The sequence below is a fragment of the Paenibacillus sp. JNUCC 34 genome, from assembly GCF_058269055.1.
This window is the reverse complement of the sequence record NZ_CM177770.1, coordinates 3,162,109-3,623,481: the sequence shown is the minus strand read 5'-3', so window position 1 is coordinate 3,623,481 and position 461,373 is coordinate 3,162,109. Positions and strand designations below refer to the sequence as shown.

Sequence of the window (461,373 nt, the reverse complement as noted above, 5' to 3'; positions counted from 1 at the left end):
ATAAATGTTCAGCAAAATCAAAACAAAAAGGACTATGCACCGGTTATCACTATCACAAGAAGAAAAAATAATGCCAAAGATAGCGTACTTTCGAAGATAAAACCCAGCTGAAGATAATTCTAGGCTGGGTTTGTCATTTTAGAGTGAATGGAGAAGGGAGTGGCTTACCGTGATATTAGAAGTTGCCATGCTACAAATTAAGACAGGGTTAACTGGAACATTTGAAACTGCTTTTAAAGAGGCGTCATCTATCATTTCCAGCATGAAGGGATATATCAATCACGAGTTACAAAAATGTATAGAAGATGATCATAAATATATATTGCTTGTAAGGTGGGAGCATTTAGAGGATCATACTATCGGTTTCAGAGGTTCCCCGGAATATCAGGAGTGGAAGAAGCTGCTTCATCATTTTTACGATCCTTTTCCAACAGTAGAGCACTATACCGTCATTTGAATTGGGGAGTTAATTTGTACATTTACCTTTGGATTATGCTCCGTTTGGTACATGCAACTCGTTATTTAAAGAGCTCGGAATGGAGCGTCTGGTGCAACTCTCATCACATCAAGAAGGAAGAAGTATTCCTGGTATAGGTGAACTAACGACGCCTATCTCATTTGGGACGTTTGTAGATAAAGTAAAAACGGTGCTTGATGAAGATGTAAAGTCGTGGGAAAATTCAGATCGGCTAATTAAGCGGGTAGGAATCGTGACGGGGGCAGGGAATAGCACGGACCAGATTCGAGATGCGTTTAACGGGGAATGCGATGTGTATATTACCGGAGAAAAAACCTTATACACGGTACAATATGCACAGTATGTGAAGATAAATTTAATTGTGGGTAGCCACACCTTCACCGAAATTTTTGGAGTAAGATCGTTAGCGGAAAAGATAGCAGAACATCATCCATATATCGAAATCGTACAGTTAGTTGAGGAGCATATCGAATAAGCAAACATAAGGAGAAGGAACAGAAATGATGTATAACTTTAAACCGATGACCAAACAGATGGCTGAGACAATAATGACATGGGAGTATCCAGCGCCCTATGACTTTTATAACTTTGATTCAAGTGATGAGTCCATGGAAGAATTAATGAATGGTGAGTATTATGCTGCTCTTGATCATCAGAACCAGTTAGCTGGATTTTTTTGCTGCGGTAATAGTGCAAGACTACCTGGGGGATATGATGCTGGAATATATGTGGAAGAGAACCGCCTAGATATTGGCCTTGGTATGAAACCATCGTTGACCGGGAATGGGCAGGGAAGTTCGTTCGTGGCGGAAGGGCTGCAATTTATGAAAGAACGTTATAAACAAGACCAATTCAGGCTGGCTGTTGCCACTTTTAACACAAGAGCTATAAATGTATATAAAAAGAATGGGTTCGTAGAGCGGGACACTTTACTTAGTAAAGTTCATGGAACAGATGTACAGTTCCAATGCATGGAAACATAGAAATAGATTTTAGATAAAAAATATAGAGGCTGATTATCGGGGGACTTCGGGGAGCAAAAAATTTGCAGATAAGTCATCCAATTAGTAGGCGGCGACTCCCATAATATTTGAGATATATTGCCAGAGTGAAAATGGTAACTTGGATGAAAACATCACGCTTGAGAGCTTAAATGGGAATGACTTCGAGTTTAACTACAATGTGAAATATGCGATAGATGCTTTAAAGACGATAAAAACAGAGTATACAGCCATTTATTACAGCCTTAATCAAAGAATGATCATATTCAAACCCCATGAACAAGAGAACAGTTTACATTTGATTATGGGTGCGATGAAGTAAAACCTAATGAGAGGTAAAAGTAGAGAAGAGAAATATAGCTACTTATCTCAATAAGGAGTGTCGTTTATAGCTATGAAAAAACTTCTTGTCATGTTGTGTATGGCTCTGTCACTTGTGATAGGCTGTGGAAATGATACCAAGGGAACACGAACTAACAGCATTGAAAGTACGGTAGATACAGCAGCATTTGCTCCTTCAGAATCCGGGAAATCAAGTGCATTAACAGATGATTTTTCGGACATCTCATCTTCGGAATGGGGCGAATACATCAGGGTGGTTAGAGAGTATTTATATCTTCGAACGAAAGCAGTCCTTGAGAAAGATATAAACGTTCTATGGAAGCAGTTCCCCCAGTTAGCACATCATATGGATCGTAAAACCGGCATTAATATCGAACAAGACGAGCTGGATCGCTTAAAATCATTTAACCTATTGGATGCTAATTATAACGAAGAGAGTAATGACCGAATTCAAGTTAAAAAGCTTGGCAGCAATAAAGCCGTTGTACTTGTTCACACGGAGATTACTTACTTATTGGATAATTATGATATTTCTGGAGGAGAGCTTCTCATTAGTCTATACGTTCAACGAAACCATGAAACAGACTCGTGGACCGTTGTTAAAACCGATGAATATACACTCCCGGAGTATAAAGAATGGGTGAAAAATAAACAATCGAAATCCTGATTAGGCTGTCAGTTGTTATTACTATATAAATTGGGGTTAATCTTATAATCAGTTCTTGACGGAGCCGTCAACATTTTGACGGCTTTTTTCCGTAATATAGACAATTATATCATTTAATTTGGTATATAATTTGCATAGATTTCAATAAAGTTGTTATAATCAATGGAAAAGTGTGAATATTGGGACAGACTGGAAGTGATGTACGATGCAATCCAAAAATAAACCGTTATACATGGTAATTCTGGAAGATCTGAAATCAAAGATTCTAAATGGTGATTTTAAAGCAGATCAGCAGCTTCCGACAGAAGTAGAGTTGGCGGAGCAATCAGGCGTCAGCCGGATTACATCAAAGCGTGCATTGATAGAATTGGAACGGGAAGGTCTTATTTATCGGAAACGCGGCAGCGGCAGCTATGTGAAAAAACAAAGATACGGTAATTTGCTGCCTGACACCGGCGTGACTAATTCCAGCCCTAATCCGATCATTTCGATGATACTGCCTTATTTGGTAACGAATGAACTTGATTACATTCAAGGAGCTTCCGACTACTTGGACTCCAAGGGTTATTATTTGAGCATCCATAGTAGTAACTGGGATAAAAACAAAGAGAAAGAGCTGCTACTTCGTGTTCCGAAGATCGGCTCGAGGGGAATTATTTTATATCCTATGAGTACCATCAGCAATATCGATGTGCTTAACGCTCTTTACTGGAATGAATATCCGTTCGTAACGATTGATCAATATATCGAAAGCTTGCCAGTTACCAGCGTTGTCTCCGATAATTCGGAAGGCGGTTACCTGGCGGCCAAAAAGCTGATTGATCTCGGGCATGAGCGGATTGCGTTTGTGTCCAGCATCAGCATTGAGTATCGGAGTTCGGTCAGAGACCGTTACCAAGGGTACTGCAAAGCTCTGAGAGAACACCAGCTGCCGGTTGATCCGGAACTGGTAATTACCGACTTTTACCGTGAGGTGGATGAACGCAATAGCAGTACATTTTATAAAACAATGGTTGAACGTTTGCTGGAGTTAGGTGTTACAGCGGTTCAGGCAGAACATGATCATTTAGCGGTAGAATTTCTGCGTAGCGCGATTGACATGGGGGTAAAGATTCCAGAGCAGCTGTCTATTATCGGATTTGATGATCATATGATATCCCGACTGGTGGAAGTTCCGGTTACGACAATTGCTCAAGACTCTAGTGAGATTGGCCGCAGAGCGGCTGAACTCATCGTCCAGCAAATCGAAAACACGGAGAAAAAGGCACAGCAGTCTGTTGTACCTGTCCGTTTTATTGAGAGAGAGTCAACCGCGGCTCCAGCTGTTCCACCAAAAGAGAAATAGCATAGCAAATCCCGAAGCTGATCTTATGGATCAGCTTTTTTAGTTGTCACAAGTACCTAAACAACGAAAAGTTATAATTAATCATATGAAATGATAATTAGATATATTCAGTATTTACAAAAAAGTATGAGGCAACTATAATAACTCCTAAGAGTGGTGTATAAGATATACCTAATACATAACAGTCAGCCGATATACCGACTTTATTTCGAATGAATTGTAAGCGCATTCTTTTTGGAGTTTGCAGGACAATCCATTTTAAAGGAGGGGATCGGTTTTTTGGTGTCCACTGTTTCGTGGGATTCGGAATTCAGTTCTTATTAAGAATCAATCATTTCCAAAGAAAATGGGGGTTTTACACGTGAAGAAATTCAAATTGCTTCCAATCATGCTCATCGCTATGCTGCTGATCTTTGTAATTTCCGGTTGCTCAGGAGGAAATACCACAACAGGCGGTGATAACAATAAGACCGCACAGGAAGAACCAGCGAAAGAGACTCCGAAAGAAGAAACAGCAGCAAAAGATCCGGAACCGGCTGTAGCAGAAGACAATAAAATCGATCTGAAGGGTGAAACGATCAAAATCGGAACATGGTATGATGCTGATCCGAGATTGAGTGAAGAGAAGAGCCCAGCTGCCGAAGAACAGATCAAGTTAATTGAGGCTACTGAGAAAAAATACAACGCTAAAATCGAATTTGTAAAGTTTGGTGATTACAATAAGTACGTTGAAAACTTCACGACAACTTCCCTTTCCGGAACTCCATTTGCAGATATCGTGCTGCTTGAGCTGTTCTGGGCCTTCCCTCAACTGGTCAATAAAGATTTTATACAGCCAGTTGACGATTTCCTCGATTTGCAAGATCCCAAATACATTGATTGGATGAAAAACGGTGGTTCTTTTGATGGCAAACAATATGGTATGACGGATGGTTCCCCATCTCCTTACGGTTTTTTCTATAACAAAACGCTCGTTCAGAAGCTTGGTCTGGAAGATCCGTATGAGCTGCAGCAGAAAGGTGAATGGACATGGGATAACTTCCGTGATTTTGCCAAGAAAGCTACGAAAGATACGAATGGCGATGGAAAAACAGATGTTTATGGTGTTGCTGGTGCTTATGGTAAGATCAATTTCTTTACTGAACAGTTGATCTACACGAATAAAGGATCCGTAGACAAGGATGCCGACGGAAACATAAAATTCTCGCTCGACAGTGAGAATGCTGTTCAGGGGCTACAGCTGGTCTCTGATATGTACAACAAGGACAAATCGATCATGCAGCCTATTCCTGATGATGCAAGTAAGGAATTCATCGCAGGCAAAGGCGTTTTGTATGGCGGATTTAGCTGGGAACTTGGCGGGTTGCTAGAGAACATGAAAAATCAGGAGATCGGCTATGTTTTCTTCCCGAAAGGTCCAAAGGCTGATAAACATGTGTCCTATACGCCATTCGGTAACATGTTTATGGTTTCAAAGTACTCCAAACATCCAGAAGCAGCTGTGAAAATTTATGATGAAATCAGCCTGCACGATACAGGAAGAAAGCTTTCCAAACAGTCTTGGGAGTCGGCATATCCGAATAAAGAGTCATTGGACACGCGCAGTCAGATGGCCGAGAGTATTGATTATATTTCTTATTATGCCATTCCGGACGGAGAGAAGTTGTTCCAAGGCGTAGTTGAGGACATTACAACCGGTAAGATCTCACCGGCAACGGCTGTTGATAAAGTAAAACCGCAATTCGAAGCGAATATCAACAAGCTGCTTCAGGACAGCAAATAACATCAGCATAGTAACTCTGGATGCGTACCCCTGATCCCTTATCCGATTAGGGGTACTGCTAAAAGAGAAGGGGTGGGTCCATGCAGAAACCGATCAAGAAGGCAGCATTGCTACTGCTTCTGGTGATAATAGCGGCAGTCCTGATTTTTTCTTCTAGAGGAGAGGCAACCCGTGAAGCTGCAGATGCTATATCTCAAATGCCGTTGGAACTTGACCTAACTGGCATAGGAGGGACGCTTAAGGCGGGCGGGTATGAGGAATATTTAAGCAAGATCACAAACGCGAACTATAACGTAAAGAATATTGTCATTGAAGGAGAAGAATACAGCAAGGTTAACGGGATGAGTGCCGGAATAATGGAGAATTATGAGGGCAGGAAGGGGAAATCGGTTCTTACAGAGGAGACTGGATCCATCGAATGGGAATTTCAGGTTGAAGAGGCAGGGCTATATAACCTCTCGATGATTTATTACAGCGGGGCGGGCAAATCCTCAGACATTGAGCGTGAATTAGAAATCGATGGTAAGGTACCTTTCTCTGAAGCCAGAAGCTTCATATTCAATCGCATTTGGCGAAACGAAAAAAATACGTTTGATCGTGATGATCGTGGAAATGATCTTGCTCCGAATCAGTTGGAAACAGAAATGTGGAGGAAAGAAGCCTTTAGAGACGCTGCAGGTTTTAATGAAGAGCCGTTCTTATTCTACTTGTCGGAAGGCAAGCACACCTTGACCTTAACATCTGTAAGAGAGCCGCTTGTCATCGACCAATTGATATTATCACAACGGGAAACAACGCCTTCGTACGACGAAGTGGCGAGTGTTTATAAACAGGACGGAATTCAATCTTCCAAAGATGTTTTCATTAAGGTGCAGGCTGAGGAGACCTTGTACAAATCAACGCCAAGCCTGCTTCCGTATAATGACCGTTCCAATCCGGCAGTTGAGCCGTTTCACGTCTCCAAACTGCGGAATAACGCTATGGGTGGATGGGCGTGGAGACTACCGGGACAGTGGATTGAATGGGAATTTGAAGTGCCAGAGGATGGTTTGTATCAGATTTCACTGAAGAATCGGCAAAATTATTTGCGGGGAATGTCAGCACTTCGGACGATTTATATCGATGGCAAGCTTCCATTTAAGGAGCTTCAATCTGTCCCGTTTCCTTACAGCACAGATTGGCAAATGAAAGTGCTTGGTTCGAGTGATGCGGAGCCCTATTTATTTGATCTCGCTAAAGGAAAGCACACCATACGAATGGAGGTAACCTTAGGTGATCTGGCACCAGTCCTCAGGACTGTCGAATCTACCATCTTGGAGCTGAACACCATGTACCGTCAAATCATCAGTTATACCGGAACGGTTCCTGATCCATTTCGTGATTATAATCTGGAGCAGCGCCTTCCGGAGATGACAGAGGTGTTCCGCGACACAAGCGAGAGATTGTATAGCATCGCCAAGGTCATGCAAGGTCCTTCCGGTAAAAGCGATGATCGAACGTCCATTATTACGACTGTCGCTTATCAGCTGAAGGATATGGCGGACAAACCGGAAACGGTTCCGTCAAGAGTCGAAGCTTATAAAGCTAACGTTGGCGCCCTCAGTTCGTGGATGCTGACCATTAATGAACAGCCGCTTGCTCTGGATTACCTGATCGTGAGCTCGCCTGATGCCAAACTTCCTAAGCCGATGTCTGGATCTTGGGATAAGTTGGTCTCGGATACTGAAGCCTTCTTCGCATCTTTTTATGAGAATTATGATGATTTCTCTACAGATGAAGCCGATAAACAGAGCGTTTCAGTATGGGTTACATCTGCGCGTGACCAAGCCCAGGTCATAAAAAAATTGGTCGACGATCAATTTACCGCAAGGACAGGCATACACGTCAATCTCAAGCTCGTTGCTGCCGATGTGATTCTTCCATCTACGGTTGCGGGGAAAGGGCCGGATGTTGCACTCCAAATCGGTAATGATCTTCCGGTCAATTACGCCAGTCGAAATGCGCTTCAGGATTTGTCGGAGTTTGAGGACTTCGAAACTGTAAAAGAGCTGTTTAATGAGAGCGCTTTAGTGCCTTATGAGTATAACGGTAAATATTACGCATTGCCTGAAACCCAGACCTTCCCGATGCTCTTTTACAGAAAGGACATTTTGGAAGATGAGCTGAAGTTAAAAGTTCCACAGACTTGGGACGATGTGTATGAAATGCTGCCCGTGCTCCAAAAAAACAATCTGCAATTCGGGCTTCCACAAAAACCGCTCGATGCGGTAGGGAACGAAGCGACCACGACCAATATTGCAACGATGCCAGTCAGTCCGGCTCTAGCGATGTTTTTGTATCAAAACGACGGACAATTTTACAAAGACAACGGGATGTCGAGCGCATTGGATTCCGAAAACGCGATCCAGCAGTTCAAGCGGTGGACTGATTTTTTCGTGAATTATAAAATTCCGATCGTGGCGGATTTCGCCAACCGGTTCCGGACAGGGGAGATGCCGATTGGCATCGTGGATTATACGATGTACAACAAGCTGAACGCATTTGCACCCGAGATAAAAGGATTATGGTCATTTGCTCCGGTACCAGGAACGATGTCGCCGGATGGGACGCTGCACAGGGAGGTAGGCAGCAGTGGATCAGCGGCGGTGATGTTTGAGCATGCATCCGATAAAGAAGCGGCCTGGTCATTCTTAAAGTGGTGGACCGGAAAAGATACACAGGTTGCGTTCGGCCGTCAAATGGAAATCCGTATGGGGACTGCTGCCAGATATCCAACGGCTAATAAAGAAGCATTATCACAGCTTCCTTGGCCGACAAAGGACTTCCGCAAGCTTGAAGAACAGATGCAATGGGCAAAGGGTATACCGGAAGTTCCAGGCGGATATTTGACTGGCCGAAATATTGATAATGCTTTCCGCAGGGTGGTCGTTCAAGGGGAAGACCCGCGTGAAACACTTGAAAATTATGTACGAATAATGAATGAGGAAATTACATTGAAACGTAAAGAATTTAATCTTCCCTATGAGAAATGAGGGACCATCTAAATGAAACAGCAGATCGCAGAGAAACCTGTCACTCCACGGATTCATACATCTGACAAGCGCAGACCCAGTCAGATGCTACGGAAAAAATGGCAGCGTAACATTGGGTTAATGAAACAAAACAAACATGCATACGTACTCTTGGCACCATATTTTATCCTGTTCTGTACATTTACCGTTACTCCGGTCTTGTTATCCCTCGTGCTTAGCTTTACAAACTTCAACCTGTTGGAGACACCGAATTGGGTCGGTTGGCAGAACTATGCGAGGATGTTCGTGCAGGACGATGTGTTTATCATCGCATTAAAAAATACGTTACTGTTCGCTGCAATTACTGGGCCAATTAGCTATGTTGCCTGCTTTTTGTTCGCTTGGCTGATCAATGAGCTGCCACCGAAACTTCGAGCACTTCTGACGTTGGTGTTGTATGCACCATCGATTGCGGGAAATACATATTTAGTCTGGCAGCTGTTATTTGCGAGTGATTCGTACGGTTATGCGAATTCTTTTCTCATCAATTGGGGTTTTATCATGGAGCCGATCCAGTGGCTGCAGGATACACGCTATGTGCTTATCATTTTGATTATGGTTCAGTTATGGCTGAGCCTAGGCACAGCGTTTCTGGCGTTTATCGCCGGCCTGCAAAATGTGGACCGTACGTTGTATGAAGCGGGAAGCATCGATGGAATTCGAAACCGCTGGCAGGAGCTGTGGTTTATCACGCTTCCGGCCATGAGGCCTCAGCTGATGTTCGGGGCCGTAATACAGATCGCATCCGCATTTTCCGTAGCCGAGATTTCCATTTATCTGATTGGATTTCCGAGTGTGGACTACGCAGCGCATACCATTGTTACTCATTTGGTTGATTACGGTACGATCCGGTTTGAGATGGGATACGCTTCAGCTATAGCTACCGTGCTGTTCAGTATCATGCTTCTGACGAATCTAATGACACAGAAGCTTCTCGGAAAAGTGGGTGAGTAGATCATGAAACTCGTACTGAAAATGCCGAAAAGACTGAACCGGTCGTGGGGCGTGGACTTGCTGTTGTTCCTGCTGCTTGGCGGTGTTGCCTTCTTCATGTCGCTACCGCTCGTATTCACAATCAGTAATGCGTTTAAGCCGCTGGATGAAATCTTCACTTTCCCGCCTAAGTTATTTGTCCGAAACCCAACGTTTAAAAACTTTACAGACCTGGTCGGGATTTTTAGCGATTCGTGGGTTCCGTTCTCCAGATATGTGTTTAATACGTTTTTTATTGCGATTATCGGCACTATAGGCCATGTCCTTCTTGCATCGGCAGCGGCCTATCCACTTGCGAAAATTAATTTCCCAGGAAGAAAAATACTGTTCAGCATCGTTGTGTTATCCCTTATGTTTACAGCTTATGTTACACAGGTTCCCAATTATATGATCATCTCGTACCTTGGACTGATTAATACGTATTGGGCAATTCTCCTACCGGCTTTTAGTATGACACTGGGTCTTTATCTTATGAAGCAGTTCATGGAGCAAATACCGGATGCACTTCTGGAAGCGGGGAAGATTGACGGGGCGAGCGAATATCGGATCTACTGGCAGATCGTCATGCCGATTGTAAGACCGGCTTGGTTAACGCTCATTATTTTTTCTCTACAAAATCTTTGGACTAACGGTTCCGTTACGAGCCATAAGTACATTTACAGTGAGCAGCTCAAAACCGTTGATTATGTATTCGGTCAGATCGCAAACGGCGGCTTGGTAAGAACGGGGCCGGTGGCTGCGGTCACATTCCTGATGATGCTTGTACCGATTACGGTGTTTATTGTAACACAGAGCAGCATAATACAGACCATGTCCACATCGGGCCTGAAGGAATAACAGGGGGGCTTACAGATGACTAGATTTATCACCGCAATCCTGATCGTGATGCTCCTGGTTGGTGTGATACTCCCTGGCCAGGCTTCTGCAGATGATAGCTACAGCTATTCATACTGGGGAGATCCGGTACCATCGCCCAATCCCTATACCTTGCAAAAGGTAATATATGGTGATGACTGGAATATTGGTCCGTTGTCATCACCACAGGATCTATACGCAGATCAAGACGGGCGATTGTATATTGCGGATACCGGAAACAACAGGATCGTCATATTAAACAAACAGATGAAGGTAGATAAGGTTATACAAGAGTTTGAACGGGAGGGAAAGAAGGAAGAATTTAATCAACCTGAAGGCGTGTTCGCAGATGTAAAGGGGCACATCTTTATAGCGGATACGGAAAACCATAGAATTGTGGAATTGGATGGAACAGGTGAGTATATCCAAGTGATTGATGCTCCGGAATCAAGCATGCTTCGGCAAGGGTTTCAGTATATACCTATCAAGGTGGCCGTTGATAAAGCTGAACGGATGTATGTCATCAGTCGGGGCTCCTATGAAGGCATCATGGAATTTGATGCAGGTGGGGCGTTTACTGGTTTTATCGGAACGAACAGGGTGAAGTTCAGCCCGATGGATCTGTTCTGGAAGCGGATATCGACCAAAGCGCAGCGTCAGCAGATGCAGCAGTTTATCCCTCTTGAATTCAACAATATCGATCTTGATGACGACGGTTTTATGTATACCTCGACGTCTGAGGAGAAATCCGATAAACCACTTAAGCGGTTGAATCCTTCCGGTGTTGATATATTGCGCAGTAAAGGTTATTTTCCGACGATAGGAGATACCGGTAATCTGGAGACAGGCCATCCTCCCGGCAGTTCGATTTTTATAGATATTATATCCGATCAGGGAGGCATGTTCAGCGCATTGGATTCCAAACGAGGCCGGATATTTACGTACGACAAGGACGGGAATCTATTGTACACCTTTGGCGGATTGGGCAGTCAGCAGAGTAATTTCCGCACACCGTCAGCCATTGAAGTTGTTGATGATCGTGTATTGGTACTGGACAAAGATAACAACCGGCTTTCAGTATTCAAGCCTACGCGTTACGGAAGTAAGATCCGAGAGGCTGTCATTGCTTTGAATCACGGAGATAGCGAAAGGGCAACGGCTGCATGGCAGCAGGTGTTGCAGATGAACGCTAACTATGATGTTGCTTATATAGGAATAGGTAAATCATTCCTTAAAGAAGGCAGCAACCGTGAAGCAATGGGGTACTTTAAGCTGGGCAATAGCCGGGAGTATTATTCGGAAGCTTATAAAAGATATCGGAAAGAAATTGTAATGAATAACTTCGGTTCCATTGTACTGGCTATCGTACTGTTTCTGGCGGCTATCGTGACTGTCTTCAAGTTAAGCAGAAGAAAAGCGCAAGGGCAATTCTATCAGGAATTCGGCATTATACGTAATCCATTCTATACGATGGTTCATCCTTTTAATGGATTCTGGGAGATGAAGTATGAGAACAAAGGAAGAATAAAAGTAGCCCTGGGCATTCTTTTTCTGTTAGTGCTCGGAACAATTATGAAACGACAGTACAACGGTTTTGTCATTAACTTTAATCATCCTGATCAGCTGAATACACTGAATGAACTAAGTTATATTGTGCTGCCATTCCTTCTATGGTGTGTGGCTAACTGGTCTTTGACTACGCTTATGGACGGAGAGGGAAAATTTAAAGAAATCGTTATAGCTACGGCATATGCGCTACTTCCCTTGGCCATTGTCTATATTCCGCAGATGCTATACAGCAATTTCATCACTTTAGATGAAAGCTCGTTCTACTACATGTTGGAGGCAATCGCTCTGTTATGGTCTTTATGGCTCCTGTTTACAGGAACGATGACCGTCCACCAATATACTGCCGGAAAAACGGTAGCCACCATGCTGCTTACCTTGGTAGTCATGGGCATCATTATTTTCCTTGGCGTACTATTTTTTAGCATGCTGCAGCAAATGATCAGCTTTGTGGGCTCTATATATAGGGAAATTTCATTCAGGCTGTAGCCGGCAAAAAAGGAGGGATGAGCGGTGGCCGCAAAACACAAAAAGGTTGTTGGCATCTTATGCTTGCTGCTTATAACAGGTGTTGTTGCAGGAGCAGTATGGAATGGAACGGTGAAAGTTGACAGCGCAGCGGCGCAGATCGACTCTAGTAATGCCAATACCACTCAAGAAGTTAGAGCAGTTTCTGAGGACGCAGTTACCGAGGAAACAGGGCAAGTGAATACAGCTGCGAAGATCAATGATGTAAAGAAGGTAAGCCCCAATAGTCCGCAAGAGCTGCAAGCTTTAAGCGAGATGGAGATGGCTGCGGAGAATGAATTTCTTCAATTATATGTTAACCGGCAGACTGCGGAGATTGCTGTAAAAGACAAGCGAGACAACTTTGCCTGGTTTTCCAATCCGGTGAACCGGCATGAGGATCCGCTCGCTTCGCCATTATATCAATCGGAGCTGTCTGCTCAAGTGGTACTCAATTATTACAACGACAAGGGACAGATTAATACATTTAACAGCTATGATGACAGTGTCGTGAAGAACCAGTTCGAAGTTGAGCTGAAAGAAGACAAAGTTAGAGTTGTATATCAGATCGGAAATGTGACCAAGAGCTTTGGGAATATTCCTAAGATTATCAGTCAAGAGCGGTTTCAGACGGTAATTCTGGATCAAATTCAAGACGAGGCTGTTCGGGAAGATGTAGCTTATAAATTCCGGCTTGACGAGGAGAGACAGGTCTACGAGATCCGTAAACTTCAGGATTACATCGCGGAGGAACTGTCCGCGCTGCTCGAAGAAGCAGGTTACACGGCAGAGGATACCGCCTTGGATCATAAGGAGAATGGACTGACTGAAGAAGCAGTGGAAGCTAATGCTGAATTTACGGTTCCAGTGGAATATGGATTGAATGGCGAGCACTTGATTGTAACGGTTCCAGGCGAGGAATTGAAATACAGTGCCGCGTATCCGCTCGCTTCCATTCAGCTGCTTAAATTTTTCGGGGCAGCGGATACGACCAGAGACGGATACATCTTTGTTCCAGATGGATCAGGCGCACTGATCCATCTGAACAGCAGCAAACCAGGTGCAGAACCGTATAATCTTCCGGTTTACGGAAATGACGGTACGTTTGATGTGAAGGATAAAATCCAAAGGAATCAGATTACTCGCCTGCCAGTATTCGGGTTGAAAAAAGATGATCACGCGTTTGTTGGAATCATTGAGGGCGGCGAAGCTATGGCTTCCATAAATGCGGATGTGAGCGGGCGCAATGATTCATACAACACGGTCAACAGTAAATTTCAAGTGACGTCCATGGATTTCTATACTTTAACCTCAGGAACGAAGAGCAGCTCTGTTCCTATGTTCCAGAAGAGAAATTATGAAGGGAGCCTGCAACTGAGGTATGCGTTTCTCTCAGGTGATTCGGCGGACTATATTGGCATGGCTGCCCATTACAGGAGCTATTTAACGGGAAAGTACAATCTTCAGCCGTTAAAGAAGTCAGATCAATCCCCATTTATATTGGAAGTAGCGGGTGCTTTTCGAAAGAGTGAATCATTTCTTGGCATTCCCTATCAATCCACGGAATCATTAACCACATTTAGCGAAACGGTTTCGCTCCTTGAACAGTTGAAGAAAGTTGGGATTCATAATATCGACCTGCGTTTGGTGGGTTGGTTCAATGATGGAATTCGTCATTCTTCACCGGACGACATTCAAGTGGCGGGTGTTCTTGGAGGCAAGAAAGGCTTCAGGAAGTTGGTGGAGTATACGAAACAAAATGATATCGGCATGTATCCGGATGCGGCGTTTCTTCAGAAATATAAAGGAGATTCCGGAGCAGCTAAATTTCTGGACCGTGGGATAGCTAAAAAATATGATTACAACCCGGTGACGTACGTTAAGGATTTGTCTAACTTCTCGCATTATATTTTATCACCGGTTCAACTTCCTAAGCAGGTTAATGGATTTATAAAGGATTACTCCAAGCTCGCAGACACCGGCTTGTCCTTGCGGGATATGGGCAATGAGGTAAACTCTGATTTCGATCCGGATCATACGGTGACCCGTCAAGAAGCTGTTTCTGTCATTCAGGGTGAAATGGAGAAGCTGGGACAGGCAGCTGGTTCACTACTTGTTAATGGGGGAAACGCGTACAGTTTGCCTTATACGAGCCTCATTGTGAATACACCAACCCGAAGCAGCCGGATGAATTTGACGGATGAAGACATTCCTTTTTACCAGATTGCACTGCATGGATATTTCGATCTGGCGGGAGCGCCGTATAACATGGATGAGGTTCACAACCCGCGTCTGTCGATGCTGAAATCCCTTGAAACAGGTTCTAACGTTTATTATCAATGGTTTTACAGCTCATCGTCCACGGTGAAGGAAACCGATTACGATTACTTGTATGCGCTTAACTACAAAGATTGGATTGATGAAGCCGTCTCGCTGTACATCGAGACAGATGAGGTACTAAAAAACGTTCGTTCAGAGGTGATCATTGGTCATGAACGTCTCTTCCCTGGTGTTATCCGGACGACTTTCAAGAATGGAACGCGAATTACTATTAATTACAACGATGAGGCTGTATCTGTTGATGGTGTAACTATAGAGCCCCAAAGCTATCAGGTAGGTGAAGGCGGTGAATAAAATGCTCAGAAAACCTATCACGCTCGCGCAAAAAAAGGCATGGTGCGGTGTGCTATTCGTTACGCCGCTCATTATCGGCTTAATCCTTCTGTTTATTTTGCCGCTAATTCAGTCATTTCGTTTCAGCCTGAGCTCCATCCGTCTGGTAGAAGGGGGCTTTGCGGTCGACTATCAAGGGACGGTCAACTACACTAGCCTATTCACGACCAATCCCGAATTTCCAAGGAAATTAACCGAATCGGTGACGAACATGGTCGTGAACGTGCCAATTATCATTATTTTCAGTTTGTTTGCGGCCGTGCTGTTGAATCAGAAATTCAAGGGACGGGTTTTAGCGAGAGCAATCTTTTTCTTGCCGGTTATTCTGGCGTCTGCAGCAATTGCGAATCTCGATATCAGTAGTTTTGTGGGCAGCTCCACACCCGTCGGAGGCGGCGGTGAAGCAGAGAACGGGCTAATGCAGAGCTTCGAGCTGGAAAAAATGCTGATCGAATCGGGGCTTGCTCCGGTGCTCGTTGATTATATCACCGGTGCAGTCGACCGGATCTACGAAATTATCAGTTCATCCGGCGTACAGATTCTGATCTTTCTGGCAGGGCTTCAGTCCATCTCTCCAACATTGTATGAGTCCTCCCGGATTGAGGGAGCAACAGGTTACGAAATCTTTTGGAAAGTGACATTCCCGATGATGACACCGCTGATTCTAACGAACACCGTCTATTCGATCATTGATTCATTCAGTCACAACACGATAAATAAATTGATTTCCGAAACGGCTTTCAAATCATTTGAGTTCGGTCAAAGTGCTGCCATGTCCTGGATTTATTTCTTGGTGGTCGCTCTGATCCTGGGCATATCGACAGCCATTATATCCAGAAAAGTGTTCTATTACGACTGATGAGGAGGTAGTGCCATGAAATCGCCAGCCGCTTATGCGAATTTCATCTCGTACAAATTCAATCCTCTGGAGAAGTCAAAATATTGGCTGTGGATTGTGGTGCGGACAGTACTTGTGACCGGATTTTGCTTCATTATATTGTTTCCGTTATTTCTTCGTTTTTCTGTAGCTTTCCGCAGTAGAGCAGATATCTATGATCCGACCGTACTGTGGATTCCGAAAAACTTTACGTTTGAAAATATTAAAATCGCTGTGGAAGCCACAGATTATTTTTCATCTCTATTAAATACATTTCTGATCTCAGCGGGAACGACGATGATCCAGTTAGCATCCTGCGCCTTGGCAGCTTATGCATTTGCCCGTCTTCGATTTAAGGGAAGTGGTCTGCTGTTCGGGCTTGTTATCTTTACGATCGTGGTGCCACCGCAGACGATTATGATTCCGCTGTACCTAACATACCGTTATTTCGATCTGTTTGGTGTTGTTAAGGTGCTGACAGGAAAGAGCAGTCTGAATCTAATTGATACCTTCTGGCCATTTCTGATTTCTTCAGCCACAGCGATGGGTCTCAAAAATGGGCTGTATATTTATATTTTTAGACAATTTTTCCGAGGGATCCCGAAAGAAATTGAAGAGGCTTCCTTAGTGGATGGTGCGGGGGTGTTCAAAACCTTTTACCGGATTATGCTTCCGAATGCCGTTCCTGCAATTGTTACCGTTGTGTTGTTCTCGTTCGTATGGCAGTGGAATGACAGTTATTATGTATCTTTATTTCTCAGCAAGGTGAAAGTACTCTCAACCCAGCTGATGGATATGGGAATGGCACTTGGAGATGAGCCGGACCTGGTGTTCCAGTCCATGCTGCTTAACACGGGTGTACTGCTGCTGATGGGGCCACTAATTATTTTATACCTGTTCGTACAACGATATTTTGTTGAAAGTGTGGAGCGAACAGGGATCGTAGGATAACAGTATGATCACGGGAGGTTTAAAGGATGCACAAAGAATGGGCATTGCGTGGCTTTCATATGAGATTTAGTGATCATCATGATCTGGACAATTTGAAAAGAGTGATAACAGACGGTCTCGTTCCACTGGGTGTAAATGTCCTCATTTTGGAATGCAATACGGGCTTTCAGTTCAGCTCCCATCCCGAGGTGTCGGGAGGAACACTGACCCGAGAGGACGCAAGAGATCTATCTACTTTATGCAAAGCCCATGGCATTAGGCTGATTCCGCTGCTGGAATGCCTCGGCCATCAGGGGTGGGGAGGCGCTAGAAATTCCTTGCTGCTCGCTTATCCGCAGTTCGATGAGACACCACATGTGCCGGAGGATGCCAAATGGCCGGACTTTTATTGCCCGAGTTGGTGTCCGTCTCATCCGGACGTGAATCCGATGGTGTTCGACCTGATGGATGAGCTGATCGAAGCCTTTGAAGCGGATGCGCTTCATGTCGGCATGGACGAAGTGTTTGCCATTGCGGATGATCATTGCCCGAGGTGCGCAGGCCGTAACAAAGCAGAATTGTTCGCGAAGGCCGCGAATGAATATTACGAGCATTTGGCTGTACGTCGTAATGTGCAAATGCTGATGTGGGCTGACCGGTTAATTGATGCAAAAGGAATGGGATACACGCAGTGGGACGGGGATGTGTATGGCATATGGCCGGCTGTGGATCTTATTCCAAAGGATATTATCCTGTGTGATTGGCACTACGATAAGCTGGATGCTTATCCATCGGTTGGTCATCTTCTGGACAAAGGATTTACGGTTTGGCCATCCTGCTGGAACATACCTGAGGCGTCGCTTGATTTCTTCGAGCAATCGGTTAAGCAGGCCGAAGAGCGGAATGCGCTAGATCGGATGCCGGGTATGCTTGTGACTGGTTGGAATGCAACCGGAGCTAATCTGCTGGCGGCTCTATTTGATGAAGGTGATCTCGGAGAGGATAAAGGAAATATTAAAGGGATTGCCGTAACTTTAAGAGCGGTTATGGAACGGCTGAATCAGACTGCATTGAAGCATGAGTTGAAGTAGGCTGTCTATTGAGGATTGCCTGATCTTTAATTTAAATGTAACTCGCCAAATGGCTGGTTAGGAAGGACGTTTGCTCCCAGCCTGTTGTTTGGCTTTTTTATTTTTATTGCAGAAATGGACAAGGAGACGATTGATGAATTTTCTTCTATTTTATGGAACTAGTGGTATGATGAATACATTGGGAAGCTTGGAATAGGCGTGGATATTTTGTTTGGCTAGCCAACAATAGTAGTGGATGTGGTGTTCTAATGATATAAGGTGCTCTAAATCAAGATGATCACCGGAAAGGACGATCATTGAAGTAAAGGAGTTGAGAAACATAGAACGCATTTTTAAGGTGAAGTATCCTTCAGGAGTTTTGATGATGATATTTATGGTAATATTAATTGGCTCAAATTCCCGACTATACCTTATTGAAAGAACCTATAGAAATAATTTTGCTGTTTTTATGAATTATTTTGGAATATTCTTGATCATTTGTTACTTTGCTATTTTGATATTTTCCATTATAAGAATGTTTATAAAGCCGTTTACTATGCAAATTAATCCAGAATCGTTAAAAGTAAAAAGTAGGGAGCTTAAGCCTTCGGACATCAAGGAGATCAGAGTAGAAGGGTACTTCAGTCCGCTTATCGGTATTATACCTGTAGGTAAGAGAATTACCCCTATGGATTTCTGTTTTCGATTTATAGAGCAGGAGGATGCAGCCATCAAGGAGTTAAGGGAATGGGCTAGCAGACACAACATTAAAGTCGTAACACATAAACGTGTAGTGAGATGGCTCTAATAATTACGTTTTGATAGAAGCTTTTTATCATGATGGTCACCTGAACGGTCAGAACATCGGAGCATAGGAGTTGATGAATATAGAACGTATTTTTAAAGCGAAGAACCCATCAGGAGTTGGAATGTTCATAAGCATGTTCTTATTAATGGCAATTCAATTTTATTTGTTGTTTATGAGAAAAATCGATAGAGACGATCCGTTAGATGTTTTTTTTTCTGGACAAATGTAGTTATAATCAGCATCTACCTTCTTCTTATAATCCTCATTATTCGAAGAATGTTAATGGAGCCTTTTACCACGCATATAAGTCCAGAATTATTGACTGTTAGGGGCAAGGAACTCAAGGCTTCAGATATCAAGGAAATTAGAGTACAGGGGTACTTCAAACCGATTATCGGCATTGTACCTGCGGGTAAGAGAAGCAATCCTGTTGATCTTTGTTTTCGATTTATAGAGCAGGAGGATGCAGCTATCAAAGCTTTAACCGATTGGGCCAGAACTTATAACATTAAAATAGTGCTTAATAAAAGTGTCAGGAAATTGCTCTAAATTATTGAGCGCGGGCAGCTTCCAGAAGCGCAGTGCGGCGATGCGAGCCGGTGCCGGTGGTTGACCACATGCGTACTTAACCCATTGCGGACTGACGTTCCACTATTTACTGATTTTTGCCTCATTCAAGAAAGAGAGAGGACAGGAGATCCATTATTTGCTTATAATCGTGTTCATTTGTACATGATTTGACCCGATAGCGGAATCTGTGTCCTCGGGCTGCATCAATAGCCACTTATTGTCATAAATAGCGGATCTATAGTCCGAAACGGGCGGATAGCTTGAGTGGTTGGCCGTACTTCTTTTACAAAAGGAATCAATACTTCACAGTTTCACATTTAAGTACCGTAGATTTTGGCAAGTGCAGTAATTATTTATTTTTCGACAGATAATCAATGGTTTTGAACATGAATCTAATGGCCTTTTGTGTCGTTCTAAATTGATTGAGTGTGCCTATGAGATACAGATCCATATCCGGCTGATAGAATAAAAGTGATCCCGTAGATCCAAAGTTTCCCCAGATGTTATATTTAGGTGGCATAAGGAGGGGGATCGTCCGGAATTTGACCAGTCCGTATCCGTAGTCTATCCCCATCGCAAACTTGGACCATACCTTCATCTGTTCAAAAGATTCAGCACTAATGATCTCGTTACGGACTAGCGCTTTCATAAATTTCAACAGGTCATCGGAAGTAGAAATAATACCGCCGCCTGCAAATTCTATGCTAAGACTTCGGTAATTATTTAATATCACCTTGCCAACGTAGATATCGGCAACGGGGTACTCGCTCTGAACTAATGGCTCAGAATAATGAACCATATGTGAATGATTCATCCCTAAAGGTTTGAAGAAATATTCTTCATATATTTGATGGAGTGGTTTTCCTGTTATATTTTCGGCAATAAGTCCTAAAAGATGGTATCCGGTGTCCGAATAGTGAAAGCCCTGTCCCGGCGGGAAGTATGATTTTAAATTGTTTTTGGACCAGATAATGACCTCCTGAGGAGTCCATAATCGGGAGGGGTCTCCAGTGATTAATTCCATCATGGATTTTCCTTGCTTCGGTTTGTCTTCGAAAAAATCATGCAATCCGGATGTGTGGCCTAGTAAATGGCTGATACGAATATCTTGAGAGTAATCTTTGCCTTTGTATACATGGAGTTTGTTCAAGAGGTCTTGTTCGAGATATAAATGGATGGAGTCGTCATAAGATAGCTTCTGCTGTTCTACGAATAGAGCGAATAATACGGAGGTGAAAAGTTTACTTATGCTGGCGATGAAATAACGTTGCTGACCATTTGCAGGCATGCTGCCGGTAAATCCTTCAGCCAGGTTCAGGTGAATCCCAAGTTTTTCTGAATGGGCCAGAAAATAGGCATTGTGAATTCGCGGATCTTTATGTACGATTTTCTTAAACAGGTTCTCGATCTTTGCCTTTGCCGACACCTTGTTCATTCCAGTCCCCTTTACAACATGTAATGGAATCACTTCGCTCGTCTGCACAATGTTCTGGTTGATTTGTTCAGAAAGTTAAGCGTATTCATAACATATTCAGAAATATGACATAATCAAGTTATGATCACCGATCGTTAAATATGTCGGTATCATATCGGGTGTTATATGCTGCGGATCTGTGCCAATAGCTGCGCTATGATAGATATGATTATGCATTTCGTGAAGCACAGCATTTGGATGAATCAAATATATACTCCTAATAAATGTATTTTAAACCCTATCAACTATTGTATACGACAATTGTCATTATGTATCTACATTTTTCGAGATCTGACCCACAGAAATATTCATAGAACAAGACTTAAGTCCAGTTTCAATACTGTCCTACGGTCGGTTTTGGAAGTGATGTGTCCCGAATAAAATAATGATATGGTATTTAATTGAGTTGGGGGATTGAAAATGATTCATCAAGATAATATATATGTTCTATTGACCGATACCGGTACGATGTTCACGAGTATGATCAAGAGATATACTTCAGCGCCTTATAATCATGCTTCGTTGGCTCTAGACAAGGGTCTTCGAGAGGTATACAGCTTTGGGCGAAAGTGTGCTACTAATCCTTGGTCTGCAGGGTTTGTGGAAGAAGATATCTATGAAGGGGTATACCGCTATTTCCCAGAGACTCGATGCGTAGTGCTGCGGTTAAATGTATCTGCTAAGCAACGTATAGAATTGAAGCGGTTAATTCAATACTTTAAACGAAATAAAGAAGCGTATAAATACAATCTTATAGGATTACTCTTCCTCACTATGAAAATCAACTTCGCGCCTAAAAACGCTTACTTTTGTTCACAGTTCGTGGCGGAAGCATTAAGAGGGATCGAACTTGACTTATGGAACAGGCCTTCTGCCTTGATCACACCTAATGATTTCCTCATACATCCGGCATTTGAAACTGTCTATGAAGGGATGTTGTATGATTACCCACAGTTGGGTTCTTCCATGGAGGAGAAGGAATTTAAGATAGAGTGTGAAGATTTACGGGGACAGGCAATATCATACTGATTACATACCTGAACTGTTTCTTCAATGAGAAAAGTTCAGTATACGAGGAGATTTTTTATGGTTCGTTATGATTCGTTCTCTGATGAAGGAAAAAGACGGTTTCTATGGGAGATCACCCAAAGAAACCGTCTTTTGTTTTTGGATTGTATGAATCTAAGCCCAAGGGGACATTTCCATATTGTTAATAATTTTATTTCACGCTGGTGAAGGGTCCTTCTTATGAATATTTTCTACCGATTCAATGATTCGTGCTCGGGTATCTTTATCAACAGGGTGTCCATATGCAAGTTCCATAGCCCATAATACAGCACCGGTTGCAGGCGGGACCTGCAAAAGAATATAGTTGCATTGATGCTCAGTTAATGTGGCCACATAGCTTTTGTACTTCTTGAGCAGCAGAGGGCTTTCCGCTTTAACCCAAACGGAGCCGGCCAGCACGATATCAACGTCTCTATCGAAATCCAGATTGTGCATACAACCTACTGTCGAATGCGCCAGCTGTCTGGCGGTATGATCGATGATATCAAGCGCAGCCTGATCTCCATGATCTGCCGCTGAGAACATGATTTGCATCAGCTTGGTATTCGGCAGGGTCCGCTTCAAGACTCCATCCATGGCGTACTCAATAAAGTATTCTTTACCCGGTATTTGAAGCAGGCTCATGACAGGTTCAGTCATTGAGGTCTTCGGTCCCATGCGGTAAAAGGAATCGTATACCGTACGAAGCACCTTTCTTGCTAAGAAATATCCTCCAGCTTCATCACCCGACAACTCACTGCCAACGCCTCCGACCTGCAGGCGGTTGCCGCTTGGAGAAATACCACCGGTAACTGTGCCTGAGCCATTGATGGAGCATATGCCGAAGCCTTTTTCACTGCCGGCTTTTACGCCTAGAAAAGAGTCATTGTCCATGGCATAATGAGTGAATCCGATTTGTTCTATTACTTTATTTAAATTGTCCTTCTGTGTGGGAACGTCTGCCCCGGCCAAACCAAATGCGCCTGCTGCAATGTGATCCATGGATAAATGATTCCGATTCAGCAGTTGCTGAATATTCTCATTCATGATCCGGAACGAACTAATATAAGCGTCAGGGAACTGTTCATGACTGCATGTTCCAGTGTTGACATGATCCACAAAGTTTCCTTGAAGATCAAACAAAAAGTAGTCCGTCTTGCTGTTTCCGCCATCAACGCCAATAATGTATTTTTTGTTCATTACGACATCTTTTCTTTCGTATAAAATTGCGGGAGATATTCCTTATGCGCTTCTTTCAGTTCTTGAAAACAGTTAAATGCAGCGTCATAATCACCAACGAGTGGATTCATCAGCAGTGCGCGCATAGCGGCATCTTCGCTACCGCTCACCGCTGCAGCAACAGTCTCACGCTCATAAGCTTTTACCATTCTCATATAGTCGATAATATGTTCATTGCTGAAATCAGGCACAGGGATCGGTTTCGCGCCATCTTTGCCAATAACCGCACACATTTCAACAGCATCGGAGTCTTTCATGAAATCCAAAGCGCCGTTATTTAGCAGGTTTACGACATGAACCTCTTGCTTATCGTTATAGATGGCATCCACTAAGCTGATCGCTACTTCGGAATAGTTCGCACCTCCACGTGAGGATAGAAGTTCTGGTTTACTATGCAATTCGGAATCGGAATAAATGCCCAGCAGCTCTTCCTCAATCTGCATACATTTTTCGCCTCGTGTAATTTCGCTCTCTTTAAGAAGTTTATATTTCTTCTCCTTGAAGTAGTAATACTCCAGATAGGAAGAAGGGATGGCCCCAACCATCTGGACAAGCTCTTTGCTGAATCCGCTGGAAGGTATGTTTTTCATCGCTTCACTGTTTAGACCCATATCAAGTGCGGATTTCAAATAGTCTGTTCCATCTTGTTCTATGGCTGTAATCCAGCTTAGATGATTAAGTCCTACATAAGTAAAATTTGGCTGGTTCAGCTTTAATGTTTCGCGGATACTCTTAAACATGTTGAATGGCACATTGCAGAGTCCCAGCATTTTTACCTCGGAGTGATTGAGCAGAGCTTCTGTAATAATTCCGGCTGGGTTAGAGAAATTGATTAGCCACGCATCAGGGCACAGCTCTTTCATCCGTTCTGTAATATGAAGCATGACTGGTATCGTGCGCATCGCTTTGAAAAATCCGCCAATACCGCATGTTTCCTGTCCGATCAATCCATATTTCAGAGGAATGGTCTCATCCAGCACTCTGGCCGGCAGTTTGCCAACACGGATCTGTCCAAGCACAAAGTCTGCATCCAGCAGTGCCTCATCCAAGTCCTGTGTCATGATGACCCGGCAAGGAATCTGCTCCGCCTGAATCATTCGTTCACAAAGCTTGCCTACCGTTTCCAGTTTCCTTGCATCAATATCCATAAGTACGAGTTCATCTATCGGTAATACATCTTTACGCTTAATCATACCTTCAATCAGTTCCGGGGTGTACGTGCTGCCTGATCCGATTATTGCAATTTTCAATTTTTTACTCATTTTCTTATTCCACCCTTCGATACATTGTGATTTTGTAAATATGCACTCATTTTTGCTGCTATTATAGCATTGCTTTTGAAAGCGCTGCAATATAAAATAGAATTAAATTTTCAGAATGATATATTTTTTATGAAATAAAATTTCGAAATTGGGAATTGATAGTTCTATCATGAAGCTGTTATATTGATCTTGTATTTTGTTGTAATTGAGCTTATGATGATATTGATTTTTGATTTGTAAGAGAGTAAAATCAGGTTTTTGTTTTACAGACTATAGGATGAGTAGGGAAATCATATGTCAATCAACGATAATATTTTGATTAAGATTCGGGATATGAAAGACAGCTTGACACCTGTGGAGAAAATGCTTGCGGAGTATATATTGGAGAATTTGGAGGAAATCCCTCATCTTTCAATTAAGAGCCTTGCCCAACTAACGAAGACAAGTGATGCATCGGTACTGCGGTTTTGTAAAACCATGGGGTACACGGGATATCGCAGCTTTATCGTGAGCATTTCGGCATCGCTAGGTTCAATGGATGAGGAACAGCGGCATCAGTATACCGATATTCAGCCAGGCGATGATCTGACCACAATTATTTCGAATATTTCGCGGAACAACATCAAATCCATTGAAGATACGATGAGTGTTATTAATAAAGACGCGATAGATCGTGCGGTAAAAGTGCTTCGTCAATGTAAGCGTATTGTATTTTTTGGTATCGGCGCTTCTGGTCTGGTCGGAATAGACGCAGAACAGAAGTTTTCCCGTATTAACAAAATGTGCCATGCCTATACGGATGGGCATAGTCAACTTACAGCGGCAACACTGCTTGAAAAAAATGATGTTGCTATCTTTATATCTAATTCCGGGGATACCGTGGATATTCTTGATTCGCTTGATATCGCCAAGAAAACAGGAGCCACAATTATTGCCATAACGAAGTACAATAAGAGTGAGTTAGCCGAGAAGGCTAATATTGTACTGAGTATTTCTACTCCTGAGCTAACGATACGGAGCGGTGCCATGGGATCACGGATCGCTATGCTTACCGTTATTGATATTTTATTCGCCGGTGTAGCAAGTGCCGAATACAGAAACGTAAAGAAATATTTAACCAAGACGCACAATATTATATCGAGTAAGCATCGAAAATAGTCATAAAAGGCACTGGTGATTTCAGCATAAAAGCCGGTGTCTTTTTATATTAAATATCAAAATAAAAAACCAATGTTATATTTTATTATAAAATTTTATTTCAGAAACTATTGACCAAAATGGAATTTATCGTTAAGATGCAATTAAGAAATTCAAATAACTGGGATAGGGGGATGGCCATGGATGAGTATCTGGCGGGATTGACGACAGAAGAGATCAATGAGAAGACTCAGATGATCGATGAATGTACAACGGAACAAATGCTGCGTCTAATGAATGAGCAGGATTCCAAGGTTCCGGACGCCGTAGCAGCAGAAATACCGCAAATTATGAAAGCGGTTGATATTTTACACCGTGTGCTTAAAAATGGCGGTAGAATGTTTTACATAGGGGCTGGAACTTCCGGGAGATTAGGTGTGCTTGATGCTTCGGAATGTCCTCCTACTTTTGGTACTGACCCGTTGCTGGTGCAGGGACATATTGCCGGAGGCGATGTGGCACTGAGGCTAGCAGTTGAAGGTTATGAAGACAATGCAGAGGAGGGGATCGCATTAATTGAACGATGCGGCGTAACGGACAGGGATGTTGTCATCGGGATCACAGCAAGTGGAAGTGCACAATTTGTCATTGCCGGTTTGAAGAAGGCAGGAGAGATTGGAGCGGCCACAATCGGTGTAGTTAATAACAAGAATTCAAGGGTTGAGCCCGTATGCGACGTATGTATCGCGCCGGTTGTTGGACCCGAAGTCATCATGGGATCTACCCGATTGAAGGCAGGCACGGCAACAAAGCTGGTTCTCAACATGCTCACAACCTGTACGATGGTAAAGCTTGGCAAGACATACAACAACCTTATGGTCGACCTTAAAGCAAGCAATATCAAATTGTATGACCGCTCAGTTCGTATCATTCAGGCAGCTACGGGGGTAGACGATAAGACAGCTATTAGTTATTTGGAAAGCGCTTCCATGAGCTGCAAATTGGCCATTATGATGATCAAAACCGGTTTAGATGCAGAGAAGGCAGAACAAGCGCTGGATGAAAGCGAAGGCAGTCTGAAAAAAGCATTCGCACTATTACAAAAGTGATGTGAAAAAGATTGTATATTCTTAAGGGAGGTTTGTGAGTAAATGAAAAAGAAGATGCGTATATTAGCACCGGTTCTCGCTTTAACCTTAGCATTATCAGCTTGTGGCGGTGGAAGTGGAAGTGGAACTGACAACAAAGATGCACAAAATCCAGGAACGACGGATGGAGGCACAAAAACCGAAGCTAAAGATACAATCACAGCCCTTATCCCACCAGTATCTGGTAATTTTCAGGATAGATTCACACAATTGGAAAAAGACTTTACTGCCATGTATCCAAACCTGACTTTGAAAATCGAGCCTGCCAGTTGGGAAGATATGACTCAGAAGCTCGATACTCAGGTTAACGCAGGCAGCCCACCGGATATCGCATTCATCCCTTCTGGCGGTCTTTCCAAATACGTTGAGCAAGGCATGCTGATGGACATCACGGATACAGCAACCAAGGAAATGATTGAAGACTTTGATGCGGCTCCATTGGAATATATGAAAATGGGCAGCAGTCTTTATGGATTCCCGGCTTACATGGAAGTTCACGCCATTGGCGGTAACAAACAGTTCCTGGAGGATGCCGGTATCGACTATAAAAAAGTACAAAAAGAAGGATGGACTTACGAAGAATTCCGTGAGCAGATCAAAAAGGGTGTTGTAAAAGAAGGGGATAAGACATCCCGTTACGGCTTCGTATTTGCAACCGCTGGTGTTGCTTCCAGAGACTATCTGACCATTCTGATTAAAAATGCGGGCATACCGCACGCCTTTGATAAAGATCTGAAGTATGCTTACACGAGCAAGAACTTCCTGGAAGTGCTGAAAGGTATCCGCCAAATGATCGACGACGGTTCCATGCCGAAAGAGCTTAGCTCTGTAGATGCTGGTAAACGTTGGAACATGTTCTTGACAGGTCAAACGATGATTACGGGTAAAGGTCTTGCCACTTTTGAAAATAACGCCAACCAAAACAATGAGAAAATTAAAGCAAATGATGGTAGTGCTGTGTCAGGAAGTATCCCTGTGGAGTATATCGTTCTGCCTGTTCCAACCTTTGCGGGTCAAGAACAATCATCAAGCGTTGCGGTTGACGGTTATGTAGCTTTCCGCGGTAAGAATGAGCCTACGCCTGAGCATAAAGCCAATGTCGTAAAAGCGGCTTACTTCCTCGCTAGTGGTGAAGTATCAGCTAATACGAACAACGACATATTTGCAGCACATATCACCAAGAGCGGTAGAGAAGCTGCGAAGGATATGAAAATCGATAGAAACCCGGATAACGTAGCAGCTGTTGAAACATTGCTTTCTCATGCTACACCTGCACGTACTGATATTCCAACCGATCTGGGTGCAAAAGGAATCAAATTGGAAGATGAGGTCATTATTCCGAAACTGCAAGCATTAATTGCTGGAGAAATTACGCCTGAACAAATGTACGATGCTGTGAAAGAAGCAGCCGTTAAAACCTTTGGTGAAGACGGAATTGTAAAAGACTAATAGGTTAAATCGGATAGCCGCTTGTCTAAGTCATGCGGCTATCCGGTATATGCTTGAACCGAGCAGTGAAAGGAGCTTCGCATGATGACACAACTCGCTAAACCAATCAAAAGACGTCGGATCAAAGGAGACAGCGGCTACGGTTATGCCTTTATCGCTGTTGCACTCGTTGTATTTGCGATGTTTACTGCGTATCCCGTCGTAAGTGCGTTTATTATCAGTTTTCAAAAATACAAACCGCTTGGTTCAGAATACATCGGCTTCGAGAATTATATAGCCACATTCTCTGACAGTCTGTTCTGGAAATCAATTTACAACACGGTTAAATATACGGTGCTTACGGTGCCGGTCGGTTTGTTCATATCCTTTTCCGTGGCTATTTTGATTCTTCCGTTAAGAAAAAAAACGCAGAGCATTTTCAAGGCTATTTATTATCTTCCGGCCGTAGCGTCCGGTGTAGCTCTTTCCGTTGTATGGCTTTGGATTTTTGATCCGATGCCGTCAGGTATTTTCAACCAGCTGCTCAGTGTGTTCGGGATAAGCAACAGCAACTGGCTGGGATCTAGCTCTACTGCTATGTTCTCTCTCGTATTAATGTCATGGCTGTCCAGTCATGGAACGAGTATTATCATTTATTTGGCTGCTTTACTCGGCATTGATGAAAGTTATTATGAAGCCGCAGAACTGGATGGAGCTTCTTTTCTGAAAAAACTGTGGTACATCGTTATTCCGTGTCTGAAACCAACTACTTTATTTTTGCTAGTAACGGGTGTCATCGGTTCCTTCCAGGTATTCCAGAACGCGTATCTGATGACGGGCGGTGGTCCGGATAATGCGACTACGATGGTAGGCTTGCTCATTTTCAATAACGCTTTCAAATATTTTGAATTCGGCAAGGCAGCAGCGCAATCTCTCGTTCTGGCCTTCATTATTGCTTCGATTTCATTCGTTCAATTTAAATTTCTGGGCAAAGAAGTGGAATATTAAGGAGAGGAGGGCACCGATATGGCGTTATACAACAGTCACACAGGTAAACCTGTGCGTAGGAAGACCCGTAATGCGGTGATCATGACAATTCTAGTGCTTTTTGCTTTAGCTACGCTGTTTCCAATTTATTTTATGTTTATTTCTTCTTTCGGGGATCCGGTGGAAGCCGGGGCAATGAACTACTCCCTCTTCCCAACTAAAATATCGCTTGATTCCTATAAATTCTTTTTCGATTTTAGTGAACATTCGGTGCGTTGGATGATCAACTCATTGATTGTAGCAACGACAATAATGGTTTCCAACGTGTTTTTTGCGAGTCTTGCAGGATATGCATTTTCCAAAATCCGGTTTAAGGGCAGAGCTGTTCTGTTCTCCGTCCTGCTGGTTTCGATGATGATTCCTTATCAAGTAACACAGGTGCCTCTTTACATCCTGATTGTAAACACGTTTCAAATTCAGAATACGTATACCGCAATGATCGTTCCCGGACTAGTTACGGTGTATAACATATTTCTGGCTAAGCAGTTTATGGGAAGTATTCCTTCAGAGGTATTGGAGTGTGCAAAAATTGAAGGATGCAACCAATTTCAGATCTATTTCAAAATCGTTTTGCCATTGTCTAAAACGGTGTTGGCCGTTATGGCCATTCTCACATTCATGGACAACTGGAATACATTCTTCTGGCCTTTCCTGGTAACGAACACCATGGATATGCAGACGATTCAGGTAGGACTTAAAAACTTTAGATTCGCGAATACAACGTATTTCGCGCCGATGATGGCGGGTGCCACCATTTCCGCACTTCCTATGTTTATTCTCTTCTTTAGCTTGCAAAAGTACTTCCTGGAGGGTGTAACGGTAGGAGCGGTAAAAGGCTAATTCGGAATACACGAATCTAATTTGTCATGACAACTACAACGATGAATACTTGGAGGGCCATTGCTCAAAAGGGCAGAATAGACGCCAATCTTCTTCGTAGTTGCAGCAAGAGGCATACAGTTTCTTGCCTATGCCGAAATCTTCGGCACAACCATTGGCTCATCTTATATAGATTTGCATTCTTTTATGCTTGCCGATGATTCGACATCTGATCTGCCAATCAACGCTCGTATTGACTTAGGAGCCCAGACGGCTCTAATCTTGCGGAAATAATCTGCCAGATGGTGAGGTGTACATCAACATGTTGGAGTCTTGGAAACATGAATATACTCATGCCGTTATTGATTTATGGAATGTAGAAGCTGTGAAAGATGGTTACAAGGAGCTGACGGAACAAAGCTTCGATCATATTTTTCTGTCTAGTCCATATTTTGACCCTAAGAATACGTTTGTGTGGCTGGTATCCGATCAGGTCAAAGGATTTGCCTGTGGATGCACTGGAGACGACCTGCCGCTTGGAAATATTGCAGGTTATATCACATGTATCGTGCTGTCGGATGATGTTAAAACAGATGATCATTATAAGCAGATGTTGGGCGCTGTGGAGAACCGGTTTAGACAATGTGGCAAGAAGCAGTCGGATGTTCTGTTCTTCAACCCGATGATGCTGCCATGGTACATACCGAATACACCGCAGCATGAGCACAATAACGCTCCGGGTGTACCGGTTGATAGTTCGTTGTATGCGTTTCTCGTGCGTCAGGGGTACATAGAGCGTGCCAGAGAATGTGCTATGTATTTGAATTTGGCTGAGTTCATCTTTCCAGAACAAAGTAAGTCCAAGGATGATAAGGCGGCTGAACACGGATATTATGTTGAATTGTTTGATCCGAATAAACATCACGGGGTGGCTGAAATGCTGCAAGGATTTGATAATCCTTTATGGCAAAAGGAGATCGCACAGTCTACCTCGGACGGGGTGCCTGTAGTCATTGCTGCGCATCACGGCAAGGTTGTTGGATTTGCGGGACCTGTCATCCGCCAGGATAACGGGCGCGGTTATTTCTCAGGTATCGGCGTTCATCGTGATCATGAAGGACATGGCTTGGGAAGTATTCTGTTCTTTAAGTTGTGCGAGGCATTCAAAAATATCGGGACCGATTATATGTCTCTTTATACCGGAAGTACAAATCCAGCTATCCGGATTTACGAGAAGGCAGGTTTTCAAACCGTCAAACAATTCTCAGTCATGCGAAGGGAGTTTTAACGATGAGTGATCAGAAGATAACGGTGCTCGCCATCGGCGGACATGTCGGTGATGCGGAGCTTACAGCGGGTGGCGTATTGGCACATCATTCCCTAAAGGGAGATCATATCGTAACCCTAGCTTTGACGGCCGGGGAGCGCGGCGTTCCTGCTGGTCAGGATATGGCGGAATACCGGGAGCAGAAAGTACGGGAAGCGAATGCTTTTGCTGAAATGCTGGGTGGAGAAGCTATCGTATTCGATACGCCTGACGGTGAGCTGAAGGACGATGATGAGAATCGTTGGGCTGTGTGTGACGTCATCCGCAGAGTACGTCCGAACGTCATTATTACCCATTGGAAGAACAGCATGCATAAAGATCATATGACTACGCACCGGATCGTCAATGACGCTCGATTTTATGCCGGACTTCCTTCATTCGAGCGTGAGCTTCCTGCATTTTTTGCATCCAGATTGTATTATGCGGAGAACTGGGAGGATGCGGTTGACTACAAACCGTATGTGTATGTGGACTTCCCCAAGGAAGCTTTTGATCTGTGGGTAAAAGCTGTGTCCCAGCACTGGTTCGTTACAGGCAGTAAGTCGTTCCCTTATCTGGAATACTACAAGCATTTGGCACGGGTGCGCGGGATTGAAGCAAGACAAGAATACGCGGAAACGTTCATGATTCCGGAAGAAAACAAGCGTGTTCTTAAAAACGAACTCTAGCCATAGCAAAATGACTGTAACAAGGAACTTGTTATGGTCATTTTTTGCAAACAACACATGAGTGGGGGAAGAACTATGATCCGAAACGGTATAGATCGTATTCAAGAGGAAGCCCATCTGTTTACAGGGAAGAGGCTGGGCCTGATCACATCACCTACTGGCATTAATCAAAACTTTGTATCCACGATACAAATACTGCATGAGAATTATGATCTCGTAGCCATGTTCTCGCCCGAACACGGTGTACGCGGTGATCAGACCGCAGGGGCCATGGTTGATACATACCTTGATCCGCTTACAGGCGTACCGGTACACAGCTTATATCGAAAAGACTCCAAACGGTTGACACAAGAGATGCTGGATGAAGTAGATATGGTCGTGTATGATATCCAGGATGTTGGTACACGGTATTATACCTTTATTTATACGATGCTGTATGCGCTGGAGGATTGCGCGAAAGCAGGTAAGGAAATTGTCGTCTTGGACCGGATCAACCCGCTGGATGGTGTGACCGTAGAAGGGAATATTTTAAAAGACGGCTATCAATCATTTGTAGGTAATTATCCACTCGCGGTCCGTTATGGCTTGACAGCAGGCGAGATCGCAGTGATGGCGAACGAACAGATGAACTGGAATGGCAAGCTGCATGTAGTGAAGTGTGATGGATGGGATCGGAATATGCTGTTCCCAGAAACAGGGCGTCCGTGGATCATGCCGTCCATGGGAATTCCCCGGTTCGACTCGGCATTGCTCTATCCGGGTACATGCTTATTCGAAGGAACCAACCTGTCGGAAGGAAGAGGAACCACTGCTCCATTTGAAATGATCGGGGCTCCGTTCATAAACGCAGAAAAGCTGGCAGATGAGATGAACGGAAAGCAGCTGCCGGGTGTTATGTTTCGGCCGGTGTATTTCAAACCTACGTTTTCCAAATTTCAGGGGGAGCTGTGTCATGGCGTACAACTTCACATCACGGACAACCGGAGTCTTAAACCATTGGATTCAGGCGTCCAACTGATGTATACGATTAAGGATAACTTCGAAGACTTCTCATTCTTGCCGCCGCTCAAGGAAGGATCCAGACCTTTTATTGATCTCCTGGGCGGAGACAACATGTATCGCGATGAGTCCGTAGATGTCCCGGCTCTGCTGGAGAAATTCCGTGAGGAAAGCCGCGAATTTGAGCAATTGAAGCGAGAGTATCATTTGTATTAAGAGGATCTTCGAATTTGCTTTGATTGTTTCACTACTTATTTACTGTTACTGCCATTAATACCTATTACTAGCTATTACTAACTACTGCTTTCCCTATGATAAAGATACGACCTTTTAAAGGCTCGTGTCTTTTTTTCATGATGATGAAAAGTGATTGGTGGGACGTGATAGCTGAAATGTGAAGCTTGATTGTGATTACTGAAACTCTCGTGAGTAGATAGAGCCAACGTGAGTGGCTCTACTCAAAGCATAGGGTTTGACCAATTGTAGCAGTTCTAATGATTTAAGACATATCAGTATTTAAAAAAGCTTCTTACACATGTATAGGATGTGACTATTCATATTTAACCAACAGATTTTAGCAGTAAATGTTGTACAAAGTACAACAGTATCTCGTGATGTAGCTGCTAAGGACGGATTGTTGTATATAGTACAAGAATAGGGATAGGGAATCACTTATTTACCTCTTTTCAGGAGGGATTGTTGTAGAATCTACAACAATATCAGTAGGTTCAGGCATTCTGCTCGTCCAGTGTTGTATAACATACAACAATACTTATCATGTCACGTTAGATCATTGCAACAGCCCCTTCAGACGCTAGACATATCAGTATTTTATCAAGAGCGATTGCAACCCATTCCATTTAATCGTCGTCAGGTACTAACATTTGTGAAATTAACCACATGTGATCAACCGCGCTATGAAACGCCTTACCGCGCGCTGGAAGCTGTGCGCCGTGATATAAATTTTTGTGGATTTTATCATGAGAACATGCTAATTTTATGGAAATATAATTATTTTTCAACAATGGAGTTTCATAAAACATAATGTCTTTACTATTTTTATGAAAAGAGGGGAAAATACGATGTTAAAACGGCCTTCTCATGAGGATTATCCAGAATATTATCGAGGTTACGTAGGACTTGTACCAGAAGGAGATCTTATACATATTATTGAAGAGCAGCAGAAGGTCTTGAAAGAGCTGATTACTTCGCTTACTGACAAACAGGCCAACCATCGCTATGCCCCAGGTAAATGGAGCCTGAAAGAAGTATTCGGCCATATGATCGATACAGAACGGATTATGAGCTATCGGCTGCTCCGTATCGCGCGAGGAGACCAAACTCCACTTGCCGGATTTAACGAAGATTTTTTTGTGGAGAATGCAGATTTCTATAAGCGGAGCATGACAGATTTACTTGAAGAATATATGATCGTGAGGCAATCTACCCTTGCTTTGGTAAGAGGATTACCGGAGGAGTCTTGGGACAGAAGAGGAATTGCGAACGAGAAAGTCACATCTGCAAGCGCTTTGGCTTATATCATAGCAGGACATGAACTGCATCATCTAAACATTATGAGGGATAGGTATTTGGAGTAGTGGCAAATAGACAAGGTCAATAAATGGTCAATAAAAAAGACACTAACGTTGCGTGTTGCGCTAGTGTCTTTTTTTGATTCTGACAAACGCTTCCTCAGTTGATTTTCTTCTCTTGTTGATCATTAATCTGCTCAAGATGAGTTAAGTGGTTATTCCCCCATTGCTGCAGCGAATCCAGAATCGGTATGAAACTCCGTCCATATTCCGTAAGAGAGTATTCCACTCTTGGTGGTACTTCTGGATATATTTCTCGAAGGATTATATCGTGATTTTCAAGCTCTCTTAAGTGAGATGTCAACATTTTTTGAGTTATTTCAGGGATAAATCGTTTCAACTCATTAAAGCGCACGGATTCGGATTGCGCCAATCGATACAATATCCTCGGCTTCCACTTTCCAGTTACGATATCTATCGTAGAGTAAGCCCCCGTACAAGTGCCATTATTTTCGTCCATTCCGGCTTAACCTCCTTTAACGGTATCCTTCTGGATACTATACCACATTATTGTGCGTACTTCTCAGGATTGAAAGTATCAATCATAATAATCCCTGTAAGCAACAGAAATAATTAAAAAAATGAACCTGAGGAGAGATAAACATGTCTAATGTAAAACTTGCAGTAATCTATTACAGTTCAGGAGGAACCAATTATCAATTGGCACAATGGGCGTCCGAAGGTGCACTCGAAGCTGGCGCGGATACAAAATTACTAAAGGTTCCGGAGCTTGCGCCGGCATCTATCATTGAAAAAAATCCTGCTTGGAAAGCCCATGTGGATGCAACTGAGCATGTCCCTGAAGTGTCTTTGGATGATATTGAATGGGCAGATGCAATTATCTTTAGCGTGCCGGCTAGGTTTGGAAATATGCCATCGCAAATGAAACAGTTCCTCGATACAACAGGCGGTCTCTGGTTCCAAGGCAAAACAGCGAATAAAGTGGTAAGTGCAATGTCCTCTGCGCAGAATCCTCATGGCGGACAAGAAGCTACGATCTTGTCTCTATATACGTCGATGTATCATTGGGGAGCGATCGTAGCTGCGCCCGGTTATTCTGATCCATCCGTATTTGCAGCAGGCGGTAACCCGTATGGTACGAGTGTAACCGTTGATAAGGACGGAAATATGGTAGAGGATGTGAAGGAAGCTGTGAAGTTTCAAGCACGTCGTACGATTGAAGTAGCGAAATGGGTGAAACAAGGTAGTAACGGATAATATTCATGAGAAGAAGGCCCCGCGGCAAACTGGTCGTGGGGTTGTTCCACAAAAAAAATGAAGCTGGGTGACGAGGGGACTGTAGAATCTGTTCATGCGGCCATTTATATTTAAGTTGCCGTCGGCATATCAAATCATGGTTTAGGAGTGGTCTTTCGTGCCTGTGAAATCAAAAATTCCAGCATACGCTGCTGCATGTATAAATGCTCTTATTATTGGATTATCTTTTCTGTTTGTTAAAATTGCTCTCCAATCGGCAGATCCTATCGATGCGTTGGCACATCGATTTACGATATCGTTTATAGTCATCTTAATTCCCGTACTGTTCGGCTGGTTGAAGCTTAATATTCGCCTCAAAGACGCTGTCAGCATTTTACCTCTTGCGATATTTTATCCGGCGCTGTTTTTCGGCCTTCAAGTGTTCGGTCTTGTGAACAGCTCTTCTTCTGAAGCCGGTATTATTCTAGCATTATCGCCGATTTTTACAGTGCTGTTAGCAGGGATTTTTCTAAAGGAACATACGTCGGCTTGGCAAAAATACTCCGTTTTACTTTCCGTCGCCGGAGTGATTTACATTTTCGTGATGAAAGGTACTTCGTTTGATCTTACCAATTTTAAAGGTTTAGCGCTTCTAGTTTTGTCTGCTCTATCCATGGCTGTTTACAGTGTATTGGCACGTCCGCTGACGAAAAAATTCAAACCGATCGAACTGACGTTTGTTATGCTGATGATCGGATTTATCTTCTTTAATGGGATGTCCGTTTTCAAGCATGTTTGGAACGGCAGTATGCATGAGTATTTTCAGCCGTTTACATCTTCATCATTTGTACTGACCACCGTATATCTTGGGGTACTGTCTTCCCTAGTTACGTCAATGCTGTCCAATTTCGCTTTATCCCGGATCGAGGCGTCCAAAATGAGTGTTTTCAGCAATCTGTCTACCTTGATCTCGATGTTGGCTGGTGTCCTGTTTTTACATGAGGAACTTGGTTACTATTACATTATCGGAGCGGTCATGATTTTAGCAGGGGTGCTGGGGGTTAATTTTTTGGACCCAACGCGCCGGAAGCAGACTGGGGCAACCAAAGTGATACCCAAAGAAAATTAATCGGAACAGCGAGAGATCATTACAAATCAATAATACAGCTTTAATCCCTACTTAGGTAGGGATTTTTTTTACTACAAAGTTCAGGGATATAACGGCCAGTGTAATGCAGTCGAACAATACTTAAGGTTTTCGTAAGAATCGGTTAAGAGAAAAGAAAACTCTGTTATGTACAATTATTAACAGAGAAGACAATATTCGCTTCGAGGAGTGTGAGTGATTTGAGTTCTAAATTACGCAAAACCACAGTGCAATCCGTTTGGATGATGTGGGAAAAAACGTTTGCGTTACTTTCATATTTTCGTGTATCGCATAAGTCGCGTTTTGGCATATGCACCGTGATGCTTAAAAAGCACCGGGGACAGTCCATTGTATGCCAGGACTCCACTGTCATTAACCATGGAGAGTGGGTGGGAGAACTCCACCTCGACAATGGGACTATCCTGAAGTTGATCCAGTCAGAAGGCTCGGATCGTGCCGCACTCCAAACGGCGCGTATGCTGCGTAAATCAATGCAGCAAATCAATGAAGCCTTCGAATCGCAGTCCGAGTTCAGAGAGGTCAAGGCTTTACTGGGTATTACATTGCTCCACCGGGGATTAACACACGGACTTGGCTTTGAACAACAGAGTATAAAGTCTGGCGTCTTTGAACGCATTACCACGATCTATCTTCGTTTGCTGCTATCTGCCATGCATCCGGAAGGGAGACAAAGAATCAATCGGCGAACCGAACAACTGGTGCCAATGTTACTAATTCATTCTCGGGCTTCATTAAAGAATCGATTCTCGCCTGGACGGAAATTCTCTGCATAAGGTACACGTTTATGTAAGTAAGATGTATGGCATTCTCCATAGAAGCAATACACATATATTTACTTCACTATCATTATTCTTGTTTTTTTAGAGGAGGAATCATGCTCATTTACCTAGTAGGAGGGATACTATGCATCACCACGTTTTACATGTTTATTCCGAGTTTGATTACGCGAATAACTGGCATGGGTGTCTTTCGCAAAGGAACGGTAAAAAAACAGGTGGCCTTTACTTTTGATGATGGGCCGCATCCGCAATATACTCCGAAATTGCTGGATTTATTGAAGCTGCATCAAGTGAAGGCTACCTTTTTCGTGCTTGGATCTCAAGCGGAGAAGTATCCCGAGCTTATCCGAAGAATGGATCGGGAAGGCCATCAGATTGGCATCCACAATTATTATCATACGTCCAACTGGCTTATGCTGCCCAGCACCATTCGGCGAGAACATCTGGACCGATCAGCCGATATTATAGAGTCTATTGTCGGAACAAGACCCAACTATTACCGTCCACCATGGGGATTAATCAATATATTTGATTTTTTTCGGCGCAAGCAGTATCGAATTGTTCTTTGGTCAGTTATGGGGGGAGACTGGAGAAGTCGGTTCTGTCAAACTCGGCTGCAGTCTACACTGTTAGGTGGAATCACCGATGGCTCCGTCGTATTACTTCACGACAGCGGTGAGACTATTGGCGCGGACAGACATGCTCCTTATTTTATGCTGCAAGCTTTAGAAGAAGTGCTAGACCAACTTCAGACAAGAAACCTCCAATTCGTTCGCCTTGATGAAATGTCTTGACGGAAAATACACCCGCTAGTTACATACGCTCTTACAAAACGAATATAAAAGGCATCCCTCAGATTCATAGACTGGAGGGATGCCTCTTTTTCTTAAAAATTCATATAAATAAATTGGCTGGTTTCACCAGAGAAAAATAAAATGCCCAATACAACTGCCATAATCGCCAATGCACCCGCAACTGTAATTGCACCAAGAAGCATTACGCGGGCAATACGCTTACCAAGCGAAATAATTTCGGGTTGCTCCTGTTCCTTACTGCGTGTTTGTAATTCCAAAGGTCTTCAGCCTTTCATATAGGATTTCGCCGAACATTTTGCTTCCTGTATCAATAAGATGTGACGGATCATGATAGTACTCGTGCGGAATAAGCTGGGTCTCTTCTTTATTAAATTCGATGAACGGATAGCCACGGGATTCGATTAATTCTTGATAGGCTCCCATAACGGTGTCATATTCAGACCAATTCAACATTTCATGTTCCGCTATGAGCTGGTTATCTAACGGAGCTGTGAAGAAGAGTGCTTTTTTATTATGTTTATCAAGCAGATCGAGTGTTTTTCCCATCATGAAAAGTCCGAAGCTGTTGTTTCTGTCGAAGGGCTTATCCCATTTATAAAGGCCTGTATAGTGTTTAACGATACCTTCTTGTTGATGTGTTTTCAGTTTATCATAAGGGCTGAACAAAGGGGTGTAAGTAGGTTTAATTCCCTTTTTCTCGTCCTGTACCTTCTGAATCTCTCGGCGTATTTTCTCCGTGGATGTCCGTGTCTTGAAAAAATGATAGCTGAGAACATCCCGATCGTGATATAGCGTCCAATTATTCAATACGCCAGTTGTCATCGAGTCATGAATAGAGCTTGGTACGGTTTCTTTGTTTTTTCTCGAAAATCCATCCAGCCAACCCCTTGGGATATTTTGATCCAGTTTGCTCAAGAGTGCGGGATATACCGTAACTCCCGGATCGTTATCTGTGACGGATAATATGCCGTAATTTATTTCATATATTACATAATCTATTTCATCCACCATGGATGCGATAATAGCGTACGTTTCTACAAGACGTCCACCAGACAATCCGAGATTAAGAACGCGCTTGTCATTGAGGTGAATCTGTAAAATACCGGAGGGAGTGTTCCAGCCATCTTTTACAGTCGTTCCAAAAACGGTGGAAGAACCGAACATACCAATTTCCGGTTTGCCGTTGTCCGGCTGCTTCTTCAAATATTCAATCCATATCGGTGTATACACAATGGAGTCAAAAGCAGGTACCCGAAGGTTCTTCTCTGCATGTGCAGCAACATCTTGCTGTACTTTTTCGACGACTGTATCAGCCCACATCGTAACTCCGATCAACCCCATTACAGCTAATAACACCATGAATACAATCAGTTTTTTTATTGGAAGCTTGTGCATCATCTTTCATTCCTCACTCTCTGAGCCTCATCTCAGACCAAACAGTCTTAACATTAGATTCCAACCATCTGCAACTGGAAGCACAAAGAATACCCGACTCAGAGTAACTCCGAAAAAAGTAATTCCTATGGCGAGCAGGGTTGTACCGGGCTTGAGCCAATTTGGTACAGGTTTCAACTTGGTCTTTACTTGCTTCAAATAAAACCGATGAATACATAGCATTAGGCCATGGAACATGCCCCATACGACAAAATTCCACGCGGCACCATGCCACAAGCCCGACACAGCCATCGTACACATCAGGTTTACATATACACGCGGCGCCGGTACACGACTGCCACCTAACGGGAAATATATATACCGGGTCAGCCAGGAACCAAGCGAGATATGCCAACGGTTCCAGAACTCTGCGATACTGCGTGCCAGATAAGGAAATCGAAAGTTCTCAGGCACGACAATGCCGAACAGACGTGCAGTACCTATTGCGACGTCCGAGTAGCCGGAAAAATCAAAATAGATGACAAAAGTGTAGGCTACAAGTGAAATCCAAAGAGTTTCTATATCTGCGCCGGCAATACCTGCCTGAGAGTAGACAGGCTGTGCTAACAGATCAATTGTCCCTGCAAGTACCAGCTTCTTAAAGAGGCCGATCCCAATGCGTGTAACCCCTACGAGAAGATGTTCAAGTTGAAAACGTGCCGTCAATTGGGGATAGAAGACTTGGAATTGTTTGATCGGACCTGCTACCATCGTCGGAAAGAAAAAGAGAAACGAGAAAAAACTCACTGGCTTGTGCTCAGGAAGGTTTCCACGTTTTTTTTCAACTAGATAGTGAATTAACTCAAAGGTAAAATAGGATATACCAAGCGGCAGAACAATTTGTTCTGCTTTTGGTAAGAAGGGTTTGTGTAAGAATCCTAATAAATCATTGAGGGTCATCACAAGCATATTGCTGTACTTAAAGTATCCGAGAACAAGAATGACTCCGATAACAGCAGCCGGATAAATCCAGCGCTTGGTTCGTTTAATGGCTATTTGGATAAGCACGAAGGAAATAATAGCTTCCAAAAGCAGCAAAATAACATAAGAACCAGCATAATAATAGTAGAACGTGATACCGGCCGCAACAAGCACTAAGGGCCTGAAACGGTGTGGGATTACGTGATACGTGGCAACAACCACAAAAACAAATAGCCAATAAAACCAATCTGTGTACATCATAATATAACTTCCACCATCCGAACCTAGTACTCTATAATTTCTGGAAAGAAATTAATAATATCATGAAATGAAAAAAAGGAATATATATGAAATCATTGTAGGGTCCCAAAATCCAACAATGGAGATCCGAACTTACTCTACTTGAAAGATTATACATCCAACTGAAAAATAGTGCCAACCTAGAACATAGATACATTATATGGAAACGGGTATTGTATAACGACTTTACATACTGAAGATTGATGTTAATAGAAAAGGGACCACCTCGAGTAATCCGTAAGCGGTCCCTAGCACTCTATTTAATTCGCTTACCAAGTAGTATAAGCAGCCAGATGAATCCGGCACCCAGAATGGCATGACCCAGTCCAGCGATGTGTGACAAATAGCTGATGTCTTGTCCATTGATTTGCAGCATCCCCCGGGTAGTCATGGCCCCGAGGGTTATAAGCAACCCGATGTTATACACGATATACCAGGCACCGAAAGATTTCGCTTCATGAATTTGAAACAGCTTGCCAAGGATCAGAACAATCAAAAAGAAAAAGAATCCTAACATTAAAATATGGGTATGTAGTGCAACTAATACCGTAGGGCCCGAGAAATCACTAGACTTCGTGATCTCACGATAAAAAATTCCAGCAATTAAACCAAGTACAGCGTAGAAAAAGGAAGTGTAGTATAGCTTCTTCATAATCATACTCCTTCAACAATAATCGTATTTAATGAAAGTGTATCATGCTAATAAGAACGCAATATGAACGAAATGTTACAAAAGTGAATAATTTCACGAAATCCTTCTCCATATGAAGACAAAAAATCCCATATCAAATATATGGAGTTGTTCTTTTGCTTCACTATTTGTCATATCTATATAAATCACATCCAATTTAAAGTGAAAAAGGAGAATGCTTGTGTCTAAATGGAATTATCCGTTACCTAGCAAACTGCTACATCGAACCGTCTGTTTATCGCTTGGGGCTGTTTTACTTGCCATGCCAGTAACAGTCACTGCAGCAGAAAGCAAAAGTATAGCCGCAAGTGATCAGAAAGCTTCAAGTAGTAGGGATATTCCATCTATTGAAAGGAGTTATGAGGGGAGTACACTCGCTGTTGGGGAAAATCGTTATCTTACTCTCAAGGAAATTGAGAGTGAATGGGACGGGATTGATCCTGACTATGAGCCAGACCAAGCCGTAGATGCTGTCAAAGCATTGTTACCTCAGAAGGAATACGAAGATTTGTTTCCGAATAGGCTAGGCTCTCCAGAGTGGCATAAAGTAGCCAAAGGTAAGGAGTATTTTAAAGAAGACCAGTTGGATTACTTTTCTTATGCCAATCTGATTGCTGCCGTAACTGAAGTATCGAATATTAAATTGAAGATCAGTACCCGAAAAGGTACCACTAGTGCTCAGGAAATTCATAGATTTGATAAGGATGCAAGAATTGAAACGTTAATATCCCGTTCGTCCGATTTTAATTCGGTAGAAAATAGGTCGAAGGAGATTGAAATCGTTATCATCGATTTTGGTACTTTCTTAAAGGAAGGTTTCAAGAAGGACCGTAAGAGTGAACTTGCCGCATTTCTGGCGAATCTTGCACACGAAACTGGTGGAGGCTGGGCAACCGCACCTGGAGGAGAATTGAAGTGGGGGTTGTTCTGGAATGAAAATATTGCAGGCCGGACAGGTGATAATATGGACCCGTTCGTTGATCCGGCAAGCAGTGAGCTATATCCAGGTGTGAAAGATAAGCGTTATTATGGGCGCGGACCCATTATGCTTAGCTGGAACTTCAACTATGGATTATTTAGTTCCATCATTTATGGGGACAAAAACGTGCTCCTGAGCAAGCCGGAAATTGTAGCAGCAGACGGGAAGGTCGGCTTTATGACCGCTATTTTATTCTGGATGACGCCACAAGCACCAAAACCATCGGCCCACGACGTAATAATAAACAAATGGAAGCCCTCGAAAGTAGATATTGCCAAAGGCCTTGGACAACCGGGTTTTGGTATTACCGTTATGGTATTAAATGGCCTGGAAGCTAATTTGGGTGAAGTAGAAGGCAGTCCAGTCAAACGACGTGCGGGGCACTATCGCGACATTACAAGCCGAATGGGTATAGATATAACCGACGAGAAAATAGACACTTTAGGCATGAAGCCTTTTTAAAATGAATAATTATTTATCATTTACCAGATGATATTACAGTTAAAGAGTGATTTTGATTGTGTTTACAATATCATAATACACTATGACTACGTCGCAGATTCTAAGATCTGTTTACATTGAATTAGAGGAGTGAAAGCATGTCAGTTGATGTTTATTTGAACTTTAATGGAAACTGCCGTGAAGCAGCCGAGTTTTATGCACAAGCGTTTAATACGGAGAAACCAAACATGATGACCTTTGGAGAGGCGCCACCTAACCCGGAGTATCCCTTGCCAGAGGAAGCCAAAGATTTAATTATGCACACACGGCTTAACATTAGTGGAAGCAACGTCATGTTTTCAGATGTTTTTCCTGGAATGCCATATGTAGAAGGGAACAATGTAACTCTTGCTGTAGTAACCAATAACAAGGAAGAGATTGATTCTGCATTTCATATACTGAAAGAAGGCGGCACGATAGAAATGGAACTCCAAGAAACTTTTTGGAGTAAATACTACGGTAGTCTGAAAGATAAATTCGGGATCCATTGGCAATTCAATTTAGCGCTTGAAGATTGTGGATAAATAATACAATAACTTTTGGAATGATGGAAGATTCAAAAACCTTGCTGCTTAACGCTTAATGCTGCAAGGTTTTTTTGTGGTTAGAATTAAGACTCTTTAAAGCTATGATGAATTCCTTAAGTAACAACTTTTTAGGCGCGTTTCCGCAATCTTCTACGCAAGTAATGGTTAGGTCTCCAGTAACTGCTCTGACAAGCGAATTAGCATCTTCATCCCGGTGCTTAACTTTTGTTCATTGGTATACGAATAGCTCAAGCGAATCCATGATGTTGCTTCTTTGGATGGATCGCAGATGGTGCCGGGAACAAATGATATGGACTGTTCGAGGCTTTTGGCAAGGAGCATATCCATAGCAATAGAATCGGGCAATTGGACCCATAAATTCAGTCCCCCCGTTGGGCTGTCCCATTTCCAGTTAGTACGGGAGAGTTCTTTCTCCATAATCGATTTGCGAATGTATAACGCGGTTTGGAGCTTCATAATATGCTGTTGGAGGCGCTTCGACTTGAAGTAGTGCAGGAACATTTTCTGATTGAGCAGAGGGGTGCCATTGTCTGCCAGTGACTTGACTGTAAAGAGATGTTTCATCAATGAAGGTCGACAGCAGACAGCGGCAATCCGAAGTCCGGGTGCAACGTATTTACTAAAACTTCGAATATAGACGACATAGCCTTCTGTACTATACGCAAATAGAGGCGGAGGAGGCTCCTGATCAAAATATATTTCTCGAAATGGGTCATCCTCTATGAGAAAACAGTGATACCGCTCGGCAAGCTCCACCAGTTGCTTCCGCTGTTCTGTCGGTACGACATAGCCCGTCGGATTGTGAAAGGTTGGATTGAGATAGAACAAACGCGGCTTGTACTGCTTCATATACAATTCGACCTGTTCCAAGTCATAGCCATATGGATGTATATCGACAGGAATAATTTGTGCACCTTGTTGACGGAAAATATCGATCGCGGCGCTATAGGTTGGTCGTTCCAGCAGAACGCTATCCATAGGCTGCACCAGCATCCGTGCCAATAAATCGATAGCTTGTTGGGAACCAGAAGTGATCAAAATGTCATCTTGAGATAGATGGAGTCGATGCTTATTGGTGAAAAAAAGGGCAAGAGATTCTCGGAGCTCCTCATCTCCCTGGATCGTCGAGTACGTACTGAGCACCGTAGGATACAGATCAAAGATTTCTTTCACGTATTCGGAGAAGTAGCGATTTGGCATGAGATAGGGGTCTATCAACGCGTAGGAAAATTGATAGGCTGCAGGCACTCGATGTATTTCCGACAGGTGACTTTTCTGCACGTAGGAGGACACGATTGGATAATCCAAGTCATCGAAGGGCATAGATATGCCTGGATGAACATAGTAACCGGATTTATCTTTTACATAGATTTTCTTCTCATCCTTAAGTTGTTGATAGGCTTTGAATATAGTCAAGCGGTTGACATTCAGCTCTTCTGCTAGCACGCGTACAGAGGGGAGCTTATCATGTTCTGTCCACTCTGCGCGCTGAATTCGATTCCAGATGTAATCGTACACTTGCTTGAACAGCGGCTTGCCATGTGAGCGGGATAATCCATCATAACCCATAGCCGGATGCCTCCTTTATTAACCATTCATATCTGTTCTATTCCGAACAAACTGTTCTATTGTTGTCTCATTATAATGGTGACAAGGAGGCATCACAATGATTCTATTTAATTATGTAATAATGTGCATCGTGTTTGGAACGACTTTTTTGGCGATTAAGGTAGGGATTGATGCGGGGGCACCTCCTTTTTTCTCGGCAGGAGTTCGATTTGTTCTTGCAGGTCTGCTGATTTTGATGTGGATGATCTGGAAGAAAAGAGTGAGCTTTTCTTTGCTGCTGCATAAAGAGATGTGGCTCACTGGGCTTGGTCTCACATTCGGTACGTTTTCAATGTTGTACTGGGCGGAGCAATACGTAAGCTCAGGGACAGCCGCGATTCTTTCGGCTACCGCACCGATCATCATTATTATGTTGCAGGCGGTCGTCTATCACGAGCGGGTAGCGGGCAAAAAGATACTTGGCTGCTTGATCGGCTTGGCAGGTGTGATTGTATTAGTGTTGCCGCAGCTCTCCATAAAGTCTGGTTTGTTTTGGTTGCTTGGGTGTATGGCAATTCTGATCGGACAATTATTTTATTCGGGCGGAGCTTTGTATTCTAAACAAGTCATACGCCGTTTTGCTAATACTTCACCCATTGCTTTAAATGCGGCCCAGATGTTATGCGGAGGCGTCATGCTGCTTATACTGTCTTTATTTACGGAGCGTGTTCACGTAGAGTCGATGCTCGCGCCTGAAGCTGCCTTTTCTCTACTGTACTTAATCGTGATAGGTTCGATGGTGGGTCATACTATTTTTTATTGGCTTGTAGCCAAAACGAATCCACTGTTCCCCTCTACTTGGCTCTATATCTCTCCAGTGATTGCGATGGTAATAGGAAACATTCTGTATAACGAATCCGTATCTTGGTTCATGGCAGTCGGAGCTTTGACTACGATTATAGGGATTATTTTCGTAAATACGGGATCACTCGGCTCAAAGGTGAAAGTTGTGAAAATAAATGATGATCTGGCACATCTGGGAGGAAAGCAAGGAATGAGTGCGGATTAACCGGTGGGTAAATATGTTAGTAATTATGAAATGAGTCATTGTTGATCTAAAGAACAAGCGATATAATAACAACGTAAAGGTCGTGAAGAACACGCCGCTTCTATACAAACACATCCTGATCCGGTAAACAGGGTGAATTGTATGGAAGCGGTTTTTATTTTGTTGTTGGCGCTAAGACAATACCTAAGTTGAATTTAATAGGAAGGGGAGAACAAGTACAATGACACGATTTGAGCAGCACTATGAGGAGTGGTTACAGGAGAATCTTGATAAAAAGAGAAAAATCCCAGAAGACGAGAACTACTTACGAAAGGACTGGGTCATGGAACTGTTGAGTTCCTTCGGTCCGTTTGGTTTCCAGCGGTCGGTAATTTGAATCATCTGCTTCCCGAATGGGAGGTTCGTGACTTCAGCAATGGCTATCGTTATCTGGATCTAGCCTATATGCCTGCAGGTGCAAAAGGCGGTATCGAGATTCAGGGGTATGGACCGCATGCCAGAGATCTTGATGTAAGACGATTTAAAGATTTATGCTGTCGGCATTGCTTGTTATCACTGGATGGATGGACATTCCTTCCAATTGCGTATCCTTCTATTGTCGATGAACCAAAACAGTGTCAACAGTTAGTCCTCTCTTTTATCGGGAAGTTCATCGCCTCCGACGTACCTTCCTCCTTAACTTGGTTAGAAGCCGAAACCGTTCGGTTTGCACGCCGACTGTTGCGTCCAATAACACCATTGGAACTCGCTAATCATCTTAGGGTGAGCGATCGGCATACTAGGCGAATATTGCATGAACTGGTTAATCTACAAATACTGGACATCGCAAGCGGTCAACAGCGAGCTCGCACCTATAAACTTCGATTGTAACCTCCGCATGTGGTCGACCGCCGGCATGGAGCGTTACAGCGTTGTGCTGGCATGAGACCCCACCGGTGCGCTGAAAGCTACGCATGGTGCGAGCAAATTACTATGCGAACAAAAATTGGTATAAGGCAGAGGCAGCGAAAATGCAGGCACGACACAAACTGCACACAGAGCACACAGCACGCAAACTGCACATAGCACACATAAACTGCATGTACACTCAACCTACACGCATATTACACACACATGCTGGCGGGACAGAGAATCCGTTATTTGTGAGAATCAGCTGTTTATTGTGATATTCGCGGACAGAGGTTCCGTTAATTGCTCGTGAAACCCCTGAATTCCTTTAGTTGACGGATAATAGCGAATCTCCTGTCCGCGTACGCACCCAAAAAGGAAAATATGTAGAAATAGTGGAACGTCAGTCCTCTAGTATCTGCAATATAGTGTGTTATGGTGGCGGCAGGCACTGACCGCTAAAATGTTGGAACCACACCCTTACACCGTGTGCCAGTAAGAGCAATACGGTGTAAGGTTTATAAACTTAGAAACCCAACGTGGGATTGAATCCCGTTAGGTCATTCACAAAAATAAAAACGCAACCCTATTCAGGTTGCGTGTCAAATGCTATTTTGTTGGAGCGAGTAACCCAAAAATCCGGTGTTCCTAGGAATATTTCCCCCAATCATGATACGCCACTTACGATTTCTGAATACCGTTTAAACTAGCACCTTCTGCAAAAAAACGTTCGATGTTATTTTCAACGGTTGGATCAGGTATTAATGGTGGCGCTTGATGTGGCTTCTTACGGGCGTCGATAATTACATTATCGCAGCCCCAATGCTTGTTCTGGGTGTAACTATTCACACCGTGAATATCATGGGAAGGGTTGCTGCGAGTGAAGGTAGCCCAGAGAAAATTGTTGATCGTCTCACTCATAAAGTCGCTATCATCACATAGGATGATCATCGGACAAGTGGAGAGAGGACCCTTTTCTCTAATCGTTTCACTCAGATCGTTTATTTCCTGCTGCGCCTCGGCGTAACTCTTAAATGCAGGTCCTTGGATGGCGACAATGCCTGGCATCACCATTTTGGCAGGATCAAACCCACGCAGATCCTTCAGGGTGTCAGGCACCTCTGTACACAAGTCTCTTTTTTTATCCCCAACAGCGGCGAATACAACTTTGCTGCCGGTGTTCAATCCGGTTCCTGAATAATCGAGGGTGTCGATCGTCGTGTTGGTCTGAAAATGAATGTCCCGGTGCAGATCGATACGTTCCAAAATATATGCCAAAAAATCCTCAATATGATGTGTACTGATGGCCTGTTTCTCTTCAGCCGTAATGAATAAATACTTGGCTAGACTCAATTGACCCGTCCCTAATATCCGATTGGCAATGGTTAGAAGCTCAGCCGGCTGTTTCACTTGTTGATAGGGGGTATAACGTTCGCTTCCGATGGCAAAGAGCAATGGATGTACCCCCGCTGCATCGACGGCATGAACTTCTTTTACTCCAGGAATCTCTTGTTTAATCGCTCCACCTGTCAGCTCATGAATTAATTCACCGAAGGAAGTATCCTCTTGCGGCGGCCGGCCAACAACAGTAAACGGATAGATCGCATTTTGTCTGGCATACACTTTATGCACCCTCATGACTGGAAAAGGATGAATAAGGCTGTAATAGCCCAAATGATCACCGAATGGACCCTCAGGTTTGGTCTCACCAGGGTGGATTTCTCCTGTTATAACAAAATCCGCATCATGACTAATACAATAATCATCGACGTAACTGTATCGGAAATGACGCCCTGAAAGTAAGCCCGCGAAGGTAAGTTCACTCATGCCTTCAGGCAAGGGCATAATAGCTGATATCGTATGAGCAGGGGGACCACCTATAAAACAACTCACTTTAAGAGGCTGACCCAGCTTATTCGCTTTGTCCTGATGGACGCCAATGCCCCGGTGTATTTGGTAATGGATTCCCACTTCTTTGTTCATTTCATATTCGTTGCCACTGAGCTGTACGCGGTACATCCCTAGATTGGAATTCATAATTCCCGGTTTTTCTGGATCTTCCGAATACACCTGAGGCAAGGTGACAAAAGCACCGCCATCTTCTTTCCAGTGCTTGATAAGCGGGAGATCGGATATTTGGATTTCCTGGAAATCAGAAGGTAAGCCGCTACTTTTTTTGATAGGTAAAGCAGTTCTTGCTGCTAAACCCGTCCCGACATATTTAAACGGATTTTTGAGCGCTTTAACAGGATCGTTGCGCAAAGCGATTACATTTTGTGTCGAATCAAACGTATCCCGAAAAATAAATTTGCTGCGCTCGATTGTTCCGAAAAGGTTGGATACCGCACGAAACTTCGAACCTTTTACATTTTCAAATAACAATGCGGGTCCGCCTGCCTCATACACTTTCAAATGTATAGCAGCCATTTCAAGATTAGGGTCAACCTCTTCATGTATACGAACCAAATGCCCATGCTTTTCTAGATCGATGATGCATTGTTCTAAATTCTGATATTTCATTATATTGCTCCAATCTCTTGAAGATAGTGAACTCAATTTCACACGCTGAGCCACTTCCGAAATCATTACTTTGAACCATTATCGAAATATGGAATATCCCTTATATTATCGACAATATCGCATCTTAGGTCAATGATGCCGAACCTTGCCTTGCATAATAAAAATCGCCTAGCCCCTTTGAAAGGGACAAGGCGATAAAATAGGTACCGAATCTCCACTAAGAAAAGTTTCATTAATCAATTTGTAATTCATAATAATCATCTTGTCGAATCGGAACAAACCCACATGACTGATACAAATGCAACGCTCCAGCGTTTGTAGATGCGACTTAAAGAACTTGCTTTTCCTTTTGCAAAATTGTTCTTGCGTAGGTGATGGAATCGTTCAAAATCTTACGTCCGTAACCCTTCCCTCGTAATTCTTTTGAAACGACAAATCCATAAAAGAAAATCTCTGTCTCATTTTCTCTCAAAAGTATTTTTCCTACTGGTTTCTCCTCAATCTCTGCCATAAGAATAGTTACTTTCTCTGTCGCTAATGCTTTTTTTTCATACTGCTCTGCATCCTCAGGCGAGGAAGAGAAGCCTTCTTGATCGAATCGAACTAACTCAGCCAAATCATCTATCGTAGCCAGGCGGAGTCCTAACTGAAATGTGGATGGTTGTTTATCCTCATTTTCATGCTGTCTCTCCATATAATATTCGGAGATTTTAAACCTAGCGGATAAAGCTTCGCTGAATGCCTTACCAGATTCAGAAGATCCTGGATTAATGATCAAGATGCTGTCCAATTGTTTTCGTACAGCTTCTTCCTTCGCTAGCCTAAACATTTCCCGGAAAATTCCCTGTCTTCGGTACTCTGGATGTACCATGCCGCTTAACTCGATTTCTTTTGCCTCGATCATATATAGTCCAAGAAAGCCTACGAGCTTCCCATCTACATATGCTAACAAGTCAGTAATCTCGGTACCCTCTCTATTTTTTAGCATATTCCAGTTCAATTTCAGTAAGATCTGATCATGCGAGTTGCATACTTCCTCTAGTGATTTGACTTGTTCCAGCTCCAGTGGTGAAAGGATGCTTCGTTTGACGATTTCATAGGTTAGTTTCATCGGGGGGTTCCTTTCCTTATACGAAAAATTATATTCAAAATTATAGGATGTTAAAAAAGAAGCATCTCTTATCGCGATTATTCCATCGCCACCTTAGAGATACTTCCTTTCCATTTAAAAGTACTAATGTATCATACTATTTTTGAACCAACTCAACCTTGTAGCCTTTTTCTTTCAATAGGTCGACAACCATGCCTTCCACCACATAGTGTGCCGCGCCTACGACAACAAAGGAGGTATTTTCTCCTTTTTTCTCTAACAATTCTGCTAGCTTGAGTGCCATATTTTTGTCCCGCTCACCGATCAGACGCTGATTTGCTTCATTTTCAGTAAATTGTCCATCTGCTGTCAGGGTTTTTCTCAGGCCTTCCACATCGCCTTCAATCCAATCAAGCTGCATTTGTTTTAAATGTTTAGCAACTTCATCTGTCCCGGATTCGGATAAGAATGTATCAAGCATGGCAATTAATTCTTTCTCTTGCTGCTTATCAGGTACATCTGCAAACAGGTCCGCCTGCAATTTGATGCCTTCCAGCTCGTGAATCGGCTTGCCCATCAGCATCGCACTAGTGAGGAAGTGGCGATCGATACCGGTAGCATTGGCAATCCCGATCTCGGCTGGGTTATCGAAGTAAGCGAACGTCGAGAGACTGCTCGAAACGGCAAATGGCTTGTAACCATCGAAAGCATTTGCTGGTACTTCTAGCTTTGTAAGCACTTTTTGCAGCTTCTCGTAAGTCGCAGCGGCTACATGGTCCTTCAATGTAGTGCCGTCACTGTATACCATTTTTTCTTGAAAATAACTCATATCCCCGCCTACAAGATCAAGTTCGACCCACAGATCGTCCGACGCTTTAAATGCATCTCGGATACTTTTTTGCATCGGGTACATATCGGTGATGCCCAGGTGAATCGATCCTAGCAAATACAATGTGTTTTTGTCGTTAGTTACTTTCCACATGAGACCTTTGGCTCCGCCATCGGTTATATCGTATGAATACTCAACCATTCTGCTTGCCATTACAGCTGCTTGTTCAACCGTAGAAGGTTGATCCAATTGAAGACCAGCTTTAGTTCCTTTAACGATGCCTTTTTGCTGCATATAGTCAATTGGTTCAACCCCAGTTATCCCGAAAGATTCCGGCAGTTCGTAATTGGCTAGCAGCTTGTGTAACGAGGTAATTACAGTTTCTCTTGTGATCACTTCACCTGTCGTAAAGGACAAGGAAACCTCTTTTTTCTTGAGTCCGAGCAGATCCAGCTTCTTCGCAGTTGCATCCATCAAGGAATTGAACTTATTGGCAGTAATGGGCTTTTTGAAAGTTCCGTCGTAATACCATTCCATCGGATAAATTCCGTACTTCTCGCCTTCGTTCAGCGTAGAGATGGACCAACGACTGATGTCAGGAACTGCAGCAGGTGTGTCGGCATGAATTGGGAATACGTGACCTAACAGGATTGTTAAGCTCAGCGCCCCAGCTCCAGCCCAACGCCTAAATTTGCTCCAATGTTTATTGTCTTGCATGAAAAATCTTTCCCCTCTCGATTCTATGATGTGTGGAATTTTGTATACTACCACATTAGTAGATTATACCATATAAGAGAACTTTGCTCTTGGATTTATTTGTATATCTATGAAAGCGCGTAGTTAATCGAACTCTTTCCAACTCTTTGAGAAGGGGGGGAGATATGATTAAATAGTAGGGGGAAGTTTTATGAAGAAAGGAAGGATACATATGATAAAAATAGTCGAAGGAAGTTTATTGGATGCAGCGGAAGATATTATGGCTCATCAAGTGAATTGCCAAGGTGTTATGGGATCAGGGATTGCAAAGTCATTAAGAGCCGCATACTCCGATCTTTATCCTTCTTATAAGCAATTTTGCAATAATGTTGCACCTCATGAATTACTAGGGAAGTGTCATATGGTTAAAACAGGGCCTAAATACGTGGCAAACTTATTTGGTCAACTAAATTACGGAAGGCAGAAGCTCAGATATACAGATTATGAGGCATTACAAAAAGCTTTGGTATCATTAAAAAATGAAGCACAGGAAAAGGGGCTTAGTGTTGCACTACCCTATAACATTGGATGCGGTCTTGCCAACGGAGATTGGGATATTGTTTATAAAATAATAGAGGATGTATTTAGTGATTATGATGTGACTATATACAAAATTTAATAACCTGGAAAGGATGAAAGATATGAGTGAGAGATCTGACGCCGTGCACGGCGCGGAACAGGCAAAGGAGAGAGGAGGACGTCTGCAGGGGCGGACGATCATGCTTCAGGGAACCGCCTCGGATGTCGGCAAGAGCGTCGTGACAACGGCGCTGTGTCGGATATTCAAGCAGGACGGATACCGGGTAGCCCCTTTCAAGTCGCAAAATATGGCGCTTAATTCTTATGTGACGCCGGATGGCAAGGAGATTGGGCGCGCACAGGGCGTGCAGGCGGAAGCTTGCGGCATTGCGGCGACGACGGATATGAATCCGGTGCTGCTCAAGCCGATGCAAGAAATGAACTCGCAGGTCGTCGTGCATGGCAAGCCTTATAAAAATCTAAGCGCCCGCAATTACCGTTCTGGCTTCCTGCCTGAAGCGAAGCAGATCGTGGTGGAGGCGGTGAACCGACTGCGCGACTCCTACGATATCGTTGTCATGGAGGGAGCAGGCAGTCCTGCCGAAATTAATCTTAAGCAGAACGATATCGTCAATATGAACATGGCGGCCTGGGCGGAGGCTCCCGTCCTGCTCGTCGCTGACATCGACCGCGGCGGGGTATTCGCTTTTATTGTCGGCACCTTGGAACTGCTGGAGCCGCATGAACGGGAGCGGGTTAAAGGATTCATCATTAACAAATTCCGCGGGGACGTCACGCTGCTTCAGCCCGGGTTGGACTGGCTCGAAGAGCGCACCGGCATTCCGGTGCTTGGCGTGCTACCGTATGCCGAGGATCTGGACATTGAAGCGGAGGATTCTGTAGCTCTGGAGCAATGGAAGGGGAAGGTGCTTCCGGAGAACGACCTGGATATTGCGGTCGTGGCCTTGCCCCACATCTCGAACTTTACCGATATTGATCCGCTGGCGGCGGAGCGCGATGTGCGTATTCGCTATGTTCGCCGACCGCAAGAGCTTGGAACGCCGGATGCAATCATTATTCCGGGGACGAAGAGCACGATGGCCGATTTGCACTGGATGCAGGAGAATGGGTTAGCTGACACCTTGGTATCTTATGCGAAGGATGGGGCAGTGACTGGCATTTGCGGAGGATATCAAATGTTGGGCGAACGTCTGCGTGATCCTTACGGAGCGGAGGCTGAGGCTGGTGCGGTCATGGACGGCCTGGGCCTGCTGCCGATGGAGACGGTGTTTGCGGCTGACAAGCGGACGGAACGGGTACGGGGGACAGTGATCGCCTCCAGTCTGCGCAGCACTCCACTCTATGATTGTTCCGTGGAAGGCTATGAGATTCATATGGGCCGTTCTCTGCCGACGGCGGTGGATGTCGCAGCCGAACCGCTGATGGAGCTAAAAGCTATGGACAAGGATAGAGCGGATTTCGCCGGATTTGACGGCCTTCTGCATCCGAATGGACGCATCATGGGCACCTATTTGCATGGCTTGTTTCATAACGACGCTTTCCGCAGAGGCTGGTTGAACGGGCTTCGCGAGGCTAAGGGGCTGGCGGCTCTGCCTTGCGAATTGAACTTTGCAGCCCAGCGGGAGGCTGCCTTTGACCGGTTGGCGGATCAGGCTCGCAGACATTTAGATATGGAGCGAATCTACGGAATATTACGGAATACGGGACAGCAGTCCTAAAATAGTTAGAGGTTAGCATAACGAAACAGTCCGGCGCTTGTGGTTGCAGGTGCCGGGCTTTTTTTTGTCCGAAAAAAGGGGATCTTGATGGACTCCCAGTTATAGGTGCAATTTGAAATAATCCATTGACATTATATGGATTACCAATATAATGATGTTAGACCGACCGTCAGTCTATGGAATGGAGGCAACGATCTTGAGGATATTCAAGGAACCTGAAGAACGCAGAAATGAAATTTTAGATACGGCTGAAATTCTCTTTTTTACTAAAGGTTATGTCAAAACGACAGTGAATGATATGTTGCAGGCTATCGGTATCGCCAAAGGCACCTTCTACTATTACTTTAAATCAAAGGAAGAGGTCATGGATGCGGTTGTCATGCGATTCATCGACGAAGGGGTAGAAGCAGCGAAGCAGATTGCCTTGAGCACTGAGCTTACTGTTCATGAAAAGCTGTTTCATATTATTATGGCGCAAAAACCGGATACGGACAGAAAAGATCATCTGATTGAACAGTTCCACCAACCAGAGAATGCACAAATTCACCAAAGAAGCTTGGCTCAGACCATTCTAAAGCTCACGCCTGTTTTGACAGAGGTAATCGAACAGGGAGTAAAAGAGAAGCTGTTCCAAACTCCTTATCCGAAAGAGTCAATGGAAATTCTACTGGTCGCCTCTCAGTTTCTGTTCGATGAAGGGATATTCAGCTGGCAGCCTGAAGAAATCATCCAGAAAATACAGGCTTTTATTTATAACATGGAGATTATACTCGGAGCAGAAAAAGGCAGCTTCTCTTATGTGGCCCAATTGATTCAGCAACTGCCACAGGTAGAGCTTGAAAGTGAGAGGATGGAAGAGAATGGAGAGATTAAACAATAGATCCTTTGGCAACTTTTTAGTGTTATGGACTGGGGAATGGGTATCGAGCATTGGAAGTGGCTTGACGGCTTTTGTATTGGGTATTTATGTTTACCAAATGACACAGACTGCCACCAGTGTTGCACTGCTGACCCTTTGTGCCTTTCTTCCATCTATTGTGCTTAGTCCCATCGGTGGGGTGTTGGCAGACCGTTTTGACCGGCGGCTGATGATGATTGTGGGCGATCTGTTTTCTGCCTTAGGCCTTATCTTTATTCTAATGGCGATGCTGTCTGGCGATCCTGCTCTTTGGCAAATATACCTCGGTGTTACGTTCAGCTCGGTATTTGTTTCTCTGTTGGAACCGGCCTACAAAGCTACCATAACGGATTTATTGACAGAAGAACAGTTTGCTAAGGCCAGTGGTCTGGTACAGCTTGCCGCCTCCTCCAAATATCTTCTCTCCCCGGTCATAGCCGGGATTTTACTTCGCCTCATGGATATCAAAAGCATTTTAATCATAGACATCTCCACTTTTCTGGTAACGATGCTTGCGGTTTTAGCTGTGAAAAGGAACTTGCAGGCTAAACATAAAGCTAAAGTGCATCAGCCTTTTGTAAAGGACTTGAAGGAGGGCTGGAATGTCCTTGCTTCTGCGAAGGGGGTGTTACAGCTTACAGTCATTCTTTCTGTCATTACTTTTTATGTGGGCTTTCTCCAAACTTTGTTTACTCCTATGCTTCTACCCCTCACGGATTCAAAAACGCTTGGCACGGCATTGTCTGTAAGTGCAACAGGAATGCTGATTGGTAGTCTGATGATCGGTATTTTCAGCATCAATAACAAATATGCTCATGTGCTGGCTATCGGCTTAGGCTTTGCCGGATTGTTCTTTTCCCTGATAGGTCTAACCACGAATATATACTTTATTACAGCAATGGGATTTCTGTTCTTCGCGGCGCTGCCGTTTATTAACACGAGTGCTGACGTCATGATTCGTAGAAAAATCCCCAATGAAACTCAAGGCAGGGCATGGGGCATCATTGGCATCTTATCGCAGCTCGGTTATGTAGTTGCGTATGCTATGGCTGGTTTTTTGGCGGATCATGTGTTTAACCCCCTTTTACGAGAGGGAGGTATGCTTGCTTCCACAATGGGTGAGGTGATCGGTACTGGCGAGGGACGGGGTATTGGCTTATTATTCATCGTCTCCGGCATTCTTATCGTAATGTTGGCGTTTGTGATTCCGCGAATAAAATCCATCCGAACTTTGGAAAATCAATAGCTGCTTTCAGCTAAGGATAGAGGGAGAGGCACCAGATGCTGTTACAAATCGTAAAAAGAGATTTTCAACGAAACAAAATCATTACGATCATATTATTTATTTTTATTATGCTATCGGCGTTGCTTGTTGCCAGTGCTTCCCATGTCATTATGGAATTGTCTGGTTCATTAAACAACCTGTTAACGAAATCAAAGGCCCCGCATTTTGTTCAGATGCACGCCGGGCCCATAGACGACACCGCCATTGAGAAATTTGTATCGTCTAATCCTCTTGTGAAGGATCAGCAGACGGTAGAGATGCTCGGTATCGATGGCTCGAATGTTTTCTTGGGTAATAGTCAAAAGGCGGAAGAGAACAGTGTGATGGATATTGGCTTCGTAAAGCAGAATCAATCATTTGATTTTTTGCTGAATTTAGACAATCAGGTGATTCAAATTTCCAAAGGCGAAGTTGCTGTACCGATCTATTATATGCAGAAGAACAATCTGAACATTGGCGATCCAATCAGTATTTCCAATAGGCAATTTATTAGAACTTTCACAATAGTTGATTTTGTGCGTGATATTCAAATGAACCCGTCCATTGTCAGCTCCAAGCGGTTTGTCGTCAATGATGATGATTTTACAACTCTTAAGAACAATCTTGGTGAAATAGAATACCTGATCGAATTTCAGCTCACCGATATAAGTAAACTTACCGAATTCCATAATGACTATCAAACCTCAAACTTGCCGAATAAAGGGCCAGCGATTGACTACTCATTATTCAAGACCCTTAATGCCCTGACAGACGGAATGATTGCAGCTGTCATCATACTGGTAAGCATTCTGCTCATCATTATCGCCATCCTATGTCTAAGATTCACTATTATTGCAACGATAGAGGAGGATTACAGAGAAATTGGCGTCATGAAAGCGATCGGGATACCACAGCGAGATATCAAAAAAATCTATTTGGCAAAATACATCGTAATGGCTGCTATCGCATCGGGTTTCGGGTATTTGGCGTCTTTAGGTGTGATGCGGTTGTTTACAGAGAATATCAGTCTGTATTTGGGCGCTGCTCCGAAAAACTTGCTTCAACATATTGTTCCGATCCTGGCGGTTAGCCTGAACTTTGGAGTTGTTGTCTTTTGTTGCCGGTTCATTCTTAGAAGGTTCAAACGCATATCAGCGGTAGATGCTTTACGGTCAGGTTCAGTGGGAGAGGGGCGTACAAATACAAGCTGGTTAGTTCTGAGCAAGCGAAAATATATGAACGTTAATGCTTTTCTCGGCCTAAAGGATGTTTATGGGCGCTTTAAAATGTTTGGATTATTGCTCTTCGTGTATGTGATCTGTGTGTTCATCATCATCGTGCCGGTCAATCTGTTAAATACGCTTCAATCACCCGGTTTTATTTCTTATATGGGCGTAGGCCAAAGCGATATCAGAATTGATATGCAGCAATCAGACAATATCGATCAAAGATATAGACAAATGATTACAACGATTGAAAATGATCCGGACATTGAAAAATTCTCACCGCTGATCACCTCTCGGTTCAAGGTACTGGGCAGTGATGGGGTGTGGGAGAGTATAAATATTGAAACCGGAGATTTCTCCATCTTCCCATTAACGTATATAAACGGATCAGCCCCGGAAAGTGACAATGAGATAGTCCTCTCTGCCCTGAATGCCAAAGACCTGGATAAAAAGGTTGGCGACAATATTATTTTGCTAGTGGGTGGGAAGGAACAGAAAATGAAGGTCAGTGGGATCTATCAGGATATAACGAATGGAGGTCGAACAGCAAAAGCGCGACTGTCCTATGATCCGGAGAGTGTGCTGTGGTATGTCGTTGCTTTGGATGTGAACCCGGATATTACTGTCCGCGACAAAATGGATCAGTATGCAAAGGAATTTTATCCGGCAAAAGTTACTCATCTGGAAAGCTATTTATCTCAAACCTTAGGAAATACAATTGAGCAGCTAAGACTGGTCACCATCTTGGCTATTATGATTTCGATATCATTCGCGGTATTGATTACATCCTTGTTCTTGAAAATGCTGATGGCAAAGGATTCTCCGCAACTCGCTATTATGAGAAGTATTGGTTTCACTATAAAAGATGTTCGAATGCAATATTTAGTGAAGTCGTTGCTAATATCAGGTGTGGGTATTATCCTTGGAGCTTTGGCTGTCGGCACAATCGGACAAAGTCTGGTTCGAATCCTCGGTTCTTTTATGGGAGCATCCAAAATTCAGCTTGTGGCGAGCCCGGTGGTAGCTTATGTTATTCTCCCATTAGTATTAGTGCTGACTGTGGCGATCACAACTTTAGTAAGCACTGTATCTATGAAAAAATCCAGTATCACAGAACGGATTGTTGAATAAGGGGGGATAGAAGAATGCATATATTGGAAGCAAAGGGATTAAGTAAAGATTATTTGACAGGTCAAGGAAGCCGTCAATCCGTATTAAAAGATATCCACTTGCAGATATGGCAGGGTGAATTCGTTGCAGTGATGGGGCCTTCTGGCTCCGGCAAATCAACATTGCTCTATACAATCAGCGGCATGGACAGCATGACAGCGGGAAATGTCGTCTTTGACGGACAGGAAATCACCAGTCTTTCCGAGAATGAATTAGCGGCATTGCGACTGAAAAAGATGGGATTTATTTTTCAGCAGATGCATCTGTTAAAAAACCTGAATATTCGGGATAACATCATTCTGTCCGCTTATCGGGCGAAAAACAGCAGCCGCAGAACCATCAATAATAGAGCCGCTGAATTAATGAAGAGAACAGGAATTGCAACACTTGCTGACCGTGATATAACTCAGGTGTCGGGAGGCCAATTGCAAAGAACAGCGATCTGCAGGGCACTCATCAATGAGCCTGATATTCTTTTTGGCGATGAGCCGACAGGGGCGCTGAACTCCAAAGCTGCAGGTGAAATCATGGAGATATTAACAGACATCAATCGATCAGGAACAACGATTCTGCTCGTAACTCACGATACGAAAATCGCTGCCCAAGCAGAGCGCGTGCTTTATATGCTGGATGGCAGCATCGCTGCTGAGCAATGGCTTGGTAAATACAATAGAGAGAATGGGGATCTAAAGGGTCGAGAAGAAAAACTTTCTGCTTGGTTGTTTGGAATGGGGTACTAACGAAATTTCTATGACAATATTCAGCATTATTATGATTTTATAGGTGATAAGTTAAAATTTGTGTGTGTAATCACACTTGGAGGTTTGGAGCTCTGTTACGCTGAAATAACGATTGATTATCTTATATATGGAGGATAACGATATGTTTTGTTACCAGTGTGAACAGACTCCGAGTGGCGGATGTACCGTGGTTGGGGTGTGTGGCAAGAATGAAACCATAGCCAGTTTGCAGGATACGATGATCTTTGCATTAAAAGGTATTGCAGCCTATGCGACACATGCCAGACAGCTTGGATATAGCGATCCTGAGGTGGACCGTATCACCCACGAAGCCTTGTACATGACCTTGACCAATTCTAACTTTAATACGCAGGAGCATCTGGAGATGGCGATGAAGGTCGGAGATGCAGCGGTGCGGATTATGGACGTACTGGATCGCGCGCATACGGAACGCTTTGGTATTCCGCAGCCGATCACAGTCAGCCAGAATAAAATTGAAGGCCAGTGCATTGTGGTGACAGGACATAATTTGTATGCACTGGAGGAACTGCTGCGGCAGACAGAGGGGAAGGGTATCAACATCTACACTCACTCGGAAATGCTGCCTGCCCACGGTTATCCGGCATTGAAGAAGTATTGTCATCTGAAAGGTAACATCGGTAAAGCCTGGTACGATCAGCGCAGATTGTTCGAGCGTTTCCCCGGTGCGATTCTCGCTACTACGAACTGTGTAATGCCGATTAAAGGCACGTATGCAGATCGCTTTTTCTCTTATGAGGTTGCAGGGCTGGAAGGTGTCGCGAAGATCATAGATGATGATTTCTCGCCACTAATTGAGCGTGCTTTGTCGCTGCCAGCAGCAGATGTAAAATCAGAGCAGGTGCTCACGACCGGATACCATCATGAAACCGTGATCGGACTCGCTCCCGAAATCATTCAGGCCGTCAAAGACGGACATATCCGCCGCTTTTTCGTTATTGCAGGCTGTGACGCACCGGGAAAGGGTGGTAATTATTACCGCGAGTTAGCGACTTCATTGCCGAACGATACGGTCATTTTAACCACTTCTTGCGGAAAATTCCGCTTTAATGACGTAGACTACGGCACTGTTGGAGACACGGGCATTCCGCGTTATATTGACCTTGGACAATGTAATAATTCCGGTTCTACTGTGAAAATTGCCATGGCCTTAGCTGAAGCTTTTGACTGTACCGTGAACGAGCTGCCTGTCAGCATCGTGCTGTCCTGGTTCGAGCAAAAAGCGGTCGCCATCCTTCTGGGCTTGTTCAGCCTCGGCATTCAGGACATTCGCATCGGACCGAAGCCGCCTGAGTTCATCTCGTCCGGCGTGCTGGATGTGCTGGTAGAGCTTTTTGGATTGAAGCTGATTACCACCGCAGAAGAGGATATGAATGCGATGTTGGCGCTGTCGTAGGTACAGAAAAGGTAACATTCTACCCGAAATAACCCGCGGTTAATACTGCTAAAGACACTAACCCCACGTTAGTGTCTTTTTGTCTTGGCAAAACCCCAAGCTCCTTTGTTCATAAAAATACGGTAAAATACAGATTAAAAGCAATAAATGAAGCACTAAGAAGCGTTATTTTATTATTGTTCTTGAAAAAAACAAAAAAGCAGATTTAAAGGAACTAAGAGTAAAACTGAATTGCAGACCACTCAGTTTTGCTTCGGAAGAATCGTTGCATGAATATTTGGGATTGAGTAAAGGAGCAGTAACGCCATTTGGAGTATTAAATGATACAGACTGTAAAGTGGAAGTCGTTTTTGACAAAGAAGTTTTGACATTTAAGAGAATAGGGATACATCCAAACGATAATACTGCTACAGTGTGGATTAGTCCAGAAGATTTAATATCTTTCATTGGAAAACAAGGCAATTCGGTTCAATCTATTGAAATTTAAAATCTTGAAAGAAGACTAAGGGACTATAAAAGGATGAGTAATTGTGGAATGTGTAATTTTAATTGGGATTCAAGCATCCGGAAAATCAAGTTTTTATAAAGAAAAGTTCTTCAAGACTCATATGCGAATTAATCTTGATATGCTTAGGACTAGAAGCCGTGAGGCTATATATTTGACGGCTTCGATTGAGGCGAAGCAGCCATTTGTTGTTGACAATACGAATCCAACAATTGACGACAGGAAAAAGTATATTGATATTGCAAGAAAGAATAAGTTCAGGGTAGTTGGTTATTACTTCGAACCCGATTACGAATTGTCTCAAGCGAGAAATGAAAAGAGACAAGGGAAAGAAAAAATTCGTGAGGTTGGAATAAAAAGCACTTTAAACAAATTACAGATTCCGATGTACGCCGAAGGTTTTGACGAGCTTTATATAGTAAGATCAGCCGATGGTGAATTTGTGGTTGAGAAAATATTGTGAGGTTAGTGTCCGCCAAATCTTAAATAAACGCTTAAGTTGAAAAATACCGTCCTGTTTTCTTTTTATACTCCGAATACTCATCCCCAAATACTCTAGTTAGGAATTTTTCCTCCTCCAAAATCTGAAGATGAAGAACAACCACTGCAATGAAAGAAATGAATACTAGAATGACATTGGCAAAAGCCATAGCGATGCCTATATATAACAAATCAAAGCCCAAGAACGCTGGATTACGGCTATACCGATAGATCCCCGTAGTAACAATGCTTGTGTTCTGAGTTTCATCAACTCCTGCACGCCAACTGCTTTTCATGGTTCCCATTGCAATGATGAATACGATTGTCCCTGCCAAAGCGATGCCGATCCCTGCAAATCGAACAGCAGAATTAGAGTATACATAGGTATCCAATACGATGCTGATCAATTGTGCAGCAGCTAACAAATAAGTAATTGTCTTTAAAATAACTTCTATTAAAAACGTTCTCTTGTCCTTTTGCCCCTTACCCATTCGATCTGTGGATATGCCCTTCTTTTTTTGCATCAACATTTTCAAGAAATAGCTTCCATAAAAAAGACACCAAATGATCATTCCCGCTGCAATAAACATATTGTGTTCCTCCTCATTAATAATCTGCTCCAATAAAATATAGCAATGATTTCACATTTTTCAATAAAACATGTAACTTCAAACCAAAAATAAATGACATATTGACGTATGTGTCAACAGTGTATATATTGTATATATACGGTAGTTGATCGATCAACACAAGTGAGGTGATTCAACATGAAAATAATAATATCCAACGCATCGAGCGACCCAATTTACATACAGATCATGAACCAGATTAGGCAGAGTATCCTGAGCGGTGAATTGAATGCAGGAGACAGCCTGCCTTCCATTAGACAGCTTGCCAAGGATCTGCAAGTTAGTGTTATCACGACTAAGCGTGCCTATGAAGAGTTAGAGAAAGAGGAGCTAATCGACTCTGTTGTAGGTAAAGGTTGTTTCGTATCCGGAGCAAACAAAGATTTCATTCGGGAGCAGCGAATGAAACGACTAGAGGAGAAAATGTTAGAAATCATTCGAGAAAGCAAGGAATTAAGCATGAGTCAGCAAGATTTAATCGATCATCTGGCTTTATTATTCGAGGAGGAAGAGACACCATGAATGCGATTGAATTACGAAATTTAACCAAGGTTTACCCAGAATTTACAGTCGATCATGTATCTTTGGATGTGAAACAAGGCTACATAACCGGACTCATAGGTCCGAATGGCGTTGGTAAAAGCACCTTGATCAAGATGATGCTCGGCCTGATCCGTCCCGACTCCGGGAGTGTCAAAATACTAGGCTGCGATATGCCGAGACAAGAGATTGACATTAAGCAGCGCATCGGTATTGTATCGGATGATTGCTTCTATTATGAGCATCTTACGATTCGCGACACGGGAAAGATGATCGCACCTTTTTATAAGAAATGGAACGATAAGAAGTTTAAAAGCTATCTTGAACAATTCGAGTTGTCTCCCAAGAAGAAGGTTAAGGATTTATCTAAGGGGATGAAAGTCAAGTTATCCCTTGCTGTTGCGTTATCGCATGAGGCTGAGCTCCTAATCATGGATGAACCTACTTCTGGACTTGATCCAGTGTTTAGAAGGGAATTACTCGACCTGCTTGCGGATATGATGCAAGACGAGAGAAATTCGATTATTTTCTCGTCCCATATTACAACAGATTTAGATCGTATTGCTGACTACATTGCTTTAATCAATCGTGGAAAACTCATTTTCAATGAAACAAAAGATGAAGTGCTGGAGAGATACGCCATCGTAAAAGGTGACTCACAACTGCTCGATTCAGATATTCGAAACAAATTTATAGGGATTCGTGAGACTCCTGTTGGTTTTGAAGGTTTAGTAGACAAAAGGCAGGAGGTCGCACAGTTGTTTGGAAATTATGCCGTGTTCGAAAAACCCTCTTTAGAAGAAATCATATATTTCACCACCAAGGGAGGACGCATTCATGCTTAACTTACTTCGTAAAGACTTCATCGCTTTGAAGAGCTCACTTGGAATGCTTATCTTATGTCTGGCTCTATTCAGTATTTTTTTTATACCAAAACATGATATGTCTATTTTTACTGTGGGTATCATTGTAGCTCTCACCGCAGTTAATATGAGTACGATGATAGATGTCAGAAATCATAACCATAATTTCCTAATTACACTGCCGATTAGCCGAAAGCATATTGTTCTTGCTAAATACATAACAACCATTATTGGTTCGCTTTTTGGAGTCCTTGCTTCCTATGGGATTCACTTGCTCGTTGAACTAGCATTCCCACAGCTAAACAAACCAGACTTTTCGATCATGGGCCTGCTTGTTCCAATAGGAATGATATTTGTTCTACTTTCTATTTATTTGCCGCTTTTTTATACATTTAGTAAAAAAGGAACTGAAATTATCAATGTTGTGTTTTTGATAAGCGTGATTGTTCTGATGAATCCTGGAGCTATGTTGATGATGATGAGCGAGGAAAGCTCTATCAGTGGTCAAATTTTATTTCTTATTTCAATCGGGATTGTACTGTTGCTCATTGCTTCCTATTACTTAACTGTATATCTATTCACTAGAAAGGACTTATAGGAGGGCTATTCAAATGACAGACACACAAAAAAAACAAATAAAAAGTTGGATGATTACCCTTGGCGCTTTTCTCCTTATGCATATATACTTTATCGCCGCTGATGGCACATCATGGGTACCGAAGATGAATGATTCGGGCAACTTAATGAACAGGATTTTTCAATCGCTTTTACAAATGGAGATCTTTACGAAATGGATTACTCCTTATAGCTACCCATTTTTTAACTTGGTCACCGTGGTTAGCACCGTTGCTGTACTTATAGCAGCAGTATCATACATTTTTTCTAGGATCTTTTCCAAAAAATGAATAAGGAGGGTTCATCTATGAACCAAAATACAAGAAAATTCAATCATCGTTTTCAAAAAATCATATTAGCATCCGTCCTTGTTTTGAGCAGTTCTGCAGCTATGTTGGCTTCTGCCGATACGGCATTCGCTGAAACGACGAAGACAGAGAATACGCACTCTGCGAATTCGGCAGCGAATCAAGCTGCATCCGCTCGTACGTCTGATGAGACAATAAGCGACTGGAAGGCATGGGTGCGAGACCATGCTTACGGCATCAAATCTATAGAACCGGAGAAAACTGTCGATGGCGTTATTGCTTCAGATCGTTTTGCTGATTTGAACATGCTTAAGCCTTTACTTCATGACAAACGTTTTGTTTTCTTGGGGGAAAGCTCGCATGGCGCTGCCGAATACAACTTGGCAAAAACACGATTAATTCAATTTCTTCATCAGGAAATGGGGTACAATGTATTAGCTTTTGAGAGCGGTCTAAGCAATTCGGCAATTGCAAACGGTAAATTGAAGGAGCAATCAGCGGAACAGACGATGAAAGATTCGATTTTACACGTTTGGTGGACAAAGGAAACGCTGCCCCTGTTTGATTATATGAAAGAAACACAAAAGGCGAAACAGCCGCTAAAGCTGGCAGGTTTCGACATACAGACAGACCTCCCATTCATAAATGGAGATTGGCTGAAGGATAAGGAACTGACCAAACGCTTGGCTGAGACGGAGGAAGCGCTCTTCAAATGGCAGATGAGCAAGGATATTGAAGGTTACCGCAAGGCAAAGCCGAGTATTGTGAAAGTCTATGAACAGGTCAAGGCGCAGCTGAAAACGCACGAACAAGAGTTGACAAAGGCTTATCCGAATGAACCGCAAATAGTAAAGCTGTTGGATCGCGCCTTATCCAATCGTATTCGCTTAGCTGAAGAGTATGTGGAAATCACTATCCAAGCATTTGATGGGGCTGAGAAAGGCGACTTGACCATGTTCATGAAGTTGAGTGAATGGCGGGATCAAGCCATGGTTGATAACCTTATTTGGCTTGCGACGGAGGCTTATCCAACAGAGAAGTTTATCGTCTGGGGGCATAACGGTCATCTTCGCAAAGCAAATTCCGAAGTGATGGGGACAAGTTTCCCAATGAAGACTTTGGGTGAAATGTTGCCAGATCAGTACAAGCAAACTAGCTACGTAATTGGCTTGTATGCGACTGAAGGAGAGACGGCTGGCAATGACCGCATGCCAATAAAGGTTCTAACGCCGGAACCAGGGTCAGTGGAAGATATTTTATCGGCAGCGAACCAGCGGTTTACGTTCATGGACCTTCGTTACCGCCTGAACGAGCGAGGCAACTCGTGGATGTTCGAACCACGCTTTGCCTATGACTGGGGATTTAGACTAGAGAGCCTTGTACCGAGTGCACAGTATGATGGCATTCTATTAATTGACAAAGTACGTGTACCGCAATATATCAATCTAGAAAAATCGCAAAGCAAATGAAGAACTTGCGGACTCAGCATATTTTCTCAGGCCTCACATTTGTATGGCCAAAGTGATAAATAAAAAAGGAGAGCCAGTCAAATGATAGAGACACACAAAAAAGGTCGTCCTGTTCGAATAAAAGGTTGGATGTTGACTCTTGCCGGATTGCTTCTTATGCAATTATTCTTTATCGTCTGTGATATGTATTCGTGGTCACCATACAGAGAATTCAAACCCGGAACATTAATTGGTAAAATTGTTCATTCGACGCTTTTTACAGAATGGTTCACTCCATATAATACACCGGAATTTAATGTATTTACGGGATTTTTTGCGGTTACATTACTCCCATCTGCACTAATTGGTGCAATTAAAGACATCTTTTCTAAAAAATGAATCAACTAATACTATAAATGAAAGGACTGCGCTTATAAAGAGGCAGTCTTTTTTTGTATCACATAACTAGCATATATTATTGAAGATTCATGGGAAAAAAGCAGGAACATGACCGAGTACGAATTAAGAGGTGAGAGTGCCATTCACCTTAACCATAATGTAATGATCAATTGGATGGAGAAGATTCTATATTAAAAGAGGGGGGGCACATGATTACCCTTATTAACTCGGGTGTTATGAAAAAATAATATTTACATGTGCTGCCAGGTACTGGCATACTATATTCAATCGGATATTTCCGAGTGCTTTCCATTGCAAGAAATTTTGGGTACATAAGGAGGAACATATGATGATGAATCGTTTCAAATGGGGACTTGCCGCCATGCTGTCCTTGCTTCTGGTGGTGCTTGCAGGGTGCCAAGCCGTTGGTGGCGTGGATGTCAGCAAAGCGGCTCTGAGCACGCTGGATGTCAAATCATCGATATCTAAGCAGACATTGTCCCTGCAGCTAGTTCCGGCAGATGGCAAGCTGAGTGCAGAAGACAAGAAGTTAATCGATCTTTTCAATTCCTTATCCGTCACGATCGACCAAGCCATTATGCAGGACATGAATCATGTATCGTTGGAAGGGGCGGTTCAGATTCAAGGCAAGAAGCTTCCTTTCCATCTGGCAATGGACAAGAAGGCGCTGAATCTGTCCGTTGAAGGGATGACGCAGCCGATTTCCGTACCGCTTGATATGGAAGAATTGAATGCTGCTCTTGCAGTTCAGCAAATGAACAACGAAAGCTTGATTCAAATGTACAAAAACGTGCTGGGCTTCATGCTGAAGCATACGCCGAATCCGTCTAATATTTCGGTCACGCCTGTAACCGATAAAGTCAACGGAGAGTCGTTGTCTCTGCAAAAGCTGCATATCGAGATTCGCGGGGATGAACTGGCCGGCCTTGCCAAAGGTTTCCTGATAAGCTTATCCAAGGATGAGGAAGGTCTGAAGGAACTTATTAGTAGTTTGTACGACACTTATTATCCGCTCATTGCAGCCTATGCCGGAGTTCCGCAAGAAGATGCCGTTCAGCCAACCGCTGCAGAGAGAGAAAAGAATATCAATGCGACTGTGGAAGAACTGATGGTCGTGGTGAACGAGCTGCTGCCTGAGTTCGACAAAAACGTAAACGGGCTGTTTGAGGCAGCACCTGAGCTTCGCACCATTTTGGGCAAAGACACCGTGCTTTCGCTCAACTTCCTACTCGACAGCAAGCTGAATATCCGTAAGCAAAACATGGATCTGACCATACAGCTTCCAGCAAATGAAGAAATCCCTGTGAAGCAGGTTAAGGTACATTCCGAGTCGGAAACATGGAAAGTGAATGAGCCTGTGACGATCCATGCGGTGGACAGCTCCAAAGGCTTCTGGAATGTTGTTACTGGCGAAGGTACGCCAGGTGATGTGCTGCGTCATATGGACAGCAAGTCTGACCTGTACCAATTTGTGAAGGATGACATAGAAATTACCCGCAAATCAATTATTATGCATACCGGGGAAGACCCGACCGACCTGTATGGTGCAGGGTACAAGCCTGTGATCGTCAACAATACGCTGATGGTACCGCTAAAATATGTTGCGGATCAGCTTGATGCGAAGCTGTCCTGGGACAATGCCACTAAGAAAATCACCCTCACGGAAGACCTGACAGGCGCCAAAATCGTCCTGAAAATGGGTTCTAAGCACGCTTCGATCAACGGCGAAGCAGAAGTGCTTGCTGAGCCGGTGCAAAATTTTGAGGGCTATGCATATGTACCGATGCGTTTCATAACCAAAGCGCTTGGAGCGCAAGGGGAATGGGATGCGAAAGAGAAGATTTTAACGATGAAGAGAGACTAAAGGATCAAACATCCAAGAACGATTTCCCATGAGCAATAGATCATATCTGTTTAGTTCATCTAATGTGGTAATGGGAAGTCAGAAACGAAGTTTGAGCTATCCATGCTTAAGAGAGCAAAATGTTCCGAAAGAATCGAAGACGGTTGAAAAACCGTCTTTTTTTGCATGATTAAGCACTTTTATTATGGCAGTCAGCCGAATCCGAGTTTGCATCAGAAGAGGTACCTATGGAATCCAATATTGAATCGATTCGGCTTATGTAATAAGCTGGGATTGAGCTTTACGGTTGATAACCGACCAGAAATATGAAGTTGAACGAGATTTTTCGTTACTAGTCTAGTCAGCCTTTGGAGGGATACGCGGTGGAGTTTCAAAGCGAACGTTTGATATTTAGGGAATATAAAGAAGAAGATTTCCAATTGTTTTATTCTATTTTTTCGAATGAACAAATCATGAAATACGCCTATATGGATAAGGTCGGCAAAGAGGAGGAACTGCTGCCCTATTTTAATCGAATTCTCCAGAATAACCATACATCTGAGGGTCGCCCTTCTTATGAATTTGGTGTTTTTTTATCTTCTAGCGAGCAATTTATCGGTTTTGCTGATGTGGAAATGGTGAAACGGAATCGGGATGGCGGTAATGGGGAGATCGGTTATTTTTTGCTGCCGGACTTTTGGGGGCAGGGGTATGCGACGGAAATCGTAAATAAATTGCTTAAGATTTGTTTTGAGGAAATGAATTTACATAGGGTTTTCGCAAGATGCAATGCAAACAACCTGAACTCGGAGAAAGTCATGATCAAAGCCGGCATGGCAAAAGAGGGCCGTTTCCGGAAGGTAAGATACAAAAATGGTAGCTGGGATGACGAGCTTCAGTACAGCATTCTGATTGAAGAGTATAAACCTCTGTAAGGAAGAGGGCATGAAATACGATTGTACACCGGAAGATTCGCTTGAATGCATATGCTTCATCATACAAACATTTAATACTATATTTTTGGAGATAATACGTATTAAACATCATGGAACAACTATAACTATTTTGTACTCATGGAAAGAGAGCTGATATTGTGATGAATAACCTTACGAAGATGAACATATTAAAGCCAGCGAAAGAAGTATTCGAAGCCTTCGTAGATCCTACGAAAATTAGGAATTTCTGGTTTTCGCACAGTTCTGATAGGTGGGAGCATGGAAAGACGGTTACATTGAGATATGATGAATACGATGCTCAATTGGATATAAAGGTATTGGAAGTGGATATTAATAAGAAAATCGTATTCAAGTGGGGGGCAAATGGGGAAGGTCATATTGTTACGATAACACTTAAAGAATTGGAAAAATCGAGTACAATGATTGAAGTTAACGAAGAAGGTTTTAATGAAAATGATGATGATCTCATCAGTCAATTGATCGATAATAAAGAAGGCTGGGTTTATATGTTGACCTGTTTAAAGGCTTATTTGGAGTTTGGTGTTAATAAGTTGAGAGTAGGATTAGTTAAATAATCCTAGAGCCTGTTGGCTCTTTTTTAATTAGTTTAGGGTCTGTATTATTGATTACAATAATATAGTGTTTGTTGCATAGGAGGAGGAGAAATGTTCACTTATCAAACTTTCAAGATGCAATTGAAAAACAACTACTTCATAATCAAAATAAGAGTCTTTTTTATGAGTTGCCCACTGGTCGATTAGTATTAAACCCTTCCAAAGAGACTACGGATTTATTTAAACAAAGGGCCAAAGACATCGCAAATTTTATACAATTTTCATATTTAGATGGTACATATCAGCAACTGATAAAGTATATTTGTGACAAAACAGTAAAACTATTTATGGAAGTTAATCAGTATTTAGATTTTTCCCGTAAAGATTATCGTAAGCTTCAAAAAATTTATAGAGGTTTATTTGACCAGGTTTGTCTTGTAGGTAATAAAGAAGAAAATTCTGAAAGAGAAATTTCTTCTTTGTTTACTTCACATTATAAAAATTTGCAGATTTTCTTATTAGAATCAAATGGTACTAAAATATTTAAAAAGTATAGAGAAAATCCTGATTTATTCGAGATAAAATGCGCAGAATATAGTCCTGAATTTCAAATGAAATTATTAAATATCAATTTAGAAACAATTAAACAGCCGATTTTAGATGTAGGTTGCGGACCACAAGCCAGCTTAGTTCATTTTTTTAGAGAGAATGGAATTGAAGCATTTGGAGTGGATAGGAATGTAAATATAATGAATTACTTATATAAGACGAATTGGACAGAGTGTACTTTTACATCAAACACTTGGGGAACTGTAATTTCCCACATGGCTTTTTCAAATCATTTTACTCATCATCATTTAAAGACTGATGGGGAGTTCGAAATCTACGCTACGAAATACATGGAAATATTACATTCATTAAAGATCGGTGGAAGCTTTATTTATACACCGAGTCTTTCTTTTATAGAAGAATTGTTAATATTATCGAACAAATCATTTGTCGTAGAAACTAGAGAACATTCTACCGAAGTAAAACGAATAAAATAAATTTAACCTAACTTACATTTACTGCTGCTGCGTTCGATTTGCACATTTTGATTTTTATTAAGATCAATAAGAAAGCAAGCAGTGCAAACAAAATTCCACTCCAAATAAGTTGATGTATCCCCAAGTGAGAAATAGACCAGCCACCGATAGATGCCCCTACAGTAATTCCAAGATTGGAAAATGAGACAAACAAGCTGTTGCCGAATTCGGGAGCTTCTTTCGTCTCGGTTGTTAACCATGCTTGACTGATAATAAGTCCGCCGGAATGCACTGCTCCCCAAATGAATACGATAACTACCATCGGAATGAGATATGATCCCAGATAATAAGCGAATAAGTAAATTACCGCATATAACAGAGGAAACATGATGACGGTCTTTGTCATGTTTTTATGCAAAAGGCTTCCAAATAAAAAATTCCCAAAAATCATGATTATACCAAAGACCATCAACATGATGCTAATCCATGAGCCGTTCATATGTGTTACTTGTCCAAGATATTCTGCAAAGTAGCTGTATACAGAAAACATAGCTGCAAAGATAAAAATAACTGTTACGATATTTAACCATAATTGAGGTTTGCGTAATATACCAAGCTGCTTGCCATAAGACATTTTTTCCTTAACAGGCATCGAAGGAAGCCAAACTAGGATACCTACAAAGGCAATTATACTTACAACAGCTCCAAACAGGAAAGCGACTTCTAACGAAATTTTGTCCGCGAGATAAGAAGTTAAAGGCACGCCAAAAGCAAACCCGACCGTTATTCCGGCGAAAACCTTTGTGACCGCTTTACTGCTCTTTTCCGGAGGAACAAGTGTGGCTGCGGTCACAAGAGCAACTGAAAAAAAGACGGGATGAAAAATTGCAGGGATAATACGGAAAATCAGCATCACATCGAACATGGTAGTATAGGCATAAACAATATTTGAAATTGCAAAAATAAGCACAGCGGTTAATAGAATGACTTTACGATTAATACCGGAAACGAGTAATGTCAGGAATGGACCTGAAATGGCAACCACTAAAGAAAATATACTTACGAGCCATCCGGCTTGTGAAGTTGTTATATTAAATTTTTGAGTGACCTGGGGGAGAACACCTATTATCCCCATCTCTGTTGTGATAATGCCGAATACGCCTAAAGCTAGAATAATGATGAGCAAAGAGTTAACCTTTTTCATTGTAAATGCAAGCCTCCATTAATACTTAAATATATAGAAATGTAGATATGTGATACGAAAAAAAAGACCTCCCTTCCGTTTATAGTTTCTTTTGGATGTACTCGGAAAATTCCTGTATTGTCTTTTCGTTCCGACGATAGTACGTCCACTTCCCAATTCGCTCAGATTCCAACAAACCAGCTTTTTGCATAGTTAACAAATAACTCGAAATAACAGACTGTGCAAGTCCCGCTTTAGCCTGAATATCTCCTACGCATACACCAATTCGGAAATTGAGGCCTTGTTGTAAATAAGGCTTTTCATCAAAGAATTCCTCTGGATTCTTTAACCATTGCATAATTTGACTACGAGTCTCGTTAGACAAAGCTTTATAAATCAATAAAGGTTCCATACAAATTATTATATCTACTTTTATAGATTTGTAAATATAAAATGTGCTGCGCTGTTGAATCTATTTATAGCGTCATCTTCTTAACGGCGAACGATTTGGAAGTGGATGTTGTAACGGGGTTTGAACTGGGTGCCGATGACTATATCACCAAACCTTTCAGCTTAATGATTCTACGTGCACGAGTATCTGCGATACTTCGCCAAAGTTAATTCATGCGTTAGTGAAAACTTCTCGCTTGGAAGCGGGGATCATCTCGGTCACACCGAAAAAAGAGTCTATTGCAGATCTGCTCGTTTCGGTATGTGAAGAAGTGAAACAACAGGTAGAAGCGAAAGAAATTCAGATTCAACTCAGCTGTGTTAGGCCAAGAGTTCTTAAAAAGAACTCTTGGCCTAATTTTTAACAAAGTAACAATTGTAAATTTCCCTGTATGGAAGGCATATACTAATTTAATAATATTCCTAGTATTTTCTTTCATTAGGAGTGTATTTCTGTAATTATAGTGACAGCTTCTTTAGCGATTATTAATTTATCACAATTCAGAATATTGTATACATTAAGAGAGTCAACTACGGCGGTTTCTACACCAGGTATGTTATTGGCACTTTTAAAAACAAAATTATCTATCGAAGGTGTAACAATTAATGCCTTTTTATCTACACTAAGAGCTTTAAGCATCGCTACTATAGACTTTGTCCTGTAATTTTCTAACTTGATTTCGTCAACGACAATGAATTCTTTGTTCTGTACTTTGCTAGATAATGCAGATTTCATAGCAAGCCGCTTAACCTTTTTATTAAGTTTATAGCTGTAGTCGCGAGGTTTAGGAGCAAAGACAACTCCTCCGCCACGCCAATGTGGCATACGAATCGAACCGGCTCTAGATTTATCGATTTTATTCTGCTTATACGGTTTTCTGCCACCACCTCTAACTTCACCACGTGTTAATGCAGATTGTGTTCCACTGCGTTTATTTGCCAGATAATTCACAACTGCATCATGCATAACAGATTCATTGGGAATAATACCGAAAACGGACTCATCAAGTTCCATATCACCAACACTATTACCTTCCATATTAAAAATAGTGACATTCAACATTATTCTTTCCTCCATTTTCAAAACTTTCACGATATTATAAAAATATCATCGATTTCGGAGCGTATTACATTTTTTAATTGGGACCCTATATTTAAAGTAAAACTTCATTGTATAAGAGAAATTGTTGAATTAAATCGTGTATTATATCTACAATAACATCCATTATTTAAACCTCCGTTTACCTGCTACATTTAGAAGAACTCATAGTTATAAGGGTAACTGATAGAAATCACTTTAACTATATACAAAATGGTTCTGTATTATTTGGTATAACCATAAAAACAAAACAGGGCGCTAATCTATTGCTCGTTATTTTTGTGCTGCTTGCTGCCAATGCAAAAAACACCTTCAAATTTGTCTCCCTGATTCTACGATAGAGACATTTTTTGAAGGTGTTTGATTTTGATTAATGCTGCGGGGGCAGCCCCGTAAAGTTATCGAGACTGCGTTTTTATTTGTAATAAATTATTTTTCTTATTGCATAAACAGAAAGGCAATAAGATTCTGCAAGTTCTTGAATCGAAGTACCAGAAGTATAGGCTTTTATTATTTCACTATTTCGCTTATCAATCTCTTCCCGAAAGCCGGATAATTCTCCCCAATTTTTATGATGATCTTTTATTGCGGGAATGTAGATGTATTCACCTTGTACAAAATCTTGCAATTTTTCAACCAATTCTTTTGGGAGAATTTCATTAGCGTTGTTATATCTCATGTAGACTCACTCCTTGAATAGATATTAATTATATCTCAAGTAGCAAAGCCAGCATGATTGGTGATGATGTTATTCCATGCAAATATCACCAAATATCTGTCTTTGCATGGAATTGAACATGGGTTACTGTAAAGTTCTTATGAGACATATTCATTCTCCTATTTGGTCTGAATTTTTATATTTTACTTGTTGTGTCCGTATAGTTGACCGCATGCTGCATCAATGTCCGTTCCGAATTGAGTTCGCACAGTGACTTTGATTCCCTCTGACTTTAAGATACTGACAAACCTTTGAACCCGATCTTTGTCCGATTGATGGAAGCATTCAGGCGTTACGTCGGTTGAATTGTAGGGAATCAAATTGACGTGATATAAATGTTCCCAAGGACCTCTGTCCTTTAATAAAGCAGCAATGGCTTCCGCATGCTCATTTGAATCGTTTTCTCCTCGAAGTAAAATATATGCAATATACACTTTTCTACCTGAATCACGAATATGCTGATCCAACTTGTTCAACACATCATTAAGCGGAAATCGATTGTTAATAGGCATTAGCTCGGTTCGCTGTTCGTCGAACGGAGAGTGCAGTGAAAAGGTAAGGTTAACCTGTGGAAATTCCTTTGTCAGACGATCGATTCCTGGCAAAATTCCGATGGTGGAAACTGTAATTCTTCGATGCCCCAGGCCAAAGGTTCGTGGATCTGTTAAAATCTTAAGCGTGTCGAAGATATAAGGATTGGCTAGCGCCTCCCCCATGCCCATAAACGAGACACTATCCAAGGGTTGACCATTTAAATGAAAGTATAACAATTGATCAGTAATTTCATCAGCAGTTAGATTTCGTTTCAGTCCGATTGTGCCTGTAGCACAGAAACTACAACCATATCCGCATCCGCACTGACTGGAAATACAGTATGATTTCCAGCCACGTTCATAGCGTAGTTGAACTGCTTCTACACGTTCACCGCCCTCAATGGCAAAAAGCACTTTGTTCACTTGTTTGGATGTCTTTTGCATGACAGGGGTTAAGTTCAAAATGTGTTCGCCAAGGTTCTTAATTAATTCGTTTCTTATACCCTTGGGTATTATGGTCATTCTGTCATATTCACCAATTCTTTGCTTGAAGATCGCGTCCGCAATTTGTTGGAACCGATATGCGGGTTGTTTCAAATCTGTCAATATATGTTGAATCATTTCGTATTTCGAAGTTGATTTCATGCTTTTTCTCCTCTTGAGCCGGAGAGAATGTCATTAGCACTCTTTGTTGGTGCTTTGACATGTGCATTAACCAACTAGATAAAATTCACGAAGTTTGTTGCTAGAGTCGCTACGTGCATCTATCAATAGATGGAAAATGCTCCGGCATCCGTTTAGTTTGATCGTGAGCCGTGCCAACGGACAATGAACGGTTCACATGAACATTTACAACTTCAAACATTTATTTCAACCTCCTAAGATAAAATAAGCGTAATGTTACATTATATCTTTTTCAAATTGTATGCGCGGAAAATCGACTTTCCTTAAAATCGCTTTGAACAAGCTCTCGTCACATTGATTAAAGACATTAACAATATCCTCCATAAAAATAAAGAGCTACAAGAAAGTTACCTTTCTTGTAGCTCAAATAAACAATACTAAAATCTAAACCAATTAATGGGATAGAGTATGTTATTTTATTTGAGTGAAGAGAATAAGTAACTTTCTTGCTTAACAAAGAATAAAACAGCTTTTGTTTTATCTTTCGTAATATAAGCAAGAAATATTACATTATTCTCCTCATCTCCCGTCGCTTAATTGATTGCATTCTAGCACAATTAAATTAGAATTTCAACTTTGCACCAAAAACTTCACTGGTAAAGATGCTCAGATAATCTGTACGGGAAGAAGACACTTATTGAAGATACATATCTAGAGATTGATTTCTTCCTGCAGCTTCTCTATGGACTCTGCTGTCACAATTACGCAGGTGCGACAATCGTGTTGTCTCTCATCTTGAGCACATCGTTTTCTGCTTTTATTGTTACCTTCCCGATCTTGTTCTTGTTGTTTGTAGTCGTCCCCTACTTAGCTTACCGAAATATCCGTCGGCAAACGATCGTGGAGAGGTTAAGAATAGCAGAGTAACACGGAGTAATATGCTTTAAGAATGACTCGACAGGCCTGGCAGCACTTTAATATGGCTGAAATCTCTGATATTATGCAATTACAGCAAACAGGTGAACTACGTGCGTTTATTTGCGGGAAAATAAGCTGAATATTTGAAAGTGCATAAAAGGAAGGGAACACATGCAGAAATCGATGACGATTCAAGAAGTAGCCCAGTTGGCTGGTGTTTCTGTAGCCACTGTATCTAGAGTTTTGAACGAAAGTCCTTTAGTTAAAGAGGCTACCCGGCAAAAAGTATTAAGTGTTATTCATAAATTTGATTATCAACCGAACCTGTTGGGGCGGGATTTAAGAAGATCGGAAACGATGAAGGTGCTTGTGTTAACCCCTAGCCTGGATAGACCTATATTCGCCGAAATTGTTAAAGGTATAGAAGAACGTGCCAATGAAGCGGGTTATTATGTGTTGGTGTGCCCAACTTCGAATCATTTGGAGCGGGAAAAAGAACTGCTTCAAATGTTAAAAAACAGGCTCGTTGACGGTGTTATTACCTTTAGTACAACGCTTAGCAAAGAAGAACTAAGCGCACTGGGTCAAAAGCATAGCATCGTTCAATGCTGTGAGTTCGAAAATGCATCTTATACATGTTGCGTATCCATCGACGATGAACAGGCAGCTTTTGACGCTGTAAGTCATTTCATTGAATTAGGACATCAACGTATCGCAATGATCGGTGCTTCTACGCTGTTGTACTCCACACGTCTTAGAGAGCAAGGATATCGCAGAGCGCTTGCACAACATCATATACCTTGTCGGGAAGAATGGATCAAATACGGAGGCTTCTTCCATCATGAGGGTGAAGCGCTGACGAACGAGCTGCTGCAATTGCCAATTCCTCCGACTGCTATATTTTGCATGAATGATAGTCTTGCTATAGGTAGTGTCAATGCGATTAAAAAGAAAGGGTGGTCCGTACCGGGCGATATCGGTGTAATCGGATTCGACAACACCCATGAAGCAACGATGTCTACACCTGTACTTACAACTGTTCATCAGCCGAAATATGATCTCGGTTACACTGCTATGAATTTACTGATTCATAATATGGTTCATACAGAAAAGAAGTATGAGAATGTGATACTGCAACATCAGTTGATTGAACGAGAGTCAACACTTCTATCATAAATAGCAATATCTTATATCGGTTCAGGAGGAGCGCCGCTCTTACTGTTGCCGATTTTTTTTTGAGTTAAGAAAGTATGAACTACCGATTAAAGTGCATCCTTATCTCGTTAGAAAAACTACCGCTAAGTGGAGTCTGTCTTCTTGAAGGTACGTCGATAGGTGTTTTTTATAATTGACGAATTGAAAGGGTTGGAGTAAGATGAACCCAACACAAATGTAATCCGTTACATTTAATAAATAGTGTTAATTAAGGCGTTTAATTTATTTTATGTAATCTGTTACATTGCTGTTCAAGCGCCGTCCTATTACATTTGTGAATCTATTTTTCGGGAGGACTATTTATGAGTTTGGAATTTGGATTGCAGTTGTATTCGGTACGAGATGAATTAATGAAGGATTTTAAAGGAACATTGGAAAAAGTCGCTTCAATCGGATATGAAAATGTGGAATTGTTCTTCCATGACGCAGACAATATGGGGGCGACTATTGGCAATCTGACAGCGGATGAACTGAAACAGGAATTGGATCGCCTTGGATTGAAAGCTGTATCCGCCCATATCGACTTGGCATTTTTGGATGAGGACAAAGCGGAGAAAATTATAGCCTATGCCAAAGAAGTCGGCTTTACTTCACTTGCCATTGCAATCGCTTTCTTCAGCGATAAGCAAGAAGTTCTTGATCTGTGCGCTAAATTAAATACAGCCGGAAAGATGTTTAAGGATAACGGTCTTCAGTTGTATTATCATAACCATTTTGAAGAGTTTCAGAAGTTTGATAATCAGTATGTGCTGGACATTATTCTGGAAAATACGGATGAACAGCTTCTTAAAGTCGAATTTGATACTTATTGGGCACTAAGAGGCGGAATTGATCCGATTGAATATTTGCACAAGCTGGGAGATCGCTGCGATCTTATTCATCAGAAAGACTTGCCTGCTGATGCGATACCGGTGAATTTATTTGAAGTTATCGGTGACGACGCCCTCATCGATATGGAATTGATGATTAAGCTGCATAAGATCGAATATTTCACAGAAGCCGGTCAAGGCATTATGGACATACCTGCGATTGTGGAAGCGTTTAGAAGCAAGCCGGGAGCAAGATATTTGTTTATCGAGCAAGATTGGACGAACAAGAACCAGTTAGAAAGTGTTGAAATCAGCTATAACTATATTTCAAAACTATTTCAATCTTAGATGGTGAAAAGTTGGAGGATGAATATGAGCAAATTAAAAATAGGAATTATAGGCTGTGGCGGAATCGCCCATGCCAAACATTTGCCAGCGTTGGCCAAATTATCAGATTTAGTTGAAATAACAGCGTTTTGCGACATCATCGAGGACCGCGCTGACACGGCTGCCAAGCAATATGGTGCTGTTGGTGCAAAGACATATACGGATTATAAGCAGCTCTTACAGGATGAAGCGATTGATGCGATTCATGTGCTAACTCCGAATATTTCTCATTCCACCATTACAGTTGATGCGCTAGAGGCGGGAAAGCATGTTATGTGTGAGAAACCGATGGCAATTGATTCACAGGAAGCCCGAAATATGCTCGATGCCGCCAAAAGAACCGGAAAGAAGCTTACGATCGGTTATCAAAACCGGTTTAGAGAAGAAGCTTTAATGCTGAAAGAAGCTTGCAGTGATGGATACTTGGGCGATATTTATTTGGCCAAGGCACATGCCGTCCGCCGTCGTGCAGTACCGACATGGGGTGTATTCATGGATAAAGAGAAGCAAGGAGGGGGCCCGTTAATTGATATCGGAACACACGCTCTCGATCTAACGCTATGGTATATGAACAACTATAAAGTGAAGTCCGTATCTGGTTCCGTGTTCCATAAGCTAAAAGATCAGAACAGGGCGAACATGTTCGGACAATGGAATCCCGACGAATTTGAAGTAGAAGATTCCGCTGTTGGTTTTATTAAAATGGAGAACGGTGCAACGATATTTCTCGAGTCTTCATGGGCTCTGAATACGCTTGACGTTCGCGAAGCGATGACGACACTTTGCGGAACGAAGGGCGGGGCGGAGATGCGGCGTCATCCCGTCAGCGGGAAACCGGACTTGCATTTAAATGCCGAAATGTTTGGAAAACTTGTGGAGATCAAGCCTGAAATGAACCCTTCGATTCCGTACTATGGCTCTCGCGTGGAAGATGAAGGCGATCGCGAAGCCCGACAATGGATCGAGGCTATTATGGAAGATAAAGAACCGCTGGTGAAGCCTGAAGAGGCCTACGCGGTGACAACGATTCTTGAAGCGATTTATGAATCTGCGAGAACAGGTAAAGAAGTTATACTACCATCATTATAAATAGTCTCGTCCTCTGCTAGTGGTAGCGGAGGACGAGTTCGGTTTCATGGCAGAGATTCTTGTAAGGATAAATGTAAGGGGTTACACGTAGTGGGTTAATAGGGGGATCTCTTATGGATAATCAGGTTTCATGGAAAGAACGAATTAGTTATGGTCTTGGAGATACGGCTTCCAACTTAGTCTTTCAGATGATTACGATGTATCTGATGTTCTTCTATACGGATGTATACGGATTGAATGTGGCGGCAGTCGGTACTTTGTTCCTGGTGGCGCGGGTAATCGATGCTTTTGATAGTCCGATCATTGGGGTGATTATCGATCGCACTCATACGAAGTGGGGTAAATCAAGGCCATTCTTTCTGTGGCTTGCAATCCCATTCGGTATCGTTGCGGTGCTGACATTCATGACACCGGACTTCGGCAATACGGGCAAACTTGTATACGCTTACTTCACGTATATTGTACTCGGTATTTTGTATGCGGCGATTAATCTGCCGTTAACATCGCTTCTTACGAGCATGACTAGTAATTCGCAGGAACGCACGGTTGTCAATTCGGTCCGAATGATTTTTGGTCAACTAGGTGGTTTGGTCGTCAGCATCGGAGTACTTCCACTCGTAGCGGTTTTTGGCAAAGGCAATCAACAGCAGGGCTTTCTGTGGACGATGGTTTTGTTCGCATCGATTGCTGTCGTACTCTTCTTCATAACGTTTGCAAATACGCGCGAGCGAGTTCAGATGGGCGATAAAAATCAAGTTGTATCGTTCAAAGATGGCGTAAAGGCGTTAAAGGGCAACCTGCCTTGGTGGATTTTGCTCTTCATGAACGTGTTCTTCTGGGTAGGCATGACGAGCAAAGGGCAGTCCGCGGTATTTTACTTGAAATACAATCTTGACCGCGAAGATCTTGTTCCGCTTGTTAATGGTTTAAATGTGATTCTACTCGTTGGCATCGCATTGATGCCGATGTTGGCAAAAAGAATCGGCAAGCGTAATACGGCGTTGCTTGGTATAGCCATCGGCGCAGCGAGTCAGCTATTTGTGTATGTGGCGGCAGTAATGAGCTCTATTCCGATTCTGATCGGAGCCGTAGCGATTGGCAATGTCGGTATCGGATTTACAGTAGGCCTGATGTACGCGATGTTGGCGGATACTGTTGATTACGGTGAATGGAGATCCGGGATCAGAGCTCAAGGCTTGTTGACAGCATCGAGTTCCTTCGGTGTTAAATTCGGTATGGGCATCGGCGGAGCAGTGGCCGCGTGGGTGCTTGCTATTGGCAACTACTTGCCGAACCAGGAACAGGCTGCTTCGGGGCTTGCGGCTATCCAATTCAACTTCGTATGGATACCGTTCATTTGCTTTTTCATATGCGCTCTACTGCTTCTATTCTATAACCTAGAGTTCAATCAGAAAATGATTGGAGAACTGGAAATACAGCGTCAAAGCGGCACAGCTTCGATACAAGCTTAGTATATTGTGAATGCGTAATATTCTAAAGAACCGTTAGGATGATTGATATGATCCCTGATGGTTCTTTCTTTTTTCAGGTACGATAAAATCCATCCGAAAATGGAAAATGAGGGGATTCAGATGTGGCTTTGGAAACGAAAGAAAAAAGAAAGATCGAATCTTCCCTGTTCAATATTTGACTCTTATCGTACAGTCATAGCGTATACACCATTTATACATTTTTTGAATATGAAAGAAAGCCTGTGTTATAATTCACAACTAGGTGGAGTAAATATATGGAAGTGTATAGATTCCTCCTGATTTCAACAATCTCTTTGAGGGTGATTCAAAATGAGCTTTATGGATGCTTTGGAGCAATTAATAGCGGAGCAGGAGCGAGAACGTGACCGGCTTCGAGTCAATCAAATCACTGTACGGGTCGACTATAAGAAAAAGAGCAAAAGCAACGTTTATCAAAAGGAAAAAGTCATCGAATATGGTTTTGTAGAACGTGATTTGGATGATGAGAATTTATATGGGAGGTTTGAACTCTACTTCGCCGATCGCGACACTCTTCTCCAGCAAAATCGGTTTGGAGATGAAATTGCTTTTGGTGAGCTTACAGATGAACATGCAGTTGCAACGGCAATCTTCTCCTATTTAGCGGAGTATTATTCTCATTTTTTGGAGGAAACTCCCTTCGCTATTAGCTATAACCCTATTGCAGAAGCTTGGATTATCGAAGGAACTCTTCCTCCGGGAAGTCTAGGCGGGGTCATTTATATTGCTCTTGCAAAAGAAAATGGAAAACTTCTCATGATATTTGGAACGAGATAAATCACAAAAGAAATGAACAGATTTTAGGCAATAGGTTCTATATAAGCTTCTGATGCAACAAAAATATAATGAAACGGACTAATTATTTCATAAAATGCAGGTGGATGAGTAATGAAGTATTGTTATGTTTGTGGAACGGAATTACATTCCAAAGAATGTGAAGGTGAAGGATTGATCCCGTATTGTGATTCATGTCAGGTGTTTCGCTTTCCTATCTTTAGTACGGCGATAAGCACAGCAGTGCTGAACAAAGAACGGAACAAGGTGCTGTTGATCCGGCAATATAATATGAAAGATTACATTTTGCTGGCTGGTTATGTCAATCGGGGGGAATCAGCGGAAGAGACGTTAATCCGTGAGGTGGAGGAAGAGGTAGGACTGCATGTGGATGAGTACAAGTACATGCGAAGCCTGTATTTTGAACGCTCCAATACACTGATGTTAAATTTCGTTTCTGTAGCACATGATGAGACACTTATGCAAATTAATGAGGAAGTTGAGCATGCTGAGTGGTTTGCTTTTGATGAAGCCAGAAAGGTTATTATGAAAGGAAGTTTGGCGGAGTCTTTTTTGCTGACTATACTTGAACGAATTGAGGCAGATGACTTAGGGCGGCTAAACGGACTTGATTAAAGAAAAGCAGAACTGTGTAGTTGGAGAAAAATGCTTTGACCGAAATCGAATTGCAGATAAAGCAGTTGACCTGATCCCGGTCGAAGATGAAGGGCACTACCGATTCATAAATGCCCTGGAGGAGTTCGCGGAGAAACACATAGGGTGTGTGGGATAGATAATGATCTCTAGAAAAGTAATCCTTGATGAAAGCAGGTGATGGTGTGGGAACAGCTTATAAACTAAATTGCAAGCACTGTACATACAGTCGTGATGTGTTTCTGGGTATTGGATTCAGCCATATGTATCTAAGTTCAATCTTACCGGTAATTAAGAATACAGAGGCTCGTCAGCGGGTTGCGGCATTCATTCCTGATGAGAGTGCTGAGCACGACAGTTATGAAGCACTATTCGTTTGTGGTAAATGCAACAATGTGCACAATGAGCTGTTCTTGCAGATTCAGTCCAATTCTGATCGTTATGAAATAAGTTATATTTGCTCCCGATGCTCAGAGCCACTGCCGTCCGAACCGCTGGAAGAACTCTCCCCAACTACAATTGTGCTGACATGTCCTGATTGCGGGAAACAGAAACTTGATATCACATCTTTCATGGATTGGGACTAACATCAACATCTGTATACAAAAGTAAAAATAAGTATATCGAAGCTAGGAAAGCAACTACGTATAATAAATTTACAAAATGAAAACTACAGACGGATATTTTTGAAAGCGCTTTACTCGAAAGGAGGTATAGAGGACAAAACATTTAAAAACGAAGTGAATTCATATCATAAGGAGGACAGGGATGAACAATAAAAAAGCTTTTGTGATGTTATTTTTTGTTATCGCTTTCATGATCGGCATCGTTGAATCGGATAAAGTAGTTGCTTCATCAAACAATCTAGCATTAGGTCAGCCTACCTTTGCATCAGGAAATGAAGTGGATTGGCTAGTACCCGAAAATGCGGTAGACGGTGATCCAAAAACAAGATGGTCCTCATTAGCAGAGGATGATCAATGGTTTTATGTGGATATGGGTGAGATCAAAAAAATATCCCGCGTGGTCATTAACTGGCAAACTCCAGCGAATACTTACAAGATTTTAGTATCAAGTGATAGTGAAAATTGGACCAATGTTATGCTGGATGATGGAATTTTGACAGCGAAAGGTCCAGGAAATGAGGCTATCGAGTTCGAGGAAACAGATGCTAGATATGTGAAATTTCAAGGTGTGGAGAGAAGACCCGTCGAAGGTGTGCTGTATGGGTATTCATTTTTTGAATTTGAAGTGTATGAGGACAGAGATGTATTACCTGAGATTATGCAAGAGGTAAAGGAAGCTATCTCTATTGAGAAAGGCCAAGAGAACCTAGTACTTCCTGTTATTCGTGAAGGGTATAAATTATCACTATTAGGCACCGATAGCTTGCCTGTCATTGACAAGGAAGGAAATATTCATACGCCTTTGGTAGATGTCGATGTTCATCTGTTGTTGCAAATTGAAAGTGAGAGCGATCCTGAATATAAAATAACGGATAATACGCTTGTTACGGTTCCGGGTCAATATGAGCAATCTGGGGATTTGAATGCAGCACCAAGGGTTATTCCTTCTTTACGTGAGTGGCTTGGGCGTACAGGGGATTTTGTGTTAACGGAAGGCTCAAGAATTGTCGTCAATCCAGCGGATCAGGCTGCCTTACAACATGCGGCTGAGACTACGAAGCAAGATCTTGAGGAGCTAACTAAATTTACTCTTGATATCGAATATGGAGCACCGCGTTCAGGGGATATTTATCTATCGATGGATGCAGCTCTATCGAATCTCGGCGAAGAAGGTTATGTATTAGATATTCATGAATATGCCTCCATCACATCTACAGATATAACAGGTGTATTTTATGGAACGAGATCGATTCTACAAATCTTAAGTCATGATGCTGAACATATTCGCATGCCAATGGGGATGACTCGTGACTATCCCAAGTATGAAGATCGCGGTTTTATGCTTGATGTAGCTCGTAAGTTTTATACCATTGATTTTTTGCAAGATTATGTGAAGCTGATGTCCTATTACAAAATGAATCGGTTCCAAATTCATCTTAATGATGATGTAGGAACGCCATTTGCCAACGGTAAGAAGGCGGCATTTCGTCTGGAAAGTGAGCGATATCCTGGACTGACAAGTCAGGATGGCTTCTATACGAAGGATGAATTCAGGGAGCTGCAGCGGCTCGGCATGGCATACGGCGTTAATGTAGTACCAGAGATCGATACGCCTGGGCATTCTGGTGTCTTCATCGATTATGATCCATCTTTAGGAGAAGGTAAGCAGTTGGACATAACCAGACCCGAAACGATCGCATTTATCAAAGTCTTGTTAGATGAATATGTCGATGGTGACAATCCTACCTTTATAGGTCCTGATGTTCATATTGGTATGGATGAATATTTTGGAAGTGATAAGGAAGCATTCCGACAATATATGGACGCATTAATCAATCATATTAATGGAAAAGGAAAGCATGCGCGGGTATGGGGCGGACTGGCTCAATATGATGGCAACACGCCAATTAGTAATGATGCGACAATGGACATTTGGTATGAGCCATATGGTAGTGCGAAGCAAGCGGCTGAGCTTGGCTATGACATTATCAATGTCAACACCAATCTGCTATATATCGTACCGCAATTATATCGGAATTATTTGAACTTTGATTATATTTATAATAAGTGGGAGCCTGTGGATTGGATTGAAAATGTACTTCCATTTGGACATCCTAATGTGAAGGGCGGTATGTTTGCTCTATGGAATGACGTTTCCGTTGAAAAGGGTGTGTCCATGGCAGATTCCCATCAGCGAATCTTGCCTTCTATGCATGTGCTCTCTGAAAAAATGTGGGCTGGAACAAGATCGGATAAGAATTTTCAATTATTCCAATCGGAGGCTGCTCAATATGGAGACCCGCCTAATGTGAATTTAGCTCATAAGGTAGAAGTGAAAAATCAGGAAAATAAGGTAATTGAGTATTCGTTTGAAGATGGCTTTAGCGATTCTTCCGGTAATGGCTATGACGCTACTGACCATAATGTGAAGCTGACAGAAGGGATATTTGGGGAAGGGGTTAAGCTTAACGGGGGAGCTAGCTATATTCAAACGCCACTTCGCTCACTTGGTTTTGGCTGGACACTCTCAATGTGGATTAAGCCGGATGCTGACAATCCAAGCGACGCTGTATTGCTTGAGTCACCTGAAGGACAATTAAAATTCAACATGGGGAATAGCGGGAGAATTGGCTTTACGAAAGAAAATTATACTAGCGTATTCGACTATCAAGTCCCTACGGACAAATGGACGCATATCGTGCTGACAGGAGATACCAGTGGTACCTCGATCTTTATTAACGGCAGCGAATATTCCACGACGTTGAAGGATGGATCCAAGCTTGAAACCTTTGTATTACCGATGGAGAGAATAGGTAGTGCCACCAATGCTTTCAAAGGTGTGATCGACCAAGTCGTAGTACTGAATACAAACCTTGATTTGCATGGCAATCTAGCCCTAAATAAGCTGGCGGAGTCTTCTAAGCCTGAATCTGATTCTTATACACCGGATAAGGCAGTGGATGGAAAAGGAGATACGAGATGGTCTAGTGAATGGGTAGATAATGTCTGGTTCCTCGTAGACCTTGGTGAATCGATGGAAGTGGATAAGGTGGCTATTTCGTGGCAGACAGCTTACGGTACTAAGTATAAAATATTAGTGTCTGAGGACAAAGAAAATTGGACGAATGTCACACTTACGAATAATGGTATTATTAACGGCAAAGGCGGTCATGAGGTAATTACCTTTAACAATACTAAAGCCAGATACGTTAAATTTGAAGGTGTTGAAAGGGCGACGATCTTCGGATATTCCTTTGAGGAATTTGAAGTGTTTAGCGATAAAAACAAAATCGGAGACAAACGAGCGTTAGTTGATCTGATAACAGGTATCCATGATGAGAAGCTAAAGCGGGAAAAGTATTCCGCACAAGGCTGGCAAGATCTGCAGCAAGCTTTGGAGACAGCGGCAGCTACAATAAATCAATTATCCGCATCGAAGCCGGCAGTTGAGACTGTATTATCCGCATTGAACAAAGCTCGTGACATGCTCACGATTGAGGATGAACTTGCATTGTTAAAGCTGAAGGATGGCGATAGTATTATCTCAAACATACTGCTTCCTACGAAGGGGACGTATGATACTACAATTTCATGGAGCAGCTCAAATCCAGCTTATTTGAATGCTGACGGTCAGCTTTTGAAACGTCCAGCAAAAGGACAATCCGATTTATCGCTTGTTTTAACGGCTACGTTCACTAAGGGAGAAGCGTCTTTAAGCAAAGATTTCCGTGTTAAGATTAAAGCAGAAACAGGCTCCCCATGGTATCCAAGTGACCCGGGTCCGGGATCCGTTACACCTCCTGTGACTGTGCCTGATGCTAATGGAGGTAAGGATATTAAGGGTGGTAAAGATGATAAGGATGGTAAATCTACAGGCACAGAGCAAAAAGGGGGCGACCATGAAAGCTCCACTACTGTGCTGCGAGATATCGCTGGTCATTGGGCGGAAGGTTATATTAACCAAGCTGTCCAGCTTGGTTTTGTTAATGGTTACAATGGCGGGGTATTCCGGCCAGATAAACCGATAAGCAGAGAAGAATTTGTAGTGATGCTCGTTAGAGCTTTGAAGCTTGAAGGTGAAGGAAGTCCATTATCCTTCAAGGATGCAAAGGATATTCAGAGTTGGGCACGTCCTGCGATAGCACAAGCCTTGCAAGCAGGTCTTGTCAGTGGTTATGAGGATCAAACTTTTCGTCCGAAAGCACAAATTAACCGTTCAGAAATGGCAGCGATTATTGTTCGAGCCATGGGTATATCATTATCTGAAGTGAAGGAGCTTCCATTTAAGGATGCTGCTCAAATTCCGAAATGGGCACAGCCATATGTTGCAGCAGGTTATGAAGCAGGAGTAATCACTGGTCGCAGCGAGCATATATTTGCGCCAGAAAAGCTGGCAACGCGTGCTGAGGCGATTGTGATGATTTTGCGTATGTTAGGTATTAAGTAAGCAAACAGAGAATTGACCTCTATAGTTAAGAACTATTTCTTTAGATGATAGCCTTTGCCCAATGGGCAAGGGCTGTTTTTTAATGAATAATTTTAAGTAAACTCAATGCGTATAGTATAATCATGGAAAAATTGGGAGGGATTTATTTGTTGAAAATATTGTTTGCTCTAATTGCATCTATTTTAGCCATTTATGCTTTAATAACTGAAAAAGCTGTAGTAATGCCTTTTATGATTTTCTTCTTAGGAGTACTTCCCAAATTACAACGCTATCCCGCTGCTGTACGCTGATACCCTCGAACGATACCCCGAGCTCAGGCTGGTGTTGGAACAGCTCGAAGGCAGGATTGGCAATGACGACATGCGGGAGCTAAACTATCGCGTCGATGTGCTGCATGAAAAACCCGAAGAGGTAGCCAAAGATTATCTACTATCGAAAGGTTTTTTTACGGAATGAGCATAGAGTTCGTGTCGTCTTGAATAATCGTGACATAAAGAAGGCTATCGAGACTTTCTCGATAACCTGACGCTAACGCACGTTAGTGTCTTTTTTTCGTTGAAAAGGGGACAAGGAACATGAATATGAATTTGAGATGGGAGATTATTCCTGGTAATGAGTGGTGTCACCATATAAATCAACGTTCAGGACGTCATTATGAATCGTAACTTTGCATAGAGCAGTTGGGTGAATGTCGGGCATGCTCCCGATTTCATGCAGCTGTTTATTCATAAAATAGCTCATTATCGCTTTTAACGTGATCCGGTGCGTTACAATAAGCACTTGTTGGCCCTTATGATTGGTCATGATATCTTGGATCGCAGGAAGCGCTCTTTTCATCAATCCACTATAGCTCTCCCCCTGACCCATGGGTTGGTATAAATGAGGTTCATTGAAAAATTGATAAAATGGAGTAGGAGAATCTTGCGTAATTTGTTCGATTTGCTGGCCTTCCCATAGTCCCATGTTGATTTCTTTTAGGGAATCAAGTTTCACGATCTCCGAGAACCGATGACCTGATATTATACCTGCCGTAGTTATTGCGCGGGGACTGGAACTGCAATAAATTGCATCGAACGGAACGGTGGACAAGCGCTCACCCAACCATTGGGCTTGTTGAACCCCAAGTTGAGTAAGAGGGGAATCCATATGTCCCTGCATCTTTCTCACCAGATTCCATTCGGTTTGTCCGTGACGGGTCATATATAACGTTGTTTCCATCCTGTAATCCTCCTCATTGAAATGTAAGTCTAGTATAATGTGTGGACATATAAACGAATAATATATAATATCGAATACGTATAACTTTTATATATAGGTGGAGATGCTATTGAACCTTCATGCGTTGAGATTGTTTTATTATGTGGCGTTAACTGGCAGTGTAACGAAAGCTTCAGAAAAATTACATATTAGCCAACCAGCTATTTCGGCACAAATTCGTAAATTTGAAAAAGAGAACGATATAAAGTTATTCAACATTCAGGGCAGAGGCCTGGTTCTTACTCCTTTAGGGAATAAGCTGATTAAGCCATTGGAGAAGATGTTCTCAATCGAGGAGCAGGTACAGAATTTGATCGAAGATCATCATAACTATCCTGAAGGAAAATTACGGATTGCCGGAAATTATCTAGCTACGAGTGTACTCATTCCGAAGTGGGCCTCCTTATTTAAACAAAGATATTCTGCCGTTGAAGTGCAGATTACGACAGTCAACTCGCACGAAGCGATAGAAAAATTAATCAACTTTGAGGTCGATGTAGCGATCTACAGCGACATGGGTGTGCCTTTCGCAGATCCAGATGAATTTGAATGTACAGAACTGTACAGGGATGAATATTTGTTCGTCGTAGCACCCGGACATAAATATGCATTGCACAAGGTTACATTTAAAGAAATTGCATCAGAACCGTTTATTATGAGAGAAGAGGGAAGTGCTGCGAGAGAAAGATTATTTCAGCTATGCAGAGAACAGCAGATCCGTCCTCCCCAAATTGAATTGCAATTTAATGGGCTGCATGAGACTATTCTTGCTGTAATGGCTGGTTATGGAGTAAGTTTTGTCTCTTCTCTGGTAGCGGAACCTTTATTGAAGCAGTGTGTCCTTGCCAGAGTGGACGTGCCGGGGATTTCTTCAATGAATTCTATTTTGCTGGGCACGAGAAGGAGGGAACATCAGGAGATGTTTGTTCATGACTTCATTACTTTAGTTAACCATCATTTGGACACGAAGGTCTAAAAAACCTCAGATGGGTAGACAAATTCTGAGGACTTGTCATTGAAGGAGGAGAAATAAAGTCATATGAATCTATTTGTCGTTGGTGATGTACATGGCTGTCTTCATACGTTTAAAGGACTTCTTGACCGCCATTGGAATCCTGATAAGGAGCGACTCGTCCAACTAGGGGATTTAATCGACCGTGGGAATGATACGCCGGGCACACTCCTTTTGGCTAAGGAACTGAGAAAGCGTTATGGCGCGAACGCTATTTTTCTCAAGGGCAATCATGAATACGAGTTTTCAATGCATATTGAGAATGGTCCAAACGAATTTTGGCTTCCGCAATGCGGCTTTGAAACGCTGAATCAGCTCAGGTCCGCTAACATGGAACTGCAGGAGGTATCTGAATGGATTCAAGAGCTTCCGCTCGTTTGGGAGAACGAGCATATATTGATAAGCCATGCTGGTATTGCAGATCAGGTCGAATCCCCATTTGATGAAGGAAATGAGTTAGGCGTGCTTTGGAATCGAACACCGTTGAGAAATATCGGTAGACTTCAAATTATCGGCCACACGCCTTGCAAGTCTGGGTCTCCTGAATATGATGAGGCGTCTCACTCGTGGAATATTGATACTGGAGCTTACAGGAAAGTTGCATTGAGTGCCATCCGAGTCACCTCGCTAGGTGAAGTGCATGAGATTGTTCAGTTTCCAGTTGATCCAAGAGATGTGAGTGAAGAAGCGGGTATGGTTCTATAAAAAAGTCACATTAGTAGACGGATGGACGTTAGCAACGTTTATCCGTTTTTTTGTTTTGTAAGAATTTGACATTGACTTTTCTGGTAATTAGAAGTTACTATAGCAGTGAAATAACACTTAAACGTTTAAGTAATCAAAAAGGGGGAGCATCCATGTCAAAACGTTTGTTGATTTCCACCATTATTTTAACGTTATTTAGCTTTTCATTGCTTACTGCATGTGGAACGGATAATCAATCATCAAGCCAGCCATCGCAAGGGAATGAAGCAGCAGGAAACGAACAACAAGAGGGAATGAAGCCAGAGGTCGGGGCTGAATTACTTGTATGGGAATCAAAAGGTCCTGAATTCGATTATATGAAAGCGGTCGCACAAGACTTTGAAAAGGAATATGGCATAAAAGTAAAGGTAGAGCCTGTTCCTGCGATAGATGCCGTCAAGAAACTTACCACGGATGGACCCGCTGGACTTGGGGCTGATGTCTTCTCTTCGCCTCATGATCAATTGGGGAATGCGGTTATGGCAGGACTCGTATTGCAAAATGATGTGTATACCGATTCTGAAAAAAATGATTTTATGTCTTCTGCGATAGATGGTGTTAGCTATGACGGGGTTCTGTATGGATTTCCAACAGCCATTGACACGTATGCGCTTTTTTACAATAAGAAGTTGATGGAACAAGCACCGAAGACTTACGAGGAGATCATTAAATTCGCCGAAACTTATAACGATCCGGAAAGCAAAAAGTATGGTTTTATGTGGGATGTAGGTCAGTTGTACTTATCTTATTCATTCCTTGGTGGTTACGGTGGATATGTATTTGGCAATCATGGAACGGATGTAAATGATATCGGTCTTAACAATGAGAAGTCGATAGAAGGAGCAGAATTCCTACAGTCCTTTAAAAAAGTGCTGCCCTTAAATATAAACGACCTCAATGATAATATTATCACTGGATTTTTCCAAGAAGGTAAAACAGCTGCCATTATTAATGGACCGTGGTTCGCTTCAAGTTTGGTGAATACGAAAATAGATTATGGCGTGGCTCCATTACCTCTATTGCCTAATGGGGAACACCCAGTAAGTTTTTCAGGCATTAGAGGTTTGTATGTGAACTCGTACACGAAGTATCCGGTTGCTGCAAAATTGTTTGCGAGTTATGCGACAAGTAAACAAAATTTAACGAAGCGTTTTGAAATGACAACTCAATTGCCTCCGAGGAAAGACCTGATGGACGATCCGATTCTTACGAAAGACCCGAATACCATGGCTTTCTTAGAGCAAGCCCAATATTCAACTCCTATGCCGTCTATTCCGGAAATGGGTAATGTTTGGGTTCCTTCAAGTGCTGCACTCTCATCCATTTGGAATGACAATCAAGATCCGGGTACAGTCTTGAATAAAGCTGTAAGTCAAATCAAAACAGCAATAAAAACTACAAAGTAGGATGATTCTCCAAATCCCAATAAGGCGGTCTCAGCAGTATGTATATGAAAAAGAGTTCTCGTCAGCATCAGACAAAAGCCACGATTTTCTCTGCGGTTTTTATAGGATTAGGCCAGCTGTATAACAAGCAATATCTGAAGGGCCTGATTTATATAATTCTAGCTCAATTGTTCTTTTGGAACTATTATCCTATTGCCTATAAAGCCATCGTGGGATTTATAACGTTAGGAGATGTGCCTACAAAGGTTATTAATGGGAAAGTCGTGCAGGGTGACCATTCTATTTTTCTATTAATCAATGGTCTAATCACACTCGTAGTCATTCTTCTGTACTTGGGTTTTTATTTCATGAATATTAATGATGCCAGAAAAAATGGAGCGCTTAGAGACGAAGGAAAATATGCTCCGAAATTTGCAGATTCAATTCAAACCATGAAATTTCGTAAATTGCCTTACCTTTTGTTATTGCCCGCAGCTTTTTTTGTCCTGTTTGTTACCGTTATTCCGCTACTATTTAATGTGTTGATTGCATTTACCAACTATTCGGCTCCTGGACATATTCCGGATCGCGCATTAGTTGATTGGATCGGATTTAGCGTGTTCTATGATTTATTTGCACAAGAATCATGGAGATCTACTTTCTTCGGTATATCCGTCTGGAATTTGATATGGGCTACAGTTTCGACCAGCACCGTTTTTCTGAGCGGACTTTTATTAGCGATGATGGTGAATCATCCTCAGATTAGACTCAAAAAATTTTGGAGGACCATCTTTATTCTGCCTTGGGCGGTTCCACAATTCATATCGATCTTGGTTTTTAGGGTATTATTGAACGGCTCATTCGGTCCTATTAACGATTTAGTAACGAAGCTTGGTTTCTCACCAGTGCCTTGGCTCTCAGATCCGACAATGGCGAAAGTATCCATCCTTATTGTTAATTTATGGTTCTCAACTCCGTTTCTCATGGCGTTGATGTCAGGGATCTTAACGACAATGCCACGTGACATTTACGAAGCTGCAGAGGTAGACGGTGCCTCAAAACTACAAAACTTTTTTAAGATCACGCTTCCTCTTGTCTTATTGGCTACTGCACCTATTTTTATTATGCAATTCGCTTTTAACTTTAATAATTTCAATCTGATTTATTTACTTACGGATGGGCAACCGAATAATCCTGACTATTATTACGCGGGAAGCACCGATATTCTGATCTCATGGATTTTTAAAATGACACTGAACCAGAGTCAATTTAATATGGCTTCTGCAGTGTCTGTCATTATGTTCATTTTCATTGCGATTTTTTCTTTATGGAATTACAGGCGGATGAAGTCAAATCAAGAAGAGGATTTGGTCTAAATGTCGAAAATAAAAAACAACTTGCTGGTCATTGGCATTTACATGATTTTTATCGTGCTAACGATTACCACAGTTTATCCAATTATTTGGGTAATTGGAACGTCACTTCATCCTGGTAACACCTTGTTGGTAAGTCAGATGTTCCCTGATAATCCCACGATTGCTCATTATGTTGATCTGATGAAGAACACGGACTTTGGATTGTGGTACAAGAATACGATAAAGATCGCCATTTCGAACGCGTTGATATCCACTACACTAGTAGCGGCGACCGCTTATGCCTTTTCTAGATTTCGATTTAAAGGTAGACAACAAGGGTTAATGACGTTATTAATCTTACAAATGTTTCCCGGCTTCTTATCGGTTATGGCATTATTTGTTCTACTGTTGCAAACGAGATTGCTAGATACACATCTAGGGTTAATTCTGATTTATGCTGGCGGGTCCATTTCAATGGGGACATGGGTGATGAAAGGTCATTTTGACACGATTCCCAAAAGTCTAGAAGAAGCTGCTTTTATTGATGGCGCTAGTAATAAGGATTCCTTTTTAAAAATTATTTTACCTTTATCGTTACCGGCCATTACATTCGTTGCACTGAATAGTTTTATTACGCCCTTCATGGATTTTATTTTGCCGCAAATTGTTCTAAGATCATCGGAAAAAATGACGTTAGCGCAAGGGTTATATAATATGGTGGCGAATGAGACGAATTCCAGCTTTACCTTATTTGCTGCGGGTGCTGTGCTCGTTGCATTGCCGATTACGATCTTGTATATGTACTTCCAGAAATATTTAATTAACGGGATCGCAGCAGGTGCGGATAAAGGGTAAGGGATTACAAACCACATATGTCAAAGGAGTGTACCATGTTATTAGAAGCAATCTATCACAGACCTAGGAATTCCTATTGCTATGCCTACGATGATAATCTCATTCATATCAGAATTCGGACCCAAAAAGATGACCTCGAAGGGGTTCAAGCCATCTACGGCGATAAATATGATTGGGACAATACCGTATGTGAAAAGGATCTTCATAAAATAGCAAGCGACGAATTTTTCGATTATTGGCAAGTAGAAATCGCACCTCCACATTTACGACTTAGATATGCATTCCACTTGGTATCCGGGGATCAAGCGTATTGGTACACGGAGAAAGGTTTTTGTAAAGAAAAACCGAATAATCCTCTAACCTTTTTCGATTTTCCGTTTATTTGGTCGCATGAGGTGTTAAAGCCGCCAGCGTGGGTAAAAGAGGCCGTATTTTATCAGATTTTTCCGGAGAGGTTTGCTAACGGTGATTTGAGCAATGACCCGGCAGACGTGCGCTCTTGGGAAGACACCCATCCGGGTCCGCAAGATTATTATGGAGGTGATTTGCAGGGTGTGTTAGATCGGCTAGATTACATCCATTCTTTAGGTGTCAACGCCATTTACTTCACCCCTATATTCGAAGCCAAAACAAATCATAAATACGATACGACAGATTATTTAAAAGTGGACCCCCATTTTGGAGATGTTAAGTTATTGAAAGAACTGGTACATGCGTGTCATGAGCGCGGCATTCGTGTCATCCTTGATGCGGTGTTTAATCACAGTGGTTATGACTTTGCACCCTTTCAGGATGTGATCGAGAACGGAGAGGCATCTAAATACCGAGATTGGTTCCATATTAAGCAATTTCCGATTACGCGTGAGCCAAGAGCATCGTATCATTGCTTTGCCTTTGAATCACATATGCCCAAGCTGAATACGGCTAACCCCGAAGTGCGAAAATACTTGCTGGACGTTGCTAAGTATTGGGTTACCGCATGCGATATTGATGGTTGGAGACTGGATGTGGCCAATGAGGTGGACCACGATTTTTGGAGAGAGTTCCGAAAAACATTAAAAGCACTGAAGCCTGATTTTTATATTTTGGGAGAGATTTGGCATGATGCTATGCCGTGGCTGGAAGGAGACCAATTTGACGCGGTCATGAACTATCCTGCAACGGATGCCATTATCGAGTTTTTTGCGAAGGATACCCTGGATGCGGAACAGTTCTCCTATCAAATCAATTGGCTCTTGGCTAATTATCCGCAGCAAGTAAACGAAGCAACCTTTAACGTTCTGGGAAGCCACGATACGCCGAGACTGCTCACAGTCGCACAGGACGAGAATAAATTAAAGCTGGCTGTACTGTTTCAATTCATGTTCCTTGGAACGCCCTGCATTTACTATGGAGATGAAGTAGGGATGACAGGGGGGGCAGACCCGGATTGCAGGAAACCAATGATTTGGGAAAAAGACAAACAAAACCACGAGCTTTTTGATTTCTATCAGGATATGATTTCCATTCGAAAGAAACATCGTGTATTTCAAGAAGGCTCATTCCATTTTATGTATGCCAAAAATAATCAGCTTGTCGTGCAACGAAAGATGGACAATGAACGAATCTACATTTGTTTCAATAACAGCAACCAATGGGAACAAGTTGATTTCAAAATTCATCAGGCCTCTTCATTCGAACAATTGATAGGCAACGGATCATACGAAATGGAAGGTGAGACGATTACCGTAAGTTTACCTGCATTCGGATGGATCGTATTAAAGACTTCTAATGGATTGGTTTGACAAAAGAATGGGGATATGGTTAAATCGACTTAAAAACTTAAACGTTTAAGTAGGGGCGGATTATCCCATGAAAAAAACAACAATAAAAGATATAGCAAAAGAAGCAAATGTATCGATCGCGACGGTTTCTTACATTTTAAACAATGTGAAGACACAATCCATTTCGGATGAAACGCGTGTTAAAGTTCTTAAAATTGCTCAACAGTTGAAATACGTGACAAACCGAACAGCCCAATCTTTAAAAATCAAGAAAACCGGATTAATTGGCATAATCTTGTTCAAAGAGGAAAAGCAGCATGTATGGTCTGATTTGAAATATGCGAAAACCATTTTCAAGCTTGAGCAGTTATGTAGCGAGTTAGGTTACCATGTCCTCTTTATGCAAATCGACAGCATGACGCCATCCAACAAGATTATTATGGAAAGAAATCTGGATGGTGCGTTCTTAATAAATGTGGATCAAGACAGATTCTCGACGATATCCAATTACTTTGGATTTGGGGTTCCCGTATTTGTAATGGATAGTTATATTGATAACTCATTGTTTCATAAAGTCCTCCCAGATTTTGAGCAAAGCTTTCATTTATCCCAGCGTTTACTTGGTGAATCCCCCCAATTTCTGGTTATGGATTCTTATAATAATGTGGAATTCGTGGAATTTATTCAGCAAAAATCAAATTTATCAGAAGACCAGATTTATGTCTCAGATAACACGGCTAGCAGCATGAATACGTTCTTGTCTCAATTTCCAGACAGCCCTGGAATAGTCGTGAACGAATTTTTGGCTAATGAAGTATACAATACGCATAAAAATATCACCGCCATATGCACATGCAATTGTTCGGAAATCCTGAGAGACGGCATGAATAAAATCATGTTCGATTTGAATGATTTTAAAGAAATTGTACGCATGATGGATCGCTACATTCAGGATGTGGATTACGTAAACAATGAGAAATTCTTCTTCTTGTCGGCCCACTCCTAATTATATTCGTTGAGGGAGAATGCCTTGTGAATTTATCGCGGTTAATTGCCATCAAGAACTTTTATTCCAGTATTCTTAATAATGAGAGAGATATGTTTATTTACTTACCTGATAGTTATGAAAAGAATGAAGAAAAACGATATCCTGTTCTCTATATGCATGACGGTCAACATATGTTTTTTACAGATCAAAAAGGCGAGTCTTGGGATATTCATACGACAGTGGATACACTGGTTTCTCAGGGGAAAATGAAAGAAATTATCGTTGTTGCCATCTCTCATGTGGAAGACACAAGAATATCAGAATATATGCATGCCAATCCAGAGGGACACAATATTTTTAATACGACCAATCAAGGCGAACTTTATGAGGAATTCCTCACCCAGGAAGTTAAACCTTACATCGATAAAGAATTTCGGTCGTTACCTGATAAATTTAACACGGCGTTAATGGGATCCTCCGCGGGTGGGCTCGTGTCTTACAATATAGGATTCCGTCAATCAGAGACCTTTGGTATGGTAGGTGCGCTATGCCCATTTTTTGTCAGTGTCGATCCGAGCACGATGGAAGATCGATGGTTAAGCCGTGTCTACACAGAAAAAAAGGATCTAAAAATATGGATGGATGTAGGAGATGCTGAGGGTTTTACCGTGATGGAGAAGCATGTGAGGCATGTGGCAGATAAACTTATTAGAAGCGGCTACCAGCCCGGAAATGATCTGATGTATTACCTTGCTGTCAATTCCGGCCACTCTCAAAAGGATTGGGCGGATCGGGTTCATGCGCCTTTAATCTATTTTTTTGGCGAAATAGGTACGCCGGTCCGTGTTGATTTGCATGGTCCTAAAGTTGTTGGCATAGAGGGGCTCAAACAAACATTAAATGCGGTGGTTCACTTTGATAGCGGATTTGTGATGACGGATTTAAATGCTACCTATGAAGTGGATGATCCCGATATATTGGAGGTAACACGGGACGGAAGATTAATCCCCAAAAAAGCTGGGAACACTCTCGTCACTTATAGAAATAATAACCTGAAAGCCCAATTAGAAATCACAGCTGTGCCTCATATTTCCGATACGGTCACCGTGAATCTTTTCGTTAAAGTGCCGGCATTTACGCCAGATACAGATATATTATATGCCGGTATAGAGTTGCCGAAGATTCAAGAAGGACGATATGGCGGCACGTTTGAGGTTCCCAGAGGCATTTCGTTTGAATTCCGTATTTCTCGTGGATTAGGCATGCATGAAACAGATATTCAAGGCAGAGAAATTCCATATCGAAAGTTTACAACGGATGATGGATTAATCCTGAATTACGAAGTAGATCAATGGGTAGATCTCATACCCGAGAATTGCAGAAGGTGATGAAAATGACATACAAGTCTAGTATTTTGAGGATTGAGAGTTTTTACTCGACGCATTTGGATAATGAGCGAGATATTTTTGTCTATCTGCCTCCTAGTTATGTGTACGACAAGAAGAAGCGATACCCCGTATTATACATGCATGACGGGCAAAATATTTTCCATCCCGCCTTTAATGGGTATTCATGGCATGTAGATTCAACCGTCGATCGATTGATTCATGAGCATAAAATGGAAGAAATTATCGTTGTAGGTATTCCTAACATGGGATTAGAGAGAGCCAACGAATATACTCATGATTTAGAAGGGGTGCTGTATCCACTAGATAAAGTTTCGATTGAGCCCAAAGGTCATCTATATGAAAAGTTTATCATTGAAGAAGTGAAGTCTTACGTGGATTCGGTTTTTCGAACGAAATCAGATCCTGAACACACAGCGTTGATGGGTTCATCCAGAGGCGGGCAAGTTACCTATCATATCGGGTTTCGTAAACCAGATATATTCGGTAAACTAGCTATCGTTTCCCCTTATTTTTACTGTGTAGACCCCATTTCACTCGAAGAAATCAGGCTTTATCATACTTTTACATCGAAGCAACCCCTATCCCAAATATGGATTGATTTGGGGAGCACGGAAGGTACTTTAGTCATGGAGAAGCATACCCGTACAGTGACTGAGGAACTCGTAGATTTAGGGTACGAAGCCGACACCCAATTGATCTATTTCAATGATCCTGGAGCTGCTCATGTGGAGAAAGATTGGGCAGCAAGATTATCATCTCCACTCATTCATTTTTTTGGAAGGAAAGGTGAAGCACGCTCATTATCGTTAATTGGTTGTGAAGAGGTTGGTATTGTAGGTCCTACAAGCCGACTGAACGCGATTCTAGAATTTGGGGATGCCTTTAAAATGTCCTTATTACGAGCGGCTTATAATGTGCAAGATCAAGAGATCGCGGAAGTATTAGCGAACGGAACCATCGTGCCTAAGAAAACAGGGGTCACCTCGGTAACCGTTAAATACAAGAACTTGGAAGCTATTACAGAGATTCGTGTTGTTGATGAGAAAAAAGAGTTTGTGACCTTGGACATGGTTGTTCATGTTCCGCCAAATACACCCGTCGATATGAAAATGTATGCTTGGTTTCCTCTGATTCATGATGCTAGCAAGGGTACGTACTACAATCAACTGCAAGTGCCTTTACATGCAGAATTTATCTACCAAATCAGTAGACAGGATGGAATCGTTGAGGTGGATTCGAGCGGCGAACCCGTTCAACATAAATTTAAAGCTTTAGAGGACACCACGATTGAAATTAACGTCGAACATTGGATGAGGAATGAAGCATGAAAAAATTAGGTATAGGATTTATTTGCGGTGCTATTTTCTTCACAGGGATTTCCGCAGCTGCATCGAACTTAACAGCGGATAACAAAAACTATAAACTATTTATTAATGACAAAGAGCAAGTCTTGAGTGAAAAGCCGGTTTCAATAAATGGTATGGTCTATCTTCCAGTTCGAGAAGTTGCAGAAGCTGTTGGATACGAGGTTGCTTTCGAAAATGGAAACATCAAATTGAACTCAAACAGGAATGATCAAAAGAAAGAGGGTTCCACTTCTAGCGACAGGAATATGAAATTGCAGAAAATTCCTATTACCAAAAAAATGAAAGATGTTGAAGTTACTGTACATGCCATTAGGCTTACAGAAAGTACGACTGACTTTGAAGTCACGATCAAAAACAATACAGACAATGAGAACATCACACTTGATTTGCCCAGAACACTCGTAGAGGCGAACGATAATGTCGCGGGTAAACAGTCTGAAACCGCGGGAATATCTCCTGTAAATCCTGATTTTGGCACGGTTACAATTAAACCCAAGAAAGAAATACATGGTTGGGTAAATGCTAAAGGTTTGGTGGAGAAAAAAATAGACAACGTAACCTTGCAACTTTCGCTTCATGGAAAAAGTAAAAAAAGAACATTTACCTTCCATATCGATTGTAAGGATATGAAGTTTCGCACGCTTTAAAAGAGGATGGATCGCTAAATGATCGGATCTAAGCAAGAGACACTAGACACTACCGTACAGTATGAGGTAGTGTCTTTGTGTACTTGAATGAAATAATGCCAAAAAATACCGATAAATAGCGTATACGTATAATACAGTCAACTGGTATGAGTTAAATGAAAAAACGTTGATAGAGCGAGACGAGAGAATGAGACAAAGGAAGGAGCGAATAAGTAATGGAAAGGAAAGGCGATGAAAATGCTTCTAATAAAAGGGAGTCTCAGCTCATTGAGGAACTGTCAGGATCACAATTATCGGCTCTAGAATATGTTTCGAATTACGCGCAAGGCCGAAAAAATGAAGCGACTCGAGCCATCCATGAAATTCTTCAAATGTCTAATATAGAACGGGAAGCTTTTGAAGATGCGGTTGCCAAAATAAAGTCGCATGCGAGGATTGCGCTTCATTTCCATCCAGACAGACTAGACCCGGCAAAGAAAAGTGTTGCAGAGGCATTATTAGAGCAGGGAGTGTACAAGAGCCAATTTGAAACATTACTATCGAATGGCAGCGTATCAGCTTACCCCGGCGGTGAACGAGATTTGTGGGAGAAGGACCTTTTTGGAGGGGCATATCAAAAAGAAGGCTCGACGAACAGCCAACGTCCCAAATATGGCGCGCTTGATCTGATGCTGCATCCAGATGGGCCGGCTCCGCGTTTTGGCTCATGCTATTTCCTTTTATCTCCGAAAGTTTCTTATGGCCAATCGTAATCTCAATCACTACATTGAAGCCCAAGTTCATGGGGACATTAGTCTGAAGGAAGATGTGGAAATCCTAGTAGCCGATCCTTCATTCAAGGGTACTCCTATAGGACGAATCTTAGAGCAAATATGCTTACAGTATTCCATCCAACTCTATTGGCACATGGGGTTCGCGATGGGGGTAGATGAAGTTCCAGTAGATTTTCGAGGTCCATCGATGCCTTCCTTGGCGAAACGCATTTCACAAAACGATTATATAGATGTTGGCATGATTGGGTCTGCCGCAATGGACGTGAAGCGCAACCCGCCTGCTTGGAGTGACCGAGGAACCGATAAAGAAATACTTCAGGAATTAAAACTCTTATGGCATGTTTTGGTGAGGTATGGAAAACCGCTCCGAAATTTTAAATTGTGAGATGTTCATCAATTATTTAGAAGCTTCTGCGATAGGATGCAGGAGTTTTTTTGTTTGGCAACATAGGAAGGCGCATAAGAAAATATGGATCGTTCACTCTCCATTCATACAGGAATTTGCAAAAAAATGGGTCATTCACCGTCTATTCCTTATTTTGTTCATACCCATGGGACATGGTATAAAATATTTTAATTGTCACGATTTCGTGACAATGGTATTATTTCCTTAACGGAGTACCATTACTTGGAACATAGATGGAGGAATATATGGAGCATCTATTGTGTTTTCAGGTCATTTTATCGAATGGGGAAAGACTGTGGCCCGCATCTATTTTTCCTGCTCGGGACGAGATCATGCCGTTAAAGGATTTACAAATGGTTCGTAAACTCCTCGATCGCGATGAAAAAGTAAACATTTCTGTTATTTCTTATGATGTTCAAGGGGAGAGGTTGCAAGACCATAGACAGGTATTTGCGAAAGATGAGCTCTCTATGATTCAAGGTCCCATTCCATCTTTTCCTCCGTATGGCATCAGCGTTAATGAAGTATTCGGTTTATCCGAAGCGGCTCGACTGTGGGGAATCGAAGGCGGGGGAGCGACCATTCGTAAAGCTCTAGAGCGTGGTGAGTTTAGTCCAAGTGAGATTCGTAAATCGGATGGGATATTGCTTGTTACTTTTTCTGGAATGCAACGTAGATATAATGCAGTGATGAAAAACCAGTGGATGGAGATACACACTTATTTCGTTCAAGAAGGAGCAATCCTAGAAGAATCTGAGAACCCTCATGGTTCACATAACAGCTCATTGTCGACCATTGCACGACGTCATCGCAAGGCATCTGAAATCTAATATACCCTCGTTCATTTTAACTTGTCCTGAATATTTGCAGAGGAGGATTGAATGTTGTCTAGTACAAATGTGATCAAACTAATAGGTCTTATGCTTATCGTAGCTGTAGTTAACATCCTCGTACTCTCACCTGGGTTCATAGGTGTGCAGATCGGAACAAGCGCCCTCTCAACAGCAACGGGTGTTACATTATTATTTGCCAGCGCATGGGTACTTGTATACGGAATCTATCATTTACTGTTTAAGAAACCCGTCATGATTCCTGTGAAAGAAATCAAAACGTACGAAGAATATGTCGAAAATCTATCTCAATATCGGCATGTAAAAGGAATTGAAAGTGATATAAGTTTGGCCTTAGAACAAATGGAGCGAATGCAGAAGAGGAAGAGTACCTTGATCCATGTTCTGAAGCAGCAATTTGAAGAAACGGAGCTGAGTTTTAAGAAGTTCGCATCCGTATCCCAAGAAGTTGAGAATCTATTCTACCTGAATATTAGGAGTATATTGAACATCCTTCGTATCTTTGACGAATCCGAGTTCAATCGTATTATTCAACGCAAGTCATCTGGTTTTTCCACAGAACTTCTCCAGAAAAAAGCAAAGGTATATGACGATTACCTCTCATCCATGAAAAGCTCAATTTCCAATAATGAGGAAATTCTATTAAAGCTCGATCGACTTCTATTAGAAATATCAAGCTTAGACAATATTGAACCAGGAGACATTGAACAACTGTCTTGCATGCAGGAGTTAGACGCTTTAATCAAGCAAACAAAATACTATAAATAGTGTGAGGTGCAGCGAATGACTGGAAAGCGTAAATTTCTAGTATCTATCTTGATTGTGGTTGTCGTATTTATCCTTGTCTATCTTGGAGTGAACTTTACCTCGAACCTGGGGAAAACGAAATCGCAGGTTACTTCTGAAGACGCAGGGAAGCAGCTTAACAAGCTTTACTCCAATATTTCCGTGACGACCGAAACACCTGTGAAAGGTCAAATCGATATTAATCCAGCAGATGTTGGCGAGACACTGCCGGATATTTCGAAGTTCCCCATCACAGTAAATAACACGACCAATAATTTTGTGGAGATATTCTCTTCAACCGAGAAGTCGGGAACAGGAATTGATGGATGGCTAGTGGATGTCGCAACAGAATTTAATAATGCGAATATCCAAGTGAATGGGAAGCCTGCTTCTGTCAAGATTCGTAATATTGCCTCCGGTACGGCGGCTGACTATATTAAATCCGGCAAATATATACCTGATGCGTTTACCCCTTCGAATGAGTTATGGGGAGAAATGGTTAAGGCGAGCGGGGTTAAAACACAGCTTGTATCCAAGCGGCTCGTAGGAAACGTTCCTGGTATTGTTATTTCAAAAGCCAAACATGATGCTCTTGTAGCATCTTATGGATCTGTGAATGTCAAAACAGTTACGGAAGCGATCGCAAATAATGAATTCAGCATGGGCTATACAGATCCTTTTGCAAGCTCAACAGGTTTAAACTTTCTTGTAACAGCGCTCAATACGTTTGACAGCTCGAATATCCTTAGTGATAAAGCCGTCCAAGGATTTGAGAAATTCCAAGCGAACGTTCCGTTTCTTGCTTCGACAACCATTCAAATGCGCGACGCTGCGAAATCGGGTATGCTGGATGGCTTTGTGCTGGAATATCAAACCTATCTCAACACAGATGATTTAAAAAGCGGGTACGTATTTACACCTTTTGGCATAAGACACGACAGTCCACTGTACGCGCTTGGTGATCTCCCGAAGGACAAATTAGATGTGATTAAGAAATTTGCTGAATTTGTGACACAAGATAAATATCAAAAAATGGCTCAAGAAAAAGGATTTAATGAGTTAAACGATTATAAATCAGAACTCGCTGTCGTAGAAGGTGGCCTACTTTCATCCGCACAAAAAATATGGAAAGAAAAGAAAAATGGAAGTAAACCGATTGCAGCTGTTTTTGTAACAGATGTATCAGGCAGTATGGCCGGTGAACCCATTAATCGATTAAAGGAATCGCTTCTAAAAGGACAAAAATATTTGGGGAAAGACAATAGCATCGGTCTTGTTTCTTACTCCAATGATGTAACCATTAATTTGCCGATTCAAAAGTACGACACGACACAGCAATCCATGTTCGTTGGTGCGGTGAATAGCCTACAAGCGGACGGAGGTACAGCTACATTTGATGGAATTATTGTTGCATTAAAAATGCTCGAAGATGAGAAAGCCGTCAATCCATCGATTAAGCCGATGATATTCGTGCTAAGTGATGGCGAGACCAATCGAGGACACTCCCTCAAAGATATCAAGGATCTCGTTGCAACCTACAAAGTTCCGATCTACACCATCGGCTATAATGCAGATATTCAAGCGTTGCAGAACATCTCGAGTATTAATGAAGCAGCAAGTATTAATGCAGATACAGATGATGTTGTCTATAAAATTGCGAACCTGTTTAACGTTCAAATGTAACTCTAATCTAAAGGAGGATCCCTATGTCATTTTCGATGGAAGTTGTGAGTCCGGAAGAAATTCAAGCAGCTATTGAGCAAGAGGTTAAACCCGTTCCCGAAGAGGTGGCTAAACTTCAAGCGTTAGCTGAATCCAATGTCGCCTCAATCATGAATCTAGATCTAGATTCGCTGGAGAAGCGGAAAGAAATCCTGCAATCGATTGACAGTTTCGGCATGAATACCATGAGAACTTCCTCAGGTAAAAACAATTTACTGCAGGTTTCAGTAGGTAACCTTTCCAAAACCGGAGATGAGGGCGGTCAAGTAGCGAAGGGCTTAACTGAATTGCATATACAATTAAAGGATCTGGACCCTAGCATCATCGATTTTACGAAAACAGGATTATTAGGTAAATTATTCAATCCATTACGCGCTTATTTCTTGAAATATCAGAAAGCTGACGCGCTGATTGCGGATATCGTCGTCTCCCTAGATAAAGGGAAAACAACCCTGAAGAATGACAATACGACGCTCGAGATTGAACAACAAGCGCTACGCGATTTGACCAAAAAACTACAAAAGGAAATCGAGCTTGGTACATTGATGGACACATCCATTGAATCGCAGATCGAAGCTGCAAAGGCTCGCAATGAAGATCCAGACAAAATTCGCTTCATTACCGAAGAGGTCCTATTCCCACTTCGTCAACGGGTGATGGATATGCAGCAAATGATGATCGTCAACCAACAGGGAATTATGGCGATTGAAGTGGTCACTCGTAACAATAAAGAATTGATTCGAGGCGTGGACAGAGCTAAAAACGTGACAATCTCAGCCTTAAAAATTTCTGTAACGGTAGCTAGTGCACTGTACAATCAAAAGATCGTATTGAAAAAAATTGAACTTTTAAACCAAACGACGAATGAGTTCATCTCTGGAACTTCCAGGATGTTGAAAGATCAAGGAATTCAAATTCATAAGCAATCTCTCCAAGCCAACATCTCAGTAGAGACCTTGAAACAAGCGTTTACCGATGTATTATCCGCACTAGATTCAATCAGCACCTACAAACAGGAAGCACTTCCTAAGATGCGCGAAACGATCGACCAGTTCCGGGAACTAGCGGATAATGGTGAACAGCAAATCCAACGTTTAGAAAAGGGGCAAAAACTGGGTTTGTGATTATCTATTGTGGAATCCCTGGTACGGCGGACTTGGCGTAGGTATCCCCGGCATGAGTGGCTTCAGCCGACAGCGGGAGCCGAGAAGTGTGACTTGGGCAGAGCGGACCGATGTGCACGGCAACGTCTGGAAGGGACTCCTAATGACAACTGTCATCGAGAAGCAGGAAGCGAATCGGGGGATCACGATCGACCAGCATTACCTTATGCTGCACGGTGTCCCTGTTCTCTGTGTGCTGCATACGGTGACTAACAAAAGTGGCCTTGTTCTGCCGCATTATTCGCTTTCGGATGATAATTTCTTCAAGCCTTCGCACGAAAAGGAGACCTCACATGCCGATCATTGACATTCATATTCATCTGTCGGACATCGACAGCTTTCATCAAACAGCGATTGATCAGTCTAAAGTAGATTACACTGCCGCAGGCCTTAAGGCGGAGTTTGATAAGAACGACGTCATCCTCGGCATTGGAATGGGCGTCACGGAGCAGACGAAGGGAGCCTTTCCCGATTCCAATTCACCCAATCCGATGGGCCTCGACTTGGAAAACAGTGTTCCGCCATTCTTAATGGAATGCGTCGGCATCAATCCGAACTTGCTCACCGGGAAGCATGCTCTGAAGGAGCTGGACCGGATCGAAGCGCGGCTGCAAGCTCCCGAGGTTGCAGGAATCAAGCTGTATGCCGGTTATTATCATCATTACGTCTATGACAAAATCTACACACCAATCTATGAGTTGGCTGCCAAGTACAGCATGCCCGTGGTGATTCATACCGGCGATACCTACTCGATGAACGGTTTACTCAAGTATTCGCATCCACTTACCTTAGATGAATTGGCCTACCAGCAGCGCGGCGTGAACTTCATGATTTGCCATCTGGGTGATCCCTGGGTGATGGATGCCGCCGAAGTGGTGGCCAAGAACCCGAATGTCTACGCCGATTTGTCCGGACTTGTCGTCGGCGATCGGCCCCATTTTGAACGGTTCATGAACGAACCGCTGTTTATGGACCATTTTCGCCGGGCGCTGGTGTACTGTGATCATTACGAGAAATTGTTGTTCGGAACCGACTGGCCGCTCGCGCCGATCGAACTGTATGCAGAATTCATCCGCAGGCTCGTGCCTGAGCAGCATCACGAGAAGGTATTTTACGAGAATGCCTTTGGACTGTTTCCTCGTATTCAGGAGCGGATCGCGGCGCTCTGAGACCATCGGCATCAGCAGAGCCAGGGCACAATGAGTGCAGGAGAATGAAGGTTAAGATAACAAGCCATCCCCTTAGATAAAGCGAAGGGGATGGCTTATTTTTTGGTCAAAGTATAACTAGTTGTAAGGCTTGCAAAACCAGCAACAATGTGAATTGTTTCACGACATCATTCCTTGGTTTCCCCTAAGATATAAATAACTATACTTAGGGTGTTTTTTGAATTAGGGGGGCTGGTATGAGATATTCCATCGGAGAGTTTGCAACCATTACCGGTGTTTCGACGGATACTTTGCGGCTGTATGAGAAGCAGGATATTATAAGGCCGCTTAAGGATCATAGCAACAATTACAGGTATTATAATGATCTGGATGTTCGCAGCTTGCTGATGAGCAGATGGTATCGGAGCATGCAAATTCCATTGTGTGATGTTTCCGAACTTATCAACGGCGGGACCTCGCATCAAGTCATGGACAAAATTGAAGAGTCCAAGCTCAATCTGGAGGAACAAATCCGCAAGAGTACACTGCTCTTAAATAAAATGAACGAGATCCAGGCCGAGCTAGGCCAAATCGAGGAGAGACTACAAAAATGCCAGATCAAGCAATTGCCGGGCAGATACCGGCTCAAGCAAACGAATCAGAATCGTTTATTGAAAGAGCCTTTTTTAAAAGGAGTCGTAAACGAATGGATGGAGCTGCTACCGTTTACCTTCTTTTGCTTCCGGATTGAGAACTGGAATGAAACGCCGGATAACGATATGTTTGAGTATAGCTGGGGAGTTACTTTGACGGAAGAAGATTTGATGAATTTGAATGTTGGGATCAGTGATGGCGTGGAATACCTTCCTCCGGTCCGCTGCCTGTCTTCGGTGATTCGTACTCCAGCGCAGGAAAACTTCTCGGTCAATTCTTTTCGGTTTATGCTGGATAAGTTGGCTGCAAAAGGGCATAAGGTTACAGGCAATATTACGGGGAAATTATTGCTGAACGAATATATTCAGGAGGATCCTGGTTCCTATCTTGAAATTAACATTCCTTTTTAGATACTATTAGAGGTTGTTCAAAAAGTCCGCTTTTGATAAGAAAACCTTTAATCGAGGCCACTTCAAGGATGAGCGACCGCGATTCAAAGGTAGGTTTTCTTGCGATATAGAATTTCATCAGCTCCGCTAATAACTTATAAATTCTATATCTAACACGAAGCGAATCAGGAAGCAACTCGGCATCGAATCTTGAATTCAGCCGGGCCTAAGCAAATGCTTACGAAGTATGTTTCCTCCGGAAACATCTCAGGTGCTCACGTACCCAAAACAGATGCTCCCGAAGAAGTTTTCTATGAAAACGTGCAGCTCCGCTCCTCAGTCCCTAGCTTCATCCAACCTTCTCGGTGCTTAAAACCGATCTTTTTGAACTCGCACTATAATTTATGTCTCATCACCCAGATTGCGAATGATGTTGCAGATAGCAAAGCGAATCATTAATCTCAAGGTACGCCGGATTTTTTTGACTGACTTTGAGAATTATTTCACATAATCTTCATTGACCTTGGTGTTACACCAATGTTTACGATTTGGGTGTAGCCTTGAGCAACGAGAGAAGAGGGGCTGCGATAAACAATCACAGGGAGGACAATAAGTGCGAAACAAATCCGGAGTTAAATTCACGATGATTTCTCTATGCCTGGTCTTGATTTTGACGATGCTGGGCGGCTGTAGTGGAAATTCGAATTCGAACAAGTCGAAATCAGAAGGAGCGGTTAATAGCAATTCTGAACAGTCTTCGTCAAATGGGAAGGATATGGCAACGATGATGTCCTTTACTCCAGGGACCTATACGGCAGAGTCCAAGGGTAAAGAAGGAATTATTAAGGTTGAAGTTACATTTACTGAAGATGAGCTTAGCGATATTAAAGTAGTAAGCCAAGGAGAAACCGCAGGGATTGGCGATGCTGCGATTGATACCTTGAAGGAACAAATCATTGATGGCCAAACATTGGCAGTAGATGCCGTATCCGGTGCTTCCGAGACGAGTGCAGGATTGTTAGCCGTTGTCGAAGATGCCGTTAAACAAGCTGGCGGAGACGTTGAAGCCTTCAAATCGAATGCCGTGAAAAAAGCTGGCGAAGGCAAAACGGAGCAGCTCTCTGCAGACGTAGTAGTCGTAGGTGCAGGGGCGTCCGGTGTATCTGCAGCCGTATCGGCAGCAGACAAGGGCGCAAAGGTCATTATCGTTGAGAAAACGGCAACCATCGGTGGTGCGAGCAACCTGTCCTGGGCGGGTAAATTCTATAATTCTTCCGCATCTATCAATGAGGGGCTGAAGATTAGTGTTGAGAAGGAAATAGCTGATTGGATATTTAACAACCACTGGCGTGTTGACGCAGCTGCGATCCGCCAATATGTGACGAAATCAGGCGACACATATGATTGGTTGGCGAAAAAAGGCTACCAAACAACGTTTCTGAATTTCGCTGGTGAGCCTCTGCACGTGCTTCCAGCTTATGATACTCGTCAGGAATTACTGAGAAACATGCTGGCAGAATCGGTAGAGAAGAACAGTGGTCAAGTTATTACGGAGACGACTGCCAAGAAGCTTATTACAGGATCTAATGGTGACGTAACCGGTGTTGTTGCAGAGAAGAAAGACGGAACAACTCTGGAAATCTCGGCGAATAGCGTAGTTATGGCAACAGGCGGCTATGCGGCCAATAAAGATATGGTTAAGGAAGCTTTTGGTTTTGAAGGAATCAACGGTGGTTTGGGACAAAATGTCGGCGAAGGTCTGAAAATGGCTTGGGAAGCCGGAGCTAAGGTTCCAGACAATTTCGGTGGTCAAATGCTGCACCAAACGCTTGCAAGAGCGACTGATAAGCTGAAAGAGAATTATTCTTCCTTTGAAGCTAGCTACCCGCTGATGCTTAGCTATTTGCCGAACTTCATGAACGTAGGTCCGTCCGGTGCGAGATTCCGTGATGAAGCAACTACGCTGGAAGCGGTAGCGGCAGCGAACACAAGTGCATTTAATGGAGCTTATCATATGGTCATCGTATCGCAATCACAAATCGATACTTTGACTGCTCAAGGCATGAACGGCGTAAAAGCACCGAAGCTCCCAGGCATGCCGCCAGAATTCTATGCAGATTTTCAGGACCAATTCAAGCTAGATACCCCTTGGAAGGATGCGCAGAAAGTATTTGATACGATGGTGGAGAATGGTGATGGCTTTAAAGGCAATACAATCGAGGAGCTTGCTGAAAACGCCGGCATGGACGTCACAGTCTTTAAGGATGCTTTCGATAAATACCAGGAAGCCATCAAGACAGGTGTGGATTCCGAATTCGGCAAAACGAAGGAATATTTGCAATCAATGGGTGAGGGCGGTCCATACTACGCTATCATCGCTGAGATCAATAACCTTGGTTCGGTAGGCGGTCTGCTCGTTAATACCAGTTTCCAAGTGTTAAATGATGATCGTGTACCAGTACCAGGCTTGTTCGCCGTAGGTTTGGAATCAGAAGGCGTGCTGTACAATGATACGTATGTTGGTAATGGCGTGGGTATCGGTTACTCCTTCACTTCCGGACGACTTGGCGGTGAGAGTGCGGCAGCCAAAGCGCTGGCAAAATAATAAAACCATTGCTGACTATTGAAATATTAGCATAGTACTAGAAGCGGCCCTTTCTATCTTTAATGATAAAAGGGCCGTTTTGCGGACATTTGCTGCCGCGTGTATGGTGAAAATTTCCAGGAACTTAATATACAATGCGTCAAATTAACTTTGTATATTTGATGAGATTACACGAATAATAATGCTTGTGAAAATAATACAATGTGAGGGAAAATTCTTGCCTAACGAAAATTAACCAATCTTTGATAAAAACAAAATCCAACGCGGTCCCACCATTGTGAATAGCCGAATGTCGGCGCAAAGAGGCTTTTAAAGGAATCGATCGTTTAAAGGTCTCTTTTTGCCAATTACTACTTGGAGGTGCCTCATATGGAGAAAATTTCCATAAAGACTAATGTTTATCTAGGAGAGCGCGCGATGAATCGCCTGACGGTTTGGCAGAATAAACGGATTTTTATCGTCACAGATCCGTTCATGATCAAGTCAGGGATGATAAACATGCTGTATGAACGGCTGCATGAAAGCAATGAACAATACATTTTTAGCAATATCGTGCCTGATCCGCCACTCGAGATTGTGACAGAAGGCGTAGAGGCGCTCGGTTCGTTCAAAGCTGATCTGATAATCGCGATTGGCGGAGGATCGGCAATCGATGCGGCCAAGGCAATGAAGTTTTTTGCAAAAAAAATATTGGATCAGCACGATATTCCGTTCGTCGCTATTCCGACAACGAGCGGAACAGGATCAGAAGTCACGTCTTTCTCCGTTATCAGCGACAAGAGCAAGAACGTCAAATATCCGATTGTGTCCGATGATATGCTGCCGGAAGAAGCGATACTGGATCCAATATTAGTGAAAAGTGTACCGGACTTCATTACCGCTGATACGGGAATGGACGTTTTGACCCATGCGATTGAAGCATATGTATCGACAAAAGCGAACGATATTTCCGATGCTTTGGCGGAGAAGGCGATCAAGCTGGTATTTGCTTATTTGCCAAGAGCCTATAAGGATGGAAACAATTTGGAGGCGCGCGAGAAAATGCATAACGCTTCATGCTTGGCGGGAATGGCGTTCAACATAACTTCACTTGGACTAAATCACGGTATCGCGCATGTGGCCGGAGCTAAATTCAAGATTGCGCATGGGCGGATGAACTCGTTGTTGCTGCCTCATGTAATTGAATTCAATGCTGATTACAAGCCGGGTTACAGCAAAGAGGGGAGCAATGAAACGGCGGCCAGATATGCTGAGATCGCCAAGAACTTGGGTCTGTCGGCTCCGAACGCCAAGAGCGGCGTGCGTAGTCTTGTGCAGGCGATTAAGCATTTGCAGAAACAATTAGGAATGCCGCAAACGCTGCGAGAATGTAACGTGGAGTTAAGCATACTAGAAGAGAGGAAAGAAGAGATTGCTGAAAGTGCTCTGAAAGATGGTTGTACGGTTACCAATCCACGTGTTCCCTCTGCTAAGGATGTCGTTGGCATATTGAACAAAATGTTCCAGACTTAAAAGAGGTTGTTCAAAAAGTCCTCTTTTGAACACGCAATAAAGTTCATTCAATAAGGAGATAAAGCCGTTTCTTCTTGCTGCTAATTCACCAGTTATCTTTCAAAGAGATGGGATGATGGTATGGACCAACAACACAACGAAAAACAACGTGTAATTCAAGAATATGTTCCAGGGAAACAGGTAACACTAGCTCATATCATTGCAAATCCTAGCCCGGATATATACAAGAAGCTGGGATTAGGAAACGATGTGCATGCTGCTATTGGCATTATGACTATTACGCCGAGTGAAGCATCAATCATTTCGGCCGACATAGCAACCAAAGCAGCTGGCGTGCAGATCGGCTTCGTTGACCGATTCAGCGGTTCGCTAGTCATTACAGGTGATGTATCCTCCGTAGAATCTGCCATTAATGAAGTGCTGGTTGGCTTGCAGAATATTCTCGGATTTTCAGCTGCGAAGATAACGAGAACATAGGAGACGGTGTTATGAGGAAGATTATTTTTGCCGGAAGCACCGGATCAGGCAAGACGACGTTGTGCCAGCGATTGCATGGTCAGGAGATGGCCTATAAGAAAACGCAAGCCGTCGAAAATTTTGAGCAAGCTATCGATACGCCGGGAGAATGTATTGAGAACAGGTATTTATATAAAATGCTTCTTGTTTCTAGCGTTGATGCAGATGTTATCGGGCTTGTACAAGACTGCACAAAAGAAGAAAGCTATTTCCCGCCAGGCTTTGCGACGATGTTCGCCAAACCGGTCATCGGAATTGTGACTAAGGTGGAGCTGGCTCAGTCAGATGAGGACATTGCGAAAGCGCGAGATTATCTGCAAGCGGCGGGAGTGGAACGCATTTTCGAGGTTTCGTCTATGGAAAATGTAGGTGTGGAAGAGCTGGAGGCTTATTTGAAAGTGTAAGAAGCTCCTTTTAGGCATTCCATGCCAATGAGAATTCGCAGCATACAAACAAATATAGATCGACTACGGGGTGTATGCAATTGAATGGGAAAATTGTAATAGTCGACGACGAACCTATTACAAGAATGAATATTTGTGGGATGTTGGAAGAAGCGAACTACAATGGAGTAGACGAAGCTTCTGATGGTTTTGAGGCTATTGAGTTATGTAAAATGCATCAGCCTGATCTGGTCATTATGGATGTTCAAATGCCAATTCTGAACAATAGTGTCCTGCATTCGATCATTGATCAGTTGGAGGATGCCGTTCTTTTATTTGACAAAAACGGCTTTGTAAAGCTCAAGAACATAAAGGCAGACGCATATTACCGGCGGCTAGGTTATTTGGAAGACATTCAGGGATTGCATTATGACAATCTGTCTTTGGATCAGACGACCTTTTTGGGTGTTATGAAGGAATATTATTCGTCTCCTTCTAATTCGCTAGCTAAAGAAGTGAAGATAGCAAGCTGCAATTATCAAGTGAAGAGGATTTTTATTGCAGAACGGGATTTCCGTGTCGGCGTCATCATACATGATGTAACTGAAATTAAGGATAAGGAAGCGCAGATCATTTCCAAATCGGTTGCAATTCGTGAAGTTCACCACCGGGTTAAAAACAATTTGCAAACAGTAGCTTCATTACTCCGTATTCAAGAGCGACAGAGCGAAAGCCCGGTAGCGAAAAGGTACTTAAACGAAAGCGTCAGCCGGGTGTTGGCCATTGCGTCAACTCATGAGCTGTTATCAAGGGAGATCAAATCGCATGTTGATTTGCTTGGCGTCATTCAGCTTATAGCCACCAATATTCAACGCTGTTTTGAAGATTGTAAAAATATCCATATCGAGATGACAGTGGAGCAGAGCATCTGCTTGGACAACGATCGCACCGTAGCGATTGCATTGATTGTCAACGAGCTTTTGCAAAATAGCTGCGAACATGCATTTGGAGATGGTATGGACGGCACGATTACGATAAATGCACAGTTAGAAGGCGACTTGGTCACCATGGAAGTGGTGGATAACGGAAAAGGATTTTCCGTTGCAGATGGTTCGTTCGAGAGCTTGGGGTTGTCCATTGTAGGCAGCTATGTGAAAGACAAGCTGAAAGGAAAGTTAGTCATTACGTCGAGTGGTGACGGCACGACCGTTGCGTTTACTTTTAAAAAATGAATAGTCAGGCTACAAAGGCGTAGTCGCATAAGCAATGTGGCTTAAGGTTATAAATTCCCGCTATTTGGGGGTTAGTTATAACTTTGAGCCTTTTTGTTTACATGTATGTGGTATCAAGTGATGGAGGTGAGAGAAGTGAACGAACAATTGTTGAGCGTAGGTATCGATATGGGGACATCCACGACGCAGCTTGTGCTGTCGAAGCTGCATATTCAGAACCTGGCATCCTCGTTTTCGGTGCCCCGCATAGTTATAACGGATAAGGAAGTGGTTTATCGGAGCGATATTTGCTTTACGCCCGTGCTGGCGGACAACCGAATAGATGTGCAGCTAATTCAGGAGTTCGTACAAGAGCAGTACCGCAAAGCCGGCATTCGCAAGGAAGAGATTCAGACTGGTGCCGTCATTATAACGGGCGAGACTGCCCGTAAAGAAAATGCCAACGAAGTGCTGTTGTCATTAAGCGGCTTTGCCGGAGATTTCGTGGTTGCCACGGCTGGCCCTGACTTGGAAAGCATCATTGCCGCCAAAGGTGCGGGAGCTCATACATACTCCAAGGAGTATTCCACTTCCATTGTCAATATCGACATTGGCGGTGGTACCAGCAATCTGGCGTTGTTCTCTGGGGGCGAGCTGCTGGACACGGGATGTCTCGATATTGGCGGGCGTTTGATTAGAGTCAATCCAGAGACGCGCGAGATTACTTATATCGCACCCAAGATCAAATTGCTGGCGGAGCGAAGGGGAATACAGTTGACCCTTGGCCAGCGGGTAACACCGACCGTTCTGGAGCCGATAATCGGGGAGATGGTCAAACTGCTTGAAGAAAGCGTCGGTCTGCGGCCGCCAGACGATTTCTACGACACCATCATTACAAACAAAGGGTTGAAGCTGGATCGGAATATTCCGTGCATCTCCTTCTCAGGTGGGGTAGCCGACTGCATCTATCAGGAAGTGGAGGGTGACGTGTTTCAGTATGGGGACATCGGGATCTTGCTCGGCAGGGCAATCGCCGATTCCCTGCTGACTCAGCGGATGACTGTAGCTAGACCAGCCGAGACGATCCGTGCAACTGTCGTGGGGGCTGGCTCCCATACGACCGAAATTAGTGGCAGCACGATCACTTATACGGAAGAGAGCTTTCCGATCAAGAATATTCCGATTCTGAAGCTCGCGGCTATGGATGAATCGGGGAGCGCTGAGGTGCTGGCGCAAGCCATTGCCGACAAATTGAATTGGTTCAAGCTGAACAATGATCTGCAGCGGGTCGCCATTGCGCTGGAAGGGAAGAGCAATCCAAGCTTTCTTGACGTGCAGAAGTATGCTCATGGACTGCATCAAGGAATGGCAGAGCTGTTGGAAAGGGAGTACCCGCTTATCGTAATTGTCTATCACGATATAGCGAAGGTGCTGGGTCAGACTCTTTATGCCCTGCTTGGTTACAAGAAGGATGTCGTATGTATCGACAGCATTCAAGTTGATAACGGAGACTATATTGACATTGGCAAGCCGATCGCAGGCGGCAAAGTATTGCCCGTCGTCGTAAAGACTCTCGTGTTTAACTAACCTTAAGAGGTAGTTCAAAAAGTCAGCTTTTGATCACACACTTTAAGTAGAATTTGGAAGGAGGATCTTTTGTGATTTTGAAAACTAAACTGTTTGGTCATATTTATCAATTCAAAACACTTATGGATGTCATGGCAAAAGCAAATGAGGAAAAATCGGGTGATAAGCTTGCCGGGCTAGGAGCTGAATCGGCAGAAGAGCGTGTTGCAGCGAAGGTAGTTCTGTCCCAAATTAAGATGTCGGACCTTCGCAACAATCCTGCGGTTCCCTATGAACAGGATGAGGTTACCCGAATTATTCAAGATCAAGTAAATGAACGCATTTACAGCGAAATTCAGAACTGGACCGTGGAAGAATTACGGGAATGGATTTTAAACGATAACACGACGGAAGCTAACATCAAGCGTGTATCACGTGGACTTACAGCCGAGATGGTAGCAGCAGTTACCAAAATTATGTCCAACCTTGATCTGATATACGGGGCCAAAAAAATTCGGGTTACGGCTCACGCCAATACGACGATTGGACGTTCAGGTACTTTGTCTGCTCGTCTGCAGCCGAATCACCCTACTGATGATACCGATGGCATTATGGCTTCCTTAATGGAAGGTTTGACCTTTGGTATCGGTGATGCGGTACTTGGACTTAACCCGGTGGATGACTCCGTGGAGAGCGTCATGCGCAACTTGAAGCGTTTTGAAGAATTCAGGCAAAAGTGGGATATTCCTACGCAAACATGCATCCTGGCACACGTAACGACTCAGATGGAGGCTGTAAGGCGCGGCGCACCAACAGGCCTCATCTTCCAATCGATTGCAGGCTCGGAGAAGGGCAATACAGCATTTGGTTTCAACGCAGCAACGATTGATGAAGCACAGCAACTTGTTATGCAACATGGACAGGTGACAGGTCCGAATGTGATGTATTTTGAGACGGGACAAGGTTCTGAGCTGTCTTCCGAAGCCCATCATGGGGTCGATCAAGTGACGATGGAAGCGCGATGCTATGGATTTGCCAAAAAATATAACCCGTTTCTCGTCAACACTGTGGTCGGTTTCATCGGTCCCGAATTTTTGTACGATGCGAAGCAGGTCATCCGTGCTGGTCTGGAAGATCACTTCATGGGCAAACTGAGTGGCATTTCGATGGGGTGCGACGCTTGTTATACGAACCATATGAAGGCGGATCAGAACGATCTGGAAAATCTGGCTGTCCTATTGTCAACGGCGGGCTGCAATTTCTTTATGGGTATCCCGCATGGCGACGATGTCATGCTGAACTATCAGACAACCGGTTATCACGAGACTGCAACATTACGTGAACTGCTTGGGCTGCGTCCGATCCGTGAGTTTGAGCAATGGATGGAAAAGATGGGCTTTATCGAAAACGGCAAGCTGACTAAAAAAGCCGGAGACGCATCTGTGTTTCTTAAGTAGGAAAGGAGGAAGCTCTTATGAATGAAAAAGACCTAAAATCGATGATTGAATCAATTCTGATGGAAATGGTAGGAGACAAGTCGGAGGAAGCCACTAAGTCTGCGAGTACAAAGGCCCCTGTCCAACATGCCGCGGTCAATACGGTCTCTTCTGGATATTTGCAGAACAAAACAGCTGTAGAAGAGCAAGAAGACAGCGGAGAATGTCTGGACGATATTACGGAAATCAACCTTCGGAAGCTGCTTCTGGTACCAGAGCCAGCGGATCGAGAGGGATACCTCAAAATGAAAGAAAAAACACCCGCCCGCCTTGGAGTTTGGCGTGCAGGCCCGCGCTATAAGACGCTTACGTCATTGCGATTCCGTGCTGACCATGCCGCTGCCCAAGACGCTGTGTTTTCCTATGTATCCGAGGAGTTTGTGAAGGAAATGAACTTAGTCGCTGTCGAAACGCTGTGCCGGGACAAGGATGAATATATTACTCGTCCGGATCTGGGCCGTCAGTTCTCTACAGAGACACTTGCCTATATTAGGCAAAATACAGCCCAACAGGCCAAGGTACAGTTAATGGTCGGAGACGGTCTAAGTTCGGCAGCGATTGAAGCTAACCTGCGCGACATCATACCTGCTATCTCGCAAGGGCTCAAGATGTATGGCATCGAAGTCGGCGACATTCTGTTCGTCAAGCATTGCCGAGTTCCTTCCATGGACGTAGTCGGAGAAGTCACCGGAGCGGATGTAGTTTGTCTACTCGTTGGCGAGCGGCCTGGGCTTGTAACGGCCGAATCGATGAGTGCATACATCGCTTATAGACCGACAATAGGCATGCCAGAAGCGAGACGTACTGTAATCTCGAACATTCACTCGGGAGGTACTCCGGCGGTAGAAGCGGGGGCGCATATTGCCGAATTGATTAAGACGATGATAGACAAACAAGCTTCGGGTATTGATTTGAAAATATAGCAATGCAAGGAGGCTCGTATGAGAAACGAACACATTCATGCAAAAGTGTTGGGCGTGAAGCTCATTTCCAACGTAAGTCCTGACATGGCTGACAAACTGGAACTGAAATCTCGCTACAAAAGTCTAGGGATCATTACTGCTGACATTGACGATGTCACTTATGCAGCGCTAGACGAAGCAACTAAAGCAGCTGACGTAGATGTTGTATATGCAAAAAGTATGTATGCCGGCTCGGCCAATGCTTCCACGAAGCTGGCGGGCGAGGTCATCGGCATTCTGGCAGGTCCAAGCCCAGAAGAAGTACGCAGCGGCTTGAATGCCGCCGTTGAATTTATCGCTAGCGGCGCTCATTTTGTCAGTGCGAATGATGATAACAGCATCCCTTATTTTGCCCATCTAGTCTCCCGCACAGGAACATATTTGTCCCAGACCGCCAATATTAAAGAAGGTGAAGCGCTAGCGTATTTGATCGCGCCTCCGATGGAAGCGATGTATGCGATCGATGCGGCGCTTAAGGCAGCCGATGTGTCGATTGCTACCTTCTTCGGGCCGCCTTCCGAGACTAACTTCGGCGGTGCTCTGCTGACGGGCAGCCAATCTGCCTGCCAGGCGGCATGTGACGCTTTTGCAGCATCAGTGCAATTCGTCGCAGACAGCCCGATGAGTTATTAAGGATAGCTGCCAATGAAAAATAACGCGTTAGGCCTAGTAGAAGTGAAAGGGTATCTGGGAGCAATCGTAGCTGCGGATGCAGCTTTGAAAGCAGCAGGTGTCAACTGCATCGGCTTGGAAGTCATCAAGGGCGGTTTGGTGACGGTAAAGCTGAGCGGAGAGGTCGGTGCCGTGCAGGCTGCGGTGGAAGCGGGAGCAGAGATAGCTGCTCAACTGGATGTGCTGTTGACAAGACATGTCATTCCTAGGATCCATGAGGAAACAGCCGCTTTGGTTGTAAGCCCGGTTGATGTGAGTGCGAACACGAAGCAGCTTGTAGGAGGTACAGCGGACCCGCTTGCCAATAATGAAAAGCTGGGAGAAAGCACAGCGGACCCACTAGCCGCCGATGTAAAGCTGGCAGCCGTTGCGGCTACTTCGGAAGCTGATGAACCCAAGACCGATAATGTTGTGGCTCTTGAGCGAGCAGAGAGTCAGCCTGGAAGCCAACGTAAGACGAAGTCAGCAACTGCAGCAAAGCGCAGCAAGAATGCGAAGAAAGCCGGTTTGTAATAATACAACGTAATGGAGAGAAGGGATGTTAATGGAAACGTTGGATAAGGACCTAAGATCCATTCAAGAAGCTCGAAACTTGATTAAGAAGGCCAAAGAGGCGCAAGCCAAGCTGGCTGTAATGACACAGGTACAGATTGATGCCATCGTAAAAGCGATTTCCGATGCTGGCTACAAACATCGTGAGAAATTGGCGAAAATGGCAAATGAAGAAACAGGCTTTGGTCGCTGGCAGGACAAAATCGTCAAGAACACATTTGCAGCGAAGCATGTGTATGAGTCGATTAAAAAAATGAAAACAGTGGGCATCCTAAAGGAAGACAAAACAAATAAAGTGATGGAAGTAGCTGTGCCGGTCGGCGTAGTGGCAGGATTGATTCCATCCACTAATCCGACATCGACTGTCATTTATAAAGCGTTGATTGCCATCAAAGCTGCCAACAGCATAGTGTTCTCACCTCATCCAAATGCGTTAAAGTGCATTATGGAGACGGTACGTATAGTCAACGAAGCAGCTATCGCAGCAGGCTGCCCAGACGGAGCCATTAATGTTATGAGTGTTCCATCGATACAGGGAACAGACGCATTGATGAAGCATAAAGATGTTAATTTGATACTCGCTACTGGCGGTACGGCTATGGTTAAAGCAGCGTATTCATCCGGAACGCCAGCTATCGGTGTCGGACCGGGCAATGGTCCGGCATTCATCGAGAAGAGCGCCAATATACCGCTCGCGGTCAAACGCATTATGGACTCCAAGACATTCGACAACGGTACGATCTGCGCGTCCGAACAATCGATTATTGTTGAAACTTGCAGTAAAGAAGCGGTCATGGCCGAGCTCAAGAAGCAAGGCGCATATTTCCTCTCCAGTGAGGAAGCCGAAAAACTGGGCAAAATAATTATGCGTCCCAATGGCACAATGAACCCGCAAATTGTCGGCAGAAGCGTAGGACATATCGCCAAGCTGGCTAATTTACAAGTTCCATTTGGTACGCGCGTGCTGATCGCCGAAGAAACTCGTGTTGGAAATAATGTTCCTTATTCCCGCGAAAAGCTGGGTCCAATCTTGGCTTTTTATACGGAAGACAATTGGGAGTCGGCATGTGAACGCTGCATCGAGATATTAAATCTAGAAGGCGCGGGACATACTATGATGATTCACTCAGAAAATGAGGAGATCGTTCGTGAATTTGCTCTGAAGAAGCCAGTGTCCAGGCTATTAGTTAATACGCCAGGCGCACTTGGTGGAATAGGTGGAACGACCGCACTTTCTCCGGCACTTACGCTAGGATCTGGGGCGGTAGGGGGTAGCTCAACGTCTGATAACATAAGCCCGCTTAATCTACTCAACATTCGTAGATTGGCTTACGGGGTAAGGGAGTTAGAAGATTTGATGGAGCCAGTACCGCAATCGTACCCTGAAGAGGCTGCTATAAATCTTGCCGATAAAGAGCAATTGATCGACATGATTGTTAAACGATTATTGGCAGAAAATGCAAGTGTAAGTTCAAATTGTTCATTTGTAACCGAACGTTGATCCACTATACAACATACATCAAGGAGGATTTTTATCATGGCAAACACTAACGCATTGGGAATGGTAGAAACAAAAGGATTGGTTGGAGCAATCGAAGCAGCGGATGCAATGGTTAAAGCTGCTAACGTAACATTAATCGGGAAAGAACAAATTGGGGCAGGTCTTGTGACGGTTATGGTTCGCGGCGACGTAGGTGCTGTTAAAGCAGCAACAGACGCAGGTGCAGCAGCGGCAGAACGTGTAGGTGAATTGTTGTCTGTACATGTTATTCCAAGACCACATACTGAAGTGGACTCCATCTTGCCTAAGGCGAGAACAACGGAATAAGATTTAATATCTGACAGGCCTGACCATCTTGACGGAAGACGGATGCGGATACTCCGCATCCGTCTCACCCGCCTGTCGCAATCCTATCGCCAGCGGCCCTCGATGCCTGAGTGTAAAAGGATGTGAAAATATGGCTGTTATTACCGAAAGCGAACTGCGCAAACACTTTCGAAATCAGAATTTGAAAGATGTTGCCGTATACGAGGCTGCGGCTGGAACGATTTTAACACCTTCCGCCAAGAGTTTTTTGACAGATCATCAGATTGAACTTCGTTATGTCGGAGCTACTGAGACTGAAGCCTCGGCACCACCCAACAAGGAAGTCAGGCTTCAAATTACAAAAAAACTGGACAGTCTGCAAAACCCGGCAGAAGGAAAAAAACGTTTCCGCACACTGTATGGCGGCTTTTTGGAAACAAAGCCGGAGCACATGACTCATCTGTATGGAAATATGCTTGTATTTAAAGATCACCCTCGGATCGTATTCCGCGGCAAACTGGATTCATTAGAAACGAAAATTTTGGAAGCGCAAATTAGTTGCTTTAAGCTCAACATGACCAAGCTGGTCGATGATTTGGAAGAGATTTTACTTTTTGTACGGCAAATTGTCCGATGTGAAGTGCTGAGTGAAAATATAGACGAGTTTCATTTACTAAGAATGTCACCAAAGGAATTGCGTGAAATGTCCCACTTTCCCAAGAAATACTTTGGATTAGAGCATTTTCAACCCAGCTATGATATGGGCGAAGCGGTTGTTGTCATAAATGGGTTACGTACATTGACAAGGGAGACGGAACTGCAGGCTTATCAGGCTTTTAAAAGCGAACACGGGGCCGTAGAGCGCGAAGATATCATCCGGACATTGAACCGGCTGTCTTCGTTATTCTGGATCATGATGTTCCGAATTCGCGTAGGACAGTACAACTGATGAGGTGTGAATGGTGAATAATCAACTGGTAGAAAATATCATGAGTGAAGTAATCAAGCGAGTACAGGAACATAATTTTATCGAAATCGAAGCATCCGGCAAGCACGTTCATTTGAACCGGGAAGCGATAGATGAGCTTTTCGGGAAAGGCTATCAACTGACGAAAGCACGTGACCTGTCTCAACCTGGACAATATGCTTGCAAAGAGCGTGTTACGCTAATTGGACCTAAAGGCGCTTTATACAATGTCGTCGTACTCGGTCCTGAACGTAGAGAATCACAGGTAGAGGTATCGCAAACGGATGCTGTCGTATTGGGCCTGTCTGTTCCCGTTAGAGAGAGCGGCAAGTTGGAAGGAACTCCCGGTATTGTAATTGCTGCTGGAAATAACATAATTCGACTGAAGCAAGGGCTGATCGCTGCCCAGCGCCATATCCATGTGAAAACGGAAGATGCCAAGAAATTCAATGTGCAGAATGGTGAAATCGTGCAAGTGAAAGTATATGGCAACCGTCCTCTCATATTTGACGATGTGCTGATACGAGTGAGTTCCAACTACGAAACATACATGCATATTGACTACGACGAAGCGAATGCATGTGGATTCACGAAAGGCACGAAGGGTCAAATTTTGAAGAAAGGCAACTAGGACCGGGAGTGTGTTAACAAATGGACATTCAAGCTCTGGATCGGACAGCAATCATCGAAGCGGTAGCGGCTGAAGTGTTAAAGAGGCTGCAGCAGGCGCAGACGAGCGAGCCGATTGCAATCAGTAAGAAAGCGATCCTTCTGTCTACGGAGCCTGTTCCCGTACTGGAGAGTATTCTGAATCCGTACTACGAGGTGCGCTATTACGATGAATCGGTCAGAGATTGCGATCTTCTAATTATTCCGAAGATGTGCATTGGGCTGCTGTCTTATTTAGCTAATGGCATAAGCGCAAGCACACGTGAAGTTTTTGTACTGACTATGCTGCTAAAAGGAAAACGGGTTGTTGTTCTGGAGGAAGGGCTGCTTTACAGGAAATATAAGCAAACATCTCCTGTTATGCTGTACAAGCTGTATGACGGATTTGCAAATAAACTCCAAAGCTATGGTATTAAAACAGCACGGGAATCGGACCTGCTGAGTGCTTGTCTGGAAGATGAACGACTAGCAGAGAATCTAGAAGAAGTACACAGCGAGGCTGCTCATGTTGACATGATCTCTCAATCAGAAGTAATAACAAGCAAAGTTATTACTGAAGCTGATGTGAAAAAACACCGTCTTCAAAACGTGAAAGAGATCGTAGTTGGCCCGCACAGTATAATTACACCGCTGGCGCAGGATTATTTGCATACGCATCAGATGCGTGTAAGCAGAAGGTAATGGGTGAGGTGAAACGATGATTGTAGGAGAAGTTGTGGGCAGTTTATGGGCTACCCGAAAAGATAAGAAGCTGAATGGTCTGACTTTCCTTGTAATCAAGCCGAATTCCTATGGTAATCCGGATCAGCATGATTATTTCGTAGCTGCAGATAATGCGGGCGCAGGCATCGGCGACACTGTGCTAGTTACGAGAGGAGGCGCTGCCAGAACCTCGCTAGCCGCCTCAGACGTGCCAGTTGATGCGGTCATCGTAGGTATCGTCGATTCGGTGGAGCTGGCTCATAGATGAAATGCGCTTGTTCATTATATTGTAATAAGATCTTCGAGAGAAGAAAAATAACAGTTCCAATAAGAATGGAGGACCAACAATCATGGAAATTAATGAAATCATTATTTACTTAATGGTCATTTTCATGATTCTCGGTGCGCTTGACAAGAGTATCGGGAGTAAGTTTGGGTTAGGTCAGCAATTTGAAGAAGGTATTATGGCCATGGGAGCTTTAACACTGGCGATGGTAGGGATCATATCACTGTCCCCTGTTTTGGCCAAACTGTTAAGCCCGATTGTCGTACCTCTATATACCGCGCTCGGCGCAGATCCCTCGATGTTTGCAACTACGCTGTTAGCAAATGACATGGGCGGTTTCTCACTCGCTCTTGAACTGGCGCAGGACCCACAGGCGGGCCTGTTTGCCGGAGCTATTTTGGGTGCAATGCTCGGGCCGACGATCGTGTTTATCATTCCGGTTGCGCTTGGCATAATCAGAAAGGAAGATCAGAAGTTCTTGGCTACTGGCGTACTAGCTGGTATCGTGACGATTCCGCTTGGCTGCTTGGCAGGGGGGCTTGTTGCCGGTTTTCCCATCGGCATGATTCTATCCAACCTGGTTCCAATCATCCTATTTGCAGTATTAATCGTACTTGGCCTTTGGAAAATTCCTGATGGTATGATTAAGGGCTTCACTATTTTCGGAACATTCATCGTCATTGTGGCAACATTAGGACTTGCAGCCGCCATTGTACAGCAGCTAACAGGGCTCACAATCATTCCTGGTCTTGCTCCTATTGGAGAAGGTATCGAGATCGTAGGTGATATTGCGATTGTGCTGGCTGGCGCCTTTACGATGGTATTTGTCATTACAAAGGTGTTCAATAAGTCGTTAATGAAAATGGGTAAACTGTTAGGCATGAACGAAGTTGCGGCAGCGGGGATGGTAGCAACGCTCGCCAACGTCATCCCAATGTTTAACATGATGAAGGATATGGATGCCCGGGGCAAAGTCATAAATGTGGCCTTCGCTGTGTCAGCTGCATTTGTGCTCGGCGATCACCTTGGCTTTACGGCAGGGGTGGCTAGAGAAATGATTTTCCCGATGATTGTCGGGAAGCTAGTGGGCGGTATTACGGCGGTTTGTGTTGCTGTATATTTGTCGAAGAAAATGACATTGGAACCGAAGAAAGATCAGTAGGAGGGCCGAAGGAGTTGAAAATAGCTAGGACACCTGCGCACAGAGAAATCCGTGCGCAGAAGCGTGTCGACGAAAGTACCTAGTTTACACGTACCTGTTATTAATGAGATGTACGCATGAATCATTGAGTCCTAGAGCTGAAAACTGGCTAAAGTACTCCTTTTATTGCTATTATAAACTCATATAAGAAATATCCCGCAAAACCTATTAAAATAAATCCAGCGATGATGGATACCCATTTTATCATGGTTTGACTCATTACTTTTCTTGTTACCGAAACAATTGCAAGTAGACCAACATCATGGACTAGGATACCAGTTAAAATACCCGCCCCTACGATTAAAAATTTTGTCGGTTGTGTCATATCATATGAATCAGAAAGTACAGCCCCAAAAACGGAAATCCAAAACACGAGATTTCCTGGGGAAATAGCTACTAGTAAGCCATTACGGTATGAGCTAAGAAATGATCCGTTTGGTTTATTACCAGCTAACGTAATATCTTGGTCTGAGTTTTTTATGGAATCATAGCCTAAAATTGCTAAGAAACATGCGCCAATAAGCCACATTGGTATTTGAATGTAAGGTATAGCAAGTACAGAAGCTAATCCCATATATAATGCTATAATTAATAATAAATCGATTGTCATTCCACCTAATCCAACAGCCCAACCATGCATAAAACCCTTTTTCAGACCTTGCTTCGTCATTTCAACTGTCATTGCTCCTACAGGCATTGCAATTGCAAGACCTGCCAGAAGATACGTGAAGAATATATTCAAGTAAACACTTCTTTCAAATTTGATGTCTAGAAACTCGTATATTGTTATTGCTGTTCTTTGAAATAGTATCCAATAGTATCAGATGTATCTTACTACATATCCCAAAATTCGACAATCTGACCCTTTAGTGAAATAAGTTTGGGTTTCCAAGGTCAGTAGAAGCTTTTGACAAGTAGATTAATTTAGAGTAATATCCACATGTAATAATTTCGCAAGTAAGGACTAGATATGAGCTCAAGGCTGTCTCTTTACAGGGAGAGCTTTTTTTCATTTTATTTGTTAGAAATCGAGTTATGGGGGTGGAAGCTATAAATACCGCTAATCGTAATCAAGTACTTATTGTTGAAGATGATGCACATATTAGACGTTTTGTATCGATTAATTTACTAAATAACGGATTTGTGGTGAGTGAGGCTGCATTTGGAGGAGAAGCGATACAACTCTTCACTACGAATCGACCCGATGTTGTTGTTCTGGACATTATGCTGCCAGATACTGATGGATTTGAAATCTGCCGACAGTTAAGAGAGATAGAGCCTGCGGTCATCATCGTCTTTTTAACTGCACGCGGACAAGATCTGGACAAGATCAAAGGATTAGAAATCGGAGCTGATGATTATATTGTCAAACCGTTTAATCCGTTAGAGCTTGTAGCACGAATTAAAGCGATATTGCGCCGAACAGAAACTGCTCTAAAACCGCAAAGATCCGTGATTCAATCCGGTCCAATTCGGATGGATCTAAATTCGAATAAAGTGTTCAAAGATGACATCTTTATTGAATTAACGCCGAAGGAATTTCAACTAGTTAGAACTTTTCTAGAACATCCCGATACAGCACTATCTCGAAATGAATTATTAAATCTCGTATGGGGAGAGGATTATATCGGAGATCCTAAAACAGTAGATGTTCATGTGCGAAAGTTACGGGAAAAGATTGAAGATGATGGCTCCAATCCACATTGGATTGAAACGGTATGGGGAGTGGGATATCGCTTCAGGAAGGACGGTTAAGAAGTGGGTATTCAGAAAAGATTAGTAGGAAGTTATCTTGTGGTCATTTGTATCACTGTTCTCATTCTTGAGATTTTTCTCATGGTATACGTGAGATATTATTATCTTCATAATGTAGAGCGGATTCTGATGAATCAAGCGGAGCTGTCTGCTTCTTTTTTTCAGCAATATTTTGCCGATGAAGATCTGGAGAAACAATCGTATCGATTATTGAAGGGGTTTGCACATAACTCGGATGCGCAAGTGCAGATTATTAATTCCTCAGGCCGACTTTTGCAGGACTCTACCGGACTTCAAGGCGGCAATGACATGACTACGTATTTAGATGTACGAACTGCACTCCAAGGACAACCCGGCACTTGGAGAGGGAAGGACCCTTCCACCCAAGAAGCGATATTAGCGGTATCTTTTCCCTTACGAGCCCATGACATCATCGTTGGAGAAGTTAGATTTGTCACTTCCTTGACTGAAACACTACATACGGTTAATCGTATTGCAGTCGTACTGATCTGTGTGGGTCTGCTTGTTCTTGCGATTGTTACCGTTCTTGGACTATTGTTGTCCTGGACCATCACGAGATCAATTAAGGATCTTAAACAGGCAGCAGATCAGATGACAGAAGGAGACTTCAGCATAAGAGTACAAAAACGCTATCAGGATGAGCTGGGTTCTTTAGCTGATACGTTAAATATGATGGCAGGTAGAATTTTGAAGAGCGAACAGCTTAAAAATGATTTTATTTCATCCGTGTCCCATGAACTGCGAACGCCATTAACGTCAATTAAAGGCTGGGCCATCACGTTGAAATCGAGTGGGAATCACAACGAGCAAATCCTTAAAGAAGGATTGGATATTATTGAATCAGAAAGCGACAGGTTAACTCGTATGGTGGAAGAACTGTTAGATTTCTCTAAACTGGATAACGGAAGAATTGTCATACACTCAGCACCTGTCCATCTATCAGAATTATTGCAACACATGGGTAGACAACTTGCCCCAAGAGCTGCTCGGCAAGGAGTCTCACTCGAAATACAAACTGAGGAGAATCTCCCTACCATTCATGCAGACGAGAATCGTTTGAAGCAAGTACTAATTAATTTAATTGATAATTCACTCAAATTTACAGATGCCACTGGTCGAATTTTTGTACACGCTTATACAGCTCAAGAACAAGTCGTTATTACCGTTGAGGACACTGGCTCAGGAATCGCAGAGGAGGATCTAGAGAATGTGCTGCAAAAATTCTACAAAGTAGATCCACATGCACCTGGCAGTGGTCTGGGTCTATCGATATCAGATGAGATCATTAAGTTACATCATGGAGAATTACGCATAATTAGCGAGGTAGGTAAGGGTACGACAATCCAGATCTACTTGCCAATAAAAGGGAAATTAAATTTAACTATTTCATAACCACTTCGTTCCCTTTCAAAGATAGAATAGTAAATAACCTTGACAATCGAGGAGCTGGTAATCAGAATGCTCAACAAACTCATTAGAATAGGTTTCATATCGACTACGTTATTGTTGCTCGGAGGATGTGGGATTCCAGCAACACCAATAGATATGATTAAGCCTCCACTATCAGAAGCAAGTATTCAGCGAGACAAAGTCAGCTATGAACTTATCAAATTACTGCCTGACGAAGTTCAATTGTTAGTCCCCACGCAGGGAAAAGAAGGTAATGAGTTCTCGTTCGGAGATATGGACGGGGACGGTATCGATGAAGCTGTCGTTGTATATGAAGAGAATAAAGCGACAGGTAAAATGTTGAAAGCGGCGCTATTTAAGCAAGATAATGAGGAGTGGCGAATCGTATCGGAAGTCGAGGGCTTTGGTTACGGCTTGGAGTATGCTGGATTTCCAGATATCGATCAGGACGGTCGGTCCGAGCTCGTGCTTGGCTGGTCATTAGGGGCTGCAGGAAATGGTCTGGACATTTATGGCTTGAGTGAAGATAAATTGAAGCTGTTATCCAAGAAGGAGTATCACGGTAAGTTCGATCTTGAGTAATCCTTCCCAAGGATTGTAGTTAACAAGAGGGAGGTGTCCTATGATTTGAACGGTAAAATAAGGGGCCGACCTGATTGTCTCCGATGGCCATCATAAAACATAATAGTCCGTAGCATTACGTCATGAAACAAGGCGTATTTTCGCATCGGATTATTTGTGATGTTCATTTTTAGGGGTATTCCTACAGAAATTCTACAAAATAGAGGTTGTCATATGTTTATAACCCACATAATTTCAAAACTAGATAAATCCATGCTGTTCATTATATCGTGTCTTGTTGCCATTGGTATGATTGCTATTTATGGAGCCACAGTGGATACGAATTTAGAAGGCCTTCACATTAGTTATTTATATCTATTCGGTGCATTCTGCATTCCTATGCTGGTTCTCGCATTGTTAGATTATAGAGTTCTGTTAGGTAAGATATCTTACGTTCTCTATGGAATTGGCATAGGGATGCTGGTTCTTGTCAAGTTTACCGGAGAGAACATTAACGGTGCTGTTCGTTGGCTAAGTATTGGAAGTTTTCAGCTTCAACCTTCTGAATTAGCTAAATTATTTACAGTGCTTCTGATTGCTCATTTATTAGGCAAGCGAGAGGGAGCCCAGCTTCGCATTGTTCAAGATATATTACCGATTTGTATCATTTTCATGATTCCTATCATCTTAATCATGCAGCAGCCCGATTTAGGCACTTCTCTAGTCTTTGTAGGTGCACTGCTTAGTATGCTGTGGATGGGTAACATCCGTTCATTATATATGATTCTGTTCATCAGTATTATGATCATTACGGTAGGCATAATATTATGGCTATACTATGCCAATTTCGAATTGTTATCCAAGATTGTGGAGCCTCATCAAATGTCAAGAATTCAGACTTTTCTTGACCCAGCCAGTGATCCCGATAAATCATGGCATGTTAATAACGCAAAATATGCGATAGCTTTGGGAGGATTGACTGGAAGTGACGTATCTTTTTTACGTAGAGGGTTTGTTCCTTATGCGTATTCCGATTCGATCTATGTAGTCATAGGCGAGGAATATGGTTTTTTGGGTTCTGCGGTGCTGTTGCTGTTATATTTCCTTCTCATATATCGCATGGTTCATATCGTCAAAGATAGTAGAGAACTTGCAGGGTCATATCTTGTTACCGGGCTTATAGGAATGTTAGTCTTTCAAATTTTCGTTAATATAGGCATGCATATCGGTTTGGTACCCCTGACGGGTATTTCCTTACCGTTCATAAGTTATGGAGGCAGCTCACTACTAAGTAATATGATTGCAATTGGATTGGTATTAAGTGTAAAATTTCATAAAGACGATATCTATATAGAATGAACTAAAGCAACCTTATTATTACAGAAATAGAAAGCAGGTTAAGAAATTGGGCATTTCTCAAACGGATGATCTCGTATTTCAATTCATCAATCAAATGGCAGTAACATTCTCTGCATTAAATCCATTTATGCGTTTTTTATCAGAAAAAGCGGAATACCTCTTTTACCTGGGGATTATTGTTTATTGGTTTACTCGCATCCATAAGAACAGGCAAATGGTGATAACAACTCTCTTGTCAGCTTGTGTTGGATTTAGTGTTGGTAGTATACTTTCTCACTTTTTTTATAGGGATAGGCCTTTTGTCCATCATACGGTTAACCAATTAATTGAACATTCCGCTAACGCTTCATTTCCAAGTAATCATTCGATTGGGGCCTTTGTAATCGCAACAGGCATATGGTTGTTTCGTAAGAAAGATGGCGTGATTTGGCTTATATTGGCAGGTTTGATTTCATTCTCCCGAATTTGGAATGGTGTTCATTATCCTTCTGATGTCATCACGGGAGCATTTATTGGTGTAATTAGTGCATTTATGATTTATCAAATGGTTCATCGATGGTCTGTAGCTCATAAATGTTTGAACGCTGGCATCAATCTTTATGAAAAAATCGAGAAGAAAATTTGGAAAAGTAATAAAAAAGCTTCTAAACTCAAAAATTGAATATTTATTAGAATTGAGTGGAGGAAATTATGTCTATCAAACCCAAGAGAAAAGCAATTCGTAAAGTTATGATGAGCATTTACCTTGTCATAATCGCCCTGATACTTGGAGTTGGAATCTATGCGGGGTATATATATTATAAGGCGGATGCTGCGATTCAACGTGTGGCAGCTCCTAAGCTGGCTGATGATCCGATTGATTATGTAAAGAAGGAATCGATTCAACCTATGACTTTTCTTTTGGCGGGTGTGGATAGCCGGGATGGTGCTGATGGGGTGATGAATACAGATGTTCTTATGCTTGTCAGTTTCAATCCACAAACCCAATCTGCTAGTTTGTTGTCCCTGCCGCGTGATTTGCTGCTAAAACCTAAATCATTGCCTGCTCATAAGTCCAATTATTATTATGCTTATTACTATATAAAGGATAAGTCAGAGGCTATTCCTAATACAAAACGCTTTTTCTCTGATTTGCTAGGTTTTCCGATTGATCATATGGTCGTGTTGAATTTTGATGCCTTACGGCAGACGGTGGACGCGCTTGGCGGACTGCAAATCGATGTCGACATGGATATGAAATATAACGATTCCGCAGACGGAACGCGTATCGATTTAAAAAAGGGCTTGCAGACTCTTAATGGTCAACAAGTGCTCGACTATGTCAGGTATCGTAAATCAAATCAAGGGACTCGGGAGTCCTCCGATTTCGCGCGTAATGATCGACAGCAGCAAGTGATCAAGCAGATCATTGAGAAACTGGGGGATTTTCAAGGGATTTCCCAATGGGGAAACGTATTGGACATTATCGGTGAAAATGTGAAGTCTGATATTCCTGAATCTGATCTTCAACAATGGGTCTATAATTTCCCGAAAATCAAACCGAATCATATTCGTTCATTACAGATGGAATCCAGTTGGAAGAGTCCCTATGTATACGTAAAAAAAGAGGATTTGCAACAAGCGTTGGCTGCACTGCGTGATGAGGCAGGTGTCAGTTCAGAAAGTCAGCTCAACCTAGAAGCTTTTGGGGTGATGGATTAAACGACGATGTCAATGTCCATTGATAAATAGTGGTTACTTTAAAAGCCTTGATATTGGTCTTACCCCTGTCAAGTAGACAGAATAAAAAAGCAAGCTATGCAGCTAGTGCGTGCCGATACTCAATTGGTGCGCACTGTTTAAATTTGGCCTGAAATCGCTGGTAGTTATAAAAATAGATATATCTCCGACCGCTAATCGCGTGTTGTACGCCTGAGACGTATATTGGAAGCCTTGGTCCGAATGGAGCACAGCTTCCGAGACGTCTCTTTTTCGTGTCCACTGTTTAATCGTGTCGAGTACCAACTTCACATCGTTACGATCAGAGATTTGCCAAGCTACAATCTCATTGTTAAATAGATCCTGAATGGCAGACAGATAATAAAAGCGAGTGCCATCCGAGATATACGTAATGTCAGTCACCATTTTCTGACCCGGAGCGGTGGCATGAAATTGGGGCTTTAGTCGGTTAGGATATATAACAGATGGCGTATAGCTTGAGAATTCTCGTTTCTTTCGAATCACAGATTGAATCGACAACTCTTTCATGAGTCGCCATACAAAAATCCCCTCCAAGTTCACTCGCTCCATCGTGTTAACTTAAAATTGTTGAATAACTTACAATGATAGTTTATTGTATTTTTGAAAATAAGGAAATTTATAACTAAATAGGAAGATCGAATGTGTGAAATATAAAGTTAAATAAATGGGGGATACTGAAAGAGTAATTTAGCTTTTCTGTTTCCTGGACAAGGTTCTCAGATTGTTGGGATGGGTAAGGGCTTTTGGAATAATTTTGATGTCGCTAAGGAGTTATTTGAAGAAGCCAGTCATGCTATTTCTTACGATTTAAAAAAGTTATGTTTTGAAGGCAGTATGGATATGAATGATTACGCGTTGACTGATGCAATTTGGTATAAATAACAGCAAGTTTATTTTCTTGTAACACTTATAAAACATTCTAGGCTGCCTCTTTAAGATGGTAGCCTGTTTGTAGTTTAAATCTATTAGATGACGTTTTGGATTTGTTTGATAGTCAACTATTTCGTCATAAATATGTAAAGTTAGTATTATTTATTCAATAATGAAATTATGTTATATTTTACAATAATATTCTTGTAATTACATTTATTGCTATGATAAAATCTACTTGAAAATATGTATAAATAGCATGTAGAGGGAATGATTGAGATGATAGATTTGGAGGATATATATGTATACTAAACAATTTCAAACATTAGTAGAGGTCATACAAGACAGAAGTAAGATAACTGACCGTGGTATTCTTTTTATAGATGCTGATAAGATAGAAAATTTTATATCGTTTAGTCAATTATTTAACGAAGCGCGAGGATATTTAGGTTATTTACAAGAAATAGGAATTAAACCAAAGCAAGAGATTATTTTTCAGATACAAGAAAATAAACGATTTTTAGTAGCATTCTGGGCCTGTTTACTTGGTGGAATGATACCCGTACCTGTAAGCGTTGGTGAAGATGATGAACAGAAGTTGAAAGTATGTCGTATTTGGGATTTGCTAGAGAACCCATTCATGATTGCATCTGAAAAGGTGCTGGATAAAATGAAAAAGTTCGCTTTAGAACATGAATTACTAGATTTTTATCATCAATTAGAAGCTAAAACGGATATCATACAAGATAAAGTATATGATTATAAATCTGTAAAATGTTATGAACCTAAGCCAGAAGAGTTAGCATTTATTCAATTCTCTTCTGGATCAACAGGTGATCCCAAAGGCGTTATGCTCACGCATCGAAACTTAATTTACAATACATGTGCTGCTATAAATGGTACAAAAATCAGTTCAAGTGATACCTTCCTCTCCTGGATGCCGCTTACCCATGATATGGGGTTAATTGGATTCCACCTCGTGCCGCTCATGGCAGGTGTTCATCAGTACTTGATTCCAACCGAATTATTTATTCGAAAACCCGTACTATGGATGAAAAAAGTAAATGAACACAAAGCAACCATCATATCCTCTCCTAACTTTGGTTATAAGTACTTCCTGAATTTCTTCCGTGAAGAAAAAGCCGCGGGATGGGACTTGTCATGCATCAGAATTATTTATAATGGTGCGGAACCTATATTACCGGAAGTATGCCATGAGTTCTTGAACGTGTTGTCAAAATACAACTTGAGCAAAACGGCAATGTTTACCGTATACGGATTGGCAGAAGCCTCTGTTGCGGCGGTTTTTCCAAACGTAGAAGAAGAATATACTGCTGTGTACTTACATCGGGATCATCTGAACTTCGGCGAGCATGTAATTGAATTAGACAAAGATGCTGAACAAGTGGCATCATTTGTTGCTGTTGGGAAGGCTATTGATTATTGCGAGCTTAGAATCTGCGACCATGAAGCTAACATTGTTCCCGATTATGTGATTGGAAACATTCAAATTAGAGGGGATAACGTTACCAAGGGCTATTATAATAACCCGCAAGCAACGGAGGGACTCATCACTCAAGATGGTTGGGTGAATACAGGGGATCTAGGTTTTATCATGAACGGCAATCTTGTCGTAACCGGGCGGGAAAAAGATATTATTTTCATCAATGGTAAAAATGTATACCCTCATGACATTGAACGCGTGGCGATTCAATTGGATGGGATCGACTTAGGGAGAGTCGCAGCTTGTGGTGTTTATGATTCTACGAGCAAAAGTGAAGAAATTATTGTGTTCGTGGTTTATAAAAAAACGGTTGAACAATTTCTGCCCCTTGTTGAAGAAGTGAAGAAACACTTGTATGTACATGGAGGATGGAGCGTCAAAGATGTCTTGCCTATTAAGAAACTACCGAAAACAACGAGCGGGAAAATACAGCGTTATCAGCTAGCTAAGCAATATGAAGCAGGGAAATTCTTAACAGAGTCCTCATTCATCCATGAACGGATCACGAACGATAAAACTAAAGAAACGGCTCCTGTATCTATTCATGTGTTGGAAACCGAATTAATTTCACTATTTTCTGAAGTGTTGGCAGGGAAGAAGATTGATATTGAAAATAGTTTTTTTGATATGGGTGCAACTTCATTGCAACTGGCTCAAATCGCTGAACGTATAGAGCAAAAGTACGGAGAAGAGCTTGCTATTACTGACCTCTTCACATATCCGTCTATAAATGAATTGGCAAAATATCTTGCTAAAAGCGATGACGAAACCACACCAGTCAATAAAATCATCGAAGATCATCATCCATCATCCAAAGATATTGCTATTATTGGCATGTCTTTAAATGTCCCGGGAGCATCGAATACGAATGAGTTCTGGGATGTTTTAGAAAATGGCAAGCATTTTATTCATGATTATCCTGAAAGCCGGGTAAAAGACGCAGCGGATTATTTGCAATCGATTCGAAGTGAAATAAATGAAAGCCAATTTATTAAGGGTGGTTATTTAGATCGAATTGATCAATTCGATTATTCATTCTTTGGTTTAACTCCGAAAACAGCGCAGTTTATGGACCCAAATCAAAGAATGTTCTTGCAAACTGCATGGCATACGATTGAAGACGCGGGATATGCAGGCGAAGGAATCAATGGAAGAAATCTAGGCGTATATGTGGGTTATTCCAAAGTGGGATATGATTATGAACGGCTCGTGACGGCTAGTTATCCCGAGGAACTTAAAAATTATATCATTGGGAGTTTACCATCTGTACTGGCGAGTAGAATCGCTTATTTTTTGAATCTAAAAGGCCCAGCGGTTACGATGGATACCGCTTGTTCTTCTTCGCTTGTTGCCGTTCATATGGCCTGTAAAGGATTGCACGCTGGAGATTGTGAGATGGCAATCGCCGGCGGCATTCGAACGGCATTGTTACCTATAAGCATTGGACTGGATATGGAATCTCCAGATGGATTAACAAGAACGTTCAGCGAAAATTCCAATGGCACTGGATTTGGTGAGGGTACCGGAGCGGTGCTATTGAAACCGTTGCAGCAAGCCATTAACGATGGGGATCACATCTATGGTGTGATTAAAGGAAGTGCGATTAATCAAGATGGCAAGACGGCGGGAATTACTGCGCCTAATCCTGAGTCTCAGACAAATGTAATTGAAGAGGCGTGGAAGGAGGCTGGAATTTCTCCGGAGACCCTTAGTTTTATTGAAGCACATGGCACAGGGACGAAATTAGGTGACCCCGTTGAGTTTAATGGGCTGTGTAAAGCTTTTGAAAAATATACGGATCGGAAACAATTTTGTGCGATCGGTTCGGTAAAAACAAACATTGGGCATTTGTTTGAAGCAGCGGGTATAGCTGGATTAATCAAATCGATACTCATGTTTCAGAACAAGAAAATTCCGCCATTGGTTCATTTTGAAAGGCCTAATCCACTGCTTAAATTTGAAGCCTCACCTTTTTATGTGAATCAAAAATCAATGGCTTTTGGCGAGGAAGACAGACCTTTGCGATGTGGGGTAAGTTCTTTCGGATTCAGTGGTACAAATTCGCATGTTGTCCTCGAAGAATTTGTGCCTTTGAATACAGAACATAAAATTACGGTTCATAAGCCTAATCTATTTGTTCTGTCTGCTGCGAATGAACGCGCACTTGATGAACTGGTTAAAAGTTATCAGCAATATACAACCGATCACAGTGAGGTTTCCATTCGACAAATTTCTTATACAGCGAATACAGGAAGAGCCAATTTAGATTATCGTTTGGCAATCATTATAAGCAATACACAAGAACTTAATGATAAATTAACACGAATTGTACATGGAGAGCGCAATCTCCCAGATGTTCATTTTGGTTATGGAAAAAAGGATAAGAAGTTTATTTCCGATAGCCTATATCAACAGGCAACGTTGCAATCGTTAAATCAATTAGGCGAGTTATTTACTCAAGGGGCAGTTATCGATTGGGAGAAATTATATGGCCGTGAAGTCATCCGAAAAATTCCATTGCCGTTATATCCATTTGAACAGAAGAGGTGTTGGATTGATGTGAAGCAACATTCGATACCATCGAGAAACATTTCAGAGAGAAATGGGGTTCCAGTGGAGATGAATACAAGTGATATTGAATTAAAGATTAAAACAAGTATAAGTCGCGCTTCTGGGATTAAGTTGGATGAACTGGATGTTCATGCTCATTTTCTCCAAATGGGATTGGATTCCATTATTCTGGTGCAAATCAGGAAAGAAATATTAGATATGTTCCGTTTGGATATTCCCATGGAAATGTTTTTTGAGACTCTTACCGACATTAACCATCTGGTTAAATATGTGTCTGAGAATGTACAGCATAAACCTGATGAGGTACACACTGCGAATCACACTGAGGATCATGCGGTCGTGAACAATTCGTTTGCGGTACAATCTTCTGCGAATGTTCCGGAGCAAATTGTTCTTTCTGCGATTCATCTGATGGAATCACAATTGAAAAGTTTGAATTTACTGTTAGGCGACCAAATCAATGATGTTCCATCACCTCATTTGGAAATTAACAGTAATGAAGTCAAAGAAACCCTTGAAATAAAAGAAACGAAAGTAATCAAACAAGTCACAGAATCAAAGGAAGCCAAACCATTCATACCTTATCAAGCATTGAAAATTCATGAAGAGAGCGGGTATTCGCATCTCAAGGAGCAGTATGTAGAACAATTTATTTCTAAGTATACTGCAAAGACTAAAGGCTCTAAGTTAAAAACAGCTCAAACTCGTTTTGCCCATGCGAATAATCGCAATGTATCCGGATTTCGTTCTTATTGGAAAGAAATAGTCTATCCGATTATTTCTATCAATGCGGATGGTTCAAAGATATGGGATATGGATGGGAACGAGTATTTGGATCTGACCATGGGATTTGGTGTAAATCTATTCGGTCATAATCCAGCTTTTATTAAAAATGTAATGGTAGACAGCATTCAAGACAATTTATCTCCATTAGGTCCCATGTCAGACTTAGCAGGAGACGTCGCAGAAAAAATTTGCGAGTTGACAGGTGTAGAACGTGTCGCATTTTATAATTCAGGTACAGAGGCAGTCATGGTTGCACTGCGTTTAGCGAGAGCAGCAACAGGGCGTTCTAAAGTCGTATTGTTTTCAGGATCATACCACGGTACACATGACGGTGTACTGGGTGTAGCGAATCCTGGAGATGTTTTATCTTCTGCGCTTCCAATGGCTCCCGGTATTGTAAAAAGCTTTATGAATGATTTAATTATTCTTAATTATAACAATCCACAAACACTAGATATCATTCAAAGCCTCGGTGATGAATTGGCTGCTGTACTTGTCGAACCGGTGCAAAGTCGAAGACCTGATGTGCAGCCAAGACAATTTCTGCATGAACTTAGAGAGATTACAAAACGATTTGGAATTGCACTTATATTCGATGAGGTCATCACTGGATTTAGAATTGGTTTAGGTGGAGCGCAAGAATGGTTTGGCGTGCAGGCAGATTTGATTACTTATGGAAAAGTTATCGGTGGCGGGATGCCTATTGGAATCGTCGCAGGCAAAGCCGAGTTTATGAATGCAGTTGATGGGGGAACTTGGAATTTTGGCGATCAGTCCTATCCTGCAGCTGCGGATAAGAAAACTTTTGTCGGTGGAACATTTTGTACACACCCGCTTACGATGAGGGTAACGTTAACGGTGCTGCATTATCTCCAATCCGAAGGAGGGAAATTATATAAGGACTTAAATGAAAAAACGAATTATCTTGTAAAAGAGTTAAATGAGTTTTTCAAAAAATCCAATGTACCAATACAAATGGTAAACTATGGATCGCTCTTTAGATTTATTTCATTTGGGGATTTGGAGTTGTTTTTCCACCATTTAATTTATAAAGGTTTATATATTTGGGAAGGGCGCAACTGTTTTATATCCACCGTGCATACGATGGATGACATGAATACCATCATTAAGATTGTTAAAGAAACGGTATATGAACTTCGCGAGTTTGGATTTATATCGGGTAACTCGCCTATTCCAGAATATCAACTTTCTTTAGAGCAGAAGCATCTTTTACTGACTTCACTGCATGGGGAAGATGCGAATGTTTCATTAAATCAAAGTATTATCCTAAAAATGACAGGAAATGTAGATACTCAAATCTTGAATCAGGCAGTGAATCAGATTGCACATCGTCATGATGCTTTGAGAACGGTGATTCATGTAGATCGTGAAACACAACAAGTTAGACCCGTAATGGAATTTCAGTGCGCATGTATTGATTTCTCAGAGGATGTTTATGCGAATCAAGAACTGGAAATTGCCAATTGGTTATCTAACGATGCGAGTGAAGCATTTGATTTACAGTCCGGGGACCCTCTGTTTAGAATCAGTTTGCTTAAACGGGCAGCGAATCAATATCTTATGGTGCTTACATTTCATCATATTATTGCAGATGGTTGGTCGATCGCTGTATTCATTCAAGAGTTGGAACAAACCTATTCTGCTCTTGTTCGAGGGGTTCCTGTTTTTTTACCAGTGGCCACTCCATTTCGTGATTATTTAACATGGCAGCAGCTCGAACAAGAAAAAGATACATTTACACAAGGGATTCAATTTTGGAAAGAGCAATTTTCCTTATCATTCCCAAAATTAATTTTACCAACGGTAAAGTCCCGTGATATTCAAAAAGGTTATTCAGGTGAAAGGTATTCCATAAAGTTGGATCGTCAATTAACAGAATCACTGCGGACTTTAAGTATAAATAATAATAGTAGTTTATTTGTAACCATGTTTGCAGCATTTCACTTATACTTGCATCAACTGACAGGCCAGTCTCAGCTTGTGATTGGTGTTCCTACGGCGGGTCAGTCCCATATGAATAAAAGTGTGCTTATTGGAAATTGCGTCAACATTGTACCTGTTCACAATACCGTGCAAACGGAGCAATCCATTTTAGACAATATCATTCATATCAAGGAAACGTTAGCTCGCGTAATGAAACATCAGCATGTTCCGTTGACGATCGTATCAGAACAGCTTTCTCATTTGCCAGCACCGGATACCCGCATTTTATTTAATATGGATAGAACGATCCATCAGCTTCAATTTGAAAATATAGAGACCGAATTTATATCGTATCCCATTAAATATGTTCCTTATGATTTATTTCTTAATATTACGGATGTTAGCCATGAATTGTGCCTGGATTTTGATTATAATACCGATCTCATTGGACATGAGATGATGAAATTGTGGTCAGAAGGATTTATTGGCCTGCTGCAAAATATGGCGAGTCATCTACGGGCTGAGATTTCGTCTTTAACGTTATTTTCACCTGAACAACAAGATCGATTAAATGAAATGTACAACCGTTTTGCATATGAGCGTATTCTTAGCGCCAATCATGCAGCCGTGTTTGAAAATCCTGCAAATGATACGGAGAGAAAGCTGGCGCTGATCTGGGAGGAATTATTATCCGTAGATCAAGTGGGGAGAAATGATCATTTCTTTGAACTCGGAGGGAACTCGCTCAAGGCGACGGTGATGCTTTCAAAAGTACATGAGCAGTTCAAGCACAAAATTTCAATTGTACAATTTTTCAAGAATCAACATCTTAAGGAACTTGCTAGTTTGATGACGGGCGAGAAAGTAGAAACTTTCATGCCTATTAAGGCATTGGAAGAAAAGAAATTCTATGAAACATCCTCTGCACAACAGCGGATCTATTTTCTGGATCAATTTGAGCCGAATAGCGTTTTTCAAAACATGTGCGGGCACATCACGGTCACAGGAAATATAGATGAACATAAATTGATTTCATCATTGGAAAAAATGGTACAACGTCATGAAGCATTTCGCACCAGTTTTCATCTTGTCGACGGAGAACTTTACCAACACATTACCCCATCGGTTGATTTTGAAGTGAAAAGGTCTCAAATGAGTCCTAGTCATTTTGAACATTATGTTAAGGAGTTTGCAAAACCGTTTGATTTATCAAAGGCTCCATTAATACGTGCCGAATACATTCGAATAGACCATGATCATGCAGAAATACTTATCGAGATGCATCATATTATATCGGACGGGTTTTCCGTTGGTATTCTCGCTAATGAACTCATCGATGATTATGACGGAAGAAACATTCCGGAAATTGGAGTTGAATACAAAGACTTTGCAGCTTGGCAGAAAGAATTTTTGGCGGGAGAGTCTTATACACAGCAAGAAAAATATTGGCTGGATCAATTTGAAGGGGAGTTTCCGAATCTCAATCTGCCTACTGATTTTGTTCGAACACCTTATTTATCTTCGGCAGGGTCAAGATTGTCATACGTTTTGGATCCACATTTGAAGAATTCGCTGGATAAGCTTGCGGGGCAAACGGGAACTACTTTATTTATGGTTTTATTGGCAGCTTATAATGTACTGCTTCATCATTATTCGGCTCAAGAAGATATTATTGTAGGTACGCCAACATCAGGAAGAAACCATCCTGATGTCGAAAAAATGATAGGAGTCTTTATTCAGACGGTAGCCATTAGATCGCAGCCGGCTGGGAATAAATCGTTTCGATTCTATCTCGAAGAAATAAAAAAACAATCCCTGGATGCATTGGATAACCAAGACTATCTTTTTGACAACCTTGTAGAGAAGTTAAACACACATCGTGATACAACCGGGACAGCGCTCTTCAATACGATGTATATCTTTTTAAATACGGAGCTAAATCAAAGACAAGAAAATGATTGCAAGTTTAAAGTTAGAGAATTAAATGTCGGTATTTCGTTGTATGATTTAATGTTCATCGTTGAAGATGACAGAGAGTGCCTGGAAATGCACTTTAATTATAAGACGGAATTATTTGCACGGGACACAATCGACAGGATGAAAACGCATTTTATCAACATCCTTAGAGATATTGTGATCGAACCGGACGTTGTCTTGTCAGACATTCAAATGGTGTCTGAAAGTGAGCAAAACTATCTTTTAAATGAATTTAACAACACAAAGATAAATTATTCGCGGGATAAGACAATCCAGGAATTGTTCGAAGCGCAGGTGGAGCGGACACCCGATCAATTGGCCGTTGTATTTGCAGATCAGCAATTGACGTACCGTCAACTGAATGAAAAGGCAAATCAGTTAGCGCGTACGCTAAGAGCGCAAGGAGTACATGCGGATCGATTAGTAGGCATCATGACAGAGCGTTCAATTGAAATGATGATTGGCATCTTTGGAATTTTAAAAGCGGGAGGGGCGTATGTGCCGATCGATCCGGATTCTCCAGAAGAGCGTATCCGGTATATATTGAATGATTCGGGAGTAACGTTGTTAGTCACGCAAAGGCATCTTAAACAGGCTGTATCTTTCAATGGTAAGTATATTGATTTGAACGATAAACAAGCATACGAAGAGAACCTGTCGAATTTGGAGTCCGCAGGAGATTCCAAACAGTTGGCTTATGTGATCTATACTTCAGGTACAACAGGCAAGCCAAAAGGCGTGATGATTGAACACCGTCAGGTTCATCACTTGGTTAAAGCGTCGTATAGCCAGGTTATTGATGATCAGCATAAAAATTTGCATATCGCTTTACTGGCGCCTTACTATTTCGATGCATCTGTCAAGCAAATTTTCGGAGCACTGCTATTAGGTCATGCCTTATATATCGTGGACAAGGAAACGATACAGGATGGACAAGATTTAGTGAATTACTATCAACACAATCAAATTGATTTAACAGACGGTACGCCTGCACACTTGAAATTACTTTTAAAAGCAAATGACTTTCAAGGGATATCGTTAAAATACATGCTGATTGGAGGAGAGGCTCTTTCTCAGCAAATTGTAGCTGAATTAACATCATTATTTTCTCTCAACCAAATAACGCCGCCAACAATTATCAATGTATACGGTCCGACAGAATGTTGTGTGGATGTGGCTACATTCAGTGTTATTCCAGAGCAGCTTGAATCGGAGAATAGCCGGGCTTATGTACCGATTGGCAGGACATTAGGAAATAACCGTCTGTATGTTTTGAATAAATATGAAAAAATACAACCTGTGGGAGTCGTAGGAGAATTGTGTATTTCCGGCGATGGGGTAGGCAGAGGTTACTTGAATTTACCGGACCTTACAGCTGAGAAATTTGTTAGTGATCCGTTTGTCCAGGGAGCAAAAATGTACAAGACGGGAGATTTGGTGAAATGGCTTCCGGATGGCAACATCGAGTATTTAGGACGAACGGATCACCAAATAAAAATCCGCGGATACCGGATCGAAGTAGGGGAAGTCGAAGCAGCACTGTTAAATATAGAGTGTGTGAAAGAGGTCATCGTCATTGCGCAAGAGGATGATAACGGGGACAAATCCTTATGTGCATACTTCACAGCGGATTACACGCTGACGGTTAAAGAGTTGAAAGAAAAATTGTCAAATGTTTTACCGAGTTACATGGTTCCATCTTACTTTATACAATTGGATCACATGCCTCTGACATCGAACGGAAAAATTAATCGCAGATCGCTTCCGGTTCCAGAAGAAAATATACAAACGGGAAGCGAATATGTAGAACCCCGAACATGGGCGGAAAAACAGTTGTTAGCCATTTGGCAAGACGTGCTTGCCGTAAAAAAAATCAGTGTAAAAGATACATTTTTTGATATAGGAGGGAATTCTTTACGAGCGACAAAGCTAGTATCCAAAATCAATCAAAAAATGAATATCAGTATATGTGTAAGAAACGTCTTTGAATGGCTTACCATCGAACAGATGGCTCAGTTCATTGATCATATGGAGCGGAATGTATTAATATCCATCCCCAAAGCTGAGGAAAAAGAATACTACCCTATTTCTTCAGCGCAAATGAGAATGTACATTATGAGCATAAAAGGCGGCAAAGAACTTGTTTATAACATGTCAGGCATCTTTATGATCGAAGGATCGCTTGATCGTATGAGACTGAAAGAAGCATTTCAACAATTAATTCGTCGTCACGAGTCTTTGCGGACGGCCTTTAAAATGATCCACGGAGAACCTAAACAAATCATACATCCAGAAGTGGATTTTGGAATTGAATGTATCGAGTCAACAGAAGAAGATATCGAAGACCAAATTCAACAGTTTGTTCGCGTATTCGATCTCGGCCAAGCACCTCTGATGAGAGTGGGGCTTATTGAACTTGAGCCGGAGCGCCATATATTGCTTGTGGATATGCATCATATCATTTCAGACGGGTTATCCGTCAACATTCTAATGACCGAACTTAGCCAGTTGTATAAGGGAGTCGAGCTTTCACCTCTTCGAATTCAATACAAGGATTATGCTGAATGGCAGCAGATTCAACTTGAAAGCGACCGGATGAAAAAGCAAGAGAAATACTGGCTTGATGTCTTCAGCGAGAAGATCCCTTTATTGGATATGCCAACAGACTATGATCGACCTGAATCTCCGAGCTATGAAGGAGATTTATTCGGAATTGCTATGGAGGATGAAATTTTTACAGGCTTAAGAAAAATGGAAGCTCTAACAGGCACGACGCTGTATATGATTGTGTTAGCAGCCTATACCATTCTATTGTCCAAATATAGCGGACAAGAAGATATTGTCGTTGGAACGCCGATTGCAGGAAGGACCCATGCGGAATTGGAACCGATTATGGGGATGTTTGTGAATACACTTGCTGTTAGAAATTATCCTAACGGAGGAAAAACATTTACGGAATATTTGCTTGAAGTTAAAGAAAATATGTTGAATGTCTATGAAAATCAAGATTATCCATTTGAGGAATTGATCGAGAAAGTAGATATAACCAAAGATGTCCGGCGCAATCCGTTGTTTGACACAATGTTCGTGTTGCAAAATACAGATGCAGCGGAGATTCAAATGGATGGTGTGATATGTAAGCCCTATGTCCAAAATAATCGAGTATCAAAATTTGATTTAACATTATATGCAACCGTTTTGGATCATAAACTGGAAGCCGCTTTTGAATATCGTACAGCATTATTTGAGGAAACAACGATTGAAGCGATGTCAAGGAATCTAATGTTGATATTAACCTCCATTTGCCAAAACCCTGATATCGAAATCAACCAGATAAAGTTGGTTGAAGAATTAATTAATAGTGAAATGTTAGCAGATTTAATAGAAGTGGATTTCTAATATAACTTACAAATATAAATTTTGGATCGGGGTGCCGTATGTCAATTTTTAAAAAGCAAGAATCTTTTTGGGCAAGTCAGTTTGAAGAGGATGATTATCTTATTCATTTGCCTTATTGTAAAACAAATTTAAAACATACAGGCGATACGGACCCTCACAATTTTGTATATAAACCTTTGTCACACGACGTTTCACATAAAATCAAGTCCATCTCGAAAAACGCTCAGATGGCGATTTATGCAATCTTGTTAACGGGAGTTAAATGCCTGTTTTATAAATACACGAGTGAAAAGAATATGATTATTGGCATGCCGACGATTGAAGAAAAGAACAATGATCTTTCGCTTTCGAATAAGTTCTTAATCTTAAAAAATGAAATAAATAGTACGATGACATTTAAATCCTTATTTAATCAAGTGAAATTAGGTTTAAGTGAAGCCATCCAGCATCAAAGAGTACCGTTTAGAAAAATGGTCGAACATTTAAATATGCAGTATGATTCGAACCATTTACCTATGATCCATACCATTGTTGCTTTGAATGAAATTCATTCATCTTTTGATGAAAATAACGTAAAAGCAGCTACTATGTTTCATTTTGATCTGGAGAAGGATTCCATTCATTTAAAATTAATTTATGATGAAGAGCGTTATGACAAAGAATTTATGATGCAAGTTATAGAACATTTAGACAAGTTATTCTCCGTTGTTTTGAACCAGCCTAACCTGGAGTTAGGCAAAGTGGAAATGCTCTCAGAGCTTCATCGAAACAAGCTATTATTTGATTTTAACGATACAGCGGCGGGGTATCCAACGAACAAGACGATGCATCAATTATTTGAAGAACAGGTGGAACGAACACTGGATCATGCAGCTGTGGTATTTGAGAATAAACAATTAACGTACAGAGAATTAAATCAACAATCCAACCAATTGGCCCGAACGCTTCAATCTCATGGTGTCCATGCAGGTCAGTTCGTTGGGATTATGGCGGAACGCTCGCTTGAGATGATCGTCGGCTTATTAGGTATTCTAAAAGCTGGGGGAGCTTATGTTCCAATCGATCCGGAATATCCGGAAGAGCGTATTCAGTATGTATTAGAGGATTCGAAAGTGAAATGGTTGCTGCTGCAAAGTCATTTACAGAAACCAGTCAATTTTGCAGGGACATGTATCATTCTTGATGATGTGAAGAGTTATAATACCAATCATTTGAACTTGGAGCACGCAGCGAGTCAGCGTGACTTGGCATATGTGATCTATACGTCAGGAACAACAGGGAATCCTAAAGGAGTGATGATCGAACACGGCAGTATTGCGAATTCCCTGCAGTGGAAATCAGAATTTTATAACTTTACTGGGGAAGATCGGGTATTGATGTTGAATCCATTCGTTTTTGATTCATTTATTACCCATTTTTTTGGGCCGATGATATCCGGATCGACGGTGTATGTGTTAAACCAACAACAATGTAAAGATGCTATAGCAATCAACAACATGATAAAAGAGCAGGGGATCACGCATATCCAAAGTCCACCCAGTTTTTTGATGACCTTACTAGAAAATGTGAATTCAGAAGATTGGATTTCAATGAAAAATGTTGTTGCTGCAGGAGAGAAGATCATGCCTGCCTTAATACATCAATTGCAGCGCATCAATCCGCATATTGAGGTGTGTAATGAATATGGTCCAACCGAAAATAGTGTCGTATCAACGGTTCTTTCTATCAACCGCGCGGTTCAAGACATCTCAATCGGGAAGCCTATCGCGAATAATAAAGTCTATATTTTAGGGGAACAAAATGCATTACAGCCTATTGGCGTACAGGGCGAATTATGTGTAGCAGGGGCCGGACTCTCCAGAGGTTACTTGAACCGGCCAGACCTGACGGCGGAGAAATTCGTAGATGATCCGTTTGTTTCGGGAGCAAAAATGTACAGGACGGGTGATTTTGCAAGATGGTTGCCGGATGGAAACATTGAATATATAGGAAGGATGGACCATCAAGAGAAAATTCGTGGATACCGGATCGAGCTTGGCGAAGTGGAAACGGCACTTTTAAACCTAACCATGATCCAAGAGGCAATCGTCATGGCCAGAGAAGATGAAACGGGAACAAAGCAATTATGCGCATATTTGCTAGGGAAGGATGCAATCACGATAGGAAAACTGCGGGAAGAATTGTCGCAGCAACTGCCGAACTACATGATTCCGTCCTATTTTGTACAACTAGACCAGATGCCGCTTACGCCAAATGGAAAAATCGACCGCAAAGCGCTGCCTGCTCCAAAAGAAAATATGTTGAAGGGAATGGAGTACGAAGCACCACAAACGGTTGTGGAACAACAACTCGCATCCATTTGGGAAGCGGTACTAGGCGTTGAGAACATTGGGATTTCTGATAATTTCTTTGAGCTTGGAGGAGATTCGATTAAATCCATTCAAGTTTCTTCGAAATTATACCAAGCGGGTTATCAGGTCCAGATGGATCATTTGTTTAAGTATCCAACCATTGCAAGCTTGCTACCCTATGTTCATCCGATAGGGACGATGTCAGAACAGGGAATCATAACCGGAAAAGTGTCGCTGACTCCAATCCAGCATTGGTTTTTTGAACAATATAAGGTAGATGCCCATCATTATAATCAATCTGTTATGTTACACCGGAAAGAAGGTTTTCACGAAGCCACACTTCGCCGCGTATTAAATAAGATTTGTGAACATCATGATGCGCTTCGTATCGTATACCGCCAAACGGAACAAGGCTATGAAGCATGGAATGAAGGGACGGAAAAAGAACCATTATATACGCTTGAAGTGATGGATTTCAACCCATTAGCAGATCCATCTCAACGGATCGAGAATAAAGCAAATGGAATTCAAAGCAGTATCAACTTGGATAAAGGACCTTTGATGAAGTTAGGCTTGTTTCAATGTGCAGATGGAGATCATCTATTGATCGTTATTCACCATTTGGTCATCGACGGGGTTTCATGGCGGATTTTGATAGAAGACATCTCGAGGGGATATGAACAATTATGTCATGAAGAACCGATTCAATTCCCCCAAAAAACAGGTTCATTCCAATTATGGGCAGAACAACTGAAGTTGTATGCGGACAGCGAAGCCATAAAACAAGAGCTTGAATATTGGAATGAAATAGAACAAACAGCAATTAAGCCGCTGCCTAAAGATGACAACCAGGATCATGCACTTGAAAAAGACAGTGAAGAAATAACTTTGGCATGGACAGCAGCCGAAACGGAGCAATTATTAAAACACGCGAATCGGACCTATAAAACGGAGATTAACGATTTGCTGCTAAACGCGTTAGGGATGTCTATTCATCTTTGGACGGGCATGGATAACGTTCTGGTCAATCTGGAAGGGCATGGAAGAGAACAAATTATACCGGATCTCGATATGACACGTACGATGGGATGGTTTACGAGCCAGTATCCTGTTGTACTAAATATGGAAGCAAGCTCAAATTTATCCTGTCTCATCAAGACAAACAAAGAAAACCTTCGCAAAATCCCCAAAAAAGGCATTGGTTATGGAATTTCAAGGTATTTAACCGGAAATCAGAAAGAGGTTCCATTTACATTGAATCCTGAAATTAGTTTCAACTATTTGGGACAATTCGATCAGGATATTCAGAACAGTGCGATGCAGATTTCCCCATACTCAGGCGGAGCAACAGCAAGCGAAAACCATACAAGAAATCATCTTATCGACATCAACGGCCTAATTGTGGAAGGGAAATTGTCGCTTTCACTTCGGTATAGCCGTACGCAATATCGAAAAGAAACGATGGAGCGATTGACTAAATGTTATAAAGATTGTCTGCAAGCAATTGTTATGCACTGCGTTACGAAAGAGAAACCGGAATTAACACCAAGTGATATTTCGTTAAAAGGAATCACCATTGAAGAATTGGAAGGATTTGTACAGCAATCTGAACATATTGGTGAAATAGAAGATATATATGCGTTATCGCCTATGCAAAATGGAATGTTTTTCCACAACTTGCTTCATTCAAGTTCTGAAGCTTATTTCATTCAAACGACACTTGATCTGCATGGGTCTTTAGATGTGGAAGCTTTTACAAAGAGTTTGGATCATATGATGCAACAGAATGCCATATTCAGAACTAATTTTCATAGTAAATGGAAGAATAGACCACTGCAAGTCGTATATCGCCATAAACAGAATGGATTTTTATATGAAGATTTGCGTGAAATGAATGAAGAAGATCGTGAAGCGTATGTTGCATCCTATACGAGAGCAGATAAAATCAAAGGTTTTGACTTGTCTCAAGATGTGCTAATGCGTATATCGATCCTGCACACCCATGAACAAACCTATCGTTTTATCTGGAATTATCATCATATTTTGATGGATGGATGGTGTCTCTCTCTTGTTATAAAAGAGCTGTTTGAAGGATATTTTGCGATTCTAGAACAAAGAAGGCCTGAGGAAAAAACAACGGTCCACTATAATCAATATATCGAATGGCTGGAAGAGCAAGATCATGAGAAATCTTTGAAATACTGGAGCGACTATTTGCAAGGTTATGATGGGCAAACCACTTTACCGAAAAACAATACAATTTCGAAAAATGAAGAATATCGTTCGGAGAATTTGATTTTTACGCTAAGTAAAGAATTAACCGGGCAAATGGGACAAGTCGCCAGTCAGAATCAAGTTACGATGAATACGTTCATGCAGACATTATGGGGCATGCTGCTCCAGAAATATAATGGCAGTGAAGATATTGTATTCGGCAGTGTGGTATCAGGCAGACCCGCGGCGATCCATGGTGTTGAAAGCATTATTGGCTTATTCATCAATACCATCCCTGTGCGCGTGCAGGCTCAAGGAAACGACACTTTTGTAGAGATCATGAAGCGGAATCAAGAACAAGCTGTTGCTTCGCATCATTTCGATACGTATCCATTATATGAGATTCAAGCTGTAACACAACAAAAACAACATTTGATTGATCATATCCTGGTATTCGAAAATTATCCCGTACAAGGGATTATGGAGCAACTTGGGGATGATGAGCAGACAGCTCTTCAGGTTACGAATGTTGAAGGAGATGAACAAACGAATTATGATTTTAACCTGATTATCAAGCCAGGTGAAGAAATGAAATGGATGTTCTATTACAATGCCAACGTCTATGATCGGGCAAGCGTAGAACGCATTCGAGGCCATTTGATTCATATGATTCAGCAAGTGATCAACAATTCACATATCCATATAAATGACATGGAATTGACAACAACACAAGAGAAAGCGCAGATTTTAGAAGTGTTTAATGATTCCATGGCCGACTATCCATTGGACAAGACTATTCATGGGTTGTTTGAAGAGCAAGCGGTACGGATTCCTGAACAAGTGGCAGTTGTATTTGAGGATCAACATTTGACCTACAAAGAGCTGAACGAGAAAGCCAATCAATTGGCAAGAACGCTGAAAGGCAAAGGTCTGCAAGCGGATCAGCTCATTGGGATCATAGCTGAACGATCATTAGACATGATCATTGGAATCCTCGCAATTTTGAAAGCTGGCGGAGCCTATGTGCCCATTGACCCCGAATATCCAGAAGATCGTATTCGCTTTATGCTTGAGGATTCGGGAGTACATGTATTATTGCTGCAAAGCCATTTGCAAGAACGCATCTCTTTTACCGGAAAGGTTGTCTACTTGGATTATCCTGAGTTCTATCATGAAGACAATTCAAACTTGGGAATCACCGCTGCACCAACGGGGTTGGCATACGTGATTTACACTTCAGGAACAACAGGCAAACCGAAAGGTACGTGTATTGAACATAAAAACGTCGTTCGTTTATTGTTCAATAGTAAAAACTTGTTTGACTTCAATGCATCGGACACGTGGACGTTGTTTCATTCCTTTTGTTTTGACTTTTCCGTATGGGAAATGTATGGGGCATTACTCTATGGCGGGAAATTAGTCATCGTGCCGCAAATGACGGCAAAAAGTCCGGAACAATTTTTACGATTGTTAAAAGATGAGCAAGTGACGATATTGAATCAAACGCCAACTTACTTCTATCATCTTCTTCAAGAAGAGTTGAAAGATCATGGAGGAGAGTTGACATTAAGAAAAGTAATTTTTGGAGGAGAGGCCCTCAATCCGGCGTTATTGATGGATTGGAAGGTGAAATATCCATTCATACAGTTGATTAATATGTATGGGATAACCGAAACAACGGTTCACGTGACATATAAAGAAATAAGCGAAATCGAAATACATGCAGGAAAAAGCAATATTGGAAAATCGATTCCTACCTTGCAAACATATATTTTAGATAACAAGCAACGAATTCAACCGATTGGCGTGCAGGGAGAATTATATGTAGCAGGCGAGGGACTTGCCAGAGGTTATCTGAACCGGCCTGATTTGACAGCAGAGAAATTCGTAGATAATCCATTTGTTACAGAAGGGAAAATGTATAGAACGGGAGATGCCGCGAGATGGCTGCCGGATGGAAATATTGAATATCTGGGACGGATTGATCATCAAGTGAAGATTCGCGGTTACAGAATTGAGCTTAGCGAAGTGGAAACAGTGCTTTTAAAAATAGAATCCATTCAAGAAGCAGTCGTTATTGCCCGGGAAAATGATGATGGATCGAAGCAATTATGTGCGTATTGGAAAGGCGACAGCTCACTGACGGCAAAGAAAATTAGAATGGCATTATCTCAAGAAATCCCGGATTATATGATCCCGTCTTATTTTGTTCGATTAGATCAAATACCGTTAACGTCAAATGGGAAAATTGACCGAAAAGCATTGCCTTCTCCTAAAGAAAGCATTCAAACAGGAACAGAATTTATGGCGCCCCAAACCCATGTAGAACAAACGATAACATCGGCTTGGGAAGCTGTGCTCGGCGTTGAAAAGATTAGCATCCTGGATAATTTTTTTGAACTTGGGGGCGATTCGATTAAGTGCATTCAAGTTTCCTCACGATTGTTCCAAGCCGGATATAAAGTGGAAATGAAGCATTTCTTCACCTATCCAACAGTTGCAGAGTTAAGTTTACACGTTAAATCAGTGAGCACGATTTCCGACCAAGGTGAAGTTACGGGACAAGTGATGCTCACCCCCATTCAGCGCTGGTTTTTTGAACAAGGTATGGCGGATGCACATCATTACAATCAGGAAATGATGTTCCATCGGGAAAAAGGCTTTGAAGTCAGTTTCATTCACAACGTGATGACTACGCTTATTAAGCATCATGATGCTCTTCGTACTGTATACCGTCAGGCGGCTGAAGGCGGGTATGATGCATGGAATCGGGGGATAGAGGAAGAAGAATTGTTCAGTCTTGAAATAGTTGACCTTAAGCATGAAGTAAACCCTGCACCTATCATTGAAAATAAAGCCAAGGAGATTCAGAGCAGTATAGATCTGTATCAGGGGCCTCTGGTAAAACTGGGTTTGTTCCAATGTGCTGAAGGAGATCATTTACTTGTTGCCATTCATCATTTGGTGATAGATGGGGTTTCATGGCGCATTTTATATGAAGATATTCAAGCAGGATATGATCAGTTCTTAAACGGTCAAGAAATCCGGCTTCCGCAAAAAACGGCTTCGTTTAAACAGTGGGCAGAACAATTGTCCCTTTTTGCTGACAGCGCCGCGATGGAGCAAGAGGTTAAATATTGGACTCGCATGGAGCAGGTTGAAATAAACCCGCTGCCTAAAGATATTGCTTGTGATGAGACGATCGGGAAAGAGAGTGAAACGATAACCGTTCAGTGGACAGCAGCCGAGACCGAGCAATTATTAAAGGAGACTCATCGTACGTATAATACGAAAATTAATGATATATTGCTAACGGCACTGGGCATGGCTATTCATGCTTGGACAGGCGTGAAAGAAATCGTCGTGAATCTGGAAGGACACGGGAGAGAACAAATCATTCCGGATATGGATATCACGCGTACAGTGGGATGGTTTACGAGTATGTATCCAGTGCTCCTAACGATGAAAGCCGGTAGCGATGTATCGAGGAGAATTAAGACAGTTAAGGAAAGTCTGCGCCAGATACCAAACAAAGGAATCGGCTACGGGATTTTAAGATATTTGTCACAGGGGCATGAAGAATTCGCTTTTGAGAAAAATCCGGAAATCAGTTTCAATTATATGGGACAGGTGAATCAAGGTTCGAATGATGGTGGAATTAAATTTTCAACTTATTCCAATGGTCCATCTGTAAGCGAAAACAACAAGAGGCCGTTTGTACTTAACATCAATGGGATCGTTATCGAGGGAAGGCTGTCGCTCACCATTAACTATAGCCGAAGACAATATCGACGGGAAACGATGGAGCAGCTGGCATGTTTCTATAAGGAAAGTCTCGATGAAGTGATTGAACATTGTGTTGCGAAAGAACAAAACGAACTTACACCAAGCGATATTTCATGCAAGTCATTAACCATTGATCAATTGGATCAATTAGTGGAACAAACCCAACACATCGGTCAGGTTGAAAATGTGTATCCACTAACACCGTTGCAGAAGGAAATGCTGTACGAAAGTGTACGAAATCCAATTTCGGGAGCTTATTTTGTGCAAATCATGTTTGACATGCGTGGGGATTTCGATGTTGCCTCTTTTGGACAGAGCTTGGATCATTTAATGCAAAGACATGCGATATTAAGAACTAATTTTTATAGTGATTTCATGGACATCCCGTTGCAAATTGTTTATCAAGAGAAGAAATTTGAATTTAACTATGAAGATTTAATGGATACGAATGAGTTTCAACGTAAGGCGTATGTTGACGATTATATCCAACAGAATAAGGAAAGAGGATTTGATTTACAACAAGATTCTTTAATACGCATGTCTGTCTTACGAACAAAGAATGAAGAATACCGCGTCATATGGAGTTTTCATCATATTTTAATGGACGGCTGGTGTATGTCTCTTGTAAGCAAAGAAATTTTCGAAAATTATTTTGCGATTCGGGAGAACAGAAAACCTGAAATGACTTTATTAACACCGTATAGTCAATTTATTGAGTGGTTGGAACAGCAAGACAATGAAGGAGCCATAACATATTGGAGTCATTACTTGGAAGGCTATGAAGGGAAAACGAAATTACCTGGAGAAAAAATCAAAACGAAGCATGAAAGACAAGATTCAAAAACACTAAACTGTTATTTGGATGATGTACTGATCCAGCAAATGAAACAGGTAGCGGAGCAGCATCAGGTTACGATTCACACGTTAGTGCAGACGGCTTGGGGTGTTTTGCTACAGCAATATAATGAAAGCAGCGATGTTGTATTCGGAAGTGTTGTATCAGGCAGACCGCCTGTCATTCCTGGTATCGAAAGTATGATTGGTTTATTTATCAATGCAATCCCTGTTCGTATTCACGCTAAGGGAGAAGATTCTTTTATATCAGTTATGAAAAGGAACCAGGCACAAGCCGTTGAGTCACATGCATACGATACGTATTCCTTATATGATATTCAAAATCTAACCCAGCAAAAACAATCTTTAATTAACCATGTTGTTGTCTATCAGAATTTTCCTGTAGAAGAGCAAATGGAGAATTTGGGCAAAAAGGGTAAAAGACCGCTCGAAATTGTGAATGTTGAGGGTACAGAACACAATAGCTTTGACTTTACATTGATCGTAAAGCCCCATGAGCAGATGAAGATCATATTGATGTACAATGCCAATGTTTATGATTTATCCACAGTAGAGCAGATTCAAAAACATTTTATTTCCATAATTAAACGGGTGGCAACGAACCCGGAAGTTAAAATTAATGAACTTGGATTGATTACGTCGAGTAGTTTTTAGTACACGTAAAAGTAAATGAACTATTAAATGGCCTTGAATTATGATTGAATAATTCTCTCTTGTTTAATCAGCGCTCACGTGATTTTTCGGTGAAAGAATCACCGTCAAAGGCGTGAGCGCTTGTACGTCAGGCACGTCATGAAAGCTAGAGAACTGTTGTTTCGATAGTTAACTCACATGTATTCTCCCAACCTTTTTATTACTTTCATTTTAATCGATTTGGGAGTCTATACAATCTATTTTACAGACTCGGACCCGCCACGTTTGTCGCCAGCACAAAATATCCTATCTGCTGTTCATGCGCGACCATCTGTTACAGAAAAAGGAAAAAACAATCCTAAGTCGAATTTAGTTCTTGGGGGTGTTTTATGTTAAAAGATCTATTACTGGATATTATTGGTATTTTGTTTCCGTTATTGATATACCAATTTGTTTGTATTACTAACAAAAATTTCTACAATGAGGGCCAACGTCGAAAGATGTTTCTGGGATTAATGTGCGGGGCGGCAATTGTTTTATCCATGCTTTTTCCGACTACTATTACCAATGACTTTGACGGTGATCTAAGAAGCATTCCATTAATCATCTCTGTTTTATATGGCGGCTATATGGGGGGATTGATTTCTTTTGCATTTTTAATAGTATGCCGTTTTTTTATTGGTACGGATGGTTTTTTTATAAGTTTCATCGCTTCATTTATTATCTGCGCTGCTGCTTCTCTTTTTGCTTCTCGTTTTAATAATAGACCGCCGAAAACTCGATTTATCATTTGTATATTTTTAACGTTGGTTGCAATGACCATTTCATGGTATGCATCCGTCTTTACGTATCAGAAGGACGAGTTTTATTCCATATCTAATGCATTTCAGATTTGCCTAATACAATTGATCTCCATGTGTATGTCTGTTTTTTTGATGGAAGTAACCATTAAAGCAATTTCGATGCAAGAACAAATCATTCGTACTGAAAAATTAAATGTAACCAGTCAATTAGCTGCTTCTGTGGCGCATGAAATTCGTTCTCCACTAACTTCTATTAAAGGTTTTTTACAGCTGTCGTTACGTAATGCGGAAGGGAAGGTCAAGCAGTATCTGGAAATATCTATGGTTGAACTAAACCGGATGGAATATATCATTAATGATTTCCTCAATTATTCAAAACCCCAAATCGAAACGATTGAAGTAGTCTCAATATGCGAAATATTAAATCAGATCAAAGAATCTGTAGATCCCTTTGCACATTCGAAGAATGTGGACTTGAATGTGGATTCAGAAGATAACCTATGGATTCAGGCAGAACAGTTTAAAATAAAACAAGCAGTTATGAATATCATTAAAAACTCAATAGATGCTTCAACAGGATCTAAAGGGCAAGTTTCTATCAAAGCATATCGTCAATTGAATAAAGTTTGTATAAAAATTCGTGATAACGGGGTTGGAATGACATCTGAAGAACTCGCGATATTGGGAACCCCTTTTTACTCTACAAAAACGAATGGCACTGGACTCGGTCTTATGGTGACGTTTAGGATTATCCAAGCTATCAATGGGCAATTGGAGTTTCTGAGCGTCAAGGGTGAGGGCACTACTGCACTTGTAATTCTTCCTGCAGTTGATGACCATACTTATGCCAGCAATGAAATGCATGAGACCAAATCCAATAGATGAGATCCAAAATCCAAACTCAGTTTGAATGCAAATATTAGTTTGATATGTTTCATAAAGATCAGATGTAAACATTTTTTTTCATGCTAATATATGATTGAGTCCTAAAAAAGGTCATATCATTTGTGATATAGACCTTTTTTAGAGCTATCAATATATAACTATTAATATGGGTGGTGCTTTACTTGTTAGATAGGCGAAATAAGATTGCCAGTGTACTTACATGGATCGGGGTTGCTATTATTGTAGCGGGTATCATTTTAGGTGTGGTATTAGGGAAAGTGAATATCGGTATCTATAGTGAGACATATGAACGAGTGTGGTTATTAACAATCATTTATTGGGTTACAGGATTTATATCAGGAATGTGTATTATCGGATTATCAGAAATTATAGAACAATTACATAGAATAAATTTGAAGATTGGAAAAAAACCAGAACCAGAGGATGATGATGATTTGGAATTATTAAATGGTTAATTCGGGGGTTGAAATGTTGGTGAATTTAGAATGTCCTGTAGAATTACTTGAATATGAATTATATAAAAGCAAAAGCACTGGTATGGTTTACTGTTCATTAACGTTTAATAACGTGTCAGACAAAATTGTTAAAGGACTTAAGGCTACGATCTATTGTTATGACCAATTTGGCGATTCCATTGGGGAAGGAAATAATAGCTTAGAATGTGAAATTGAATTTAAAGAGGGTTTAGTACAGAATCGAAAACGAAAAACTGACAACAAGATACCACTGTCCGATTTTCAAAATATTAGAAAAATAGAAATTGATGTAATAAAAGTTTTATTTAATGATAAATCGATATGGAATAAGGGTTCATCAGAATTAGAAAAAGTCGAATTAACCAAGATAGAGAATAAAATGCTTTTAGAATTTGTTAAGGGTCGTGCAGGAACGGATGCCAAGTACTTTGCCAAAAAGTATGATGATAAATGGGTATGTGTTTCCGGAAGACTAAATTATGACGATCAATCCACTTGTAAAAGGTGTAAAAGAGGTAGAGATGATGTTTTAACTGAGTATAGCGATGAGGAAAAGATTAGGAACGATGTGAAAGCTAATGAAGAAAGGAAGGCTGAAAGACAAAGAAAGGCAGAGGAAGAAAGAGAAAGGCAATTAGAAATCAGCAAACAAAAGGCAAAGAAAGTGACTAAATATAGTTCTATTGTTGCTGCTATAATACTAATCGTTGGAGTAACTGTATTTGGATTTATAACGAAGTTTACGTTTTCTATGGCAAATCATCAGTTGTTAAATGATAAGGATAATCCAGTGGGCGAAACAATAAAAGATGAGAGTTTAGTGAAAGATGATTTTTTATTAGAGAATGGGGCTGGAGAAGATCTTCAAAATAGCGGTGAAGAAAAGTCTATAGCTGTGAACGGCATTATCGACACTTCATTTGTATCGGGTGGAGGGAGCAATGGGCGTGGTGATTTCACAATTAAATATCGTAAAAACGGTAGCGTCAAAAATATACAGATCGATGATATTATTGAGCCCCTCATTGTGGATATTGATAACAATGGCGTGAAAGAGATTGTGATTAGCTACAGAATATATTTACCGGAATTTGGTAATGCCCAAATGCCGTATTGGGATGATGTATATGATTTTGATATTGCCAAGGAAGAGTTGGTTTTAGCTAGCATAAAGTATCCAGAATATTATCGAAGTTATTTCATACCGTCCATTAAGAAACGAGAAGCTGAAAGCACTAATGCTGCTGAAAAACATACACAAGCAGTGCTTATACAGGCAGCGAATGATTTGATTGATGGGAATTTCAATCCTGATGTTAATCAAGAGAAAATCACCAAACTACTGGAATATAATGCATCGGCAGTTAAACTGAATATTACCAGGGAAGATGATATTTTTTATATTCACGGTATTACACTTGGCATGAATATAAATCAGGTCATTAAGATGCTGGGTAATCCTGATGAATCTTTTGAGGTTGACTCGAAAGTCGCAGTTTGGTATTTCGAACACAATTTAGAACTAGTTGCAGAATACGGAATAGATACCATACATTATATCGCTCTAGGCGAATTTGATCAGTTGGCCATGGAGCAAAGCATGAATACCTTGGGGGAGCCAACGAAGAAATACCAAGATGAATATGATTACATTACTCCCAGCCAGCAACTTAGATTTCATGCCATGTCAAGTCCAGTAAGCTTCAGAGTGCAGCTTATGGATCCTAGAGGGCCTTAGAGGGAACGAAAACTAGATACTGTAATTTTATATCTATCTTATCAGAACAGCCCGGTCATTTAGTGACCGGGCTGTTCTGATTTTGCAACCAGACTGTGACTATACCAGTGTAAACTCGATAAGAGTCTTATCCCTTCTTCACATCGTTGTGAGAGGCCTTATTGCCAATATTGTACTTCTTCATCAAGTAGTTTCAAGAATAAAATAGGAATATCAATTACATTTACTGCTTTATTCTTATCGACAATTTTAGTGCCGGATGCGCATCTATGGTTGATATCAACGGATATATTTTTGGCCAAAAGCGCTTTGGTCAGATATATGATTGAAGTTATCTTTTCATCCAAAGAGTAGTAGCTTTTTCCATTTCTATGTTCCCATACCGTTTTAGTTGACTGACGGACACCATCTTCAAAGCCCATACCTTGGTGCTACTAGCTATAATTCCCGCATCTGTCGAGATACTAATGATGCAGATATTAGCACCAACTGTTAAGGTCTATGTATCATTTGAACTGTCTTTCATTTTGCTTGCAGTTGTTTTCTTTTGCCTAGCTCAAATTTTTGATTACGGTGGAGTGTTACAACAGCAATCTGATGAAACTCTTTAAGGATGGTGTATGATGGCTATTATTTTAAGATTAGATCGCATGATGGCAGATCGAAAAATATCTCTAAATGAACTTGCAGAAAAAGTAGGGATTTCTAATGTTAATCTCTCCAACATAAAAACGGGAAAAATAAGTGCCATCCGCTTTTCCACACTTGATGCGATTTGCGATGTGCTGGATTGTCAGCCCGGTGATATTTTAGAATATAAAAGGGAAGAAGATGTAAACGAATAAAATCCGCAATTATGACTTTGAAAAATCAAGTTTTTGGAGGGGCAGATGACTGATGACTGTTTCTATTTTAGTTTCTTCGATCATGCAAGTAGTTCTTGTTAGCGTAATCACTCTCCTATGTTGGTTTAAATTTGGGAGAAAAAAGCAGTCGTTTTTGAAGTGGATGGGGTTAAAAATCCCTAAAATAAACAATAGAATGTGCTTTTTCACCTTTTTAATTTTGGGATTCAGTTTGTTTTCGGCACTTGGAGTTGTGATTTTATTATTCTTTACCAATAAGTCAGACATTGCAGCATCCCAATTTTATGGAGTTGGTATTTCAGGAATAATAGCAGCTTTGTTATATGCTTTTGTACAAACAGGATTATCTGAAGAAATGTTATTTAGAGGCTTTATTGGGAAAAGAGCTATTTCTGCATTTGGATTTTTTGTTGGAAACACAATTCAAGCATTGTTGTTTGGTTGCTTGCACGGGGTAATGTTCTATTTTAATACTGGAATCTTAAATGCAACGATAATAACCATATTTACAGCTACAATCGGCTGGGTGATGGGTTACATTAACGAAAAGTTCTCAGATGGATCGATAATCCCAAGCTGGATATTGCACGGATGTGCAAATTTATTTTCAGCGTTCATTATGATGTTTAATATCTTGTGAGTACCAGAAATCGTTAAAGATGAGAGTTTAGGTCATTATAATCATGATTATTCAAGAAGAACAAGAGATCGTGTCTGGATAAGGGGATAGCGAACAGCAGCAAGAAGTTGTGGCACAGCTGGTAGCGATAATAAATTCGGATTAACCAACAGCCAAATGATCCCAGCTATTAAGTAAGTGATTGCAGATGGCTCAATAGAAAAATTGAGAAAGCTTCGCTCCATGTACCTGTATTCCTTCGAGAATTCACTAAGGTATTGAAGAAGTCCGAACGGGAATTCATTCAAAATAACCTGAAATAGAACAAGCCGGAGTGTGAATGAGTCATGCGCTCCGGCTTGTTTTTATTTTGTTAAGTTTTCTGACTGTCTTGCGTAGAATGATGCACTTTGGGGAGAGGTATGTCTATCTCGGCCTCCGCTTGGACAGTTTGGCTCAATATCTCGACCACATGCTCATGAAATTGCCGCAACGCTTTGTCAGATGGCTGATTACTTTCCTTGATTACATATTCACATTTTTTCATTGGTATACGTCTCCAAAATTTCACAGTTGTCATATTCGATGATGTGTCATCAAAAATGCTCAACATTCTACTTGGAAGGCGGCAAAAATTTAACAGGTTTGGAGTAGAAGCTATTATGGAAAGCAAAACAATTAAACGCGTAGCCGTTTATTTAAAAAATCACGGGACGATGGTGAATTTGAAGATGTTCTCTCGAAGCATAGGGATACCCTTCTGGCCTTGGTGGAGAATCGAAATTGGACCTATAGGCTATATGAAGAAGTGGCCTCTGGGGAAAAGATCGAGGCCCGAAAGGAAATGCAGAAGTTACTTCGGCATGTTGAAGATCAGCTTTATGATGGCGTAGTGGTCATGGATATTGACCGTTTAGGGCGTGGAGAAAACAAGGATTGGGCACTGATTAAAGATACGTTCCTTAACTCAGAGACGGTAATCATTACACCGAACAAGATATACGATCTGGAAATAGATAATGACGATGTATCATTTGATTTCATGTCTATTTTTGCCCGAATAGAGTACAAAACGATTAAGCGAAGAATGAAGCAGGGGAAAGAGGCAGGAGCCAAGAAAGGCATGTGGACAAACGGAAAGCCACCGTTTCCTTACTACTGGTCGGTATTGGTGGATGAAACAAAGCGTCCAATTTATCGAGCGATTGTTGAAAAGTATTTGAATGGAACAAACCTTGGTCATATTGCCATTTGGTTGACGGATAACAAGATACCCACGCCATACAACATTAAGCCGGATGGAAAGAACAAGGGCTGGTTAAACATTACGGTTCAACGGTTGCTGGCATGGTTATATCACTTATAGCAAAAGCGTGGTCAGGTGGAGCTTGTACCCTAAGAAGAGCGGATTAAAGTCATGGGAACACATGAAAAGCTGAAAACGCGGGAAGAACATGAAGCGACTATGGAGCGGTTGCTAAAGAACAGAATGTTGAACCCGAATTCCAGAAGGAGCATTTTTCCGTTATCAGGCTTGTTGTATTGTGAAAAGTGCGGTTCACGGATGAGATTCCGAGTAGGTGAGAACAAAAAGCAAGGGCAGTTTTGGAGTGCCCTATGCTATCACCAGTACAAAGATGGAAGCAAATGTGAGCAACGAGGCAAGGTAATGGATGCTGACTTTTTTAATGCTCTATATGACCGAATTATTCATGTAGATCCAAATATTTTGCGGGAAATTGAACTTCATGGGAGCCGTTACAAAAAGACGATAATTGAAGTGAAGGAAGAGGAATCGAAAAAGCAGAAGCGGGTATTTGACAAGCTGCATGAATCGTATGAAGAGGACATGATAACGAAGCAAGTATTTTTGGAGCGTAAAGCTATCCAGTCTAGACAGATACAGAAGCTGGATGAAGAGTTGAAGGATTTACGGAAGGTAGTAGTAGATGAAGGGAATTATCCGACCGTGGAGCAGTTATATGAGCGGGTGGGTGAGTTTAGGGAGTTGTGGAGCGCTGCGATGACGAGTTAAGAGAAGAATCGGGCGTTGAAGAAGCTGGTGGAGCGGATTGTGTACAATCGGGAAGGGAATTGTGTGGAGCTGACGGTTTGTTATAGGTGAGAGTGAGTAGTTTTGGAAGTCCTTTCCACCGTCTCTACATATGTGGAGTGCTTAATATTGATGGTTTGTAATCTATAAATGAGATGTGACAGTATTGCTCAAATGTATTGATTTTAATAATTATGTACACTTAGGCTCTGTTATTAAACTACGGGCAGTTAAGATCGATCGCGGGGAACCGTATCACAAATAGTGGTAAAGCAGAAAATGATGTTAAGTATAGAAGTAGCAATTTTAAATATGCTGGTAGGCTTAGTTTTTTTTGCATTCATAACATTTGGAGTGCTGTGTGTCAGTAGTGGTTTGGGGTTACATTAACCTCTAGACAAAATATTATAACTTTTGGAGTTCAAGTGATATTATGCTTGAGCTCTTATTGTTGTTAAGGCAAATATTGTAGATTATAGAAGGGATTTGTATAGGTCTGTCGAATTAAATTATTAGGACTAACTTGGTAGGTTTTAGAAATACTGAGTTTTAAACCCCGGAACGGGGTAGGTAAGAATTAAGGGGGGGATTTCTTTGGCTAAGATAGATTCAATATTCGATAAACTGTTTGAGTCAAATAAACAAGATGTTCTATACAAATCACTAAACAAATCAGCATATTTCGAATCGGCGAATCAACAAATAGATTATGCTAGACCTTCATTAATTGAATTAAGAAGACTATTTGGGAAACCAGATAGTTGTTATTCTGACTCAATAGGTCCTCACCCTGATTTTTTGAATTTAGAAGGTGAAGATAGTGAGTACCATTATATAGTTTCGGTATTTATGGATATTTCCGGTTCCACTCGACTGGGATTGAAATTCGATTTGCCAGAAGTGAGACTTTATAAAAATGCTATTTTGAGGTCGGCTATAGAAATATTTCAAGCTTTTGATGGGCATATTCATAGACTACAAGGCGATGCAGTCTTTGCATTTTTTGGGCATAAGCAAATGAAAAAAGCAGATGCTATAATCAATGCTATTAACGCTGCATCTCTAATGCAATCTTTCAATAGATCAACGTTAACAGAATTTTTTGAAGCAAATGGACTTGATCCATTAAAAATTCGAATAGGAATTGATGTAGGAGACGATGGTGATGTACTGTGGTCAAGATATGGAATAGCGAACGTTACTGAAATAACTACAACAAGTATCCACACTGATCTAGCCGCAAAATTGCAGTCGAAAGCTAATGGTAATGGTATAATGATTGGTGAAAATATTTACAATTATTTAGATTTGCCCGAAAAATATTTAAATGTGAAAATATATCAAGAAAATTATAATCAAGTTGAAGATAAATATATTCTTCAAAATCCAGCATACTCAATGAGATTATTTCACTGGAATAATTATTTGAAGGATTTTCCCTACCAAGTGAATGATGATTCTAATAATATATCTTCTCCAGAATACTTTGAAGTTAAATGCTATGTTGTGAAGGATGGACAGGAATTTGAATATCACAGTAACAGTGAGGCTCTAGAAAAAGGACTTGAATTGAAATTCCAGTTGATAACGAAGCTCATAAATCCAAGAAATATTAAATGGTCTGTGGAAAATACAGGTGAAGAAGCAAGTAACAATGGTGAAGGGACATTGAAATTCCCTATGACTAATTATGATGGGCAATATGAATGTTTACAATCAACCGCATACAATGGTTACCATCATATGATATGTTCGTTTGTAACAAGCGACGATAAATCAATTGTGAATAAGTTTGGAATCTTTATAAATGACAACATGCGTGGTCTTAAAAGGCTATCTGTTACTCATACACTAACAAAATAAACATAAAACATATTTAGGGAAATTTTGAAATTCATCCAGATAGGGTGGAGATAATGTTCAAATTAGAATTTAATAAACATGAAATGGTATATCTCAGTGACTATATTAAGTTTGCAGACGCAAAAGCAGGAGTAATAATAGGCATAAATGGTTTATTGATAAAGAGTACAATTGATCTAATTTCACCGAGTAAATTATATCCTATCTCAGACTTCATAGGATTTTTGGGGATATTAATCTTGTTAGTAGGCATAGGTTTTTTAGTAAGTGTAGTGTTACCTAGAACAAAATTCAGGGCTAGTAGAGGTATTATCTTTTGGGATAATATTGTTCAATATGATAAATCGATTGACTATGTCAATGATGTTATGTCTTTAGATATAATAAAAATAAATGAAAAAATGGCTGAACAAAATTATTTCTTGGCAAAAACAGCAGCTAAGAAATATCGCTTGCTAGTCTTTGGATTTTGGATAAGTGTTATTGGCGCATTTTTCGTAATAACAAGATATGTTTTAGGATATATTCAATAAATTAAGAGTCTGCGCTTTGCAAGCATGCTTTAATCAAGCAATTAAAACCATTATAAAATTATGGAGCCTGTTTCAAGAGTATATGGATGGACTAAAACTAGCTATTGAAAAAGCTAAGTATTTTAATAAATGCGGTTAAGTCACATTCAATATTCTCGCATAAGTAGATGTGTTCTTTGTCTAAAATAAGAAAATGGTATTCATCGTTCTTAATAAGCTTTCGTAGATGCGTTAAGCATATCCTTAAATTGTGCCGAGCTTTTCGGTCGGGACATTCCCCCATAGATCATCACATAGTTGTTCTCTTGTTACGGAGGGGGTTAATGCCAGATAAATAAGAATTTGCTTGGCGTAGCGCTGATTCCAGCCTTCAATAAGTTGCTCATCATTAACAAAAACCTGAAACTGATTTATTAAATCTACCCTTAATGTATTCACGGATGAAGCTTGGTTCCTTTCATCCATTCTTTCAAATAATTCACTATTACGAGGAAGATAGAGGAATAATCACTATTACGGATTTGTTGATAACATTGATATCTCAGAAAATTGGTCAAAATAATCCATGAAGAAAGATCGCATTTGTTGAGGTTTAACGATATTTTAGATGTTGTATTGAAGGAAAAATAACAAATTTATATATTGACCGTTCAGACAATGCCAGCAGTAGCTGGCATATTATTTTTTCTGATTAAGCCTTAGTAGGTATATCATTCGATTGGGTAATTTAGGTAGTTGTAGAGCGCCGTGACAACGAGCGAGCAAAGAATAAGCCATTGAAAAAGCTGGAGGAGCGGATTGTGTATAATCGAGATGACAGCCGGATTAAATAGACGGTGGCTTATAGATGACATACATGGAATTAATGTAGTAAAGGAATATCAGTAAGATGAGCTGAGTCTGTGGAATTATTTCCATAGGTTCTATTAAATTTAATTACTCAACTGTTCAAAAGTTTAGTGTAAAAATTAACAAAAAATGTGTTATTTTGCGTAATAATATGGTACCCTAAATCATCCGATATTATATCAATAACTATGGATATCTTTTAATGATTTAGCAAAGAAGCTATAATCTTGTCTGAGAGTTGTTGGAAATATAACCAACTAAAACAGATTTCATGAGATATATACGAAAAATTTCGTTTGGAGGATTAATCCAAAATATAAATAGACATAATGGAGAGGATAGTTTGTATTTGAAATTTGTTGCTGTATTAGTATTAACAATGATAGTTATTGTATTTATTAGTAAACGTATTTTTTATCGGAAGTTTATTGGTATAAGTCGAAAATTCGAGAAATTTATGCTCTCACTTAAATATTCTAAAATAAAAATTCTATTCAAACTGGGTATACCACTAATTGTTATATTTTTTATTTATTTTGTAATGTTTTTGGGAATAAAATGCAATTTAGTTAAAGATTTTTCGAGTTCTGATACTCTTATTTTGTCAATAGCAATTTTCACAATGTATGGTATTTTTATTTCATCAATACAATTTATGATAAATTATTCAAAAACAAATCTAAAAGATACATATTGGGGAACAAGTATAATTAAATCAACATTAACAGGTAGCATTGAGTATAGAATATTTAATTCAATTGTGTTTAAGTTGCTTTTAGTATATATGTGTTTATATTCAGTTTTTAATTTCAAGGAATCATCATTTTTAAGTACTCAGGGCAAAAATATATGCGATCAATTTTTTAATGCGACAATTTTAATTATAATGGTTGAATTCATATTCTTTTTTGTAAAAAGCATATCAATTAGTAACTTGCTATTTTCTCAAGAAAGTAGATATTATAAAATTAAGAAAAATATTTTAAATGAATACGAATATATGTTTCATGAAGATCTTAAATCAAATGATAGATATTTTTTTGAGATATTATTTTCGAATTTGTCAAATGTTGAAAATAACCAACAAGAAGTTATGCTTAACTCAATAATAAAAAAAATATATTACTCGCCTTATTTTGCATTGGAAAAAAGATCTATCTTTTTTGTTATAGCTGAAAAAATATTGGGAATTATGATTAAACTCAAATTTTTAACAAAGATTAATATCTCTGAAACTGCTTATAGTAGTTCATATGAATTAAATATACCAGCTGAGTTACAAGAAAATTTGAAAAAAAAAGAAGAGGCGAAATTATATTCAAATTTGATTAATTTAAGTAGAATAAACTTGAACTTTTGGGACATATACGGAAAAAATGAAATTGAATTAACTTTTGATAATATGTTACAAGTATTTGAGTTACAACAAAATTTTATTTATAGTAAATGTGAACAAATAGATGATAAAATGAAATTTTCATTTATGTCAAAATATTATGCTAATTTAATAACACCTCTTGATATACCAAAAGCTATTTTGAATAATATTAATTCTGAAGAAGACATGGTTAAATTTAGCAAAATGTTGAGAAATCTTCACGCTATAAATAGATTATATAATTCATCAAGACATGATAATGAAAAAATCCCACAACATTTAAAAGATAAGATGATCTATAAATATTGCAAACTTATAATAAAAATTATAAAAAAGTTGAGTAAGTTATCGCCACAAGACAATACCACACTTACCAATATATTGAATAATTTTGGACTATATGAAAATATAAAAATATATAGTAACAAAGATGATATAGAAGAATGTATAAGGCACAATTTGTTTACCTATATTTGTTCTTTAGAAAATAATGAAATCAATAAAAAAAATATAAAAGAGTATTTTAAATTTTTGGGAATTAGTTATATTATGGCTTATGTATCCTATTGTATTTTATATACTGGTTATGGTGAAAGTTTTTGTGAATGGAAGAAAGAAATATTATTTTTCAGAAAATTCATCTCATCTAACTGTTTTGATAGAAAAAAAGCCTTTTCTCAAGATAATATTAATATGATTTCGAAAATAATTAAGGAAACTAATATTGGACATAGAATAACTCATTCTCTGATTGAACTGATTTTTACTAATATAGATGTGCCAATAAATGAATCCATAATTAAGAAATGTGATAAAACAGACTATTTAAATTATGGGACACTTATTTCATTTAAATATATATTTGGGAAATATGATCCTAATAGTGTATTTCAATCTTCTATTCAGTTACAGGAAAAATTTAAAATTCAACTAATTTTCCAGTTGTCAAATATAAGAAATATCATTGATGAATATTATTTTAAAAATATATTAGATTATCTTTTTTCCTACCCCCATAAAAAAATTGAATTAAACAAGCTACACTATGATTTAATAAATAATTTAAATTTTGAAACATTGATAATTTTGTCAGATTTTATTAAAATTGAGAGTGTGTTCTACTATATTGAAGAAAATAAATTCGTACATAATAAAGAAATATATGACTTTTTATTATTTAAATTAACTGAATACTTATCTAAAAATTTTTGGGATGTTTTTGATAATGAGTTATTAAAATATATTTCTGAAGGATACAATAGTAGACTATATTATTCTAATAAATCGACGGATGGGTATATTGACGATTTATGTGTAAGAATTGATTACTTGGGGTATAAAATACAAACAAACAGAAAAAATAATATGCTAAGTATTTTAGAAAAATTTATTGAAAATACTCTATCTTAAACTGATTAGGTTTTAGATTGATGAAAAAGTAATTGCCGTGTTAAGGTTAAATATTGTTTATTTTGAGGGCAAAAGATGAGTTAAATTGAGGAGTCACACATGTCTGCATTGATAATAAGGCTCTTCGCTATACTCCGTGGAAAATTTACGGTATTCGCTAAAATCGCAGTCTACTTTACCCATATCGAGTAGCGAGGAAGGCGAATTATTTCTATGTATTGATTTTTTTATTAAAAATTGTTATTCTACTCAAGGCTAGGTGGGCAATTTCTCGATGGAGGAGCAGCTAGCACGAGTGAAGTATTAATTCTTATTCGTTGTTTTTAAGTTGTTGTCTTATTTCAAAAATAATTTCATTTTAGAATATAGCGGAAGAGTTAATCTGAAAATTGGACGGATCGATAAATTGAAAATAGATCAATCCACTTTATTAAAGGGAAAATAAAATATGTTAAATGATTAGTACATTGATTAATAAACAACATTTATTCGAAAAATAGGCTGTCCCTAAACAACTTAGGACAGCCTATTTTTGTTGGCATCGAAAAACATTCACTCGTATAGGGGTGAAAGAAGCTTTGAATAGTATGTTTTTCTTTTTTTAGTTATGCTGAGCTCAATATATCCCTAATAAACCCAAAACCCAAGGAGGTGTTGCCCTATGAGAACTAATAGATTAATCGCTGAGAAATCCCCATATTTGCTCCAACATGCCTACAATCCCGTGAAATGGTCCCCTTGGAGTGATGAAGAATTTGAAACAGCGAGAAGAGAAAATAAGCCCATTTTCTTATCTATTGGGTATAGTTGACGTTGGTAATCCACACGTACCTGTCATTGATGAGATGTTCGAGAAAATCAATCAATTAATTATTGGGCGTCTACGATAGATAGCAGACATTATTGTTAATTTTAAAGTTTGGAATTAACATTTCCTTTTTAACACATTTCTTGTCTTATTTAGGTTGCTAAATCATGTGGTGTGCTTTATAACCGAGGCGGTAAAAGGCTCGACGGCATAGATGTGGTGCTGTAATCAGGCTATTGCCAAAAGATAAAGAACCTGATATATTGAAATTAACTCATACGTATGAGTTGTGGATGAGCTCATCCATCATGATATGAAAGCGTTAAATCACGTAAGCAGCAGGCGTTTGCAGATGTGTTCTGTGACCTGATTTCTTTTCCGTGGTTGCGTTTAAGGAGGCAATATGCTTAACAAACACGACAGTGTTCCGCTGTATGTTCAACTGCAGAACCTGATCCGAAATGATATCATCAGCAGGAAGTACAAGGAAGGAGAGACGATTCCTTCCGAGACGGAAATGATGAAGCTGTATGAGGTCACGCGGACCACGATCCGCAAAGCGATTGACGGCCTTGTGGACGAAGCGCTTCTGGTAAAGAGGCACGGTAAGGGCACGATGGTGTGCCTGCGGGAAATGAAGCATAACATCTGGAACTTTAGCGGCTTTACGGAATATGCGCGGAAGAAGAATGAGATTCCCGTTTCGCGTGTCCTGAAGAAGGAGATCGTTAACCTGGACGGGGTATCTTTTATGAATCTGGTGCGGCTTCGCGGAACCCGCAGGGAGACGACCATCAAGTGGTTGACCCTGGACACATCCTATGTTCCCTTGAACCTTTTTCCGGGCATTGAACAATATGACTTCTCCGAGCATTCCCTGTATCAGATCATGAATCAACGTTACAGTATTTATCCGCAGAACGCCTCGCTCGGTATTCATCCCATTAACAGCAGTAAGCGGACCAGACAACTGTTCGAATATGAGGGGGATTTCCCGCTGATCATGGCCAAAGGCAGTGTGCTGGATGAGAAGGGAACCGAGGTGGAAAAGGTAGAAGTCATTTATGGCCCGAACGTGGAGTTTAAAGTTGTGACGCAAATCTAACGCCGAGTGATCTCGGCTTCATTTAAAAGACAACTCATACGTACAACCGTATGTGTAATTATCATTTGGATTGAATTGAAAGACAACATAAGGAAAAAGAGTAACAAAGGGAAAGTTTGGAATCGTAGAACTGCCGCATTTAAATAGATAGGAGAGAGATAATCATGAAAAATAAAATTCTTGGCGCATTATACGGAATGGCCATTGGCGATGCCATGGGGATGCCTTCGGAGCTGTGGGGCAGAAACAAGGTGAAGGCGTACTTTGGAACAATTACGGATTTTCTTGACGGTCCGAAGGAAAATGATGTGGCGTGCAACTTTACCCGCGGCCAATTTACGGATGACACCTCGCAGGCGCTTCTGATCCTTGATGCACTGATTGAAAGCGATTTCGTCCCGGATACGATTGTGATTGGACGGCACCTGCTGGAATGGGCCGAAAGACTGAATGCTTTTGACAACAACATTCTTGGGCCAAGCTCCAAAGCCGCTCTGCTGGCGCTGAAGGAAGGCAAGGATGCTGCCGAATTCACTTCCAAGGCGGAAACGAACGGTGCCGCGATGCGTATCGCTCCTGTTGGCGGATTATTCCTCCCCGAAGAGCATCAGAAGCTGTCCAAATTTGTGTTCGACATCAGTAAAGTGACGCATTCCACGGACGTGGCTGTGGGGGGAGCTTCAATGGTTGCCGCAGCAGTCGGAGCTGCCATTGCCGACAAGTCCTGGGAGGATATTATGGCGGATGCCGTCTCGGCTTATCAGGAAGCGAAGAAATACGGCGCGGAGACTTACAGTGCCTCTCTTCCGGCCCGGCTGAAGCTCGCCTTGGAATACGCTGATCAATATGAAGGTCAAGACGAGAAATTTTTGCAGGTCATCTACGATGTCATCGGTAGCGGTGTCATCACCAGTGAATCCGTCCCGGCGGCGCTCGCCATTGCTTATTATGCCAAGGAACCGCAGCGGTGTAGCCTGTTGTGTGCGAATCTGGGCGGTGACACAGATACCATCGGAGCGATGGCGGCCGCTATCTGCGGCGCCAAAACGGGAGCGGAGGCCATTGATCCTGCATGGAGAGCATTGATTGACGAAGCCAACGGTGTGGATCTGTCCCACTATGCCAATCACATTCTTGCGTTCAGAGCACAGCATTAACTCACTGAAGCTTAATTTTAGGGGGAGTATGAAAATGTCCAATTCGAATTCTGAACTGTTTATCTCGCGTGCAGAAAGAACCGGAAGTCCCAAGGAACTGTTTTTTATCTGGTTTGCCGGTAATATCGGCATTCTGGGTGTCGTATACGGAGCACTTATTGTCAGCTATCATCTAAGCTTTATTCAGTCGGTGCTGGTGGCTGCAGCAGGCGCATTGTCTTTTGCGCTTGTGGGTTATCTAAGTTTGTCAGGCCTCAAGTCAGGGGGGACAACCTTTGTGTTGTCCAGAGCCGTCTTTGGTGTCAAGGGTAACTATATTCCCAACCTGCTCGGCTGGCTCAGTCTAATAGGCTGGCTAGCAGTGAACGTTATTACAGGAACACTGACCCTAATGTCTCTGTTTGGACTGTTTGGTATGGGGCAATCGGCGGTACTTACGGTTATTAGCCTGGCGTTGTTTGTACTGTTGATTCTGACTTCGAATCTGTTTGGGCAAAATGTTCTTGTCAAGGTACAAACTTTCTTCACCTATGTGTTTGGGGCATTGACCTTCCTGATCCTGGTGATTCTCATTCCCCAAACGGATTGGACGGCATTGTTTCGTATGAGCAACGGCGACTGGCTGAATGGATTTTTGCCGGCGCTCTCCATCATCATTGCGGGAACGGGCATCAGCTGGTCCATTGCCGCCGCTGACTACAGCGCTTACCAGAATCCGACCAATTCCGGCAAAAAGGTACTCTCCAGTGTGACGATTGGTGCCTTCATTCCGCTGTTCTTCATTATGGGCGTGGGGATTCTCCTCAGCACTTCGGTGCCGGATCTCGTCTCCGCTTCCAACCCGATTCAGGCCATTGGAAATGCGCTGCCCAAATGGATGACGGTGGTGTACTTCATTACAGCGCTCGGCGGCCTGATTCCGCAGTGCATCATCAGTCTGAAATCGGCTCGTGTAAACATGGAGACCTTGAATATCAAGGTCAGCGATAAAGTGGCGATCTCTATTCACGCTCTGATCATGATTCTGATTCCGGTCTATGTACTGTTTATTTCGGAGGATTTCCTCATGAATTTCCAGTTGTTCCTCGGTATCCTCGGCATCGGCCTGGCGGCCTGGGCGGCGACCTTTATGTTCGACTATGTGCTGCTGCGCAGCAAGACGGGCTATGACGCAGGATTGCTGGAGAATGCTACGGGCAAAGCTTTTAATTACAATGGTGTGACTAGCTGGATTATCGGTGTAATTGTGGGCTTCCTGTTCACCAACTCTTCGTTCTTCAGCGGCCCGTTCGCGACAGGAATCTTTAAGGATAACAGTCTCGGTGTGCTGCTCGCTTTCGCGGCGAGTGCGGTTGCAACGATTATATTGAGTCAGTTGAATGGCAAGTCCAAGCAAGGAGGGGTATCACATGAATGAATATTTACTTGAGCGTGCAAAATCAGACAAAAGCCGTAAAATTCTCGTTATAGGCGCGGCTGTGGTCGATGTCATCATCCAGCTTGACAAGCTGCCGAAAACGGCCGAGGATGTTATGGCAGAGCACAAAGAAACCGTTGTGGGCGGCTGCGCCTACAACGTATCTAACATTCTGAACCAGTTGCATGTCAACTACAACCTGTTTGCCCCGGTGGGAAAAGGAAGCTATGGCGATATCGTCAAAGCCCAGCTGCAAAAAGACGGCGTGCCCGTGCTGCTGGAGGACGCTTCCGGCGACAATGGCTGGAATCTGTCGATCGTGGAGCGTGACGGAGAGCGGACTTTCATTACCATTCCCGGGATTGAAATACGATGGGATGCCAGCTGGTTCGAAACATTGGATCTCGACAGCTATGACTATTTCTACGTCAGCGGTTACGAACTGGAAGGAACGTCGGGTCCCGTCATCCTGGACGCACTAAGCCGCCGGAAATCGGCTGGGAAGATTGTTTTTGATCCGGGTCCGCGTGGAGAATTTCTGGAGACGTCGATCTTGGAGAGAATCTTCAGCATGGGTACGATCGTACATGCCAACAAGTCCGAGATCAAGGGGATAATGAGGGAAAATGATGCAAAGGAAGCCGCCGCCAAGCTGGTTCGGCGGACGGGCGAGGCTGTTATTGTCACCTTGGGCGGCGAAGGCACCCTATACTGCTCACCGGATGAAGAGGGTATCGCAGAGACGGAGCCGGTGAAGGTCGTCGACACGATTGGTGCAGGTGATGCGCACACGGGCGCTTTTATCGCGGGACTATCCAGAGGGTATTCTCTGCAACAGGCCTGTGAGCTGGGGAATGTCATTGCCGGCATAGTGGTGCAGCAACAGGGCGGAAAGCTGCAATTATAAAATAGATTGCGGTGTTCAACTGCTGAGATAGAGGGCGGTAATTTAGAAGGGAATCTCGAGGCACTAATGGGCGCCGGGGTTCCCTTTGTTCTATTATATGTGCATCTTTCCGTTAATCGGAACCTCTATATGAAACTTATGAGTTCGAAAAATCTTTTTTCGGGTGGATCTTTTATTATGTGTCTACAAACGGGGTTACAGTTCAGTTGTAAATAAATTAGTTATTGAACTATCGAATTGGATACAGGAAAACAAACCTGTCTTCTTATCTATTGGGTATTATAAGTGTTGCTTTAAAGGGCTTGCCATCGGTGTCACTACATAATGTTGCCATCTGAAAATCTCAAAAAGCTTGAGCTCAAAAGGAATGAAAATATTTATGTATTCCTTAAACTTTCGAGATAGTTCTAAAACGTTAGATATTCTTACTGAACTATTTCCAGTTATGGTAGTTAATTCGGATTCATTAAGCAAACAAACGCCCATAATGTCAACTGGATGTAAAGTAACATGTAGGGTTAATAAGTAAATGCAGGAAATTAACCGTTCTATGTCGAACTATTGGACTATAACTTCTAGTGCAAAGGACGTGGACTTATTGGCGACTACTAAAATGGTCAATCAAAAAAATGATGACACGAAAACCAAACTAGGTGATATATATCATTACTATGTTGTTCTTTCCCATTGCCTCGAACTAGAAGAAAACGAAACAATTCTTGTTGAAAAATATGGAGATATTTCAGTTGTCTCTAATAATAATTCCAAGAACATTGAGGTTAAGCATCATGAAAATGAGCATACACTAAATGACCGTAATATCGATTTTTGGAAAACGTTACAGAACTGGGTGGCATATCACCAAAATATGAGAAATTTTAAGAAGCTAATTTTATATACCACCTCTACTATTGATGAACAGAATAAGCTATATGCATGGAATTCTCTTAAAGCTCATGAGAGACTATGTATATTGTTGTATATTGGTCTTGAAAATAAAAAAGCAGAAAAAGGATTTCGTCCAGTCTTTGATAAAATTTTCAAACAGGACGTAGAGATTATTCTGTGTATCTTAGAAAAAACGGAACTTTATACAAATCAGACAAATGTAGTAGATATCGAGAAAAAAATCTTGAAAAATGGCTTTTTTAAAAGCATTAAGAGAAATGACAGGAAGCATTTTATTAATAGTCTAATGGGTTATATACTGACCCTCCCGGTTAATAAACCTCATAAATGGGAAATTACATGCGAGGACTTTGAATCGCTTGCATGTGAGATGAGGAATAGATATACAAATACATCAGGTGGTTTACAATTACCACCCAATACACCCGATGGTCCACAAGATACAGAAACGTTTAAGGATAGGAAATTTGTACAGGAAATCAAGGACATTAAATATGATGGAAAGATTCCGACTGCCATCGCCAATTATTGGAGGGCGCAAGAGGCAATATTTTATTCATGCATGAATAATCCTACATTTAACCTAGACTTAGGCGAATTTCAGAGAGACATTAAAGATTCATTAATTGAGTTCAAGTCATCGTTCCAAGATGAATGTGATGAGATGGATTTGGATGACATTATCTATAAGTCAAAAAGGTTATATGATAAAGCTATGGAGATGCCAGCAACTGATTACCACTCTGTTAAACCTAATAGACCATACTTTCAAAGAGGAATTATTCACAAAGTGGTCGAGGAGAGGGGCTTTTCATGGAACGTCACAAGGTAAAAGTAGATGAGGAATATGAATATGTCGACCATATTCAGAACATTACTCTAAATCCATTTTTCATGAGTAGAATCATTCATAGTTTTATTGCGGGGTATGATAAACCAGCTGTTCCCTTTAATCTCATATATATCGTTTTACCAATAATATATTATCGACCATCTCGTAAATTATTAATATCAGCACAGAGTAGAAGTTCCTTACGAAGTTTATTTGTCGATGATGTGGAAAGAACAGCTGCATTAGGTGGACTTCAAGATAGGGTTTTGTATTTTCAAGAATTGACTAATCAATCTTTCATAATTGCTGTGAATGAAAGAAGAATCTCATTAAGTGCGGAAGGTATCCAAATTACACATAACATCGATTATAAAGATATTCTAAATAAAAATGTAAAGGACTTTATTAGAGCTGCGCACTATCTGGGTTTACTATGCTCAAGAATGGAAATTTCGAATGTATATCGATTGTTGGGGGTAACGCTTTTATGAATTTATACATTAAATCAATATTGGCATTCAATATAGAAGGCGAAAAACGGCATGTTGATTTGACTGATGGATTGAACGTAATAACTGGTGAATCTAAAAGTGGTAAAAGCGCATTACTTGAAATCATTGATTACTGTCTTGGTAGCTCAAAATCAACGATTCCAAAAGGTGAAGTGACAAAGTTTGGTTACATATTTGCGCTTATTCTAAAATTCCCAACGTACCATTTGGTTGTAGCACGAAAACGATTTGATGATGATGGTAGAAAACAAATGCACTTGTATCGAACTTCCGTGGATATCGTACCGAAAGAGTTATCAATGGAAATATTTACAGAAGAAAATGTGATGAGTTTAGACCAAGCAAAAATTGAATTAGGGAAAGAATTTGGTATTGCAGTTACAAAATCAACTGAAACCGTAGATGCTTTTAAGAATGAACCAAGACCATCTGTCAGAAATATGACTTCGTATATGTTTCAACACCAAAACTTAGTTGCGAGTAAATTTACTTTATTCTATCGTTTTGAAGATTCCCAAAAACGTGAGCAGACGATTAAGCAGTTCCCAGTCTTTGCAGGATGGGTGGACCAACAATACTATAATTATAGATTAGAATTAGATGAACTTTTAAAACAACAGAAAAGAACTGAAAAATTACAACAGTCATTTAGTAAGTCGACTGATAAAATTAAAAGGGATTTGCTGGATACGTTCAAACGTTATTATATGTTAGTTGGCAGGACGCTAGATGATAATATATCACTACATAAACTGCTAAGTTTAAGAAAGAACCTTCCCGACTTTACTAGGGAGAGCTATTTATCAGAAGAGATGGAACACAGATATAAGAACTTAAAAAAACAGCGTGAAGAGCTGAAACAAAATAGATACGATATTGAAATGAGTATTAGTAATTTAGAACTTAGTCATGGCTATGGACAGAATTACTCATCTAACTTAAAGTCTCTGAAAGCAATACTAAACCATTCCCTAAATCATAATGCAAGTTATGATTGTCCAGTATGTGGACAAGGCGTTGAGGTTCTATCAGAGAAAATTATTACCTTGAATGATTCTAAGAAATGGCTTAAAGATGAATTATCCAGTGTAAAAGGTCAAGGAAATGAGTTTCATTTGCAAATTCATAATCTAAGCATGGAGAAAGAAAAACTAAGCAGTGAAATTAGAAGGCTTGGTAGTGAAATAAGTAAAATAGAATCGATAACTGAACGATGGAAGAAAACAAAGAAGCTGGATGAAGAAGTGATTTATGCAAGAGCAGAAATAGAAATTGAATGTAAGAAAATCGAGGAACAGCTCGTAAATTTGCGTGAAAATGTTAATGCCGATGAAATAAGAATAAATGAACTTAACAAGCTGATTGATGGTTATAATCTACATTCTTTTTATTCCCAAGCAGAAACATTTTTTAAAACAAACATAAGCAGAGTTATTGAAAAACTTGATTTTGAAGAAGAGTTTAGACCAGCTGATATGAATTTTCTTTTGAAATCGTTTGATTTATTTCACCATGATAAAGAAAGTAAGTCGAGGGTATACCTCAGTGAAATGGGAAGTGGAGCGAACTGGCTTGCGTGCCATGTGAGTTTGTTTCTTGGTTTTTTACATTTTTTTGCGATACAAGACAAGTCAGCAATCCCACCAATACTGTTCTTAGACCAACCAAGCCAGGTTTATTTCCCTGAGAAGATAATTATAGACGTAGAGGAAAAATCGAATGATTTCCAAAAGGTCGAACAAATTTATAAAACAATCTTGGAAGAAATCGAAATGATAGAAGAGAAGACCCAGTTTAGACCACAGGTCATAGTAACTGACCATGTTGGTGAGCTAGATATTGAAGGGTATGAGTTTAGAAAATTTTTGCGTAAGAATTGGCGAGGGAATAATAATAAATTTATTTAAAGTCTCACATAATCTCACATGGTGCAATTGCTTATCGGACAAGCAATTTAGGCTAGAAAGGTATGATAAATTGCTACAAGCTTCTGAGAAGTTAGGAGATATCCATCAAATACACAATTGGCTAAACTTATGCGCTCAAAGTTACCATCTATCGAAAATGAGAAATAGGATTACAGTTGATTTATCGCAGCTCAATTATGTGTCACCATTGGGTTGCACGACATTACTATCAACCTTACGTTTCCTAGACAAATATTTCTATTTGGATACGATAGTTCCTCACGTTCCTAGAATTGAGGAAACGAATGTTGTTAGCTATATGGAGCGAATGAACTTTTTTCAATTATGTCCTGATGATGTGCGTTCAACATTTGAAAATGAATTGAACATGGGATTCTTATATGGTAGGAAGCGTAATAACAAAGAAGATTCTTTAAACGAAATCACCTTGTGCAGTTCTGACACTGATGTTGAGAAATTCGATAGCTCTCTAAAGCGGATTTTGAGAAATAAAGGAATAGCTCAAAATCAAGTTTCACGTATTAGTCGTATCGTGACTGAATTAGGGCTAAATTCGGTTGAGCATGGCAAGGATGGAGACGAGATTTCCTGTTATTATTGTGTACAATCATATAGCAAAGGAAAAATGGGTATTGCTATCTGTGATAGTGGAATAGGCATTGTAGAGAGTTTAGAACCTCATATAGATTCAGAAGATGATGATGATGTAGTAAGGCAAGCTATCTTTACAACAGCATCTTCACGTGGTCATCAAGGCAGAGGCAAAGGCTTACCTGATGTAAGGAATGTTGCTTTAATGTTGAACAATGCAAAGTTCTATTTGAGAACTCATAAAAAGGCATATCAGGTTTTTAGTGATAAAGTGGAGCCCATTCATAGTGGGAATTATTTTAATGGTACGTACTACTATATCGTAGTAAACGCTTGACTTGACTTCACTAAAATTGTTATAATAGAATTATAAAGATTTCAATTATGAATTTGAAGTCGAACGGAATGGTGGATAATTATGGTGTATTTAAATTTACTAAGTGAAGGGCAGGAGACAGTAAATCTACTTTACAGACCTAAGTTAATTCCGATTAGGGAAAGATTGATGGACCAGATGAATAGCGCTCCTGCTGGAACCGTTTTTTATTATGATATGAATCAAGTTGAGGGGATAAACGGTTCTGGGGCAGATGAGATTATTGTAAAACCTATACAAGAATTCATTAAGCATTACAAAACAGATGACAAGTATTTGGTATTAATGAATCTAAACAAAGAACACGACCATATCTATAACATTGACTTAACTCTTAAAGAAGAGAACGTAACTGTGGTTGGCAAGCAAGAAAATGATATAGCCATTATTGGAAGTATCGGTGATTCACTTAGAGAAATTCTTGAAATCGCACATGAGGTTGGGGAAGTGACCGCACGTGATATTGCTGATCGTTTGGACAAAAAGCTTAATCTAACAAGTACGCAACTTAATAAATTAAATGAAATGCGACTATTGCAAAGGTATGAAGTACTGCTTGAAGAAGGCGGTAGACAATACATTTACCGCAGCCTATTTTATTAATGGAGGGAAACCTCCTTTTTAAAATAATGGATTTCAAAATTACAATTGAACTCTCTGTAAAAGAGAGTTATAATCAAAACGGATTTCAAAATTAAATTTGAAATCGAAGGAGGTGAAATGATGAACAAAATAAAAAAATCGTAGGTTCTGTCGAGAACCCACGATTTCACAGCAACGAATCCATCATGCCTGCCTATGAAATTAGTGGTGATTTCATGATACTACGATGGACAAGTCTCGACAATCCATCTTGTTATGAAAGGAATGATAAATATGATGATATGCCGTAAGTTTATTATTCGAAAAGACGGTACACGTGTTTATGCAAGCCAATTAGGTCTCGAAGTGATTTGCTTCGAAGTTTTTGATGAAGAACATCAAGCTTATCTTGATAAAAAGAAAAAGATAAGTCGACAGAGAAATAGAGGTTAGAAAAAAAGATTGATTCCGTGGCAGGGGAGTCCTTTTCCTATAATCCTTTAATAAAAGGTAGGTGAAAAACATGGCTAACAATACAGGCAGCGGTTTCCGTAAAGGTGCTGTAACAAATCGCACTCAGTTCCTAGCACCAAACGGAAATTTCGTTAAAAGAAATGCTACAACTGGACGGTTCTTGGACCAAAAAACATCTGGTGGTTCATTCAAAGGTGTTCGTAAGGAAAACTAGTTTAAAAGGGTGGGTTATATGAGACCCACTCTTCATTTTAAAAATTAGGAGGGGCTTCATGGTTGATTGGTTTACGAACTATCTTGAACATAACTGGATAGACATGATAAAAGATATACTGATTGGTTTAATCTCTGGTTTGATTTTGGCTCAAAAGAGTCGGAACGATGGGATTAACAATCAAACAACTGTCAGAGAAAGTGTGCAGTACATAACACAAACAGTTGTTGTTCACTACCCTGATGGAAATAGAAGAAGTCCTGGAAACAATCGAAAATCATCATCGGAGGATGATAATTCTATCTTTGGTGTCATTGCAGTTGTTGCAGTTGTTTTATCTTATCTATATGTAAAGTATCATTCCGAATTAATGAACTTTATGACAAGTTTGATTGTTATTGGAGTAGTCGGTACTTTGACCGTTGCTGTTAAATTATACAGGAACAATAGCTATGACAATCTGAATCGCTTATGGACATTACAACTAATTGGGGTTTTGATTTTCGACTGTATTCAACTTGTTGTTATGTCTAAACAAAATACCTCTTTGATATCGACACTGAGTTTATCAGATTTCATTAGTACAGCGGGTGTTGAGGGAGTGGCTAGGTTTGGCATAATAGGTGTTGGATATATTCTAAGCCTGTTGCCTAACGTTCTTCTTTTCATTCTGTTAATACACATGCTATCAGTCAACTTGAATCGTGCGTTTAATGACAGAGTTACAGCATTCTTCATACGTCACACTGTGAAATTTACGACAAAGCCATATCATATGTTGATAATAGTGGTTTTGTTATGTGGCTTCTCGTTATTCTACTCAACAGGATACGTTTATGACTTAATTCATGGTCAACAAGAGAATGTAATTAAGCAGTTAGAGCGAGTTCTAAAAGTTAATATTAAGTAAAGGTAACTTCCACTAGGAGAGGGGAAGTTCCAGACACGCTAGTCGTTCCCTTGCTCAAATATATTGCTCCCGGACTACGCATTTGTGGTGTAGCCTGCCGTTATCCATTCATGGAGCAGTTGATCAAGGCAAAGTCGTTGGCAGATAACGGGACACCTCAACTGAATCAGAAGACATTTCTACATTATTACACCTCACCACGTCAACAGCAGCATTTGGGAAAGCTGCGCATTGCGTTTCAGGTTCATAAAGAGATTATGGAGGAAGAACTTGCGAAGGAAGGTTGGGAGTGAACGTCTCCAACGGGTGGACTTAATCTGTGGGTTAGGTTACCAGGAAATATTTCAGCAGAAGCACTCTATAGAAAAAGCATAGTTGCTAATCGATGAGTCCAAATAAGATGGGACGGACCCCGGTTTTTAGCACAGATCTAAAGTTTGCACTGAGACCGATCGCCGTTAATGCCATCACAATCATGAACTTGGATGCATGTCCCGTGAAGGCTAAGAATCCATCCCCGAATAGTCCGATCGTGTTTAATAGAGAGGCTATTAAGAATCACACGATAAACCACGGGAGAACATTAAGCGCATTATAGGTTTCTGCTCTGCCTTTCCATCTGTTGCTGTTACTTTTCTTTCTGGCAAAGAACATAGCAAGACAGAAAGTAACTGGAATAATTAACGTCATTCTTTTGACAATGGTAACATAATCCCCTGCTGTTTCCGTTGATCGGGCATTGGATCGGATCATTTGATTGATTCTGAGCGTATACATCCGTTAAATGTAACCATATTATATCCTCCTATTATTTCAATAGACTATGATAATCCTAAAGAAGTCGTATCTAATAAGGTTGAATGAGCCTCTATAACACCTGTCATTGATGGGATGTTCGCGTGAATCAATTATTTTAGAAACTTCTGCTATTAGAATTAGCAGGAGTTTTTTTGTTGTTGGAGATTAAAATATTTGTTAGTGTCACATTTTTCCATTTTATAGTACAATACGTGTAAGTGAACAAACTATGAACGATATAAGAGGAGAGAAATCGATGAAAGAAAAAGTAGTCAAAGGTCATCCAATTTTATTTTCATTTATGCTCGGGATTGTACTAACCTTATTGGTTGCAGTGGCATCCGCAGTCGTAACGATAATGGGGTTTGAGGACACAGGCATCATGCTTGCCCAAGCGTGTGCATTTTTCATAATGGCAGTGATTGTTACTGTGTACATGACAAAAAGGGACCGCTCTTTTGAAATATTTGGTTTCAGAAAGCTAGATATCCGCAAAGAGAAGGTAACGCTCTATTATATTCCATTGCTTGTTATAGCGGTTGTTCAGCCAATAATGGGAGGGTTCAACTTAGAGCTTACTACAACTAAAATTATACTTATTCTTATTTTTTCTTTACTAGTTGGGTATACAGAGGAAACGATATTCAGAGGGATCATCAGAGAAAGACTGCAGCCCAAAGGACCAGTGTTTTATATCGTCTTTTCTTCTATATTCTTTGGTATTCTACATATGGCAAATGCGCTGAACGGAAGTGATTTCATACATATCTTTCTGCAAATTATCAATGCTTTTCTAATCGGTCTTATTCTTGCCTTGCTTATAGAAACGACAAACAATATTATTCCTTTGATCGCATTTCATTTTATGTTTGATGCGCTTGCTCAAATGACAAGCAGTAATATTGAAGACAAAGAGGTGTTGGTTGTTTCGATATTAAATATTATATATTTGGTGTATGGAAGCTATCTGATTTTCGTTTTATTGCGTAGGAAAAAGATGAATATCCAAATAAGTGCTTGATCAAACTACAATGAATCAAACCATTAGTGGGAAAATATAATTTGCTCCACCCAGCAATTTCATTGAACCTCCAAGTGGAGGTTTTTTACATACAAATAAACGCGGAAGAAGGCTTGCCGGAGAATGACAAAATTCGTATCCAGGCGCATAATGTTTCTGGAGGCTGCACGAAAAGTCAGGCGAAGAAGCAAGTTTGAATAGATGCAAAAAATGTTATGAGTGATGAAAATGTAAGGTGTACCTATTACCATATGGGTAGCTGAAAACGCTCATGAACAGACAGGACTGCGATATGAAGTACTAGGGCATTGACACCGAAATCTCGGGGACGAATTCTTGGAGTATCGGTTGGCTAATGGAGATAAGAGGTTAGAAGATGGAAGGCAGTTTGAAAGCAATGTGATATTATAGGCTACACACCAATCTCTCAATGGACTACAACAATAGCATTAACTAATCCATATATACCATGAATTGCCGCAGTAGCAATAACAGAATCTGTTTTTTTTCTCACCCAACCTAAGAGCATGCCCAAAATGAAAGTGAATACTCCAATTTCGACTGCATATGAAATTGAAATATCAAAACCAGCAATGAAATGCAGGAAGCCAAATCCAATAGCCGAGATCCAAAATCCAAACTCAGTTTGAATCATGCCTCTCCAAAATAATTCTTCCCCAATAGAAACAAAAAGTAACTGGAAAATAATTGTGGTTAAGGCTGGTAACACAAATGAAATAGACCCACTAGAAATCAAATCATATGACCTCGTGAAAATTAATATTAATAGCAAGAGTGATATATACCATATTTTATGATCCATCCATTTCCCTAATTTGACTCCGAAATAGGCTATTGGTTTACGTTTGTAGAAGCAGAAAATAAAGAATAGAATATAATTTGCAGATACCCCAACGTAATTCCACCCCAAAACTTGATGTTGCCATTTCTGTAATGGCTCAATAAAATCTGGTATTCGCAAAAATAAATATAAAATCAAAAATATAGAAATGAACTTTAAGAATTTCATCAAAGTAAATGCCCCCATTGTATATTAAAGTTAAATATTTTTTACTTAGGCTTTTTTCTTCTTATTAGCTTGCGGATTTGAGTAATAACTATCCAATTATAATATTTATTTCCTTTGAAATATATAAGAGATCAAATTTTAACTTTTAGTTAAAAATAATTCAAAAACACGGAACCGTTGAGTCCCGTGTTTTTGAATGAATGTTACAAATTGAATTGCCTCTTACTAAATGAAGTAGGTAACGTGATAGTAACCTCTCAACTTTACATAACGAAAAAGGAAGGAAATTGATTGAGAGAAATGGAAGGAGTAGCATAACTTATGGAGTGCTTTCGACATTACTTTTATGATTTCTATTCATCGACTGGACAGAATCCAGGGTTCGTTGAACATAACAGTTGGGTAAATTGCGGTTGGAGCTTGGAGAGCTCTGAGAAATACTTTCCGATAAGGTGATTGGCGCTAACGGATCCATTCTGGAAAGACAGCGATGAGAGGGTCTGGACATGACTGTAATAGTACTTTTTTTCCCGCTTCGGCAGCTTGTAGATGGTTGGTGGAGCATGTGTTACGACATCAAAGGGATTGGCAACGCGGTAGCTGTTTCGAACATACTGTGTAAAAGCTTTCGCAAAGGCCGGATCGCCTACACGGGGGGATCCATATGTAAATAGGTTGGGTGAGATGTAAGTGGTGTTGGCCGCAACATCAATAGCACATAATGTCGCGAGTGCTCCACCGAGGCTGTGACCTGTAATGAATAATGTCTTGGTGGGAGACAACCTAGAGAGGGTGGAGGTAATCCCACTGCGAGCTGAAGAATAGATGCCTGTGAAGCCGCGATGTGTAAGACAGTCTTCCTTAATATATTTGAATCTCTTTTGTGAGGCGATGATGTTAGATATCCAATTGGTCGTCGAGCTGGTTCCCCGAAAGGCAATAATAATCTCTTTCTCAGATTCCAGAATAAACCCGAAGCGTTCCCATACGTTGCTGATGGATTTCGCTTCAATAGTATCACTGACCCAATAATTCGATGGAACGACGAACGAACCATCCGTATTTGTAAATTGTGCATAGGTCTGTCCACAGATAGCAGCTAGGAAGATACCCCATTGCTCTTGATTATTATTTGTACCCACGTTCATCCCGCCCTTCTCTCCTACACTATATTAGTGGGATGAAGGAGAGATTCCTATATTGTGCGAGAGCGTTTATCAATGTGATTACGGAACATGATACTATGCAAGGATGTAATAAAAGATGTTCCGAATAAATCCAGACACAAAAGTCAGGGAAAATATCTTGACTTTTGTATAAATACATGATAGATATTGATTATTAAGTGATTATTTAATTATTTAATTATTTAATCGTTTAAAATCCGATCCGTGAGGAAGAGGTTGATATGTTATTTAACGAAACATTCAAGGCATTGTCCGATCCCACCCGACGGAAAATTCTTGATTTATTGAAAGAGAGAGATTTGACCGCCGGGGAGATCTCCGAACAATTTGAGATGAGCAAACCCGCAATTTCACATCATTTAGGATTGCTAAAACAATCTGGATTGGTATGGGATGAACGGAAAGGACAACACATCTATTATTCACTTAACTTAACGATGTTCCAAGAGTTAATGAAATGGCTCCTACAGTTCAATAATGAAAAAGGGGAGGAATAGACTTGAAGAAAATAATTGTATCGCTGATTTTAATTGTAGCTTCTATTGCAGCGAGCTTATGGTTTTTCCCGCAGTTACCTGATGAGATTGCAACAAATTCGAAGTACAATCCGGTGACAACATCGAAGGCCATCGTAGCTTGGATTATGCCAATAGTTATGATCGTTGTATATCTTGTTATGATCCTAGTTAGAAATGTCACTAAAAAGAACGCAACGCAGGCAAGAATTGAAGGGCCTTTGTTAGGGATATTGAATGCCACTTTACTGGTTTTGCTGGTGGTCCATATATTAATTCTTATGTATGGAATGGATTATAATATCAACGAGGTTATAATCGGTCCTTTAGTTACGGGAATTGTGTTTCTGGCAACCGGTAATTATCTTCCACAGATCAGTGATAATGCTGCTGCAAGAAAAGGAAATGTTGTCACGTTTTCTTCTAATGAACAGGCATGGAGAAAAACTAGAACTTTCATGTCACGTGCATTTGTAGTTGGCGGCATAATTATTTTATTGGGTGTTTTAGTACCAAGCGCAGCTTTACTTCCAGTATTCATTACTCTGTTGCTAGCTACGATCTTAATCGTAGCAGGAGGGTTCTTCTTTTATTACGTGAAACGAGCTTAGACCTTAACTTTACTCACCTTAGAAACCGGCCCTAATTACTTTTGAAACCCACACGAGTAATTAGGGCCTGAACATAATTTAAAAATTTAATTAAATATTTAAATTAATGTGAACGACCATAGGCCATCCTTCATCAGAAGTTGTAAAGAATTTTAATGGAAAATAATTGAAATTGTAAACGAAGCTCTTGCGAACTATACATTAAACATGACTTGGTGTGAGTCCGAAATAAAACGAGATATAAAAAGAAAAGCCACTTTCGTCGTTCGAAAGCGGCTTTTCTAAATATTTGACGGATTATTGTTCCACAATCGCAATAATTTCGTCTTCCAGATCGAGTTTCACCCGATCACTATAGGTCCGAATGTTATATTCGGAATACAGGTAACGCAGAATTGCTTCGATCAGATTGGATTCGATCAAATATTGACTTCGACTGTTCACCCAAACTTCGGCGGTAAAGCCAGTATCTTCATCCCAGCTCAGTTCAACAGTAACATCGGTAGGTTTCACACCTTTGCGTTCTGCCTGATGAAGGCAAACTGCATTGATGATTTCATCCATACTCAGAATCATAGATTAATACCGATTATCCCGGCGATCGTTCTGACGACGACGGTTTTGAACGGAACGAACTACAGCCATAACTACCATAATAAGAACCCAAACAGCAATCAGGTTAATGGCAAGACCCAGGATGTTGCCCAGCATACCCATTCCGCCAAACATTCCGCCGAACAGCATGCCAGCAAGACCACCGATCATCAGACCTTTCATCAAGCTACCACCGCTGAAAAATCCACGATTTTGAGTTGCGCCCGGAGTGCCGGCTGTGTTGGACTTATTAGAGGATTTCTGAACATTGTCCGATTTTTTAGGAGTAGTGGAGTACGATTTCTTTCCGGAGCTGAAGCCACCGCCGCCTCTTCTAGCATCAACGGAAGTAGGGGCAATCACGACCAGAAACATGGTGAGAGCTACAAAAATAGCAAGTACTTTTTTCATTGTGTTCTGTTGAACCTCCCAGTAAAATTAAATATTTGTGTCTTGATGAGTGTAGTACGGACAAGTACACGATAAGGTTTCAAAAAATTATTGCTTATGAACAGAAGTAGTCTGCATACGGTGTTGCTTCAAAAGATCAAGAACCCAGTCACACCACTTCAATTCCGTCTCGGCCATCATCAAGCCTTTGGAAGCGAGGATGTAATTGCTGAATTCCTTGTTGCCGAAATGACATAGATCCTTAGGAATCCCCTGTAAAATACCTTCAAAAAATTGCTTTTTGTCCAAGTAGATCTTTCGGCGCTCCTCATAAATGTCGAACGCAATACCAATATCGCTTAACCAAAGACTAAATGTGCGTAGTGACAGTTCGTCTTTCGTTACAGAAGGCGCAATGGGCATGTACATCCATTCTCGCAGTTTCTGCATACCTAATTCTGTGATAGCGTAAATTTTCTTGTCGGGTTTGTCGCTTTGCTGAACCCAACGTGAGCTGAGAAGATGTTTTTCCTCCATACCGGCAAGAAGTGGATAAATCTGACTGTGCTTCGCTTGCCAAAATGGCTGAATGCGGAGCATCAGCTCATAACCGGACGATTCTCTTCGGGCGAGCAGACCTAGCAGGCCGTAAGACAACGTGTTCATGTGCAAAACTCCCTTTGAAACTTAATCGTGGAACACCTGGAATTAGATTACATCCCGGGTCAGGTCCGTTTGTTCAAAGTGTACACTGAAACTGTATGGTTTGACAACCTGAACGAAAATGAACTACACACAAAAGCACAGGCTGATATGAGCCCGTGCTTTTGTGAAACTATAATTTTTATTTATCATACCCGTCAACAACGAGATCCAAAGCTCCGGTTGTCGGGTCAATGACCATTCCATGTACAGGGATCTTAGGCGGAAGTAGAGGATGTTTTTTAATGATATTCACTGTATGCTCAACGGCGGCAGTAACGTTATCGAATCCGCGCAGCCATTTGGTCAATTTGATTCCGGAATTCTCGAGTGTTGACATGACTTCTTCCGAAACACCCCGTTCAATCATCGATTGGATCATATGATCCGCGTTCAGGGCAGCCATACCACACTCGTGATGGCCAACTACGATCACTTCATCGGCATTTAGCTCATAAAGCGCAACGAGAACACTCCGCATAACAGATCCAAACGGTTGTGATATGATTCCACCGGCGTTTTTAATCACTTTGACGTCACCATTTTTGAAATTCATCGCTTTAGGCAGCAATTCCACCAGACGTGTATCCATACAGGTAATAATTATAATTTTTTTATCCGGGAACTTACTTGTGCGGTAAGCTTCATATTCTTTATTTTCAACAAAAGTCCGGTTGTGTTCCATAATGCTGCTAAGATGTGTTGACATGAAAAGGTTCCTCCCAATATTCGGATGCGTGGCTGGATAATTGCTTAAAATTATTGTCTGGTATCCACCAGTTGAATGTTCGTGCCGTACGTTTGATTATTGCTGTCCAGTCGGAAAGTGCTAAGACCCGAGAAAACATCTAAAGTCATTGCATCTTCGAAAAAGACTTCTTGTCGGCGGTTGATTACAAATGCGACTGAGTCCCCGGCCGAGACCGTGACATCCTCAGAGTCAGGTTCGTTGAAAATATGTAATCCTGGTATTCCGTTGACGGCACAGCCGCATCCCTCAGTGTCATATATGAGCCTGACTCTGCCCGGCTTACTGCCGATCTTCTCCTTCAGTTTCCTTTCCGCATCTGGGGTCAGTTGAATCATCATGGCTTCTAGACACTCCTTTAATGTGTAAAAATTTATATTCTCTACTTCTTAAAAGTTGATTATAAACCTTGTAAAAAGTATCATCAATAGTAGGAATTATAATACATAAATGAAAGCAGGAGGGCTTACTAAATGGATACTCAATTTAAAGAACGCTGGGAACAGTTTCAACAATTGATTCGAAAAATAACCAGTTATTACGAAGCCGTTGGCTTATTGCATTGGGACCTCCGTACTGGGGCTCCTCGTAAAGGCGTAGAGGCTCGTTCCGAGACGATTGGTATGCTCTCGACTGAGGCATTTAAACTTCAGACCTCTACAGAAATGAGTGAACTGCTGGACTTTTTTGCAAAGCCGGAAATAGAGCAGCAGCTTGATGAAAGAAGCCGCCGTATGGTCGAGGAATGCCGGAAAGAATATGACCGGAGTAAATCGATTCCGGCAGATAAGTTCAAAGAGTACACCGTCTTGGCCGCTCATTCCGAATCCAAATGGGAGGATGCGAAGGAGAACAGCGACTTTGCCGGCTTCGAACCTTTTCTAACCAAAATCGTAGCGTTCAAGCAGGAATTTATCGACTACTGGGGCGTGAAAAATACCCGTTACGACACGCTTCTTGATATGTATGAGCCGGATCTGACAGTCGAAAAGTTGGATGAAGTTTTTGACCGCCTGCGTGCTCGGCTGGTGCCACTCGTGAAATCCATTCTGGATTCTTCCAATAAGCCAGATACCGGATTTTTGGATCAGTTGTATTCTAAAGAGCAGCAGGAAAAGTTCGGCCTGTTTATTTTGGAGCAGATGGGCTATGACTTTGAGGCGGGGCGTCTGGACGAGAGTGTACACCCATTTTGCACGGGCTTGAATGTCGGGGATGTACGGATTACAACGAATTATCTTCAGGATGATGTGACCAGTGCGGTATTCAGTTCCTTGCATGAGGGCGGTCATGCCCTGTATGAGCAAAATATCGATAAGGAACTCGTAGGTACACCGCTGGCGATGGGTACGTCTATGGGGATTCATGAGTCCCAATCCCGTCTTTGGGAAAATATGATCGGCCGCAGCCGTCCGTTCTGGCATCGCTACTTCGGCGATCTTCAGCAGCATTTTCCGGAACAATTCAGCAACGTGGATGCGGAACAATTCTATCTTGCAATTAACAAGGTTGAAAATTCCCTCATTCGGATCGAAGCAGATGAACTGACGTACAATTTGCACATTATCATCCGTTATGAAATCGAGAAAATGTTGTTTAATGAAGGTCTTTCCGTGAAGGATCTACCTGAAGTGTGGAATTCGAAATATAAAGAATACTTGGGTATTATGCCTCCGAATGATGGCATGGGTGTACTCCAGGATGTACACTGGTCCGGTGGAGATTTTGGATATTTTGCATCTTACTCTCTCGGAAACATGTACGCCGCCCAATTTATGCACACGATGCGCAAAGAACTTCCTGAATTGGACAGCTTAATTGAAGAAGGGAAACTTGCCCCAATTAAGGAATGGCTGACCGAGAAAATTCACAAGTACGGAAAGAGTGAGACTCCAGCCGAGATCATTCTCCGCGTGACCGGTGAAGAGCTGAATCCGGATTACTTGGCAGACTACCTGGAAACGAAATATAAAGAGATTTACAAGCTTTAAATTTTAAAAAATATTAGACATCTGCAGCTGCTCCGTTGACCGGGGCGGCTGTTTTTTGTGTTTTAGGGTTATCGTTAGAATTGTGCGAGAGCATGGCAGGATTCACCGAGTAATCCATTTTGTAAACCCTTCTGGGCGTTTAACCTTTACCGGGCTCTGTGCATATGCTGAAAGGAAACGCATGGTTAAGGGAATGGAGGGTTCATTAGGATGCACAGAAAGTGGTTTGGCCTGGCTTTTTCCATTCTGCTTGTATGCGGAGTGGCATTAGCTGGATGTGGCGGTGGTGGTTCGGGTACGAAGGTAAAGGTCGGAGAGGTTACGCGTTCCATATTTTACGCACCTCAGTATGTGGCGATTGAGAAAGGTTTTTTTAAGGAGGAAGGACTGGATGTTGAGCTCCAGACGACCTTCGGCGGTGACAAAACAATGACGGCACTGCTGTCCAATGCGATCGATGTGGCGCTGGTTGGCTCGGAAACATCCATATATGTGTATCAGCAGGGAGCGGATGACCCTGTCATCAACTTCGGCCAAGTGACCCAAACGGATGGCACATTCCTTATGGCACGGGATGCCAAAGGCGAGTTTAGTTGGGATATGCTGAAGGGGAGCGTATTTCTCGGACAACGTAAAGGCGGAATGCCTCAGATGGCGGGCGAATTCACACTGAACAAGAAAGGCATTAATCCGCGAACCGATTTGGAGCTAATTCAAAATATCGAGTTTGCGAACATTGCTTCTGCTTATGCCTCTGGTACCGGACAATTTGTTCAGTTGTTTGAACCGCAGGCTTCCATTTTTGAAAAAGAAGGCAAGGGCAAAGTTGTTGCTTCTTTCGGGGTGGAAAGCGGACATCTGCCATACACGGTGTTTATGTCTAAACAGAGTTTTATCGGCAAAAACAAAAACACTGTTCAGAAATTTACCAATGCCCTCTATAAAGCACAGCAATGGGTGGACTCACACAGTGCAGAAGAAATTGCGGATGCGATTCTACCTTATTTTAAAGATACCGAGCGTGATATCGTCGTTTCGTCAGTTAAGCGATATAAAGAACAAGGTACCTATGCAACAGATCCGATTCTGGATGAAGAGGAATGGAACAATCTGCTGGATGTTATGGATCTTGCCGGAGAGCTGAAGGAACGGGTACCTGTGGGAACGATCGTGGATAACAGCTTTGCGGAAAAAGCAAAGCAGGTGGCGAAATAATGGATGAATAACAATCTCACAAACGAAAGGAGAGAGCATCATGGTACCGGTAGTTGAACTCCGCAATATCGCTCATGTATATGTGAGCGACCGGGAAGCCTCTCTGGCTGTTGAAGGGATTCAATTAAAGGTGCTTCCAGGCGAATTCATCAGTCTAGTTGGTCCGAGCGGCTGCGGCAAAACGACAATTCTGTCCATCATTGCAGGCCTGCTGCAGCCTTCCCGCGGAGAAGCAAAGGTTTACGGCCATGCTGTGAACGGCCCTTCACCTGAAGTAGGCTATATGCTGCAGCAGGATTACCTGTTTCCTTGGCGGACCATTCTGGACAATACGCTGATTGGACTTGAACTGACGGATCGATTGACGGATAAAAGCCGGAACAATACGGTGGCGCTGCTTAAAGAGATGGGGCTTGGAGCCAGCATCAGCTTGTATCCGCAGCAATTGTCCGGCGGGATGCGGCAGCGGGTGGCGCTTGTGCGCACGCTGTCCACGGATCCGGGGCTTCTGCTTCTGGATGAACCATTCTCGGCATTGGATTATCAGACCAAGCTTCAGCTGGAAGATCTAATTGTTGAAACGCTGCATGACCGGAACAAGACAGCCATTCTGGTTACACATGACCTTTCGGAAGCCATTGCAATGAGTGACAGGGTAGTGCTGCTAAACCGGAATCCGGGCCGAATACATCGGACATTTGAAGTACCGGAGCATATCCGGAAGGTTCAACCGTTCTATGCGCGCAAGGAACCGGGATTTAATGAGTTGTTTCATGAGATATGGAGAGAGATGGAAGTCATTGGCGGTAAGGAGTGAAGCGATAAATATGACTGATCCGGAACTTCTTCAGGCTGGTACGGCTTCTACTGATCCCGGCTGGCTCAAGAATATACATGCCCGTCATATGAGACATAAACGCAAAATCAAGAACCGTGTCATTATGGTACAGACTGCGCTGTTGGTTCTGTTCTTTGCTCTTTGGGAGATAGCGGGACGTTCAAAGTGGATCGACGTACTGCTGTTCAGCTATCCTACAAAAATCTTCGTAAATATATGGGAAGATATCATATCAGGGGAAATATGGGGGCATCTTGGAGTGACGGTGGGTGAAACCGCTGTCGGATTTCTGTTAGGCACACTAATAGGGACGCTATTGGCGGTACTGATCTGGTGGTCGCCTTTCTTGAACAGGGTGCTAGACCCCTATATGGTTGTGTTTAACAGCATGCCCAAGGTGGCGCTCGGTCCGATATTTATCGTCATGTTCGGTGCTGGATTTACAGCCATTGTGGTGACGACCCTTTCCATTACGGTCATTGTTACGACACTCGTTGTATATAACAGCTTCTCTGAGGTGGACTCCAACCTGATCAAGGTCGTCCGCACCTTTGGCGGTACGAAGTCGCAGGTATTTAAACGGGTCATTCTTCCAGCTTCATTTCCTGCGATTGTCTCCACCCTAAAGGTGAATGTGGGTATGGCGTGGGTCGGTGTGATCGTGGGCGAATTTCTCGTGGCTAAATCGGGGCTCGGATATTTGATCATGTACGGCTTCCAGGTATTCAACTTTACCCTCGTTCTGTCCAGTTTGCTAATTATCGCTATAGTGGCAACGGCAATGTATCAAATGGTTGTTTATATCGAGAAAAAATTGTTGAGTCATCGATAAATTGGGTTGCAGTTTGTTGTTGTGCCGCCTAGTGATTGCTCTGGTTGTTTAGACGGCTGAAATCGGATACCATGGGAATACGATAAAGACAAAAGAGGGTTGCTCATGGGATTTCGTATCATTAAGACGGCAGTAGCAACGCTAATTGCCATTCTAGTTACAGATGCTTTAAATATACCGGGAGCGACTTCAGCAGGTCTGCTGGCGATTCTGGGCGTGGATGTGACGCGTAAGCGCAGTCTGCGTTCAGTATCGTCACGTTTTTTTGCATCCTTACTGGGACTGTTGCTGGGGTCGATTCTCTTCTCTTTGCTCGGTTTTCATTATTGGGTTCTGGCGCTATACATACTGATAGCCTTTCCTGCCATATCCAAGGCGAATTTTAAAGAAGGTATCGTCACAAGTTCGGTCGTTGTATTCCGTGTGTTTAACGGGGAAGCGCTTAGTTTGGGTATATTCTGGACCCAAGTGGAACTCCTGTTGATTGGTCTCGGTTCGGCGATGGTTGTGAATATGGCTTATATGCCAAAGGGTGAGGGCCGGTTAATGGAGATTCGCCGAGAAGTGGACGGGCTGTTCTCGGTCGTATTCGAGCATATTTCACTTACGCTTCGCGATCCGGAGCATGTATGGGATGGCAAAGAGCTGATTGAAGCGAATCAGGCGGTGGAACGCGGAATTCTAGAAAGCAACCGTGCCATGGAGAATCAGATGCTTCAGCCCGATGAGGCCTGGAATGTATATTTTTACATGCGAAAAGAACAGCTAGACAACATTCAGGCGATGATGCACCTTATCTCTCAAATTTACGAGAGGCTGACGCACGGTGAACTTGCGTCCAAATTGTTTGATCAATTGAGCAAGGATGTTGTGACTGAGGAATATACAGGAAAGACGGAGAAACTGCTGAACGATCTGGTGGATAAATTTAAAGAGATGGAATTGCCTCATACCCGGGAGGAGTTCGAACTGCGTTCTGCGATATTGCAGCTGTGCCGTGAGCTTGAATTTTTCTTGAAAATTTCGAAGAAGAGCAAAGCCCCTACAAGCCCGACCAATCTGAGTCTCATGAAAGACAAAAGGTTGAAATAGAATGATGTTTTGTCCGGTTCAAGGAATGAAGTGGTTGATTGTGGGAGATTAATATGTTAATATAGACCTCGTTGAAGCGCTTACAATTGGCGTGTTACTAGTGAGACTAGGCATGAGCCATAAGAGGTGGAAGCGGAGTATAGACTCCGTTCCCTTTTATGGTTCATGCCTTTTTTCATATTTCTCAAGATCAGGAGGTGAAGAACTCGGGTTCATCTAGGTAAGGTGTGGTAGTTAGAATAGGTGAGTTTTTCAACAACAATTACATTTAGACAACGGAGGGGCACTATGAAAATTTTCACCAAAAAATTCAATCGTCGTCTAGTAATGACGATGACAGCAGTAACCGTAGCTATGGCTTCCACGACTTCTTTGAGCTTGCCTGTGAAGGCAGCGACTGCGTCAATGTCGGAGAATTCGATTATTACCTATAAGAATGATGCGCCAACTTCAGAGCGTATTCAGCAGCTGATAGACACAGCTATGCATTTTTATTGGAACGGCGGAGACCTCAAGCAAGCGGAGAAAGATATTTTCAAAGGCATCACCCTTAAAGGAAAGTATGATGTTGTAGAGAATGCTTTTAAGCAAGCGACAGTTCTAGATCCTTACAACATAGATCTGAAGATGTCTCTAGCTTCCACGCAAATCATTCAAAAGAAAGTTCCCGAAGCGCTACGTACATACGAACAGATATTACATCTGCAGCCAGATCATTTTAATGCCAATTTACTATATGGGATGTATTCCAAAATAAATGGAAATGAACTCGCATATAAGCAGTCTATTAATAAACTGAGAAAAATAGATGAGGACCAGACCAACGCTTTTGTGCAAAAGTTTAAAGAGACCGAGGAAATTCTCGGCCTGAAGATGAATACGGAAGTTCCTGCGGATCTACCGTCGAAAAACCATGCTATCGTTATTCTTGGTTATGCTCTAGCTGAAGATGGAACGATGCAGGAGACTTTGGTGGAGCGCTTGAAGCAGGGCTTGAAATTGGCACAACAGTATCCAGACTCCAAAATCATCGTAACTGGCGGCGTTCCGAAAAACGGTGTAACTGAAGCTGATAACATGACCAAGTGGCTTGTTGAGCAGGGTGTTGCCAAAGAAAGAATTCTGCCGGAAAATAAAGCAACTGATACCGTAGAAAATGCACTGTTCTCGACCGAAATTATTGAGGAGCAAGGTATTAAAGATGTTACCGTCGTGACGAGTGCGAGCCACATCCGCCGTTCGGTTGCGCTGTTTAAGGAGGCAGATCGTTTTTATAGCAAGATGAACGGTAAGGAAGCAAAAAGAAACTTAACAAATATGGTATATATGGATTATGAAACCGTAGAAGAGGCGCATGAGGTGCCGAAGACCGAGCTGTTGGTAGTGTACCGCGATCTGTTTAGAACAGCAGGATTGTGGCAGTACCCAGGCATCCAGCGTTAAGCATATATTGAAGAGAAGCGTTCAAGCCGTAGAATAAGGGCTTGGCGCTTTTTCTTTTGTTCGGAAAATAAGGAGTAGAAATAACCCCTCCGATAAACAGGGGACAATTGGAGAGCAAGAATTACATATTAAATTAGGTGAATATTTGCTTAATAGATATGTGTGGGCTAGAGATCAATAAAGACATATTTACAAGTAATTACAAGTTGATTAAACTTTTAAAGATGGACGTACAAAAGGAGGAGAGGAGAATTATACGCTACAATTCTAACTGAATTGAAAACGCTTCGATTGTTACTGGAATAATAGGGGGAGCTACATGACTACAAAAAGTCCGTTTACACGTTTGTTAAAGTATATGAGTAGATACAAGTTGATATATGTTGGCTTGATGATCACGATGTTAATAGGCATTGTGCTTGATCTTTCAGTTGCATGGTTTTTGTCTCTCATTACGAATGCTGCTGTAAAGTTGGAGGTAGAGAGTTGGTTCAATTTAATTCTGTTAGCGTTGGGTATACTTATTTGTCTGGGCTTGAATACATACTTTGATACGTATCTTAAGCAAAAAGCTGCTCTTAAAGTTAGAAACGATGTTCGCTTGGATACGTTAGATCATGCCTTACGTTTACCGCAATCTTATTATGACAAGAACCACTCTGGTGAATTACTTACTCGTTTTACGAGTGATAATCAAGCTGTGGGAGATGCAAGTGGTAACATCATAATGGGTTTGCTAAGAAATCCGTTACTTGCCATTTCTGCATTTATATATTTATTAAGCATTCATTGGCCTCTCGCCTTAATTTCCATGTCAATAGGACCACTCATGATCTTGGTGGGCAAATTATTTGGCGAAGCCATGCGTAAAAAAAGCAGTAAACTTCAAACGGCATTAGGTACGACAACCTCTTTTCTCCAAGATGTTCTAGGTGCTAGCATGCTTGTGAAATTATTTGGCCTTGAAAAGAAAATAGCGAAACAATATCAACAATATAGCAATGAGATTTCTGAAATTGAACGCAGTCAAGGCAAAATACAAGGAACAGCTAATGCAGTATCAAACGGCATTGCAAACATAACTTTCATGATTGCAATTCTTGTTGCGGGTTACTTTGTTGCAAAAGGAGAATTGGAAGTTGGAGCTATGCTCGCTTTTATTCAACTGATGAATTATCTTGTGCAACCGTTCTCTATATTACCTGGACTTTGGTCAAGTATGCAGCAAGCTTTAGCAGGTGCAGACCGAATTTTTCAGATTATAGATGCTCCTAAAGAATATGAGAAACTTCCAAACGAGGGAGGAATTAATACATCTTTTAATGAGTTGGTTGTATCCTCAGTCAGTTTTTCATATACCAATTCCAAAGAATCATTAGCTCTTACAAATGTTAATTTTCGTGTGAAGGCAGGTCAGACAATCGCGGTTGTTGGTACAAGCGGTGGAGGAAAGTCTACATTACTGAAATTGCTACTTGGACTATATTCTCCAACAGAAGGAGCGATTGAAATTGATGGTAGGAACAAAGAGTCGATGGAACTTAGGGAATACCGAGACTACTTTTCACTTGTTCCTCAGGATACCGTGCTTTTTTCAGGGACGATTAAGGATAATATTTTAGATGGTAATCGAATGGCAGACGAAGAAAGTATGATTGCAGCAGCCAAGAAAGCTAATGCTTATGATTTTATAATGAAATTGTCTCAAGGATTTGATACGGAGATTGGGGAACATGGAAATCGTTTATCGGGTGGACAGAAGCAAAGGATTGCTATTGCAAGAGCTATTTTGAGAGACGCACCCATATTGCTCTTAGATGAAGCGACGGCAGCTCTTGATAATGAATCCGAAAAAATCGTGCAAGATGCACTAGCTAAATTAATGATTGGTAGAACAACGCTAGTCATTGCACACCGGTTAACGACGATTCAAAATTCAGACATGATTCTTGTTATGGAGAATGGGAGATTGGTGGAACAAGGGAATCATGATGAGTTGCTTCAATTAAGTGGTCGATATCATACTCTGTATAACGCTCAATTTAAAGAAAAGGATTTCGTTCTATCTTAGGTGAATTTATTGCCATATATAACCATTTAACTCAATTTTTTAATCTTTTTCTGCTATTTTTAGCATCATATGAATTTATTTGGACCACTTCATTCAACATTCGCCCATGTCGTGCATACACATGTAGGGAATGATTGTATGGAGGAGGTTCGAAGATGTCATTGAGTAGTAAACACCAATGTAGAGAGATCATTACGAAGGCGATCTGCGGCAAGGGTCGTAAGTTCTCTACCGTAACACATACCGTGACTCCGCCCAATAATCCGACCAGTATTTTGGGGGCCTGGATTATAAACCATCAATACGAGGCGGTAGCCGCCGGAGACGGAATCGAAGTTATTGGTACTTACGATGTTAACATCTGGTATTCCTATGACAAAAATTCGCAGACCGACGTGGCGAAAGAAACGGTATCTTATGTAGAACGCGTACCTCTTTCTTACCTGGATCCCAAGCACCGGGCATCTACGGTAGAAGTGTCCGCGGAAGCGACTCAGGAACCGAGCTGTGTGGAAGCAAGCGTATCCTCTAATGGCAAAAGTGTTATTCTGCGAGTGGAGCGAGAGTACTCCGTAGAGCTTATTGCTGAGACGAAGGTGCTGGTTAAAGTGTACGACCAAAAGTATGGTGACTTTGAGGACAAAGAATTTGAATTCATTGGTGGGGAAGATGGTGATTATGAGGACCTCGACTTCGAGGATCTGGAGGATGAGCTGTAAGCCTTCCCTATTCGGTAACTTAGTACAGCATATGCAGTGGGGGCAGCTTTGCAGAGGGCAAACGCCCTCTTTTTTTAACAAAGTTTGGGTTTAATTAAAAAAGGGATCGATAACATCTTCGAAAAGGCTCCGATAGGAGCTTTTTTTATAACAACCACTAATTGCAGTCTGTCTTCTTTGAGGTACGTCGATAAACGTTTTTATCATTATCCAAAGGGAGGGCTCAAGCTTGGCCAGGGTACTTGATGATCTGACCGATGTGTACACAACGGAAATGTTCTCTCCTGAAAGAATGGATGCCAGGCTTAGGCGTTCGGGTGTACCGAGCCGGATTATGCGCCCACTGAACAGGGATAAAGATCGCTATACAGCAAGATATCGGGTTAGGGTAAACGGAACTGAATCAACTTCTGTCATGCTGTCTCCGCGGGGCGGGAGCAGGGTTGGATGGGTAGATGGAGAAACACTTCCTGGAGGTCTTGAAGATGGTCTGCGTAAAAGAATGGAAAAAGCGGCCATACGCACATTATATGTCTTAGGTACGGACCAGGGAGAGGTACAGCTCGCTGCTCTGCCGGGACGGCGTTACGCGGTAGAGCAGGTCATTTTAAGTAAGGAGGCAGCTTCCTGCGAACGGAACCATAGCATGCAGCAAGATAGCGCTTTTCTAATAGGCATGGACCCGGAATTTGTACTGGTAAACCATGAGGGAAGTGTTGTGCCTGCTTCCTTATATTTAGAGCGTAACGGCACAGCTGGCAGCGACGCTGTGCGTGAAGGTGATGAAGTAAGCTATCCGCTCGCAGAACTGCGACCAGCCCCACAGCGTGATCCGGATGCTCTGCTGCAAGCCATGCGTCTCGCTCTTATGGAAGCTGAGCAATTAATTGGGGACCGTTCTCTGCTATGGAAGGCTGGCGGACTACCAGCTCCGGGGCTGCCTCTGGGCGGGCACATTCATTTCAGCGGAGTTCCACTTACATTGTCTATGTTGCAGTGTCTGGACAATTATCTTGCGCTTCCTTTAGCCATCCTTGAAGACCCGGCCAGCCGGGGCCGCCGCCCACGTTACGGCTATCTCGGAGATTACCGCCTGAAGCCCCATGGAGGGTTTGAATACCGCACCCTTCCTAGCTTTCTCGTATCTCCGTTTATCACCAAGGCTTCACTATATATGTCATACCTAATTGCTCTTCATCATGGTAGGCTTCGAGCCAGGCCCTTAAACCGGGAAAGATATCATAAGGCTTATTACGAGGGGAAACCGGAGGTGCTCCGGGAGTGTGCGGGCAAGCTACATCAGGATTTTACCCATCTTCCGGATTACGCTTCATACGCGAGGGTCATCGACCGGGTGTTTTCATATATAGCGGATGGGCGAACCTGGGATGAAAGCCGTGACATTCGTCCCCTCTGGAATATTCCGGCCATACCGTGACCTTCTAGCTTTTTCTGTTATAATAGAGGCTAAGCTTGAAACGGCATGGAGGTAAGTAATGGCAAAATATACGCCGATGATTGAACAATATTTAAGTGTTAAAGAACAGGCGCAGGATGCGTTTCTTTTTTTCCGTTTAGGAGATTTTTACGAAATGTTTTTCGAGGACGCCGTGCTGGCGTCCAAAGAGCTGGAAATCACGTTGACCGGCCGTGAAGGAGGAGGCGCAGAGCGCATTCCGATGTGCGGTGTGCCGTATCATTCTGCCGAAGGATATATACAGCGGTTGATTGAAAAAGGCTACAAGGTCGCCATTTGTGAGCAGATGGAGGACGCTTCTGCAACCAAAGGCATGGTTCGCCGGGAGATCGTCCGGGTTGTCACACCCGGTACGATTATGGACGGCAAGGTTGTCAGTGATAAATCGAATAACTACATGGTGTGTATTACGACTTTCGGTGGTCTTATGGCGCTGGCGGCATGTGACTTGTCCACAGGTGAGCTTTATGTGACCTCTGTCCCTTCTTCCGAAGAATGGCTTCGTGATGAGATTGGGATCTATGAGCCGTCGGAAATTATAGGGGACAACAACTTGCTTGAGATCGTTTCTTCTCAGGCTTTGTCAACTAGCCGTCCGGTGCCTGCCACACCTTGGGAACGACGGGATGATAACCTTGTGCGCTCTCAATTTGGCGAAGCGGTATGGGCCCGATTGGACGAAGAGAGACGGGCGTGTGTATCCTTGCTGATCGCGTATCTTAGTGAGACGCAGAAGCGCTCGCTTGGACAGCTTACACAAATTTCTTCCTATGAACCAGGACAATACATGGTTCTGGATCCGTTCACGCGTCGCAATCTGGAGCTGGTAGAAACCGTGCGCGAGCGTTCCAAGAAGGGCTCGCTGCTATGGCTGCTCGACCGCACGGAGACGTCTATGGGAGCACGTTTAATGCGGCGCCGTATTGACAAACCGCTGCTCCAACGCAGTCGTATTGAAGAGCGACTTGAAGCCGTGGATTACCTCTATAACCAGTACATACTCCGTGAAGACATACGGATGGCTCTGAAAGAGATTTATGATCTGGAACGATTGGTGGGACGGATTGCCTTCGGAAGCGCGAACGGTAGGGATTTGAATGCACTAAAGCTTTCTTTGCGGCAAATTCCTACGCTAAAGAGTCTGTGCGCGGAATCGGGATCCTTAACCCTGCAGAAGCTGGCAGAGGCTACCGATGTATGCGGTGATCTGTGTGAGTTTATTGAGGAATCCATTGTGGATGAACCTCCGGTGTCCGTTCGAGATGGCGGCATCATCAAGGCGGGATATCATGAACGGCTGGATGAGCTGAAAGAAGCCAGTACGAATGGCAAGCGCTGGATCGCTGAGCTGGAGGCCAGAGAGCGGAATGTTACAGGGATCAAGTCTTTGAAGATCGGCTATAACAAAGTATTTGGTTACTACATTGAGGTGACGAAATCCAATATTGCCTCGCTGCCTGAAGGCCGTTATGAGCGTAAGCAGACACTGACGAACGCAGAGCGATATGTTACTCCTGAACTGAAGGAAAAGGAAGGACTCATTCTGGAAGCCCAGGAGAAGATGGTGGATCTTGAGTATGCGCTGTTCACAGAGCTTCGGGACAAGTTGAACACCCAGATCGCAAGATTGCAGGGGCTCGCTGAGAAGATTGCGGAAATCGATGTATATCAGTCACTAGCGGCTGTTAGTGCAGAACATCGATTCGTTAAGCCTGAACTCAGTGAAGGCTATGATCTGACGGTCGAGGGCGGACGCCATCCGGTAGTGGAAGCCGTGATGAAGGATACGTCCTTTATTGCCAACGGAACGGAGCTCAAAAGGGACGGCTCTTCGATTTTGCTCATTACCGGCCCCAATATGGCAGGAAAAAGCACATACATGCGTCAGGTGGCATTGGTGTCTATTATGGCGCAGATCGGTTGTTTTGTTCCGGCTGATGTAGCTGTTTTGCCTTTAGTTGACCGTATTTTCACGCGGATTGGCGCGGCTGACGATTTGATCGGCGGGCAGAGCACTTTCATGGTAGAAATGGCAGATATTCAAGTGATGACGGAGAAAGCAACACCGCGAAGCCTGATCATTATTGACGAGTTGGGCCGTGGTACCTCTACAAGTGAAGGTATGGCAATTGCGCAAGCTGTTATTGAATATGTACATGACCATATTGGCTGTAAAGCACTTGTCTCCACTCACTTTCATGAGCTTGCTCATCTTCAGGAGAGTCTTTCCGGACTTCGAAATTACTCTATGGCGGTACAGGAGAGCGGAGATAAGGTTCATTTCTTGCGGAAGCTCATTCCTGGTGCAGCGGATAGCAGTTATGGCATATACTGTGCCAGATTGGCGGGACTTCCTGGTAGTATTATCGACAGAGCTTATGGCCTTCTACAAGGGTTGGAGCAAGCTTCCTCGGCTGCAGTAACAGGGGGTGGCAGTCTGTCTTCTGCGTCCCTTACCGCTTGTACGACTGCAGAACTCGTCTCTAAAGAACATGCTGTAGATTATGAAACGGATCGTGTTCAAAATCTTATTTCTCCATCGCAGCAGTTCGCAGAGTTAGACACATCCGGAGGCGGGAGCGCTGTTGTGCAATTGTCTATTTTCGGTGATGAAAATTCCGAATCAGTTAAGACTTCCAAATCGTCAACTCAGAGCGTGTCAGCAGCTCCTGCGGAGGTGGACCCTGAGGTTATGCGGATTATTGAAGCCGTTAAGTCAGTAGATGTTATGAACATGACGCCGCTGCAGGCCATGCAGATGTTGAATGATCTGAAGATGAAAGCTAACCATTTGTGAAATGTTATCTAAGGGAATGTGAAAGTAGGACGACATTCTGGCTGACTAAATATTGTAACGGGGGTAGGAATGATGGCCAAAATACACATATTGGACGAGCATATCGCCAACCAAATCGCTGCCGGTGAAGTGGTGGAGCGGCCTGCCTCCGTCGTAAAAGAGCTGGTGGAAAATGCGATTGATGCAGGAAGCACCAAAATCGACGTGGCTGTGGAGGAAGGTGGCCTGCAGAGCATCCGGGTCACTGACAATGGGAACGGCATAGATCCAGAAGATTGTGAGACGGCCTTTTACCGGCATGCGACTAGCAAAATCTCTCAGGGACGTGATCTGTTTCAAATTACGAGCCTGGGGTTTAGGGGAGAGGCGCTTCCTTCGATTGCAGCGGTGTCCAAAGTACGACTTGTTACCTCAAATACCCAAGACGGTCGGGGACGGCTGATCGAAATCGAAGGCGGTAATTTGAAAGCCAATGAGGAGACAGCAGCGCCACAAGGAACTGATTTTGTGGTGAAGGAATTGTTTTACAATACTCCGGCAAGGCTGAAGTATATGAAAACCATCCAGACGGAACTGGGTCATATTTCCGATTATATGTATCGTCTGGCGTTATCCCGGCCGGATATCGCCTTTACCGTTCGGCATAACGGCAATACACTGCTTCAGACGCTTGGTAATGGGGATCTTCTGCAAGTTATTGCAGCAGTATATGGTACCCAGTCCGCCAAAGCCATGAAGCCGATCAAGGCTGAGAATATGGACTATACGATTTCGGGTTACATTAGCCGGCCTGACTGGACAAGGGCAAACCGAAATGCCATGTCGTTTATTGTGAATGGTCGGTACATTCGGAACTACGGGCTGAGTCAATCTATTTTGCGGGGGTATCACACTCTGTTGCCGATCAACCGGTTTCCTCTGACGGTTCTGAAGTTTGATATGCACCCGTCGCTCGTTGATGTGAACGTACATCCATCGAAGCTGGAGGTTCGTTTCAGTAAGGAGCCTGAGCTGTTTGCTTTTGCAGAAGAAGAGATTCGGAAAGTTTTAATGCAGGAGGTACTCATTCCCCGTCCGGTTAAACAAAGCGTTGGTAAGGATGGGAATGCGTTCATTCAGGAACAGTTCCACTTTTCGAAGAAACATTCAGAGGGCGTACGCGGGAATGAAACTTCATCTGCGACTGTGAATACACCGGACAGTTACACGGGTGGATCGGCGTCAACGTTTGCACAAAATGCCGAAAGAAACGTTGTAAATCCTGGTGGAAATAATAATGCCGGGTATCAAAGTAATCATGCTCCAGAGCAGATTGAGCCCTCAAGAAATACAGCGTCCTACGGATTTGCAGGACTGACAGGGGGAACGCCGGGGCCGGTCCCCCCACAAATGAGAGAGACAGCTGCAACTGCCTATCGGCCTGATTACCGTACAGAAGGAAGGCCGACGCAGAATAGATCTGCAGTAACACAAGAGTGGCTGCAGGCTGCTGGAGGAGATGTACCGGAGATTCCGCCGTTTCCAGAGATGACTCTAATTGGGCAGCATCACGGCACATACTTGATTGCACAAAATGACACCGGGCTCTATCTGATTGATCAGCACGCTGCCCATGAACGGATCAATTACGAATATTACTACGAGAAATTCGGTAAGCCGGCAGAAGCATCACAAGAACTGCTGCTCCCTATTACATTAGAATTTACACCTTCCGAATCGGAAAAGGTAAAGGAACGATTGCACTGGTTTGAACAGGTTGGCGTATATCTGGAGCATTTTGGAGGCCAGACCTTTCTCGTCCGCTCTCATCCGTTCTGGTTTCCGAAAGGCGATGAGAAGGAATTGATCGAAGAAATGGCGGAGTGGGTACTAAGTGAACGAAATATCGATTTGGCGAAGCTTAGGGAAACATCGTCCATAATGTGCTCCTGTAAAGCCTCTATCAAAGCGAACCAAAAGCTTACAGAACAGGAAGCCGAAACATTGATACAGCGTTTAGCCGACTGTAAGCAGCCCTATACGTGTCCGCATGGACGGCCAATCGTCGTTTCCTTCTCTGTCTATGATCTTGAAAAAATGTTCAAACGTGTCATGTAAAACAGCAAGGAGGAATTTATGATTATCACCACAGGAGAGGCGGAGGCGCCGGCTCTCGTAGAAAGGGCGAAGTTGATAGCGGAAGAAACAGGCTGTCGTTATGTCACGCGCGGCGGTCAATCGCTAAGACGACTCGCTTTAAGGACCGGGGATGAGGATGTCCTGGTTGTATTAGATGGCCATGTCCGCTTGGGCGGCCCGGGACGCTCTGTTTTGGAGTTTCACCCCAGCATGGGATATGTCCGATTAAAGCGTGTACTTCGTGGAGATCCGGATCCTATGATTGAAGCCACACGCATGGAAGAGGGAGACTCTGTTCTAGACTGTACAGCAGGGCTGGGTGCGGATTCTCTAGTCTTTTCCGTAAAGGGTGGAGAGAGCGGGAGTGTAACGGCACTTGAAAGTTCGTTCCCACTCTATGTGTTCCTTAAAGAGGGACTTCGGACCTATGAAAGCAATATGCCAGCTAGTAATGAAGCTATGCGAAGAATTGATGTGAAGCACGGGCATCATTTGGATTATTTAAAAACACTGCCGGATAGAAGTGTGGATATTGTATATTTTGATCCGATGTTCCGGGAACCTTTGACCGAATCCGCTTCAATCAATCCGCTTCGGCATTATGCCAACAGTGAGCCACTTGACGAACAAAGCATTCGCGAGGCGATACGGGTCGCACGGAAAACCGTTGTGCTGAAGGAGAAGCGGGGAAGCAGAGAGTTTGCACGTCTTGGGTTTACCGTACCCGAGCGAGGCCAATCGAAAATTACGTACGGAGTGATATCCATTGACAGAACAATCTAAACCCAATCTTCTGGTATTGATCGGTCCAACAGCTGTAGGTAAGACAAAGATGAGTATTGAGCTTGCCAAAACTTTTGGCTGTGAGATTATTTCTGGGGATTCTATGCAGGTGTACCGAGGAATGGATATCGGGACAGCAAAAATTTCTAAAGATGAGATGGAGGGTGTAGCTCACCATCTGATCGATATCCACGAACCTGATTATCCGTATTCTGTAGCAGAGTTTCAGGAACAAAGCGAGCGTTTGATCAGAAATATTACCAACCGGGGGAAACTTCCATTTATTGTAGGAGGAACGGGGCTCTATATCGAATCTGTTTGTTACGGTTTTCAGTTCAGTGAAACAGGTGCAGATGAGGAATTTAGACAGTCACAATTTAAGTTCGCAGAGGACCATGGGGCAGAGGCATTACACCAAAAGTTGGAACAGGTAGATCCGAAAAGCGCTGAACGGCTGCACCCGAATGACCTTCGCCGTGTGGTTCGTGCTCTTGAAATATTTCACTTGACCGGAGCCCCTTTATCCGCCCAGTTAGCCTCTCAAAAGAAGGAATCTCCCTATCATCTTTGCTTGGTCGGTTTGACAATGGACAGGCAAATGCTATATAACCGTATTGAAGAGCGCATTGATATTATGCTGAGTCAGGGACTTGTTAAAGAAGTCTCCGAGCTTATGGATAAGGGGTATGCTCCTGGCCTCGTATCTATGCAAGGTCTGGGTTATAAAGAGATTGTGTCTTATCTTCAAGGAGAATACAGCTATGAGGAAGCGGTGGAACTGCTGAAGCGTGATACCCGCCGATTCGCAAAGCGGCAGCTTTCCTGGTTTCGTCATATGAAGGACATCGAGTGGGTGGATGTCACCAATTCTGAAAATTTTTCTGCGAATTATGAAAAGATCCATGGTATAATAGCAGGAAAGTTTCTATCAAATATTGAATATACTTCAAAACAATTCTAATTGAACCATTGGGGGTACGGCTAATGAACAAGTCCATAAACATCCAAGATACGTTCTTGAACCAACTGCGTAAAGAGAACATTCCCGCCACGGTATACCTTACAAACGGCTTTCAGATTCGTGGGACGATCAAAGCTTTTGACAATTTTACTATCGTGATCGACAGTGACGGGCGTCAACAAATGGTTTACAAACATGCTATCTCCACGTTCATGCCGCAGCGAAATGTTTCCCTGATGCAGGACAACAACAACGATCAATAAAAGTGGGTATTTTTAACAAAATTGATTAATCTGAAACTTTTTTGTGTATAATTCGTTTAGTTGTATAGGAGTGCAGAGAGCAACCTGAGAAGGTTGTTCTTTTCTTTCCAGGGAGTGAGAATTTATTAAGGTAGTCAGGAGGGGAACTATGGCTGGTAAAAATCAAGATCAAATGTCCAGGGCGAACAAAAATAAAGAGACCCCTAAGACAACAAAAAAAACTTCGAAAAAGAAAAAAGGTAGTCGAGGCAAACGAATCGGGTGGACTTTATTCTTCACGGCAGTTATCGCCATATTCTGTGCATTGGCCGGCTACTTGTTCATTATGGTTAGCGGTGAAAATTTGCTGGAACAGAACAGGGACAAGCTTACGGCACATGGGGCGTCCAAGGTATATGACCGAAATGGTACGCTTATGGGTGAACTTTCGATTCAAAAGAGCGATCCTGTTAAAAGTGAAGATATACCGGAACAATTGAAAAATGCTTTTATCGCAACAGAGGATAGACGCTTTATGGAGCACAGTGGTGTTGACATCTGGTCCATCGGACGTGCTGCAGTAAAAGATATTATGGCTCGCTCTATGGTAGAGGGTGGAAGTACGATTACGCAGCAGCTTGCCAAAAATATCTTCCTGACACGGGATAAGACATTTTTCCGTAAAGCTACGGAAGTATCGATAGCATTAGCACTCGAGCGGAACCATACAAAAGATGAGATTTTGGAGATGTATCTGAACCGGATTAACTTCGGCGGACCTTACTATGGCATTAAAGCAGCTTCGCAGCGTTATTTCGGAAAGAGCGATCTAAACAAGCTGAAACTGTGGGAAATGGCAACTCTGGCAGCCATGCCTAAAGGTCCTTCCAGATACAATCCACTTAAAAATCCGGACCTTAGCAAAGAGCGTCGCGCAGTCGTGTTAAATCTGATGCAGGAGCAAGGTTATATCACGGCAAAAGAAGCTGAAGAGGCCAAAAAGGTGGATTACAACTATAAACCGCCGGTCAAAGAGCAGAAATATACTGCTTTTATCGATTATGTGACGGAGGAAGCCGAAGAGAAGTGGGGACTCACTGAAGATGATTTGAATATCGGCGGATATCAAATTTATACAACGATGGATGCAAATGCCCAATCTGTCTTGGAAGCCGAATTCAACAATCCCGACAACTTTGAAAAAGGCAAAGGCGATGCCATCGTTCAAGGCTCCATGGTCATCATGAACCAGCATACTGGCGGAATTGTGGCTATTGCGGGCGGACGCGATTATCAACGCGCTGGATTCAACCGTGCTGTTGACAGTAAACGTCAGCCAGGTTCAGCATTAAAGCCGATTGCCGCATATGCACCTGCGCTTGAGAGTGGCAAGTTCACAATGAATTCCAGATTGAGCAATCAGAAACAATGTTTTGGTAATGGAACCTACTGCCCTAACAACCTTGGCGGGCGTTATTCCAATACGGTAAGCATGCCTGAAGCGATTCAATACTCAACAAATATTCCAGCAGTATGGACGCTTAATCAGATCGGTGTTAAGGCTGGATATGAGTTCACGCAAAAAATGGGAATTACGACGACGGAAGAGGACAAGAACCTGTCGCTTGCACTTGGCGGTATGAATAAAGGAACGAACACGTTTGAAATGGCTCGTGCCTTCAGTGCATTTGCAAATGGCGGCGAATTGCCTGAAACCTATGCGATCAAACAGATCAAAAACAGCAGTGGTAAGGTCGTTAACGAGAACAAAGGCGGCAAAAAAGAACGTGTGATGAGTCAAGAAACGGCATCACAGATGACTCAAATGATGGAGGCTGTCGTTCAAGAGGGTACAGGACGTAATGCAAAAATCAGCCGTCCTGTAGCTGGTAAAACCGGTACGACACAAAGTGGTTATAAAGACGTGAGCGGTGTGCGTGACGTATGGTTTGCCGGATATACACCAGAGCTCACTGCAGCGGTATGGCTTGGTTATGACGAACCTAATCGAGATAGACTACTGAGTCAAAGCAGTCCGATGGCAGCATCTTTATGGGGCAAGGTCATGGAGAAAGCAGTGCAGGGATATGAGGCGAAAAGCTTCCCTACTGTTAAGGCTCCTGAATCTGTCGAAGAAGAGCCGCCGAATGTTGAGCTTGAAGCCGTACGAAACTTGACAGGCTCCTATGATGCGCAACTCCAGACCGTAAACCTGAACTGGAGTGCTGTGGATGGCAGCGGTATTCAATATCGTGTATACCGTAAAGAATCATCTGAAGCGGACTATACACGGATAATGGACGCGTTAGGTGGAACTTCGACCGATGATATGGGTGCAATGGAAGGATTGACGTACAGTTATTATGTCACGGCATATGATCCATCACAGGATATAGAGTCGGAGCCTTCCAATATACTTCAAGTTATTACGGCAGGAGTGGCACCTCCGGAAGAAGAACCGGAGGAACAACCGGATGATAATGTAGAACCCCCTGTTCCGCCTGAAGAGGGAACGGATAATGGAACTACTCCTGGAGAAGAATCTGGTAACGGTCAAGGAACTGATCAGGGCAATGGCCAAGGCAACGGACAAGGTAATGGCCAGGGTGAAAGCGGCCAAGGTCAAGGAAACGGAAATGGCCAAGATAACGGTCAAGACAATGGCCAAGGCGGCGGACAAGGAAATGAAAATTCCGGTGGAGGCGGCGGCTCAGGTAATCCGGAAACCGGTGGCGATACCGGCGATACTGGCGGCCAACCATCCGAACCGGGAACGACCACGCCTGAAGGCGGAGAGAGCATTGACTATAATGCTCCTCTAGAGCCACAGAGCGTCGAGTAAATGATTTACATTGTAATCAGAACAGGATCGGAGCCTCTGCTTGATGCGGAGGCTTCTTTCTTTTGAGTGTGAAACTTAAATGTGGTAAGCTGAGGTTACGATATGGGGAGGAAAAGTTCCATGAAACGTAAATTCGGAGACCGGGCGAATTGGCGCCGTATTACCCGCCGGCACTTCACTTCCCGTTATGTGGAATGTGATCAATTCACAGGATATCTTACCTTGTATACGATATACGGCCTGAAAGAGCCGCTGTGGAAAACATACGGGCAGCATACATACCGCATTGCGGATAAGGGATATTCCTGGCTACAGTATTATCCAAAAGACAGTCATTTCATTGTAACAGCTATGTTTGATGACAAGCGCCAAATTGTTCAGTGGTATATCGACATATGCAAAAAGCAGGGCGTTACTGATCAGGGCGTTCCATGGTTTGATGATTTATATCTTGATGTTGTGGTAAATAAGAACGGTGAAGTATTTCTGCTGGATGAGGATGAATTGGAAGATGCGCTTCGGCGGAGTGATATCACCCGAGATGATTACCGGCAGGCTAAGGTTACGGCTCGCAGAGTGCTTCGGGCAATTGACGCACATGAATTTCCATACTTTATGATGTCCCTTGAGCATCGTGATCGTTTATTTCACAACGGAGAATTCAGGAGGAAGAAGTAATGCGCGAACCTATGTTTACCGGGATGAGAAGCTCTAATTCTTCTAAAGGACGTCCTTGGTTGAAGCGAAGTTTGTATGGAGCGCTCGCTCTATTTTTGATGGGGATTGTATGGTCCACCTACGTGTATTATCAGATTAATAGAGCTGAAAGCACGGTGAAAGCTGAAGCGGATGTCGGAATAATATTAGGAGCTTCTATGTGGGGAGACCATCCTAGTCCTGGTCTTAGAGAAAGGCTGGAGCATGGACTCAAGCTTTATGAAGAGGGATTTTACAATTCATTTATCGTAACCGGTGGACTTGATGCACCTGGATTAAAGTATACTGAAGCTGAAGGAATGCGGAATTACCTTGTTGAAGCAGGCGTTTCTGAGAGTGATATTATTTTAGAAAATGAAGCAACAAGCACTTATGAAAACCTGTTGTTCAGCAAGCGGATCATGAAAGAGCACGGATGGTCTTCCGCAATAATTGTTACTCATGATTATCACGGAACGAGGTCGCTCGAAGTAGCCGAGACGCTTGGTTATGAAAATCCGACGATGGCCTTAACCACATCTACGGTACTTCCAATGGCAAAGCATAAGGGTCGTGAGATTCTTGCTTATACAAAATGGACGGCAGACCGGTTCCTGATTGCACTTGGGTGGAAGTGATAAAACTTCTAATAACCTGCTAATAAATAGAATACATTGGAATAGATAGTCCATTGTTGCAGCACAATACCCTGCTTATTCGAGGCTGGTTCTAAGCGAAGGATTTCAGCGAGAGATATTAAGTCACTCTGGTGACTTGAAAATGGATTGTGAGCCAAATTAGGCCGTCTCAGTAGCATATTACAAAATACTCATCATGTTGGAACGTCATCGATAATTGCACACAATGTTGTTGCGAGGTGATTATTTTGGGTGGAAGCCTAAGACAAATAACGATTAATGACGCTAGGATGAACATCACATTCAAAAACCAAGATGAAAAAAACGAAATTGTAAAAGAGACATCAATTCACCTTGAGCACTTAGAATCAATTAATCATATTTTTGAAGAACTAAACGGAATGATCGGGCTTGAAAAGGTTAAGGATCTTATATACGAGATATATGCTTATCTACAGGTAGAAAAGATGCGACAAGAAATTGGCCTTAAAGTTAGTACTCATTCATATCACATGTTATTTAAAGGTAATCCGGGTACAGGTAAAACAACGGTTGCACGTATTGTTGCTAAACTATTTCAAAAAATGGGTGTTCTCAGCAAAGGGCATTTAGTGGAAGTCGAGCGGGCGGATCTCGTGGGGGAATATATCGGGCACACCGCACAGAGAACAAGAGATCTGGTGAAGAAGGCAATGGGGGGAATACTGTTCATTGATGAAGCGTATAGCTTGGCTAGAGGCGGAGACAAAGACTTCGGTAAGGAAGCGATTGATTGTCTTGTTAAAGTGATGGAAGACAAGAATGATGACTTTATTATTATTTTAGCTGGCTATTCAAATGAAATGGATGAATTTTTAGAAACAAATACAGGGCTTCCTTCGCGCTTTCCGATCAAAATAGATTTTCAAGATTACTCCATTGATGAGTTAATTCTAATCGCTGATAAGATGGCTAAAGAGAGAGACTATATTCTAAGCAATGAAACAAGTAGGGTACTAAGAGAAATCATTCTTGATGAAAAGATTAATGAACCCTTTTTTAGTAACGCAAGATTTGTTCGTAATATGATTGAAAAATCAATTCGTCATCAAGCAGTAAGATTAATGAGTAAACACGTAAAATTATCAAAACAGGACTTGATGAATATTCTTCCTAGAGATTTTATATCGGATATCGAAAATAACATTAAAACAGAAAGCGCAATCTAAAAAAAGCCCCTCGAATAGGAATTATCCTTACAATAAAAAATACATCTTAGGAGGAATACAGATGGCAAAGCCAAAAGTTGCAAAGAGACCCACACGTGATGAGTTTGTGTTAGAGGAGCTGGGAAACCAACTTACAGAAGCGTTCCGGGAGGAATCCGAAATCGTGTTGACTGTGTGGGGATGGGAAGAGACTGTTCGTGGGCAGATTGATCAAATGGACTCGCGAACAGGTAAAGTGCATATTAAACAAAATGGTGCACTTACTAAGGTTCCATTTATGGATATTATGGAAGTTAATTATCCTAGGATATAAACACATACAGAAAGACACTACGCAAAAAAAATGGACTATTTGCGTAGTGTCCCAGAGATATTAAACATTAATTACGGAATTATCTCGTTCCTTTACTAGTAAGCTTTCACAAAAACGTCGTATTGGGTATATTGCCCATTAGAATATACATTAATTAGAGCTTGTCCGGGTTTTAATCCTTTAACAGTCGAGGGAAGTGTTACGGCGATTGCACCCTGTGCATTATTAAGTGTGAAGACAGTACCGCTAAAATGGTGTGATTCACCGACGCGCAGGATCAAACTTTGGTTTGCGTAAGGAGATACGGAGTCTGTATTGGCAGGGGAAGCACTCGCACTCACACTACCAAAGAGTGCAGATACTCCTAACAGAGCGCTTATTGCTATAGTTTTAATTTTCATTTACAATTCCTCCTAATATTTGGGATATATTAACAATACCATATTGTGGAATCTACTTCTTGGGCGTTTGGTCTCATTTTGGCCCTAAGTTTATTGTTGGTATTTGGTGTAATATGTCTGAAAGAAGGAATAAATTTACTGGTGCCTATTATTCTTCAGGACTGAATTCATAGTAAACATAAAAATAAAGGTATGGACGAAGCGAAAGAATCTCTAGCTTATTGAAAGTGAGATTTCACTTAAATGAGAGGGGGAAAATATAGAGGCATTAGACGATAAGCAAGTAGTTGATGCTTTTAGAGATTTTCTTGTATCACAAGGAATATTAGATTCATGATGGAAGTCAATTTTTTAAGAGCAGCGAATTAGATTAAGATTAATTTAATTCGCTGCTCCACAAAAAATAATTAATATTCTGCACCGTGATTTAATAATTTAATTGTAGGATTATCCACTGATGCCAAACCCGATGGACTACTGCTTACTAACCCCAACAAAACCATTGCCAGAACTAATGTTTTTTTCATACTCTATCTCTCCTTTTAAGATTCTATTGAGTATACTTGAATACTCTTCTAATTGAGAGACTGTTGCGTGAGTTTTGAGTGCTTCAAATAAAGCAATAGACTTTTTAAAATACTTATCGTTATTAAGTTTATCAGATTTAATCAAATTTTGTATAGTGTTTTCCAATGCTTCAGAGTAATTTTTATTCTTGTATTTATAAAGAGCCAACATGTAATAAAAAGATAAGTACTTAGCCCCAACAACTTGCTCTTCATAATAGCTTGAGTCTTGAACGTGATGTATCAAGCTAGAAAGCTCATCATCAATACAATAAGAATAAACGATTGCCGACTCAAGGATTGTAATAATCCCAGATAAAGCTTGATCGGGATTGTTTTCGAGGAATTGAACATACTCTGTCAATTTCTCTCTGTTTCCTGTTAGGACTTCCAGTGTAAAATTATTAGCTTTAGCAAAAAAATTAAAGTCTCTAATAATCTTTGAGCATTCCTCAGTCGAATCGTCAAGCCAACTAAGATCAGAATAATATGATACACATTCAATTGAATCTGAATATTGTTTTAACTTTTGGAAAGCTAAACCTTTCATTAAGTAGCTGTAACCAAAATAATAAGCAATATGTTTATTATTTTTAGTAACAATTTGAGACTGATCTTTATAAATTTCTTTTGAGGAATCTAGTAATGTGGTAGACAAAGAGATTACTCTTTCCCAGTTTTCAAAAGCATATGCCATCTTAATCATACTTACAATTGCGTCTATCTCCATTGGCTCTACTAAGGTGTCGCTCCGAAGCACAGGTAAACCCTCCTTTATATTCCATATATTTACTATTACATTATAATGGAATATTTTACCTCAGGTCAATAAAATTATATGAATTATTCGTATATATTAATTGAGTTTTCAATAAGGACTGTCGAAAGAGTGGGTAATCTAAATGATTCTTGATGAATTGAAATTAGGAAAGAAGAAGTCCCGAAGCAGAGAACCTTCAGGACTTGATAAAATCTAACTATTATTTTAATTTCCCAAGAATGATCCCCTATAAACAACTAATGGGAGTTAGCTAATAAATCAAGAGTTTCTCTAAATCTGGAGCTTATATAAGTGTTTCCATCGTTCACTGTTTTACTAAATTGGGCCTGACTGAGCGTTCCTTTACCTTCAAGGTGAGTCTTGATCACTTTAACCAAGTCTGCTTTATAAACAGCAATGTCTTTAAGGGCTTGATTGCTTTGCTTTTTAAGTTTCTTTTTGTTCGCGGAACATTTCTTCTTTGCTTCACTCAGTAGCTTTCTGTCACTATCCTTTTCTGCTTTCGCTTTGGCTAAAACTTCTTTACTTGGCTTACTTTTTACAACGTTCTTATATCTAGCCAGAGACGCTTTTGACTTAGCCGTTAGTGTCTGTACGTCTGGGCATACTGCTTTATTTAATTTCTTTTGTGTCGCCCGAACTTCTTTAATACTTTCTTTATAGGACTCGAAATATAATTTATCTACATACGATGTAGATACTGATGCTGCAAATGCTTGGGATGACAGTGGAAGCATCATTACTAGCATTAGAAGTAGTGCAATAGTCTTCTTCATGTAAGATCTCCTTTGTAGTAGTCCTTTTATCATAAGGTAGATTATGGGATAAAACAATACTCCTTACACATTGGTAAAATGTCTAGACATCTTTCTTAGAAGAAGCGACTCTGGATGATTTTAATGAAACTTACCTTTCATAAAGATATGTACGATAAAATATTTTTTTAAAATAAATAATTAAAAAGCCCACCTTGTGGTGGGCAATAAAGTTTAGAAGTAAGTATTGCCAAAATCATGGCTTTCAGTGATTGTTTTATCTTTCTTTATAGTGATCTCCCTAAGTTCATATTTTTTTAACTTTAGATGATTTTCGAGAATTCGCATAGTCTCAAAATCAAAGATCTTTTGAAGTTTAGCATAATCGTAACTGTCCACGCGCATATCACTATTTGTGTTTTTCGAATAAATGTAAAGAAGATATTTACCTGCGGGTACATCGTCTATATTATAGAAGCCATTGCCATCTACAATTGCTGTGTGGATATTATTGTTATCTTCTTCAGTTTGCTTGTTGGTTAGTGCAAAAAAAGGATCATTTATTATTTTATTAACTGTTATAGGTATTAACGCTACTGCAGCGCCAACATCTGGTTTAGTTCCAATGTATTTATTATATTGCCAGGTAATGCTTCCTTTAATATTTCCAAGTTCAAAGGGGTTATAATTACCGAAGCTAATTATTTTCTCTTCAGGAGAGGATTTCAAAGTTTTTCCTGTAATTGTTGAAAAGAATTGAGCTGAAATCATTGTTTTACCTTGACTTGAGAATGCTGGATTTGAGACTTGCTTCTTTTTACCGTTAAAAGTGAAAGATTTATCATTTAGTTTAAAAACTGTAGTGTTTTGTCCTTTAGAAATTGTGTATGTATTAGTTTTAGAATTATGGGAATATGATAGTCCAGCAGCATTAGTAAGTGATTTACCGTCGAGATATAAAATATTATCTTTATTAAGAACCGAGACCTCTGCTTTTACACCCTCAACATAAACTTGATATGGTGAGGCTGCCGAACTAATGCTTGGTAAAGAGAGACAAAGTACAAGAATAAGCAGTGATGCGTAATAAAACTTTCTTTTCATTTTAGTAATGCCTCCATAGGATAATTTTAACAGACGAGATGATAATACCACAATTCTAACAATAGGTATATAGTAGTAGTCTAAATATCCTATGAAATCTCTGAGTCAATAGCAGTATTCGCTTAGACAAGTTCTGCGAAAAATATCATTAAAAGCACATTTTCAAAGAAAGAGCAATTTCATCAAAAATAAGGAGACTCAATATTCGGTCTCCTTATTTAATTAAGTATAAAGAAGGGGAACGAAACCGCTATACAGAAATATGCCGCAGGAATTATTAAAACACTTAAAGAAGTGGAAGATAAAGTTCTAATAGTGATAGACAACTTGGTGAATTAAGGAGGAACTTGCGTTTGTTGAACAAAATTTGTCAGTCGTACTTTACGAAAAAAGTGATGTAGGTTTGATTCAATAAACCTTCAGAAATTTCAACTGTATAATTAATAATGATCATATAACGATTGAGAACAAAAGAATGATTACGGTATTCTTATAAATAGGGTAATATTAAATGTAGGGAATGAAGTTGACATATACATGATTTTTTCACAAAATGAAGGGTTGAAGCAGCTTGGTAAAACACATGAAAAACTAATCGCCCGCTATGTTCGCAATCTGATTAGGAAATCGAACAAAGTGTAAAGGATTAAATACGACCTGATGCAGGTAAGCTGTTCTTGATGATATCAAAGATTAAAGGAGCAATGACTATGGCGAATAACATTCACGAGACGAAGACAAATTTACCGGATAAAGCTGTGCTGGTTAGTCTTGTAACGGATCAAGTAAAGAGGTCAGGCATCAATACCGAACATTCACTTCAAGAGCTTGTTCAATTGGCTGAAACCGCAGGTGTTCAAGTCCTCGAGGTTATTACACAAAACCGTGAAACACCGGATTCCAAGTGGTTTATCGGAAAAGGTAAAGTGGAAGAACTCCGTATGGCTATTGACGGCTTGGAAGCCAACACGGCCATATTTGATCAGGAGCTGTCTGGAGCACAGGTTCGTAACCTGGAAGAAACTTTAGATGTGAAAATTATTGACAGAACGCAATTAATTTTAGATATTTTTGCGCAGCGCGCCAAGACCCGCGAAGGTATTATCCAAGTTGAGCTTGCACAGCATAGCTACTTGCTGCCGCGTTTGTCCGGTCATGGTAAAAATCTGTCACGACTTGGTGGCGGTATCGGCACGAGAGGACCTGGGGAAAGCAAGCTCGAAACGGACCGCCGTCACATTAGAGGCCGGATTAGCGATTTAAAACGCCAACTGGACGAAATAACAAAACATCGTGTTCTGCACCGTGAGCGCCGGAAGAAGACTGGAGCGGTTCAAGTGGCACTGGTCGGTTATACGAATGCGGGGAAGTCTACGCTGCTGAATCGTTTGACTGCAGCGGATGTTTATATTGAAAATCAATTGTTTGCTACACTGGATCCAACATCCCGCGTGTTGGAGCTGCCGAGTGGTAAAGAAGTCGTGTTGACTGACACGGTTGGATTTATTCAAAATCTGCCGCATGATCTGGTTGCTGCGTTCCGTGCAACACTGGAAGAGGCCAATGAAGCAGACTTGATCCTGCATGTAGTAGATGCTTCCTCAGCAATGCGGGAAGATCAGATGTCCGTCGTGCAGTCAATTTTGGAAGAGCTTGGCGCGGCAGATAAACCGCAATTAGTCTTGTTTAATAAAAAAGACGCTTGTGATCCGGAGCAACTGGAGATGCTTCCTTCTGGCGAAGGATTCCTGAAGATCAGTGCTTATAATGAGAAAGATCTAGATACTGTAAAGCATGCGATTCAGGAGCATCTTTCGGGAGGTAATGTGAAATTCCGCATTCCTGCGGATCGTGGAGATGTCAGCTCTACCTTATACCGGATTGGGGACGTTATCGAGCAGACCTTCGAAGAGAACGACATTATATATGAAGTTCGGATTAACAAAGCCGATTATGACAAGATGGGTTATATGCTGAAGGATTATATCGAACAGTAGTTGTAAAAATTATGAGAGAGACAGAGGAGAGACCGTACGAAATGGCTAGATTTTCGAAAGACATCGAAGAATTAAGTGGTTTGGCAGAACAGAAAATTGCAGAGAGTTTACGAGAGATTGACCGCATTGTAGACCGGAATCAGTGGAAGGTCATTGAAGCGTTTCAGCGGAGCAAAGTAAGTGACTTTCATTTCGCCGGTTCGACTGGTTATGCATACAATGACCGCGGTCGGGAAGTACTGGATGAAGTTTATGCTGACATATTCAGGGCCGAATCGGCCCTGGTACGTCCTCATTTTGCTTCCGGGACGCATACGATATCCACAGCATTGTTTGGCGTTTTGCGCCCAGGAGATGAATTACTATACATAACGGGGCGTCCTTACGACACGCTCCACAAGGTTATTGGGGAAGAGGGAGACGGTACGGGCTCGTTGAAGGATTTTGGCATCGGCTACCGTGAAGTTAGTCTGCTTGAAGACGGGGGAATTGATTGGGACGGAGTAAGTAAAGCTGTAAACTCCGCAACCAAGGTGATCGGGATTCAGCGTTCACGCGGTTATGATTGGCGTTCCTCCTTTACAGTGGAAGAAATCGGTGTGATGGTGGACAAGGTCAAAGGTATCAAACCAGATGCTATCGTGTTCGTGGATAACTGCTATGGCGAGTTCACAGAGGAGCGTGAGCCGACAGAGGTTGGTGTGGATTTGATGGCAGGTTCGCTCATTAAAAATCCCGGTGGTGGATTGGCGGAAACCGGAGGTTATATTTGCGGTAAAGAGAAATATGTAGATCAAGCTGCAAATAGATTGACAGCTCCTGGTATCGGGCGTGAAGTAGGTGCCATGTTGGGAACTACGCGCGGGATTTACCAAGGATTGTTTCTTGCGCCGAATACAGTAGGACAAGCCGTGAAGGGAAGCATATTTGCGGCTGCTATCTTCGAAGAGGTCGGTTTCGTGACCAAGCCAGCTTGGAATGAGAAGAGAACAGATTTGATTCAGGCTGTTTCTTTCTCCGGTCCGGAACATTTGATTGCTTTTGTTCAGGGAATCCAGCGGGCAGCTGCAGTAGATAGCCATGTGGTACCCGAGCCATGGGATATGCCTGGTTATGAGCATCCCGTAATTATGGCAGCTGGAACGTTTATTCAGGGCGGAAGTCTGGAATTGTCGGCCGATGCGCCTATCCGTGAGCCTTACATCGGATATATGCAAGGCGGTTTGACCTATTCGCATGTTAAGTATGGAGTGCTAATGGCACTGCAAACGATGAAAGAACGAAATCTGTTGTGAGGTTTTCTAACATAGGGTTGACACATTAAAGTAGGAAATATACAATGAAACAGAAAAGATCACTTGGAAGGTTGATGAGTTATGGGTGATGAGATCCGGAGAAATATGGCTTTATTTCCAATTGGTATTGTCATGAAGCTCACCGATTTGTCCGCAAGGCAAATTCGTTACTACGAGCAGCACAGTTTGATCGTACCTGCACGGACGTCAGGTAACCAACGGCTGTTTTCTTTTAACGATGTAGAACGTCTTCTGGAGATTAAAGCATTGATTGAGAAGGGCGTTAATATTGCGGGAATCAAGCAGGTGATGAATCCGGTAACGAAGGAATCGGAAGAGGCAACCGTTATTACACCTGACACCGAGAACAGACGCAGGGAAATGTCGGAATCGCAGCTCCGTCGCCTGTTAAAACAGGAATTGATTACGGCTAAAAGACCGGGTCAAGTGTCTTTGATTCAAGGAGAGTTGTCCCGTTTTTTTAAATAAATAAACAGATCTTTTGTGAGGGAGAGGATAGAGTTGAGTTTTTCGAAAGAAGATATACTGCGCATCGCCAAGGAAGAAAACGTTAGGTTTATCCGGTTGCAGTTTACCGATTTGCTGGGAACGATTAAGAACGTGGAAATTCCAGTAAGTCAGCTGCCTAAAGCTCTAGATAACAAAATGATGTTTGACGGCTCTTCTATCGAAGGCTATGTACGGATCGAAGAATCGGATATGTATCTTTATCCGGACCTTGACACTTGGGTCATTTTCCCTTGGGTTTCCCAAGACCGTGTAGCTCGTCTGATCTGTGATGTTTACATGCCTGACGGCAATCCGTTTGCAGGTGATCCACGCGGCATTTTGAAGAGATGTCTGAAAGAAGCGGCAGAAATGGGATTTACGTCTATGAATGTCGGTCCTGAGCCGGAATTTTTCCTGTTCAAGACAGACGAAAAAGGCAACCCAACAATGGAACTTAATGACCAAGGTGGATATTTCGACCTGGCTCCTACGGATCTTGGTGAGAACTGCCGCCGCGATATCGTGCTTACACTGGAAGAGATGGGCTTTGAAATTGAAGCATCCCACCACGAAGTTGCTCCAGGACAGCACGAGATCGATTTTAAATATGCGAATGCGATTAAAGCAGCAGACCAGATCCAAACTTTCAAGCTCGTTGTCAAAACGATTGCTCGTCAGCACGGTTTGATCGCTACATTTATGCCTAAACCGTTGTTCGGTGTGAACGGTTCAGGTATGCACTGCAACATGTCACTCTTTAATGGTAAAGAGAATATGTTCGTAGATGAAAGTGATGAATTGGGTCTTAGTGCGACCGCACGTCACTTTATGGCTGGTGAGCTTAAGCATGCACGTGCTTTTGCGGCTATTACCAATCCTACCGTAAACTCCTATAAGCGTCTCGTTCCAGGCTATGAAGCTCCTTGTTATGTAGCATGGTCTGCGAGCAATCGTAGCCCGATGATCCGTATTCCGGCTTCCCGTGGTCTAAGCACCCGTGTTGAAGTGCGTAACCCGGATCCGGCTGCTAACCCTTACCTGGCTTTAGCTGTAATGCTTAAAGCAGGTCTGGACGGAATCAAGCGTAAGCTTCCATTGCCAGCTCCGATCGACCGTAACATCTATGTGATGTCTGAAGAAGAGCGTATCGAGGAAGGCATCCCTAGCCTGCCAGCTAACCTGAAGGAAGCTGTGAGTGAAATGCTCCGCAATGAAGTCATCTGTGATGCACTCGGCGATCACGCTTTGGCTCACTTCTTCGAGCTGAAAGAAATTGAATGGGATATGTATAGAACGCAAGTACATCAATGGGAACGCGATCAATATATGACTTTGTACTAATAGCTGAAACCCTTGGCGCTCTAAGCGTCGGGGGTTTTTGTTTGTGTGGGTGAAATGATGCGGGGAAGGCAGGGGGATGAGGCGCCCACAAAACACCCACAATTTATTCAAGAATGTTTTTGAGGTGATTCTCAAACTTGTCCATATTCATGGCTTCAAGTTTTTTGGATACGTGAGCATATACGTCCGATGTAATTTGAATACTACCGTGACCGAGGCGCTCTTGGACATACTTCATGTCGGCACCGCTCTCAAGCAATATTACAGCGTGGGTGTGACGTAATGAGTGGATCGGTATCGACGTTAAGCCGGCACGCTTCAGAATCCTGGAGAAGGCATTAAAGAGTGATGACTTCGGCATAAAATTGCCGTCCTCACGGCACAACACTAAATTCAGGTCATGATGATATGCATCATTAAGCGCTAGTTTGTTTTGGTTTTGCCAATTCATATGGTAGCGCAGATCATTAGTCAATGATTGGCTCATTGAAATTTTACGAGTAGAGCGGAACGTTTTGGTGTCTCCAAATAATTCGCTTTTATCCTTCGCAGTGAAGTCCAGTGTTTCATTAATGGTGATCGTCTTGTTCTTGAAATCAATGTCGTCCCATTAACTTACTTAAGATATAGATTAGATAGCTATTTATGACCCTCTTTTAAGAGGGTTATTAATTTTGTGAATTAAAACAGTCTACACTAAAATAAAATGATAGAGAACGCAACCTAATATTAACTACACGAAGTTAATGTGATCAGCTTTTAATAATGATCAGGTAACATCTGTCGATTCTTTTGTTCCTGAAAAATATTTGTTGGAGTATAAGGGGGAATTTAGCTCTTTACGAGGAAACAGCAAAAGAGGCAGGTTTTTCTCTCCAGGGAAAATCTGACGCAAGCGAAAATGGAATAATCGATGCAAGTTCAGTTGTGAATTTGCAGCTACTTTGTTTTATATCAATGATGCTAATCTGCTTCTTCTACAACTGAAGGTTTGGTAGCTCTTGCAAATTATAATCATGAAAAGACATTTAACGACACATATTTGGCTTGGAATAAAGCCTATGTGTACGTTACTTATACCGATTCACATATAATTGTCGGCATACCTACAACAGGTTCTGCATTCTTTGGAGTTCACCCAGGACAATCATGGGAACATAATCAATCGAAATCTGATAGAGCTGTTCAAGTGAATTCGGGTAGAACTGGTGGTTCGGCGACTATCTATGGAACCTTAACTCTTAATTTTGGATTTGAAATAGCAACTAAAGAACTAGATTGTTACATAAGTTTTTAAGGAGCGATTATGTCTAAACGAACTAAAACAGTCATCTGGTCGGTTGTTGGATTGTTGGTCATCTTAATTGTTATTGGTATAATCCAATTCATCTTAAGTTAGTTTTTTTATGAAACAAATCAAAACACCTTCAAGTAAACTTGCCATGTCGTAAGGTATGTAAGTTAACCTTGGAGGTGTTTTTACATTGATACCATGAGCAGGCTAACCAGTCCAGTGCACATCCGCTAAGATTATTTTGCGTCTGTTTTACGTCTCTATACCGCGTCGACTTTATAAAACGATAACATATTAAAGTAGGGATACAGAGCTAAACGCTCGGGTGTCCCTGTTACCCCTTATCGTTGCAGGACTCGATTACATTGTGGGCTACGTGCCTAGGCGTTTTATCGCCGATGATGTAGCATGCGGGGAATGCAGTTAAGATCACTGCAAATTTTATTATGACCTTAATGGAGTCAGGCAGGTTCGAATCCCGCCAAGGTCATCAAAATTATTTTCATGGGATGCATATTCACTATAATAAGATTTGCACAATTTGTGGACAATCTGCAAAAATATAATAAAGCTAACAGCCTATTCCTTGAAGGATAGGTTTTTGTTTATTTAAATGAAAACGATTCATTAGGAATATGTGACTTAGGAACTATTTTTTACATAAATAGACGATTTTGTTTAGACAATTCTTTTTATGCAAAGTATGCTCTTAAACATACTTATTGTAAGGGGAGAGTAGATATGAAAAAAATTTTTACGTCTGTTTTATTTTCGTTTATATTGGTGCTTAGCTTTTCCGGAAGTACCTATGCAGCAAGTGTTGGACAAGCCTTAACAAATCCAGAAGAAGGTTGGAAAAGATATGACGATACCAACCAAGCTATAGAGTACGTGGGTGACTGGAGAACTCAGAACCACACTTCGTTTTATCAAGGATCAATGAAATATACACAATCATATAGTGGGTCAAAAATAAAGTTTGCTTTTGTTGGTTCCAAAATCAGATACATAGGAGTAGGGCATCCCTCACATTCAACAGAATTGGTAATTACGATTGATGGTGTAAGCGAAAAGTTCAGCCAAAGAACAAATGGTGTTGTTTACCAGCCCCTTGAGTATGAAAAAACAAATTTAGATTATGGTTATCATACAGTTGAAGTAGTCTCTAAAAATAGTTTTGGACCAAGGTTAGATGCTATTGACATTGATGAGACAGGGTATTTAGTTGATTCTATTGCTCCGCTCGATCTTAAGGCAAGTGCGGGAGATAGCCAGGTAACTCTAAGTTGGAAACAAGTAGATTCGACAGAAAGTTATGTAATTCACTATGGTACAGAGTCAGGTAACTATACAAAGAATGTGACAGTTACTAAAGATGTTTACCAAAACTATGTAATTCCAGAGTTGACTAACAGTAAAACATATTATTTTGTCGTAACCTCAGTTATCAATGGTGTAGAATCTGGATATTCAAATGAAGTATCGTCAACCCCTCAAGGAAATACAACTGAACCAGAAGAACCGACTATTCCTTCCGGAGATCGGGCAATCTTGATCGTTACAATGATAACTGGATTGGAAAAAGAATTTGATCTGCCGATGAGTGACATAACTTCATTTATAAATTGGTATGATGCACGTGATGCTGGAACAGGACCTGCTAAGTTTGCAATCAATAAATACACCAACAATAAAGGGCCTTTCAGCAAACGGACAGATTATGTGATATTCGATAAGATTTTAACTTTTGAAGTCAGTGAATATACAACTAAGTGATATGTAGACAACTGAAGCTGCCGAAAGGCGGCTTTTTTGTCGTATACCTGTCACCTATATTAAAAGGGATGAATATTGGATACCCAGTTAACTATTCGGCACGTAGCTAGAAAATAGCTTATTCCTTGTGAGATAGTGATAATTATGGCAAAATATATGAATTAAACGTTTTTAAACTCAGATAAAAAGAAAAACAATGGGGGATCGATCCATCTTGAAAAAACAACAGTTTCCAGACCGAAAAGACTTAACTTACTGGATAATTATGTTAATATTATTGATGATTTTTATTATCACATTATTTACGAGTAATCCGACCTTAGTTAATTCAAAATTATCTCTGGCCTCAACGCTCTCTTCAATTGCTTTGGCTATTGTGGCAATTCTGTTTTCTTTTTTTCAGTCCTCAGATAGTTCTAATCAAAATGCTGTTTTGACAGGAAAAATCAATGATTTAATAAACAACATAGATAGTTTGCAAAAAGTTAGTGACACTCTCGAGAAGCATAACGACAAGAAAATCAAAGAAGTTGATGACCTACAACTCAAAATTCAAAGTATAGTCGGTGATTTAGAAACCAAAATTGCAACAATAAAAGAAGATGCGGGTGATATACCCCAGAATATTGTTACAGCTAAAGAAGAAACCTTGCAAGAATTGGAGAATATTAAAAATAAAAATTATAGCAAAATATCAATTTTTGGTCCTAACGCTTTGCTTAATACTATTAAGTCATTAAAATCTGAGAATGGGCTTGTGCACATACAAGTACTGTGGGAAGCGATATATAATCATAAAATAGATGTATCAATGAGTGAATTAATAGCTATGTTGAAAACACTTGAAGAAAAAGGTAATATTGAAATATTAGGAGGGATAAACTCTCGAGGTTCCATAAGATTAAAAGATAAAGATGATAAGGTTTACTACAGCAATAAGAAACAATAGTGTATACTATTGGCATTTCCGAACAGTCGCTGATTACTCAGCGGCTTTTTAATTACAACACTTACCGCCTAACAATGGCCTAATCAAGCTATATAATTAGGTTGGAGGTGGTAAAGTGTTTATTTCTCCGATGTTACTAGAAACAGCTAATGGCCCATTTTGCCATCAGGATTATATATTTGAATTGAAGATTGACGGTCATAGGCTTATATTTTCCCAACAAGAGGGAAACATTCGTCTGTACACCCGACACTAGACGGATTGTACAGGGCAGTATCCCGAACTTCTTTATCCTTTTGACGATGACATCATACTGGACGGTGAAGTAGCTTGTATTGATGCAGAGACCGGTCGCATTGATTTTGAATTGGTAATGAATCGGTTTCAAGCTAAGAGGGCAGATAAGGTACAGCAACTAACAACTATTCAGCCAGTCACGTTTGTAGTATTTGATGTTTTGAAGTACAAAGGGATGGACCTACGGAAGATGCCACTAATGATGCGTAAAGAGATCCTGAGCGGTATAAAGATGCCAAATAAACACTTTGGAGTGATACCCTTCGTTGAGGCTGCTGGTGAGGCTTTATTTACTCAAATGGAAGCTCAAGAGCTTGAGGGGATGGTCGGGAAAAAACAAAACAGCATTTATGAAAGTCGCCGATCTGCTTCATGGCAAAAGGTCATAAACTGGACATATGCTGATGTGTTTATCACAGGGTACCGTAAGAAGAGTTCGGGTGGCTGACTTCAGTCGTCACAGAATCGGGACAGTTGCGGCCGACCGGTATTATAGAACTTGGTGTTCCGTCAAAAGTTAAGCAAGCATTTTACGGAGTTAGTACAGCGTTGGTTAGAGACGAGGATAAGAACTTCGTGCATCTTGAACCGATGCTTAGGGCAAAGGTAATAACGCGTAATTGGACTAAAAAAGGTATGCTTCGATCACCAGTATTTGTAGAATTTATTCAAGCTACCTCATGAATCGCTGATAAATGTGTACTGATACACGTTAGCTAAATCAAGAAAAACAGACCATATTTAATCTGGTCTGTTTTTCTGTAATAATTACGAATGCAATAATCCTAATTCATTCATAAAAGATGTTGCCAAGGGAAGATTTTATTATTTGAAAGCTTTGACTGTTGTTTATAATCCATTCAGGAAATCTTCAATTTCTATGCTTGATGAACTATGCTTTTTAACTATCTCAAGCATTCTTTCATGGTTGAGCATATGAAACCGTTCAATCATTATTTCAGTTACAAGGTTAAAGCAATCCCTAGAATTTAATCTGTTTTCAACATTATGATCAATCACTAAATTCTTTGGTGCTTCATTTGTAACTTGTTTTATAGGTTCGTATGGAGGAAGATCTGTTGTGACTAAATTATTACTTTTTTTATCTATAAGCAACTCAAAAATTGTATAAATTGATTTATTCCTTGATTTCATCATCATACCGATATCTCCGAGAAATGCACACACAGTGAATTCCTTATCTTTCATATTTCTTTGTAGTTCATTAATTAATGCCTCTCTATTATAAAAGCTGACTTTTGCGATATTAAATAATGTCGAAATCCTCTTACATATGTCAAATTCATCGGTTTTCGGATATGAGGAATAATTATTAAGCTCTTCCTCATAATATTGAATATATTCTCTAAATATTTCAAACAAGATATGTTTTTCAAAGGACGGATAATCAATATCATAATATAAATCGAATAAATTATAATAATCACGGTCACTCTTAAATAATGTTTCTAAAATTCGACCTTGGTATTCTTTAGAATCTATTTCAATGTATTTAGCTGCAAAATACTCCATAATAGATTTATGTTGCCATTTATAATAATTCCCTGCATTAGAAAAAAGAGGGACCGCATTGTGGCAGTCATTTAAAAAGTCACTCGAATTAAATTTTTTTTCTGTTGTATCTTTTTTGACGTTTTCAATTAATTGGAGTAGTTCATCTTTGTTAAACTCTATTGTATTTCTGCGTAATGACTCAAAGGCAACCTTACGTAGTACTCTATGAAATTCGTCCGAGTCAAGCTGTGTTTTCTTTTTTCTTATAAAAGAATCACCTTTTGATAGATCGTGATGTTCAAATAAGGCGTCATAAACATTCCTATAAAATAAATGCTTTTTAAAAGGAATTGTTTCTTTATACTCAAACCCTTTGTAAAGTAACGAAACCATTAATGGGTTTCCAAGGAAATCATCGAGTTGCTTTAAATTATTACCTTCATTTATTTTAGAAATCAATTTATCTACATATTTATTTTTTACATCATATTTATGAAGTAATTCAAATGCCTCTGATTCATTCAGCGGTTTAATGCTAAAACGTTGAAACTTACCAAAACTATTTAGAGCATCTGACGGTCTGGATGATAAAACAAAGATATTTTTGTTAGCTTTATCTACAAAACTTTGTATATCTCGAGTCACAAATTCTACGTTCTCAAATGTTACTTCGTCATAACCATCCAACAAAAAAATAAAATCTCCAATATCAATTAAATCAAGTACAAATTGTTTATCAAAATCGTGGTTTAGTGCATTTATATTTTTGATTATTTCATCTAATATTGAATTTTGGTCATTTAACCTTCTTAATTCTATAATAATTGGTATTCCGGAATTCTTTTTTATTACCGATAGAAACAACCATTTCATTAATGTTGATTTTCCCATTCCTGCTGAATCTTTTATCAATATAGTTTTGTATGTATTGAAAAAATCCTCATTATAGCTATCTATTAACTCTTCCAACTCTAAATCTTTATTATACAGAGTTAATGGTATGTATATGTTTTCAATTTCAATTCTTTCATCATTAAAGACTATTGTATTCATGAATCTACTATTATATGCAGCCTTTTCTAGATAATCTTGAAATTTATTAAAGAATACACTTTCTTCAATATCCCTTCTACGATTTCTATTTTTTAGAAAATTCTCTAATGACGGTTTCAACCAAGTATTAATTAATAGTCCTATAGATTGCTTAAGTGATTCTGTTGTTATGACGTCAAGTATATTAGATGGATTCATAAATGTGTATTCTCCTTGCTTTAATCTTATTTATAACTGTTCATTGAACGGAGTTATATCTATTCCAACCTATCATCACATCTCGCTATGATCTATGTGGCATATTATACCATTACTTTGTATTTAGGAGCAGAGTCTTATTGATAAGTAATACCCGCAAAGACTTTACAGTTTATCTGCTCTGGATGCTTAATAGTCTCACTTTAAAAGAAAAACAGACCCTTATTAACAAGGTCTGTTTTTGTATATTTAAAACGATTATTCTTTGAAAGTATTTGCCCCCAAAATGTCCCCCTGATTGCCCCCAAACTTAAAATAAAGGATGAAAAGCTATGAAAAGCTTGGAATCAAAAGTCGTGAATTACGCGCTATACAATGAAGGGAAAAATTAATTTGAAAGTCTTGACCATAAACAGAACGCAAGTACATCAATGGGAACGCGATCAATATATGACTCTGTACTAATAGTTGAAACCCTTGGCGCTCTAAGCGTCGGGGGTTTTTGTTTGTGGGGGGAACTTATATGAAGAAGATTGCATGGTTCTTTTAATTCTTGGGTTTAAAAATGTTGGACAATGGGTCCAAATAGGACCGAGTGATAGCGATATCGAAAAAAGGAGTTATAAACACGCAGATCGTGATTAAGAAAATTAAGTATTTCTATCTTTATTTCACTTATCATATTGACGAAAGAAGCTCATTTTTCATACATATGAAGATATAAAAAAGGTTACCGCTTGTCCAAGACAAGACGGTAACCTTTAATTAGTGTATTGAGATAAAGGCTAGTGGATATCTCTAAACACGCCGACAACTTTACCAAGTATGGTGACATGGTTTAAGCGAAGAGGCTCATATGTCGGATTCTCCGGTTGGAGACGGATGTGGTCTTTCTCTTTATAAAAAGTTTTCACAGTGGCTTCATCTTCCTCGGTCATAGCTACGACAATGTCGCCGTTGTCAGCGGTCTGTTGCTGACGGACGATAACATAATCTCCATTATGAATGCCAGCTTCAACCATACTGTCACCCATTACGGTTAACATGAATACTTTGTTGTCTCCTACAAAATGCTGCGGTAGAGGGAAATAGTCTTCAATGTTCTCTGTAGCAGTGATAGGAACCCCGGCAGTAACTTTACCGACGACAGGAACTCTGGAGATGGTGTGTGTGAATAAATTACTATTCTCCGATTCTTCTTGCCCGAGTAGCTCGATGGCTCTTGGCTTCGTAGGGTCACGACGGATTAAGCCTTTCTTCTCCAAACGGTCCAGATGACCATGTACTGTTGAACTGGAAGCCAGTCCGACAGCTTCACCGATTTCTCGTACGGAAGGCGGGTAGCCTTTGCTCCGAACTTCGTTGCGGATAAATTCTAATATCGCCTGCTGGCGGCTGGATATCTTCGACATTCCGTATCAACCCCATTTAGTAACGTTTGGGAAAATTATAACATAGAACTTCCGTTCGCACAAACATAAGTTCTAAAAAAATAAATAGAACAACCGTTCGCAAAAGTATTGAATCAAACAAGTGTTCGTGTTATATTAAAATCCATAAGAGAACACTTGTTTGGGGGCGATGATTATGTTGAGATACACTACATACCGCAGTATTTATGAAGGACAGTTTCGGGAAGAGACACATAGCCAGGCTTCTCTATGGAATCGTACGGTGGAGTTGATTAAGTCACGTGGGGCAGGTAAATTGATGCTCATACTGCTGATTGTTGTTTTAGGATGTACTGGTGCATTCTCTGTTTTTGCCGGGGGATTGGAGAAACCGACAGCAGAGAAGAATATTATTGTGCAGCCTGGTGATTCGCTCTGGAGTATTGCAGCGGCTCATAAGCCGAAGAAGATGGACACAAGGGTATACATCAGCTCTATTAGGGAAGTTAATGAGTTGAAAGGACCGGATATTCAAGCTGGAGATGTATTGTCGTTACCTCTATGGTGAAGGATATGGTATACCGATACGGAATTCATAATCTGTTAAAATAATGGTATTATATATAGAAGAGTACATGTACGAGCTTGGTAAGGAGAGGTTTCCTTGACAAGCTCTTTTTGACATGTCAAAGTTAAGAATGAATTTTTTATTGGAGGCGAAGGTATGGATATCGATGCTTTAATAGAACGTATAAACGTTCTGGCGAGAAAAAACAAAAATGAAGGTTTGACGGAGGAGGAACAAAAAGAACGTTCCGATCTTCGTGAAGTCTATCTTAATAATCTTCGGAGAAATTTCCGACAGCAGTTGGATTCAATCGAATGGGTAGATGAGGAGAAAGACGGTCCTGGTTTGAAACATTAAACTATTTCTGCTTGTCAGCTCAAGAGATCTATAATATGAAGTTTAGCGAAGAGGGGGAGACTCATGTCTCGTTCATGGGAAAGAAAAGTTAATAAGAATATGTCTCAACTTAACAAGCAGCGTAAGAAGCAGGGACAAGCAATACTTGGAACGACGAACACATCATCCAGTGATGGAGATGTATTTAAAGGGCGTAAATACGTTCTGCCAATCATTTTGCTTGCACTAGCTGTTCTTTATGCGCTGCTCGGGATGGCTACAGTTGATGCGGGAGCAGGCAGTAAGACAATGAACTACATCGGAGTCAGTTTGTATATTTTGTTGGCTTTGATGATTTTTTTGCGGAAACCATACTTAAAAGTAGGACGCAGCACAGTATCGACTTTCAAATTTAACCGCGAACGTAAACTGACTGCATCAGAGATATCCAAAATCAGAATTTTGCAAGGTTCTGTTGTCATCGAGAATAAAGCTCGCGGCGGAAATTGGGTGTTCTCGCGTCTGATTAACCGTTATGATACAAAAGCGATGGGGGAAAGACTGGAGCAATTTGCGAAAGTCAATCAAATTCCAGTAGAGCACGAATAATGGATTGGCCTGCTATTTTAGAGGGCATGTAAAGGGAGATGGAGAGATGCCGGCATCTGCGGTACTGTTTGACCTGGATGATACGCTATTATGGGATGAAAGAAGTGTAGAGGAAGCATTTGAGGTAACTTGTAAGGCTGGAGCGGAAAGCACCGGAATCGATGCAACCGCTCTGCTCACAGCCGTTCGAAGCGAAGCGCGCTCTTTGTACGAATCCTATGACACCTTTGCATTTACGAAAATGATCGGCATTAACCCATTTGAAGGCTTGTGGGCGAACTTTACAGCAGGTGATCAACCGGAGTTCCGACGTCTTCAGGCGCTCGCACCTGTGTATCGTAAAGAATCATGGCGTAGAGGGCTGAAGTCTTTAGGAGTAGAGAACGATGAACTGGCTGAAGAGCTAGCAGAACGGTTTGCTGCTGAACGAAGAAAGCGCCCGTATGTGTATGATGAAACGTTTGATGTACTGAAAGAGTTGCAGAATAGTGTTAAGCTGCTGCTTCTAACGAATGGCAGTCCTGATTTGCAGCAGGAAAAGTTGGATGGAGTTCCAGATCTGGCACCTTATTTTGATCACATCGTCATTTCGGGCGATTTCGGAAAAGGTAAACCGGATGCATCTATTTTTACCCATGCTCTTGGTTTGCTGGGGATTGAACCGGAAAATGCTGTGATGGTAGGGGATAAGCTGACTACCGACATTAAGGGTGGAAACGCTGCGGGATTAACAACGGTATGGATCAACCGGACGGACCGTCCGAAAGATTCCTCCATTATACCGGACTATGAAATTCAGAGTTTGTCAGAGCTTCATGACATATTGTCTTCTTTGTAATTTTGGTCAATTCATAAAACATAACAAGCTTAAAAGACAAGAGCAAGCCGGACGTCTCACATATTGATGTGGAGGTTACCGGCTTTTTTTATGTTTATTTTCTGTGACAAATGTCACAGAATTGTAAGTGAATGAATATGTTAGACAGTTTAAATAGATGTATAATGATGGAACAATTGAAGAATTAGGAAAAAAATATAAAAAAGGTATTACATATGATTTCTAAAAGTAGGTGGATATCGTGAAAAAGAAAAGATACGCTTTGATTTCCGCTATGATTATGGTAGCAATCGCCCTAGCAGCCTGTAGTGATAGCAATTCAGACAAGAATGAAGAGCTAATGATGATGGATCCGATCATTGTGGACCTGACATTGAATGCCGAAACGGCTGCTGTCGGGGAGAAAGTGATGATCCAAGCGAAGGTGACCCAATCTGGTGAGCCTGTCGAGGATGCAAACCTTGTTGAATTTGAATTCACACTTGAAGGTGGAGGTAAGCAGGCAAAAGTACCGGTAAAGCATTCACAAGGTGGAAGTTACGAGCTGGAAAAGACGTTTAAAGAACCGGGAACTTACCGGATTGTATCACACGTAACTGCGCGTGGACAACACTCTATGCCGATGAAAGAGCTTAAAGTAACTGAATAGGTTTAGGGGTGACAGATAAGATAGACTACCCGCGAACTAAAACAGCAGCCTTGACATCCAACTGGATGACTAAGGCTGCTGTTTTTATACAAATAAATGATACAATAGCTTTTATTGAAAGCCTGGATCAGCAACGGGATGGGCTACCCATCCATTCTCTTCAATAAAAAGACGTACAGCAATGATTTGACGATTATCCATCAAGGTGAAGAAATGTGGTGTATTTTCTGGTACGGAAATAACATCTCCCGGTTCGAGCTCAACATTGAAGTAACCGACGTCATCGGCACCTTTGATAATGAAAATACCCTTACCACCTACAATCGCACGGATTTCATCTTCTGAATGCGTGTGTACTTCTTCGAATTTCTTCAAAAGATCTTCCAGATTAGGCGTCGACTCGGAAAGAGTGATGACATCCCAAATTTTATATCCACGGCGGGAGGCCAAATCACGGATTTCTGCATCATAAATACCGAGAATGCGTTTTTTCTCCTCATCGGTCAAGGCGAAGTTTGTCTGCAAGTCTTCCGGCAGCTTTTCAATGTTCCAGTGCTCATAAATAACTTCCTGTTTGTTCAAAAAATCCCGAACATTATCCACTCCGGTAATCCGCTCGTTCGTGTTACGAATAACGATTTCTGCCATATCATATCCCTCTTTCTCCACTTGGATTAATAAGTATTATAGCCTCGTCATCGTTATTTGTCATTAGAAAAATATCAATTAAGGCTGAAACGGCGCACATTTCCTCAGATCTCGTTCTTTTCTATTGAAAAATATTCTGTTACACTAAGATTTAACGTTTTGCGGGGAGGGGTAAACATTGAGCAAACCTAGCTTACAAGAAGTACTAAAAGAACGAATATTGATCCTTGATGGCGCTATGGGCACCATGATACAGCAGGAGGACCTCTCACCGCAGGATTTCGGCGGAGACGACTTGGACGGCTGCAACGAAATGCTGGTGTTAAATCGCCCGGATGTCATACAATCCATTCACGAACTATATCTGGAGGCAGGCGCAGATCTGATTGAAACCAACACGTTCGGTGCAACCTCGGTCGTACTGGCTGACTATGATGTACCTCAGCTTGCCCGAGAGATCAATTTGGAGGCGGCTCGTCTGGCGCTCGCCGCCGTTGCAAAATATTCAACTCCCGAGAAGCCCCGTTATGTAGTTGGGGCAATGGGGCCAACTACGAAAACATTGTCGGTTACCGGAGGAGTTACGTTTCAAGAGTTAGTTGAAAGTTACGAAGAACAGGCTGTTGCATTAATAGAAGGCGGCGTTGATGCCTTACTGCTCGAAACGTCACAAGATACACTTAACGTGAAGGCCGGAACGATTGGCATACGACAAGCGTTTGATAAGTCAGGCATTCAGCTGCCAATCATGGTTTCGGGTACAATCGAGCCGATGGGTACGACCCTGGCCGGTCAGAACATTGAAGCTTTTTACATATCACTGGAGCATATCGAACCGATATCGATCGGTTTGAACTGTGCAACAGGACCGGAATTTATGAGGGACCATATTCGCTCCTTGTCAGATATGTCTAAAGCGGCGGTCAGCTGCTACCCGAATGCAGGTTTGCCTGATGAGAATGGACATTACCATGAGTCTCCGGATTCATTGGCTCAAAAGATGGGCGCATTTGCGGAAAAAGGATGGCTTAACATCGCCGGAGGCTGCTGCGGAACTACGCCGGATCATATCCGTGCTTTGTCTAATGTTATGAGTCAGTATCCACCTCGCCAGCTTAACGGGTCTCACCTACCGGCATTATCGGGTATTGATCCCGTCTATATCGAGCAGGAGAACCGGCCGTACATGGTTGGAGAACGGACAAATGTTCTGGGTTCCCGTAAATTTAAGCGTCTTATTGTTGAAGGGAAATACGAGGAAGCATCCGAAATTGCCCGCGCTCAAGTCAAAAATGGGGCTCATGTGATCGATATTTGCGTCCAAGATCCGGACCGTGAAGAACAAGAAGACATGATTAAATTTCTGGAGCTTGTCGTTAAAAAGGTAAAGGTGCCACTAATGGTGGACACTACGGATCCTGAAGTCATTGATCTAGCACTCAGCTATTCGCAAGGTAAAGCGATAATTAATTCCATTAACCTTGAAGATGGTGAAGAAAAGTTCGAAAAGGTAACTCCGTTGGTTCATAAATACGGGGCGGCTGTAGTCGTTGGTACAATTGACGAAGAAGGACAGGCTATTCATCGAAAAGATAAGCTCAATGTTGCTCGTCGTTCGTATGATCTACTTGTTAATAAGTATGGCATCAAGCCGGAGGATATCATTTTTGATACCTTGGTGTTCCCGGTCGGTACAGGTGATGAGCAGTATATCGGATCAGCACAGGAAACGATTGAAGGGATACGCCTCATAAAAAAAGCTATGCCTGAATGCCATACGATCCTTGGGATCAGTAATGTTTCTTTCGGTCTACCAGAAGCCGGAAGAGAAGTGCTCAATTCCGTATTTTTGTATGAGTGCACAAAAGCGGGACTTGATTACGCCATTGTTAATACAGAGAAACTGGAGCGTTACGCATCGATACCTGAAGAGGAGCGCCGTCTGGCTGAAGATCTGATCTACCGTACAAATGATGCAACGCTTGCAGCCTTTGTGGCAGCGTTCCGGAACAAGAAGGTAGAGAAGAAAGAAAAAATATCAAACTTAAGTCTAGAAGAGCGCCTGGCTACGTATGTTGTGGAAGGCACCAAAGAAGGTCTCATCCCGGATTTGAATGAGGCATTGAAGAAGTATAGTGCACTTGAAGTCATTAACGGACCGCTTATGGCAGGAATGACGGAAGTTGGTCGGTTGTTTAACAACAATGAGCTGATTGTGGCCGAGGTTTTGCAGAGCGCAGAAGTAATGAAAGCTTCCGTAGCTCATCTGGAACAATTTATGGAGAAGAACGAAACGTCGGTTAAAGGCAAAATTATGCTCGCGACTGTAAAAGGTGACGTTCACGATATCGGTAAAAACCTCGTCGAAATCATCCTGGGTAACAATGGTTACGACATCATCAATTTGGGTATAAAAGTACCACCGGAGCAAATCATTGAGGCTTACCGTCGTGAAAAGCCCGATGCAATCGGTTTATCCGGCCTTCTGGTGAAGTCCGCCCAACAGATGGTTTTGACGGCACAGGATTTGAAGACAGCCGGTATAAGTGTGCCAATTATGGTTGGTGGTGCGGCATTGACACGCAAATTCACGAGAACACGAATCCGGCCTGAGTATGAAGGTATGGTTCTGTACGCCAAAGATGCTATGGATGGATTGGATATTGCCAACAAGCTCAGCGATCCAGTTCAACGGAAGGAAATTGAAGAACATATTAATACGGAACGGGAAGCCGACTTCTCTGAAGCACAAGTCGAAAAACGCTTGCCTGAACAAACACGGGTGAAACGGTCAAAAATATCTTCCGAAGCACCGGTGTACATTCCACCGGATATGGAGCGGCATGTCATTCGTAACTATCCAATATCTCATATACTACCTTATATCAATATCCAGATGCTTCTTGGACACCATTTAGGATTACGCGGTTCCGTAGAACAACTACTGCAAGCTCAGGATCCAAAAGCCGTTTCCCTGAAAGCAACGGTAGATGATATATTACAAGAAGCTACTCAAGACGGGATCATTCAAGCCCATGCGATGTATCGCTTCTTCCCGGCACAGTCGGAGGGTGATGATATTCTGATCTATGATCCGGAGGATAAAGCAACAGTTCTTCACCGATTCAGCTTTCCGAGGCAGCAGGTGGAACCATATCTCTGCTTGTCCGATTTCTTGAGATCGGTCGAAAGCGGGGTCATGGATTATGTCGGCTTCCTGGTCGTAACGGCTGGGCACGGAGTAGGCAAGCTTTCCGCAGAATGGAAAGACAAGGGAGACTATCTACGTTCTCATGCGCTGCAGTCTGTTGCTCTTGAGACCGCTGAGGCGCTTGCTGAACGTGTTCATCATATGATGCGGGATTCATGGGGATTTCCGGATCCAGAAGATATGACCATGAAGAGACGACTCGGAGCAAGGTATCAAGGAATTCGGGTATCCTTCGGTTATCCGGCTTGTCCGGATTTGGAGGATCAGGAGCCTCTGTTTAAACTGATGAAGCCGGAAGACATGGGGGTTCACCTTACCGAAGGCTTTATGATGGAACCTGAAGCCTCTGTTTCGGCAATGGTATTTAGCCACCCGGAAGCAAAATATTTTAATGTAGATAAAGCATAAACAACAATTTGGATGTGGGTGTTGACTTACTGGAAATCCTCCGAAATTTTCGGGGGATTTCTCGGTTTACACACCTGGAAGGGGAGAAGAGGCATGGAACTCTATTTTTTAGGGACGAACGCAGGGGTTCCGACACTGCAACGGAATGTTACCTCCATTGCACTAAGGCTGCTGGAGGAAAGGCGCAGTATGTGGTTGATTGATTGTGGAGAAGGGACGCAGCATCAGATTCTCCGATCCCCATTGAAAATGACCAGACTTGAGAAAATATTTATTACCCATCTGCATGGTGATCATATTTTCGGATTACCAGGTCTTTTGTCCAGCCGCAGCGCTCAGGGAGCCACCTCGCCAGTTACCATCTATGGACCGAAGGGAATTAAAGCTTATATTGAAACATCACTGGATATCAGCCAATCGCGGGTTAACTATTGTCTGGAATTCGTTGAACATAGCGGTGGAGTGTTGTTTGAGGATAGCGGATTCCGTGTGGAATCTGCACTGCTTGAACATCGGGCGGAGAGCTATGGTTACCGGATTGTGGAGAAGGACCGCCCCGGTAACCTGGATTTGAAACGATTGGAGTCTTATGGACTGAAGCCAGGGCCGTTATACGGCCAGCTTAAGCGTGGAGAAAGTGTGCAGACCCCGGACGGCCAAGTGGTACATGCGGTAGATGTACTGCTCGCTCCCAAAAAGGGAAGAGTTGTTACCATTCTTGGAGATACCCGCCCATGTGCCAATATTATACCTCTTGCTAAGGATTCTGATCTTTTGGTTCATGAGGCGACTTTTATGCACGAACTTCAGGATATTGCCCATGAGTACTATCACAGCACCGCTCTACAAGCTGCAGAAGCTGCATCTGAAGCGGGAGTGAAGGAGCTGATACTTACGCATTTTAGTTCTCGTTATAAGGATATTGAGCATTTACAGCCCCTGCTTGATGAGGCAAAACAAGTATTTCCGAATACAAGATTAGCGGAGGATTTCGGGCTTTATTCTGTTCAGAGATGAGGAAATAAACTGAATTATTTTCCGGGAAAGCGCAGGAAATGACAAGGTCTCCTCACGAAACCTACTGCTTGGACAACCTTCGATCCCATTCGACCAACAGCGGGGCAAAAGTCCAGCGATGTGGTCATGTTATGACGTTCCTGGTAACGTATGTGGTTGCAGGGTATGGTCCCATCTTTTACAATGAGACATAGTGGTAACGGCAGCATCGTTGTTACATTACATATTGGATTAAAGGTTGAAGGATGATCGTCTAAGTAGGTTTTTGTAAGTTGGATGTCAATGTTCCAGTAACTTAATTAATCATGTTAATAGTAAACAGAATAAACAAAGACAGATAAAGAAGGTGTTATCGTGGAACAAGTGAAAGGATTGCTGATCGACCTCGATGGAACGTTATATCATGGAAAGAATAGGATTGATGGTGCGGATGCTCTCATACAGCAGCTTCGTAAAAAAAAGGTGCCTTACCTGTTTGTAACAAACAATTCATCCCGAACCCCGGAACAAGTTGCTGAACATCTCATCGGGATGGGAATCCCGGCATCTCCAGAGGAAGTCTGTACTTCATCCTTGGCTGCTTCGAATTATATTGCTCATGAATCACCAGGCGCAAAAGTGGCGATTCTGGGAGAAGAGGGACTGAAGCGAGCGCTCACAGATGCCGGCTTAAACATAACGGATGAACAGCCTCAATATGTGGTTCAAGGAATTGATCGTTCATTCAGCTATGCCTCCTTGGCTAAAGCTGTTCAATGGATTCATGAAGGTGCGGTCTCCGTGCTAACGAATCCGGATTTGCTGCTGCCATCAGATACAGGATTAACACCGGGTGCAGGTTCTCTGGGTGCTGCTATTGAAGCTGCTTCCGGGGTGAAGCCTGTTGTGATTGGAAAGCCCTCATCGATTCTAATGAAATATGCGACAGACCGGCTGGGGCTTTCTCCGTCCGAAACCGCCGTGGTCGGTGATAATCTGAGAACAGATATAGCTGCCGGAGTAAATGCCGGATGCAGAACGGTACTAGTAATGACCGGTATCACGACCAATGATAATATGGAAGACCACATGACTGCTGCCGGTGTCCGTCCCGACTATATATGCCAAGACCTATACGAAGCAGCGAAGCTGCTATGCAATTGACGGAATAGACAGATAATTATGATGTGTGACACGAAGGGGTAGATGAATCATGCCAGAATTTCCGGAGATGGAAAATTACAGGAAAATGCTATCCGCTAGTATCCTGAACATTCCGATTAGCAATGTGATTGTAAACCGGGAAAAATCAATCAATGAACCTCCAGCGGAATTTTCAGCTAACCTAATGGGTTCCAAAGTGATTTTTGTGGAGAGAAGAGGGAAATACCTTATATTTCATCTGAACAATGGACGTCGTTTACTTCTGCATCTCATGCTTGGTGGTCTATTGTATATGACCCGTGGCGATGAAGAGCGTCCTTCTCGGACAACTCAGATTGAAATATCTTTTGGTGATAAGGTGTTGTATTTTATCGGACTTCGTCTAGGGTATCTTCATCAGCTGTCAGCAAAAGAAACAGAGGAAGCGTTAAGCCAGCTTGGGCCGGAGCTTCTTGACCGTAGAATGACTAAGGAACGCTTTGTCAGTCTCATGAAGAAACGCCGCGGCGCCCTCAAAAGTCTGCTTGTTAACCAGCAAGCGTTAGCGGGTATCGGCAACTGCTATGCAGACGAAATCGCTTTTCACGCGAAAATTCATCCAGCTTCCAAGGTTCAAAATCTAACCGATGAAACGCTAGGACAGCTTTATGAGAGTATACATCATGTCCTGAATGAAGCAACTGAAGGCGGAGGGTATATGGAAATGCCCTTTACCGAAGATGATGATTTGACTGGTAATTACGATGATCAGTGTAAGATATATGACCGTGAGGGTGAGCCTTGTATCCGCTGCGGTACGACGATCGTCAAAACAGAGATAACTGGACGCAAGGCGTTCTTATGTCCGAATTGTCAGCATGAAGTGTAACATCCGCATTGGAAGTCATGTCAGCACGCGCGGAGGTTACTCGGGAGCAGCCCGTCATATTGACCAGCTCGGAGGTAAGGCATTTCAATATTTCCCGAAAAATCCCCGTAGTCTGCACATAAAAACACCTGATTTCAGAGACGCTCTGGCCTGTGCAGAATACAGCAGGGAGCACGATCTTGTGTCTGTTGCGCACACTCCGTATCCAAGCAATATGGCTGTTGGTCTAAGCAGAGGAGAGGAGCACTATCGTCTTACGGTTGAATCTCTTATGAACGATTTAATTATTGCTGAAGCGTGCGGATCGCTCGGAATCGTTGTTCATTTTGGACATTTGAAAGGCGAGAATGTTCTTCAAGGATATCAGCATATTATTCGGTGTATGAATGATGTCCTTTCCGCGTGGACAGGCAGGGCCAAGCTGCTGATCGAGAATCAGGCTGGCGATCACGGAGACATGGGCATGACACTGGAAGAATCGGTAAAGGTCAGAGAATTGGCTGATGAACCACACAAAATCGGTTTTTGTATGGATACCTGTCATTTGTTTGCAGCCGGACATTGGGACATCAAAGACACAGAGAGTTTGCTTCATAAAGGTACGGAACTGGGATACTGGGATCAACTGGTCGCCGTGCATTTAAACGATTCTAAATACGGAGCAGGGTCGAGAAAAGATAGGCATGCGCGCGTCGGACGCGGTATGATAGGTACGGAAGCACTTCAGGCACTGGTACGATCACCGCAGCTGGACGGCAAAGCGTTTATTTTGGAAAGTGAACAGGGAGAGGACGGGACGCATCGTGAGGATATTGCGGAGGTGTTGTCCTGGACTTGAACAAGGAGAGGATTGAACATGATTCATCTGTATCTGGATGATTGGCGCGCTTGCCCGAAGGGCTTTGCCCTTGCGCGCAATGGAGAAGAGTGTCTTATGATGTTACGGGAATGCGAAGTGGACATTTTATCACTCGATTTTGAGCTTGGCCCGGATCAGATGACTGGTGGAGATGTCGTCGCTGCTATGGTTGTTGAAAAGCTCCATCCCCGTCAAATTTATTTGCACACCTCCAGTTCATGGGGAAGAAGAAAAATGTATGAGATGCTTTACGATAATATGCCTGCTAGTGTTACTGTGCATAACGGCCCTATGCCTGATGAAGTCTTACGGAAAGTGGCCGGTTTCTCCTCATGATTTCTGTAACGGAGCGTGAGTTGATCGAGCGTCTTGCATGGCAGGAACGTTTGGTTCAGCGGGATAAGAAAACTTCCCCGGTAATCGTATTTCTGTATACTCCGTTATGTGGCACTTGCGGAGCGGCCCGCAAAATGCTGGACGTCACGGAACAGCTTCTGCCGGAAGGAACTCTATTGGAAGCGGACGTCAATTTTTTGCCAGTGCTGGTGCAGCAATATCAAATACGAAGTGTTCCTGCTCTACTTGCCATTTCAGGAACGCCTGACAAGCCTCATCAAGTGCTTTACCGTATGGGGTCTGTGCAGGACATTTTAAACTTTGTTAGGGGTGTGATGCTGTGATTTCACTGCAAAATATTTCTCTCCGAAGAGGAGATGAGCAGATCCTGAAAGGCGTGTCCCTTGAAATTGGTTCGGGGGAGAACTGGGTCATCCTTGGACGGAATGGATCCGGTAAAACGACACTGCTCGAGATGATGACAGGTTATCTGTTTCCGAGCAGTGGTCGTGTGGAAGTTCTGGGCAATGTCTATGGACGCAGTGATGTCCGGGAAGTACGGAAAGAGATTGGTTATATTAGTCAATCTCTCATGGAGAAGTTGTCACTCAGTGACCCGGTATGGGAAGTTGTTGCTACTGGCGCCTTCGCTTTTTTACGTTTTTACCAGACCATTCCTCAGGATGTAAAGGAAAAAGCGCTGAAGATGCTGGGGGAAATGAATTTCAGTCATTTGGCGGAGCATCCGCTTGGCACTTTGTCTCAGGGAGAGCGCAAGAAGGTCATGCTCGCCCGATCTTTGATGGCCAATCCGAAACTGCTCATCTTGGATGAGCCTTGTGCAGGACTAGATTTGTATGAACGAGAAAAAATGCTGCTGGAGATTGACCGTTTAAGACAAAGAGATGTAGCAGTTGTCTATGTAACTCATCATATTGAGGAAATCGTACCGCTTTTTACTCATGTTGCATTGATTAAAGACGGCCAATTGGCTGGATCAGGACGTAAAGAAGAAGTATTAAACAAAGAGCTTATAAAACGGACTTATGATATTGATGTCGATCTGGAATGGGACGGAGGACGTCCTTGGATCAAAGTAATTTCTGGAGGGTAATCCACTTGGATGAACAAAACGCAGTGAATGAGCAAGTTAATGAACAGCACTCAGCAAAGTTAATATGTACCGCCAATCATGGTTTCGCGCCCTATGCGCAGGAAGAACTTCGCCGCCTGTTTGGCAGCTTGAAGAGCACGATGCTTATTCCGGGGGAAGTCTTTATAGTTACACTGGCAACGACGATACAAGAAGCTACAGAACGCATTTTGGAGAAGGCCCCTATCTTTTTGCGGCATATATTCCCTGTTGTTATGGAAATTCCGGGAGCTGACAAGGATCAGGCTTTCGAGCAAGCTGTATCTTATTTACTGAAAAGGGAGTACCTTGAAGGAAGTCGTGTGTCTGTGCAGGTAAGAAAAGCGGAGGGCAGCAGCTGGGCTGAAAACCCTGGCGCATTGCGTGATCAGCTGCAGGAGAAGCTAGCTCCTTTGGAGACCGAATTCACGGTACAGGAGCCGGAATGGGTGATTTCTCTATTTGCGGCAAAAGACACCTGGTATCTGGGTGTTTCACAACCTGACCGTAATTTATCCGACTGGAATGGTGGTGCTATACGATTTCAGCGTGAGGAAGGTCAAATTTCACGTGCCAAGTTCAAACTGTTGGAAGCCGAGAAACAGTTCGGCATTCCTTTCGATTCTTTCCGTAATGCGCTGGACATTGGTGCAGCACCTGGTGGCTGGAGCAGTTTTTTGCTGGAAAGAGGACTTCAGGTTACTGCAGTGGATCCGGCGAAAATGCATGAATCCTTGATACATCATCCAAACCTGAGAATTGTTAATAAGAATGCCTCCGAGGTTAAATTCAAGGAAGCTCAGTTTGATCTGCTCGTCTGTGATATGAGTTGGAGCCCGAAGCAGATGGCCAGATTGGTAACGGATTTGCTTTACAGTCTAGCTCCGGGAGGCACAGCGGTGGTTACGGTTAAACTTCTGACTAAAAAACCGATGGCTCTTGTTCATGATATCATGGATATCTTTGAACAATCCCGAATGCAGATTCAAGGAGCAAAACAGCTGTTTCATAACCGTGATGAAATAACTCTATATATGATTAAGTACTAAAATTTACAAATCACTTTACAAATGGTTTAATTATGATCTATAATGATTCCAAATTTAAACAACGGCTAGACAGGGAAAGCATCCCGCAGGATCAACACGGTTTATCGTGATGGTCCGGCGGGGTGCTTTCTTTTTTTTTACGGCCACTGATATAGAAAGAGGGGAAACGATGCAATGCACCATCCTTCGAAAATGGAGCGTGGAATGATACTTGGGGAGCGTTACCGGATCGAACGGAAGCTCGGTGAGGGTGGAATGAGTTGTGTGTACCTCGCTGAAGATTTGAAGCTGCCAGGGAAGAAATGGGCGGTTAAAGAAAGCGTAACTCAACCGGGTATGTTTCAGACGGTGCAGGCGGAAGCCGAACTGCTGACCACGTTAAGCCATGCTCGTCTGCCACGGATCGTGGATTTTTTTAAGCCGGATGAGGCTGGTTATACCTATATGGTTATGGATTATATTCATGGAATGACCCTTGATAAATATTGTCTAGACTATCGGGGGCATCTGACTGCAAAATTTATCCTTCAGCTTGCTCACCAGCTGCTTGAAGTGCTTGGCTATCTTCATTCCCATCAGCCTCCAGTCGTTTTCAGGGATCTTAAACCATCCAATATTATGCTGACGGAGGAAATGGAGGTTAGGCTCATTGACTTTGGTATTGCCCGAAGTTACAAGCAGGAACGGATTGAGGATACGGTTAAGCTCGGTACGGTCGGGTTTGCGGCGCCAGAACAGTACGGTGGTGGACAAAGCGATGCAAGATCGGATCTGTACGGATTGGGTGCGCTCCTTCTTTTTCTTTCAACGGGAGGGAAATACAGTGAATGGTTTACAGGTGTAGAGCAGCATATTCGGAGAGATATTTCCAAGGAACTGCTGTTCGTCATTCACAAACTTCTTCAGCATCAGCCAGAATTACGATACCAGTCAGCTGAAGAGGTGGCCCAGGCGCTCGATTTCAGTCCTGCAGGAAATGATCAACGATCAACGGCTAAGTCAAGAGCGGTCGGTACACTGGTGACTGCTGTACTAGGAACCTCACCAGGGGTAGGTACGACACATAGTTGTATAACGATCGGACATTTTTTAGCTCGAAGGTACAGCAAAGTGGCACTTGTTGAAATGGGGACGGGCCGAACGGCCTTTACACGTATACAGGAAATAGCTGAAGGCTCGTCTACAGGGTCTGTCCGCAAGTTTTCAATTAATGGTATTGACTACTGGCGCCAAACATCAAGGGGAGATGTCATCTCTGTGCTAGCAGGCGGTTATGATGCGGTAGTGCTAGATCTGGGAACTTATCGTGATAATGAACGACTCGAAGAGTTTCTGCGGGCGGATGTTCCGATCATTATTGGATCAGCTGCCGAGTGGCGTCAGAACGATGTATTAACTTTGGCTCGAATGCTGGCACGTCATGATCAGCTAAACCGGGTTTACGCTTTGCCACTTGCTTCTTCTAGCGCCGTGCATCAGCTTCGCAAATCACTTGGTGGCAGTAAAGTTGTAGCCATTCCGCTTCATAGAGACCCATTTGAGATGTCCTTGGAGGCAGAGAAGGCTATGGAAATCATTTATGAAGGATTCTTACCGCATAAAGAGCGTAAGAAAAGATTCCGTTTTGCATGGGGGTAATCCCTGTACTTGAAAGGAGAATGAACAAATGCCAATCATTACACGGCGCAGCAAAAAAATGCTGTATGCCGGACTTGCTGGAGCTGGATTCATGGGTGTTGTTCTGGCAGGGGGATTTTATTTTATTCAAAGTGACAATGTCAATCGTCATGAGGATGAAACACGGAAATATCAGCTGAGGATTGAGGCATTGGAAGAGGCACAGATCGGTGACCTGAAATCGATGAGGACGGCTTGGGTTCCGCGCATGGACATTCCGGCAGGGCACTTTATTGATAGTAAAGATTTGCAAGAAATTCGTCTGCCATTAGAAGCCTCCCCCGATAATCTTCCGACTAGAAAAGAAGATGTTGCTGGGAAGGGCGTGAAGATTGAGCTTCGGAAGGGAACGCCGATTACACTTGGAATGCTGTTTGAAGAAGAAGTCACTCCCCGGGATTTACGGAACAGGGAAATGAAGTCGATATGGTTGCCCAGCAATTTGAGACAAGATGATGTGGTGGATATCCGGATTCAGTTTCCGACGGGTCAGGATTATATCATTTTGGCTAAGAAGCGGATTGACAAGCTGTCGAATCCAGCCTTTTGGACAACCTTAAGTGAGCAGGAAATCTTATTGTTCTCCAGCGCTATGGTTGATGCTTATATCCACAAAGCTTCTATTTATGCCCTCACCTATGTTGAGCCGGAAATGCAGGAAAAGGCGGTTCCAAATTACCCTCCTAATCAGGAAGTTATTCAGTTGATCAAGAGTGATCCGAATATTGTCCGGAGAGCGGAACAACAGCTCGAGACTTCCGTACGTACCGCATTAGATCGGGATCTGAGCAAAGTGAGTCCAAATGAGCCAATACCTTCCGTAAGACAGGACGGAATTTCTTATAACCAGGGTACACAGGATTTCGACACATGGACTTCCGGAAACTACACTGCAAGTAACACAGATGATTCATTAGCAACTTCAACATCCTATACGGTGACTGAGGAGACAGGTGCAGATGAGAAAAAGGAGCGTTCAGATGAAATGAAGGATATTTTAGGAGGACAGGGTCTCGCTGAAGAAAATGTTAACAGTATACAGTAAAAAGGCAACGTGGAAACCATATTTACAAGTCCTTAATAAGTGAAATGAGGGAGTAGGAAAATTGAGAACATGGATATTTGCCGGCATTTGCGATAAGAGTGATTTGCTAATGTATCTTTGCAAAATATTAGCGCATAGCGGTAATAGAGTGCTCCTGATAGATGCAGCACAAGAAGGAAAGTACACCCATTGTATCGGCAGATTGGATCCGCGTATGTCGGTTACAGAATTCTCAGGATTTGATGTAGCATGTGGATTTGATCATTACACCGAACTGGAGAATTATTTAAAGGAATCAGGAGAGCCGGGATACGACTATTTGGTAATCGATGCTGAGAAGGAGTCGTTTCTAAATCAGGACGCCTGGGAGCTAGCGAGTGCGAAAGTCTGGGTGAGCAGTTTTGAGATTGCTGGATTGATGAGAGGGGCCAGTTGGCTTGAGGATCTCTCAATGAATAGCAAAGAACAAGGCTTTCCAGAGTTCCACCGGGTGTATTTGAACGTTGTCGAGGATATGATGGACGATGCCTATATTGAAAGCTATCTGGGAAAAGCGCAGATCCGATGGATGGATGAACCGATTAGAGTTCCGTGGGATGAACTTACTTTTGCTTTGAAGGTAGAGAATGAGCATACGGGAAGACTTCGGATTAAGCCGTTGTCAAGGCGATATAAGGGGGCACTTATGGAGTTGATCCGCCGGCTTACTGAGATGGAGCAGCGTCAAATTCGCCGTGCATTTCGGCAGGCAGAAAGGAGACAGGCATGAAAACAATCGCTTTGTGGAGTCCGTTGACAAGTGGAAGTGGTGCGACCGCATTAGCCGCAAGTCTGCCGATTGTGCTGGCAATGGAGTTTAAAGTGAAAACGCTTCTACTGCATGGTGGAGCGGCAGGGGAGCGTGTAGAGCAGGCTTATTCATTAAAGAAACAACCACTGGATCATTCACTGGTAACTTTCCAAGATCATGGAATGAATGCGGTGGAACGCTTGGCGGCAAGCGGCAGGTTGATGCCTGAGAACATACGTGATTATACTTCCCCACTGTTGCAGGATCGACTGGACCTTCTTGCGGCAGGACGCGAGCCCAAGTCAGAGTCAGACGAGACACAGGGACGGCTTATGAGCCAAGTATTAGAAACCGCTGTTCGGGGATATGACGTTATTGTAGCTGATGCGGGGAATGGAAGGGCAAATGGTGTCGACAAACAAATTCTGAAAGCTGCAGATCTAATATTCATTGGGTTAAATCAAAATATTAGATCATTGGAGAAGGTTTTTGAGAGTGATCAAATGCAGGGAGTCTTCCAAGGAAAAGACATTGGCTTTGTTATTGGCCGGTATGACCGCCATAGTCATTGTACACTTCAAAATGTAAAACGCAGGTTTGGAGTGAAGGGTATTTTTGAGGGGATACCCTACTGTTCAGAGTTCACAGACGCATGGAATATGCGTTCTGTTCAAGCTTGTATTCAAAGGGGAAGAGGCGGGATGAACCGAAAAAGGGAAAGTCCCTTCTATCGGGCTCTTCGCAGCACCGCGTTTGCTGCGGCAGAGCAGATCGGTCTACCTTCTTCAGGATACTCAGAGAGGGGGGCTTAAATGCTCTCAGGGCCGCTGATGAATTCGCTCTGGATAGGTTTAATCCTTCTTTTGGTTGCACTGTTTATGTATATTCGCTGGATGAGTAAAGCAAAGATCAGAGCTCACCCGCAGCTCGGTCCAGATCAGTTTTCTTTACAGGCGATGACGGAATTTGTGAAGGAGACGCTCCATCAGATGACGCACAGTCAGCTTTCGGATCTAGGGCTACATGAAGAGGAATACCGCAGGCGTTTAAGCAAGAGAAGCGAGCTGCGTCGCGCGCTCAAAGGTTGTGTGTCAGGCAGTGTGCTGGACAAACAGTATGTTAAAGAGTTTTTGAAAGAGCTGTTAACAAAAAGTTTGAAGTTAAATGAGTCGAATATTAATATCGCGATTCCGTTTGAGAATCATGAAGCTTTATCTCCCCAGGATAAATTCGAAATCATACTTTATTTGTACAAACAGCAGTACAGAGATGAAGCGTTATCTAAGTTGATTGAAACCTATGATTTATCAAAACCGAGGATTATACCGGGTTATGGTGAGGAAGTTGTTTATGCGGTGACGGGTGAAGATATAGCATTCATATATGCAAATGAAATACGCTCGTTAACTCTACCCGAGAAGCTGGACATTGTTGTACAGCGAATTTATCAGCAATACAAAGGCTTTTCCGTCATTGATGAGATTCGAGATCAACGGATCGATGGTGTTAGTGGAGGGGTAAGCGGAGTGCTGGGTGATTCTTCAGGGATGCCGTTACATGCGGAGCAACTGCCGCTCGGCTGGGGGAATGGTGATACTCCGGTCTCCGAATGTGAAAGTGTGTGGTTATTTTTTCGGGGTATTTCCATTCATATGGGGTTTCTGTCCTTCGGAAATGTACGGGAATTAAAGCGGGTATGCCAGAACATTTATAAATACAATCATCCCGGTCAGTTGTCAGAGGCCAGCGGGTTTAAAGTGAATGAGATGAAGGACGGATCGCGTGTTGTCGTTGTACGTCCTCCGTTTTCTGAATCATGGGCTTTTTTTGTTCGGAAGTTTGATGTGAGCAGTACTAGCCTGGAGCAGCTCATCACAGGCAGAGGTGCAGAAATCCCTATTGGTTTGCTGCAATTTCTAATGAAGGGAAGCCGGATTACAGCTGTCACCGGTGCTCAGGGATCGGGCAAAACCACTCTACTCATGGCAATGGTGAGACATATCTATGCCTCCTATACGCTGCGTGTACAGGAGATGGCTTTCGAGCTTCACCTAAGAAAAATATACAGCAGGCGCAATATATTGAGTTTTCGAGAAACGGAACATATCAGTGGTCAGGACGGTCTGGATCTTCAGAAGAAAACAGATGGAACTGTGAACATCCTAGGGGAAGTTGCAAGTGATGAAGTAGCCTCATGGATGATCCAGATGTCACAGGTTGCGAGCTTGTTTACTGTCTTTACACATCATGCAAAGACGTTTAAAGATCTTGTTCTGTCACTTCGAAACTCTCTATTGAAGAGTGGAGTGTTTCGTCAGGAGGATATTGCAGAGCAGCAGGTGGTAAGTGTAATCAACTTCGACGTTCACCTGAAACGGGATGCATTCGGCAATCGTTATATTGAGCGCATTACGGAGTGTATTCCTTGTGACAAAGAGCCATTTCCGGATTGGCACAATCCAGAGGAACACATAGGTACAGAGGAATTGGCCCGAAGGTATGTGGCTATAAGCTCCGAGCATTTCCGCAGGCAGAACAATACTACATTTTATGTCTCAAAAAATGTAGTTGAATACCGCGATGGACGGTATGTGGTTGCAGCACCTTTATCTGAGCGTAGCGTGAGAGAGATGGAGGAGCAGATGCAGCCTCAAGATATTGAAGCTTTCAGGTGTTATATCCAGACTAACTGGGGAGGGACACCGTGACCACAAAAGACGTACTTATTTATATTCTTTCAGTATCCCTACTGCTGTTTGCAGTTTTATATGGCGTAATCATATTCATACAAAAAAGAAACGGGCAGGAGGAAGGCTCTAGCATCGGGTATGAGTCCGGTGCGTCCGGTCAGTTGCGATATAAACATCGTCAATGGTTTCAAGCCGCATATATCCATGCTTTAAGACTGCCTCTGTTATCTTCCTATGTGAAGCGGATGCGGAAAAAGATATCGATTATACACCCATACGATGAAATTTCTCTTCGTTATGAAACGATGAAAATAACGCTAGCGGTCGCGATATCAGCCGGACTGACTGCTGTTCTCCTGATTTGGATGAATCCGGGTCTCGGATTTATATTGATTGCTCTTCTTGCGGCGATCGTTATTCATGATTTGATGATTGACGTGTTTATGAATCGGTTGGAGCGGAGACTTTTGGTTCAATCGGTTGAGCTGTTCTCCAATGTAAGGCATCATTACCAGCAGCACGGCATGGTGGAGGAATCGATCTATGAAGGGGCGGAGACAGCGGGTCATGAAATTTCAATTCATGCTACACGTATTTACAATGCACTAATATCTCAGGATCCTGAGGAACAATTGGAGCGTTATTATGAGACGGCACCTAACCGGTATTTGAAAGCTTTTGCAGGCATAGCACATCTGGTTATGGAATTTGGCGACCAGGCCAAAAAGAAAAGCTCCATCTTTCTTCAAGGACTAAGTGGTTTAACCAAAGAGATTCAGCTTGAAATACTTCGTAGAGACAAGCTTGACTACTTGTTAAAAGGTTTAAATATCATTGCGCTTGCTCCTGTATTTTTCACCAAGCCGATTGAGAATTGGGCTCGAGGAAGCTTCCCGGCCATGGATGAGTTTTATATGAGCAAGTTAGGCATGATCACGAAGCTGTCCATTTATGTGGTCATTATTGTCGCCTACACCCTCTTACAGAAGCTTCAACAAAACAGTGAATCGGATTATCGTGCAGGATTTGACAAGGCTTCATGGGAAGAACAACTTTATAGGTTTAAGCTCCTGCGAATACTGGTGAATGTGCTGATGCCGATTCCAGGTACCCCAAAGCATGAATTGCGGATTAGACTGCTAAAGGAAAGCAATACACGTTTGCGGTTGGAGTGGTTTTACATTCGGCGGATTGTCTCGGGGATCATTGCGTTTTCTGTTGTGCTAACGGCATGCATGTATCTTCATCACAGCAGTAAGCGTCAGCTGCTTTATGCACCAGTGTCACAGATTTCATTGTTCGGAAAGATGAACCCAGAGCAGGAGAAAGAAGCTTATCAGAGGGCTGAATCAGATCGGGCGGTTATGGATTACTTGAACCGATCGGACGAAGTTTCTTTTGATCAGGTAAAGGAAGCCGTGAAAACGGTTGATGGCAAAGGCATCACACAAGATCAAGTATCTATAACTGCCGAGCGGGTGCTCAGTAAACTAGAGCGGTTTAATCTCGAATATTTAAAATGGTGGGAAGTACTATCCTCTATTATGGCTGCGGTTATTGCATTCTATTTTCCACTCTGGACTCTTATCTTTCACCGAAAGGTTCGAGGTTTGGAAATGAAACATGAGGTATACCAATTTCAGACGGTCATCTCCATCATAAGGGGAATGGAGCGCATATCGGTTGAAGGTGTTCTGGAGTGGCTGAACCGGTTTGCTGTCATGTTTAAAGTTCCTATTCAGAAAAGTTTACTACATTACGAACACGGTGCGGAACTTGCGCTTCAAGAGTTGAAGAATGATGTATGGTTTCCGGATTTTCAGCGTCTCGTGGATAAGTTGCTTCTGGCTGTTGATAAAGTACCGATCAAAGATGTTTTTGACGATTTGGAAGGTGAAATGGCGTTTGTATTTGAACAGCGGAAGCAGGAGTATGAACGGATGATCGACACGAAGGCAGCGTGGGGAAGAATGATCGGATTTGCACCGATGTACGGTCTTATTTTTATGTATCTTGTCATACCGCTTATTGGTATGAGTTTTACTCAGATGAATGCTTATTATGAGCAAATCCAGAGTTTGTAAAATAATTCGTCTCTCCCATGAGGGACAAGGAGGATATTAATTATGAATAATGCTTCATCGGCTCTAAAAGTGGCAGCTGGTATTTTCCTGACGATTGCATTGATTACCATTGTAGTAATTTTGTTTATCTCTGCCCAGGAGGCAACCAAAACCGCACAAAATAATTTTTCGGACATTCAGACTGAGCTGTCTCAGGCAGCTTATACCGTGTATGACGGAACAACGATCAGCGGATCGCAAGTAACGAATGCACTCCGCAAGTACAAAGATAAGGATCAATTCGGCATTATGATTAAAACAGGTAAAAACCCTGGAGGACAATGGTACGGTAATGTCTTGAATACGGAAGGATCCGTGGAGCATCCAGAGTCCCGTCAAGGCGCTTTAGCACAAACTTTAAATGAAAAAAGTCCTGAGTATGTTAATCCTAGCGGTAAGTTTAAGGCAACGATTGTCAAGGACAACTCAAATGTGATTCGGGGAATTATTTTTGTTCAGTAAAGTGTTGATATTCAGGAGTTGATCAATTGAGAGAGCAAACAGTAACGATGATCGAAATGGCTGCGGCATTAGCTTTGTTCATGGGTGCTTGCTGGTTTTCCTTTCATATGCAATCTGAGATCGACGCAGGGTTAGAAGCAGCCAATCTAATGACTCAAGAACAAAGTTCGGCTATAACTACTTTAAAAATGCACAGCAGTGCGAATGACTTAACATTTTTGGGCAGCGAGGTGTTATTTATGCTGCAGGAGGTACAGCAGGGAAAGTATGAAATGTCTGTTGATGGCGTAATGTTCCCTCCAGGCTTGGATCTTGATTCCGTTAATCTATCAGTTATCGAGGCGGGTGCCAGATACCAGGCTAACTATTCGTACAGTACGTCTGGGACAATAAACAGCATTCAGCATATTAAGGTGAGGTAAAGGATGTCAAACTCGGTGTCCAAATGGTTTGCAGCTTTTTTGGCAGTCCTGCTGTTGTATATGGTACCGGCGGGAGAAAGCGCCAGAAGGCAGGATGATCTGTCCAGAATTGTTGTATATCAATCCGTGACCAAGTTCGTGGATAGTGTCCGGATGAAAGGGTATGTATCACCCCAAATGTATCAGGATTTTACTCGTGAGCTGGACGTAACGGGCAATCTGTATGAGATTGCGATGGAGCATCAGCATAAGAAGTACGATCCAGAGTATCGTGATCCGTCTGATCCTGAAACGTTTCTATATAGTTTTGCTGTCGTTTATGATGCTTATTACGAAGCGGAAATTTTAGGGCATTTATTTCCTGACACGGACTTGCCTTTAGATGATCGCAGTCGAATTTACAAGTTAACAGCGGGAGACTATTTCCAAGTGAAGGTTAGCAGTCAAAATCATACGCCTTCCATGGTGCTGTTCGATGCTCTAACAGGATCGAATTCAGGGAATGAGTCGGCTATTGCTTTTCCGTATGGAGGGATGGTTTTGAATGAGGATTACTGATTTGGCCATTCTGTTTACGGCTGTGTTCTTTCCTTTCTTTCTGCTGCTCAGCATGCACGCGGATAATATGGTAGATAGCGCTTTTGTTGAAATGAAATATTCGACGGGGCTACGGACGGCTATTCAGGATGGTGGGGAGATGTTGAACGTGAACGAGAGTCAGTCACAGGAAGCGGGATATGAATCATTCAAGCGGTTTCGTGCGGACAAGGAGAGGGCACTGGACACTTTTTCAAGAACAATGCATTTAAATTTTGGTATAGAGGAGGATCTCCAAGCCCAAGCGGCACTATGGTGGTATATCCCGGCTTTAGCCGTAGTGGATTATGACGGGTACTATATCTATGCCATGCAATCCTTTACAGGACCGGATGGAGTGGAATCTTTCCGTCATACTTGGAGCCCCAAAATTCCATATGCTTATTACGATGGTGAAGGCAACAGCATTCATTTCACATTGGACAATGAGGTGGAAGCGTACAATGGTTCCAGCAGACTATGGTATTCAGGATTGCAGTCTGAACTTGTGGGTAAGACAGGTATAGCACTTCTGGACAAGCAAGTGACTTTTGAAGAAATAAGGCGAACATCGATCGTACACGCAATTCAAGATAATCTGGCCTATTACATAGAGCGTCACAATGACTTGTCTGTAAAAAACGGTATTTCATATACCTTTTCATTGCCTGTTATCGCACAAGAAGAATGGGTCAACACGATTAACGATATCGGATTGATAGCTTTTGTCCAAGGTATACCTATTGGTGACCGATATTATAACAATTATGCTTTTGGTGGAGGCAGACTTGTTAAGACTCCGGTGTACTTCGGAAGTGTGGATTCAAGTACCGGTCTAAAATATTATTACAGAAATACGTGTTCATTTCCTTATGATGTGCAGGAAGCTTTCAGCAACCGGAAAGAGGCTGCTGCTGCGGGCTACAGGGAGAAAAACTGTGTTAACTCAGGTGTGATGTAAACCCCGAAAAGTTATGGTTTCGACTTGGACGCTTACTGTGATACAATAAACTCTTGATTGTGACAAAATCCCTATTTAACATGTAATGAGTTTATTATATAGACAGGAGTTACCGTAATTATGAGTCTATTGACTGTAGAGAACGTTTCCCACAATTTTGGAGACCGTACCTTGTTCAAGGATGTTTCATTCCGACTGCTTGCTGGTGAGCATGTGGGTCTTGTCGGTGCTAACGGTGTTGGTAAATCGACCTTAATGAATATATTGACTGGCCAGCTGCTGAAAGACAGCGGTAAGGTGGAGTGGACTCCAAAAGTGCGTTATGGATATTTGGATCAGCACACCAAGCTGATGCCGGGTAAAACGGTTCGGGATATTTTAAAGGATGCTTTTCTGCCCCTGCTGGAACTGGAACAAGAAATGATGACGATTACGGACAAAATGGGCGATGCTTCTCCTGAAGAGCTTGAAGTGTTGCTTGAACAGATGGGAGAAATCCAGGAACAACTGGAAATCGGCGATTTCTATTTGATCGATGTTAAGGTCGAAGAAATGGCTAACGGTTTAGGATTGTCTGTAATCGGTCTTGACCGGGATGTAGCCACGCTGAGTGGAGGTCAACGGACGAAGGTTCTGCTGGCCAAGCTGCTTCTCGAAAAGCCGACCGTTCTGTTGCTGGATGAGCCGACAAACTACTTGGACGTTGAGCATATTGATTGGCTTACGCAATATTTGAAGCAGTATCCATATGCATTTATGCTCATCTCGCATGATACGGAATTTATGAATCAGGTGGTAGACATTATTTATCATCTAGAATTTGCGAAATTAACACGTTATACAGCGAACTATGAGAAATTCCTTGAGATGGCTGATATTAATAAGAATCAGCATATCGATGCATATGAGAAGCAGCAGGAGTTCATCAAGAAACAAGAGGACTTCATTCAGCGGAACAAGGCGCGCTACTCGACATCCGGTCGGGCGAAGAGCCGTGAGAAACAGTTGGATCGACTGGAACGTATTGACCGTCCCGAAGAAGCTGCAAAGCCCATATTCAATTTTAAAGAAGCACGTGCAAGCGGTAAAACAGTATTTGAAGGCATTGATTTTGAAATCGGGTATGACCGTCCGCTGCTGCCTAAGATGTCTATTACAATCGAACGCGGAGAGAAAATTGCGATCGTGGGCTGCAACGGTGTCGGTAAATCTACTCTTCTCAAGACCATTCTGGGGAAAATACAGCCATACAGCGGCAAAACATATCAAGGTGACTTTTTGTTCCCGTCATACTTCGAACAGGAAGTGCGAGCTGGCAATCTGACACCAATTGATGATGTATGGAACGAATACTCGCATCTGAACCAACACGAGGTTCGCGCTCATCTGGCACGCTGTGGCCTGAAGAATGAACATATTACCCGCCCGCTGAAAGCGTTGAGCGGCGGTGAGCAAGCGAAAGTGCGCTTATGTAAGCTGTTAATGCGTGAGAGCAACTGGATTCTGTTTGACGAACCAACAAATCACTTGGATGTTGTTGCTAAGGAAGAACTGAAGAGAGCGCTCAAAGAATTCAAAGGCACCGTACTGCTCGTATCCCACGAACCTGACTTCTATGAAGACTGGGTAACGAAGATCTGGAATGTGGAAGATTGGTCACATCAATCCTGATTATACTTGAATGCCACTCCGCCCGGAGTGGCTTTTTTCAAAATATAGGTTGTTATGAGAGGAGAGAGGCTTGAACGTGAAAGAACATAGCCGGGAAAGCCGTTATTCCAGGCAAGAACGTTTTGCTCCCTTTGGAGTTGAGGGTCAGGCGAAGCTTGGAAGCAGTCACGTACTTATCGTTGGGGCTGGCGCCCTCGGAAGTGCAGTTGCGGAAACTTTGGTGCGGGCCGGTGTCGGCTGGATTACGATCGCAGATCGTGATTATGTGGAGTGGAGCAATTTACAGAGGCAGCAGCTGTTTACAGAGCAGGACGCGGAGAGTCATCTCCCTAAAGCGGAAGCCGCAAGGTTGCGTTTGAAGTCCATTAATTCAGAGGTGAAAATCGAAGCTCATGTTATGGATGTCCGTGCCGAAGAGTTAGAAGAGCTGGCTCGTGATTGTGATCTGATCATGGATGCAACCGATAATTTTGATACCCGGCTTATCATCAATGATATTTCTCAGAAGCAAAATACGCCTTGGATATACGGAGGGTGCGTAGGAAGCGCCGGCATGACGTATACCTTTCTTCCGGGACACACACCTTGTCTATATTGCCTGCTTGGTACGGTACCACTAGGCGGAGATACGTGTGATACAATTGGTATTCTCCCACAGGCTGTGCAGATGGTCGCGGCTCATCAGAGTATGGAGGCGATGAAGTTTCTCGCTGGTCATCGTGACACACTCCGTATGAATCTTCTCTCTTTTGATCTGTGGCGGAATGAATCCTTTGAAATGAAGCTAGATCAAGCTCGGAAGAGTGATTGTCCATCTTGTGGTACACATCCGGTATACCCCTTTTTATCTTCTGTCAACAGTACAAAAAGTGAAGTGCTTTGTGGACGGGATACCGTCCAGATCAGGCCAGCACGTAAAATGGAGCTTGATCTCAAGCTGTTGGCTGATCGCTTATCCGGATTGTCTGAAGGAAGGACATCACTCAATCCGTATATGGTTATCTTTCAAATGAGGCGCTGCCGGATCGTGGTTTTTGCTGACGGAAGAGCTCTAATACATGGCACATCTGATCTGATGGAGGCGAAAAGCTTGTACCACCGTTACTTGGGCTGAGACCTCATATTTTGAATCAATTTCATCCATTTCCCTTGCTCGGGAATGGATGTTTTATTTTTGAGGCAACCTAAAGGCCAGATGTGATCAAGCTTATGTAAAGTAAAGGATTGTTAACCTTAGCAGTGAAAGAGGGGGAAACCCTTTGAACGGACAGATCTTGATAGCGATGAACGATGGTGAGGAAGCGATCAGGATAACAAACAAATTGCAATCCGCTGGATATACAGTCCATTTGGCAGATCATCTCTCACAGGCTATAACCCTTATGGAGCAAGGGGAGTTTGATATGCTCATGATGGACAGCTGTTTATCGGGAATGCATGAATTTGATTTTATACGCAGAATGCAGAATGGAAAGCACCGGATACCGATTATTGTGCTGGGTCATAACGGATCTAATGAAGCGGCAGTTTGCCTAGAAGCTGGGGCCAATGATTACATTTCCAGCCAGGTGGACGAGCGTGAATTGTTAGCCAGAGTCAGCAATCTTCTAATTTTATTTAATTACGGAAATCAACACCGGAATGAGAAGATTGAGATTGGAGATCTGCTGATAGACCCTCAAAGCAGGCAGGTAAGCCGGGAAGAGTCTGCAATCGACTTGACCCAGCGTGAATATGAACTTCTTTTATATTTGACTCGAAGAGTGAATGAGGTCTGTTCAAGGGAAGAAATTTTAAGTCATGTATGGGATTATGATTTTAATACGGGTACAAATGTGGTGGATGTATATATCCTTCATTTACGTGAAAAGCTTGATAAAGGACGAAAATGGAAGCTGATCCGGACGATTAGGGGAGCAGGGTATATGCTTAAAGCGCCAGAGAGCGAATAATGTGGTTGAAGGTCGTTATGCACGGTCACACTGTGCGCTTGCGAGTTACGCATAATACGAATAATGAAGCAAAAGACCGCCCTCCGTAAAATAGGAAGGCGGTCTCTTACTTCAAATATATGAATGTTGCATTATTGATAACGAAGAAACAACTACAGTACGCGACGAGCTTTCAGATATGTCTTCTTCCAAGTGCCTGAGTTGAGGTCGGAAATGGTCACACCTGGTTTGCCGTACGTGTGAAGAATTTTACCGTTACCAGCGTATACAGCTACGTGAGTTACATTTTTACCATTAGCACGGCTACCACTAGAGAAGAATACGAGATCACCTGGTTTCAGGTTCGCTTTGGATACCGCTACACCTTGTGTCGCTTGTGCTGCTGACGTACGCGGTAGATTCACGCCGTATTTTTTAAAGATATGTTTCATGAAAGAGGAGCAATCAAATACTTTAGTAGTGCTTGTAGAAGCTCCAAATTTATATGGTGTTCCCATGTAGTTTTTACCGAAGTTCACGACTTGTTGGCCCTTTGTTGTGGCGTAAGAGGTGGAAGCCGCTGCTTCTACTTGAGATGCAGGAGAAACTGCCAAGAGCGTTCCCATTCCCATTGCTGCGCTTATGCTGACGATTGCGGCCTTCTTAATCCAAGTCTGTTTATTCATGTTGTATATTACCTCCAGATAATTGTTGTTTGTCTTTCGATGAACCGAGTATAACAGATTTGAAACCTACCGAAATTTTGGATAAAATCGTGAAAGCTATGGGAGACAAGGAATGAAAGCGAATTATTAAAAAACGATTAAAAGTTACAAAAGATTAATAACTTGAGATGATTTTAACGATAAAAAAGCCACAAACCCTTGCTGATAAAGGGTTTGTGGCTTGTCATAATTGTATTATTGAAAATGACAAAAAAGTAACATTTACTCGTCTTTGCTCTGTATAATCAAGAGCAATCCACCTTCTATCTTAACTGTACCCCGGCTTGCAGATAGACGGTTACTAATACCCAGAGACTGTCCGATTTTCAAAGTTGCATTATGGAGAGGATACTGGAAGCCTTCAAGGTCAATTCCGGTTACTTCCGGTGTGAGAGGTAGAAGAGACACATAAGTAAATCCTCGGTCTTGGACATCGCAAGTTGACCCGGTCAACGTAATGTAGTTGTGGTCGTCCAGCATGGAACAATGAACTTGATGCTGAACCCCGCGAAGCAGCATATGTATGTTGGCAAGAGTGTGATCCATACGCGTCCCCGTACCGCCCAGCAGCAAGATTTCTGTCGGTGCAAGTTCTAGAGCAACATCAAAGGCCAGCTCGGTGTCCGTTAAATTCTTATCTATTGGATCACATTGGACGATTCTTTCACTCATGGAAGTGACGGTATGAAGCTGATCCGTTGTAATAGAATCGAAGTCACCTACTGAAACATGCGGCTTTATGCCGTTCTCTATAAGAAAAAGAGCCCCCCGATCAGCTCCGATTATGTAATCATTTTTCTGAATTACTTCTAATAAATGCGTTGAAAGATTACCGCCGGTAAAGATCAAAATGCGCCTCACTTCCATAATATTTCCTCCTTTTGTCCGAAGTTGTCATTTTATATCAGTATAGATCAGTTTTTGTGCTTGCACAATTTCAGTCCTCGCGGATAAAATGAGAGGAGCAAAATGATGAACATCTCTGTATTTGTATCGTGAAAGGAATGAATGCAAAATGATCACTGTCTTGTTTGTTTGTCTTGGAAATATATGCCGTTCTCCAATGGCTGAAGCTGTAATGAGACATAAGATTGAACAAAAAGGATTGAATGATAAAATAACTGTGGATTCAGCAGGAACGGGTGATTGGCATATCGGAAAGGCTCCACATGAAGGAACCCGCAAGCTGCTAGACAGCTGGCGTATCAGCTACGAAGGAATGCTCGCGAGACAAGTGGAGAGTCGTGACTTTGCCGATTTTGACTACATGGTAGCGATGGATGATTCCAATGTCGCCAATCTCCGTAAACTGCCTGGCGGAGAAGATTCAGAAATACTCAAATTTATGGATCTTTTACCGGATGAAAAGCTGCGTGAGGTACCAGATCCATACTTCACGGGAAACTTTGAAGAGGTATATCGGTTAATTGATGCAGGTTGTGATGTGCTGCTGGACAGAATCATCAAAGAAACGTTATAATCAACTCGGACAAGCGGATGATCGTTACCGCTTTTCGTTTTAAGAATGATGTAAGCGCATGCAGAATTGCCGGGTGAAGAAAAAAGATGAACAAAGCACATTCCATGAAAAATGCGCGATTGTTCATCTTTTTTTGCAGGTGAATGAAGTTAAGAATGTAAGAAATACATAAGAGCGGCAGGGAGCTCTTTCTGCCAGAAGCCCCATAAATGGCGTCCATCTTTTTCTTCATAATGTACTGTGGCGCCTCGCTCTTCTAGGAGCTTCTTAGTCGAACGGTTCAGTTCCACAAAATTATATACCCCAGTATCTGTTGTATAGCTGTCCTCCTGCAGTCCGACAATCATGAAGATGTTCATCCAGAACAAGTCTGTTTCCAGCGCGATAATATGCTGGGATTGCTCGTAGAAGGCACCGGACAAGCTAATGATTCTTGTAAACAGTTCGGGATAACGGAGGGCCAGATGGACTGAAACACTGCCGCCTAATGAATCTCCGGCCAGAATACGTTCGGATGAATCTCGCCGTACAGGATATTTTTTCTCGATAAAGGGAATAATTTCTTCGGCGAAGCAGGCGAGGTAAGCCTCGAAACGGTTGCCAAAAGAAGCATATTCTTCTGTACGGACCTTCGTGTTCACCTCAACGCCAACGATGATAAAAGGTTCAACACCTTCTTCTAGTATAAGTTGGTTGGCCCAGGTGGCAATTCGTCCGAAGTTGAAAAATTCTTCACCGTCCTGACAATAAACGACGGGGTAGCTGAGAATTTCGTTATATCCGGGAGGGAGATAGATACGCAGTGTGCGATTCTCCTTTAAATGTTGGCTAGGTATTTCTTCTTTAACAATAGTTCGCTTCAATAAACGTTCATCTGTCATCATTGGTCACCTTTCGATGGTTAATTTTTGAAAAGCCGCTAACAATAAGTTAAGATTAAGCTGTTGCTTAAAAAGATACTGCTGTTCTGTTAGGTTTGTCACACTGTTATACAACTATTCGAATCCTGTTATACATACAAAAACAAAGAATTATTAAATTTATTAGGTATTTCTTTGACGAATGCAGTAAAACAGGTGTATAATAATTCTATAACAGCGGAACTTGATATTCAAATATTTATTGAGGTGAAGAAAATGACCAAGGTTCCTTACGAAGTATATACCGAGGAAGTCGAAACTCTATCCGTACTATCCCCGGATGGCGAGATCGTTAACAAAGATCTTTTGCCGAAGCTAACAGATGATCAATTGAAAGAAATTATGTATCGCATGGTATTTACCCGTACTTGGGACGATCGTGCCGTTAACCTCGGCCGTCAAGGACGTCTCGGTTTTTATGCGCCGGTATCCGGTCAAGAAGCGACTATGGTCGGCAGTGAATTTGCTCTAGAGAAAGAAGATTTTGTTTGCCCAGGTTACCGTGACATGCCACAAATCGTTTGGCACGGTCTTCCACTTTATCAGGCATTCTTGTATTCCCGTGGTCATCAACACGGCGGTGAAATTCCTGAGGGCGTTAATGTATTGATGCCTCAAATCATCATCGGTGCACAAATTTTGCACGCGATGGGAATTGCAATGGCTTATAAGCTGAAAAAACAAAAGCATGTTGTTATTACCTACACAGGTGACGGTGGATCGTCCGAAGGTGACTTCTATGAAGGTTTGAACTACGCTGGCGTATACAAACTGCCTGTTATTTTCTTTGTACAAAACAATGGTTATGCCATTACAACTCCGTTCTCGAAACAAACAGCTGCTCTTTCCATCGCTCACAAAGCAATTGCAGCAGGTATCAAGGGTGTGAAAATCGATGGAATGGACGTGCTGGCTGTTATTAAAGCCGTTCAGGATGCTGCTGAACGCGGACGTAATGGAGAGGGTGCAACTCTGATTGAAGCCGTAACTTACCGTTTCCGTCCACACTCCTTGTCTGACGACGCTACCAAGTACCGTTCTAAAGAAGAAGAAGGTCAATGGAACGAGAAAGATCCGATTGCTCGTTTTGCGAAATACCTTGAGAAAAAAGGTCTTTGGACAGATGAAGATACAGCTCGCGTAAAAGACGAAGCGAAAGCTAAAGTCAACGAGCAAATTAAGAAAGCTGAGCAAACTGAAAAAATGACCGTTTCCGGTCTGATTGACAGCATGTTCGAGCAAACACCTAAACATCTTGAAGAGCAAAAAGCCGATTTCAAATAAAATCGGTTCCTTTTGCCGCGGTATGATTCTGTTCTTAGCCTAAAGGCAAAGACGGAATTTTCTGCGGGACTTGTTCGATGAAGGTTGCTTTAGATAAACGATACGGTTAATTGCCAAGCATATGTGATCTGTAATGTCTAAGGAGGAAATGAAGCAATGGCACAAATGAACATGAAAGAAGCGATTCGCGACGCAATGCGCGTTGAATTGAACCGTGATCCAAACGTCGTCATCTTCGGTGAAGACGTAGGTAATGTTGGCGGTGTCTTCCGGGTAACTGAAGGCCTGCAAAAAGAATTCGGGGAAGAGCGCGTATTCGATACACCGCTGGCCGAATCCGCTATCGGAGGTATGGCTGTGGGTCTTGGTATTCAAGGCTTTCGCCCGATTGCTGAAATTCAATTTATTGGATTTATTTTTGAAGCTATTGACCAAATGGTAGTTCAGGCTGCACGTATGCGTTTCCGTTCTGGCGGACGCTATAATTCTCCAATCGTATTCCGTACCCCTTTTGGCGGTGGTGTAAAAGCAGCTGAGCTGCATACGGACTCATTGGAAGGTTTGTTGGCTCAAAGTCCGGGTATTAAAGTCGTAGTTCCATCTAATCCATACGATGCAAAAGGATTGCTTATTTCTGCAATTCGCGATAATGATCCAGTCTTCTTTATGGAGCATCTGAACTTGTACCATGCATTCCGTGCTGAAGTACCGGAAGGCGAATACACTATTGAGCTCGGTAAAGCAAACGTTGTTCGTGAAGGAACTGACGTTACAATTATCGCTTACGGTTTGATGGTTCATACGGCAACCAAAGCAGCAGATGAACTTGAGAAAAACGGCATTAAAGCTGAGGTTATCGACCTCCGTACAATAGCGCCAATTGATATTGACACGCTTGTTGAATCTGTCAAGAAAACTAACCGCGCTATCGTGGTTCAGGAAGCGCAAAAATCTGCTGGCGTAGCTGCTGAGGTTATTGCACAGATTAACGAGAAGGCTATTTTGCATCTGGAAGCACCTGTGCTTCGTGTTGCAGCACCTGATACGGTTTATGCTTTCGCGCAGATCGAGGACGCTTGGTTGCCGACTCCTGCTCGTATCGTAGAAGCAGTTAATAAAGTGATGAAATTCTAATTGCAGTAAATATTTAGGGAGGTTTTACAGTTGGCAAAATTTGAATATCGTTTTCCAGAGCTGGGCGAAGGTTTGCATGAAGGTGAAATCATCAAAATGCATATCAAGCCAGGCGACAAAGTAACAGACGACGACATCATCATGGAAGTACAAAACGACAAGGCTGTCGTAGAAGTTCCTTGTCCCGTTAACGGTACGGTTCAAGAAGTTTTTGCCAAAGACGGCCAAGTATGCCGCGTAGGTGAAGTTGTTGCTATCATCGATGCTGAAGGTGACATCCCTGAACAGGAAAGCCATGCTGAAGAGCAGTCCGCTCAAGAAGCTGATGCAGCAAAAGGTAGCGCGGACACTCAATCTTCTCCTGCAGCAAATGCACCAGCAGAAGCACCGGCAGCGCCTAGCAGAGATGTTCTGGCTACACCAAGCGTGCGCAAATTTGCTCGTGAGCAAGGCGTAGACATTGCACAGGTACAAGGCAGCGGAAACAACGGCAAGATCACTCGTGAAGATGTGGAAGCATTCAAAAATGGTGGAGGCCAGGTTGCAGCTCCTGCAGCTCAAGAGTCTGCTGAAACTAAAGCAGCTCCGGCAGCAGCCGCAGCAGCAGTGGATCCACGTGCTGAAGAAGAGCGCGTACCGTTCAAAGGTATCCGTAAAGCGATCTCTAATGCGATGGTTAAATCGGCTTACACCGCTCCTCACGTTACGATCATGGACGAAGTGGACGTTACTGAGTTGGTTGCATTCCGTACTCGCATGAAGCCAATCGCTGAGAAAAAAGGCACTAAAGTAACATATCTTCCATTCATCGTTAAAGCACTCGTTGCGGCTTGCCGTCAATTCCCTGCTTTGAACGCGATGATTGATGAAGAAGCTAACGAAATTGTGTACAAAAAGTACTACAACATCGGTATTGCTACAGATACAGACAACGGTCTGATCGTTCCGGTTATTAAGGATGCCGATCGTAAGAGCATTTGGATGATTGCTGACAGCATCCGTGACCTTGCAGTACGTGGACGTGACGGTAAACTGAGTGCCAACGAAATGAGAGGCAGCACGATCTCCATCTCGAATATTGGTTCTGCTGGCGGTATGTTCTTTACTCCAATCATCAACTTCCCTGAAGTTGCAATTCTGGGTACAGGCCGTATTTCCGAGAAGGCGGTCGTTAAGAATGGAGAAATCGTAGCAGCACCAGTAATGGCACTGTCCTTGAGCTTTGACCACCGTATTATTGATGGAGCAACAGCTCAAAACTTTATGAATTACATTAAACAGCTGCTCGCTAACCCTGAGCTGCTCGTTATGGAGGTGTAACATATGGTAGTGGGAGATGCTTCTCTTGATATCGATACATTAGTCATTGGTGCAGGTCCTGGTGGATATGTGGCGGCGATTCGTGCCGCCCAGCTGGGTCAACAAGTTCTGATTGTAGACAAATCCGAAGTCGGCGGCGTTTGCTTGAACCGTGGATGTATTCCTTCCAAGGCTTTGATCTCTGCTGCGCATTCTTTTGAGTCTGCTAAACATGCGAGCGCATTTGGTGTTAACGTAGGCGACGTAACCGTTGATTTTGCGAAAACCCAAGAGTTCAAAAACGGCGTAGTTAAAAAATTGACTGGCGGCGTAGGCGCTTTGCTGAAAGGCAACAAAGTTGAAATTTTCAACGGCGAATGCATGTTCATTAACGAGAATGAAGCTCGTGTATTCAACGAGCATGAATCCCCTCGTTACCGTTTCAAGAACTGTATCATTGCGACGGGTTCCCGTCCGATTGAACTGAAAGCTTTCCCATTTGGCGGACGTATTCTGTCCTCGACGGAAGCTTTGGAACTTCAAGAACTGCCTAAGAGCCTCGTAGTTATTGGCGGCGGTTATATCGGCGCTGAGCTTGGTCAAATGTTCTCGAAATTCGGAACTCAAGTAACCATCATTGAAGGTATGGATTCCATTCTGAATGGCTTCGATCCTGATATGACGAAACTAGTTGCGAAAAACATGCAGAAGTCCGGTGTTGAAATTGTAACGAACGCGAAAGCGGAAAGTGCGGAGCAAACCGATAAAGACGTAACTGTGAAATATTCTGTTAACGGTGAAAGCAAAGAAATCACTGCTGACTACCTGCTTGTAACGGTTGGCCGTCGTCCTAACACCGATGGCGAGCTTGGTCTTGACCTGATCAACGTTGAAATGACCGATCGCGGTCTGGTTAAAGTTGACCATCAGGGACGTACGAACCATCCGCATATCTTTGCGATTGGTGACATCGTTCCAGGTCCTGCTCTGGCTCACAAAGCATCTTACGAAGCTAAGGTTGCTGCTGAAGCGATTTCTGGTCTTCCTTCCGTAGTTGATTATAAAGTAGTTCCTGCGGTAGCCTTTACGGATCCGGAGTGCTCCAGTGTAGGTATGACTGAAGCTCAAGCGAAAGAACAAGGCTACAAGGCTAAATCCGCTAAGTTCCCATTCGCAGGCAACGGCCGTGCATTGTCACTGAACAGCCCTGATGGTTTCGTGAAAATCGTGGCTGATGAAGAAACGGGTCTTGTACTGGGTGCTCACATTGCTGGTATCGAAGCTTCTAACCTGATTGCCGAAATCGGTCTTGCGATCGAAATGGGTGCAACACTGGAAGATATCGCTTTGACCATCCATGCTCACCCAACACTTGGTGAAATCGTGGCTGAAGGTGCCGAGCTCGTTCTTGGTCATCCGATCCATGTCATGGCACCTCGTAAATAGTTTGATTATTTATAGCTGACCTGCATGGTCATTACAAGAGGCTGTTCCCCCTTGGTCTGATAAGATCGGGAGGAGCAGCTTCTTTTTTTTGGTGGTGTACGATTGTGTTATGTCACTTTTTTTCAATGCTAGTCGTATTAGGGTATGGTAAACTTATAGCTGATTAATAGAAATAATGAAGGTGGGTAATTCCGTGAAAAATTACTTGGAACTGCTACAAGATATTCTAGACCATGGAGTTGAAAAAGAAGATAGAACCGGTACTGGAACAACGTCCGTCTTTGGACGCCAGCTGCGGTTTGACCTATCCAAGGGATTTCCTCTCGTGACAACCAAACGGATACACTTGAAATCAGTTGTGCATGAACTGCTCTGGTTTCTGAGTGGAGAAACAAACATACGCTACTTAAAAGAAAACGGAGTACGGATCTGGGATGAGTGGGCAGATGAGAATGGGGATTTAGGTCCAGTTTACGGCTCACAGTGGCGTTCCTGGGAGACTCCGGACGGTCGGTATATTGATCAAATAGCCAACGTAATCGATTCGATTAAGAACAATCCGGATTCACGTCGTCACATCGTTAGTGCATGGAATGTAGCCGAAATTGATAATATGAAGCTTCCGCCATGCCACTTTGTGTTCCAATTTTATGTTGCGGGCGGTAAGCTGTCATGTATGCTTACCATGCGCTCTGTAGACTCTTTCCTCGGTCTGCCGTTCAATATTGCCAGCTATGCTCTTCTGACGCATATGGTGGCACAGCAGTGCGGTCTTATGCCTGGTGAATTCATCTGGTCCGGCGGAGATGTTCATATTTACTCTAACCATATGGAACAAGTGAAAACACAATTGGAGCGTGAACCTTATTCTCTTCCAACGCTTGTGATCAAGAGAAAACCGGACAGCATTTTTGATTACACTTTTGATGACTTCGAGTTTAAAGATTATGAGCACCATCCAACGATAAAAGCCACGGTTGCAGTCTAAGCAAGACTGAAATCGTTTGAGATCACAATACGTATGGAAGGGGCTGATTGAATGAGTATTTCTATGATATGGGCCATGGGAAAAGATCAGGTTATTGGGCATCAGGGAACAATGCCTTGGCGTCTACCTCGGGATATGGCGTTTTTCAGGGAAATGACCTTAAACAAAACGATATTGATGGGGCGTAAGACGTGGGAATCCTTCGGCGGAAAACCACTGCCCAAGCGGCTCAATGTAGTTCTTACACGTGATCAGGAATTTACATTAAAACCTGAAGAAGGAATCGTTATACATGACATTGATGAAGGTATGAAATTTGCCCAAGAGAGTGAATTAATGGTCATTGGAGGATCACAAATTTATGAGCAGATGCTCCCATCGGCTGATAAGCTATATGTAACTTTTATCGATGAAGACTTTGAAGGCGACACTTTTTTTCCGGAAGTGAATTGGGAGGAATGGACAGTCGCCCGAGAAATACCTGGGATTACGGACGAAAAGAATCCATATTCCTACCGGTTTGTTATATACGAGCGTAAAAGATAAGCTTCACTTTATCGGCATCCGTTGGAAGTTATTGCTGGGTTTTTCTTAGTAGGATAATACAAATGATTGTGCATATAATCCATTTAACAAGGGAAATGACAAATGCTACGATGTTTTTACATTGTAGATGACATAATGCGCGGAATCGCTGTAGACAAGCGGTGATAAAAGTTTTTCTTAATCTGAATAGAAAAAATAAATCAGGTTAATGACCATTTACGGCACCTTGTTTCGTTAGAATGTGGATGATTTATGATATGATGAAAAGTACAATCTTACTTGTTACTCAGCATGAAGAGAACGGATGGGGGAAAGCAGTATGTCAACACCAACAGGATTTATGGAATATAAGCGTCAGCTTCCGGTCGATCGGGACCCGGCTGAGCGTGTTAAAGATTGGGAAGAATTTCATATGTATTTGGCAGAGGAAGAGCTTCAGACCCAGGGAGCACGCTGCATGGACTGCGGAACTCCATATTGTCATACCGGTATAGATATGATCGGCGGTACTTCGGGCTGTCCAGTACACAATCTGATTCCAGAATGGAACAACCTTGTATATCGGGGGTTATGGAGAGACGCGTTGGAGCGTCTGCATAAAACGAATAACTTTCCTGAGTTTACCGGGCGTGTGTGTCCTGCACCGTGTGAAGGATCTTGTACAGTAGGCCTGATCGGCCAACCGGTCACGATCAAGAGTATTGAGCAAGCGATTATTGACAAAGGCTTTGAAGAAGGTTGGGTTGTTCCTGAGCCTCCTGCGAATCGGACGGGTCGCCGGGTCGCTGTTGTTGGTTCCGGCCCTGCGGGACTTGCCACAGCAGCGCAGCTGAACAAAGCGGGTCATTACGTTACGGTGTACGAGCGTGCTGACCGGATTGGTGGTTTGCTTACTTACGGAATTCCTTCTATGAAACTCGACAAGGGCGTGGTTCAACGCCGTGTTGATTTACTGGCGGCCGAGGGCATTGAGTTTATTGTGAATACCGAGATAGGCAAAGATATTTCGGCTAAGCAGCTTGTTGATGATTATGATGCGGTCGTGTTGTGTGGAGGATCCACAAAACCTCGTGAGTTTAATATCGAAGGCAGCGAACTGAAGGGCGTACATTACGCTATGGATTACCTGAACGGAACGATCAAGAGTTACCTCGACTCCGGTCTTGAAGATGGAAAATACCTTTCCGCTCACAATAAAGACGTTATTGTCATTGGCGGCGGGGATACGGGCTCGGACTGTGTAGCCACCGCATTGCGGCATGGATGTACCAGCATTACCCAATTCGGTACGCATAAAAAGGCACCACTTGAACGAGATCTGATTGCAAATCCATGGCCGCAGTTCCCGAATGTGTATACGCTAGATTATGCTCATGAGGAAGCGAAAGCACTATTCGGACAGGACCCTCGGGAATTTTCTATCATGACCACGAAGTTTGTTGGTGATGAAGAAGGAAACCTGAAAGAGCTGCACACGATACAGATTGAGCGGATTGTAGACGAAACAGGCCGTAAAGTGTACCAGCCTATTCCAGGTACAGAACAAGTATTTCCGGCACAGCTCGCTTTGATTGCTATCGGATTTGATGGTCCTGAGCAGACTCTTTTAGAGCAGCTCGGTCTTGAGAGTGACCGTCGTAGTAATGTTAAAGCAGCTTATGGTAAATATACTACCAATGTAGATAAAGTGTTTGCAGCCGGTGATATGCGCCGTGGTCAAAGCCTAGTGGTGTGGGCAATTAACGAAGGCAGGGAAGCAGCAAGGGAAGTAGATAAGTATCTGATGGGCTCTACCGTTTTAGTTTAAACTAGACTCATCCTATGTTATAATTGAATATCATTGTTTAAGGGGACTTCGCCTAAGCGGAGTCCTTTTTGGAGTCCATCCGGAAAACAAGCAACTTATATGGTTATTTCGTTCTTGGACGAATCGGGGAGGAGAGGTTACGTGAAGACGCTGGTCATTGCCGAAAAGCCGGACATGGGGCGAAATATCGCTGCGGTGATCGAACCTCGGGCCAAAAATAACCGGTCCTACTTAGAAGGAGAGCAGTACATTATTACTTGGGCGATAGGTCATCTGGTCGGCCTTGCGGAGCCGGATGCTTACGATCCGAAATACAAGCGCTGGAACATTCGGGATCTGCCCATCATACCGGAACAATTCCGAATTGTACCGAATCCGAAGACCAAGGATCAGCTCAAAGTTATTGGAGATCTTGCCAAGCGCTGCGATCATATTGTGAATGCCTGCGATGCGGGGAGAGAAGGACAGTACATTTTTGCGCTAATCCAACAGCAACTGGGGCTTCATCAGCCGGTGAAAAGGCTCTGGATATCAGATTTGACAGCCGAGAGCATCAAGCAGGGGTTCGCCCAATTGAAGGATGGCTCTGAATTTGAATCCTTAACGCTCGCGGCAAGGGCCCGCAGTGAAGCAGACTGGCTGATCGGAATGAATGCATCAAGGGCATTTACGACACGTCATCAGACGCTGTTGTCGGTTGGCCGTGTCCAGACACCTGTGCTTGCTCTGATCTATGACCGCCAGAAAGAAATAGAGGCGTTTGAGTCGCAAACCTTTTATGATGTTAAAGCTACATTCCGCCAGGATTCACTGGAATATGTTGGGACCTGGCAGGGTGACCGATTGACATCGCAGGAACGATCGGATGCAATCGCGTCCAAAGTGAAAGGGAAGAACGGCACTATTTCGAAGTATGAGGTTAAGGAGACGAAGGAGCATCCGTTTAAACTTTACGACTTGACATTGCTTCAGCGTGAAGCCAATGCCAAGTATGGTTATTCCGCCAAAAAAACATTGGATCTCGCACAAGGATTATATGAACGACATAAAGTTATTTCTTATCCGCGTACGAATTCTAACTATGTAAACGAGCAGAACATCGAAGGGATGCATAAGGCACTAAACATGCTCAAATCCACACCATACGGTCCTATGGTGCAAGGAGCGGACCCGAATCGTGTTCATAAAAACAATAAATCCGTATGTAATCCTGAGCGTGTTGAAGATCACCATGCCATTTTGCCGACATTGAAACGGCCTGGAACTCTCAGTAAGGAAGAACAGAATATTTATGATCTGATCATTATCCGTTTCCTCTCCCATTTCTATCCGCCAGCTATGTACAAGCAGCACACCGTGCTTACAGAAGTGGAAGGGGAGACGTTCAAGACCAATATTAAAGAGCTTCTGTCACTGGGATGGAAAGTGTTGATTCAGCAGGACAAGGACAAGGACAAGGAGCGAAAGTCCTCAAAGTCGAAAAAAGGTAAGGATGATGAGGAGGAAGAATCTCAGGAGTGGAATGACCGTTCATTCGACGTTCTAGCGGACAAGCCCGTCGTGTGCTTGAAGAGTGAAGTAAAGGAAAAGGCGACTCAGCCACCAAAAAGTTACACGGAAGGTACTTTGCTAAAAGCGATGGAGAGTGCCGGCAAGAGTATGGAGAATGAAGAGCTACGTGACGCGATGAAGGACAGTGGCCTCGGTACTCCGGCTACACGAGCGGCAACGATCGAAAGACTGAAGAAGGTCGGCTATATCACGATGCAGGGCAAAAGGATTACTGTGACGCAAAAAGGAAGAACGGCAGTTGAGTTGATCCGTCATGCAGGTGTTGAACTGCTGGCTTCTCCCGAAATGACCGGACAATGGGAGCGGCGATTGCATCAAATATCGAAAGGTGAAGCTTCTGCAGACGTATTTATGAAAAACGTGCAGAAGTTTACTGTTTCCATTATTGACAAGGTATCAACCCAGCGTCCTGCACCTCCATCGATGTTCGGTGACAGTGAAGATAGCAAAGGGAAGGGTAACCCAAGCTCCAAGCGTAGTCGTGCAACTTCAGAGATGGGTAAGTCAGCCTCTGCATCAGCAAGAAGTATGAGAGAGCCAAAATCAAACGAAGAGCCTGGTGCGAGTCAGGCAGCGTCCTCTGGTGTGCGTGTTCCTCTCGGGGATTGTCCTACTGCAGGCTGTGGTGGACAAATTATCGAAGGTCGTAAAGGCTATGGATGCTCCCATTTCAAAAGTGGTTGTAAATTCGTGATTTGGAAAGAATTCGCGGGTAAAAACATCTCACATGCTATGCTAAAATCTCTTCTTACTAACGGAAAGACCCAGCTACTAACGTTTAAAGACAAGAGCGGGGGATCTTTTAAAGCTCGAATTGCACTAAATGAATCTGGCAGCGGTCAATTAACCGTCCAGCGTGAGAGCACCGGTGCAGCAACTTGATTGATGCATTCTCACTAGCAGGGCAGGTCATGGAGTCATTCCATGACCTGCTTTTTTAGGGTGTTTCACAAACAAAAAAAGGCTGCCTCTGCCATAGACTATGGTCAGGGGCAACCTCTATTATTTCTTAGGGATTGGTTACAGTATTATCGGCAATAATCTCCGGAACTTCAGTCAAGGCCGATACGGTGTAAAGAACATTATGCGGCTCATGCTTCAATTCCACCAGATTGTAGTGCCATTCGCGCTGCTGCTTGATATAGATGCTATTTATCCCAGCTGTTAGAGCTGGAACAACGTCTGTTCTTAACGAGTTACCTATCATCCAGGTTAAAGAGCGGTTGAATTGTCCGGAAGAAAGGATTTCTTCCAGCGCTTTCACATTTTTGTGCTGACGGATGTAGATTCTGTCTTCGAAGAAGTCAGCAAGTTTCATCTGTTCAATCTTACGTTTCTGAATTCGGGTCTCACCACCTGTGTATAAGTACAGTCGATGCCCCTCATTCTGCAACGTATCCAGCGTTTCCACCATGCCGGGATAGGCTTCAACCTCCTGATCGTAGACACTCAGGCCGAGCTTGAACAGCTCTTCTTCTTCACGTAGTACAGGCGTTTTATGATGAAGCTTACAGAAGAATTGGTAAGTGTCGATCAAAGATTGTGGAAAGTTGGCGCTCGCAAATCCAAGCTTGTCTACTCCGGCAACATCGATTTCCATCTGTTTGGTTCTAATTTGTTCGGTTGTCACGCCATACTCCTGAAACCAGGTTGTCATCAGCTCGAAAAATTCGCCAAGAATCAAGTCAAAATATTTGTTGCAATGAATCAATGTGTCATCCATATCAAATATGATATGCTGTCCATCTTTGCTCATTTTTCGCACTCCTTTATCCACTTGCTTCTATGTATAGTGTCTATCTATTAATAACTTTGTAACCAAGAAAGGTTTGCGTCATCAAGATAATCTGAGGTACGACTCAAAAAACATTTGAAGCTCTGCTGCCCCGTCAGGACGAAGGCTGAAGCGTTCAGTCTGATCACCAGCATTCACATGCGAACGGAGCAGACCCGCTGCCCTTAGTATTAGCAGATGATGCATAAGTGTATCGTAGGGATGATTCAAATTTGTTGCTATGTCGTTTACCGTTTTGGGTTCATTCGCCACATAACGAAGTAATCTTAGGCGTTCCGGGTCAGCCAGCGCCTCTGTCATTCTTAGCAGTACAACCGGTGGATCATCCTCATTTTCTTCGGGAATGTCAACAGGATACTGAATCAGAAGAATGTTGTCGTAAAAACAATAGGTATTGATCGGCCGGAAATGAACACCGGGAAAGAGCAGGATGGAATCCACGGGTATATCGTCCAGTATGACACCGCCAGTGGCATATTCAATAAGCCCTTCAGGTTCCATCTTGAGAAGGAGTACTGATTTTTCCTGAGCATCTTCACAAATCAAAGGTTCTAACTCGGGTTCTATGTCCGCAAAATAATATTCGTACCACAAGCGGAGCAGCGGCGGGTAGTCTGTCTTAACACGTACAAGATGCTCCATGGTAAGTGACGGCATGTAAGGTAGTAATCGGGGATATAGATCATCCGGCGCAGTATTCCCGATCCAGTCGACAAAAGAAGTAATATCCGTATCCTGTTCACGCAAAATGGCTATAGCATAGAGAACATCATAATCTAAAAAAGGCCAGCTGTATGCCTTGCCGAGTTCCGTACGGATCTCTTGAGGGAGACGGGTATCCATATCCGTAATTAATTGTGTGCCGATATCTAGATTGTCGGTCCATTTTCTCGTTACATAGATCATAAAACTGCCTAGCAACTCGAAAACCACAGAAACGTCTATGCTTACTTTGTACTTCATGAAACCAGTACCCTCCCGAAATAATGACATTGTTTTTATTATGGCTTGTATGGATCAGGGTTGTCCACTATAATGTTCACTTGGCAATTTATTTGTTGTTCATCATTAAGAGGGGGATTATACAATCGTGTCAGACACAGTTCAGGCCCGTCAAGGGAGAATTCATTATTTTATATTAATTTCGGTCATTGTAGCGGCAGGACTCAGCCAAGGTTTGCTGCTGCCTGTGCTCGCAATATTTTTGGAGCGAATGGGGGTCTCTTCGTCTGTAAACGGACTGAACGCAGCCGCTCTATATGCCGGCTCCTTCGCCATGACGCTTGTAGCGGAAAGAGTGCTTGGTTGGGTAGGCTTCAAGAAGCTTATCATCGCCGGTCTGGTTCTAGTTATGCTCTCTTTACTTGCGTTCCCATTGTTTCCGAGTGTGGCTTTGTGGTTTGTGCTCCGGATCATGGTTGGTGTCGGGGATAGCGCACTTCATTATGCAGCACAATTATGGGTACTTATGATGTCCACGCCGCAGAACCGCGGTCGCAGCATATCATTTTACGGCATGTCCTATGGGCTCGGCTTCAGTATAGGGCCGCTGGGAATAATACTGTTGAAATACGGGGAAGCTGTTCCCTTTATCATACTCGCCATATTGTTTCTGTTTGTACTGCTTGTGGTGATCTTCAAGCTGCCTAATGTGAAACCGGAGCGGCAGTCGTCCAGCGAGACCTTTGCGTCTGGTCGGTACAGAAGAAGCTATCAATTAGCGTGGTATGCGCTCATGCCCGCATTTTTATACGGATATATGGAAGCCGGGATTAACAGCAATTTCCCGGTGTACGGTCTACGTAGTGGATTCACAATTGAACAAATATCGTCATTGCTACCGTTTATCGGAATTGGAGGACTTATTCTGCAGCTTCCGCTTGGTATTTGGAGTGACCGGTTCGGCCGCAAAAGGGTGTTGACGGTGGCCGGAATTCTGGGGGGAATCTGTTTTATACTTATTCCCGTTGCAGGGACAAGTTACTGGCCGGTGCTCATCTTACTCACATTGGCTGGAGGTCTTGTTGGTTCCTTCTTCTCACTTGGGCTCGCCTATGCGGCTGATATCCTCCCGAGAGCTTTGCTGCCTGCTGCAAACGTTGTTGCATCCTTTCATTTTAATATAGGAAGCATTGTGGGACCGAATATCGGTGGCTCATTGATTGAAACTGGTTGGAATGCAGGCATGTTTATTCTCCTTGGCGGTATATATATTATATTTGCCTGTACGAGTTTGTTCTTTAAACAGAAGACAATTCGGGAATGAGAACATTTGTTCTCATGGCAATTGCTTTCGCTTTCTTCTAAACTAGAGTATAGGAAAAGACACTCGACGGGAGAGAGACGAACATGATAAAAGTGGATCGCCTGATAAAGAGAGTAAACACTGAGAAGAACCCGGTATTGAACGACATTAGCTTTCAAATGGAAAAGGGTGAAATGATCGGACTCATCGGTGGGAGCGGGAGCGGAAAAAGTCTGCTGATGAGCTGTTTGGCCCTCCGTGAAAAATGGGACGGCGGACGTTTTTTGATTGAAGGGGAGGACATGCTTAAACCCGGCGGAAAGAGAAAAGTACGCCGTGAATGGGCTTATCTAGAACAGAATCCGACACTGAATATGAACCGGAAAGCGCTCAAAAACGTCCTCATTGGCCAATCCAGTCAAACTCCATTGTGGCGTATGGCCACTGGAATGGTGCGTTCCGACGATTATATGGGTGCGATGGATACCATTGAACACCTCGGATTACTGGATAAAGCGCATCGCAAAGCCAGTGAGTTAAGCGGCGGCGAACGGCAACGTATTGCGATAGCCAGAGCGCTAGTTCATGGTGCGAAGGTTATATTAGCGGACGAGCCGGTGATGGGCTTGGATCCAAAGTCAGCCGAGAACGTGCTGCAAACTCTGAAAAGTCTGTGCGAGGAAGAAAGGCTGACTGTTATCACAGTCATTCCGCTTGAACTCGCGGAACGGTATTGTTCCCGTATCATGGGGCTGGCAGGTGGACAAATTGTGGTTGATGTTACTGGACGACGATTGACGCACGGGGAAAAGAGCAGAATATAACAGAGTTACACTAGCCTATAAGGCGATTGAAATAGAAAGAGTTGATACTGTTGAAATCAAGATTAATGAAGGCAGCCGTATCCGGGCTGCTAATACTGCTTCTCGCCGGCTGCAGCTTTATTAGTGATCCTGTATCACTCATGACCACGCCGGACCTACCGGCGGATAAAGCAACTTTGATGGGGGCCATCAATTCGCAAAAACCGGAGAACGGCAATATTATCCGGCCGCGAAGTGATTCTGGTCCTAGTTCTATTCGTGTTGAAGACTTAAATAATGACGGGATTATGGAAGCTGTAGTCTTTTATAAAACACCTAATGAGGAAGTGCAAATCCATGGCATGATTTTGCAGCAGCAGGGCAATACATGGGTTAAGATACTGGATTTTGATGGTGAAGGCACCGTGCTGGAATCCTTTGATCTGATTGATATTACGAACAACGGTAAAATGGATATCGTTGCCGGGTTTTCACGTGGGGAGGAAGATCTCCAGAATGGACTTGTCGTATATACTTTTTCAGGTGATTCCTTAGAGAAAGTGCTCCAACTGCCGTATACGCATTTTGAAGTGACAGACTTGAATGGAGACGGGATTCCGGAATTGACTGTGGTTTCTTTACAGAAGTATGAATTGTCATTTATAACAACTTCTCAGTTTGATAAAGAGACGAATAGTTTTAAAGAATTAGCCAAGTTGGATCTGGGACAAAATGTTGAGAAATATTACAATATTGTCTCAGGAGAAGTGGCTAAGGGGAAAGAAGGTATCATATTGGATACCGCCATTGTCTCCAACTCTTCCACATCGAAGCTGATTGTGATGGAAGATGGTGTTCTGATTGATGTCATGAAAGAAGATGGTGCTTACAAAGAGCTTCCGGTTGACAGTCAGGATATTAATGATGACGGAATTCTAGAAATTGGACTTATCGAAACTCCCATTGGCTGGGAGGACAATAAACCAGATGAGATTCCTTATTTTCAATCCTACTATCAATGGGACGGAAAAACATATATGGCGAATGAGAAGAATGGTTTGAAATTCGTCATGCAGAGATATCAAGACACGGGAAACCAATTCTATCTAACATTCCCACCCGAGTGGCATAATAAGGTGACCGTCCATCCGGACTCGGATAAAAATCGATACTTGAATTTTATTATGGCGGATAGTGGAAAGACGGTGGCCGAGGTGAAATTCTTCTCACTGACTGAGTGGGAAAGAGCGAAAGATGAATGGAAAGTGCTGGTTCGTAAGAACGATCAGGTGATTGGTTATAAAGGGGAGTTCAAGCTTAAGAATGACAAAAAGAATAACAGTGATGTGGCTCCCATTGAAAGAAAGGGGAATTAGACATTGAGTAAAGTACTTATATTAGAAGATGAAGAATCTATCCGCAGTTTTATCGTAATTAACTTGAAACGCAATGGTTTTGATGTATTGGAAGCAGGCGACGGACATGAAGCACTGCATCTGCTGCAGACCGTTCCTGACATCGACATTGCGCTGCTTGATGTTATGGTTCCTGGCATAGACGGCTTTGAGGTTTGTCGTCGGATCCGGGAGACGAATGAACGCATTGGTATTATTTTTCTCACGGCAAAGGTACAGGAGCAAGATAAGGTATATGCGCTGTCTGTCGGAGCTGATGATCACGTCAGCAAACCATTCAGTCCAACCGAACTAATCGCACGGCTGCAATCGCTGCTGCGGCGTGTGAATGTGCAGCGTGCAGGTGCGGCAAAGGTTTCGTTTCAATCGGGACCTTTTACGTTGGATTTAATTTCGAAGTTGTTCAAGAAGAATGGCAAAGCCGTTGAATTGACACCGACAGAGTTCTCTCTGGTCCAATTCTTCTTGGAAAAAGAAAACACGCCGCTCAGCCGTGATGTCCTGTTGGACCACGTGTGGGGCAAAGAATATATGGGCGATCCTAAAATTGTGGATGTAAACATCCGCCGTCTTCGTCAAAAAATTGAAAATAATCCTTCCGAGCCTGAATTCCTGCAAACGGTATGGGGTCACGGCTATAAATGGAAGGGTCAGGGCCAATGATCAAAAAAGGAATCCGGCGGCAGATCGTCTTACACTATTTTCTTGTTGTGTTTATGGCTCTGCTGCTGGTCGAGATCATATTTTTAGTTGCAATACGATCATATTATTACGATAGTGTTTACAGTCATATCGCAAAACATATCGAACTTGCCGATGAGTATTATCATAAGTACCGTCTGAACGAAGATGATACAGCACAACTTACGGAGATCATGTCCTATTTCGAATTGTCTGGTACGGAACTTCAGTTATTAACCCCGTCTGGTCAAGTATTGATCAGTTCTAACAATTTCGCTACAGATATGACGGTTAAAACGAGTGATGTTACCCAGGCACTGGCGGGAGATACGAGTCGCTGGGTTGGCAAGCAGCAGGGAACAGGTCAAATGATAATGGCTGTGTCCCGTGCATTACAAGATAGCGGAGAGAATAAGTTTGTACTCCGCTACAGTACATCACTCGATAAGATTAATGACAAACTTCTCAATTTGACGCTTGTCGCGATTTTGATTGGAACTGCGGTACTTGCCACAGTACTTGCTTTTAGTATCGGTCTAGCTAACTCGATCGTGAAACCGCTGAATAACATTCGCGCGGTATCGGCCCAGATGGCAAAAGGCCGGTTCGACGTCCGGATTAAAGGAAACTACAAATACGAGATTGGTGAACTGGGTTCCACGCTTAACTATATGGCTCAGGAGATTGTACGTAGTAACCAGGTTAAGGATGATTTTATTTCCTCCATTTCTCATGAGCTTCGAACCCCGTTAACTAGTATTAAAGGCTGGAGTGAGACGTTGATCTCTGGAGGATACGACCCGGCTGAGACGGAAATCGGGATGCAGATTATTACAAAAGAGACTGAACGGCTTATTGGTCTGGTGGAGGAAATCCTTGACTTTTCCAAGTTGCAACAGAACGAGATGAAGATGGTAATGGGCATTGTCAGTCTACGGGAGCTGCTTCAAGAAATTATGCTTAACTTGTGGGCCAAAGCGGAGAAAAAGGGAGTACAAATCAAGCTGGAATCGGAAGAAAAACCTATGATATATGGGGATGCCAACCGGTTGAAGCAGGTTTTCCTGAACTTGGTGGACAATGCAATCAAGTTTTCGCATGAGAATGGTACAATTCTTCTCTCGATCGAGCTGGAAGACAAGTTCGTAATTGTAGCTGTTCGAGACTACGGCATCGGAATCAGCGAGGAGCATATCCAGCGCGTAAAAGACCGATTCTTTCAAGTTAACCATGTGAATGGAGGTACTGGACTCGGCCTTGCCATCACACAGCAGCTCGTTGAGCTTCATCAAGGGACGATGGACTTGGAAAGTGAGCTGGAGAAGGGAACAACCGTGAAGGTGAAATTGCCACTCCCTGAAGGAAAAATTCCAATGGCAGGTGGTTTTTCCGACGGGGAAGAGGAACCCAAGGAATTACAGGAATAATTCGGATATCAAGTAACAAAGGGTATGGAGAGAGGGGAGGGCCTCTATGGGGTTTAAAGTTCTTGAACGTTTTGAGACGGTACAGGGAACGTTTGAATTGGGTCTTGCTGAATCGGAACATAAGGAAGAACTGCTGTGTATTCTTCGCTCAACGGCAGAACAGATGGTGAAGGAAGGCCTGAATCAATGGACGCCATCACTATTTACGTCGGCGTTATTGGATGAATATCTGGCGGAAAGAGAAGTGTTCCTTCTGCGATTTGACGACAAGCCTGCCGGTATGTTTACATTACAAGAGAGCGACCCTTCATACTGGGGGAAGAGGAATGACACCCGTTTTGGATACTTGCACCGTCTTGCGGTACTCCCTGTGTATCGAGGTTTGAATCTTGGCACGACGATGATCCAGTTTGGAGAAGAGCGCGTACGGAAGCAGGGGAAGATTGGACTTCGGCTTGACTGTGTTTCCCATTTGGAGGGATTGAATCAATTCTACCAACGTCAAGGGTATCAGTTTGTCGATAAGCAAAATATGGGGACACGTGAAGTTCATTTATACGAAAAACATTTAATATCCAATAGTTAAACATGCTCTTTTTACACATAAAAAAGCGATCCGAAAATGTCGGATCGCTTTTTTGAAAAGAATCAAGATGAGGAAACATTAGCATGCAGTCGGCCTTTTTCATAAACATCCTGCAGTAAGCGAGCTGGTTGTGTACGTACTGTAGGCTTTGGCATAACAGTTTCGTAAGGGCCAACCACGACAACCTTGCCTGGTGCCCCTTTAACTATGGCTCCATCCTTGATAATCGCCCCTTCGCCTATAATGGCATTCTCAACATGTGCACCCTTGCCGATTTTGACGTTCGGCATCACTACACTGTCTTTGACTGAAGAAAACTTGCCAATTTCTGCACCACAGAAAATAACAGAACGTTTTGCTCTGCCTTCAAAAGTGCAAGTATCATGGATGAGGCTGTCACTGTTTTCAATGGAACGCATGCGACGTGCGGCCAGCTTTGTACGCCAAGAACGGGTGTACATTGGCCAATCCTGTTGTTCCAATATCAGATCTGTTTGATTCAATACATCCATATGTGCTTCCCAAAGGCTTTCCACCGTACCTACATCACGCCAGTATCCCTGGAAACGGAAGGCATGCAGGAAGTCATTGCCGGACAGCATTTTAGGGATGACGTCTTTCCCGAAATCATGACTCGATGTCGGATCATCGGCATCCTCCATCAGGTGCTGCTTCAGATAATCCCAGCGGAATATATATATTCCCATTGATGCCAGATTGCTCTCAGGATGTTCAGGCTTCTCAGCAAACTCGGTAATTTTGAGGTTATCATCCACATTCATGACACCGAAGCGGCTTGCTTCCTCCCAAGGAACTTCCATAACAGAGATTGTAGCGACTGCAGCTTGATGAATGTGAGCATTCAGCATTTCCCTATAATTCATATGATATATATGGTCACCAGATAAAACGAGCACATGCTCCGGGTTTTGGCGATCAATGTACTCCATGTTTTTGAAAATGGCATCTGCCGTACCCAGATACTCGCTTTGACTGGTATTGTATGAAGGAAGTAAGGCAATGCCGCTGTCATTGGAATGGGTAAGTCCCCAAGGATCTCCTTCACCAATGTGCTCATGAAGTGACTCTGCTTCATATTGTGTAAGTACACCTACAGTATCGATTCCCGAATTCACACAATTGCTGAGAGGAAAATCGATAATACGGTAATGACCACCAAATGGAACAGCGGGTTTAGCCAGTCTAGACGTTAATGGAGCCAATCGTTTACCTTCTCCTCCCGCCAACAGCATCGCAATGCATTCTTTTCTCTTCATTACGTTTCCCTCCCAAATATTTTTCAGGCGTAGTACATAAAATAAACGGTTATTACTGTGTCTGAAACGATTATATTGAAATATCATTTTGAAAATTACATTTTTATTTTTCAAACATCATTTTTATTTTCAAGATGGTTAGAATGGGGTAATAACCTTTTATTGTATAATAAAGCAGGTGATAATAATGACAGGTCAACCGTTTTGGGAAGGAAACTTAAGTCCGGAAAATGTGTACTTGTTTCATGAAGGGAACTTGTATCACAGCTATCGGTTCATGGGAGCTCATCCCGCCAAGGAGGACGGTGAGGAAGGCGTGCGTTTCACCGTGTGGGCCCCTAACGCGAGACATGTTGGTCTGGCAGGGGACTGGAACGGTTGGGACGGCTCAAAAGAATCATTATATAAGATACCCGAATCCGGCGTTTGGAGTCGGTTTTTCCCGGGGATAACGGCTGGAACTTTTTACAAATACCACATCACAGGACCATATGGAGAAACCTTCCTGAAGGCAGATCCGTATGCTTTCCACGCGGAGGTTAGACCGGCAACCGCTTCTGTAGTAACGGATTTGTCTGGCTACCGCTGGAATGACGGTGCTTGGAAACGAAAATCTAAAGCTCCGTATCAGAAACCGATGAACATTTACGAAATGCATTTTGGCACGTGGCGCCAAAAGGAAGACGGCACCTTTTACACGTACAGGGAAATGGCGGATATCCTTATTCCATATTTGCTGAAGATGAGTTATACCTATGTGGAATTTATGCCGCTTGCTGAGCATCCTTATGATTTGTCGTGGGGCTATCAAGGAACGGGTTTTTTTGCCTTGACCAGCCGATACGGCTCACCTCATGATTTCATGTATTTAGTGGATCAGCTTCATCAGTCAGGCATCGGCGTTTTGCTCGATTGGGTGCCTGCTCATTTTGCCAAAGATGCGCACGGTCTAAGGCAGTTTGACGGCACATCGCTGTATGAATATAGCGATCTGCAAAAGGCTGAAAAGCCGGGATGGGGAACACTGTCTTTCGATTATTCCAAACCGGAGGTTACCTCATTCCTTATCTCTAACGCCATCTTTTGGATGGAGATGTATCATATCGACGGATTGCGGGTAGATGCGGTAACGAGCATGATCCAGCTTGATTTTGAAAAAAAAGAAAACCAATACAGCCGTAATGAGCAAGGTGGGCTGGAGAATCTGGAAGCCATATCTTTTCTTCAGGAGTTAAACAAAACGGTGTTCGAATACTATCCAAACGCTCTGATGATGGCGGAAGAATCAAGTGCATGGCCGGGAGTAACGGCTTCGGTACACACCGGAGGACTTGGCTTTAACTACAAGTGGAATATGGGCTGGATGAACGACACACTTTCTTACATAAAAGAAGATTTCGGGGCACGTGCTTCAAAACATAATCTGTTAACATTCCCGATTTGCTATGCATATTCCGAAAACTTCGCACTTCCGCTATCCCACGATGAAGTGGTACATGGTAAGAAATCATTACTGAGTAAAATGCCAGGCAGTTATGAACAAAAATTTGCGGGTTTACGCATACTGCTCGGATATCAGATGACGCAGCCAGGAAAAAAGCTTCTGTTTATGGGGGGAGAGTTCGGTCAGTTCATTGAGTGGAAGGATGAGGAGCAGTTAGATTGGCTGCTGTTGGATTATGAGGCTCACCACAAAATGCTTGCGTACACAGCAGCCCTTAACCGGACGTATGTTGAGCAAAAGGCTCTGTGGCAAATAGATCACAGCATGGAAGGCTTTCAGTGGATCTGTGCCCATGATGAGAGCCAGAGTGTAGCTTCTTATATGCGTATTGGGAAAAAACCAGGAGATACACTCATCGTGGTTATCAATTTTCAACTACAGCATCATAAACAATACCGGATTGGAATGCCAAGACCGGGGCAGTACGAGGAGATCATTAATTCTGATCTTATGGAATTCGGTGGAAAAGGCAGGGTCAACAGAGGTTATTTGAGAACAGAGAAGAAGCCGTGGCATGACCAGCTTCAAAGTCTTGAAATTATCGTACCTCCGTTAAGTATGGTGGTCCTAAAAAAGAAACCGCCGCATTTACGTAAAAATATCAAGTCAGAACTCTGTTGATGCGGCCGAAATGTCAGTTGTTGATGTAACAGTGGGCAATACGGAGCAACTAGCGGCGAAGCCAACGAAAAAAAGCAGAAGGGGGAAGAGAGAACAATGAAATTGTTATTCGCAGCCGCAGAATGTGTTCCTTTTATCAAAACCGGTGGTTTGGCGGATGTCATCGGCGCGTTGCCCAAAGCACTGCAGCGTGCGGGAGCAGACATTCGGGTGGTGCTGCCAAAGTACAAAAGCATTCCTGAAGACTTCCGGAACCGTATGGAGCATATTGGCGAGACCCGGGTTCAGATCGGCTGGAGACAGCAGTTCTGCGGGGTAGAGAGATTGGTTGAAGATGGAGTAACCGTTTATTTTATCGATAACGAGTATTATTTTGGCAGGGATGGAATTTATGGTTATATGGACGATGGGGAACGATTTTCGTTTCTGAATCGAGCTATATTGGACATATTACCGCTGATTGATTTTCAGCCGGACGTCATTCATTGCCATGATTGGCATACAGGAATGATTTCGCTTCTTTTAGAAGGAAACTATCGCCATGAGCCATTTTACAGCGGGATTCGCACTGTATTTACGATTCATAATCTTTTGTACCAAGGAGTTTTTCCTTACGAGGTTCTTGTTGATGTACTTGGGATTCACAGCAGGTACTTTATCTCTGAGGGTGTTGAATACTATGGCAATGTAAACTTCCTAAAAGCCGGAATCGTGTACGCTAATCATGTTACTACGGTTAGTCCGACGTACGCCCGGGAAATCCAGACTGCTTATTACGGTTATGGGTTGGATGGTCTTCTGGCTTCGCAGGGCGATCGTTTAAGCGGAATTGTGAATGGTATTGATACGAAAAGCTACAATCCTTCGAGTGACCAACATATTGCCGTTAAATACCGCAGTAACCTAAGCAAAAAGATACAAAATAAAACTGAGCTTCAGCAGGAATTGAATTTACCTGTTGCTCCGCAAGTGCCAATGATGGCCATGGTCACGCGTCTCGTCGACTCTAAAGGATTGGATCTCGTTATACGGATACTGGATGAACTGCTCCATTATACCGATATTCAGTTTGTACTGCTCGGAACAGGTGATCCTTCCTATGAGCATTGGTTCCGTGAAGCCGCCATCCGTTACCCGAATAAGATGTCGGCCCAAATCTGGTTTAATGAGCCGCTGTCACGCCGACTGTATGCAGCCAGTGATCTATTCCTGATGCCATCTAAATTCGAACCTTGCGGGATTAGTCAATTAATTGCTCTTCGCTATGGCAGCATTCCGATCGTAAGGGAAACGGGTGGTCTGAATGATACGGTTTATTCCTATAACGAGTTCACCCGTGAGGGCAACGGTTTTACCTTTGCGAACTATAATGCTCATGACATGATGAACACGATCAAACGCGCCATTTCGTTTTATAGTCAGCCGGAGCATTGGAGACAGGTGACCAAGAACGCGTTGTCCGGTGAATACAGCTGGCAAGTATCTGCTCAGCAGTACATGGATATCTATTGTAAAATTACAAATTAATGATGCTGCTATTTAACAGCGGCAAGTTAATGTTTATGTACATGCTAATATACAGCAAAAAGGCAGTCGATTTTTATCGGCCTGCCTTTTTTGTATGGGACATATCAATTCAACAGGAACAAATACTCTAAGGTTCCTCTAACTATGGATCAAGGCAAATATTGGCTCTATTGGCCGGTTCGGTTGAGCGTGATAAGGTTCGGGTATACTTTCCACCATACAGATGAATTGATTACCGTAGGTTTAGCCAATCTCGGAATGCATTAAACTCACATAAAAATGCAAGCTTAGTTCCCGGTGTTTCAAACAGGTATGTGTAATTAAAAGTGTTTGGATACAGAAAATAGGGTCTTTGACTGTATAATAAAGGAAATATAACTCTTGTTTTACCCGCGCAGAGATCAATGATTCCATATCCCCCAAGCCTCGGATTTTGCACGATATATCTCCGTTAAATTGACCAATGTCTTATAATAGAAGGCCTAAAAGCGGTTGAGGAAAGTTAATATATTGAAAATGAATGAAAGAGCATTGCATAATCATGCATCCTGTTTTATAATGACTCAATCGCAAACAATTGATGAATGTAGATAAGGGGAGATTCAAGAGTCATGAGAAAAAAAATAACGACTTGGATGCTTCTCTGCATGGTTGTACTACTGTCCTTCGGCAGTATTGCCGGTGCGGAAGCAGAGAAGAAGACGGTCATTCTTGGCACTAGTGCCGACTATATGCCGTATGAATTCCACAAGACGATTGATGGTGTGGACACCATTGTCGGATTCGATATTGAGATTGCCAAGGAAATCGCCAAGGATATGGGCGCTGAGCTTGTTATCAAGGATGCTTCTTTTGATGCATTGCTACCTGAGTTGACGAGCGGACGGGTTGATTTTGTTATCTCGGGTATGAATGCAACAGAAGATCGCAGAAAGAGCATTGATTTCTCCATCCCGTATTATAAAGTAGAACAGGCTATTATCGTTCGCAAGGGTGAAGAATCCAAGTATAACACAGTTGAAAGTTTGGAAGGTGCGCGTTTTGGTGTCCAGAAATCGTCCATTCAGGAGCGGATAGCCAAGAGTATTCCGAATTCGAACGTAGTTTCATTAGATAAAATACCGGATCTGATGCTTTCGTTGGAAACGGAACGGGTCGATGTGGTCATTGCCGATTACCCAATCGCCAAAGTTAACATGAATGAAGAAACGATGGTTATTACGGATGCCAAGCCGACAACCGAGAATGATGAATATGCTGTTGGTGTCAAAAAGGGGAATGAGGAGCTCCTAAATAGCATTAATGCCACATTGGAGCGTCTTATAAAGGACGACCAAATTCAAAAACTCGTCGATGAAGCAGGTGACCTTGCGGCTGGTCGGAGTGAAAAAGAAGAACTTAACACGTTCGAATTTTTCTGGAAATACCGTGACTATTACGCAAAAGGCGTTCAGTATACATTACTCATATCGGCGCTAGGCGTTATATTCGGTTTTTTACTAGGCTTGGTCATCGCACTGATGCGAATGTCAGGTGCTTCAATCTTGAAATTTATCGCGACTGCCTATATCGAAATTATGCGGGGCACACCAATGCTTGTGCAATTGTTTCTTATTCATTACAGCTTGGCCGCATTCGATATTAAGTTTACACCGATTCAATCCGGTATTCTGACTCTGTCTCTGAACAGTGCTGCTTACTTGGCTGAAATTTTCCGTGCAGGGATTCAAGGAGTTGACCGAGGCCAGCTGGAAGCGGCACGTTCGCTCGGGATGACCAAGAAGAAAGCCATGCGCCATATTATTTTGCCACAAGCCTTAAAAGGGGTACTGCCTGCGATTGGCAACGAGTTTATCGTTATTATCAAAGAATCATCTATCGTTTCGATAATCGGGGTCATGGACATTATGTATCAGGCGCAAATTTTGCGCGGCAGCACATACGCTGCACTGAATCCGCTGCTCGTTGCTGCAGTGATATACTTTATTATGACATTCGTTCTTTCGAAGCTTCTGGGTGTCTTGGAAAGGAAGTTGAGCGCTAGTGATAACCGTTAAGGATCTTCATAAATCATTTGGTAAGTTGGATATTCTCAAAGGAATCGACGTTGAAATCGCTAAGGGCGAGGTTGTCGTTGTCATTGGACCGAGTGGCTCCGGTAAAAGTACGTTTCTGCGCTGCCTGAATCTGCTGGAACAGCCGACCAGTGGCGATATATCTTTTGAAGGTGAGAAGATCACCGAGAAGAACCATAACATCAATACCACCCGTCAAAAAATGGGCATGGTATTCCAGCAGTTTAATTTATTTCCTCATAAGAGTGTTCTGAACAACATTACACTCGCTCCGGTGCAGGTAAAGGGGACTTCAACTCAAGAAGCGGAGAAGATTGCGGAGGATCTTTTGAAATCGGTTGGACTACTGGAGAAGAAGGATGCCTATCCTTCTCAATTATCCGGCGGTCAAAAGCAGCGGATTGCGATAGCACGCGCTTTAGCAATGCAGCCTCACGTGATGCTTTTTGACGAACCCACTTCGGCTCTCGATCCGGAAATGGTTGGTGAGGTGCTAGAAGTTATGAAGAAGCTGGCTGTTGGCGGGATGACGATGGTTATCGTGACCCACGAAATGGGGTTTGCCCGCGAGGTTGGCGATCGTATCTTGTTCATGGATGGCGGGAAAATTGTTGAGGAAGGAACACCCGAGCAGATCTTTAGCAACCCGCAGCATTCGCGGACCCAAGAGTTTTTAGGCAAGGTTTTGTAATCTTTTTTAAATTCGGATCAATGCTCATAACAGCGGTTCTGGTGCCTATATTGGCATTCCAGAGCTGCTTTTTTTGTTTTATTCCAGCATTTTCATAAAGAAAAGGTTACAAACTTGTGATATATTCGTAATCGTTAAACAAGGGAGGCATCCAGAATGATACAGACTATGAAATGGTGGCATAAGAAAAACGACCGGAATGAAACCGGAAAGAAAGGCAAGTTCGCGAAATTATTGACTGCAGCAGCATTAGCTTTGGGATTAACGTTCGGAGTACCAACCGTTCCTGCAGAAGCAGCAACTAATCATGTTGCAAAAGAAGGGGACACATATTACTTCCTAGCCAAACGGTATAGCGTAAATTTAAATAAGCTTATGCAGGCAAATCCTAATATAAAGGCAACGAACATTTATGCAGGCCTGAATATTAAAATTCCAACGGCATCAACTGTTAAAGCAGCAAGTGTTTCAGCAGCAAATATTATGGTTCCAAATTTGAATGTAAATGCCAACAGTAAAGTGGTAAACGCTTGGGGCAAAACGTTTAACTACAGTAAAACGGCAACGATGAAAGCGACGGCCTATTCATCTGCCGCGAGCGAGAATGGAAAATGGGGAGCTGTGGACTATTTCGGCAATTCTCTGAAACTGGGGACCATCGCTGTGGATCCGAAAGTTATTCCGCTCGGCACGAAGGTGCTCGTCACCGGACATTCTCATTCAGGACTGCCTAATGAGGCGTTTGTGGCTGTAGCTAGAGATATTGGCGGAGCAATCAAAGGGAATCGAATAGATATTTTTATTCCAGGTTCTCAAAAATCAGTTAGTCAATTTGGTATTCAAAATGTGAAATTATATTTTATTGATTAATTTGCAAGGTATAGGAAAAAAACGGCGGTAGGCTGAGTGTTCAGCTTTAACCGCCGTCTTTTTTTTATCTAATTACATCCCCTCAGAAACACCTAACATCTCAGGTAGGGTAACGAATGAATAGCCTTTTTTCTTTAATTCTTCTATCACCTCAGGCAGTGCTTCAATGCTCCCTGTCAGATTGGAACCTACTCCACCGCCTGCATGTTGAAGAATGATCGCACCAGGTCCAACAGCTGACAATATATTATGTTTTACTTCATCCTTGCTCAAGCCTTTCCAATCCAGTGAGTCTACGTTCCAATTCACGACCTTATAATTGTTCCTGCGGGCCCAGCGGAGCTGTTCCTCGTTGATCTCTCCATAGGGAGGACGAATAAGACGAGGCTTTATTCCTGTGATCGACTTTAAAATACGGTTGGTGCGCTCAATCTGGTCTCGAAATTGATCGAGTGTAAGCTTATTGAACTGTGCATGATTGTACGAATGGTTGCCAATGGCATGTCCTTCCCGTCGAATACGGGCTAAGATTTGCGGGTGTTTTTTAGATCTGGTGCCAACAGCAAAAAAGGTAGCCTTCACTCCCTTTTTTTTGAGCACATCCAGAACCTTAGGAGTGAAGCGGGGATCTGGAACATCGTCAAAGGTTAGGGCGACTTGCTTTACGCGCGGGCCTCTGGTCCGGAACGTATCCGGGTATTTTTTCATTAACTGACTGAGGGAAAGTGATGCAGAGCGTTCCTTTTTTGTGGTATCTTCCTGATTATCGCCGCCCGACATCACGGAAGAATGAACAGGGCTCAGTGAAAAGGAGTCTGTAAATCGCGTAACGGCGTTAACAGCTGCTGAAGTCTCCATACGAGGGAACAACAACGTGATCAATATCAAACCCCATATTCGGGTGTGGTTTAACACCATTCAACGCCTCCTTTCTTTTTAATGGTATACCCATCTGTATCCTGAATTATCCTATTTATAAGATCATGCGTTTTTTTGTTTTATTACATAAAGGTGTATAATAGCCATTGGGTAATATCATATGAGTACGGAAGGAATGAGATCGTTGGCTGACTTATTTACACCTTACAATTTTAAAAACCTGACGCTTAAGAACCGAATAGTGATGCCTCCGATGTGTCAATATTCCGTTCAGGCAGAGGATGGCATCCCAAACGATTGGCATTACGTTCATTATGTAAGCCGTGCCGTTGGCGGTACTGGTCTTATTATTGTTGAAATGACTGCTATCCATCCAGATGGTCGTATTTCCAATCAGGATACGGGTCTATGGAGCGATGAGCATATTCCGGCTTACCGGAAAATTGTGGACGGCGTTCATTCGTATGGCACAAAAATCGGTATACAGATCGGTCATGCAGGACGCAAAGCCCAGGACGCGGATCCGTCTGTGGCACCTTCCGCAACCGCTTTCAGTTCCCGCTACAAAATGCCACGTGCCCTTTCAGGCAATGAAATCGAAGAGCTGATCCACGCATATAAAGAAGGCGCACGCCGGTCAGTGGAAGCTGGTTTTGATACGATAGAAATTCATGGGGCACATGGATACCTTATTCATCAGTTTCATTCTCCTCTTACAAATCAACGTGATGATGAATACGGACAGGATCTTGCTTTATTTGGCGAACGGGTAGTTAAGGCCGTTAAGGAAGTGCTGCCAGAAGGTATGCCACTGCTGATGCGTGTTTCCGCTAAGGAATATGTCGACGGGGGATATGACGTAGAATACTGCGCGAAGATAAGCCAGCGGTATAAAGATGCAGGTGTCGATATTTTTCACATTACATCCGGTGGCGAGGGGCCGATCGGTTCAGATGGAGGTCCTAAAGCCGAGCCTGCTTATCAAGTGGGTCTGGCCAAAGATTTCAAACGACTTCTGCAGGTACCTGTAATCGCAGTCGGACTTCTGGATGATTATGAAGTCGCACAAGACGTTGTATTGTCAGGCAATGCAGACTTGGTTGCCGTCGGAAGAGGAATGCTGCGTGATCCGTATTGGGCATCTCATGCGGCTAAGGTTCTGGATGGCGGGCAAAAGGTTCCTAAACAATACGAACGTGGTTATTAGTGACGTTTAAGTTAATAAGAATGAGCAAAAACCCGGGAAGTTACCCGGGCTTTTTTGCGTTGTGAAATGTGTCACAGACGCCTGAACATTTTCCATGCAAAGTTATTGGGATTAGATATGTGCAGGAGGTCTTAGGATGGGAACAGTGATATCGAACAAGAGGGTAACAGATGAGATCGGCCTGCTGGAGGTTGAGAGCAAACAAGGAGGAAAGCCTGGACAGTTCTATATGCTGCGAGCCTGGGATAACTATCCGCTTCTCTCCCGGCCAATAAGTATTTTTGATGTATGTGACAATCGAATTTCTTTCTTATATCAGATCGTAGGTGAAGGAACGAGGCGGTTTCAGGAGCTTCGAGCAGGTGATGAGCTGCATACCGAGGGTCCGTTTGGGAATGGCTTTCCTGCTGCGAACGGTTCAGTAGCCCTGGTTGGCGGTGGTATTGGAATGGCTCCACTGTTCTATATGGCAAAAAATACACCAAATGCAGACGTGTTTCTTGGCTTTAGCCAACAACCGTATTTAACTGAAGTGTTTCTTAAAGTGAGCAGATCTTTGCATGTTGAAGTAGGTGGTACCATTTTGAATGGTATTGACTTTAATCAATACGATACGGTGATTGTGTGCGGTCCCCATGGGATGCTGAAGGCAGTACAGGACAAGCATGGAGTGAACGGAAGACATAATCATGTGTTCGTTTCCTTGGAAAACCGGATGGCTTGCGGAATCGGGGCATGTCTCGTATGCAGTGTGAAGTGCAAGGACGGACGTAAGAAGGCATGTACGGATGGTCCTGTATTCCCCGTAGAGGAGGTTATTTTCAATGACTGATCTAAGTTGTGTTATTGCAGGTGTTACGTTTAAAAATCCTGTCATGATGGCTTCAGGTACGTTCGGATTTGGACATGAATATTCACAATTTTATCCGATCGATATTTTAGGAGGCATATGCGGCAAAGGTCTTACTCTTCAACCGAAAGAGGGAAATCCCGGAGTCCGTGTATGGGAGACGGCTTCTGGTATGCTGAACAGTGTCGGTTTAGAAAATCCAGGAGTTAACGCATTTCTGGAGCAGGAGTGTCCTTACTGGGAAACGCTGGATACCGTTCGTATTGCCAATCTGGGCGGTGGTTGTCTCGAGGATTATATAGAAGGTGCCAGGTTGATCCAAACGAATGAGAACACTAGACGTAAACAGGGACGATCAGCTGTAGACATGATTGAGTTGAATATTTCCTGTCCCAATGTGAAAGAAGGCGGGATGGCATTCGGTATCCAGACAGAAGAAGCGCAGAAGGTGGTTCGTGCCGTTAGACGCGAGGTATCGATGCCACTGATCGTAAAGCTGTCTCCGGGAGCAGAACGGCTGACAGAGATGGCTTATATGTGTGAACTGGAGGGAGCAGATGCGGTTTCGCTAATCAATACCATATCTGCGATGAAAATCGATGTAAAATTAAGAAAAAGTGTATTTCGTCACGGTTATGCAGGGCTGTCCGGACCTGCGATCAAGCCGATTGCTCTTCGCATGGTCCATCAGGTTGCACATGCGGTAAACATACCGGTTATAGGTGTCGGCGGAATATCTTCAGGGGAAGATATTATGGAGTTTATTATGGCAGGAGCGGCAGCCGTTCAGGTTGGTACAGCCGGCTTTGCTGATCTTCGGGCAGGTGTTAGGCTAATCAGCGAGTTAGAGACGTTTATGGTAGCGGAGAAAATATCTCATTTGGATGAAGTTCGAGGAATCGTGTAGAACCCAACATTGCTATTGGAATAAGGATGTGAGCATATGACGAAATCGTTTGAGGACGCTCTAACCTTAGAGGAAATAGATATAGGGCGTGATACATTAATTATCATTAAAGGCGGCGATGCCCACATTGGTGCGGTTTCAACAGCCTATTTTACTTGTGACAATCCGCCTACAGTAGATGTTGGAACCACGTCTGTCCCGGGTCACAAAGAGTATCTGTTGTCCGAGAGATTTGCTCGTCAATGCGCCATGCATTTGCTTCGGACGGTTACTGTTGTCATAGGTATCCACTTTGACGATCTGCAAAAAGATGAAATCGATATGATTGTTCGGACGACCGAAAATATGTTGGAGGCCTATTTGGCAGGAAAGATGCGTGCTGACTTCGAATAAACTTAAAATTAGTAAATAGAAAAAAAATTTTGTGAAATATTTGAAACGTTCTTTCTGCTGTGACGTAAATAATGAGCATAAGAAAATATTTATGTTATTGGGAGGCACGAAACCATGTCCATTTTCAAAAGATTACGTGATGTAACGATGTCCAACATTAATGCCATGATCGATAAGGCGGAAGATCCGATCAAAATGACCGACCAATACATTCGGGATATGACCGAAGATCTTGAGGATGCTGAAAAAGCGGTAGCCTCTCAGATCGCCATTGAGAAGCGTTTCAAAGCACTGTTCGAAGAACAAGATGCTCTGGTTGAAAAGCGTACGCAACAAGCCCACACGGCTGCACAAGCTCAAAATATTGATCTTGCACGCCGGGCGCTTGAGGAGAAGAAAGCAGCGGAAGCCAAGCGAGATGAGTACAAAGCCAGTTACGATCAGAACAAACTTGCTGCCGATAATCTTCGCAGTAAGCTTGATGAAATGCGCAAGCAGCTTACAGCGATGAAGAATAAGCGTGAAACCCTGGTAGCCCGTTACAATGCAGCTAAAGCCCAGACTGAAATCAATAAAGCCATGAACGGATTCAGCTCCGATACCGCGTCTTCCGGTCTTAAGCGTATGGAGGAGAAAATGCTTCAGATGGAAGCACGCGCTGAGGCAAGCAACGAATTGAACAGCAAGGAAAAGTCGCTGGATGAAGAGTTCGAAAGCCTTGGCAAGGATAAGGTCGTAGAAGACGAATTGGCTGCATTAATGAAGCAGTATGAGAATAAAGATCAATAATATCGATTGATATTTACGGTTCAAAAAAGAGTTAGAAAAGGCGAAGGGGAATAGCGCTTAACATGCGGAATTCTCCTTCGCTTTTACATGATCAGTATGTTGAATGTGGAGGCCTTTAGAATGAATTTTGAGATGATTTTGGGAATTCTGGTCTGGACCGGTGTTGGCGCGCTTCTACTTTTTGTGCTGATGTTCGTGGACTCACTTTTTACAAAGTATAAAGATCTGGAAGAAGTGAAGGCCGGAAATATGGCGGTTACGACACGGCTTATCATGAAGCTGGTGGCTCAGGGCTACATCTTGTCCGTATCGATTGGAACTTCTGCTCACTTGCTGGAAGCGATTGTCGTATCCATTGTATCCTTTGTTATCCTGCTGATTTTGGAAGCGCTGGCTGAACAGATGCTTAGAATGCTAGGCGGTATTAACTTGGACAAAGGAACGCAAGAGGGCAAGACCGGTTATGGATTGTTTGCAGGCACACTTCATGTGGTAGGAGCATTGATCATTACGGCCTGCCTTTAATCATGCATATCTGCGATAGGAGACTGGAAGAATGAGTGTATGGAAAAGAATTGGTAACTTATTTGCGAAACCGGAGCCTCCAAAGGTGGAAAAGAGCATGCTTCAGCTCTCTCCCGGCGACATTTGCGAAGTATCTCTCATCACATATGAAGTTACCGGGCGTGTTCATAACCGTAGTCGGAATGCGGTTGTATTAACACTTCAAGATGGAAGTAGCATCGCATATCTTCATATTGAAGAGCGGGAAACCGTACAATATGCTTTATATACACCGATTGACGGAAGGCTTGACGCCCCGGATGAAGTGCCTACGATTATTGAACTTGATGATGGCGTGTATCATCTGGAGGAAGAGTATGGCGGTCATGTAGCGATCACCGGCCGTACGCCTTTCACACAAAGCGGAGAGCAGCATGTGTGGCAGTATCAGTCAGACGATTACCGGCTCGTACGGATTGAATGGCAGAACGGGCGATTTATGCTCTATGAAGGAGAGAAAGTGATTCCGGGAGATGTAAAAGTCATCCGGGCTACTTAGGAGTGGTAACATGAAACGACGCTCTTTATTATCAATCAAAATTATACTGGTGCTCAGTTTCCTCGTATCGCTGCTCAGCGGATGCGGAGCACCGCCGGACGTTAAGGCTTCATATCCGCTGGAATCGGTTAACCGGGACGGGAATTTAACTTCCTACGTATATCGCGCAGCTGGTGAAAGTGTGCCATCTGTCGCTGCGGATTTATCTGAAGAGAATAAACCTGACCAAATATCACCGGAAAACAATGAACGGATGTTTCTCGTATACGGGAATGAATATTACCATCTGCAGCAGGATCCAGAAAAACCCGAAGACACCCTCATTGAAATCGACTCGAAAGAGTATGTTCAGCGCAACTATGATTCCAATTTCCTTCAAGGTTATCTGACAGCTGTACTGATCAACGATTTGTTTGATTCACTTGGAAGATCTGGTGGAGGGTACAGGGGATACACAAGTAAAGACGTCTATAAACCGAAGGAAGGTAACTATCGTAAGCCTACAGATAGTGACAAGAAGGTTGCGCCTCCGCTAACCGTAGATCGAAGTGGAAAGATTTCAAGACGCGGTCAAGGGACTGTTGGCTCGGATGGTAATATTTTTAAAAAGGAACCATCCAATAAACAGAGCCGTGGTACCATTAAACGTGGTGAAAGCGGGGGTGACGGTGGATTATTCGAATCCCCGAAAAAATCATATAAGAAACCGAAGACAAGATCCGGCTCAGGAAGGATCGGTAGACGGGGACGAAGGTAATGTAACTATAAGACGTATGGTGGAAGGACGCCATGCGTCTTTTTTGGTGTGATTGATGCTGCCAAGGTTTGCTATCGGATTCAATAGAAGTTATAACTGATTATAGGCATATTATTCTTATTAATGATGTTAACTATAAGAGTATTGGGAAGAGAGGCTTTGATATAATGAACCACAATATGAACGATAAGCATCAAGAGTTTGATCGCAGCAAATTCCAGCGCAAAGCGGTACAAGTTCCGGATGCGCAATCGATAATTAAACAATATGTGAAAAAAGGTTTTACAGAAACCGTTAGACTGGAACTTGTGGACGGCCGCGTTTTGGCGACCGATATTTTTGCTCCTCATCCTTATCCTGCTTTCCGCCGGTCTGGGATGGACGGATATGCAGTATTATCTTCCGATACCGATTCATGCAGCAATGGGGAAGCCGTATGGTTAAAGGTGATCGACAATATTCCATGCGGTACCGTTTCGGATCAAATCGTTACAACAGGTACAGCTTCCCGAATTATGACTGGCGCCCAGGTTCCGGAAGGAGCAGATGCTGTGGTTATGCTGGAAATGACAGAGAAACGGTCAGAGGATGGGACTGAGTGGGTAGCACTAAAGAAGATTATTGAAGCAGGTACGAACATAACCCCCATTGGATTTGAACTTCAGATGGGAGATTTGATCTTAAAAAAAGGAACCTTAATCGGACCCGGAGAAATTTCGGTGCTCGCAACCTTTGGTGTTCATGAAGTAGAGGTTTCGAAGAGGCCGGTGGTTGGAATCTTTTCAACAGGTACAGAGCTGCTCGATATTCGCGAACCACTTCAACCTGGAAAAATTCGCAATAGTAACACCTACATGCTGGCTTCCCAATTACGTGAAGCAGGAGCAGAACCAGTCGTTATGGATGCTATTCCCGACGACATCACACTTGCCAAGCAAAAAGTCGAGGAGGCGCTTGAACGCTACGATGTAGTGGTCACGACAGGCGGCGTGTCGGTAGGGGATTATGATGTTATGGGAGATCTCGTTCGTTCTGGATCGATGAAGATGCTGTTTAACAAGGTAACTATGAGACCGGGGAGTGTTACGACGGCAGCCGTAAAAGATGGAAAGCTGCTGTTCGCTTTGTCCGGCAATCCCGGAGCATGCTACGTAGGGTTTCTGCTCTTTGTAAGACCTACTGTACGTCAAATGCTTGGCATGGAAGAACTATATCTTAAAGAATGGAGCGCGGAACTCGGATCTGATTATCATAAAGTGAACAATTTTACCCGCTTTGTAAGAGGCGCGCTGGAAGTGAGTGATGGAAGGGTTATAGCCAAGCCGGCACAATTGGATGAATCTAGCGTAATGATCACGATCAAGGACAGCTCTTGTCTGATTGTCATTCCACCGGAATTGAAAGGTGCCCCCGCAGGACAGAAGGTAAAGGTGCTCCTACTACCTGGAGTGTTGTCATGAATGCGACAGTATGGCAAATAACAGGATACAAGAACAGTGGGAAAACGACTCTTATTAACGCTTTGATTCCGTTGTTGAAGGCAAAGGGTTGCCAGACAGCTGTCATAAAACATGATGTTCACGGGTTTAACCTCGATCATCCGGGAACTGACACCCATTCATTTCATGAGGTAGGTGCTGATGCGGTAGCTATCACTTCACCAAATCGGACCGCTGTCATTGTTGAGGAAGGAGAAACACTGCAGCAGATGGTGGAGCGGTTTCAAGACTATGACGTTATTTTGGTGGAAGGATTTAAGCAGGAATTGTATCCGAAACTTCTTCTTCTTAGGGATTATGAAGATGAGGAATTGTTGGACAGGGTTAAGGGGATAAAAGGGCTTGTAGTACATCACGATATGAAAAAGGAACACGAACTGCTCATTGAATATAACAAGAGCAATTCGGTTCCCGTGTTTACTTGGAACGAAACGGATGAGATTGCCGCATTTCTGTGGCATGAGATGAAGCAATAAGTATTTGTGGCATTAAGAAGATTCTGTCCGGCGCTCAATCGCTTCAGACATCGTTTTGTCAGTCAGATGGGCGTATACTTCCGTTGTCTCCGTAGAAGCGTGCCCAAGCTGCTCTTTTGTTTTGTAAATATCGTTCTGGAGATAATAGTCTGTAGCAAAAGAATGGCGCAGCTTATGCACCGTGAGAGATGGCTTACCAAAGCGTTTGGCGTATTTAATAATCATCGCCTGAATGGCACGCTTGGTCATCCTTTGACCCTCGTTCTGGCCGTTACGGAGGGCAATAAACAGCGCCTTTTCTTTCTTCGGCACTTTATACCTTGACTGTCTCAGCGTCAAGTAATGTTCTAAATCATCCTTGGCTTGCGCACGGAAATAGACCGGCGTTTTAAATGTCTCGTCGTTATTACCTTTACGGTATACATGGAGCATTTTGTTATTAAGATCTATGTCGCCGATATTTAAATTCACGATCTCAGATACCCGGAGACCGGAGTTCAGGATCAGGCTGGTAATACAAGCGTCACGCTCTTTATTGAGCTCATGGGCGTAAAGAGCCTGCTTGTTGTTCGCAACGTCTGCGGCATATCCTTCGTGGATGTAACCGATAAAATCGAGCAGCTCCTCGTCCTCCAGTATTTTTCCTTTAAGTTTGGCAGCGGTATCTTTTGGCTTGTGTATCCTCTTGTTCTCCACCTTGGCCATAATATTACGCTTAAGAAGCGGGTAATAATTCTCATCTTCAGCAATCTGGCTTAAATAGTGAAACAAGGATCGCAGGGAAGAGAGCTTGCGTGACACGGTAATCCGGGAATTTGTGCCTTCTTTCCTTGTCGTTAAATAAAGGCGATACGCTGTAATGCTCTCCATCCGAAGGGTCTCCAGCTCAAGGAGAGTTACCTTGGAATTGTTCTCTGCTTCAGACAGGCCTTCAGCACGGAGCCAGTTGAAAAAGGTTTCGTAATCCCTTACATATTCCAGCAGGGTGGATGGTGATAGGTCTGGTAGCTTATAATCGATAAACTGCTGTACGTACCAGGGCATGGAAGGGGCTTTTTCATCCAACCTTGTGCGGTCGATGACTTTTTGTATGTTCAAGTCTTTCACCTCTTAAATCATGATATGTCCAAGAAGACCACATAGTCTCATCTATTTTATCATAATGAATTTCCGTATTCATAACATCAGCATCTATATGTTCTTTATTAAAGTTTTGAAGGAGGCAGCTATGTCTATACACACTGGTAATGTAAATGCTATGGGGATCAGCTTGGTCCCTGCAAAACAGAAAGTTGTCATCGAACATTTAATGCAGTTTTATCTGTATGATTTTACGCAGTTTTTGGATATTGATGTTAATGACGAGGGAAGGTTTGCTCCGTATCCCGACTTGGATGAATATTGGATCAAGCGTGAAACTTGTTATCCGTACCTGATTACTTACCACAATAAACCAGTGGGTTTTGCGCTGGTTGAACGTATGGATGATCCTGCCGAAGCGGATTTTTACTTGTGCGAGTTTTTTGTTATGAAAAAATATCGCCGAAGCGGCCTGGGGACGTGGGCCGCACACCAGTTGTTTGATCGTTTGAGAGGTCGCTGGAAGGTAACTCAGATCAGTACAAATACGCCGGCTCAGGCTTTTTGGCGGAAGACGATAGGTGCCTATACCGGTAATCGTTATGAAGAACTTGTGGACCCGGAACGCGGCAATCCATCGCAATATTTTTCAAGTGAAATTAATTCATTGCATTAAATATTAATTGTATGAACTGAAATAAAAGTCTATGCATGCAGGATTTAGTGTACATCACATATATTATGTAAACCAATATAACCATCCGAAGATGTATAACTCACGTCTTTGGAGGGTATTTTGAACTTAAGGTTAAAAGTCTTGCTTATAACACTTCATTTGTGGTATCATTAGTTTAGATGGCAAATACGAAAACCTTGTGATTCACATATTGAAAAGGTTGTCACTTCTGCTGGGCAACTTTTTCAATATGTGAATTTGTTATTTTGTACCTATAATTTCAGAAACGCATGTTAAAAAATTTTGGAGGTTTTTATATTATGGAAACAGGCACAGTGAAATGGTTTAACGCAGAAAAAGGTTTTGGATTTATCGAAGTTGAAAACGGCAATGACGTATTCGTTCACTTCTCAGCTATCCAAGGCGACGGCTTCAAGTCATTGGATGAAGGCCAACGCGTTGAGTTCAACGTAGTACAAGGCAACCGTGGACCACAAGCTGAGAACGTTGTAAAACTGTAAATTGATTACCGGAAAAACTGTCCTTAACCCTTATGTTAAGGACAGTTTTTACTTTAAGGAGGGGTCAAGATGTACTTCAGAAAAAAATCGTTAGAAGAGCTTCCTCAAGAAGAGACCGCGGTTTGGACATGTGAAAAGGAAGGATGTAATGGCTGGATTCGTGATGATTTTGCCTTTGAGCATCAACCGACATGCCATCAGTGCAGCTCGCCAATGATCAGAAGTATTAAGACGCTGCCCCAACTGGTAAACTCCAAGAAAGATATCAAAAACTTGGCAAAAGGTACCCAGATATCCTAAAGAATAATCTGAGGGGTACCAGCAAAACTTGAAGACGCCCTCGTGGGTGTCTTTTTTGCGATCGTGGCAAAAGAGAATAACGTTAAAATAACTATGGTACTATAATTCTAAAAATTCAACATATGAAAAATTCACAATAGGAATTGAAAGATATATCCCCTGATACTGTATCCCCGTAAAGCAAAAATGAACTCCCTTGAAACTATAATAAGTAAAAAGTAAATAGTAACTTTTGAATCTCAAAAATGCAAGGCTATATTTTTCCCCCTCATTTAGAGGAATATCCCCCTTTGAATACAGGCATAGTTGGCATAAAATTTGGTAGACAGCAAGAATAACTTGCCTGTTGCAAAAATACACTTAGGGGGATTTAGAAATGAAAAGGTCTTCATTACTGCTCATGAGCGTAATGTTATTACTCAGCATGTTCCTTGCTGCGTGTGGTAATAACAGCGGAACCAAAACTCCTGCAGCTGAAGGAGAGAGTCCTAAACCGGCGGCTGAGACTCCAAAAGAAGAGGAGAAAGCGAAAGATGTATCACTTCGCGTATTCTCAACATTCGGTGGTACGGATGCTGCTCGTGAAGCTTTCCAAGGAGTTTTGGATGAGTTCACAGCGAAATATCCGAATGTAAAAATTGAGAATGACGTTATGTCAGCAAATGATGACGGTTTCAGAACGAAAGTTAACACAGACATGAACAGTGGCAACGAGCCGGACTTGCTCTTCTACTTCATCGGCGCTGATGCTGAAGGTTTTGTGAATGCAGGTAAGGTTGTTCCAATGAATGAAATTCTGGATGCTAATCCGGATTGGAAAAATGGCTTTATTCCAAATGCTCTTGAGCTGGCCAGACAAAAGGATGGTAACATCTATGCAGCTCCACTGACAGGTTTTTATGAAGGATTGTTTGTAAACAAGCAGATCTTTGAAGAAAACGGTCTTGAACTTCCAACAGACTGGGAAAAGATGAAAACTGCGGTTAAAACTCTTTCAGCAAAAGGAATTATTCCGATTTCCGCACCATTCGATCAATCTCATTACCTGATTGAACATACGATTCTGGCCGCTGCCGGTCCGGAAGGTCAAAACAAAGGATTGCTTGACGGAATCGATCCGAACTGGGAAAAAGCTTATGCTGGGATGAAGGAACTTTATGATTTGGGCGCATTCCCTAAGGATGCTGCTACGATCGATTTAGGTATGGCAGGCAACTACTACAGTGAAGGTCTTGCTGCAATGGTTATTGAAGGCTCATGGGCTATCGGTGGTTGGAGCGACGCGGTTAAAGATAACTCAACCGTTATTCCATTCCCGGCTATCCCTGACGGAGCAGGTAGCGGAAATGATATCATAGGCGGTTTCGGTACTGGTTTCTATGTATCCAAGGCTGCATATGACAATGCAGACAAAAAAGAAATGACAGTTGAATTGCTGAAGCATATGACATCTCCTGCAAGTATCCAAAAAATCGCTACAGCGAATGGCGGAACTCCTGCAGCTGAGGTTGAAGTAACAGGATTGGCACAGGTAGCTCTTGATGGTTTTGCAATGGCACAAAAAGCGGCATCGATCAACTCACCAGTTGACAGCAAAGTTTCTCAAGAAACGTTCTCCAATCTTCGTGCCAGCGTTCAACCGGTTGTGACAGGTTCGAAAACACCTACACAAGCAATCGAAGATGCGAAGAAAACCGAGGATGCCAATAAGAAATAGGTTTCATAACGTATACGGTTACCTATATGTGGTTGCGCCGCCCCTCTTGTATTCATAAGGGCGGCGCAACCATTTAAACAGAAACTGAAGAAAAATAAACATCAAAGGTGATAAATATGAAGGGTGATCGCAAGTATATTTTGATGTTTTTGTTACCAACAGCATTATTGATGACAGTCTTTTTGTATTATCCATTCTTTAAAAGTTTGTATCTTAGCTTTTACCGGACAACCGGCTTTTTTGATAAAAAGTTTGTTGGGTGGGATAACTACGAACGGCTGTTTACAGATAAGCTTTTGGGAGCCGCAACACTACACACTTTGGAAATCATGCTCTATGTCATCGTATTCCAAGTTGGTATAGCCTTAGTACTAGCCGTTATGGTTGATAATATTACGAAACTGAAGGGCTTTTTCCGTACCGTATTTTTCTTTCCAGTAGTTATCTCCGGTACGGCGATTTCCTTGCTGTTCGTTCTGTTCTATAACTATAATTTTGGACTTTTGAACAATGTATTGGCTAACTTTGGAATCGAAAAGATCCTTTGGCTCGATGAAAACAATGCTCTCAAGGCGGTAGCTATTCCTACCGTATGGCATTATGTTGGTTTTTACTTTGTATTGTTCTTGACGGCGATGTCAAAGATTCCTGCTGATTTTTATGAAGCAGCTAAACTTGAGGGAATTACCGGGTTTAAGAAAACAACCAAACTTACGATCCCTCTGATTATGAGTGATATTAAAGTTGTTATTACGCTGGCTATTACCGGGACAATGAAAGTCTTTGAATTCATTTGGGTTATTACTAAAGGCCAGAATGGTACAGAAGTATTGGGAACCTATATGTACAAAAAAGCAATGGTAGATCAAAACTTCGGTTACGGCTCAACGGTTGCTATTTATATGGTTGTATTTGGAGTGTTGCTTGCTTTGATTGCCAACCGTTTGTTAAAAAGAGAGGAAATTACATACTAAGCTGTTATAGGGGTGTACTATTATGCAGCAAGAAGTCGTTAAGAGTCAACAGGTTGTACGGCCAGTTAAATCAAAGAAATTTAGCATAGGCAGCGCCTTTATGTATGTTATTTTGACAGCCTGGGCCATGACAACAATATATCCGATGTTCTGGATTGTGAATAATTCCTTCAAGACATCCAGAGATGTAATGAATAATTCGTTCAAAATTGCTTTTGACCCGGTGATGATTAACTATGAGAATGCATTCGAACGTATTAATATCGGTCGAAGTTATATCAACAGTTTGATCATGTCAGGTAGTGCTGTATTATTGGTGCTCCTGTTAGGCGGATTAGCCGCGTATGTATTATCTAGATTCAATTTTAAAGGAAAGAGAACGATTTATTCGATTCTCTACGCTACGCTTTTGATTCCTGCGTTTGCAACAGTTGTTCCGGTTTATGAAATTTTAATAAAAACAAGTCTGGTGAACACGTATCCAGGATTGATTTTTCCTCAAACAGCCGGTAACTTGACCTTTGCCATCTTGGTTATAGCGGGTTATATGGCGACAATTCCTAAGGAGTTAGAGGAAGCGGCCTTTATTGACGGGTGCAACAGGTGGCAGATGTTCGTAAAGCTGTTCGTTCCGATTACCAGACCGGCATTCGCGTCAGTAAGTATTTTTGTTTTCCTGTGGTCGTATAACGATCTGTTCTCAGCGTTGATCTTTGTTAATAAAGAAAACGTTCGTCCGATTGTTGCTCTATTGAATGAGATCAGCTCACAATATGGGACCGATTTTGGACTAATGGCAACAGCGGTTGCTCTAACTGTTATTCCAGTATTGATCATTTACTTATTCATCTCGAAGTTTATCGAAAAAGGTTTGACAGAAGGAGCTGTAAAAGGCTGATCGATTGGTTCTGGAGCAACCCCAAAAGCAAGTCAAAGGAACGGTTTTACCGAGCCTCTGACTTGCTTTTTTGTTTGAAGAGTTAAGCTTGTACAAACAACTAGATGATAATTTCAACATATGAAAAATTCACAACAGTATACAACATATTTATCTCCGCTCCTTTGCTTTCCCTCGAAATATAAAAATCATTTTTGTTGTATTTATCAACTTAAAAAAGGAAAAAGAGTAGACATTATAAACGTTATTGTGGTATAATTTTCCTAATTGACAAGGAAGGAGGGGATTAGGATATGACTGGATACGATTACATTAAGGTAAGTACAAAGTTATCATTCGCTGCCCCTCATTCAATCGGACGCTAGTAAGTTTTTATGCATTCCGCATGAATTTGAGCCCAGGCATCGATGCCTGGGCTTTTTTGTGCCTTTTTTGGACATAGCCCGGCGTAATCAACCATGCCTCGGGCTCTTTTTTGTGACTGGATATTTAAAAGGAGATGGATAAATGTATTTATTGTCAACAGATCAGTATGAAACTGTAAAACCATTGTTTGAAGAGCTCATGTATGATTTAAATCTAGTATCTCTTTTGCATCATACGATTCCAGCTGAGATTTATGTGGACCAATTAGAACAACCAAGTGCTGCTCTTGTTTGGGATCATGGCCGGGCGCTGTATGCTGCTGGTTGTAATGTTGATTTTTTTAGAGAAGTAAATATCTTCTTAAGAACTAAAGTGTTTCCCGGTATGGTGGAGTCCAATTCTGATATACTGGATTATTACATTCGTTATCCTCATTCTTCAGCCTGTTTTGATCTATTGGAAGAGAATTTGATTAACGGCCTTCATTCTTCTTTTATTAAGCGAAGATATTATTTGTTTGATCAATCGGTGGACGTAATGCAGGTTGAACTTCCCGAGGGGTATCATTTACATGAAGTGAATCTGGAATTGCTAAAAAGAACAGATCTCACGAATCTGGATTTTATTTTGGATCAAATTCATTCCAATCATATGACCGTTGAAAATTTTAATGACAGAGGGTTCGGGTACTGTATACTAACTAACGACAACGAGATCGTAAGCTGGTGCTTAACGGATTATGTGATCGGAAACAAATGTGAGATTGGGATCGAGACCGATGAGGATCATCAACAAAAAGGGCTTGCGACGGCTGTTGCTTCTGCATGTGTTCAGTTAGCACGATCGAAAGGGATCGAGAGCATAGGCTGGGATTGCTTCGACACGAACATCGGATCATGGAAGACGGCGGAGAAAGTAGGGTTTAAGCTATTCAAGACGTATGACCCATGGTTTGGCTGGTTTAACCGTTTTGACAACTATCTCGTTCAGGCGAATGAGTGTTATCAAAAAGATGATTTTGAGGGTGCCGTGTTCTTTTATGAATTGACGTTTGATCGGTTATCCAAGGATAAAGAAGACCTTGAAATTAGCCGGAGTCGGATTCTGAATGAACATAATCAATATTGGTTTTATTATAATGCTGCTAGATGCTACGCCCAATTGGATCAAGAGAGGGAAGTGTCAGATAAATTAATGAAGTCCGTATCGTTGGGATTGGATGATCCATCGATGATCATTGATAGGCAGGTGTTTGATAAATACCAGTCCCTAAACTGGTATCGGCAATTGATAAAGAAACTCGAGAATTTATGATGATATACATGTTAATGAGCATATGAGTTATTGATTTACTAATTATATGTTAACGCAATATATATTATGTAAACTTATAGTTATAAGAAAAGCCATTAGAACAATTTCCGATGGCTTTTTCTCATGAACAAAGAGGAAGTACTACATAATAGTTTGACAATCCGTCTGTTTACAGAAGGCTAACAATCTTTGCGCGATGAGCTCTTCATCAGCTTGTATTTGTTCAGTTGCAAAGCCCTCAAGTTCTTTATGACTGCCGATCATAATAGAGGTGTGGGCATGCTGAAACATCGATATATCATTCGCATCATTTCCAAATGCAATATAAGATTGATCTTGTAAACCTAATCTCATCAATCCATCCCACTTATCAATACCTTGGGGACTGATATCGAGGATACCTTCGTTTCCATGCTTATGTATAACAATGGGTAATGCCGATAGCTTCTCTAACACTATACTGTGATCAGAAACGTCAAACAGCACAATCTTTATCATTTTGCGAATGGATTCTAAGGATACATGGTTAGCCCGCTTCTGGGGGTCGACATTGCGCCTAATGGGGTGATCTTCACTTCCAGTGTAAGAGTAGTCCCAATCGCTATCGATCAAATATTTCAGATTAAAGTCATTGATCAATGAAAGGATACGGTCCCTAACGTCTTCTTCAAAATGGACTGTAGAAATGATATTCTTTTCTTTAGCAACGATTGCACCGTTTCCACCGACCATTGGGCAGGCATGCATATGTTCGGGCAAGATAGGCAGCAGATCGCGAATAGGACGTGCTGAAGCAAAAATGATTTTATGGCCATGATCTGTCAGTTTATCGAGTGCATCGATAATGACTGGACTTAATGGCTTTCCTTGAAAACAAATGGTACCGTCTAAATCGAATACAAATATCAATTTGGCACATCCTTGTTGTTTTTGATTCCATCTTAATCACCTTCCGAAACAAAGCAAAGGACATATGTCCCGAAAGGAAAACTTATTCATGAAAATGATTCATGACCCTATACTCTTACAATCTAAAATCAAACAATTTGAAATCGATGAAATATTTCGTTTATCGGATGATACTCCTTATGAGCTTCGCCGTTATGATCCGGGTGAGCTTGTATTAAAAGAGGGAGAGGAGATGGATGCTCTTTTGTATCTTGTTGAAGGTAGAGTTAAAATTTCATCCAGTGTGCAGACAGGAAAAGTATTACTGCTTCGCTTTTGTGAGCCTTTTGCAATTATTGGTGATATTGAGCTTATTCAAAAAATCGTTGTACAATCCCAAGTTGAAGCTGTTCAGAACACGCTTTGCATTGCAGTTCCATTTAAATACATATACGAACATGCCATCCATGAGCCGAAGTTTTTGATGTCTTTGCTCACACACGTAACATATAAACTTCAAACATGTACTACCGCCTCACGAGTCAATTTATTAGCCACTGTTGAAAATCGGTTCGCAAGCTACTTACTGACAACGATCCATGATGAAAATGAATTCGGAAAAGAGATTCGAACCACAAACACGCAAGAAATCGCGGATTTGATCGGTACAACTTCCAGGCACTTAAATCGTGTCATTTTAAAGTTATCAGAGCAAGGTGTGATAGGAAGAGAACGGGACACAATTTATATTCTAGACAAGAAGGCGTTACAGGAGCTCTCAAATGGTATTCGTTACGAATAAAATAAACCATATTATGTAGATGAGAAGGTGCCATTTTGACTATAAATATATTGAATGCTGAGGTTCACAGTCTTTTTGATCAATTCACGGAGCGCGTTAATGGCCATATTCATCATAATGAATGGGAACAGCATATATCCATTCCACCTGAGGTTGGCAAGGGGAGCATTAAGCGGACACGTATTCGTTCAGGTATGGAAATTGTGGTTACGGATCTCACATTCGAACAAGATATGAAGCTTCACATTCAGGAAGCCTGTCAGTTGTTTGAGCTAAGCTATTGCATGAATGGCGAAATCTATTGTGAGTGGAATGGAAAAGAAAGCCTTACAGAAAAAATGACGGGGAACGTTCTCTTTTTTGAGGATGAATTGGTTTATGAAGAGAAAAAAGCGAGTGTTAGGAATCATTTGCTGGAAATTCGGTTAGCCCCGAAGGAGCTTTTTCATTATGCGGCAGATATACCTGAGAAACATAAAATGGAATCATGGTTGAAGCGTTACAAGGGACGAATCGACCAATATCCGAATACAGCGGCAATCCATAAATGCGTAAATGATTTGATCAATTGCTCCTATAACGGAGCGATGAAACGATTATATATGGAAAGTAAGGCCATGGAGCTCATTGCTTTGTTTGGAGAGGTTGATGGACATGGAACAGAGGGGAGAAAACTCTTTTTAAGCCGTGATGATCTATCAAAGTTGGATATGGCCAGGGAATTAATCGCTCACCATTTCGAACAACCGATGTCCATTCAAGAGTTAGCCAGAAAAGTCGGATTGAATGAATTCAAGCTGAAGAAAGGGTTTCGTGAACGATTCGGAATGACCATTTTTGAGCTAGTGCGGAAGCAAAGAATGGAAAAAGCACTTTGGTATATGGAAGTGGAACGGATGAACGTTGGAGAAACGGCTGTCTCTGTAGGCTATAGCAATGTAAGCAATTTCGCGACAACCTTCCGAAAGTATTACGGCTGTAATCCGAGTGAATATTTGAAAAACATATCTTATCAGAACACAATAAATGAATAAAATCAAAGCAATAAAGTACTCCAACCATGCTGGTCATGTTTGGAGTTTTTTTGGTTCCGGCTCCTTCTACGGGGAAAGAAAATACCTTAGCAGGTAGAACAAACTATCAATATAAATGATAATGATTATCAGTTGAAATATTGATCTAAAGGGAGGAAATAAAATGAATGATATTTCTACAGCATTAATTACGAAACAAAAGACAAACCAGCAGGCTGATCCACGCCGTTGGTTTTCGCTTATTCTTATTCTGCTTCCAACCCTCCTGATTTCCTTGAACAACTACATGATGCAGGTTGCACTTCCGATCATGCAAAACAGCCTGCATGCCAGTTTTTCCGAAGCACAGCTCATTTTCTCAGGTTATTCTTTGGGGCTTGCGGTTGCCTTGATCTTGGGCGGAAAGCTTGGAGACATATATGGTAGAAAACGTATACTGTTCTATGGTGTGTTGGGATTTACGTTAATGGGTTTACTAGGTGGAGTGGTATCCCATCCTACATTATTAATTGTTATCCGTACCATCCAGGGTTTGTCAGCAGCGATGATCCAGCCGCAAGTCCTATCCATTATACAGAGCAGCTTTCTGCCAAGAGAAAAAGGCTTGGTCTTTGCTATTTATGGAGCGGTCATTGGGATTGGCTTTACACTGGGTTTAATTCTGGGGGGATTTCTGGTGGATTGGAATCCGTTTGGGCTCGGCTGGCGTATTGTTTTTCTATTTAATGTACCCTTTGGTCTTCTTGTATTGTTAGGGCTGCCTATTGTTCCGGAGTCCCATGGAGATGCTATGCATAGCATTGACTGGGCAGGTACTTTACTGTTGATGCTGGGATTATTTCTACTCATTTATCCACTCACAGTAGGTCAAATGCAGGGGTGGCCATCTTGGACCTGGGGATGTGTTCTGTTATCAATTATGATTTTGTTTGTTTTTATTGCTGTACAAATAAAGAAGAGAAAGACGCATCGCACTCCGTTGATCGATCTGTCTATATTCAGATCAGGTTCGTTCAATGTTGGCATACTAACTGAGATCACCATTTATCTCAGCATGTTCACATTTTTCTTCGTATTAAACTACTATTTGCAATCAGGCCTCCATTACAACATCGAGTCGGCCAGTCTGGTCTTTATGCCACTGGGTTTCGGTTTTTTCCTCACATCATTATTGTCGTCTCGTATGGTCAAGAGATGGGGGAGTGCGGTGCTGAAAACAGGCGCTTTAATCATGGGCTTGTGCAATTTCCTGCTTATCGGGTCATTGCATGTAGATGCTGTACATTTGTTTCATATCCAGAATATTTTGATCTTATTGGTTTATGGCTTGGGTCTTGGCATGGCAACGACGCCGCTCGCCAATATTGTGCTTAGCGCTGTGCCGGTTAAATCTGCTGGGATTGGTTCCGGATTATTCACGACTTTTATGTATTTGGCTAATTCGCTAGGAGTAGCTTTGATCAGCATTTTGTTTTCTTTTTCACTTAGACATACACTTTCAGAAGCGGGTTCAACGGATTATATAAGAGCATTCTCTACTACCACTGCAGTGAGCGGAGTACTTGCTTTAGTTGCTTTTGTTTGCCTATGCTTTCTAAAAGAGCATCAAGAAAAAAATGAGAAATAGTGGATCAAAGCACATTAAAAAACTGAAATATTTGACGATATCTTTCATTAAAAAATATGCGTATAACATAAATTATACGCATATTTTGATTTGGAGCATTTTTATGAACGTTATTGGGGGGATAATTGCGATCAATTGAGGTGCCTATTCATCTTTTGAGTTTATAAATAGCGGATGTGCACATCCTTGAAACGCCCATTGGACATTTTTGGCATTTTAAGCTGAAGGGAACCCTGTTTAAAGGACGCCTTGCTTTGATCCGGATTGATTGGTGTTGGCAGCAGAATGATTTGGTTTTGGTCATCATTCAGTCCATTGATTTTGATTTGAGTGCGGTTGAGCTGTACCCAAATGTTCTCTGGATGAACTCGATTAGGAATGCGTATCTTTGTGATTAAGAAGTTATGTGTATCCAAATGTTCATACTGAAGCTTGGATCCGTTGTTGTTCATAAATTGCGGAGAGCTAGAGGTTGCGTGACGAATTGCATTTTCAACATATTGATCCACATCGTCCAAATCCAGATTCAGATGCTTTTCAAGTGTTTTAAAAGGAAAGTGCTTCTTGAAGAAAGGATCCTCCTTAAGCCACTCTAAGTTGGTCAGATTTGAGCTCATGGCTTTCCTCCTTGCTTTTTAATGTATTGTATGGGTGAATGACTTATTTAGTGACATCTGGGCACCTATCTACATAGAATGACTTATGATTCTGGACTTAAGATTCTGAAGGAGGTGGATTGGTGGTTTCCATAGTAGGCAATTTAAAAATTAACAGCGTTGGCCCCAGTTCCACAGTCTTGGTAGGAAACACAATTGCAGTTATTCTCCATAGCAACTCAAAAAATCATGCGGGCGCGAACTCCTTTACAGCTGGAGATACCTTCGGAGTTAGCGTTACTAACAGCCCGGCAAGTGGTTCAATTACATTAGATCCGGATGGTATTGATCAAGCATCTGTTTTATAAGGTTGTGGAAAGTATGAATCTGTCTGTTTACCAGTCCATAACGGTCCAACAGCTACGTATCGGGACAGTGACGAACTCATCCGTGCTGCAGATTGGCACCTCAGGCACCATTAAGGCATTATCTCACGTTTATAACACAGGGAGCTTAGAGAATTCCGCTGCTCAAAATGGTTTGGAACCTGAAAAGAGAGCACCCAAGGTTCCATTACCTGAACCAACCTTAAAGCTGTGATCTATAGAATAATGAATCTGACTAAAGGCCCCCACATACAATAAAATAGGAGGGGGTTCTATGCATCCTTTTTACTTTCAACAGCTATTACATGTACTGAAGACTCAATCAGAAAAACTAGGACAGATGGAACTACTATTGCAGCAGCTACGTAAAGATGTGGATGGTTTAATGAACAAGAGCCATACCCATATTGAACGGATTGAAAATCACTTTGATCTACTTAAAATCGAAAAACTGGAAGGCACCTTAAATATAGGTGTGACATCAAGTGATGGTAAAAATCTAGAGGATATTATGGTCAATGGACAGTCTATGGAACAAATCCAAAAAAGCCCCGAACAGTCAGCAATGATTAGAAGTATAGAGCAGCCTGTTATTAGCTATCTCCAGGATGAAATTCCGGAGCTGATTCGTGATATGGCTGGAGAACAAAAAATACACATGGATTCGCCATACACACAAATGATACTTGAGGATGTGCGTCGGCAGATTGATGATCGGATTCTTATATACTTGGATAAGATTCAAACAGATGAAGAGGGAAATAGGAATGAGGATTATATCCGGACTGCAATCATTGAGTATATGAAGAGGGATATTGAAACAGCTGTAAGGCAGCATATGGAGCGGAGCAAAGCTTCGCCGGAAAGTGGGATGTAAATGAAACTGAACGTCGTGAATAAGGAACTATATGTAGGTGCGGTAAAAATCATAGAAATAAGGGGCTCGTCGGTATTTTTGGTCGGTGATACTCAGGTGATTAATTGTTCGTCAATATACGATACGCCTCAGGATTCCTTGATGGTAAGTCCAGTCCCTCAGAAAGATCAAGAACAACCATTAGCCCCGAGCCAACAGGTTATCCGATGAGGACTTCGAAACTCTTAAATCTATACATCAATAGAGTTTTGGATAGTTCTGCGATTATTTGCGGTGAATCCGGAAATATAAAGTCCAAATCATGTAGAATTAATGTTCAAAGAGATCCATCCATATCCAAGAATGAAGAAGTGGAATTCTCGGACCATCCTATGTTTCAACGGCAAATACCTCAATGGATGGAAGATGATGAAGAGGAACTAATCATAACAACAGATAATACTGGATCTGTCATTAGAGGAGACAGTATTAAAATTCTAACTATCTCAGAGGGAACAACATTTCAAGTTGGACCAAACCGAACTATTGATCTAGAAAATCGACTTAAAATGATCAAACAGGTTGTGAGCTCATCACAAAAATAAAAATACTCGAATGAAATAAGCGTGTCTAGTAAAGTCTGCGTTCTAACAGTCGTGTAGAGCAGACTTTTTTGCATGCATTCATTATTTTGAATAGATGAAGTTGCCGCTATCAGATAAAAATTGTGTTAAAATTAAGGTTCAGCACAAGGAGGAGAAGCGCTATGTCCGATGTGAAAGACTTCTATGAAGAGCCACTAGACGCTTTTCTGATCTGGATGAAGGATGCCGGTTATACAGTTTATACGCAGAAATCATATATGAGTGATGTTTATGAATTTTTGGAATCGTTAAATGGCAAAACGCTGGATCATGTCAAAAAGCTTCATGTCATGTCATACTTGTCTTCTGTCCGCGAACGCGGAGTTAGCGACTCAACCCGGAACCGCAAACATGCGGCGGTTAACTGCTTTTTTAAAGCCTTGATGGATCTGGAAATGGTAGCGCAGAACCCTGCATCCGGGGTGAAAAAATCAAAAACAGAGACGAACAAAGTCCCCTCATATCTAAATGAACAGGAACTCATTCGCTTTTTTGAAGCAGTACAAGGCAAATATCGTACGCGAAACATTGCTGTTTTTCTCCTTATGGCCTATATGGGACTACGTATCGGTGAGGTTCATGCACTTAATATATCCGATTATAATGCCCAGCACCGTACGCTGAGCGTATTCGGAAAAGGACGTAAATGGCGCTCACTTCCTGTCCCAGAATCGGTTAGTCAAATCTTGGAGCAAGCCATATCCCAGAGGCTGGAGCCGTGGCGAGCCAAAGAGGATGCCATGTTTACTTCTCAAAAAGGCCGGCGTTTGTCCATCCGGTGCATCCAGCAAATTGCATCTGAAACCTTTGATCGCTTTCAGGAAGATGTACCCGTGCAGCAAAGATTATCTTATTCCAGTCACAAGCTAAGACACTCGTTTGCGACTATGCTTCTTCGGAAGGGGGCGGATCTGAGAACCGTCCAGGAGCTGCTCGGACATTCATCGATACAGACGACAACCATCTATACCCATGTCAGTAGCCGTGAAAAAGAGGAGGCTATCGCTCGATTGGATATTCAACTTCCGACCGGTTTTTAGTTACATATTAAATATTATGTAAACAATGAAATCTAATTTATCGTCCTATAGGCAGTGAAAGAACAGATTGAAATTAATTTATTGTATAAATAATTAATGCCATTAATTATAAAAGAACAGGAATAAAAGATTGAATAAATAAACGGATAAAAACGTCCGGTCAGCTCCTTTAGGGAGTAGATCCGGACGTTTTGTTATTCTTTTAAGAATAAAGACTTGCGATCTCAGACTTCAGCTTGTTAGCCGATTTATGGAACAGGGCTGTCTCCTCTTCATTAAGAGGAAGGTCGAGTATTTCCCGTACACCGGTACGGTCTACGACACAAGGCACACCTAGGTATACATCGGATACACCGTTATAGTCCTGGAGCAGAGTGGAGACATTAAGCACTGCGCTTTCGTTCTGCATTATGGCAGTTACAATTCGGTCTAGCGCAAGGGCGATGGCGTAGAACGTAGCCCCTTTAGCGTTGATGATTTCGTAAGCAGCGTTTTTGGTGCTGTCATAAATCTTTTGTTTATCCTCTTCATCGATATCAAGACCGATGCCTGCCACGTTAGCGAGACTCCATACAGGGACTTCAGAATCTCCATGTTCCCCGACAATGTGCGCATGAATACTGCGCGGATCAATATGTTTATGCTTGCCGAGAAGATAGCGGTAGCGCGCACTGTCCAGCAGTGTGCCGGAACCGATGACTCTATTAGCCGGGAAACCGCTCACCTTGAGTGTTACGTAAGACAATATATCCACCGGATTGGTGGCAATCAGCAATATGCCGTCTTGATTATACTTTGTAATATTTTGTACGATCTCGTCAAAAATAACAGCGTTTTTCTTTAAGAGATCGATACGGGTTTCGCCCGGTTTTTGCGAAGCACCAGCCGTAACGATAATAATATCGGCTCCTTCACAGTCCGAGTAGTCTCCGGCCCAAACTTTGACACCACCCACGAATGGAAGTCCGTGATTCATATCGAGTGCTTCACCTACGGCTTTGTCGTGATTGATATCAATCAGAACGATCTCCGCTACACGCTTGCGAAGCAGCAGGGTGTAGGCAGTTGTCGTTCCTACCGCGCCTGTACCGATGATAACAGCACGGCTTGGCCGAAAGATTGTGGAATTCATTCAATCATCTCCTTCTCCTAGTTTGTCTGGTTTTTATGGGAAAATGTTGTACGTTATACAATTACCCATTATAGGGGTAAATCAATGAAATGGGTATTCTTGACACGAATCTGGCTTCCGTGTTATTTTAGAAGGCAACCTATTTTGTCACAGTTTCATCATGAAAGGACATCTATATGTTACAATTTCATTTATAAATCGCTAAAAATATCGTAAAGAACCTGTTTTAGGTTATTTCGCTAGAACATTCAATCATCGTCTTCTGAACAGATTCTGTTTGGAGAACTGACGAATATCGCCAGAGGGTTCGTTTTTTTATCTACTCGGTTTGAAGTTGCTGTTCACGAAGATTCCAAAGCATGGATCTGAATAAAAAACAGGAAGCTCGCTTGAGCCTCCTGTTTTTTTATTACAATTGATAAAGCAGGGAACGTTCATTATTCTCCGCGCTGGAATTTCGCTTCATCCTTGATTTCTTCACGAAATCCGGAAATACTTTTCTTGCGTCGTTCATTTTTTTCCAAAATCTGCTCTTTCTCGGTTTCGGAAATTTCATCACCAAACTCGTTAAGATAATCCTTGGCTTCACGAAAATTCTCGATTGTATCCTGTACAGCATCCTGCAAACGATGGACATTATCTTCGCGGTTATCCGGTTTAGGCATGATTTCACCTCCTCAAGCTTAGCTTTTATGCTGAACCAGCACATTGTGAAGTTTTCCATGGGAGAGCGTTCCTTATGCATCTGCATAACTTTCTGTGAATATTCGTCAAATAAGCTACAAAATTGTTAACAGTCTGAAAAGGTTCCGTTCTGTAAACATATTGGGATTATGATATAATGACCGAAAACGCGACATCAAAACGTGACATCAAAACGCAAGAGGCGATACGAAGGAGGAAACTGCTTGATATTACGCAATCATTCGTACTGTCGAAGCATATTATTGCTAACCATATTCATTTTTTTACTGACTGCTTGTACATCAACATCATCTAAACCGGTGCCGATGAAACAATCCGTTGTTCAGCAAGAGACGGAATCTGTTGAGGATGGACAGACCTTAACCGTGGTAACACCCGAAACGGCCAACAAAGCACCTGAGGAGAAAAGTAAATACCAAATACAGACAAGACTAACCGATTTCCATATGCTAAGTGATTCCGAAGGAATCGCATGGGGACTGACAAAAACCTCTATACGTTTGTACCTTACTGAAGATTTTGGAGAGACGTGGGTTGATATTTCCCCTTCATCCAACATTAATTTTGTAGATAGGCTTGTGTACGGACAGGATATTGTGTTTACAGATAAAGATCATGGCTGGATTGTCCGAAACGGAGTAGGGAGTCAGGAGACCATGCTACTGAACACGAATAACGGGGGGAGTGAATGGAAGCTCTCATCTTTACCTGGTGCAGAAAAAGTGTCGGCTCTTTCGTTTACTTCATCCAGTAACGGCTGGGTGATGGCCGCTAGGGAAGCTTCCCCGGGCTCGCAGGAAAAGACTTTATTCCAGACGAATAATAATGGCGGTAGATGGTCCAACATTATGCAGAATTCAGATTATCCCGCCTCTCGTATTCCAGGCACGGTTATTCCGCGAACAGGCTTAATAGCAGGCATGACATTTGCCAACGCTTTAACCGGATTTGCTACCGTGAAAGAAACACAGGGCTCGAAACTGTACATCACGAGAGACGGAGGCACACAATGGAACTCTTCAAAGCTGGTTTTTCACGATGACCAAATGAAGATGTGCAAGTCCTACATACCCGGAGTACCCAAGTTCCTTGGCAGTACGAATGATGTATGGGTTCCCGTAACCTGCTTAAACGATAATAGTACCGAATACTTGGGATATTTCTCTTCAGACAGCGGAGAGTCATGGAATCTTGTATCTTTCCCTCTGAAACCTAAAAGCACAAGCGGTACACTAAGTCCCGTATTTAGACGTCTCAATGAAGGCTGGAGCATGATCGATGGTATCGTTTATCGCTCGGAGAATATGGGTAAGACTTGGACACCATACCCAGCTGATCCTGAACTGGGTAAACATCTCGCAGATTATCCAATCGTTTCAAAAATGGAGTTTGCCTCCTCCGAAGTAGGATGGATGCTTGTTGAAACCACTGATTCGAAGCGATCTCGGCTTCTTCTAAGCATGGACGGTGGAGCGACCTGGAGAATTAGATAAATCAATCATATGTAGACTTTGTCACTGTAAGCCTGAACAGCAGTGGCAAAGTCTTTTTTTGAAGATTGTCCCATACGACCTGTCCCACGATGATCGCTATTCATGAGCATTCAAGTTTGAATTATCACATTTTGAATAATGTTCACATATTTGTGAAAAAAATCACAATATACAGACGTAAATCATGTTACTATAAAAGTGTAAAGAAGAGGTAATAACAAATAGGAGTGATTGAGATGAGAATGGAAACAGATATGATGACAGTCAACTTGCTTCGCCTTTGCTACAACTGTGACGATGCCCACTTGTGTGAGACCGAAGAACAGTGTAAAGCCTGCTGGGCTGAACTTGGACTTCTTCCGATCGAAAACGAAGATGAAGGACAACGCGAAACCAAGGCATTTCTGCAAATGATTCATGAATAATTCTCCGATTAACCGAACATGGAAGAAAAAGAGTCAACTTTTGACCTAAAGCTGGTGATTTGTAGCGATACAAACATCAGCTTTTTGTTATGTTTACCCCCTTGTCCAACACCAAACGAGTTTTTTTTCCGAATCCTGAGTTAAAGTTGTCTTAATCGGCGCATATAATCTAATGAAGACAAGGAAGTCAGGCGGAATTAGGATGCTTAAAGACGGAAGGGGGAGCCGTATGGGATCGGAATCATATTGGATGTTCGATTTTTTCGGCAGTGTTATACCTGTGGTTTTTGTTGTTGTGCTTGGTATTATACTGCTGTCAGCAGGTAAAGGCATTATGCAATGGAACCGGAATAACAGGCAGCCGCTGCTAACCGTGGATTCTCGAATCGTCAGCAAAAGAAGCGAGGTTACACACAGCCGTCATCCGGATGACAGCATGTCCAGCCGTTCTAGGACTTCCTATTACCTGACTTTTGAAGTCGAGAGCGGAGACCGGATGGAATTTGCAGTCACTGGTAAAGAGTTTGGGATTTGTGCAGAAGGAGATGAGGGAAGATTATCTTTCCAGGGGACCCGATATTACAGATTCGAGCGTTACCCCCGATTACACCATGAACCTGTCCGAGGGTTTGAAAATCATAAATAAAAGACTTTTGGCCTGTTTCTTTCCTTGTTATATAATAATGAATACAGAACACAAGTCCCAGATCTGAACGTAACACAAGGAGGAAACAGCCCATGAAATTTCAAAAGATGACTGTTGTCATAACGGGTGCAGCCAAAGGCATTGGTCTTGGACTAGCGCATGCCTATGCCGCGGAGGGAGCCAACGTTGTTCTCGCTGACATGCAAGAGGAAGAAGGCCGTCAAGTCGAGCATGCATTGCTCCAAGACGGCTTTTCAGCATTCTTTACCACTTGTGATGTTCGCAAGGAAAAAGATGTAGTCCATTTGATGAAATTTGCTTATGAAAAGACCGGGAGTATTGATATAGTCATTAATAACGCGGGTGTATCACGCTGGAAATCGCCCTATGAACTGACTCTGGACGAGTGGGACGAAGTGTTAAACAGTAATGCCCGCAGCTGTTTTCTTGTCTCCCGCGAAGCGGCCAAGTATATGAGAAACTCAGAGAACGGCGGCTCCATTGTAAATTTATCGTCTACCCGTTCGGTCATGTCGGAGCCGAATTCCGAAGCTTATGCCGCTTCAAAAGGAGCGATCGTGTCCTTGACTCATGCGCTTGCCGTCAGTCTGGGGCCAGACGGAATCAGAGTCAACTGTATCAGCCCAGGATGGATTGAGACAGGGCAGTATGACGTATTAACAGACAGGGATCATGCACAGCATCCAGCCGGAAGAGTTGGAAGACCCGATGATATTGCACGAGCCTGTTTCTATCTAACAGATCCTGATAATACCTTTGCTACTGGCTCGCATTTAATTGTGGATGGCGGAATGACTCGAAAGATGATATACGAGGAATAATAATTAATAACATTAAATATTCATAGAATGAATTAATGACGATAAAATACATATTTTCTTATGGTTCAAGCATGAAAGGATGCAGCTGTTGTGAACAAAACAGAACGTCTGCTAGCAATCGTTCTTGAGCTGCAGTGCAAACGGGTGCTGCGAGCAGAAGATCTAGCGGCTACATTTGAGACGAGCAAAAGAACAATTTATCGAGATATTCAAGCGCTGTGTGAGGCTGGAGTGCCTATTGTAGGTTCTACCGGTCTAGGATATTCCTTAATGGAAGGATACTTTCTTCCGCCATTGAGTTTCACAGTGGAAGAAGCTGTTGCGCTGCTGATTGGTACCGGCTTTATTGAACACAAGTTGGATACCGGCTATGGTAAACATGCTCAGAGCTCCCGAAGTAAGATTGAGGCTGTCTTACCGGACAGCGTCCGGAAAGAAGCAGTAAGAGTACGTACAACCATTAGACTGCTTGCTTCCGATATATCATCAGAGAATAGTGTGCGTGAGAAAGAATATATTGAAGCTTTGCGCCGAGTAATATTAGAAAAACGCAAGGTATCCTTCAAGTACACCAAAGTCCACTCCACAGCTAGTGAGAGTCGTCACAGCATTCGCACCGTTGCTCCATATGGTCTTGTGCTTGTGAACGGTTCGTGGGTCTTGGTTGGGCATTGTGATTTACGACAAGAACTTCGCCATTTCCGTTTGACACGGATGCAGGAACTTTCCATTCTAGAGGATCGATTCACTCTTCCTTCTAATTTCAATTTACAAGAATATTCACCGATGGATGATCGTCACATTACAGTTCGGATTCAAGCAGATCCGGGTATTGCACATAAAATTAAGGATTGTAACAATTTTTACTTAGAAGAATTCTCGGACATAACAGATGGCTTGCATGCCACCTTCCGAGTTCGTCACATTGAGGAGCTACTGCCATGGCTGCTTCAATGGGGAGCAGACATTGTCGTACTGGAGCCTGATTCATTACGAAATCGGGTTCGAGAAGAAGCTGAAAAATTGTTGAGACGCTACTGACATAACGCTGTCAGTAGCGTTTTTATATGATAAAGCTAAATGATGAGAAGGAGATGTTATACCTATGAATACTAATGAATCTTTACACAGACTGGAAGAACTCACGAATGTATACCTTAATGAATTATCGGGCTTTAGTGAGGAGCAGCTAACAAGAAAATCCAATGATGAAGAATGGTCGCTTGGACAAATGTACGTTCATTTGATTCAGTCAGCTTTGTTCATGCAGATTCGAAATATAGAGTTATGTATGAGCTCAAGTAGGGAGGAGATTTCTTCAACAGGTGAAAAAACGGAGGCAGGCAAGGCTATATTTGCACGGGGAAGCTTTCCTCCGGTACGAATTCACGTACCAGCTTCACCACAATATACTCCAGCCCAGCCAAAAGATAAGGAGCAACTCGTGGAGGGGCTTGGCAGGGTCTTGGAGCGAATGAAGGAGATCGAGCCTGCTCTATCTAAGTTTTCGTCGCCCCATACAGAATTTCATCCTGGCTTTGGTGCCTTAAACGGAAAGGAATGGTTCTTGTTGGTTGAGATGCATTACCGTCATCATTTACTACAGAAAGATCGATTAAAGAAGGATCTAGAAGATGTCGTAAGAAAATAGGATAAATCAATGAAGACCCCAGCTTAATTAAAAGCTGGGTCTTTTTTGTTAATGTAAATTACATAAAAAATATTATGTAAACTTTAATCCTTACATATCCGATGTGTTTTTAAATAATTCACAAATTGCTCATTAGCTTTACTAGCATGTCTTTGATATTATGAGGAAGATTAAAATTTTAGATAATTCTCGTCGAAGAAGGAGGAATATTGTTGAAATCATTCAAATCTGTAATCATACTGTTTGCTATGCTACTTGTTTTTGCTTTTCCAGCAGGCACTTGGGCGCATTCGAAACTTGAATCAAGTATTCCCGCAGCTGATGCTAAAGTGACCGAAGCCGTGCAGGAGCTCAGCTTATCGTTTAATGAAAAGATTGACTCAACATTAAGCACATTAAGTATTTCAAATGATCAAGGTGTAAAATTGGATACAGCGGAGGTAAAGGTTGAAGAGAACCTTTTAAAAGCTTCTTTGGAAAAACCTTTGGACTCCGGGTCCTACACAGTGGAGTGGAAAATCGTTGGTCGTGACGGTCATCCCGTGAAAGGTACTTATGCTTTCCAAGTAGAAACTCCAAAAGAAACTTCAAAAGAAACTTCAAAAGAAACTTCAAAAGAAACTTCAAAAGAAACTTCAAAAGAAACTTCAAAAGAAACTACGGCTGCTGTAAAAGATAACAATGATGAAAATACTACTGATCAGCAAGAGAATAATGCAGCCGACGATACAAATACAGATCAAGAGAAACCGGGCGAAACTCCAACTCCAACGGATACGGATGAAGCTGCTGCTGCCGATAACACATCTGCCGAACAGCCTCAATCTTCATCGGGTGCTGATGAATCAGGATCTGGAAATACCTTATGGATTGCACTCATTGTGGTCGTAGCTGTTATTGGAGTATACATTGCTCTTAAACAATCCCGGAAAAAACGGTGATCCATGTACTGGATTAGTGAGCCATTTCTATATTTAGGATATTCAATACTGGCAGGCATTACCGTACTTTCCTTCATATCAGAATCCAAGAAACCAGAAATCAAATTTCCGGTCTGGCTTGGACCTGTCGCTGCTCTTAGTGTAGCGATATGCGCCTTTATACCGATTCTGCAGATCATCATGTTTTTTAAGGACGATGTTGGATTCTCCCAATCGTTTAAGGCGATTATGTTCTCCTTCAAGGAAGGGGAGAGATACGCTTGGATTGCTGGACTTTCTATTCTAGTGGCTGTACTAACGGTTATCGTCCATCGTAGACCAAAGGCTGTCGTGCGTTGGCTGTTGCCTATTTGTTTATTAGGGATCTCCTTTGCGATGTCTTCGTTCAACCACGCGGCTTCCTTGTTCGGGTTTAAAGGTGAAATGGCTTTTTTCGGGCATTTTACCGCGATGGCTCTATGGACAGGGACACTTCTTATTGTTGGCTGGTTTAGTAGAGGAACGGAAGGATGGGGCGCTTTTCTAAAATGGTTCCATCCCTTAGCGATTATCTGTGTTCTTCTTGTCGTGGGCTCCGGACTGTTTCTCATGAGCGGAGTGACACCTGACCTCGTTAACAGCTGGGTGCTGCCATATGGTCAAGCACTTTTGATCAAACATATTCTGATTATCCCGCTTCTTGTATTTGCCTTTATTAACGGAAGTCTGATGAAAAGAAAGTTGATTCGTGACAAGGGGTTCAAACCTGCCATCTGGGCAAGAAGCGAAGGAGTTATACTCTGGTTGATCTACATTGTGACGGGGTATATGAACCAACAGCCCGCACCGCATAATCAGACTGCATCATTAACCGAGTCTGATGCTGCCACCATATTTAAATGGACCCACCCTGATTTCGAAGGAGGGACGCTAAGCTTTGGTTGGAGCTTGCCAGGCCTATTACTGCTTCTAATCGGGCTTGCGCTCTTAACATTTATGGTAACTCTGTTTAAGCGAAATAAGCGTGCTGGTATCGTTCTCCTGAGCGGGCTCTGTGCTGCGGTAGCAATATATGCCGGAATCATGTTTTCTTTTAGATAATATAATGAGCAACAAAAATGGGAGTGTCCTAAAGGTCTATTGACCAGGACACTCCTTTTGTCTGTTTTTAGGAAAGAATCTTTTGTCGTTGAAGATAATTTACTTCACGGTTTTATTATAAATTTCGATTTTGGATGTTATTTCTGCAGCTGCTTTATCCAATGCTTCCTGTGGTGATTTTTGTCCGTTTAATACTTCTTCAATGGCCGTTTCCGTGATTTGTCTAGCCTCAGGGAATACGCCCATGACAGCACCTTGAGTCGCCAAATTCGGTTCTGTCTGATGCAACTGGTCGACGGCAGTTTGGAACTGAGGGTATTTCTCCAGGTTTTCCTTCACAATGGGTTCGTCGTAGGCTTTGGTGGTTACCGGGAAATAGCCAGTATTTACGTGCCAGTAAGCTTGTGTTTTCGGCTCGGCAAGGTATTTCATGAATTCCCACGCACCTTTTTGCTCAGCCTCAGACTTGTTGCCAAGCAGCCACAGGCTTGCTCCACCAATGATTACGCCGCCTTTGCCGCCGTTTGACGGCTTAGGCAAGAAGGCTGTTCCAACTTCGAACTTGCCTTCAGAAGCACTGACGATTCCACGTAGGGAGGCGGTGGAATCCAACATCATGGCAACTTGTCCAGCAGCAAATGCTTTTTTAGTGTCATCGGTTTTACGTCCAAGGTTCAGAAGGGATTTATCATTAAGCATTCCTTTCCACCATTCGAGCGTCCTCACACCAGCCTGACTGTTTACCTGAGAGGCTGTTGAAATCGAACTGCGACCGTTTCCGTTGTTCAGCAACTCAGCGCCTTGGTTGGCAAAAAATTGCTCCATAAACCATCCGTAAATTGCGAAGGAGGCGCCTGTTGTTCCGTCTTTAGTCAACTGCTTCGCAGCTGCGGCTACTTCCTCGTAGGTTTTTGGAGGATTTTCCGGATCCAACCCAGCGGCTTTAAAGGCATCTTTATTGTAATAAAGAATTGGGTTGGACGAATTGAAAGGCATGGAGTACAGCTTGTCGTCGAAAGTGTAGTAATTTTTAATATTTGATTCAAGACTGGAGATATCATATTGTTCAGCATCTATAAAGTCTTGAACAGGTTTAATGGCTTTGGTATCCATCATAAAGCGACTACCGATTTCATACACCTGGATCATCGCCGGACCGCTGTTCGAGCCGAGAGAAGCCTTCAGCTTGTTTAAACTTTCATCGTACGTTCCCTGGAACACACCCTCTACCTGAATATCCGGATGCGCCGCATTGAAATCCGAGATTAGCTTGTCCGCAACTTTTCCGAGATCCCCGCTCATGGAATGCCACCAAACGACTTTTACTGGTTCCTTGGCGGTTCCGGAGTCAGCAGCAGCGGCAGTTTCAGTGATTTTCGGTGAACCATTGCTTCCACAGGCTGAACTCACAATCATCATGCAAGCGAGCAATAGCAGGGTGAAGGATCTTTTTCCAAAACGTTTCATGATCGTTAATCTCTCCCTTTGAAAATATAGTTTGTATCTATGTCAACATTACGTAGCCAAATGCAGCTGGCCCCGCAAGACTGATTTCTCATATTCTTATCACTTGAGCACCAATATTACCCTTTTAACGCTCCTGCCGTAATTCCGCGAACGAGCGGTTTAAGTCCTATCGCAAGCAGCAGCAAGGAAGGGAGCAGCAATGTAAGAACCCCTGCAAGTATCAGGTTCCACGAATTCATCTCCTCGAATTGAAGCATGCCGATCCCGATCTGAACGGTACGCATCTCCTCCCGGTTGGTTGTTAACAGCGGCCATAAGTACATGTTCCAGTTGTTTAGAAAAGAGTAGACACCGAGCGTGGCGATACCTGGTAGGGATAATGGCATCACCAGCTTAAGGAACATCCGCATATGTCCGCAACCATCCACTCGGGCTGCTTCGAATAGCTCTTTTGGCAGCTGTAAAAAGTACTGTCTCAGTAGAAATGTCCCGAATGCAGAAGCGACAAAAGGAACAATGAGCCCTTGATAAGTATCAAGCCAGTTGAGGCTTTTTACCGTAAGGTAATTAGGGATCATAATGACTTCCCAAGGAACCATCATGGTGGCAAGAAACAGGCTGAATAACAGCGTTTTTCCAGGGAATTTGAGAAATGCGAAGGCGTATGCAGCAAGGCTGGCCGTTACGATCTGCCCTGCCATGATTGCGCAGGATACGATCATACTGTTTCCAATGAATCTTAGAACCGGAATGGTATCGATGACCTTGATGAAGTTGGACATATTCAAAGCATCAGGCAGTAATGGAGGTGGATACACAGCAGATTCTGCTTCACTCATCATGGAAGTGGACAGGGTGTAGAGCAGAGGGAAAGCGACGAGAAGTGAACAGAGCAGCAGAGCCAGGTAAATAAAACTTTTTGGCAGGAGACGCATACTCATTGGTAATGCACCTTCTTTTCAACGAATTTGAACTGAGCAACGGTGAGCAGAAGGATGATAGCAAACAGGATCAGCGCTTGAGCACTTCCTATACCGAAGCGAAAGTTAATGAAAGCATCCTGATAGATGTTGTAAACCATCACATTCGTGCTGTTCATCGGACCGCCCTTTGTCAAGATGTTAATCTGGCCGAACGCTTGAAAGGAACCTATGACGGATACGACCAGCGTAAAGAAGAGGGTAGGGGAGATGAGCGGCAGCGTAATCCGGAAAAATGTTCGCATCGGACCCGAGCCGTCGATTTTTGTGCTGTCATAAATATCCTCGGAGACGCCCTGCATTCCGCTCAGCATCAAAATATAGTTGAAACCAAGATTCATCCAAACAGTCATCAAGGCAATGGACAGCATCGCCCATTTCGGATCGGTTAACCATTGTACCGGCTCAATTCCGATGAGTTGCAGGAAATAGTTAAGTATCCCTAGGGTTGGGTGGTACAGGATCATCCAGATCATTGAGCCGGTACCGACAGAGACAGCCATCGGTAATGAAAATATGAACCGGAACACTTTCATGCCCTTCAGTTTGTTGTGGGTTAATGCTGCTAGGAGAAGAGAGGCAGCAATACTGATAGGCACCGTCAACACGATAAACAGCATGGTATTCGTAAAACTCTTGTAGAACATGTCGGATAACAGAATCTGCTTGAAATTGTCTAGACCTACGAATTCAGCCACTCGGCCTTGGGGATCGGTTAGAAACAAGCTGAGGTACACCGATTTAATGAGAGGATAAAACAAAAATATACCGAACAGCAAAATCGAAGGGGTCAGTAGTGCATACGCCAACGTAATTTCTTTACGGTGGATTTTTTTGATCGATGTGCCGCTTGCCCTGGCAAGCAATTCTTTTTCATGGGCTGAAGGCGTCAGAGAGTGCCTCGGAGGAGAGAGCGTGTATTCTTTTTCCATGGGTTTGCATTACCTCACTTTCATGCTCTTGGCCTTACTTGTATGAGTATAGAATTCAGATATTAAGTCTGATGAAGAATTGTGTAAGACGAAAGTAATTTATACAAAACTTTGCTGCGAGCTGTAACCTCTATGGGCGAATGCACATAAGATACAGGGTGAAAACAAGGAAACGAGGAGGAGAACTGTGGCCGTTATCAAAGCGAATTCATCAGATGTGGATTTATTGGCAAGATTGATTCGTGCCGAGGCGGAGGGAGAAGGGGAACAGGGCATGCTCATGGTCGGAAATGTTGGAGTAAACCGGATCTTGGCGAATTGTCTGGACTTCCTTAATATCCGCAACATGAATGACATGGTGTTTCAGAGTCCCGGCGGATTTGAAGCGACCCAGAAGGGTTATTTTTATCAGAGAGCCCGAGATAGGGATAGAAGGTTGGCTCGGCGTACCATCGGTGGGGAGCGCACCTGGCCTGCGAATAACGCTTTGTGGTTTTTCAGACCTGAAGGGGATTGCCCACCGACTTGGTATAACCAGGAAAATACCGGTCGGTTTAAGGCTCACTGCTTTTTCAGACCTACTTTCGAAGATTGTCCGAATGTATATTAATAGCGTTTTGTATAATGAAGGAGGAAATTACTTATGTTAAACCATGGAAATGCACCGGTGAACTATACGATTGGTAATGGATATCCAGGTATTCAGCAAGGCTTTCAGCAAGGTGGCCTGCCACAACAAAATCGTGGTATGACTCCCACTAATATGCCTCCACAAGTGATGAGTGGTTCTCATATGACACCACAAGGTAAAGTTGTTCAGACTCCACCTCAGTTTGAGCAGTCCTATGTAGAAAATATTCTGCGTTTGAATCTTGGTAAGCAAGCCACATTATACATGACTTATGAGAACAACTCCCAATGGAACGCAAAAGTATTTACAGGGATTCTGGAAGCAGCTGGCCGCGATCACATCATTATTAGTGAGCCCCAAACAGGCCGTCGAATCATGCTTCTTATGGTGAACCTTGACTATATCGTGTTTAATGAGCCTTTGATATATCAATATCCTGGAGTGACTGGCAATCCGCCAATGGGAAGATAATAAATTTGAATCATGAAAAAGCCGTACATCTCAGTCAGATGTACGGCTTATTGTGTAACAAAGTTATTTCTTAACCTTCTCTTTAACCGGATCTAATTGCAATGCTGCCATCATATTTCGGAATATTTCAGTATTATCCATGTATCCGCTAAAGAAAGAGGCTCCGGGACCTGATGCATTGATCGGCACATCGTCAAACGTGTGAACCTCTTGAGCTTCATCATGAGGAAGGTTGCCGTTGTAATACACTCCATTCGGGTCCTTATCCGGATTAGCAATGTACCAAGGCTTGTCAGTCACCGTCGGGTCCTGGATCGTTGGACTTATCGGTTTCGGATTTGTCATGTAATCTTCATTGTGATCCGGGTGGTTACCCCAACCAATGGCCAGTTTCCAATCGGAATCCGGATTGTCGGGGAAACCGTCTCCATCGGCATCCTTATAGGTCGGGAATTTCGAATCCGCATAGGTGCCGATTAACTCGCGGAGCTCATCACCTTTTTTACCGGCAGCATCTTTTACGGAGAATGTACCGTTTAAAGTCATGGAGTGGCCATGGTCGGCTGTTACAATAACAAGCGTGTCTGGGTGCTTGCGAACGTACTCCTTGACGAGTCCCACGGTCTGGTCAAATTCAATCGTATCCCAAATCACGCGCTCCATATCCATGGCATGTGCCTGTTTATCAATCGAAGCACTTTCGACCATCAAGAAAAAACCGTTTTTGTTATTATCAAGTACGTCTAGTGCTTTTGAGGTCATTTCCATCAAAGTAGGCTGGTCATTATACGTTCCAACGATGTCGGGATTATTAGGCTGTGTATATTCACGGTCGAAATATACGTTCATGTTGCTTGGACGGAACAGACCGAGAAGCTTTCCGTTGGCAGAAGTTTTATTCAGCTCCGTAGCGTTCGTAACGTACGAATACCCTTGCTTTTTGTACGCATCAATAAGATTAGCCTGATCTTTTCGTTTACCACCATCAGAAGCAGGAAGGAACCATTCTCTGCCACCTCCAAGCAGCACATCCGGACGATGGAGAGGATCTAGATAGGATTTGGCTATAAACTCTGATTCATACCGTGAACGGGTATGTACAGTCATGGCAGCCGGTGTTGCATCGGTGATGTCTGCTGTCGTTACAAGACCTGTAGACATCCCCCGTGTACGTTTTAGCAGCTCAATAATGTTCTCTACTTTAGGATCATCTAACGGATCGGCTGTATTGTCAGGGTAAACACCCTCTGCGTTAACTGCTGTTTTATGACCCGTAGCATAGGCTGAGGCGCTATTGGCAGAGTCTGTAACGATCGAATCCATACCTGACGTAGTAACCATACCCATGAAGTCCATGTTCTCCATTTCCAGCCAACCTTTAAATTTGCCTTCATTTATTCCTTTTGAAACAACGCGTGCAGCGGTTCTCATGTTTGCACTCATTCCGTCGCCTATCATAAGAACGACATTTTTCGCTTTTTTACCGTTGCCAATGGCTTGATACACTTCATAATTTACCGTTTTAGTAAACGTTTTTTTTGTGTGATTGACGGAGGCTTTAACGGAAATACGTTCCGGTTTTTTAAATGATACATCGCGGATCGTATACTCCGTGCTATTTGGTGTGGTGTTAGTAATGACAGGCTTTTTGCCAAAATATTGGCCAGCATCCTTGCCGTTAATAAGCACCTGCAGTGGTTCTTTGCCTTCAATACCTGTAACTTCTACTCTGAAGTCCAATTTTTGACCTGCCAATATAGCAGCTCGATCAATAGGCAAAATCGTTATGACTGGTGCAATGGAAGCTTGCTGATTAGTGCTTATTCCTTCTGCATGAGCGGGGAGTGGAGCCGTTCCCCCGAATGCAGCTGCCACTGTAAGTAAGATAGCAGCCATACGTGTTAACCGATTGTTTTTCACACTAGTTCCTCCTTAAAAGATGTCTTCGAATCTAGTATGAAGGTCAATTATTAAGAGATGATCAAATGGGTGTAAACGAGTGTTAAATGACGATAATCAAAAAACAGCTTGTAACAACGCGGTTTTATGTCATATCTGAGCGTTTGACTGTGTATCGTATAACTATATAATTACTTATATAGGTTGTTTACGTTTTAAAAAGACAAGGAGATGAGACCATTGGGAAGTTGACGCGTTGTCCGATTACGTTGTTATGCGTTATGGCTCCACACATTTATAATAACCGAAGGAGGTGTTCCTATCTGTCTTAGCAGTTCATACGGCGGATAGGAGAACGATTGAGTGACCCTTTACCGAGTTGGTTGGGAATATCCTTAATATTGTTTTTAGTATTACTAAATGGTTTTTTTGTATCGGCTGAGCTGGCTTTCGTAAAGGTCAGAGGTAGCCGGGTTGATGCACTTGTTGAAGAAGGAAAGAAGAACGCAAAAATAGCCCAGCGGATTTTGCGCAACCTGGACGCATACATGTCCGCTTGCCAGCTCGGCATTACGATTTCATCGCTTCTACTTGGATGGATCGGAGAACGTTCTATTGCGTTCATGATAGCTCCATGGTTTCAAGCATTAGGGCTTGAAGACACAGTGTTACATGTGGTGTCTATTGTGATTGCATTTGCGTTTATCGCAGTGATGCATATCGTATTAGGCGAACTCGCACCCAAAACAGTTGCTGTCCGCAAGGCGGAAACGATAATCATGTTGTCAGCAAAACCGCTTGACATCATCTACAAAGTTTCGTATCCGGTTATCTGGTTAGTTAACAATTTGTCGAACGGTCTTCTGTACTTATTCCGGATGAAACCTGTCGTTGAACGGGGAACGGCTCACACAGAGGAAGAACTGCGTGATCTGATGAAGGAAAGCAGTGAGATTGGTCTGATCAATGATACGGAACTGACCTTGGTAGATAACATTTTTGAATTTGCGGATACAACAGCAAGAGAGATCATGATTCCTCGTACGGATATGATCTGTTTATACAGCAATCTGTCCATGCAGGAAAATCTCGAAATCGCCCATGAGGGAATGAGGACCCGTTATCCAATCTGTGATGAGGATAAGGACCATATTATTGGATTTATTCATATTAAGGATTTAATGCGGGGATATGTCCGGGACCAGATTTCACTTATTCGCCCGATCATCGCGGTTCCTGAATCGATGAAGATTAGTGATCTGCTGAAGCGTATGCAGCGAAGCAAGACGCAAATTGCGATTCTGATCGATGAATATGGTGGTACGTCCGGCCTTGTTACTCTGGAGGACATCATGGAAGAAATTGTTGGTGAAATTCAGGATGAGTTTGATGAGGAGCGGCAGGGAATTGAAATCGTGTCTGAGGATGAGCATTCTATTGATGGGTTGATGTTGATCGACGAAATTAATGGCCATTTTGGTCTGGATGTGGATACAGAGGATTATGATACGATTGGTGGTTGGTTGTCTTCCCGACTGGAGGTCATCCTTCCGCACAAAGGTCAGTCCTATTCTTACGGTGAATACTTGTTCGTCGTGGAAGAGACGGAAAATAAACGAATATCCCGCATCACTTTGCTGAAACAGCAGGTGATACAGGCGGAGGCCGGCGCATAATACATGCGATGGCAATTAGAAGACAGCGGCTTATAGCCGTTGTCTTTTTTTAATTGAACTAAAAATGAAGAAAAAGACATTTCTTTGTCGTATGGGTATGTTAATATATGGATGTTCGATAAAATCATGAGAGAAAAGGTGATGTTATGTCAAACGTAAAGAAGCTTTCACGCGTAATACCGGCTTTTACAGCAACCATGTTGATCAGCTTAGCAATTGCGGGTGGGGCATCCGCCGATACGACAGTAGACAAAGCACCCGGGGCAGCAACGACTCCGCCTCCAGTTGAGATGAACATCATGAACGTAAATCCAATGAATTCATATTTAATCGATGCGGTATCTTCTATTCGAAAAACTAGTTCAGGAATGGATATATCAGGAAATACATACGCAAATCAGAAAGCAAGCTCTATTGGTGTAGATTTTTTTCTTCAGCGCTGGACGGGCTCCGTCTGGGTAGAAGTCGCAAGTAGTTCCGGTAGCTCTACAAATTCTAACAGTTATTACGGGACAAAGTCTTTTAGTGCAATCGAAGGTTATTATTACCGTGGAAAAACGATACATTTTGCTACGGTGAATGGCAAAACTGAATCGCAGATCATGTATACAGAATCATTGTTAATGGGGAACTGATTCATTTATAATAAAGGGCGTACCCGATAATGGGTACGCCCTTCATCATTATGGTAAGCTGTTAGCCATTCTTAGCAGCTCTTCCTTGCTCATTTCACCAACGATTCGAATCATTACGCCATTGTGTGTAAATTGTATAGAACTGGCGAGGCCTTTTGTGTATAAGGCTTCTATTCCTGAATGAAGCTGAAGACTCTCAGAAGATGGTGAGCTAAGGGTGCTGACTGAGACGGGACCGTTAATCATATCGATATATGAGATATTCAGAATCTTGCCGCTCTCGGACACATATTGAATAGCCATGTCATTAATCGATGATTCTTCGTTTATCGGAGCCACAAGTACATCAAGGAACTTATATCCTTGAGGAATGTACTCGAACTCCGAGTACGTAAACGTTAACCTTGACTTAACCTCTTCTAATGTCAGATTATTGTCTTCCGCAGAACTGCTCCACAAAACCTTTTCACCTAAATTTTCGTATATTTCTTCTGATCTTCCGGGTGGTGGACTCGTCTTTGCCACAGTATCTGTTACAGAATCATCCTTGCCAGAGATGATCGTTACAATACCGTCACCCCACTCCTTAATTTGCTGGTAGATCGGTGATACAGCCTGAGAAATCGTTGGTGGAGAGAATAAAATTGCTCCAATTGCCATAGAAGCGGCAATAATCCCTGCCAATTGAAATCTGCGACGGCGTTGCTTACGTCTAGATTTACTCTCAAGCTGCTGCTTGACCTGTAACCAGGATTCCCGTTTGGTGTCATGATCAGGAGTAGAGGAATGAGAAGCAGCACGCTCAAAAGCCTCATCAAAAACTTCGTTAAACCAATCATCATATTTTTCGTTGTTCATCCATAACACCCCACTCCCTATATAGCATTTTCTTAACAGATTCCCTGGCTCGGAATAGACGTTGCTTCACAATGTCTTCCCGGGTATTCAGCAGCTCGGCGATTTCCTTATAGGTTAATCCGTGCTTCCAGCGGTACTCGATGAGCAGCCGATATTCGGGCTTCAACTGCTCAAGATATTTCTTAATGGATTCTTCCATCATTTTGGACTCTACCTGATGTTCTACATTAGTGGAAGAAGGAACCAATTCCTCTTCACTTATAAAAACACGGTCAACATCAACTTGGTTACGGTATTTTTTATTTTTTCTTAAATAATTCATCGTTGTATTTCTAGAAACCACTCGCAACCAAGCTTTTAATTTGTTTTCATTATCAAAAATAGGTTTGTTGGTTATTACTTTAATGAATGATTCCTGAATTATGTCCTCAACAGCAGCGTGGTCCCGGAGCACATACATAATCTGTCCGTAGACCAAATCATAAAATTCATAATAAACCTCTTCCTGAAGAGGTTCGCTTATTTCATTGAATTCTGCTGCGAGGAGCAATTGCAATCGGTTAGACACGCACTAATCTCCTCTCTGGTGTATCCCCTTGCTAATCCTCTCATTATTTTACATCATTTTTGTATTAAGCGCCCAATATTTTCTAGTTGGTATATTGATATGATAAAAGTGGGGAAGATCGGGGGTTTTTGATGCTATCCTTTGATCATACAATGCTTATTATCTCTTTGATGCTTCCTATTTTGGCATCTTTTTTTAAAAAGTTTAAAACAACTCAAAGAGACCGCCGTTAAATCGATCGGCGGTCTCTTTGAGTATGAAGCAGACAGAGCAGATTAAGCCCAGTTTCCGTTAATAAAGATCGGTTCTTCCTGACCATCATGGCTAATGCCTGTAATGTTCAATTCTTTGGAACCCATCATGAAGTCAACGTGAGTTATGCTTGCATTCAGTCCGTTTGAGGCGAGCTGATCGGCAGTCATTGTTTTTCCACCTTCCAAGTTGAAAGCATAGGCACTTCCGATGGCCAAGTGGCAGGAGGCGTTCTCGTCAAACAAGGTTGTGAAGTACAAAATCCCGCTCTCCGAAATAGGTGATGCATAAGGAACTAGAGCAACTTCGCCCAAATAATGCGATCCTTCATCCATTTCAATTAGACGGGTGAGTGTATCTTTGCCTTCTTCAGCTGAATATTCTACAATCCGTCCATCTTTAAACGTAATTGAGAAGTTGTCGATAATGTTTCCGCCGTAACTTAGCGGCTTCGTGCTCCGTACGGTACCGTTAACTCCGGTTTTTAGAGGAGCTGTGAATACTTCTTCTGTCGGAATGTTCGCTACAAAACGATCGCCCTTTTCATTGTGACTTCCTGCTTGAGCCCAAATATGCCCTTCGGGTAGCTCAATCGTCAAGTCTGTGCCTTCGGATACGAAATGAAGCTTGTGGTACTTCTTGCTGTTGAGCTCATCCGATTTATGCTGCAATGTATCGATATGTTTCTCCCAGGCAGCAATCGGGTCTTCCTGGTCCGCACGAACCGCTTGGAAAATAGCATCCCACAGCATGTCGACTTGTTGATCTTGACGAGCATCAGGGAAGACCTTTGCTGCCCAATCCGGTGATGCAAAAGCTATACCGGTCCAGCTCATCTTGTCTGCCTGTTGATATTGACGGTATTTTGCCATCGAAGCACCAAAGGTTCGTTGGTAATTGGAGATGCGTTCTGGATCTACACCTTTCATGAGATCCGGATTTGCCGAAAGAATGGTCATGAAGGCAGCACCGTTCTCCGCTAGCTCTGTCATTTCCTCAGCTTGATGCTTCGGCGGCTCCAGGAAGGATTTATCGGGAGCCAGATCGTACCGGATCCGGTTTACCTTTTCGTCACTGTAATTGACTTTGACCAGCTTGGCACCAGCTTCGTACGCTTTTTTTACGACGAGACGAACGAGCTCAGCAGCTTCAATCATCGCGTTAACGACGAGAATTTGATCTGGTTGAACATTCGCTCCAACCTTAACGGCCAGTTCAGCGTAACGCTCCAGTTTTTGTTCAAAAGTAAGCATGTAAGGACCTCCAAATTTATGATTAGCAAAACACTTAGAATCAACCTCAGGTCAATAACAGGGTAGAAGAGGTTTGTCATTACAATCATTACAACACAGCAGCCGTCACTCCAAAGAGATGAGGCTGCTGTGATCGTGATATTGACTTAAAATGCCCAGTTTCCGTTACGGAATACAGGTTCTTCTTTTCCATCCTCGGTAATTCCGTTAATGTCCATGTCGCCTGAACCGATCATGAAATCGACGTGAGTTACACTTGTATTCAGTCCATGCTTCACCAGGTCGTCCTGAGACATTTCCTTTCCGCCCTCCAGGCAGAAAGCATAAGCACTTCCGATGGCCAGGTGGTTGGAAGCATTCTCGTCAAATAGTGTATTGTAATACAAGATGTTCGACTCTGAAATCGGAGACTGGTGTGGAACAAGTGCGACTTCGCCGAGATAGCGAGCACCTTCATCCATATTGAGCAGGCGCTCAAGTGTTTCATAACCCTGTTCAGCCGTAAAACTGACAACTCGCCCATTCTCGAAGGTGAGCGAGAAATTATCCACGATGTTACCCGCATAGCTTAGCGGTTTGGTGCTGCTTACGGTTCCGTTAACGCCCGTCTTCAGTGGCGCTGTAAATACTTCCTCCGTTGGCATATTCGCAACAAAGGCGTGACCCTGCTCATTAATGCTGTCTCCTTGCGCCCAGATATGACCTTTTGGCAGTTCAATGGTCAGATCCGTACCTGGAGCTATGTAATGCAGAGCTTTATATTTCTTGGCGTTCAGGACTGCCGACTTCTCTTCAAGTACATTCAAATGGCGGTTCCAGGCTTCCACCGGATCCTCTTGATTTACACGGACCGTGTGGAAAATGGCATTCCACAGCTTGTCCATCTGCTCAGCTTCAGGTACGTCTGGGAATACTTTCGCAGCCCAAGCAGGGGAAGGTACGGCAATCAGGCACCAGCTGAATTTGTCAGCTTGCTGATAGGCACGATACTGCTTCATAGCCTCTCCGCGTGTCTTGTAGAAATTCGCAATTCTTTCCGGATCGATACCGTTCAGAAGATCCGGGTTCTCGGCAAGCACATGAAGAACTGCTGCACCGTTCTCTACGAGCTCAACGATTTCACCCACAAACCATTTTGGTTTTTCCGTAAACACGTCGTCAGATGCATTCTCATATTGAAGCCGGGTTAAGGCTTCATCATTCCAGAGCACTTTGACCAGGCGGGCACCCGCTTCATATGCCTTTGCGGCGATTAAGCGGATAAATTCAGCGGATTCTACAGGTGCATGGACAACTAAAGTCTGTCCCTTCTGTACATTGACCCCTACTTTGACAGTCAATTCCGCATACTTGTCCAGGGATAATTTAAAGTCGGACATGAGGTACCCTCCAATTACATTATTTTAAAAGCAATAACCACATTATACTAAATTGCCGCTCAGATGAAAAACACTAATCGATCTACATAAAAAGTGATATACTGAGTTTTATGAGCAACATTGTTAAGCATTTTGAAGGAGAGTGGACCTATGTCACAGGTTACCATCGATCGTGCAGGTATGCAGCGTGATGAGGAGAATAATTTTATAGGATACACCGTCTTTACCATGGAAGGACAAGCTTCTGCCTATGAGATCACATTTATGAGTAAGAACGGACGAGACTGGGATTACAGTCTGAATTTCGCCGGTGAGCCGGGTCCGGAGGAGCAATTTCTGAAAGTTGACGCTCAAATTGAAGAGAATGACGAACTGTTTGACGATCTGCTGGATGCTGCTATTGATGCCGGCGGATTCGCATAAAGCTCTAGTCTCTGTCCCATTTAAATCGTTAGGGCTGATCACAAACAAACCGTCCGACTCCCGTGAGGGAAGCGGACGGTTTGTTCTGTGAATCAAAGGGTGTCATGTCTATAAAATGATTAGCCGATAATGATTTTGCCTTCCGGATGACGGTATAAGTCCTTATAGCGTTTGCGGTTCAGCGCGTATGCCAGCGTTAGTGGTCCTAAACGTCCAAGGAACATGAGCAGTGCAACCGTTACTTTTCCGATCTCGGACAGCTCGGTTGTTAGTCCCATCGATAGTCCAACTGTACCGAAAGCGGACACGGATTCAAACAGAATAGCCAGGAAATCACTGGATTCCGTCGCAGACAAGAACATGGAAAACCCAACCAGAAGCAGCAGGGAAATAATAGTTAAGGTGACCGCACGATAAACGACTGCTTGAGAGATACGGTTCCGGAACAGCACGACATCCCGTTTACCCTTTACCATCGTGATTACGGCACCAATCAGGACGGCAAAGGTCGTTACTTTAATACCTCCGCCCGTTGATCCGGGAGCGGCACCAATAAACATCAGCATAATCATGAAAAATTGGGATGATTGCTGCAGTCCACCAATATCAATCGTACTGACTCCCCCTGATCGTGACGTAACCGATTGGAAAAAGGAAGCCATGATCTTTTGCGGGTAGGAGAGTGGACCGAGTGTTGCCGGATTACTAAATTCCAAAATAAACAGCATCAGCGCACCGATAACAATTAGCAGTGACGTTACGGTAAGGACTACCTTGGAATGTAGAGAAAGCTTTCGGCACTTAGGATATTCAATGACATCAAACATGACGATAAATCCAATCCCACCTAGAAAGATAAGGGCCATATTAATGATATTGAGTATCGGATCAGTGCCATAGGCTGCAAATCCGGTGAATGGACCATGAATGCCACCCAGTAGATCGAATCCTGCGTTATTGAAAATGGAAACACTCTGGAATATGCCAAGGTAAGCTGCATCGGTCAGCGGCATCTCCGCCCAAAAACGTAAAGTGAGCAGCAATGCGCCTATCCCTTCAATTGTAAATGCATAGACGAGAACGCGACGGATCAGGTCGACAATTCCTTGGATCTGGTATTGCCCCATCGCTTCCTGAAGAATCATTCGTTCCCGTAGAGATATTCTGCGGTTCAACATCAGCGCGATCCATGTCGCGGAGGTCATAAATCCAAGACCTCCAAGCTGAACAAGCATCAGCATGACTATTTCTCCAAACATTGACCAATGCGTACCGGTGTCTACTACGGTAAGACCTGTTACGCTGATGGCGGATACAGCCGTAAAAAGCGCATCGACCAGCGGTGTCGGTATACCATTTTCAGCAGAAATCGGCAGCTTGAGCAAGAACGTACCGAAGAGCGTAATGGAAAGAAAGCCGATAGCTAAAAACTTGGGAGGGCTCATTTTACTTCGTTGGTGTTTCGTTGTCTTCATAGCGCTACAATTAATCTCCTTACGATATAATAAACTATTCTCTAATAATACACGAAAGGTGAGACATTTAACCATTATGAATCCAGAAAAACCGCCAATTCCCGTAGCTATTCTACTTTTTATCGGGATAACTGCTATTTCATTCTCATCTATCTTTGTGAAGTGGTCCGATGCGCCTGTGTCGATTCAAGCTATGTACAGGCTCATTCTCACCATGCTCTTCATGCTGCCTTTTGGAATTAAATATATCCCGCAAGCCCGAAAGCTTAAAAGAACTGACTTTCTGAAACTTATGGCTTCCGGTATGATGCTGGCGATTCATTTTCTGCTGTGGATGGGTTCGCTGCAATGGACCAGTGTGGCAAGCTCAACGATCATTCTGGCGCTCCAGCCGGTTTTTGTAATGATCGGAGCTTATATCTTCTTTAAAGAGAGAACGTCTGTCTCAGCGCTATCCGGGATGGGAATCGCTTTTCTTGGCGTGTTTTTGTTGATCGGTAAAAGTGGAATGAGCGGTACAGGTAACCATCTGGCAGGGGATTTAATGTCACTGTTCGGAACGGCAGCAATCGCGGCACATATGCTTCTAGGACAAATGCTGCTTAAACGGATTCCTTCATTTCTTTATAGCTGGTTTGTATTTGTTTTTGCAGCATTGTTCCTGGCTGGTTACAATGTGTTCTCAGGTATCCCGCTGACAGGATATCCAGCGAAAGAGTGGGGAATATTCGCCCTGCTTGCTGTCGTGCCGACGGTATTCGGCCATCTTCTATTTAATTGGCTTATGCGTTATTCATCCGCTTCAACGGTATCGATGAGTGTTCTAGGGGAACCGGTGGGAGCAAGCCTGCTCGCGTATCTCCTTCTTAATGAGTCCATGAATGGTCTACAGGCTGCCGGGGGTGCACTCGTGCTGCTTGGACTCATTCTGTTCTTAAATGTCCGACCATCTAAGAAAGCTGCAGCCGTAGCTCCAACCGATCTGCAGACAGAGAGTTTGGGCTGAATTTTCGATTAGTAATGAGTTAAATGGCGCAAACTGAGAAGGATCTCGAATGAAATCATTTCATTTAAAGGTACGGGTTAACGAGGTACAAGATGCAAGATGCCTCGCTTCAGCGAAGGGGGTCATAAATAAAGCGCCATCGATCAGCTTTTGATCGGGCGCTTGTTTTTCATACCTCTATCGTTGTTTGGAGAAGACACTCCAATATCGGGTAGTTTCCATTAATCCTTGTTCAATTGTGTACTCAGGCTTCCAATTCAGCATAGACATGATCTTACTGTTATCAAGGCAGCAGTGTGCAATGTCTCCCGACTTGGCGGGAAGGTAGTTCACGTCAATGACACCGGGAAATTGTTCGCGCACGATATCGACCAGCCGGTTAACGCTTGTGCACTGTCCTGTACTCACATGAAATGTATCACTGTGTCCAAGGTCGATGGCGGCCAAATTAGCTTCGACTACATCTTTTACATAAATAAAGTCCCGTGTCTGAGTACCGTCTCCAAATATGCTCAGAGGGAGTCCGCTACTCATCTGTTCACCAAAGTCTGCAATAACACCACCTTCACCATTTGTCGTTTGTCTGGGGCCATACACATGGCTATAACGGAGAATGGTGTATTCCAGTCCATAAAAGTGTTTATACAGGCGGATGTACTGTTCAGCTGTGAGCTTGGATAAGGCATAAAAAGAAATCGGAGATACCTGATCGTTCTCAGTCAGTGCATCCTTCACCAAATTACCATATACTCCGGATGTCGATGCAAATATGATTTTCCGAACTTTGGCTGCCCGGCATGCTTCCAAAACATTAAGTGTACCCATAATATTAGCAAAAGCATCAGCAGTTGGTGACTTAATGGACAGCTTCACATCCGCTTGCGCCGCCAAATGAAAGACGACATCCGGTTTAAGCAGTTTTATATATGTCGCCGCCTGATCACTGCCCACATCCGTGACATGCAGAACCGCCTCGGAATGCAGGCGACCTGGATCACCGGTTGTCAGGTTATCGATAACATGTACCTCGTGGCCTTGTGAAACCAGCCGGTTGACGAGGTGAGAGCCGATAAAACCCGCTCCGCCGGTTACTACTATTCTCATGCGTTGAACCCTCCAGCCTTTGATTGGAATGCTCTATCGTACGTAAGACAGGAGAGGTGTGCATGAGACATTTGACCATGATTTACAAGCTTTGGGCGTTCTTTCACCTGTGGCCGAATAGATTGAGGTTTACATACCTGTTATAATAGAGGTTGTTCAAAAAGTCCGCTTTTGATCACGAAGTGAATCAGGAAGTGGGCTCGGCATCGAATCTTGAATTCAGCCGTTCCTTCCGGTGCTCACGTACCCAAAACGTACGCTCCGCTCCTCAGTCCCTAGCTTATTCCAACCTTCTCGGTGCTGAAAACCGACCTTTTTGAACATGCACTTACGGGGAACGATTCTTAAAAATACATTTTAAAAATAGAAGTAGGGAGATAGATAGAACATGGAAAGAACGTGGAAACAAAGAGCAGGATTGTTCAGCGGTGTTTTCTTGCTTCTGCTACTGAAATTGATGTTGTTAAGGTTATTTTTATTTAATGAAGTCATGTGGGGAAAAGTACCGACAGATGCCTTTTCTCTGCTTGTATTGATGAGTTTTCTAGAGCTGCTCATTCCCATGAAGGGACGACATGTCGTTTATTGGGTGTTTAATTTTGTTGTGTCGCTCATTTTGTTTGCTTCAGCGATCTATAATGTGTACTTTGGCTCCATACCGACATATACTGCGTTGTCTGGTCTTGGTCAGGTGCATCAAGTACGCTCCAGCATAACGACGTTACTCAAACCAGAGCATTTTATTTTCTTTGCGGATGTACTGGTTATGGCTATTGTTTGGATCATGAACCGGGTTCGCAGGCGAAATTCCAGATCCGGAGGATTCACCATGTTTACGCAGACTTCTTATAGAAGCTCAAAAAGGATTTCCGGATGGAAGCTATGTATGGCTAGTTTATTGATCCTTAGTATAGTCATATCAGGGTTATCGATCCGCAAAACATGGGGAATCGAGAATGAACTTGTTCGCGCGGAGCATATGGGCTTTATGAATTATCAGGTGGCTGCTGTTGTAAGAAGCGGGCAGGAGAAAAAGGCAGTGGCGGAAGGCAATCTGCAGGATACAGTTAAAGAAATTAAGAAGTTGCAGGAAAGCTATCCTTACCGGGAAGAGAAAAAGGATGGGAAGAAGCCGGAATATTTTGGAATGGGTAAAGGTAAAAATCTGATTGTCGTTCAGATGGAGTCACTGCAGAATTTCCCGATTCATCAATCTTTGGACAATCAGGTGATCACGCCTGTAATGAATCAGCTTGCGGATGAGGGGTTGTACTTTCCTTATGTGTTCCAGCAGATTGGCCAAGGCAATACATCGGACGCTGAGTTCTTATCGAACACCTCGATATATCCTTTAGGTTCGCTTGCGATGTCAACTGGCTTTGGCAGCCGGGAACTTCCAAGTCTGCCGCGTCTGCTTGGCGAGCGGGGTTATATATCCAATACGTTTCATGTAAATGATGTCACCTTCTGGGACCGAAACAAGATGTATCCAGCGCTCGGCTTTAATCATTTCTATGATAAACCATACTTTACTAACGACAATTTTAATAGTTTTGGACCATCGGATGAAGAATTGTATCGTGTTGGAATAGAAACAGTGAGTGATGTGCATAAAGACAACAAACCATTTTATGCTCAATTTGTTACCGTCTCGAGCCACTCTCCGTTCACGGTACCGGAAAGTTTTTCGAAAATTAATATTCCCTCTGACCTAAAAGGAACACAGCTGGGCAATTATCTGGATTCTGTCAACTACTCAGATTTCGCACTGGGTAAGCTGATCGAATCACTGAAACAAAATGGGTTATGGGAAGACACGGTTCTGGTCGTATATGGTGATCATTTTGGAATTAACAGTAACGAAACAGATCCCAGTCTGATTACGTCTTCTCTGGGTGTTCCTTACCATGAGAGAATCAGTCGGTTTAACATTCCTTTTATAGTCCACATACCAGGGCTGAAGGAAGGGAAGACGATTGAACAGGTCGGAGGTCAAGTTGATATGATGCCAACGATCGCGAACATTATGGGGATTTCATTGAAAAATGAACAGTTTACTGCTATGGGGCAGGATCTGCTGAACATTGATAACAATGTAATCGGCATGAGATATTACTTGCCAACAGGCTCGTTCTTCAACAATGAGGTTATGTTTGTCCCTGGAGATGGATTTGACGATGGAACGGCGGTTTCATTAAAAACATTGCAGCCCGTTCAAGATATTTCACCTTACCGAGATGATTATGATTACGTGCTGAAGCTTATGAAGTTGTCTGACGAATATGTAAAACTTCTGCCACAGAGAGCTCCATAATATAAAAACCAACAGGCCATCCAAGAATTCATCTTGGGTGGCCCTGTTGGTTTCTGTATATTTCAAAGTCGTTATGCATGAATCTAAACGCATCAATAGGATTGAAGCAGCATTGGGACTGGCAGATGATCGAAGACCTTGGGTTTGAGATTGAGGAGTGCGCGCTCTAAACTTATCCAGTAAGATCTGGATGGAACCACACGGATCGAAAGTCGACCCAACCGGAGGACCGTAGTGTTATTCCCTTAACGGAAGAGTGAAACTGTGTGCTGCGCTTTTTATGGGTCAGAAACAGCACGGAGCGGGAATCCCGTATAATTTTCTCAAGATTTTTTAAAGTGCTCTCACGGATGTGGGTATCTGGCTCACGGAGTATAGAGGAAATAAACTTCTTGGAGGTTTCTGTTATCTCCTCGCTTAGGCAAGTGCGGAAGATGCTTTTCTGCAAATACATTTCGATCTCACTCATTTCATCCTGACGCAGAACTATTTCATACATAAGAATATCCTGGGTACTTACATATGAGGGATTTGTTAATTCAGACTGCGTGATGATCCGGATTTCTAATTGTATACCAAAGGCTCGAACACAATTCTGAATCCACTCCGCATCGAGACGATGACGGTCGAACGTGCTTAGATAAATGGTTTCTCCCGCATAACCACTGTCCTTAAGAAGCTGGCGGATATGCTCGCAGTTTGCAGGCCGGAGGGCAGGTTTAGATTCATCCCTAGGGTAGAAGCCGCACGCGGGAGCAATCCGATCCTCGCCTAACTGTGCAATCATCTGATCTCTGTCAATCATACAATCCATGGCCTCCCGGAAAGCGATATGGTTCTGGGGGCCTTTTTTTTGCTGATTAAAGAGCAATATGCTGCATCCGCTCATAAAGATTTCAAGTTCATTCCATTCCGAGGCAGGACTTTTCCCCGGTCCTTGGTTTTCTTGAACAACACTACTGTTCGTGGTCATCAGCGGAGTCCAATCAAGCTTTCGTAAGGAGAAGGTCTCATGTTCTGGAAGAAGTAAAATTTCCACACGGTCGAGATTGGGTCTACCTTTGAAATGAGCCGGATAAGCTTCCAGAACACATATTTGTTCATCAAGCTGTACTAAACGAAATGGACCGGTACCGATAGGTTTTTTTATAAAGGCTTCTTCATCTTGTTCAATGACATCCTGTGGCACAATCGAAGCTTCAGTGCTGCTCATAAAGTGGAGGAATAAGTAGTTCGGTTCTTTCAAGGTGATTCTTACCGTCTTACGGTCAATAGCAATTACAGATTGTATACCTGCTGACATCCAGCTTTGTTCATAACGCTCTGGATCATGGCGAAGGCGATTTAATGTAAAAATGACGTCCTCCGCTGACAGCTCACGACCATGATGAAACATTATGCCCTTCCTCAAATGAAACGTCCAGGTCTGGAATGTGGAGTCACTCTCCCAAGCATGAGCGATGGAAGGGAGGATCTTGTTATCTTCAGGATGATGTTCCACCAACGTATCGAATAGGTGCTGGGCAATATGTTCGTCGAACACATAGAGCAGCCTAGCCGGATCAAGATGGTGGATGGGCAAGCAAACCGGAAATCGAAGTCTGTCCATGACCTGGTCGGAGATAATCTCGCGGGAGACACCCATACCCGAGGACAACCACTCCATATAAAGCTCTTTGGTACTTGGCACATGGCTATATTTGTTTATCAGCTCGAACGCATGCTTAATTTGTCCTTTAGAGGTTTGGGTTTTCGCTTCTTCCAGAAGTAGTTCATCCGATGGTGTTGCAATGGTTAGCAGGGAGAGATTACCCCGACCACGTCCAGCCTGCCACTCGATCCAGCCGAGGTGGGTAAGTTTCCGTATAATAACCTTGACGTTGCGTGGAGTGCAGTACCATATATTTGCCAAGTCTTGCGATGTAACGGGGAAAGGCACCCCGATTTTATGGTCTTTAAAAGCAAAAGTCAGCTCAAGAAAGTGATGAATGGACACAGGTTACAACACCTCCTGTTCTAAAGGTGAAATAGATAAAGGAAATTATACCCTTTTCACCCACTATTGGATAGATACACTTGATCTACAAACGTTAATTCAGAGTGAAAAAGAACACTAAGCAGCATAATCACCCTATGATTACACGTCCAGTATTATGAGTTTCGAAACTATGGTCAACGACTTGACATACGAATCATTACATCTTAATATTATACCCACAGGGGTAATACAAACCTTATTTCTGGGGTGCATTTTGCCTAATCAAGAGGTTAGTAAGTGACCTTGGGGAGGAATCGGTTTTGTTTTTCGTATATATGATTGCAGCTATGCTGCTGGTTTACGTTTACCGCCGTTGGGTTCCAATTCACGGACTGAAACTGATGAAGTGCAGCGAGCTCGCTCAGGCCAAAGAAGATCACCCGAATCTAAAGGTGCTCGATGTTCGGGACGTCTCTGAATATACTGCCAGTCATTTGAAGGAAGCAGTTAATATCTCCCTCGGTAGGCTGCCCTTTGTATGGGATAAAGAATTGAGTCCGGAAGACGAGGTCATTATCGTAACCCCGAAATGGTCTGAGGGACTGCTCGCCGCACGTAAGCTCAAAAAAGTCGGGTTCAAATCGTTGTTTTACTTAACAGATGATTGCCATTCCTGTACATCAATCCGGTAAATTTCTCTATAAGAGCCTGACCATCCTTTAAGGTAGGCAGGCTTTTTTAAGTGATAGCTTCTATTGGTTGACAATGATAATCTTTATCATTTAGAATGAACCTTAGTAGAATTATCCTAAGGGAGTGGATAGGCATGTTAATCGAAACTAAAACCATCATCGTAAAATCCGGTACGTCTCATCTTGTCGTGGAAAGATTTAGCGGACCAGGACCGATCGAGGAGATCGAAGGATTCATTGATCTGAGTGTCATGGTCAAAAATGCTCGCAGAGGCGACGAGACTGAAGAAGTTATCGTGATGATCCGTTGGGACTCTAAGGAAGCATGGAAGCGCTGGGAGACGAGTGAAGCGCATATTCAAGGCCATCGGAACAGTCGTGGCAAACCAACGCCTGAACATATTGTAAGCTCTTCACACGGGATGTATGAAGTTAAATCGTCCAAGGGTCCCAGACCTGTACAAGCTGCAAACTAAATCTAAATATAAATTAGGATACCTCTCAAAAAAAAGAAGAGAAACAGGCTACCCGTGCATTCATCATTGGGTGGCCTTCTTGGTGTATAATGGTCTATGGTATATTGAATATTCAAAAGAGATCTCTCCTTGGTAATTTGGTGGCTCGATGATGCTCCCATGTTACCAAAGGGTGGTTTCTTTTTGTCTTTGTTTTGTGGTCATACGCGTAGCGTCTCACAAAAGACAAAATTGGACGGCCTCTTACTTGATCAAGTGACTAAAGTGGAAAATTTAAGGGAAAGTTAGAGCTGGAAATGACATTTTTTATAAGGAGCTGTTCATCCATGTATTATTTATACAGCCATAATGATCTTGATGGAGTGGGCTGTGGCATCATCGCAAAGTGCGCATTCGGGGATGAGGTTGATATCCGTTACAATTCCATCAGCGGACTGAACTTCCAGGTGGAAAGGTATTTGAACCGCGTACCCGTTCAGGGAAACCCCGAAGATCTGCTGTTTATTACGGACCTAACAGTCAACAGCGAACTGGAGCAACGTTTAGATCGCTATGTAAAGGACGGCGGCCATGTCCGGTTGATTGATCATCATAAAACAGCAAATCATTTTAACGACTATCCTTGGGCTCAGGTCGATGTATATCACGCTGACGGACGGCTTTCCTCAGCTACATCATTGCTTTATGAATATTTGATCGAAAATGGAATGCTTTCGCGTACCGAATCGATGGATCAGTTCGTGGAATTGGTCCGGCTTTATGATACATGGGAATGGGAGTCCGAGAACAAGTTACAAGCCAAGCGGTTGAACGACTTGTTCTTCATGGTATCCCTTGATGAGTTTGAGACTAAAATGGTGGATCGGTTGCGGAGTCAACAAAGCTTCACCTTCGATGAATTCGAGGAGAAAATCCTTGACATGGAGGAGAATAAAATCGAACGCTACATCCGCCGCAAAAGAAGGGAAATGATTCAGACATTTATCGGCAGCGAGTGTGCCGGCATTGTATATGCGGAATCATATCATTCCGAGCTAGCCAGTGAGCTGGGGACAAGCAATCCACACTTGGATTACATAGCCATACTAAACATGGGCGGTCGAAAAATGAGTCTTCGAACGATTCATGAACATATTGATGTATCTGCTATTGCTATGCGCTATGGAGGAGGCGGCCATGCCAAGGCTTCCGGCTGCAATATTGGTGATGTGGTATTTCAATTATTTGTGGAAGAGCCGTTTGAACTCGAGCCTATGAGAGCGGATGCTGCCCGTAATCAGTTTAATATAAAAAGTTCAGAAACCGGTGTGCTGTATGAAAGTTGGGGGGATGATAAGATTTTCGTATATCTATCACGGTCAGGGCAATGGGCGGTGGAGTGGAATGATGAACCGCTTGCCTTTCATTTTCAGACGTTTGAGGATGCTGAGCGCCATATCAAGCGTAACTATGGAGCCTGGCTTGCCAGAGATGAGGTTTACGTCAACATGTTGACTGATCATATGAGGAGAATTCGAACGGGTGCAATGCCTCTTGCCCCCCCTGATTTTGATGATGAAGCTACTCTAGAAGATATGTAATATTTGAACCCTCCAGAAAATTCACACTTCCTACACAGATTCCACATATTTGCTGGGTAAGTTGATAACAGTCCGAAGATAGGGCGAGATATAGCAGAAGATCTGGAGGGATTTATCTATGAAACAAGTGTTAACTGTCGGCGCTACAGCTCTGCTTGCAGTAGGTATTTTGGCAGGCTGTCAGGACAAAGACAACGCTGAGCCACCGTCTAATCCTTCTACTGAAAGCAGTGCTGTCTCTCAGACGGAAGTGAATACGCCATGGGTCGGTACCAAGAATACGACGCGTATTAACACATCGAGCCCCATAGAAGCAGCTGTATTGACTTCCAAGACGCTCTGGACATCAACGAACGATAACAACAAGGCTGGAAGTGTTGTGCTTGTGGATTCGGAGAACTGGCAGATTGCGGCGGCCAGCGCCGATCTGATCCATCATCCGAGCAACGGACCGATATTGTTTGTGAATAAGGATGGAATTCCGGAAGCTACGCTTAATGAGTTGAAACGATTAAATCCCAAAGGCTCTGCGAGCAACGATGGAGTTCAGGTTATTATTGTTGGCAAGGTTGCCGGGAAAGTGGAAGAGCAGCTCAAAGAGCTGAAATACAAAGTGGATAAAGTGGAAGGGGAAGAGCCTGCCGCTGTAGCTAAGGCTATAGACGCTTATTACGCCAAGGTAGCGGGGAGTACCCCAGAATCCGTCATTGTCGGATCGATGGACAGCCCTGAATATACACTGCCGGCTGTGAACTGGATTGCTCATATGCCTGAACCTCTACTATACGTTAATAAGGACGAGGTCTCTAAAGAGACGATTGAGGCTCTGAATATACGTGGCGGTAAAGCGAATATTTATTTGATTGGACCTGAATCTTCGGTATCCAAAAAAGTTGAGGAAGAATTGAAAGCTTATGGAAAGGTTACGCGGATAGCCGGTGAAGATCCATATGAGAATGCTGTGAATTTTGTCAAGTTCAAGGATCCTGAAACGGAGTTCGGCTGGGGGATTGACAGTCCGGGACATAACTTCTCGTTCCTACCTGTTGACTCTACCATGCTGAGTATTGCGGTCGCCCCATTCTCTCACTTGGGCAAGCATGCACCGCTTCTGTTTACAGACAAGGACGGAATGCCGGAGTCCGTGATGAAATATGTAATGTCGATTCAGCCTACATTCGAAAAGAGTCCTACAGAGGGGCCGTACAATCACGCATGGATCACAGGGGATGTAAATTCAATTTCTGAAAAAGGTCAAAGCGAAATCGATGATATGCTCGAAATTGTTCCGTCTTCCGGTGGGGATGCTCATAGCGGACACTAATTCACATCAGTGTCACAACATCCACACAAAAACCACATCATTTCTCGCTATGATGTGGTTATAAGGAGGCGATACATCATGAAGAACAAATTTCTCGCTGGAATAGGGGTTGCAGTACTTACATTTGGACTCGGTACGATGGTATATGCCGATGCTAATGACCTGTCTTTTCAGGACATGCTGCCGTTTATGAAACAAATGCACCCGGGAGCTTCAGAGCAGCAGCTGAATGAAATGTATGAGAGCTGTCACGGGAATAACGATGGTATGATGCGTAACGGGGGACAAACCTCTCGTGATGCCGTAAATAGCGGCCACATGATGCGCGGTAACGGTGGCCACATGATGTGGAACAGCGAAGCTGGCTCATTGCAAGATTCCTAAAGAACAGATGTCAAGAACCAGTCTGACACGTTGTGTGTTTTAGACTGGTTTTTGTCATTTCGGACTGACCATCAACGTTAATCCATGGGGTTCGTTTTCAACATAATTTTGACTTATAATAAGATGAATTAAGATTGAAGAGCAGGTGAAGCGCTAATGAAAATACAAGTACTTGTAGTTGATGATGAATGGAATATGCGCAATTTATTGCGGATTTATCTAATGAAGGAAGGTTTTGAGGTCAAGGAAGCGGCAACGGGTCATGAAGCGTTGGCTTTAGTGAGGCAACATTCTTTTGATGTCATTCTTCTTGATGTGATGATGCCGGATACGGATGGATGGCAAGTATGCAAAAAGATTCGCGAACACAGCCAAGTTCCAATTCTAATGTTGACCGCACGTTCGGAAACGAAGGACAAAGTTCATGGTCTGGGCATCGGTGCTGATGATTATCTAACTAAGCCGTTTGAATCCGAGGAGCTCATTGCAAGAGTGTATTCCCTAATCCGCCGGTATACGATATCGAAATTGAGTGCACCGCCAGAAGTGAAGCTGCACTATCTAGAGCTGTCGATCCACCCTGAGGGACGTGAAGTATTAATTCATAATCAGCCCGTAGATTTCACACAAAAAGAATTCGATCTGCTGCTTACGCTTGCACAAAACAACCATCGTGCCTATTCCCGAGAAGAGCTTGTTGAACGTCTGTGGGAGCATGATTATCACGGGGAATCGCGCGTCATTGATACACATGTGAAAAATATTAGAGAAAAAGCGCACAAGGCGGGTCTAAGTTATAATCCGGTACAAACGGTATGGGGGATCGGTTATAAGTTTCATCTTGCCGGTGAGCATCATGATTCATAACCGAATCGGAACAAAGCTTGGTTTATGGATGATCTCCTTGTTTTTGATCGTAATCCTTTTTCTGGGTGTGGCTATAGATCGTATGTTTACTAATTTTCACTATGCGGATATGAGAAACAATTATAATGAAATGACAGCGCACTTTGTCATGATGGCTGCATCGAAGGATCAATCATCCGAGCATTCGCTCGATGCATTTGCGGATTTCTCTGACGTGAGTATATTCTTTATAAGCAATGAAGGAGAGGTAACAGCTCATTCAGGGGCACATGATCCTTCGGATCATTCTTTCATTCATGACAAAGATGTTCAAAAAATTTTCTCCGGCCAGACGGTAAACTTTAAACACACAGATCCAGACGACAATCGCTATCTGGTAACCGGCATGGCTATTCCTCAGGATGACACCCATCGTGTAAGCGATTCGGCTATATATGTGCTTGCTTCAACACAACATGTCGATGAATCCATTGCCAACATACGTAATCTGCTTATTCTGTCAGGCGTTGGAGCATTCCTGCTTGCGTTAGGATTTATTTGGATAGCGGCTCAGGTATTATCCCGCCCATTACTGCAAATGCAGCAAGCAACCCGTAAAATTGCCGCGGGAAATTTGGAAACACGACTTTCGATTAAGAGTAATGACGAAGTTGGATCCCTTGCCGAGGCCATTAATGATCTGGCAAGGGATCTGCAGCGCTACCAGGATACGAGGCAAGAGTTTTTTGCTAATATATCGCATGAGCTACGCACGCCGATTACGTATCTGGAAGGCTATGCAAAGGTTGTAAAGGAGAAGTTATATACTTCTGAGGAAGAGAAGGACAAGTATCTTGATATTATTCAGGAGGAAGCTGTTCGACTGCAGCGCTTGGTTAATGACCTGTTCGAGCTGGCCAAGATGGAAGAAGGGAAGATCAGCTTAACTCTGGAGTGGATAGATCTGACGGAGATCGCCCGAAGTTCGGTTCGTAAAATGGAATGGAGAGTTAAAGAGAAGGGTTTACATTTACAAGCTAATTATGGCTCTGATATTCCATTGATCCGAGGTGATGGTCTCCGTATGGAGCAGATTTTTATAAATCTGTTGGATAATGCTGTGCGATATACGGAGTCTGGTGATGTTACAGTGTCACTGCACAGTGATGTCAATCAAGTTACGTTGACGATTGAAGATACAGGTATAGGAATACCTGAGAATGAGATTCCATTGTTATTTGACCGCTTCTACCGGGTGGAGAAGTCCCGCTCTCGCCAGTATGGCGGTACTGGATTGGGATTATCTATCGCTAAAAAACTGATTGATCTGCAAGGCGGAGAAATTCACGTAAGCAGCACAACTGGAGTTGGCACGAGATTCGATATTCGTTTTCCTCTTGCGGGGAGTCAGGAGGAGGATTATGAGGAAGGTTGAGTGGATGCTCGCTGTGGCACTAATGGCGGTTGGCCTAATGTGCCTCATGGTCTCTGCAACGTCAGACCCTGAAGGATCTCTGATGAATCTTGGTCCGATGCTGGTTCGCATATGTTTGCTTATCGGTCTAGTCTTGATTGTTGTTGGTAGTATCTATGTACTGATAAAATGGATGCGAAAACGATGAACATAAAAAGCCCTCCTTGATTTTGATTTCTCAAGGAGGGCTTTTTTAGTGTATCAAGCTTCAAGCAGGTTTGGTTCACGAGTATTAAGCGTACCAGCCCCACACGAAGATGAAGAGGGATCCAAAAATCGTAACCAATGCAACGAACAATGCATAGGCGATATTGATATATAGTGATTTTTTATCGTCCGATTCCCCGATGTGCATAAATAATACGAGCTGGAGGGATGCCTGCAGTATAGCTGTTACCATCAGTATTCCCATTTTTACCGCAGCCGGAAAATCCATAAGCACAACAAGCGCAAGGGCTGTAAGGACGAGAGAGGAAACATAACCTACTACATGCTTAATCGGAAACAGCTGCTTCATCATGTCACATCAGTCCTTTCAGGTAAACGAAGCTGAAGATAAAGATCCACACAACATCCAAGAAGTGCCAGTACAGCGAGAAGATGAATGATTTGTTAGCTGTACGATGATCCAAGCCATGCTTTTTCAACTGGATTAGAATAGCCGATCCCCACAAGAGACCGAAGGCAACGTGCGCACCGTGAGTACCCAGAAGTACGAACAAGCTAGACAAGAAAGCACTTGTCGATAATGTAGCACCTTCATTAACGTAAGTGATGAACTCGTATATTTCGATTCCAAGGAACGCAGCGCCGAGCAGCAGGGTGATGATCATGAAGATCATCATCTGCTTTTTCAGACCAAGGCGCATACTGTGTACCGCGAGTCCAATTGTAAAGCTTGATGTTAGCAAGAGGAAGGTCTCGACCATAACCGGACCAATCTCAAATATTTCAGCACCGCTCGGGCCAGACGCAAAGCGATTGACCAAAATGAAGTAGGTGGTAAACAGAGTTGCAAACAGTGCGATTTCAGCTCCGAGAAACAACCAGAATCCAAAAATTTTGTAGCGGTTTTCGTCTGTCCCGTATTCAAGCGGCTGAGTGGCATCTATTTTCATACCGTATCACCCCGCAATTTGTTTTCTGTTTGAACAATCTCTTCTGCAGGAATATAGTATCCGTTATCCCGGTCAAAGGACATCGTAGCCAAAACTATGATGAGGGCAATACCGGAAATAATAGCTGGTGTCCACCAACTGAATACCATGAAGAATCCGAAGAAGAAGAAGACTACACCGAGAATAAATGGTTTTCCTGAATTGCTCGGCATATGAATTTTTGTAATCTTTTCATCTGAAAGTGGAACTTTATCCTGCTTAGCGAACCAGTAGGCATCACGTTTAGTAATCTTTGGCGTAACAGCAAAGTTATATGCTGGTACAGGACTTGGCGTAGACCATTCCAACGAACGAGCATCCCATGGATCTCCGGTTTTGTCCCGAGGTTGATAACGTGTGCTCCAGTAAATGTTGTAGCAGAGAAGAATGAAACCAATCGTCAAACCGACTACACCGACCATCGAGAGCATGTTAAGTGGTCCGAATCCTGTCTCAGCTGAATAGGTGTACATCCGGCGCGTCATACCTTTCAATCCCAGGAAGAACATCGGGAAGAAAGTTACGTTAAACGAAATTGCGATGAACCAGAAGGCTGTCTTACCACGTCGCTCGTTCAGGCGGAAGCCGAACACTTTAGGGAACCAGTAATGGAAACCTGCGAGTACTGCAAACACGGTACCTGGTATGAGAGTGTAGTGGAAATGCGCCACCAAGAACATCGTGTTGTGATACTGATAGTCCGCGCTGGCCATCGCCAGCATGACACCTGTTACGCCACCGATTGTAAAGACTGGAATAAAGGCCAGTGAATACAGCATCGGTGTCGTAAAGGTTATTCGGCCCTTTCGCATCGTGAACAACCAGTTGAATATCTTAACTCCGGTCGGAACGGCAATAGCCATCGTTGTAATAGAGAAGAAACCGTTGACCATAGCGCCTTGACCCATAGTGTAGAAATGGTGAGCCCAGACAAGGAAAGACAAAGCGGAAATCACGGCCATACTGATAACCATCGATGTATAACCATAGAGATTTTTTTTCGAGAAGGTCGAAATAATCTCACTGTAAATACCGAAAGCAGGCAGAATAACAATGTATACTTCAGGGTGACCCCATACCCAGAATAGGTTGGCCCACAGCATATCCATACCGCCGTTCGCCATGGTAAAGAACTGGGAACCGAAAAGTCGGTCGAACATCATCAGAAGCAGTGCAATCGTCAATACTGGGAATGCAAAGATAATGATGACACAAGTAATGAGAATGGACCAGGTAAACATCGGCATTTTCATCAGAGTCATGCCTGGTGCACGCATTTTAAGAATGGTAACAATAAAGTTTACACCGGTAAGCAGTGTCCCGATCCCTGATATTTGAAGGGCAAGGGAGTAATAGTTCATACCTACACTCGGGCTGAATTCATTGCTGGCCAGAGGGAAATATGCGGTCCAACCTGCGTCAGGCGATCCTCCGATAACGAAGGAAATATTAAGTAGCATAGCCCCTGCGAAGAACAACCAGAAGCTGATTGCGTTTAGACGCGGAAAAGCAACGTCACGTGCACCGATCTGCAGTGGGATGACTATGTTCATCAAACCAAAGACAAATGGCATTGCCATAAAGAGAATCATAATAAGGCCGTGTGTTGTAAACACTTCGTTATAATGCTGCCCATCCAAGAATTTCATATTTGGAAGTGCGGTTTGGGCACGCATCATAACTGCGTCAGCTCCGCCGCGGAACAGCATGACTAAGGCTGATATGATGTACATCACACCTATTTTTTTATGATCCACTGTAGTCAGCCATTCCCGCCACAAATATCCCCATTTTTTGAAGTAGGTCAGACCTACGAGAATTGCGAGCGAGACGAGTACGATACTCACCATGGCGCCGTAGATTAATGGATCTCCGGTAACGAAAAATTCGTCCCATTTCATAAGGGCTTAACTCCTTTCTGGATGTCCGAAGTTCATTTTGTCTTATGGAGGAGCAGGTCTTCCATAACATTAATGTCCTTCATGGTTTGTTGAGCTATGTTCGTCCGGGTTATCATTATGTTCACTGTCCGGATCGGAATGCTCTGTTCCGTTCTCCTGATGAGCTGCATTTCCGTGATGACCATGCTCTTCAGGTGGAGGGCTGAAAGTCAGGTGGTTATTTGAGAAGGACATTCTGCCGACGTGATCTGTTTCGAGCAGCTTGTTGAAATCGGCTTCGGTTAATTCAGGTGCAGTCGTCTTCACGTCGTTTACCCACTCATCAAACTCAGCAGAAGACATGGCCAGTGCTTCGAATTCCATGTGTGCGAATCCTTCGCCACTAAAGTTCGAGTTCTTACCCATGTAAGATCCAGGAACATCAGCAACCAGATTGAGTTTAGTTAACATGTCGCTCATGGCGTACTTTTGTCCTGCCAGCTGAGGAATCCATAAGCTGGTGATCGGCCCGAAGGAATAAATCCGGAACTCAATCGGACGATGTGTCGGAATGTTCACATAGTTAACGGTCTCAATGCCTTCCTCCGGATAACTAAAGTGCCATTTCCAGTCCGAGGAAGAGGCATAGATAACGAGAGGTTTCTGGTCCTCATAGCCCTCTGGAACGTTTTCAACGGCAACCGTGGTTTTCACAGTTACTACCGACAGAATGGCTACAATAATAATAGGAATAGTAATCCAAGTTATCTCTAACCACTTGCTGCCCTCTTCATGAGGAGGTGTATAACCTTCATTAGATTTCTTAGCCCGGTATTTCACCAGCATAAAGACAAACAAGGCGTAAACTACAGCCAAGACTCCGAGCATCATGAGGATAGAAAATATGATGGTCTCGGATAGGGTCCTTGCGGCTGGTCCCTTAGGATCTAGTACCGTAAGCGAGCTGCATCCCGATAAGAGCAAGGTTAAGCTCAGGAACAATGCAAATAACGGCCCTCTTTTTTTCATGTTGTACCCCTTTCCTTCCTAACTTCGTTCTTCAAGCGTTATTCATTCCTATTGCTATAGTAAGAAGTACGTCAGCGCTTTGCAAAATGAATTTACTTGCTTCGTTTACAAATAATGGATCAAAAATGACGAAGTGTGTAACATTGTGTGTTCAAATTGTTACAAACCGGATTGTATGTGAGGCAGATCACTGTAATACTGCGGTTTCCGGAGAGTTCATAGTTTGTTCAAACATTCGCGATAGTTACCAGTTCTGTCACAATTTCAGAGTGATAAAATCCTTTTAATCCTTGCAGGACAAGACATTTAGCGAGTTATGTAATTGGAGGAACCTCAGCCAAAGTTTGGTGAAGCGGAAAAGATGTAATTCGTTCTTCTATAAATATCTAGTTATTCTTATTCTATTAATAGATCAAAGTTGTAGACACTCGTCCTGTTTGGTTACTCTTTGTTCCTCTAACTAAGTGGTTGGAGGTATTTATTTACTGTTGTTTGTAACTATTCCGGGACTGATGACGTTATAAAAGTAATACCGATCGAAATTAATAAATGAAGGGAAGATCGAGATGGAGGCGTTGAGCAGCCCAGGATTCGGCGGAGCTCCAACATTTATTCCAATGTTTGTTGGCATTGTATTTGTGGTTGTTGTTGTCATTGTTCTTGCCAAAGGAGTTCAAGGCTTGTTCACTTGGTCATCTAACAATGCGGCTGAAATGTTGAACAAGCCAAGTGAGATCATCACTAAACGGACGGAAGTTTGGGGTGGATCTGGTAATTCAAGAGCATCGACAAGTTATTACATTACCTTTGAATTTGAAGATCATTCACGGCAGGAGTTTCAAGTGAAGGCCAAAAAATTCGGGATGCTTGTTGAGGGGGATATTGGTATACTTACCTATCAAGGTACCAGATTTATAGATTACTCTCGCTATGATGAACCTGCTAAGGCAATTGACTAACTAAACGATTAAAAATAAATATCGGAGTGAAATTATGATTATTTGGATCAACGGCGCTTTTGGATCGGGAAAAAGCCAGGCTTCTTACGAACTGAATCGAAGAATCCCCGACTCATTTTTGTACGATCCCGAGAATGCAGGTTATTTTATACGTAAAAATGTACCGGACGAATCTAAAGTAAGTGATTTTCAGCATTACCCTATGTGGAGAGAATTTAACTACTCTATGCTGCGCTATTTAGATGAGACGTCATCTCGAATCATTATCGTACCTATGACGATTACGGATACTCAATACTTTGATGAGATTGTCGCCCGGTTAAGGCGCGAAGGTGTGAATATACATCATTACACGCTTTGTGCTTCGAAGGAAGTCTTACTCAAGCGGCTTAGAAGTCGGGGGGATGGATCAGATAGCTGGCCAGCTCAGCAAATTGACCGTTGTATTCATGGCTTATCTCATGAAGTGTTTGGTCATCATTTGGACACCGATACGATGAGCATCGATGCTGTTGTGGAGCAGATTGCCTCTATGTCTGCTATCGATCTTCTTCCAGATCACCGAACGGATGCTAGAAAAAGATTGGACCGGATCCTGACGCAGATTAAACAGATTCGTTTATTCAATTGATGAGGGGGCATAGAATTATGAGCTTGATACTGCTTGAGTTTCCTGAAAGCTTTGAAACGGAACGACTGCTTATTCGCGCTCCGTTATGGGGTGATGGTGTGGCTGTTAACGAAGCAGTCAGGGAGAGTGCGGAGGATCTGCGTAGGTGGCTTCCTTTTGCGAATAACATTCCCTCAGTGGAAGAATCGGAAGCTTTTGTACGCAAAGCCAGATTGAATTTTCTGGAACGAACGGATCTGGTGATGCATCTTTTTGATAAGGAGACAGGGTCCTTCGTGGGCAGCAGTGGTTTACACCGAATCGATTGGGAAGCACGTAGGTTTGAGATCGGGTACTGGATCCGCAGCTCATGTTCTGGAAAAGGACTGATGACTGAAGCTGTGACCGCTATTACGGATTACGCCATCCGTGAACTTGAGGCTAATCGGGTTGAGATTCGAATCGATTACAAAAATACTCGCAGTCAACATGTGGCGGAGCGGGCTGGTTTTTCACTTGAAGGCATTAACCGGAATTGGAAGAGAGACGGCAACGGCGAGCTTATGGATCTTATGATATATGCTAAAGTGCGCGGACATGAGTACTAGAGCTTCCATAAATCAATTATTAATAGAAAAGCTCCTGTTCAATAATTATCAGGCCTGAAATATTCGGTCGAATAATTATTGAATGGGAGCTTTTTTGTGTTGCATTTCTGTTTAGAGTCATATTTTAAATTTTTTTCATGTAGTTAAAAATGTTTGCCTAATGAAAAAAACATGCTGCTGTATATGTGACTTTTTGTGCTGTTTAGGCTGATATTACGCATGTTATAAGGAGTTTCTTCTTTACTATCAGATCCTTGTGTAGGTCGGATTATGCAGATTTCTTAAAGATATGACCTCTTGACAAATAACTATTTTGAAATTACCTTGGAGTTAGAATATATTTTGCCTTAGGGAAAAATATTTGTTGTTGTCCATATTTGTTTTATGAGGGCACACTATACAAAACTTCCCATACATATTAGGAGGAGAAGAGGGTGAAGAACAAGATGTATCAAAAAACAGCAAAGTTCATGAGTATTATGGCATTAGGGTTTTCACTTGTGCTCGCAGGATGTTCTGCTCGTCAAGAGAAGGCTAATGGGCAATCAGTGGACGGGAAGATCCAGATTGTGACGACCATTGCACAAATTGCGGAGCCGATTTCGGTTATCGGCGGTGACAAAGTGAGTGTACAGAGTCTGATGGGTCCTGGCGTGGATCCGCATTTGTATAACGCAACACAAGGGGATATCCAGAAGCTCGAAGGCGGTGACGTCGTATTTTACTCCGGTCTGAATCTTGAAGGGAATATGTCGGAAATCTTCGAGCAGATCGGTAAGAGCAGACCTGTTCTTGCTATCGGTGAAGTCATACCGAAAGATCAGTTGCTGACGGATGATGCCAATGCCGTAGATCCGCACATTTGGTTTGATCTAGATTTGTGGAAGAAAGCTCTAGACTCTGCCGTTGAAGAGCTTAAGAAGTTTTCTCCGGATAACGCAGAATACTTTGAAAGTAATAAGGTTAAATATTTCGAAGAGCTTGACGCTCTGAGTAAAGAATCTAAGGATAAGCTGGCGAAGATCGAGAAAGACAAGCGTGTCATTGTCACTGCGCACGATGCTTTTGGTTATTTTGGAAGAATGCATGATATGAAAGTTGTTGGCCTTCAGGGACTGAGCACCGAAGATGAAATCGGGATTTCGGATATTGACGAGACCATTCAAATATTGCTCGAATACAGCATTCCAGCCGTATTTGTGGAAAGCAGCATTAATCCAAATTCGATTAAAGCGGTCATTGAAGGAGCGGCAAGCAAAGGACTGGAAGTTAAACTCGGCGGAGAACTGTTCTCGGATGCAATGGGTAAAGAGGGAACGCCAGAAGGCACTTATATCGGAATGTATCGCCATAATGTGGACACGATTTATAAAGCATTAACAGGAAAAGGTGAGTGATTATGTCTGTACTTAATGTTCAAGGATTAACGGCATCTTATCGTAAAAACAAAGTGCTGAACGATGTCACATTTGATGTTCAGCCTGGTTCGCTGACCAGTATCGTAGGGCCGAATGGTGCGGGGAAATCTACGCTTCTAAAGGTCATGCTTGAGCTTCATCCGAAACTTTCAGGCACCGTCAGCTTCTTCGGTTCTACACTCAGCAAGACAAAGACACGCGTTGGATATGTGCCGCAGCGCGGGTCAGTGGACTGGGATTTCCCGACCAATGCATTGGATGTTGTCATGATGGGACTGTATGGTCAGGTTGGATGGCTGAAATGGCCTAAGCGCAGTCACAAGGAAAAAGCCATGGCATCGCTTGAGCAAATGGGGATGGCAGACTACGCGGAGCGGCAGATCAGTCAGCTATCCGGGGGACAACAGCAGCGGGTGTTTCTGGCTCGTGCTTTGGTTCAGGAAGCGGATTTATATTTCATGGATGAACCGCTGGCTGGCGTAGATGCAGCAACAGAACGTGCCATCATGACGACACTAAAAGAGCTGAAAATGTCAGGCAAAACTGTGATGGTTGTCCATCACGATCTCCAAACCGTAGAGGACTATTTCGATCATGTGCTGCTTCTAAATCGAGGTGTCGTGGCCCATGGCAAGACGGAGGACGTCTTTACGAAGGATAATGTGTACAAAGCTTATGGCGGGGCATTGCGCTGGATGAAGGAGGCGTAAAGAATGGACACGCTTTTGTCACCGAATACACAATGGGTTCTCTTAAGTACATTGATTCTTGGGATGGCAGCTGGCGTAATTGGATGCCTAGCGTATTGGAAACGACAAAGCCTGATGAGTGATGCGTTATCTCATGCAGCTTTGCCTGGTGTCGTAATTGCCTTTGCACTATCCGGCACGAAAAGTCTGCCTATAATGATCACGGGAGCAGCCATAAGTGCCTTGATCGGTGCTTTCATGATCCAGTGGATTCGATCTTCATCCCGGATCAAGGAAGATACGGCTATGGGCATGATTCTGTCGGTATTTTTCGGCCTTGGAATCATGTTGCTGACCATCGTTAACCGTTCGGCCGGCGGTAACCAGAGTGGTCTGGACAGTTTTATTTTTGGCCAGGCGGCTTCTATGGTGCGTCAGGATGTCTATACGATGTTGATGCTTGCGGTGCTCGTCATGCTCGTTGTGTTCATCGCCTTCAAGGAATGGAAGCTGTTCTTGTTCGATCCTGATTTTGCCAAAGGATTAGGTTTGTCCGGCCGTCTTATGAACTCTGTTTACTTGGCCGTTCTTGTACTTGTAATCGTCATCGGCATTCAGGCAGTAGGCGTCATATTGATGTCGGCACTGCTAATCATTCCGGCTGTCAGCGCCCGCTACTGGACACACTCCTTTAAATGGATGGTTATCCTGTCGGCGATATTCGGCGGGGGAGCGGGAATGACGGGAACGATGATCAGCACGCTTGGCAAAGGATGGCCTACCGGTCCGTTCATCGTCGTCTCATCTTCTGTATTATTTGTTATATCGCTTGTGTTCGGCGCAGAGAAAGGTCTGCTGATTCAAGCCTTGCAGCTTCGCTCGCAGAAAAAGCAGCATGCTGGGCAAGCTCAAGTCTGGTCCAGACAGACCGTTTCAATTAAGGAGGCGGATTAAGATGAGTTATACAGCGTGGATATTACTTACCGCTTCTCTTGTCGGCTTATCATGCGGTATTATCGGCGTATTTCTTATTTTGCGCCGAATGGCAATGATGGCCGATGCAATCAGCCATACGGTTCTGCTCGGCATCGTTACCGCTTTTCTGATCACCCGGGAGCTTAGGGGAACACATATGCTGGTAGGAGCCATCATTGCCGGTTTGTTGACCGCCGTGCTTGTGCAGTGGTTTCACTCACGAGGTGTTCAGCAGGATGCCTCCATCGGAGTGGTGTTTACAACGATGTTTGCGGTTGGAGTCATTCTTATTGCCACCCAAGTTGGGAATGCCCACTTGGATGTGAAGCACGCATTGATGGGTGAGATCACCTTTGTGCCGTGGAACAAAATCCAGGTTCCTTGGCTTGGAGAAGTTCCAGAGGCGACATTTATTTTGTCTATCGTATTGCTGGTCGTTATCTTGGTCATTCTCGCATTTTATAAGGAATGGAAGATCACTTCATTTGACCCTGCACTAGCGGCAAGTATCGGCATACCCGTTGTTCTTATGCATTATGTGTTTATGTCACTTGTATCTGTGACAACCGTTGCTGCATTTGATGCGGTAGGCGCGATTATGGTCGTTGCCATGTTAATTACGCCAGCTGCCGCTGCCTACTTATGGACTGATCGTATGTCGATCATGTTAGTGCTGAGTGCTACATTCGGTGTTGTATCGGCGGTCGCTGGGTACTACATTGCGGTATGGCTAGACACCTCCATTTCCGGATCAATGGCATTTGCCACCGGAATTGTATTCCTGCTCAGTTTCCTTCTGTCACCTAAACACGGAATACTGTCCCGTTATTTAAGACCGTATACAGTGTCAGATGCATAGCTGAGTGGATCATTGAACCTTATGCTTGATACGAATAGATCGGTTCAAATGAATAAAAATTTCCCGAATGATGGAAGGGAACTTTCATCTTATGCTGCCAATCTTCTGTGATGAGAACTTGCTCACTACCGTTAACCAGAATATTCATTGTCATATCTTCAATTCTGGCGCTGTGCCAAATATGCCATATGATCGAATTGCTGGTGTCCGTCATACGCACAGGATAAGTTCGAAATGTTTCTTCTTTAATGTCTGTTAGTAGTTCATCCTCCAGACTTTGAATCTCTGATCCTGTCATCTTCGATGAATACAATAAAGCGTGCTGCTTTAAAAATAATTGTACTGCTTGTTGATGTTCAGCCGGTTTTGCAATGATACTCGTTAATTGCTTATGATTCGCATTCCAAGCTTTGCGTTGTTCTAAATTCATAGTATAGTTCCATCCCTTTCAAGATAATAAGTACTATTATTAGGAAGTGATTGTTGAGTTTTTGTTCATCCTCATGCCCATACATAAAACCGTAGAGCCTTAAGCTCTTCGGTTTTTTTGTGTGCTAAGCATTCGTGATTACAAATTATAACATTTAAAAGTTATTTTGATGATACAATAGAGAACAAATCCTGGGAATACAAAACGTTACAGGTATGATGCTCAGGTTACACTATTATAAGGAATGTGATGATCAAAATGGATTATGAATTATATCTTGCTACCAAAGAGGAAAAAGATATTTTTGCAAATTTAATGCAGTTTTACTTCTACGACTTTTCGGAATTTATCGATATTGATGTGGAAGGCGACGGGATGTTTGGTTACGATCCTTACTTGGATAGCTATTGGACGGAAACAGCCATTCGGTTTCCTTATCTCGTGAAGATAAACGGTAAATATGGCGGTTTTGCTCTTGTTAGACAAATTCAAACGGAGGAGAAGACGTATTTCTCCATGGCCGAGTTTTTCATCATGAAAAAATACCGCCGGTCTGGTGTTGGTAAACAAGTCGCCAAAGAGTTGTTTGATCTACATCTAGGAGCATGGGAAGTGTTCCAATTAGCAACGAATATACCTGCACAGCATTTCTGGACCAAAGTTATATCGGAATACACAAAAGGTGAATATAAAGAACACGATGATAACGGAAAGAAAACCCAAAAATTTGTATCGGGAGAGGTTGGGTATGTATATTGAAACAGAGCGGTTAATGATCCGTGATTTTACCAAGGAAGATTGGCAGGAAGTTCATACGTATGCCTCCAATTCGAAGGTTGTGGAGTATATGATCTGGGGTCCTAACACCGAGGAAGAGACACAGGAATATATCGACCGTGTGATAGCTATGCAGGAAGCTGTGCCGCGTGTAGGATATGAACTCGCCGTTTCTCTTAAGGAGAATGGAAAGATCATTGGCGGCTGCGGGTTACATATGGAAGGAAAGAATACGGAGATTGGCTATTGTTTTCATCCGGATTACTGGGGCAAAGGATACGCATCGGAAGCGGCTAAAGCCATGTTAACCTTAGGATTTCAAGAGTTGGGTGCTCATCGAATTTATGCAACCTGTCGACCGGAAAACATTGGATCAGCCGGTGTGATGATCCGAAACGGCATGATTAAGGAAGGGCATTTACGGGAGCATATGTATCACAAAGGGAAATATCATGACTCTTATTTGTATTCGATTTTAAAGGATGAGTTTGACCAGAGTCTTTTGGCGAGTGCTATTGATTGATATCAATATATTTGAAAGGTAAGATTGATATGAAACGAATAATAACTGAACAATACAATATTCAAAATATCCCTCTATTTACGGTATATCCTGAAGGGCTGAAGGCTATGCCTGTAGTCATCTATCTTCACGGTTATTATGGAAGCCGAAAGCAAGGTCTTGAGTTGGGTCACCGACTGGCAGAGCAAGGCATATACTTTATTTCTTTTGATGCAATGGATCATGGAGAACGACAGTCTATCCGGGCAATGGATGCGAGACAAGTCTATCCGCCGGATACCGGTCTGGATACGTGGCTGCATATGATTGAAGTGGTTCAACAAAGCTGCAAAGATATAAGCCTTATTATTGAGAATCTTTACAATGATCCAAGAGCAGATACCAAGCGAATCGGTGTGACCGGCATGTCCATGGGGGGATACGCGACATACTCCATTTTAGCGCAGGATGATCGTGTGAAAGCAGCCATCCCTATGATCGGATTACCTTCTTTTCTCAAACGCTTCGAAGATGTATGGCTTGAGACCTCAACCTATTCGAAATGGTCGGACGAATTGTGTAAAACGCATGAAGAAACCTTGAAAATTATGAGAAACATAGCGGAAATTGATCCGGAAAAACGAATTAAGAACTTTTATCCCAAGCCACTCCTTATACTTTCGGGAGATCTGGACTTGGATCAGCCTAAAAAATACACCATTGATCTATATAGGGAGTTAAAAAGCGTATATGCACGGAAGCCTGATCATTTAAAGTTATCCGTTCATGATGGTGTAGGACACTTTGTATCTGAGAGTATGATGGAAGAAGCATGCCAATGGTTTATCAAGTATTTGTAATTGGAGACTAAAACAATGGAAGATAAGCAGATCTTACTTAGCAAGAATGGCGTGACGATTTACGAGGATAGATATGGCAAGGTGTATTTCTCCAAACAAAATCCGGAATCCGTTGTTATTCTGGCCAGAGATAGCAACCAGTTCATCTTGATCCGTCAATTCCGAAAAGCGGTAGACTGCCATGTCGTACAGCTACCGGGCGGAGGTGTAGAATCAGGAGAAAATTTGGAAGCGGCTGCACGACGTGAATTTTTAGAAGAGACAGGAATGCAGTGCGGCACTATGATCTATCTTGGAAAGCTGTTTCCCGCTTCTTGGAGATGTAATGAGATTGCCCATGTTTATTATACCGAAGAAGTGATTAGTACCAAGGATCAGCAGCTTGAAGATTATGAGAATATCGCAGTTATACGCTTGGACGTTCAGGATTGTATCCGCCAGATTAAAGAGAACGAGATTCAAGATTCGGAGCTGATCTACGCGATATTGCAGTTGAAGTTACGAGGTTATTTGGAGGTTTAGTTTTTGGAATACTGTTTATAGCTTTCTCCAAGTCCACGGCCAGCCAAAAATAAGCAGTTAGAACACATGGGCCTTCCTCCTAGACTTAAGGGGAGAAGGCTTTTTTAATTTGGATAGTATTCATTACCATTTCCGGAGTTTGGAATTTGTTTCACTCTCAGTGGAATGTTTCTATGGATTATAGGGTTGACTCTATTCATACTGGGCGCCGTTGACTATGCCTATCGTCCACGTGATGTATAATAGGGCAAGATAGCAATCGATGAGAATGTACGTTCTCATACCGTGGAAATGTTGACTTCTCCGCACTTGAATGACTTCTATTTTATCAGATGGTCTATGCTGTTTACATCTACCTTTCTATTGATCATTTATCTTCTGAGCCAGCGAAAGCGGGGGACTGAGTAGTTGAAGCTGATCTCTATTGAATGTGATCAAGTAACTCTGACAACTATTGTTACTCCTGACCATGGTTCAGTGGTGTACTTTTAATGGGTAGAGAACAAGTGTTCGGTGACCGTAAAATGACCACCCGAGAAGAACGGGAAGTGACCGGCTATATGCCTCAGTACTTTATCAGTAATTTAATGAGTAAAAAATACATAGGAGGTGCTATATCGTTATGAACAATCAACACGATGAAGTACTGAAACAGGCAAGACTTTTTGTAAGAAAAGAACTGGAGCATGACAGCAGCGGCCACGATTGGTGGCATATCGTCCGTGTAACCCGGACCGCCAAAATGCTCGCTATGACAGAAGGCGCAGATGAATACATATGCGAGCTGTCTGCACTGCTGCACGATATTGCAGATGAGAAGCTGAACGAGTCAAAAGAAGCTGGAATGAATAAAGTGTTGAACTGGCTTAAGCAGGCCGGCGTTGCAACAGATATACAAACACATGTTCTAGATATTATCGCTACAATGTCGTTTGGTAACCATACAGGTGAGCCTCCTGCAACGCTGGAAGGCAGGATTGTCCAGGATGCGGACAGGCTGGATGCCTTGGGTGCTGTCGGTATAGCTCGCACTTTTGCCTACTCCGGCTGGAAAGGGCAGACCATTTATGATCCTGAGCTTAAACCCAGAGATAGCTTTACCCGGGAAGAATACCGCAGTGGTCGAAGTACGGCTATTAATCACTTCTATGAAAAACTGTTAAAGTTAAAATCAATGATGAACACCAATGCCGCTAGGGTGCTGGCTGAGGATCGGCATGAACGAATGAAACAGTTTTTGTGGGCGTTTGATTCGGAGTGGGGATTCGCGAATGAATCATACATAGAAGAGTCTCTGAAATTTCATGGTGAGGTTCGGCGGGTTCATATCGTCTTCGATGCATCCTCGCTAGGCTCCCTTCGAATGGCGCTTCGCGATCATCCGGGTGAGGTGCCTGTCATGCTGGAAGATAATCTGATGGTGGGACCTCTACCAGATGATCGTGATCCTCAAGGAGCTGCAGATCGAATGAGCTGGTTCCGCGAGAGGTTCTCTGGGACAGAAGAGCGTGACGAGTTAATAGATACCCATATGAAAGCAGCATTTGCCTGGAAGACGATGCCGGAACAGCTAGCCAAGTTTCCAATTGTCATTTGGGCAGGCGGCTCTGCTGCAGAGCAAACGGGTCTCAGAAGATTAATTGCTGCACTGCCTCGAGAGGCTCATGTTTCTGTTATTCATACAATCGACGCTTTAAGTTCCGAGACGGTTCAATATTCTCATACAGGTGAAATTGTACATAGTAAACTGGCGCTTCTTTACGGTAGTGAACAGACTCTTACTTTACAGTTCAAAGATGAACTGGCTCAAGATTGGTTTCGCTTGAGTGCCGAACAAGGTACGCTTCGGGTTCTTAAAGATAAGAAGCTGCAGACCGTACCGGAAAGTTATTTCGATCGCAATATTTTGGAGGCCGCACTGGAGTTAGGCGCATTGGATGGTACTTTCAAGAAATCAGCCCGTATTATCGGACAAATGATTGGGTATTCAGAGCAGCGAGTTTCGGATTCTTTCATCGAATATCGGGTGCGGGAGCTCATTCATGACGAATTGCTGGATTATGAGGGAGAGCTCACTGCCATGCGATATTACAGCATCTCACTGAACGAGAATGGAGTAAAAGCTGCAGGTGGTACATCTAACCCTCGGTCCGCACAATATGCTATCCTCAAGTCTGCTCTGGAAGGTCTGAGCGAAACCCATTTTGAAGAAAAAACCATGGTAGATGAACTTCAGAAGCTTGTACATGGTGAGTCTATTCTAAATGTGGAGGAAGATGAACTTCGGACTCAGCTTGCGGAGATCATTGAGAGCTGCCAGAATCATTTTGAGAAGCGGGCAGAGTTATTAAATGTTCTAGCCAATACTACCGAGCGATATAGAAGCAACTAGAATGTACGAAAGGTGATATTAGAGGTTTCCATAGAAAGTGGCAACTAACCCATACACAATGTCAATTAAATAAGATTGTGGCTATAATCTAGACAGCCATGCCATCATATTGGTATGCTTATGTTTTGATACCCTACATCCATTGGATATGGAGAAAGTTTAATACATAAAATATATTTGAAGGAAGATTGATATGAACATCACAACATGGCTGCCTGGGCTCATTATTTTTTTGAACATTGTACTTGCGTTCGTCGTAATTTTTCAGGAGAGAAGAGACGTCGGGGCAACGTGGGCATGGCTGCTGGTGCTGCTGTTAATTCCTATCGCCGGTTTTGTGCTGTATTTATTTTTTGCTCAGAACTTCAGACGCAAGAAGTTGTTTTATTGGGACGACATTAAAAAAAGAGGTTTGGATCGGGGCTTGAAATCCCAAGTGTCACAGTTTCGAACGGACCAGTTTCAGTTCCGGAATTACTCTTCAGCTCTTTATAAAGATTTAATCACCATGAACCTGCTTAATAATCAAGCTGTGCTCAGTGAAGATAATCAGGTGAAGATTTATACGGATGGTAAAGAGAAGTTTGCAGCTTTGTTTAGAGATATCGAGGAGGCTACAGATTTTATCCATGTTCAGTACTATATTATTCAGAAGGACAATCTGGGCAGACAACTGATCGAGTTGTTGACCAAGAAGGCCAAAGAAGGCGTTAAAGTCCGTGTACTGTATGATGAGCTTGGTTCCAGACGGATCAATAAAAAGTTTCTGAAAGATCTTCGTGATGCCGGCGGACAAGCTGAAGCATTCTTCCCGTCCAAATTTCGTCTTATCAATATTCGTCTGAATTATCGGAATCACCGCAAGCTGGTCATTATTGATGGTAAAATCGGTTACGTGGGCGGGTTTAACGTAGGTGATGAATATCTCGGACTTGATTCTAAATTCGGCTATTGGCGGGATACACATCTTAGAATTGAAGGAACAGCCGTGTATTCAATACAGACCAGGTTCATACTGGATTGGAATCAGGCTTCCAATATGCACGATATTACTTACTTCCCAAGTCTGTTTCCTCATATCCCGGCCAAAGGCGATGTGGGCATTCAGATTGTATCCAGCGGTCCCGAATCGGAGTACGAGCATATTAAGAACGGTTATTTAAAATTGATCACCTCGGCTCGTACGTCCATCTACATTCAAACGCCGTATTTTATTCCGGATGCAAGTGTCCTTGACGCCTTGAAAGTTGCTTCCTTGTCCGGGGTAGAAGTGAATATAATGATTCCGGATAAACCGGATCATATATTTGTGTATTGGGCTACACTTTCTTACATTGGAGAACTGCTAAAGGCTGGCACGAACGTCTATCTATACAGCAATGGATTTATCCATGCGAAAACATTGGTGGTCGACGAAGAAATCGCATCTGTGGGAACAGCCAATTTTGATTTTCGAAGCTTCAAACTTAATTTTGAGGTGAATGCTTTTGTATACGATGAAGGAATAGCCCAGCAGTTAAGTCATGAATTCAGGCAGGATATTTCCGTATCCACATTGCTAACGTTAGAGAACTATTTGGAACGCTCGCGATGGATTCGGATTAAAGAGTCTATATCGCGTCTGCTGTCACCTATTTTATAAGGAAGCACCACAGTATGATAATAACCAATAATCCCTTATTATTTGATAGCGCCCCTGCTAGGGGCGTTTTTCATTGGTTAGAGATCACGAGGATACTCATGATAGAATAAGAGTAACGAAATTGACGAAAGTGGTGGAGAGATGCTTCTAACACAGCAACAAATGAATAATATAAGAGAACAATCGTTACGAATGGAGCAGGAAGGGATCGCATCCGAGGAAGTGCTACAGCTCATTTACGATCTTCGGTTGTTCCATCTGTTTGTGCCCAATGAACTGGAAGGACGAATGACTTCATTACCGGAAGCCGTACAGATCTTTCAGAATTGTTCACGGATTGATGGTAGTTTTGGATGGCTGGTCACCATCGGTGCCGGTGGAGGTTTTTTTGCGTCATTTATGACTCCTGAAGTAAGTCAGAAAGTATATGCCTATCAAACAGCGGTCATTGCCGGCAGTGGCACTCCGTCCGGAACAGCATGCCGTGTAGAAGGTGGGTTCCTGGTTAACGGGAGCTGGAAATATTGCAGTGGTTCCACCCATGCGACGGTGTTTACAGCGAATGCGATGGTGGAATCGAATGGGTCAACCGGGGATACCAGATCAGGAGAGGATCAGGAGATTCGCTCGTTCATTTTTTTGCCGGAGCAAGTACAAATTGATCCTGACTGGAACGCATTTGGACTCAAAGCGACCTCCAGCCATCTTATTTCGGTTACGGATATTTTCGTGCCTGATGACATGACGTTTGATATAACGGAAACGAAGGCTTACGAGAATGAAATGATTTATAAGTATCCATTCCTGCCCTTTGCACAAGCATCTTTCGCAGCCGTTACGCTAGGGATTGCACAGCATTTTCTGGAATCAGCTCAAGAGTTATTGGAGCAAAAGACAGATCATCCATACGTTCTAAGTAAATTGAAGGAACAGCAAGAAGCTTTACAGCAGAGTGAAATCGCCTTTCATGAAAGTATCGTTACGTCCTGGAATGACCTGCTGCAGGATGGACAACTCTCTCCGAAAATGGAAGAATGGGTGTCTGGACAATGCGTTTCTACGGCGCAAGTGTCGTTAAGATGCGGGCAAGAGTTGTTTCCGCTGCTCGGTTTGTCGGCTGCTATGGAGAACAGTACAATGAATCGAACATGGAGAGATCTGCAGACTGCTTGCCAGCATGCACTGCTAAGAAGTTATTAAGCGCGTGAGGATATAGATTAATAAATGATAGAAGCCATGGCCTTAAGTATAAAGGTATGGCTTCTTTTTATTTAAGCTTTCTGTAATTGTACGCGTCTGCATATAGAGGTAATAGTAAATATTTGTATTCTATTCGGTTTAGCCAAGGTATAATGAAATACGTCATTATTTTGCAACTTGAAAACGATTTCCCCGCATGAAGTTCTTTCAGCAAAGACAGCAGCCCTCATCTAACCCGTACCTTCTACACTAGGAACATGGCGTACATTCAATCCGATCAATCTTGAATTTACATACTGGAAGGAAGTGTTTATTTGAGAGAAGAACCACAGAATGATCTCAACAAGAAAGATAAAAGTCTTGGTATGTACCGGGATATGCTTGTTCGTTATGTATTACCGCAGCGGAAGCTGTTAACTGGCTTAACCGTGCTCCTATTCTTTTCCATAGGATTGCAGCTCGTCAATCCTCAGATTATTCGTTACTTTATTGATACGGCACAAGGGGAAGGCAGCCTGACACCCCTTTATTACGCAGCAGGTTTGTTCATTGTATTCTCTGTTCTTCAGCAAGGAATCTCTGTGGCAGCCGCATACTTTAGTGAGAACTTGGGTTGGAAAACAACCAATAAACTCCGCTCAGAACTCGTAGAACACTGTCTCTCCCTGGATATGAGTTTCCATAAAACACAAACCTCCGGCTCTCTGATTGAAAGAGTGGATGGAGACGTTAATGCACTGGCGAACTTCTTCTCCAGCTTCATCATTCATCTGTTCGGAAATCTGATGCTCATGATCGGTATACTTGTATTGCTGTATAGGGAAAATGTGTGGATCGGGCTTGTCATGACCGTATTTGTCATTGGTAGCGTGTATGTTATTCAATACATTCGCCGTTTTGCCATTCCAATCTGGAAGCAGTGGAGACAGCTGAACGCTGATTTCTATGGCTTTATTGGTGAGCATTTGGAAGGGACGGAGGACATTCGGGCGAACGGTGCAGCCGGATATGTCATGAATCGCTTTTATGAAATGTCACGCCGTATGCTGCCGGTGCGGGTAAGGGCTTTTCTCGGTTTTTTCATGATGTGGAGTACAACGATTCTTGTGTTCGCTTTAGGTAATGCAGCAGCCTTTATCGTATGCGCCATCCTGTGGAAAAGTGGACAGAGTGGCCTGACGATCGGAACTGTTTATCTTGTCTTTTATTACACAGAGCTGCTCGCCAAGCCAATTGAGAAGATCCGTACCCAGCTCGAGGATCTGCAGAAAGCCGATGCCAGTCTGCTGCGCGTTCGGGACCTGCTGGCCATCCAGCCGATGATTAAAGATGGACCGGGTGCGCCACTTCCTAATGGGCCGCTGTCTGTGAAGTTCCGCGGTCTTACGTTCTCGTACGAGGAAGATGGACAGACAACGCTTGATAATTTGGACCTTTCTCTGGAACCGGGACAGACGCTGGGACTATTGGGGCGCACCGGCAGCGGAAAAACGACGATTGCTCGCCTTTTATTGCGTTTTTATGATCCACAATGGGGAAGCATCGAGATCGCGGGTACGGATATCCGCAGCTGTAAGCTTCACGAGTTAAGACGAAAAGTAGCGATGGTAACACAGAACATCGAGATATTAGAAGGCTCTGTACGGGACAATCTGACATTGTTTGATAACGGGATACCGGACAAACAGATTGTAGAAGTGCTGAATCAGTTAGGACTTGGAGATTGGTACAATGCTCTCCAAGACGGACTGGATACGGGCTTGGCATCAGGAGGAGGCAGCCTTTCGGCTGGTGAAGCACAGCTTCTGGCTTTTGCGCGGGTATTCCTGACTGAACCAGGACTTGTTATTCTTGATGAAGCCTCTTCGCGTTTAGACCCATTGACGGAATCCCGGATTGAGGAAGCAATAACACGTTTGCTGCGCGAGAAGACGTGTATTATTATCGCGCACCGTCTGGCTACAGTGCAGCGAGCGGATCGTATTCTTATTCTTGAGAACGGGCGGACCATGGAGAGTGGTGATCGCGAGAAACTGGCTGCCGATCCGGAATCCAGGTTCAGCCGAATGCTTGCTGTTGGAATGGAGGAGGTGCTGGCGTGAAAACAAGACATTTTTTCTGGCGGCTTATTATGTATCGGCCCAGCTTGTATTTGCTGAACCTTCTGGCTTGGTCGCTGATTCATATGGCACCTCTCGTTCCTGGATTGCTGACGAAAGCGTTCTTTGATCATTTGGAAGGTACTTATACTTTATTTTATGGCGTGTGGGGCATCGCGGCTTTGTTGGTCGGAGCGGCATTGGGACGAATTGCTTTGATATATGGGGGCTTTATGACGGATGTTCATTTTCGTTTTCGTGTCAGTGCTCTCGTAAGGCGGAATATGCTCTCCCATGTACTTAAACAACCAGGTGCCCAGGCGATACCCTGTTCTCCAGGTGAGGCTATCAGCAACTTTCGGGATGATGTGGAACAGGCGGAGGAGGCCACAAGTTGGTCCGTTGATACGCTAGGTCTTGTTGGGTTTGTCATAGTAGCAAGCTGGATCTTGATTTCTATAGATCTACAGTTGACGGTGCTGGTATTCGTACCGTTGATTCTCGTTGTGACAGCGGCTCAGATTGCGACCACCCGAATTCAGAAATACCGGGCTGCAAGTCGGGAATCCACCGCCAAGGTAACAGGAGCCATCAGCGAAATGTTCGCCAATGTGCAGGCCATTCAAGTCGCAGGTGCGGAGAAACGCGTTGTCGACCGATTCGTTAAGCTTAGCGAGAATCGCCGTCAGTCGATGGTCAGAGATAAACTTCTCACGGAGACGCTTTCGTCTGTTTTTACGAATTCCGTTAATCTAGGTACCGGTCTGATTTTGGTACTGGCTGGTTATAAAATGCGCAGCGGCGGCTTTACTGTAGGTGACTTGTCTCTGTTCGTGTATTATTTAACTTTCGTCACGCAGCTTATTTCAAATGTAGGTAACTTTATGACCCATTACAAACAATTAGGGATAAGCTTTGAGCGTATTAAATCGATGCTAAGGGGTGCACCGGCATCACTGCTTACGGCATCCAACTACATCGGTATCGGGCGTCCAAAGCATCCAGCAAATAATAGTTCTTCCGACACATTAGAAGGAACTCCGGCGATCTCGGTCGCGGAGGACGGCCTTCTTACTCCGTTCATCCAAGCTCCTATGCTTAAGGTGCTAGAGGCACGCAGCCTGTCCTATCGTTATCCGGAAACAGGCCGCGGAATCCAGGACATTGATCTAACACTGAAACGAGGTTCTTTCACGGTAATTACCGGTATGATTGGCAGCGGTAAAACAACGCTCGTGCGCACACTGCTCGGACTTCTTCCGGCTGAAACGGGTGAGATCCGCTGGAATGGGGAAAGAATTGAGTCCCCGGCAGACTTTTTCATACCGCCGCATAGCGCTTATACCGCTCAAATCCCGCGGCTATACAGTGATAAGCTTCGTAACAATATTCTGCTGGGAGTAACGGAGCAGCCTGGCAGTTTAGAGCGAGCGCTGCATTCAGCTGTCATGGAAGAGGACATCATTCATCTTCAGAACGGCTTGGATACGATCGTTGGGCCTCGAGGTGTAAAGCTATCTGGAGGTCAGGCCCAGCGAACAGCTGCTGCCCGCATGTTAGTGCGCGATGCACAGCTGTATGTGTTCGATGACCTGTCCAGCGCACTGGATGTTGATACAGAACGCAAACTATGGGAGCGTCTGTTCCGTGAGCGGGGCGGAGTAACCTGCCTAGTTGTATCTCACCGTAAAGCGGCACTATCCCACGCTGATCATATCATTGTTCTTGCAGGCGGAGAGATCGAAGCAGAGGGTACGGCTGAGGAGCTCTTAGTATCAAGCGAAAGCTTCCGCCAGCTATGGTACGGAGAAGAAGCGGGCTAATGATCAAGTAATAAAAAGTTATAACATGAGATATAGTAACTAATCATACGATTTGAGGAGGATTAACATGTTAGCTGTCATACAAAAAGCTAAAGAAGGATATGTTGCTACATTCGAGCGTAATCTGAAACATTCGGATGAAAAGGTCTGGGCTATGTTAACAGAGAATGAAAAACTGAAGCAATGGTTTCCCGAACTTCGGGTTGAAGATCTCCGTAAAGGAGGAGTTATTAAGTTTGACATGCAGGATGGTACGTTTGAGGAAATGGAGATATTAGAGCTAAAGCATCTTTCTGTATTGGAATATACTTGGGGAAATGATCGCGTACGTTTTGAACTTTATCCAACGATGACAGGATGTGATTTCTTCTTAATTGAAGAGATCAGTCAAATTACGGATCATACCCCAAAAGATCTTGCTGGTTGGCATGTATGCTTGGATGTTATCAGCGCTTTACTGGATGATACAACTCTAGAATCACGCGAAAACGAATGGAAACAATGGTATGAGGAATATACGCAACTCATTGAGAGATTTAGTCAAGATTAGCAGACAATGGTCTACTCTGGAAGTAAAAAAGTCATAGCTGATCCCAAGGGATATCGGCTATGACTTTTTAGGTAACTTCGTCATTCCTACATACTCAAGATTGACTTTTACGGTAACCAAATCCAACGAATTTTCATCGAGCAGCTCTTTACCTGATTGTTGCAATTTCTTCCAAATTCCAGTCTTTTGTTTAAACAAAAGATGCTCCAAGCTGTATATGTCCGATTTTATTTTTAATCCATTGTTATAGGTATCTACTATTTCTTGTTTTATCATTTCAGCTGCTATCTTCTCGATTTCCGTCTCCGATATTTCTGTCAGCGCCTCAGTTACATTTGCTCTTAAATCGACGTGAACTTGGTACCTAGGAACGCCGTTCACCATTTTAAATGATCTCCGAATCTTCGGTTCTTCCAGGTACATAAAAGCGGCATGCACTCCGTCTTTTTTAACGGCTATTGGAGAACGACGCGTTTTCTTTTGTAACCAACGTAGCCCCGATAGTTCTTTATCATTAAGCAATCCGCTGTACTTTCCTTCCGACATGGCAAAAGCACCGTCGATAATTAGTTTCGGATCTTTTTTTTCATTTAATTTCCATGTTGATGGATCAATGTTCACATTGGGAAGTATTGCTGTGTTAGCCGGTTCAGTTAGTTGTGCAAAAAAATCAAAAAATCGAACGGGAACGATGTAGGACTTCTGTTTAAATCCCTGCAATGGTTCATGTAACAATGTTTTCAAGGGGGAAAGATTAAAGAATGCCGTTGTCGTTAATAGTCGTTCGATCGATTCTTTTGTTCCAAATACCCATGGAGTCCAGCGAACCTCCTGATAGCGGTTGATCGTGTCGGTGTTTTTAACAATATCAGTTTTTAAGTAATTTTCACTCATGATAATACATGAGATGTGGCTCCAAACGGTTCGTTCCTGTGCTGAGTTAAATATTTGGCTTATAGCCAAATTTAACGTTTTTCCCGTAGTCTTTCCAGTCCATACTTGAGCAGGCTTATCCGATTTCCCGGTTTCTGCCTTTGCAACATATGAGAAATCAAGCATTTGAGTATATACGATGTAATTCCCATCCTCATAATCTATACCCAGAGCGGTTATATAATTCATGTCTTGTACTTCTTTGATATCCCAGCATCCGCAAAGCAAGTTCAGGAGCATCAATGCAGATGTTATTTTTATTAATCTAACGTAAACTCTCATTTCATCCAGTTTCCCCTTCTTGTGATGTGTTGTCTATTGTGTTGAGCATCTCGGGTCTCTTTTTCTTGAAAACCCATGGCTTGGTAATAAAGGCCGACATCAGATCTCTCCAGGTCAGAGGGGAATAAGGTGCCAGATAAGGCAGACCGAAGGACTCTAAAACGGATAGATAAGCTACAATGCTCATCATACCAATAAAGAAGCCTAACATACCGAAAAGGGAGGAGCAAAGGAGTATATATATTCGGATGATGCTGACAGTCCCGCTCAACGTTTGGTTTACTAATGTAAATGTCGCGACGGCCGTTGTGGCTGAAACAACGAGCATCGTGGGGGAAGTAAGACCGGCACGAATCGCAGCATCACCAATGATCAACCCGCCCAGTACGGCGATTGTTTGGCCGACTGCCTTAGGAAGACGAATACCTGCTTCCCTGAATAGCTCGAACATACCAAGCATTAAAATAAGTTCTACTGGTGTAGAAAATGGAAGTCCATATCTTGAATTAGCAACTGTTGCAAGAAGTGGGAATGGAAGCTGGTCCATATTAAATGCAGTCAAGGCGATCCAAAAGCCTGGCAAAAAAATAGCTATGGATAAACCAAGAATCCGAAGTAATCTTTCAAAAATAATAATATGGTAAGGGAAATAAGTGTCTTCCGGCGACTTTAATACCGAAAGCAAATTACATGGAGCGATTAATGCCATCGGAGATCCGTCCACCATAATAACAAAACGCCCTAACAACAAAACTTCGCTGCAAAAATCTGGTCTCCCAATATGGTCAAACAGCGGGAATATGGATAGTGTAGAATCAGCTAGCCCTTCTTCCAGCTGTCCCGAGCTTATTACTGCATCGACTTTTAGGCTAATCAATCTTTTCTTTGCTTCTTCAATGACTTCCGGACGAGCAATATCCGAAATATAAAGTAAAGATACTCTGGTTTGACTTCGTTCGCCGATGATAAATTGTTCATTATGCAAGGACGCTGTTCGCAGCCTTTTACGAATTAATGCTACGTTGGTGTTTAGATCTTCAGTAAATCCGTCCCTGGCACCTTTAATTGAAACTTCTGTATTCGATTCTTGAGGCTGCCTTTTAGGGAGTTGAGCAATATCAATCGAATAAAAGCATTTTTGTTCAGGGAAAAATGCAATTAGGTGCCCGATAAACAAAAGTTTCTCGACTTCCGATTGCTGTTTAACCCGTTTCCATCTCATCGATTTATTAAGCTCGAGTGCGAGTTCTTCCCAATTCGTGAAAGTTTCCAGCATCCATTCCAGATTAGGTAGAACATGTTGTGTCATTACTGTGGTATTGATCATTCCCTCACTGTGAAGAATTAATGTTGAAATTTCTCCATCTTGCTTGGTGGGGAAATCTGTGATGATGACATCGGAAGAATCTACAAATAAAGCGCGCAAAGATTGTTCGTTCAGTGTTTCGTAAACAGAATCATTGTTGACAACGTTCTCGTTTTGTTTGGTTTTTTTGCGAAACATCTTATTTCGGGGTTTGTTATTCATCGTCTAATCACCTTTTGTCTTGACTTTAATTGTAGTACATAACGCGATAACCAAAGTGAATGCCGTTAAAAATATAAGGGAAACGGAAGAATATTTGCCCAAAACGTACATTTCCAGCTCATGATCGACACTTGGGATTAATGACACACCGCTTAATAAAGCACCTAATAACAATAAAAAAAGAAGGCGCCGCTTTGGTTTTTTAAATGGAATGCTTCCGGAGATAATGAATAAGAAGAGGGAGATACGTATTAATGCACCAGACATCCACTGATACAAAGCGAAGAAGTCGACATGGGTAATATATTTTGTTATCGTAACCAGCATCCACTGTTCATACGCAGGATATCGGGATTGCGATGCAATGTCTGGACCAAAATTAGCTATAGCCCCCATAAGTGGTCCGATGGTAAGCCCGCCCAGCAAAACAGACAAAATGACAATGGATAAGTAACTAAGTTTGCGGGACATATGTTGTTGAATAAAGATTAAGATAATGATCTCCATAAAACCCCCGAAGCCAATTGCCATACTTCTTAACATAGGTTTGTAGCCATCAACAAAGAGAGGGGTTAATAAGGAGTAATCTTTGTATTGGAGATTTGCTACAGCTACAAAATGCCCTAGAATCCATACGAATGGGATCAGGACACCAGAAATGATCGCAATAGATCGTATTCCTTTATTGGCAACATAGATACACAGGAGAATAATAATAATCGATACAATCGATTTAGGTGTTCGCGGCAAGTAAGATACTTTAAGCCATGTCGTTGTTTCCCTCAACATGACAAGTGCCATGAGAAAGAAATAAACGGTAGTAACAATGATGAAAATCCACGTCAACACAGAGCCAAAGCGCTCCTTAAACCAGGAAAATATGGGCTGTCGATTTGTCCGCTTCATTATAAAGTAAATGATATATACCCAAGCTATATGTAAAACCATCGACATTAAAACACCGAACCAAGCATCACGACCAGCGGTTTGAAGCAAAATAGGGATCATAATGACGTGGTTGGTAATTCCTAGGGCTAGAAGCATTATAAAGAAAATGCCTAATAAGGATATTTGTTTGGTGTTGGTCATTGTGATTATCTCCAGATGCTAATTTGATACTGAGAGTATTCTCCACTTGTTATTTTTTATGTATGAGGATGCTATTTGTGGGATTAGATAAAACAGATCGGCAGACCGAATCAAAGTAAGTAAGCGTATACTATTTACACCTAAAAGAAGTCCTTTATAATGGAGATATTAACGAACAAGGAGGCAATATACATGAAAAACATGACGAATCAAACCATACAAACATATAAGGGTGGAACACTTTTTTAGTTTGTAAACAGTGAACCCCCTTATATGTGTTTTTAAATAAACACAAAAAGGGGTAAAATATGCATTTTCCAGTAAAAAAATTCTTTTCATATTACAAACCATATTTAACATTGTTTCTTACGATATTGACCTGCGCTTTTATCGTATCTACTGTGACTCTGGTGTTTCCGCTACTCGTTCGGTATATTACGAAAGATGTTCTGGAAGGAGACTTGTCCACTGCCATAAATGAAGTGTATTGGATTGGTGGGCTGATGCTTGTTTTAGTTGCGATTCAGAATATTGGGAATTACTTTGTGGACTACAAAGGTCATGAAGTTGGTGCGCGTATGGAAAGTGATATGCGTAGCGAACTATTCGAGCACATGCAAAAACTTTCCACTGGCTTTTACGATAAGGAAAAGACAGGTCAGCTCATGTCTCGAATAACAAATGATCTGCTCTTACTGTCCGAGCTTTATCATCACGGTCCAGAAGACTATGTCAAATATCTCGTCCGATTTGTTGGAGCATTTGTCGTTTTGTTCTCAATTAACGCACCATTAACGATAGCTGTATTCTGCTTCTTACCATTATTAGGTTTATTTTCATTGTACTTCAATAAGATGTTGAATAAGGCGTTAAGAATAAGCAAAGAGCGAATAGGGGACGTCAACGCACAGGTTGAGGATAGTCTATCGGGAATCCGCGTAGTAAAATCGTTTGCTAACGAGCATGTAGAGATCGAGAAGTTTAACCGAGCCAATAATCGTTTCCTTGATAGCAGAAAGAACACTTACAAGGCTGAAGCACTTTTTTACAATAGTTTTGAAACCATTATCCAACTGATTTCGATCACGGTAATCATCTTTGGTAGTGCGAATATCGTCAACAGTACTTTAGATTTAGCGGATTTGATTACTTTTTTACTGTATATCAGCTTTATGATAGAGCCAATTCAACGATTGACTCATATGAGTACGCAGCTTCAAGAAGGAATCACTGGCTTTCAGCGCTTTATGGAAATCATGAATCTGAAGCCGGCTATCGAAAATAAACCCAATGCTAAAACCTTGTCAAAAGTACATGGCGAGATTGAATTCCAGCAAGTTTCTTTCCGTTATGAAGAGCATCTGGACAATGTCTTAGAAAACCTATCACTTCGTGTACAACCAGGAGAGTACATTGCCTTAGTTGGTCCATCTGGTGCGGGAAAAACTACACTATGTTCGCTCATACCTCGCTTTTATGATGTAACAGATGGAGACGTGTTACTAGATGGGATCAGCGTCCGTGATATTTGTCTTCATTCATTAAGAAAAACAATAGGCATTGTACAGCAAGATGTATATCTTTTTGCGGGAACAGTGATGGAAAATATCCGTTACGGAGATCCAGCAGCCAGTGATGAAGATATTATTACGGCAGCCAAGCATGCCAATGCGCATGATTTTATCATGAGCTTGCCAAACGGCTACTACTCCGAGATCGGACAACGAGGCGTCAAACTGTCTGGTGGTCAAAAGCAACGACTAAGTATCGCTCGCGTATTCTTAAAGAATCCAGCCGTTCTCATTTTAGATGAAGCAACGAGCGCATTAGATAACGAGAGTGAAAGTATCATTAAAGAATCACTAGAATCGTTAGCAAAAGGGCGTACAACTATCGTCATTGCCCATCGTCTATCTACGATCCGCAATGCAGAGCGAATTATCGTATTAACGGAGGACGGTATTGTGGAACAAGGTACGCACGATGCGTTACTTGCATGCGATGGAGCGTATGCACATCTGTACTCCAAGCAGTTTGAATTTCAAGTATAATCTTTTCAAACAAAAATCGGCTTCTCTCTAACACAGGAGAGAAGCTTTTTTGTTCTATGTCAAATTTAAAACCACACCACTCCATGACCTGCTCCTTGCACTAAACAACCGTTATAAACAGCCAGTCTATAGAATATTTGCCTATTTTAGGGGGAATATATAATTTAGCTATCATATGATGACAAGGAGGCAGGGTTATGGGCTTTTTTAAAACAATGTTAAATAACAACCAAAGAAAAAGCAGACCTATGTCAAAAAAGTCCGCGTTATCACCCCAACCGGTATTTCCAACAGTGCAGGAGAATATTCAATATTTGAAAGAAGCGCTGTTTCATACAGATGATTTAGTCCGCGAAACGGTATCGATCCCAGGGCATACGAGCGAGTTTCTCTTTATGTACACCATGTGTGACCAGAGTAAAATTCGTGAGGAAATAATAAAACCGATAATGCTAAGAAGAGATGGAGATTTAGAAGAAATTATAATCGCGATGCGTGCGAACAAGTATAGTGATCTTGAGAAAGTGATTGATTTGTTAGTTAGTGGAAATGCAGTTCTTTTTATTGAAGGTATGGAAGAATGCTTTGTTATTGAGGTGAAATCGAGTCAAGTTCGAAATATCACCGAACCGAACAATGAGAAAGTTGTGGAGGGCTCACACGAAGGTTTTGTGGAGAGTGTCAATATAAATCTACAACTCGTTCGCAAACATATCGAGAATCGAAATTTAGTTGTGAAACGATATAAACTTGGAAATGAAACAAAGAGTGAAGCGGTGATTGTCTATTTACAGAACTTGGCCAATCCCAAGCTCATCGAGGAAGTTGATCAAAGGATACGCAATATTGACGCGGATAATATCACATCTTCCGAATTTATCGAAGAATATATTGAAGACAAATCTTTCTCACCCTTTCCGCAGCTACTGCATACGGAGAGACCCGACCGAGTCATAGCGAATTTGCTGGAAGGCCGAGTCGCATTGTTAACTGAAAGTAGTCCTACGGCCTTAATTATGCCTGTGACCTTCTTTGCCTTTTATCAATCACCGGACGATTATAGTTTCCGTTCTCTGCAAGCGTCGTTTATCCGATGCATCCGGTTATTCAGTTTTATCATCGCTATCGGTCTTCCGGCTTATTATATTGCGGTCGTGTCTTTTCATTATGAAGTGGTTCCACAGGATTTGCTCATGCCGATCAAAAGCAGTGTTGAGCACATTCCGTACCCACCGATCCTTGAGGCGCTGTTTATGGAGCTGACGATTGAATTGCTTCGCGAAGCTGGCATTCGCCTCCCTGGGCCGGTAGGACAAACGATTGGGATCGTCGGTGGTCTCGTCATCGGAGATGCGGTTGTCAGAGTAGGTATGGTATCGAACGCCATGATCATTGTTGTCGCCTTAACGGCGATTGCTTCTTTCGTGGTACCTTCTCATGAGATGAGTGCTTCGGTCCGAATGCTGCGCTTCCCTGTTATGGTAGCTGCATCGCTATTCGGATTTTTCGGGATTGTCTACAGCTTAATGATTATTGTAATCCATTTATGTAAATTAGAATCGTTTGGGACTCCTTATTTTTCCCCTGCAGCACCGTTTCGATGGAAGGATTGGAAGGATACGATTATTCGGTTACCTCAATGGATGTTGAAGCAGCGTTCGAATGATCCAGCTCCACAAAGACTAGATCAACAGCGATCTTCAGGGGAGGAGCAGCAGAAAGATGACTAATAACAAGGATCAAATTACGTCGGGGCAGCTTGTATTTTTGATTATCCAGACTCAAATTGGTGTCGGGCTGTTAGGGTTGACAAGCAAGGTGCACAGCGTAGCGAAAGGGGATGCATGGATATCCGTACTACTCGCTGGTATGCTGGTTCAATTGTTTATTATCGTTATGTGGTGTTTAAGCAGAAGATTTCCTTCGCATACGCTGTATGATTATTTGCTAACTCTATTGGGAAAATATATAGGTAAATTTATTCAATTGTTATATGCAGCTTATTTTATGTTGGTGTCCTGCTTTATCATTCTACAGTTTAGTAAAACGGTACAAGACTGGGTGCTGACCGATACGCCCAGATGGATCATCATAGTCATGATGACGGGCGTATGTTTTTATTTGGTAAGAGAGAGCCTTCAAACGATTGCCCGTTTTTTTGTTCTCGTCTTCTTCTGCAACATTGTGGTGGTCCTCATTACAGCGTATGCGTATCTCCATGTTAACTTTTTATATGTATTGCCAGTGGGACAGGCAGGTGTATGGAAAATAACGAAGGGCGCACACGAAGCCATGAACTCTTTTTCGGGGTATGAGATTCTGTTGATTTGTTTTCCCTTCGTGGAAGGAAGTAGCGCTAAGAAATTCAAGGCAGCAACCTTTGCGAATATCTTCACCGCTGTGTTGTATACCTTTGCGGTCTTTACCAGTCTTATCGTATTCAGTCCACCGGAGATGGAACTGCTTCCTCAACCCTTGCTTTACATGGTTAAAGCGTTATCCTTCAGTGTGTTTGAGCGGCCAGACCTTTATTTCCTCTCGATATGGGCGGTTGTGGCGGCCACTTCATTAATGGGTTATCTGTTCATGGCTTCCAGGGGGATCGCTAATCTCTTTAAGGCGAAGAGTAGTCATCGGAAAGCAGTTCCTTACACGGTGGCCCTTGTATTAGTTATTACTCTGATCTTTCAAGATCCACTTTGGATTGAAATATTGGGGGGGTTTTTAACCATCGCTAATTATGTGATTTTATTTGGGATTCCATTCGTTCTATTAATGATTTCCGTTCTGTTCAAGGTAAAGGAAGCTAGGAGGAGTACGGGGTGAGATTAGGTATAATCATATTTGTTGTCTGCTTCATGGCAGCGCTGCTATCGGGTTGTTGGGATCAGCAATTGCTGAAGGACGACAGACTCGCATTTATTGTGGGCTTTGATTTGAGTTCGGACGGGAAGATTCAGACGACTACTGCGATACTTGATGTGAGCGGTTCGGACAGCGGAACGAAGAAGTATAGCGAAATTCATACGGTGAGTGGAAATACAAGCAGACATAACCGGGATATTATTGATCGTGAAGTACCCGGTAGATTATCGGTTTCCAAGATTCGTGTCATACTAATCGGAGAGGCTTTGGCGAGAAAAGGTATTTATCCGATTCTTGATGTATTCTACCGTGACCCTAAAAGCGCTCTGAATGCGAAGATTGCAGTTGTTGAGGGCACATCTAAAGATGCCATCAAAATGAAATTATCAGGCACAAAACTAATCAGCGAGCATTTCAATAAGCTGATCGAAAGTGCGGAGAATAGAACGGTTGTTCCAGAGGTTAACCTTCAACTTATCTGTTCGAGCTTGCTGGATCCAGGTGATGATTTTGCTGTACCGTATATTTCTAAAAGTGAGACAAATCCTTCGATTTACGGAATAGCACTTTTTAGTGGGGATATCATGAAAGATACGTTAAAGTCAGAAGATTCATTTTTGTACCTGCTGATGAATGATAGATTAGCTAAGGCTGCTAACTTGACACTTAAAATAAATGAGGAGGAAAATAAGGAACAGGAAAAATATATCGCTATGGACATTGATAGATTAAAACGGAAAATGAAAGTAAACGTTCAAGGCTACCGAAATATTAATGTGACGCTGGATTTGAAATTAAAAGTGACTGCCATTGAATATCCGAAGGATCATTTAAATGATCGGCGAACTAAGAGACAGTTAAACAAGAAACTTTCGGAAGAACTGACGAGAAGAGCTTTAGCTACTACGCAGAAAATGCAGCAGGCCAATTTTGACGGGTTTGGGATCGGTCGAAGATTAATGGCTTACTATCCAAATACATGGAAAAATCTGAATTGGATAGAGGATTACCCGAAGGTGGAGTTTATTCCTAAAGTGACGGTAGAGATAGTGAGCCATGGAATTATGAACTAAATAAGCATCCAAATGTGTTGGGATAGATAAAGAACAATCGAAATTAATCAGAAGCACAGGGCACCCACCCGTTATGATTAATCTTTGACTATTATCATAAAGTATAATAATATCATTATTGAATTTAATAATGGTAAAAATCGACATTCAACACAACGGCTCATCAAGCCGCTTTACGAAACAGAAAGGGGCATCGTATGAACACAACCACCGTCAAGGCAAAGCGAACCAGTCGGAAGAGGAACTGGGCTAAAATGCTGGTTACAGCCCTGGCTGTCCTCGTGTTCATCATCGGTCTCGGCTTTGTGTATGAACATATCGCATCTTTGCAGGCCAAGCAGAATTATCCTCCGCCGGGCAAGATGGTCGATGCCGGTGGATTTAGCCTGCATGTGAATAAAATCGGAATTGGCTCGCCGACGATTGTCTTCGAAGCTGGCAGCCGGGAGGCAAGCCACATCTGGAGAGATATTCCTGAGCAGTTGGCGAAGGACGCAACGGTCGTCACATATGACCGGGCCGGCTATGGCTGGAGTGAGCAGTCGGATGCGGAACGGACCGGCAACCGTATCGTGCAAGAGCTGCATACTGCGTTGCAGCAGGAAGGCATTCGTGGGCCGTATATTCTCGTCGGCCATTCCCAGGGTGGCATGTATTCCCGACTGTTCGCGCAGAAGTATAGGGATGAAGTCGCCGGATTGGTGCTGCTGGATGCACGACCGGAACAATTCTCGCAGGCAACGGATGCTATCTTTGAGCGGGAAGGACTGGATCCGGATAAGGTGGGAATGCCGCTGCCTACGGCCTTGGTGAAGTTATTAAAAGCGTCAGGGGCTATGCGGCTGTTCCAGAATTCCCTATTAGCTCAATTGCCGGCTGAGGAGAGGCCGCTCTATGTCAATGTGGACGCAGCGTCAGCTTACTTGGAGACGGCGGAAGAAGAAGACAGACATATAACTGAGGTGGAAGAGGCTATCCGTGATCAACAGCTCGGTTCCCTTCCAGTCAAAATTGTTACTCATGGCATTCCGAACGACGCCACCGCTTTTGGCATGTCCGCAGAGAGCAGTCGCCAGCTGGAAGATATTTGGCAGGAGCAGCAAATGGACATGCTGGACATATCCACCGACAGCGAACTAATTATAGCTCAGAACAGCGGCCATATGATTATGCATGACGAGCCCGATTTGGTAATTGAGATCGTGCGGGGATTATTGGCACAACACCGGAATTGAAGTCCGTTGTTGTGTCATTTTGCATTTGTTAAGCCTCGCTTAGCTTGGTTGCCGTAGCCATTCCACACGCTTAACAAATGTTAGTTGATTGACAAGTCGATGTATAACCGGTTACACATGTGTTTCGATTGCAACCGTATCCCGCGTTCTCAATGAGTATCCTCATGTCACCAAGGACAAGCAAGAAAAGGTTATGGCGGTTATGAAGGAATTGAATTATTCGGTGAATGGCAACGCGGCGAAGTTAAGCAAAGGAAAGACAAATACCATTGGTGTCATTGTGCCCGGTGAGCTGTAGGTAAAAAATTAGAAATATGTCTAATGACACAAAAGGGACTACATTGTAGGGAATATGATGCTAAAGGGAAAGAGTTGTGCCCAAGTGACAGCTTACTGATAATGGTGGCCTATAATATTGTTCAAAACTCTTTGGACGTAGAAGTTGTTACAATATAATCAATAAACTATGTTCGAGATGGAGCCAATTTGATCGAATCGGGATTAATTGATAAAAAAATTAAAGACAGATTAAGGAGTTCATGATATGCGTTATGAAATAAATGGCGTTACGGTTGATTCTGCTGAGGTTTTGGAATATTTACAAAAGAACTATCTGCTCCATGTCTGTAAATATGTGCAAGAGAAAACCGGATGTACTCTAACCGAAGCAAGGCAGCTATACGAAAAAATGATTCAGGACGAAGGTATTGAAGAAAAACCGAGCGCCTTAGAGATTCGAGCGTGCTTAATGGCTGAATACGAAGATCCGATCCTTTAAAAACATATGCACAAAAAATAGTCATTAATGTATTTAACGGCGGGCATGAACTTGGGTACTTTGCCGATAATGACAAGAACTTGTACACTTAGCCGATAGACGAGTATCTAATGTTAATCAATATCGTAAACCTGTTAAGCTAACGGGCAGTTTCCGCTAATAATGACACCTATAAAGAAATGGATATAATATAATAAGACATCGGTTTAGGATAGGTGAAAACGTGAATCGAGATAGAAGGTTATGATTAGAACAATTACTACACAAACAGAAGTCTAAACAAAGAAGAGCGTACGGTGCATTGTTTGAGGAATGTATTTATGCTTTAGGTCCCGGAACTATTATCTTGTCAGAAGAAAAGAGCCAAGAAGCCAAACCATTCCCTGTTAAGGCCGTGGATACTTTCCGTACATCATCCAAATATCGACAAAGTTTAATCGTTCCATTTGGCATGACCTCAGCTGCATAAGGAAAAGCAGACTCAATCATTATAATTAATACTTGTTTTCATTAAATGATTTGCGTAATTTTCTTATTTCCTCTGTTTAGTCAAGTATATTGTTATTCAAAACTCTTAAGGCATTGTATATCGCATAAATCCCAGCGAACAATAAACAACCCATCAATAAATCCAAATTTTACACTTTCTAAAATTAATGATATTCAAGGGTAATACAAGTGGTTTCTGACATCAACTTGATTGTAGCCAATATAATTCTTAAAGACTAATTTGTACCTACAACTTTTCTCAGCATATGTTACGTTTAGCTCATATTCAAAATATAAAAGAGGTAACATGATCCGATTACTGAATTATTTATCCTGCTATTTACTCCATATCAAAATGTAGAAAAATGACGAATAAAGTGATTGCTAACTAATTTATTGTATGATATTATGATCCAGTAAACGTTTACATCGATACGAATTGAATATTAGCAATGTTTGGCTGTTACTGGTAAAGCAGGCATGACCAAAATGATTTTGCATTTTCCTTATGTGAGTAGGGGAAGGCATATCGTTTTGGTCTTTTTTATATCCAAATTCAGAAATGGGGCAAAGGTATGGATTATCGCAAGTTGGGACAAGAGATTACAGAATTGGTTGGAAATAAGGACAACATCGCTCGGCTTACGCATTGCGCAACCCGACTTCGGTTCGAATTGCACGACATCTCCAAAGCGGAGACAGAAAAACTCAAAGCACTCCCAGGTGTCATTACCGTTGTGAACAATGGTGGACAATACCAGGTTGTCGTGGGCAATGAAGTGCAGCAGGTCTATCGTGTTATTACTCAACAGATGGGTTCGGCAACCGGTAGTGGGGACACCAAATCGGATTCCGGCAAAAATAATGGATCAAAACAAAAACAGAGCTGGATTTCCAGATTCATAAGCGTGATCTCGACTACATTTACTCCCGTAATACCAGCAATCATTGGCGCGGGTATGATCAAAGCTATATTAGCTGTACTTGTGCTGACAGGCCTCGTAACCACGGAAAGCCAAAACTATTATATCCTTAATACTATTGCGGACGCGGCGTTTTACTTCATGCCCATTCTGTTGGCTTATGGAGCTTCCATTAAGTTCAAAACAAGTCCAATTCTGGCGATGACGGTTGCCGGCGTGTTGTTACACCCGGGATGGAGCGCCCTGATGTCGGAAGGAAACAACGTGTTTTTCATCGGTGTTCCGGTTCGACTAACCGACTATGCAGGCTCCGTGCTGCCGATTATTATCGTCGTTTGGCTTATGTCCTATATTGAACGTTTCGCGGATCGGGTATCGCCTTCAATGATTAAATTTTTCACGAAACCGATGCTTGTGCTATTGATTACAGCACCACTCGCATTGGTAGCGATCGGGCCTTTCGGAACGTATCTGAATGATCTGGTCGCGATGGGTGCAGAAGCGATTAATGCCAGAGCCAGTTGGCTGATTCCTTTGTTAATGGGAACTTTACAACCGTTCCTGATCGTGACAGGCACCGCATGGGCGATGACGCCGATTGCAACTAGCCAACTGACCAAAAATGGATATGAAATGATCAACGGTCCTGGAATGCTCGCGTCCAATATTGCTCAAGGTGGGGCAACGCTTGCTGTAGCATTAAAAACGAAAAACAAAAAACTCAAGCAGCTCGCTGCTTCATCCGGTTTCACCGCTGTGCTGGGCATCACGGAACCATCCTTGTACGGCGTTACGCTGAAACTGAAGAAGCCCTTGATTGCCGCAATGATTGGTGGTGGCGTAGCAGGGATATACGCTGGTCTGACCGGATTAGTACGTTATGCCTTCGTTTCTCCTGGGCTTGCGGCGTTGCCGGCCTTCATTGGCAGCAATCCGATGAACATCGTTCATGCCATTGTGACTTGTCTGATCGCCTTTATCGTTACCTTTGCTCTGACATGGATCATTGGTTTTGAAGATCCAGTGGACGATGAGGAAGAAGGCAATAACAACGTTAACGATGACAAGACGCTTTCCCAACAGCCTGTTAAAGACAACACCCCAAGCACGCAGTCTGTTGCAACAACAAATGCGAATGTACCGAGCCAAAATGAATTACGCCCACTTACGATCGCCAGCCCGATGCAAGGAGAATTAGTCCATCTTGACCGTGTACCAGACGATGTCTTCTCTTTGGGATTGTTGGGGAAGGGTGCTGCAATTATTCCTGCAAAAGGAGAACTTTATGCACCGATAGCAGGGGAAGTTACGGCTTTCATGGACTCCAAACATGCGGTCAAATTAAATGGTTATGATGGAGAAGAGGTATTGATTCATATTGGAGTTGATACCGTCAATCTGAAGGGGAGGCATTTCCACTCTTCCATAAAAGTGGGGGATCGGGTGCAACGGGGTGACTTGTTGATCAGCTTCGATATCGATGCAATCAAGGCGGAAGGTTACGAAGTCATAACCCCTATCATTATCGCCAATTCGGATCGTTTCTCGGACATTAAGCTGGAGAAGCAGAGTCTTGTGGATGTTGGAGCGACCATTATCCAACTTTCGTAACGACCTTAACACAGTTCGTCATTTATTCTGATCAACATTAAAATGAAGGAGTGCTTGAGATGTTATATCAACACATCAAACCATTCCCCAATGAATTTCTGTGGGGAGGCTCTACCTCTGCTTATCAGGTGGAGGGAGCCTGGAACGAAGACGGCAAAGGCTTATCTGTGATCGATATGTGTGATCATCCGGCTGGAACCGCCGATTTCACAGTTGCGAGCGACCACTATCACCGATTTAGAGAAGACGTGAAGCTTTTTGCAGAGCTGGGCCTCAAAGCGTATCGTTTTTCGATTGCATGGACTCGAATCTTGCCCTCAGGTATAGGTACGGTTAATGAGAAAGGACTCGATTTTTATCACCAATTAATTGACGAATTGCTGCTCCATGGCATTGAACCGATTGTGACCATGTACCATTTCGACTTACCCTACGAGCTTGAGAAAACCGGAGGATGGAACAACCGGGAGACAATAGATGCCTTTGTAGAGTACGGGCGTATATTGTTTACGCAATACGGGCATAAAGTGAAATATTGGTTGACCATTAATGAGCAAAATACGATGATTCTCCATCCAGGTGCCATTGGTACACCGAAAGGCGGACGTTTGCCTTCCAATAAGGAACTGTATCAGCAAAATCATCACATGTTTGTGGCTCAAGGTAGAACGATGCGACTATTTCATGATATGTTCCCGCAAGGCAAGATCGGTCCTGCATTGAACATGACTTCCATGTACCAAGCAACCTCCAGACCAGCAGATGCAATCGCTGCACATAACTGGGAGACGATTCGCGGATGGGGTTTTCTCGACTTATCGGTGTGGGGACGGTATAATCCATTATTCTGGAGTTATTTGCAGGAACGTGGCATCGAGCCGGTTATTGAGCAGGGCGACATGGAGGACATCAAGGCAGGCCGTCCCGATCTGGTAGCTATTAATTATTACTCAACGGCAACCATTGCCGCCAGTACGGGCGATGTGTCGGATGTTACAGCTCGTGCGGGTGATCAGCAAATTATGCTTGGCGAGCAGGGAGTGTACCGGGCCGCGGAGAATCCTTATACGGAAAAAACGAAATATGGCTGGGTTATTGACCCGGTTGGCCTAAGGCTGACATTGCGCAAGGTATGTGAACGATATGGTCTCCCGATTTTAATTACGGAAAATGGCATAGGAGCTCCGGATGTACTGGAAGCAGATTACACTGTTAACGATACGTACCGAATTGATTTTATCGAGAAACACCTGGAGCAGATCAAACTGGCTCTAACGGATGGTGTGGATGTAATTGGTTACTGCCCTTGGTCCGTTATTGACGTGGTAAGCACCCATCAGGGTTATGGGAAACGCTACGGTTTGATCTATGTAAACCGTGGTGAACAGGATCTGAAAGACTTGAAGCGCTTGAAAAAGAAAAGCTTCTCGTGGTATCAGCAGGTCATTCAACAGAATGGCAGATGTATCGGAAATTCGGATCAGGCGGTCACGAAAGAATAAAGGATCGTGATGAATGCATGAAAGTAATCAAAATATTGAATAACAGCTTGCTTCTGACCAAAGATGAACAGGGGCAAGAAGTGATTGTCATGGGAAAAGGCTTGGCATTTAAAGGAAAAGTCGGCGAGCAACTCGATGAAGAGCATATCCAGAAAAGATTCATTCTGCAAAATAACCCGTCTGCCCAGGCTTACGTGCGAACCATCGAAAACATGCCAGAATCACATGTGAATGTCATTAACAAACTGATTTCCAATGCCAAAGAAAAGCTCTCACTCGACGACCAAATCTTCTTTACGCTTATGGATCACCTGTCGTTTGCCATTGAACGATGGAAAAAAGGCGTATCATTACAGAATCGCATGTTGTGGGAGATTCAGAGATATCATCCCGTCGAATTCGAACTGGGCCTTGAAGCAGTCCATATGTTGAATCAAGAACTTGGCATTAAGCTTACGGAAGAGGAAGCGGGGAATATCGCCTTTCATTTCGTCAATGCCCAAACGCATGAGCAGAATATGGAGCGCACGATGCAATCCGTTAAAATGTTAAAAGATATTTTTAACCTTATTCAATACAGCTTTGATATGCAATTGAACAAAAACTCCATCAATTATGTGAGACTCGTCACACACCTGCAATTTTTTATCAAGCGTTTACAAGAGGGCCGACTGGGCAATTCGCCGAAAGATTTTATATTCCAGCACATGGTGAAGGAGCATCCGCTTGAATACAAATGCGCGGAGATGATCAAAACCTACGTGCAAAATATGCTGGATATCACCATATCGAACGAGGAATTATTATATTTGATGATTCACATTGCCCGAATTGTGCAAGAGGAGCAAGATGACAAGGGACGATTATAAAACAATGTTAGGTGTATTCTTATATTGATTAGAACGTATTTAAAACCCCCGTTGAGCTTTAGCTAATAGTTCGGCGGGGGTTAAATTTTGGTTCGCTTATACACAAAACTCGTATTTTGTACATATGTCTGGGAATGGATCACTGTCTCCAAATGTCACGAAGCATCTTGATATAAAAAATTATGATGATACCAAGTTGGTATTGAATATTCCGTAACATCTCTCTCCCTCCCTAAATGTGTTTTGACAAGAACTTGATAACATAAATATAAAAAGCCGCATAATCAGCGGCTTCTAATGTTACTATGTTTTTGTCACCCGACATTTTTTTTTTTAATTACTTCACATAGTTTTTTAATTCAATTCTGTTTCCCTCTGGATCAATGATTACTCCGATTATTCCCCAATCAAATCTATGTACCTCGACCTGAACATCTCTGTCTATAAGCTCTTTGACAGAATCATCAAATTCCTCAACTTCAATTCTAATAACAGTAGGATTCTGACTTCTATTCTTCTCTGTCATACTTGATACCCCATTGTTTTCGACCATTAAATAACTACTACCGAACTCAAATTTTGTAAGTCCTTCTTTTCTTTCTCTGATCTTGAGTCCAAGTTTTTCAGCATAAAAATGAACATTTTCTTCATAATTGCCCAAAAATAAAACTATCCCCGTCTCTTTGATTTTCATTGTTTTGTCCCCTTATTTGAGTCTTCTTTTGTTTTATGGAAGTTATATATCTTTGAGCAAGCAAGAATTTCAGCTAACGTCTTATCTACGAACTTCACAAATAACCCGAAAAGTAACGTATTCGCGAAATCATTGAATTATCCTGCTCGTTAGCTTAGTGAATTTAGAGATAATCGGTAATCGGAACATGTTCTTGTCCTTTTCGGCAATCGGTACAAGTTCTTGTCCTCTGTTTTTTATCGTAGAAATATAAGTTAAAAAACACACAGCCGGCCCCCTATAGAGCCGGCTGTGTTGAGTCAGCCCATACTTTAGTAAATTACGCTGCTCCCAGGTTAATGAATACTATTATAAATGCTTTTAAATTCTTGAACAAAGTCAATCGGCAGCATAGGCTCATCAGAAGCGGCTATTTGTTGAATCTCTTTTAACCTGTAGCGACTTTCAATGCGACCATGTTCTTGTCCCCCGACAACCGATAAACAAAAAAACCGCTAAAATAACGCCGTTCTTTTCAGATCATTCATCTCGTCACGTCCAATTGTATGGTTTCCTGCAAAACTCTTTCCCTGTTCTCAGTAAATCGATAAACCCCGATCTCGGCAATGGAGTCATCCAGCCATATAATATCAAATCTATCCAGAGAGTCTAAATCAAAATCATCAAACTCTTTGAAGTTTTTCAATGGCGAAGCATATTTCCCGTAATATATACGCAAAGAAGAATAAGCATATCGAACATTCCTATCCTTCACATCCACAACTTTCGAACTCGTCTCCTGCAGGTCAATTGTATGAATGTTATTAGGCGAGTGACTCACTGTAATTGATGTTCCAATATAAGGAGCATAATCAGTAACTTCCTCCTCCCATTTTGCTGTTGAGGAGCAACCACTAAGCACAACTAACACTCCCGTGATAAGCATACTTAATTTCAGTAATCGATTTAGTTTCTTGTATTCCATACTAAATTTCTCCCCTATATTTTGATTACAACATTGTCTTGTACTAATTGACCATTAAGCCAGTTGTAAATTTCATCAATAAGATAATCTATAGTAGGTTGGTTTTTAACCATAGTGTTAGTAATTCCGTTAATTTCACTACCAGCCCTTGGAATGGATCTTCCTGGATTAATTAAGTGGTTGAATTCTTCGATGATTTCTCCATCTTTATTTTTTATCATTGCTATGTTTGAGTATCCCCATGTATTAATATTAAGTCTGGCCTATCCTCTGCTACAATCTGATCAAGACCGGATATTGCAGATGAAGTGAAAGATGCTAATGTTTGGTTATCTTTCATCAGAGCTAAATCCACATCCGGTTCGATGTCAAAATGCTTTAGAGATTGATGTAGCTGCTCTCGATGTTGCCCTGTCACGACTACTTTTGTTTCAAACCATTCCAGATACCTTTTTAGCTCCTGAACTACAGGACACATCTTCGTTGCCTCTGGTCTTGTACCAAAAAAAGACCATGATTTTCTTTTTATTCAAGCTCGAGACCCCCAATTTAGTTATACTTGGCTATAAATATACTGTCCTTCAGGCAATTTTTCATTTAAAGATTGATTTATTAAGATAGCCTGAAATTTATGTAGGTTATCTTGATTCCACTCTGGAGCATCATCTTTAGCTCCGAAAAAACACATAGAAAATGAATAACTCCGATCTTATTACTTGATAACATAATTAAAAACACCGCATAATCAGCGGCTTCTAATGTTACCATGTTTTTGTCACCCGACATCGGCTCATTCAATCTCCCTGTCTTCTGTCGGATTAACCAATTCACCTTCTTGATTTACAACAGGTCTCTGAACTTTTAGTATGTTTTTTTGATCTATTTCTCGAAGAAAAACCATTTCTGACTGTAATCCATCTCAATGATCGGCTCTATGAATGAATAGTGCAACAATACTTTCTCAGCTTCAATTATCACAAAACTTCCCTCCTTCAGATCTAGAACATCCCTCTATATTGTAACAGTTACTCGTTGTTTTTTTTGGTAATAAATAACTATACTTAAATTATCCTATATCGGGAATGTAACCATGTTCTTGTCATCTGTCGGGAATGTTATCAAGTTCTTGTCATTGTGTTTTGACAAGAACTTGATAACATAAATATAAAAAGCCGCTTAATCAGCGGCTTCTAATGTTACTATGTTTTTGTCACCCGACACTAAAGCAAGAGCTAACAAGAAATCAATGTAGTAAAAAGACACTGATATTCTATTCATCAGTGTCTTTTTTGTTGATACTTTTTCACCAGCATCATGTTTCATCGTTGAACTCAGACTAATTCACTTTAGCCCTATTCGCTGTAATTGACTTCACTTTCTTGTAATCATTTCAATCAGAGAGTTGTAATTTAAAGCAACTTAATTAGCTCTTCTAGCTCATCAACCAATACTTTTGCAAATTCAAAATTAGTATCTTTTAAAGCCAATTCTATTTTCATTTCAACTGCTTTTTTGTTTTGTTCCGCTTCTAAATAGTCTTTATCAAAGTGACTAGCATAAATCATCTGTTTAAATTTTTTCATAGTCATTTTTCTAATCGTCTTATTGTCAATGATTAATACATAATCCATACCATTTACAACAGAATAGAAATCATGAGATATCATGAGAATTGCACCTTTATAGTCTTCAATGGCTTTTTCCAGTGCAATTTGTGTATATGTATCTAAATGGCTTGTCGGTTCATCAAGAAGCAATACGTTTGCATTACTAGCAGAAACTTTAGCCAATTGAAGTATGTTTTTTTCTCCACCAGATAGTGATTCAATCTTTTGATTAACGATTTCGCCTTCAAATCCATAGTTTGAAATATACGATCTAACTTCATCATAAGTTTTAAACCCAGCATCGATGAATTCTTCTAGTATTGTATTAGAATCCTTTAGCATTTCGCCTTGATTCTGAGATAAATAAGCCATTTTAACATCATCATTTATTTCAATGGAATCAAGATTATTGTTAAAGATATCTCGGAGTAAAGTCGTTTTCCCTGTACCGTTTGGACCAATAATGGCTACTTTATCCGTAGATTTTATCTCAAAGCTAACATTCTCTAAAAGCAGTTCATCAAAGGCAACACTATAATTATTGACTTTTACAACAATGCTGTCTTCAATTTCATTCTCAATACCGAAACTGATATTCGGTTGCTTAATATCAACAAATGGTGCCTTAATTCTACGCGCTTCCAATCTCTCTTGAAATCTAACTCTAGCTTTTAACGCTCTACCTCTAGATGCTTCTGAATTAATAGTTGCGATAGCTCTAAGATTATCAATAATGTTATCGTATCTCTCAATTTCTTCAGCTTCAGCGACTGCGATTTCTTGCAACTCAATTTTTGTCTGAAGTAATGAGAAATTATACTCAATATATCGCCCATCAAACTCTTGGATCTCTGTGTTTTCAAGGTGAATAATTTTGTTGAAACAATGATTCAATAGATATCGATTGTGCGTAACAACTAGCAGTATGCCTTTGTGAGTATTAATAAGTTTTTTAAGCGCATTTAGGTTCTCAAAATCTAAAAACACATCCGGTTCGTCCATGATCATTAAGTCTGGACTATTAAGCATTTCCTTCATTACTTGAATAAGTTTGAATTCCCCGCCGCTCAGGTCGGATACCCTAACATCTTTTAGCTTCAAGAGGTTTGCAAGATTTAGCTTCTTATTAATGTTACTCTCAAAATAATCTCCGCCCATTGCATCAAATGCGTCTAAAGCGAATTGATACTTTTCGAGTAACGGCTCAATATCCGATGATGTTTCCATTTCATTACAAATAGATGTTATTTCATTTTGTAGCTTAATAAAATCTTCTCCGATATATTCAAAAACAGTTGTTTCTTTAGTTCTGTCTAGTTGGGAGAACTGACTTACATACCCAATTTTGCAGGTTGGATCTATCTCTAACTTGCCTTCGAACAAATATCTTTCTGGATCCATCAGTATATCGATCAGTGTACTTTTACCACTGCCACTTGTTCCAATAAAAGCGCAATGCTGTGACTCTTCTAACGTAAATGAAATGTCTTTATATAGTTCTTTTTGTGGAAATGAGAAGTATAAGTTATCAACTTTTATCATAGTAGTGCCTTTCTTTATAACTAAAATGGTGACTATTATTAAATGTATTGTCGAACACAGACTTTTAGAGTAACACTCTTTACTACCAAGTTCAATCCATTTTTAGCCCTTACCCTCACTTCGAAATTCTAATACTTTCTTTAGAATGGTGGCTTGTTGGCCGTTTATCCAATCCCATGAAAATACATCAAACAAAATCATGACAATGATCCACCCTACGCATATTATGGGACCAAGCTTTGTGCCCTGGCACAATGATATGATTTATGCCATGCTTCGAGACGGTTAGCTTAATGAATTAACGGACATAAATCGATTAGACGATTGAAAACATAGGGAAAAATTGAATAAAATAGAGTAAAAAAAGAAGACATCCTTCCTAAAATGGGGTTGAATGTCTTCTCTTTTGAAGTTTATACATACTCCTTAAGAAAAACGTAAGTTCTTCAGTGCCCTCTCCTATAGATTGAAGCTTTTTGCAATGGTATGGAGGCGAGCTTAACCAGTTGAGAACCCTGCAGCTTCCCTCGGATCGTCAGTTGATTTCTATGGTCAGGGAGCTTGTGAAATTCGCCCCCGGCTTCAGGGTGATTATTCCCTCTTTAGCTTGAAGTTCACCTTCGAAGACGTCCATATCCGCTACTCCTTGCCAAGGCTCGATGCATATGAAGGGAGCGTTCAAAGGCTGCCAGATGCCGAGGTCGGGAAATCCTTTATAGGTGACAACTACGCTTTTGGCGGAGTGCTTGCTTCTAAGCGAAATCTGCCGAGAGCTTACATTTCGGAAAATCAATGCGCCTTCGGCGAACATTTCATGGGATAACGGCAGGATGGTCTCTTGTTTCAGAACGGGCTCCGATTTGCCGCTGATCAGCAGGCCGTCCGAATTCAAGAACAACCTTTCAAGGTTTTCCGATTCAGCGAACTCCAGATAGTAATCGCTCAGGCTACCGTTGTCATCAAGCGGACAATTGAACGCCGGGTGGGTCCCGAGCTGGAAGAAGATATCCTGTTCATCGCTATTTTCCACCCGATAACTAAGTTCCAGTGTGCTTACATTCAGTTTATATGTAATATATAGGTTGAATTTAAAAGGATAACTGGCCAGGGTTTTCTCATCATAAGAGAGGCGGTAAACCACGTGGGTGTCGCTTTCTTGGACCAGCGTAAATTCGCTGCGTCTGGCGAATCCGTGATTGCCGATCTTATAGGCTTTACCGTCCACCTTAATCTCTCCGTTCCGGGCCGCACCAATAATGGGAAACAGCACCGGAGAACGGCCTGTCCAATACGTGGCGTCACCACTCCAGATGTATTCAGCTTCCGGATCCAGCTTTCTGAAGCTGATCAGTTCCGCCCCAAGGGTATTAATCTCAGCTTCCGCCGAGCTGCTGCGCAAAATTTTATTCATTGTTGTACTCCCTTTCATACTTATAGTCCAGATACCCATATTATATCAAAGTTCTTGAGGGAGTTGAGAAAACGACAGCCAATTCATCAGCTGCCGTTTCTTCGTGCTTATTGAGCTAACGTTTCCCGTTAGCTGAATAGGCAGCCAATAATCTCAGTTGCCTATTGTTATAATGCTATCGTTTCCCGTTAGCTCAACAAGGTCCACTCACTTCGGCGGATATGGGATAATAAGATACTTCGGCCCCTTCGAAGAAAGGATATTTCTCCCAAACGTCGAAAGTATAATCGATTTACTGACCAAAGGAGGCATTCTAAACAACCATGAACGAAAAACGACACTCAACATCAATCCATTCTTCGAAACGATTGCTTATTATCGACGGTATCCCCGGCTCCGGCAAAACGACGACGGCGACCCGCATTTATAACCGATTGACATCACAAGGCATACGCGCAAGATGCTTGCTCGAGCAGGCAGAAAATCACCCTTTGCTGCCGCCCATGGAGCAGTACTATGCGTTGAATACAGATGAAGGCGCTGACGCCTTCATCCGGCAGCTAGTTGACCGGTACAGCCGGTTCGTTGAAGAGCAATTAAGCAGCTCCGAAGACATCGCCATTATAGAAAGCGTCCTTTTCCAGGACATTGTCAGCGTTTCGCATCTGCAAGGCATGAATATCGCTCAGCTCCAAAGCTTTACCGAGTCGTTGCAACTGTTGTTGATGCCGCTGAACCCTCACCTGATCTACTATTACCACACCGATGTCGAAGGGCAGTGGCGGTACATATGCGGTATTCGTGGCAACGAATGGGGACCAGTCTCCTTTCAATCGGACGAAGATTTCGTTCAGGCTGGCGAGGTGTGGAGCGCAAGTCAGGCATTCGTACGCGCGGCGATCGATGCATGGCCGATCCCAAAATTGATCATAGAGAACAAGGATTATGCGTGGGCTGAGTATGACGCTCGAATCGACAGCTTTGTGTCGGAATCGTTGCTGAGCGACGGTATGAACATACGACCAAAATGAAAAAGGGGCTGACCTGAATTCGCTTTGATCTTCGAGCAACTATATTCCCGTTTTAATTGAAAAATGGAGCAGTTTCCGACTGATGAGTCTGCTCCATTTGATTTAAGCTATTGTGTCACGTAAGCTGAAACTTTTTTGAGCTACAATCACACTCCATTAGGTATATTGCATTGCGTTCTACTGCCCGTTAGCTTAACAAAGTCAGCCGATCACAATGATCAGCTGACTTCTTATTTTGATTGAGCTATCGTGTCCCGTTAGCTTAATGAAGCGTAGCCAAGGATATCAATCAGCACAATTCCATTACTTCTTTGTCCGTTCCATTCGGAAATAATTATCATTTATGGTTTTATATTACCAACTAAGACTCATGACAATCGGTACAAGTTCTTGTCTCAAGTAAAATTCTAAACTACCTTTTATTCGCCAGATATAATAATCAGTTGCTTCCTTTCCCCTATAATGAGTTGATTTATCTCCCCGTATCGGTGTATTCTTAAAACTTTTAGGTACTCATTCATGTCGTAACTATTGAGCTTTGTTAACTCTACTTTAACAAATCAGCAATGAGACTATGTTCTTGTCCATTATCGGCTAAGGGATCAAGTTCTTGTCTCGAGCAAAGGACAAGAACTTGATCCCTTAAATTAGAAAAACCGCGTGGGACGCAGTTTCTTAAAGGACTATGTTCTTGTCCTGTGACATTAGTGTCATACACTAAATAACACCATTTTTTATCGGAAAAAATATAAGTTAAAAAACACACAGCCGGCCCCCTATGAGCCGGCTGTGTTGAGTCAGCCCAGCCCCTACTTTAGTAAAATACGCTACTCCCATGAATACTATTATAAATGCTTTTAAATTCTTGAACAAAATCAATCGGCAGCATAGGGTCATCAGAAGCGGCTACTCGTTGAAGCTCTTTTAACCAGTTCATTGATTCTTCATCCAAATGTGACACATCGTTTGCTTGATGAAAATAAACATACAACAATACATAACGAAGTTTAATAGAATCTTGTAAATATTCTATTTCTTCTTCTTGGATTGTATTTTCCTTTAGATATCCTTTTATAAAATGGCGGAAAAACAATCTATAATATTCCGTTTTATTTTCAAATTCCTTAAACGGACGAAAAAGTGCATAACACAATGTAATCCCAATATCGTTTACGAAATACGTATAACTGCAATCATCGAAATCGAACAAATAAATGTCTCCGTTATGCAGATAAAAATTACTTTGATGAAAATCAGTATGAGTCAAACCGTATGTATCTTTGGACTTGGGCATAGAAGTAAGTTTTGTTAATCTTTCTTTTATAATTGAAATCATTACATCATCAGGTTGCAGGTATTTCTCCGCCTTTAATTGAACTTCTTGCTCCCAATTTTGTCGTTTAAACGCTGGATTACTCCATTCAAAACCCTTTGAGGCATAATGGATTTTTCCAAGAAATTCGCCCCATTTTTCATAAAGCGATTCATTCCAATCATCACCAGACACTTCATTTCCAAGAGACTTTTCATAAGAAATGGCTAGAAACGAACCATTTTCTGTAGGAATTTCTTCAACCATATTACCCCTAGTCGATGGAACAGCATTTGAAACTGCCAGTCCTTTATTCGACAAAAAATTTAAAAATTCAATTTCACCCCGTATATTATTTCTTGATCTTCTAATTGTGTGTGAGATTTTTAATATGAAAAATGCATTGTTTTTCTGGTATTCATAAACAAAGCTTTCATAACCGCCCAATAAACGAACGGTGTCATTATTAATGTCATATCGCTTTATTGCTTCGGTAAGGATCTCTTCAGTGAATTGCTCTTTAATTTCTCGTATCATCTTCTATACCTTCTTTCATTCATAATTTAAGTAGTTGCATAATTTTTTCAATCGAAAATTTCGGCGACCACCTGAAGTAAGGCTTCCTGCTGACCGCTTTACAGGTAATTGTTCAGCAGCGCCCTCTCTCAGAAGCACATCCTCATCCGATTCCGTCCGGCTCGAACAAAACCTCTTGAGGCGTACCAGTCCTCCCGATTGGATGGGCTTTATTAATTTATCTGTGACACTTCCAACCCAGTCCGTATGTATTGTACCTGGACAAACGGCATTAGCGCGTATCCCTTTTGATGCATACTCAACTGCTGCCGTACTCGTTAGACCAATGATACCGTGTTTGCTAGCAACGTATGCAGCGTGGTGTTTAAGACCAATTAGTCCAGCAATTGAAGAAGCATTAGGCTATCCCGCTGGTTAGCATAATATCTAATCGGCTATGTTCTTGTCCTAAGCTAGTGGCATAGTTCTAAAACTCCCCGGATTGTTCAATGAAACAAAACAACGCCCCAATCAAATCATTTGATTGGGGAAACACTAACATTTCTTTTACGTAATTTCTTAAATACCGAGTATTCCTTATTGGACTTAATAAAACTTAATATCTTTTCAGCACATTCTGTTGGACTCATCTCTTCCGTATTTACTTCGAGGTCATACTCATCAAAGCAATATACTTTGCTAAACTGTGAAGCTGCTAGTCCAATCTGTCTATCACCTCTTGTTTGCTCTCTTCTTATGAGTTCTTCTTTCGAGCATTTTACACCTATAAATAACGTAGGCTGATCGAAAAATTGATCAAGAAACTCATTAAACCTCTTGTCATTGTCGATTACGGTATCTACTATTACATTAAAACCCAATTCTGATAACAGTTTAATTGTCGAATGGTACACTGAGAATATGGAATCATCAAGTATTTGTGAGACAACTTGATGATCTATTTCTTTTGGAGGTTCATCTGGAAATTTATTATTAATAAAATCATTGTAATTATTAAAAAAATCATCAATTGATAAATGATAAAAATGAATCTCTTTCTGATTTATCAGTTCAGTCGATATGGAGGTCTTTCCAGAACTTGAAGTTCCATTTAGAAAAACTAATATCCCTTGCTTCAATTTAATCATCCCTTCAAAAAATAATCATTGCGTATCTTTTTCAGATAACGTTTATTCACAAAGTTCTTAAAATTATCCAACTGAGAAAATATTCGAGAAGCGATTGAAATATCCTGCCCTATGCACTAACCGCCTCTCTATTTTTATAATAAAAAAATGGACATAGCCGTTATATTAAAACGGATGTCCACTTATATTCCCAATGAGTTAAGGCACAAATAACACTTTTGTTCAATATGACACACTACATAAATAATACGCGATCTCATCTGGTAGTTTGCTCTTAATATAAGAAAGCCCAAACTGACCGTTCTTATCCATTCCCCTGTAGTTAGTACCTAGCGTAATTATTACCTATAAATAAAACAGAATATTCATTAAACGCTCAGAAAGCCGTATTGTTACACTATCCTGCCCGTTAGCTTAATACCTCGGCGCATAAATACGATCTGTATCGGTATCAATTACGAAATCAGATTCATATGGTGAAGGCATTCGCTCATATTGAAAAAGCCTGCAAAAAACATCTGTGAGCTGCCTCAAGCTCGTACAGTGAGTTTTGGCTATTTCATACTTATCCCTTAATTCCGTAACAGAACATGTCTTTCCGATAAGAAGTGCTTTCTCGAAAAAACCATCGATTTCGACTATCACATAATCACCACTGGTTGCTAACCACCTATAAGCTTAAAAATGAAATATCACGCCATTGATCCCCATTAGTTGAAAGATACGAGCTTGTTTTCTGAAAGTTTAAACCTTAATAACGAACATTTTTCCCTAGGTTTCCATCCTCGCCTGATTGCCTCAGGAATTATTGAAGCTACTTCAGCAGGCGACACAATTTTATTATTGAATGATTCGACATTCGGAAACTCCACCCATAATTCATTGATGTCTGATTCTATATCTATCCGGAGCAATTGCCCTTTCACTTCATTATGCTGAACGGTCAACGTAAGAGTTCCCCTTTCTGAAGGAGTAATTCCTCATCTATATGACTCTTGCCCGATAATAATCTTTGTGGAGCGCTCGAATGGCAAGGTAGATGTTTTCTTGACGGTGTTGGCTTAGTTTCGCCTCCTTTGGAATTCCCGTAACTTTTTTAAAAATGCATTCTCCGCTCGAAGCCGCTCAATTTCATACTCCATCTTCTTCATCTCAAGTTTTTGACGATCGGCCTCTGTTAATTCCTCTGGTGTTTTCTTTCTTCCACGTCCATCCTTTAACGCATCTTGACCGCCATTTTCAAACTTCTTCACCCACTGATAGACTTGCTGGTAGGAGACCTGAAACTGGTCAGCTGTCTTACGATAGTCATGCTGATGGGTAAGACAGTACTGCACAATATCGATCCGTTCTTGCCAAGTTGTCAATCGTCCCTTCGTCATCGCTTTCTTTCCCCCGGAATAAGCTTTTAAACTACTATGACAATTATACTTCTTAATCCAGTTGGAAAGCTGCGTTGTACTCGCAATTTTGTATTTATCGATGATCTGGTATGGGGACAATCCCACTTCCAGGTAATCCTTCACAGCTTGAAGCTTAAGCTCAGCACTGTAACTTCGATTATGAGTTCGCTTTTCCAGCCCCTCGTAATCATACACCTTGTAACGTCTACGCCATTTCGCCAAAGTCGTTTTGGGGATCCCATATTTCTTGGTTGCAGCCTTAATACCAATTTCGCCACTTTCAATCTCATTAAGGATAATGAATTTCTCTGAAGCACTATATTTTTTATTAGGCAAAAAAAATCTCCCCTTACGGTAGCAGGTTTTATTATTTCACCTGTCTACCGTAAGGGGAGCATATCACTGTTGAGAAAGTCTCTACAGCTATTTTTTTGTACATTTAATTCAACACGACATGTATTAATGTACCGTTTTATCAACTATCCTGCCCTATTCGACTAATGTTTCCCGTTAGTTTAACCCCAAACAGAAAACAGCCATCTCCTCCTCAGCGGATAGAAATGGCTGATATGACGGTACCGGGCGGACGTGTTTGCCGTCAGCGCGCCTTCGCGAGTTTCGTGCCGCGAACCGATGACGCAGCGTATACGACAAGCGCCGTCCAGATAAGCGCGAAGCCGATGAGAAGAACCGGCGAGACCGATTCTTTGAACACGAATACGCTCAGTAACAGCATGATCGTCGGCCCGATGTATTGTACGAAGCCGAGCGTGGACAGCGCCATCCGGGCGGCCGCTCGCGCAAAGAAAAGCAGCGGTAGCGCTGTTACTACGCCGGAAAGAAGCAGTTCGACGATTGTGGACACAGGTAGCGTCCATGCCGTCGTCTTTCCCACGGCGGCCAAATAGATCCAGTAGCCGAGCGCAACGGGCAGGACTACAGCCGTCTCCGACAGCAATCCTACAGAAGCGTCTTGTCCGATCTTCTTCTTCGCGAGGCCGTACAAGCCAAACGTCGCGGCCAGTGAGATTGAGATCCATGGGAACCGTCCGTAGTCGATGGCAATGATGAGCACCGCCGCGCCAGCGATGGCAATCGCGAGCCATTGGCCACGGTTTGGCTTCTCACGAAGGAAGACAACCGCAAGCAGCACGTTCAGCAACGGGTTCAAATAATAGCCGAGACTTGTCTCGACGACATGGCCGTTGTTGACCGCCCAGATGAAGATGAGCCAATTAGCAGCGATCAGCAGTCCGCTAGCGGTGAGCGACAGTAGGAGCGAGCGGCTAGCCGCAATCCGCTTCATGTCACCCCAGCGACGCTGGACGGTGACGAGAATACCCATGAAGACAAAGGACCAGACAACCCGATGTGACAGAATCTCTCCTGCCGGCACATCGTTAAACAACTTCCAATATAGTGGGAGAATCCCCCACATGATATACGCGATAATAGCATTAACCAACCCGTTGTTCATAATCAATTTCCCTCTTCTCACTCCGATGTCTTAACGGATTATACGCCTAGATCATCGTTTAAGTAAAGGGATTAATATTTGGCCCAAGTAAACTGCCTGTTAGCTTAATGAAGTAGCATTGGGATTACTTAGATATTCATCTAATCGGTAATCGGACTTAGCGTTTCCCGTTACTTTAATGACATTTATCTCTGTATGATTGCTTCCATTATTTTTTTACCTATAGGGTCTACAAAAACTCCTTGAGAAGGCTCTTTTTTAGTAATCAATTTTATTAATTGATCAAAATAATGATCAACAATGGAAATCGATGCATAACAATAATTTGACAGTAATACAATCCCTATTCCAAGTTCCTTATTCAACGCTAAATAACTATTAAAACCATATGTGGCCCCGTTATGCCAGAGGATACATTTATCTAGAAGTTTATCATTATGCGAGCCAAAATATCGGTTCGAATCTCCGTTCAATATAGGGAGATGACTTTTTTGTAGTGTAGAGGCTATCGGATTATCATCATATAGATTGGCTTGGATAAATAAACTCAAATCTCTAACAGATGACTTAATCGCCCCTGCTCCTTCATGTACAGAAAGATCCCAATGAGGGACTCTTTTCCCAGTTGAAGTGTGTCCATTCAATAATCTGCTTTTCTGTTCTGAATCAAGGATAACGGCTGTCTCACCCATTTTTAATTTTATGATTCATTCATTACTCGAAAGTTGGAATCACGTTAATCCACCTATTTTTGGAAATCCGAATTATGTATTCGTTACCACTCCTCTTATGAAAATTCAAAATAATTATATTGCTTTAATTGTATTTAAACCATTTTCAAGCAACAATATGAGTTGGCCATGCCACGAGCATTCCTCCAAATCCATATGGGTAACTATTCCACAATTTATTTTAACACGAAATTGAATTCTACTGCCCGTTAGCTTAACAGACTACCGATGATATCGACAGCCTATTATCATGGTGCTATCTGTGTCCCGTTAGCTAAAATTTCCTACTACAATATAAAACCTTGGATAGATACGAATAGTGAAAATGCAAATATGATCATCAATAACCAGCCTTGCTGCTTTTTATTTTGCTGAAATTCTTGTAGTCCCATCACTAATATTGTTAAACTTAAAGATAGAATCATAAATGGTTGATAATCAAAATTATTTGATATTATCCCATAACCTGCTACTGCTACTGTGATAATTGAAAATAGTATCCGCAAAAACATTAACAAAGTTTACCCCCCCTATTTGTCGGCTGCTGTTGTGTTGGATTGAGCTTAGTCCACCATTAACATCCTGCCATGTGCCGGACGAGTTTTTATATCTAGGAGAATTCAAACTATCCTACCTTTAGTTTAATAACTCGCGTACTCCTTGCTATCGGGATTGTATAGAGATTCTTGTACTAGTTCTTGTCTTGAGCAAATGACAAGAACTTCTATAATGAAATGAAAAAAAGGAAGTCCGGGTGCTAAAGTTTGATGAGTAAACGATTCCTATTTCAAAGACTGACGAGGAGTACGGCTTGATTCTTTGCTTGCTGCATCCTCCCTTTTAAGATGTTCACATAAGAAAAGAGCCTTGTGGGATGCTTTACCTATGGGCTCTTTTTACTGATTACCGATGCTTTCGGATTTAATGCAAATATAGTTTAATATTTTTTGTTAGTCAATAAATTCCATTCGAATGACTTGGCTCAGGTAGATAACGTTCTTCGTTGGAACACCTAATCGACAAAGGTCCTCCACAATGTACCCAATTTTGTGTCAAAATCCTACAATGGGGTCACATTTGTGCATTTTTTAATGACACAAATCAAACCACATAAAATAAAAAAAGCCCAGAGAATCAGGCTTTAGTACTTTTCGTAATGTGGTCACATTTGTGTCATTAGACATAAATGTAAACATATATCGTTAAAGGACAAGAACTTATATCGTTAACTCCGTCGTCTTCACTGTTAATTTAAAAGACCACTGATTCGAAATTCAGTGGTCAATCATTGATGCAATCAAGCTTACTCTGGGAACAACGTTGCATCTTTCCACTCATCCATAAATGGATATGAACCCCATTTCGGTAAACTGGATTAAAATTCTTGCTTAGATTTACTATCCTATCCGTTAACTTAACAATAGTGGCATCTTTTTAACTTGCCTGCTACCGATGAGATCCTATCGGAAATGTAACAAAAAATTATGAAATTGATTCAAATAGCAAGAAAACACGCCATTGAAGGCGTGTTTCCGATTTATGCCTTGCTGATCAAGGCTTCAACGGAACCGTATAATCACGGTTCACAGTAATCGAATCTCCGGTTCGGGACAGTGTGAGCGTATACTGGTCTAGCTTGGGCGCTAGAATATAGACATTCAGATGATCCGACTTGCGGTTATCCTCGGCGATGCCGAAGGCGTTCACATGGAAGGACTTCATGTCCTCTCTTTGTTTTTTTCTGTAAGCATCGTAAGCTTCGATTCCTTCTTTATCGAATTTCTCTGTAAGATTCTCCTCCTGAGCAATGCCAAAAGATACGCCCTTCAGCCTCTTCTGTTCGGGACTGTCTTTTTTGATTTTCAAATGCAGATACCCTTCAGGCACGTAGTTCGCCCCCTCGATAACGATTTCCTTATTCTTAAAATGTATCGTACGCGGATATTCGCCGTTTAAAGGCAAATCCAGCTTCTCGCTTGGCTCGAATTCGCCTAGCCGGAGACTTCCAATATGAAGGGTCAATGAACGGACATTCGGTTCGAAATAAACGGACGATGAGAACGGCAATTGCAGTTGTCCACCCTCATAATACAATAGACCGGAGCCTGAAGGATCGTACCGATACTCCCGGCCTTGATCGTCCTTCAAATACGGGGCAGTCTCATCGTCTCTCGGAAATTCGTAATACCATCCCTCAGGCCCTTTCAAAATCAGATTCATCGTCGTCGGTTGAATCGTCAACTTTTCCAAGCTCAGTTCCTTCAGATCAGAATCACCAATAGGCAACGCCTGCTTCGGCTCTAGCACTTTATTGTGCAACAGCTTGTCAGGCTGAATCGACACTTTCATAATCCCCATTTGCTGTATATCTAATTTACGTCCCTCATCGATAAAAGTTCTTTTGGTAACCTCTAGCTCAAGTTCGGTGCCCTGCGCTAAAAACTGCTTAACAACGCCATCGGACAACTGATACTTATACGTTTCCTGAAGCACCGGTTTCCCGCTGCCATCGGCAGCCGTGATGACAGACGAAGAGGTCGTCGTTCCTTGACCAGCCAAGGTATTGAGGGGAGAAATCCAAATCGATACCGGACTGCTCTCATCGGTTAAATCGAATGCGTCAGTTTGAATGAAGCTTTTGAACAGTAGCTCCTCTTCCGTCAGATAGATGTCGCTGATCGTAATGATTGTGCCGTCTAACTTCGTCGTCACTGGATCGATCGGTAAATAGTCGTGGTTCATCGCAGTCTGAACACCGTCTTGCTCCCGGATATGCTTCAGCCAATCGATAGCGATATCGATGCCAGGCACACCTCTGACGAGCGATGCAAAAGCAGGAGACATGGTCACACCTGCAAAGAACGTTACCACTAAGATCACCGCCGCTGCCGTGCCTTTGAATACGACAGAAATCTTCCGACGCTTGGACCGTCTAGATACAATCGGTTGCGATTCAATCTTCGGATTTCCATCCAGCTCCAGTTCGCCTCGATCGAATTTGCCGGGCAGTTCCTCCGCGAATTGAAACAATGATTGGGGTACCGGAATCGTTGCCAGCGCTTGCGCTAAGCCTGCTTTCAAATCTGTATCACATTCTCTACTCATATCGTCAGCTCCTTTGCCTGCCCTTGTGCCCGTTGAAGCACAGCGCTGAGTTTTAGTCTGGCATGATATAGCCGGGACTTGACCGTACCTTCTTTTATGTCTAGAAGAGTGGCGATCTCCTCAATCTTTAGTTCCTGAAAATAATACAACACGACAACGATCCGCTGATGCAGCTCCAGTGTAATGATCGACTCGAACAACCGCTCCGACTGTTCCTTCATGAGCAAATTTTCAAGCGGTGTAGAAGCTGCGTCCTGAATCTCCATGCCATCGATATCAACGGTAATTTTATTACCCTGCTCTTTCCTCGCGATATCAACCGCCCGGTTAGCTAGCAACCGACTAAACCAACCATGAAGTCTGTTAATTTCTTTGCCGCTCACGATCGTCGAATACAATTCAATTAGTGCGTTCTGTACCGCGTCCTCCGCCAACGGCTTGGATTGCAGCATCATATATGCGGTCCGATAAGCCTTCGGAATCAGTGGATTCACCAACGTCCGGAAAGCGTCTTTATTCCCCTGCCTAATCTCATCCATTAGCCGTTGTTCGTTCTCCACTTCCATGATGTCTCTCCTCTCACATTTGTCTCTATATAGATATGGCGTAAAGAACCGGATTTCGGTTCACTTATTTCTCGTAAAATTTCAAAAAAATTCATAGCGTATCGGGATACACAAATGATCATACATGAATCTGTCTATTTGGACGCTATTGATTCACGAATATTATCGTATGTTCTTGTCATTAGTTTTTGACAAGAACATATATCGTTAAAACAAAAAAAGCCGCAACTACGCGACTTTAAGCATATAGTTCTTATCACGACATTTGTCTTTATTAAATATTCGTGTCCCGTTCATATGAAATGGCTAGGAACGAACCATTTTCTGCAGTAATTTCTTCAACCATATTACCCCTGGTCGATGGAACAGCATTTGAAACTGCCAGTCCTTTATTCGACAAAAAATTTAAAAATTCAATTTCACCCCGTATATAATTTCTTGATCTTCTAATTGTATGTGAGATTTTTAATATGAAAAATGCGTTGTTTTTCTGGTATTCATAAACAAAGCTTTCATAACCGCCCAATGAACGAACAGTGTCATTATTAATGTCATATCGCTTTATTGCTTCGGTAAGGATCTCTTCAGTGAATTGCTCTTTAATTTCTCGTATCATTTTCTATACCTTCTTTCATTCATAATTTAAGTAGTTGATAATTTTTTCAATCGAAAATTTCGGCGACCACCTGACGGAAGGCCTCCTGCTGACCGCTTTCCAGGTAATTGTCCAGCAGCGCCCTCTCTCAGAAGCACATCCTCATCCGATCCGTCCGGCTCGAACAAAACCTCTTGAGGCGTACCAGTCCTCCCGATTGGATGGGCTTTATTTTATTAATCTGTGACTCTTCCAACCCAATCCGTATGTATTGTACCTGGACAAACGGCATAAACGCGTAACCCTTTATATGCATACTCAACTGCTGCCGTCTTCGTTAGACCAATGATACCGTGTTTGCTAGCAACGTATGCAGCATGGTGTTTAAGACCAATTAGTCCAGCAATTGAAGCAGTATTTAATAATGACTCCACGTCCTTGCAGAGTCATTGCTTGTATTTCATGTTTCATACATAACCAAGTTCCCTTCAAATTTACACTTATAACATTATCAAAATCCTCTTCATTGCACTTAGCCGTTAATCCACCAATGCATATGCCTGCGTTATTAACACCAATATCAATTCTTTGAAAAGTACGGAGACAAGTACTTACTGCTTCTTCTACTTCTGACCCTATACTTACATCAGCCTTTCTAAAGGCACCTTTTCCACCTAAGGACTCGCACTCTTCTATAGTCCTTTTACCTTAATACTGGCGCATTGCCGAGCAAAAGACAATGCTGTCGATCTACCTATTCCCGATCCGGCACCTGTAATAAATACTACTTTCCCTCTTAAATCTTCATACATAACGATCCCTCGCTGGTTTCTTCTTTATATAAGACCACTTTAAATCCTTTTTTTGATGAGGGTTATTTGCCCTCTATTGTGATTTCCTTTATTTGTAACTATCGTGCCCGTTAGTTTAATTTCAAAACAATTTCAATAATATCCAAATTATCAGTTACGATAATAATCTTTTCTCCATAACCACAGCTTTCAACAAAATGAGGGAGCTTTTCAAGATTATATTTTTTGTTCCACTCTAATAGGTTCTTGATACCTTCGAGAGTCTCTCGTTTTTTACTTACGACGGTTCCTGAAACACGTTCTTCATATCGTTTCCATATTCTTTCTTCTTGGACAGGCAAGGGAGGCATAAGAACTAGGAAAAGAATGCGTCCGTATCCTCGTCTGAAACAGTATCCGGCTCAAGAGGATATACCTCTTCCCTGACCATGGCCGAGAAATCATACCGCAAACGTAGCTGCGCTTCATCTAGCTCAGACATAGCCTGAAGTGCTCCTGTAACTTGCTCGGCGCGTAAAGTGAACGCCCCAAATGAGCCAAAATCGATGCCTTTGTCTGACTTTAGTGGAACCACATTGCCAAGAGGGAGCTCTCCATCGGAAATATCTCCACAAAGCAAATAGTGAATCGCCTCCCAGGTTCGATCAATGTTCAGTCCCGGATAATCGCCTATTTTCAAATTCTTCAGTGCAATGTCGCCTGCTTCAATCTGCTGCACCAGATTATCATCCATGGCTACATAATATCCACGCATTCCCATGTTATCTGACTTCTTTCTATTTTTTATAGTAACCATACTGCCCTATCTGATTTATTCTTCTGATAGCCAGTGAATTATTTCGTGGAATATCAAAATCTACCCGACATATTGAAGAATTAACTGATACAATGCTATAAGAAATCCTAAAATACTTGCTTTTATTTTAGAAGGATGATTTCTTTCGCTGCGAAACAAATAAGGGAAAACCACCATAAATCCTATGGGAATCCATAGCTGAAAGACACCTTCTTTTGTTCCGTGGGAAAAAATGGGAGTAATCGTTGTACTGATCAAAAAGTAAATGAAAACCGTAAAACGTCTCGTTTCTAATTGCTTGCTCCACCTTATTAAAAAGAAAATAATAATTATTGTGATAATCGTAATGTGTAAAGGGGGTAGATGAAAAGAAACGTCCCCAAGTTTGAATTCCATTCTGCATTGCCCTCCTCTTTTTTAGTGCATCACCACTTATGTTCGCATGAAGACATAGCCTTCTCCGTAAATAGCATTTTCCTTATTTCTAATTAACCAACCAAGTAAACCGGATAGCTTAATCCAATTATATGCTTACTTTGAATAACGGAATAAACTAAGGATTAGTTACACACTAATTCATACAACCTGCCCGTTAGCTTAATAAATTAGAGCCGTGTAAATAATTAAAAACGTATCTAATCGGTAATCGGAATATGTTCTTGTCCTTTACGGCAATCGGTACAAGTTCTTGTCTTTGGCTCGGGACAAGAACTTGTACCGTTAAAACAAAAAAAGCCGCTAATAGCGACTTTCAAAGGGACCATGTTTTTGTCCCCCGACAGATATGATGTGACACATTACAAAAAAAGGAGCAGTTAGTGTCTCTCGACAACTGCTCCTTTTTATGAATTTTACAACTATTTTGAAGAATCCTCCCTTAAAAAAATTCCATAATCAAAAACCAATTGATTGGTATTATATCCAATATCCTTTAATATTCGTGCTATCTCAGACTCATTGAAAATAGTTTGTTTTTCTATTCGGACAAAATCACCGTGCTTTGTAACAATTTGCGCTATACTATCGAGATTTTTGGCACTAGGAGATAATTCCGGATCTTTTGAGATTCTTAATTCTGTACCTAAATGAGTATCTGTACTGGTAGAGTTTGGTGATGACTGTTCTGGAATACTTAATTTGGGGCTCAAGGGCATATCATTACTACTAGGATCCACTAATAAATTTGCAGTTAGGGCTCCTGCTGTAAACAGTGTTATTATAGAGGTTATTACAACTATTTTTTTCAACATGTTTTATTTCCACCTTTCTAACAATAATTATTTCCTATTTTCAATTCTCATATTCAATTGGAAAGTCTATGCTTTAAGAGATTTCACTATTCAACTTAGCTATTAATATTATAGTGTCTTTGATGATAAATATGAACTAAAAATTTCCATATAAGATCGAAATCTATATTATACTTGGAGAAGTAATTGCAGAAACCAAAACAAATCCAAATAAAAAAACAACATCGTTTTGGATGTTGTTTTTTTAAAATGCTTCAAGTATATTTTTCAAACTCATTCCTTAGCCAAATCTGATTTTGTTCTGCTATATACTGCTCTGCATTTATAAGTAGTATTATGAGTTCTCTCCACATATGATGTGTAACACTATATGAAATTACAGTAGAATCATAGATTCGTCAACTTAGTTGCCCTTTAGCTTAATGAAAACGGCAGCCGATTGTCTGGTCGGCTGCCGCGGTATCCATCAACTCTGCTATTTAACTAATCACTGGAAAACGAATCTTTACGGTCGTACCACACCCTACCCCGCTGCTAATGTGGACAGAACCTTGATGTTGATCGACGATCCAACGCGCGATCGATAGCCCTAGACCCGCTCCATGATCCCCTCTATTTCTAGAGGAATCTCCCTTGTAAAAGCGATTAAATACGAGTGGCAATTCGTGTTCCGAAATACCCACTCCGTTATCCTTGACGGTTACGAGAACTGATTTCCCCTGCCTAAGACACTCAAGATCGATTTGCCCATCCGCCTGCGTAAATTTAATAGCATTGTCCAACAAAATCATGAACAACTGTATGAGACGATCCTCATCTCCATTTATGAGCAATTCCGAGCCTTCGACATGAAGCTGTAACCGCAACTGCTTGTAATCCATTATCGGCTCCATATTTTTTGCAATCTCTTTAATAATCCCGTCAACTCGCACAGGTTTGCATGAGATGACTTCCTCATGAGAATCGCCTCTTGCCAGAAGAAGCAGCCCGTCTACCATGTTGCTCATTCTTTTGGTTTCTTTCAGAATGGCTGAAATTGGAGCGCTTTCTTCCTCGATCGTATGATCGGGATGGCGTAACAATATTTGTGTTTGCCCTCGGACGACCGAAAGCGGGCTCCTCAACTCGTGAGAGGCATCTGCAACGAATTGCTGCTGCTTGTCCCAAGCCTTCTGAATCGGAATGAGCGCCCGTCTAGCCAATGCGTAACCTGCGATGATAGATAATAACGCGCCGATACCGATTCCGATACTAATACTCCATAGTAACCGATTTAAATAATACACCTCTGCAGAAATTTCCGTAAATATCTGAACTGTTTTCAAAGGCGTGTTAGACAGCTTCTCGACCACTGGCAAATTGCCTTGATAGGGTCTGCTCACGAATCGATAGGTTTTCTCACCCGCACGTATCGACTCGGGTCCCATGTGGTTTTGTTTTTCCCCAAGCATCGAACCCAATAGGATATATGGCCATTTATAATATAAGCTTTGAATCAAGGTATCGTTGGAATCCCAATAAAATGACATCATAAAACGTTCCGGTTCCTTCGAATCAATGTTAATGACTTGATCCCCGTTACTTAGAGAAAATTGATACATGTGGTCAATATTAAATACCAGCTGACGGTCAATGTCGGAATAGATCCGATAACGCGCCAGCCCGTATAACGCTCCCCCCAGTATGATGAGCAAGAAAAATACGACCGAGCTGTTCCATATCGTCATTCGTACTAGCGTGCGTTTAATCATATCGGGGTCTGCTCTCCTTTTATTTGGCGGACTTGATGTATTGATTCACTTGCTGCTCCAATATCGGAAATGGCATATTACCGTTTCGAAGAAGAACGGAATGAAATGCCTTGATATCGAAGCGATCCCCGAGTTCGCTTTTCGCCTTCTCTCGAAGGGATTGGAATTGCTCCGATCCGATCGCATAGTTTCCTTTTTGTCCTGGATAGGCAATGACACTGTCGATCAAAGCATCGCTCCCCGTTCCGATGATACTCACCAGATACTCATTAGCTTGTTCTCTTGTCCACTTCAGCCCATGGATACCCGTATCTATCACTGTACCTATGAAAAGGTCCGCCAAACGGATTAGTACCGTGTTCCGATCAAGCAAGCCCTTCTCCGCGCCTAAGCTTTCCATATAGACCGCCCATCCCTCTACGTATCCAGACGTCATCGTTATTTTGCGGATTAATGGAATGGTTGGTTGATCATATTGAATCGAAAATTGAAAGTGATGTCCTGGAATACCCTCATGCAACGCAAGCATTTTAACCATTTCCTCTGAGGTCGGGCTTTCGAGCGGAATGACAAATCTCCCGCTCCTATCACCATCTATAGATAAGGGGATATACATTCCACCTGCCGATGCGAAAAGAGCCGAATACGCCCGCACGTCCACGGGATGGTCCGGGATAAGCTCCTCTTCAAACCAATCAGACAAGTAGGGAGTGGCATCCGACAGACTGCTATTTAACGCTTGCAGCAATTCATCTCCGGTTAGCAATCTGGCTGCAGATGTAGTCTGTGCTTGACCCGAAGCCCCTCTTCTTAGCTCTATCACGATCTCTTCTACCTTGCGTTTAGCGATCTCGTGCATTTCCTGAGGACCGAGGTCCGTACCCGTAGTAAGTTTGAGCCTTGCAGAATAATACTCGCTGCCGCCCGGCTGACTCCAGATTCCTTGGCTCACGGATGCTTGCTTCATAAGATCGTTCTTGATTACATCGGCAAGTCTGCCGTAAGAAGCCAGTACATGATCGGTTAGGGTTTGCGCTAACGCTTTTTTTAGCTTCTCCTCTTCGGAGGGATCGAGTTTTAACTCGGTTAATTTCTCTGCATATAAACTGTACAGAATCGTTTCTTCCGGTTTCGTATCCCGCAAATTGCTGTAACTCGTAAGCATTTCCTTAAGAAACTCAGAAGGAGGGACAATACCTTTCTCCCGTCTGTCTTGAATTCTATCTATGACATGCGCGACTTTATCCGAAAACCCGTTCAGCGCAACGATATAATTCTTTGCATCTGCTTGGTTGCGAATCGGATAGTTGTTCGCGAAATACGGCGGAAAAATGGATAGGGAAAGGTAGTCATTCGTGACCAGCTCCCAATATTTATATACTTGCTGCGCCGCGCTTAGGTCCCATTTGAGGATATCGTAGGTGAGTTTGTCTTCCGGGGAAAGCTTGGCAGCATCATAGTCATTCAATTTTTTAAGATAACCATTTCTCTCTTCGCTTAATTGTTCGTAATCGGCATCTGACAGGTCCGTAAGCTTAGTGGGATCCCATCGGATCCCCTCCACATTTTTCACGTCAAAATAAAGCTGTTTCTCAGGGTCATCCTTAAGCGTATCAAACGCCATCTTCTGAATCAATGCGTCGAAGCTCTCTGACTGATGTTGGGTCTGCCATAACAAACCACCTACAGTCAGCAAGACAAGTAATCCTGCTACCAATAAAATAGTCAATCTGGTGTTCTTAAACATCTCTCTTACAAGGTTCATGCATTAATCTCCCCTTTATAGAGTATAAGAAGAATATATAAGATGAACCTTTGATTTCCCTTTGAAAAACTACTCGTTTATTCTGAGTATGTAGCCCAAACCTCTTACGGTTTGGATATATTGATCGGCATGCCACGAAGACAGCTTCTTCCGAAGATAATGGACATATAGCTCAACGATGCCAATTCCCGCTTCCGAATCGAGTCCCCAAATTCGGTTATAGATTTGCTCCTTCGTCACGATCTGCTCTTTATTCATGAGCAGGTACTCAAGCAGCTCGTATTCCTTTTCTGTTAAAGTCAGCTCTTCTCCTGTGACCGTTATTGCTCGATTTCTAACTTGAATAGCAATCGGCCCGTAGCTAATCTGCTCTTCTTGATTAACCTTGCCATAACGGCGCAGCAGCACTTTAGCTCTGACGATCAGCTCTGGAATCTCGAATGGCTTCACCACATAATCGTCCGCTCCGATCGTTAACCCCTTTACCCGGTAGTTCAATCCGTCTTTTGCCGTCAGACAAAGAATCGGGGTATCCACTCTTTGCTTCCTCAGCTCTTGGATGAACGTAAATCCATCAACCTTAGGCAGCATAATATCCAAAATAATTAAATCGAACTCGCCGTACAATGCGTGATGCAAGCCCTCTTCTCCGTTATGACACTCCGTAACATTATGCCCTTCATCCTGCATAACTCTTGCAATTGTATACGATATCCCAATATCGTCCTCTACGATCAACAGCTTCATAAGATCCTCCATGGATGAACAAATATGGGATAGTGTAACATATTTAATAGGTTTGTGAGTCCACTGCGAATAATATTTCCATTTATTCTTACTGGTTTAGCAATCATATGCTTAGCCAGGTTGCCACCGGATTCCCCTCATACTCGTAACTAATCCAATCGCTCTAGCTTCTTATCCCCGCAAAGGGTGGATGGGCTGCGTTAACACAAAAAAGCCGCGTAATCAGCGGCTTCTAATGGTAAGAGCTACATCTGCAGCTTGTTCATGTCCATTTGTTTATGAACTAGAACAGTGAAATGTAGTTAGATACTTATCTAATCGGTAATCGGGCTATGTTCTTGTCCTTTACGGCAATCGGTACAAGTTCTTGTCCTTGGCTCGGGACAAGAACTTGTACCGATAAAATAAAAAAGCCGCTAATATAGCGACTTTCAATGGGATCATGTTCTTGTCCCCCGACAACATACCCTGCCGTTCCATAATACATTTCGAAGCTAGGTCGATCTTTATTTTAAAGGACAGAAAAGAAGAAAAAAACACAATCAGCAGCGTCATATTTAACCGGGAAGATTGGAAATTCTTCCGCACTATATAGATACCTTATGCCAAAAGGCGGGTGTGAGCATAGAGTTGCTCCCCCGCCTTCTACCTGTGTTGCTCCACAATTGTGCCCATCAATGGAAAGTCTGTTATTATTCACTAATAAAATATTTTGTCTTGCTTAAATTGACAAATCAAATGATAAAAACTCAGGCAGTTGTTGTTCACGCTTGTCGAGCATAATCTGTTCCGGCTTGATGCCCTGCTCACGCAATACTTCAATGTTCTGAACGAGGAATTCGTCGCTGCCGACAACATAGAAAAGTCCATCTTTGTCTGCAGCAAGTTTTTTCACTTCTTCATAGTAATCTTTACGATTATCGACGAACAGTGATGTGAACTTCTTGCCAGGAACGGATTTGAAAATATTAGTGAACAAGAAATCTTTTGATGAATCGATGTTCAGGGAATGAATTTGATTGACATTGTCAGCACGTTCGAAATAATCAAGAACAAGCGGTCTGAAAGTTGCCAGACCGACACCTGAAGACAGCAGGTAAACATTTTTGTCTTCTCTTTTAAGCGGTACATTCGAATGAGTTTTAAATATTGCAACTTCATTGCCGACTTCAAGATTTCTTAAAATCGTTTTAAACTCAGAGCATTGCTCTCTGATGCGTGTTGTGATACCGATTGATTTTTCGTGCGGTAAAGTAGAGATTGACATGTGGCGAATCAGGCCACGGTTTGGTTTATCTCCGGCATTAAAACCTTCCAGTGCGAAGTGGGTGTGGGAACCTTCTTCCCATGTAAAGTCTTTCGGACAGTCGAGCAGGTACGTTTTAACCTCAGGTGTTTCTTCAATAATCTTATTTATTTTAGTCCAATATATTTGCATTATATATCCTCCTTACTCAATTATATGTATCGTTATTAATATACAATAAGTGATAACAATTCTCAATTAAAAGGATTGATTATTTCAGATAATTTATGTAACTTAAATTACTAAGAATGTTCTATTGTCAGAACCTTCTTTTATTTATAATATGCTGCTCTAGCATTCGACCCCATCTATCCTAGGCCTGGTAAAGAACCTGGTAGTCCCCCTCCTCCGAAACCCTATTACCCTAACGGAATTCATCAAACGTGTAACTTACCCTAAAGGAATTCATGCACCGTGTATCGCGCTTGACTAATGTTATGATTTGGCGGGAGAACTCCTTCCGTCTCTTCATTTCTACAATTACCGTTGTGTTAAAGCAGCTCCCTGGATATGAGCAGCACTGCGCCGCCTTCCTTTTGAAATCTTCTAGTATCTCCTTGATAGGAACTGATTCATTGTCCTCCGTGACTCCCTTGCTAAAAGAAACAAGCGCATTATCCCGATCTACACTCAAATACTTGACAAGAACATATATCGTAAAAAACAAAAAAAGCCGCAACTATGAACTTTTAAACATATATGTTCTTGTCCCTCGACAATTTAAGCCCCGGTATTACAAGAGAACTTGATAACATAAATGACAAGAACTTGATAACATTCCCCACCACCCTTGGCAACCGATCGCGTTGAACGGTTGCCTTCTTGTCATTATTGAGCTATCGTGTCCCGTTAGTTTAATGTTCTACCACTTCCAAGGAAAGCTTTGATGCATTGGCTTCAATTTTAACAACCCCACCAATAGGAAAGGTAGCAAAGGGAAACTCATGACCGAAATCTACATTAGAAATGATTGGAACGTTGTTCAATTGTTTTTTCGTTGAAATCATTCTTCGTATAGTATTAATATCCATTTTGCAACTATCCTCAAAGCGCCCCATTACAATGCCTTTCACTTCATCAAAGCCTGATGTTTGGATGAGTGATTGGAGGTTTCTTTCGAACTCATATCTGAAATAGTCGCCTACAATGTTGTCATCCTCAAGGAATAATATCTTATTTCCGAGGTCAGGCATGAATTCTGTTCCTTGCAAAAGGTTTAAAGTACAAAGGTTGCCCCCAACAATTTTTCCCTGGGTGAAGCCTTCTTGGATAACATAATATTCCTTTGCATGTTTCGATGGCTCAATAATAAAGTTCTCGTTCTTTAATAGACATTTTTCAAAGTAGGCATTTGTGTACTCAATTTCTTTGTTAAATCCAAAGGATGAGAAATGTGGTCCATGATAAGTGATTAATCCTGTCTTAGCATAAATGGAATTCAGCAAAGCAGTAATATCAGAAAAACCGCATATTATTTTGGGATTCCTTTTTATTAACGAGTAATCTATGTATTCTAAAATCTGGTTCACATTGAATCCGCCGATACAAGTTAGTATGGCTTTGACATTTTTATCAAGAAACGCGTCATGCAAGTCTTCAATACGAGAATGAATACTCGAAGAATCACTTTCATCAAGCTCACGACAATTTTTTGAAAACGAAATTTTAAACCCCTTATTTGTGAGAACTTCTAGGGCTTTATCAAACACCTCCTGCCAAATAATGCTTAGGCTTCTTGAAGGTGCAATTACCCTTATTTCATCACCAAAATTTAGTTTATTTGCAATCATCAAATTTCCCTCCTTAGGGTCCCTTTATGCAGAGCTGAAATTTATATAGTTTGTTGAGTTATTCTACCTTGATGTCTTGACGAAGCTGTTAACATTTAAACATTGCGGCAGCTTTGTGGTTCTTGGTTATTGCGCTCTCGTCGCCGTTTTAAACCTCATCAATTTTTTGATTTGTTTCCTCCAATAATTCTCTGATTACACATTGCCTTGCTGTTTCCCCGTCTTCAATAATACCACCAAGGCAATTCCTAGCTGTTTCTCCATTTATTGTACATAAAAAGATACTTACCCTCACACTCCACAACAATTAATGCATGTGTTAGTGCAGCATCAAGTTCAGCAGCAGCAAGTTGCTCCTCTTCAATTTTTAAGAATTCTAAGAAAATATTCCCCTTGGCGTCTGTCATGATTTTCATTTCTTTATCCCTCCGTGCTTTTAATTGCTAAAACAAAAAAAACGCGCTGGACCCCTTGGTCCTACGCGTTGTATCTCGCAGGATGGGTAGCGCGAAAAGCGTTAACCCATCCCCAATTTTTGAGGAATGTGTTAACGCTTATTGTGATGATAGGATTGTTTCAAGACCGGATTAATCATACGTATTTCCCCATTTCATCAACATTATGGTAATAATAACCGTATCCTTATAGATTAGTCAAGGATTAAACTATCCTGCCCGTTAGTTGAACTGGTGTTTTGAGTATTATTTGTCAGTATCAATCTTGCAGTTGAGTTTGATTATTACTAGTTAACTTCTTTTCCATTTTATCAGATCATGCGATTTCCCTGAAAAATCTCCTTCATCTGGGATGAAGGTACTTACTTTATTTTATTTGAACATAAGGAAAAAATTCTTTTACAATCATTGTCAGTACGTTATAATACAATCAACAGATGGATTACCCAACAAAAAAAGTTAAATATTGTAATTAATTAGTGAAGTCTAAGTAATAACTGATATTGATTAACGGAACATAGTGTTGGGTGATGGACACCATGTAAATTTAGGTTGGACTATCTCCTTTTCACAGTCATGTAGTCACCTCGGCTCGTCATAATCTTGAGCCGCTTATTACATAATAGATATCGGAGGTATGGTTATGGTCAATCGCAATAGAAAGAAAATTTTCACAGCCCTCAGCGCAGCTTTAATTGTCTCTATGCTGGCTACTGGCGTGATAGTCGCTGCCCAAGGTAAAACAACGTTAGAGGTAGCGAAGACAGCAGGGGATAAAAAGGTTGAAGTTATTAAAGCATAAGCGAGACCTTACTATGAAGAAGCTACCGTTATTATTAACGGTAAGGATCAAAACTACAGTCAACCCGCAATTGTTAAGTAAGGTGCGACTCTAGTCCCAATTAGAGGGGTATTCGAAGCACCTGATGCGAAAGTCAACGGAATCAAAAGACTTCAACAGTGGTAGCAACTAAAGATGAAGTGCTCCCTGCCAAGTAGAAAGTGAAAAACAAAAATAGTTAATTTATTAACCTCAGCTCGGTTAACCCAGCTGAGGTTTTTTCATTATGAAGCTCGTCGGTATTCGTTAGGTGGCAAGCCACACAAACACTCTGTATAGCGGTAGTTGTAATAGCGAATGTATTCGTTAATGTCTTTGAGGGTGTCTTCATAGGTATCATACTTTTTGACACTCCCACCCATACAGGGACAAGGTCACTATCGTGACTGGGATTCCTAGCTATACTTCTGTGTGCTGTCAAAAAAGATATTAATAGATATTTAAAAGGCTGTCGATTTCTCGACAGCCTGGACAGAAGAATTACTTCTGCTGTTCATTGTATTTCAAATGTAAAATGGGGTAAGGGCGGCCTGCTCCATCCGTCAAATCTTCACCGATTATTCCGAAACCGCTTTTTAAGTAAAACCTTGTCGCATTCTCATTTTGTTTATTCACATCAACGGACGTGATCCCAAAACCATTGATGCATATTTGCATAATTTGTTTCCCATACCCTTTGCTAATTTTATCGGGATCGAGAAATAGTGCTTCCAAGTGATTTTCATTGATGGCGGTAAAACCAATGATAGAGTCTTCGGTATACCAGAGACGTACATCAAGATGAGGAAAATACATGGGTAATTCTTTTTTGATTTCCTCTTTATCCTTGAAACTCAAAAAATGATGAGTGGCCATTACCGATCTTTCCCAAAGATTTATAATCATATCATAGTCAATAACGGTTGCTTTTCTGTTTTGTATCATTTCGTTCTGCTCCTTTTTCTTTTTAATTTATCACGCTCCTTTCATCACTTTTTTGTAGATGGTGATCGTATATCTCCAATTGATATATGACTTCATGCTTACCACTCTTTTCGGAATTATATTAATCGATTTGCAATCAAATAGATTCCACTTTAATTATCTATATTATCATATTTAGTTGATGCCATTCACCGTCTCTAAATAGACTTTGTCTGCTGCTTCCTTCCTGTTGAAAACCAATCTTAGTGTACAAACGAATAGCTTTATCATTAAATGAAAATACAGACTGCCGACCATATTCCAGATCGTATCCTTTCGTTTGTAGTGGGCCAGTTCATGCGCGATCACATGTTTAAGCAGTTGTTTATTAACTTTCTGAATGCATTTTCGAATATTTTCACAACGGATCGCAACACAAGTATGACGAAAATACTCCATCATTGTTACTCTTTTTTTCACTCCATTGCAGGTCCCTCCTTTCGAACTCAATCATAAAAGAATGGATAAATTAATAACTATACTTAATAACCCACCGAATTCCTTAAAGTAAGAATATTTTCCTGAAGGAACTTTTGATTTTTTTCAATTCCTCTGTTTTTACACCAAACAACTGCGCTGAAGGCATCGTAAATATCATAAAATGGCAGCACTCTTTCCAGAGCCAAAATAGGTCGAATCGATTGATAACCTTCAATGAACGGTATCTTTGTTCTCGGATTGACTTCCCAAATATATCGATTGACTTTTGTAAAATCTATTTCCGACGATCCACCACGGGCACTCTCGAAATCAATAATGCCAGCAACCTCGTTACCATTCACCAATATATTACCTGGTCTAAAATCCATGTGAACAATGCATGGTCCGTCAGGATCCGGTAAAGCAGAGAAAATTCCATCAAAGTGAAGAATACATCTTTCATACAATTTTGAGTCGAGAATTTCTTTGCATGGCTCTTTCCACTTTTCAAAATTACTTTTGATATGTAATCTCCAATTATTTTGGTCAAGTAACTTAAAACCATCGGTTACATGGTAACCATACCCAGGAGTTTTAACCTCATGGAGCATAGCATGATACACGCCAATTTGAAAAGATAGTTTCTCATCAATGTCTCCTGTACAAGGCATACCTTGAATTGCTGAAAGAAGCAATGCTCCAGTAGTATTTTCATCCCCGTACCAAATGTCCAATACCTTAGGAACAGGTATTATACCCTTTAATGTTTCAAGCATCTGAAATTCACGGAATAGTTTATCCTTGTTAAATGGAATTTTCACAAAAACGTTTTCTCCACTGGCAAGAGTAAGTTTGTATACATCAGAACTAAATGACTCTGGAACATCTTCAACATTCAAGACGTTCAACTTTAGCTTTTCTATAACTTTTAGAATAGAACTCATATGTAACCTCCTGATTTGGAGCGATTCTTCCGATTTGTTTCTCTGAAAACCGAATCAAACCCAATATCTTACATATATCATATTTTTGACCCAGTACCAAGACCCCTTTTTCGAGGGGGCATTTTCATTTTTAGGAGGGATGTATGAATGAGGATCATCAAGAGACGGCAGGACCTTGTCATTCTGCGCCGGGTTGGAGCACTTCCTGCGGCACTCCTCGATCAGGTCGAGGACTACTTCAACCAACTACGTGTTGAACTGGAAGGTGAAGCGGAAAGCTAATTTTGCTTAGGCGAGAACGGCTACATCGTCTTGCTTGAAGCGGGCGACAACGTTCACGACCTCGGCAACGTCGGGCTGAACTACAAAAACGGCGGACTGCTGGGCAGTTGACCAAGTGGAAAGAAGCTGACGGCTGACGAACTAATTCTCCAGAAGACGAAAGAGACGTTCGAGCGGAACGAAAACGTCACAGTCGACAGCAACGGGACGAATATTTGGATCATGCTCGTAGCGGTGGAACCCTTCTCTGACCTGGTTGTAGAGAACCTCTCGTACCACTAACTGACCAAAAGCCGACACACCGCGTCCGCGTCGTCCTGCGAACCACTGACGCCCAAACAGGAACCAACCCGTACGTTAACGGCTCCGGCTTTTTCCTCGCCGTTGACGAGCAGCAACAGTCGGCAGACTTTGTTTGGGAAGACGAAAGTTTCGGAGATACTCCTCTCTTTCATGGCGGAGACGTAGCCAGCGCCGTCCGCTGGGTGAAAGAACTGGGAGAGCCTTTCCATTGTTACTTCAATTAGCTAAAAAGGAGCTGCCCAAGGCAAGCTCCTCAATTATCGTTCTGCGTTTATTGGAAAATTTGTTGTCTATTATTATCTTCTTACAAAGAAAAATATGCATTTACAGAGCTTTTCTATTAAAAGATTAAAGGAAATATAAATGTAACGAAAGCTGCCCAAAGTCCGTAGACCGGCAAATACTTAGTAACCGCATCCTGGATGGTTGAAGGTCCGGTTTTGTTAAGTAGAAATCGCATATAGGAGAGCATAATCCAAATTAGATTGGCACAGATCAGTATGTTTACGCCTAAAACAGCAAGTCTGTTGGGCGTAATCCCATAAGAAGAGAGCCTGAACACTATGGCTGATAAAGCCACACAGTCAATGATAAGTGCAAGAACAATTAGGCCAAAATTTATATAATCAGAAATGCTCTTTTTCTCGTCAGTGCCACTCTCGGTAATGGAGAATATGGTGACGGCCAATACACTAAGGAGTATTCCGTTGAAGGATACGAGAAAATTGCGGTCCAAGAATGGATTTTTTTCGACCCAAATCACCGTTATAAGATAGACCAACAATGTTACCAGTACAAGAGGACTAAAAATTTTGGCTATATAGGGTGCTATATTTTTAGCAAGTTTAAGGTTGCTTGATACCAGGTATGCAGCCACAATAGCGAGCGCGGCAGCACCAAATAAAACGACATTTTCAAAATAGAATTCAGATATATCCATGCCGACAAAACTAAATAACTGCATGGTTAATGCTGTTAGCAGCATTCCGCTAATTGCCATGCTGGCGTAGAGTATGCAAAATTCCCCATTAAATTTAAGATAGGCTAATCTTGTCCTGCCCATGCCATATTCATTTCCTGTAAATGCAATCCCTACTAATACCCATAAGAAAATGGGTAGGTGTAGATAAGCCAGGATAATACTGTCTTTGTTCTCTAGTGGAAGCATATTCATATAAATTCCTGAGATTAGGAATAACGCTACAAGGGTGTAAAGAATATTTTTGTTGGCTGAATTCTTGTATACAAAGTAGGTGGCAATAAAGGGAAGTACACCAAATACAAGGTTAATAGGGGATATTGCTTGCTGTTCAACAAAATGCATAATGATCCTGGTGCTAATCCCGGCCAGAAATGCTAAAATGCCCATGAATAAGAAATCTTTCTGAAGCAAGGATGCTTTTTCTGTATTTACCGTCTCCTTGAAATGCAATCTTTCAAACCAAACGGCAAGAACCTGCGAATCAGGGTTTTGTTCCCAGGCGTATGAGAATGATTTTTTAAAAGCTTCGGGTTCTATTCTAAACATTCTCTCTAGCTCATGGGGGTTATCCATATTATCAATAAACCGATTGTTAATGTCCATGGTTATACCTCACCTTATAATTGTTTATCCTTGCGTATCTTTATCACTTCTGTATTCTAAAATATCGCCAGGCTGACATTCTAAAGCTTTACAAATCCCCTCTAAAGTGGATAATCGAATCGCTTTTGCCTTTCCATTTTTCAATATAGAAAGATTAGCCATCGTTATTCCAACCCTCTCCGAAAGTTCAGTTACGCTCATTTTCCTTTTAGCCAACATCACGTCAATATTGATTATAATAGCCATGTTATTCACCTCAGACCGTCAAATCATTTTCTGATTTTATATCAATAGCCTCTTTTAAAAGCATTTGAAGAACAGCAGCAAAGACTGCAATCACCATTGAAGCAAAAATAATGACCAATCCGATTACTATGACGCCCGGAGCGTCGTCTTTTTCCCCAATGAGATAAAAGAGTGGCATGTCTACAACATACAAGATACTGATTGTAATTGCACAGTATTTTATAGTCTTTAAAGTCTTTACAGATAAATCCGAGAAAGCTTTATTCTTGTCAATATAGTTTAAAAGTTTAAAAGCTTGATACAGAGCAAAGTAAAAAGGTATTGCTGTGACATACAAACCGATAAAAACGAGATATTTCAAAAAAGTCATATCTGGATACAATACTACTGCATAATTCGCTATCTCAGGCACCAAAAATATACACAAAGCAAGAACAGGAATTCCAATAAAAATAACAGCTATCTTTAAAAAGAGTGTTGTTCCTCGTTTCACAAAAAAAGCACCTCACTTAGTTATTGTCAATTTGACTTTATCATACATTTTATCGTTTTACAATAAAAATATAATGAAATATATTATATTATTATTGTTACAGGGATATCCTTTTTATAACAAAAAAAGCATTCCTCATTGCAAGAAATGCTCTATAACTTTAAACATTCAATTTATAACTTATTGAACTAATTGCCTGTTAGCTTAATGAAATAGTTGTAAATCCAATTAGATATTTATCTAATCGTTAATCGGACCATGTTCTTGTCCAAGTTCGGTAAACGATATATGTTCTTGTCACCCGACACCTGATTTGCCACTTTCTCTTTTCTATCAAAAATCTTCGATCAAATGGCATACAGGGCCTTTTTTGGTCCTTTAGCGTTATGCTTTCCGATTAGCGAAGGAGCGATAATGCTCGGTCACCGCGACCGACTGGCTTCCTCTCAAGTAAAATCGGTCGTTTACCTTCCAGGTATGAGTATTTTTATTCTTTCTGCGAATGTAAACGTAGTTATATGGGGAAGTGGAGTATATCTTGTGCCCTTTCTTGCCACAACTTCTTAAAAACCGCACGTCTTCCCCAAGGGAGATATCGGCAAACCGCACATCCTTCAGTACGTTGCTCCGGAATAAGATAGTTCCCCCCTGAACAAAATTCACAAATTTATGTCTCTCCTTCGGAGACCGGATAACCAATTTCTTGCTGGCGGCGAGGTAGACCAGACAGGAGTGTTTACCGACAACGGAGCTACGTGTAAGAATGAGAGCCTTGACCTGCTCCTTCAGATAGTTCGGAGCGTAATAATCGTCGTGATCAAACTTGGCAATCAACGTGTGCCTGGCTCTTGCGATGCCGCAATTCAGGCATTGGCCTAACGAGATTCGCTCGGGGACCTGATAAACCGATACGTTCGGAAGTGAACGCGCTTGTTGGCGAAGCGGTCGGATATCGACTGCATCCTTGTTGACGATGATGATTAACTCTTTATACAGATAGCGCTGATTGCGGTAGTTGTTCAAGATGTTTGTGAAAAACTCAGGACGATTCGTGCAGGCAATGATCGAGACGCTAGGTTTGTTCAAAGCTCCCCCCTCCATTCGTATATATCATTTTATGAACTCCAGGGGGGAAACGCTTGGATGAAGACCTATAGATCAGTTCCATTTACCTTCACAAGCTCTGATTTATTGAGCAATTCTGCCCGTTAGCTTAACGATCCAAGAGTATTCTTTTACATACGATAGATCAGCCTTTAATCCATATTGTTGCTTAGCTTCCTCTGTGGTAAGGAATTTTTGTTTATTAGCTAGTAGAGGCTTTACGATATTTAGGTTCAACAATTCTCTAAAGTTCATTTCCGATCTTAGCGCGGGGGATGCCTCATTTATCTGCGTCATAGTAGCTTGTTTGCAAGACCTACAAGATCTCGTTGTTAGTGTACTTAAAGGAATTCTTATGGTTCTTTTAGTTAGTCTTTTTGATTGTTCCATACGTAGCAATTTCCTTTACTTTTTCTAAAAATGCCAATAATTCCTGTATGAGTGTATTCCGAGTCCGCAGTAATGGGTACACTTTTGTGTCATAAAACCACAATGGGGTCACATTTGTGTCATTAGACAATAATTTTCTTTTCTAAAGATGTGTCACATTTCGTAGGCTCCTTTTGTTCTACGAACATTAAAAAATCCCCGTTTGGGGATTGTAATAATTTTTTGCGGTCTTCTCTTCAATACCTTGGTTATAAATGTTCAATATTGTAACAAGATCAATTGTTGTGCTCTCTATCCTTTCAACTATTTATTTTTCTGCTTTGCAACTTGCATACCGCCGATGATAAGCATGATAATCCCAATTACTGCTAGAATAATCCGAACTAAGAATGGACTCAATGAAAACACAGTTTCACCTTGCCAGTGCAATCCGAACAACCTTTCATTCAGCCCCACAATCGCCAATAATGGCTTAAGAAACAAACTCAGCGCTAATAATACTATCCCCCAAATTATATTGCTATTCATTGATTCAAAACCTCTTTTCCAATTAAGATAAATGAAGATTAGTTCACAATAAAACGATCTATCATTGCCTTTCTAGAATTTTATCCGATATTGTCAATGTTTGCTTGATAATATCCACAACAGGTCCATAATTCTCTGTAATAAAAAAGTGTCCACCATCTACCGTATGAAAAGTCGCTGCCCCACCTGCATAATATCTCCACTCGCACATGTCATACATTATAGCACTGTGGTCGTTGCGACCATTAATGATTGTAATATCACAAGCGATCTTATCTTTTTTCTCTTGGTGACAATATGTTTCTGATATCTTAAAATCAGCGCGCAATATCGGTAAGAATAAATCAAGCAACTCTTGATTTTCAATTATTTCATGCGTATTGCCCCCATAACTCATAACCGCATGCAAAAATTGCTCGTCTGGCAATCGATGAATTGAAGTTTGGTTATGCATATTTTGCGGTGCGTTACGTCCGCTAAAAAAAATATGCTGCGGTTTATGAACACCGTTCTCGATTAACTTGTAATACGTTTCAAACGTAAGTATTGAACCAAAGCCGCATAATCAGCGGCTTCTAATGTTACAATGTTTTTGTCATCCGACAATTGATACTAATAACCTTGATAAATGATCAAAGAAAAGAGCGTGTTTTGGAAAAAGATTGATCAAAACACGCTCTTAATATTTTCAGTTGACTCATTTTTTTATAAAAAAGTTTGATTATTTTTTTGTTGCTCCACAATTGTTGGTTTAAAATAGAAGCTTTGCGTAAAGAAATTAATTCAGTTAAGCCATAACCATTCACCACAACTAGAGAGTCTCATCCAATTTCTGAATCTTTGAGTGGGAAATTAAATATACATTGCCTAAAATGTCGATTTTGTCTCCCTTTACACGTACAGCGCAATCTTTGTTCGACACATAAATATTCATTTCCTCCGATAAGGGAGACAGTTCGCCTTGAACCAACGCAATGTTATTTTCAAGATCAAAATGAGACAGGACGGAAAAATCGTCAAGGCCGATTCCGTCGTAAACAGAGCTTATTTCAACTTTATAGCCAAAGTTTTTCGAGCATAACCATTTAGCGGACATGTTGATCGCACCAGCGCTTGCTCCCATCACAATGGCTCTGCTTTTTTTAATCAAATCCGACAATTCATATTCCATCAAAAACTCATTTTGTTTAATAGTATTTCCACCCAACAAGAAAATGACTGAAGCATTTTGAATTAACGTTTGGGCATCTTCCTTCTGTACGCGATAGTTAATTAAATGATATTCATCAAACATGATGCCGGCCTGGTCAAGCCACGAGCGTTCTGTAGCACCATCATCTTCATATAAAAATGGATTCGAGCTAATCATAGCAAGCGATTTTCTATCAGCTATATCCTCCTGTAACACCCTGACCAGATTCTCTGGAAAAAAATTGTTAAACCAACCTAAATAATAGTGAGTTTTCATAAGTACCCCCGTAGCAAAGTGTAAATAACATTAATTCCCTGCGTTACTCATTCTGTTTTCTTGTCACAACATAATACTCTCAATATATCAAATGTTTACGGAAAATTGACTGTCAATTGAAGGACCTTTCAAGTATTTAAAAGGGATAAATGGTTCTAAGACTCTTTCGAAGGATTTATATGAGATAATGATATCTAAATAGATAATAATAACCACAAAAGCAACATCACTTAAGATGTTGCTTTTACTTTTTGCTGTAACTTGATTATGTTAACTTTTCAAACTCGTGTTTCAGCCATATTTGATTTTGTTCTACAATGTACTGCTCAGCATTAATTAGCAATGCTATGAGTTCGCTTAATGTTCCTATAAATTGAATCATCCAGGGTGATCTTACGTTTATCTAAACGATCATTGTAGTTACTAGAGCTACTATGTTGCAGATAATATGAATAAAGTTGGCTCTGGTTTAAAGTTGTGTGAGAAATACCTGTAGTGGAAAATCAGGCTCACCATCATTGAATCTAATTGGTCTAGGGATGATTTGGCATCATCGATAAGTTCCTGCAATTCGTCCCATTCATCAGTATTGTACGACCTAAGAACCTACTTGACCAAAGTTTGATCTTTTAGTTTCTTCAACTCTCCAATCAAGCTTTCCCTTTCATCACACTCATTAATTTTCTCTATTAGCTTTGTATTGGTATAACACTTCGTCTTTATCCTCTCTTCGAGCAATGACGTCTAGATCAGACCTATAAAGAATATGGTTCGTGCAGCTTTCCTTCTAATCCATTTTGATCTATATTATCATACCTAAATCTTTTATTGACTGGTAAAGAGATTCAAATCGTTAGCCTGAGACAATATTGTATGTAAACACCTTTGTGAAATAAGAAAGTTATCGGCTACAAAGAGGATCAAAAAAACCGGTGCCGAGTGTGCTCGACGCCGGTTTCATTCCAAAACACATTGTTCGCCTAACTTTTACAAACTAACCTTTACCGTGATCGTTTCACTCTTGGTTATACCGGCTGCATTGACCAGTTCCGCCACATATACATAGGTGCCTGCCGCTTTGTCTGTCAGGTTGGTTATCACCTGTTGCGCATTCGAAGCAGATTCTGTCAGCGTTTGCGTGTCAATCAATTGGTTGTTCTCATAAAGCCGATATTCTGAACCTTTTGTTCCCCACCATATATTCATGGATATTTTGAAGTTTCCGTCTCCGTCCCAATTGTCATGCGAGAGGACCGGTTTTCCGGGGGCTGCGTCCGAGACAACAACGACATGTGGCTGTGATTTGGTCATACCCTGGAAGTTTATCAGTTCGCCAACGTAAGTGTACGATCCGTTCTTTTTTTCCGAAATGTCAACGGTTACGGTCTGGGCCGATGGAGAAATGTCCCGCAGGTTAATCGTTCGGATGAGATCCTCGTTTTCGTACAATCTAAACTCCGTACCGTTATTGCCCCACCACATATTCATGGTGATTTTGTAGTTGCCATCCTTAATCCCGGTATCCCAGCCGTTATCGTCCGATAATATTGGCATTCCCGGCACTCCTGTCGCAAACGTTTTGCTGATCTGGAACGTGTAGGTATTCTGTGTGATATTGCCTGCTAAATCTTTGACCTCAAATTTTACCGTATGATTGCCGATCCCAAGGTCTTTGGCCGAAATCGGTTTGCCGTTCTCTATCTCAATCCCGTCTATCCATAACTGCTGCGAGGCGATACCGGATCCGGCATCCATACTGCTCAGCTCAAATTTCAAGGTATCCTGCTCCAAGGCATCCACTACGGGTTGGCCCGACTGGGTCAGCGCGGCTTGCGGAGCGGTTTTGTCCTGCTTCACTTCGATCGATTTGGCAACCTCTTTCGCACCTTTCGGGCCAACCGAGTAATAGCGGATTACGCTGATTCCTTCAGATTCCAATAGAATCGGCTGTGTATAAATGGCTTCCTGTTCTTCATTGAAAATGTATTTCGTCACCAGTCTGTCCTCGGTTTGGCCTTTGCCGGGCACAGCCGTCAATGTTAACGATGTATTGTGGTTTAGCCATCCATGCTCGTTCGGCACCTCGGACAGGGATGCTGTCGTTACGGGTGGTGCTGCGACGGAAGAAAGTGAGATGTCTCTTATTCCTCGGGGCTTCAATTGAAAAGCGCCTTTGAATAAGGCGGAGATCCCTTGCAAATCTACAATTTGTCCTTCAGTGTAAGGAAAATCGGCCAGTTTCATACCGGTTCTGACGTCTACGCGCACATGATTCTTGATCCCTCCGTTAATGGCGTCGAACTCAAAGGAACCTGTCGGAGCCGCAGTGACGATATTTTGGATTTCTGCCCCGCTTATGGAGATCAGTTGGCCTTGGTTCGTATCATTTACAGATTCCACCGGTTTCGGTGCGGGAAGAGAGGATGTCCCGGTTTTTTCGATTGTATCCGGATTCGTAAGCTCCAGTTCCGTATTGTAAAGGGCTAATGGAGCGGTTATTTTGACCGTGTCTCCTTGGTGAAATCCGCTGGCACTTTGGAATACATAAATGCCGCCGGTCTCATCCTGCAAATAGAACGATTGTCCGCCAAAAATCCCCGGTTCGGTCGTAATCGTCCCCTCAACCGTAACCACGGTTCCTTCCGGCTTGGTACGGCTTTCAGCGATAGTGGTTAAAGCGGGCGTTCCGCTTTCCTCCTCCGGGAGCGGCTCGGCGGGTACGTCGGCCAATTTCACCGAGGTTGTCACCAGATTGTTGCTGTTCTGTCTCAAACGCAGATTTGCTGTTCCCGCTGTGCCGGGTTTGATCCGAACAGTCAAATCTTTGTAGGCACGGCCCTGGTTGTTTGCGGTCAAGCTGAAAGGAGTTCCGAAGCCGTAGCTTGCCGGCCAGGAACCGTCGGCATTTTGAGTCTTGGCGCCTTGAGTACCACCTGATGTAAGATAGATTCCCGCGTTAAACCCCGAAACGGTGGAGTTTGCTGGCAGACTTTCAGCCACGACGCGAATTTGAAAGTCAACTGCGTTGGGCAGGGTCTCTTGATGGACAAATTTATAGGTGACTACTGCATTTACCGTAGATGAACCATAAGAGCCAGGCTTAAATGTAGACGGGTCCCACCATTTGTATCCTGCAGCAGGCTGTGACCACGGCTCGGATTGAGGCTCGGTGGATGCTTGCGGGGTTTCAAATAAATGAAGGACTGTTGCTTGGTCGAGCGCTAAATTTGGAACTTGATCCAGCGACCCATAATTCTCTTGCTCCGCCAGCCAGTTCACTAAATTGAGGAGCAGTTCCGCATCATCTTGCTCCTTGAACCCGTCATAGGTCGTTTTTCTCGTGCCGGTTTCTTCCCTGAGGTATTTCGGAGTAGCATCTTCAACAGGGGAAGAATCCCCGATGAATGCTGCTTTGCCCAACCCTAACTTGGAGACCGCCACATAGGGGCCTTCCTCGAACCCTCCGCCGTTATAGACCCCTTGATCTACCGCGTTAGCCCAAGCCTCGTTAGTCTTCGGGAGATACACGATTCCCTTGGCTTTCTTGGGATCGGTTATGGCCAGCGTGGAACCGGCATGCATTGCTACCCTGGATACCCCTGCGGTGATGCCAAGCGCCTGGTCTGAAGGAACGATTACGTTAGCCGTTATATCTCCCAAGGCATTATAGCGGAACCGGACCCCGAAATTGTCTGAAAGCCAGTCGGAACTGCAAACACCCTGCATGGCAGCAGAGCCTTTTTCATCCGAGCCCATGCCTTTGGTCGGATCCTCCCATGCACCGCGGCGATAGCCGTTCATTGACTCGGAGCCATCCCAACGGTTTTTGTTGCGGTCAGCATTGTAGTGGTCCCCGATAAAGAAGATACTTCCGCCTCCCTCTACGTATTGCTTCATCGCTGCCTGCTCCGTTTGCTTGAAGGGAATGTTCGGTTCGGCTACCACGAACACCTCGTAATCTTTTAAGTCGTTGTACGTAATGGGCGAAGCTTTGCGAAGCTCTGTTACATCGAAGCCGTCCCCGGCTAAGGCTTGTCCAAAGTCGGAAAAACCGCCGTCTATGACCCAATCGGCCGCTCCCGCCGTCTGTCCGTGTGTATTATCGAACAGCACTTTTTTGCCTGCATGCTCATTGACCACCTTCGCGGCAATGTGAGGTGCGGGATCGCTAGGCCCTTCTGCATGAACGGATGGCAATTCCATTCCTATCCCGAATTGAAGCGTTAGCGCCAGCGATAACGCGATGCCTGACTTCAGCCACTTGGCACCGATTCCAGCCTTTTTTTCCATGATCTTCCTCCCTAATGATAAAGAGTAGTATATTCCCCCTTATTCTGGCATGGGATTATTTGCGGGGAGCCCAGATTATGTAAAAACTATTTTAAATTCTTTTATCCATAAAAAAGCAGCCCGCTTCTATCGAGTTAGGCTGCCTTGTCGATTAGGAGTAGCAAAAACAGCGGATTTGTGGTAGAACGAGGTCAGGACAAAATCGGAAGTTATGGAGCAGATATGTAACTTATTTATTTTGAAGGGAGAAAGGTCATGGTTGCAGATACTTTATTAGAGCAGTTGAAAAAAATAGACTTTTCAAATAAGGATTTTGATAAGGTGTTAGATATGAGGGATTTATCCGTATTTGATAAAGAATGGGTACGTGTTTGGAACGAATTAGAGGCATTAAAAAAGAAAAAAGAACCTTTAGACGGGGAAGAAAATTTTTCAGAAAGTGTGCGTAAAGAAGCATATTTGGAACTCTATAATATGACCCAAAATGAAGAAATCGCTGCTTATGTTTCGGACGATTTTGGTTTAATGTATGACAGTGAAATTTGGGGATATCGTGATGAATGGTTAAGTAAACTAATAAAATGCTATCAAAATGCTCGATTCCCACATGGAAAATTATAAAAAGTTCAATTCCAATTTGTCATTTAAGCGTATATGTTCTTGTCCTCCGACACCTACAATTGTTCATTAGACAGCATATATTGTTGTCGGTTGTCCAGTCCCTGGCTTCTTGTATTGGGGTAAATTATCTAATCGTCTATGAATACAAGTTCTTGTCCATTTCGGCTAACGATATAAGTTCTTGTCTTCAGCACGGGACAAGAATCATCTGATACTAGCAATGATATCATGGATGGATCTCCTTCTCGCTTCTAGTCGCATTTCTTAACGTCTCCACGATAATTGGCCATTCTGAAACTGGCCCCGCATCCATAAGACGCTTTTGAATTGGGATTATTTATGGTAAATCCGCCCAACATTCCGCTTTCTTCGTAATCGATAACGAGTCCTTCAATAAACCGGTATGATCGGCTTGCACTAGTATGCTGAAATCTCCTTGATCCAGTATAATATCTTCATTGTCTTGCTGCCTATCCACAATCAACGTGTACGATAATCCACTGCATCCCCCCTCTTCAACACCAACCCTTAGAAATGCGTTAGGTATGTTTGCGCTTTTGATAATTTCGGTTATTTTTCGTGATGCTGTTTCGGTAGGTAACCCTTCATAACATAATTTTAGTAAATCATAATTAATAGAAGCCCAGCTAGCCCTACAAGCTATTCATGTTCATAGGTAATCCAGTTCATTAGACCGGGAATGAAAGCAGCAAGCGCAGCCCCTTTGGGTGTCAGTTCATACATGATCTGATTCCGTAACTTAAAATGTACACATTCACGTCATTATCAAGGTTTTACAGTGGAGGTCTGCATTGAGACAAAATCAAAATAAAAAAGATGCCTCCATGAATACTCGGAGAGCCATCATAAATTTACTAAAAGAACATGCAGGTATGGATGTTGTGGTCCTTTCCGATCATTTTCCCTGAACGGAATGGCGATTCGCCAACATTTAAATGCCTTGCAAGAAGAAGGGTTGGTTACATACGAAGAAGAGGCTCGTCCGATGGGACGACCAACCAAACTATGGAAATTAACGCCTGTGGCTAATCGCTTTTTTCCAAGCGGATATTCGGATTTATCACTCAGTCTGATCCACTCGATGAAAGAGGCTTTTGGAAGCGAAGGCATGGATAAACTGCTGGCTGTCCGGAATAAAAAAATGCAAAAACAGTATCTGAATTACATTGGCGACACTTCCGTCACCAGAGAAAGGTTGGAGAAACTGGCGGAGATTCGGACCAATGAAGGGTATATGGCTGAGATCAAGCAAGAAGAAGGTTGAACATATTTTATCCGGAGGAAGAAGCTGCGTTTACAGGGTTCAAAAAATGGCTACAAAGAATCAGTCAACGAATCCTAACATCTCGCCATATATTTAATCTAGCATTTTTCATCAGAATACAATAACCCTGTGCTATTTAGTGTACAGGGTTATTTCGTTTTTAATAGGAGTAAGATTTACCTAAACTATAGTTTTTTTAAAGTGTGGTAATTCCAAAACCTCTGGCACTGGAGTCTAGAAATGGTGTCTCTAAAGAGGATTACACTTTAGCAAAATGATTCATAATCATTTCTGCGGCCCGCTTGTAACCGCCGGAATTCCGTAAAGATTCACCGATGAGGTGAGCCTGCTTTTTATAAAGCGGATTGCTCAAAATTTCTGCGCTTAGCGTATGTTTATTTAAAGTGACACCTGCTCCCAACTCCTGCACCCGATTGGCGACAAGAGGCTGGTCCGAAGTTAGTGGAATCATCACCAAAGGGACGTTGTTATAAAGTGCCTCACTCGTACTGTTCATTCCAGCATGTGTAATAAAAACATCCGTATACTGCAGTATATCCAGCTGCGCAATGTATGGCTTGACGATAAAATTGTTAGGAATCCGATCAGCCAGCGGCTCCATACAAGTGTATCTTCCTGAAGATACAACAACATTCACTGGCAAATCTCCAAATGCTTCAAAACAAAGCCGATAGAAATCCAAGTTTTTATTTAAAATGGTGCCCATGGAAATGTACACGGTTTGCGGGTAACGTTCACGAAGCAGCTCGAACGAGAAGGTCGGAGCATCTTGGCGCGGTATGATTGAAGGACCAGTGAAAATAAAACTATCGTCCAGTTTTTCTGCCTGCGGCTGAAAATAACGGCTTGTATATACGAGCTTTAACCGACCTGCATGTGCCGGAATCTCTTCCAGCGCTGGAATCCTCACTTGAAACTCTAGGGCTAACTCACGAGCTATCTTCATCGTGGTCTCATACAGTCCCTCAGTATCTGACTCCTTGTCATTCGAGCTTTGGCCAGCCCCTAAAGGTTCTACGAAAGCAAAGGAGGCGATTGAACACACCGCAGGAATTCCCAGCTTTTCTGCAAGAATAGTCCCTCCCCAGCCCATTAGGGAATCAAAGATCAAATAATCGAATTTTTGATTTTCAATCACTCGAAGCACATTGGGGATCATCCTCCGAATGATCCCGCCTACCATCATATAAATGAACTGATAAGGATGCTTGTACTCCTGCGGTTTCAAAACCGGATCATGAGAGAAGGCATCTTGCGGAAATGGATAGGCAAGTAACTGAGCTCCGGTTTGTTCAATTCGGGAACGGTACTCCTCCGTACACACATAGACAACTTCCTCGCCATTGTCAATCAACTGAGTAACTATTCCTAATGACGGATTCACATGGCCTTCAGCCGGTGTAATGACAACTAACACACGTGCCATCTTTTTTACCTCCCAATGTAATAATTCACCCCGTTCTTCGTGATGGATTTAACGACGATCCGTTATCTGTTACATGGGAAGATTCTCCTTCGCATGGCTTATCGGATGATGTTCTTGATGAACGAGTTCTGTGATTCGTAAGGATGCTAAGAAACTTAACAAAACAAATAATAATTGGAGGGCTAACACCATCAAAACTCCCGTTGATATGCCCCACTGCAATGTTTCGGCCAAGGCGATCAGTGCACCGCTTACACCAATGCTCACTGCCACATAGAAGGAATCTACGAATTGGAGATTGGCGGACATTTTCCCCTCTTTCCCCTGTTCGGCATGTTGTAAAGCAATGGCTGCAGTTGTAGGATTGGCTAATCCAACACCGAACCCTGTAATCATTTGTGAGACCAAGATGAGTGTAACTCCACTGTTTGTCATGAAAAGCGCTAGCATCACAAGTACAGTTCCAGAAATCATGATCCCGATTCCCAATATGACTCTGTGCTTGCGGCCAACACCGCGATCTCGTACATCGAGTCTCGCTTGTAACCACGCGGCAGCGGACCAGCTTAGAGAGCCTGCTGCTACAATCAGGCCAGCAAGGTCTGCCGATAACCCCTTCATTTCGGTTAGTGCAAGGATTACGAAACTCTCCGTTGCAAAATAACAAGCGACATACAGCCCTCTGGAAACCAACGTTGCGGGCAGCCCTTTTTTCACCGAAAAAGTGCCTAGGGGCAGAAGTTTGCGCATTAGCGGAACCATGACGATTAATCCACCAAAAGCGAGTGCCATTCCTTTCCAAACGGTAATCATTCCGAGCCCTGTGAGTAACAGCCCCGTTCCAATGGCAAGTAGAATTGCCTGGATGATCTTCGTATCGGCTGTTTGGGTTGAATCAGTCAAAGCTTGTTTGAGCTGCAAATTACGGAACGTGCGGTATGTTAGACTAATGGCCAATACAAGCAAGGGTAATACAATCCAGAAAACAAATCGCCACGAGACATAGGAGGCAATAAGACCTGCCATATAAGGTCCAATTAAGGAAGGCAGAACAAAGGCCAAGGAGAATGCTGCCAAGATTTGAGTACGAAGAGCATCCGGGTAGTGCAACGTTACACAGGCATACACACATGTGATCAGCGCTCCCGCTCCAAAACCCTGAAGAGCTCTTCCGGCAATAAGCATGTGCATATGAAGAGAAATAGCCGCAACTACGGTACCTATCACAAAAACACTGAAAGAGACAAGGTGGTAGTGGAGAATATCTCTTCTTGTTCCTTGCGCGAACGATATCCGCTGGTAATGATGAAGCCCTTAACACCGTCCTGCTGTGCCGCCGCAAACATCTTGTCCATTGCCTCAAAAACGGTTTCGCAAATCTCAATGTCAGCTTTCGCCAATTGAAAATGCCTGCTCTTCTGGTCGTATAGATTAACAAGACTTTCGGGGCGAAAATCTTTCTGCAGAGGATTCTCAGCGTTTACAAGCAAAATGTCTTCCGATGGTTTGCCTGTATGTGGGGCGTTTGTTGATGGTTTGCTCGTAGACAGTTCGCTCTCAAGGGGCTTGCTCGTCTGCAACTCGCCACTTTGTTGAACTCTGTCAATCGGTTTATTCTCGTTGCGTTCCGAGTCCGTGTGTCTCATCAAAAAAAATGTTGCCACGCACAATATCAGAAGAATCCCTACGATATAAATAAAGCGTTTCAATATTGCAGACTCCTTTATAAAAACAGGTATTTGTGTGTTCCACAGCTGCTATTATGTCAAAACAATCTGTACTCTCTCTGTAGCCAACCTGTAATTTGTCTGTAGCGGCGAGAAATCAAAAAAGACCGACAGTAAGAAACCTGTCGATCAAAGCAATACAAAAAAGATATTCAGAATCTCATTTTTATCATGAATAAATAATAGAATATAACAGGTAATCCTACGATAACAGATAGTACTGTGGATACAGTATATACTTTCTTCTCATCTCGTAATAGAAATAGTAAAAGCTTATACCCCAAAATACCAACCCATCCACCTAAACAATTTAAAATAATATCATCAATATCTGCTGTTCCAATGCCTAAAAGCCCCTGGGTGATTTCAACAAATAAACTTATTATAAATATAAACAACAGATTGATTATTTTATTGTTCTTAAATAATGACAAATATACACCAAGGGGAATGAAAACAAGTATATTGCCAACCACATTAGAAAATGCGAATTTTTTTAAATTAGCAGAGCTACCAGATATGTAATCACTTATGCTATCAAAAGGTATGAGATTGATTGACCTATCTACAGGCCTTTGGCTACTAAATAGCTCCGAAATCGAAACTCTCGATAAGAAAAATATTTTAAGTAACAAAAGTAAGTAACAGATGAAAACAGCATATAAAAAGACTTTTTCTATTCGTTCTCGTTTATTCATAAAAGCTCCTTTTTTTCTATGAATGATTACATCTTTGGTAAGCTCATCCAAAACAGAACGCCGTTCGGAGTGTTTTCCAAAGCAAAATCAACGTTCATGGATTCCAACGTTTTACGGACAATGGCCAGTCCCAAGCCACTTCGTTCGTTTTTCCGGCTCCGCGCCTTATCCACGCGGTAGAACGGGTCAAACAGCTTCGGCAGAACCGTATCGTCAATCCTCACTCCCATGTTCAACACACAAAGGCGGTATTGGTCAGCGACAGACTCGCTCCATATTCGAATCTCGCCGCCGTCCGGCGTGTTCTGCACCGCATTCAATATAACGTTTGAAAACGCCTTTTTCAACATCTTAGGGTCGGCGAGGCAGGTCTGCCCGTCAGGAATATCCGTAACAATATGCTGACCGTTTGCCTCAGACAATGTATGAAAGTCAGTCAGCATGTCGGCAACGGTACGCCTGATGTCCAGTTTTTCAGGAACGGGTACGATTTTCCCGTCGCTCAGACTGACGATCTCCAGTATATCGGAAATCATTTTGCTCTGTGCATCCATCATCTTCATGCATTCGCGCAGGTATTTGGGATGGTCCTTGTAATCGCCTATATTTGCAAGCATTCCCTCCAGCAAGACGCTTGTAGCCGCGACAGGCGTTTTTAACTCGTGGGAAGCCGCAGAGAAAAAATACCGTTGTGTTTCCTCCAATTCGCGCTCCCGCAGGATTTCGTCCTCTAATTGGGAGATGGTTTTTTTCAGCCTGTCGTACATGGAATGAACGTCGCGGGCTAATATGCCAAGCTCATCTTTACGCTCCGGCAGGGGCGGGACATCTTCGAGATTCGCCATCTTAGTTGTATTATCCGCCAAAGTTTTGATTGGTTTCGTCATCTGCCGGGCAAAGACAAACGCGCTTATGACGCAGACGGCAAGCATGGCAGACAACATAACAAGCACACGCGCAATCAAGTTACCGTATTTTAATGAAAAAACGTCGTCGTCGAAGACGTGGAGTACATAGCCATTGCCAATATAAACTATGAACGCAGATGTTTCGCTATCGGCGTTCATGCCGACCAAACTGCTGGATGTATCAGCGTCAGGAGTCACATAAACGATGTTGCCGCCTTTGTCTGTAATATAGAACCGAAAAGTCTGGTTCCTATCATGAAATTGATTGGCTATCTCAGTAATATCGACATTCCCTTTTGACTGGTCGATTAATTGCTTATATGTGTTGCTGATTTTTTGGAGTTGGAGGCCCGAGTAATAGGACATAATCTGCGACGAAAAGAGGGCTGCCGTCGCGCCGACCAACAATGTCGAGAAAATGATTGTGTAAATGAACACTTTGATGAATATTCCGCTTCTCTTCATTACGTTTCTTCCTCCAAGCGGTAACCTACACCTCGAGCCGTCTTGATGATATTCTCAGGCAGCTTCGCCCGCAGGTTTTTAATATGGGTGTGCACGGTGCTGCCGTCGCCGTCAAAATCATAGCCCCACAAGCGAGATAAGATGATTTCATGAGATAACGTCCTGCCCCTGTTCTGAACCAATAGCATAAGGATTTCAAATTCTTTGAGTGTCAAGGGCAGTTCCACGCCGCCGTAAACGGCTTTGAAATCCTCCGGCAGAAGCTTCAGCTTGCTGTAGCGGATTTCTTTTGCCAACGCGCCGCTTCGCCGGAGCAAGGCTTCCACACGTTTCAACAGAAGCTGAATCTTGAATGGCTTTGTCACATAATCATCCGCTTCTGCGTCAAACGCCTCGATTTGGTTTTCGTCGTCTGAAAGGGCGGTCATCATCAGTATAGGTGTATTATTTAGCTTGCGAAACTCCCGTAAAAGCTTATGGCCGCTCATACCGGGCAGCATGATGTCGAGAATGACAAGCTGGTAAATATTATTATAAAATTTTTTATGCGCTTCGTTACCCTCTATGCAGGCATCTACTCTATATCCAGCTTCGCATAAAAAGGTTTTGACGGTATTACATATATGCTCGTCATCCTCGACAAGCAGAATTTGTATGTCCATAAATATCCCTCCTGAAAAAAGATAGCATAGTAATCTGTAGTTTGACTGTAGATTTAAGATAGATTTTTTTCCGTTCCAATTTCAATCGTCCATCATGTAGCTTCGTTATTACTATCGTCCACCTGTTAGATCACATTAAACTAATTCACCTCCAATAGTTGCAATAGCCTGCCCGTTAGCTTAACGATCCAAGAGTATTCTTTTACATACGATAGATCAGCCTTTAATCCATATTGTTGCTTAGCTTCCTCTGCGGTAAGGAATTCTTGTTTACTAGCTAGTAGAGGCTTTACGATATGTGCTTAAAGGAATTCTCATGGTTTTTTCAGATAGTCTCTTTGATTGTTCCATACGTAGCAATTTCCTTTACTTTTTCTGAAACTGCCCATAATTTCTGTATGACAAAAATTCCGAGTCCGCAGTAATGGGTACACTTTTGTGTCAAAAAAACTACAATGGGGTCACATTTGTGCATTTTTTCATGACACAAATCTTACCTCATTAAAATAAGAAAAGCCCGAGCGATCAGGCTTTAGTGCTTTATGGAATGTGGACACTTTTGTGTCATTAGACATTTTTGTCGGAGGACAAGAATATGTACCGTTAAAGGACAAGAACTTGTACCCTTTGCCGCCCTTTTCGACTTTTTTTCCTTGTTTTAATGAAATTGCATGGAAACATAGTTAAAGGGTATAAATCTTTGTAGTTTGAATTGATGAATGCCCTAATTGATTCTTCAAACGTGGTACATCATTGTTCTCTAAATGATAGCGAGTTGCAAATGAGTGCCTCAAGGAATGCACCGTTAACGCCGGTGTGTCTATTTCAATCACTACTGCTGTGTCTCTCATCATAATAAAAGTATATAGTACACCTGATGCAGCAATAATAAACGCCACAGGAATGGTTATAATTGCCAATGCCAAATGCTTCGTGGATAATTGAAACCCACGTCAAGGTATCGTAGTTAAAGTAGTTCGAATCTGTCCACCAGTATACTCCGAACAAGTAGCTAAGATACCAAGAATAATGAACCCTGCTTGAAGATATCCCATAGAAGCAAGTCCTATATTCAGTATACTTTGCGTTCCTGCTGCCCCTTGTAGACCAGCAGAAGAAGTAAAAGCTGCTCGCAGCCGCTACAAGTGTCTCAATCAAAGTAAAAAAAGCTGGCGCCGGTAGGTTTCCGGAGCCAGCTTTTTCAGCTTCGTTAATTTCATTGTCCCTTAATCGGGGCAAAATAAAAGGCTTATTTATTGCAGGCTTACCAAATGCTTACGCGGTCTTTAGGAGCGACGTACATGGCATCCTTTTCGGTTACTTCGTATGTTTTATAGAACTCTGGGAAGTTGGAAACTGTACGGTTTACGCGTACTTTGTTTGCTGAATGCGGGTCGATTGTCGACCGATACGCAGCCGATTCCTTACTCATGGTCATACGCCAGATCGTTGCATAACCTTCAAAGTAGGCTTTGAAGTCCGGGTTTTCCATTTTGGACAGCACTTGAAGCGATACGGCCATACCGCCAAGGTCGGCGATATTTTCGCCTACTGTCAGCTTGCCGTTATTGTACACGCCAGGAATCACTTCAACATGATCATAGTAGGAAATAACCTGATCGCATTTTTCCTGGAACTTTTTAAAGTCTTCCGGAGTCCACCAGTTGACCGCATTTCCGTTTTCATCGAATTCAGAACCTAAATTATCAAAAGCATGGCTGATTTCATGCGCAATGACCATGCCGATCGCTCCCAAATTCGTTTCATGTTTGGCTTTGATATCATAAAATGGAGCTTGCAGAATGCCCGCAGGGAACACAATTTCGTTATTCAGCGGATTATAATAAGCATTTACCTCATAGGCGCTCATCATCCAGATGCTCTTATCGACAGGTTTTCCAAGCGAAGCGATCCTTTGTTTTTTGGCTTCTTTATTGATTGCCACCATGTTGTCAAACAGCGATCCGCCGTCCGCAAAAGTTTTAATCGAAACATCCTTCAAGGAATCATTCCACTGATCTGGATATCCGATTTTGATCGTCATTTTATCTAGCTTTTTGATGGCTTTGGCTTTGGTTGCTTCAGACAGCCAGTCCAGCGTTTGGATCCGTTCTTTATAAACCTCGATGAACTGCTTAACCATTTGTTCAACGTCTTTCTTGGCCTCTTTCGTGAAATATTTTTCTGCGAATTCCTGGCTGAGATACTGACTCATGACGGCTTGGGTGGTCATAACCGCCATTTCTTCATTTGTCTTTTCGCCTTCAATTCCAAACCGTTGGGCTTCAAATTCATTTGCCAATTTCAGAAAATCTTCCGATAAAGTGCCGCCGGCATTCATCAACAAAGTGGCTTTGGCGTAGGCTTTGAGCTTGTCCAGGTTTTTCTCGTTCAATACTTCCGCGCTTTTATTCAATAATCCAACGTCGGTTACAATCACTTTGTCTGCTTTATCGACTTGGAATTCTTTCATATATTTGCCCATATCGATCGATTTAAAGAGCTGAACGAATTTTTCTTTGGTGTAAGGATTATAGGAAATTTCCACATTTCCCTGAACTTGGGGGTCCATAGTGGATGCAGCGAGTTCTTTTTCGAATGCATACACATCTTCGGCTTGCGCTTTTGCCGTTTTCTCGTCGGTACCGGACAGTACAAACAATTTGGCTAGATAGTTCGTGTACACTTTTTTGGTCTTTTCGTCGTCGGAGACATAGCTGTTTTTGTCAAGGCTCGTGTTAAGGCCAAAGAAATACAGCGCATTGACATTACTGTCCTTCGCGTCGCCTAGCACGGCAAAAGACAACAAAGCGCCTTTCGAGATTTCGTTCTCCATCGTTATGCTGGCAGCAAATAATTCCTTGACGGAGGAAGCCTTGTCCAGAGCGGTTAAATAAGGTGCAATCGGCTTGATTCCTTGCTTGTTGCGGTTTTCTATATCGAGTACCGATTTGTAGAAATCGGCGATTTTTTGCTCTTTAGAGCCTGCTGGGTTTTGTTTTTTTACAAGTTCATCGATGATTGCTTTAATCCGGTCTTCATTGGCTTTTGCCAGCTCTTTAAACGCGCCGTTGGACTTTTCGCCTGCCGGGATCTTGGAGTCGTTCAGCCATTTTTTATTGACGTATTCATAATAATCATCGCGTGGATTCGAGCCTTCAAGGGCCATGACCCGGTTCGTCAGCGTAAGCAGTTGTTCTTTCGTGATATGATCAGAAACGCCAAGTTTGCCGTCCGGATAACCGGTGACCACGCCAGAAGCGATCAGCTTGGCGATTTCATCTTGTGCCCATTTCGGCACGTCGGTAAAGGATGCGGAGGTATTGGCTACGCGCAAATCATTGCCTTTTGGTGCAGGCAGGTCCGAAAACGCGCGGCCGAGCATGATCAAAGCTTCAATTCTGGAAACTTCCTGATCTTCTTTGGCATCTTCTTTGCCGTAACCTTTCAAAATATCTTCTTTTTTGATGCCCGGATTGTAGTCATCTGCGGCATTCAGCAAAAACTCTACAACTTCTCCCCGTGTTAGGTTCGGTTTGGCTTCTTGTGCCAGCACGGATGTAGGCAACGCGGTCAGGAACAATGATGAGGACAATAATAATGCTGCAATTTTTTTCAAGTCGTCTCCCCCTAATGATGAAACCTAAAGTTAGGCATCTCGTTTACGGTAAAATACAATAGCTACTGTAATAAAGATCAGTGTCCATAACATTAAAATACCTGTCCCTTGCATTGGTGTAAGGATATTTATTTCATTAGAGGAAGGCGGCATATACATATAATATCCTGCCGTATTCGGAAAATAATTAGGTAGAAAATCTCTCGACAATGGACTGACAATGAAATAATAACCAAGAAGTATTACTAAGGCAGGAGTGGTTCGTCTCAGTAAAGCACCTATAGCTGCACTGAGAAGTGTGGTTAATGTTAGATAGCCTGCTGCACCTGCTAATGTTTTTATCATGGTGTCTATTTCAAACCCTACTGCTGTGTCTCTCATCATAATAAAAGTATATAGTACACCTGATGCAGCAATAATAAATGCCACAGGAATGGTTATAATCGCCAATACCAAATGCTTCGTGGATAATTGAAACCCACGCCAAGGTATCGTAGTTAAAGTAGTTCGAATCTGTCCACCAGTATACTCCGAACAAGTAGCTAAGATACCAAGAATAATGAACCCTGCTTGAAGATATCCCATAGAAGCAAGTCCTATATTCAGTATACTTTGCGTTCCTGCTGCCCCTTGTAGACCAACAGAAGTAAAAGCTGCGGTTAAAACTAAATTAAGAATGAATGTACCAACAAGAGTGAGCCATATCAATGGTAATGTAACTAATTTATCCAGTTCAGCACCAAGGATTTGTGTTATCTTTCTACCAGATGAGACATTCATGATGCAACGTCCCTCCTATGGAATACAATAGCTGCAACAATGAAAAAAACGGCTACCCAAGCAAACATGACTAAACCGCCTGTGAACGGGGTGTGAAATCTATCGAATAAACTGCCTGTGGACGGAGTGTGAAATTTGTCGCTAGTAAACATAAACATTTCAAGGCCAGCCCGATCTGGTAAGTAGAACGCCAACTTTGTAATCTTAGAAAGCAGGACACTAAATGATACAACGGATGAATTTATCATGAGCACAGCAAGCGGGATGATGCCATTCTTAGTTAGCAAAGTAATCCCAAGTGCTAAAAGAGCGGTGAATGTCCAGTAACAAACTGCACCGATCAGTCTAGACCATTCAAATGCAGGGGCATATTCACCAAGAATTAGATTTGTTGCTGACGCAGTTGTCATAATAGCAACCATACAAAGCAGTATGCTGATCACTGTCACAGCGCCTGCTTTTGCCAGCAAAAAATGAAGCCGGGATGAAACAACAGTTAAACTTGTTGTAATCTGTTGCCCTCCACCAGATTCACTGCTCTCTGTCAAATACTCACTGCTGACAGCAACCACACCAAGAATAATGACACCTTGAACACCAAAACTTAATCCCGAATAGCCAATTTCCGATAGCCGTGTGCTAACTCCAGCTATAATATCTTCTTTTTCTACTATACTGTCGAAGGCAGCAATGACCGCTGGGGCAAATGCTCCAATAAGAAAGGCAAGCCAAATGCCAGGCAGGGAGAACAATTTAGATAGTTCCGCGTTGAATGCTCTCATACAACATCACCTGCATGTTCAGATGTCAGGGCAAAAAAGGCTTCCTCCAGCGTAGAATGGTTACCTATTATTTCTTCCAATGTTCCATCTGCAACGATTTTTCCATGATTAATAATCACCACATCATCAACCGTCTCTGCAAGCTCTCCCATGAGATGACTGGATAGCAACACCGTGTTACCAGACGCAGCACGTTCACGTAAAAATGTCCGAATAAAGCGGATTCCTTGTGGGTCTAGCCCGTTAACGGGTTCATCTAAAACCAATATTTTTGGATCACCAAGTAGTGCAGCTGCCATTCCAAGTCTTCTCCCCATGCCAAGGGAATAATTCCCGACCCTTTTCCCAGCTGCATTAGTAAGACCTGCTATTTCCAGAACTTCCTCGACACGTGAGCGAGACAATCCTGCGGCACGAGCAATCCAACGCAAGTGTGCCCGTCCTGTTCGCATACGATGAGCTCCAAATCCATCAAGTGCAGCACCTATTGTTGCTAGAGGATTATGTAATTCTGCGAATGGCTTTCCATTAATTAGTGCACTCCCTGAGGTAGCACGATCTAATCCAAGCAGGATGCGAAGTGTAGAACTTTTACCTGCCCCATTTGGACCTAAAAAACCAGTTACTCTGCCTGGTCTAGCTTTAAAACTGATACCTGATAAGATTTCTTGAGTTCCGCGATGTTTGACTAAGTTATTAATTGTAAGCAACCATAACACTTCCTTTCTGTTATGGTTCTAATTATAAAGAAGCAAAGTTACATCTCGGTTATCATGCTGTTTACTTCTGGGTTAACTTTAGGTTAAGCTCTACCAATAGCTACTCTTGTGCCATATTCATTTGATGTAAAGTCAGCTTTCAGCTTCATTTTTTTCAACATATAATTTGAAGCCGATAAACCAATCCCCGCCCCACGCTCATAGGAAGAGTTATCCATACCTGGACCTCTGTCTGCAACAATGATCTGTTCTTTTTCTACATCAACCACAATGTTTGCATATTTCCCCTCTGCTGCATGACGAAGAATATTCTGAAATAAATTATCCAGAACTCGTGTCATCCATTTAGGATCTGCCTCCCAATAAAAAGTCTCCTCTGACGGTAAATCAACATCGAGTTGAATTTCTTTTTCTTCAAATACAGGATACCACGCAGCAACAGATGCTCTTACTAAACGTCCAATATCTGTTGATGTAGGCTCAAAAGGATGTTTCCCTGATGTAAGCAATGTATAGGAAAGTAAATCATCCATTAGATCTCCGACTCTTGTAATCGTATGGTTCATCTCTGTTAATGAGTTTTGTCCTTCTAAACTTATTGATTCTTTATTTAATCTGGTGATATGCCCTCTCAAAATGGTAAGTGGCGTTCGTAAGTCGTGAGATAAATTCGCAATGAGTCGATGTCGTAATAATTCCTCTTCATATTCTCGCTTGCGGCTGTCTTCAAGCTGCTGAATCATCCAATTAAAAGAACTTCCTAACTGGTCTATTTCATCCATACGATCCGTTTGAACAGATATTGGTTTAGGAAGTGAGTTGTTATTAGCTGAAAATGACATGACTTCCTGTAAGCGGGTGAGACGTTTACGAAGTCTCAAGAAGAAAATCCAAGATATTACAACAAAAGCGACAATAATAAAACCAAACAAAAGTACTATAATGTAAAATAGATTTAACGTATTCAGATCTTCTCTATTGATAGAATCTCCATTGATAGAAAACCCAACGAATGCAAAGAAGAAAATAAGCACAATTGGAGGAAAAAAGATAAATAGAAAATGTCCTTTTAGAAAACGACGAAATAATGATCTAGTCTGTTTCATAGTTTCACCCGATAGCCTATTCCCTTCAACGTTTCAATAATCTCTGGGGAATCTGGATTACGTTCCAACTTTTGACGCAGTCGACGGATATGCACCATTAATGTTTTATCACCAGTTATATAAGCTTCTTCCCAAATTGCTTCATAAATTTGTTCTTTTGGTAAAACTTGATTAGGGTGGCGTAAGAAATACATTAAAATTTGATGTTGTTTCCCTGTCAATATAATTTCTTCTCCTGTGCGTTTGTCAAATACCATTTTGACTTCTGGATCTACTTCAATATGATTTCCTAATGAAATGCGTTCGGAATGTGTTCCACCACTTCGACGGATTAATACTTCTAATCTTGCAACTAATTCATCCGTATGGAATGGTTTCGTTAAATAGTCATCAGCAAATTGTAAACCATCTACCTTATCATCTATCGATGTTCGAGCAGATAACAGCAAAATAGGAACAGCAGGAGCTGCCTTTTTTAATCGTTTTCCCACAGTAAATCCGTCTAAACCGGGTAACATGATATCCAAAATAACTATTTCATGCTGATTTACTTCTTTTTCCGCTCCTTCACCAGAAAGCAGCCACTGAACTGAAAATCCTCGCTGTTCCAATTCTTCTTTTACCCAACTGCCTATTTTCTCATTATCCTCAATATATAATACGTTTGTTTTCAAGTAACATCCCTCTCTCTAAATTGAGTTCACTATTAGACAGATTAACACAATCTAAAAAATAGTTTCCAGTTAAGAACATTTATTATGTTGGATCTCTGTTTTAGTACCATTTGAAACATAATTGCCGATAACTCGATGAGCCCTCAAGATACAGTTTGACGGCTTTCACTTTAAAATCCTCTGTATACGATTGAAATACTTGCCCCTTTTTAGCCATAAAAATATCCCCTCCAAGTTCACTCGTTCCTCATGATAACATAAGGCTTTTTTCGAGTGTCTACTTTTAGGGGATAATACCAACGATCAGGCTTTAGTGTTTTATGGAATGTTATGTTAGTTGCATAGTTGTGATACAAGTATTGTCATCTTTAAAAGTATCGATTTCAGATTCTACTGATTTGCCATCATACTCAATTTTCACTTGATATGTCCGATCTCGCGGTAACCATAGATCAATAAAACCATTCTCTAAAGAAGTAATCGTTTCATCCATCACTACAGTACCTTCTTCATCCTGAATAAGCACATCGAAGTTTTTCTCTGCTAATTCCCCTTGGCACCCCGTTAAATTGTGGATAGCACATTCATGTGTGTTTTCAATAAACGGTGCAATCGAAACAAAAAACTCGTCCTCTGGAAGGCCAAAAGAAGTCTTTTTACCATTATCAGTCACAATGAGTTCATGTGATGTAATAGATGCAGTTACATTCTCAAAGGTACCAACACTATACGCATGAACTTTTTCTTTAATATCCTGTGTCCCCGCTTCATTCGATGAACTATTATTGTTGTTACAAGCTACTGCCACCAGACTTAGTAATAATCCCGAAACTATGAGCAAACCCTTTTTCATACATTATTCCACTCCCGTTTTCTTCTCATATTGAAAGGTCAACTATTTTGATTGTATCACATATACACTCCTTCATAATTATGCGATACAGAACTTATGACTTATTAATGAAACTCCAAGAGAATCTTCTAATTTGATGTGCACAAATTGTTGAAGATTCCACAAATCTCATTCACTGATGGTTTTTTATATTCTAATTACAATAACCGTCAATACTAATGAATCCTATCCAATACACTGACTTTTTCAATTGAAAGCTCCTTTATTTCTAACTTATGATACTATTGCGTCCAACTCATCATCACTTGGCTCACCGCCAACAATGGTGATGTGCATCCGCAAAGGTAAACAGATAATTTCTTCATTGGACTTTGTAATATGTCCGAACGTAAAACATATTTTCTCGGGACAATCAGACTCCACAACTTCGATTCCGAAATCCCGAACTCGAAGCAGATCATAGCCACGTTTCGTGCGAATCTTTATCATTTGCGTCTCTTGTGTGAGTTTAACGGTTTGATAGATTTCACCATTAACTTTGATCTGTGCATAAGTCTCACCACGTGGAATCTCTTCAGGTGACTTTTGAAAAGCGTAAAACCCATGAATCGCCACTGCGACCACCAGTAATACGGCAATTACGATGTAATCTCCCTTTTTGAATTTCATGGTGTTCAACTTCATCACATCTCTTTAAGTTGATTCTCTCTCCACTTCTTATTGACGAAGCCATAGACCATGAAGATCACACTAATCACAATAATAGCAATGCTTGTCCACTGAGCAGCTGTCCATCGGAGTGCATATCCAGGGGTGTCCCCTCGTAAGAACTCCAAAAAGAATCGCCCTGTGTTGTATAGAATGTTATAAGAAAGGAAGATGAAACCTTTCGGCCACTTCACATTTTTCAGTCCGATCAGAATCGCAAATACAATCATGTTCAACTGCATTTCAAACAGTTCAGCCGGCCACAACGGTTGTGAACCAAATGTGTCGTAAGCCAATGTCCCTTCGGGATAGACCAAACCAAAACCTAAATTCGTTGGAGCGCCAAAGGCATCCCCATTTAAGAAACAAGCGATTCTCCCTATGGCTTGCCCTAAAATGATGGCAGGAGCCAATACGTCCGCAAACTCCCAAAACGATAACTTATGAATCCGCGTGTAGATCAGACCCGTTACAAATCCACCTACCAAACCACCTTGAATAGAGAGTCCTCCATTCCAAATTTGAAAGATTTCTAATGGATGTTTGAAATAGTAAGCGGATTGGAAAAATAACACTTCCCATAGACGTGCACCAATAATTGCGCCAATAATTACATATAACAGCAGATCAAAGACATGTTTTCGGTATTTCGTACCTTTGGCCAAGTAATAGGCAACGAATGCCGATAAAATAATCGCAATGGCTACGAAGAGCCCGTATGATCGAACGGGAAAACTACCAATATGAAATAAAATCACCTGCACGAGACTCGATCCTCCTCTGACCTATGATAACCATCATTATACGAAGAAGTTTTGTTGAAACTGTGAAGATCGAATAAACATTCACAACAAATCCGTAACACCTGAATTCCCTATTTACTTCCATCAATGCTAGATTGCGAATCTGACTAATAGGTCCTTTGACTATAGATACCTCTAAGCTGGAAGTAACGCATCATAGGATGAACCCCGAATAATCAAATCTCGTTGTGGTCGTGCCTCCCCATACATAGGGGTTCCCACGACCTTATCTACATATTTTTGCAATGTGACTTTTTCTGCCGCATAGGTACTGCCTGAATATGAGCCAAGTAGAACAGAAGTCACTCTTTTTTTCTCTTCTCATGAATATATCGAGTCAATCGATAACCGAAATAGATCACCACTCCAACCAGCGCTATCAATAAGCACGTAGATTTGAGCGTTACCAATCCGATGGCTTCTCTGATTTATTCCCCTTCATCATGAAGAATAACATCGGCAGCATCATTAATGGACACATCAGTGCGATTAACCAGTCCATACTTTAAACCCCTTTATGTTGTAGTGTAAGTTCCTATTTACAAACAGGTTTTTCACTAATCTGTATGACCTTTCTCACTCTAGAATCTACCTTGGTTGCGAACAAAACAAATGCCGTCAGCACCTAACGCAAACGGCACTCCACTCCTTAATGGGATGATTTTCGATGACTCCACCTATTCATGAGAGGCATTAGAATCATATGAGAAATCGGGCAAATTAGTAATATTACCATTAGCAGATAATTCGTTGGTTCACCTCGATAAGCGTTCATCAGAATAACAAGAACGACTAGGACGATAGGGAGTACACAGCAAACGCTCATCATTAAGTTGTGAGATTTTGATTTCTGACCATGCTGTGAGGCTTGTTGGTTATCGTTATTACCATGATTGCGATTTCCGCAACAATTCAACACTTATTCCTCCTTTGGATACTCCTTCTAGCGAGTTAAATCTTGAATATCTTTACGCATCATTTCGTTCTGAGCTTTTAACTCATTTAGTTCCCTTTGCATCCGTTCCGTATCCTCGTTACTACCTTTTCCATGTTGACCGTGTCCATGACCTCCGCGCATTCCAAACATCATGAAGATCATCATGAGGGGGCAAGCCAGTAAAAGTAACCATGTCCAATCCATTTTGAACTCCTCCATTTCTAAGAACAATTGTTATACCTGAATTTTAGAGCAAGAATGTGTGGAATACATGTTGAAATGATGGAGGAGAGATGTGGGTTATTGAGGTGTATATTTCCAAAATGCATCCGTCATAAACCATGGAGAATAGAAAAGGAGATTACCCTAAAGCACTTTTGCACCCTAGGACAACCTCCTAAACATTTTTCTTATCTGAACAGCAACCTTCTGTACTTTTCGTTGTGCTGCAACTGGAATACCAAATGAATTGTAAGCCTGCCCCAATAATTCATTTCCGAAAATACCGATACAATCCCCATTGTTTCTACACTTTTTTGTTTATCACGAGAAAAATATGTATTAGAGATGGATGAAATTTTCGCTGAAGTGCTTCCACATCAAAATTCTGATAAGGTCGAGCAAATTCAAAAGCAAGAAGGTTTGCGAACTGCGATGACAGGCGATGGTGTTAATGATGCATCTGCACTTGCAAAAGCGGATTTAGGTTTGCGATTGGTACAGGTACCGATGTGGCCATTGAGACCGCTGATGTAGTTCTCATCAAAAGCAACCCGAGAGATGTCTCAACATCATCAAACTCTCGAAAGCGACTTATCGCAAAATGATGCAAAACCTCTGGTGGGCTACAGGATATAATATTGTGACTATCCCACTTGCCGCGGGGATTCTATTTCCGTTTGGAATTGTTTTGAACCCTGCCGTTGGTGCGATCTTGATGTCATTGAGTACAGTCATCGTAGCCATTAACGCCAAGCTGTTAAAACTTCATTAATAAAAAAACTCCTGCTGGTGGTTTCCACCCTCAGGAGTTTTCCTGTTTATTCTGGCTTATTGCCTACACTTGGATCTGGAACATAGTCACTCTTATAACCATTGTACATCACATCCGTCACCATACCGGCAGATGCATGATGGAGATCGTGACAGTGGAACATCCAATCCCCTGGGTTATCTGCTTCAAAAGCAACCACGTAGGTTTCTCCTGGCTTCACATTCAGGGTATCTTTAATGACAGGTGCACCTTCAAGCGGTTGACCATTCTTACTTAATATTTGAAAGAAGTGCCCATGCAAATGCATCGGGTGATCGTCAGTCATAGACTGATTCACAAACGTCACCTTCACCTTTTCCCCTTTATCAACTTTAATGGGATCAGTCTCTGGAAACACCTTTCCATTAATCGTATAGACCATTTCACCGTTCTTCATTTCAGTGTTCAAATTTAGAAGAACATCTTGGTCAAAAGCTTGATTCAGCGAGAACTTTGTTTCCGCTTGCTTGCCATAGTTCATAAGATCGAACTGCGGAAGCTTTTCTGAGACATTAGAAAGAGCCGATAATACAGGTGCTCCTTCATACTGAATCACCGCTCTCATATTGTTCACTCTTTCATCTGTACCATGTTCTTCGAGTAGCCAAGTGCCAGGATTGTCGGCTGTAAATTCGATATCATATCGTTCACCTGGAGCAATTGCAATCCCTTGATCTGTAATGACAGCAGGACTATTTACAGGCTGGCCATCCGAAGCAACAACTTTGAATTCATGTCCATGCAAATGCATTGTGTGCGTAATATAACCTGCATTAATCAGGCGAATTCGAACCTTTTCGCCTTCCTTTACCATCAGCTTATTTATGGCATCGCCAGTCTTTCCATTCATCGTATATAGATCATACATACTCATGTCATGACCTTCCATGTCACCCATGTTCATGTTGTTGTGATCCATACCTTCCATGTCACCCATGTTCATGTTACTATGATCCATGCCTGCCCCATTATCACTGTCCGCTTGGTTTGAGTCCATATCCGTACTACCTGAGCTCATCCACTCATCCAATACCAAGGTATAATCGCGATCATAACTGTCATTCGGATCTTCTACGATTAACGCCCCATAGAGCCCCTTATCGAGTTGATTGACACTATCTTGATGGGAATGATACCAATAGGTGCCTGGAACCGTAGCCTTAAACTCATACGTAAAGGTCTTACCAGCAACTACTGCATCCTGTGTAACACCTGGAATACCATCCATATTGTTTGGAAGAGGATATCCATGCCAATGAATAGAAACAGGTTCAGCCAGCTCATTCTTCAAATTGATCTTAACCGTGTCTCCAACTTTCACACGTATTTCAGGACCGGGTACCGAATTATTGAATGTCCAAACAGGAAGTGTTTTCCCCTCAGAAATCTCTAAATTACTCGCTTGAGCGGTGATCGTATATTCTTTACTCCCATCCACCTTGGGTGTTTCTTTCGTTAACGCCATATTACCTGCTTGATTGGGGGTTGGAGGATCTGACACATTTTGAGTGTTATCCATATTCATGTTTGAATGATCCATACCTTCCATATCGTCTCTACTACCAGCATTGGTACAACCTGCTACCACCAAACTAATTGCACCTATGGTAAGTAATATTTTTAGATTCCTTTTCATTAGCGCATACCTCCACTGTATTCTATTACATTTATCACTGTAAACAAAAAATGTGTGGAAACGATGAGTTCGCATTAATGATAAAAACTTATTTGTAGTCAGAATCCTGAGTAATGGGCTCTATTTTGTGTCATAAAACTACAATGGGGTCACATTTGTGCATTTTTTCATGACACAAAACTTATCACATTAAAATAAAAAAAGCCTTTGAGATCAGGCTTTAGTGCTTTATGGAATGTGTACTCATTTGTGTCATTAGACACTTTCTTTCTTTTTGTTCGTTTGTTCTGACTGACTTCGTTTCGTTCTTCTTTATTAAGTTGGATCATCTAAGCTGCTATGAATATAAGTTCTTGTCCTTTTCGGCTAACGATGCAAGTTCTTGTTCTGGCAAAAAAGCCTCCCCTTATGAGGTTTCTGATTTTACTCTGAAAATTAATGAAACAATCCTTACTTAAGAATAGAAAGTATTTAAGAGTAGCAAAATAACCCTCCGCCGAGTAAAAGGGGAGTTTTGTGTCATTACCGCTGAATAAAAGGGTGCTTTTTTGTCAACCTACATCAAATCCACGTTGTAGTTGATATAGGAAACAGCGGGCTGTTGAAGGTTCAGCGCCAGCGGCGCTGCATCCGAAGAGAAAAGTTCTTCCACCCGACCGGATTCGAGTTCCTGTATAACGTAATCTAATATTCGATTAATCCGCTCGTATCATAGTTAGATACTTATCTAATCGGTAATCGGCTCATGTTCTTGTCCTTTACGGCAATAGGTACAAGTTCTTGTCCTCGAGTCGGGACAAGAACTTGTACCTATACAACAAAAAAGCCGCTATATTAGCGACTTTCAATGGGACTATGTTCCTGTCCCTCGACATGATACTAATAACCTTGATAAATGATCAAAGAAAAGAGCGTGTTTTGGAAAAAAGATTGATCAAAACACGCTCTAATATTTTCAGTTGACTCATTTTTTTATAAAAAAGTTTGATTATTTTTTTGTTGCTCCACAATTGTTGGTTTAAAATAGAAGCTTTGCATAAAGAAATTAATTCAGTTAAGCCATAGCCATTCACCACAACTAGAGCGTCTCATCCAATTTCTGAATCTTTGAGTGGGAAATTAAATATACATTGCCTAAAATGTCGATTTTGTCTCCCTTTACACGTACAGCGCAATCTTTGTTCGACGCATAAATATTCATTTCTTCCGATAAGGGAGACAGTTCGCCTTGAACTAACGCAATGTTATTTTCAAGATCAAAATGAGACAGGACGGAAAAATCGTCAAGGCCGATTCCGTCGTAAACAGAGCTTATTTCAACTTTATAGCCAAAGTTTTTCGAGCATAACCATTTAGCGGACATGTTGATCGCACCAGCACTTGCACCCATCACAACGGCTCTGCTTTTTTTAATCAAATCCGACAATTCATATTCCATCAAAAACCCATTTTGTTTAATAGTATTTCCACCCAACAAGAAAATGACTGAAGCATTTTGAATTAACGCTTGGGCATCTTCCTTCTGTACGCGATAGTTAATTAAATGATATTCATCAAACGTAATGCCGGCCTGGTCAAGCCACGAGCGTTCAGTAGCACCATCATCTTCATAAAAAAATGGATTCGAGCTAATCATAGCAAGCGATTTTTTATCAGTTATATCCTCCTGTAACACCCTGTTCAGATTTTCTGGAAAAAAATTGTCAAACCAACCTAAATAATAGTGAGTTTTCATAAGTACCCCCGTAGCAAAGTGTAAATAACATTAATTTCCTGCGTTACTCATTCTGTTTTCTTGTCACCAACACAATACTCTCAATATGCCCCGTTTGCGGTGCCAAATGTAATAGATTGTGATACAATCATATCAAATTTTTTCCAAACGGTACGACTTTATTTCAAATCTACACCGGTAACCACAAAACCTAAACCAGAAAACATTCGATGAGATCGCTCATAATAATCATAAACTTGTTTTACCTTTAATTCTTTCCAATCTTCTTTCTTTGTTAATTCAATAATTTTCTTCATTACCTCTGTGCCTATCCCTCTGGAACGGTACTTTCTATCACCAATGACTATTGGAATTGACTCTTTCGAGAATGTAACATCTCCGCTGGATACCCATTCTCCGTCTTCAAAAACCTCAATAATTAACAATTTTCCAATTGAATTCAGGTATTCATACATGGCTTGTACTGTTATTAGATCATATGGTTCTACATCAGGCCCCTCTGAGAAATGAATAACTTCAAGATCTTGATACCATTGAAGTGCAAGCTTACAGTCTTCATATAGATTTACCGGGCGAAGCCTAATTGGGGTTTGATTATCCATGATATTGTTCACCTTTCTCTGTTTTCGGTAATTTAGCGACTTTCAATGGGACCTTGTTCTTGTCTCTCGACATGTGTCACATTATACACCCCATTCATTTAGGATAAAAAATAAGATATTATGTGACACATCATATCTTTAGTGATTCAGTACATATGAAGATTACAGACACTTTCATCGAATACATGGTTCATCCGTTTTTTTCGTTATCCTAGTAATTTATATTGTTCGATATCATCTAATAATTTTTGAATTGATCGTTGCCAAAACTCTGCTTGTTCAAGTTCTATATTGAAGTGTTTATTGATTAAGTGTTCAAGTGGCAATGTTCCGCTTTGACTTAAAAATCCTTTAAACTTCTTGTGGAATGATACATCCCCTTTAGCAACTTCTAAAAGACCAATGCTTAATAAGAAGCCGAAAGAGTAAGGATAATTATAGAAAGGAGTACTTGCTTGAAAGAATTGTCCGTATTTAATCCATACATAAGGTTCATATTCACTGAGAGTTTTACCATAAGCATATTCCTGACATTGTAACGAAAGTTCTTCAATCTGCTTCACATCTATCTGTCCCATTTTCCTAGACTCATAAAATCTATCTTCAAATAAGTAAGCTGCTCTAATGGACATCAAATAATTAAGACTACGCTCAATCTTCCATCCGAGAATTTTCTTTTTAATTGAGACATCAGTTGCATTTTGAATCACATAATCAATAAATACAGTTTCAAAGAAAATCGATGAGGTTTCCGCCATTGTCATTTCAAAAATTTCTTCTAAAAAGCGAAGCGAGGGAACATTTTTCATTTGATGATAATGCCATGCATGACCTATTTCGTGTGCAAGTCTTCTAGCACTATCAACACTATCATCAAAACTCAATGTAATCCTTGACTCCCCTTCAGCAATAAATGGAGCACAGAAACCACCTGGTGGTTTTGTATGGCGTTGTTCAGCATCCACCCAACCTTTTGAGATGATTTCCTTAACGAATTCAGACATATCGCTATTAATACCCTCAAGAGATTTCATTATTCCATCGACGGCTTGTACAAATGTAATCTGATGTGATACTTCTTGAGATGAGGTCATCAACTCATGCCAAGATAGTTTTTCCTTCCCTATTTCTTTTGTCTTAATAGTTATATAATTCGAAAGCCCTTGTAGATTAGAATCCACGACATTCCACATGGTATTCAGTATTGGTCTAGAAATGCCATTTGATTTTAATGTGTCATCAAGATAATCTACATTTTTTACCTTGTTTTCATTTAGTCTTAGCCCAACCATTTGATTATAAATAGATGCAAATACATTTGATTGTGTTTTTAGAGTGAGATTGAGTTCCTTAAATACAAGTTGCCTTTTGAAGAGATCTGGATGGGACATCGCTAGATTGTTAGCTTCAGCAAAAGATAACTCATCATTATCTAAGTCAACTTTTATTTTAAAAGTGTTACGAAGTTGAGAATAGATATCTTCAAGACAACTTAAAGTTTCATTGACAACACTTGTAATTATTTCTTCTTCACGAACTCTTTTTGCACCATTTTGTAATAGCTCCGTTACAAATCTTTTTTGCTTAATATTGTTAGACCAATCAAGAAGTTGTTTTTCACTCAAATTCATTAATGTTTTTTTCAAATTGGATATAATGAAACGAATCCGGGATTTTAACATAGAGATATCTGCGTTTAATGATGTCAAGAGATAAGGTTCTATATTTTCTGTTGTTAAACAATAATAAAACGATTCTACTGATTCAATCTGTTTAATGAATTCTGAGAGAGTTAACAAGTCATTTTCATTTATGTAATTTTCTGTTGAATTTGTCTCCATTTTCATCAACTTTTCTTTGATGCAATTCATATGGTGTTTTAGTTTATCTAAATCAAGACCAAAGTGAAGGTTTTTCAGATTCCAACGTGTTGGTAAATTGATTGATTCCAATACCCGGTTCCTCCTTTCTATAATGGACTCTACACTCTGAGAAACTTTCTAACTCAATGCTTTATACTTGCTATAATATTAGCATAAATAACCATAAATAGCGGCGTCTTCCTTCGCAAGCACTTGGTTTTGGCCCTCGGACAGCGGCTTTTGCCGAGATACAATGTACATGTATATTCCCCCTGTGTCCTGAACGATCAAATACCTCTCCGGATTAATTTCATCGGAACTGCTTAGCTTACCATTCATAAAAATTTTCCTCGATCATTTCCTCGAATGAATCCGCTAGTAACTTTATCTCCCCGGTATCGTGATAACAGGTTGAAACCCTCCCTGCCTGATTAATGATAATCGGATCGCCGGAATGCCTACTAGTGTTCTATTATCTTCCCGATGAAGAAAATCTTTAATCTCTCCATTAACGCATCTTTCATAGGTAATCCCCTTCCCCATGACTTCATGATAAGGTACTTACTTATCAATAATTTCCCAATTTAGTTCAGCAGTTGTACCTCGCCGCCGATCATGATCATGTTCTCCATGTACCGAACCGTGACCTGGCTGCGTGTAAAGCCATCCATACTCCGAATGATTTCCAGGCACGTTTCAAGCGATGCATGAGAATGCTCCATCGTGTCCGCTACAGCTCCACTCCGCTGTTCCTCATAAACGGTGATCACCGGTCAACACCCTTTTACCCACTTGTAATTTTCCG

General features: G+C 42.3%; 416 protein-coding genes and 12 pseudogenes (1 of these 428 only partly in view). 293 read left to right on the top strand and 135 right to left on the bottom strand.

Going from position 1 to position 461,373, the window contains the following annotated elements; translation table 11 throughout:
- The 18 genes from AC2TF5_RS16910 to AC2TF5_RS16825 form a co-directional block, all read left to right on the top strand.
- Positions 1 to 71: the final stretch of a YHYH domain-containing protein gene (locus tag AC2TF5_RS16910; protein WP_208914414.1), read on the top strand. The gene continues 100 nt to the left of window position 1, outside the view; only the last 71 of its 171 coding nucleotides appear in the window; the start codon falls outside the window, past its left edge; its stop codon occupies positions 69 to 71.
- A gap of 98 nt (positions 72 to 169) precedes the next feature.
- Positions 170 to 457, top strand: coding sequence for an antibiotic biosynthesis monooxygenase family protein (locus AC2TF5_RS16905; protein ID WP_491298266.1), 288 nt, complete (start codon positions 170 to 172; stop codon positions 455 to 457).
- Positions 458 to 485: 28 nt separating this feature from the next.
- Complete coding sequence (locus AC2TF5_RS16900; RefSeq protein ID WP_491298265.1) at positions 486 to 953, top strand: Nif3-like dinuclear metal center hexameric protein; 468 nt, start codon at positions 486 to 488, stop codon at positions 951 to 953.
- A gap of 25 nt (positions 954 to 978) precedes the next feature.
- Entirely contained in the window at positions 979 to 1,461 is a 483-nt protein-coding gene (locus AC2TF5_RS16895) for a GNAT family N-acetyltransferase (RefSeq protein ID WP_491298263.1), read from the top strand.
- Positions 1,462 to 1,600: 139 nt separating this feature from the next.
- Positions 1,601 to 1,801 carry a hypothetical protein gene (locus AC2TF5_RS16890; RefSeq protein ID WP_491298261.1) on the top strand — a complete coding sequence of 67 codons (201 nt, stop codon included), beginning with the start codon at positions 1,601 to 1,603 and terminating at the stop codon, positions 1,799 to 1,801.
- Positions 1,802 to 1,873: 72 nt separating this feature from the next.
- Positions 1,874 to 2,488 carry a hypothetical protein gene (locus AC2TF5_RS16885; RefSeq protein ID WP_491298260.1) on the top strand — a complete coding sequence of 205 codons (615 nt, stop codon included), beginning with the start codon at positions 1,874 to 1,876 and terminating at the stop codon, positions 2,486 to 2,488.
- 205 nt (positions 2,489 to 2,693) lie between these two features.
- Entirely contained in the window at positions 2,694 to 3,833 is a 1,140-nt protein-coding gene (locus AC2TF5_RS16880; protein ID WP_491298259.1) for a GntR family transcriptional regulator, read from the top strand.
- A gap of 361 nt (positions 3,834 to 4,194) precedes the next feature.
- Positions 4,195 to 5,616, top strand: a complete 1,422-nt coding sequence (locus AC2TF5_RS16875; RefSeq protein WP_491298258.1) for an ABC transporter substrate-binding protein — start codon at positions 4,195 to 4,197, stop codon at positions 5,614 to 5,616.
- Positions 5,617 to 5,696: 80 nt separating this feature from the next.
- Entirely contained in the window at positions 5,697 to 8,648 is a 2,952-nt protein-coding gene (locus AC2TF5_RS16870) for an extracellular solute-binding protein (protein ID WP_491298257.1), read from the top strand.
- A gap of 84 nt (positions 8,649 to 8,732) precedes the next feature.
- Positions 8,733 to 9,641 carry a carbohydrate ABC transporter permease gene (locus tag AC2TF5_RS16865; RefSeq protein ID WP_491302922.1) on the top strand — a complete coding sequence of 303 codons (909 nt, stop codon included), beginning with the start codon at positions 8,733 to 8,735 and terminating at the stop codon, positions 9,639 to 9,641.
- Positions 9,642 to 9,644: 3 nt separating this feature from the next.
- Positions 9,645 to 10,517 (top strand): carbohydrate ABC transporter permease, encoded by an 873-nt coding sequence (locus AC2TF5_RS16860; protein ID WP_491298255.1) that lies wholly within the window; start codon positions 9,645 to 9,647, stop codon positions 10,515 to 10,517.
- Between the two features lie 15 nt (positions 10,518 to 10,532).
- Entirely contained in the window at positions 10,533 to 12,590 is a 2,058-nt protein-coding gene (locus AC2TF5_RS16855) for a YIP1 family protein (RefSeq protein ID WP_491298254.1), read from the top strand.
- A 24-nt stretch (positions 12,591 to 12,614) separates the two neighbouring features.
- A complete protein-coding gene (locus tag AC2TF5_RS16850; RefSeq protein WP_491298252.1) occupies positions 12,615 to 15,242 on the top strand; it encodes a DUF5696 domain-containing protein in 2,628 nt (875 codons plus the stop codon).
- A 1-nt stretch (position 15,243) separates the two neighbouring features.
- The gene (locus tag AC2TF5_RS16845; protein ID WP_491298250.1) at positions 15,244 to 16,140 is read left to right on the top strand and encodes a carbohydrate ABC transporter permease; all 897 of its coding nucleotides are present in this window, start codon (positions 15,244 to 15,246) and stop codon (positions 16,138 to 16,140) included.
- 15 nt (positions 16,141 to 16,155) lie between these two features.
- The gene (locus tag AC2TF5_RS16840) at positions 16,156 to 17,109 is read left to right on the top strand and encodes a carbohydrate ABC transporter permease (RefSeq protein WP_491298249.1); all 954 of its coding nucleotides are present in this window, start codon (positions 16,156 to 16,158) and stop codon (positions 17,107 to 17,109) included.
- 26 nt (positions 17,110 to 17,135) lie between these two features.
- Complete coding sequence (locus AC2TF5_RS16835) at positions 17,136 to 18,179, top strand: family 20 glycosylhydrolase (protein WP_491298248.1); 1,044 nt, start codon at positions 17,136 to 17,138, stop codon at positions 18,177 to 18,179.
- Between the two features lie 361 nt (positions 18,180 to 18,540).
- Positions 18,541 to 18,966 carry a hypothetical protein gene (locus tag AC2TF5_RS16830; RefSeq protein WP_491298247.1) on the top strand — a complete coding sequence of 142 codons (426 nt, stop codon included), beginning with the start codon at positions 18,541 to 18,543 and terminating at the stop codon, positions 18,964 to 18,966.
- A 282-nt stretch (positions 18,967 to 19,248) separates the two neighbouring features.
- Entirely contained in the window at positions 19,249 to 19,515 is a 267-nt protein-coding gene (locus AC2TF5_RS16825) for a hypothetical protein (RefSeq protein ID WP_491298246.1), read from the top strand.
- Positions 19,516 to 19,885: 370 nt separating this feature from the next.
- Here AC2TF5_RS16825 and AC2TF5_RS16820 read toward each other — a convergent pair whose 3' ends face one another.
- Together AC2TF5_RS16820 and AC2TF5_RS16815 are read right to left on the bottom strand one after the other, a co-directional pair.
- Positions 19,886 to 20,971, bottom strand: coding sequence for a serine hydrolase domain-containing protein (locus tag AC2TF5_RS16820; RefSeq protein ID WP_491298245.1), 1,086 nt, complete (start codon positions 20,969 to 20,971; stop codon positions 19,886 to 19,888).
- A 96-nt stretch (positions 20,972 to 21,067) separates the two neighbouring features.
- A complete protein-coding gene (locus AC2TF5_RS16815) occupies positions 21,068 to 21,217 on the bottom strand; it encodes a hypothetical protein (RefSeq protein WP_491298244.1) in 150 nt (49 codons plus the stop codon).
- Positions 21,218 to 21,430: 213 nt separating this feature from the next.
- Here AC2TF5_RS16815 and AC2TF5_RS16810 point away from each other — a divergent pair, with 213 nt between their 5' ends.
- Positions 21,431 to 22,039, top strand: a complete 609-nt coding sequence (locus AC2TF5_RS16810) for a hypothetical protein (protein ID WP_491298243.1) — start codon at positions 21,431 to 21,433, stop codon at positions 22,037 to 22,039.
- Between the two features lie 195 nt (positions 22,040 to 22,234).
- Here AC2TF5_RS16810 and AC2TF5_RS16805 read toward each other — a convergent pair whose 3' ends face one another.
- Together AC2TF5_RS16805 and AC2TF5_RS16800 are read right to left on the bottom strand one after the other, a co-directional pair.
- Entirely contained in the window at positions 22,235 to 23,257 is a 1,023-nt protein-coding gene (locus tag AC2TF5_RS16805; RefSeq protein ID WP_491298242.1) for an N-acetylglucosamine kinase, read from the bottom strand.
- Complete coding sequence (locus tag AC2TF5_RS16800) at positions 23,257 to 24,558, bottom strand: 6-phospho-beta-glucosidase (RefSeq protein ID WP_491298240.1); 1,302 nt, start codon at positions 24,556 to 24,558, stop codon at positions 23,257 to 23,259. Before AC2TF5_RS16800 ends, AC2TF5_RS16805 begins: the two co-directional genes overlap by 1 nt.
- Before the next feature lie 294 nt (positions 24,559 to 24,852).
- On the opposite strand from AC2TF5_RS16800, the gene AC2TF5_RS16795 reads away from it, so the two are divergent.
- From AC2TF5_RS16795 to AC2TF5_RS16755, 9 genes are all read left to right on the top strand, one after another.
- A complete protein-coding gene (locus tag AC2TF5_RS16795) occupies positions 24,853 to 25,716 on the top strand; it encodes a MurR/RpiR family transcriptional regulator (protein ID WP_208914403.1) in 864 nt (287 codons plus the stop codon).
- A gap of 179 nt (positions 25,717 to 25,895) precedes the next feature.
- Positions 25,896 to 26,804, top strand: a complete 909-nt coding sequence (murQ, locus tag AC2TF5_RS16790; RefSeq protein WP_491298239.1) for an N-acetylmuramic acid 6-phosphate etherase — start codon at positions 25,896 to 25,898, stop codon at positions 26,802 to 26,804.
- Between the two features lie 42 nt (positions 26,805 to 26,846).
- Positions 26,847 to 28,292: an ABC transporter substrate-binding protein gene (locus AC2TF5_RS16785; RefSeq protein WP_491298238.1), complete on the top strand. Its 1,446-nt coding sequence runs from the start codon at positions 26,847 to 26,849 to the stop codon at positions 28,290 to 28,292.
- Between the two features lie 84 nt (positions 28,293 to 28,376).
- Positions 28,377 to 29,279 (top strand): carbohydrate ABC transporter permease, encoded by a 903-nt coding sequence (locus AC2TF5_RS16780; protein ID WP_491302921.1) that lies wholly within the window; start codon positions 28,377 to 28,379, stop codon positions 29,277 to 29,279.
- A gap of 18 nt (positions 29,280 to 29,297) precedes the next feature.
- Complete coding sequence (locus tag AC2TF5_RS16775) at positions 29,298 to 30,158, top strand: carbohydrate ABC transporter permease (protein WP_491298237.1); 861 nt, start codon at positions 29,298 to 29,300, stop codon at positions 30,156 to 30,158.
- Positions 30,159 to 30,459: 301 nt separating this feature from the next.
- The gene (locus tag AC2TF5_RS16770) at positions 30,460 to 31,425 is read left to right on the top strand and encodes a GNAT family N-acetyltransferase (RefSeq protein ID WP_491298236.1); all 966 of its coding nucleotides are present in this window, start codon (positions 30,460 to 30,462) and stop codon (positions 31,423 to 31,425) included.
- Positions 31,426 to 31,427: 2 nt separating this feature from the next.
- Complete coding sequence (locus AC2TF5_RS16765) at positions 31,428 to 32,132, top strand: PIG-L deacetylase family protein (protein ID WP_208914398.1); 705 nt, start codon at positions 31,428 to 31,430, stop codon at positions 32,130 to 32,132.
- A 75-nt stretch (positions 32,133 to 32,207) separates the two neighbouring features.
- Positions 32,208 to 33,347, top strand: coding sequence for an exo-beta-N-acetylmuramidase NamZ family protein (locus tag AC2TF5_RS16760; protein WP_491298235.1), 1,140 nt, complete (start codon positions 32,208 to 32,210; stop codon positions 33,345 to 33,347).
- A gap of 866 nt (positions 33,348 to 34,213) precedes the next feature.
- The gene (locus AC2TF5_RS16755; protein WP_491298234.1) at positions 34,214 to 34,729 is read left to right on the top strand and encodes a DinB family protein; all 516 of its coding nucleotides are present in this window, start codon (positions 34,214 to 34,216) and stop codon (positions 34,727 to 34,729) included.
- A 94-nt stretch (positions 34,730 to 34,823) separates the two neighbouring features.
- Here the strand turns inward: AC2TF5_RS16755 and AC2TF5_RS16750 are convergent, their stop codons facing one another.
- Entirely contained in the window at positions 34,824 to 35,183 is a 360-nt protein-coding gene (locus AC2TF5_RS16750) for a winged helix-turn-helix transcriptional regulator (protein ID WP_491298233.1), read from the bottom strand.
- A gap of 143 nt (positions 35,184 to 35,326) precedes the next feature.
- On the opposite strand from AC2TF5_RS16750, the gene wrbA reads away from it, so the two are divergent.
- From wrbA to AC2TF5_RS16730, 4 genes are all read left to right on the top strand, one after another.
- On the top strand, positions 35,327 to 35,941 hold the full coding sequence (gene wrbA / locus AC2TF5_RS16745; RefSeq protein ID WP_491298231.1) for an NAD(P)H:quinone oxidoreductase: 615 nt from the start codon (positions 35,327 to 35,329) through the stop codon (positions 35,939 to 35,941).
- A 163-nt stretch (positions 35,942 to 36,104) separates the two neighbouring features.
- Entirely contained in the window at positions 36,105 to 37,049 is a 945-nt protein-coding gene (locus AC2TF5_RS16740) for a DMT family transporter (RefSeq protein WP_491302920.1), read from the top strand.
- Positions 37,050 to 37,258: 209 nt separating this feature from the next.
- Complete coding sequence (locus AC2TF5_RS16735; RefSeq protein ID WP_491298230.1) at positions 37,259 to 37,861, top strand: YkoP family protein; 603 nt, start codon at positions 37,259 to 37,261, stop codon at positions 37,859 to 37,861.
- Between the two features lie 101 nt (positions 37,862 to 37,962).
- A complete protein-coding gene (locus AC2TF5_RS16730; protein WP_491298229.1) occupies positions 37,963 to 38,661 on the top strand; it encodes a polysaccharide deacetylase family protein in 699 nt (232 codons plus the stop codon).
- 92 nt (positions 38,662 to 38,753) lie between these two features.
- Here the strand turns inward: AC2TF5_RS16730 and AC2TF5_RS16725 are convergent, their stop codons facing one another.
- The 4 genes from AC2TF5_RS16725 to AC2TF5_RS16710 all read right to left on the bottom strand — a co-directional run bounded on the left by AC2TF5_RS16725 (position 38,754) and on the right by AC2TF5_RS16710 (position 41,989).
- A complete protein-coding gene (locus AC2TF5_RS16725; protein WP_491298228.1) occupies positions 38,754 to 38,939 on the bottom strand; it encodes a hypothetical protein in 186 nt (61 codons plus the stop codon).
- Entirely contained in the window at positions 38,917 to 40,080 is a 1,164-nt protein-coding gene (locus AC2TF5_RS16720) for a hypothetical protein (protein ID WP_491298227.1), read from the bottom strand. The genes AC2TF5_RS16725 and AC2TF5_RS16720 overlap by 23 nt, the downstream gene beginning before the upstream one ends.
- A 24-nt stretch (positions 40,081 to 40,104) precedes the next feature.
- Positions 40,105 to 41,298 carry an MBOAT family O-acyltransferase gene (locus AC2TF5_RS16715; protein ID WP_491298226.1) on the bottom strand — a complete coding sequence of 398 codons (1,194 nt, stop codon included), beginning with the start codon at positions 41,296 to 41,298 and terminating at the stop codon, positions 40,105 to 40,107.
- A gap of 295 nt (positions 41,299 to 41,593) precedes the next feature.
- Positions 41,594 to 41,989 carry a DUF2871 domain-containing protein gene (locus tag AC2TF5_RS16710; protein ID WP_491298225.1) on the bottom strand — a complete coding sequence of 132 codons (396 nt, stop codon included), beginning with the start codon at positions 41,987 to 41,989 and terminating at the stop codon, positions 41,594 to 41,596.
- Between the two features lie 220 nt (positions 41,990 to 42,209).
- Here AC2TF5_RS16710 and AC2TF5_RS16705 point away from each other — a divergent pair, with 220 nt between their 5' ends.
- Together AC2TF5_RS16705 and AC2TF5_RS16700 are read left to right on the top strand one after the other, a co-directional pair.
- The gene (locus tag AC2TF5_RS16705; RefSeq protein WP_491298224.1) at positions 42,210 to 43,469 is read left to right on the top strand and encodes a chitinase; all 1,260 of its coding nucleotides are present in this window, start codon (positions 42,210 to 42,212) and stop codon (positions 43,467 to 43,469) included.
- 137 nt (positions 43,470 to 43,606) lie between these two features.
- Entirely contained in the window at positions 43,607 to 44,032 is a 426-nt protein-coding gene (locus AC2TF5_RS16700; protein ID WP_491298222.1) for a VOC family protein, read from the top strand.
- A 168-nt stretch (positions 44,033 to 44,200) separates the two neighbouring features.
- Here AC2TF5_RS16700 and AC2TF5_RS16695 read toward each other — a convergent pair whose 3' ends face one another.
- Positions 44,201 to 45,625 carry an aminotransferase-like domain-containing protein gene (locus AC2TF5_RS16695; RefSeq protein WP_491298220.1) on the bottom strand — a complete coding sequence of 475 codons (1,425 nt, stop codon included), beginning with the start codon at positions 45,623 to 45,625 and terminating at the stop codon, positions 44,201 to 44,203.
- Between the two features lie 97 nt (positions 45,626 to 45,722).
- On the opposite strand from AC2TF5_RS16695, the gene AC2TF5_RS16690 reads away from it, so the two are divergent.
- Both AC2TF5_RS16690 and AC2TF5_RS16685 read left to right on the top strand, forming a co-directional pair.
- A complete protein-coding gene (locus AC2TF5_RS16690; protein WP_491298219.1) occupies positions 45,723 to 46,673 on the top strand; it encodes a DMT family transporter in 951 nt (316 codons plus the stop codon).
- A 220-nt stretch (positions 46,674 to 46,893) separates the two neighbouring features.
- A pseudogene (locus tag AC2TF5_RS16685) lies at positions 46,894 to 47,543 on the top strand (transcriptional regulator).
- Positions 47,544 to 48,242: 699 nt separating this feature from the next.
- Here AC2TF5_RS16685 and AC2TF5_RS16680 read toward each other — a convergent pair.
- The 3 genes from AC2TF5_RS16680 to AC2TF5_RS16670 all read right to left on the bottom strand — a co-directional run bounded on the left by AC2TF5_RS16680 (position 48,243) and on the right by AC2TF5_RS16670 (position 52,717).
- Positions 48,243 to 50,081 carry a UbiD family decarboxylase gene (locus tag AC2TF5_RS16680; RefSeq protein ID WP_491298218.1) on the bottom strand — a complete coding sequence of 613 codons (1,839 nt, stop codon included), beginning with the start codon at positions 50,079 to 50,081 and terminating at the stop codon, positions 48,243 to 48,245.
- Positions 50,082 to 50,409: 328 nt separating this feature from the next.
- Positions 50,410 to 51,192: a GNAT family N-acetyltransferase gene (locus AC2TF5_RS16675; RefSeq protein WP_491298217.1), complete on the bottom strand. Its 783-nt coding sequence runs from the start codon at positions 51,190 to 51,192 to the stop codon at positions 50,410 to 50,412.
- Positions 51,193 to 51,328: 136 nt separating this feature from the next.
- On the bottom strand, positions 51,329 to 52,717 hold the full coding sequence (locus tag AC2TF5_RS16670) for a TraB/GumN family protein (RefSeq protein WP_491298216.1): 1,389 nt from the start codon (positions 52,715 to 52,717) through the stop codon (positions 51,329 to 51,331).
- Between the two features lie 190 nt (positions 52,718 to 52,907).
- On the opposite strand from AC2TF5_RS16670, the gene AC2TF5_RS16665 reads away from it, so the two are divergent.
- The 9 genes from AC2TF5_RS16665 to AC2TF5_RS16625 all read left to right on the top strand — a co-directional run bounded on the left by AC2TF5_RS16665 (position 52,908) and on the right by AC2TF5_RS16625 (position 62,715).
- Complete coding sequence (locus tag AC2TF5_RS16665) at positions 52,908 to 53,375, top strand: macro domain-containing protein (RefSeq protein ID WP_491298215.1); 468 nt, start codon at positions 52,908 to 52,910, stop codon at positions 53,373 to 53,375.
- Between the two features lie 22 nt (positions 53,376 to 53,397).
- Positions 53,398 to 55,014, top strand: a complete 1,617-nt coding sequence (locus AC2TF5_RS16660; RefSeq protein WP_491298214.1) for a cobyric acid synthase — start codon at positions 53,398 to 53,400, stop codon at positions 55,012 to 55,014.
- 196 nt (positions 55,015 to 55,210) lie between these two features.
- Entirely contained in the window at positions 55,211 to 55,894 is a 684-nt protein-coding gene (locus AC2TF5_RS16655) for a TetR/AcrR family transcriptional regulator (protein WP_491298213.1), read from the top strand.
- The gene (locus tag AC2TF5_RS16650; RefSeq protein ID WP_491298212.1) at positions 55,875 to 57,158 is read left to right on the top strand and encodes an MFS transporter; all 1,284 of its coding nucleotides are present in this window, start codon (positions 55,875 to 55,877) and stop codon (positions 57,156 to 57,158) included. The genes AC2TF5_RS16655 and AC2TF5_RS16650 overlap by 20 nt, the downstream gene beginning before the upstream one ends.
- A 35-nt stretch (positions 57,159 to 57,193) precedes the next feature.
- Positions 57,194 to 59,533: an ABC transporter permease gene (locus tag AC2TF5_RS16645; protein ID WP_491298211.1), complete on the top strand. Its 2,340-nt coding sequence runs from the start codon at positions 57,194 to 57,196 to the stop codon at positions 59,531 to 59,533.
- Between the two features lie 14 nt (positions 59,534 to 59,547).
- On the top strand, positions 59,548 to 60,312 hold the full coding sequence (locus AC2TF5_RS16640) for an ABC transporter ATP-binding protein (RefSeq protein ID WP_491298209.1): 765 nt from the start codon (positions 59,548 to 59,550) through the stop codon (positions 60,310 to 60,312).
- 142 nt (positions 60,313 to 60,454) lie between these two features.
- On the top strand, positions 60,455 to 61,747 hold the full coding sequence (gene hcp / locus AC2TF5_RS16635; protein ID WP_491298207.1) for a hydroxylamine reductase: 1,293 nt from the start codon (positions 60,455 to 60,457) through the stop codon (positions 61,745 to 61,747).
- 172 nt (positions 61,748 to 61,919) lie between these two features.
- On the top strand, positions 61,920 to 62,234 hold the full coding sequence (locus tag AC2TF5_RS16630; RefSeq protein ID WP_491302919.1) for a YbaK/EbsC family protein: 315 nt from the start codon (positions 61,920 to 61,922) through the stop codon (positions 62,232 to 62,234).
- Positions 62,235 to 62,277: 43 nt separating this feature from the next.
- On the top strand, positions 62,278 to 62,715 hold the full coding sequence (locus AC2TF5_RS16625) for an AAA family ATPase (RefSeq protein ID WP_491298206.1): 438 nt from the start codon (positions 62,278 to 62,280) through the stop codon (positions 62,713 to 62,715).
- Between the two features lie 31 nt (positions 62,716 to 62,746).
- Here AC2TF5_RS16625 and AC2TF5_RS16620 read toward each other — a convergent pair whose 3' ends face one another.
- Entirely contained in the window at positions 62,747 to 63,322 is a 576-nt protein-coding gene (locus AC2TF5_RS16620) for a methyltransferase family protein (protein ID WP_491298205.1), read from the bottom strand.
- A gap of 177 nt (positions 63,323 to 63,499) precedes the next feature.
- Between AC2TF5_RS16620 and AC2TF5_RS16615 the strand changes: the two genes are divergently transcribed.
- The 10 genes from AC2TF5_RS16615 (at position 63,500) to AC2TF5_RS16570 (ending at position 71,954) form a co-directional block, all read left to right on the top strand.
- Positions 63,500 to 63,883, top strand: a complete 384-nt coding sequence (locus AC2TF5_RS16615; protein ID WP_491298204.1) for a GntR family transcriptional regulator — start codon at positions 63,500 to 63,502, stop codon at positions 63,881 to 63,883.
- On the top strand, positions 63,880 to 64,746 hold the full coding sequence (locus AC2TF5_RS16610; RefSeq protein ID WP_491298203.1) for an ABC transporter ATP-binding protein: 867 nt from the start codon (positions 63,880 to 63,882) through the stop codon (positions 64,744 to 64,746). Before AC2TF5_RS16615 ends, AC2TF5_RS16610 begins: the two co-directional genes overlap by 4 nt.
- Positions 64,739 to 65,362, top strand: a complete 624-nt coding sequence (locus tag AC2TF5_RS16605; RefSeq protein ID WP_491298202.1) for an ABC-2 transporter permease — start codon at positions 64,739 to 64,741, stop codon at positions 65,360 to 65,362. The genes AC2TF5_RS16610 and AC2TF5_RS16605 overlap by 8 nt, the downstream gene beginning before the upstream one ends.
- 13 nt (positions 65,363 to 65,375) lie before the next feature.
- Positions 65,376 to 65,669, top strand: coding sequence for a YfzA family protein (locus AC2TF5_RS16600; RefSeq protein ID WP_491298200.1), 294 nt, complete (start codon positions 65,376 to 65,378; stop codon positions 65,667 to 65,669).
- 17 nt (positions 65,670 to 65,686) lie between these two features.
- Positions 65,687 to 67,156: an erythromycin esterase family protein gene (locus AC2TF5_RS16595; protein WP_491298199.1), complete on the top strand. Its 1,470-nt coding sequence runs from the start codon at positions 65,687 to 65,689 to the stop codon at positions 67,154 to 67,156.
- Between the two features lie 81 nt (positions 67,157 to 67,237).
- Positions 67,238 to 67,534 (top strand): YfzA family protein, encoded by a 297-nt coding sequence (locus AC2TF5_RS16590; protein WP_491298198.1) that lies wholly within the window; start codon positions 67,238 to 67,240, stop codon positions 67,532 to 67,534.
- A 346-nt stretch (positions 67,535 to 67,880) separates the two neighbouring features.
- The gene (locus AC2TF5_RS16585; RefSeq protein ID WP_491298197.1) at positions 67,881 to 69,419 is read left to right on the top strand and encodes a copper amine oxidase N-terminal domain-containing protein; all 1,539 of its coding nucleotides are present in this window, start codon (positions 67,881 to 67,883) and stop codon (positions 69,417 to 69,419) included.
- Positions 69,420 to 69,781: 362 nt separating this feature from the next.
- On the top strand, positions 69,782 to 70,333 hold the full coding sequence (locus AC2TF5_RS16580) for a GNAT family N-acetyltransferase (RefSeq protein WP_491298196.1): 552 nt from the start codon (positions 69,782 to 69,784) through the stop codon (positions 70,331 to 70,333).
- A 161-nt stretch (positions 70,334 to 70,494) separates the two neighbouring features.
- Positions 70,495 to 70,929, top strand: coding sequence for an SRPBCC family protein (locus AC2TF5_RS16575; protein ID WP_491302918.1), 435 nt, complete (start codon positions 70,495 to 70,497; stop codon positions 70,927 to 70,929).
- 167 nt (positions 70,930 to 71,096) lie between these two features.
- A complete protein-coding gene (locus tag AC2TF5_RS16570) occupies positions 71,097 to 71,954 on the top strand; it encodes a class I SAM-dependent methyltransferase (RefSeq protein WP_491298195.1) in 858 nt (285 codons plus the stop codon).
- Between the two features lie 7 nt (positions 71,955 to 71,961).
- On the opposite strand, the gene AC2TF5_RS16565 is transcribed toward AC2TF5_RS16570, so the two are convergent.
- Positions 71,962 to 73,137, bottom strand: coding sequence for an MFS transporter (locus AC2TF5_RS16565; RefSeq protein ID WP_491298194.1), 1,176 nt, complete (start codon positions 73,135 to 73,137; stop codon positions 71,962 to 71,964).
- A gap of 79 nt (positions 73,138 to 73,216) precedes the next feature.
- Positions 73,217 to 73,528, bottom strand: coding sequence for an ArsR/SmtB family transcription factor (locus AC2TF5_RS16560; protein WP_208914365.1), 312 nt, complete (start codon positions 73,526 to 73,528; stop codon positions 73,217 to 73,219).
- Between the two features lie 71 nt (positions 73,529 to 73,599).
- On the opposite strand from AC2TF5_RS16560, the pseudogene AC2TF5_RS16555 reads away from it, so the two are divergent.
- Positions 73,600 to 73,734, top strand: a pseudogene (locus tag AC2TF5_RS16555) (response regulator transcription factor); the annotation flags it as partial.
- Positions 73,735 to 74,005: 271 nt separating this feature from the next.
- Here the strand turns inward: AC2TF5_RS16555 and rplD are convergent.
- From rplD to AC2TF5_RS16540, 3 genes are all read right to left on the bottom strand, one after another.
- Positions 74,006 to 74,629: a 50S ribosomal protein L4 gene (rplD, locus tag AC2TF5_RS16550; RefSeq protein ID WP_491298193.1), complete on the bottom strand. Its 624-nt coding sequence runs from the start codon at positions 74,627 to 74,629 to the stop codon at positions 74,006 to 74,008.
- Between the two features lie 451 nt (positions 74,630 to 75,080).
- Positions 75,081 to 75,344, bottom strand: coding sequence for a CD3324 family protein (locus tag AC2TF5_RS16545; RefSeq protein WP_491298192.1), 264 nt, complete (start codon positions 75,342 to 75,344; stop codon positions 75,081 to 75,083).
- Positions 75,345 to 75,526: 182 nt separating this feature from the next.
- Entirely contained in the window at positions 75,527 to 76,561 is a 1,035-nt protein-coding gene (locus tag AC2TF5_RS16540; RefSeq protein WP_491298191.1) for a Cfr family 23S rRNA (adenine(2503)-C(8))-methyltransferase, read from the bottom strand.
- 1,068 nt (positions 76,562 to 77,629) lie between these two features.
- Here AC2TF5_RS16540 and AC2TF5_RS16535 point away from each other — a divergent pair.
- The 10 genes from AC2TF5_RS16535 to AC2TF5_RS16490 all read left to right on the top strand — a co-directional run bounded on the left by AC2TF5_RS16535 (position 77,630) and on the right by AC2TF5_RS16490 (position 89,426).
- Positions 77,630 to 78,634, top strand: a complete 1,005-nt coding sequence (locus tag AC2TF5_RS16535) for a LacI family DNA-binding transcriptional regulator (RefSeq protein ID WP_491298190.1) — start codon at positions 77,630 to 77,632, stop codon at positions 78,632 to 78,634.
- A gap of 341 nt (positions 78,635 to 78,975) precedes the next feature.
- On the top strand, positions 78,976 to 79,830 hold the full coding sequence (locus tag AC2TF5_RS16530) for a sugar phosphate isomerase/epimerase family protein (protein WP_491298189.1): 855 nt from the start codon (positions 78,976 to 78,978) through the stop codon (positions 79,828 to 79,830).
- A gap of 24 nt (positions 79,831 to 79,854) precedes the next feature.
- Entirely contained in the window at positions 79,855 to 80,958 is a 1,104-nt protein-coding gene (locus tag AC2TF5_RS16525; RefSeq protein ID WP_491298188.1) for a Gfo/Idh/MocA family protein, read from the top strand.
- 113 nt (positions 80,959 to 81,071) lie between these two features.
- Positions 81,072 to 82,430: a glycoside-pentoside-hexuronide (GPH):cation symporter gene (locus AC2TF5_RS16520; protein WP_491298187.1), complete on the top strand. Its 1,359-nt coding sequence runs from the start codon at positions 81,072 to 81,074 to the stop codon at positions 82,428 to 82,430.
- A 330-nt stretch (positions 82,431 to 82,760) separates the two neighbouring features.
- On the top strand, positions 82,761 to 83,246 hold the full coding sequence (locus AC2TF5_RS16515) for an NTF2 fold immunity protein (RefSeq protein WP_208914346.1): 486 nt from the start codon (positions 82,761 to 82,763) through the stop codon (positions 83,244 to 83,246).
- A 111-nt stretch (positions 83,247 to 83,357) separates the two neighbouring features.
- Positions 83,358 to 83,879: an NAD(+) diphosphatase gene (locus tag AC2TF5_RS16510; protein WP_491298185.1), complete on the top strand. Its 522-nt coding sequence runs from the start codon at positions 83,358 to 83,360 to the stop codon at positions 83,877 to 83,879.
- 185 nt (positions 83,880 to 84,064) lie between these two features.
- A complete protein-coding gene (locus AC2TF5_RS16505) occupies positions 84,065 to 84,484 on the top strand; it encodes a hypothetical protein (RefSeq protein ID WP_491298184.1) in 420 nt (139 codons plus the stop codon).
- Between the two features lie 181 nt (positions 84,485 to 84,665).
- On the top strand, positions 84,666 to 88,970 hold the full coding sequence (locus AC2TF5_RS16500) for a discoidin domain-containing protein (protein ID WP_491298182.1): 4,305 nt from the start codon (positions 84,666 to 84,668) through the stop codon (positions 88,968 to 88,970).
- A 146-nt stretch (positions 88,971 to 89,116) separates the two neighbouring features.
- Positions 89,117 to 89,260 (top strand): hypothetical protein, encoded by a 144-nt coding sequence (locus AC2TF5_RS16495; RefSeq protein ID WP_491298181.1) that lies wholly within the window; start codon positions 89,117 to 89,119, stop codon positions 89,258 to 89,260.
- Positions 89,241 to 89,426: a glycine betaine ABC transporter substrate-binding protein gene (locus AC2TF5_RS16490; protein WP_491302917.1), complete on the top strand. Its 186-nt coding sequence runs from the start codon at positions 89,241 to 89,243 to the stop codon at positions 89,424 to 89,426. Before AC2TF5_RS16495 ends, AC2TF5_RS16490 begins: the two co-directional genes overlap by 20 nt.
- 144 nt (positions 89,427 to 89,570) lie before the next feature.
- Here AC2TF5_RS16490 and AC2TF5_RS16485 read toward each other — a convergent pair whose 3' ends face one another.
- Positions 89,571 to 90,188 carry a histidine phosphatase family protein gene (locus tag AC2TF5_RS16485; RefSeq protein WP_491298180.1) on the bottom strand — a complete coding sequence of 206 codons (618 nt, stop codon included), beginning with the start codon at positions 90,186 to 90,188 and terminating at the stop codon, positions 89,571 to 89,573.
- A gap of 109 nt (positions 90,189 to 90,297) precedes the next feature.
- Here AC2TF5_RS16485 and AC2TF5_RS16480 point away from each other — a divergent pair, with 109 nt between their 5' ends.
- The 36 genes and pseudogenes from AC2TF5_RS16480 to eutH all read left to right on the top strand — a co-directional run bounded on the left by AC2TF5_RS16480 (position 90,298) and on the right by eutH (position 126,712).
- Entirely contained in the window at positions 90,298 to 91,203 is a 906-nt protein-coding gene (locus AC2TF5_RS16480) for a LysR family transcriptional regulator (RefSeq protein ID WP_491298179.1), read from the top strand.
- A 63-nt stretch (positions 91,204 to 91,266) separates the two neighbouring features.
- On the top strand, positions 91,267 to 91,944 hold the full coding sequence (locus AC2TF5_RS16475; protein WP_491298178.1) for a metallophosphoesterase family protein: 678 nt from the start codon (positions 91,267 to 91,269) through the stop codon (positions 91,942 to 91,944).
- A 152-nt stretch (positions 91,945 to 92,096) separates the two neighbouring features.
- On the top strand, positions 92,097 to 93,389 hold the full coding sequence (locus AC2TF5_RS16470) for a sugar ABC transporter substrate-binding protein (RefSeq protein ID WP_491298177.1): 1,293 nt from the start codon (positions 92,097 to 92,099) through the stop codon (positions 93,387 to 93,389).
- 38 nt (positions 93,390 to 93,427) lie between these two features.
- A complete protein-coding gene (locus AC2TF5_RS16465) occupies positions 93,428 to 94,744 on the top strand; it encodes a sugar ABC transporter permease (protein ID WP_491298176.1) in 1,317 nt (438 codons plus the stop codon).
- Positions 94,745 to 95,578, top strand: coding sequence for a sugar ABC transporter permease (locus AC2TF5_RS16460; RefSeq protein ID WP_491298175.1), 834 nt, complete (start codon positions 94,745 to 94,747; stop codon positions 95,576 to 95,578). It begins immediately after the preceding gene.
- Positions 95,579 to 95,613: 35 nt separating this feature from the next.
- Positions 95,614 to 97,362 carry an alpha-glycosidase gene (locus AC2TF5_RS16455; protein ID WP_491298174.1) on the top strand — a complete coding sequence of 583 codons (1,749 nt, stop codon included), beginning with the start codon at positions 95,614 to 95,616 and terminating at the stop codon, positions 97,360 to 97,362.
- Between the two features lie 67 nt (positions 97,363 to 97,429).
- Positions 97,430 to 98,347, top strand: a complete 918-nt coding sequence (locus AC2TF5_RS16450) for a LacI family DNA-binding transcriptional regulator (RefSeq protein WP_491298173.1) — start codon at positions 97,430 to 97,432, stop codon at positions 98,345 to 98,347.
- A gap of 26 nt (positions 98,348 to 98,373) precedes the next feature.
- Complete coding sequence (locus AC2TF5_RS16445; protein ID WP_491298172.1) at positions 98,374 to 99,717, top strand: alpha/beta hydrolase-fold protein; 1,344 nt, start codon at positions 98,374 to 98,376, stop codon at positions 99,715 to 99,717.
- Between the two features lie 5 nt (positions 99,718 to 99,722).
- Positions 99,723 to 101,066 carry an alpha/beta hydrolase gene (locus AC2TF5_RS16440; protein ID WP_491298171.1) on the top strand — a complete coding sequence of 448 codons (1,344 nt, stop codon included), beginning with the start codon at positions 99,723 to 99,725 and terminating at the stop codon, positions 101,064 to 101,066.
- On the top strand, positions 101,063 to 101,752 hold the full coding sequence (locus tag AC2TF5_RS16435; protein ID WP_491298170.1) for a stalk domain-containing protein: 690 nt from the start codon (positions 101,063 to 101,065) through the stop codon (positions 101,750 to 101,752). Before AC2TF5_RS16440 ends, AC2TF5_RS16435 begins: the two co-directional genes overlap by 4 nt.
- A 215-nt stretch (positions 101,753 to 101,967) precedes the next feature.
- A pseudogene (locus AC2TF5_RS16430) lies at positions 101,968 to 102,910 on the top strand (DUF3626 domain-containing protein).
- A gap of 266 nt (positions 102,911 to 103,176) precedes the next feature.
- Positions 103,177 to 103,761, top strand: coding sequence for a helix-turn-helix domain-containing protein (locus AC2TF5_RS16425; RefSeq protein ID WP_491298169.1), 585 nt, complete (start codon positions 103,177 to 103,179; stop codon positions 103,759 to 103,761).
- Positions 103,762 to 103,812: 51 nt separating this feature from the next.
- A complete protein-coding gene (locus AC2TF5_RS16420; protein ID WP_491298168.1) occupies positions 103,813 to 104,550 on the top strand; it encodes a hypothetical protein in 738 nt (245 codons plus the stop codon).
- A 15-nt stretch (positions 104,551 to 104,565) separates the two neighbouring features.
- The gene (locus AC2TF5_RS16415) at positions 104,566 to 106,251 is read left to right on the top strand and encodes a vWA domain-containing protein (protein WP_491298167.1); all 1,686 of its coding nucleotides are present in this window, start codon (positions 104,566 to 104,568) and stop codon (positions 106,249 to 106,251) included.
- Between the two features lie 23 nt (positions 106,252 to 106,274).
- Positions 106,275 to 107,414 (top strand): toxic anion resistance protein, encoded by a 1,140-nt coding sequence (locus tag AC2TF5_RS16410; protein ID WP_491298166.1) that lies wholly within the window; start codon positions 106,275 to 106,277, stop codon positions 107,412 to 107,414.
- 7 nt (positions 107,415 to 107,421) lie between these two features.
- Positions 107,422 to 107,760, top strand: coding sequence for a hypothetical protein (locus AC2TF5_RS16405; RefSeq protein WP_491298165.1), 339 nt, complete (start codon positions 107,422 to 107,424; stop codon positions 107,758 to 107,760).
- Positions 107,747 to 108,622 carry an amidohydrolase family protein gene (locus AC2TF5_RS16400; protein WP_491298164.1) on the top strand — a complete coding sequence of 292 codons (876 nt, stop codon included), beginning with the start codon at positions 107,747 to 107,749 and terminating at the stop codon, positions 108,620 to 108,622. The genes AC2TF5_RS16405 and AC2TF5_RS16400 overlap by 14 nt, the downstream gene beginning before the upstream one ends.
- 236 nt (positions 108,623 to 108,858) lie before the next feature.
- A complete protein-coding gene (locus tag AC2TF5_RS16395; protein WP_491298163.1) occupies positions 108,859 to 109,665 on the top strand; it encodes a MerR family transcriptional regulator in 807 nt (268 codons plus the stop codon).
- A 592-nt stretch (positions 109,666 to 110,257) separates the two neighbouring features.
- A complete protein-coding gene (locus AC2TF5_RS16390; RefSeq protein WP_491298162.1) occupies positions 110,258 to 112,249 on the top strand; it encodes an FAD-dependent oxidoreductase in 1,992 nt (663 codons plus the stop codon).
- A gap of 369 nt (positions 112,250 to 112,618) precedes the next feature.
- Positions 112,619 to 113,761 (top strand): 1-propanol dehydrogenase PduQ, encoded by a 1,143-nt coding sequence (locus AC2TF5_RS16385; RefSeq protein ID WP_491298160.1) that lies wholly within the window; start codon positions 112,619 to 112,621, stop codon positions 113,759 to 113,761.
- 120 nt (positions 113,762 to 113,881) lie between these two features.
- Positions 113,882 to 114,238 (top strand): ethanolamine utilization microcompartment protein EutS, encoded by a 357-nt coding sequence (eutS, locus tag AC2TF5_RS16380; RefSeq protein ID WP_491298159.1) that lies wholly within the window; start codon positions 113,882 to 113,884, stop codon positions 114,236 to 114,238.
- A gap of 11 nt (positions 114,239 to 114,249) precedes the next feature.
- Positions 114,250 to 114,681: a EutP/PduV family microcompartment system protein gene (locus tag AC2TF5_RS16375; RefSeq protein WP_491298158.1), complete on the top strand. Its 432-nt coding sequence runs from the start codon at positions 114,250 to 114,252 to the stop codon at positions 114,679 to 114,681.
- Positions 114,682 to 114,755: 74 nt separating this feature from the next.
- Positions 114,756 to 114,942 (top strand): annotated as a pseudogene (locus tag AC2TF5_RS16370) (response regulator); the annotation flags it as partial.
- On the top strand, positions 114,918 to 115,892 hold the full coding sequence (locus AC2TF5_RS16365; protein ID WP_491302916.1) for a sensor histidine kinase: 975 nt from the start codon (positions 114,918 to 114,920) through the stop codon (positions 115,890 to 115,892). The pseudogene AC2TF5_RS16370 and the gene AC2TF5_RS16365, both read left to right, overlap by 25 nt.
- 135 nt (positions 115,893 to 116,027) lie before the next feature.
- On the top strand, positions 116,028 to 117,458 hold the full coding sequence (gene eutA, locus AC2TF5_RS16360) for an ethanolamine ammonia-lyase reactivating factor EutA (protein ID WP_491298157.1): 1,431 nt from the start codon (positions 116,028 to 116,030) through the stop codon (positions 117,456 to 117,458).
- Between the two features lie 71 nt (positions 117,459 to 117,529).
- A complete protein-coding gene (locus AC2TF5_RS16355; protein WP_491298156.1) occupies positions 117,530 to 118,894 on the top strand; it encodes an ethanolamine ammonia-lyase subunit EutB in 1,365 nt (454 codons plus the stop codon).
- Between the two features lie 17 nt (positions 118,895 to 118,911).
- The gene (gene eutC / locus AC2TF5_RS16350; RefSeq protein WP_491298155.1) at positions 118,912 to 119,856 is read left to right on the top strand and encodes an ethanolamine ammonia-lyase subunit EutC; all 945 of its coding nucleotides are present in this window, start codon (positions 118,912 to 118,914) and stop codon (positions 119,854 to 119,856) included.
- A gap of 18 nt (positions 119,857 to 119,874) precedes the next feature.
- A complete protein-coding gene (gene eutL / locus AC2TF5_RS16345) occupies positions 119,875 to 120,528 on the top strand; it encodes an ethanolamine utilization microcompartment protein EutL (protein ID WP_491298153.1) in 654 nt (217 codons plus the stop codon).
- Between the two features lie 12 nt (positions 120,529 to 120,540).
- On the top strand, positions 120,541 to 121,080 hold the full coding sequence (locus AC2TF5_RS16340; protein WP_491298152.1) for a BMC domain-containing protein: 540 nt from the start codon (positions 120,541 to 120,543) through the stop codon (positions 121,078 to 121,080).
- 31 nt (positions 121,081 to 121,111) lie between these two features.
- On the top strand, positions 121,112 to 122,620 hold the full coding sequence (locus AC2TF5_RS16335; RefSeq protein ID WP_491298151.1) for an acetaldehyde dehydrogenase (acetylating): 1,509 nt from the start codon (positions 121,112 to 121,114) through the stop codon (positions 122,618 to 122,620).
- A gap of 36 nt (positions 122,621 to 122,656) precedes the next feature.
- Entirely contained in the window at positions 122,657 to 122,947 is a 291-nt protein-coding gene (gene pduA, locus AC2TF5_RS16330; protein ID WP_491298149.1) for a propanediol utilization microcompartment protein PduA, read from the top strand.
- 130 nt (positions 122,948 to 123,077) lie between these two features.
- Complete coding sequence (locus AC2TF5_RS16325; protein WP_491298148.1) at positions 123,078 to 123,875, top strand: cobalamin adenosyltransferase; 798 nt, start codon at positions 123,078 to 123,080, stop codon at positions 123,873 to 123,875.
- A gap of 13 nt (positions 123,876 to 123,888) precedes the next feature.
- Positions 123,889 to 124,524, top strand: a complete 636-nt coding sequence (gene eutD, locus AC2TF5_RS16320) for an ethanolamine utilization phosphate acetyltransferase EutD (protein WP_491302915.1) — start codon at positions 123,889 to 123,891, stop codon at positions 124,522 to 124,524.
- A 20-nt stretch (positions 124,525 to 124,544) separates the two neighbouring features.
- Positions 124,545 to 125,243 (top strand): ethanolamine utilization protein, encoded by a 699-nt coding sequence (locus AC2TF5_RS16315; RefSeq protein ID WP_491298147.1) that lies wholly within the window; start codon positions 124,545 to 124,547, stop codon positions 125,241 to 125,243.
- A 16-nt stretch (positions 125,244 to 125,259) separates the two neighbouring features.
- Positions 125,260 to 125,532, top strand: a complete 273-nt coding sequence (locus AC2TF5_RS16310) for a EutN/CcmL family microcompartment protein (protein ID WP_491298146.1) — start codon at positions 125,260 to 125,262, stop codon at positions 125,530 to 125,532.
- 82 nt (positions 125,533 to 125,614) lie between these two features.
- Positions 125,615 to 126,712, top strand: a complete 1,098-nt coding sequence (eutH, locus tag AC2TF5_RS16305; RefSeq protein ID WP_491298145.1) for an ethanolamine utilization protein EutH — start codon at positions 125,615 to 125,617, stop codon at positions 126,710 to 126,712.
- Positions 126,713 to 126,860: 148 nt separating this feature from the next.
- Here eutH and AC2TF5_RS16300 read toward each other — a convergent pair whose 3' ends face one another.
- A complete protein-coding gene (locus AC2TF5_RS16300; RefSeq protein ID WP_491298144.1) occupies positions 126,861 to 127,493 on the bottom strand; it encodes a LysE family translocator in 633 nt (210 codons plus the stop codon).
- Between the two features lie 308 nt (positions 127,494 to 127,801).
- Here AC2TF5_RS16300 and AC2TF5_RS16295 point away from each other — a divergent pair, with 308 nt between their 5' ends.
- The 6 genes from AC2TF5_RS16295 (at position 127,802) to AC2TF5_RS16270 (ending at position 133,558) form a co-directional block, all read left to right on the top strand.
- Positions 127,802 to 128,506 (top strand): response regulator transcription factor, encoded by a 705-nt coding sequence (locus AC2TF5_RS16295; protein WP_491302914.1) that lies wholly within the window; start codon positions 127,802 to 127,804, stop codon positions 128,504 to 128,506.
- Positions 128,507 to 128,509: 3 nt separating this feature from the next.
- Complete coding sequence (locus AC2TF5_RS16290; protein WP_491298142.1) at positions 128,510 to 129,919, top strand: sensor histidine kinase; 1,410 nt, start codon at positions 128,510 to 128,512, stop codon at positions 129,917 to 129,919.
- A 66-nt stretch (positions 129,920 to 129,985) separates the two neighbouring features.
- On the top strand, positions 129,986 to 130,519 hold the full coding sequence (locus tag AC2TF5_RS16285; protein ID WP_491298141.1) for a hypothetical protein: 534 nt from the start codon (positions 129,986 to 129,988) through the stop codon (positions 130,517 to 130,519).
- 213 nt (positions 130,520 to 130,732) lie between these two features.
- The gene (locus AC2TF5_RS16280; protein ID WP_491298140.1) at positions 130,733 to 131,857 is read left to right on the top strand and encodes an FtsW/RodA/SpoVE family cell cycle protein; all 1,125 of its coding nucleotides are present in this window, start codon (positions 130,733 to 130,735) and stop codon (positions 131,855 to 131,857) included.
- Between the two features lie 46 nt (positions 131,858 to 131,903).
- Positions 131,904 to 132,518, top strand: a complete 615-nt coding sequence (locus tag AC2TF5_RS16275; RefSeq protein WP_491298139.1) for an undecaprenyl-diphosphatase — start codon at positions 131,904 to 131,906, stop codon at positions 132,516 to 132,518.
- Between the two features lie 29 nt (positions 132,519 to 132,547).
- On the top strand, positions 132,548 to 133,558 hold the full coding sequence (locus AC2TF5_RS16270; RefSeq protein WP_491298138.1) for an LCP family protein: 1,011 nt from the start codon (positions 132,548 to 132,550) through the stop codon (positions 133,556 to 133,558).
- Between the two features lie 102 nt (positions 133,559 to 133,660).
- On the opposite strand, the gene AC2TF5_RS16265 is transcribed toward AC2TF5_RS16270, so the two are convergent.
- Positions 133,661 to 134,131, bottom strand: coding sequence for a transposase (locus AC2TF5_RS16265; protein ID WP_491298137.1), 471 nt, complete (start codon positions 134,129 to 134,131; stop codon positions 133,661 to 133,663).
- Between the two features lie 195 nt (positions 134,132 to 134,326).
- On the opposite strand from AC2TF5_RS16265, the pseudogene AC2TF5_RS16260 reads away from it, so the two are divergent.
- The 6 genes and pseudogenes from AC2TF5_RS16260 to AC2TF5_RS16235 form a co-directional block, all read left to right on the top strand.
- Positions 134,327 to 134,458 (top strand): annotated as a pseudogene (locus AC2TF5_RS16260) (malonyl CoA-acyl carrier protein transacylase); the annotation flags it as partial.
- Positions 134,459 to 134,768: 310 nt separating this feature from the next.
- Positions 134,769 to 146,648: an amino acid adenylation domain-containing protein gene (locus tag AC2TF5_RS16255; protein ID WP_491298136.1), complete on the top strand. Its 11,880-nt coding sequence runs from the start codon at positions 134,769 to 134,771 to the stop codon at positions 146,646 to 146,648.
- Positions 146,649 to 146,686: 38 nt separating this feature from the next.
- Positions 146,687 to 156,508, top strand: a complete 9,822-nt coding sequence (locus AC2TF5_RS16250; RefSeq protein ID WP_491298134.1) for an amino acid adenylation domain-containing protein — start codon at positions 146,687 to 146,689, stop codon at positions 156,506 to 156,508.
- A 368-nt stretch (positions 156,509 to 156,876) separates the two neighbouring features.
- Positions 156,877 to 158,175, top strand: a complete 1,299-nt coding sequence (locus AC2TF5_RS16245; protein WP_491298132.1) for an ATP-binding protein — start codon at positions 156,877 to 156,879, stop codon at positions 158,173 to 158,175.
- Positions 158,176 to 158,357: 182 nt separating this feature from the next.
- Complete coding sequence (locus AC2TF5_RS16240; protein ID WP_491298130.1) at positions 158,358 to 158,651, top strand: hypothetical protein; 294 nt, start codon at positions 158,358 to 158,360, stop codon at positions 158,649 to 158,651.
- Positions 158,652 to 158,664: 13 nt separating this feature from the next.
- Positions 158,665 to 160,410, top strand: coding sequence for a hypothetical protein (locus AC2TF5_RS16235; RefSeq protein WP_491298129.1), 1,746 nt, complete (start codon positions 158,665 to 158,667; stop codon positions 160,408 to 160,410).
- 158 nt (positions 160,411 to 160,568) lie between these two features.
- Here AC2TF5_RS16235 and AC2TF5_RS16230 read toward each other — a convergent pair whose 3' ends face one another.
- Positions 160,569 to 160,832, bottom strand: a complete 264-nt coding sequence (locus AC2TF5_RS16230; protein WP_491298128.1) for a hypothetical protein — start codon at positions 160,830 to 160,832, stop codon at positions 160,569 to 160,571.
- A gap of 201 nt (positions 160,833 to 161,033) precedes the next feature.
- On the opposite strand from AC2TF5_RS16230, the gene AC2TF5_RS16225 reads away from it, so the two are divergent.
- From AC2TF5_RS16225 to AC2TF5_RS16200, 6 genes are all read left to right on the top strand, one after another.
- Positions 161,034 to 161,255 carry a helix-turn-helix domain-containing protein gene (locus AC2TF5_RS16225; RefSeq protein ID WP_491302913.1) on the top strand — a complete coding sequence of 74 codons (222 nt, stop codon included), beginning with the start codon at positions 161,034 to 161,036 and terminating at the stop codon, positions 161,253 to 161,255.
- 52 nt (positions 161,256 to 161,307) lie between these two features.
- The gene (locus AC2TF5_RS16220; RefSeq protein ID WP_491298127.1) at positions 161,308 to 161,916 is read left to right on the top strand and encodes a CPBP family intramembrane glutamic endopeptidase; all 609 of its coding nucleotides are present in this window, start codon (positions 161,308 to 161,310) and stop codon (positions 161,914 to 161,916) included.
- A gap of 748 nt (positions 161,917 to 162,664) precedes the next feature.
- Positions 162,665 to 163,261 carry a recombinase family protein gene (locus AC2TF5_RS16215; RefSeq protein ID WP_491302912.1) on the top strand — a complete coding sequence of 199 codons (597 nt, stop codon included), beginning with the start codon at positions 162,665 to 162,667 and terminating at the stop codon, positions 163,259 to 163,261.
- 51 nt (positions 163,262 to 163,312) lie between these two features.
- Entirely contained in the window at positions 163,313 to 163,930 is a 618-nt protein-coding gene (locus AC2TF5_RS16210; RefSeq protein ID WP_491298126.1) for a recombinase zinc ribbon domain-containing protein, read from the top strand.
- A 612-nt stretch (positions 163,931 to 164,542) separates the two neighbouring features.
- Positions 164,543 to 165,811, top strand: coding sequence for a nucleotide-binding domain-containing protein (locus AC2TF5_RS16205; protein WP_491298125.1), 1,269 nt, complete (start codon positions 164,543 to 164,545; stop codon positions 165,809 to 165,811).
- 53 nt (positions 165,812 to 165,864) lie between these two features.
- Positions 165,865 to 166,344: a Pycsar system effector family protein gene (locus tag AC2TF5_RS16200; protein ID WP_491298124.1), complete on the top strand. Its 480-nt coding sequence runs from the start codon at positions 165,865 to 165,867 to the stop codon at positions 166,342 to 166,344.
- Positions 166,345 to 166,587: 243 nt separating this feature from the next.
- On the opposite strand, the gene AC2TF5_RS16195 is transcribed toward AC2TF5_RS16200, so the two are convergent.
- A complete protein-coding gene (locus AC2TF5_RS16195) occupies positions 166,588 to 166,782 on the bottom strand; it encodes a hypothetical protein (RefSeq protein WP_491298123.1) in 195 nt (64 codons plus the stop codon).
- Positions 166,783 to 167,542: 760 nt separating this feature from the next.
- On the opposite strand from AC2TF5_RS16195, the gene AC2TF5_RS16190 reads away from it, so the two are divergent.
- The 14 genes and pseudogenes from AC2TF5_RS16190 to AC2TF5_RS16125 all read left to right on the top strand — a co-directional run bounded on the left by AC2TF5_RS16190 (position 167,543) and on the right by AC2TF5_RS16125 (position 182,996).
- The gene (locus AC2TF5_RS16190) at positions 167,543 to 169,981 is read left to right on the top strand and encodes a hypothetical protein (RefSeq protein ID WP_491298122.1); all 2,439 of its coding nucleotides are present in this window, start codon (positions 167,543 to 167,545) and stop codon (positions 169,979 to 169,981) included.
- 661 nt (positions 169,982 to 170,642) lie between these two features.
- Positions 170,643 to 170,789 (top strand): annotated as a pseudogene (locus AC2TF5_RS16185) (DUF255 domain-containing protein); the annotation flags it as partial.
- Positions 170,790 to 171,192: 403 nt separating this feature from the next.
- A complete protein-coding gene (locus AC2TF5_RS16180; RefSeq protein ID WP_491298121.1) occupies positions 171,193 to 171,894 on the top strand; it encodes a GntR family transcriptional regulator in 702 nt (233 codons plus the stop codon).
- A 164-nt stretch (positions 171,895 to 172,058) separates the two neighbouring features.
- A complete protein-coding gene (locus AC2TF5_RS16175) occupies positions 172,059 to 173,051 on the top strand; it encodes an ADP-ribosylglycohydrolase family protein (protein ID WP_491298120.1) in 993 nt (330 codons plus the stop codon).
- Between the two features lie 34 nt (positions 173,052 to 173,085).
- Positions 173,086 to 174,468 carry a purine-cytosine permease family protein gene (locus AC2TF5_RS16170; protein WP_491298119.1) on the top strand — a complete coding sequence of 461 codons (1,383 nt, stop codon included), beginning with the start codon at positions 173,086 to 173,088 and terminating at the stop codon, positions 174,466 to 174,468.
- Entirely contained in the window at positions 174,431 to 175,375 is a 945-nt protein-coding gene (locus tag AC2TF5_RS16165) for a PfkB family carbohydrate kinase (protein WP_491298117.1), read from the top strand. Before AC2TF5_RS16170 ends, AC2TF5_RS16165 begins: the two co-directional genes overlap by 38 nt.
- A 529-nt stretch (positions 175,376 to 175,904) precedes the next feature.
- A complete protein-coding gene (locus AC2TF5_RS16160; protein WP_491298115.1) occupies positions 175,905 to 177,116 on the top strand; it encodes a hypothetical protein in 1,212 nt (403 codons plus the stop codon).
- Positions 177,098 to 177,607 (top strand): three component ABC system middle component, encoded by a 510-nt coding sequence (locus AC2TF5_RS16155; protein ID WP_491298114.1) that lies wholly within the window; start codon positions 177,098 to 177,100, stop codon positions 177,605 to 177,607. Before AC2TF5_RS16160 ends, AC2TF5_RS16155 begins: the two co-directional genes overlap by 19 nt.
- Entirely contained in the window at positions 177,604 to 179,535 is a 1,932-nt protein-coding gene (locus tag AC2TF5_RS16150; RefSeq protein ID WP_491298112.1) for a DUF3732 domain-containing protein, read from the top strand. The genes AC2TF5_RS16155 and AC2TF5_RS16150 overlap by 4 nt, the downstream gene beginning before the upstream one ends.
- A 319-nt stretch (positions 179,536 to 179,854) precedes the next feature.
- Complete coding sequence (locus AC2TF5_RS16145; RefSeq protein WP_491298111.1) at positions 179,855 to 180,484, top strand: ATP-binding protein; 630 nt, start codon at positions 179,855 to 179,857, stop codon at positions 180,482 to 180,484.
- An 81-nt stretch (positions 180,485 to 180,565) separates the two neighbouring features.
- Positions 180,566 to 181,126 carry a hypothetical protein gene (locus AC2TF5_RS16140; protein WP_491298110.1) on the top strand — a complete coding sequence of 187 codons (561 nt, stop codon included), beginning with the start codon at positions 180,566 to 180,568 and terminating at the stop codon, positions 181,124 to 181,126.
- 502 nt (positions 181,127 to 181,628) lie between these two features.
- Positions 181,629 to 181,793: a hypothetical protein gene (locus AC2TF5_RS16135; protein ID WP_491298109.1), complete on the top strand. Its 165-nt coding sequence runs from the start codon at positions 181,629 to 181,631 to the stop codon at positions 181,791 to 181,793.
- 58 nt (positions 181,794 to 181,851) lie between these two features.
- Positions 181,852 to 182,703 carry a hypothetical protein gene (locus AC2TF5_RS16130; protein WP_491298108.1) on the top strand — a complete coding sequence of 284 codons (852 nt, stop codon included), beginning with the start codon at positions 181,852 to 181,854 and terminating at the stop codon, positions 182,701 to 182,703.
- Between the two features lie 110 nt (positions 182,704 to 182,813).
- Entirely contained in the window at positions 182,814 to 182,996 is a 183-nt protein-coding gene (locus tag AC2TF5_RS16125; RefSeq protein ID WP_491298107.1) for a hypothetical protein, read from the top strand.
- A gap of 85 nt (positions 182,997 to 183,081) precedes the next feature.
- On the opposite strand, the gene AC2TF5_RS16120 is transcribed toward AC2TF5_RS16125, so the two are convergent.
- Entirely contained in the window at positions 183,082 to 183,234 is a 153-nt protein-coding gene (locus AC2TF5_RS16120) for a putative sulfate exporter family transporter (protein WP_491302911.1), read from the bottom strand.
- A 523-nt stretch (positions 183,235 to 183,757) separates the two neighbouring features.
- On the opposite strand from AC2TF5_RS16120, the gene AC2TF5_RS16115 reads away from it, so the two are divergent.
- A complete protein-coding gene (locus AC2TF5_RS16115; protein ID WP_491298106.1) occupies positions 183,758 to 184,522 on the top strand; it encodes a CPBP family intramembrane glutamic endopeptidase in 765 nt (254 codons plus the stop codon).
- Positions 184,523 to 184,765: 243 nt separating this feature from the next.
- Positions 184,766 to 184,834: a hypothetical protein gene (locus tag AC2TF5_RS16110; RefSeq protein ID WP_491302910.1), complete on the top strand. Its 69-nt coding sequence runs from the start codon at positions 184,766 to 184,768 to the stop codon at positions 184,832 to 184,834.
- A gap of 115 nt (positions 184,835 to 184,949) precedes the next feature.
- Here the strand turns inward: AC2TF5_RS16110 and AC2TF5_RS16105 are convergent, their stop codons facing one another.
- Positions 184,950 to 185,552, bottom strand: a complete 603-nt coding sequence (locus AC2TF5_RS16105) for a CPBP family intramembrane glutamic endopeptidase (RefSeq protein ID WP_491298105.1) — start codon at positions 185,550 to 185,552, stop codon at positions 184,950 to 184,952.
- A 353-nt stretch (positions 185,553 to 185,905) separates the two neighbouring features.
- Positions 185,906 to 186,700 (bottom strand): lipase family protein, encoded by a 795-nt coding sequence (locus AC2TF5_RS16100; RefSeq protein ID WP_491298104.1) that lies wholly within the window; start codon positions 186,698 to 186,700, stop codon positions 185,906 to 185,908.
- Between the two features lie 260 nt (positions 186,701 to 186,960).
- Here AC2TF5_RS16100 and AC2TF5_RS16095 point away from each other — a divergent pair, with 260 nt between their 5' ends.
- Positions 186,961 to 187,236 (top strand): autorepressor SdpR family transcription factor, encoded by a 276-nt coding sequence (locus tag AC2TF5_RS16095; RefSeq protein ID WP_491298103.1) that lies wholly within the window; start codon positions 186,961 to 186,963, stop codon positions 187,234 to 187,236.
- Positions 187,237 to 187,238: 2 nt separating this feature from the next.
- Entirely contained in the window at positions 187,239 to 187,865 is a 627-nt protein-coding gene (locus AC2TF5_RS16090) for an SdpI family protein (RefSeq protein WP_491298101.1), read from the top strand.
- Between the two features lie 297 nt (positions 187,866 to 188,162).
- On the opposite strand, the gene AC2TF5_RS16085 is transcribed toward AC2TF5_RS16090, so the two are convergent.
- The 5 genes from AC2TF5_RS16085 to AC2TF5_RS16065 all read right to left on the bottom strand — a co-directional run bounded on the left by AC2TF5_RS16085 (position 188,163) and on the right by AC2TF5_RS16065 (position 190,640).
- Positions 188,163 to 188,441 (bottom strand): YxcD family protein, encoded by a 279-nt coding sequence (locus tag AC2TF5_RS16085; RefSeq protein ID WP_208914281.1) that lies wholly within the window; start codon positions 188,439 to 188,441, stop codon positions 188,163 to 188,165.
- A gap of 3 nt (positions 188,442 to 188,444) precedes the next feature.
- Positions 188,445 to 188,870 carry a hypothetical protein gene (locus tag AC2TF5_RS16080; protein ID WP_491298100.1) on the bottom strand — a complete coding sequence of 142 codons (426 nt, stop codon included), beginning with the start codon at positions 188,868 to 188,870 and terminating at the stop codon, positions 188,445 to 188,447.
- Positions 188,871 to 188,957: 87 nt separating this feature from the next.
- Positions 188,958 to 189,515, bottom strand: a complete 558-nt coding sequence (locus AC2TF5_RS16075) for a PadR family transcriptional regulator (RefSeq protein ID WP_491298099.1) — start codon at positions 189,513 to 189,515, stop codon at positions 188,958 to 188,960.
- 178 nt (positions 189,516 to 189,693) lie between these two features.
- The gene (locus tag AC2TF5_RS16070; protein WP_491298098.1) at positions 189,694 to 190,260 is read right to left on the bottom strand and encodes a beta-class carbonic anhydrase; all 567 of its coding nucleotides are present in this window, start codon (positions 190,258 to 190,260) and stop codon (positions 189,694 to 189,696) included.
- A gap of 50 nt (positions 190,261 to 190,310) precedes the next feature.
- Positions 190,311 to 190,640 (bottom strand): iron-sulfur cluster biosynthesis family protein, encoded by a 330-nt coding sequence (locus AC2TF5_RS16065; protein WP_491298097.1) that lies wholly within the window; start codon positions 190,638 to 190,640, stop codon positions 190,311 to 190,313.
- Positions 190,641 to 190,772: 132 nt separating this feature from the next.
- Here AC2TF5_RS16065 and AC2TF5_RS16060 point away from each other — a divergent pair, with 132 nt between their 5' ends.
- The 19 genes from AC2TF5_RS16060 (at position 190,773) to AC2TF5_RS15970 (ending at position 214,575) form a co-directional block, all read left to right on the top strand.
- The gene (locus tag AC2TF5_RS16060) at positions 190,773 to 192,290 is read left to right on the top strand and encodes a carboxypeptidase M32 (RefSeq protein ID WP_491298096.1); all 1,518 of its coding nucleotides are present in this window, start codon (positions 190,773 to 190,775) and stop codon (positions 192,288 to 192,290) included.
- A 210-nt stretch (positions 192,291 to 192,500) separates the two neighbouring features.
- A complete protein-coding gene (locus AC2TF5_RS16055) occupies positions 192,501 to 193,505 on the top strand; it encodes an ABC transporter substrate-binding protein (RefSeq protein ID WP_491298095.1) in 1,005 nt (334 codons plus the stop codon).
- A 40-nt stretch (positions 193,506 to 193,545) separates the two neighbouring features.
- Positions 193,546 to 194,322 (top strand): ABC transporter ATP-binding protein, encoded by a 777-nt coding sequence (locus tag AC2TF5_RS16050; protein ID WP_491298094.1) that lies wholly within the window; start codon positions 193,546 to 193,548, stop codon positions 194,320 to 194,322.
- A gap of 88 nt (positions 194,323 to 194,410) precedes the next feature.
- On the top strand, positions 194,411 to 195,175 hold the full coding sequence (locus AC2TF5_RS16045) for an ABC transporter permease (protein WP_491302909.1): 765 nt from the start codon (positions 194,411 to 194,413) through the stop codon (positions 195,173 to 195,175).
- 105 nt (positions 195,176 to 195,280) lie between these two features.
- Complete coding sequence (locus AC2TF5_RS16040) at positions 195,281 to 196,267, top strand: aromatic acid exporter family protein (protein WP_491298093.1); 987 nt, start codon at positions 195,281 to 195,283, stop codon at positions 196,265 to 196,267.
- Positions 196,268 to 196,555: 288 nt separating this feature from the next.
- Positions 196,556 to 197,710: an ElyC/SanA/YdcF family protein gene (locus tag AC2TF5_RS16035; RefSeq protein WP_491298092.1), complete on the top strand. Its 1,155-nt coding sequence runs from the start codon at positions 196,556 to 196,558 to the stop codon at positions 197,708 to 197,710.
- Positions 197,711 to 198,029: 319 nt separating this feature from the next.
- On the top strand, positions 198,030 to 199,781 hold the full coding sequence (locus AC2TF5_RS16030) for an ABC transporter ATP-binding protein (RefSeq protein ID WP_491298090.1): 1,752 nt from the start codon (positions 198,030 to 198,032) through the stop codon (positions 199,779 to 199,781).
- A gap of 155 nt (positions 199,782 to 199,936) precedes the next feature.
- Entirely contained in the window at positions 199,937 to 200,500 is a 564-nt protein-coding gene (locus tag AC2TF5_RS16025) for an outer spore coat protein CotE (protein WP_491298089.1), read from the top strand.
- Positions 200,501 to 200,729: 229 nt separating this feature from the next.
- Positions 200,730 to 201,938, top strand: coding sequence for a putative amidoligase domain-containing protein (locus AC2TF5_RS16020; protein ID WP_491298087.1), 1,209 nt, complete (start codon positions 200,730 to 200,732; stop codon positions 201,936 to 201,938).
- Positions 201,939 to 201,996: 58 nt separating this feature from the next.
- On the top strand, positions 201,997 to 204,774 hold the full coding sequence (mutS, locus tag AC2TF5_RS16015; protein WP_491298085.1) for a DNA mismatch repair protein MutS: 2,778 nt from the start codon (positions 201,997 to 201,999) through the stop codon (positions 204,772 to 204,774).
- A gap of 72 nt (positions 204,775 to 204,846) precedes the next feature.
- Positions 204,847 to 206,871: a DNA mismatch repair endonuclease MutL gene (gene mutL / locus AC2TF5_RS16010; RefSeq protein WP_491302908.1), complete on the top strand. Its 2,025-nt coding sequence runs from the start codon at positions 204,847 to 204,849 to the stop codon at positions 206,869 to 206,871.
- A gap of 18 nt (positions 206,872 to 206,889) precedes the next feature.
- Positions 206,890 to 207,675, top strand: coding sequence for a class I SAM-dependent methyltransferase (locus tag AC2TF5_RS16005; protein WP_491298083.1), 786 nt, complete (start codon positions 206,890 to 206,892; stop codon positions 207,673 to 207,675).
- Entirely contained in the window at positions 207,659 to 208,636 is a 978-nt protein-coding gene (miaA, locus tag AC2TF5_RS16000) for a tRNA (adenosine(37)-N6)-dimethylallyltransferase MiaA (protein ID WP_491298082.1), read from the top strand. Before AC2TF5_RS16005 ends, miaA begins: the two co-directional genes overlap by 17 nt.
- Positions 208,637 to 208,659: 23 nt before the next feature.
- Positions 208,660 to 208,899 carry an RNA chaperone Hfq gene (hfq, locus tag AC2TF5_RS15995; protein WP_006209643.1) on the top strand — a complete coding sequence of 80 codons (240 nt, stop codon included), beginning with the start codon at positions 208,660 to 208,662 and terminating at the stop codon, positions 208,897 to 208,899.
- A 148-nt stretch (positions 208,900 to 209,047) separates the two neighbouring features.
- Positions 209,048 to 211,720: a transglycosylase domain-containing protein gene (locus tag AC2TF5_RS15990; protein ID WP_491298081.1), complete on the top strand. Its 2,673-nt coding sequence runs from the start codon at positions 209,048 to 209,050 to the stop codon at positions 211,718 to 211,720.
- Between the two features lie 120 nt (positions 211,721 to 211,840).
- A complete protein-coding gene (locus AC2TF5_RS15985) occupies positions 211,841 to 212,398 on the top strand; it encodes a ribonuclease FAU-1 family protein (RefSeq protein WP_491298079.1) in 558 nt (185 codons plus the stop codon).
- Positions 212,398 to 213,054, top strand: coding sequence for a YdcF family protein (locus tag AC2TF5_RS15980; RefSeq protein WP_491298077.1), 657 nt, complete (start codon positions 212,398 to 212,400; stop codon positions 213,052 to 213,054). Before AC2TF5_RS15985 ends, AC2TF5_RS15980 begins: the two co-directional genes overlap by 1 nt.
- Positions 213,055 to 213,344: 290 nt before the next feature.
- A complete protein-coding gene (locus AC2TF5_RS15975) occupies positions 213,345 to 214,262 on the top strand; it encodes an AAA family ATPase (protein WP_491302907.1) in 918 nt (305 codons plus the stop codon).
- A gap of 61 nt (positions 214,263 to 214,323) precedes the next feature.
- A complete protein-coding gene (locus AC2TF5_RS15970) occupies positions 214,324 to 214,575 on the top strand; it encodes a YolD-like family protein (protein ID WP_491298076.1) in 252 nt (83 codons plus the stop codon).
- Between the two features lie 95 nt (positions 214,576 to 214,670).
- On the opposite strand, the gene AC2TF5_RS15965 is transcribed toward AC2TF5_RS15970, so the two are convergent.
- The 4 genes from AC2TF5_RS15965 to AC2TF5_RS15950 form a co-directional block, all read right to left on the bottom strand.
- Positions 214,671 to 214,976 carry a hypothetical protein gene (locus AC2TF5_RS15965; RefSeq protein WP_491298075.1) on the bottom strand — a complete coding sequence of 102 codons (306 nt, stop codon included), beginning with the start codon at positions 214,974 to 214,976 and terminating at the stop codon, positions 214,671 to 214,673.
- Positions 214,977 to 215,450: 474 nt separating this feature from the next.
- Complete coding sequence (locus AC2TF5_RS15960; protein ID WP_491298074.1) at positions 215,451 to 216,302, bottom strand: hypothetical protein; 852 nt, start codon at positions 216,300 to 216,302, stop codon at positions 215,451 to 215,453.
- Between the two features lie 257 nt (positions 216,303 to 216,559).
- The gene (locus AC2TF5_RS15955; RefSeq protein ID WP_491298072.1) at positions 216,560 to 217,099 is read right to left on the bottom strand and encodes a hypothetical protein; all 540 of its coding nucleotides are present in this window, start codon (positions 217,097 to 217,099) and stop codon (positions 216,560 to 216,562) included.
- A gap of 213 nt (positions 217,100 to 217,312) precedes the next feature.
- The gene (locus AC2TF5_RS15950; RefSeq protein WP_491298071.1) at positions 217,313 to 218,182 is read right to left on the bottom strand and encodes a stalk domain-containing protein; all 870 of its coding nucleotides are present in this window, start codon (positions 218,180 to 218,182) and stop codon (positions 217,313 to 217,315) included.
- Between the two features lie 710 nt (positions 218,183 to 218,892).
- Between AC2TF5_RS15950 and hflX the strand changes: the two genes are divergently transcribed.
- From hflX to glnA, 4 genes are all read left to right on the top strand, one after another.
- On the top strand, positions 218,893 to 220,179 hold the full coding sequence (gene hflX / locus AC2TF5_RS15945) for a GTPase HflX (protein WP_491298070.1): 1,287 nt from the start codon (positions 218,893 to 218,895) through the stop codon (positions 220,177 to 220,179).
- A 41-nt stretch (positions 220,180 to 220,220) separates the two neighbouring features.
- A complete protein-coding gene (locus tag AC2TF5_RS15940) occupies positions 220,221 to 221,474 on the top strand; it encodes a methionine gamma-lyase family protein (RefSeq protein ID WP_491298069.1) in 1,254 nt (417 codons plus the stop codon).
- Between the two features lie 81 nt (positions 221,475 to 221,555).
- Positions 221,556 to 221,963 carry a MerR family transcriptional regulator gene (locus tag AC2TF5_RS15935; protein ID WP_491298068.1) on the top strand — a complete coding sequence of 136 codons (408 nt, stop codon included), beginning with the start codon at positions 221,556 to 221,558 and terminating at the stop codon, positions 221,961 to 221,963.
- A gap of 33 nt (positions 221,964 to 221,996) precedes the next feature.
- Positions 221,997 to 223,325, top strand: a complete 1,329-nt coding sequence (gene glnA / locus AC2TF5_RS15930; RefSeq protein ID WP_491298067.1) for a type I glutamate--ammonia ligase — start codon at positions 221,997 to 221,999, stop codon at positions 223,323 to 223,325.
- Positions 223,326 to 223,428: 103 nt separating this feature from the next.
- Here glnA and AC2TF5_RS15925 read toward each other — a convergent pair.
- Positions 223,429 to 223,935: pseudogene (locus AC2TF5_RS15925) on the bottom strand (site-specific integrase); the annotation flags it as partial.
- Positions 223,936 to 225,360: 1,425 nt separating this feature from the next.
- On the opposite strand from AC2TF5_RS15925, the gene AC2TF5_RS15920 reads away from it, so the two are divergent.
- From AC2TF5_RS15920 to AC2TF5_RS15910, 3 genes and pseudogenes are all read left to right on the top strand, one after another.
- Entirely contained in the window at positions 225,361 to 226,395 is a 1,035-nt protein-coding gene (locus tag AC2TF5_RS15920; RefSeq protein WP_491298066.1) for a fibronectin type III domain-containing protein, read from the top strand.
- Positions 226,396 to 226,609: 214 nt separating this feature from the next.
- Entirely contained in the window at positions 226,610 to 227,344 is a 735-nt protein-coding gene (locus AC2TF5_RS15915; RefSeq protein WP_491298065.1) for a hypothetical protein, read from the top strand.
- Positions 227,345 to 227,459: 115 nt separating this feature from the next.
- Positions 227,460 to 228,325 (top strand): annotated as a pseudogene (locus AC2TF5_RS15910) (ATP-dependent DNA ligase).
- 165 nt (positions 228,326 to 228,490) lie between these two features.
- On the opposite strand, the gene AC2TF5_RS15905 reads toward AC2TF5_RS15910, so the two are convergent.
- Together AC2TF5_RS15905 and lexA are read right to left on the bottom strand one after the other, a co-directional pair.
- Positions 228,491 to 230,407 carry an NACHT domain-containing protein gene (locus AC2TF5_RS15905; protein ID WP_491298064.1) on the bottom strand — a complete coding sequence of 639 codons (1,917 nt, stop codon included), beginning with the start codon at positions 230,405 to 230,407 and terminating at the stop codon, positions 228,491 to 228,493.
- A gap of 785 nt (positions 230,408 to 231,192) precedes the next feature.
- Complete coding sequence (gene lexA / locus AC2TF5_RS15900; protein ID WP_208914253.1) at positions 231,193 to 231,819, bottom strand: transcriptional repressor LexA; 627 nt, start codon at positions 231,817 to 231,819, stop codon at positions 231,193 to 231,195.
- Positions 231,820 to 231,994: 175 nt separating this feature from the next.
- Between lexA and AC2TF5_RS15895 the strand changes: the two genes are divergently transcribed.
- The 5 genes from AC2TF5_RS15895 to AC2TF5_RS15875 all read left to right on the top strand — a co-directional run bounded on the left by AC2TF5_RS15895 (position 231,995) and on the right by AC2TF5_RS15875 (position 234,798).
- Positions 231,995 to 232,366, top strand: a complete 372-nt coding sequence (locus AC2TF5_RS15895) for a LysM peptidoglycan-binding domain-containing protein (protein WP_491298063.1) — start codon at positions 231,995 to 231,997, stop codon at positions 232,364 to 232,366.
- Positions 232,367 to 232,522: 156 nt separating this feature from the next.
- A complete protein-coding gene (locus AC2TF5_RS15890) occupies positions 232,523 to 232,723 on the top strand; it encodes a DUF896 domain-containing protein (RefSeq protein ID WP_491298061.1) in 201 nt (66 codons plus the stop codon).
- 63 nt (positions 232,724 to 232,786) lie between these two features.
- The gene (locus AC2TF5_RS15885; RefSeq protein ID WP_491298060.1) at positions 232,787 to 233,311 is read left to right on the top strand and encodes a hypothetical protein; all 525 of its coding nucleotides are present in this window, start codon (positions 232,787 to 232,789) and stop codon (positions 233,309 to 233,311) included.
- 46 nt (positions 233,312 to 233,357) lie between these two features.
- Positions 233,358 to 234,149: an HAD family hydrolase gene (locus AC2TF5_RS15880; RefSeq protein WP_491298058.1), complete on the top strand. Its 792-nt coding sequence runs from the start codon at positions 233,358 to 233,360 to the stop codon at positions 234,147 to 234,149.
- A 241-nt stretch (positions 234,150 to 234,390) separates the two neighbouring features.
- The gene (locus AC2TF5_RS15875) at positions 234,391 to 234,798 is read left to right on the top strand and encodes a FixH family protein (protein ID WP_491298057.1); all 408 of its coding nucleotides are present in this window, start codon (positions 234,391 to 234,393) and stop codon (positions 234,796 to 234,798) included.
- Between the two features lie 111 nt (positions 234,799 to 234,909).
- Here AC2TF5_RS15875 and AC2TF5_RS15870 read toward each other — a convergent pair whose 3' ends face one another.
- A complete protein-coding gene (locus AC2TF5_RS15870; RefSeq protein WP_491298056.1) occupies positions 234,910 to 235,446 on the bottom strand; it encodes an acireductone dioxygenase in 537 nt (178 codons plus the stop codon).
- Positions 235,447 to 235,624: 178 nt separating this feature from the next.
- Here AC2TF5_RS15870 and metH point away from each other — a divergent pair, with 178 nt between their 5' ends.
- The 22 genes from metH (at position 235,625) to AC2TF5_RS15760 (ending at position 259,838) form a co-directional block, all read left to right on the top strand.
- Positions 235,625 to 239,065, top strand: a complete 3,441-nt coding sequence (gene metH / locus AC2TF5_RS15865) for a methionine synthase (protein ID WP_491298055.1) — start codon at positions 235,625 to 235,627, stop codon at positions 239,063 to 239,065.
- 93 nt (positions 239,066 to 239,158) lie between these two features.
- Complete coding sequence (gene rnz, locus AC2TF5_RS15860) at positions 239,159 to 240,082, top strand: ribonuclease Z (protein WP_491298054.1); 924 nt, start codon at positions 239,159 to 239,161, stop codon at positions 240,080 to 240,082.
- 354 nt (positions 240,083 to 240,436) lie between these two features.
- Positions 240,437 to 241,225 (top strand): TIGR01457 family HAD-type hydrolase, encoded by a 789-nt coding sequence (locus AC2TF5_RS15855; protein WP_491298053.1) that lies wholly within the window; start codon positions 240,437 to 240,439, stop codon positions 241,223 to 241,225.
- 49 nt (positions 241,226 to 241,274) lie between these two features.
- Positions 241,275 to 242,093, top strand: coding sequence for a DNA-formamidopyrimidine glycosylase (gene mutM, locus AC2TF5_RS15850; protein WP_491298052.1), 819 nt, complete (start codon positions 241,275 to 241,277; stop codon positions 242,091 to 242,093).
- Entirely contained in the window at positions 242,083 to 242,931 is an 849-nt protein-coding gene (locus tag AC2TF5_RS15845; protein ID WP_491298051.1) for a deoxyribonuclease IV, read from the top strand. The genes mutM and AC2TF5_RS15845 overlap by 11 nt, the downstream gene beginning before the upstream one ends.
- An 18-nt stretch (positions 242,932 to 242,949) precedes the next feature.
- A complete protein-coding gene (locus tag AC2TF5_RS15840) occupies positions 242,950 to 243,288 on the top strand; it encodes a cyclic-phosphate processing receiver domain-containing protein (RefSeq protein WP_491298050.1) in 339 nt (112 codons plus the stop codon).
- Positions 243,285 to 243,632: a thioredoxin family protein gene (locus AC2TF5_RS15835; protein WP_491298049.1), complete on the top strand. Its 348-nt coding sequence runs from the start codon at positions 243,285 to 243,287 to the stop codon at positions 243,630 to 243,632. Before AC2TF5_RS15840 ends, AC2TF5_RS15835 begins: the two co-directional genes overlap by 4 nt.
- Positions 243,629 to 244,402, top strand: a complete 774-nt coding sequence (locus AC2TF5_RS15830) for an ABC transporter ATP-binding protein (protein ID WP_491298048.1) — start codon at positions 243,629 to 243,631, stop codon at positions 244,400 to 244,402. Before AC2TF5_RS15835 ends, AC2TF5_RS15830 begins: the two co-directional genes overlap by 4 nt.
- A gap of 5 nt (positions 244,403 to 244,407) precedes the next feature.
- A complete protein-coding gene (locus tag AC2TF5_RS15825) occupies positions 244,408 to 245,469 on the top strand; it encodes a 23S rRNA (cytidine(2498)-2'-O)-methyltransferase RlmM (RefSeq protein ID WP_491298046.1) in 1,062 nt (353 codons plus the stop codon).
- Positions 245,470 to 245,643: 174 nt separating this feature from the next.
- Complete coding sequence (locus AC2TF5_RS15820) at positions 245,644 to 247,107, top strand: serine/threonine protein kinase (RefSeq protein WP_491298045.1); 1,464 nt, start codon at positions 245,644 to 245,646, stop codon at positions 247,105 to 247,107.
- 28 nt (positions 247,108 to 247,135) lie between these two features.
- Positions 247,136 to 248,191, top strand: coding sequence for an SAF domain-containing protein (locus tag AC2TF5_RS15815; protein ID WP_491298044.1), 1,056 nt, complete (start codon positions 247,136 to 247,138; stop codon positions 248,189 to 248,191).
- Positions 248,192 to 248,252: 61 nt separating this feature from the next.
- Positions 248,253 to 248,960 carry a hypothetical protein gene (locus AC2TF5_RS15810; protein ID WP_491298042.1) on the top strand — a complete coding sequence of 236 codons (708 nt, stop codon included), beginning with the start codon at positions 248,253 to 248,255 and terminating at the stop codon, positions 248,958 to 248,960.
- The gene (locus tag AC2TF5_RS15805) at positions 248,957 to 249,793 is read left to right on the top strand and encodes a CpaE/TadZ family protein (RefSeq protein ID WP_491298041.1); all 837 of its coding nucleotides are present in this window, start codon (positions 248,957 to 248,959) and stop codon (positions 249,791 to 249,793) included. Before AC2TF5_RS15810 ends, AC2TF5_RS15805 begins: the two co-directional genes overlap by 4 nt.
- Positions 249,794 to 251,689 carry a pilus assembly protein CpaF gene (locus AC2TF5_RS15800; protein WP_491298040.1) on the top strand — a complete coding sequence of 632 codons (1,896 nt, stop codon included), beginning with the start codon at positions 249,794 to 249,796 and terminating at the stop codon, positions 251,687 to 251,689.
- Positions 251,686 to 253,755, top strand: coding sequence for a hypothetical protein (locus AC2TF5_RS15795; RefSeq protein ID WP_491298039.1), 2,070 nt, complete (start codon positions 251,686 to 251,688; stop codon positions 253,753 to 253,755). The genes AC2TF5_RS15800 and AC2TF5_RS15795 overlap by 4 nt, the downstream gene beginning before the upstream one ends.
- A 42-nt stretch (positions 253,756 to 253,797) precedes the next feature.
- Positions 253,798 to 254,256 carry an ABC transporter permease gene (locus tag AC2TF5_RS15790; RefSeq protein ID WP_491298038.1) on the top strand — a complete coding sequence of 153 codons (459 nt, stop codon included), beginning with the start codon at positions 253,798 to 253,800 and terminating at the stop codon, positions 254,254 to 254,256.
- Between the two features lie 26 nt (positions 254,257 to 254,282).
- Complete coding sequence (locus AC2TF5_RS15785; protein ID WP_491298037.1) at positions 254,283 to 254,678, top strand: hypothetical protein; 396 nt, start codon at positions 254,283 to 254,285, stop codon at positions 254,676 to 254,678.
- Positions 254,679 to 254,681: 3 nt separating this feature from the next.
- A complete protein-coding gene (locus AC2TF5_RS15780) occupies positions 254,682 to 255,236 on the top strand; it encodes a hypothetical protein (protein ID WP_491298036.1) in 555 nt (184 codons plus the stop codon).
- Positions 255,223 to 256,215 carry a hypothetical protein gene (locus tag AC2TF5_RS15775; RefSeq protein WP_491298035.1) on the top strand — a complete coding sequence of 331 codons (993 nt, stop codon included), beginning with the start codon at positions 255,223 to 255,225 and terminating at the stop codon, positions 256,213 to 256,215. Before AC2TF5_RS15780 ends, AC2TF5_RS15775 begins: the two co-directional genes overlap by 14 nt.
- Positions 256,216 to 256,335: 120 nt before the next feature.
- On the top strand, positions 256,336 to 257,886 hold the full coding sequence (locus AC2TF5_RS15770) for an ABC-F family ATP-binding cassette domain-containing protein (protein WP_491298034.1): 1,551 nt from the start codon (positions 256,336 to 256,338) through the stop codon (positions 257,884 to 257,886).
- Between the two features lie 70 nt (positions 257,887 to 257,956).
- Entirely contained in the window at positions 257,957 to 259,000 is a 1,044-nt protein-coding gene (locus tag AC2TF5_RS15765) for a ThiF family adenylyltransferase (RefSeq protein ID WP_491298033.1), read from the top strand.
- Between the two features lie 145 nt (positions 259,001 to 259,145).
- A complete protein-coding gene (locus tag AC2TF5_RS15760) occupies positions 259,146 to 259,838 on the top strand; it encodes a response regulator transcription factor (protein ID WP_491298031.1) in 693 nt (230 codons plus the stop codon).
- Between the two features lie 152 nt (positions 259,839 to 259,990).
- Here AC2TF5_RS15760 and AC2TF5_RS15755 read toward each other — a convergent pair whose 3' ends face one another.
- A complete protein-coding gene (locus AC2TF5_RS15755; RefSeq protein ID WP_491298030.1) occupies positions 259,991 to 260,503 on the bottom strand; it encodes a C40 family peptidase in 513 nt (170 codons plus the stop codon).
- A 261-nt stretch (positions 260,504 to 260,764) separates the two neighbouring features.
- Positions 260,765 to 261,409, bottom strand: coding sequence for a thiamine diphosphokinase (locus AC2TF5_RS15750; RefSeq protein WP_491298028.1), 645 nt, complete (start codon positions 261,407 to 261,409; stop codon positions 260,765 to 260,767).
- Positions 261,410 to 261,557: 148 nt separating this feature from the next.
- On the opposite strand from AC2TF5_RS15750, the gene AC2TF5_RS15745 reads away from it, so the two are divergent.
- Positions 261,558 to 262,022: a low molecular weight protein-tyrosine-phosphatase gene (locus tag AC2TF5_RS15745; RefSeq protein WP_491298027.1), complete on the top strand. Its 465-nt coding sequence runs from the start codon at positions 261,558 to 261,560 to the stop codon at positions 262,020 to 262,022.
- A 149-nt stretch (positions 262,023 to 262,171) separates the two neighbouring features.
- On the opposite strand, the gene AC2TF5_RS15740 is transcribed toward AC2TF5_RS15745, so the two are convergent.
- Entirely contained in the window at positions 262,172 to 262,903 is a 732-nt protein-coding gene (locus AC2TF5_RS15740; protein ID WP_491302906.1) for an alpha/beta hydrolase, read from the bottom strand.
- 255 nt (positions 262,904 to 263,158) lie between these two features.
- Between AC2TF5_RS15740 and pdhA the strand changes: the two genes are divergently transcribed.
- From pdhA to AC2TF5_RS15700, 8 genes are all read left to right on the top strand, one after another.
- Positions 263,159 to 264,226 (top strand): pyruvate dehydrogenase (acetyl-transferring) E1 component subunit alpha, encoded by a 1,068-nt coding sequence (gene pdhA / locus AC2TF5_RS15735; RefSeq protein ID WP_491298026.1) that lies wholly within the window; start codon positions 263,159 to 263,161, stop codon positions 264,224 to 264,226.
- A gap of 156 nt (positions 264,227 to 264,382) precedes the next feature.
- A complete protein-coding gene (locus AC2TF5_RS15730) occupies positions 264,383 to 265,360 on the top strand; it encodes an alpha-ketoacid dehydrogenase subunit beta (protein WP_208914220.1) in 978 nt (325 codons plus the stop codon).
- Between the two features lie 30 nt (positions 265,361 to 265,390).
- Positions 265,391 to 266,680: a dihydrolipoamide acetyltransferase family protein gene (locus AC2TF5_RS15725; protein WP_491298025.1), complete on the top strand. Its 1,290-nt coding sequence runs from the start codon at positions 265,391 to 265,393 to the stop codon at positions 266,678 to 266,680.
- Positions 266,681 to 266,683: 3 nt separating this feature from the next.
- A complete protein-coding gene (gene lpdA, locus AC2TF5_RS15720) occupies positions 266,684 to 268,105 on the top strand; it encodes a dihydrolipoyl dehydrogenase (protein WP_208914218.1) in 1,422 nt (473 codons plus the stop codon).
- Positions 268,106 to 268,298: 193 nt separating this feature from the next.
- The gene (locus AC2TF5_RS15715) at positions 268,299 to 269,093 is read left to right on the top strand and encodes a thymidylate synthase (RefSeq protein ID WP_491298024.1); all 795 of its coding nucleotides are present in this window, start codon (positions 268,299 to 268,301) and stop codon (positions 269,091 to 269,093) included.
- A gap of 51 nt (positions 269,094 to 269,144) precedes the next feature.
- A complete protein-coding gene (locus AC2TF5_RS15710) occupies positions 269,145 to 269,639 on the top strand; it encodes a dihydrofolate reductase (protein WP_491298023.1) in 495 nt (164 codons plus the stop codon).
- 319 nt (positions 269,640 to 269,958) lie between these two features.
- Positions 269,959 to 271,446, top strand: a complete 1,488-nt coding sequence (locus tag AC2TF5_RS15705; RefSeq protein ID WP_491298022.1) for a glutamate synthase subunit beta — start codon at positions 269,959 to 269,961, stop codon at positions 271,444 to 271,446.
- Between the two features lie 141 nt (positions 271,447 to 271,587).
- Positions 271,588 to 273,900 carry a type IA DNA topoisomerase gene (locus AC2TF5_RS15700; protein ID WP_491298020.1) on the top strand — a complete coding sequence of 771 codons (2,313 nt, stop codon included), beginning with the start codon at positions 271,588 to 271,590 and terminating at the stop codon, positions 273,898 to 273,900.
- Positions 273,901 to 274,027: 127 nt separating this feature from the next.
- Here the strand turns inward: AC2TF5_RS15700 and AC2TF5_RS15695 are convergent, their stop codons facing one another.
- Entirely contained in the window at positions 274,028 to 274,774 is a 747-nt protein-coding gene (locus AC2TF5_RS15695; RefSeq protein ID WP_491298019.1) for an HAD family hydrolase, read from the bottom strand.
- Between the two features lie 81 nt (positions 274,775 to 274,855).
- Positions 274,856 to 275,776 carry an ArsR/SmtB family transcription factor gene (locus AC2TF5_RS15690; RefSeq protein ID WP_491298017.1) on the bottom strand — a complete coding sequence of 307 codons (921 nt, stop codon included), beginning with the start codon at positions 275,774 to 275,776 and terminating at the stop codon, positions 274,856 to 274,858.
- Positions 275,777 to 275,903: 127 nt separating this feature from the next.
- Here AC2TF5_RS15690 and AC2TF5_RS15685 point away from each other — a divergent pair, with 127 nt between their 5' ends.
- The 6 genes from AC2TF5_RS15685 (at position 275,904) to AC2TF5_RS15660 (ending at position 281,970) form a co-directional block, all read left to right on the top strand.
- Entirely contained in the window at positions 275,904 to 277,079 is a 1,176-nt protein-coding gene (locus tag AC2TF5_RS15685; protein WP_491298015.1) for an MFS transporter, read from the top strand.
- A gap of 83 nt (positions 277,080 to 277,162) precedes the next feature.
- Entirely contained in the window at positions 277,163 to 277,882 is a 720-nt protein-coding gene (locus tag AC2TF5_RS15680; protein WP_491298014.1) for a phosphonate ABC transporter ATP-binding protein, read from the top strand.
- Positions 277,883 to 277,932: 50 nt separating this feature from the next.
- Positions 277,933 to 279,237, top strand: a complete 1,305-nt coding sequence (locus tag AC2TF5_RS15675) for a hypothetical protein (RefSeq protein ID WP_491298013.1) — start codon at positions 277,933 to 277,935, stop codon at positions 279,235 to 279,237.
- A 3-nt stretch (positions 279,238 to 279,240) separates the two neighbouring features.
- On the top strand, positions 279,241 to 279,939 hold the full coding sequence (locus tag AC2TF5_RS15670; protein WP_208914209.1) for a response regulator transcription factor: 699 nt from the start codon (positions 279,241 to 279,243) through the stop codon (positions 279,937 to 279,939).
- Positions 279,936 to 281,384: a sensor histidine kinase gene (locus tag AC2TF5_RS15665; protein WP_491298011.1), complete on the top strand. Its 1,449-nt coding sequence runs from the start codon at positions 279,936 to 279,938 to the stop codon at positions 281,382 to 281,384. The genes AC2TF5_RS15670 and AC2TF5_RS15665 overlap by 4 nt, the downstream gene beginning before the upstream one ends.
- A 46-nt stretch (positions 281,385 to 281,430) precedes the next feature.
- Positions 281,431 to 281,970: a GNAT family N-acetyltransferase gene (locus AC2TF5_RS15660; protein WP_491298010.1), complete on the top strand. Its 540-nt coding sequence runs from the start codon at positions 281,431 to 281,433 to the stop codon at positions 281,968 to 281,970.
- 62 nt (positions 281,971 to 282,032) lie between these two features.
- Here the strand turns inward: AC2TF5_RS15660 and AC2TF5_RS15655 are convergent, their stop codons facing one another.
- A complete protein-coding gene (locus tag AC2TF5_RS15655) occupies positions 282,033 to 283,247 on the bottom strand; it encodes a glucose-1-phosphate adenylyltransferase (protein ID WP_491298009.1) in 1,215 nt (404 codons plus the stop codon).
- 187 nt (positions 283,248 to 283,434) lie between these two features.
- On the opposite strand from AC2TF5_RS15655, the gene glgB reads away from it, so the two are divergent.
- From glgB to AC2TF5_RS15630, 5 genes are all read left to right on the top strand, one after another.
- Positions 283,435 to 285,372 carry a 1,4-alpha-glucan branching protein GlgB gene (glgB, locus tag AC2TF5_RS15650; RefSeq protein WP_491298008.1) on the top strand — a complete coding sequence of 646 codons (1,938 nt, stop codon included), beginning with the start codon at positions 283,435 to 283,437 and terminating at the stop codon, positions 285,370 to 285,372.
- Positions 285,373 to 285,468: 96 nt separating this feature from the next.
- Positions 285,469 to 286,899 (top strand): glycogen synthase GlgA, encoded by a 1,431-nt coding sequence (glgA, locus tag AC2TF5_RS15645; protein WP_491298007.1) that lies wholly within the window; start codon positions 285,469 to 285,471, stop codon positions 286,897 to 286,899.
- A 611-nt stretch (positions 286,900 to 287,510) separates the two neighbouring features.
- Positions 287,511 to 288,956, top strand: a complete 1,446-nt coding sequence (locus tag AC2TF5_RS15640) for an ABC transporter substrate-binding protein/permease (RefSeq protein ID WP_491298006.1) — start codon at positions 287,511 to 287,513, stop codon at positions 288,954 to 288,956.
- Positions 288,943 to 289,665: an amino acid ABC transporter ATP-binding protein gene (locus tag AC2TF5_RS15635; protein WP_491298005.1), complete on the top strand. Its 723-nt coding sequence runs from the start codon at positions 288,943 to 288,945 to the stop codon at positions 289,663 to 289,665. The genes AC2TF5_RS15640 and AC2TF5_RS15635 overlap by 14 nt, the downstream gene beginning before the upstream one ends.
- Before the next feature lie 156 nt (positions 289,666 to 289,821).
- Entirely contained in the window at positions 289,822 to 290,535 is a 714-nt protein-coding gene (locus AC2TF5_RS15630) for a 3D domain-containing protein (protein WP_491298004.1), read from the top strand.
- 72 nt (positions 290,536 to 290,607) lie between these two features.
- Here the strand turns inward: AC2TF5_RS15630 and AC2TF5_RS15625 are convergent, their stop codons facing one another.
- Positions 290,608 to 291,453: a polysaccharide deacetylase family protein gene (locus tag AC2TF5_RS15625; RefSeq protein ID WP_491298003.1), complete on the bottom strand. Its 846-nt coding sequence runs from the start codon at positions 291,451 to 291,453 to the stop codon at positions 290,608 to 290,610.
- Positions 291,454 to 291,598: 145 nt separating this feature from the next.
- Between AC2TF5_RS15625 and AC2TF5_RS15620 the strand changes: the two genes are divergently transcribed.
- From AC2TF5_RS15620 to mobB, 10 genes are all read left to right on the top strand, one after another.
- Positions 291,599 to 292,621 (top strand): NADH:flavin oxidoreductase/NADH oxidase, encoded by a 1,023-nt coding sequence (locus AC2TF5_RS15620; protein WP_491302905.1) that lies wholly within the window; start codon positions 291,599 to 291,601, stop codon positions 292,619 to 292,621.
- Between the two features lie 136 nt (positions 292,622 to 292,757).
- The gene (locus AC2TF5_RS15615) at positions 292,758 to 293,453 is read left to right on the top strand and encodes a dihydroorotate dehydrogenase electron transfer subunit (protein WP_491298002.1); all 696 of its coding nucleotides are present in this window, start codon (positions 292,758 to 292,760) and stop codon (positions 293,451 to 293,453) included.
- On the top strand, positions 293,446 to 294,378 hold the full coding sequence (locus tag AC2TF5_RS15610; RefSeq protein ID WP_491298001.1) for a dihydroorotate dehydrogenase: 933 nt from the start codon (positions 293,446 to 293,448) through the stop codon (positions 294,376 to 294,378). Before AC2TF5_RS15615 ends, AC2TF5_RS15610 begins: the two co-directional genes overlap by 8 nt.
- 36 nt (positions 294,379 to 294,414) lie before the next feature.
- Positions 294,415 to 294,771, top strand: coding sequence for a prenylated flavin chaperone LpdD (gene lpdD, locus AC2TF5_RS15605; RefSeq protein ID WP_491298000.1), 357 nt, complete (start codon positions 294,415 to 294,417; stop codon positions 294,769 to 294,771).
- 114 nt (positions 294,772 to 294,885) lie between these two features.
- Positions 294,886 to 295,560, top strand: a complete 675-nt coding sequence (locus AC2TF5_RS15600; RefSeq protein ID WP_491297999.1) for a PspA/IM30 family protein — start codon at positions 294,886 to 294,888, stop codon at positions 295,558 to 295,560.
- 120 nt (positions 295,561 to 295,680) lie between these two features.
- Positions 295,681 to 296,085: a DUF350 domain-containing protein gene (locus AC2TF5_RS15595; protein ID WP_491297998.1), complete on the top strand. Its 405-nt coding sequence runs from the start codon at positions 295,681 to 295,683 to the stop codon at positions 296,083 to 296,085.
- Between the two features lie 31 nt (positions 296,086 to 296,116).
- Positions 296,117 to 296,623 (top strand): DUF4178 domain-containing protein, encoded by a 507-nt coding sequence (locus AC2TF5_RS15590; protein WP_491297996.1) that lies wholly within the window; start codon positions 296,117 to 296,119, stop codon positions 296,621 to 296,623.
- A gap of 10 nt (positions 296,624 to 296,633) precedes the next feature.
- Entirely contained in the window at positions 296,634 to 297,380 is a 747-nt protein-coding gene (locus AC2TF5_RS15585) for a DUF4247 domain-containing protein (protein ID WP_491297995.1), read from the top strand.
- Positions 297,381 to 297,547: 167 nt separating this feature from the next.
- Positions 297,548 to 298,840, top strand: coding sequence for a molybdopterin molybdotransferase MoeA (locus AC2TF5_RS15580; protein WP_491297994.1), 1,293 nt, complete (start codon positions 297,548 to 297,550; stop codon positions 298,838 to 298,840).
- On the top strand, positions 298,837 to 299,355 hold the full coding sequence (gene mobB, locus AC2TF5_RS15575) for a molybdopterin-guanine dinucleotide biosynthesis protein B (protein ID WP_491297992.1): 519 nt from the start codon (positions 298,837 to 298,839) through the stop codon (positions 299,353 to 299,355). The genes AC2TF5_RS15580 and mobB overlap by 4 nt, the downstream gene beginning before the upstream one ends.
- A 12-nt stretch (positions 299,356 to 299,367) precedes the next feature.
- On the opposite strand, the gene xerS is transcribed toward mobB, so the two are convergent.
- Positions 299,368 to 300,453 (bottom strand): tyrosine recombinase XerS, encoded by a 1,086-nt coding sequence (gene xerS / locus AC2TF5_RS15570; protein ID WP_491297991.1) that lies wholly within the window; start codon positions 300,451 to 300,453, stop codon positions 299,368 to 299,370.
- 130 nt (positions 300,454 to 300,583) lie between these two features.
- Between xerS and AC2TF5_RS15565 the strand changes: the two genes are divergently transcribed.
- From AC2TF5_RS15565 to AC2TF5_RS15535, 7 genes are all read left to right on the top strand, one after another.
- Positions 300,584 to 301,111 (top strand): GNAT family N-acetyltransferase, encoded by a 528-nt coding sequence (locus tag AC2TF5_RS15565; protein ID WP_491297990.1) that lies wholly within the window; start codon positions 300,584 to 300,586, stop codon positions 301,109 to 301,111.
- 320 nt (positions 301,112 to 301,431) lie between these two features.
- Entirely contained in the window at positions 301,432 to 301,632 is a 201-nt protein-coding gene (locus AC2TF5_RS15560; protein WP_054957841.1) for a cold-shock protein, read from the top strand.
- Between the two features lie 69 nt (positions 301,633 to 301,701).
- Positions 301,702 to 301,932 (top strand): cold-shock protein, encoded by a 231-nt coding sequence (locus AC2TF5_RS15555; protein WP_241933568.1) that lies wholly within the window; start codon positions 301,702 to 301,704, stop codon positions 301,930 to 301,932.
- Between the two features lie 376 nt (positions 301,933 to 302,308).
- A complete protein-coding gene (locus tag AC2TF5_RS15550) occupies positions 302,309 to 303,649 on the top strand; it encodes an ABC transporter substrate-binding protein (RefSeq protein ID WP_491297989.1) in 1,341 nt (446 codons plus the stop codon).
- A gap of 116 nt (positions 303,650 to 303,765) precedes the next feature.
- The gene (locus AC2TF5_RS15545; protein WP_491297988.1) at positions 303,766 to 304,623 is read left to right on the top strand and encodes a carbohydrate ABC transporter permease; all 858 of its coding nucleotides are present in this window, start codon (positions 303,766 to 303,768) and stop codon (positions 304,621 to 304,623) included.
- 22 nt (positions 304,624 to 304,645) lie between these two features.
- Entirely contained in the window at positions 304,646 to 305,521 is an 876-nt protein-coding gene (locus tag AC2TF5_RS15540; protein WP_491297987.1) for a carbohydrate ABC transporter permease, read from the top strand.
- A 507-nt stretch (positions 305,522 to 306,028) separates the two neighbouring features.
- Positions 306,029 to 307,201 carry a GNAT family N-acetyltransferase gene (locus tag AC2TF5_RS15535; protein ID WP_491297986.1) on the top strand — a complete coding sequence of 391 codons (1,173 nt, stop codon included), beginning with the start codon at positions 306,029 to 306,031 and terminating at the stop codon, positions 307,199 to 307,201.
- A gap of 141 nt (positions 307,202 to 307,342) precedes the next feature.
- Here AC2TF5_RS15535 and AC2TF5_RS15530 read toward each other — a convergent pair whose 3' ends face one another.
- Positions 307,343 to 308,110, bottom strand: a complete 768-nt coding sequence (locus tag AC2TF5_RS15530; RefSeq protein ID WP_491297984.1) for an HAD-IIB family hydrolase — start codon at positions 308,108 to 308,110, stop codon at positions 307,343 to 307,345.
- 88 nt (positions 308,111 to 308,198) lie between these two features.
- On the opposite strand from AC2TF5_RS15530, the gene AC2TF5_RS15525 reads away from it, so the two are divergent.
- The 3 genes from AC2TF5_RS15525 (at position 308,199) to AC2TF5_RS15515 (ending at position 311,552) form a co-directional block, all read left to right on the top strand.
- Positions 308,199 to 308,891, top strand: coding sequence for a Crp/Fnr family transcriptional regulator (locus AC2TF5_RS15525; RefSeq protein ID WP_491297983.1), 693 nt, complete (start codon positions 308,199 to 308,201; stop codon positions 308,889 to 308,891).
- A 35-nt stretch (positions 308,892 to 308,926) separates the two neighbouring features.
- The gene (locus AC2TF5_RS15520; protein WP_491297981.1) at positions 308,927 to 309,925 is read left to right on the top strand and encodes a helix-turn-helix transcriptional regulator; all 999 of its coding nucleotides are present in this window, start codon (positions 308,927 to 308,929) and stop codon (positions 309,923 to 309,925) included.
- A gap of 163 nt (positions 309,926 to 310,088) precedes the next feature.
- Positions 310,089 to 311,552: an MFS transporter gene (locus AC2TF5_RS15515; RefSeq protein ID WP_491297980.1), complete on the top strand. Its 1,464-nt coding sequence runs from the start codon at positions 310,089 to 310,091 to the stop codon at positions 311,550 to 311,552.
- Positions 311,553 to 311,713: 161 nt separating this feature from the next.
- Here AC2TF5_RS15515 and AC2TF5_RS15510 read toward each other — a convergent pair whose 3' ends face one another.
- Positions 311,714 to 312,169, bottom strand: a complete 456-nt coding sequence (locus tag AC2TF5_RS15510) for an Hsp20/alpha crystallin family protein (protein WP_491297979.1) — start codon at positions 312,167 to 312,169, stop codon at positions 311,714 to 311,716.
- A 122-nt stretch (positions 312,170 to 312,291) separates the two neighbouring features.
- Here AC2TF5_RS15510 and AC2TF5_RS15505 point away from each other — a divergent pair, with 122 nt between their 5' ends.
- The 6 genes from AC2TF5_RS15505 (at position 312,292) to AC2TF5_RS15480 (ending at position 315,074) form a co-directional block, all read left to right on the top strand.
- Entirely contained in the window at positions 312,292 to 312,516 is a 225-nt protein-coding gene (locus AC2TF5_RS15505; RefSeq protein WP_491297978.1) for a spore germination protein, read from the top strand.
- Positions 312,517 to 312,529: 13 nt separating this feature from the next.
- Complete coding sequence (locus AC2TF5_RS15500) at positions 312,530 to 312,748, top strand: spore germination protein GerPB (protein ID WP_491297977.1); 219 nt, start codon at positions 312,530 to 312,532, stop codon at positions 312,746 to 312,748.
- A gap of 60 nt (positions 312,749 to 312,808) precedes the next feature.
- Positions 312,809 to 313,411 carry a spore germination protein GerPC gene (gene gerPC, locus AC2TF5_RS15495; protein ID WP_491297976.1) on the top strand — a complete coding sequence of 201 codons (603 nt, stop codon included), beginning with the start codon at positions 312,809 to 312,811 and terminating at the stop codon, positions 313,409 to 313,411.
- A complete protein-coding gene (locus AC2TF5_RS15490) occupies positions 313,412 to 313,621 on the top strand; it encodes a spore gernimation protein GerPD (protein WP_491297974.1) in 210 nt (69 codons plus the stop codon).
- Positions 313,618 to 313,995: a spore germination protein GerPE gene (locus tag AC2TF5_RS15485; protein ID WP_491297973.1), complete on the top strand. Its 378-nt coding sequence runs from the start codon at positions 313,618 to 313,620 to the stop codon at positions 313,993 to 313,995. Before AC2TF5_RS15490 ends, AC2TF5_RS15485 begins: the two co-directional genes overlap by 4 nt.
- A gap of 161 nt (positions 313,996 to 314,156) precedes the next feature.
- Positions 314,157 to 315,074, top strand: a complete 918-nt coding sequence (locus AC2TF5_RS15480; protein WP_491297972.1) for a tyrosine-type recombinase/integrase — start codon at positions 314,157 to 314,159, stop codon at positions 315,072 to 315,074.
- A 202-nt stretch (positions 315,075 to 315,276) separates the two neighbouring features.
- Here the strand turns inward: AC2TF5_RS15480 and AC2TF5_RS15475 are convergent, their stop codons facing one another.
- Positions 315,277 to 316,206 carry an L-lactate dehydrogenase gene (locus AC2TF5_RS15475; RefSeq protein ID WP_491297971.1) on the bottom strand — a complete coding sequence of 310 codons (930 nt, stop codon included), beginning with the start codon at positions 316,204 to 316,206 and terminating at the stop codon, positions 315,277 to 315,279.
- A 437-nt stretch (positions 316,207 to 316,643) separates the two neighbouring features.
- A complete protein-coding gene (tlp, locus tag AC2TF5_RS15470; RefSeq protein WP_491297969.1) occupies positions 316,644 to 316,871 on the bottom strand; it encodes a small acid-soluble spore protein Tlp in 228 nt (75 codons plus the stop codon).
- Positions 316,872 to 317,114: 243 nt separating this feature from the next.
- Between tlp and AC2TF5_RS15465 the strand changes: the two genes are divergently transcribed.
- The 8 genes from AC2TF5_RS15465 to AC2TF5_RS15430 all read left to right on the top strand — a co-directional run bounded on the left by AC2TF5_RS15465 (position 317,115) and on the right by AC2TF5_RS15430 (position 323,989).
- Entirely contained in the window at positions 317,115 to 318,404 is a 1,290-nt protein-coding gene (locus AC2TF5_RS15465) for a WD40/YVTN/BNR-like repeat-containing protein (RefSeq protein WP_491297968.1), read from the top strand.
- A 236-nt stretch (positions 318,405 to 318,640) separates the two neighbouring features.
- The gene (locus AC2TF5_RS15460) at positions 318,641 to 318,829 is read left to right on the top strand and encodes a hypothetical protein (RefSeq protein WP_491297966.1); all 189 of its coding nucleotides are present in this window, start codon (positions 318,641 to 318,643) and stop codon (positions 318,827 to 318,829) included.
- Between the two features lie 229 nt (positions 318,830 to 319,058).
- The gene (locus AC2TF5_RS15455; protein WP_491297964.1) at positions 319,059 to 319,475 is read left to right on the top strand and encodes a DUF2500 domain-containing protein; all 417 of its coding nucleotides are present in this window, start codon (positions 319,059 to 319,061) and stop codon (positions 319,473 to 319,475) included.
- A 92-nt stretch (positions 319,476 to 319,567) separates the two neighbouring features.
- Complete coding sequence (locus AC2TF5_RS15450; protein WP_491297963.1) at positions 319,568 to 320,317, top strand: SDR family NAD(P)-dependent oxidoreductase; 750 nt, start codon at positions 319,568 to 319,570, stop codon at positions 320,315 to 320,317.
- A gap of 90 nt (positions 320,318 to 320,407) precedes the next feature.
- Positions 320,408 to 321,358, top strand: a complete 951-nt coding sequence (locus tag AC2TF5_RS15445) for a helix-turn-helix transcriptional regulator (protein ID WP_491297961.1) — start codon at positions 320,408 to 320,410, stop codon at positions 321,356 to 321,358.
- A gap of 64 nt (positions 321,359 to 321,422) precedes the next feature.
- Positions 321,423 to 321,968, top strand: a complete 546-nt coding sequence (locus tag AC2TF5_RS15440) for a DinB family protein (protein WP_491297960.1) — start codon at positions 321,423 to 321,425, stop codon at positions 321,966 to 321,968.
- Between the two features lie 212 nt (positions 321,969 to 322,180).
- Positions 322,181 to 322,909 (top strand): copper resistance CopC family protein, encoded by a 729-nt coding sequence (locus tag AC2TF5_RS15435; protein WP_491297959.1) that lies wholly within the window; start codon positions 322,181 to 322,183, stop codon positions 322,907 to 322,909.
- A 3-nt stretch (positions 322,910 to 322,912) separates the two neighbouring features.
- The gene (locus AC2TF5_RS15430) at positions 322,913 to 323,989 is read left to right on the top strand and encodes a copper resistance D family protein (RefSeq protein WP_491297958.1); all 1,077 of its coding nucleotides are present in this window, start codon (positions 322,913 to 322,915) and stop codon (positions 323,987 to 323,989) included.
- A 99-nt stretch (positions 323,990 to 324,088) separates the two neighbouring features.
- On the opposite strand, the gene AC2TF5_RS15425 is transcribed toward AC2TF5_RS15430, so the two are convergent.
- The 3 genes from AC2TF5_RS15425 to AC2TF5_RS15415 all read right to left on the bottom strand — a co-directional run bounded on the left by AC2TF5_RS15425 (position 324,089) and on the right by AC2TF5_RS15415 (position 327,368).
- On the bottom strand, positions 324,089 to 325,456 hold the full coding sequence (locus AC2TF5_RS15425) for an ABC transporter substrate-binding protein (protein WP_491297956.1): 1,368 nt from the start codon (positions 325,454 to 325,456) through the stop codon (positions 324,089 to 324,091).
- 116 nt (positions 325,457 to 325,572) lie between these two features.
- Positions 325,573 to 326,397 carry a carbohydrate ABC transporter permease gene (locus AC2TF5_RS15420; RefSeq protein ID WP_491297955.1) on the bottom strand — a complete coding sequence of 275 codons (825 nt, stop codon included), beginning with the start codon at positions 326,395 to 326,397 and terminating at the stop codon, positions 325,573 to 325,575.
- On the bottom strand, positions 326,394 to 327,368 hold the full coding sequence (locus AC2TF5_RS15415; RefSeq protein WP_491297953.1) for a carbohydrate ABC transporter permease: 975 nt from the start codon (positions 327,366 to 327,368) through the stop codon (positions 326,394 to 326,396). The genes AC2TF5_RS15420 and AC2TF5_RS15415 overlap by 4 nt, the downstream gene beginning before the upstream one ends.
- Positions 327,369 to 327,555: 187 nt before the next feature.
- On the opposite strand from AC2TF5_RS15415, the gene AC2TF5_RS15410 reads away from it, so the two are divergent.
- Entirely contained in the window at positions 327,556 to 327,978 is a 423-nt protein-coding gene (locus AC2TF5_RS15410) for a cell wall hydrolase (protein ID WP_491297952.1), read from the top strand.
- A 33-nt stretch (positions 327,979 to 328,011) separates the two neighbouring features.
- The gene (gerQ, locus tag AC2TF5_RS15405) at positions 328,012 to 328,470 is read left to right on the top strand and encodes a spore coat protein GerQ (protein WP_491297951.1); all 459 of its coding nucleotides are present in this window, start codon (positions 328,012 to 328,014) and stop codon (positions 328,468 to 328,470) included.
- 63 nt (positions 328,471 to 328,533) lie between these two features.
- Here gerQ and AC2TF5_RS15400 read toward each other — a convergent pair whose 3' ends face one another.
- Positions 328,534 to 330,390 carry an alkaline phosphatase gene (locus AC2TF5_RS15400; RefSeq protein WP_491297950.1) on the bottom strand — a complete coding sequence of 619 codons (1,857 nt, stop codon included), beginning with the start codon at positions 330,388 to 330,390 and terminating at the stop codon, positions 328,534 to 328,536.
- 338 nt (positions 330,391 to 330,728) lie between these two features.
- Here AC2TF5_RS15400 and AC2TF5_RS15395 point away from each other — a divergent pair, with 338 nt between their 5' ends.
- Together AC2TF5_RS15395 and AC2TF5_RS15390 are read left to right on the top strand one after the other, a co-directional pair.
- The gene (locus AC2TF5_RS15395; RefSeq protein ID WP_491297949.1) at positions 330,729 to 332,045 is read left to right on the top strand and encodes a hemolysin family protein; all 1,317 of its coding nucleotides are present in this window, start codon (positions 330,729 to 330,731) and stop codon (positions 332,043 to 332,045) included.
- Between the two features lie 146 nt (positions 332,046 to 332,191).
- The gene (locus AC2TF5_RS15390; RefSeq protein WP_491297948.1) at positions 332,192 to 332,680 is read left to right on the top strand and encodes a hypothetical protein; all 489 of its coding nucleotides are present in this window, start codon (positions 332,192 to 332,194) and stop codon (positions 332,678 to 332,680) included.
- A 48-nt stretch (positions 332,681 to 332,728) separates the two neighbouring features.
- Here AC2TF5_RS15390 and AC2TF5_RS15385 read toward each other — a convergent pair whose 3' ends face one another.
- From AC2TF5_RS15385 to AC2TF5_RS15370, 4 genes are all read right to left on the bottom strand, one after another.
- A complete protein-coding gene (locus tag AC2TF5_RS15385; RefSeq protein ID WP_491297946.1) occupies positions 332,729 to 333,538 on the bottom strand; it encodes a DUF4367 domain-containing protein in 810 nt (269 codons plus the stop codon).
- Positions 333,519 to 334,106, bottom strand: coding sequence for an RNA polymerase sigma factor (locus tag AC2TF5_RS15380; RefSeq protein WP_491297945.1), 588 nt, complete (start codon positions 334,104 to 334,106; stop codon positions 333,519 to 333,521). The genes AC2TF5_RS15385 and AC2TF5_RS15380 overlap by 20 nt, the downstream gene beginning before the upstream one ends.
- Before the next feature lie 275 nt (positions 334,107 to 334,381).
- Positions 334,382 to 335,611: an aminopeptidase gene (locus AC2TF5_RS15375; RefSeq protein ID WP_491297944.1), complete on the bottom strand. Its 1,230-nt coding sequence runs from the start codon at positions 335,609 to 335,611 to the stop codon at positions 334,382 to 334,384.
- A 146-nt stretch (positions 335,612 to 335,757) separates the two neighbouring features.
- Entirely contained in the window at positions 335,758 to 336,990 is a 1,233-nt protein-coding gene (locus tag AC2TF5_RS15370; RefSeq protein WP_491297943.1) for an aminopeptidase, read from the bottom strand.
- A 150-nt stretch (positions 336,991 to 337,140) separates the two neighbouring features.
- On the opposite strand from AC2TF5_RS15370, the gene AC2TF5_RS15365 reads away from it, so the two are divergent.
- Positions 337,141 to 337,413, top strand: coding sequence for a hypothetical protein (locus AC2TF5_RS15365; protein WP_491297942.1), 273 nt, complete (start codon positions 337,141 to 337,143; stop codon positions 337,411 to 337,413).
- Positions 337,414 to 337,532: 119 nt separating this feature from the next.
- Here AC2TF5_RS15365 and AC2TF5_RS15360 read toward each other — a convergent pair whose 3' ends face one another.
- Positions 337,533 to 338,888: a TrkH family potassium uptake protein gene (locus AC2TF5_RS15360; RefSeq protein WP_491297941.1), complete on the bottom strand. Its 1,356-nt coding sequence runs from the start codon at positions 338,886 to 338,888 to the stop codon at positions 337,533 to 337,535.
- Positions 338,889 to 338,964: 76 nt separating this feature from the next.
- On the opposite strand from AC2TF5_RS15360, the gene AC2TF5_RS15355 reads away from it, so the two are divergent.
- A complete protein-coding gene (locus tag AC2TF5_RS15355) occupies positions 338,965 to 339,894 on the top strand; it encodes a DMT family transporter (protein WP_491297940.1) in 930 nt (309 codons plus the stop codon).
- Between the two features lie 177 nt (positions 339,895 to 340,071).
- Here AC2TF5_RS15355 and AC2TF5_RS15350 read toward each other — a convergent pair whose 3' ends face one another.
- The gene (locus AC2TF5_RS15350) at positions 340,072 to 340,998 is read right to left on the bottom strand and encodes an NAD-dependent epimerase/dehydratase family protein (RefSeq protein ID WP_491297939.1); all 927 of its coding nucleotides are present in this window, start codon (positions 340,996 to 340,998) and stop codon (positions 340,072 to 340,074) included.
- Positions 340,999 to 341,386: 388 nt separating this feature from the next.
- On the opposite strand from AC2TF5_RS15350, the gene AC2TF5_RS15345 reads away from it, so the two are divergent.
- A complete protein-coding gene (locus tag AC2TF5_RS15345; RefSeq protein WP_491297938.1) occupies positions 341,387 to 343,312 on the top strand; it encodes an LTA synthase family protein in 1,926 nt (641 codons plus the stop codon).
- Positions 343,313 to 343,484: 172 nt separating this feature from the next.
- On the opposite strand, the gene AC2TF5_RS15340 is transcribed toward AC2TF5_RS15345, so the two are convergent.
- Positions 343,485 to 345,308 (bottom strand): ABC transporter substrate-binding protein, encoded by a 1,824-nt coding sequence (locus tag AC2TF5_RS15340; RefSeq protein ID WP_491297936.1) that lies wholly within the window; start codon positions 345,306 to 345,308, stop codon positions 343,485 to 343,487.
- Between the two features lie 302 nt (positions 345,309 to 345,610).
- Here AC2TF5_RS15340 and AC2TF5_RS15335 point away from each other — a divergent pair, with 302 nt between their 5' ends.
- The 8 genes from AC2TF5_RS15335 to AC2TF5_RS15300 all read left to right on the top strand — a co-directional run bounded on the left by AC2TF5_RS15335 (position 345,611) and on the right by AC2TF5_RS15300 (position 352,214).
- On the top strand, positions 345,611 to 345,982 hold the full coding sequence (locus AC2TF5_RS15335; RefSeq protein WP_491297935.1) for a rhodanese-like domain-containing protein: 372 nt from the start codon (positions 345,611 to 345,613) through the stop codon (positions 345,980 to 345,982).
- A 134-nt stretch (positions 345,983 to 346,116) separates the two neighbouring features.
- Positions 346,117 to 346,458, top strand: a complete 342-nt coding sequence (locus AC2TF5_RS15330) for an antibiotic biosynthesis monooxygenase (RefSeq protein WP_491297934.1) — start codon at positions 346,117 to 346,119, stop codon at positions 346,456 to 346,458.
- Between the two features lie 326 nt (positions 346,459 to 346,784).
- Positions 346,785 to 348,038 carry a DHH family phosphoesterase gene (locus tag AC2TF5_RS15325; protein ID WP_491297933.1) on the top strand — a complete coding sequence of 418 codons (1,254 nt, stop codon included), beginning with the start codon at positions 346,785 to 346,787 and terminating at the stop codon, positions 348,036 to 348,038.
- Between the two features lie 118 nt (positions 348,039 to 348,156).
- Positions 348,157 to 349,362, top strand: coding sequence for a cell wall-binding repeat-containing protein (locus AC2TF5_RS15320; protein WP_491297932.1), 1,206 nt, complete (start codon positions 348,157 to 348,159; stop codon positions 349,360 to 349,362).
- Between the two features lie 78 nt (positions 349,363 to 349,440).
- Positions 349,441 to 349,746 carry a hypothetical protein gene (locus AC2TF5_RS15315; protein WP_491297931.1) on the top strand — a complete coding sequence of 102 codons (306 nt, stop codon included), beginning with the start codon at positions 349,441 to 349,443 and terminating at the stop codon, positions 349,744 to 349,746.
- A 156-nt stretch (positions 349,747 to 349,902) separates the two neighbouring features.
- Positions 349,903 to 350,613 (top strand): response regulator transcription factor, encoded by a 711-nt coding sequence (locus tag AC2TF5_RS15310; protein ID WP_491297930.1) that lies wholly within the window; start codon positions 349,903 to 349,905, stop codon positions 350,611 to 350,613.
- Positions 350,603 to 352,027: a sensor histidine kinase gene (locus tag AC2TF5_RS15305; protein ID WP_491297929.1), complete on the top strand. Its 1,425-nt coding sequence runs from the start codon at positions 350,603 to 350,605 to the stop codon at positions 352,025 to 352,027. The genes AC2TF5_RS15310 and AC2TF5_RS15305 overlap by 11 nt, the downstream gene beginning before the upstream one ends.
- On the top strand, positions 352,014 to 352,214 hold the full coding sequence (locus AC2TF5_RS15300) for a hypothetical protein (RefSeq protein ID WP_491297928.1): 201 nt from the start codon (positions 352,014 to 352,016) through the stop codon (positions 352,212 to 352,214). The genes AC2TF5_RS15305 and AC2TF5_RS15300 overlap by 14 nt, the downstream gene beginning before the upstream one ends.
- An 84-nt stretch (positions 352,215 to 352,298) precedes the next feature.
- Here the strand turns inward: AC2TF5_RS15300 and qoxD are convergent, their stop codons facing one another.
- The 4 genes from qoxD to qoxA all read right to left on the bottom strand — a co-directional run bounded on the left by qoxD (position 352,299) and on the right by qoxA (position 356,132).
- Complete coding sequence (qoxD, locus tag AC2TF5_RS15295) at positions 352,299 to 352,586, bottom strand: cytochrome aa3 quinol oxidase subunit IV (protein ID WP_491297927.1); 288 nt, start codon at positions 352,584 to 352,586, stop codon at positions 352,299 to 352,301.
- A gap of 1 nt (position 352,587) precedes the next feature.
- Positions 352,588 to 353,184: a cytochrome aa3 quinol oxidase subunit III gene (gene qoxC, locus AC2TF5_RS15290; RefSeq protein WP_491297926.1), complete on the bottom strand. Its 597-nt coding sequence runs from the start codon at positions 353,182 to 353,184 to the stop codon at positions 352,588 to 352,590.
- Positions 353,181 to 355,124 (bottom strand): cytochrome aa3 quinol oxidase subunit I, encoded by a 1,944-nt coding sequence (qoxB, locus tag AC2TF5_RS15285; protein WP_491297924.1) that lies wholly within the window; start codon positions 355,122 to 355,124, stop codon positions 353,181 to 353,183. Before qoxB ends, qoxC begins: the two co-directional genes overlap by 4 nt.
- Before the next feature lie 69 nt (positions 355,125 to 355,193).
- A complete protein-coding gene (gene qoxA, locus AC2TF5_RS15280; protein WP_491297923.1) occupies positions 355,194 to 356,132 on the bottom strand; it encodes a cytochrome aa3 quinol oxidase subunit II in 939 nt (312 codons plus the stop codon).
- Between the two features lie 566 nt (positions 356,133 to 356,698).
- Between qoxA and AC2TF5_RS15275 the strand changes: the two genes are divergently transcribed.
- The 7 genes from AC2TF5_RS15275 (at position 356,699) to AC2TF5_RS15245 (ending at position 362,250) form a co-directional block, all read left to right on the top strand.
- Complete coding sequence (locus tag AC2TF5_RS15275) at positions 356,699 to 357,091, top strand: DUF2500 domain-containing protein (protein ID WP_491297921.1); 393 nt, start codon at positions 356,699 to 356,701, stop codon at positions 357,089 to 357,091.
- A 34-nt stretch (positions 357,092 to 357,125) separates the two neighbouring features.
- Positions 357,126 to 357,722: an AAA family ATPase gene (locus AC2TF5_RS15270; protein ID WP_491297920.1), complete on the top strand. Its 597-nt coding sequence runs from the start codon at positions 357,126 to 357,128 to the stop codon at positions 357,720 to 357,722.
- A 17-nt stretch (positions 357,723 to 357,739) separates the two neighbouring features.
- Complete coding sequence (locus tag AC2TF5_RS15265; protein ID WP_491297919.1) at positions 357,740 to 358,309, top strand: GNAT family N-acetyltransferase; 570 nt, start codon at positions 357,740 to 357,742, stop codon at positions 358,307 to 358,309.
- Positions 358,310 to 358,779: 470 nt separating this feature from the next.
- Entirely contained in the window at positions 358,780 to 359,706 is a 927-nt protein-coding gene (locus AC2TF5_RS15260; RefSeq protein WP_491302904.1) for a metal ABC transporter solute-binding protein, Zn/Mn family, read from the top strand.
- A gap of 2 nt (positions 359,707 to 359,708) precedes the next feature.
- Complete coding sequence (locus AC2TF5_RS15255) at positions 359,709 to 360,437, top strand: metal ABC transporter ATP-binding protein (protein ID WP_491297918.1); 729 nt, start codon at positions 359,709 to 359,711, stop codon at positions 360,435 to 360,437.
- A gap of 3 nt (positions 360,438 to 360,440) precedes the next feature.
- Positions 360,441 to 361,370 carry a metal ABC transporter permease gene (locus tag AC2TF5_RS15250; RefSeq protein WP_491297917.1) on the top strand — a complete coding sequence of 310 codons (930 nt, stop codon included), beginning with the start codon at positions 360,441 to 360,443 and terminating at the stop codon, positions 361,368 to 361,370.
- 1 nt (position 361,371) lies between these two features.
- A complete protein-coding gene (locus tag AC2TF5_RS15245; protein ID WP_491297916.1) occupies positions 361,372 to 362,250 on the top strand; it encodes a metal ABC transporter permease in 879 nt (292 codons plus the stop codon).
- A gap of 19 nt (positions 362,251 to 362,269) precedes the next feature.
- Here AC2TF5_RS15245 and AC2TF5_RS15240 read toward each other — a convergent pair whose 3' ends face one another.
- Positions 362,270 to 362,680, bottom strand: a complete 411-nt coding sequence (locus tag AC2TF5_RS15240) for a hypothetical protein (protein ID WP_491297915.1) — start codon at positions 362,678 to 362,680, stop codon at positions 362,270 to 362,272.
- 258 nt (positions 362,681 to 362,938) lie between these two features.
- Between AC2TF5_RS15240 and AC2TF5_RS15235 the strand changes: the two genes are divergently transcribed.
- The 10 genes from AC2TF5_RS15235 to AC2TF5_RS15190 all read left to right on the top strand — a co-directional run bounded on the left by AC2TF5_RS15235 (position 362,939) and on the right by AC2TF5_RS15190 (position 375,047).
- Positions 362,939 to 363,439, top strand: coding sequence for a GNAT family N-acetyltransferase (locus tag AC2TF5_RS15235; RefSeq protein WP_491297914.1), 501 nt, complete (start codon positions 362,939 to 362,941; stop codon positions 363,437 to 363,439).
- On the top strand, positions 363,429 to 363,980 hold the full coding sequence (locus AC2TF5_RS15230; protein WP_491297913.1) for a GNAT family N-acetyltransferase: 552 nt from the start codon (positions 363,429 to 363,431) through the stop codon (positions 363,978 to 363,980). The genes AC2TF5_RS15235 and AC2TF5_RS15230 overlap by 11 nt, the downstream gene beginning before the upstream one ends.
- 29 nt (positions 363,981 to 364,009) lie before the next feature.
- On the top strand, positions 364,010 to 364,819 hold the full coding sequence (locus tag AC2TF5_RS15225; RefSeq protein WP_491297912.1) for an alpha/beta hydrolase family protein: 810 nt from the start codon (positions 364,010 to 364,012) through the stop codon (positions 364,817 to 364,819).
- Positions 364,820 to 364,834: 15 nt separating this feature from the next.
- A complete protein-coding gene (locus AC2TF5_RS15220; protein WP_491297911.1) occupies positions 364,835 to 365,341 on the top strand; it encodes an NUDIX hydrolase in 507 nt (168 codons plus the stop codon).
- A gap of 622 nt (positions 365,342 to 365,963) precedes the next feature.
- Positions 365,964 to 367,733, top strand: coding sequence for a DUF3658 domain-containing protein (locus AC2TF5_RS15215; protein WP_491297910.1), 1,770 nt, complete (start codon positions 365,964 to 365,966; stop codon positions 367,731 to 367,733).
- 193 nt (positions 367,734 to 367,926) lie between these two features.
- Positions 367,927 to 369,375, top strand: a complete 1,449-nt coding sequence (gene cls / locus AC2TF5_RS15210) for a cardiolipin synthase (protein ID WP_491297908.1) — start codon at positions 367,927 to 367,929, stop codon at positions 369,373 to 369,375.
- Between the two features lie 141 nt (positions 369,376 to 369,516).
- Positions 369,517 to 370,575 (top strand): acyl-CoA dehydrogenase family protein, encoded by a 1,059-nt coding sequence (locus AC2TF5_RS15205; RefSeq protein WP_491297907.1) that lies wholly within the window; start codon positions 369,517 to 369,519, stop codon positions 370,573 to 370,575.
- A gap of 377 nt (positions 370,576 to 370,952) precedes the next feature.
- Complete coding sequence (locus tag AC2TF5_RS15200) at positions 370,953 to 372,677, top strand: ABC transporter ATP-binding protein (RefSeq protein ID WP_491302903.1); 1,725 nt, start codon at positions 370,953 to 370,955, stop codon at positions 372,675 to 372,677.
- Positions 372,674 to 374,497, top strand: a complete 1,824-nt coding sequence (locus tag AC2TF5_RS15195) for an ABC transporter ATP-binding protein (RefSeq protein WP_491297905.1) — start codon at positions 372,674 to 372,676, stop codon at positions 374,495 to 374,497. The genes AC2TF5_RS15200 and AC2TF5_RS15195 overlap by 4 nt, the downstream gene beginning before the upstream one ends.
- Positions 374,498 to 374,564: 67 nt before the next feature.
- Positions 374,565 to 375,047, top strand: a complete 483-nt coding sequence (locus AC2TF5_RS15190) for an SRPBCC family protein (RefSeq protein WP_491297903.1) — start codon at positions 374,565 to 374,567, stop codon at positions 375,045 to 375,047.
- 57 nt (positions 375,048 to 375,104) lie between these two features.
- Here the strand turns inward: AC2TF5_RS15190 and AC2TF5_RS15185 are convergent, their stop codons facing one another.
- The 3 genes from AC2TF5_RS15185 to AC2TF5_RS15175 are packed head-to-tail and all read right to left on the bottom strand — an operon-like array spanning position 375,105 to position 378,879.
- Positions 375,105 to 376,220 (bottom strand): Ger(x)C family spore germination protein, encoded by a 1,116-nt coding sequence (locus AC2TF5_RS15185; protein ID WP_491302902.1) that lies wholly within the window; start codon positions 376,218 to 376,220, stop codon positions 375,105 to 375,107.
- Between the two features lie 43 nt (positions 376,221 to 376,263).
- Positions 376,264 to 377,766, bottom strand: coding sequence for a spore germination protein (locus tag AC2TF5_RS15180; protein WP_491297901.1), 1,503 nt, complete (start codon positions 377,764 to 377,766; stop codon positions 376,264 to 376,266).
- 27 nt (positions 377,767 to 377,793) lie between these two features.
- Positions 377,794 to 378,879 (bottom strand): GerAB/ArcD/ProY family transporter, encoded by a 1,086-nt coding sequence (locus tag AC2TF5_RS15175; protein WP_491297900.1) that lies wholly within the window; start codon positions 378,877 to 378,879, stop codon positions 377,794 to 377,796.
- A gap of 308 nt (positions 378,880 to 379,187) precedes the next feature.
- On the opposite strand from AC2TF5_RS15175, the gene AC2TF5_RS15170 reads away from it, so the two are divergent.
- The 10 genes from AC2TF5_RS15170 (at position 379,188) to AC2TF5_RS15125 (ending at position 392,275) form a co-directional block, all read left to right on the top strand.
- Positions 379,188 to 380,930, top strand: coding sequence for an ABC transporter ATP-binding protein (locus AC2TF5_RS15170; RefSeq protein WP_491297899.1), 1,743 nt, complete (start codon positions 379,188 to 379,190; stop codon positions 380,928 to 380,930).
- 197 nt (positions 380,931 to 381,127) lie between these two features.
- Positions 381,128 to 382,660: a spore germination protein gene (locus AC2TF5_RS15165; protein ID WP_491297898.1), complete on the top strand. Its 1,533-nt coding sequence runs from the start codon at positions 381,128 to 381,130 to the stop codon at positions 382,658 to 382,660.
- Positions 382,653 to 383,756, top strand: a complete 1,104-nt coding sequence (locus AC2TF5_RS15160; RefSeq protein ID WP_491297897.1) for a GerAB/ArcD/ProY family transporter — start codon at positions 382,653 to 382,655, stop codon at positions 383,754 to 383,756. Before AC2TF5_RS15165 ends, AC2TF5_RS15160 begins: the two co-directional genes overlap by 8 nt.
- Positions 383,753 to 384,868, top strand: a complete 1,116-nt coding sequence (locus AC2TF5_RS15155) for a Ger(x)C family spore germination protein (protein ID WP_491297896.1) — start codon at positions 383,753 to 383,755, stop codon at positions 384,866 to 384,868. Before AC2TF5_RS15160 ends, AC2TF5_RS15155 begins: the two co-directional genes overlap by 4 nt.
- A 197-nt stretch (positions 384,869 to 385,065) precedes the next feature.
- Positions 385,066 to 386,103, top strand: a complete 1,038-nt coding sequence (locus AC2TF5_RS15150; protein WP_491297895.1) for an alpha/beta fold hydrolase — start codon at positions 385,066 to 385,068, stop codon at positions 386,101 to 386,103.
- A gap of 88 nt (positions 386,104 to 386,191) precedes the next feature.
- Complete coding sequence (locus tag AC2TF5_RS15145) at positions 386,192 to 386,401, top strand: LacI family DNA-binding transcriptional regulator (RefSeq protein WP_491297894.1); 210 nt, start codon at positions 386,192 to 386,194, stop codon at positions 386,399 to 386,401.
- A gap of 246 nt (positions 386,402 to 386,647) precedes the next feature.
- A complete protein-coding gene (locus tag AC2TF5_RS15140; protein ID WP_491297892.1) occupies positions 386,648 to 386,881 on the top strand; it encodes a hypothetical protein in 234 nt (77 codons plus the stop codon).
- 1,064 nt (positions 386,882 to 387,945) lie between these two features.
- The gene (locus AC2TF5_RS15135) at positions 387,946 to 389,904 is read left to right on the top strand and encodes a beta-glucoside-specific PTS transporter subunit IIABC (RefSeq protein ID WP_491297891.1); all 1,959 of its coding nucleotides are present in this window, start codon (positions 387,946 to 387,948) and stop codon (positions 389,902 to 389,904) included.
- 59 nt (positions 389,905 to 389,963) lie between these two features.
- Positions 389,964 to 391,406, top strand: a complete 1,443-nt coding sequence (locus AC2TF5_RS15130; protein WP_491297890.1) for a glycoside hydrolase family 1 protein — start codon at positions 389,964 to 389,966, stop codon at positions 391,404 to 391,406.
- 17 nt (positions 391,407 to 391,423) lie between these two features.
- Positions 391,424 to 392,275 carry a PRD domain-containing protein gene (locus tag AC2TF5_RS15125; protein WP_491297889.1) on the top strand — a complete coding sequence of 284 codons (852 nt, stop codon included), beginning with the start codon at positions 391,424 to 391,426 and terminating at the stop codon, positions 392,273 to 392,275.
- A 337-nt stretch (positions 392,276 to 392,612) separates the two neighbouring features.
- Here the strand turns inward: AC2TF5_RS15125 and AC2TF5_RS15120 are convergent, their stop codons facing one another.
- The 6 genes from AC2TF5_RS15120 to AC2TF5_RS15095 all read right to left on the bottom strand — a co-directional run bounded on the left by AC2TF5_RS15120 (position 392,613) and on the right by AC2TF5_RS15095 (position 398,493).
- Complete coding sequence (locus AC2TF5_RS15120) at positions 392,613 to 392,969, bottom strand: VOC family protein (RefSeq protein WP_491297888.1); 357 nt, start codon at positions 392,967 to 392,969, stop codon at positions 392,613 to 392,615.
- Positions 392,970 to 393,492: 523 nt separating this feature from the next.
- Complete coding sequence (locus tag AC2TF5_RS15115; protein WP_491297887.1) at positions 393,493 to 393,933, bottom strand: hypothetical protein; 441 nt, start codon at positions 393,931 to 393,933, stop codon at positions 393,493 to 393,495.
- A gap of 14 nt (positions 393,934 to 393,947) precedes the next feature.
- Complete coding sequence (locus AC2TF5_RS15110; RefSeq protein ID WP_491297886.1) at positions 393,948 to 394,154, bottom strand: exonuclease domain-containing protein; 207 nt, start codon at positions 394,152 to 394,154, stop codon at positions 393,948 to 393,950.
- 2 nt (positions 394,155 to 394,156) lie between these two features.
- On the bottom strand, positions 394,157 to 394,411 hold the full coding sequence (locus tag AC2TF5_RS15105; protein ID WP_491297885.1) for a UDP-N-acetylglucosamine 2-epimerase: 255 nt from the start codon (positions 394,409 to 394,411) through the stop codon (positions 394,157 to 394,159).
- A 931-nt stretch (positions 394,412 to 395,342) separates the two neighbouring features.
- Positions 395,343 to 397,082, bottom strand: coding sequence for an ABC-F family ATP-binding cassette domain-containing protein (locus AC2TF5_RS15100; protein ID WP_491297883.1), 1,740 nt, complete (start codon positions 397,080 to 397,082; stop codon positions 395,343 to 395,345).
- Between the two features lie 535 nt (positions 397,083 to 397,617).
- Complete coding sequence (locus tag AC2TF5_RS15095; protein ID WP_491297882.1) at positions 397,618 to 398,493, bottom strand: aldose 1-epimerase family protein; 876 nt, start codon at positions 398,491 to 398,493, stop codon at positions 397,618 to 397,620.
- A gap of 323 nt (positions 398,494 to 398,816) precedes the next feature.
- On the opposite strand from AC2TF5_RS15095, the gene AC2TF5_RS15090 reads away from it, so the two are divergent.
- Positions 398,817 to 399,524 (top strand): P-loop NTPase family protein, encoded by a 708-nt coding sequence (locus AC2TF5_RS15090; RefSeq protein WP_491297880.1) that lies wholly within the window; start codon positions 398,817 to 398,819, stop codon positions 399,522 to 399,524.
- Between the two features lie 814 nt (positions 399,525 to 400,338).
- Here the strand turns inward: AC2TF5_RS15090 and AC2TF5_RS15085 are convergent.
- The 22 genes from AC2TF5_RS15085 to AC2TF5_RS14980 form a co-directional block, all read right to left on the bottom strand.
- The gene (locus tag AC2TF5_RS15085) at positions 400,339 to 401,373 is read right to left on the bottom strand and encodes a phosphotransferase enzyme family protein (protein WP_241933663.1); all 1,035 of its coding nucleotides are present in this window, start codon (positions 401,371 to 401,373) and stop codon (positions 400,339 to 400,341) included.
- A 15-nt stretch (positions 401,374 to 401,388) separates the two neighbouring features.
- A complete protein-coding gene (locus AC2TF5_RS15080) occupies positions 401,389 to 401,748 on the bottom strand; it encodes an SDR family NAD(P)-dependent oxidoreductase (RefSeq protein WP_491302901.1) in 360 nt (119 codons plus the stop codon).
- A gap of 140 nt (positions 401,749 to 401,888) precedes the next feature.
- Complete coding sequence (locus tag AC2TF5_RS15075; RefSeq protein WP_491297878.1) at positions 401,889 to 402,491, bottom strand: chloramphenicol phosphotransferase CPT family protein; 603 nt, start codon at positions 402,489 to 402,491, stop codon at positions 401,889 to 401,891.
- A gap of 1,070 nt (positions 402,492 to 403,561) precedes the next feature.
- The gene (locus tag AC2TF5_RS15070; protein WP_491297877.1) at positions 403,562 to 404,239 is read right to left on the bottom strand and encodes a helix-turn-helix domain-containing protein; all 678 of its coding nucleotides are present in this window, start codon (positions 404,237 to 404,239) and stop codon (positions 403,562 to 403,564) included.
- 262 nt (positions 404,240 to 404,501) lie between these two features.
- A complete protein-coding gene (rarD, locus tag AC2TF5_RS15065; RefSeq protein WP_491297876.1) occupies positions 404,502 to 405,380 on the bottom strand; it encodes an EamA family transporter RarD in 879 nt (292 codons plus the stop codon).
- Positions 405,381 to 405,565: 185 nt separating this feature from the next.
- A complete protein-coding gene (locus AC2TF5_RS15060; RefSeq protein ID WP_491297875.1) occupies positions 405,566 to 406,072 on the bottom strand; it encodes a serine hydrolase domain-containing protein in 507 nt (168 codons plus the stop codon).
- 326 nt (positions 406,073 to 406,398) lie between these two features.
- Positions 406,399 to 406,623: a DUF3953 domain-containing protein gene (locus AC2TF5_RS15055; protein ID WP_491302900.1), complete on the bottom strand. Its 225-nt coding sequence runs from the start codon at positions 406,621 to 406,623 to the stop codon at positions 406,399 to 406,401.
- Between the two features lie 1,039 nt (positions 406,624 to 407,662).
- Positions 407,663 to 409,216 carry a DUF4179 domain-containing protein gene (locus tag AC2TF5_RS15050; RefSeq protein WP_491297874.1) on the bottom strand — a complete coding sequence of 518 codons (1,554 nt, stop codon included), beginning with the start codon at positions 409,214 to 409,216 and terminating at the stop codon, positions 407,663 to 407,665.
- Entirely contained in the window at positions 409,213 to 409,782 is a 570-nt protein-coding gene (locus AC2TF5_RS15045; RefSeq protein WP_491297873.1) for an RNA polymerase sigma factor, read from the bottom strand. The genes AC2TF5_RS15050 and AC2TF5_RS15045 overlap by 4 nt, the downstream gene beginning before the upstream one ends.
- Positions 409,783 to 410,056: 274 nt before the next feature.
- Positions 410,057 to 410,398, bottom strand: coding sequence for a hypothetical protein (locus AC2TF5_RS15040; protein ID WP_491297871.1), 342 nt, complete (start codon positions 410,396 to 410,398; stop codon positions 410,057 to 410,059).
- A 215-nt stretch (positions 410,399 to 410,613) separates the two neighbouring features.
- Positions 410,614 to 410,811, bottom strand: a complete 198-nt coding sequence (locus AC2TF5_RS15035; RefSeq protein ID WP_491297869.1) for an SDR family NAD(P)-dependent oxidoreductase — start codon at positions 410,809 to 410,811, stop codon at positions 410,614 to 410,616.
- Positions 410,762 to 411,073, bottom strand: coding sequence for an SDR family NAD(P)-dependent oxidoreductase (locus AC2TF5_RS15030; protein ID WP_491302899.1), 312 nt, complete (start codon positions 411,071 to 411,073; stop codon positions 410,762 to 410,764). The genes AC2TF5_RS15035 and AC2TF5_RS15030 overlap by 50 nt, the downstream gene beginning before the upstream one ends.
- Positions 411,074 to 411,544: 471 nt before the next feature.
- Positions 411,545 to 411,949, bottom strand: a complete 405-nt coding sequence (locus AC2TF5_RS15025; RefSeq protein WP_491297868.1) for a DUF1877 family protein — start codon at positions 411,947 to 411,949, stop codon at positions 411,545 to 411,547.
- A gap of 96 nt (positions 411,950 to 412,045) precedes the next feature.
- Positions 412,046 to 412,381 (bottom strand): hypothetical protein, encoded by a 336-nt coding sequence (locus AC2TF5_RS15020; RefSeq protein ID WP_491297867.1) that lies wholly within the window; start codon positions 412,379 to 412,381, stop codon positions 412,046 to 412,048.
- A gap of 461 nt (positions 412,382 to 412,842) precedes the next feature.
- Positions 412,843 to 413,235: a hypothetical protein gene (locus AC2TF5_RS15015; RefSeq protein WP_491297865.1), complete on the bottom strand. Its 393-nt coding sequence runs from the start codon at positions 413,233 to 413,235 to the stop codon at positions 412,843 to 412,845.
- Between the two features lie 479 nt (positions 413,236 to 413,714).
- On the bottom strand, positions 413,715 to 414,986 hold the full coding sequence (locus AC2TF5_RS15010; protein ID WP_491297864.1) for a sensor histidine kinase: 1,272 nt from the start codon (positions 414,984 to 414,986) through the stop codon (positions 413,715 to 413,717).
- A 19-nt stretch (positions 414,987 to 415,005) separates the two neighbouring features.
- Positions 415,006 to 416,751, bottom strand: a complete 1,746-nt coding sequence (locus AC2TF5_RS15005; protein ID WP_491297863.1) for a DUF885 domain-containing protein — start codon at positions 416,749 to 416,751, stop codon at positions 415,006 to 415,008.
- A gap of 69 nt (positions 416,752 to 416,820) precedes the next feature.
- A complete protein-coding gene (locus AC2TF5_RS15000) occupies positions 416,821 to 417,498 on the bottom strand; it encodes a response regulator transcription factor (protein WP_491297862.1) in 678 nt (225 codons plus the stop codon).
- Between the two features lie 721 nt (positions 417,499 to 418,219).
- Entirely contained in the window at positions 418,220 to 418,936 is a 717-nt protein-coding gene (locus AC2TF5_RS14995) for a dihydropteridine reductase (RefSeq protein WP_208914072.1), read from the bottom strand.
- A 722-nt stretch (positions 418,937 to 419,658) separates the two neighbouring features.
- Positions 419,659 to 420,594, bottom strand: coding sequence for a S66 peptidase family protein (locus AC2TF5_RS14990; protein ID WP_491297860.1), 936 nt, complete (start codon positions 420,592 to 420,594; stop codon positions 419,659 to 419,661).
- A 148-nt stretch (positions 420,595 to 420,742) separates the two neighbouring features.
- A complete protein-coding gene (locus tag AC2TF5_RS14985) occupies positions 420,743 to 420,889 on the bottom strand; it encodes an NUDIX domain-containing protein (RefSeq protein ID WP_491297859.1) in 147 nt (48 codons plus the stop codon).
- The gene (locus AC2TF5_RS14980) at positions 420,843 to 421,010 is read right to left on the bottom strand and encodes a hypothetical protein (RefSeq protein WP_491303035.1); all 168 of its coding nucleotides are present in this window, start codon (positions 421,008 to 421,010) and stop codon (positions 420,843 to 420,845) included. Before AC2TF5_RS14980 ends, AC2TF5_RS14985 begins: the two co-directional genes overlap by 47 nt.
- Before the next feature lie 682 nt (positions 421,011 to 421,692).
- On the opposite strand from AC2TF5_RS14980, the gene AC2TF5_RS14975 reads away from it, so the two are divergent.
- Complete coding sequence (locus tag AC2TF5_RS14975; protein ID WP_491297858.1) at positions 421,693 to 421,851, top strand: hypothetical protein; 159 nt, start codon at positions 421,693 to 421,695, stop codon at positions 421,849 to 421,851.
- 263 nt (positions 421,852 to 422,114) lie between these two features.
- Here the strand turns inward: AC2TF5_RS14975 and AC2TF5_RS14970 are convergent, their stop codons facing one another.
- The 5 genes and pseudogenes from AC2TF5_RS14970 to AC2TF5_RS14950 all read right to left on the bottom strand — a co-directional run bounded on the left by AC2TF5_RS14970 (position 422,115) and on the right by AC2TF5_RS14950 (position 424,217).
- Positions 422,115 to 422,252, bottom strand: a complete 138-nt coding sequence (locus AC2TF5_RS14970) for an IS3 family transposase (protein WP_491297856.1) — start codon at positions 422,250 to 422,252, stop codon at positions 422,115 to 422,117.
- 118 nt (positions 422,253 to 422,370) lie between these two features.
- Positions 422,371 to 422,814 carry a GNAT family N-acetyltransferase gene (locus AC2TF5_RS14965; RefSeq protein ID WP_491297855.1) on the bottom strand — a complete coding sequence of 148 codons (444 nt, stop codon included), beginning with the start codon at positions 422,812 to 422,814 and terminating at the stop codon, positions 422,371 to 422,373.
- Between the two features lie 160 nt (positions 422,815 to 422,974).
- A pseudogene (locus AC2TF5_RS14960) lies at positions 422,975 to 423,097 on the bottom strand (GNAT family N-acetyltransferase); the annotation flags it as partial.
- Positions 423,098 to 423,120: 23 nt separating this feature from the next.
- Positions 423,121 to 423,252 (bottom strand): annotated as a pseudogene (locus AC2TF5_RS14955) (hypothetical protein); the annotation flags it as partial.
- A gap of 83 nt (positions 423,253 to 423,335) precedes the next feature.
- Positions 423,336 to 424,217 carry a phosphotransferase family protein gene (locus AC2TF5_RS14950; protein WP_491297854.1) on the bottom strand — a complete coding sequence of 294 codons (882 nt, stop codon included), beginning with the start codon at positions 424,215 to 424,217 and terminating at the stop codon, positions 423,336 to 423,338.
- Between the two features lie 147 nt (positions 424,218 to 424,364).
- On the opposite strand from AC2TF5_RS14950, the gene AC2TF5_RS14945 reads away from it, so the two are divergent.
- Entirely contained in the window at positions 424,365 to 424,499 is a 135-nt protein-coding gene (locus tag AC2TF5_RS14945) for a hypothetical protein (protein ID WP_491297853.1), read from the top strand.
- Between the two features lie 643 nt (positions 424,500 to 425,142).
- Here the strand turns inward: AC2TF5_RS14945 and AC2TF5_RS14940 are convergent.
- From AC2TF5_RS14940 to AC2TF5_RS14905, 8 genes are all read right to left on the bottom strand, one after another.
- Positions 425,143 to 426,387 (bottom strand): DUF4153 domain-containing protein, encoded by a 1,245-nt coding sequence (locus AC2TF5_RS14940; RefSeq protein WP_491297851.1) that lies wholly within the window; start codon positions 426,385 to 426,387, stop codon positions 425,143 to 425,145.
- A 24-nt stretch (positions 426,388 to 426,411) separates the two neighbouring features.
- The gene (locus AC2TF5_RS14935; RefSeq protein WP_087433474.1) at positions 426,412 to 426,633 is read right to left on the bottom strand and encodes a helix-turn-helix domain-containing protein; all 222 of its coding nucleotides are present in this window, start codon (positions 426,631 to 426,633) and stop codon (positions 426,412 to 426,414) included.
- 10 nt (positions 426,634 to 426,643) lie between these two features.
- Entirely contained in the window at positions 426,644 to 427,126 is a 483-nt protein-coding gene (locus AC2TF5_RS14930; protein WP_491297850.1) for a DUF2975 domain-containing protein, read from the bottom strand.
- 384 nt (positions 427,127 to 427,510) lie between these two features.
- The gene (locus AC2TF5_RS14925) at positions 427,511 to 428,212 is read right to left on the bottom strand and encodes a glycosyltransferase family 2 protein (protein WP_491297849.1); all 702 of its coding nucleotides are present in this window, start codon (positions 428,210 to 428,212) and stop codon (positions 427,511 to 427,513) included.
- Between the two features lie 711 nt (positions 428,213 to 428,923).
- On the bottom strand, positions 428,924 to 429,148 hold the full coding sequence (locus AC2TF5_RS14920) for a hypothetical protein (RefSeq protein ID WP_044876916.1): 225 nt from the start codon (positions 429,146 to 429,148) through the stop codon (positions 428,924 to 428,926).
- Between the two features lie 61 nt (positions 429,149 to 429,209).
- The gene (locus tag AC2TF5_RS14915) at positions 429,210 to 429,665 is read right to left on the bottom strand and encodes a thioesterase II family protein (protein ID WP_491302898.1); all 456 of its coding nucleotides are present in this window, start codon (positions 429,663 to 429,665) and stop codon (positions 429,210 to 429,212) included.
- Between the two features lie 294 nt (positions 429,666 to 429,959).
- Positions 429,960 to 430,616, bottom strand: coding sequence for a Type 1 glutamine amidotransferase-like domain-containing protein (locus AC2TF5_RS14910; protein ID WP_491297848.1), 657 nt, complete (start codon positions 430,614 to 430,616; stop codon positions 429,960 to 429,962).
- Between the two features lie 987 nt (positions 430,617 to 431,603).
- Entirely contained in the window at positions 431,604 to 434,906 is a 3,303-nt protein-coding gene (locus AC2TF5_RS14905) for an endonuclease (protein ID WP_491297847.1), read from the bottom strand.
- A 255-nt stretch (positions 434,907 to 435,161) separates the two neighbouring features.
- Here AC2TF5_RS14905 and AC2TF5_RS14900 point away from each other — a divergent pair, with 255 nt between their 5' ends.
- On the top strand, positions 435,162 to 435,527 hold the full coding sequence (locus tag AC2TF5_RS14900; RefSeq protein ID WP_491297846.1) for an immunity protein PIM1 family protein: 366 nt from the start codon (positions 435,162 to 435,164) through the stop codon (positions 435,525 to 435,527).
- A 337-nt stretch (positions 435,528 to 435,864) separates the two neighbouring features.
- On the opposite strand, the gene AC2TF5_RS14895 is transcribed toward AC2TF5_RS14900, so the two are convergent.
- Complete coding sequence (locus AC2TF5_RS14895; RefSeq protein ID WP_491302897.1) at positions 435,865 to 436,074, bottom strand: HesB/IscA family protein; 210 nt, start codon at positions 436,072 to 436,074, stop codon at positions 435,865 to 435,867.
- 459 nt (positions 436,075 to 436,533) lie between these two features.
- Between AC2TF5_RS14895 and AC2TF5_RS14890 the strand changes: the two genes are divergently transcribed.
- On the top strand, positions 436,534 to 436,812 hold the full coding sequence (locus AC2TF5_RS14890) for a helix-turn-helix transcriptional regulator (RefSeq protein WP_491297845.1): 279 nt from the start codon (positions 436,534 to 436,536) through the stop codon (positions 436,810 to 436,812).
- Between the two features lie 259 nt (positions 436,813 to 437,071).
- Here the strand turns inward: AC2TF5_RS14890 and AC2TF5_RS14885 are convergent, their stop codons facing one another.
- The 17 genes and pseudogenes from AC2TF5_RS14885 to AC2TF5_RS14805 all read right to left on the bottom strand — a co-directional run bounded on the left by AC2TF5_RS14885 (position 437,072) and on the right by AC2TF5_RS14805 (position 453,904).
- Positions 437,072 to 438,259: a macrolide family glycosyltransferase gene (locus AC2TF5_RS14885; RefSeq protein ID WP_491297844.1), complete on the bottom strand. Its 1,188-nt coding sequence runs from the start codon at positions 438,257 to 438,259 to the stop codon at positions 437,072 to 437,074.
- A gap of 69 nt (positions 438,260 to 438,328) precedes the next feature.
- The gene (locus tag AC2TF5_RS14880) at positions 438,329 to 439,486 is read right to left on the bottom strand and encodes an MFS transporter (RefSeq protein WP_491297843.1); all 1,158 of its coding nucleotides are present in this window, start codon (positions 439,484 to 439,486) and stop codon (positions 438,329 to 438,331) included.
- Positions 439,483 to 439,968 carry a D-alanyl-D-alanine carboxypeptidase family protein gene (locus tag AC2TF5_RS14875; RefSeq protein WP_491297842.1) on the bottom strand — a complete coding sequence of 162 codons (486 nt, stop codon included), beginning with the start codon at positions 439,966 to 439,968 and terminating at the stop codon, positions 439,483 to 439,485. The genes AC2TF5_RS14880 and AC2TF5_RS14875 overlap by 4 nt, the downstream gene beginning before the upstream one ends.
- A 170-nt stretch (positions 439,969 to 440,138) precedes the next feature.
- The gene (locus AC2TF5_RS14870) at positions 440,139 to 440,684 is read right to left on the bottom strand and encodes a VanZ family protein (protein WP_491297841.1); all 546 of its coding nucleotides are present in this window, start codon (positions 440,682 to 440,684) and stop codon (positions 440,139 to 440,141) included.
- Between the two features lie 26 nt (positions 440,685 to 440,710).
- A complete protein-coding gene (locus tag AC2TF5_RS14865) occupies positions 440,711 to 442,057 on the bottom strand; it encodes a HAMP domain-containing sensor histidine kinase (protein ID WP_491297840.1) in 1,347 nt (448 codons plus the stop codon).
- Positions 442,057 to 442,719 carry a response regulator transcription factor gene (locus AC2TF5_RS14860; RefSeq protein WP_491297839.1) on the bottom strand — a complete coding sequence of 221 codons (663 nt, stop codon included), beginning with the start codon at positions 442,717 to 442,719 and terminating at the stop codon, positions 442,057 to 442,059. Before AC2TF5_RS14860 ends, AC2TF5_RS14865 begins: the two co-directional genes overlap by 1 nt.
- A 683-nt stretch (positions 442,720 to 443,402) precedes the next feature.
- A pseudogene (locus tag AC2TF5_RS14855) lies at positions 443,403 to 443,534 on the bottom strand (tyrosine-type recombinase/integrase); the annotation flags it as partial.
- Positions 443,535 to 443,983: 449 nt separating this feature from the next.
- A complete protein-coding gene (locus AC2TF5_RS14850; protein ID WP_491297838.1) occupies positions 443,984 to 446,338 on the bottom strand; it encodes a M13-type metalloendopeptidase in 2,355 nt (784 codons plus the stop codon).
- 30 nt (positions 446,339 to 446,368) lie between these two features.
- On the bottom strand, positions 446,369 to 447,118 hold the full coding sequence (locus AC2TF5_RS14845; RefSeq protein ID WP_491297837.1) for an ABC transporter permease: 750 nt from the start codon (positions 447,116 to 447,118) through the stop codon (positions 446,369 to 446,371).
- Positions 447,115 to 447,900 carry an ABC transporter permease gene (locus AC2TF5_RS14840; protein ID WP_491297836.1) on the bottom strand — a complete coding sequence of 262 codons (786 nt, stop codon included), beginning with the start codon at positions 447,898 to 447,900 and terminating at the stop codon, positions 447,115 to 447,117. Before AC2TF5_RS14840 ends, AC2TF5_RS14845 begins: the two co-directional genes overlap by 4 nt.
- Positions 447,897 to 448,619 (bottom strand): ABC transporter ATP-binding protein, encoded by a 723-nt coding sequence (locus tag AC2TF5_RS14835; RefSeq protein WP_491297835.1) that lies wholly within the window; start codon positions 448,617 to 448,619, stop codon positions 447,897 to 447,899. Before AC2TF5_RS14835 ends, AC2TF5_RS14840 begins: the two co-directional genes overlap by 4 nt.
- A gap of 83 nt (positions 448,620 to 448,702) precedes the next feature.
- Positions 448,703 to 449,725, bottom strand: a complete 1,023-nt coding sequence (locus AC2TF5_RS14830; protein WP_491297834.1) for a sensor histidine kinase — start codon at positions 449,723 to 449,725, stop codon at positions 448,703 to 448,705.
- On the bottom strand, positions 449,722 to 450,399 hold the full coding sequence (locus AC2TF5_RS14825; protein ID WP_491297832.1) for a response regulator transcription factor: 678 nt from the start codon (positions 450,397 to 450,399) through the stop codon (positions 449,722 to 449,724). Before AC2TF5_RS14825 ends, AC2TF5_RS14830 begins: the two co-directional genes overlap by 4 nt.
- A gap of 328 nt (positions 450,400 to 450,727) precedes the next feature.
- The gene (locus AC2TF5_RS14820) at positions 450,728 to 451,252 is read right to left on the bottom strand and encodes a CueP family metal-binding protein (protein ID WP_491297830.1); all 525 of its coding nucleotides are present in this window, start codon (positions 451,250 to 451,252) and stop codon (positions 450,728 to 450,730) included.
- A gap of 273 nt (positions 451,253 to 451,525) precedes the next feature.
- On the bottom strand, positions 451,526 to 451,921 hold the full coding sequence (locus AC2TF5_RS14815) for a NusG domain II-containing protein (RefSeq protein ID WP_491297829.1): 396 nt from the start codon (positions 451,919 to 451,921) through the stop codon (positions 451,526 to 451,528).
- A gap of 14 nt (positions 451,922 to 451,935) precedes the next feature.
- Positions 451,936 to 452,724 (bottom strand): prolipoprotein diacylglyceryl transferase, encoded by a 789-nt coding sequence (gene lgt, locus AC2TF5_RS14810; RefSeq protein ID WP_491297828.1) that lies wholly within the window; start codon positions 452,722 to 452,724, stop codon positions 451,936 to 451,938.
- 982 nt (positions 452,725 to 453,706) lie between these two features.
- A complete protein-coding gene (locus tag AC2TF5_RS14805) occupies positions 453,707 to 453,904 on the bottom strand; it encodes a DUF2933 domain-containing protein (RefSeq protein WP_241933753.1) in 198 nt (65 codons plus the stop codon).
- A gap of 450 nt (positions 453,905 to 454,354) precedes the next feature.
- Between AC2TF5_RS14805 and AC2TF5_RS14800 the strand changes: the two are divergent.
- Positions 454,355 to 454,694, top strand: a pseudogene (locus AC2TF5_RS14800) (HAD-IC family P-type ATPase); the annotation flags it as partial.
- Positions 454,695 to 454,740: 46 nt separating this feature from the next.
- Here AC2TF5_RS14800 and AC2TF5_RS14795 read toward each other — a convergent pair.
- From AC2TF5_RS14795 to AC2TF5_RS14775, 5 genes are all read right to left on the bottom strand, one after another.
- Positions 454,741 to 456,369 carry a multicopper oxidase family protein gene (locus AC2TF5_RS14795; RefSeq protein WP_491297827.1) on the bottom strand — a complete coding sequence of 543 codons (1,629 nt, stop codon included), beginning with the start codon at positions 456,367 to 456,369 and terminating at the stop codon, positions 454,741 to 454,743.
- Positions 456,370 to 457,447: 1,078 nt separating this feature from the next.
- Positions 457,448 to 458,104 carry a Type 1 glutamine amidotransferase-like domain-containing protein gene (locus tag AC2TF5_RS14790; protein ID WP_491297826.1) on the bottom strand — a complete coding sequence of 219 codons (657 nt, stop codon included), beginning with the start codon at positions 458,102 to 458,104 and terminating at the stop codon, positions 457,448 to 457,450.
- 158 nt (positions 458,105 to 458,262) lie between these two features.
- The gene (locus AC2TF5_RS14785; RefSeq protein ID WP_491297824.1) at positions 458,263 to 458,706 is read right to left on the bottom strand and encodes a GNAT family N-acetyltransferase; all 444 of its coding nucleotides are present in this window, start codon (positions 458,704 to 458,706) and stop codon (positions 458,263 to 458,265) included.
- Between the two features lie 206 nt (positions 458,707 to 458,912).
- A complete protein-coding gene (locus tag AC2TF5_RS14780) occupies positions 458,913 to 460,658 on the bottom strand; it encodes a M3 family metallopeptidase (protein ID WP_491297822.1) in 1,746 nt (581 codons plus the stop codon).
- A gap of 494 nt (positions 460,659 to 461,152) precedes the next feature.
- Positions 461,153 to 461,338, bottom strand: a complete 186-nt coding sequence (locus AC2TF5_RS14775; protein ID WP_491297821.1) for a hypothetical protein — start codon at positions 461,336 to 461,338, stop codon at positions 461,153 to 461,155.
- Positions 461,339 to 461,373: the final 35 nt, after the last annotated feature.

What these genes read in the sequence shown, in the direction of transcription:
- AC2TF5_RS16895 (WP_491298263.1), top strand. Translation starts at nt 979, where the DNA reads ATGATGTATAACTTTAAACCGATGACCAAACAGATGGCTGAGACAATA.
- AC2TF5_RS16885 (WP_491298260.1), top strand. Translation starts at nt 1,874, where the DNA reads ATGAAAAAACTTCTTGTCATGTTGTGTATGGCTCTGTCACTTGTGATA.
- AC2TF5_RS16880 (WP_491298259.1), top strand. Translation starts at nt 2,694, where the DNA reads ATGCAATCCAAAAATAAACCGTTATACATGGTAATTCTGGAAGATCTG.
- AC2TF5_RS16870 (WP_491298257.1), top strand. Translation starts at nt 5,697, where the DNA reads ATGCAGAAACCGATCAAGAAGGCAGCATTGCTACTGCTTCTGGTGATA.
- AC2TF5_RS16865 (WP_491302922.1), top strand. Translation starts at nt 8,733, where the DNA reads ATGCTACGGAAAAAATGGCAGCGTAACATTGGGTTAATGAAACAAAAC.
- AC2TF5_RS16860 (WP_491298255.1), top strand. Translation starts at nt 9,645, where the DNA reads ATGAAACTCGTACTGAAAATGCCGAAAAGACTGAACCGGTCGTGGGGC.
- AC2TF5_RS16855 (WP_491298254.1), top strand. Translation starts at nt 10,533, where the DNA reads ATGACTAGATTTATCACCGCAATCCTGATCGTGATGCTCCTGGTTGGT.
- AC2TF5_RS16845 (WP_491298250.1), top strand. Translation starts at nt 15,244, where the DNA reads ATGCTCAGAAAACCTATCACGCTCGCGCAAAAAAAGGCATGGTGCGGT.
- AC2TF5_RS16840 (WP_491298249.1), top strand. Translation starts at nt 16,156, where the DNA reads ATGAAATCGCCAGCCGCTTATGCGAATTTCATCTCGTACAAATTCAAT.
- AC2TF5_RS16835 (WP_491298248.1), top strand. Translation starts at nt 17,136, where the DNA reads ATGCACAAAGAATGGGCATTGCGTGGCTTTCATATGAGATTTAGTGAT.
- AC2TF5_RS16830 (WP_491298247.1), top strand. Translation starts at nt 18,541, where the DNA reads ATGATGATATTTATGGTAATATTAATTGGCTCAAATTCCCGACTATAC.
- AC2TF5_RS16825 (WP_491298246.1), top strand. Translation starts at nt 19,249, where the DNA reads ATGGAGCCTTTTACCACGCATATAAGTCCAGAATTATTGACTGTTAGG.
- AC2TF5_RS16820 (WP_491298245.1), bottom strand. Translation starts at nt 20,971, where the DNA reads ATGAACAAGGTGTCGGCAAAGGCAAAGATCGAGAACCTGTTTAAGAAA.
- AC2TF5_RS16810 (WP_491298243.1), top strand. Translation starts at nt 21,431, where the DNA reads ATGATTCATCAAGATAATATATATGTTCTATTGACCGATACCGGTACG.
- AC2TF5_RS16805 (WP_491298242.1), bottom strand. Translation starts at nt 23,257, where the DNA reads ATGAACAAAAAATACATTATTGGCGTTGATGGCGGAAACAGCAAGACG.
- AC2TF5_RS16800 (WP_491298240.1), bottom strand. Translation starts at nt 24,558, where the DNA reads ATGAGTAAAAAATTGAAAATTGCAATAATCGGATCAGGCAGCACGTAC.
- AC2TF5_RS16795 (WP_208914403.1), top strand. Translation starts at nt 24,853, where the DNA reads ATGTCAATCAACGATAATATTTTGATTAAGATTCGGGATATGAAAGAC.
- murQ (WP_491298239.1), top strand. Translation starts at nt 25,896, where the DNA reads ATGGATGAGTATCTGGCGGGATTGACGACAGAAGAGATCAATGAGAAG.
- AC2TF5_RS16785 (WP_491298238.1), top strand. Translation starts at nt 26,847, where the DNA reads ATGAAAAAGAAGATGCGTATATTAGCACCGGTTCTCGCTTTAACCTTA.
- AC2TF5_RS16780 (WP_491302921.1), top strand. Translation starts at nt 28,377, where the DNA reads ATGACACAACTCGCTAAACCAATCAAAAGACGTCGGATCAAAGGAGAC.
- AC2TF5_RS16775 (WP_491298237.1), top strand. Translation starts at nt 29,298, where the DNA reads ATGGCGTTATACAACAGTCACACAGGTAAACCTGTGCGTAGGAAGACC.
- AC2TF5_RS16770 (WP_491298236.1), top strand. Translation starts at nt 30,460, where the DNA reads ATGTTGGAGTCTTGGAAACATGAATATACTCATGCCGTTATTGATTTA.
- AC2TF5_RS16765 (WP_208914398.1), top strand. Translation starts at nt 31,428, where the DNA reads ATGAGTGATCAGAAGATAACGGTGCTCGCCATCGGCGGACATGTCGGT.
- AC2TF5_RS16760 (WP_491298235.1), top strand. Translation starts at nt 32,208, where the DNA reads ATGATCCGAAACGGTATAGATCGTATTCAAGAGGAAGCCCATCTGTTT.
- AC2TF5_RS16755 (WP_491298234.1), top strand. Translation starts at nt 34,214, where the DNA reads ATGTTAAAACGGCCTTCTCATGAGGATTATCCAGAATATTATCGAGGT.
- AC2TF5_RS16750 (WP_491298233.1), bottom strand. Translation starts at nt 35,183, where the DNA reads ATGGACGAAAATAATGGCACTTGTACGGGGGCTTACTCTACGATAGAT.
- wrbA (WP_491298231.1), top strand. Translation starts at nt 35,327, where the DNA reads ATGTCTAATGTAAAACTTGCAGTAATCTATTACAGTTCAGGAGGAACC.
- AC2TF5_RS16730 (WP_491298229.1), top strand. Translation starts at nt 37,963, where the DNA reads ATGCTCATTTACCTAGTAGGAGGGATACTATGCATCACCACGTTTTAC.
- AC2TF5_RS16720 (WP_491298227.1), bottom strand. Translation starts at nt 40,080, where the DNA reads ATGATGCACAAGCTTCCAATAAAAAAACTGATTGTATTCATGGTGTTA.
- AC2TF5_RS16715 (WP_491298226.1), bottom strand. Translation starts at nt 41,298, where the DNA reads ATGATGTACACAGATTGGTTTTATTGGCTATTTGTTTTTGTGGTTGTT.
- AC2TF5_RS16710 (WP_491298225.1), bottom strand. Translation starts at nt 41,989, where the DNA reads ATGAAGAAGCTATACTACACTTCCTTTTTCTACGCTGTACTTGGTTTA.
- AC2TF5_RS16700 (WP_491298222.1), top strand. Translation starts at nt 43,607, where the DNA reads ATGTCAGTTGATGTTTATTTGAACTTTAATGGAAACTGCCGTGAAGCA.
- AC2TF5_RS16695 (WP_491298220.1), bottom strand. Translation starts at nt 45,625, where the DNA reads ATGGGTTATGATGGATTATCCCGCTCACATGGCAAGCCGCTGTTCAAG.
- AC2TF5_RS16690 (WP_491298219.1), top strand. Translation starts at nt 45,723, where the DNA reads ATGATTCTATTTAATTATGTAATAATGTGCATCGTGTTTGGAACGACT.
- AC2TF5_RS16680 (WP_491298218.1), bottom strand. Translation starts at nt 50,081, where the DNA reads ATGAAATATCAGAATTTAGAACAATGCATCATCGATCTAGAAAAGCAT.
- AC2TF5_RS16675 (WP_491298217.1), bottom strand. Translation starts at nt 51,192, where the DNA reads ATGAAACTAACCTATGAAATCGTCAAACGAAGCATCCTTTCACCACTG.
- AC2TF5_RS16670 (WP_491298216.1), bottom strand. Translation starts at nt 52,717, where the DNA reads ATGCAAGACAATAAACATTGGAGCAAATTTAGGCGTTGGGCTGGAGCT.
- AC2TF5_RS16665 (WP_491298215.1), top strand. Translation starts at nt 52,908, where the DNA reads ATGAAGAAAGGAAGGATACATATGATAAAAATAGTCGAAGGAAGTTTA.
- AC2TF5_RS16660 (WP_491298214.1), top strand. Translation starts at nt 53,398, where the DNA reads ATGAGTGAGAGATCTGACGCCGTGCACGGCGCGGAACAGGCAAAGGAG.
- AC2TF5_RS16650 (WP_491298212.1), top strand. Translation starts at nt 55,875, where the DNA reads ATGGAGAGATTAAACAATAGATCCTTTGGCAACTTTTTAGTGTTATGG.
- AC2TF5_RS16645 (WP_491298211.1), top strand. Translation starts at nt 57,194, where the DNA reads ATGCTGTTACAAATCGTAAAAAGAGATTTTCAACGAAACAAAATCATT.
- AC2TF5_RS16640 (WP_491298209.1), top strand. Translation starts at nt 59,548, where the DNA reads ATGCATATATTGGAAGCAAAGGGATTAAGTAAAGATTATTTGACAGGT.
- hcp (WP_491298207.1), top strand. Translation starts at nt 60,455, where the DNA reads ATGTTTTGTTACCAGTGTGAACAGACTCCGAGTGGCGGATGTACCGTG.
- AC2TF5_RS16620 (WP_491298205.1), bottom strand. Translation starts at nt 63,322, where the DNA reads ATGTTTATTGCAGCGGGAATGATCATTTGGTGTCTTTTTTATGGAAGC.
- AC2TF5_RS16615 (WP_491298204.1), top strand. Translation starts at nt 63,500, where the DNA reads ATGAAAATAATAATATCCAACGCATCGAGCGACCCAATTTACATACAG.
- AC2TF5_RS16610 (WP_491298203.1), top strand. Translation starts at nt 63,880, where the DNA reads ATGAATGCGATTGAATTACGAAATTTAACCAAGGTTTACCCAGAATTT.
- AC2TF5_RS16605 (WP_491298202.1), top strand. Translation starts at nt 64,739, where the DNA reads ATGCTTAACTTACTTCGTAAAGACTTCATCGCTTTGAAGAGCTCACTT.
- AC2TF5_RS16600 (WP_491298200.1), top strand. Translation starts at nt 65,376, where the DNA reads ATGACAGACACACAAAAAAAACAAATAAAAAGTTGGATGATTACCCTT.
- AC2TF5_RS16595 (WP_491298199.1), top strand. Translation starts at nt 65,687, where the DNA reads ATGAACCAAAATACAAGAAAATTCAATCATCGTTTTCAAAAAATCATA.
- AC2TF5_RS16590 (WP_491298198.1), top strand. Translation starts at nt 67,238, where the DNA reads ATGATAGAGACACACAAAAAAGGTCGTCCTGTTCGAATAAAAGGTTGG.
- AC2TF5_RS16585 (WP_491298197.1), top strand. Translation starts at nt 67,881, where the DNA reads ATGATGATGAATCGTTTCAAATGGGGACTTGCCGCCATGCTGTCCTTG.
- AC2TF5_RS16575 (WP_491302918.1), top strand. Translation starts at nt 70,495, where the DNA reads ATGAATAACCTTACGAAGATGAACATATTAAAGCCAGCGAAAGAAGTA.
- AC2TF5_RS16565 (WP_491298194.1), bottom strand. Translation starts at nt 73,137, where the DNA reads ATGAAAAAGGTTAACTCTTTGCTCATCATTATTCTAGCTTTAGGCGTA.
- AC2TF5_RS16560 (WP_208914365.1), bottom strand. Translation starts at nt 73,528, where the DNA reads ATGGAACCTTTATTGATTTATAAAGCTTTGTCTAACGAGACTCGTAGT.
- rplD (WP_491298193.1), bottom strand. Translation starts at nt 74,629, where the DNA reads ATGTTGAATGTCACTATTTTTAATATGGAAGGTAATAGTGTTGGTGAT.
- AC2TF5_RS16545 (WP_491298192.1), bottom strand. Translation starts at nt 75,344, where the DNA reads ATGAGATATAACAACGCTAATGAAATTCTCCCAAAAGAATTGGTTGAA.
- AC2TF5_RS16540 (WP_491298191.1), bottom strand. Translation starts at nt 76,561, where the DNA reads ATGAAATCAACTTCGAAATACGAAATGATTCAACATATATTGACAGAT.
- AC2TF5_RS16535 (WP_491298190.1), top strand. Translation starts at nt 77,630, where the DNA reads ATGCAGAAATCGATGACGATTCAAGAAGTAGCCCAGTTGGCTGGTGTT.
- AC2TF5_RS16530 (WP_491298189.1), top strand. Translation starts at nt 78,976, where the DNA reads ATGAGTTTGGAATTTGGATTGCAGTTGTATTCGGTACGAGATGAATTA.
- AC2TF5_RS16525 (WP_491298188.1), top strand. Translation starts at nt 79,855, where the DNA reads ATGAGCAAATTAAAAATAGGAATTATAGGCTGTGGCGGAATCGCCCAT.
- AC2TF5_RS16520 (WP_491298187.1), top strand. Translation starts at nt 81,072, where the DNA reads ATGGATAATCAGGTTTCATGGAAAGAACGAATTAGTTATGGTCTTGGA.
- AC2TF5_RS16515 (WP_208914346.1), top strand. Translation starts at nt 82,761, where the DNA reads ATGAGCTTTATGGATGCTTTGGAGCAATTAATAGCGGAGCAGGAGCGA.
- AC2TF5_RS16510 (WP_491298185.1), top strand. Translation starts at nt 83,358, where the DNA reads ATGAAGTATTGTTATGTTTGTGGAACGGAATTACATTCCAAAGAATGT.
- AC2TF5_RS16505 (WP_491298184.1), top strand. Translation starts at nt 84,065, where the DNA reads ATGAAAGCAGGTGATGGTGTGGGAACAGCTTATAAACTAAATTGCAAG.
- AC2TF5_RS16500 (WP_491298182.1), top strand. Translation starts at nt 84,666, where the DNA reads ATGAACAATAAAAAAGCTTTTGTGATGTTATTTTTTGTTATCGCTTTC.
- AC2TF5_RS16485 (WP_491298180.1), bottom strand. Translation starts at nt 90,188, where the DNA reads ATGGAAACAACGTTATATATGACCCGTCACGGACAAACCGAATGGAAT.
- AC2TF5_RS16475 (WP_491298178.1), top strand. Translation starts at nt 91,267, where the DNA reads ATGAATCTATTTGTCGTTGGTGATGTACATGGCTGTCTTCATACGTTT.
- AC2TF5_RS16470 (WP_491298177.1), top strand. Translation starts at nt 92,097, where the DNA reads ATGTCAAAACGTTTGTTGATTTCCACCATTATTTTAACGTTATTTAGC.
- AC2TF5_RS16465 (WP_491298176.1), top strand. Translation starts at nt 93,428, where the DNA reads ATGTATATGAAAAAGAGTTCTCGTCAGCATCAGACAAAAGCCACGATT.
- AC2TF5_RS16460 (WP_491298175.1), top strand. Translation starts at nt 94,745, where the DNA reads ATGTCGAAAATAAAAAACAACTTGCTGGTCATTGGCATTTACATGATT.
- AC2TF5_RS16455 (WP_491298174.1), top strand. Translation starts at nt 95,614, where the DNA reads ATGTTATTAGAAGCAATCTATCACAGACCTAGGAATTCCTATTGCTAT.
- AC2TF5_RS16450 (WP_491298173.1), top strand. Translation starts at nt 97,430, where the DNA reads ATGAAAAAAACAACAATAAAAGATATAGCAAAAGAAGCAAATGTATCG.
- AC2TF5_RS16440 (WP_491298171.1), top strand. Translation starts at nt 99,723, where the DNA reads ATGACATACAAGTCTAGTATTTTGAGGATTGAGAGTTTTTACTCGACG.
- AC2TF5_RS16435 (WP_491298170.1), top strand. Translation starts at nt 101,063, where the DNA reads ATGAAAAAATTAGGTATAGGATTTATTTGCGGTGCTATTTTCTTCACA.
- AC2TF5_RS16425 (WP_491298169.1), top strand. Translation starts at nt 103,177, where the DNA reads ATGGAGCATCTATTGTGTTTTCAGGTCATTTTATCGAATGGGGAAAGA.
- AC2TF5_RS16420 (WP_491298168.1), top strand. Translation starts at nt 103,813, where the DNA reads ATGTTGTCTAGTACAAATGTGATCAAACTAATAGGTCTTATGCTTATC.
- AC2TF5_RS16415 (WP_491298167.1), top strand. Translation starts at nt 104,566, where the DNA reads ATGACTGGAAAGCGTAAATTTCTAGTATCTATCTTGATTGTGGTTGTC.
- AC2TF5_RS16410 (WP_491298166.1), top strand. Translation starts at nt 106,275, where the DNA reads ATGTCATTTTCGATGGAAGTTGTGAGTCCGGAAGAAATTCAAGCAGCT.
- AC2TF5_RS16400 (WP_491298164.1), top strand. Translation starts at nt 107,747, where the DNA reads ATGCCGATCATTGACATTCATATTCATCTGTCGGACATCGACAGCTTT.
- AC2TF5_RS16395 (WP_491298163.1), top strand. Translation starts at nt 108,859, where the DNA reads ATGAGATATTCCATCGGAGAGTTTGCAACCATTACCGGTGTTTCGACG.
- AC2TF5_RS16385 (WP_491298160.1), top strand. Translation starts at nt 112,619, where the DNA reads ATGGAGAAAATTTCCATAAAGACTAATGTTTATCTAGGAGAGCGCGCG.
- eutS (WP_491298159.1), top strand. Translation starts at nt 113,882, where the DNA reads ATGGACCAACAACACAACGAAAAACAACGTGTAATTCAAGAATATGTT.
- AC2TF5_RS16375 (WP_491298158.1), top strand. Translation starts at nt 114,250, where the DNA reads ATGAGGAAGATTATTTTTGCCGGAAGCACCGGATCAGGCAAGACGACG.
- AC2TF5_RS16365 (WP_491302916.1), top strand. Translation starts at nt 114,918, where the DNA reads ATGGATGTTCAAATGCCAATTCTGAACAATAGTGTCCTGCATTCGATC.
- eutC (WP_491298155.1), top strand. Translation starts at nt 118,912, where the DNA reads ATGAATGAAAAAGACCTAAAATCGATGATTGAATCAATTCTGATGGAA.
- eutL (WP_491298153.1), top strand. Translation starts at nt 119,875, where the DNA reads ATGAGAAACGAACACATTCATGCAAAAGTGTTGGGCGTGAAGCTCATT.
- AC2TF5_RS16340 (WP_491298152.1), top strand. Translation starts at nt 120,541, where the DNA reads ATGAAAAATAACGCGTTAGGCCTAGTAGAAGTGAAAGGGTATCTGGGA.
- AC2TF5_RS16335 (WP_491298151.1), top strand. Translation starts at nt 121,112, where the DNA reads ATGGAAACGTTGGATAAGGACCTAAGATCCATTCAAGAAGCTCGAAAC.
- pduA (WP_491298149.1), top strand. Translation starts at nt 122,657, where the DNA reads ATGGCAAACACTAACGCATTGGGAATGGTAGAAACAAAAGGATTGGTT.
- AC2TF5_RS16325 (WP_491298148.1), top strand. Translation starts at nt 123,078, where the DNA reads ATGGCTGTTATTACCGAAAGCGAACTGCGCAAACACTTTCGAAATCAG.
- AC2TF5_RS16315 (WP_491298147.1), top strand. Translation starts at nt 124,545, where the DNA reads ATGGACATTCAAGCTCTGGATCGGACAGCAATCATCGAAGCGGTAGCG.
- AC2TF5_RS16310 (WP_491298146.1), top strand. Translation starts at nt 125,260, where the DNA reads ATGATTGTAGGAGAAGTTGTGGGCAGTTTATGGGCTACCCGAAAAGAT.
- eutH (WP_491298145.1), top strand. Translation starts at nt 125,615, where the DNA reads ATGGAAATTAATGAAATCATTATTTACTTAATGGTCATTTTCATGATT.
- AC2TF5_RS16285 (WP_491298141.1), top strand. Translation starts at nt 129,986, where the DNA reads ATGCTCAACAAACTCATTAGAATAGGTTTCATATCGACTACGTTATTG.
- AC2TF5_RS16280 (WP_491298140.1), top strand. Translation starts at nt 130,733, where the DNA reads ATGTTTATAACCCACATAATTTCAAAACTAGATAAATCCATGCTGTTC.
- AC2TF5_RS16270 (WP_491298138.1), top strand. Translation starts at nt 132,548, where the DNA reads ATGTCTATCAAACCCAAGAGAAAAGCAATTCGTAAAGTTATGATGAGC.
- AC2TF5_RS16255 (WP_491298136.1), top strand. Translation starts at nt 134,769, where the DNA reads ATGTATACTAAACAATTTCAAACATTAGTAGAGGTCATACAAGACAGA.
- AC2TF5_RS16250 (WP_491298134.1), top strand. Translation starts at nt 146,687, where the DNA reads ATGTCAATTTTTAAAAAGCAAGAATCTTTTTGGGCAAGTCAGTTTGAA.
- AC2TF5_RS16245 (WP_491298132.1), top strand. Translation starts at nt 156,877, where the DNA reads ATGTTAAAAGATCTATTACTGGATATTATTGGTATTTTGTTTCCGTTA.
- AC2TF5_RS16235 (WP_491298129.1), top strand. Translation starts at nt 158,665, where the DNA reads ATGTTGGTGAATTTAGAATGTCCTGTAGAATTACTTGAATATGAATTA.
- AC2TF5_RS16230 (WP_491298128.1), bottom strand. Translation starts at nt 160,832, where the DNA reads ATGGGCTTTGAAGATGGTGTCCGTCAGTCAACTAAAACGGTATGGGAA.
- AC2TF5_RS16225 (WP_491302913.1), top strand. Translation starts at nt 161,034, where the DNA reads ATGGCTATTATTTTAAGATTAGATCGCATGATGGCAGATCGAAAAATA.
- AC2TF5_RS16220 (WP_491298127.1), top strand. Translation starts at nt 161,308, where the DNA reads ATGACTGTTTCTATTTTAGTTTCTTCGATCATGCAAGTAGTTCTTGTT.
- AC2TF5_RS16210 (WP_491298126.1), top strand. Translation starts at nt 163,313, where the DNA reads ATGGGAACACATGAAAAGCTGAAAACGCGGGAAGAACATGAAGCGACT.
- AC2TF5_RS16200 (WP_491298124.1), top strand. Translation starts at nt 165,865, where the DNA reads ATGTTCAAATTAGAATTTAATAAACATGAAATGGTATATCTCAGTGAC.
- AC2TF5_RS16180 (WP_491298121.1), top strand. Translation starts at nt 171,193, where the DNA reads ATGCTTAACAAACACGACAGTGTTCCGCTGTATGTTCAACTGCAGAAC.
- AC2TF5_RS16175 (WP_491298120.1), top strand. Translation starts at nt 172,059, where the DNA reads ATGAAAAATAAAATTCTTGGCGCATTATACGGAATGGCCATTGGCGAT.
- AC2TF5_RS16170 (WP_491298119.1), top strand. Translation starts at nt 173,086, where the DNA reads ATGTCCAATTCGAATTCTGAACTGTTTATCTCGCGTGCAGAAAGAACC.
- AC2TF5_RS16165 (WP_491298117.1), top strand. Translation starts at nt 174,431, where the DNA reads ATGGCAAGTCCAAGCAAGGAGGGGTATCACATGAATGAATATTTACTT.
- AC2TF5_RS16160 (WP_491298115.1), top strand. Translation starts at nt 175,905, where the DNA reads ATGCAGGAAATTAACCGTTCTATGTCGAACTATTGGACTATAACTTCT.
- AC2TF5_RS16155 (WP_491298114.1), top strand. Translation starts at nt 177,098, where the DNA reads ATGGAACGTCACAAGGTAAAAGTAGATGAGGAATATGAATATGTCGAC.
- AC2TF5_RS16150 (WP_491298112.1), top strand. Translation starts at nt 177,604, where the DNA reads ATGAATTTATACATTAAATCAATATTGGCATTCAATATAGAAGGCGAA.
- AC2TF5_RS16145 (WP_491298111.1), top strand. Translation starts at nt 179,855, where the DNA reads ATGGAGCGAATGAACTTTTTTCAATTATGTCCTGATGATGTGCGTTCA.
- AC2TF5_RS16140 (WP_491298110.1), top strand. Translation starts at nt 180,566, where the DNA reads ATGGTGTATTTAAATTTACTAAGTGAAGGGCAGGAGACAGTAAATCTA.
- AC2TF5_RS16135 (WP_491298109.1), top strand. Translation starts at nt 181,629, where the DNA reads ATGGCTAACAATACAGGCAGCGGTTTCCGTAAAGGTGCTGTAACAAAT.
- AC2TF5_RS16130 (WP_491298108.1), top strand. Translation starts at nt 181,852, where the DNA reads ATGGTTGATTGGTTTACGAACTATCTTGAACATAACTGGATAGACATG.
- AC2TF5_RS16125 (WP_491298107.1), top strand. Translation starts at nt 182,814, where the DNA reads ATGGAGCAGTTGATCAAGGCAAAGTCGTTGGCAGATAACGGGACACCT.
- AC2TF5_RS16115 (WP_491298106.1), top strand. Translation starts at nt 183,758, where the DNA reads ATGAAAGAAAAAGTAGTCAAAGGTCATCCAATTTTATTTTCATTTATG.
- AC2TF5_RS16105 (WP_491298105.1), bottom strand. Translation starts at nt 185,552, where the DNA reads ATGAAATTCTTAAAGTTCATTTCTATATTTTTGATTTTATATTTATTT.
- AC2TF5_RS16100 (WP_491298104.1), bottom strand. Translation starts at nt 186,700, where the DNA reads ATGAACGTGGGTACAAATAATAATCAAGAGCAATGGGGTATCTTCCTA.
- AC2TF5_RS16095 (WP_491298103.1), top strand. Translation starts at nt 186,961, where the DNA reads ATGTTATTTAACGAAACATTCAAGGCATTGTCCGATCCCACCCGACGG.
- AC2TF5_RS16085 (WP_208914281.1), bottom strand. Translation starts at nt 188,441, where the DNA reads ATGATTCTGAGTATGGATGAAATCATCAATGCAGTTTGCCTTCATCAG.
- AC2TF5_RS16080 (WP_491298100.1), bottom strand. Translation starts at nt 188,870, where the DNA reads ATGAAAAAAGTACTTGCTATTTTTGTAGCTCTCACCATGTTTCTGGTC.
- AC2TF5_RS16075 (WP_491298099.1), bottom strand. Translation starts at nt 189,515, where the DNA reads ATGAACACGTTGTCTTACGGCCTGCTAGGTCTGCTCGCCCGAAGAGAA.
- AC2TF5_RS16070 (WP_491298098.1), bottom strand. Translation starts at nt 190,260, where the DNA reads ATGTCAACACATCTTAGCAGCATTATGGAACACAACCGGACTTTTGTT.
- AC2TF5_RS16065 (WP_491298097.1), bottom strand. Translation starts at nt 190,640, where the DNA reads ATGATGATTCAACTGACCCCAGATGCGGAAAGGAAACTGAAGGAGAAG.
- AC2TF5_RS16060 (WP_491298096.1), top strand. Translation starts at nt 190,773, where the DNA reads ATGGATACTCAATTTAAAGAACGCTGGGAACAGTTTCAACAATTGATT.
- AC2TF5_RS16055 (WP_491298095.1), top strand. Translation starts at nt 192,501, where the DNA reads ATGCACAGAAAGTGGTTTGGCCTGGCTTTTTCCATTCTGCTTGTATGC.
- AC2TF5_RS16050 (WP_491298094.1), top strand. Translation starts at nt 193,546, where the DNA reads ATGGTACCGGTAGTTGAACTCCGCAATATCGCTCATGTATATGTGAGC.
- AC2TF5_RS16045 (WP_491302909.1), top strand. Translation starts at nt 194,411, where the DNA reads ATGAGACATAAACGCAAAATCAAGAACCGTGTCATTATGGTACAGACT.
- AC2TF5_RS16040 (WP_491298093.1), top strand. Translation starts at nt 195,281, where the DNA reads ATGGGATTTCGTATCATTAAGACGGCAGTAGCAACGCTAATTGCCATT.
- AC2TF5_RS16035 (WP_491298092.1), top strand. Translation starts at nt 196,556, where the DNA reads ATGAAAATTTTCACCAAAAAATTCAATCGTCGTCTAGTAATGACGATG.
- AC2TF5_RS16030 (WP_491298090.1), top strand. Translation starts at nt 198,030, where the DNA reads ATGACTACAAAAAGTCCGTTTACACGTTTGTTAAAGTATATGAGTAGA.
- AC2TF5_RS16025 (WP_491298089.1), top strand. Translation starts at nt 199,937, where the DNA reads ATGTCATTGAGTAGTAAACACCAATGTAGAGAGATCATTACGAAGGCG.
- mutS (WP_491298085.1), top strand. Translation starts at nt 201,997, where the DNA reads ATGGCAAAATATACGCCGATGATTGAACAATATTTAAGTGTTAAAGAA.
- mutL (WP_491302908.1), top strand. Translation starts at nt 204,847, where the DNA reads ATGGCCAAAATACACATATTGGACGAGCATATCGCCAACCAAATCGCT.
- AC2TF5_RS16005 (WP_491298083.1), top strand. Translation starts at nt 206,890, where the DNA reads ATGATTATCACCACAGGAGAGGCGGAGGCGCCGGCTCTCGTAGAAAGG.
- hfq (WP_006209643.1), top strand. Translation starts at nt 208,660, where the DNA reads ATGAACAAGTCCATAAACATCCAAGATACGTTCTTGAACCAACTGCGT.
- AC2TF5_RS15990 (WP_491298081.1), top strand. Translation starts at nt 209,048, where the DNA reads ATGGCTGGTAAAAATCAAGATCAAATGTCCAGGGCGAACAAAAATAAA.
- AC2TF5_RS15985 (WP_491298079.1), top strand. Translation starts at nt 211,841, where the DNA reads ATGAAACGTAAATTCGGAGACCGGGCGAATTGGCGCCGTATTACCCGC.
- AC2TF5_RS15980 (WP_491298077.1), top strand. Translation starts at nt 212,398, where the DNA reads ATGCGCGAACCTATGTTTACCGGGATGAGAAGCTCTAATTCTTCTAAA.
- AC2TF5_RS15975 (WP_491302907.1), top strand. Translation starts at nt 213,345, where the DNA reads ATGAACATCACATTCAAAAACCAAGATGAAAAAAACGAAATTGTAAAA.
- AC2TF5_RS15970 (WP_491298076.1), top strand. Translation starts at nt 214,324, where the DNA reads ATGGCAAAGCCAAAAGTTGCAAAGAGACCCACACGTGATGAGTTTGTG.
- AC2TF5_RS15965 (WP_491298075.1), bottom strand. Translation starts at nt 214,976, where the DNA reads ATGAAAATTAAAACTATAGCAATAAGCGCTCTGTTAGGAGTATCTGCA.
- AC2TF5_RS15955 (WP_491298072.1), bottom strand. Translation starts at nt 217,099, where the DNA reads ATGAAGAAGACTATTGCACTACTTCTAATGCTAGTAATGATGCTTCCA.
- AC2TF5_RS15950 (WP_491298071.1), bottom strand. Translation starts at nt 218,182, where the DNA reads ATGAAAAGAAAGTTTTATTACGCATCACTGCTTATTCTTGTACTTTGT.
- hflX (WP_491298070.1), top strand. Translation starts at nt 218,893, where the DNA reads ATGGCGAATAACATTCACGAGACGAAGACAAATTTACCGGATAAAGCT.
- AC2TF5_RS15940 (WP_491298069.1), top strand. Translation starts at nt 220,221, where the DNA reads ATGGCTAGATTTTCGAAAGACATCGAAGAATTAAGTGGTTTGGCAGAA.
- AC2TF5_RS15935 (WP_491298068.1), top strand. Translation starts at nt 221,556, where the DNA reads ATGGGTGATGAGATCCGGAGAAATATGGCTTTATTTCCAATTGGTATT.
- AC2TF5_RS15920 (WP_491298066.1), top strand. Translation starts at nt 225,361, where the DNA reads ATGAAAAAAATTTTTACGTCTGTTTTATTTTCGTTTATATTGGTGCTT.
- AC2TF5_RS15905 (WP_491298064.1), bottom strand. Translation starts at nt 230,407, where the DNA reads ATGAATCCATCTAATATACTTGACGTCATAACAACAGAATCACTTAAG.
- lexA (WP_208914253.1), bottom strand. Translation starts at nt 231,819, where the DNA reads ATGTCGAAGATATCCAGCCGCCAGCAGGCGATATTAGAATTTATCCGC.
- AC2TF5_RS15895 (WP_491298063.1), top strand. Translation starts at nt 231,995, where the DNA reads ATGTTGAGATACACTACATACCGCAGTATTTATGAAGGACAGTTTCGG.
- AC2TF5_RS15890 (WP_491298061.1), top strand. Translation starts at nt 232,523, where the DNA reads ATGGATATCGATGCTTTAATAGAACGTATAAACGTTCTGGCGAGAAAA.
- AC2TF5_RS15885 (WP_491298060.1), top strand. Translation starts at nt 232,787, where the DNA reads ATGTCTCGTTCATGGGAAAGAAAAGTTAATAAGAATATGTCTCAACTT.
- AC2TF5_RS15880 (WP_491298058.1), top strand. Translation starts at nt 233,358, where the DNA reads ATGCCGGCATCTGCGGTACTGTTTGACCTGGATGATACGCTATTATGG.
- AC2TF5_RS15870 (WP_491298056.1), bottom strand. Translation starts at nt 235,446, where the DNA reads ATGGCAGAAATCGTTATTCGTAACACGAACGAGCGGATTACCGGAGTG.
- rnz (WP_491298054.1), top strand. Translation starts at nt 239,159, where the DNA reads ATGGAACTCTATTTTTTAGGGACGAACGCAGGGGTTCCGACACTGCAA.
- mutM (WP_491298052.1), top strand. Translation starts at nt 241,275, where the DNA reads ATGCCAGAATTTCCGGAGATGGAAAATTACAGGAAAATGCTATCCGCT.
- AC2TF5_RS15845 (WP_491298051.1), top strand. Translation starts at nt 242,083, where the DNA reads ATGAAGTGTAACATCCGCATTGGAAGTCATGTCAGCACGCGCGGAGGT.
- AC2TF5_RS15840 (WP_491298050.1), top strand. Translation starts at nt 242,950, where the DNA reads ATGATTCATCTGTATCTGGATGATTGGCGCGCTTGCCCGAAGGGCTTT.
- AC2TF5_RS15835 (WP_491298049.1), top strand. Translation starts at nt 243,285, where the DNA reads ATGATTTCTGTAACGGAGCGTGAGTTGATCGAGCGTCTTGCATGGCAG.
- AC2TF5_RS15820 (WP_491298045.1), top strand. Translation starts at nt 245,644, where the DNA reads ATGCACCATCCTTCGAAAATGGAGCGTGGAATGATACTTGGGGAGCGT.
- AC2TF5_RS15815 (WP_491298044.1), top strand. Translation starts at nt 247,136, where the DNA reads ATGCCAATCATTACACGGCGCAGCAAAAAAATGCTGTATGCCGGACTT.
- AC2TF5_RS15805 (WP_491298041.1), top strand. Translation starts at nt 248,957, where the DNA reads ATGAAAACAATCGCTTTGTGGAGTCCGTTGACAAGTGGAAGTGGTGCG.
- AC2TF5_RS15800 (WP_491298040.1), top strand. Translation starts at nt 249,794, where the DNA reads ATGCTCTCAGGGCCGCTGATGAATTCGCTCTGGATAGGTTTAATCCTT.
- AC2TF5_RS15790 (WP_491298038.1), top strand. Translation starts at nt 253,798, where the DNA reads ATGAATAATGCTTCATCGGCTCTAAAAGTGGCAGCTGGTATTTTCCTG.
- AC2TF5_RS15780 (WP_491298036.1), top strand. Translation starts at nt 254,682, where the DNA reads ATGTCAAACTCGGTGTCCAAATGGTTTGCAGCTTTTTTGGCAGTCCTG.
- AC2TF5_RS15775 (WP_491298035.1), top strand. Translation starts at nt 255,223, where the DNA reads ATGAGGATTACTGATTTGGCCATTCTGTTTACGGCTGTGTTCTTTCCT.
- AC2TF5_RS15770 (WP_491298034.1), top strand. Translation starts at nt 256,336, where the DNA reads ATGAGTCTATTGACTGTAGAGAACGTTTCCCACAATTTTGGAGACCGT.
- AC2TF5_RS15755 (WP_491298030.1), bottom strand. Translation starts at nt 260,503, where the DNA reads ATGAATAAACAGACTTGGATTAAGAAGGCCGCAATCGTCAGCATAAGC.
- AC2TF5_RS15750 (WP_491298028.1), bottom strand. Translation starts at nt 261,409, where the DNA reads ATGGAAGTGAGGCGCATTTTGATCTTTACCGGCGGTAATCTTTCAACG.
- AC2TF5_RS15745 (WP_491298027.1), top strand. Translation starts at nt 261,558, where the DNA reads ATGATCACTGTCTTGTTTGTTTGTCTTGGAAATATATGCCGTTCTCCA.
- AC2TF5_RS15740 (WP_491302906.1), bottom strand. Translation starts at nt 262,903, where the DNA reads ATGACAGATGAACGTTTATTGAAGCGAACTATTGTTAAAGAAGAAATA.
- pdhA (WP_491298026.1), top strand. Translation starts at nt 263,159, where the DNA reads ATGACCAAGGTTCCTTACGAAGTATATACCGAGGAAGTCGAAACTCTA.
- AC2TF5_RS15730 (WP_208914220.1), top strand. Translation starts at nt 264,383, where the DNA reads ATGGCACAAATGAACATGAAAGAAGCGATTCGCGACGCAATGCGCGTT.
- lpdA (WP_208914218.1), top strand. Translation starts at nt 266,684, where the DNA reads ATGGTAGTGGGAGATGCTTCTCTTGATATCGATACATTAGTCATTGGT.
- AC2TF5_RS15710 (WP_491298023.1), top strand. Translation starts at nt 269,145, where the DNA reads ATGAGTATTTCTATGATATGGGCCATGGGAAAAGATCAGGTTATTGGG.
- AC2TF5_RS15705 (WP_491298022.1), top strand. Translation starts at nt 269,959, where the DNA reads ATGTCAACACCAACAGGATTTATGGAATATAAGCGTCAGCTTCCGGTC.
- AC2TF5_RS15695 (WP_491298019.1), bottom strand. Translation starts at nt 274,774, where the DNA reads ATGAGCAAAGATGGACAGCATATCATATTTGATATGGATGACACATTG.
- AC2TF5_RS15690 (WP_491298017.1), bottom strand. Translation starts at nt 275,776, where the DNA reads ATGAAGTACAAAGTAAGCATAGACGTTTCTGTGGTTTTCGAGTTGCTA.
- AC2TF5_RS15680 (WP_491298014.1), top strand. Translation starts at nt 277,163, where the DNA reads ATGATAAAAGTGGATCGCCTGATAAAGAGAGTAAACACTGAGAAGAAC.
- AC2TF5_RS15665 (WP_491298011.1), top strand. Translation starts at nt 279,936, where the DNA reads ATGATCAAAAAAGGAATCCGGCGGCAGATCGTCTTACACTATTTTCTT.
- AC2TF5_RS15660 (WP_491298010.1), top strand. Translation starts at nt 281,431, where the DNA reads ATGGGGTTTAAAGTTCTTGAACGTTTTGAGACGGTACAGGGAACGTTT.
- AC2TF5_RS15655 (WP_491298009.1), bottom strand. Translation starts at nt 283,247, where the DNA reads ATGAAGAGAAAAGAATGCATTGCGATGCTGTTGGCGGGAGGAGAAGGT.
- glgB (WP_491298008.1), top strand. Translation starts at nt 283,435, where the DNA reads ATGACAGGTCAACCGTTTTGGGAAGGAAACTTAAGTCCGGAAAATGTG.
- glgA (WP_491298007.1), top strand. Translation starts at nt 285,469, where the DNA reads ATGAAATTGTTATTCGCAGCCGCAGAATGTGTTCCTTTTATCAAAACC.
- AC2TF5_RS15640 (WP_491298006.1), top strand. Translation starts at nt 287,511, where the DNA reads ATGAGAAAAAAAATAACGACTTGGATGCTTCTCTGCATGGTTGTACTA.
- AC2TF5_RS15630 (WP_491298004.1), top strand. Translation starts at nt 289,822, where the DNA reads ATGATACAGACTATGAAATGGTGGCATAAGAAAAACGACCGGAATGAA.
- AC2TF5_RS15625 (WP_491298003.1), bottom strand. Translation starts at nt 291,453, where the DNA reads ATGGTGTTAAACCACACCCGAATATGGGGTTTGATATTGATCACGTTG.
- AC2TF5_RS15615 (WP_491298002.1), top strand. Translation starts at nt 292,758, where the DNA reads ATGGGAACAGTGATATCGAACAAGAGGGTAACAGATGAGATCGGCCTG.
- AC2TF5_RS15610 (WP_491298001.1), top strand. Translation starts at nt 293,446, where the DNA reads ATGACTGATCTAAGTTGTGTTATTGCAGGTGTTACGTTTAAAAATCCT.
- lpdD (WP_491298000.1), top strand. Translation starts at nt 294,415, where the DNA reads ATGACGAAATCGTTTGAGGACGCTCTAACCTTAGAGGAAATAGATATA.
- AC2TF5_RS15600 (WP_491297999.1), top strand. Translation starts at nt 294,886, where the DNA reads ATGTCCATTTTCAAAAGATTACGTGATGTAACGATGTCCAACATTAAT.
- AC2TF5_RS15595 (WP_491297998.1), top strand. Translation starts at nt 295,681, where the DNA reads ATGAATTTTGAGATGATTTTGGGAATTCTGGTCTGGACCGGTGTTGGC.
- AC2TF5_RS15590 (WP_491297996.1), top strand. Translation starts at nt 296,117, where the DNA reads ATGAGTGTATGGAAAAGAATTGGTAACTTATTTGCGAAACCGGAGCCT.
- AC2TF5_RS15585 (WP_491297995.1), top strand. Translation starts at nt 296,634, where the DNA reads ATGAAACGACGCTCTTTATTATCAATCAAAATTATACTGGTGCTCAGT.
- AC2TF5_RS15580 (WP_491297994.1), top strand. Translation starts at nt 297,548, where the DNA reads ATGAACCACAATATGAACGATAAGCATCAAGAGTTTGATCGCAGCAAA.
- mobB (WP_491297992.1), top strand. Translation starts at nt 298,837, where the DNA reads ATGAATGCGACAGTATGGCAAATAACAGGATACAAGAACAGTGGGAAA.
- AC2TF5_RS15565 (WP_491297990.1), top strand. Translation starts at nt 300,584, where the DNA reads ATGTCTATACACACTGGTAATGTAAATGCTATGGGGATCAGCTTGGTC.
- AC2TF5_RS15560 (WP_054957841.1), top strand. Translation starts at nt 301,432, where the DNA reads ATGGAAACAGGCACAGTGAAATGGTTTAACGCAGAAAAAGGTTTTGGA.
- AC2TF5_RS15555 (WP_241933568.1), top strand. Translation starts at nt 301,702, where the DNA reads ATGTACTTCAGAAAAAAATCGTTAGAAGAGCTTCCTCAAGAAGAGACC.
- AC2TF5_RS15550 (WP_491297989.1), top strand. Translation starts at nt 302,309, where the DNA reads ATGAAAAGGTCTTCATTACTGCTCATGAGCGTAATGTTATTACTCAGC.
- AC2TF5_RS15545 (WP_491297988.1), top strand. Translation starts at nt 303,766, where the DNA reads ATGAAGGGTGATCGCAAGTATATTTTGATGTTTTTGTTACCAACAGCA.
- AC2TF5_RS15540 (WP_491297987.1), top strand. Translation starts at nt 304,646, where the DNA reads ATGCAGCAAGAAGTCGTTAAGAGTCAACAGGTTGTACGGCCAGTTAAA.
- AC2TF5_RS15535 (WP_491297986.1), top strand. Translation starts at nt 306,029, where the DNA reads ATGTATTTATTGTCAACAGATCAGTATGAAACTGTAAAACCATTGTTT.
- AC2TF5_RS15525 (WP_491297983.1), top strand. Translation starts at nt 308,199, where the DNA reads ATGAAAATGATTCATGACCCTATACTCTTACAATCTAAAATCAAACAA.
- AC2TF5_RS15515 (WP_491297980.1), top strand. Translation starts at nt 310,089, where the DNA reads ATGAATGATATTTCTACAGCATTAATTACGAAACAAAAGACAAACCAG.
- AC2TF5_RS15510 (WP_491297979.1), bottom strand. Translation starts at nt 312,169, where the DNA reads ATGAGCTCAAATCTGACCAACTTAGAGTGGCTTAAGGAGGATCCTTTC.
- AC2TF5_RS15500 (WP_491297977.1), top strand. Translation starts at nt 312,530, where the DNA reads ATGAATCTGTCTGTTTACCAGTCCATAACGGTCCAACAGCTACGTATC.
- gerPC (WP_491297976.1), top strand. Translation starts at nt 312,809, where the DNA reads ATGCATCCTTTTTACTTTCAACAGCTATTACATGTACTGAAGACTCAA.
- AC2TF5_RS15490 (WP_491297974.1), top strand. Translation starts at nt 313,412, where the DNA reads ATGAAACTGAACGTCGTGAATAAGGAACTATATGTAGGTGCGGTAAAA.
- AC2TF5_RS15485 (WP_491297973.1), top strand. Translation starts at nt 313,618, where the DNA reads ATGAGGACTTCGAAACTCTTAAATCTATACATCAATAGAGTTTTGGAT.
- AC2TF5_RS15480 (WP_491297972.1), top strand. Translation starts at nt 314,157, where the DNA reads ATGTCCGATGTGAAAGACTTCTATGAAGAGCCACTAGACGCTTTTCTG.
- AC2TF5_RS15475 (WP_491297971.1), bottom strand. Translation starts at nt 316,206, where the DNA reads ATGAATTCCACAATCTTTCGGCCAAGCCGTGCTGTTATCATCGGTACA.
- tlp (WP_491297969.1), bottom strand. Translation starts at nt 316,871, where the DNA reads ATGCCTAAACCGGATAACCGCGAAGATAATGTCCATCGTTTGCAGGAT.
- AC2TF5_RS15460 (WP_491297966.1), top strand. Translation starts at nt 318,641, where the DNA reads ATGAGAATGGAAACAGATATGATGACAGTCAACTTGCTTCGCCTTTGC.
- AC2TF5_RS15455 (WP_491297964.1), top strand. Translation starts at nt 319,059, where the DNA reads ATGGGATCGGAATCATATTGGATGTTCGATTTTTTCGGCAGTGTTATA.
- AC2TF5_RS15450 (WP_491297963.1), top strand. Translation starts at nt 319,568, where the DNA reads ATGAAATTTCAAAAGATGACTGTTGTCATAACGGGTGCAGCCAAAGGC.
- AC2TF5_RS15440 (WP_491297960.1), top strand. Translation starts at nt 321,423, where the DNA reads ATGAATACTAATGAATCTTTACACAGACTGGAAGAACTCACGAATGTA.
- AC2TF5_RS15430 (WP_491297958.1), top strand. Translation starts at nt 322,913, where the DNA reads ATGTACTGGATTAGTGAGCCATTTCTATATTTAGGATATTCAATACTG.
- AC2TF5_RS15425 (WP_491297956.1), bottom strand. Translation starts at nt 325,456, where the DNA reads ATGAAACGTTTTGGAAAAAGATCCTTCACCCTGCTATTGCTCGCTTGC.
- AC2TF5_RS15420 (WP_491297955.1), bottom strand. Translation starts at nt 326,397, where the DNA reads ATGAGTATGCGTCTCCTGCCAAAAAGTTTTATTTACCTGGCTCTGCTG.
- AC2TF5_RS15415 (WP_491297953.1), bottom strand. Translation starts at nt 327,368, where the DNA reads ATGGAAAAAGAATACACGCTCTCTCCTCCGAGGCACTCTCTGACGCCT.
- gerQ (WP_491297951.1), top strand. Translation starts at nt 328,012, where the DNA reads ATGTTAAACCATGGAAATGCACCGGTGAACTATACGATTGGTAATGGA.
- AC2TF5_RS15390 (WP_491297948.1), top strand. Translation starts at nt 332,192, where the DNA reads ATGTCAAACGTAAAGAAGCTTTCACGCGTAATACCGGCTTTTACAGCA.
- AC2TF5_RS15385 (WP_491297946.1), bottom strand. Translation starts at nt 333,538, where the DNA reads ATGAACAACGAAAAATATGATGATTGGTTTAACGAAGTTTTTGATGAG.
- AC2TF5_RS15375 (WP_491297944.1), bottom strand. Translation starts at nt 335,611, where the DNA reads ATGCTTACTTTTGAACAAAAACTGGAGCGTTACGCTGAACTGGCCGTT.
- AC2TF5_RS15370 (WP_491297943.1), bottom strand. Translation starts at nt 336,990, where the DNA reads ATGTCCGACTTTAAATTATCCCTGGACAAGTATGCGGAATTGACTGTC.
- AC2TF5_RS15365 (WP_491297942.1), top strand. Translation starts at nt 337,141, where the DNA reads ATGTCACAGGTTACCATCGATCGTGCAGGTATGCAGCGTGATGAGGAG.
- AC2TF5_RS15360 (WP_491297941.1), bottom strand. Translation starts at nt 338,888, where the DNA reads ATGAAGACAACGAAACACCAACGAAGTAAAATGAGCCCTCCCAAGTTT.
- AC2TF5_RS15355 (WP_491297940.1), top strand. Translation starts at nt 338,965, where the DNA reads ATGAATCCAGAAAAACCGCCAATTCCCGTAGCTATTCTACTTTTTATC.
- AC2TF5_RS15350 (WP_491297939.1), bottom strand. Translation starts at nt 340,998, where the DNA reads ATGAGAATAGTAGTAACCGGCGGAGCGGGTTTTATCGGCTCTCACCTC.
- AC2TF5_RS15345 (WP_491297938.1), top strand. Translation starts at nt 341,387, where the DNA reads ATGGAAAGAACGTGGAAACAAAGAGCAGGATTGTTCAGCGGTGTTTTC.
- AC2TF5_RS15330 (WP_491297934.1), top strand. Translation starts at nt 346,117, where the DNA reads ATGTTAATCGAAACTAAAACCATCATCGTAAAATCCGGTACGTCTCAT.
- AC2TF5_RS15325 (WP_491297933.1), top strand. Translation starts at nt 346,785, where the DNA reads ATGTATTATTTATACAGCCATAATGATCTTGATGGAGTGGGCTGTGGC.
- AC2TF5_RS15320 (WP_491297932.1), top strand. Translation starts at nt 348,157, where the DNA reads ATGAAACAAGTGTTAACTGTCGGCGCTACAGCTCTGCTTGCAGTAGGT.
- AC2TF5_RS15315 (WP_491297931.1), top strand. Translation starts at nt 349,441, where the DNA reads ATGAAGAACAAATTTCTCGCTGGAATAGGGGTTGCAGTACTTACATTT.
- AC2TF5_RS15310 (WP_491297930.1), top strand. Translation starts at nt 349,903, where the DNA reads ATGAAAATACAAGTACTTGTAGTTGATGATGAATGGAATATGCGCAAT.
- AC2TF5_RS15305 (WP_491297929.1), top strand. Translation starts at nt 350,603, where the DNA reads ATGATTCATAACCGAATCGGAACAAAGCTTGGTTTATGGATGATCTCC.
- AC2TF5_RS15300 (WP_491297928.1), top strand. Translation starts at nt 352,014, where the DNA reads ATGAGGAAGGTTGAGTGGATGCTCGCTGTGGCACTAATGGCGGTTGGC.
- qoxD (WP_491297927.1), bottom strand. Translation starts at nt 352,586, where the DNA reads ATGATGAAGCAGCTGTTTCCGATTAAGCATGTAGTAGGTTATGTTTCC.
- qoxC (WP_491297926.1), bottom strand. Translation starts at nt 353,184, where the DNA reads ATGAAAATAGATGCCACTCAGCCGCTTGAATACGGGACAGACGAAAAC.
- qoxB (WP_491297924.1), bottom strand. Translation starts at nt 355,124, where the DNA reads ATGAAATGGGACGAATTTTTCGTTACCGGAGATCCATTAATCTACGGC.
- qoxA (WP_491297923.1), bottom strand. Translation starts at nt 356,132, where the DNA reads ATGAAAAAAAGAGGGCCGTTATTTGCATTGTTCCTGAGCTTAACCTTG.
- AC2TF5_RS15275 (WP_491297921.1), top strand. Translation starts at nt 356,699, where the DNA reads ATGGAGGCGTTGAGCAGCCCAGGATTCGGCGGAGCTCCAACATTTATT.
- AC2TF5_RS15270 (WP_491297920.1), top strand. Translation starts at nt 357,126, where the DNA reads ATGATTATTTGGATCAACGGCGCTTTTGGATCGGGAAAAAGCCAGGCT.
- AC2TF5_RS15265 (WP_491297919.1), top strand. Translation starts at nt 357,740, where the DNA reads ATGAGCTTGATACTGCTTGAGTTTCCTGAAAGCTTTGAAACGGAACGA.
- AC2TF5_RS15260 (WP_491302904.1), top strand. Translation starts at nt 358,780, where the DNA reads ATGAGTATTATGGCATTAGGGTTTTCACTTGTGCTCGCAGGATGTTCT.
- AC2TF5_RS15255 (WP_491297918.1), top strand. Translation starts at nt 359,709, where the DNA reads ATGTCTGTACTTAATGTTCAAGGATTAACGGCATCTTATCGTAAAAAC.
- AC2TF5_RS15250 (WP_491297917.1), top strand. Translation starts at nt 360,441, where the DNA reads ATGGACACGCTTTTGTCACCGAATACACAATGGGTTCTCTTAAGTACA.
- AC2TF5_RS15245 (WP_491297916.1), top strand. Translation starts at nt 361,372, where the DNA reads ATGAGTTATACAGCGTGGATATTACTTACCGCTTCTCTTGTCGGCTTA.
- AC2TF5_RS15240 (WP_491297915.1), bottom strand. Translation starts at nt 362,680, where the DNA reads ATGAATTTAGAACAACGCAAAGCTTGGAATGCGAATCATAAGCAATTA.
- AC2TF5_RS15235 (WP_491297914.1), top strand. Translation starts at nt 362,939, where the DNA reads ATGGATTATGAATTATATCTTGCTACCAAAGAGGAAAAAGATATTTTT.
- AC2TF5_RS15230 (WP_491297913.1), top strand. Translation starts at nt 363,429, where the DNA reads ATGTATATTGAAACAGAGCGGTTAATGATCCGTGATTTTACCAAGGAA.
- AC2TF5_RS15225 (WP_491297912.1), top strand. Translation starts at nt 364,010, where the DNA reads ATGAAACGAATAATAACTGAACAATACAATATTCAAAATATCCCTCTA.
- AC2TF5_RS15220 (WP_491297911.1), top strand. Translation starts at nt 364,835, where the DNA reads ATGGAAGATAAGCAGATCTTACTTAGCAAGAATGGCGTGACGATTTAC.
- AC2TF5_RS15215 (WP_491297910.1), top strand. Translation starts at nt 365,964, where the DNA reads ATGAACAATCAACACGATGAAGTACTGAAACAGGCAAGACTTTTTGTA.
- cls (WP_491297908.1), top strand. Translation starts at nt 367,927, where the DNA reads ATGAACATCACAACATGGCTGCCTGGGCTCATTATTTTTTTGAACATT.
- AC2TF5_RS15205 (WP_491297907.1), top strand. Translation starts at nt 369,517, where the DNA reads ATGCTTCTAACACAGCAACAAATGAATAATATAAGAGAACAATCGTTA.
- AC2TF5_RS15200 (WP_491302903.1), top strand. Translation starts at nt 370,953, where the DNA reads ATGCTTGTTCGTTATGTATTACCGCAGCGGAAGCTGTTAACTGGCTTA.
- AC2TF5_RS15190 (WP_491297903.1), top strand. Translation starts at nt 374,565, where the DNA reads ATGTTAGCTGTCATACAAAAAGCTAAAGAAGGATATGTTGCTACATTC.
- AC2TF5_RS15185 (WP_491302902.1), bottom strand. Translation starts at nt 376,220, where the DNA reads ATGCTCCTGAACTTGCTTTGCGGATGCTGGGATATCAAAGAAGTACAA.
- AC2TF5_RS15180 (WP_491297901.1), bottom strand. Translation starts at nt 377,766, where the DNA reads ATGTTTCGCAAAAAAACCAAACAAAACGAGAACGTTGTCAACAATGAT.
- AC2TF5_RS15175 (WP_491297900.1), bottom strand. Translation starts at nt 378,879, where the DNA reads ATGACCAACACCAAACAAATATCCTTATTAGGCATTTTCTTTATAATG.
- AC2TF5_RS15170 (WP_491297899.1), top strand. Translation starts at nt 379,188, where the DNA reads ATGCATTTTCCAGTAAAAAAATTCTTTTCATATTACAAACCATATTTA.
- AC2TF5_RS15165 (WP_491297898.1), top strand. Translation starts at nt 381,128, where the DNA reads ATGGGCTTTTTTAAAACAATGTTAAATAACAACCAAAGAAAAAGCAGA.
- AC2TF5_RS15160 (WP_491297897.1), top strand. Translation starts at nt 382,653, where the DNA reads ATGACTAATAACAAGGATCAAATTACGTCGGGGCAGCTTGTATTTTTG.
- AC2TF5_RS15150 (WP_491297895.1), top strand. Translation starts at nt 385,066, where the DNA reads ATGAACACAACCACCGTCAAGGCAAAGCGAACCAGTCGGAAGAGGAAC.
- AC2TF5_RS15140 (WP_491297892.1), top strand. Translation starts at nt 386,648, where the DNA reads ATGCGTTATGAAATAAATGGCGTTACGGTTGATTCTGCTGAGGTTTTG.
- AC2TF5_RS15135 (WP_491297891.1), top strand. Translation starts at nt 387,946, where the DNA reads ATGGATTATCGCAAGTTGGGACAAGAGATTACAGAATTGGTTGGAAAT.
- AC2TF5_RS15130 (WP_491297890.1), top strand. Translation starts at nt 389,964, where the DNA reads ATGTTATATCAACACATCAAACCATTCCCCAATGAATTTCTGTGGGGA.
- AC2TF5_RS15125 (WP_491297889.1), top strand. Translation starts at nt 391,424, where the DNA reads ATGAAAGTAATCAAAATATTGAATAACAGCTTGCTTCTGACCAAAGAT.
- AC2TF5_RS15120 (WP_491297888.1), bottom strand. Translation starts at nt 392,969, where the DNA reads ATGAAAATCAAAGAGACGGGGATAGTTTTATTTTTGGGCAATTATGAA.
- AC2TF5_RS15115 (WP_491297887.1), bottom strand. Translation starts at nt 393,933, where the DNA reads ATGGAATACAAGAAACTAAATCGATTACTGAAATTAAGTATGCTTATC.
- AC2TF5_RS15110 (WP_491297886.1), bottom strand. Translation starts at nt 394,154, where the DNA reads ATGATAAAAAATAAAGATGGAGAAATCATCGAAGAATTCAACCACTTA.
- AC2TF5_RS15105 (WP_491297885.1), bottom strand. Translation starts at nt 394,411, where the DNA reads ATGTGTCCTGTAGTTCAGGAGCTAAAAAGGTATCTGGAATGGTTTGAA.
- AC2TF5_RS15100 (WP_491297883.1), bottom strand. Translation starts at nt 397,082, where the DNA reads ATGATAAAAGTTGATAACTTATACTTCTCATTTCCACAAAAAGAACTA.
- AC2TF5_RS15095 (WP_491297882.1), bottom strand. Translation starts at nt 398,493, where the DNA reads ATGAATAAAATTTTGCGCAGCAGCTCGGCGGAAGCTGAGATTAATACC.
- AC2TF5_RS15090 (WP_491297880.1), top strand. Translation starts at nt 398,817, where the DNA reads ATGAACGAAAAACGACACTCAACATCAATCCATTCTTCGAAACGATTG.
- AC2TF5_RS15085 (WP_241933663.1), bottom strand. Translation starts at nt 401,373, where the DNA reads ATGATACGAGAAATTAAAGAGCAATTCACTGAAGAGATCCTTACCGAA.
- rarD (WP_491297876.1), bottom strand. Translation starts at nt 405,380, where the DNA reads ATGAACAACGGGTTGGTTAATGCTATTATCGCGTATATCATGTGGGGG.
- AC2TF5_RS15060 (WP_491297875.1), bottom strand. Translation starts at nt 406,072, where the DNA reads ATGGGTGAGACAGCCGTTATCCTTGATTCAGAACAGAAAAGCAGATTA.
- AC2TF5_RS15055 (WP_491302900.1), bottom strand. Translation starts at nt 406,623, where the DNA reads ATGTTTTTGCGGATACTATTTTCAATTATCACAGTAGCAGTAGCAGGT.
- AC2TF5_RS15050 (WP_491297874.1), bottom strand. Translation starts at nt 409,216, where the DNA reads ATGAGTAGAGAATGTGATACAGATTTGAAAGCAGGCTTAGCGCAAGCG.
- AC2TF5_RS15045 (WP_491297873.1), bottom strand. Translation starts at nt 409,782, where the DNA reads ATGGAAGTGGAGAACGAACAACGGCTAATGGATGAGATTAGGCAGGGG.
- AC2TF5_RS15040 (WP_491297871.1), bottom strand. Translation starts at nt 410,398, where the DNA reads ATGATACGAGAAATTAAAGAGCAATTCACTGAAGAGATCCTTACCGAA.
- AC2TF5_RS15025 (WP_491297868.1), bottom strand. Translation starts at nt 411,949, where the DNA reads ATGGGAATGCGTGGATATTATGTAGCCATGGATGATAATCTGGTGCAG.
- AC2TF5_RS15020 (WP_491297867.1), bottom strand. Translation starts at nt 412,381, where the DNA reads ATGGAATTCAAACTTGGGGACGTTTCTTTTCATCTACCCCCTTTACAC.
- AC2TF5_RS15015 (WP_491297865.1), bottom strand. Translation starts at nt 413,235, where the DNA reads ATGTTGAAAAAAATAGTTGTAATAACCTCTATAATAACACTGTTTACA.
- AC2TF5_RS15010 (WP_491297864.1), bottom strand. Translation starts at nt 414,986, where the DNA reads ATGATTAAACGCACGCTAGTACGAATGACGATATGGAACAGCTCGGTC.
- AC2TF5_RS15005 (WP_491297863.1), bottom strand. Translation starts at nt 416,751, where the DNA reads ATGAACCTTGTAAGAGAGATGTTTAAGAACACCAGATTGACTATTTTA.
- AC2TF5_RS15000 (WP_491297862.1), bottom strand. Translation starts at nt 417,498, where the DNA reads ATGAAGCTGTTGATCGTAGAGGACGATATTGGGATATCGTATACAATT.
- AC2TF5_RS14995 (WP_208914072.1), bottom strand. Translation starts at nt 418,936, where the DNA reads ATGCAAATATATTGGACTAAAATAAATAAGATTATTGAAGAAACACCT.
- AC2TF5_RS14990 (WP_491297860.1), bottom strand. Translation starts at nt 420,594, where the DNA reads ATGATTGCAAATAAACTAAATTTTGGTGATGAAATAAGGGTAATTGCA.
- AC2TF5_RS14980 (WP_491303035.1), bottom strand. Translation starts at nt 421,010, where the DNA reads ATGAAAATCATGACAGACGCCAAGGGGAATATTTTCTTAGAATTCTTA.
- AC2TF5_RS14975 (WP_491297858.1), top strand. Translation starts at nt 421,693, where the DNA reads ATGGTCAATCGCAATAGAAAGAAAATTTTCACAGCCCTCAGCGCAGCT.
- AC2TF5_RS14970 (WP_491297856.1), bottom strand. Translation starts at nt 422,252, where the DNA reads ATGGGTGGGAGTGTCAAAAAGTATGATACCTATGAAGACACCCTCAAA.
- AC2TF5_RS14965 (WP_491297855.1), bottom strand. Translation starts at nt 422,814, where the DNA reads ATGATACAAAACAGAAAAGCAACCGTTATTGACTATGATATGATTATA.
- AC2TF5_RS14950 (WP_491297854.1), bottom strand. Translation starts at nt 424,217, where the DNA reads ATGAGTTCTATTCTAAAAGTTATAGAAAAGCTAAAGTTGAACGTCTTG.
- AC2TF5_RS14945 (WP_491297853.1), top strand. Translation starts at nt 424,365, where the DNA reads ATGAGGATCATCAAGAGACGGCAGGACCTTGTCATTCTGCGCCGGGTT.
- AC2TF5_RS14940 (WP_491297851.1), bottom strand. Translation starts at nt 426,387, where the DNA reads ATGGACATTAACAATCGGTTTATTGATAATATGGATAACCCCCATGAG.
- AC2TF5_RS14935 (WP_087433474.1), bottom strand. Translation starts at nt 426,633, where the DNA reads ATGGCTATTATAATCAATATTGACGTGATGTTGGCTAAAAGGAAAATG.
- AC2TF5_RS14920 (WP_044876916.1), bottom strand. Translation starts at nt 429,148, where the DNA reads ATGAATAGCAATATAATTTGGGGGATAGTATTATTAGCGCTGAGTTTG.
- AC2TF5_RS14910 (WP_491297848.1), bottom strand. Translation starts at nt 430,616, where the DNA reads ATGAAAACTCACTATTATTTAGGTTGGTTTAACAATTTTTTTCCAGAG.
- AC2TF5_RS14905 (WP_491297847.1), bottom strand. Translation starts at nt 434,906, where the DNA reads ATGGAAAAAAAGGCTGGAATCGGTGCCAAGTGGCTGAAGTCAGGCATC.
- AC2TF5_RS14900 (WP_491297846.1), top strand. Translation starts at nt 435,162, where the DNA reads ATGGTTGCAGATACTTTATTAGAGCAGTTGAAAAAAATAGACTTTTCA.
- AC2TF5_RS14890 (WP_491297845.1), top strand. Translation starts at nt 436,534, where the DNA reads ATGGGACGACCAACCAAACTATGGAAATTAACGCCTGTGGCTAATCGC.
- AC2TF5_RS14885 (WP_491297844.1), bottom strand. Translation starts at nt 438,259, where the DNA reads ATGGCACGTGTGTTAGTTGTCATTACACCGGCTGAAGGCCATGTGAAT.
- AC2TF5_RS14870 (WP_491297841.1), bottom strand. Translation starts at nt 440,684, where the DNA reads ATGAATAAACGAGAACGAATAGAAAAAGTCTTTTTATATGCTGTTTTC.
- AC2TF5_RS14865 (WP_491297840.1), bottom strand. Translation starts at nt 442,057, where the DNA reads ATGAAGAGAAGCGGAATATTCATCAAAGTGTTCATTTACACAATCATT.
- AC2TF5_RS14860 (WP_491297839.1), bottom strand. Translation starts at nt 442,719, where the DNA reads ATGGACATACAAATTCTGCTTGTCGAGGATGACGAGCATATATGTAAT.
- AC2TF5_RS14845 (WP_491297837.1), bottom strand. Translation starts at nt 447,118, where the DNA reads ATGAATGTCTCATCTGGTAGAAAGATAACACAAATCCTTGGTGCTGAA.
- AC2TF5_RS14840 (WP_491297836.1), bottom strand. Translation starts at nt 447,900, where the DNA reads ATGAGAGCATTCAACGCGGAACTATCTAAATTGTTCTCCCTGCCTGGC.
- AC2TF5_RS14830 (WP_491297834.1), bottom strand. Translation starts at nt 449,725, where the DNA reads ATGAAACAGACTAGATCATTATTTCGTCGTTTTCTAAAAGGACATTTT.
- AC2TF5_RS14820 (WP_491297830.1), bottom strand. Translation starts at nt 451,252, where the DNA reads ATGAAAAAGGGTTTGCTCATAGTTTCGGGATTATTACTAAGTCTGGTG.
- AC2TF5_RS14815 (WP_491297829.1), bottom strand. Translation starts at nt 451,921, where the DNA reads ATGAAATTCAAAAAGGGAGATTACATCGTAATTGCCGTATTACTGGTG.
- AC2TF5_RS14805 (WP_241933753.1), bottom strand. Translation starts at nt 453,904, where the DNA reads ATGGATTGGACATGGTTACTTTTACTGGCTTGCCCCCTCATGATGATC.
- AC2TF5_RS14795 (WP_491297827.1), bottom strand. Translation starts at nt 456,369, where the DNA reads ATGAAAAGGAATCTAAAAATATTACTTACCATAGGTGCAATTAGTTTG.
- AC2TF5_RS14790 (WP_491297826.1), bottom strand. Translation starts at nt 458,104, where the DNA reads ATGAAAACTCACTATTATTTAGGTTGGTTTGACAATTTTTTTCCAGAA.
- AC2TF5_RS14785 (WP_491297824.1), bottom strand. Translation starts at nt 458,706, where the DNA reads ATGGATAATCAAACCCCAATTAGGCTTCGCCCGGTAAATCTATATGAA.